The 445,628-nt window shown below is 72.8% G+C and carries 450 protein-coding genes, 4 tRNA genes, 5 pseudogenes and 1 riboswitch (2 of these 460 only partly in view); of the genes and pseudogenes, 288 read left to right on the top strand and 171 right to left on the bottom strand.

The genetic code is table 11. The features are described from left to right. Positions 1-1,417, bottom strand: partial view of a glycosyltransferase family 4 protein gene (locus AC1UE4_RS10230; RefSeq protein WP_482917120.1) — the 5' portion only. 68 nt of this gene lie to the left of the window's left edge; only the first 1,417 of its 1,485 coding nucleotides appear in the window; its start codon is at positions 1,415-1,417; its stop codon lies beyond the left edge, outside the window. 706 nt (positions 1,418-2,123) lie between these two features. On the opposite strand from AC1UE4_RS10230, the gene AC1UE4_RS10225 reads away from it, so the two are divergent. Beyond that, positions 2,124-3,404 (top strand): lamin tail domain-containing protein, encoded by a 1,281-nt coding sequence (locus AC1UE4_RS10225; protein ID WP_482917119.1) that lies wholly within the window; start codon positions 2,124-2,126, stop codon positions 3,402-3,404. 95 nt (positions 3,405-3,499) lie between these two features. Next, positions 3,500-4,507, top strand: a complete 1,008-nt coding sequence (locus tag AC1UE4_RS10220) for a class I SAM-dependent methyltransferase (protein WP_482917118.1) — start codon at positions 3,500-3,502, stop codon at positions 4,505-4,507. A gap of 8 nt (positions 4,508-4,515) precedes the next feature. Here AC1UE4_RS10220 and AC1UE4_RS10215 read toward each other — a convergent pair whose 3' ends face one another. The 3 genes from AC1UE4_RS10215 to AC1UE4_RS10205 all read right to left on the bottom strand — a co-directional run bounded on the left by AC1UE4_RS10215 (position 4,516) and on the right by AC1UE4_RS10205 (position 7,609). Next, positions 4,516-5,454 carry a YihY/virulence factor BrkB family protein gene (locus AC1UE4_RS10215; protein WP_482917117.1) on the bottom strand — a complete coding sequence of 313 codons (939 nt, stop codon included), beginning with the start codon at positions 5,452-5,454 and terminating at the stop codon, positions 4,516-4,518. Positions 5,455-5,520: 66 nt separating this feature from the next. Beyond that, positions 5,521-6,435, bottom strand: coding sequence for an EamA family transporter RarD (gene rarD, locus AC1UE4_RS10210; protein ID WP_482917116.1), 915 nt, complete (start codon positions 6,433-6,435; stop codon positions 5,521-5,523). A gap of 64 nt (positions 6,436-6,499) precedes the next feature. After that, positions 6,500-7,609 (bottom strand): sigma-70 family RNA polymerase sigma factor, encoded by a 1,110-nt coding sequence (locus tag AC1UE4_RS10205; RefSeq protein WP_482917115.1) that lies wholly within the window; start codon positions 7,607-7,609, stop codon positions 6,500-6,502. Positions 7,610-7,721: 112 nt separating this feature from the next. On the opposite strand from AC1UE4_RS10205, the gene AC1UE4_RS10200 reads away from it, so the two are divergent. Beyond that, a complete protein-coding gene (locus tag AC1UE4_RS10200; RefSeq protein ID WP_482917114.1) occupies positions 7,722-8,057 on the top strand; it encodes a VOC family protein in 336 nt (111 codons plus the stop codon). Between the two features lie 166 nt (positions 8,058-8,223). On the opposite strand, the gene AC1UE4_RS10195 is transcribed toward AC1UE4_RS10200, so the two are convergent. Beyond that, positions 8,224-9,675 (bottom strand): hypothetical protein, encoded by a 1,452-nt coding sequence (locus tag AC1UE4_RS10195; protein WP_482917113.1) that lies wholly within the window; start codon positions 9,673-9,675, stop codon positions 8,224-8,226. Positions 9,676-9,824: 149 nt separating this feature from the next. Between AC1UE4_RS10195 and AC1UE4_RS10190 the strand changes: the two genes are divergently transcribed. From AC1UE4_RS10190 to AC1UE4_RS10180, 3 genes are read left to right on the top strand one after another with little or no spacing between them, the layout of a single operon-like run. Then, positions 9,825-12,020, top strand: a complete 2,196-nt coding sequence (locus AC1UE4_RS10190; protein ID WP_482917112.1) for a neutral/alkaline non-lysosomal ceramidase N-terminal domain-containing protein — start codon at positions 9,825-9,827, stop codon at positions 12,018-12,020. Positions 12,021-12,057: 37 nt separating this feature from the next. Further along, the gene (locus AC1UE4_RS10185; RefSeq protein WP_482917111.1) at positions 12,058-14,793 is read left to right on the top strand and encodes an MMPL family transporter; all 2,736 of its coding nucleotides are present in this window, start codon (positions 12,058-12,060) and stop codon (positions 14,791-14,793) included. A 9-nt stretch (positions 14,794-14,802) separates the two neighbouring features. Then, positions 14,803-15,480: a DUF5069 domain-containing protein gene (locus tag AC1UE4_RS10180; RefSeq protein ID WP_482917110.1), complete on the top strand. Its 678-nt coding sequence runs from the start codon at positions 14,803-14,805 to the stop codon at positions 15,478-15,480. On the opposite strand, the gene AC1UE4_RS10175 is transcribed toward AC1UE4_RS10180, so the two are convergent. Then, positions 15,481-15,765 carry a DUF4242 domain-containing protein gene (locus tag AC1UE4_RS10175; RefSeq protein ID WP_482917109.1) on the bottom strand — a complete coding sequence of 95 codons (285 nt, stop codon included), beginning with the start codon at positions 15,763-15,765 and terminating at the stop codon, positions 15,481-15,483. A gap of 174 nt (positions 15,766-15,939) precedes the next feature. On the opposite strand from AC1UE4_RS10175, the gene AC1UE4_RS10170 reads away from it, so the two are divergent. Beyond that, positions 15,940-17,247: a sigma-70 family RNA polymerase sigma factor gene (locus tag AC1UE4_RS10170; RefSeq protein ID WP_482917108.1), complete on the top strand. Its 1,308-nt coding sequence runs from the start codon at positions 15,940-15,942 to the stop codon at positions 17,245-17,247. 1 nt (position 17,248) lies between these two features. Here AC1UE4_RS10170 and AC1UE4_RS10165 read toward each other — a convergent pair whose 3' ends face one another. Both AC1UE4_RS10165 and typA read right to left on the bottom strand, forming a co-directional pair. Beyond that, positions 17,249-17,560 (bottom strand): hypothetical protein, encoded by a 312-nt coding sequence (locus AC1UE4_RS10165; RefSeq protein WP_482917107.1) that lies wholly within the window; start codon positions 17,558-17,560, stop codon positions 17,249-17,251. A gap of 48 nt (positions 17,561-17,608) precedes the next feature. Beyond that, a complete protein-coding gene (gene typA / locus AC1UE4_RS10160) occupies positions 17,609-19,465 on the bottom strand; it encodes a translational GTPase TypA (RefSeq protein ID WP_482917106.1) in 1,857 nt (618 codons plus the stop codon). A gap of 116 nt (positions 19,466-19,581) precedes the next feature. Here typA and AC1UE4_RS10155 point away from each other — a divergent pair, with 116 nt between their 5' ends. Then, positions 19,582-20,037 (top strand): hypothetical protein, encoded by a 456-nt coding sequence (locus tag AC1UE4_RS10155; protein WP_482917105.1) that lies wholly within the window; start codon positions 19,582-19,584, stop codon positions 20,035-20,037. 50 nt (positions 20,038-20,087) lie between these two features. Beyond that, entirely contained in the window at positions 20,088-20,897 is an 810-nt protein-coding gene (locus AC1UE4_RS10150) for an EamA family transporter (protein ID WP_482917104.1), read from the top strand. Between the two features lie 93 nt (positions 20,898-20,990). Here the strand turns inward: AC1UE4_RS10150 and AC1UE4_RS10145 are convergent, their stop codons facing one another. The 4 genes from AC1UE4_RS10145 to AC1UE4_RS10130 are packed head-to-tail and all read right to left on the bottom strand — an operon-like array spanning position 20,991 to position 23,402. Next, complete coding sequence (locus AC1UE4_RS10145; protein WP_482917103.1) at positions 20,991-21,626, bottom strand: HAD family hydrolase; 636 nt, start codon at positions 21,624-21,626, stop codon at positions 20,991-20,993. Then, the gene (locus AC1UE4_RS10140) at positions 21,623-22,498 is read right to left on the bottom strand and encodes a DUF7064 domain-containing protein (RefSeq protein ID WP_482917102.1); all 876 of its coding nucleotides are present in this window, start codon (positions 22,496-22,498) and stop codon (positions 21,623-21,625) included. The genes AC1UE4_RS10145 and AC1UE4_RS10140 overlap by 4 nt, the downstream gene beginning before the upstream one ends. Beyond that, the gene (locus AC1UE4_RS10135; RefSeq protein ID WP_482917101.1) at positions 22,495-22,971 is read right to left on the bottom strand and encodes an FxsA family protein; all 477 of its coding nucleotides are present in this window, start codon (positions 22,969-22,971) and stop codon (positions 22,495-22,497) included. Before AC1UE4_RS10135 ends, AC1UE4_RS10140 begins: the two co-directional genes overlap by 4 nt. Positions 22,972-23,021: 50 nt before the next feature. After that, a complete protein-coding gene (locus tag AC1UE4_RS10130) occupies positions 23,022-23,402 on the bottom strand; it encodes an STAS domain-containing protein (protein ID WP_500862490.1) in 381 nt (126 codons plus the stop codon). On the opposite strand from AC1UE4_RS10130, the gene AC1UE4_RS10125 reads away from it, so the two are divergent. Both AC1UE4_RS10125 and AC1UE4_RS10120 read left to right on the top strand, forming a co-directional pair. Then, positions 23,401-23,700: a metal-sulfur cluster assembly factor gene (locus tag AC1UE4_RS10125; RefSeq protein ID WP_482917099.1), complete on the top strand. Its 300-nt coding sequence runs from the start codon at positions 23,401-23,403 to the stop codon at positions 23,698-23,700. The two genes, AC1UE4_RS10130 and AC1UE4_RS10125, sit on opposite strands and share 2 nt — an antisense overlap. 134 nt (positions 23,701-23,834) lie before the next feature. After that, positions 23,835-25,508, top strand: a complete 1,674-nt coding sequence (locus AC1UE4_RS10120; RefSeq protein WP_482917098.1) for a S8 family peptidase — start codon at positions 23,835-23,837, stop codon at positions 25,506-25,508. Here the strand turns inward: AC1UE4_RS10120 and AC1UE4_RS10115 are convergent. Continuing rightward, positions 25,505-26,953: a WS/DGAT/MGAT family O-acyltransferase gene (locus tag AC1UE4_RS10115; protein ID WP_482917097.1), complete on the bottom strand. Its 1,449-nt coding sequence runs from the start codon at positions 26,951-26,953 to the stop codon at positions 25,505-25,507. The two genes, AC1UE4_RS10120 and AC1UE4_RS10115, sit on opposite strands and share 4 nt — an antisense overlap. Positions 26,954-26,981: 28 nt before the next feature. After that, positions 26,982-28,037, bottom strand: a complete 1,056-nt coding sequence (locus AC1UE4_RS10110) for an NAD-dependent epimerase/dehydratase family protein (protein WP_482917096.1) — start codon at positions 28,035-28,037, stop codon at positions 26,982-26,984. A gap of 18 nt (positions 28,038-28,055) precedes the next feature. Here AC1UE4_RS10110 and AC1UE4_RS10105 point away from each other — a divergent pair, with 18 nt between their 5' ends. Together AC1UE4_RS10105 and AC1UE4_RS10100 are read left to right on the top strand one after the other, a co-directional pair. Beyond that, positions 28,056-29,030 carry a M28 family metallopeptidase gene (locus AC1UE4_RS10105; protein WP_482917095.1) on the top strand — a complete coding sequence of 325 codons (975 nt, stop codon included), beginning with the start codon at positions 28,056-28,058 and terminating at the stop codon, positions 29,028-29,030. Next, a complete protein-coding gene (locus AC1UE4_RS10100; protein ID WP_482918229.1) occupies positions 29,018-29,977 on the top strand; it encodes a 4-hydroxy-3-methylbut-2-enyl diphosphate reductase in 960 nt (319 codons plus the stop codon). Before AC1UE4_RS10105 ends, AC1UE4_RS10100 begins: the two co-directional genes overlap by 13 nt. Here the strand turns inward: AC1UE4_RS10100 and AC1UE4_RS10095 are convergent. Further along, the gene (locus AC1UE4_RS10095; RefSeq protein ID WP_482917094.1) at positions 29,925-30,995 is read right to left on the bottom strand and encodes a CaiB/BaiF CoA transferase family protein; all 1,071 of its coding nucleotides are present in this window, start codon (positions 30,993-30,995) and stop codon (positions 29,925-29,927) included. The genes AC1UE4_RS10100 and AC1UE4_RS10095 overlap by 53 nt on opposite strands. Positions 30,996-31,014: 19 nt before the next feature. Here AC1UE4_RS10095 and AC1UE4_RS10090 point away from each other — a divergent pair, with 19 nt between their 5' ends. Beyond that, on the top strand, positions 31,015-32,154 hold the full coding sequence (locus tag AC1UE4_RS10090; protein ID WP_482917093.1) for a metallophosphoesterase family protein: 1,140 nt from the start codon (positions 31,015-31,017) through the stop codon (positions 32,152-32,154). Here AC1UE4_RS10090 and AC1UE4_RS10085 read toward each other — a convergent pair. After that, entirely contained in the window at positions 32,144-32,917 is a 774-nt protein-coding gene (locus tag AC1UE4_RS10085; protein WP_482917092.1) for a thioredoxin domain-containing protein, read from the bottom strand. The two genes, AC1UE4_RS10090 and AC1UE4_RS10085, sit on opposite strands and share 11 nt — an antisense overlap. 126 nt (positions 32,918-33,043) lie before the next feature. Here AC1UE4_RS10085 and AC1UE4_RS10080 point away from each other — a divergent pair, with 126 nt between their 5' ends. The 4 genes from AC1UE4_RS10080 (at position 33,044) to AC1UE4_RS10065 (ending at position 36,624) form a co-directional block, all read left to right on the top strand. Continuing rightward, positions 33,044-33,814 carry a hypothetical protein gene (locus tag AC1UE4_RS10080; protein ID WP_482917091.1) on the top strand — a complete coding sequence of 257 codons (771 nt, stop codon included), beginning with the start codon at positions 33,044-33,046 and terminating at the stop codon, positions 33,812-33,814. Positions 33,815-33,930: 116 nt separating this feature from the next. Continuing rightward, complete coding sequence (locus AC1UE4_RS10075) at positions 33,931-34,692, top strand: hypothetical protein (RefSeq protein WP_482917090.1); 762 nt, start codon at positions 33,931-33,933, stop codon at positions 34,690-34,692. Positions 34,693-34,738: 46 nt separating this feature from the next. Continuing rightward, positions 34,739-35,209, top strand: a complete 471-nt coding sequence (locus AC1UE4_RS10070) for a cupredoxin domain-containing protein (RefSeq protein WP_482917089.1) — start codon at positions 34,739-34,741, stop codon at positions 35,207-35,209. Continuing rightward, entirely contained in the window at positions 35,206-36,624 is a 1,419-nt protein-coding gene (locus AC1UE4_RS10065) for a fenitrothion hydrolase (protein ID WP_482917088.1), read from the top strand. The genes AC1UE4_RS10070 and AC1UE4_RS10065 overlap by 4 nt, the downstream gene beginning before the upstream one ends. A 120-nt stretch (positions 36,625-36,744) precedes the next feature. On the opposite strand, the gene AC1UE4_RS10060 is transcribed toward AC1UE4_RS10065, so the two are convergent. Continuing rightward, entirely contained in the window at positions 36,745-37,350 is a 606-nt protein-coding gene (locus tag AC1UE4_RS10060) for an SCO family protein (RefSeq protein WP_482917087.1), read from the bottom strand. A gap of 85 nt (positions 37,351-37,435) precedes the next feature. Between AC1UE4_RS10060 and moeB the strand changes: the two genes are divergently transcribed. From moeB to AC1UE4_RS10025, 7 genes are all read left to right on the top strand, one after another. Next, complete coding sequence (moeB, locus tag AC1UE4_RS10055) at positions 37,436-38,617, top strand: molybdopterin-synthase adenylyltransferase MoeB (protein ID WP_482917086.1); 1,182 nt, start codon at positions 37,436-37,438, stop codon at positions 38,615-38,617. 12 nt (positions 38,618-38,629) lie between these two features. Beyond that, a complete protein-coding gene (locus tag AC1UE4_RS10050; RefSeq protein ID WP_482917085.1) occupies positions 38,630-38,917 on the top strand; it encodes a ubiquitin-like small modifier protein 1 in 288 nt (95 codons plus the stop codon). A 69-nt stretch (positions 38,918-38,986) separates the two neighbouring features. After that, on the top strand, positions 38,987-39,697 hold the full coding sequence (locus tag AC1UE4_RS10045) for a hypothetical protein (RefSeq protein ID WP_482917084.1): 711 nt from the start codon (positions 38,987-38,989) through the stop codon (positions 39,695-39,697). Between the two features lie 45 nt (positions 39,698-39,742). Then, the gene (locus AC1UE4_RS10040; protein ID WP_482917083.1) at positions 39,743-40,717 is read left to right on the top strand and encodes a PLP-dependent cysteine synthase family protein; all 975 of its coding nucleotides are present in this window, start codon (positions 39,743-39,745) and stop codon (positions 40,715-40,717) included. 7 nt (positions 40,718-40,724) lie between these two features. Further along, positions 40,725-40,907, top strand: a complete 183-nt coding sequence (locus tag AC1UE4_RS10035) for a Sec-independent protein translocase subunit TatA/TatB (RefSeq protein WP_482917082.1) — start codon at positions 40,725-40,727, stop codon at positions 40,905-40,907. After that, positions 40,904-41,296 carry a M67 family metallopeptidase gene (locus tag AC1UE4_RS10030; protein ID WP_482917081.1) on the top strand — a complete coding sequence of 131 codons (393 nt, stop codon included), beginning with the start codon at positions 40,904-40,906 and terminating at the stop codon, positions 41,294-41,296. The genes AC1UE4_RS10035 and AC1UE4_RS10030 overlap by 4 nt, the downstream gene beginning before the upstream one ends. After that, positions 41,293-41,778 carry a hypothetical protein gene (locus AC1UE4_RS10025; protein ID WP_482917080.1) on the top strand — a complete coding sequence of 162 codons (486 nt, stop codon included), beginning with the start codon at positions 41,293-41,295 and terminating at the stop codon, positions 41,776-41,778. The genes AC1UE4_RS10030 and AC1UE4_RS10025 overlap by 4 nt, the downstream gene beginning before the upstream one ends. Positions 41,779-41,849: 71 nt before the next feature. Here AC1UE4_RS10025 and AC1UE4_RS10020 read toward each other — a convergent pair whose 3' ends face one another. From AC1UE4_RS10020 to AC1UE4_RS09995, 6 genes are all read right to left on the bottom strand, one after another. Continuing rightward, the gene (locus AC1UE4_RS10020; protein ID WP_482917079.1) at positions 41,850-42,614 is read right to left on the bottom strand and encodes a hypothetical protein; all 765 of its coding nucleotides are present in this window, start codon (positions 42,612-42,614) and stop codon (positions 41,850-41,852) included. Between the two features lie 10 nt (positions 42,615-42,624). Next, complete coding sequence (locus tag AC1UE4_RS10015; RefSeq protein ID WP_482917078.1) at positions 42,625-43,551, bottom strand: DUF1152 domain-containing protein; 927 nt, start codon at positions 43,549-43,551, stop codon at positions 42,625-42,627. Positions 43,552-43,554: 3 nt separating this feature from the next. Continuing rightward, positions 43,555-44,196 (bottom strand): DUF1802 family protein, encoded by a 642-nt coding sequence (locus tag AC1UE4_RS10010; RefSeq protein ID WP_482917077.1) that lies wholly within the window; start codon positions 44,194-44,196, stop codon positions 43,555-43,557. Positions 44,197-44,358: 162 nt separating this feature from the next. Next, entirely contained in the window at positions 44,359-45,309 is a 951-nt protein-coding gene (locus AC1UE4_RS10005; protein ID WP_482918228.1) for an NAD(P)-dependent oxidoreductase, read from the bottom strand. A gap of 49 nt (positions 45,310-45,358) precedes the next feature. Then, positions 45,359-48,313: a helix-turn-helix transcriptional regulator gene (locus tag AC1UE4_RS10000; RefSeq protein WP_482917076.1), complete on the bottom strand. Its 2,955-nt coding sequence runs from the start codon at positions 48,311-48,313 to the stop codon at positions 45,359-45,361. A gap of 26 nt (positions 48,314-48,339) precedes the next feature. Continuing rightward, the gene (locus AC1UE4_RS09995; protein ID WP_482917075.1) at positions 48,340-48,510 is read right to left on the bottom strand and encodes a hypothetical protein; all 171 of its coding nucleotides are present in this window, start codon (positions 48,508-48,510) and stop codon (positions 48,340-48,342) included. A 95-nt stretch (positions 48,511-48,605) separates the two neighbouring features. Between AC1UE4_RS09995 and AC1UE4_RS09990 the strand changes: the two genes are divergently transcribed. Continuing rightward, positions 48,606-48,944, top strand: a complete 339-nt coding sequence (locus tag AC1UE4_RS09990) for a DUF427 domain-containing protein (RefSeq protein ID WP_482917074.1) — start codon at positions 48,606-48,608, stop codon at positions 48,942-48,944. Here the strand turns inward: AC1UE4_RS09990 and AC1UE4_RS09985 are convergent. From AC1UE4_RS09985 to AC1UE4_RS09970, 4 genes are all read right to left on the bottom strand, one after another. Continuing rightward, on the bottom strand, positions 48,934-50,412 hold the full coding sequence (locus tag AC1UE4_RS09985) for a hydantoinase B/oxoprolinase family protein (protein WP_482917073.1): 1,479 nt from the start codon (positions 50,410-50,412) through the stop codon (positions 48,934-48,936). The genes AC1UE4_RS09990 and AC1UE4_RS09985 overlap by 11 nt on opposite strands. Next, positions 50,399-52,315, bottom strand: a complete 1,917-nt coding sequence (locus AC1UE4_RS09980; RefSeq protein ID WP_482917072.1) for a hydantoinase/oxoprolinase family protein — start codon at positions 52,313-52,315, stop codon at positions 50,399-50,401. The genes AC1UE4_RS09985 and AC1UE4_RS09980 overlap by 14 nt, the downstream gene beginning before the upstream one ends. 152 nt (positions 52,316-52,467) lie before the next feature. Beyond that, positions 52,468-52,782: a hypothetical protein gene (locus AC1UE4_RS09975; RefSeq protein ID WP_482917071.1), complete on the bottom strand. Its 315-nt coding sequence runs from the start codon at positions 52,780-52,782 to the stop codon at positions 52,468-52,470. Between the two features lie 226 nt (positions 52,783-53,008). After that, positions 53,009-54,466, bottom strand: a complete 1,458-nt coding sequence (locus tag AC1UE4_RS09970; protein ID WP_482917070.1) for an L-aspartate oxidase — start codon at positions 54,464-54,466, stop codon at positions 53,009-53,011. 20 nt (positions 54,467-54,486) lie between these two features. Here AC1UE4_RS09970 and AC1UE4_RS09965 point away from each other — a divergent pair, with 20 nt between their 5' ends. Next, the gene (locus AC1UE4_RS09965; protein WP_482917069.1) at positions 54,487-55,488 is read left to right on the top strand and encodes a histone deacetylase family protein; all 1,002 of its coding nucleotides are present in this window, start codon (positions 54,487-54,489) and stop codon (positions 55,486-55,488) included. Here AC1UE4_RS09965 and AC1UE4_RS09960 read toward each other — a convergent pair. Further along, positions 55,485-55,820, bottom strand: a complete 336-nt coding sequence (locus tag AC1UE4_RS09960; protein ID WP_482917068.1) for a hypothetical protein — start codon at positions 55,818-55,820, stop codon at positions 55,485-55,487. The genes AC1UE4_RS09965 and AC1UE4_RS09960 overlap by 4 nt on opposite strands. Beyond that, positions 55,817-56,473, bottom strand: coding sequence for a zinc ribbon domain-containing protein (locus tag AC1UE4_RS09955; protein ID WP_482917067.1), 657 nt, complete (start codon positions 56,471-56,473; stop codon positions 55,817-55,819). Before AC1UE4_RS09955 ends, AC1UE4_RS09960 begins: the two co-directional genes overlap by 4 nt. A 138-nt stretch (positions 56,474-56,611) precedes the next feature. Here AC1UE4_RS09955 and AC1UE4_RS09950 point away from each other — a divergent pair, with 138 nt between their 5' ends. The 4 genes from AC1UE4_RS09950 to rdgB all read left to right on the top strand — a co-directional run bounded on the left by AC1UE4_RS09950 (position 56,612) and on the right by rdgB (position 59,054). Further along, on the top strand, positions 56,612-56,851 hold the full coding sequence (locus tag AC1UE4_RS09950; protein WP_482917066.1) for a hypothetical protein: 240 nt from the start codon (positions 56,612-56,614) through the stop codon (positions 56,849-56,851). A 72-nt stretch (positions 56,852-56,923) separates the two neighbouring features. Continuing rightward, positions 56,924-57,772 carry a glutamate racemase gene (gene murI / locus AC1UE4_RS09945; protein ID WP_482917065.1) on the top strand — a complete coding sequence of 283 codons (849 nt, stop codon included), beginning with the start codon at positions 56,924-56,926 and terminating at the stop codon, positions 57,770-57,772. Further along, complete coding sequence (gene rph / locus AC1UE4_RS09940; protein WP_482917064.1) at positions 57,769-58,476, top strand: ribonuclease PH; 708 nt, start codon at positions 57,769-57,771, stop codon at positions 58,474-58,476. The genes murI and rph overlap by 4 nt, the downstream gene beginning before the upstream one ends. Further along, positions 58,473-59,054, top strand: coding sequence for an RdgB/HAM1 family non-canonical purine NTP pyrophosphatase (rdgB, locus tag AC1UE4_RS09935; RefSeq protein ID WP_482917063.1), 582 nt, complete (start codon positions 58,473-58,475; stop codon positions 59,052-59,054). Before rph ends, rdgB begins: the two co-directional genes overlap by 4 nt. On the opposite strand, the gene AC1UE4_RS09930 is transcribed toward rdgB, so the two are convergent. Beyond that, positions 59,041-59,181, bottom strand: a complete 141-nt coding sequence (locus AC1UE4_RS09930) for a hypothetical protein (RefSeq protein ID WP_482917062.1) — start codon at positions 59,179-59,181, stop codon at positions 59,041-59,043. The two genes, rdgB and AC1UE4_RS09930, sit on opposite strands and share 14 nt — an antisense overlap. Before the next feature lie 141 nt (positions 59,182-59,322). On the opposite strand from AC1UE4_RS09930, the gene AC1UE4_RS09925 reads away from it, so the two are divergent. The 14 genes from AC1UE4_RS09925 (at position 59,323) to AC1UE4_RS09860 (ending at position 71,024) form a co-directional block, all read left to right on the top strand. Continuing rightward, positions 59,323-59,598, top strand: a complete 276-nt coding sequence (locus AC1UE4_RS09925; RefSeq protein WP_482917061.1) for an HU family DNA-binding protein — start codon at positions 59,323-59,325, stop codon at positions 59,596-59,598. A gap of 102 nt (positions 59,599-59,700) precedes the next feature. Beyond that, positions 59,701-59,976, top strand: coding sequence for an HU family DNA-binding protein (locus tag AC1UE4_RS09920; RefSeq protein WP_482917060.1), 276 nt, complete (start codon positions 59,701-59,703; stop codon positions 59,974-59,976). Beyond that, positions 59,973-60,839 carry an orotidine-5'-phosphate decarboxylase gene (gene pyrF, locus AC1UE4_RS09915; RefSeq protein ID WP_482918227.1) on the top strand — a complete coding sequence of 289 codons (867 nt, stop codon included), beginning with the start codon at positions 59,973-59,975 and terminating at the stop codon, positions 60,837-60,839. Before AC1UE4_RS09920 ends, pyrF begins: the two co-directional genes overlap by 4 nt. Before the next feature lie 28 nt (positions 60,840-60,867). Then, entirely contained in the window at positions 60,868-61,227 is a 360-nt protein-coding gene (locus AC1UE4_RS09910; protein ID WP_482917059.1) for a LysM peptidoglycan-binding domain-containing protein, read from the top strand. Continuing rightward, the gene (locus tag AC1UE4_RS09905) at positions 61,227-62,444 is read left to right on the top strand and encodes a D-alanyl-D-alanine carboxypeptidase family protein (RefSeq protein WP_482917058.1); all 1,218 of its coding nucleotides are present in this window, start codon (positions 61,227-61,229) and stop codon (positions 62,442-62,444) included. The genes AC1UE4_RS09910 and AC1UE4_RS09905 overlap by 1 nt, the downstream gene beginning before the upstream one ends. Then, positions 62,441-63,397 (top strand): 1-phosphofructokinase family hexose kinase, encoded by a 957-nt coding sequence (locus tag AC1UE4_RS09900; protein WP_482917057.1) that lies wholly within the window; start codon positions 62,441-62,443, stop codon positions 63,395-63,397. Before AC1UE4_RS09905 ends, AC1UE4_RS09900 begins: the two co-directional genes overlap by 4 nt. A 110-nt stretch (positions 63,398-63,507) precedes the next feature. Beyond that, entirely contained in the window at positions 63,508-64,761 is a 1,254-nt protein-coding gene (locus AC1UE4_RS09895) for a GuaB3 family IMP dehydrogenase-related protein (protein ID WP_482917056.1), read from the top strand. A 115-nt stretch (positions 64,762-64,876) separates the two neighbouring features. Further along, entirely contained in the window at positions 64,877-66,400 is a 1,524-nt protein-coding gene (gene guaA / locus AC1UE4_RS09890) for a glutamine-hydrolyzing GMP synthase (protein WP_482918226.1), read from the top strand. A 1-nt stretch (position 66,401) separates the two neighbouring features. Beyond that, positions 66,402-67,163 (top strand): alpha/beta fold hydrolase, encoded by a 762-nt coding sequence (locus AC1UE4_RS09885; RefSeq protein ID WP_482917055.1) that lies wholly within the window; start codon positions 66,402-66,404, stop codon positions 67,161-67,163. 189 nt (positions 67,164-67,352) lie between these two features. Next, positions 67,353-68,225, top strand: coding sequence for a hypothetical protein (locus AC1UE4_RS09880; RefSeq protein WP_482917054.1), 873 nt, complete (start codon positions 67,353-67,355; stop codon positions 68,223-68,225). Next, positions 68,225-68,956: a L,D-transpeptidase gene (locus AC1UE4_RS09875; protein WP_482917053.1), complete on the top strand. Its 732-nt coding sequence runs from the start codon at positions 68,225-68,227 to the stop codon at positions 68,954-68,956. Before AC1UE4_RS09880 ends, AC1UE4_RS09875 begins: the two co-directional genes overlap by 1 nt. Before the next feature lie 93 nt (positions 68,957-69,049). Further along, a complete protein-coding gene (locus AC1UE4_RS09870) occupies positions 69,050-69,676 on the top strand; it encodes a DUF47 domain-containing protein (RefSeq protein WP_482917052.1) in 627 nt (208 codons plus the stop codon). An 8-nt stretch (positions 69,677-69,684) separates the two neighbouring features. Continuing rightward, entirely contained in the window at positions 69,685-70,791 is a 1,107-nt protein-coding gene (locus tag AC1UE4_RS09865; protein ID WP_482917051.1) for an inorganic phosphate transporter, read from the top strand. Next, positions 70,788-71,024, top strand: a complete 237-nt coding sequence (locus tag AC1UE4_RS09860; RefSeq protein ID WP_482917050.1) for a hypothetical protein — start codon at positions 70,788-70,790, stop codon at positions 71,022-71,024. Before AC1UE4_RS09865 ends, AC1UE4_RS09860 begins: the two co-directional genes overlap by 4 nt. A 12-nt stretch (positions 71,025-71,036) precedes the next feature. On the opposite strand, the gene AC1UE4_RS09855 is transcribed toward AC1UE4_RS09860, so the two are convergent. After that, positions 71,037-71,504 (bottom strand): cupin domain-containing protein, encoded by a 468-nt coding sequence (locus AC1UE4_RS09855; protein ID WP_482917049.1) that lies wholly within the window; start codon positions 71,502-71,504, stop codon positions 71,037-71,039. Positions 71,505-71,536: 32 nt separating this feature from the next. Then, positions 71,537-72,802 carry a M23 family metallopeptidase gene (locus tag AC1UE4_RS09850; RefSeq protein WP_482917048.1) on the bottom strand — a complete coding sequence of 422 codons (1,266 nt, stop codon included), beginning with the start codon at positions 72,800-72,802 and terminating at the stop codon, positions 71,537-71,539. Then, positions 72,796-72,964: riboswitch (cyclic di-AMP (ydaO/yuaA leader) on the bottom strand. It overlaps the preceding gene by 7 nt. 126 nt (positions 72,965-73,090) lie before the next feature. Between AC1UE4_RS09850 and rplM the strand changes: the two genes are divergently transcribed. The 4 genes from rplM (at position 73,091) to glmS (ending at position 77,465) form a co-directional block, all read left to right on the top strand. After that, the gene (gene rplM, locus AC1UE4_RS09845; RefSeq protein ID WP_482917047.1) at positions 73,091-73,525 is read left to right on the top strand and encodes a 50S ribosomal protein L13; all 435 of its coding nucleotides are present in this window, start codon (positions 73,091-73,093) and stop codon (positions 73,523-73,525) included. 371 nt (positions 73,526-73,896) lie between these two features. After that, a complete protein-coding gene (gene rpsI / locus AC1UE4_RS09840) occupies positions 73,897-74,298 on the top strand; it encodes a 30S ribosomal protein S9 (protein WP_482918225.1) in 402 nt (133 codons plus the stop codon). Next, the gene (gene glmM / locus AC1UE4_RS09835) at positions 74,299-75,588 is read left to right on the top strand and encodes a phosphoglucosamine mutase (RefSeq protein WP_482917046.1); all 1,290 of its coding nucleotides are present in this window, start codon (positions 74,299-74,301) and stop codon (positions 75,586-75,588) included. A gap of 11 nt (positions 75,589-75,599) precedes the next feature. Beyond that, a complete protein-coding gene (gene glmS / locus AC1UE4_RS09830) occupies positions 75,600-77,465 on the top strand; it encodes a glutamine--fructose-6-phosphate transaminase (isomerizing) (RefSeq protein ID WP_482917045.1) in 1,866 nt (621 codons plus the stop codon). A gap of 3 nt (positions 77,466-77,468) precedes the next feature. Here glmS and AC1UE4_RS09825 read toward each other — a convergent pair whose 3' ends face one another. Further along, the gene (locus AC1UE4_RS09825) at positions 77,469-78,041 is read right to left on the bottom strand and encodes an NADPH-dependent F420 reductase (RefSeq protein ID WP_482917044.1); all 573 of its coding nucleotides are present in this window, start codon (positions 78,039-78,041) and stop codon (positions 77,469-77,471) included. Positions 78,042-78,065: 24 nt separating this feature from the next. Between AC1UE4_RS09825 and AC1UE4_RS09820 the strand changes: the two genes are divergently transcribed. The 5 genes from AC1UE4_RS09820 to AC1UE4_RS09800 are packed head-to-tail and all read left to right on the top strand — an operon-like array spanning position 78,066 to position 82,843. After that, positions 78,066-78,389 carry a holo-ACP synthase gene (locus AC1UE4_RS09820; RefSeq protein ID WP_482917043.1) on the top strand — a complete coding sequence of 108 codons (324 nt, stop codon included), beginning with the start codon at positions 78,066-78,068 and terminating at the stop codon, positions 78,387-78,389. Continuing rightward, positions 78,386-79,885 (top strand): NAD(P)H-hydrate dehydratase, encoded by a 1,500-nt coding sequence (locus AC1UE4_RS09815; protein ID WP_482917042.1) that lies wholly within the window; start codon positions 78,386-78,388, stop codon positions 79,883-79,885. The genes AC1UE4_RS09820 and AC1UE4_RS09815 overlap by 4 nt, the downstream gene beginning before the upstream one ends. A 12-nt stretch (positions 79,886-79,897) precedes the next feature. Next, positions 79,898-80,356, top strand: a complete 459-nt coding sequence (locus AC1UE4_RS09810; protein ID WP_482917041.1) for a CBS domain-containing protein — start codon at positions 79,898-79,900, stop codon at positions 80,354-80,356. Between the two features lie 4 nt (positions 80,357-80,360). Continuing rightward, positions 80,361-81,449, top strand: coding sequence for an alanine racemase (alr, locus tag AC1UE4_RS09805; protein WP_482917040.1), 1,089 nt, complete (start codon positions 80,361-80,363; stop codon positions 81,447-81,449). After that, positions 81,446-82,843, top strand: a complete 1,398-nt coding sequence (locus AC1UE4_RS09800; protein WP_482917039.1) for a CCA tRNA nucleotidyltransferase — start codon at positions 81,446-81,448, stop codon at positions 82,841-82,843. Before alr ends, AC1UE4_RS09800 begins: the two co-directional genes overlap by 4 nt. Here the strand turns inward: AC1UE4_RS09800 and AC1UE4_RS09795 are convergent. Both AC1UE4_RS09795 and AC1UE4_RS09790 read right to left on the bottom strand, forming a co-directional pair. Next, entirely contained in the window at positions 82,809-83,285 is a 477-nt protein-coding gene (locus AC1UE4_RS09795; RefSeq protein ID WP_482917038.1) for a hypothetical protein, read from the bottom strand. The genes AC1UE4_RS09800 and AC1UE4_RS09795 overlap by 35 nt on opposite strands. Next, positions 83,282-84,454: a M28 family peptidase gene (locus AC1UE4_RS09790; RefSeq protein ID WP_482917037.1), complete on the bottom strand. Its 1,173-nt coding sequence runs from the start codon at positions 84,452-84,454 to the stop codon at positions 83,282-83,284. The genes AC1UE4_RS09795 and AC1UE4_RS09790 overlap by 4 nt, the downstream gene beginning before the upstream one ends. A gap of 42 nt (positions 84,455-84,496) precedes the next feature. Here AC1UE4_RS09790 and AC1UE4_RS09785 point away from each other — a divergent pair, with 42 nt between their 5' ends. Together AC1UE4_RS09785 and AC1UE4_RS09780 are read left to right on the top strand one after the other, a co-directional pair. Further along, the gene (locus AC1UE4_RS09785) at positions 84,497-84,910 is read left to right on the top strand and encodes an HIT family protein (RefSeq protein ID WP_482917036.1); all 414 of its coding nucleotides are present in this window, start codon (positions 84,497-84,499) and stop codon (positions 84,908-84,910) included. Continuing rightward, positions 84,907-85,692: an enoyl-CoA hydratase/isomerase family protein gene (locus AC1UE4_RS09780; protein ID WP_482917035.1), complete on the top strand. Its 786-nt coding sequence runs from the start codon at positions 84,907-84,909 to the stop codon at positions 85,690-85,692. The genes AC1UE4_RS09785 and AC1UE4_RS09780 overlap by 4 nt, the downstream gene beginning before the upstream one ends. Here AC1UE4_RS09780 and AC1UE4_RS09775 read toward each other — a convergent pair. From AC1UE4_RS09775 to AC1UE4_RS09765, 3 genes are read right to left on the bottom strand one after another with little or no spacing between them, the layout of a single operon-like run. After that, complete coding sequence (locus AC1UE4_RS09775) at positions 85,689-86,468, bottom strand: ABC transporter permease (protein ID WP_482917034.1); 780 nt, start codon at positions 86,466-86,468, stop codon at positions 85,689-85,691. The two genes, AC1UE4_RS09780 and AC1UE4_RS09775, sit on opposite strands and share 4 nt — an antisense overlap. Further along, the gene (locus tag AC1UE4_RS09770; RefSeq protein WP_482917033.1) at positions 86,465-87,235 is read right to left on the bottom strand and encodes an ABC transporter permease; all 771 of its coding nucleotides are present in this window, start codon (positions 87,233-87,235) and stop codon (positions 86,465-86,467) included. Before AC1UE4_RS09770 ends, AC1UE4_RS09775 begins: the two co-directional genes overlap by 4 nt. After that, entirely contained in the window at positions 87,232-88,269 is a 1,038-nt protein-coding gene (locus AC1UE4_RS09765) for an ABC transporter ATP-binding protein (protein WP_482917032.1), read from the bottom strand. Before AC1UE4_RS09765 ends, AC1UE4_RS09770 begins: the two co-directional genes overlap by 4 nt. 82 nt (positions 88,270-88,351) lie before the next feature. Here AC1UE4_RS09765 and AC1UE4_RS09760 point away from each other — a divergent pair, with 82 nt between their 5' ends. Then, positions 88,352-89,044 carry an MDR/zinc-dependent alcohol dehydrogenase-like family protein gene (locus tag AC1UE4_RS09760; RefSeq protein WP_482917031.1) on the top strand — a complete coding sequence of 231 codons (693 nt, stop codon included), beginning with the start codon at positions 88,352-88,354 and terminating at the stop codon, positions 89,042-89,044. Between the two features lie 52 nt (positions 89,045-89,096). On the opposite strand, the gene AC1UE4_RS09755 is transcribed toward AC1UE4_RS09760, so the two are convergent. The 4 genes from AC1UE4_RS09755 to AC1UE4_RS09740 all read right to left on the bottom strand — a co-directional run bounded on the left by AC1UE4_RS09755 (position 89,097) and on the right by AC1UE4_RS09740 (position 91,595). Next, positions 89,097-89,294 (bottom strand): hypothetical protein, encoded by a 198-nt coding sequence (locus tag AC1UE4_RS09755; protein WP_482917030.1) that lies wholly within the window; start codon positions 89,292-89,294, stop codon positions 89,097-89,099. A gap of 450 nt (positions 89,295-89,744) precedes the next feature. Further along, positions 89,745-90,224 carry a hypothetical protein gene (locus tag AC1UE4_RS09750; protein ID WP_482917029.1) on the bottom strand — a complete coding sequence of 160 codons (480 nt, stop codon included), beginning with the start codon at positions 90,222-90,224 and terminating at the stop codon, positions 89,745-89,747. A gap of 14 nt (positions 90,225-90,238) precedes the next feature. Beyond that, entirely contained in the window at positions 90,239-90,499 is a 261-nt protein-coding gene (locus AC1UE4_RS09745; protein ID WP_482917028.1) for a hypothetical protein, read from the bottom strand. Positions 90,500-90,518: 19 nt separating this feature from the next. After that, the gene (locus AC1UE4_RS09740) at positions 90,519-91,595 is read right to left on the bottom strand and encodes an HD-GYP domain-containing protein (protein ID WP_482917027.1); all 1,077 of its coding nucleotides are present in this window, start codon (positions 91,593-91,595) and stop codon (positions 90,519-90,521) included. A gap of 53 nt (positions 91,596-91,648) precedes the next feature. Here AC1UE4_RS09740 and AC1UE4_RS09735 point away from each other — a divergent pair, with 53 nt between their 5' ends. Further along, positions 91,649-93,208 (top strand): glycosyltransferase family 4 protein, encoded by a 1,560-nt coding sequence (locus AC1UE4_RS09735; RefSeq protein ID WP_482917026.1) that lies wholly within the window; start codon positions 91,649-91,651, stop codon positions 93,206-93,208. 13 nt (positions 93,209-93,221) lie between these two features. After that, positions 93,222-93,947, top strand: coding sequence for a plastocyanin/azurin family copper-binding protein (locus tag AC1UE4_RS09730; RefSeq protein ID WP_482917025.1), 726 nt, complete (start codon positions 93,222-93,224; stop codon positions 93,945-93,947). Here AC1UE4_RS09730 and AC1UE4_RS09725 read toward each other — a convergent pair. Together AC1UE4_RS09725 and AC1UE4_RS09720 are read right to left on the bottom strand one after the other, a co-directional pair. Continuing rightward, positions 93,934-94,251: an ArsR/SmtB family transcription factor gene (locus AC1UE4_RS09725; protein WP_482917024.1), complete on the bottom strand. Its 318-nt coding sequence runs from the start codon at positions 94,249-94,251 to the stop codon at positions 93,934-93,936. The genes AC1UE4_RS09730 and AC1UE4_RS09725 overlap by 14 nt on opposite strands. After that, entirely contained in the window at positions 94,248-94,604 is a 357-nt protein-coding gene (locus AC1UE4_RS09720) for an SRPBCC family protein (RefSeq protein WP_482917023.1), read from the bottom strand. Before AC1UE4_RS09720 ends, AC1UE4_RS09725 begins: the two co-directional genes overlap by 4 nt. Before the next feature lie 64 nt (positions 94,605-94,668). Here AC1UE4_RS09720 and AC1UE4_RS09715 point away from each other — a divergent pair, with 64 nt between their 5' ends. After that, entirely contained in the window at positions 94,669-95,250 is a 582-nt protein-coding gene (locus tag AC1UE4_RS09715; protein WP_482917022.1) for an ATP-dependent Clp protease proteolytic subunit, read from the top strand. Here the strand turns inward: AC1UE4_RS09715 and AC1UE4_RS09710 are convergent. After that, complete coding sequence (locus AC1UE4_RS09710) at positions 95,214-97,310, bottom strand: CocE/NonD family hydrolase (protein ID WP_482917021.1); 2,097 nt, start codon at positions 97,308-97,310, stop codon at positions 95,214-95,216. The two genes, AC1UE4_RS09715 and AC1UE4_RS09710, sit on opposite strands and share 37 nt — an antisense overlap. A gap of 65 nt (positions 97,311-97,375) precedes the next feature. On the opposite strand from AC1UE4_RS09710, the gene AC1UE4_RS09705 reads away from it, so the two are divergent. Beyond that, positions 97,376-98,305: a phosphoinositide-specific phospholipase C-related protein gene (locus tag AC1UE4_RS09705; RefSeq protein WP_482917020.1), complete on the top strand. Its 930-nt coding sequence runs from the start codon at positions 97,376-97,378 to the stop codon at positions 98,303-98,305. A 3-nt stretch (positions 98,306-98,308) separates the two neighbouring features. Then, complete coding sequence (locus AC1UE4_RS09700) at positions 98,309-98,986, top strand: histidine phosphatase family protein (protein ID WP_482917019.1); 678 nt, start codon at positions 98,309-98,311, stop codon at positions 98,984-98,986. Here the strand turns inward: AC1UE4_RS09700 and yczE are convergent. Next, on the bottom strand, positions 98,973-99,602 hold the full coding sequence (yczE, locus tag AC1UE4_RS09695) for a membrane protein YczE (RefSeq protein ID WP_482917018.1): 630 nt from the start codon (positions 99,600-99,602) through the stop codon (positions 98,973-98,975). The genes AC1UE4_RS09700 and yczE overlap by 14 nt on opposite strands. A 68-nt stretch (positions 99,603-99,670) precedes the next feature. On the opposite strand from yczE, the gene ureA reads away from it, so the two are divergent. Genes ureA through AC1UE4_RS09675 form a run of 4 tightly spaced genes read left to right on the top strand, consistent with a single transcriptional unit; the run spans position 99,671 to position 104,343 of the window. Then, the gene (gene ureA, locus AC1UE4_RS09690; RefSeq protein WP_482917017.1) at positions 99,671-100,342 is read left to right on the top strand and encodes an urease subunit gamma; all 672 of its coding nucleotides are present in this window, start codon (positions 99,671-99,673) and stop codon (positions 100,340-100,342) included. Next, positions 100,335-101,954 carry an urease subunit alpha gene (locus tag AC1UE4_RS09685; protein ID WP_482917016.1) on the top strand — a complete coding sequence of 540 codons (1,620 nt, stop codon included), beginning with the start codon at positions 100,335-100,337 and terminating at the stop codon, positions 101,952-101,954. Before ureA ends, AC1UE4_RS09685 begins: the two co-directional genes overlap by 8 nt. Beyond that, the gene (locus AC1UE4_RS09680) at positions 101,951-102,964 is read left to right on the top strand and encodes an agmatine deiminase family protein (RefSeq protein ID WP_482917015.1); all 1,014 of its coding nucleotides are present in this window, start codon (positions 101,951-101,953) and stop codon (positions 102,962-102,964) included. The genes AC1UE4_RS09685 and AC1UE4_RS09680 overlap by 4 nt, the downstream gene beginning before the upstream one ends. Further along, on the top strand, positions 102,961-104,343 hold the full coding sequence (locus tag AC1UE4_RS09675; protein WP_482917014.1) for an aspartate aminotransferase family protein: 1,383 nt from the start codon (positions 102,961-102,963) through the stop codon (positions 104,341-104,343). Before AC1UE4_RS09680 ends, AC1UE4_RS09675 begins: the two co-directional genes overlap by 4 nt. Here the strand turns inward: AC1UE4_RS09675 and AC1UE4_RS09670 are convergent. The 6 genes from AC1UE4_RS09670 to AC1UE4_RS09645 all read right to left on the bottom strand — a co-directional run bounded on the left by AC1UE4_RS09670 (position 104,340) and on the right by AC1UE4_RS09645 (position 110,620). Further along, complete coding sequence (locus tag AC1UE4_RS09670; protein ID WP_482917013.1) at positions 104,340-105,500, bottom strand: MFS transporter; 1,161 nt, start codon at positions 105,498-105,500, stop codon at positions 104,340-104,342. The genes AC1UE4_RS09675 and AC1UE4_RS09670 overlap by 4 nt on opposite strands. A gap of 190 nt (positions 105,501-105,690) precedes the next feature. Then, positions 105,691-106,317: a cytochrome c oxidase subunit 3 gene (locus AC1UE4_RS09665; protein ID WP_482917012.1), complete on the bottom strand. Its 627-nt coding sequence runs from the start codon at positions 106,315-106,317 to the stop codon at positions 105,691-105,693. Further along, on the bottom strand, positions 106,317-107,144 hold the full coding sequence (locus AC1UE4_RS09660; RefSeq protein WP_482917011.1) for a hypothetical protein: 828 nt from the start codon (positions 107,142-107,144) through the stop codon (positions 106,317-106,319). The genes AC1UE4_RS09665 and AC1UE4_RS09660 overlap by 1 nt, the downstream gene beginning before the upstream one ends. Further along, positions 107,145-108,896: a cytochrome c oxidase subunit I gene (gene ctaD, locus AC1UE4_RS09655; RefSeq protein WP_482918224.1), complete on the bottom strand. Its 1,752-nt coding sequence runs from the start codon at positions 108,894-108,896 to the stop codon at positions 107,145-107,147. 140 nt (positions 108,897-109,036) lie between these two features. After that, positions 109,037-110,017: a cytochrome c oxidase subunit II gene (gene coxB, locus AC1UE4_RS09650; RefSeq protein WP_482917010.1), complete on the bottom strand. Its 981-nt coding sequence runs from the start codon at positions 110,015-110,017 to the stop codon at positions 109,037-109,039. 210 nt (positions 110,018-110,227) lie between these two features. Continuing rightward, complete coding sequence (locus tag AC1UE4_RS09645) at positions 110,228-110,620, bottom strand: helix-turn-helix transcriptional regulator (RefSeq protein ID WP_482917009.1); 393 nt, start codon at positions 110,618-110,620, stop codon at positions 110,228-110,230. A 161-nt stretch (positions 110,621-110,781) separates the two neighbouring features. Between AC1UE4_RS09645 and AC1UE4_RS09640 the strand changes: the two genes are divergently transcribed. Next, positions 110,782-111,195, top strand: coding sequence for a CBS domain-containing protein (locus AC1UE4_RS09640; protein ID WP_482917008.1), 414 nt, complete (start codon positions 110,782-110,784; stop codon positions 111,193-111,195). Positions 111,196-111,202: 7 nt separating this feature from the next. On the opposite strand, the gene AC1UE4_RS09635 is transcribed toward AC1UE4_RS09640, so the two are convergent. The 5 genes from AC1UE4_RS09635 to AC1UE4_RS09615 form a co-directional block, all read right to left on the bottom strand. Beyond that, entirely contained in the window at positions 111,203-111,478 is a 276-nt protein-coding gene (locus AC1UE4_RS09635) for a hypothetical protein (protein WP_482917007.1), read from the bottom strand. 135 nt (positions 111,479-111,613) lie between these two features. After that, the gene (locus AC1UE4_RS09630) at positions 111,614-112,513 is read right to left on the bottom strand and encodes a heme o synthase (protein ID WP_482917006.1); all 900 of its coding nucleotides are present in this window, start codon (positions 112,511-112,513) and stop codon (positions 111,614-111,616) included. Further along, positions 112,513-114,165 (bottom strand): cytochrome c oxidase subunit I, encoded by a 1,653-nt coding sequence (gene ctaD / locus AC1UE4_RS09625; RefSeq protein WP_482917005.1) that lies wholly within the window; start codon positions 114,163-114,165, stop codon positions 112,513-112,515. The genes AC1UE4_RS09630 and ctaD (AC1UE4_RS09625) overlap by 1 nt, the downstream gene beginning before the upstream one ends. Positions 114,166-114,247: 82 nt before the next feature. Then, entirely contained in the window at positions 114,248-115,141 is an 894-nt protein-coding gene (coxB, locus tag AC1UE4_RS09620; protein ID WP_482917004.1) for a cytochrome c oxidase subunit II, read from the bottom strand. A 92-nt stretch (positions 115,142-115,233) separates the two neighbouring features. Continuing rightward, positions 115,234-116,022: an enoyl-CoA hydratase/isomerase family protein gene (locus AC1UE4_RS09615; protein WP_482917003.1), complete on the bottom strand. Its 789-nt coding sequence runs from the start codon at positions 116,020-116,022 to the stop codon at positions 115,234-115,236. A 15-nt stretch (positions 116,023-116,037) separates the two neighbouring features. Here AC1UE4_RS09615 and AC1UE4_RS09610 point away from each other — a divergent pair, with 15 nt between their 5' ends. From AC1UE4_RS09610 to AC1UE4_RS09595, 4 genes are all read left to right on the top strand, one after another. Further along, positions 116,038-116,781, top strand: coding sequence for a gamma-glutamyl-gamma-aminobutyrate hydrolase family protein (locus tag AC1UE4_RS09610; RefSeq protein ID WP_482917002.1), 744 nt, complete (start codon positions 116,038-116,040; stop codon positions 116,779-116,781). A 71-nt stretch (positions 116,782-116,852) separates the two neighbouring features. After that, positions 116,853-117,977 (top strand): lysylphosphatidylglycerol synthase transmembrane domain-containing protein, encoded by a 1,125-nt coding sequence (locus AC1UE4_RS09605; RefSeq protein WP_482917001.1) that lies wholly within the window; start codon positions 116,853-116,855, stop codon positions 117,975-117,977. Positions 117,978-118,010: 33 nt separating this feature from the next. Next, positions 118,011-119,021 (top strand): thioredoxin-disulfide reductase, encoded by a 1,011-nt coding sequence (gene trxB / locus AC1UE4_RS09600; protein WP_482917000.1) that lies wholly within the window; start codon positions 118,011-118,013, stop codon positions 119,019-119,021. 114 nt (positions 119,022-119,135) lie between these two features. Next, positions 119,136-120,140: a LuxR C-terminal-related transcriptional regulator gene (locus AC1UE4_RS09595; protein ID WP_482916999.1), complete on the top strand. Its 1,005-nt coding sequence runs from the start codon at positions 119,136-119,138 to the stop codon at positions 120,138-120,140. Here the strand turns inward: AC1UE4_RS09595 and AC1UE4_RS09590 are convergent. The 3 genes from AC1UE4_RS09590 to AC1UE4_RS09580 all read right to left on the bottom strand — a co-directional run bounded on the left by AC1UE4_RS09590 (position 120,061) and on the right by AC1UE4_RS09580 (position 124,235). Then, the gene (locus AC1UE4_RS09590; RefSeq protein ID WP_482916998.1) at positions 120,061-121,728 is read right to left on the bottom strand and encodes a S8 family peptidase; all 1,668 of its coding nucleotides are present in this window, start codon (positions 121,726-121,728) and stop codon (positions 120,061-120,063) included. The two genes, AC1UE4_RS09595 and AC1UE4_RS09590, sit on opposite strands and share 80 nt — an antisense overlap. Beyond that, positions 121,728-122,792, bottom strand: coding sequence for a hypothetical protein (locus AC1UE4_RS09585; RefSeq protein ID WP_482916997.1), 1,065 nt, complete (start codon positions 122,790-122,792; stop codon positions 121,728-121,730). The genes AC1UE4_RS09590 and AC1UE4_RS09585 overlap by 1 nt, the downstream gene beginning before the upstream one ends. Positions 122,793-122,870: 78 nt before the next feature. Continuing rightward, complete coding sequence (locus AC1UE4_RS09580; protein WP_482916996.1) at positions 122,871-124,235, bottom strand: hypothetical protein; 1,365 nt, start codon at positions 124,233-124,235, stop codon at positions 122,871-122,873. A gap of 291 nt (positions 124,236-124,526) precedes the next feature. Here AC1UE4_RS09580 and AC1UE4_RS09575 point away from each other — a divergent pair, with 291 nt between their 5' ends. Continuing rightward, positions 124,527-125,423, top strand: coding sequence for a hypothetical protein (locus tag AC1UE4_RS09575; protein ID WP_482916995.1), 897 nt, complete (start codon positions 124,527-124,529; stop codon positions 125,421-125,423). After that, positions 125,420-126,169 carry a hypothetical protein gene (locus AC1UE4_RS09570; RefSeq protein ID WP_482916994.1) on the top strand — a complete coding sequence of 250 codons (750 nt, stop codon included), beginning with the start codon at positions 125,420-125,422 and terminating at the stop codon, positions 126,167-126,169. The genes AC1UE4_RS09575 and AC1UE4_RS09570 overlap by 4 nt, the downstream gene beginning before the upstream one ends. Here the strand turns inward: AC1UE4_RS09570 and AC1UE4_RS09565 are convergent. Genes AC1UE4_RS09565 through AC1UE4_RS09545 form a run of 5 tightly spaced genes read right to left on the bottom strand, consistent with a single transcriptional unit; the run spans position 126,154 to position 131,475 of the window. Next, positions 126,154-127,629, bottom strand: a complete 1,476-nt coding sequence (locus AC1UE4_RS09565) for a WS/DGAT/MGAT family O-acyltransferase (RefSeq protein WP_482916993.1) — start codon at positions 127,627-127,629, stop codon at positions 126,154-126,156. The genes AC1UE4_RS09570 and AC1UE4_RS09565 overlap by 16 nt on opposite strands. A 12-nt stretch (positions 127,630-127,641) precedes the next feature. Beyond that, complete coding sequence (locus AC1UE4_RS09560; RefSeq protein ID WP_482916992.1) at positions 127,642-128,271, bottom strand: methylated-DNA--[protein]-cysteine S-methyltransferase; 630 nt, start codon at positions 128,269-128,271, stop codon at positions 127,642-127,644. Further along, positions 128,268-128,735, bottom strand: a complete 468-nt coding sequence (locus tag AC1UE4_RS09555) for an RNA polymerase sigma factor (protein WP_482916991.1) — start codon at positions 128,733-128,735, stop codon at positions 128,268-128,270. Before AC1UE4_RS09555 ends, AC1UE4_RS09560 begins: the two co-directional genes overlap by 4 nt. Continuing rightward, complete coding sequence (locus tag AC1UE4_RS09550; protein ID WP_482916990.1) at positions 128,732-130,288, bottom strand: 3-hydroxyacyl-CoA dehydrogenase NAD-binding domain-containing protein; 1,557 nt, start codon at positions 130,286-130,288, stop codon at positions 128,732-128,734. Before AC1UE4_RS09550 ends, AC1UE4_RS09555 begins: the two co-directional genes overlap by 4 nt. Then, positions 130,285-131,475 carry an acyl-CoA dehydrogenase family protein gene (locus AC1UE4_RS09545; RefSeq protein ID WP_482916989.1) on the bottom strand — a complete coding sequence of 397 codons (1,191 nt, stop codon included), beginning with the start codon at positions 131,473-131,475 and terminating at the stop codon, positions 130,285-130,287. The genes AC1UE4_RS09550 and AC1UE4_RS09545 overlap by 4 nt, the downstream gene beginning before the upstream one ends. Before the next feature lie 17 nt (positions 131,476-131,492). On the opposite strand from AC1UE4_RS09545, the gene AC1UE4_RS09540 reads away from it, so the two are divergent. The 4 genes from AC1UE4_RS09540 to AC1UE4_RS09525 are packed head-to-tail and all read left to right on the top strand — an operon-like array spanning position 131,493 to position 133,785. After that, on the top strand, positions 131,493-131,792 hold the full coding sequence (locus AC1UE4_RS09540) for a Zn-ribbon domain-containing OB-fold protein (RefSeq protein WP_482916988.1): 300 nt from the start codon (positions 131,493-131,495) through the stop codon (positions 131,790-131,792). Then, entirely contained in the window at positions 131,789-132,916 is a 1,128-nt protein-coding gene (locus AC1UE4_RS09535) for an acetyl-CoA acetyltransferase (RefSeq protein WP_482916987.1), read from the top strand. Before AC1UE4_RS09540 ends, AC1UE4_RS09535 begins: the two co-directional genes overlap by 4 nt. A 12-nt stretch (positions 132,917-132,928) precedes the next feature. Further along, positions 132,929-133,354, top strand: a complete 426-nt coding sequence (locus AC1UE4_RS09530) for a hypothetical protein (RefSeq protein WP_482916986.1) — start codon at positions 132,929-132,931, stop codon at positions 133,352-133,354. Further along, on the top strand, positions 133,354-133,785 hold the full coding sequence (locus tag AC1UE4_RS09525) for a Rossmann-fold NAD(P)-binding domain-containing protein (protein WP_482916985.1): 432 nt from the start codon (positions 133,354-133,356) through the stop codon (positions 133,783-133,785). The genes AC1UE4_RS09530 and AC1UE4_RS09525 overlap by 1 nt, the downstream gene beginning before the upstream one ends. On the opposite strand, the gene AC1UE4_RS09520 is transcribed toward AC1UE4_RS09525, so the two are convergent. From AC1UE4_RS09520 to AC1UE4_RS09505, 4 genes are read right to left on the bottom strand one after another with little or no spacing between them, the layout of a single operon-like run. Next, positions 133,782-134,366, bottom strand: a complete 585-nt coding sequence (locus AC1UE4_RS09520) for an NUDIX hydrolase (protein WP_482916984.1) — start codon at positions 134,364-134,366, stop codon at positions 133,782-133,784. The two genes, AC1UE4_RS09525 and AC1UE4_RS09520, sit on opposite strands and share 4 nt — an antisense overlap. Then, a complete protein-coding gene (locus AC1UE4_RS09515) occupies positions 134,335-134,742 on the bottom strand; it encodes an OsmC family protein (RefSeq protein ID WP_482916983.1) in 408 nt (135 codons plus the stop codon). The genes AC1UE4_RS09520 and AC1UE4_RS09515 overlap by 32 nt, the downstream gene beginning before the upstream one ends. 21 nt (positions 134,743-134,763) lie before the next feature. After that, positions 134,764-135,999, bottom strand: coding sequence for a DUF1015 domain-containing protein (locus tag AC1UE4_RS09510; RefSeq protein WP_482916982.1), 1,236 nt, complete (start codon positions 135,997-135,999; stop codon positions 134,764-134,766). Between the two features lie 15 nt (positions 136,000-136,014). Next, on the bottom strand, positions 136,015-136,590 hold the full coding sequence (locus AC1UE4_RS09505) for a CAP domain-containing protein (RefSeq protein ID WP_482916981.1): 576 nt from the start codon (positions 136,588-136,590) through the stop codon (positions 136,015-136,017). 162 nt (positions 136,591-136,752) lie between these two features. On the opposite strand from AC1UE4_RS09505, the gene AC1UE4_RS09500 reads away from it, so the two are divergent. Then, a tRNA-Pro gene (locus tag AC1UE4_RS09500) sits at positions 136,753-136,827 on the top strand. Positions 136,828-136,884: 57 nt separating this feature from the next. Here the strand turns inward: AC1UE4_RS09500 and AC1UE4_RS09495 are convergent. Together AC1UE4_RS09495 and AC1UE4_RS09490 are read right to left on the bottom strand one after the other, a co-directional pair. Continuing rightward, positions 136,885-138,111, bottom strand: a complete 1,227-nt coding sequence (locus tag AC1UE4_RS09495; protein WP_482916980.1) for a S1C family serine protease — start codon at positions 138,109-138,111, stop codon at positions 136,885-136,887. Positions 138,112-138,229: 118 nt separating this feature from the next. Next, positions 138,230-139,078: an EamA family transporter gene (locus tag AC1UE4_RS09490; protein ID WP_482916979.1), complete on the bottom strand. Its 849-nt coding sequence runs from the start codon at positions 139,076-139,078 to the stop codon at positions 138,230-138,232. 87 nt (positions 139,079-139,165) lie between these two features. On the opposite strand from AC1UE4_RS09490, the gene AC1UE4_RS09485 reads away from it, so the two are divergent. Together AC1UE4_RS09485 and AC1UE4_RS09480 are read left to right on the top strand one after the other, a co-directional pair. Continuing rightward, a complete protein-coding gene (locus AC1UE4_RS09485) occupies positions 139,166-139,555 on the top strand; it encodes a response regulator (RefSeq protein WP_482916978.1) in 390 nt (129 codons plus the stop codon). Positions 139,556-139,566: 11 nt separating this feature from the next. Next, positions 139,567-140,160: a sugar O-acetyltransferase gene (locus AC1UE4_RS09480; RefSeq protein ID WP_482916977.1), complete on the top strand. Its 594-nt coding sequence runs from the start codon at positions 139,567-139,569 to the stop codon at positions 140,158-140,160. Here the strand turns inward: AC1UE4_RS09480 and AC1UE4_RS09475 are convergent. Beyond that, a complete protein-coding gene (locus tag AC1UE4_RS09475) occupies positions 140,147-142,696 on the bottom strand; it encodes a DEAD/DEAH box helicase (protein ID WP_482916976.1) in 2,550 nt (849 codons plus the stop codon). The genes AC1UE4_RS09480 and AC1UE4_RS09475 overlap by 14 nt on opposite strands. A 71-nt stretch (positions 142,697-142,767) precedes the next feature. Next, on the bottom strand, positions 142,768-145,101 hold the full coding sequence (locus tag AC1UE4_RS09470) for a CARDB domain-containing protein (protein ID WP_482916975.1): 2,334 nt from the start codon (positions 145,099-145,101) through the stop codon (positions 142,768-142,770). 104 nt (positions 145,102-145,205) lie between these two features. Here AC1UE4_RS09470 and AC1UE4_RS09465 point away from each other — a divergent pair, with 104 nt between their 5' ends. Further along, positions 145,206-146,144 (top strand): VOC family protein, encoded by a 939-nt coding sequence (locus AC1UE4_RS09465; protein ID WP_482916974.1) that lies wholly within the window; start codon positions 145,206-145,208, stop codon positions 146,142-146,144. After that, positions 146,141-146,806 carry an alpha/beta hydrolase gene (locus tag AC1UE4_RS09460; protein ID WP_482916973.1) on the top strand — a complete coding sequence of 222 codons (666 nt, stop codon included), beginning with the start codon at positions 146,141-146,143 and terminating at the stop codon, positions 146,804-146,806. Before AC1UE4_RS09465 ends, AC1UE4_RS09460 begins: the two co-directional genes overlap by 4 nt. Here the strand turns inward: AC1UE4_RS09460 and AC1UE4_RS09455 are convergent. Beyond that, the gene (locus AC1UE4_RS09455; RefSeq protein ID WP_482916972.1) at positions 146,780-147,583 is read right to left on the bottom strand and encodes an SDR family oxidoreductase; all 804 of its coding nucleotides are present in this window, start codon (positions 147,581-147,583) and stop codon (positions 146,780-146,782) included. The genes AC1UE4_RS09460 and AC1UE4_RS09455 overlap by 27 nt on opposite strands. 96 nt (positions 147,584-147,679) lie before the next feature. On the opposite strand from AC1UE4_RS09455, the gene AC1UE4_RS09450 reads away from it, so the two are divergent. Next, positions 147,680-147,898 (top strand): amphi-Trp domain-containing protein, encoded by a 219-nt coding sequence (locus tag AC1UE4_RS09450; protein ID WP_482916971.1) that lies wholly within the window; start codon positions 147,680-147,682, stop codon positions 147,896-147,898. Positions 147,899-147,910: 12 nt separating this feature from the next. After that, on the top strand, positions 147,911-149,182 hold the full coding sequence (locus tag AC1UE4_RS09445; RefSeq protein ID WP_482916970.1) for a diacylglycerol/lipid kinase family protein: 1,272 nt from the start codon (positions 147,911-147,913) through the stop codon (positions 149,180-149,182). Here AC1UE4_RS09445 and AC1UE4_RS09440 read toward each other — a convergent pair. Then, a complete protein-coding gene (locus AC1UE4_RS09440; RefSeq protein ID WP_482916969.1) occupies positions 149,179-150,561 on the bottom strand; it encodes a DUF2252 domain-containing protein in 1,383 nt (460 codons plus the stop codon). The genes AC1UE4_RS09445 and AC1UE4_RS09440 overlap by 4 nt on opposite strands. Before the next feature lie 95 nt (positions 150,562-150,656). Between AC1UE4_RS09440 and AC1UE4_RS09435 the strand changes: the two genes are divergently transcribed. From AC1UE4_RS09435 to AC1UE4_RS09405, 7 genes are all read left to right on the top strand, one after another. Further along, on the top strand, positions 150,657-151,217 hold the full coding sequence (locus tag AC1UE4_RS09435) for a phosphatase PAP2 family protein (RefSeq protein ID WP_482916968.1): 561 nt from the start codon (positions 150,657-150,659) through the stop codon (positions 151,215-151,217). Further along, on the top strand, positions 151,214-151,579 hold the full coding sequence (locus tag AC1UE4_RS09430) for a SpoIIAA family protein (RefSeq protein WP_482916967.1): 366 nt from the start codon (positions 151,214-151,216) through the stop codon (positions 151,577-151,579). The genes AC1UE4_RS09435 and AC1UE4_RS09430 overlap by 4 nt, the downstream gene beginning before the upstream one ends. Before the next feature lie 88 nt (positions 151,580-151,667). Beyond that, the gene (locus tag AC1UE4_RS09425) at positions 151,668-151,856 is read left to right on the top strand and encodes a hypothetical protein (protein WP_482916966.1); all 189 of its coding nucleotides are present in this window, start codon (positions 151,668-151,670) and stop codon (positions 151,854-151,856) included. Positions 151,857-151,858: 2 nt separating this feature from the next. Beyond that, positions 151,859-152,239 carry an SHOCT domain-containing protein gene (locus AC1UE4_RS09420; protein WP_482916965.1) on the top strand — a complete coding sequence of 127 codons (381 nt, stop codon included), beginning with the start codon at positions 151,859-151,861 and terminating at the stop codon, positions 152,237-152,239. 55 nt (positions 152,240-152,294) lie between these two features. Further along, the gene (locus tag AC1UE4_RS09415) at positions 152,295-152,942 is read left to right on the top strand and encodes a glycoside hydrolase family 15 protein (protein WP_482916964.1); all 648 of its coding nucleotides are present in this window, start codon (positions 152,295-152,297) and stop codon (positions 152,940-152,942) included. 34 nt (positions 152,943-152,976) lie between these two features. Next, positions 152,977-154,098 carry an AI-2E family transporter gene (locus AC1UE4_RS09410; protein WP_482916963.1) on the top strand — a complete coding sequence of 374 codons (1,122 nt, stop codon included), beginning with the start codon at positions 152,977-152,979 and terminating at the stop codon, positions 154,096-154,098. A 9-nt stretch (positions 154,099-154,107) separates the two neighbouring features. Further along, positions 154,108-154,623: a hypothetical protein gene (locus AC1UE4_RS09405; RefSeq protein WP_482916962.1), complete on the top strand. Its 516-nt coding sequence runs from the start codon at positions 154,108-154,110 to the stop codon at positions 154,621-154,623. Here the strand turns inward: AC1UE4_RS09405 and AC1UE4_RS09400 are convergent. Further along, complete coding sequence (locus tag AC1UE4_RS09400) at positions 154,541-155,248, bottom strand: potassium channel family protein (protein ID WP_482916961.1); 708 nt, start codon at positions 155,246-155,248, stop codon at positions 154,541-154,543. The genes AC1UE4_RS09405 and AC1UE4_RS09400 overlap by 83 nt on opposite strands. Before the next feature lie 131 nt (positions 155,249-155,379). Here AC1UE4_RS09400 and AC1UE4_RS09395 point away from each other — a divergent pair, with 131 nt between their 5' ends. The 10 genes from AC1UE4_RS09395 to AC1UE4_RS09350 all read left to right on the top strand — a co-directional run bounded on the left by AC1UE4_RS09395 (position 155,380) and on the right by AC1UE4_RS09350 (position 163,052). Beyond that, positions 155,380-155,862 carry a universal stress protein gene (locus tag AC1UE4_RS09395; protein WP_482916960.1) on the top strand — a complete coding sequence of 161 codons (483 nt, stop codon included), beginning with the start codon at positions 155,380-155,382 and terminating at the stop codon, positions 155,860-155,862. Further along, entirely contained in the window at positions 155,859-157,514 is a 1,656-nt protein-coding gene (locus tag AC1UE4_RS09390; protein ID WP_482916959.1) for an MFS transporter, read from the top strand. Before AC1UE4_RS09395 ends, AC1UE4_RS09390 begins: the two co-directional genes overlap by 4 nt. Next, positions 157,511-158,344, top strand: a complete 834-nt coding sequence (locus AC1UE4_RS09385; RefSeq protein ID WP_482916958.1) for a YihY/virulence factor BrkB family protein — start codon at positions 157,511-157,513, stop codon at positions 158,342-158,344. Before AC1UE4_RS09390 ends, AC1UE4_RS09385 begins: the two co-directional genes overlap by 4 nt. Positions 158,345-158,413: 69 nt before the next feature. Next, positions 158,414-158,812, top strand: a complete 399-nt coding sequence (locus AC1UE4_RS09380) for a DUF7144 family membrane protein (protein ID WP_482916957.1) — start codon at positions 158,414-158,416, stop codon at positions 158,810-158,812. 30 nt (positions 158,813-158,842) lie between these two features. Next, complete coding sequence (locus AC1UE4_RS09375; protein WP_482916956.1) at positions 158,843-159,451, top strand: HdeD family acid-resistance protein; 609 nt, start codon at positions 158,843-158,845, stop codon at positions 159,449-159,451. A 10-nt stretch (positions 159,452-159,461) separates the two neighbouring features. After that, a complete protein-coding gene (locus tag AC1UE4_RS09370) occupies positions 159,462-160,331 on the top strand; it encodes a class II glutamine amidotransferase (RefSeq protein ID WP_482916955.1) in 870 nt (289 codons plus the stop codon). 8 nt (positions 160,332-160,339) lie between these two features. After that, the gene (locus AC1UE4_RS09365; RefSeq protein ID WP_482916954.1) at positions 160,340-160,930 is read left to right on the top strand and encodes a hypothetical protein; all 591 of its coding nucleotides are present in this window, start codon (positions 160,340-160,342) and stop codon (positions 160,928-160,930) included. Then, positions 160,927-161,475, top strand: a complete 549-nt coding sequence (locus AC1UE4_RS09360; RefSeq protein WP_482916953.1) for an RDD family protein — start codon at positions 160,927-160,929, stop codon at positions 161,473-161,475. The genes AC1UE4_RS09365 and AC1UE4_RS09360 overlap by 4 nt, the downstream gene beginning before the upstream one ends. 12 nt (positions 161,476-161,487) lie before the next feature. Further along, positions 161,488-161,964: a hypothetical protein gene (locus tag AC1UE4_RS09355; protein WP_482916952.1), complete on the top strand. Its 477-nt coding sequence runs from the start codon at positions 161,488-161,490 to the stop codon at positions 161,962-161,964. After that, positions 161,961-163,052 carry a lysylphosphatidylglycerol synthase transmembrane domain-containing protein gene (locus tag AC1UE4_RS09350; protein WP_482916951.1) on the top strand — a complete coding sequence of 364 codons (1,092 nt, stop codon included), beginning with the start codon at positions 161,961-161,963 and terminating at the stop codon, positions 163,050-163,052. Before AC1UE4_RS09355 ends, AC1UE4_RS09350 begins: the two co-directional genes overlap by 4 nt. Before the next feature lie 21 nt (positions 163,053-163,073). Here the strand turns inward: AC1UE4_RS09350 and AC1UE4_RS09345 are convergent. Further along, positions 163,074-163,646, bottom strand: a pseudogene (locus AC1UE4_RS09345) (sensor histidine kinase); the annotation flags it as partial. A 1,273-nt stretch (positions 163,647-164,919) separates the two neighbouring features. Beyond that, complete coding sequence (locus AC1UE4_RS09340; RefSeq protein ID WP_482916950.1) at positions 164,920-165,321, bottom strand: response regulator transcription factor; 402 nt, start codon at positions 165,319-165,321, stop codon at positions 164,920-164,922. A 71-nt stretch (positions 165,322-165,392) separates the two neighbouring features. Here AC1UE4_RS09340 and AC1UE4_RS09335 point away from each other — a divergent pair, with 71 nt between their 5' ends. Further along, positions 165,393-166,091, top strand: coding sequence for a response regulator (locus AC1UE4_RS09335; protein ID WP_482916949.1), 699 nt, complete (start codon positions 165,393-165,395; stop codon positions 166,089-166,091). A gap of 13 nt (positions 166,092-166,104) precedes the next feature. Here the strand turns inward: AC1UE4_RS09335 and AC1UE4_RS09330 are convergent, their stop codons facing one another. From AC1UE4_RS09330 to AC1UE4_RS09320, 3 genes are read right to left on the bottom strand one after another with little or no spacing between them, the layout of a single operon-like run. Continuing rightward, positions 166,105-166,398 carry an SHOCT domain-containing protein gene (locus AC1UE4_RS09330; protein WP_482916948.1) on the bottom strand — a complete coding sequence of 98 codons (294 nt, stop codon included), beginning with the start codon at positions 166,396-166,398 and terminating at the stop codon, positions 166,105-166,107. A gap of 4 nt (positions 166,399-166,402) precedes the next feature. Continuing rightward, entirely contained in the window at positions 166,403-166,858 is a 456-nt protein-coding gene (locus tag AC1UE4_RS09325) for a DUF6325 family protein (protein WP_482916947.1), read from the bottom strand. Positions 166,859-166,868: 10 nt separating this feature from the next. After that, on the bottom strand, positions 166,869-168,896 hold the full coding sequence (locus AC1UE4_RS09320) for a phage holin family protein (RefSeq protein WP_482916946.1): 2,028 nt from the start codon (positions 168,894-168,896) through the stop codon (positions 166,869-166,871). A gap of 187 nt (positions 168,897-169,083) precedes the next feature. Here AC1UE4_RS09320 and AC1UE4_RS09315 point away from each other — a divergent pair, with 187 nt between their 5' ends. The 7 genes from AC1UE4_RS09315 (at position 169,084) to AC1UE4_RS09285 (ending at position 176,975) form a co-directional block, all read left to right on the top strand. Beyond that, the gene (locus tag AC1UE4_RS09315) at positions 169,084-169,464 is read left to right on the top strand and encodes a DUF7144 family membrane protein (protein ID WP_482916945.1); all 381 of its coding nucleotides are present in this window, start codon (positions 169,084-169,086) and stop codon (positions 169,462-169,464) included. A 4-nt stretch (positions 169,465-169,468) separates the two neighbouring features. Continuing rightward, positions 169,469-170,674, top strand: coding sequence for a hypothetical protein (locus AC1UE4_RS09310; RefSeq protein WP_482916944.1), 1,206 nt, complete (start codon positions 169,469-169,471; stop codon positions 170,672-170,674). 139 nt (positions 170,675-170,813) lie between these two features. After that, positions 170,814-173,057: a winged helix-turn-helix domain-containing protein gene (locus tag AC1UE4_RS09305; RefSeq protein ID WP_482916943.1), complete on the top strand. Its 2,244-nt coding sequence runs from the start codon at positions 170,814-170,816 to the stop codon at positions 173,055-173,057. A gap of 53 nt (positions 173,058-173,110) precedes the next feature. Further along, a complete protein-coding gene (locus AC1UE4_RS09300; protein ID WP_482916942.1) occupies positions 173,111-173,611 on the top strand; it encodes a DUF1269 domain-containing protein in 501 nt (166 codons plus the stop codon). A gap of 93 nt (positions 173,612-173,704) precedes the next feature. Next, positions 173,705-174,460, top strand: a complete 756-nt coding sequence (locus tag AC1UE4_RS09295; RefSeq protein WP_482916941.1) for an MBL fold metallo-hydrolase — start codon at positions 173,705-173,707, stop codon at positions 174,458-174,460. Next, positions 174,453-174,998 carry a hypothetical protein gene (locus tag AC1UE4_RS09290; RefSeq protein ID WP_482916940.1) on the top strand — a complete coding sequence of 182 codons (546 nt, stop codon included), beginning with the start codon at positions 174,453-174,455 and terminating at the stop codon, positions 174,996-174,998. The genes AC1UE4_RS09295 and AC1UE4_RS09290 overlap by 8 nt, the downstream gene beginning before the upstream one ends. Before the next feature lie 216 nt (positions 174,999-175,214). Continuing rightward, entirely contained in the window at positions 175,215-176,975 is a 1,761-nt protein-coding gene (locus AC1UE4_RS09285) for a sensor histidine kinase (protein ID WP_482916939.1), read from the top strand. 24 nt (positions 176,976-176,999) lie between these two features. Here AC1UE4_RS09285 and AC1UE4_RS09280 read toward each other — a convergent pair whose 3' ends face one another. Continuing rightward, the gene (locus AC1UE4_RS09280; RefSeq protein ID WP_482916938.1) at positions 177,000-178,262 is read right to left on the bottom strand and encodes an esterase/lipase family protein; all 1,263 of its coding nucleotides are present in this window, start codon (positions 178,260-178,262) and stop codon (positions 177,000-177,002) included. A gap of 11 nt (positions 178,263-178,273) precedes the next feature. Continuing rightward, a complete protein-coding gene (locus tag AC1UE4_RS09275; RefSeq protein ID WP_482916937.1) occupies positions 178,274-178,795 on the bottom strand; it encodes an AAA family ATPase in 522 nt (173 codons plus the stop codon). A gap of 47 nt (positions 178,796-178,842) precedes the next feature. Between AC1UE4_RS09275 and AC1UE4_RS09270 the strand changes: the two genes are divergently transcribed. Both AC1UE4_RS09270 and AC1UE4_RS09265 read left to right on the top strand, forming a co-directional pair. Beyond that, on the top strand, positions 178,843-179,217 hold the full coding sequence (locus tag AC1UE4_RS09270; protein ID WP_482916936.1) for a PPOX class F420-dependent oxidoreductase: 375 nt from the start codon (positions 178,843-178,845) through the stop codon (positions 179,215-179,217). 4 nt (positions 179,218-179,221) lie between these two features. Next, on the top strand, positions 179,222-180,106 hold the full coding sequence (locus tag AC1UE4_RS09265; protein ID WP_482916935.1) for an MBL fold metallo-hydrolase: 885 nt from the start codon (positions 179,222-179,224) through the stop codon (positions 180,104-180,106). Here AC1UE4_RS09265 and AC1UE4_RS09260 read toward each other — a convergent pair. Further along, positions 180,088-180,942: a GNAT family N-acetyltransferase gene (locus AC1UE4_RS09260; RefSeq protein WP_482916934.1), complete on the bottom strand. Its 855-nt coding sequence runs from the start codon at positions 180,940-180,942 to the stop codon at positions 180,088-180,090. The genes AC1UE4_RS09265 and AC1UE4_RS09260 overlap by 19 nt on opposite strands. After that, the gene (gene ligD / locus AC1UE4_RS09255) at positions 180,939-181,820 is read right to left on the bottom strand and encodes a non-homologous end-joining DNA ligase (protein ID WP_482916933.1); all 882 of its coding nucleotides are present in this window, start codon (positions 181,818-181,820) and stop codon (positions 180,939-180,941) included. Before ligD ends, AC1UE4_RS09260 begins: the two co-directional genes overlap by 4 nt. Before the next feature lie 89 nt (positions 181,821-181,909). On the opposite strand from ligD, the gene AC1UE4_RS09250 reads away from it, so the two are divergent. Further along, positions 181,910-182,491 (top strand): exopolysaccharide biosynthesis protein, encoded by a 582-nt coding sequence (locus AC1UE4_RS09250; protein WP_482916932.1) that lies wholly within the window; start codon positions 181,910-181,912, stop codon positions 182,489-182,491. Between the two features lie 15 nt (positions 182,492-182,506). Here AC1UE4_RS09250 and AC1UE4_RS09245 read toward each other — a convergent pair whose 3' ends face one another. Beyond that, complete coding sequence (locus AC1UE4_RS09245; protein WP_482916931.1) at positions 182,507-183,106, bottom strand: tetratricopeptide repeat protein; 600 nt, start codon at positions 183,104-183,106, stop codon at positions 182,507-182,509. Between the two features lie 101 nt (positions 183,107-183,207). Between AC1UE4_RS09245 and AC1UE4_RS09240 the strand changes: the two genes are divergently transcribed. The 3 genes from AC1UE4_RS09240 to AC1UE4_RS09230 all read left to right on the top strand — a co-directional run bounded on the left by AC1UE4_RS09240 (position 183,208) and on the right by AC1UE4_RS09230 (position 186,091). Further along, positions 183,208-183,924: a CocE/NonD family hydrolase gene (locus AC1UE4_RS09240; protein WP_482916930.1), complete on the top strand. Its 717-nt coding sequence runs from the start codon at positions 183,208-183,210 to the stop codon at positions 183,922-183,924. 6 nt (positions 183,925-183,930) lie between these two features. Next, positions 183,931-185,094, top strand: a complete 1,164-nt coding sequence (locus tag AC1UE4_RS09235) for a CocE/NonD family hydrolase (RefSeq protein ID WP_482916929.1) — start codon at positions 183,931-183,933, stop codon at positions 185,092-185,094. A 61-nt stretch (positions 185,095-185,155) separates the two neighbouring features. Next, positions 185,156-186,091 carry a DUF808 domain-containing protein gene (locus AC1UE4_RS09230; RefSeq protein WP_482916928.1) on the top strand — a complete coding sequence of 312 codons (936 nt, stop codon included), beginning with the start codon at positions 185,156-185,158 and terminating at the stop codon, positions 186,089-186,091. On the opposite strand, the gene AC1UE4_RS09225 is transcribed toward AC1UE4_RS09230, so the two are convergent. Continuing rightward, complete coding sequence (locus AC1UE4_RS09225) at positions 186,054-186,611, bottom strand: ribonuclease HI family protein (protein WP_482916927.1); 558 nt, start codon at positions 186,609-186,611, stop codon at positions 186,054-186,056. The genes AC1UE4_RS09230 and AC1UE4_RS09225 overlap by 38 nt on opposite strands. An 87-nt stretch (positions 186,612-186,698) precedes the next feature. On the opposite strand from AC1UE4_RS09225, the gene AC1UE4_RS09220 reads away from it, so the two are divergent. Both AC1UE4_RS09220 and AC1UE4_RS09215 read left to right on the top strand, forming a co-directional pair. Beyond that, positions 186,699-187,436 carry a nucleotidyltransferase domain-containing protein gene (locus AC1UE4_RS09220; RefSeq protein WP_482916926.1) on the top strand — a complete coding sequence of 246 codons (738 nt, stop codon included), beginning with the start codon at positions 186,699-186,701 and terminating at the stop codon, positions 187,434-187,436. Further along, positions 187,421-188,458 carry a zinc-dependent alcohol dehydrogenase family protein gene (locus AC1UE4_RS09215; protein WP_482916925.1) on the top strand — a complete coding sequence of 346 codons (1,038 nt, stop codon included), beginning with the start codon at positions 187,421-187,423 and terminating at the stop codon, positions 188,456-188,458. The genes AC1UE4_RS09220 and AC1UE4_RS09215 overlap by 16 nt, the downstream gene beginning before the upstream one ends. A gap of 18 nt (positions 188,459-188,476) precedes the next feature. Here the strand turns inward: AC1UE4_RS09215 and AC1UE4_RS09210 are convergent, their stop codons facing one another. Beyond that, a complete protein-coding gene (locus AC1UE4_RS09210) occupies positions 188,477-188,653 on the bottom strand; it encodes a hypothetical protein (protein ID WP_482916924.1) in 177 nt (58 codons plus the stop codon). Positions 188,654-188,792: 139 nt separating this feature from the next. Between AC1UE4_RS09210 and AC1UE4_RS09205 the strand changes: the two genes are divergently transcribed. Continuing rightward, positions 188,793-189,734, top strand: a complete 942-nt coding sequence (locus tag AC1UE4_RS09205) for an EamA family transporter (protein WP_482916923.1) — start codon at positions 188,793-188,795, stop codon at positions 189,732-189,734. Positions 189,735-189,746: 12 nt separating this feature from the next. Here the strand turns inward: AC1UE4_RS09205 and AC1UE4_RS09200 are convergent, their stop codons facing one another. After that, entirely contained in the window at positions 189,747-190,337 is a 591-nt protein-coding gene (locus AC1UE4_RS09200; RefSeq protein WP_482916922.1) for a TetR/AcrR family transcriptional regulator, read from the bottom strand. Then, positions 190,334-191,617 carry a cytochrome P450 gene (locus tag AC1UE4_RS09195; RefSeq protein ID WP_482916921.1) on the bottom strand — a complete coding sequence of 428 codons (1,284 nt, stop codon included), beginning with the start codon at positions 191,615-191,617 and terminating at the stop codon, positions 190,334-190,336. The genes AC1UE4_RS09200 and AC1UE4_RS09195 overlap by 4 nt, the downstream gene beginning before the upstream one ends. Positions 191,618-191,698: 81 nt before the next feature. Between AC1UE4_RS09195 and AC1UE4_RS09190 the strand changes: the two genes are divergently transcribed. From AC1UE4_RS09190 to AC1UE4_RS09175, 4 genes are all read left to right on the top strand, one after another. Beyond that, a complete protein-coding gene (locus tag AC1UE4_RS09190) occupies positions 191,699-193,801 on the top strand; it encodes a phosphoinositide-specific phospholipase C-related protein (RefSeq protein ID WP_482916920.1) in 2,103 nt (700 codons plus the stop codon). 84 nt (positions 193,802-193,885) lie between these two features. Then, on the top strand, positions 193,886-194,692 hold the full coding sequence (locus AC1UE4_RS09185) for an amidohydrolase family protein (protein ID WP_482916919.1): 807 nt from the start codon (positions 193,886-193,888) through the stop codon (positions 194,690-194,692). A 92-nt stretch (positions 194,693-194,784) separates the two neighbouring features. Continuing rightward, the gene (locus AC1UE4_RS09180) at positions 194,785-195,933 is read left to right on the top strand and encodes a zinc-dependent alcohol dehydrogenase (protein ID WP_482918223.1); all 1,149 of its coding nucleotides are present in this window, start codon (positions 194,785-194,787) and stop codon (positions 195,931-195,933) included. 17 nt (positions 195,934-195,950) lie between these two features. Continuing rightward, the gene (locus AC1UE4_RS09175; RefSeq protein ID WP_482916918.1) at positions 195,951-196,556 is read left to right on the top strand and encodes a hypothetical protein; all 606 of its coding nucleotides are present in this window, start codon (positions 195,951-195,953) and stop codon (positions 196,554-196,556) included. Here AC1UE4_RS09175 and AC1UE4_RS09170 read toward each other — a convergent pair. From AC1UE4_RS09170 to AC1UE4_RS09150, 5 genes are all read right to left on the bottom strand, one after another. Next, positions 196,531-196,941 (bottom strand): nuclear transport factor 2 family protein, encoded by a 411-nt coding sequence (locus AC1UE4_RS09170; protein WP_482916917.1) that lies wholly within the window; start codon positions 196,939-196,941, stop codon positions 196,531-196,533. The genes AC1UE4_RS09175 and AC1UE4_RS09170 overlap by 26 nt on opposite strands. 358 nt (positions 196,942-197,299) lie before the next feature. Beyond that, positions 197,300-197,743, bottom strand: coding sequence for an SRPBCC family protein (locus tag AC1UE4_RS09165; protein WP_482916916.1), 444 nt, complete (start codon positions 197,741-197,743; stop codon positions 197,300-197,302). Then, a complete protein-coding gene (locus AC1UE4_RS09160; RefSeq protein ID WP_482916915.1) occupies positions 197,740-198,495 on the bottom strand; it encodes a phosphatase PAP2 family protein in 756 nt (251 codons plus the stop codon). The genes AC1UE4_RS09165 and AC1UE4_RS09160 overlap by 4 nt, the downstream gene beginning before the upstream one ends. Before the next feature lie 21 nt (positions 198,496-198,516). Then, a complete protein-coding gene (locus AC1UE4_RS09155; protein WP_482916914.1) occupies positions 198,517-198,933 on the bottom strand; it encodes a hypothetical protein in 417 nt (138 codons plus the stop codon). 75 nt (positions 198,934-199,008) lie between these two features. After that, on the bottom strand, positions 199,009-201,882 hold the full coding sequence (locus AC1UE4_RS09150; protein ID WP_482916913.1) for a helix-turn-helix transcriptional regulator: 2,874 nt from the start codon (positions 201,880-201,882) through the stop codon (positions 199,009-199,011). A 144-nt stretch (positions 201,883-202,026) separates the two neighbouring features. Here AC1UE4_RS09150 and AC1UE4_RS09145 point away from each other — a divergent pair, with 144 nt between their 5' ends. Beyond that, on the top strand, positions 202,027-204,183 hold the full coding sequence (locus AC1UE4_RS09145) for an MMPL family transporter (RefSeq protein WP_482916912.1): 2,157 nt from the start codon (positions 202,027-202,029) through the stop codon (positions 204,181-204,183). A gap of 90 nt (positions 204,184-204,273) precedes the next feature. Then, positions 204,274-204,711 (top strand): DUF3995 domain-containing protein, encoded by a 438-nt coding sequence (locus tag AC1UE4_RS09140; protein WP_482916911.1) that lies wholly within the window; start codon positions 204,274-204,276, stop codon positions 204,709-204,711. A gap of 71 nt (positions 204,712-204,782) precedes the next feature. On the opposite strand, the gene AC1UE4_RS09135 is transcribed toward AC1UE4_RS09140, so the two are convergent. After that, positions 204,783-205,427 carry a TetR/AcrR family transcriptional regulator gene (locus AC1UE4_RS09135; RefSeq protein ID WP_482916910.1) on the bottom strand — a complete coding sequence of 215 codons (645 nt, stop codon included), beginning with the start codon at positions 205,425-205,427 and terminating at the stop codon, positions 204,783-204,785. A 137-nt stretch (positions 205,428-205,564) separates the two neighbouring features. Between AC1UE4_RS09135 and AC1UE4_RS09130 the strand changes: the two genes are divergently transcribed. Continuing rightward, on the top strand, positions 205,565-207,586 hold the full coding sequence (locus AC1UE4_RS09130) for a TolB-like translocation protein (protein ID WP_482916909.1): 2,022 nt from the start codon (positions 205,565-205,567) through the stop codon (positions 207,584-207,586). A 91-nt stretch (positions 207,587-207,677) separates the two neighbouring features. On the opposite strand, the gene AC1UE4_RS09125 is transcribed toward AC1UE4_RS09130, so the two are convergent. After that, positions 207,678-208,157 (bottom strand): universal stress protein, encoded by a 480-nt coding sequence (locus AC1UE4_RS09125; protein ID WP_482916908.1) that lies wholly within the window; start codon positions 208,155-208,157, stop codon positions 207,678-207,680. Positions 208,158-208,486: 329 nt separating this feature from the next. On the opposite strand from AC1UE4_RS09125, the gene AC1UE4_RS09120 reads away from it, so the two are divergent. The 7 genes from AC1UE4_RS09120 (at position 208,487) to AC1UE4_RS09090 (ending at position 213,280) form a co-directional block, all read left to right on the top strand. After that, complete coding sequence (locus tag AC1UE4_RS09120; protein ID WP_482916907.1) at positions 208,487-208,693, top strand: hypothetical protein; 207 nt, start codon at positions 208,487-208,489, stop codon at positions 208,691-208,693. Beyond that, complete coding sequence (locus tag AC1UE4_RS09115; RefSeq protein WP_482916906.1) at positions 208,693-209,886, top strand: NAD(P)/FAD-dependent oxidoreductase; 1,194 nt, start codon at positions 208,693-208,695, stop codon at positions 209,884-209,886. The genes AC1UE4_RS09120 and AC1UE4_RS09115 overlap by 1 nt, the downstream gene beginning before the upstream one ends. 64 nt (positions 209,887-209,950) lie before the next feature. Beyond that, entirely contained in the window at positions 209,951-210,427 is a 477-nt protein-coding gene (locus AC1UE4_RS09110) for a hypothetical protein (RefSeq protein ID WP_482916905.1), read from the top strand. A 111-nt stretch (positions 210,428-210,538) separates the two neighbouring features. After that, positions 210,539-211,021 carry a GreA/GreB family elongation factor gene (locus tag AC1UE4_RS09105; protein WP_482916904.1) on the top strand — a complete coding sequence of 161 codons (483 nt, stop codon included), beginning with the start codon at positions 210,539-210,541 and terminating at the stop codon, positions 211,019-211,021. A 25-nt stretch (positions 211,022-211,046) separates the two neighbouring features. Further along, entirely contained in the window at positions 211,047-211,652 is a 606-nt protein-coding gene (locus AC1UE4_RS09100) for a response regulator (protein ID WP_482916903.1), read from the top strand. Between the two features lie 18 nt (positions 211,653-211,670). Next, on the top strand, positions 211,671-212,624 hold the full coding sequence (locus AC1UE4_RS09095) for a HAMP domain-containing sensor histidine kinase (protein WP_482916902.1): 954 nt from the start codon (positions 211,671-211,673) through the stop codon (positions 212,622-212,624). Beyond that, a complete protein-coding gene (locus AC1UE4_RS09090) occupies positions 212,621-213,280 on the top strand; it encodes a response regulator (protein ID WP_482916901.1) in 660 nt (219 codons plus the stop codon). The genes AC1UE4_RS09095 and AC1UE4_RS09090 overlap by 4 nt, the downstream gene beginning before the upstream one ends. 11 nt (positions 213,281-213,291) lie before the next feature. Here the strand turns inward: AC1UE4_RS09090 and AC1UE4_RS09085 are convergent, their stop codons facing one another. From AC1UE4_RS09085 to AC1UE4_RS09075, 3 genes are all read right to left on the bottom strand, one after another. After that, complete coding sequence (locus AC1UE4_RS09085; protein ID WP_482916900.1) at positions 213,292-213,747, bottom strand: sigma-70 RNA polymerase sigma factor region 4 domain-containing protein; 456 nt, start codon at positions 213,745-213,747, stop codon at positions 213,292-213,294. 568 nt (positions 213,748-214,315) lie between these two features. Continuing rightward, positions 214,316-214,999 carry a DUF542 domain-containing protein gene (locus tag AC1UE4_RS09080; RefSeq protein WP_482916899.1) on the bottom strand — a complete coding sequence of 228 codons (684 nt, stop codon included), beginning with the start codon at positions 214,997-214,999 and terminating at the stop codon, positions 214,316-214,318. Positions 215,000-215,034: 35 nt separating this feature from the next. Beyond that, positions 215,035-215,367 carry a carboxymuconolactone decarboxylase family protein gene (locus tag AC1UE4_RS09075; RefSeq protein WP_482916898.1) on the bottom strand — a complete coding sequence of 111 codons (333 nt, stop codon included), beginning with the start codon at positions 215,365-215,367 and terminating at the stop codon, positions 215,035-215,037. Positions 215,368-215,423: 56 nt separating this feature from the next. Between AC1UE4_RS09075 and AC1UE4_RS09070 the strand changes: the two genes are divergently transcribed. Next, the gene (locus AC1UE4_RS09070) at positions 215,424-215,681 is read left to right on the top strand and encodes a zinc-ribbon domain-containing protein (protein ID WP_482916897.1); all 258 of its coding nucleotides are present in this window, start codon (positions 215,424-215,426) and stop codon (positions 215,679-215,681) included. Here AC1UE4_RS09070 and AC1UE4_RS09065 read toward each other — a convergent pair. The 5 genes from AC1UE4_RS09065 to AC1UE4_RS09045 form a co-directional block, all read right to left on the bottom strand. Further along, a complete protein-coding gene (locus tag AC1UE4_RS09065) occupies positions 215,678-216,370 on the bottom strand; it encodes a helix-turn-helix transcriptional regulator (RefSeq protein WP_482916896.1) in 693 nt (230 codons plus the stop codon). The two genes, AC1UE4_RS09070 and AC1UE4_RS09065, sit on opposite strands and share 4 nt — an antisense overlap. A gap of 93 nt (positions 216,371-216,463) precedes the next feature. Continuing rightward, the gene (locus AC1UE4_RS09060) at positions 216,464-216,946 is read right to left on the bottom strand and encodes a hypothetical protein (protein ID WP_482916895.1); all 483 of its coding nucleotides are present in this window, start codon (positions 216,944-216,946) and stop codon (positions 216,464-216,466) included. Beyond that, positions 216,943-218,739, bottom strand: a complete 1,797-nt coding sequence (locus AC1UE4_RS09055) for a glycoside hydrolase family 15 protein (protein WP_482916894.1) — start codon at positions 218,737-218,739, stop codon at positions 216,943-216,945. The genes AC1UE4_RS09060 and AC1UE4_RS09055 overlap by 4 nt, the downstream gene beginning before the upstream one ends. Before the next feature lie 501 nt (positions 218,740-219,240). Further along, the gene (locus AC1UE4_RS09050; RefSeq protein ID WP_482916893.1) at positions 219,241-220,203 is read right to left on the bottom strand and encodes a sensor histidine kinase; all 963 of its coding nucleotides are present in this window, start codon (positions 220,201-220,203) and stop codon (positions 219,241-219,243) included. Between the two features lie 31 nt (positions 220,204-220,234). Beyond that, a tRNA-Arg gene (locus AC1UE4_RS09045) sits at positions 220,235-220,308 on the bottom strand. 109 nt (positions 220,309-220,417) lie between these two features. Here AC1UE4_RS09045 and AC1UE4_RS09040 point away from each other — a divergent pair. From AC1UE4_RS09040 to AC1UE4_RS08990, 11 genes are all read left to right on the top strand, one after another. Next, positions 220,418-221,536: a GAF domain-containing sensor histidine kinase gene (locus tag AC1UE4_RS09040; RefSeq protein ID WP_482916892.1), complete on the top strand. Its 1,119-nt coding sequence runs from the start codon at positions 220,418-220,420 to the stop codon at positions 221,534-221,536. Further along, positions 221,533-222,135, top strand: a complete 603-nt coding sequence (locus AC1UE4_RS09035) for a response regulator transcription factor (protein WP_482916891.1) — start codon at positions 221,533-221,535, stop codon at positions 222,133-222,135. The genes AC1UE4_RS09040 and AC1UE4_RS09035 overlap by 4 nt, the downstream gene beginning before the upstream one ends. Positions 222,136-222,216: 81 nt before the next feature. Beyond that, positions 222,217-223,032, top strand: a complete 816-nt coding sequence (locus AC1UE4_RS09030; RefSeq protein ID WP_482916890.1) for an ACP S-malonyltransferase — start codon at positions 222,217-222,219, stop codon at positions 223,030-223,032. Beyond that, on the top strand, positions 223,025-223,999 hold the full coding sequence (locus AC1UE4_RS09025) for a 3-oxoacyl-ACP synthase III family protein (protein ID WP_482916889.1): 975 nt from the start codon (positions 223,025-223,027) through the stop codon (positions 223,997-223,999). The genes AC1UE4_RS09030 and AC1UE4_RS09025 overlap by 8 nt, the downstream gene beginning before the upstream one ends. Continuing rightward, positions 223,990-224,763, top strand: coding sequence for a 3-oxoacyl-ACP reductase FabG (gene fabG, locus AC1UE4_RS09020; protein WP_482916888.1), 774 nt, complete (start codon positions 223,990-223,992; stop codon positions 224,761-224,763). The genes AC1UE4_RS09025 and fabG overlap by 10 nt, the downstream gene beginning before the upstream one ends. A gap of 28 nt (positions 224,764-224,791) precedes the next feature. Beyond that, the gene (locus tag AC1UE4_RS09015; protein ID WP_482916887.1) at positions 224,792-225,040 is read left to right on the top strand and encodes an acyl carrier protein; all 249 of its coding nucleotides are present in this window, start codon (positions 224,792-224,794) and stop codon (positions 225,038-225,040) included. A gap of 5 nt (positions 225,041-225,045) precedes the next feature. Further along, entirely contained in the window at positions 225,046-226,245 is a 1,200-nt protein-coding gene (locus AC1UE4_RS09010) for a beta-ketoacyl-[acyl-carrier-protein] synthase family protein (RefSeq protein WP_482916886.1), read from the top strand. After that, the gene (locus tag AC1UE4_RS09005) at positions 226,245-227,678 is read left to right on the top strand and encodes an acyl-CoA carboxylase subunit beta (RefSeq protein WP_482916885.1); all 1,434 of its coding nucleotides are present in this window, start codon (positions 226,245-226,247) and stop codon (positions 227,676-227,678) included. The genes AC1UE4_RS09010 and AC1UE4_RS09005 overlap by 1 nt, the downstream gene beginning before the upstream one ends. Continuing rightward, positions 227,675-228,169: a MaoC/PaaZ C-terminal domain-containing protein gene (locus AC1UE4_RS09000; RefSeq protein WP_482916884.1), complete on the top strand. Its 495-nt coding sequence runs from the start codon at positions 227,675-227,677 to the stop codon at positions 228,167-228,169. Before AC1UE4_RS09005 ends, AC1UE4_RS09000 begins: the two co-directional genes overlap by 4 nt. Beyond that, positions 228,166-228,984 carry an enoyl-ACP reductase FabI gene (fabI, locus tag AC1UE4_RS08995; RefSeq protein WP_482916883.1) on the top strand — a complete coding sequence of 273 codons (819 nt, stop codon included), beginning with the start codon at positions 228,166-228,168 and terminating at the stop codon, positions 228,982-228,984. Before AC1UE4_RS09000 ends, fabI begins: the two co-directional genes overlap by 4 nt. Continuing rightward, positions 228,981-230,015: an SDR family oxidoreductase gene (locus AC1UE4_RS08990; RefSeq protein ID WP_482916882.1), complete on the top strand. Its 1,035-nt coding sequence runs from the start codon at positions 228,981-228,983 to the stop codon at positions 230,013-230,015. The genes fabI and AC1UE4_RS08990 overlap by 4 nt, the downstream gene beginning before the upstream one ends. Here AC1UE4_RS08990 and AC1UE4_RS08985 read toward each other — a convergent pair. Beyond that, the gene (locus AC1UE4_RS08985; RefSeq protein ID WP_482916881.1) at positions 230,012-230,326 is read right to left on the bottom strand and encodes a hypothetical protein; all 315 of its coding nucleotides are present in this window, start codon (positions 230,324-230,326) and stop codon (positions 230,012-230,014) included. The genes AC1UE4_RS08990 and AC1UE4_RS08985 overlap by 4 nt on opposite strands. Before the next feature lie 79 nt (positions 230,327-230,405). Next, positions 230,406-231,044 carry a response regulator gene (locus AC1UE4_RS08980; RefSeq protein ID WP_482916880.1) on the bottom strand — a complete coding sequence of 213 codons (639 nt, stop codon included), beginning with the start codon at positions 231,042-231,044 and terminating at the stop codon, positions 230,406-230,408. 33 nt (positions 231,045-231,077) lie between these two features. On the opposite strand from AC1UE4_RS08980, the gene AC1UE4_RS08975 reads away from it, so the two are divergent. After that, complete coding sequence (locus AC1UE4_RS08975; protein WP_482916879.1) at positions 231,078-233,426, top strand: hybrid sensor histidine kinase/response regulator; 2,349 nt, start codon at positions 231,078-231,080, stop codon at positions 233,424-233,426. A 74-nt stretch (positions 233,427-233,500) separates the two neighbouring features. Then, positions 233,501-235,693 carry a GGDEF domain-containing protein gene (locus AC1UE4_RS08970; RefSeq protein ID WP_482916878.1) on the top strand — a complete coding sequence of 731 codons (2,193 nt, stop codon included), beginning with the start codon at positions 233,501-233,503 and terminating at the stop codon, positions 235,691-235,693. Here AC1UE4_RS08970 and AC1UE4_RS08965 read toward each other — a convergent pair. After that, positions 235,690-236,355: a TetR/AcrR family transcriptional regulator gene (locus AC1UE4_RS08965; protein ID WP_482916877.1), complete on the bottom strand. Its 666-nt coding sequence runs from the start codon at positions 236,353-236,355 to the stop codon at positions 235,690-235,692. The genes AC1UE4_RS08970 and AC1UE4_RS08965 overlap by 4 nt on opposite strands. A gap of 95 nt (positions 236,356-236,450) precedes the next feature. On the opposite strand from AC1UE4_RS08965, the gene AC1UE4_RS08960 reads away from it, so the two are divergent. From AC1UE4_RS08960 to AC1UE4_RS08950, 3 genes are all read left to right on the top strand, one after another. Further along, positions 236,451-237,998 carry a flavin-containing monooxygenase gene (locus AC1UE4_RS08960; protein WP_482916876.1) on the top strand — a complete coding sequence of 516 codons (1,548 nt, stop codon included), beginning with the start codon at positions 236,451-236,453 and terminating at the stop codon, positions 237,996-237,998. Between the two features lie 64 nt (positions 237,999-238,062). Then, entirely contained in the window at positions 238,063-239,160 is a 1,098-nt protein-coding gene (locus tag AC1UE4_RS08955) for a hypothetical protein (RefSeq protein WP_482916875.1), read from the top strand. 17 nt (positions 239,161-239,177) lie between these two features. Further along, positions 239,178-240,005, top strand: a complete 828-nt coding sequence (locus AC1UE4_RS08950) for a GNAT family N-acetyltransferase (protein WP_482916874.1) — start codon at positions 239,178-239,180, stop codon at positions 240,003-240,005. A gap of 1 nt (position 240,006) precedes the next feature. On the opposite strand, the gene AC1UE4_RS08945 is transcribed toward AC1UE4_RS08950, so the two are convergent. The 3 genes from AC1UE4_RS08945 to AC1UE4_RS08935 all read right to left on the bottom strand — a co-directional run bounded on the left by AC1UE4_RS08945 (position 240,007) and on the right by AC1UE4_RS08935 (position 243,745). Then, complete coding sequence (locus AC1UE4_RS08945; RefSeq protein ID WP_482916873.1) at positions 240,007-240,393, bottom strand: DUF4186 domain-containing protein; 387 nt, start codon at positions 240,391-240,393, stop codon at positions 240,007-240,009. 33 nt (positions 240,394-240,426) lie between these two features. Continuing rightward, positions 240,427-240,783: a hypothetical protein gene (locus tag AC1UE4_RS08940; RefSeq protein ID WP_482916872.1), complete on the bottom strand. Its 357-nt coding sequence runs from the start codon at positions 240,781-240,783 to the stop codon at positions 240,427-240,429. A 97-nt stretch (positions 240,784-240,880) separates the two neighbouring features. Further along, the gene (locus AC1UE4_RS08935; RefSeq protein ID WP_482916871.1) at positions 240,881-243,745 is read right to left on the bottom strand and encodes a M14 family zinc carboxypeptidase; all 2,865 of its coding nucleotides are present in this window, start codon (positions 243,743-243,745) and stop codon (positions 240,881-240,883) included. 127 nt (positions 243,746-243,872) lie between these two features. On the opposite strand from AC1UE4_RS08935, the gene AC1UE4_RS08930 reads away from it, so the two are divergent. Then, positions 243,873-245,378 (top strand): flavin-containing monooxygenase, encoded by a 1,506-nt coding sequence (locus AC1UE4_RS08930; protein ID WP_482916870.1) that lies wholly within the window; start codon positions 243,873-243,875, stop codon positions 245,376-245,378. Between the two features lie 218 nt (positions 245,379-245,596). Continuing rightward, positions 245,597-248,008 (top strand): annotated as a pseudogene (locus AC1UE4_RS08925) (FkbM family methyltransferase); the annotation flags it as partial. 203 nt (positions 248,009-248,211) lie between these two features. Here AC1UE4_RS08925 and AC1UE4_RS08920 read toward each other — a convergent pair. The 4 genes from AC1UE4_RS08920 to AC1UE4_RS08905 are packed head-to-tail and all read right to left on the bottom strand — an operon-like array spanning position 248,212 to position 252,390. Continuing rightward, complete coding sequence (locus AC1UE4_RS08920; RefSeq protein ID WP_482916869.1) at positions 248,212-249,540, bottom strand: glycosyltransferase; 1,329 nt, start codon at positions 249,538-249,540, stop codon at positions 248,212-248,214. Further along, entirely contained in the window at positions 249,537-250,277 is a 741-nt protein-coding gene (locus tag AC1UE4_RS08915; protein ID WP_482916868.1) for an ABC transporter ATP-binding protein, read from the bottom strand. The genes AC1UE4_RS08920 and AC1UE4_RS08915 overlap by 4 nt, the downstream gene beginning before the upstream one ends. Then, positions 250,274-251,152: an ABC transporter permease gene (locus AC1UE4_RS08910; protein WP_482916867.1), complete on the bottom strand. Its 879-nt coding sequence runs from the start codon at positions 251,150-251,152 to the stop codon at positions 250,274-250,276. Before AC1UE4_RS08910 ends, AC1UE4_RS08915 begins: the two co-directional genes overlap by 4 nt. Then, positions 251,149-252,390: a glycosyltransferase family 4 protein gene (locus AC1UE4_RS08905; RefSeq protein ID WP_482916866.1), complete on the bottom strand. Its 1,242-nt coding sequence runs from the start codon at positions 252,388-252,390 to the stop codon at positions 251,149-251,151. Before AC1UE4_RS08905 ends, AC1UE4_RS08910 begins: the two co-directional genes overlap by 4 nt. A 92-nt stretch (positions 252,391-252,482) precedes the next feature. Here AC1UE4_RS08905 and AC1UE4_RS08900 point away from each other — a divergent pair, with 92 nt between their 5' ends. Beyond that, entirely contained in the window at positions 252,483-253,445 is a 963-nt protein-coding gene (locus AC1UE4_RS08900; RefSeq protein ID WP_482916865.1) for a zinc-dependent alcohol dehydrogenase family protein, read from the top strand. Here the strand turns inward: AC1UE4_RS08900 and AC1UE4_RS08895 are convergent. Together AC1UE4_RS08895 and AC1UE4_RS08890 are read right to left on the bottom strand one after the other, a co-directional pair. Beyond that, positions 253,435-254,235 (bottom strand): ABC transporter permease, encoded by an 801-nt coding sequence (locus AC1UE4_RS08895; protein ID WP_482916864.1) that lies wholly within the window; start codon positions 254,233-254,235, stop codon positions 253,435-253,437. The two genes, AC1UE4_RS08900 and AC1UE4_RS08895, sit on opposite strands and share 11 nt — an antisense overlap. Beyond that, positions 254,232-255,236 (bottom strand): ATP-binding cassette domain-containing protein, encoded by a 1,005-nt coding sequence (locus AC1UE4_RS08890; protein ID WP_482916863.1) that lies wholly within the window; start codon positions 255,234-255,236, stop codon positions 254,232-254,234. The genes AC1UE4_RS08895 and AC1UE4_RS08890 overlap by 4 nt, the downstream gene beginning before the upstream one ends. Positions 255,237-255,313: 77 nt before the next feature. Here AC1UE4_RS08890 and AC1UE4_RS08885 point away from each other — a divergent pair, with 77 nt between their 5' ends. The 5 genes from AC1UE4_RS08885 to AC1UE4_RS08865 are packed head-to-tail and all read left to right on the top strand — an operon-like array spanning position 255,314 to position 260,961. Continuing rightward, entirely contained in the window at positions 255,314-255,988 is a 675-nt protein-coding gene (locus AC1UE4_RS08885) for a TetR/AcrR family transcriptional regulator (RefSeq protein ID WP_482916862.1), read from the top strand. 23 nt (positions 255,989-256,011) lie between these two features. Next, positions 256,012-258,258, top strand: a complete 2,247-nt coding sequence (locus AC1UE4_RS08880) for a CocE/NonD family hydrolase (RefSeq protein ID WP_482916861.1) — start codon at positions 256,012-256,014, stop codon at positions 258,256-258,258. 24 nt (positions 258,259-258,282) lie between these two features. Then, a complete protein-coding gene (locus tag AC1UE4_RS08875) occupies positions 258,283-258,495 on the top strand; it encodes a hypervirulence associated TUDOR domain-containing protein (protein ID WP_482916860.1) in 213 nt (70 codons plus the stop codon). A gap of 54 nt (positions 258,496-258,549) precedes the next feature. Beyond that, positions 258,550-259,941 carry an MBOAT family O-acyltransferase gene (locus AC1UE4_RS08870; protein ID WP_482916859.1) on the top strand — a complete coding sequence of 464 codons (1,392 nt, stop codon included), beginning with the start codon at positions 258,550-258,552 and terminating at the stop codon, positions 259,939-259,941. A gap of 6 nt (positions 259,942-259,947) precedes the next feature. Then, positions 259,948-260,961 carry a DUF459 domain-containing protein gene (locus AC1UE4_RS08865; protein ID WP_482916858.1) on the top strand — a complete coding sequence of 338 codons (1,014 nt, stop codon included), beginning with the start codon at positions 259,948-259,950 and terminating at the stop codon, positions 260,959-260,961. On the opposite strand, the gene AC1UE4_RS08860 is transcribed toward AC1UE4_RS08865, so the two are convergent. Further along, positions 260,951-261,532 (bottom strand): SGNH/GDSL hydrolase family protein, encoded by a 582-nt coding sequence (locus AC1UE4_RS08860; RefSeq protein ID WP_482916857.1) that lies wholly within the window; start codon positions 261,530-261,532, stop codon positions 260,951-260,953. The genes AC1UE4_RS08865 and AC1UE4_RS08860 overlap by 11 nt on opposite strands. A 32-nt stretch (positions 261,533-261,564) precedes the next feature. On the opposite strand from AC1UE4_RS08860, the gene AC1UE4_RS08855 reads away from it, so the two are divergent. The 5 genes from AC1UE4_RS08855 (at position 261,565) to AC1UE4_RS08835 (ending at position 264,726) form a co-directional block, all read left to right on the top strand. After that, entirely contained in the window at positions 261,565-262,161 is a 597-nt protein-coding gene (locus tag AC1UE4_RS08855; RefSeq protein ID WP_482916856.1) for an N-acetylmuramoyl-L-alanine amidase, read from the top strand. Positions 262,162-262,800: 639 nt separating this feature from the next. Beyond that, on the top strand, positions 262,801-263,508 hold the full coding sequence (locus AC1UE4_RS08850) for a hypothetical protein (protein ID WP_482916855.1): 708 nt from the start codon (positions 262,801-262,803) through the stop codon (positions 263,506-263,508). A 17-nt stretch (positions 263,509-263,525) separates the two neighbouring features. Further along, positions 263,526-263,598: transfer RNA gene (locus AC1UE4_RS08845), tRNA-His, on the top strand. Between the two features lie 97 nt (positions 263,599-263,695). Next, the gene (locus AC1UE4_RS08840; protein ID WP_482916854.1) at positions 263,696-264,073 is read left to right on the top strand and encodes an ArsR/SmtB family transcription factor; all 378 of its coding nucleotides are present in this window, start codon (positions 263,696-263,698) and stop codon (positions 264,071-264,073) included. Next, positions 264,070-264,726, top strand: a complete 657-nt coding sequence (locus AC1UE4_RS08835) for a cation diffusion facilitator family transporter (RefSeq protein WP_482916853.1) — start codon at positions 264,070-264,072, stop codon at positions 264,724-264,726. Before AC1UE4_RS08840 ends, AC1UE4_RS08835 begins: the two co-directional genes overlap by 4 nt. On the opposite strand, the gene AC1UE4_RS08830 is transcribed toward AC1UE4_RS08835, so the two are convergent. Then, entirely contained in the window at positions 264,671-265,129 is a 459-nt protein-coding gene (locus AC1UE4_RS08830) for a chromate transporter (protein WP_482916852.1), read from the bottom strand. The genes AC1UE4_RS08835 and AC1UE4_RS08830 overlap by 56 nt on opposite strands. Between AC1UE4_RS08830 and AC1UE4_RS08825 the strand changes: the two genes are divergently transcribed. The 10 genes from AC1UE4_RS08825 (at position 265,123) to AC1UE4_RS08780 (ending at position 271,502) form a co-directional block, all read left to right on the top strand. Further along, positions 265,123-265,293 carry a hypothetical protein gene (locus AC1UE4_RS08825; RefSeq protein WP_482916851.1) on the top strand — a complete coding sequence of 57 codons (171 nt, stop codon included), beginning with the start codon at positions 265,123-265,125 and terminating at the stop codon, positions 265,291-265,293. The genes AC1UE4_RS08830 and AC1UE4_RS08825 overlap by 7 nt on opposite strands. Positions 265,294-265,356: 63 nt before the next feature. Further along, a complete protein-coding gene (locus AC1UE4_RS08820; protein WP_482916850.1) occupies positions 265,357-265,944 on the top strand; it encodes a DUF4178 domain-containing protein in 588 nt (195 codons plus the stop codon). Continuing rightward, positions 265,941-266,210: a hypothetical protein gene (locus AC1UE4_RS08815; protein WP_482916849.1), complete on the top strand. Its 270-nt coding sequence runs from the start codon at positions 265,941-265,943 to the stop codon at positions 266,208-266,210. Before AC1UE4_RS08820 ends, AC1UE4_RS08815 begins: the two co-directional genes overlap by 4 nt. After that, positions 266,210-266,719 carry a DUF2617 family protein gene (locus tag AC1UE4_RS08810; RefSeq protein ID WP_482916848.1) on the top strand — a complete coding sequence of 170 codons (510 nt, stop codon included), beginning with the start codon at positions 266,210-266,212 and terminating at the stop codon, positions 266,717-266,719. Before AC1UE4_RS08815 ends, AC1UE4_RS08810 begins: the two co-directional genes overlap by 1 nt. Then, positions 266,716-267,153 carry a DUF4247 domain-containing protein gene (locus AC1UE4_RS08805; RefSeq protein ID WP_482916847.1) on the top strand — a complete coding sequence of 146 codons (438 nt, stop codon included), beginning with the start codon at positions 266,716-266,718 and terminating at the stop codon, positions 267,151-267,153. The genes AC1UE4_RS08810 and AC1UE4_RS08805 overlap by 4 nt, the downstream gene beginning before the upstream one ends. Beyond that, positions 267,150-267,839: a hypothetical protein gene (locus AC1UE4_RS08800; protein ID WP_482916846.1), complete on the top strand. Its 690-nt coding sequence runs from the start codon at positions 267,150-267,152 to the stop codon at positions 267,837-267,839. Before AC1UE4_RS08805 ends, AC1UE4_RS08800 begins: the two co-directional genes overlap by 4 nt. 2 nt (positions 267,840-267,841) lie before the next feature. After that, positions 267,842-268,273 carry a DUF350 domain-containing protein gene (locus AC1UE4_RS08795; RefSeq protein WP_482916845.1) on the top strand — a complete coding sequence of 144 codons (432 nt, stop codon included), beginning with the start codon at positions 267,842-267,844 and terminating at the stop codon, positions 268,271-268,273. Beyond that, a complete protein-coding gene (locus tag AC1UE4_RS08790; protein ID WP_482916844.1) occupies positions 268,273-269,823 on the top strand; it encodes a polyamine aminopropyltransferase in 1,551 nt (516 codons plus the stop codon). The genes AC1UE4_RS08795 and AC1UE4_RS08790 overlap by 1 nt, the downstream gene beginning before the upstream one ends. A 58-nt stretch (positions 269,824-269,881) precedes the next feature. Beyond that, on the top strand, positions 269,882-271,087 hold the full coding sequence (locus AC1UE4_RS08785; RefSeq protein WP_482916843.1) for an MFS transporter: 1,206 nt from the start codon (positions 269,882-269,884) through the stop codon (positions 271,085-271,087). An 82-nt stretch (positions 271,088-271,169) separates the two neighbouring features. Next, a complete protein-coding gene (locus tag AC1UE4_RS08780) occupies positions 271,170-271,502 on the top strand; it encodes a hypothetical protein (RefSeq protein ID WP_482916842.1) in 333 nt (110 codons plus the stop codon). Positions 271,503-271,535: 33 nt separating this feature from the next. Here AC1UE4_RS08780 and AC1UE4_RS08775 read toward each other — a convergent pair whose 3' ends face one another. Both AC1UE4_RS08775 and AC1UE4_RS08770 read right to left on the bottom strand, forming a co-directional pair. After that, positions 271,536-272,303 (bottom strand): alpha/beta hydrolase family protein, encoded by a 768-nt coding sequence (locus tag AC1UE4_RS08775; protein WP_482916841.1) that lies wholly within the window; start codon positions 272,301-272,303, stop codon positions 271,536-271,538. A gap of 42 nt (positions 272,304-272,345) precedes the next feature. Then, on the bottom strand, positions 272,346-273,878 hold the full coding sequence (locus tag AC1UE4_RS08770; protein WP_482916840.1) for an HD domain-containing phosphohydrolase: 1,533 nt from the start codon (positions 273,876-273,878) through the stop codon (positions 272,346-272,348). Positions 273,879-274,087: 209 nt separating this feature from the next. Between AC1UE4_RS08770 and AC1UE4_RS08765 the strand changes: the two genes are divergently transcribed. After that, positions 274,088-276,985 (top strand): bifunctional diguanylate cyclase/phosphohydrolase, encoded by a 2,898-nt coding sequence (locus AC1UE4_RS08765; protein ID WP_482916839.1) that lies wholly within the window; start codon positions 274,088-274,090, stop codon positions 276,983-276,985. Positions 276,986-277,007: 22 nt separating this feature from the next. Then, positions 277,008-278,336, top strand: a complete 1,329-nt coding sequence (locus AC1UE4_RS08760; protein WP_482916838.1) for an adenylate/guanylate cyclase domain-containing protein — start codon at positions 277,008-277,010, stop codon at positions 278,334-278,336. 7 nt (positions 278,337-278,343) lie between these two features. On the opposite strand, the gene AC1UE4_RS08755 is transcribed toward AC1UE4_RS08760, so the two are convergent. Next, on the bottom strand, positions 278,344-278,481 hold the full coding sequence (locus tag AC1UE4_RS08755) for a hypothetical protein (RefSeq protein WP_482916837.1): 138 nt from the start codon (positions 278,479-278,481) through the stop codon (positions 278,344-278,346). 29 nt (positions 278,482-278,510) lie between these two features. Between AC1UE4_RS08755 and tig the strand changes: the two genes are divergently transcribed. From tig to AC1UE4_RS08705, 10 genes are all read left to right on the top strand, one after another. Further along, the gene (tig, locus tag AC1UE4_RS08750) at positions 278,511-279,824 is read left to right on the top strand and encodes a trigger factor (RefSeq protein ID WP_482916836.1); all 1,314 of its coding nucleotides are present in this window, start codon (positions 278,511-278,513) and stop codon (positions 279,822-279,824) included. 113 nt (positions 279,825-279,937) lie between these two features. Continuing rightward, positions 279,938-280,522 (top strand): ATP-dependent Clp endopeptidase proteolytic subunit ClpP, encoded by a 585-nt coding sequence (clpP, locus tag AC1UE4_RS08745; protein ID WP_482916835.1) that lies wholly within the window; start codon positions 279,938-279,940, stop codon positions 280,520-280,522. Between the two features lie 27 nt (positions 280,523-280,549). Then, positions 280,550-281,830 (top strand): ATP-dependent Clp protease ATP-binding subunit ClpX, encoded by a 1,281-nt coding sequence (gene clpX, locus AC1UE4_RS08740; RefSeq protein ID WP_482916834.1) that lies wholly within the window; start codon positions 280,550-280,552, stop codon positions 281,828-281,830. A gap of 9 nt (positions 281,831-281,839) precedes the next feature. Then, complete coding sequence (locus AC1UE4_RS08735; protein ID WP_482916833.1) at positions 281,840-282,124, top strand: hypothetical protein; 285 nt, start codon at positions 281,840-281,842, stop codon at positions 282,122-282,124. Between the two features lie 39 nt (positions 282,125-282,163). Then, entirely contained in the window at positions 282,164-282,718 is a 555-nt protein-coding gene (locus AC1UE4_RS08730; protein ID WP_482916832.1) for an RNA polymerase sigma factor, read from the top strand. Positions 282,719-282,725: 7 nt separating this feature from the next. Further along, on the top strand, positions 282,726-283,103 hold the full coding sequence (locus AC1UE4_RS08725; protein WP_482916831.1) for a hypothetical protein: 378 nt from the start codon (positions 282,726-282,728) through the stop codon (positions 283,101-283,103). 36 nt (positions 283,104-283,139) lie between these two features. Further along, positions 283,140-284,033 carry a hypothetical protein gene (locus AC1UE4_RS08720; protein ID WP_482916830.1) on the top strand — a complete coding sequence of 298 codons (894 nt, stop codon included), beginning with the start codon at positions 283,140-283,142 and terminating at the stop codon, positions 284,031-284,033. Between the two features lie 28 nt (positions 284,034-284,061). Then, positions 284,062-286,623, top strand: coding sequence for a valine--tRNA ligase (locus AC1UE4_RS08715; protein ID WP_482916829.1), 2,562 nt, complete (start codon positions 284,062-284,064; stop codon positions 286,621-286,623). Between the two features lie 11 nt (positions 286,624-286,634). Continuing rightward, a complete protein-coding gene (locus AC1UE4_RS08710) occupies positions 286,635-287,927 on the top strand; it encodes a bifunctional folylpolyglutamate synthase/dihydrofolate synthase (RefSeq protein WP_482916828.1) in 1,293 nt (430 codons plus the stop codon). Between the two features lie 157 nt (positions 287,928-288,084). Then, entirely contained in the window at positions 288,085-288,630 is a 546-nt protein-coding gene (locus AC1UE4_RS08705) for a zinc ribbon domain-containing protein (RefSeq protein ID WP_482916827.1), read from the top strand. 51 nt (positions 288,631-288,681) lie between these two features. On the opposite strand, the gene AC1UE4_RS08700 is transcribed toward AC1UE4_RS08705, so the two are convergent. Beyond that, entirely contained in the window at positions 288,682-289,803 is a 1,122-nt protein-coding gene (locus AC1UE4_RS08700; protein ID WP_482916826.1) for an ATP-binding protein, read from the bottom strand. A gap of 165 nt (positions 289,804-289,968) precedes the next feature. Here AC1UE4_RS08700 and AC1UE4_RS08695 point away from each other — a divergent pair, with 165 nt between their 5' ends. From AC1UE4_RS08695 to rpmA, 12 genes are all read left to right on the top strand, one after another. Further along, positions 289,969-290,502: a hypothetical protein gene (locus AC1UE4_RS08695; RefSeq protein WP_482916825.1), complete on the top strand. Its 534-nt coding sequence runs from the start codon at positions 289,969-289,971 to the stop codon at positions 290,500-290,502. 68 nt (positions 290,503-290,570) lie between these two features. After that, positions 290,571-290,972: a nucleoside-diphosphate kinase gene (ndk, locus tag AC1UE4_RS08690; protein WP_482916824.1), complete on the top strand. Its 402-nt coding sequence runs from the start codon at positions 290,571-290,573 to the stop codon at positions 290,970-290,972. Between the two features lie 2 nt (positions 290,973-290,974). Then, complete coding sequence (locus AC1UE4_RS08685) at positions 290,975-291,556, top strand: Maf family protein (protein ID WP_482918222.1); 582 nt, start codon at positions 290,975-290,977, stop codon at positions 291,554-291,556. 62 nt (positions 291,557-291,618) lie between these two features. Next, entirely contained in the window at positions 291,619-292,668 is a 1,050-nt protein-coding gene (locus tag AC1UE4_RS08680; protein WP_482916823.1) for a rod shape-determining protein, read from the top strand. 28 nt (positions 292,669-292,696) lie between these two features. Continuing rightward, positions 292,697-293,530 carry a rod shape-determining protein MreC gene (gene mreC / locus AC1UE4_RS08675; RefSeq protein ID WP_482916822.1) on the top strand — a complete coding sequence of 278 codons (834 nt, stop codon included), beginning with the start codon at positions 292,697-292,699 and terminating at the stop codon, positions 293,528-293,530. Continuing rightward, entirely contained in the window at positions 293,527-294,093 is a 567-nt protein-coding gene (gene mreD, locus AC1UE4_RS08670; RefSeq protein WP_482916821.1) for a rod shape-determining protein MreD, read from the top strand. The genes mreC and mreD overlap by 4 nt, the downstream gene beginning before the upstream one ends. After that, positions 294,090-296,177, top strand: a complete 2,088-nt coding sequence (locus tag AC1UE4_RS08665; protein WP_482916820.1) for a penicillin-binding transpeptidase domain-containing protein — start codon at positions 294,090-294,092, stop codon at positions 296,175-296,177. Before mreD ends, AC1UE4_RS08665 begins: the two co-directional genes overlap by 4 nt. Further along, a complete protein-coding gene (gene rodA / locus AC1UE4_RS08660; protein WP_482916819.1) occupies positions 296,177-297,355 on the top strand; it encodes a rod shape-determining protein RodA in 1,179 nt (392 codons plus the stop codon). Before AC1UE4_RS08665 ends, rodA begins: the two co-directional genes overlap by 1 nt. Beyond that, a complete protein-coding gene (locus tag AC1UE4_RS08655; protein WP_482916818.1) occupies positions 297,352-299,193 on the top strand; it encodes an Rne/Rng family ribonuclease in 1,842 nt (613 codons plus the stop codon). Before rodA ends, AC1UE4_RS08655 begins: the two co-directional genes overlap by 4 nt. Continuing rightward, positions 299,190-300,056 carry an alpha/beta fold hydrolase gene (locus AC1UE4_RS08650; RefSeq protein WP_482916817.1) on the top strand — a complete coding sequence of 289 codons (867 nt, stop codon included), beginning with the start codon at positions 299,190-299,192 and terminating at the stop codon, positions 300,054-300,056. Before AC1UE4_RS08655 ends, AC1UE4_RS08650 begins: the two co-directional genes overlap by 4 nt. A gap of 10 nt (positions 300,057-300,066) precedes the next feature. Continuing rightward, positions 300,067-300,381 carry a 50S ribosomal protein L21 gene (gene rplU, locus AC1UE4_RS08645; RefSeq protein ID WP_482916816.1) on the top strand — a complete coding sequence of 105 codons (315 nt, stop codon included), beginning with the start codon at positions 300,067-300,069 and terminating at the stop codon, positions 300,379-300,381. Beyond that, entirely contained in the window at positions 300,382-300,642 is a 261-nt protein-coding gene (gene rpmA, locus AC1UE4_RS08640; RefSeq protein WP_482916815.1) for a 50S ribosomal protein L27, read from the top strand. Between the two features lie 12 nt (positions 300,643-300,654). Here rpmA and AC1UE4_RS08635 read toward each other — a convergent pair whose 3' ends face one another. Further along, positions 300,655-301,347, bottom strand: a complete 693-nt coding sequence (locus AC1UE4_RS08635; protein ID WP_482916814.1) for an SDR family oxidoreductase — start codon at positions 301,345-301,347, stop codon at positions 300,655-300,657. A gap of 24 nt (positions 301,348-301,371) precedes the next feature. On the opposite strand from AC1UE4_RS08635, the gene obgE reads away from it, so the two are divergent. Together obgE and proB are read left to right on the top strand one after the other, a co-directional pair. Beyond that, entirely contained in the window at positions 301,372-302,670 is a 1,299-nt protein-coding gene (gene obgE / locus AC1UE4_RS08630) for a GTPase ObgE (protein ID WP_482916813.1), read from the top strand. Between the two features lie 31 nt (positions 302,671-302,701). Beyond that, a complete protein-coding gene (gene proB / locus AC1UE4_RS08625) occupies positions 302,702-303,784 on the top strand; it encodes a glutamate 5-kinase (RefSeq protein WP_482916812.1) in 1,083 nt (360 codons plus the stop codon). Here the strand turns inward: proB and AC1UE4_RS08620 are convergent. After that, positions 303,766-304,422, bottom strand: coding sequence for a hypothetical protein (locus tag AC1UE4_RS08620; protein ID WP_482916811.1), 657 nt, complete (start codon positions 304,420-304,422; stop codon positions 303,766-303,768). The two genes, proB and AC1UE4_RS08620, sit on opposite strands and share 19 nt — an antisense overlap. Positions 304,423-304,460: 38 nt before the next feature. Between AC1UE4_RS08620 and AC1UE4_RS08615 the strand changes: the two genes are divergently transcribed. Genes AC1UE4_RS08615 through rsfS form a run of 3 tightly spaced genes read left to right on the top strand, consistent with a single transcriptional unit; the run spans position 304,461 to position 306,694 of the window. Next, complete coding sequence (locus AC1UE4_RS08615; RefSeq protein ID WP_482916810.1) at positions 304,461-305,708, top strand: glutamate-5-semialdehyde dehydrogenase; 1,248 nt, start codon at positions 304,461-304,463, stop codon at positions 305,706-305,708. A 13-nt stretch (positions 305,709-305,721) separates the two neighbouring features. After that, positions 305,722-306,339 (top strand): nicotinate-nucleotide adenylyltransferase, encoded by a 618-nt coding sequence (gene nadD / locus AC1UE4_RS08610; RefSeq protein ID WP_482916809.1) that lies wholly within the window; start codon positions 305,722-305,724, stop codon positions 306,337-306,339. Then, positions 306,326-306,694 carry a ribosome silencing factor gene (gene rsfS / locus AC1UE4_RS08605; protein ID WP_482916808.1) on the top strand — a complete coding sequence of 123 codons (369 nt, stop codon included), beginning with the start codon at positions 306,326-306,328 and terminating at the stop codon, positions 306,692-306,694. The genes nadD and rsfS overlap by 14 nt, the downstream gene beginning before the upstream one ends. A gap of 41 nt (positions 306,695-306,735) precedes the next feature. On the opposite strand, the gene AC1UE4_RS08600 is transcribed toward rsfS, so the two are convergent. After that, a tRNA-Ala gene (locus AC1UE4_RS08600) sits at positions 306,736-306,808 on the bottom strand. A gap of 36 nt (positions 306,809-306,844) precedes the next feature. Here AC1UE4_RS08600 and AC1UE4_RS08595 point away from each other — a divergent pair. Next, on the top strand, positions 306,845-307,501 hold the full coding sequence (locus AC1UE4_RS08595) for an SDR family oxidoreductase (protein ID WP_482916807.1): 657 nt from the start codon (positions 306,845-306,847) through the stop codon (positions 307,499-307,501). Here the strand turns inward: AC1UE4_RS08595 and AC1UE4_RS08590 are convergent. Continuing rightward, entirely contained in the window at positions 307,498-307,854 is a 357-nt protein-coding gene (locus tag AC1UE4_RS08590) for a helix-turn-helix transcriptional regulator (RefSeq protein ID WP_482916806.1), read from the bottom strand. The two genes, AC1UE4_RS08595 and AC1UE4_RS08590, sit on opposite strands and share 4 nt — an antisense overlap. A gap of 68 nt (positions 307,855-307,922) precedes the next feature. Then, a complete protein-coding gene (locus AC1UE4_RS08585; protein WP_482916805.1) occupies positions 307,923-308,408 on the bottom strand; it encodes a hypothetical protein in 486 nt (161 codons plus the stop codon). A gap of 94 nt (positions 308,409-308,502) precedes the next feature. Between AC1UE4_RS08585 and leuS the strand changes: the two genes are divergently transcribed. From leuS to holA, 5 genes are all read left to right on the top strand, one after another. Then, on the top strand, positions 308,503-310,968 hold the full coding sequence (gene leuS, locus AC1UE4_RS08580; RefSeq protein ID WP_482916804.1) for a leucine--tRNA ligase: 2,466 nt from the start codon (positions 308,503-308,505) through the stop codon (positions 310,966-310,968). A 14-nt stretch (positions 310,969-310,982) separates the two neighbouring features. Beyond that, the gene (locus AC1UE4_RS08575; RefSeq protein ID WP_482916803.1) at positions 310,983-311,426 is read left to right on the top strand and encodes a TIGR00725 family protein; all 444 of its coding nucleotides are present in this window, start codon (positions 310,983-310,985) and stop codon (positions 311,424-311,426) included. A gap of 56 nt (positions 311,427-311,482) precedes the next feature. Then, on the top strand, positions 311,483-312,076 hold the full coding sequence (locus AC1UE4_RS08570) for a helix-hairpin-helix domain-containing protein (protein WP_482916802.1): 594 nt from the start codon (positions 311,483-311,485) through the stop codon (positions 312,074-312,076). Continuing rightward, positions 312,073-314,427 (top strand): ComEC/Rec2 family competence protein, encoded by a 2,355-nt coding sequence (locus AC1UE4_RS08565; protein WP_482916801.1) that lies wholly within the window; start codon positions 312,073-312,075, stop codon positions 314,425-314,427. Before AC1UE4_RS08570 ends, AC1UE4_RS08565 begins: the two co-directional genes overlap by 4 nt. A 70-nt stretch (positions 314,428-314,497) precedes the next feature. Beyond that, positions 314,498-315,472, top strand: a complete 975-nt coding sequence (holA, locus tag AC1UE4_RS08560) for a DNA polymerase III subunit delta (protein ID WP_482916800.1) — start codon at positions 314,498-314,500, stop codon at positions 315,470-315,472. 57 nt (positions 315,473-315,529) lie between these two features. On the opposite strand, the gene rpsT is transcribed toward holA, so the two are convergent. Then, a complete protein-coding gene (rpsT, locus tag AC1UE4_RS08555) occupies positions 315,530-315,802 on the bottom strand; it encodes a 30S ribosomal protein S20 (protein WP_482916799.1) in 273 nt (90 codons plus the stop codon). 44 nt (positions 315,803-315,846) lie between these two features. Between rpsT and murJ the strand changes: the two genes are divergently transcribed. From murJ to AC1UE4_RS08525, 6 genes are all read left to right on the top strand, one after another. Continuing rightward, entirely contained in the window at positions 315,847-317,427 is a 1,581-nt protein-coding gene (gene murJ, locus AC1UE4_RS08550; protein WP_482916798.1) for a murein biosynthesis integral membrane protein MurJ, read from the top strand. A 7-nt stretch (positions 317,428-317,434) separates the two neighbouring features. Beyond that, a complete protein-coding gene (locus AC1UE4_RS08545; protein WP_482916797.1) occupies positions 317,435-318,823 on the top strand; it encodes a GGDEF domain-containing protein in 1,389 nt (462 codons plus the stop codon). Between the two features lie 7 nt (positions 318,824-318,830). Beyond that, positions 318,831-320,636 (top strand): translation elongation factor 4, encoded by a 1,806-nt coding sequence (lepA, locus tag AC1UE4_RS08540; protein ID WP_482916796.1) that lies wholly within the window; start codon positions 318,831-318,833, stop codon positions 320,634-320,636. A gap of 92 nt (positions 320,637-320,728) precedes the next feature. Further along, complete coding sequence (locus AC1UE4_RS08535) at positions 320,729-323,062, top strand: diguanylate cyclase domain-containing protein (protein WP_482916795.1); 2,334 nt, start codon at positions 320,729-320,731, stop codon at positions 323,060-323,062. A 5-nt stretch (positions 323,063-323,067) separates the two neighbouring features. Further along, entirely contained in the window at positions 323,068-323,235 is a 168-nt protein-coding gene (locus tag AC1UE4_RS08530) for a hypothetical protein (RefSeq protein ID WP_482916794.1), read from the top strand. 12 nt (positions 323,236-323,247) lie between these two features. Next, a complete protein-coding gene (locus tag AC1UE4_RS08525; protein WP_482916793.1) occupies positions 323,248-323,697 on the top strand; it encodes a nitroreductase family deazaflavin-dependent oxidoreductase in 450 nt (149 codons plus the stop codon). On the opposite strand, the gene AC1UE4_RS08520 is transcribed toward AC1UE4_RS08525, so the two are convergent. Then, on the bottom strand, positions 323,694-324,455 hold the full coding sequence (locus AC1UE4_RS08520) for a MerR family transcriptional regulator (protein ID WP_482916792.1): 762 nt from the start codon (positions 324,453-324,455) through the stop codon (positions 323,694-323,696). The genes AC1UE4_RS08525 and AC1UE4_RS08520 overlap by 4 nt on opposite strands. Positions 324,456-324,601: 146 nt before the next feature. Between AC1UE4_RS08520 and AC1UE4_RS08515 the strand changes: the two genes are divergently transcribed. Next, positions 324,602-326,392 (top strand): hypothetical protein, encoded by a 1,791-nt coding sequence (locus AC1UE4_RS08515; RefSeq protein WP_482916791.1) that lies wholly within the window; start codon positions 324,602-324,604, stop codon positions 326,390-326,392. Here the strand turns inward: AC1UE4_RS08515 and AC1UE4_RS08510 are convergent. Together AC1UE4_RS08510 and AC1UE4_RS08505 are read right to left on the bottom strand one after the other, a co-directional pair. Continuing rightward, positions 326,350-327,165 carry a fructosamine kinase family protein gene (locus tag AC1UE4_RS08510; protein ID WP_482916790.1) on the bottom strand — a complete coding sequence of 272 codons (816 nt, stop codon included), beginning with the start codon at positions 327,163-327,165 and terminating at the stop codon, positions 326,350-326,352. The two genes, AC1UE4_RS08515 and AC1UE4_RS08510, sit on opposite strands and share 43 nt — an antisense overlap. After that, complete coding sequence (locus tag AC1UE4_RS08505) at positions 327,146-327,634, bottom strand: low molecular weight protein-tyrosine-phosphatase (protein ID WP_482916789.1); 489 nt, start codon at positions 327,632-327,634, stop codon at positions 327,146-327,148. Before AC1UE4_RS08505 ends, AC1UE4_RS08510 begins: the two co-directional genes overlap by 20 nt. Before the next feature lie 22 nt (positions 327,635-327,656). On the opposite strand from AC1UE4_RS08505, the gene AC1UE4_RS08500 reads away from it, so the two are divergent. Beyond that, positions 327,657-328,436 carry an SDR family NAD(P)-dependent oxidoreductase gene (locus AC1UE4_RS08500; protein WP_482916788.1) on the top strand — a complete coding sequence of 260 codons (780 nt, stop codon included), beginning with the start codon at positions 327,657-327,659 and terminating at the stop codon, positions 328,434-328,436. Positions 328,437-328,462: 26 nt separating this feature from the next. On the opposite strand, the gene AC1UE4_RS08495 is transcribed toward AC1UE4_RS08500, so the two are convergent. After that, positions 328,463-329,116, bottom strand: coding sequence for a PIG-L deacetylase family protein (locus AC1UE4_RS08495; RefSeq protein ID WP_482916787.1), 654 nt, complete (start codon positions 329,114-329,116; stop codon positions 328,463-328,465). A 117-nt stretch (positions 329,117-329,233) separates the two neighbouring features. On the opposite strand from AC1UE4_RS08495, the gene AC1UE4_RS08490 reads away from it, so the two are divergent. Genes AC1UE4_RS08490 through AC1UE4_RS08465 form a run of 6 tightly spaced genes read left to right on the top strand, consistent with a single transcriptional unit; the run spans position 329,234 to position 334,909 of the window. Then, complete coding sequence (locus tag AC1UE4_RS08490; RefSeq protein WP_482916786.1) at positions 329,234-331,087, top strand: EAL domain-containing protein; 1,854 nt, start codon at positions 329,234-329,236, stop codon at positions 331,085-331,087. A gap of 14 nt (positions 331,088-331,101) precedes the next feature. After that, on the top strand, positions 331,102-331,542 hold the full coding sequence (locus AC1UE4_RS08485; protein WP_482916785.1) for a MaoC family dehydratase: 441 nt from the start codon (positions 331,102-331,104) through the stop codon (positions 331,540-331,542). A 3-nt stretch (positions 331,543-331,545) separates the two neighbouring features. Further along, positions 331,546-331,938 (top strand): MaoC/PaaZ C-terminal domain-containing protein, encoded by a 393-nt coding sequence (locus tag AC1UE4_RS08480; RefSeq protein WP_482916784.1) that lies wholly within the window; start codon positions 331,546-331,548, stop codon positions 331,936-331,938. Positions 331,939-331,948: 10 nt separating this feature from the next. Continuing rightward, positions 331,949-332,971 (top strand): heat-inducible transcriptional repressor HrcA, encoded by a 1,023-nt coding sequence (hrcA, locus tag AC1UE4_RS08475; protein ID WP_482916783.1) that lies wholly within the window; start codon positions 331,949-331,951, stop codon positions 332,969-332,971. A 7-nt stretch (positions 332,972-332,978) separates the two neighbouring features. Beyond that, positions 332,979-334,100, top strand: coding sequence for a molecular chaperone DnaJ (dnaJ, locus tag AC1UE4_RS08470; RefSeq protein WP_482916782.1), 1,122 nt, complete (start codon positions 332,979-332,981; stop codon positions 334,098-334,100). Then, positions 334,097-334,909, top strand: coding sequence for a 50S ribosomal protein L11 methyltransferase (locus AC1UE4_RS08465; protein ID WP_482916781.1), 813 nt, complete (start codon positions 334,097-334,099; stop codon positions 334,907-334,909). Before dnaJ ends, AC1UE4_RS08465 begins: the two co-directional genes overlap by 4 nt. Here the strand turns inward: AC1UE4_RS08465 and AC1UE4_RS08460 are convergent. Next, positions 334,906-335,685 (bottom strand): DUF2382 domain-containing protein, encoded by a 780-nt coding sequence (locus tag AC1UE4_RS08460; RefSeq protein WP_482916780.1) that lies wholly within the window; start codon positions 335,683-335,685, stop codon positions 334,906-334,908. The two genes, AC1UE4_RS08465 and AC1UE4_RS08460, sit on opposite strands and share 4 nt — an antisense overlap. 129 nt (positions 335,686-335,814) lie before the next feature. Between AC1UE4_RS08460 and AC1UE4_RS08455 the strand changes: the two genes are divergently transcribed. The 6 genes from AC1UE4_RS08455 to AC1UE4_RS08430 all read left to right on the top strand — a co-directional run bounded on the left by AC1UE4_RS08455 (position 335,815) and on the right by AC1UE4_RS08430 (position 340,431). Next, positions 335,815-337,146, top strand: coding sequence for an NAD(P)/FAD-dependent oxidoreductase (locus AC1UE4_RS08455; protein ID WP_482916779.1), 1,332 nt, complete (start codon positions 335,815-335,817; stop codon positions 337,144-337,146). Next, on the top strand, positions 337,143-337,574 hold the full coding sequence (locus AC1UE4_RS08450) for a GatB/YqeY domain-containing protein (RefSeq protein ID WP_482916778.1): 432 nt from the start codon (positions 337,143-337,145) through the stop codon (positions 337,572-337,574). The genes AC1UE4_RS08455 and AC1UE4_RS08450 overlap by 4 nt, the downstream gene beginning before the upstream one ends. Then, positions 337,571-338,539, top strand: coding sequence for a PhoH family protein (locus AC1UE4_RS08445; RefSeq protein WP_482916777.1), 969 nt, complete (start codon positions 337,571-337,573; stop codon positions 338,537-338,539). The genes AC1UE4_RS08450 and AC1UE4_RS08445 overlap by 4 nt, the downstream gene beginning before the upstream one ends. 3 nt (positions 338,540-338,542) lie before the next feature. Next, positions 338,543-338,917 carry an rRNA maturation RNase YbeY gene (gene ybeY, locus AC1UE4_RS08440; RefSeq protein ID WP_482916776.1) on the top strand — a complete coding sequence of 125 codons (375 nt, stop codon included), beginning with the start codon at positions 338,543-338,545 and terminating at the stop codon, positions 338,915-338,917. Beyond that, the gene (gene era / locus AC1UE4_RS08435; protein WP_482916775.1) at positions 338,914-339,807 is read left to right on the top strand and encodes a GTPase Era; all 894 of its coding nucleotides are present in this window, start codon (positions 338,914-338,916) and stop codon (positions 339,805-339,807) included. The genes ybeY and era overlap by 4 nt, the downstream gene beginning before the upstream one ends. 327 nt (positions 339,808-340,134) lie before the next feature. Beyond that, positions 340,135-340,431 carry a hypothetical protein gene (locus tag AC1UE4_RS08430; RefSeq protein ID WP_482916774.1) on the top strand — a complete coding sequence of 99 codons (297 nt, stop codon included), beginning with the start codon at positions 340,135-340,137 and terminating at the stop codon, positions 340,429-340,431. Here AC1UE4_RS08430 and AC1UE4_RS08425 read toward each other — a convergent pair. The 4 genes from AC1UE4_RS08425 to AC1UE4_RS08410 are packed head-to-tail and all read right to left on the bottom strand — an operon-like array spanning position 340,428 to position 343,280. Further along, on the bottom strand, positions 340,428-341,144 hold the full coding sequence (locus AC1UE4_RS08425; protein WP_482916773.1) for a hypothetical protein: 717 nt from the start codon (positions 341,142-341,144) through the stop codon (positions 340,428-340,430). The genes AC1UE4_RS08430 and AC1UE4_RS08425 overlap by 4 nt on opposite strands. Beyond that, positions 341,141-341,764 (bottom strand): RNA polymerase sigma factor, encoded by a 624-nt coding sequence (locus AC1UE4_RS08420; RefSeq protein ID WP_482916772.1) that lies wholly within the window; start codon positions 341,762-341,764, stop codon positions 341,141-341,143. Before AC1UE4_RS08420 ends, AC1UE4_RS08425 begins: the two co-directional genes overlap by 4 nt. Before the next feature lie 4 nt (positions 341,765-341,768). After that, entirely contained in the window at positions 341,769-342,329 is a 561-nt protein-coding gene (locus AC1UE4_RS08415; RefSeq protein WP_482916771.1) for a hypothetical protein, read from the bottom strand. Positions 342,330-342,368: 39 nt separating this feature from the next. Beyond that, entirely contained in the window at positions 342,369-343,280 is a 912-nt protein-coding gene (locus AC1UE4_RS08410; RefSeq protein ID WP_482916770.1) for an ArsA-related P-loop ATPase, read from the bottom strand. A gap of 32 nt (positions 343,281-343,312) precedes the next feature. On the opposite strand from AC1UE4_RS08410, the gene AC1UE4_RS08405 reads away from it, so the two are divergent. Genes AC1UE4_RS08405 through AC1UE4_RS08370 form a run of 8 tightly spaced genes read left to right on the top strand, consistent with a single transcriptional unit; the run spans position 343,313 to position 350,834 of the window. Next, positions 343,313-344,122, top strand: coding sequence for a phytoene/squalene synthase family protein (locus AC1UE4_RS08405; protein WP_482916769.1), 810 nt, complete (start codon positions 343,313-343,315; stop codon positions 344,120-344,122). Beyond that, positions 344,119-345,288 (top strand): NAD(P)/FAD-dependent oxidoreductase, encoded by a 1,170-nt coding sequence (locus AC1UE4_RS08400; RefSeq protein ID WP_482916768.1) that lies wholly within the window; start codon positions 344,119-344,121, stop codon positions 345,286-345,288. Before AC1UE4_RS08405 ends, AC1UE4_RS08400 begins: the two co-directional genes overlap by 4 nt. Then, complete coding sequence (hisIE, locus tag AC1UE4_RS08395; RefSeq protein WP_482916767.1) at positions 345,216-345,812, top strand: bifunctional phosphoribosyl-AMP cyclohydrolase/phosphoribosyl-ATP diphosphatase HisIE; 597 nt, start codon at positions 345,216-345,218, stop codon at positions 345,810-345,812. The genes AC1UE4_RS08400 and hisIE overlap by 73 nt, the downstream gene beginning before the upstream one ends. A gap of 29 nt (positions 345,813-345,841) precedes the next feature. Next, the gene (gene trpE / locus AC1UE4_RS08390) at positions 345,842-347,326 is read left to right on the top strand and encodes an anthranilate synthase component I (RefSeq protein WP_482916766.1); all 1,485 of its coding nucleotides are present in this window, start codon (positions 345,842-345,844) and stop codon (positions 347,324-347,326) included. Then, positions 347,323-347,895, top strand: a complete 573-nt coding sequence (locus tag AC1UE4_RS08385) for an anthranilate synthase component II (RefSeq protein WP_482916765.1) — start codon at positions 347,323-347,325, stop codon at positions 347,893-347,895. The genes trpE and AC1UE4_RS08385 overlap by 4 nt, the downstream gene beginning before the upstream one ends. Before the next feature lie 23 nt (positions 347,896-347,918). After that, positions 347,919-348,938 (top strand): anthranilate phosphoribosyltransferase, encoded by a 1,020-nt coding sequence (gene trpD / locus AC1UE4_RS08380; protein ID WP_482916764.1) that lies wholly within the window; start codon positions 347,919-347,921, stop codon positions 348,936-348,938. After that, positions 348,935-349,738, top strand: coding sequence for an indole-3-glycerol phosphate synthase TrpC (gene trpC, locus AC1UE4_RS08375; protein ID WP_482916763.1), 804 nt, complete (start codon positions 348,935-348,937; stop codon positions 349,736-349,738). The genes trpD and trpC overlap by 4 nt, the downstream gene beginning before the upstream one ends. A 4-nt stretch (positions 349,739-349,742) precedes the next feature. Continuing rightward, a complete protein-coding gene (locus AC1UE4_RS08370; protein WP_482916762.1) occupies positions 349,743-350,834 on the top strand; it encodes a S1C family serine protease in 1,092 nt (363 codons plus the stop codon). Between the two features lie 16 nt (positions 350,835-350,850). On the opposite strand, the gene AC1UE4_RS08365 is transcribed toward AC1UE4_RS08370, so the two are convergent. From AC1UE4_RS08365 to AC1UE4_RS08355, 3 genes are all read right to left on the bottom strand, one after another. Then, a complete protein-coding gene (locus tag AC1UE4_RS08365) occupies positions 350,851-354,588 on the bottom strand; it encodes an MBG domain-containing protein (RefSeq protein ID WP_482916761.1) in 3,738 nt (1,245 codons plus the stop codon). 133 nt (positions 354,589-354,721) lie between these two features. Then, complete coding sequence (locus AC1UE4_RS08360; protein ID WP_482916760.1) at positions 354,722-355,357, bottom strand: response regulator; 636 nt, start codon at positions 355,355-355,357, stop codon at positions 354,722-354,724. 20 nt (positions 355,358-355,377) lie between these two features. Next, positions 355,378-356,730 (bottom strand): sensor histidine kinase, encoded by a 1,353-nt coding sequence (locus AC1UE4_RS08355; protein ID WP_482916759.1) that lies wholly within the window; start codon positions 356,728-356,730, stop codon positions 355,378-355,380. Between the two features lie 200 nt (positions 356,731-356,930). On the opposite strand from AC1UE4_RS08355, the gene AC1UE4_RS08350 reads away from it, so the two are divergent. Further along, a complete protein-coding gene (locus AC1UE4_RS08350) occupies positions 356,931-357,557 on the top strand; it encodes a phosphoribosylanthranilate isomerase (RefSeq protein ID WP_482916758.1) in 627 nt (208 codons plus the stop codon). After that, complete coding sequence (trpB, locus tag AC1UE4_RS08345) at positions 357,554-358,741, top strand: tryptophan synthase subunit beta (RefSeq protein ID WP_482916757.1); 1,188 nt, start codon at positions 357,554-357,556, stop codon at positions 358,739-358,741. The genes AC1UE4_RS08350 and trpB overlap by 4 nt, the downstream gene beginning before the upstream one ends. A 1-nt stretch (position 358,742) precedes the next feature. Here the strand turns inward: trpB and AC1UE4_RS08340 are convergent, their stop codons facing one another. Beyond that, positions 358,743-360,305, bottom strand: coding sequence for a hypothetical protein (locus AC1UE4_RS08340; protein ID WP_482916756.1), 1,563 nt, complete (start codon positions 360,303-360,305; stop codon positions 358,743-358,745). Positions 360,306-360,353: 48 nt separating this feature from the next. Between AC1UE4_RS08340 and trpA the strand changes: the two genes are divergently transcribed. After that, positions 360,354-361,136, top strand: a complete 783-nt coding sequence (gene trpA, locus AC1UE4_RS08335) for a tryptophan synthase subunit alpha (RefSeq protein WP_482916755.1) — start codon at positions 360,354-360,356, stop codon at positions 361,134-361,136. A 15-nt stretch (positions 361,137-361,151) separates the two neighbouring features. Continuing rightward, entirely contained in the window at positions 361,152-361,313 is a 162-nt protein-coding gene (locus AC1UE4_RS08330) for a hypothetical protein (protein WP_482916754.1), read from the top strand. Positions 361,314-361,319: 6 nt separating this feature from the next. On the opposite strand, the gene AC1UE4_RS08325 is transcribed toward AC1UE4_RS08330, so the two are convergent. After that, the gene (locus tag AC1UE4_RS08325) at positions 361,320-362,357 is read right to left on the bottom strand and encodes a 6-phosphofructokinase (RefSeq protein WP_482916753.1); all 1,038 of its coding nucleotides are present in this window, start codon (positions 362,355-362,357) and stop codon (positions 361,320-361,322) included. A 69-nt stretch (positions 362,358-362,426) separates the two neighbouring features. On the opposite strand from AC1UE4_RS08325, the gene AC1UE4_RS08320 reads away from it, so the two are divergent. From AC1UE4_RS08320 to AC1UE4_RS08290, 7 genes are all read left to right on the top strand, one after another. Beyond that, the gene (locus AC1UE4_RS08320) at positions 362,427-363,581 is read left to right on the top strand and encodes an ABC transporter substrate-binding protein (RefSeq protein ID WP_482916752.1); all 1,155 of its coding nucleotides are present in this window, start codon (positions 362,427-362,429) and stop codon (positions 363,579-363,581) included. Positions 363,582-363,640: 59 nt separating this feature from the next. Beyond that, the gene (locus AC1UE4_RS08315; protein ID WP_482916751.1) at positions 363,641-364,921 is read left to right on the top strand and encodes a branched-chain amino acid ABC transporter substrate-binding protein; all 1,281 of its coding nucleotides are present in this window, start codon (positions 363,641-363,643) and stop codon (positions 364,919-364,921) included. Between the two features lie 62 nt (positions 364,922-364,983). Next, positions 364,984-366,063: a branched-chain amino acid ABC transporter permease gene (locus AC1UE4_RS08310; protein WP_482916750.1), complete on the top strand. Its 1,080-nt coding sequence runs from the start codon at positions 364,984-364,986 to the stop codon at positions 366,061-366,063. Next, positions 366,060-367,250: a branched-chain amino acid ABC transporter permease gene (locus AC1UE4_RS08305; RefSeq protein WP_482916749.1), complete on the top strand. Its 1,191-nt coding sequence runs from the start codon at positions 366,060-366,062 to the stop codon at positions 367,248-367,250. The genes AC1UE4_RS08310 and AC1UE4_RS08305 overlap by 4 nt, the downstream gene beginning before the upstream one ends. A gap of 59 nt (positions 367,251-367,309) precedes the next feature. Beyond that, on the top strand, positions 367,310-368,089 hold the full coding sequence (locus tag AC1UE4_RS08300; protein WP_482918221.1) for an ABC transporter ATP-binding protein: 780 nt from the start codon (positions 367,310-367,312) through the stop codon (positions 368,087-368,089). After that, the gene (locus AC1UE4_RS08295; protein ID WP_482916748.1) at positions 368,089-368,799 is read left to right on the top strand and encodes an ABC transporter ATP-binding protein; all 711 of its coding nucleotides are present in this window, start codon (positions 368,089-368,091) and stop codon (positions 368,797-368,799) included. Before AC1UE4_RS08300 ends, AC1UE4_RS08295 begins: the two co-directional genes overlap by 1 nt. A gap of 2 nt (positions 368,800-368,801) precedes the next feature. Next, complete coding sequence (locus AC1UE4_RS08290) at positions 368,802-369,083, top strand: hypothetical protein (RefSeq protein ID WP_482916747.1); 282 nt, start codon at positions 368,802-368,804, stop codon at positions 369,081-369,083. A 4-nt stretch (positions 369,084-369,087) separates the two neighbouring features. Here AC1UE4_RS08290 and AC1UE4_RS08285 read toward each other — a convergent pair whose 3' ends face one another. Next, positions 369,088-370,005: a TIGR01777 family oxidoreductase gene (locus AC1UE4_RS08285; RefSeq protein WP_482916746.1), complete on the bottom strand. Its 918-nt coding sequence runs from the start codon at positions 370,003-370,005 to the stop codon at positions 369,088-369,090. 77 nt (positions 370,006-370,082) lie between these two features. On the opposite strand from AC1UE4_RS08285, the gene AC1UE4_RS08280 reads away from it, so the two are divergent. The 3 genes and pseudogenes from AC1UE4_RS08280 to AC1UE4_RS08270 all read left to right on the top strand — a co-directional run. Beyond that, positions 370,083-370,670, top strand: a complete 588-nt coding sequence (locus tag AC1UE4_RS08280) for a hypothetical protein (protein WP_482916745.1) — start codon at positions 370,083-370,085, stop codon at positions 370,668-370,670. Between the two features lie 106 nt (positions 370,671-370,776). After that, positions 370,777-371,877 (top strand): sigma-70 family RNA polymerase sigma factor, encoded by a 1,101-nt coding sequence (locus AC1UE4_RS08275; protein ID WP_482916744.1) that lies wholly within the window; start codon positions 370,777-370,779, stop codon positions 371,875-371,877. 7 nt (positions 371,878-371,884) lie between these two features. Continuing rightward, positions 371,885-372,730 (top strand): annotated as a pseudogene (locus AC1UE4_RS08270) (DMT family transporter); the annotation flags it as partial. A gap of 23 nt (positions 372,731-372,753) precedes the next feature. Here AC1UE4_RS08270 and AC1UE4_RS08265 read toward each other — a convergent pair. The 3 genes from AC1UE4_RS08265 to AC1UE4_RS08255 are packed head-to-tail and all read right to left on the bottom strand — an operon-like array spanning position 372,754 to position 375,810. After that, positions 372,754-374,229 carry an NAD-dependent malic enzyme gene (locus AC1UE4_RS08265; RefSeq protein ID WP_482916743.1) on the bottom strand — a complete coding sequence of 492 codons (1,476 nt, stop codon included), beginning with the start codon at positions 374,227-374,229 and terminating at the stop codon, positions 372,754-372,756. Positions 374,230-374,266: 37 nt separating this feature from the next. Continuing rightward, positions 374,267-374,467, bottom strand: a complete 201-nt coding sequence (locus AC1UE4_RS08260; RefSeq protein ID WP_482916742.1) for a hypothetical protein — start codon at positions 374,465-374,467, stop codon at positions 374,267-374,269. An 8-nt stretch (positions 374,468-374,475) separates the two neighbouring features. After that, positions 374,476-375,810, bottom strand: coding sequence for a phosphoinositide-specific phospholipase C-related protein (locus AC1UE4_RS08255; RefSeq protein ID WP_482916741.1), 1,335 nt, complete (start codon positions 375,808-375,810; stop codon positions 374,476-374,478). A gap of 56 nt (positions 375,811-375,866) precedes the next feature. On the opposite strand from AC1UE4_RS08255, the gene polA reads away from it, so the two are divergent. The 4 genes from polA to AC1UE4_RS08235 are packed head-to-tail and all read left to right on the top strand — an operon-like array spanning position 375,867 to position 380,618. Further along, positions 375,867-378,437, top strand: a complete 2,571-nt coding sequence (gene polA, locus AC1UE4_RS08250) for a DNA polymerase I (RefSeq protein WP_482916740.1) — start codon at positions 375,867-375,869, stop codon at positions 378,435-378,437. Then, entirely contained in the window at positions 378,438-378,881 is a 444-nt protein-coding gene (locus tag AC1UE4_RS08245; protein WP_482916739.1) for a DMT family transporter, read from the top strand. A 38-nt stretch (positions 378,882-378,919) separates the two neighbouring features. Next, on the top strand, positions 378,920-379,147 hold the full coding sequence (locus tag AC1UE4_RS08240) for a hypothetical protein (protein WP_482916738.1): 228 nt from the start codon (positions 378,920-378,922) through the stop codon (positions 379,145-379,147). 34 nt (positions 379,148-379,181) lie between these two features. Continuing rightward, positions 379,182-380,618, top strand: a complete 1,437-nt coding sequence (locus AC1UE4_RS08235; protein WP_482916737.1) for a DHA2 family efflux MFS transporter permease subunit — start codon at positions 379,182-379,184, stop codon at positions 380,616-380,618. On the opposite strand, the gene AC1UE4_RS08230 is transcribed toward AC1UE4_RS08235, so the two are convergent. Then, complete coding sequence (locus tag AC1UE4_RS08230; RefSeq protein WP_482916736.1) at positions 380,615-381,745, bottom strand: NAD(P)/FAD-dependent oxidoreductase; 1,131 nt, start codon at positions 381,743-381,745, stop codon at positions 380,615-380,617. The two genes, AC1UE4_RS08235 and AC1UE4_RS08230, sit on opposite strands and share 4 nt — an antisense overlap. 37 nt (positions 381,746-381,782) lie before the next feature. Here AC1UE4_RS08230 and rpsA point away from each other — a divergent pair, with 37 nt between their 5' ends. From rpsA to AC1UE4_RS08215, 3 genes are all read left to right on the top strand, one after another. Next, complete coding sequence (gene rpsA / locus AC1UE4_RS08225) at positions 381,783-383,303, top strand: 30S ribosomal protein S1 (RefSeq protein WP_482916735.1); 1,521 nt, start codon at positions 381,783-381,785, stop codon at positions 383,301-383,303. Positions 383,304-383,372: 69 nt separating this feature from the next. After that, the gene (gene coaE / locus AC1UE4_RS08220; protein WP_482916734.1) at positions 383,373-383,960 is read left to right on the top strand and encodes a dephospho-CoA kinase; all 588 of its coding nucleotides are present in this window, start codon (positions 383,373-383,375) and stop codon (positions 383,958-383,960) included. Further along, on the top strand, positions 383,957-384,589 hold the full coding sequence (locus AC1UE4_RS08215; RefSeq protein ID WP_482916733.1) for a lytic transglycosylase domain-containing protein: 633 nt from the start codon (positions 383,957-383,959) through the stop codon (positions 384,587-384,589). The genes coaE and AC1UE4_RS08215 overlap by 4 nt, the downstream gene beginning before the upstream one ends. Here AC1UE4_RS08215 and AC1UE4_RS08210 read toward each other — a convergent pair. Both AC1UE4_RS08210 and AC1UE4_RS08205 read right to left on the bottom strand, forming a co-directional pair. After that, entirely contained in the window at positions 384,586-385,518 is a 933-nt protein-coding gene (locus AC1UE4_RS08210; RefSeq protein ID WP_482916732.1) for an NAD-dependent epimerase/dehydratase family protein, read from the bottom strand. The two genes, AC1UE4_RS08215 and AC1UE4_RS08210, sit on opposite strands and share 4 nt — an antisense overlap. Next, positions 385,515-385,928 (bottom strand): DUF4345 family protein, encoded by a 414-nt coding sequence (locus AC1UE4_RS08205; protein ID WP_482916731.1) that lies wholly within the window; start codon positions 385,926-385,928, stop codon positions 385,515-385,517. Before AC1UE4_RS08205 ends, AC1UE4_RS08210 begins: the two co-directional genes overlap by 4 nt. Between AC1UE4_RS08205 and AC1UE4_RS08200 the strand changes: the two are divergent. Further along, positions 385,913-386,173: pseudogene (locus AC1UE4_RS08200) on the top strand (GntR family transcriptional regulator); the annotation flags it as partial. The gene AC1UE4_RS08205 and the pseudogene AC1UE4_RS08200 overlap by 16 nt on opposite strands. 23 nt (positions 386,174-386,196) lie before the next feature. Next, positions 386,197-387,468, top strand: coding sequence for an aminotransferase-like domain-containing protein (locus AC1UE4_RS08195; protein WP_482916730.1), 1,272 nt, complete (start codon positions 386,197-386,199; stop codon positions 387,466-387,468). Here the strand turns inward: AC1UE4_RS08195 and AC1UE4_RS08190 are convergent. From AC1UE4_RS08190 to AC1UE4_RS08180, 3 genes are all read right to left on the bottom strand, one after another. Continuing rightward, positions 387,423-388,061 (bottom strand): hypothetical protein, encoded by a 639-nt coding sequence (locus AC1UE4_RS08190; RefSeq protein ID WP_482916729.1) that lies wholly within the window; start codon positions 388,059-388,061, stop codon positions 387,423-387,425. The two genes, AC1UE4_RS08195 and AC1UE4_RS08190, sit on opposite strands and share 46 nt — an antisense overlap. A gap of 133 nt (positions 388,062-388,194) precedes the next feature. Beyond that, positions 388,195-388,839 carry a hypothetical protein gene (locus AC1UE4_RS08185; protein WP_482916728.1) on the bottom strand — a complete coding sequence of 215 codons (645 nt, stop codon included), beginning with the start codon at positions 388,837-388,839 and terminating at the stop codon, positions 388,195-388,197. A 162-nt stretch (positions 388,840-389,001) separates the two neighbouring features. Continuing rightward, the gene (locus tag AC1UE4_RS08180; protein WP_482916727.1) at positions 389,002-390,219 is read right to left on the bottom strand and encodes a cupredoxin domain-containing protein; all 1,218 of its coding nucleotides are present in this window, start codon (positions 390,217-390,219) and stop codon (positions 389,002-389,004) included. Positions 390,220-390,289: 70 nt separating this feature from the next. On the opposite strand from AC1UE4_RS08180, the gene uvrB reads away from it, so the two are divergent. The 8 genes from uvrB (at position 390,290) to AC1UE4_RS08140 (ending at position 402,316) form a co-directional block, all read left to right on the top strand. Beyond that, positions 390,290-392,311, top strand: a complete 2,022-nt coding sequence (uvrB, locus tag AC1UE4_RS08175; RefSeq protein ID WP_482916726.1) for an excinuclease ABC subunit UvrB — start codon at positions 390,290-390,292, stop codon at positions 392,309-392,311. Continuing rightward, complete coding sequence (locus AC1UE4_RS08170; protein ID WP_482916725.1) at positions 392,308-392,985, top strand: RDD family protein; 678 nt, start codon at positions 392,308-392,310, stop codon at positions 392,983-392,985. The genes uvrB and AC1UE4_RS08170 overlap by 4 nt, the downstream gene beginning before the upstream one ends. Then, positions 392,982-393,794, top strand: a complete 813-nt coding sequence (locus tag AC1UE4_RS08165) for an HhH-GPD family protein (RefSeq protein WP_482916724.1) — start codon at positions 392,982-392,984, stop codon at positions 393,792-393,794. The genes AC1UE4_RS08170 and AC1UE4_RS08165 overlap by 4 nt, the downstream gene beginning before the upstream one ends. A 15-nt stretch (positions 393,795-393,809) precedes the next feature. Further along, positions 393,810-394,706: a DivIVA domain-containing protein gene (locus AC1UE4_RS08160; protein ID WP_482916723.1), complete on the top strand. Its 897-nt coding sequence runs from the start codon at positions 393,810-393,812 to the stop codon at positions 394,704-394,706. A 64-nt stretch (positions 394,707-394,770) separates the two neighbouring features. Further along, a complete protein-coding gene (gene uvrA, locus AC1UE4_RS08155) occupies positions 394,771-397,689 on the top strand; it encodes an excinuclease ABC subunit UvrA (protein ID WP_482916722.1) in 2,919 nt (972 codons plus the stop codon). A 48-nt stretch (positions 397,690-397,737) separates the two neighbouring features. After that, complete coding sequence (locus AC1UE4_RS08150; protein ID WP_482916721.1) at positions 397,738-398,730, top strand: NAD(P)H-dependent flavin oxidoreductase; 993 nt, start codon at positions 397,738-397,740, stop codon at positions 398,728-398,730. 135 nt (positions 398,731-398,865) lie between these two features. Beyond that, a complete protein-coding gene (locus AC1UE4_RS08145; protein ID WP_482916720.1) occupies positions 398,866-401,688 on the top strand; it encodes a calcium-binding protein in 2,823 nt (940 codons plus the stop codon). Positions 401,689-401,719: 31 nt separating this feature from the next. Beyond that, positions 401,720-402,316, top strand: coding sequence for an acyltransferase (locus AC1UE4_RS08140; protein WP_482916719.1), 597 nt, complete (start codon positions 401,720-401,722; stop codon positions 402,314-402,316). Here the strand turns inward: AC1UE4_RS08140 and AC1UE4_RS08135 are convergent. From AC1UE4_RS08135 to AC1UE4_RS08115, 5 genes are all read right to left on the bottom strand, one after another. Further along, the gene (locus AC1UE4_RS08135) at positions 402,313-403,275 is read right to left on the bottom strand and encodes a lytic transglycosylase (protein WP_482916718.1); all 963 of its coding nucleotides are present in this window, start codon (positions 403,273-403,275) and stop codon (positions 402,313-402,315) included. The genes AC1UE4_RS08140 and AC1UE4_RS08135 overlap by 4 nt on opposite strands. A gap of 259 nt (positions 403,276-403,534) precedes the next feature. After that, entirely contained in the window at positions 403,535-404,449 is a 915-nt protein-coding gene (gene panB, locus AC1UE4_RS08130) for a 3-methyl-2-oxobutanoate hydroxymethyltransferase (RefSeq protein ID WP_482916717.1), read from the bottom strand. Between the two features lie 14 nt (positions 404,450-404,463). Beyond that, complete coding sequence (panD, locus tag AC1UE4_RS08125; RefSeq protein WP_482916716.1) at positions 404,464-404,850, bottom strand: aspartate 1-decarboxylase; 387 nt, start codon at positions 404,848-404,850, stop codon at positions 404,464-404,466. Next, on the bottom strand, positions 404,847-405,707 hold the full coding sequence (panC, locus tag AC1UE4_RS08120) for a pantoate--beta-alanine ligase (RefSeq protein ID WP_482916715.1): 861 nt from the start codon (positions 405,705-405,707) through the stop codon (positions 404,847-404,849). The genes panD and panC overlap by 4 nt, the downstream gene beginning before the upstream one ends. Continuing rightward, positions 405,704-406,420 (bottom strand): DUF2520 domain-containing protein, encoded by a 717-nt coding sequence (locus AC1UE4_RS08115; protein ID WP_482916714.1) that lies wholly within the window; start codon positions 406,418-406,420, stop codon positions 405,704-405,706. Before AC1UE4_RS08115 ends, panC begins: the two co-directional genes overlap by 4 nt. Positions 406,421-406,590: 170 nt before the next feature. Between AC1UE4_RS08115 and AC1UE4_RS08110 the strand changes: the two genes are divergently transcribed. Beyond that, on the top strand, positions 406,591-407,325 hold the full coding sequence (locus tag AC1UE4_RS08110; protein ID WP_482916713.1) for a uracil-DNA glycosylase: 735 nt from the start codon (positions 406,591-406,593) through the stop codon (positions 407,323-407,325). On the opposite strand, the gene AC1UE4_RS08105 is transcribed toward AC1UE4_RS08110, so the two are convergent. The 5 genes from AC1UE4_RS08105 to AC1UE4_RS08085 form a co-directional block, all read right to left on the bottom strand. Further along, on the bottom strand, positions 407,322-407,876 hold the full coding sequence (locus AC1UE4_RS08105; protein WP_482916712.1) for an HD-GYP domain-containing protein: 555 nt from the start codon (positions 407,874-407,876) through the stop codon (positions 407,322-407,324). The two genes, AC1UE4_RS08110 and AC1UE4_RS08105, sit on opposite strands and share 4 nt — an antisense overlap. A gap of 183 nt (positions 407,877-408,059) precedes the next feature. Next, entirely contained in the window at positions 408,060-409,499 is a 1,440-nt protein-coding gene (locus AC1UE4_RS08100) for a calcium-binding protein (protein ID WP_482916711.1), read from the bottom strand. Positions 409,500-409,574: 75 nt separating this feature from the next. Beyond that, on the bottom strand, positions 409,575-410,540 hold the full coding sequence (locus AC1UE4_RS08095; RefSeq protein WP_482916710.1) for an LLM class flavin-dependent oxidoreductase: 966 nt from the start codon (positions 410,538-410,540) through the stop codon (positions 409,575-409,577). After that, the gene (locus AC1UE4_RS08090) at positions 410,537-411,352 is read right to left on the bottom strand and encodes a glycosyltransferase family 2 protein (protein ID WP_482916709.1); all 816 of its coding nucleotides are present in this window, start codon (positions 411,350-411,352) and stop codon (positions 410,537-410,539) included. Before AC1UE4_RS08090 ends, AC1UE4_RS08095 begins: the two co-directional genes overlap by 4 nt. Next, positions 411,349-412,311 carry a glycosyltransferase gene (locus AC1UE4_RS08085; protein ID WP_482918220.1) on the bottom strand — a complete coding sequence of 321 codons (963 nt, stop codon included), beginning with the start codon at positions 412,309-412,311 and terminating at the stop codon, positions 411,349-411,351. The genes AC1UE4_RS08090 and AC1UE4_RS08085 overlap by 4 nt, the downstream gene beginning before the upstream one ends. Before the next feature lie 80 nt (positions 412,312-412,391). Here AC1UE4_RS08085 and AC1UE4_RS08080 point away from each other — a divergent pair, with 80 nt between their 5' ends. The 3 genes from AC1UE4_RS08080 to AC1UE4_RS08070 are packed head-to-tail and all read left to right on the top strand — an operon-like array spanning position 412,392 to position 414,696. After that, on the top strand, positions 412,392-413,414 hold the full coding sequence (locus AC1UE4_RS08080) for a glycosyltransferase family 4 protein (protein WP_482916708.1): 1,023 nt from the start codon (positions 412,392-412,394) through the stop codon (positions 413,412-413,414). A 17-nt stretch (positions 413,415-413,431) separates the two neighbouring features. Beyond that, on the top strand, positions 413,432-413,881 hold the full coding sequence (locus AC1UE4_RS08075) for an OsmC family peroxiredoxin (protein ID WP_482916707.1): 450 nt from the start codon (positions 413,432-413,434) through the stop codon (positions 413,879-413,881). Then, complete coding sequence (locus AC1UE4_RS08070; protein ID WP_482916706.1) at positions 413,818-414,696, top strand: ATP-grasp domain-containing protein; 879 nt, start codon at positions 413,818-413,820, stop codon at positions 414,694-414,696. The genes AC1UE4_RS08075 and AC1UE4_RS08070 overlap by 64 nt, the downstream gene beginning before the upstream one ends. Here the strand turns inward: AC1UE4_RS08070 and AC1UE4_RS08065 are convergent. Then, positions 414,665-415,708: a glycoside hydrolase 5 family protein gene (locus AC1UE4_RS08065; RefSeq protein WP_482916705.1), complete on the bottom strand. Its 1,044-nt coding sequence runs from the start codon at positions 415,706-415,708 to the stop codon at positions 414,665-414,667. The two genes, AC1UE4_RS08070 and AC1UE4_RS08065, sit on opposite strands and share 32 nt — an antisense overlap. Before the next feature lie 66 nt (positions 415,709-415,774). Here AC1UE4_RS08065 and AC1UE4_RS08060 point away from each other — a divergent pair, with 66 nt between their 5' ends. Genes AC1UE4_RS08060 through AC1UE4_RS08050 form a run of 3 tightly spaced genes read left to right on the top strand, consistent with a single transcriptional unit; the run spans position 415,775 to position 419,352 of the window. Continuing rightward, complete coding sequence (locus AC1UE4_RS08060; RefSeq protein WP_482916704.1) at positions 415,775-416,926, top strand: glycosyltransferase; 1,152 nt, start codon at positions 415,775-415,777, stop codon at positions 416,924-416,926. 12 nt (positions 416,927-416,938) lie between these two features. Beyond that, on the top strand, positions 416,939-417,901 hold the full coding sequence (locus AC1UE4_RS08055) for a glycosyltransferase family 2 protein (RefSeq protein WP_482916703.1): 963 nt from the start codon (positions 416,939-416,941) through the stop codon (positions 417,899-417,901). Beyond that, complete coding sequence (locus AC1UE4_RS08050; RefSeq protein ID WP_482916702.1) at positions 417,898-419,352, top strand: hypothetical protein; 1,455 nt, start codon at positions 417,898-417,900, stop codon at positions 419,350-419,352. Before AC1UE4_RS08055 ends, AC1UE4_RS08050 begins: the two co-directional genes overlap by 4 nt. On the opposite strand, the gene AC1UE4_RS08045 is transcribed toward AC1UE4_RS08050, so the two are convergent. Genes AC1UE4_RS08045 through AC1UE4_RS08035 form a run of 3 tightly spaced genes read right to left on the bottom strand, consistent with a single transcriptional unit; the run spans position 419,318 to position 421,711 of the window. Next, complete coding sequence (locus AC1UE4_RS08045) at positions 419,318-420,166, bottom strand: ABC transporter permease subunit (RefSeq protein ID WP_482916701.1); 849 nt, start codon at positions 420,164-420,166, stop codon at positions 419,318-419,320. The two genes, AC1UE4_RS08050 and AC1UE4_RS08045, sit on opposite strands and share 35 nt — an antisense overlap. Beyond that, a complete protein-coding gene (locus AC1UE4_RS08040) occupies positions 420,163-420,960 on the bottom strand; it encodes an ABC transporter ATP-binding protein (protein ID WP_482916700.1) in 798 nt (265 codons plus the stop codon). The genes AC1UE4_RS08045 and AC1UE4_RS08040 overlap by 4 nt, the downstream gene beginning before the upstream one ends. 25 nt (positions 420,961-420,985) lie before the next feature. Continuing rightward, positions 420,986-421,711 (bottom strand): glycosyltransferase family 2 protein, encoded by a 726-nt coding sequence (locus AC1UE4_RS08035; RefSeq protein ID WP_482916699.1) that lies wholly within the window; start codon positions 421,709-421,711, stop codon positions 420,986-420,988. 25 nt (positions 421,712-421,736) lie between these two features. Between AC1UE4_RS08035 and AC1UE4_RS08030 the strand changes: the two are divergent. After that, positions 421,737-422,720 (top strand): annotated as a pseudogene (locus tag AC1UE4_RS08030) (oligosaccharide flippase family protein); the annotation flags it as partial. A gap of 336 nt (positions 422,721-423,056) precedes the next feature. Here AC1UE4_RS08030 and AC1UE4_RS08025 read toward each other — a convergent pair. Continuing rightward, positions 423,057-424,607 carry an O-antigen ligase family protein gene (locus AC1UE4_RS08025; RefSeq protein ID WP_482916698.1) on the bottom strand — a complete coding sequence of 517 codons (1,551 nt, stop codon included), beginning with the start codon at positions 424,605-424,607 and terminating at the stop codon, positions 423,057-423,059. 31 nt (positions 424,608-424,638) lie between these two features. On the opposite strand from AC1UE4_RS08025, the gene AC1UE4_RS08020 reads away from it, so the two are divergent. Next, positions 424,639-429,003: an alpha-(1->3)-arabinofuranosyltransferase domain-containing protein gene (locus AC1UE4_RS08020; protein WP_482916697.1), complete on the top strand. Its 4,365-nt coding sequence runs from the start codon at positions 424,639-424,641 to the stop codon at positions 429,001-429,003. A gap of 229 nt (positions 429,004-429,232) precedes the next feature. Here the strand turns inward: AC1UE4_RS08020 and AC1UE4_RS08015 are convergent, their stop codons facing one another. The 3 genes from AC1UE4_RS08015 to AC1UE4_RS08005 form a co-directional block, all read right to left on the bottom strand. Then, a complete protein-coding gene (locus AC1UE4_RS08015) occupies positions 429,233-430,510 on the bottom strand; it encodes an acyltransferase family protein (RefSeq protein ID WP_482916696.1) in 1,278 nt (425 codons plus the stop codon). A 1,102-nt stretch (positions 430,511-431,612) separates the two neighbouring features. Continuing rightward, positions 431,613-432,392: a class I SAM-dependent methyltransferase gene (locus tag AC1UE4_RS08010; RefSeq protein WP_482916695.1), complete on the bottom strand. Its 780-nt coding sequence runs from the start codon at positions 432,390-432,392 to the stop codon at positions 431,613-431,615. Beyond that, the gene (locus AC1UE4_RS08005; RefSeq protein WP_482916694.1) at positions 432,389-434,758 is read right to left on the bottom strand and encodes a glycosyltransferase; all 2,370 of its coding nucleotides are present in this window, start codon (positions 434,756-434,758) and stop codon (positions 432,389-432,391) included. Before AC1UE4_RS08005 ends, AC1UE4_RS08010 begins: the two co-directional genes overlap by 4 nt. A 63-nt stretch (positions 434,759-434,821) precedes the next feature. Between AC1UE4_RS08005 and AC1UE4_RS08000 the strand changes: the two genes are divergently transcribed. From AC1UE4_RS08000 to AC1UE4_RS07940, 13 genes are all read left to right on the top strand, one after another. After that, complete coding sequence (locus AC1UE4_RS08000) at positions 434,822-435,244, top strand: LPXTG cell wall anchor domain-containing protein (RefSeq protein ID WP_482916693.1); 423 nt, start codon at positions 434,822-434,824, stop codon at positions 435,242-435,244. A 12-nt stretch (positions 435,245-435,256) separates the two neighbouring features. Beyond that, positions 435,257-435,688: a tRNA (adenosine(37)-N6)-threonylcarbamoyltransferase complex ATPase subunit type 1 TsaE gene (tsaE, locus tag AC1UE4_RS07995; protein ID WP_482916692.1), complete on the top strand. Its 432-nt coding sequence runs from the start codon at positions 435,257-435,259 to the stop codon at positions 435,686-435,688. After that, complete coding sequence (gene tsaB, locus AC1UE4_RS07990) at positions 435,685-436,398, top strand: tRNA (adenosine(37)-N6)-threonylcarbamoyltransferase complex dimerization subunit type 1 TsaB (protein WP_482916691.1); 714 nt, start codon at positions 435,685-435,687, stop codon at positions 436,396-436,398. The genes tsaE and tsaB overlap by 4 nt, the downstream gene beginning before the upstream one ends. After that, positions 436,395-436,907, top strand: coding sequence for a ribosomal protein S18-alanine N-acetyltransferase (rimI, locus tag AC1UE4_RS07985; RefSeq protein WP_482916690.1), 513 nt, complete (start codon positions 436,395-436,397; stop codon positions 436,905-436,907). Before tsaB ends, rimI begins: the two co-directional genes overlap by 4 nt. Beyond that, on the top strand, positions 436,904-437,944 hold the full coding sequence (gene tsaD, locus AC1UE4_RS07980; protein WP_482916689.1) for a tRNA (adenosine(37)-N6)-threonylcarbamoyltransferase complex transferase subunit TsaD: 1,041 nt from the start codon (positions 436,904-436,906) through the stop codon (positions 437,942-437,944). The genes rimI and tsaD overlap by 4 nt, the downstream gene beginning before the upstream one ends. Further along, positions 437,941-438,162, top strand: a complete 222-nt coding sequence (locus AC1UE4_RS07975; protein WP_482916688.1) for a glutaredoxin family protein — start codon at positions 437,941-437,943, stop codon at positions 438,160-438,162. The genes tsaD and AC1UE4_RS07975 overlap by 4 nt, the downstream gene beginning before the upstream one ends. 36 nt (positions 438,163-438,198) lie before the next feature. Continuing rightward, positions 438,199-438,837 (top strand): redox-sensing transcriptional repressor Rex, encoded by a 639-nt coding sequence (locus tag AC1UE4_RS07970; RefSeq protein ID WP_482916687.1) that lies wholly within the window; start codon positions 438,199-438,201, stop codon positions 438,835-438,837. Next, positions 438,834-439,976: a carboxylate-amine ligase gene (locus tag AC1UE4_RS07965; RefSeq protein ID WP_482916686.1), complete on the top strand. Its 1,143-nt coding sequence runs from the start codon at positions 438,834-438,836 to the stop codon at positions 439,974-439,976. Before AC1UE4_RS07970 ends, AC1UE4_RS07965 begins: the two co-directional genes overlap by 4 nt. After that, positions 439,973-440,389 (top strand): hypothetical protein, encoded by a 417-nt coding sequence (locus tag AC1UE4_RS07960; RefSeq protein ID WP_482916685.1) that lies wholly within the window; start codon positions 439,973-439,975, stop codon positions 440,387-440,389. Before AC1UE4_RS07965 ends, AC1UE4_RS07960 begins: the two co-directional genes overlap by 4 nt. Before the next feature lie 154 nt (positions 440,390-440,543). After that, positions 440,544-442,598 carry a sodium-translocating pyrophosphatase gene (locus AC1UE4_RS07955; RefSeq protein ID WP_482916684.1) on the top strand — a complete coding sequence of 685 codons (2,055 nt, stop codon included), beginning with the start codon at positions 440,544-440,546 and terminating at the stop codon, positions 442,596-442,598. 115 nt (positions 442,599-442,713) lie between these two features. Further along, a complete protein-coding gene (locus AC1UE4_RS07950) occupies positions 442,714-444,633 on the top strand; it encodes an amino acid permease (RefSeq protein WP_482916683.1) in 1,920 nt (639 codons plus the stop codon). Further along, positions 444,633-444,806, top strand: coding sequence for a hypothetical protein (locus AC1UE4_RS07945; RefSeq protein WP_482916682.1), 174 nt, complete (start codon positions 444,633-444,635; stop codon positions 444,804-444,806). Before AC1UE4_RS07950 ends, AC1UE4_RS07945 begins: the two co-directional genes overlap by 1 nt. After that, a protein-coding gene (locus tag AC1UE4_RS07940; protein ID WP_482916681.1) for an amino acid permease crosses the window boundary here: on the top strand, positions 444,806-445,628 show its 5' portion. The gene runs 1,175 nt beyond the window's last position; only the first 823 of its 1,998 coding nucleotides appear in the window; the start codon lies at positions 444,806-444,808; its stop codon lies off the right edge, out of view. The genes AC1UE4_RS07945 and AC1UE4_RS07940 overlap by 1 nt, the downstream gene beginning before the upstream one ends.

Raw genomic sequence — 445,628 nt, 5'->3', positions numbered from 1 at the left:
CGAGCCTCGCGAGGAGGTCGTCCCACTGGGCGCCGATGGCCGCGAGGTCGTACTGGGCGGCCTTGCTCCGGGCGGCTTCGCCCATGCGGCGGCGGCGGTCGGGGTCGTCGATGAGCTCCCGGATCGCCTGCGTGAGGCCGGCGACGTCCTCGGGCGGGACGAGCAGGCCGTCCCGGCTCTGGCTGATGATCTCGCTGGGGCCGCGCTCGCAGTCGAAGCTGACCGCGGGGAGGCCCTTGCTCATCGCCTCGACGAGGACCATGCCGAAGCCCTCGAAGCGGGAGCTCAGCACGAACATCGACGCCTGCTGCAGCGCGTGGCCGAGGCGGCGGGTCGGGCCCATGAGGAGCACGTGGTCTTGGAGCTGATGGCGGGCGATCAGCCGCTCGAGCGCCTGGCGCTCCCTTCCGCCGCCGTGGATCCTGAGCTGCCAGTCGGGGTGGCTGCGCGCGATCGGCGCCCAGGCCTCGATGAGGAGGTCGAAGCCCTTCTGGATGTTCAGGCGGCCGGCGGCGGCGACGACCTTGGACGTGGCGTCCGAGATCCCGCCGTCGAGCGGAGGGAGTGCGTTGGGAATGCGCTCGACCGTGACGCCGTGGGGGCCCTTGGCGAGCAGCTCGCCGTAGTCGCGCTTGTCCTCATCCGTCAGGACCGTGAGCGCGTCGAGCTTCGGGTAGTGGCGGCGGATCGCCTTGTCCAGCCCGGGGTGGGGCTGGGCGTGGAAGTTCATGTGCTCCTGGCCGATGGTCGTGATGCCTTTGGGAGCGAGCTCGGCGGCGAGCACGTTGAGCGCGGGGCGGGTGGTGACGAGCGTGCTCCCGGCTTCGAGCTTGCGGCGCAGCGTCGTGGCGAGCCGCAGGTCGGTCAGGAGGCTCCCGTGCGTGTGCGCGTGGTCGTCGGGGTGGATGAGGAGGCTCGGGACGCGGTCGAGCAGGCGGTGGAGCGGCTTGGCGGCCGCCGTGGCCTGCTTGCGGCGGTCGACGAGCGTCGTCACGGTCGCCTGCGGGGGGAACGGGAAGAACGGCTCGTCGCGGCGGCGGGCGAGGGTCATGACGTCCACCGGCCGGTGGTCCGCGAGATGCTCGGCGAGGTTCAGCGACGTCCTGATCGTCCCGCCCATCCCGTAGGCGTGCACGAGCAGGATGTGCACGCGGCCGGGTGCCTCGGCCTCTGCTGCGGTGCGCGGCCGGATCAACGCCTTCGCGGCGGCCAGGGCGATCCGATGGGCGGCGATGGCGAGCGGAACGACGACGAAGCGCTTCAGCGGCCCCCTGCGGCGAACCTGCTCGTCGTCCCCGTCGGCGGCCGGCTTCCTCGCGGCCTCGTCCGAAGCTCCGACGCGGATCGAGAGGTTGTCCTCGACGGTGTAGAAGGGCCGAACCTCCCGCCCACCGACCTGCACGGCCGGGAACGCCACGACCCCCCGCTTCCCGACGACACCATCCCGATGCCGCCCCACCCGGCGCCCGTCGGCGTAGAGATCCCAGACCCCCTCCGCCCCCAAAGAACCAAAGGGGACAGTCCCTTCATCTTGGGGGACAGTCCCTTCATCCTCGGGGACGGAGCGCATCCCCACTTCTGGGGAGGGGACAGTCCCTTCACGTTGGGGGACAGACCCTTCATGTTGGGGGACAGTCACTTCATGTTGGGTGGCTCGGTGGCGCGCGACGAGCTGCTTCGCAGGCGGGTCGAGGTGGAGGTTGAGGGACAGTCCCTTCACGTCGACGTGGGTGCGGAGGACCTCGGTGTGGGGCGGGAGGGGTTCGACCGTGATCGCGTCGCGCTCGATGCGGACGCGGACGAGGTCCTCGCCGTCCGGGACGACGACCGTCGGGCCTGTGGCCATGGCGGACGTGTCGCCTTCGAGCTCCCAGACCCCTGCCGGTGGCACCGGGAACAGCGCCTCAGCGCCGAGGGGCGTCCGAGCCACGTCGGCCCGGAGCTCCGCTCCACTCGACCGCTCCCGCAGGACCGCGACGTCCGGGCTGCCGGGCTCGACGAGCACGCTCAGCTCCCGCCCGCCGAGGACCTCGGCACGGCGGGCGACCAGCACGCCGCGGGCGGTCCTCGCGTCCACGTCCGAGAGGCTAGCCACCGGATCACCGCTACCGTGCGCCCCCGCGATGCGCCGTCTTCCCGTCCTCGCAGGCGCTCTGCTCGCCCTGCTCCTGATCACCGCTGCCCCCGCCGACGCGTGGCGCGCCCGCTGCGTCCCCGGCGACGGCAGCTCCTCGATGTGCACTTGGCGCAGCGGCAAGGTCACGTTCGTCGACGACGGCGACACGATCAACGTGAGCCCCCGGCCGCTCGCCCGCTCGCCCAAGATCCGCATCACGGGCATGCAGGCGATGGAGCTGACCCGCTACTCGGCCACCGCCGCCAAGCGCCGCGGCGAGTGCCACGGCGTTCCCGCCGCCAACCGGCTCGAGCGGCTCCTCGGGGCCAGCGGCAACCGCGTCCGCTACGCCGCCCAGCGCACCTCCAGCCTCAGCGAGGGCCGCGCCCGCCGCGCCGTCTACATCAAGCGCGGCGGCCGCTGGGTCAACGTCGCGAAGCTCATGCTCGCCGAGGGTCACGCGCTCTGGCTGCCGAACGAGATCGAGTTCGCCTGGAACCGCGACCTCGGCCTCACCGCCGACAAGGCCGCCCGCACCAAGCGCAACATCTGGGACGACGACACCTGCGGAAGGGGGCCGAGCGCGGGAGCGCCCCTGCAGCTCGTCGTCAACTGGGACGCCGACCTCGGCGACAACGAGAACCTCAACGACGAGTGGGTCCGCGTCGCCAACCGCGGCAGCACGCCCGTGAGCCTCGCCGGCTGGTGGCTGCGCGACTCCGCGCTGCGCCGCTTCCGCTTCCCGGCCGGCGCGAGCATCCCGCCCGGCGGCTTCATCAAGCTCCACGTGGGGAGCGGCACCACGACGGCGACCGACTTCTTCTGGCGCCAGCCCGCCGCGGCGTTCGAGAACATCACGACCGACGCGAAGGCGCTCGGCGACGGCGCGTACCTCTTCGATCCGAACGGCGACCTGCGCGCCCACATGCAGTACCCGTGCCGCGTCGCGTGCGGCGATCCGGCGGGGGGAGCGCTCGTGGTGGCGGCCGACTACCGCAGCGACGAGGTCATCCGCGTCCGCAACGCGGGCGCGACGCCGATCGACCTCGGCGGCTACCGCGTCGAGAACCCGCCGTACGGCTACACCTTCGCGCCGGGGACGATGCTCGGGTCGGATGAGACGATGGCGATCGAGGTCGGGGGCGACCCGCGGAACGACACCCGGCTGCGGCGCCACTGGGGCTTCGACCGAACGATCCTCGACAACCCCGGCGACCTCGTCCAGGTCGCGACGTACCGCGGCGTGCGCGTCGCGTGCACGGCGTGGGGCTCCGTGAGCTGCGGCTGACAACCAACGCGTCGGCTGCTTGACTGCGGGTCATGCCGACGCCGCGGACACGCGCGTTGCGCAGGGCGCGCCGGAAGCTTGGCCTGCCACCACGCGTGCTGTGGCCGTACGCGCTGCCGGGCGTGCCGGACATGCTGGAGCGCCGGTGGGAGGAGCGGCTCGAGCGCACGCCTCCCATCACCGCGCAGCAGCACATCGCCGCGACCGGGATCAAGCCGATCGAGGAGCCGATCGGCTGCGACCTCTGCGGCGAGGCGACGATGCAGCCGCTGTTCCATCCGCTGAGTCATCGCCGCAGCGGCGGCTACCACGTCGTCCGCTGCCCGCGCTGCGGCTTCCTGTACCGCCATCCCGGCATCAGGCCCGAGCGGCTCGGTGACCTGTACGCGAAGAGGTACTCGAAGTTCCTCTCGGGCAAGTACGGCGACGAGAAGCGCAGGCGGCGCTACCGGCTCGTGCTCGACGCGTTCGACCCGCTGTTCCGGTCGGGCGACGGGCGGCGTCTGCTCGACTTCGGCTGTGGGATCGGCCTCTTCCTCGATGAGGCCCACGAACGCGGCTTCGAGGCCCACGGGGTCGATCTCTCGCGCGACTCCGTCCGCGTGGCACGGCGCAGGCCCAGCGGTCGCAACGCCCACTTCGGCCATCCGCACGACGTCCCCGAGATCGCCGCCGGCGGCTTCCACGTCATCACGATGTGGTCGGTGCTCGCGCACCTCGCCAGACCGGTCACGGACCTGCGCTCGCTCTGCGGCCTCCTCGCCGCCGACGGCCTGCTTCTGATCCTCACGGTGAACGGCAACTCGCTCGAGCTCAAGGCGCGGGGGAGCCGGTGGAGCGGCTTCACGCCGAACCACCTCAAGATCTTCTCTCCGACGACGCTCCCCGCGCTGCTGCGCCTCGCCGGGTTCGCCGCCGTCTGGTTCCGCCCGATGCCGCCCGACAGCGTCGCCGCCGGCACGACCCGGCTGTCGCCGCGCAACGAGCAGCGGCTGCGGCGCGCCATCGAGGACGGCAACCGCGCGAACATGATGCGCGCGGTCGCCTTCAAGGACCCCGAGGGCCCGGAGCGCTGGGGCGTCGAGGACGCCCGGGCGCTCTAGGCGCCGGCTCAGACGTTCTCGTCGCGATCGACGCGCGGCGCGGTCACGCCGGCCCGGACCGCCTCCAGCTGGGCCGCGAGGGCGAGCCCGAAGAACAGCGCGACCGAGCTGAGGAACGTCCACAGCAGCAGCCCGATCGTTCCCGCCAGCGGGCCGTAGGTCGCGCCGAACCCGCCGACGACGTCGACGTACACGACGAGCACGCCCATGAACGCGAGCCACAGCGCCGTCGATCCCGCCGCCCCGAACGCGAGCCACGACGGCTCGGGCTGACGGCGCCGCGGCGCGCGCTCGAACAGCAGCGCGATCGCGCCGACCGCGAGCACCACGCCGAGCGGCCAGCGCGCCACCGACCAGATCGCGTCGAGCGCGTCGCCCCAGCCGACCGCGTCGCGGATCACCGACCCGCCGACGAGCACGACGAGCGACAGCACGGCGAGCGTCCCCGCCGTCAGCGCGAGCAGCGCCGCGTTGAAGTACTTCCGCACGAACGGGCGGTCGCGCTCGGTGCCGTAGATGCGGTTCGCGCCGCGCTCGACCTGCGCCATCGCCGTCGTCCCGGCGATCGCGGCGGCGACCGCCCCGCCGACCAGCGCCGTCTCGCCCGACTCCTGCCGCGCGGCCGTGGTGCCCTGCCGCAGCGCGTCGGTGAGCAGGTCGCCGACCGGGCCGGGGACGAGCTGCTCGATCGTGCCGCGCACCACGCGGGTGAACGAGTCGGCGTCGAGCGCCGCCGCCAGGCCGACGGTCGCGATCAGCGCGGGCAGGAGCGTCAGCGCGATCTGGAACCCGAGCGCCCGCGAGTGGCTGAACCCGTCCGCGGCGCGGAAGCGCGCGACCGCGTCGACGACGAGCCGGCGCCGGCCCGTCCGCCGCAGCGTCTCGACGGCCTCGTCGCCCTCGAGCTCCTCATGGCGGGTGACGGGGACGGAGGAGGCGGTCGTCATCGGGCGGCCACGGTGACGGCGGAGGCGGTCGTCATCGGGCGGCCACGGTGACGGCGGAGGCGGTCGTCATGCCGTCGCCGGCGCGGCCTCCAACCGCGCCCGCTCCGCCGCCGAGCGCCGGGCGCTCCTCACCGCGTCGTGCGTGAACACGAGGAGCGCGACCCACACGAGCGCGAACCCCGCGAGCCGCCCGGCCGGCATCGCCTCGCCGTAGAGCAGCACGCCGATGAGGAACTGCAGCGTCGGCGCGAGGTACTGCAGGACGCCGAGCGTGGCGAGCGGGATGCGGATCGCCGACGCCCCGAAGAGCATGAGCGGCACGGCGGTGGTGATGCCGCCGCCGAGCAGGAGCAGCGCGTGCCCGGCGCCCTCGCTGCCGAGCGTCCCGTCGCCGCTTGCTTGCAGCCACACCACGTACGCCAGCGCCAGCGGCGCGAGGATCGCCGTCTCGACGGCGAGGCTCTGGGTGCCGTCGACGTTCGCGCTCTTCTTGACGAGCCCGTAGAACCCGAACGAGCACGCCAGCGTCAGCGCGATGAACGGCGGCCGCCCGTAGTCCACGGTCAGGACGAGGACGGCGATCGTCGCGATCACGACGGCCACGAGCTGGTTGCGGCGCAGGCGTTCCCCCAGCACGAAGACCGCCAGCGCGACGGTCACGAGCGGGTTGATGAAGTAGCCGAGGGACGCCTCCACGACGTGCTCGCTGTTCACCGCGTAGATGAACATGCCCCAGTTGACGGTGATGAGCGCGGCGGCGAGCGTCAGCAGCCGCACCTGCCGGCGCCCGAGCGTCCGGATCCAGCAGAACCCGGCCGTCGCCGCGAGCACCGCGACGAGGAACACGAGCGACCAGACGATCCGGTGCGCGAGGATCTCGACCGATGCGGCCGGCTCGAGGAGCGGCCAGTACAGCGGGAACAGGCCCCAGAGCACGTACGCGCCGATGCCGGCCAGGGTTCCCGCGCGCTCCGATGACACGCGGTCACGGTAGCTCGGGTCCGGCGGGCTCCCGGCCCGCCGGGTTGCTCAGTCCGTCAGTTCCTCAGCCGGTCAGTCGCGGCGGCAGGCCGAAGCTCTCGAACGAGCCGGCCAGCCGCGCCTCGTCGGCGGGCTGGTCGACCCAGCGGTGGTAGGCCTCGCGCTCGGTCGGCTCGATCGAGCGGACGGCGAACGCCACCACGTCGGACACCTTGTCGCCGGTCAGCGTGAGCACGTTGAGAGCGAACGGCAGGTACGCGCCCGCGTCCTCGTCCCACGCGTAGAAGCCGATCGCCGGCTGGCCGTTGGCGGACGTCGGCTGCCCCTTCCAGCGCCACATGCCGGACATCGGGAAGCGGGCCAGGAAGTCGGCCATGACGTCGCGCGGGCCGAACCAGCTCGCGAGCGGCGGCATCGAGATCGCCGCGTCCTCGCTGAGCATCGCGACGACGGTGTCGATGTCGTTCTCCTCCCACGCCTTCAGGTAGCGCGCGACGAGCTGCTCGAGCTCGTCGTCGCCGAGCTGGGCGATCGTCTGCTGCTGGCTCTGCTCGGGGACGCGCTCCTCGACGGCCTTCCGCGCGCGCTGCAGCGCGCTGTTGACCGAGGCGACGGTGGTGTCGAGCGTCTCCGCGACCTCCGCGGCCGAGAACCCGAGCACCTCGCGCAGGATGAGCACCGCCCGCTGGCTGGCGGGGAGGAGCTGGAGCGCGGCGACGAAGGCGAGCTCGACGCTCTCGCGCAGCTCGTACCGGGCATCCGGGCCCATCGGGATGTCGCCGGTAAGGAGCACTTGGTCGGGATACGGCTCGATCCACACCGACTCGACGAGCGGCTGACCGGGACCGTCGTGGGGGTCGGTCGCGGGACCGAAGTCGACGGGGAGCACGCGCTTCGGGCGGCGCTGGATGTGGTTCAGGCAGGTGTTCGTGGCGATCGTGTAGAGCCAGGAGCGCAGGGAGCTGCGGCCCTCGAAGCGGCCGATCCCGCGCCACGCTCGCAGCAGCGCCTCCTGCAGCGCGTCCTCGGCGTCCTGGACGGAACCGAGCATCCGGTAGCAGTGCGCGTGCAGCTCGCGCCGGTAGGGCTCGACGACCCCGGCGAACGCGTTCTCGTCCCCTCCGCGAGCGGCCTGGAGCCGACCCCGTTCCCGCTCCTCCGCAACCGACGGCATGCGTCGGACCCTAATCGCTGGTCCGGCGCGCGCAACCACGTTCTCTGGGGGCAGCGATGAGTACGGGCGATGACCCGGGTCTCAGTCGGTGGTGATGCACCGGACCCATCCCGTGATCCACTTGGAGCTGCACACCGGCGACCTCGCGGGCGCGCGCTCCGTCTACGCCGAGCTGTGCGGCTGGCGGCAGGACCGCGTGCGCACGGCGGGCGGCTCGTACCTGTCGCTGGAGCTCGGCGGCGGGCTCGGCGGCGGGATCGTGGAGTGCGTCGCGCCGCGGCCGCTGTGGCTGCCGTACGTCGAGGTGCCGGACATCCACGCCGCGATCGCGGGAGCGCGCGCGGTCGGGGCGACGGTGCTGCTCGAGCCGCGGGAGGGGCCCGTCGGGTGGCGCTGCGTGGTGGCGACGCCGGCGGGCGGCGAGATCGCGTTCTGGCAGCGCAAGTGACGACGGGGGGACAGACCCTCAACATGAAGGGACTGTCCCCCAACGTGAAGGGACTGTCCCCCAACGTGAAGGGACTGTCCCCCAACGTGAAGGGACTGTCCCCCGACGTGAAGGGACTGTCCCCGGACGGGAGAGAGCGGCTTGAGGCTCGCGCCGCGGAGCCCGCCTAGCGCTTCAGCGTCACGGCGACCTTGCGGGTCGTGGACGCGCCTCCCGCCGCCGGCTTGAACGTCGCGGCGAGGGACAGGCGGGCGGAGCGCTTGGACCGCAGCGCGCGACGGGCTGCTCGGGTGAACGAGACCCGGACGCGGGCGGTCCCGGCGGCGCGCAGGACGGCGCGGCCGGACCCGACGCGACGCCCCGCGGAGCGAGCGACGACGGACACGGAGCCCGCACCGGTGCCGGACACCGACACGGTCAGGCCACGCGACAGCGCGACGCGAAGCTTGGCCCGCGACGGCTTCACCGCGCCGACCGCCGCGCCCGCGCCCGCACGCGCACCCGCGCCGGCGCCACCGCCCGACGACGCCGGAACGCGCCCGTCACCCGAGACCGCGTCCCCGGACGCCTTCGGCTCGTACGCGGACGCCGGCGGGATGTCGGCCGGCCCCCAGTGCGGGTGCCGCGCGCCCTCGACGAGCAGCACGTTCGACGTCGGCACCGGCCCGCAGCCGCCCGCGATGTCCGGCACGTCGACGACGTAGATCCCGTTCGTCTGCGCGTAGGCGATGTGCCGCCCGTCGGGGGCGAACGAGAGGTTCTCGTACTTGCCGCCCGCCGGCAGCGACGACTCGATGCACGGCTCGACCACGTCGGGGTTGTCGTGGAACGGCATGAGGTCCTGCGCCGGCGCCGTCATCGGGTCGTAGAGCACGCGGTAGATCCGCAGGTGGTCGCTCGAGAACCCGGAGATCCCCGCCGCGAGCTTGCCGTCGCGCGAGATCTCGACCTCCTCGACCCCGGAAGCCCCGTTGTCGTCCCAGAACCACCGCTTCAGCGCGTCGCGCGTCCCGGCCCCCGACACGGTGTTGATGACCGCGTCCTCGTTCGGGGACACGCTCGCCCCGGACCGGATCAGGCGCGAGTTGCCCCACCACGACGGCCCGATCCACCCGGTCAGCAGCCCGAACTCGTCCGACGGCGTGAAGCGGTCGGAGTGCGTGATCCCGACGCCCCACCGCGACGACAGCACGTAGCACGGGGGAACGCTCTCGCCCGAGCACGACGAGTGCTCGTAGTACGACGAGTTCTGCCACTCGTACGCGATGAGCGACCCGTCGGGGGAGATCTCCGGCTCGAACGGCCCGGCGAACTGCGAGACAGGCCCGCCCGCCGGAGCGCCGTCGCTCACGTACGTCCCGAACTCCGCCAGCACGTCGCCGGTCCGCGACAGCTTCTGGATCTTCTCGCCCGGCACCAGCGCCGCCAGCATCCCGTCGTCGGCCTGCGACACGTACGAGTACGTCCCGGTCCGCGTGACCTGCTGCTTGCGCGCGCCATCCGGCGAGGCGAGCCAGATGTCGCCGTCCTTCACGTAGGCGATCGAGTCGGCGGCGGCCGGCGCGGCGGCGACGAGAGCGGCGCAGAGCGCCAGGAGAGCGGGAGCCGTCTTGAGCATGCGGCGGACCGTAAGAGCGACCCCCGGACCCCCGCCTCGGGGGATCACCTAAACGGAGCATCGGGGTGGGGGAGAACCGAACCGGAAGGCGGAGAACCGGCGCCCCGCAGCGCCGCCGCTGGCACGATCCGCCGACCGTGCGACGACTGGTGACCATCACGATCCTCCTCCTTGGGGTGACCGCACCGACTGCGGCGGCGGGGACCCTGAAGGCCGGCGCCGCCCGCGCCGACATCACGCCCGCCAACGGCGGCACGACCCTCGGCTACGTCCGCCCCGACATCACCGTCAAGGGCGTCCACACGCGCCTGATGGGCCGCGCGCTCGTGCTCGACGACGGCACGAAGAAGATCGCGCTGCTCGCCACCGACCTCGGCTTCCCGCTCGACAAGGAGTCGCTCGTCGCGCGCGTGAAGGACCTCGGCTTCAGCCACGACACGATCCTCTACACGGGCACGCACACCCACTCGGGGCCGGAGGAGCTCGCGCCCTGGCAGGTGGAGCAGCTCGCACGCGCGATCCGCGAGGCCGACGCGAACAAGGTCCCCGCGAAGGCGGCCTGGGGCGACGGCCGGGTGACCGCGGTCAACCGCAACCGGTCGATCGAGGCGCACCTCGCGAACTTCGGGTTCGACCTCTTCTACGGCGAGGGCAGCCCCGAGGACGCGCCGAACGGTCCGGACAGCACCCGCGACATGCGCCTGCGCGTCCTGCGGGTGGAGCGAACGGACGGCACGCCGCTCGCCGCGTGGATGGAGTTCCCCGTCCACCTGACCACGTCGACGCCGGGCGTCGACGTGTGGGACGCCGACCTCGCCGGCGCGGCGGAGCACCACCTCGAGGGAGCCGTCGGCAAGCGCGACTTCGTGGCCCTGTGGTCGAACGGCGCCTCGGGCGACCTCATGCCGCTGTTCGACAGCTACAACGCGACCGCGACGATGGACCTGCTCGGCAGGCGGATCGCCATCGAGGCGCGCCGCGCATGGCGGACGGCCCGAAGCAAGCTCGAGAACGACCTCCCGCTCGACGTTCGCTGGACGCGCGCCTGCTACTGCGGCCAGGAGGTCGAGCCCGGCCACCGCGTCGCCTCGACGCCCGTCTTCGGCCTGCCGTTCCTCGGCGGCTCTGAGGACGGCGCGTCGATCTTCCACGAGCCGCTCGCCACCGAGGGCCGCCGCCTCCCCGCCGCGGCCGCCGACCCCGTGCAGGGTCGCAAGATCCAGGTCGTCCCGTCCGAGCCGCTCGGCGTCCACGAGAAGCAGCCCGAGATCCAGGTTCTCCGCATCGGCGACCGCCTGCTGCTCGCCGCCCCCGGCGAGCCCAGCGTCGAGATGGGCCGCCGCTTCGAGGCCGCCGTCAAGCCGCTCCTGCCGAACGGCATCGAGGACACGATCGTCGTCGGCCTCTCGAACGACTACCTCGGGTACCTCACGACGCCCGAGGAGTACGACATGCAGCACTACGAGGGCGGCCACACCGTCTTCGGCAAGTGGACTTCGCTGCTCGCGCGCGACACGTTCGTGACGCTCACGCGCGCCCTGCAGTCGGGCGTCCCCGCGCCCGACCCGTCCGTGCCCGGCGGGCTGGGGAGCACGGACAAGGGCAAGCCCGACGTCGGCGGCGGCGGCGTCGCCGGCAAGCTCCTCCAGGCGCCGACCGGGACGGTGGAGCGGATGACCGTCGTCGACGTTCGCTGGAGCGGCGCGGCCAAGGGCGTCGACCGGCCGCTCGACGCGCCGTTCCTGGCGGTCGAGCGCAAGGCCCGCGACGGCGCCTGGGTCGCCGCCGACTCGGACCTCGGGCTCGGCGTCATCTGGCGCGAGGCCGACGGCGCGTACAGCGCCCGCTACGACGTCCCGCCCGACCTGCCCGCCGGGACGTACCGCGTCCGCGTGAAGTCCGCCGCCTACGACCTGCCGTCACAGCCGTTCACCATCGCGGCCAGCGACGACATCAGACCGCTCGGGGTCACGGCCAGCCACCTCAAGGGCAAGCGCACGCGCCTGCTCGTCACCGCTCAGAACCCGGCGCCCGACCCAGCGCGCGCGATCACCTACCGCGACGTCTCGCCGTCCGGCGGCCGCGCGGTCCTGAAGCTCGCGGGCAAGCGCGTCGTCGCGCGCTGGGACGCGAAGGCCGGCGGCTGGGTGGCGGTCGTCACCAAGCGCATCCGGAGCGGCGCGACCGTGACGCTCGCGCAGCTGAGCGACCGCGCCGGCAACCACGTCGCGAAGGCCGCGCAGCTGAAGGTCGGCCAAGTCGCGCAGGTCCAGTGGCCCCGCACGATGGGCGTCGGCGGCGGCCGCACCCCCGGCCCCACCGGCCAGGGGACCTTCCCGCCGTAAGCGCCAGTTGACGCCCCTCGCGGGGTAAGACGCCGCCATGCGCACCGCCACGGCAGGCGAGCGAACGGCACGGACGTACGCACGGGCCGTCGTCGCGCTGCGCTTGGTCATCGTCCTCGGCTGGATCGCCGCCGCCGTCGCAGCGTGGGTCCTGCTGCCGTCGCTCGGCGGGTCGAGCACCGCGCCGCTCGGCGACATCGTCCCGACGGACGCGAAGGCGATCACCGCGCAGCAGCGCGCGCTGCAGCTGTTCGGCTCGACCGTCGGCACCGACACGGCGATCGTCCGCCGCAACGCCGACGGTCTGCGGTCGAGCGAGGTCGAGGGCGACGCGCGGCTCGCCAAGGCGGCCCGCGACCGGCAGCTGCCGGCGGCGCTGAACGGCGTCCGCGCCGCCATCCCGGTCCCCAACGCGCCGATCCCGGGGGTCGAGTGGCGCGAGCGCAACACGGCGACGATCACGTACCTGTTCCTCGATCCGTCGCTCAACCTCAAGGAGCGCGACGAGGTCGCGCACGCCTACGTCCAGCAGATGGTCAAGGCGCCGGGCACGACGATCGGCGTCACCGGCGCGGGGCCGGCGCGGCTCGAGCAGTTCGACCAGATCGACAACGCGCTGCCATGGGTCGAGATCGCGACGGTCGCGGTGATCCTGCTCATCGTCTCGCTCTACTTCCGGTCGGTCGGCGCACCGCTCGTCACGCTCCTCACCGGCGCCATCGCGTACGTCACGGCGATCCGGATCATCGCCTGGTGCGGGGAGCGCGCCGGCGTGACCGCGCCGAGCGAGATCGAGCCGGTCCTCGTGGTGCTGCTGCTCGGGCTCGTCACCGACTACACGGTCTTCTTCCTGTCGGAGAACCGGCGCGCCCTGCAACGCGGGGAGGAGCGGGTGCCGGCCGCCCGCGCCGCGACCGCGCGGATCGCGCCCGTCGTCCTCACGGCGGGCACGGTCGTCGCCGCCGGCGCGGTCTCGCTGCTGGCCGGCGAGATGGAGTTCTTCCGCGTCTTCGGCCCGGGCCTCGCGCTCAGCGCGCTCGTCGTGACGCTCGTGTGCGTGACGTTCGTCCCCGCCGTGCTCGGGCTCCTCGGGCCGCGTCTCTTCGGCCGCATCGAGCCCGAGCCGGACAGCGAGACCGCCGCCGTTCCCGCCGACCTGCGCGGCGACCCGGACGTCGAGCACCGCCGCGAGCGCTGGCGCATGCGCTTCTCCGGGCCGCTGGGCGCCTGGCGCGCGAGCCGCAGCCACGCCCGCAGCGAGGGCGGCCGCGTGCTGCCGGCGTTCGCCGCGCGGATGCTCGCCGCGCGGCCGGTGTCCGCCGTGGTCGTGCTCGTCGCCGTCGTCGTGCTCGTCATCGCTGCGAGCGGGGGAGCGAACGCGCGGCTGGCGGTCTCGTTCATCCCGTCGCTGCCGAAGGACACCGAGACGCGCAGCGCCGCCGACGCCGCGGCGCAGGCGTTCGACGACGGCGTGCTCTCGCCGACCGACGTCGTGATCGAGGAGCCGGGGATCGGCCGCCGGCCCGACCGGCTGGCCGCGCTGCAGCGCGAGCTGCAGCGCCGCCCCGGCGTCGCCGCCGTCCTCGGGCCGAGCCAGCCCGCCGGCACGCCGCTCGAGGACCTCGTTGTTGCGAGCAACGGCGCCGCGGTCCGCTACGCGATCGTGCTCGACGAGGAGCCGACGGGCTCCCACGCGGTCGACGACCTGCGGCGCCTGCAAGCCGACATGCCCGCGCTGCTGGAGAGCGCGGGGCTGCCGCCGACCGCGAGCGTGTCGTACGCCGGGGAGACGGCGCTCGCGGCGGAGACGATCGACTCGCTCAAGTCCGACCTCAAGCGGATCGCCGCCGCGACGCTCGTCGTGACGTTCCTGCTCCTCGCGCTCTTCCTGCGGGCGCTCGTCGCGCCGCTCATGCTGCTCGCCGCCAGCGTGCTCGCGTTCGCCGCGTCGTTCGGCCTGGCGTCGTGGATCCAGCCCGAGCTGCTCGGCACGGACGACTTCATCTACTACGTGCCGCTCGTCGCCGGCGTGCTGCTGATCGGGCTCGGATCCGACTACAACGTCTTCATCGCGGGGCGCATCCGCGAGGAGGTCCGCCGGCGCCGCATGCGGGAGGCGATCGCCGTCGGCGCGCCCGCCGCGTCGCGCGCGATCAGCGTCGCGGGCATCACGCTGGCGGCCACGTTCGCGCTGCTGGCGCTCGTGCCGCTCGAGCCGTTCCGCGAGCTCGCCGTGCTGATGACGATCGGCGTGCTCGTCGACGCGCTGTTCGTCCGGCCGGTGCTCATCCCCGCGCTCATCGCCGTCGCGGGCCGGGCGTCGTGGTGGCCGGCGCGGCCGCATCGCCCGCCGCCGTCGCGCACCGTCGTGGAGCACCTGGCCGCGCGTCTCGGCGGCTCGCCCGCGGAGGCCGAGCGCGTGATGCTCGCGACGCTGGCCACGCTGGGGGAGCGGATCCCGCGCCGCGAGGCGTGCGAGCTCGCCGCGCAGCTGCCCGAGCCGCTCGCCGCGCCGCTGACCCACGACCCCGGCGACTGCGATCCGTTCACGTGCGACGAGTTCATCGCTCGCGTCGGGCATCGGGCGACGCTGCCCGAGGAGCGCGCCCGCGAGGACGCGCGCACGGTCATGGAGGTCCTCGAGGACGTCGTGGGGAAGACCGAGCTCGACTACGTCCGCGCGGCGCTGTCGGAGGACTACCGCTGGCTCTTCGGCGACGCCGCGGATGCGCGCTTCATCCGCTCGGAGGACACCGCGCCGATCACCTCGTAGGGTCGGGTGATGCCCATCGCGCCACCGACCTCCGGCCCCGGCATCGACGCGGCGCCCGACCTGCGCGTGACCGACCCACCGCCGCTCGACTGCGCGCTGCAGGGCTACGCGTGGATCCCGCGGATGCTCGCCAAGGCGCGCGCGACGCTCGCGGGGACGGCGGGGCGGTACCAGTTCGGCTGCCCGGTCGACCACACGTGCATGGCGCGACTCGGTGTGACCCCGGAGGTGGTGCTCGATCTCGCCGCGCGCCACGCCGACGACGAGGCGGTGCTCGCCTGGCTGCTCGAGCTGGGCATCCCGCCGGCGGGCGAGGCGTGGTTCGACGGGCGGGCCGTCGAGGACGAGCTGCAGGAGACCGGCATCTACCTGCGCGTCCGCCGGCGCGAGGACCTGGAGGACGGCGTGTTCGCGGGCAGCGAGCACGGCGCCGACGTGACGGTCGTGCTCGTCGAGCGCGAGCCCGACGCGGTGGAGGACTGGCACGCGCACCCGGGTGCCGAGGTCGTCGTCGTCACGCGCGGCAGCGCGACGTTCTTCCTGGGCGAGCGGCAGGCGCGGATCATCCGCAGCGACGAGGTCGTGCGGATCCCCGCCGGCGTGCTGCACCGCGTGGTGAACACGGGCCGCGAGACGCTGCGCGCGGTCGCGGTGCAGGCCGGCGGGGACATCGCGGTCGTCGGCTGACTAGACCGGCATCGACCGCGGCCCGGTGCTGTCGAAGACCGCGGTGACCTCGGAGACGACGTTCGCGGGGAAGTTGCCGCGGCGGGCGTGCTCGAGGATCACCTCGGCGCTCTCGGCCTCGTGGACGCAGTAGATCTTGTCGCCGGCGACGTAGCTGTGGCGCCACTTGTACGGCTTGTCCAGCTCGTCGACGGCCTTGTTCGACGTGGTCGTGATGCCGCGGAGCTCCTCGTCGCTGAGCTGGCTGGCTCCGGGGACCTCGCGCTCGATGAGGAAGGTGGGCATGAGCGCCTCCTGTTCGGTCGGTGGTGAGCGATCGGGACGCTATGCCGGGCGCGGGGCGCTGCCATCCGCGGAACTGCCGTAGTTCGCTGCGAGCTGTGCCGTATCGGCTGCGACAGTGGTCCGTTCGCTTGCCTTGGGGGGCGAACCGGAGCGACCGTCGCCCTCATGGCTCCCATGGAGCAAGCCATCGCGATGCCGGTCGCGCCGCGGCGCCGGCTGCGGCCGCGCCGCGGACACGATCCGCAGGAGCTCGTCGTCGCCGTGATCAAGGAGCACGCGGAGTCGCTGCTGCGGGTCGCGCGGCGGTACACCGACAGCGCCGCCGACGCGGAGGACGCGTACCAGCGGGCGATGGAGATCTTCGTGCGGTCGGCGCACCGGCTCGATCCGCTCACCGCTCACCGGTGGCTGCACACCGTGCTGAAGCACGAGTGCTTCGCGGTGCGCGAGGCGCGGAACAAGCTGGTCGGCGTCGAGGACGAGACCGAGCTCGACGTGCTCGACGACGGTCGTTGCGTCACGTCGGTCGAGGAGCGGGCGGAGCGCTTCGACGACCTCGCCCACGCCGCGGAGGCGCTGAAGCGGCTCAAGCCGGCGGAGGTCACCGCGTTGGTGCTGAAGGCGCAGGGGCTGTCGTACAAGGAGATCGCGGAGCGTCAGAACTGGACCTACACGAAGGTCAATCGAGCTCTAACGGAGGGCCGTCGCGCTTTCCTGGCGCGGTTCGAAGGGATCCAGTCGGGCGCGGAGTGCGAGCGGTGGACGGGCGTGTTGTCCGCGATGGCCGACGGAGAGGCGCGGGCGCAGGACGTCCTCGCCGTCCGGCCGCATCTCCGCAACTGCGCGGCGTGCCGGGCGACGCTCGCGGCGATGGACCGCGCCCCCGCCGCGGCCGCCGCGGTGGTCCCGGTGGTGGGAGCCGGAGGCGGGCTGCTCGCGCGCATCGGCGAGTGGCTGAGCGGCCTGGCCGAGCCGGTCGCCAAGGTCCAGTCGTCGCTCGAGGCCGCGGGCGCCGCGAAGGTCGCCGCCGTCGCCGCGTCGGCCGCCGCGATCGCCGGCGGAGGCGTCGCCGTGCACCGGGAGGTCGTCGCGCCGCCGCAAGCGCCGGCCTCTCCGCCCGCGAAGACAGCCTCCGCACCGGCGAAGACCACCTCTTCCCCGGCGCCGCTCGAGCACCGCGTGGCCGTCGCCGCCCCGGCGGAGACCTCGGCGCCGCCGCGTGAGGAGACCTCGCCGGGCGCCGCGTCCGAAGAAGCGAGATCTGCCCCCGCGGCGGAGACCGATCCCTTCGGGATCGAAGAGGAACCGCGGACCTCGCCGCCCGCGGAGACGTCGCCCTTCGGCGCCGCGGCGACGCGCGAAGATGGCGGGGCGGCGACGTCCACGACTTCTTCGGCCGGCGGGGCGGTCGCGAAGACGTCTCCGCCGCGGAAGACTGCGCCGGAAGCGAGCGGCGGGTCTCCGGAGTTCGGGTTCGAGTGAGCTAGGCGGCGCGGGCGGTGGCGACCCGGGGCTCGCGCATCCGCAGGACGCAGAGGGGCGTTCCGCGGTGGTCGTGGAGCGTCCCGCCGTGGAGGTGGCCGTCGAGGGCGCTCGGCAAAGGGATCACTCCGCGCGCCTCATGCACTCGGCGCAGCGCGGCGACGCGGACGGCGCGGGTCGCGTTGCGCGGGCTGAGGCGCCATCCGGCGGCGACCAAGGCGCTGCCGTGCCACAGCTCCCATCGCCAGCGCCGGCCGACGCGGCTGGGCGGCAGGGTCTCGATCGCGTACTCGAACTCGGGCGGCTCCTGCATCACGGCGCAGACGCTAGCGAGGTGGGCGGGGGAAGAGGGCCTCTTCGCTCAGGCGGGGACGGAGGACTCCCCACGCGCCCGCCGGCGCGCCGCCTTCTGCCGCGAGACGGCATCCAGCGCGACCTTCCGCAGCCGGACCGCGCCCGGCGTCACCTCGACGCACTCGTCCTCGCGGAGGAACTCGAGCGCCTGGTCGAGCGACAGCGTGCGCTTGGGCGTGAGGCGCTCCAGCTCGTCCGCCGTCGAGGACCGCACGTTCGTGAGCTTCTTCGGCCGCACCGCGTTGACGTCGAGGTCCTCGGCGCGGACGTGCTCGCCGATGATCATGCCCTCGTAGACCTCGTCGCCGGGCTCCACGAACAGCGTCCCGCGCTCCTGCAGCTGGAAGCACGCGTACGCCGTGACGGCGCCGGCGCGGTCGCTGACGAGCGAGCCGGTGGTCCGGGTGCGCAGCTCGCCCGCCCACGGCTCCCACCCGTCGAAGACGTGGTGCAGGACGCCGGTGCCGCGCGTGACGGTGAGGAACTCGGTGCGGAACCCGATCAGCCCGCGCGCGGGCACGCGGAAGTCCATGCGCACCCAGCCCGTGCCGTGGTTGACCATGTCCTCCATCCGGCCCTTGCGCTCGGCGAGCAGCTGGGTGATGACGCCGACGTGCTCGTCGGGGACGTCGATCGTCACGCGCTCGAACGGCTCGAGCACCGGGCCGTCGCCCTCGCGGCGCGTGAGCACCTGCGGCTGGCCGACGGTGACCTCGTAGCCCTCGCGGCGCAGCGTCTCGACGAAGACGCCGAGCTGCAGCTCGCCGCGGCCCTGGACCTCCCACGAGCCGGTCGAGCCCTCGCGCTCGTAGACGCGCAGCGAGACGTTGCCGATGAGCTCAGCGTCCAGCCGGTTCTTCAGCAGCCGCGCGGTCAGCTTGTCGCCGTCGCGGCCGGCGAGCGGCGAGGTGTTGATGCCGACGATGACCGACAGCGAGGGCTCGTCGACCTCGATCACCGGCAGCGGGCGCGGGTCCGCGGGATCGGAGAGCGTCTCGCCGATCGTGACGTCGGCGAGGCCCGCCACGGCGACGACCTCGCCGGGGCCGGCGACGTCCGCGTCGACGCGGTCGAGCGCCTCGGTGACGTAGAGCTCGGTGACCTTCGCCGGCTCGACGGTCCCGTCGCGGCGGCACCACGCCACCTGCTGGCCCTTGCGCAGCTCGCCGTTGTGGACGCGGCAGATCGCGAGGCGGCCGACGTACGGCGAGGCGCCGAGGTTCGTGACGTGCGCCTGCAGCGGCGACTCGGGGTCGAACGCGGGCGCGGGGATCGTGTCGACGAGCAGGTCGAGCAGCGGCGCGAGGTCCTCGCCCGGCTTGCCCGCCTCCAGCGACGCCTGGCCGGCCTTCGCGTTGCAGAACACGTGCGGGAAGTCGATCTGGTCCTCGTCGGCGTCGAGGTCGAGGAACAGCTCCTCCACCTCGTGGACCACCTCGTCGATCCGCGCGTCGGGGCGGTCGACCTTGTTGACGACGAGGATCACGGGCAGCCGCGCCTCGAGCGCCTTGCGCAGCACGAAGCGCGTCTGGGGAAGCGGACCCTCCGACGCGTCGACGAGCAGGAGCACGCCGTCGACCATCGTCATCCCGCGCTCGACCTCGCCGCCGAAGTCCGCGTGGCCGGGGGTGTCGACGATGTTGATCTTCACGCCGCGGTGCCGGATGGCGGCGTTCTTGGCGAGGATCGTGATGCCGCGCTCGCGCTCCTGGTCCATCGAGTCCATGACGCGGTCGTCCACGGCGGCGCCCTCGCGGAAGGCGCCCGTCTGGCGCAGCATGGCGTCGACCAGGGTCGTCTTGCCGTGGTCGACGTGGGCGATGATCGCCACGTTCCGGAGGTCGTCTCGCTGCTGCGTGCTCACCCGCAACAGGTAAGCAGGCGCCCGTTCCGCGGAAGGTGCGGAATCGACGCGCGGTGCCGTCCGACCGCGTCCTTACCGTGCGCTGCGTTCCTTCCTCCCAAGCCAGGGAAGTCGCGATGCCCCTCTGCTTCATCGAGCCCCAGGACGCCATCCGTGTCATCGCCGAGTCGGTCGGTCGCGAAGCGCGCCGTCAGCTGCTCGGCGAGCTCGTTCGCGCGTGGGTGGACGAGATCCCCGAGGAGCAGCTCGCGTCGCACTACGCGAAGGCCGTCGCCGATCTCGACGAGCACGACCTGAACATGCTCGCCGCGTGGCACGCCTCCCTCGAGGTCGGCCATCCGGTCCCGAACCGGGAGTTCCTCGTGAACGTCTTCGGGTCGCTCGGCGAGAACCGCCGCGAGGCGCTGAAGATCGCGGCGGGCTTCCGCGGCGAGGAGGCCTTCGAGGCCGGCGTCGCCGAGGAGCAGGCCCTCGAGACGGTCCTGCCGCACCTCAGCCGGGAACGGTCCCTCGAGCTCGCAGGCGAGTGCCTCGAGCTCTACCTCTGGGACAGACTCGGCTCCGACAACTGAGCCGCTGAGCGAAGACCCTCGGCGGCGCGCCGCGCGCAGGGTCTCGGGGCATGGGTCTTGATGCGCTCGTCCTCGCGCTGATCGCCGCGGCGATCCACGCGGGGTGGAACCTCGTGCTCTCGGGCGTCGAGGACCCGGAGGCGACGACGCCGGTGGCGCTGGCGGTCGGCAGCGTCGTGCTCGTGCCCGTCGCGGCGCTGACGTGGGACTTCGACGCGTCGGCGTGGCCGTACGTGGCGGGGTCGGTCGCGCTGGAGCTCGCGTACTTCGTGCTGCTCGCGCGGGCGTACGCCGTGGCGGACCTCGGGTTCGTCTACCCGATCGCCCGCGGGACCGGGCCGGTGCTCGTCGTCGTCGTGTCGGTGCTCGCGATCGGCGTGCGGCCGTCGGCCGGCGAGCTGCTCGGGATCGCCGCGGTGATCGGCGGGATCCTGCTCGTGCGCGGGCTGCATCAGCCGGCGGCGACGACCGATCTGCTGCTCGCGCTCGGCGTCGGCGCGTGCCTCGCGGCCTACACGGTCGTCGACGACCGCGGCGTCGAGCACGTCGACCCGCTGCCGTACCTCGCCTGCGTGATCGTCCCGTGCGCCGCGGTGCTGCTCGCCGCGCGCGGGAGGCGCGCGTTCGACGCGCTCGACCACCGCGCCGCGATCGCCGGGATCGGCATGGTTGCCGCGTACGCGATCGGCCTCGCCGCTCTGGCCCGCGCCGACCCCGGTCCGGTCGCGGCCGTCCGGGAGACGGGCGTGGTGATGGCGGTCGCCTACACCGCTTCGGCCGGCCGCGAGAAGGTCACGAAGGCCCGCGCCACCGGCGCCGCCCTCGTCGTCGCGGGCATCGCCGCGCTCGCGCTCACCTGAGTGAAGACCCTCCCGGGAGGGGACGCGAAAGGGGCCCTCCGCGGAAAGGGTTCCTCCCCGGAGGACCCTCCGGAGGAGACCACGGAGTGGCCGTCAGAGAACGGCTTCGAGGTCGCGGATCGCCTGCTCCGTGTTGTCGAAGCGGACGGCGTGGATCCCGAGCTCGGAAGCGGCGGTGCAGTTGATCTCGATGTCGTCGACGAACGCGCACTGATGCGCCTCCAGCCCGAGGCGCTCGAGCGTCAGCAGGTAGATGCCGCGCTCGGGCTTGCGCATCCCGACGAAGGCGGAGTCGACGACGACCTCGAAGAGCTCGTCGACCGGCAGCATCGACCGCCAGCGGGCCTCCCACTCGCGGACGTTGTTCGTGAGCATCGCCAGCCGCAGGCCGCGCTCCTCCTTCAGCTCGCGGAGGAACGCGATCATCTCGTCGTTGGCCTCGAGGTGGCCGAAGTACCTCTCGGCGAAGCCGTCCATCGCGACCTCGCGGCCGACGACCTCGTGGAGCGCCGCCTCGAGCATGCCGAGGAACTCGCTCTCGGCCAGCTCGCCGCGCTCGAGCGCGTAGAGCGGGTTCTCGCCGCCGCGCGCCTCGCTCGCGCGGACCATCGCCTGCCCGAGCGCCTCGAGCGGGATCCCGTGCTCGGCCTGGAACTTCGCGAACGCCCCGAACAGCGGCGTCGTCAGGACGCCGCCGAAGTCGGAGATGACTGCGCGGACCTCGCTCAACCGACCCGCCGCAGGACGTCGTAGCGCCCGACGCCCGCGCGGCCCTCCATCCGCCACGCGAAGAACGAGCAGTCGAGGCGCAGCGCGCCGAGGTCCATCGTCGTGCCGCACACGACCTCGCCGGCGGCCCGGTGCGGCCACAGCTCCTCGCCGTCGCCCGCCCACAGCTCCAGCCCGGCGTGCCGCTGGCGGCCGCCCGCGTCGTAGGTCGTGCTCAGCAGCGGCTCGTCGACGGCCAGCGGCTTGCCGTCGCGGATGATCCACGCGGACACCGCCTCGTCGCTGTGGTGCTTGGCCTTCGTCGAGCGCACCGCGGTCAGCGTCACCGCCGCGCCGTCGTCGAGCCAGGCCGACACCGTCCGCGCCAGGGCGATCCGATCCCAGTCCGGCCGCCCCCAGGAGTGGCCGCGCTGGCCGAGGCAGTCGATCCGCCGCTCGGCGCCGTCGACGACCACGGTCCCGCGCACGCGGCACAGCTGCTCGTAGCCCGTCATGCCGCCGGCGTCGGCGGCCGGCGTGCCGGGCGCGAGCTGCGCCGGCTCCGACAGCGCCTCCAGCTCCAGCTCGAACACGCCGTCGAACGCGACGCGCCAGCGGCGCAGCGGCTCGGCGACGCCGGTGGAGATGCCCGCGACGTGCGCGGCGTGGAACGAGTGCGACGAGATCTCGACGCCGCCCTCGGCGCGTACCGCGACCGGCTCGCCGCCGGCGAAGAGCAGGCCCATGCCGCTCGCGGTCGGCGGCTCGCCGGGCACGAGCCCGATCCGCGCGATGCCGAACAGCTCCTGCACCGGATCGCCGAACGACACCGTCACGGCATCGGTGCCGTCGCCCGTCCCCTGCGGGCGCTCGAGATCGGGGGAGACGCTCACGGCAGCCGCGGCGGGTCGTTGTGCACCTCGGTCGCCGTCCCCTCCACGTCGTACGACGACGCGTCCGGCCGCGGGCGCCGGGGGCCGGTGAACCGCGCGGTCGACGAGACGACCATCCGCGGCAGGAACCGCCGGACGAGCACGCGGCGCACGAGCGCGCGCGTGGGCGGGAGGAGCAGGGCGATGCCGAGGATGTCGGTGACGAAGCCCGGCGTCAGCAGCAGCGCGCCGCCGAAGATGACGAGCACGCCGTCCATCACCTCGCGCGCGGGCGGGCGCCCGGCGGAGAGGGCCTCGTTGAACCGCCGCCACGCCGCGCGCCCTTGCGAGCGCATCAGCAGCGACCCGAGCACCGAGTCGAGGATCAGCAGCGCGATCGTCGGCAGGACGCCGATCGCCTGGCCGACCTGGATGATCACGGCAAGCTCGACGATCGGGACGACGATGAAGAGCAGGACGAGCAGCGGGAGCATGCTGCGGTCCAGCGTACGGCGCGCGGCGGGCGCGCGCGGAGGGGAGGCGCTCAGGTGGTCGCGACCGAGATGCCGTCGAGGCGGTCGAGCCCGACCAGCTCGATGAGCAGCTGGATGTTCGGCTGGGCGCCGCGGATGACGACCTTGCGTCCCGCGTGGCGCATCCGCCGCGCGAGCATGGCCAGGTCGAGCATGAGCGACGAGTCCGCGAACGCGAGCCCGGTCATGTCGACCGTGAGGTCCTTCGGCGCGATGCACAGCGCGCGCGACAGCGGACGCCGGCGCAGGCTCTGCGTCGTGCGGTCCTCGTCGCCGGACACCAGCAGCACGAAGTCGTGTTCGTCGAGGTGGACGATGGCGGGAAGGTAACGGAACAGATGTGCAGCTTGCGACGCTTTTGGCGCATCGTCGGTGTCTACACTCACAGCCATGGTCACCGTCGACGACGTCGAGGCTGCGCTCTCCAACGTGATCGACCCCGAGCTGGGGCTCGACTTCGTGGAGCTGGGCCTCATCTACGGCATCGACATCGAGCCGCCGGGCAACGTGCACGTGACGTTCACGCTGACGACGCCCGCCTGCCCGATCGGGCCCCAGGTCACCGAGCAGATCGAGGAGTTCGTCGGCGAGCTGGATGGCGTCCAGGACGTCACCTCGTCGATGATCTTCACGCCGCCGTGGTCCCCGGATCGCATGTCCGAGGACGCCAAGTTCGCGCTCGGCTACTGAGGCGCCGCGAGAGCCCCGCCGCCCGGGGGCATGCGGACGACGGGGGCCAGTTGGCTCGCGGAACGTCGTTCGTGACGCTCTGAAGCACCGAAACGCAGCAAACTGTCCCGGGTTGGCTGTTTAGGATGGGCACGATGCGCCGGGTCGGCCTGATGGCCATGGTCTGCTGTCTCCTCGCCGCGGCGTTGCCGGGGGCCGATGTCGCGCGCGCGGAGACGACCGGCCGGCTGCTCGTCTCGCTCGCCGATCCGGGTGCGAACGCGCGCGCCGCGGCGCCCGTCGTGCTGGCCCGCGCGGCCGCGCGCCGCGCCGGCCCGGTCGTTCCCGAAGTCGGCCTGCTGACCGTCAAGCCGGCGGCGGGGCAGTCGCTCTCCGCGCTTGCCCGCAGGCTCCGCGCCGACGCGTCCGTGCGCACCGTCGAGGTCGAGCACCGCGCGACGCCGCGCTTCGTCCCCGACGATCCCGCCCTGTCGGATCCCGAGACCGCGCCCGGCACGCCGGCCGGCACGACGATCCAGTGGTGGATCCCGCGCACGGGGCTCATCGAGGCCTGGGACGTCGCGCGCGGGACGAACACGACGGTCGCGGTCATCGACTCGGGCGCCGACGGCGGCCAGCCCGAGATCGCGCCGAAGGTTCGCGACGCGCTCGACGAGGACCCGACCGCGGGCGCGGGCGGGGCGCTCGTCGACGAGACCGGCCACGGCACGCACGTCTCGTCGCTGGCCTGCGCCGCCTCGGGCAACGGCGCCGGGATGGCGGGGGCCGGCCTCGACTGCGGCCTGCTCGTCGTCAAGACCGACTTCAGCGACAGCTCGGTGATCAAGTCGATCGTCGACTCGACGAACCGCGGCGTGCAGGTCATCAACATGAGCTTCGGCACGGACGGGGGCCGCGTCCCGCCGACGGCGCTCGTCGACGCGGTGAACTACGCGATCGACCACAACGTCGTCCTGGTGGCCGCGGCCGCCGACGAGGCGACCGACGAGCAGGGCGACCCCGCGAACATCCTGCAGCCGGCCGGCACCGGCGCCGACGCGAACTTCAACCGCGGCATCACGGTGACCGCGGCGACGTACGCGGACCAGCGCGCGTCGTTCGCGGGGTACGGCTCGGAGATCTCGCTCGCCGCCTACGGCGCGTTCGCCGAGCGCGGCGGCGGGCCGAAGGGCATCTTCGGCGCCTGGCCGGCGAACCAGACGACGTTCGATCGCGGCCGCCTGCCCCCGGACTTCTCGGCCCCGTGCCGCTGCCGCACCACGTTCCGCGGCGACGATCGCTACGCCTACCTGCAGGGCACATCGATGGCGACCGGCATCGTCAGCGGCGTGGCCGCGCTCGTGCGCGGGCTGAACCCGGACCTGCCGGCGACGGAGGTCGTCCGCATCCTCAAGCAGACCGCGCGCCGCCCGGCCGGGACCGGCTGGTCGAACGACCTCGGCTGGGGGATCGTGGACGCGCGCGGAGCAGTCGAGGCGGCCAAGCAGATCGACCTGCGCCCGCCGACGTCGGTCCTGCGCGGCCCGCGCACGACGCGCAAGCGCACGATCACCCTGCGCTGGAGCGGCCAGGACACCGCGCCCGCGGGCGTCGCCGCCACCGGCATCGACCACTACGAGATCTACCGGTCGAAGGGCAGCGGCGGCGCGCGCCGCATCGCCAAGACGCGCAAGACGACGATGCGCGTCAGGCTCGCCCCCAAGGGCCGCTACGCCTTCTACACGATCGCCGTCGACCGGGCGGGCAACCGCGAGCCCAAGCCGGTCCGCCCCGACGCGCGCGTGCGCGTCGCGAAGAACGCGCGCTAGCCGGGAACGGGCTCCGGCCGGGTGGGCGGCTTCGCGGTCCGCTCGCGCTCGGCGCGCGCGAGCGTCACGTACTCCGTCATCGACGCCTCGATCGCGTCGGAGAGCGCCTCGATGTCGGGCAGCGCGTCGTAGTCGCCGAGCAGGCCGAAGTTCAGCCAGCCGTTGTAGGAGATGATCGCGATCGCCAGCGCGTGCTCGCGCGGCAGGAACGCGATCGGGAAGACGGTCTGCATCTCCCGCCCGAGCACGTAGAGCGGGAACTGCGGGCCCGGCACGTTCGTGACGATGAGGTTGAACAGACGCGTCGAGAAGTTCAGCCGCGAGGCCGCGCCGAGGATCGTCGGCGGCGCGAAGTTCTCCAGCGCGGCGAGGACCTCGGCGCCGAGCGCCTGCTTGGAGGACTTGAGGCCCTGCATCGCCGCGCTGACGGTCCGCAGCCGCTCGACCGGGTCGCCTACGTAGACGGGCAGCGGCCCGCGCATGGCCGCGATCCGGTTGCCGAGCGTGTGGTGCTCGTGCTCCTGGCGCAGCGAGACGGGGACGAGCGCGCGCAGCTCGAGGCCCTCGGTCCGCACGCCGCGCTCGCGCAGCCACGTGCGAAGGCCGCCCGCGACGGCGCTCAGCACGACGTCGTTGACGGTGCCGCCGTAGACGTCCTTGACGAGCTTGAAGTCGGCGAGCTGGCCGCGGACGCCGACGAAGCGCCGGTGCGGCCCGATCGGGACGTTCAGCGGCGTCGGCGGCGCGGGGTTGAGCGTCGCCCACGCGACCTCGCCGACGCCCTCGACCGCCTCGCGCACGGCGTCGAGCGACCGCGTCGGGTGCGTCAGCGACGCCGCGGCCCGCTCGGCCAGCTGCAGCCCCGTCTTCACCGCGCCGCGCACGCCGGCGGCGAGCAGGTCGACCGCGGCCGGCTCCTGGTGCGGCTGCCACGGCCGGCCGGGGTGCTCGACCTTCCGGGGCACCGGCGTCAGATCGAACATCACGGTCGCGAGGTCGACGCCGGAGATCCCGTCGATGAGCGCGTGGTGCGTCTTGGTGATGAGCGCCCAGCCGCCGTCGTGGAGGTGCTCGACGACCCACAGCTCCCACAGCGGCTTGGACCGGTCGAGCTGCTGGGAGAAGATCCGCGCGACGAGGTTGCGCAGCTGCTCGTCGCTGCCCGGCGCCGGCAGCGCGGTGTGGCGGCAGTGGTACTCGAGGTTGAAGTTCGGGTCGTCGGCCCACAGCGGGCGGCCGCTGCCGGCCGGCGGGAACACGAGCTTCTGGCGGTAGCGCGGGACGAGGTGCAGCCGCCCGCGCAGCGAGTCGAGGAAGTCCTCCATCGACGGCGCCGGACCCTCGAGGGTCACGAGCGCGCCCACGTGCATGTGGGACTCCGAGCCCTCCTGGTGCAGGAAGGACGCGTCTATCGCGGTCAGCCGGTCGAGGTGCGCCTGCGCCATGGAGCCGCAAGCTACCGGCCCGTGTGCCCTATCGCGAGGTCGAACCGACGCCGGTCACGATCTCGCGGATCCGCAGCGGTCCGCTCGTGCCGGGATCGAGCGGCGGCGTCGACAGCCCGGCGCTCTCGCGCATGCCGTCGAACACCTCGGCGAACGCCTCGCGCGCGGTGCGCCGCGGCTCCCACCCGAGCTCGCGGTGGGCTCGGCCGCAGTCCATGATCGGCACGCCGAGCGCCATGTCGAGCCAGCCCGGCTCCGACGGCTGCAGTCGCAGCTTGTACGAGAGCGCCGCGCCCGTGCGCAACGCGCCGGCGGGGACGGGCACCGCGCGTGCGCCGAGCACCTCGCCGAGCGTCTCGCCGTCGAGCACCGGATCGGCCGCGATGTTGAACGCGCCGCGCGCGTCGTCGCGCAGGAGCACCAGCCGGTAGGCCTCCGCGAGGTCCTCGGTGTGGACGGCCTGGAAGCGCAGCCGCTCGGTCACGGGCAGCGCCGGGATCAGCCCTCGGCGGAGGATCGGCGAGGGGAGGAACGGGCCCGCGAAGAGCCGCCGGATCTGCGTCGCGGCCTCGCGCTTGAAGACGAGCCCCGGCCGCACGCGCACGACGCGCAGCCCGGGGTGCGCGGCCTCGAACGAGTCGAGGATCCGCTCCACCGCCGCCTTGTGGCGCGAGTAGAACGACGAGTCGATCCCGTCGCTGGGCCACGACTCGTCGACGGCGCGGTCCTTCGGCCCGGGGGAGTACGTCCCGACCGACGACGCGTGGACGAGCACCGGCACCTCGGCGCGCGCGGCGGCCTCGAACACGGCGGCGCTGCCCTCGACGTTGACGGCGTGCGTCACCGCCTCGTTGCGGCCGGGCTGGATCAGCCAGGCGAGGTGCACGACGGCGTCGTAGCCGCGCAGCACGGGGGCGAGGTCGACCTTCGACACGTCGGCGGCGGTCCACGTCACCTTCGGCAGCGTCAGCGAGGGCAGACGGCGCGCGATGCCCAGGACGGCCTCGACCTCGGGGTCGCGGCTGAGGCGCCGGACGAGGCTGGACCCGTGGTTGCCGGTGGCTCCGACGACGGCGATGCGCATGCCTGCTGAACTACCCCCATGGGCGAAGTTCCCACGGAACCCGTCGCACGGCCGCGCCCGCGGGCGCCCAAGCCGCTCGTGGTCGCGCTGCTCGTCCAGCTCGTCCTGGGCGGGTTCTTCGTCTACCTCGCGTCCCGCGACTTCGACTGGTTCACCCCGGACGAGATCGAGCGCAAGCCTGCCGTCGCCGCGCCCGCGGTGCCCCGGGCGAAGGTCGACCGCTTCGACGGCGGGCGGGCGTTCGCGTTGCTGCGCGCGCAGGTCGAGCAGTACGGCCCGCGCCCCGCGGGCTCGAAGCCGCTGCGCCGCCTCGCCGAGCGCCTGCGCCGGCAGCTGCCGAACGGGCGCTTCGAGGCGGTCCCCGGCCACCCCGGCCTGCGCAACGTCGTCGGCAGCCTGCCCGGGAAGAAGCCCGCGGTCGTCGTCGCCGCCCACTACGACACGAAGGACACGCCGCGCGGCTTCGTGGGCGCCAACGACGGCGCGGGCGGGACGGCCGCCGTCGTCGAGCTCGCCCGGGTCCTGCGCGCGGCCGAGCGGCCCGCCGGCGCGCCCGCGCTGCGCTTCGTCCTCTTCGACGGCGAGGAGGCGCCGAAGGGCTGCGCCGACTTCGAGCGCTGCGGCATCCGCGGCTCGCGTGCGTACGCCAAGCGCCACGCGAACGACATCCGCGCGCTCGTCCTGCTCGACTTCATCGCCGAGAAGGGCACCCGCATCCCGCGCGAGGCCGACTCGGACCCGCAGTTGTGGAGCCGGCTGCGCGCCGCCGCCCGGCGCGTGGGCACCGAGCGCGTCTTCCCGCCCGGCACCGCGGGCGGCGTCTCGGACGACCACACGCCGTTCCTCGCCCGCGGGATCCCCGCGATCGACCTCATCGACTTCACGTTCGACGAGTGGCACACGACCGGCGACGACCTCGACGTGGTGGCCGAGGACAGCGTCGACGCGGTCGGCGAAACGGTCCTCGATCTGCTCCTACACTGGTCGGGGTGACCGTCGAGAAGCTCCTGCTCGCGGCGCCGCGCGGCTACTGCGCTGGCGTCGACCGGGCCGTCCAGACCGTCGAGCGCGCGCTCGAGCTGCACGGCGCGCCGGTCTACGTGCGCAAGGAGATCGTCCACAACAAGCACGTCGTCGAGAAGCTGCGCGAGCGCGGGGCCGTCTTCGTCGACGAGCTCGACGACACGATCCCCGAGGGCGCCGTCACCGTCTTCTCCGCCCACGGCGTCTCGCCGGCCGTCCACGCCGAGGCCGAGCGCCGCGGCCTGGCGACCATCGACGCCACCTGCCCGCTCGTCACGAAGGTCCACCGCGAGGCGATCAAGTTCGCCGCGGAGGGCTACACGATCATCCTCATCGGCCATTCCGGCCACGAGGAGGTCGAGGGCACGATGGGCGAGGCCCCGGACCACATCGTCCTCGTCGAGACCGAGGAGGACGTCGACGCGCTCGAGGTCGACGACCCCGACAAGATCGCCTACATCTCGCAGACGACGCTGTCGGTCGACGAGACCCGCGCGATCATCGCCCGCCTCCGCGAGCGCTTCCCGCAGATCACCGGTCCCCGCACCGACGACATCTGCTACGCCACGACGAACCGCCAGGCGGCCGTCAAGCAGCTCGCCCGCGAGTGCGACCTCGTGCTCGTGATCGGCTCCCAGAACTCGTCGAACTCGCAACGCCTGGTTGAAGTCGCGCGCGAGCACGGCGCCGAGTCGCACCTCATCGACAACGCCTCGCAGGTGCGCGACGAGTGGCTCGAGGGCAAGCGCGTCGTCGGCATCTCGTCCGGCGCGTCGGCCCCGGAGGAGCTCGTCACCGCGCTCGTCGACCGCCTCGGCGTCGGCGACGTGTCGGAGCTGGAGGTCGTCCAGGAGGACGTCCGCTTCATGCTCCCGAAGAAGATCCGCCAGGCGATGGCGGCCGCAGCCAGCGCCTGAGCTCCGCGTCGTGCTCGCCGAGCCGCGGCGGCCGCGTCGTCGGCGCCGCCAGCCCGCGCAGCGGTGAGCGCACCGTCCGCACGCCGTCGAGCTCCCACACCGGGTCCAGGCCGAGCGCCTCGGCGAACGCGAACGCCTGCGGCACGTCGTTGATGTGCCCCGCGGGCACGCCGGCCGCGTTCAGCCGCTCGACCCAGCCGTCGCCCTCGGCGAGCCGTGCCTCGATGAGCGCGCTCAGCTCCTCGCGGTGCTCGACGCGCAGGTCGTTCGTCGCGAACCGCTCGTCCTCCGGCAGGCCGAGCACGCCGCACAGCCGCCGGAACATCGCGTCGTTGCCGCACGCGATCGCGATCTCGCCGTACGTCTCGTAGGGCGCGATCGCGGGGTGGCGATTGCCCATCCGCACGGGGGAGACGCCGTCGTTGAGCCACGCGCTCGCCTGGTTGAGCAGCGACACGAGCGCGCTGTCCATGAGCGTCACCTCGAACCGGCCGCCCTCGCCCGCGCGCAGCTTGGCGAGCACGCCGATCGCGGCGTGCAGCCCGCAGACGAGGTCGATGAGCGCGGCGCCGACCTTCAGCGGCGGGCCGTCCGGCTCGCCCGTGACGTGCATCAGCCCGCTGAGCGCCTGCAGCAGCAGGTCGTAGCCGGGCAGGTCGTTGGCGCCGAACGCGGTGATCGAGCACCACGCCGCCGACGGGTTGACGTCCGGCCCGAGGCCGAGCCGGTCCATCACGCCCGTCCGGAACGACTCGACGACGACGTCGCTGCGGCGGATGAGCTCGCGCGCGAGCTCCGCGTCGGCCGCGTCCTTGAGGTCGAGCACCAGCGATCGCTTGCCGCGGTTGAGGCCGAGGAAGTAGCTCGGGCCCCAGCCGCGCGTGTCGTCGCCGGCGTCCGGCCGCTCGACCTTCACCACGTCGGCGCCGAGGTCGGCGAGCACCTGCGTGCACAGCGGGCCGGCGAGCACGCGCGAGAAGTCGGCGACGAGCACGCCGTCGAGCGGGGCGGTCGGCATCGCCCCGTACTCTGCCCGAGTGGCTTCGCCCGCGACGCCGAGGACGCTCGTCATCTCCGACCTGCATCTCGGCAGCCGCACCGGTGCGGACGTCCTGCGCCGTCCCGAGGCGCGCAAGGCGCTCGCCGCCGCGCTGGACGGGATCGAGCGGCTCGTGCTGCTCGGCGACGTGCTCGAGCTGCGCCACGGGCCGGTTGCCGAGGCGATCGAGGCGGGGCGTCCCGCGCTCGGGGCGATCGCCGGCGCGCTGCGGCCCGGCACCGAGGTCGTCGTGCTCGCCGGCAACCACGACCACGCGCTCGTCGCACCGTGGCTCGAGGACCGCGCGGTTCGCCGCGATGGGCCGCTGGGGGAAGAGGCGCGCACCACGCCGGGCGCGTCGCCCGCGGCGCGCGCGCTCGCCGACGCGCTTGCGCCCGCCGAGGTCGTGCTCGCGTACCCCGGCGTGCGGCTGCGCGACGACGTCTACGCGACGCACGGCCACTACCTCGACGTGCACCTGACGATCCCGACGTTCGAGCGGCTCGGCGCGGGAGCGATGCGGCGCGTCATCGGCGGGCCGTGGCCGCCCGACGGCGTCGAGGGCTACGAGGCGCTGCTCGCGCCGCTGTACGCGTGGCTGCACATCGTCGCGCGCCACACCCGGATCGGCTTCGGCGCCGAGCGCCAGCGCGGCACGCAGACGGCGTGGCGGGCGCTCACCGGCAACGGCGGCACGCGCAGCATGCGGACCCGCGCGCTCGTCGCCGGGTTCCCGCTCGCCATCGCCGCGGTCAACCGGCTCGGTCTCGGCCCCGTCGGCCGCGACCTCTCGGCGGTCGAGCTGCGCCGCAGCGCGCTGCGCGCGATGCACGCGACGGCGAGCGGCCTCGGCGTCCGCGACGGCTGGGTCCTCTTCGGCCACACGCACCGCGCCGGGCCGTGGCCCGGCGACGAGCAGCACGAGTGGCAGCGGCCGGGCGGCCCGCGCCTCGTCAACACCGGCTCATGGGTGCACGAGGAGGCGTTCCTCGGCATGTCGCCGCGGAAGTCCCCCTACTCCCTCAGGAGCACGGCATCGCCCTCTGGGCGATCTCCGTACTGGCCGGGGTCGGCGGTGATCGTCGAGGCCGAGGGCCCGCCGCGGCTCGTGAACCTGCTGCCGGACTTCACGCCGTAGGCACGGCTCCCTCGGGCGCGAGCCCGGGGGTGAACGTCACGGCGTGGCACGTCACGCCCTGGCCGACCTCGAGCTCCAGCACGCCGGCGGTGTGGCGCTCGTGCTCGAGGAGCGGGTACGCGCCGGGATGGTCGACCGCAACCGTCTCGCCGTTGACCATCACCTCGCCCTCACCGGACAGGACGGCCCACACGCCGCCGGCCTCGTACGGGCCCGACCACGCGCCCTCCTGCTCCTCGGTCGGCACGACGACGAGCGCCTCGGGGTCGTCCTCGGGGTGCACGGCCGGCACGAGGTCGCCGGACACGCCGAGCAGCTCCTGGATCGCGCGCTCGGTCTCCACGTAGCCGCCCTCGCCGTAGTGGAACTCCTCGAGGTGATGGCCGCGCTCCTCCGGGCGCCAGAGGTACCGGCCCGGCCAGCCCTTGTTGCCGTACGCGGCCCACAGCCGCAGCTCGTGGTCGAGCAGCACGGGGTGCTCGATCCCCAGCCGCGCGACGGCGGCGCGCGCGGCGTCCTCGTCGTTGGACGGCTCGTAGCCCGGCGCGTGCACGGAGACGACGCGCAGGCCGGCGTCGGCGTACTTCGCGTGCCATGCCTTGAGGTACGGCAGCGTCCGCAGCGAGCTCACGCGGCAGAAGTCGAAGAACTCCACGAGCACCGGCTTGCCGCGCTGCTGGTCCATGCGCAGCATCGCGACGTTGACCCACGGGGCCTTCGCCGGGAACGGGGGAGCGGGGATGGTCTTTATCGGAGGCTTCACTGTCTTCACATCGGCTTCAGGGATCACCGCAACCATGGCACGCGCCGTGTGTTCCCTGGAGGCCGCGGGTAGGTCGCGCGGTTGGCACACCGTTTTCCTGTCCCCTCAGAGGAACCCCACCACCTGATGAAGAAGCTCTCGCTCGCGGCGCTCGCCGCCCTGATCGTGGCCGCCGTCACCGCCACGGCGTTCGCCGCGAACGTCAACACGATCACCTTCAGCACGACGCCGACCAAGTCGGGCACGAAGAAGAAGCCCGCTCCGATCGGCGGCAAGTTCGGCTTCAAGGTCACCGACACCGAGGGCAAGCGCCCCGCGGCCCTCGACAAGCTGACCGTGTTCTTCACCGGCGTGCGCATCAACACCGGCCGCTTCCCCGGCTGCTCGGCCGCGAAGATCGAGCAGGCCTCCAGCGACGCCGGCTGCTCGTCGAAGGCGCTCGTGGCGACCGGCTTCGCCCGCAACATCGCGGGCAACCAGGCCGATCGCAACGACAAGTCGCTGGCCTGCTACCTGACGGTGAAGCTCTACAACTCCGGCACCGGCAAGGCCGCCCTCTTCGTCAAGGGCAGCCCGGACGAGGCCGACCCGGACAAGCGCTGCGTCATTCAGATCGCGACCGCCATCCCGGTCTCGGTCGTGCGCAAGGCGACCGGCGACCAGCTGTCGTTCTCGATCCCGGCCAACCTGAAGAACCCGGTCGGCACGATCCGCAACGCGCTCGTCGAGACGCAGCTGACGCTCGCCAAGAAGACCGTGAAGAAGTCGGGCAAGACCTACGGCTACTTCGAGACCTTCGGCGGCTGCAAGAAGGGCCGCCGCGTCGTGACGGTCACCTTCGACAACGAGGGGACCGATCAGGACACCCAGCAGTCGGGCGGCGCCCGCTGCTCGTAACGATGGCGCACCGGTACGCGACCGGTCTTCGGAGGGCGGGACTTGTGCCCGCCCTCGGCGGATCGGTAGCGTGCCCGCGTCCCACCCCCAACCGCTGAAGTCTTCGGAGGAGAGAGATGCGGAAGAAGTTCGCTGTTCTGGCGGTGGCCGGCCTCGCGCTGGCCGTTGCCGCCGTCGCATACGCGGCGCAGGTCAACACCTACTCGGTGTCCGGCAAGGTGACCCCTGCCAAGGCCGGGTCCAAGAAGAAGCCGATCCCCGTTTCGATCGACTTCGGCTACGAGGTCGGCGAGCAGAGCGGTCAGCGTCCTGCGCCGATCAAGAAGTACTCGATCCGCTTCGACGGGCTCAAGGTGAACACGACGCTGTTCCCGAAGTGCTCGGTCGACACGCTCGAGAGCAAGGGCCCGTCGGCTTGCCCGGCCGGCTCGAAGGTCGGCTCCGGGTTCATCGAGAACGCCACTGGCGCGAAGGACAACCCGAACGACAAGTCGATCGAGTGCAACGCCAGCGTGACCGTCTACAACTCGGGCACGAACAAGGGCGCCCTGTACATCAAGGGCTCCCCGCAGTCGACCGATGAGCGCACGCGCTGCGCCATCGAGCTTGCGGCCCCGATCGCCACGAAGTACGTCAAGCGCGGCGCTGCCACGGCGCTGGAGTTCGAGGTTCCGCCCTCGCTCCTGCACCCGCTGCCCACGCTCGACAACGCGGTCGTCAGCGTGACCTCGAAGATCAACAGGATCGTCCGCAAGAAGCACGGCTACTACGAGGCCGTCGGCGGATGCAAGAGCGGCAAGCGCAAGGTGAGCGTCGTGTTCACCGACGAGAACGGCGCCACGGCGACCGCCTCGAGCACCGCTTCCTGCAGCAGCTAGCACCACTGGCATAGGCACCGTCCCGCGCTCACTAGGCTGCTCGGCCGTGAGCGCGGGACAACGTCTGGCCATCCTCGCCGTCGCGGCCATCGTGCTGGTCGGCGGCTTCCTCATCGCCCAAGGCTCGGGCGACGACGAGAACGACACGGCGAGCACGCCGTCGACGCAGACGTCGGCGGACACCTCGGCCGGCACCGAGACGCAGCAGCAGGAGCAGCAGCAGCCGGAGGGGACCTCGCAGCCGGCGGCGCCGCGCGTCGAGACCATCCGCATCGCCGGCGGGCAGAACGCCTCGGGCGACGTGCCGGAGCTGAAGTACACGAAGGGCGACACCGTGCGCCTGCGGTACCGCTCGGACCAGCCCGTCGAGGTCCACCTCCACGGCTACGACAAGGCCGTCGAGGTTCCCGCGGGCGGGACGAAGACCCTGACCTTCAAGGCCACGGCCGAGGGCATCTTCGAGATCGAGAACGAGGGGACCGGCACCGAGCTGGCCAAGCTCGTCGTCGAGCCGTGACCCGTCGGCGCGCCCTCACGCTCGTCGGCCTCGCGGCGGTCGCGTCGGCGCTCGTCCTGCCCGACGGCGCGCTCGCGCACGGCATCGTCGGCCGCGAGGACCTGCCGATCCCGCGCTGGCTCTTCGGCTGGGCCGCGACCGCGGTGCTCGTCGTGTCGTTCGTGGGGCTCGCGCTGTTGTGGCCGCAGCCGCGGCTCGAGCAGGCGCGCGAGCGCGACGTCCTCGAAGCCCCGCGCGCGCTCGAGGTGCTCGCCGGAGCGATCGGCGTCGCGGCGTTCGGCGTGCTGGTGTGGGCGGGCCTCGCCGGCACGCAGTCGACGACGGCGAACATCACGCCGACCTTCATCTACGTGATCTTCTGGGTCGGCGTCCCGGCGCTCAGCCTGCTGCTGGGCGACGTCTTCGCCGCCTTCAACCCGTGGCGCGCGATCGGGCGCGCGGCGGGGTGGACGCTGCAGCGCGTCATGCCGGGCGGCGCGCCGGCGCCGCTGCCGTACCCCGCGCGGCTCGGGCGCTGGCCGGCGGCGATCGGCCTCTTCGCGTTCGCGTGGCTCGAGCTCGTCTACGCCGACCGCGACGACCCGAGCACGCTCGCGATCCTCGCGCTGCTCTACGCGGCCGTGCAGCTCGTCGGGATGGCGCTCTATGGCGTCGAGCAGTGGACGCGGCGCGGCGACGCGTTCGCCGTCTACTTCGGTCTCTTCGGGCGGCTGTCGCCGCTGCACTGGCACGACCGGACGCTGTCGGTCCGCCCGCCGCTGTCCGGCGTCACGCACATGACGCCGGTCGCCGGCACCGTCGCGCTGCTCGCCGTCGCGATCGGCACGACGAGCTTCGACGGCCTCGCCGAGAACTCGTTCTGGACCGACACGGCGCTCGACATCGAGGGCTGGTTCGTCGACCTGGGTCTCGGCGCCACGCGCGCGCTCGAGATCGCCTACACGATCGGCATGCTCGCGGTGGTCCTGATCCTCGCGGGGCTCTTCTGGCTGGGCGTCCTGGGTATGAGGACGGTGGACCGGTCGCACCCGGCGCGCGAGCTCGCGCTGCGGTTCGCCCCGTCGCTCGTCCCCATCGCGCTCGCCTACATGATCGCCCACTACTTCTCGCTCCTCGCCTACCAGGGCCAGGCGGCGGCGTACCTCGCGTCCGACCCGCTCGGCAAGGGCTGGGACCTCTTCGGCACGGCGACGGCGACGATCGACTACTCCGTCGTGGGCGCGAACGGCATCTGGTACGTCCAGGTCGCCGCGCTCGTGCTCGGCCACATCGCGGGCCTCGTGCTCGCGCACGACCGCGCGCTCGTGGTCTACGACGACACGCGCACCGCGACGCGCTCGCAGTACTGGATGCTCGCCGTGATGGTGGCGTTCACCTCGCTCGGCCTCTGGCTTCTCTCGGCGGCGAACTCGTGATCCCGCCGCTCGCCCACGCCGGCCACTGGCTCGCGGAGTCGGCCTACATCGTGCCGGTCCTCGTGATCGTGATCTGGATCTCGGTGAAGGCGCTGCTCGACCGGCGCGCCGACGCGCGCGCTAACGACGCTCCAGCAGCGCCAGATCGTGAGCCAGACCCTCCGGCGTGAGTTGGCCGACGGGGAAGCCGATGCGCTGCACGCCGCGCCGGTCGAGCAGCACGACGTAGCCCGAGTGCTCGTGCTTCGGCGTCTGGCGCTGGATGCCGTACGCCTTCCACTGCGCCTTCAGGCCCGGTAGCGGGCCGAGCAGGAACCGCATCCGGCCGAGCATCTTCTGCTCGGCGAGGAAGCGGCGCGCGCGGGCGGCGGTGTCGTTCGGCGGGTCGACCGCGAAGGCGAGCACCGGGACGTCGTGGCCGAGCCGGTCGAGCGCGCCGCGGATCTGCTGCGCGGTGAGCGGGCAGGTGTCCGTGCAGGTCGTGTAGAGGAACGTCACGACGACGGGCGAGCCGCGGTACTCCGACAGCGTCGCGACCTTCCCGTCCTGGTCGCGCAGGCGGAACTCGGCGGGGGCGATGCCCGGCGGGCGGATGGAGCCCTCGAAGGCGCCGGAGGCGGCGGCCCGGCCCTCCGACTCGCCGCCGTCGGCGAGGATCAGCACGCCGGCTGCGACGATGACGAAGAAGGTCGCGAGAGCCACCGCAAGCTGCGCGCGAAGAGGCACGCTACGAGGGTAGGGCCGAGCCGGGATCCCTCGCTACACTTTGTGAAGTACGAATCCGGACCCGATTTCAGGAGTTCTCGACACCTTGACCCCCTCCGGCGCGGAGTTCATCCGCCAGATCAAGAGCCAGATCGACGAGGTCGATCCCTCGGAGGTCCACGAGGTCCTCGGGAACGGCGCGGTCATCGTCGACGTGCGCGAGACCGAGGAGGTCTCGCAGGGCAAGATCCCCGGCGCGTACCACGTCCCGCGCGGCCACCTCGAGTCGCGCATCGAGGGTGCGGCGCCCGACCGCGGCCAGCGCGTGATCCTCTACTGCGCGTCCGGCAACCGCTCGGCGCTCGCCGCCAAGACGCTGCGCGACGACCTCGGCTACGAGAACGTCGAGTCGATGACCGGCGGCTACACGCTGTGGAAGGACCGCGGCTACGAGGTCGAGGTCCCGAAGCAGTGGAGCCCCGAGCAGCGCCAGCGCTACAGCCGCCACTTCCTCCTGCCGGAGATCGGCGAGGAGGGCCAGCAGAAGCTGCTTGACGCGAAGGTGCTGCTGCTCGGCGCCGGCGGGCTCGGCTCGCCGACCGCGCTGTACCTCGCGGCCGCCGGCGTCGGCACGCTCGGCATCGTCGACGACGACGTCGTCGACGTCTCGAACCTCCAGCGCCAGGTCATCCACACGACCGACCGCGTCGGCGTCGCGAAGGTCGACAGCGCGGAGGAGACGATCGCGCAGCTCAACCCGGACGTGAAGGTCGTCAAGTACCAGACGCGGATGGACCGGACGAACATCGCGGAGATCATCGAGGGCTACGACGTCGTCGTCGACGGCCTCGACAACTTCCCGACGCGGTACCTGCTCAACGACGCGTCGGTGCGGTTCCAGATCCCGGTCGTGAGCGCGTCGATCCTCGGCTTCGATGGCCAGCTGTCCGTGTTCAAGCCCTACGACGGGCCGTGCTACCGCTGCCTGTACCCGGTGCCGCCGCCGGCCGAGCTGGCGCCGTCCTGCGGCGCCAACGGCGTCCTCGGCGTGCTGCCGGGCACGATGGGCCTGCTGCAGGCGACCGAGGTCGTCAAGCTCGTCCTCGGCATCGGCGAGCCGCTCGTCGGCCGCCTGCTGCTGTACGAGGCGCTGAGCGCGACGTTCACCGAGCTGAAGGTCCGCCGCGACCCCGACTGCCCGATCTGCTCGCGCGATCCGGAGGACATCTCGGACGACGAGATGGGCGTCTTCCCGGATTACGAGGCGTTCTGCGCCGCCGCGGGCTAGGTTCTGATCCCTATGGCGACCGTGAAGATCCCCCCTGTCCTGCGCCCGTCCACCAGCGGCGAGCGCGAGGTCGACGCGGCCGGTGAGAACGTCGGCGCGGTGCTCAGCGCGCTGGCCGAGCAGCACCCGGCGACGAAGAGCCAGCTGTTCGGCGACAACGGCGACCTGAACCGCTACGTCAACGTCTACCTCAACGACGAGGACGTCCGCGTCCTCGACGGGCTCGAGACGCCCGTCAGCGAGCGCGACACGCTCGTGATCCTCCCGGCCATGGCCGGCGGGGCGGGCGGGGTCGCGTAAGACCCCGATCGACCGAGAACTGGGCAACCCCCCGATGAGATCTCGTCGGGGGGCGCCGATCCTGCGGCCATGCAGATGCTCCGTCTCCATGGCCGCCGGCCCAGCCCGGCCCTCGTCGTCTCGATCGTCGCCCTCGTCGCCGCCACCGGCGGCACGGGCTACGCCGCGCTGAAGCTCCCGAAGGACAGCGTCGGGTCGCGGGAGGTCAAGGCCTCCGCGATCCGCTCGGGCGAGATCAAGAACGGCTCGGTCACCGCGAAGGACCTGGCGAAGGGCGTGCTCGCCGGTGCGCAGGGCCCGGCCGGTGCCACCGGCGCGACCGGGCCGCAGGGGCCCGCCGGCCCGAAGGGCGCCGACGGCGCGACGGGCGAGCGCGGCCCGAAGGGCGACACCGGCCCGGCCGGCCCGCTGCTCGACGCGCTGCCGAGCGGCCGCACGCTGAAGGGCGTGTACGCCAACCAGCTCGTCGCCGACAGCGCGAGCGACGCGGTCCGCGCGCCCGTCACGTTCCAGCTGCCGGTCACCGGCGACCTGACGGCGGTCGTGGTCCCGATCTCCACGACGGCCCCGCACTGCACCGGCACGCGGTTCGCGCCGACCGCGGACGCCGGCTACCTCTGCGTCTACGAGAACTCGCGCTCCAACACGACCGCGCCGCAGGTGTTCTCGGCGACGCAGGGGGAGCTCGGGATCGACCCGTTCGGCTTCATGGTCCGCGCCGAGTCGAGCGCTCCCGGAACCGCGTACATCTCGGGCTCCTGGGCGGTCACGGCGCCGTAACGGAAGCGTCACTCAGCTCGGCGGATCGGCACTACACTCCGTGAAGTGACCCCCGCCGAGCTGCGCAACCGCCCCTGCGGCGGCCGTTACGAGGACATCGTCGCGGCCATCGGCAACACCCCGCTCATCGAGCTCAAGCGCCTGTCGCCGAAGCCGGGGGTGCGCATCTGGGCGAAGATGGAGAGCTTCAACCCGACCGGGTCGGTCAAGGACCGCGTCGCGCGCGCCCTGATCGAGGACGCCGAGGAGAAGGGGCTCATCGCGCCGGGTCAGACGATCCTCGAGCCGACCTCCGGCAACACCGGGATCTCGCTGGCGATGATCTGCTCGCGCAAGGGCTACCGGCTGAAGGTCGTGATGCCGGACAACGTCACGCCCGAGCGGACGCAGCTCCTGAAGATGTACGGCGCCGAGATCGTCTACTCACCCGGCGACCAGGGCTCCAACGGCGCGGTCGCGATGGCGCTCGAGATGGCGCAGGCCGACGCCTCGTACTACATGCCGTACCAGTACGGGAACCTGGCGAACCCGAACGCGCACTACAACGGGACCGCGGTCGAGATCCTCGAGGAGCTCGACGGCGAGGTCTCCGCGTTCGTCGCCGGGCTCGGCACGGGCGGCACGCTGATGGGCAACGCCCGGCGGTTCAAGGAGGAGCTCGGCGACGCGGTGAAGATCGTCGCGGCCGAGCCGATGCAGGGCGAGCCGGTGCAGGGCCTGCGCTCGCTCGACGACGGGTTCATCCCGCCGATCATCGACCTGAGCCTGCTGGACCGGAAGATCTTCGTCACGAACAGCGACGCGATCCTGTGGACGCGCAAGCTCCTCGACGAGGAGGGGCTGTTCGCCGGGGTGTCGAGCGGCGCGATCGCGAAGATCGCCGTCCGCGTCGCCTCCGAGATGGACGAGGGCAACGTGGTGTTCATCGTCTGCGACGATGGTTGGAAGTACCTGTCGAGCGGCGTCTACACGCTGCCGCTCGAGCAGATCGAGAACCTGGAATCCACCGTCTGGTGGTAGGAGCGTCATGCCCTTCAACATCGGCTTCCCCGAGCTCGTCATCGTCCTGGTGATCGCGCTCATCGTCCTCGGCCCGAAGAAGCTCCCGGATGCGGGCCGCGCGCTCGGCAACGGCATCCGCGAGTTCAAGGACTCGATCAACGGCGACTCCAAGCGCGATCAGGACGACGACTACGCGCTGAGGCAGTGAAGATCAGCCGGGCCCTGCTCGACGAGATCATCGAACACGCCCGCGACGACCTGCCGAACGAGTGCTGCGGCGCCGTCGGCGTGGCCGACGGCGCGGCGACGAAGGTCTACCGGTGCCGCAACGAGGCGGCCCATCCGTACAAGTTCGAGATGGGCGTCGACCTCGCGAACGCGATCTTCGACATGGAGGACAACGGCGCGGACCTCGGTGCGATCTACCACTCGCACGTCCGCACGGAGCCCTATCCCTCCCAGACGGACATGAACTGGGCCGATCAGTACCCGGGCATCGAGTGGCTCATCGTCGGCCTCGGCACGCCCGAGCCGGTCGTCCGCTCCTACCGCGTGACCTCGTCCACCGTCGAAGAGGTGGACGTGGAGGTCGTGTGACCTCGCCGGACGTGCTCGTCTGCCCGTCGTGCGGTCTCGAGCACGCCGGCGACGAGCGCTTCTGCACGGCGTGCGGCGTCCCGCTCGTCGTCGCCGGCGGCCCCGTCGAGGCGGTGGTCGACGAGCGCCGCGAGCGCGCGCGGAAGGTCAAGAAGCAGTACAGCGAGGGCGAGCTCGTCGGCGTCGCCCACGGCCGCAACCTCCCCGAGGCGGAGTTCATCCAGAACCTGCTGCTCGAGGAGGGCGTGCCGTCGCTGCTGCGCCGCACGCGCGGGTTCGACGTGCCCGAGATGCTCGCCGCCGGCCCGCGCGACGTCCTCGTTCCCCAGTCCGGCGTCGAGGTCGCCCGCGAGGTCCTCCTGCAGGCGAACCTCGCCGGCAGCCCCGCACCGCCGCCGCGCCCGTCCCGCGTCCTCGCCGGCCTGCTCGCCGCGTTCGGCGCCGTCGCCGTGATCGTGGTCGTCGTCGACCTGCTCCGCTGAGGGCCGCGCCGCCGCGCCGCCGCGCCGCCGCGCCGTCTCGCGTCTTCGCTCCGCCGCGCCGCCCCGCGTCCCTACGCCTTCCCCGCCAGCCGGGCGAGGTGGCTCCTCCACGTTCCCTCCGTGTGGTGGAGCGCGCGGCCGTGGAAGGCGTGGCGGAGGGCGTCGGTGGGGGAGCCGTCTCTGCCGGCGCTCACCGCGAGCGCGACCGCCGCCTGCTCGCCCTCCTCGCGCGCGAGCAGGTCGATGATCGTCCCGCCCAGCAGGTGCGCGTCGCGGATCGACGGCGGGAAGTCGGGCGGCGACCCCTCGCGCAGGCGCCGAGCGATCGCGGGCCGCGCGTGGAGGATCTGGCGGGAGAAGTACTGCGACGCGCCCCAGGTCAGCCACGACCAGCGCAGCTCGCGGACGAGCCGGCGCGGGCCCCACGGCGGCGGCAGCACCGGGTTCGACGTCGCCAGCACGATCCGCGCGTACAGCGCCGCGGGGGTCAGCATCAGCATCTCGCGCGACCCGCGCACCGACGACGCGCGGTCCTCCAGTTCCGCCGGGGCGAGCATGTGGATCGTGTCGGTCGAGACCCAGCCGACGAGGTAGCGGCGCGACGCGGGCGTCGTCAGGCGGCGGACGAACGGCAGCACGGGCTGTGCGATGTCGAGCTGCGCCTGCGACTCGTGCAGCACGACGGCGATCTCCTGCTCGGGCAGCGTGGGGAACCGCTCCGACAGGCGCGCGCGCGTGTCCTCGAGCTGGCGCAGGACGTCGAGCGCACCCTCCTGGTCCTCCTCGCTGTGGCGGGCCGAGAAGTGCTCGCTCGCGGTCTCGACCCAGTCCGCCACTCACCGGACCCTACGTCGTCTTGGCGGCGTCGATCTCGTAGTCGAGCTCGCTGCGCACGCCGAGCCGGTGGAGGATCGCGTTCGCGTCGGTCAGCGACGGCGCGTCGACGACGGCGTCGGCCAGGTGCGCGGCCGTGTCCATCGCGACGTGCGGATCGAGGTAGAACGTGAGCGCGCCGACGGGGGAGAGCTCGACGCTGCGCCGCCCCCGGCGGATCGAGGCGCGGCCGAAGCCCCCGCGCGCGCAGCGGACGGCCATCGCGCTCGCCTCGGTCGGGACCCGCTCGATCGCCGCCTCCAGCTGATCGGCGTCGCCGGGCGCGAGCCCCATCGTCGCCAGCCAGCCGCCGCCCTTCGCGACCTCGGCGAGGCGCTCGAGCACCTCGGGCGGGGTCAGCTCCCCGTCGCAGCCCGCGCCGAAGACGGCCGCCACGACCCGCGGGCCGCGATCGCGAAGGTGCCGCGCGGCGGCCAGCATGATCGCGTCGGCGAGCGGGCTCGCGAGGCCGGGCTCGTCGCCGTGGGCGAGCACGTCGCCGCCGACGTCGACGAGCACCAGCAGGTCGCAGCCGAGCTGCTCGCAGGCGTCGGCAAGCCCCTCCGCGACCGCCGCGGGGCCGGGGTTCGGGTCGACGAGCACCGTGCGCTCGCCGAGGTGGCCGGCCATGTGCGACTCGGCGAACAGCACGTCGCCGGGGCCGCCGGTCTCGGGGCCCGCGATGGCGACGGCGTCGTTCAGCCGCCGCGCCGCGACGACCTCGTCCAGGCGCCGCGGGCCGGGGATCGGGTCGATCGGCCGCCGTTCCCACGTGATCCCGCCGACGATCGCCTCGGCGCCCGAGCGGCGGGCATGCAGGGCGGTGGCGAGGGCGCCCACGACGTCCCCTCCGCCACCGATCCCGATGCTGAGGACGCGCGAGGCGCCCTCGAAAGGCAACTGCTACGCGAGCGCCGGCTCGAGCGCGAGCTCGCCGCCGCCGACGATCGCGAGGATCTCCTCCGAGGCCCGCTCGAACTCGTCGTCCGACAGCACGGGGGTGCCCTCGAACGGCAGGTCGCGCTGGATCTCGCACCACGAGCGGCATCCGCCGTAGTCGTCCTTCACCTTGACGGTGACCGGCCGCGGGATGCGGTAGGTGCGGAGGAGCAGGACATGCAGCGGATGGCGGCGCTTCCACGCCAGCCGCTTCTCCGCGTAGTCGGTCGTCCACACGTAGTACGGGGACAGCGCGTCGACGGTGCGCGGATCGGTGATGGTGACGTGAGCGGCCACCTCGGCCCACGCGCGGATGCGGACCCGGTCCGGCTGCGGGATGCCGCCGTCCTGGATCAGCGCCTCGGCGGGCGGTTCCTCGTCGGCCCACACGCCTTCCTCGAGCGCCCGGCCGAGCTCCGGCTGGTGCGACTCGCGGATGAGGTCGTTGCGCTGGTGATCGAACGTGGGATAGAGGAAGAAGCGGTCGTGCTCGAGCCGGAAGTGCCGGTCGGCCTCCCGGATGCCACCCTTGCGCAGGGTGACGAGCTGCTCGCCCTCGGCGAGGGCGCGGACGGTGACCGCCCATTCCTTGAAAGCGATTGGCATGGGTTCAGCCCTGCTTGGTCTTGCAACAGAAAGGTCCCGGCGCGAAACGGCTTCGCAGCCGAGCGACGGGACTGCCCCGCATCCAAGCACACGAATCGCGATTTTGGAAATGCGTCCGGCGTCTACGGGCGCCCTGACGTTCCTCTCCGACGTGACGACCAGTCAGAGTCGAACGCCGGCGAGTCCTTCCATGACCTCGAGCACCGCCGCGAAGTCGTCCTCGCCGTGACCGCGGCCGGCTCCGGCGGCGAGCGTCTCGGCCGCGTCCGCGGCGGCCGGGAACGGGACGCCGGCGGCGTGCGCCTCGGCGAGGCAGTGGCGAACGTCCTTGAGCATGTGCTCGAGCTTGAACAGCGTCGAGTAGTCGTGGCGGCGCATCGGCCCGGCCTTGAGGCCGAGCATCGTCGAGTTCCCCGAGCCGGCGTTCATCACCTCGACGAGCGCGTCGAGATCGACCCCGGTCGCCTTTCCGACGACGAGCGCCTGCGCCAGCGTCACCGCGTTCGCCGCCGCGACGGCGTTGTTGATGAGCTTGACCGTCTGCGCCTGGCCGACGTGCTCGCCGACGTGGACGACGAGCGAGCCCATCGCGGCGAACAGCGGCCGCGCGGCGTCGACGTCCGCCTGCGCGCCGGAGGCCATGATCGTCAGCGTCCCGTCCTCGGCCTTCGGCGACGACCCGGTCACGGGCGCATCGACGAATCGCAGTCCCCGGCCGTCGAGCCGCTCGGCCAGCGCGCGCGCCGCCGCCGGCGCGATCGTGGACATGTCGACGAAGAGCGTCCCGGGCCGCGCGCCCTCGACCGCCTCGCCGACCACCGCGTCGACCTGCGGCCCGTCGACGAGCATCGTGATCACGACCTCGGCCTCGCTGACGGCCTCCGCCGGAGATGACGCGATCGGCGGCCCGAGCGCCTCGGCCTTCGCGGCCGTCCGGTTCCACACGACGACGTGATGGCCGGCGCGCCGGAGGTTCGCGGCCATCCGCGACCCCATGATGCCCAGCCCCAGGAAAGCGACGTTCACGCCCGCAGAATCTACGGGGACAGTCCCTTCACGTTGGGGGACAGTCCCTTTATCTAAGGGCTCCGTCCCTGTCGGCCACGCGGCGATTTGCAGGCACTATTGGGGGACAGTCCCTTTATCTAAAGGGTCTGTCCCCTCAGGCGGCGAGGCCGAGGCGGTGGGCGACGGCGGCTGCTTCGGTGCGGGAGCGGACGTCGAGCTTGGCGAGGATCCGGGAGACGTGGACGCTCGCGGTCTTCTCCGCCATGAAGAGCGCGGCGCCGATCTCGCGGTTGGTGCGGCCCTCGGCGAGGAGGGCGAGGACCTCGCGCTCGCGGGCGGTGAGGCCGAGCTCGTCGGCGGGCTCCTCGGCCGGCTCCGCGGGCGCCTCGTCGGTGAGGCGCAGGCGCGCGCGCCGGGCGAGGCCGTCGAGCTCCTCGACGAGCCACGAGGCGCCGAGCGACTCGGCGCCGATCCGCGCGCGGCGGGCGGCCTCGGTCGCGCCCTCGCGGTCGCCGGCGGCGGCGAGCACCTCGGCCCGGCGGCGCCGGGCGAGCGCGGCGGTGTACGGGCGCTCGAGCCGGTCCCAGCTCTCGGCCGCCCGCGCGTACAGAGCCGGGTCGGGCGTGCCCTGCGCGCGCAGCACCTCGGCCTCGGCGTCGTCGATGTGCGCGCACGCCATCGGCATCGCCTTCGACGCGGCGAGCAGCGGTTGGCGCTTCGCGAGCGCGAGCAGCTCGGTCGCGCGCCGCGCCGCCTCGTCCGCCTCGGACGCCCGGCCCAGCGCCCGCGCGTGCTCGGCCCGGTCGGCCTCCAGCGCGACGCCCGCCGCGGCGAGCCGCGCCAGCCGCGCGACGTCCTGGCTGCGCCCGGCCCGGACACGCTCCAGCGCCAGCGCGACGGTCGCGCGCGCGTCGTCGTAGCGGCGCTCGCGCCGGTAGGCCTGAGCGAGCAGGGCGGCGAGCGGCCCGTGCCACTGCGGCTCGAGCGACGAGGTCACGCGGTCGCGCGCCTCCTCGAGCAGCTCGATGGCCTCCAAGTGGTCGCCGCGCCCGAGCACCAGCTCCGCCCGCCCGAGCAGGTAGAGCACCCGCGTCGTCCCGGTCGCCTCGATGCCGACGCGGTTGTGCGCCTCGGCCTCGTCCCAGTCGCCGAGGTGGAAGTCGATCTCCGCGAGCTGCAGCGTCATCCAGCGGCAGTCGCGCACGTCGCGCAGCTCCTCGAGCCCCTCGTGGACGATCCGCTGGGCGTCGCGCGCGCGGCCCCACAGGAAGAGCACCTCCGCGAGGTTCACGAACGCGCGCGAGAGGTCGAAGGAGCGGCCGTCGGCGCGCGCGTTCTCCATCGACGCGCGCAGCGCCTCGGTGCCGCCCTCCGGATCGCCGAGCGCGCCGAGGCAGACGCCGAGCGTGTTGAGCGCCGAGTCCTCCGCGGACCGCGCGCCCGTCTCGCGCGCGACCGCGATCGCCTCGCGGCAGTTCTCGCGCGCCTGGTCGTAGCGCCCCGCGAGCATGAGCGCGCGCGCCAGCGCGGCCAGCACGACCGCCCGCTCGGCGCTCGGCTCGCCCTTCGGCAGCAGCTGCAGCGCGCGCACGTAGGACTCCAGCGCGTCCGCACCGCGCCCGAGGTCCCACTCGACGTGCCCGATGCGCTCGAGCACCATCGCCGCCACGCGCGGCTCCGCGACCGCGTCGATCTCGCCGAGCGCGCGCAGCAGCAGCGTCCGCGCGCGCATGCCTTCGCCGGCGGCCTGATGGTTGCGCGCCGCGCGCTCGAGCACCTGCGCGTGGGACACGCCGCCCGCCAGCGCCTCGGCGTCCTCGACCTTCGGCCACAGCTCGAGCACCCGCTCCAGCGCGGCCGCGGCCTCGCCGGCGGCGTGGACGCCCTCGGCCGCTTCGGCCGCGCGCACGGATGCGGCGAGCGCCCGCTCGCGGTCGCCCGCCGACGTCCAGTGATGCGCGATCTCGGTGAGGTCCTCGAGGTCGCCGCCGCCGTGCTTCTGAAGCGCGCAGGCCACGGCCTCGTGCAGCTCGCCGTGCTCGCCGGGCAGCAGGTCGTCGTGGACCGCCTCGCGCAGAAGCGCATGGCGGAACGCGTAGCGGCCGTCCTCGTCGGGGGCGAGGAGCTGCGCGGCGACCGCCTCGCGCAGCGCGTCGCGCAGCGCGCGCCCTTCGAGCCCGCTCGCGGCCCGCAGCACCTCGTGCTCGACGCGGCGCGCCGCGGCGACGACGCGCAGCAGCTCCTGCGCGTCCTCCGACAGCGCCTCAACGCGCAGCATGAGCGCGTCGCGCAGCGTCGGCGGCAGCTCGCCGCGGCCGTCGCGGCCCGCCGCCAGCAGCTCCTCCACGAACAGCGGGTTGCCCTCGCTGCGTGCGAGCAGCCGGTCGATCAGGCTCGATCGGTCGAGGTCGTCGTCGCCGAGGATCCCATCGAGCTGCGACGCGAGCTCCTCGCGCGTGAACGGGCGCAGCTCCAGCCGGTGCGCGCGCTCGCTGCGTTCCAGCTCGGTCAGCGCGGGGCGCAGGGGATGGCGGCGGTGCAGCTCGTCGCTGCGGTAGGTCGCCACGGTGAGGACGCGCTCGCGGCAGACCGCGTGCGAGAGGAAGACGAGGAAGTCGCGCGTCGAGCGGTCGGCCCAGTGGATGTCCTCGATGACGAGCAGGACGGGCTGCGTGCGGCCGAGCTGGTCGAGCAGCGTCAGCAGCGCCTCGAACAGCCGCGCCTGCGGGGTGGCGGCGCTCGCGGCGTCGGGGCGGCGGGCTTCGCCGGCGAGCTCGGGCAGCAGCTGGGCGAGCTCGGCGCGCGCGGTGCCGATCGCGTCGAGTGCGGGATCGCCGTTGCGCACGAGCGTGCGCAGCGCGCCGACGATGGGCGCGTAGGGGAGCTCGCTCTCGCCGAGCTCGACGCACTCGCCGCTCAGCACGCGTGCGCCGTCGTCGAGCGCGCGGCGCGCCAGCTCGTCGACGAGGCGCGTCTTGCCCATGCCCGACTCGCCGGTGACGAAGGCGAGCTGGGCACGACCATCGGAGGCGCGTTCGAGCAGGGCGACGAGCTCCGCGAGCTCTGCCTCGCGGCCGACGAACCGGGCGCTCGTCACGCGTGCTGGCACGCTGCTCAGTATCGCGCCCCCGGCAGTCAATGCGCGGGCCGCAGCGCGCGGAGGCCGCGCCACGCCCGGGGCTGACCTATGTTCTTCGTGGCCTTGGCGGGCCCGTCGTCGCGCGGGATGGCGCGGTGCTCGTCCGCCGAGCGACGCAGCTCGGCGAGATGCTGAAGGGAGCTGATGTGCTGGAGGGAGGAAGGCATGCCCCGACTATCGGCCTAAGACGCTCCTCCGGCATCGGGAGCATGCCCTCAGTTCGCGCGTGTGACCCCTTACCCGACCCCTACCCTTGACCCGCATGCCCCTTGGACATCGGATCACCACCGGCCCCACCGAGCAACGGGTCCGCGTCGAGTCAGGCGGCCGGGTGCTCGCCGAGTCCGACCGCGCGATCGTCATGTCGGAGGGCGTGCTGCCGGACCGCTACTACCTGCCGCGCGAGGACGTGCGGATGGAGCTGCTGGAGGCGAGCGAGACCACGTCGCACTGCCCGTTCAAGGGCGACGCGACGTACTTCTCGGCGCCCGGCGCGAAGGACGCCTTCTGGGTCTACGAGGACCCGGACAAGGAGGCCGCCGAGCCGGTTCGCGGGATGCTGGCCCCTTGGCCGGGACGCGTGGAAGTGGTCATCGGCTGAGGCCGAAACCGCCGCCGCCGGGCGTCTCGATCCGCAGTCGCTGGCCGCGGCGCAGGGTGCCGGTCGCCTTCGGCGGGAGCTCCTCGCCGTCGAGCACGTTGCGCCCGCGCGCGCCGTCGCCGCCGCCGTCCGCGCCGGGTGGGGCGTGGCGGCGCCGCTCGGTGATGAGCGAGTACGTCATGTCCTCGAGCGCCTCGACCTCGCGCACGACGCCGTCGCCGCCGCGGAAGGCGCCGTCCCCGCCGCTGCCCCGCCGCAGCGCGTACTGGACGACGCGCAACGGGAACTCGAGCTCGAGCGCCTCGACCGGCGTGTTGAGCGTGTTGCTCATCGCCACGTGCACGCCGCTCGGCCCGTCGGCGTCGGGGCACGCGCCCTGCCCGCCGCCGAGCGTCTCGTAGTACGTGAAGGCGTCGTTGCCGAGCGTGAGGTTGTTCATCGTGCCCTGACCGAGCGCGCGCCCGAACGCGCGCAGCACGAGGTCCGCGACGCGCGAGGACGTCTCCACGTTGCCGCCGACGACGGCGGCGGGCGGGCGCGCGTTGAGCAGCGAGCCCTCGGGCGCGACGACGCGCAGCGGCCGCTCGGCGCCCGCGCTCGCCGGGATGTCGGGATCGGTGAGCACGCGCAGCGCGAAGAGGCACGCCGACCGGGTCACCGCGAGCGGGCAGTTGAGGTTGCCCTCGTGCTGCGCGGCGCCGCCGGTGAAGTCGAGCACGAGCTCGTCGCCGCGCACCTCGGCGCGCAGCCGCAGCTCGAGGTCGCCCTCGCGCGCCTCGAGCACGTCGACCGCCTCGCGGACGCCGTCGTCCATCGCGGCCAGCTGCGCGCGCGTGCGCCGCTCGGCGTAATCGAGCACCTCGGCGGTCGCCGCCCGCAGGCCTTCGGCGCCGATCCGCGCCGCCAGCTCCTCCAGCCGCCGCGCGCCCGTCGCGTTCGCCGCCAGCTGCGCGCGCAGGTCGGCGCGCCGCTGGCGCGGCTGGCGCATGCGGCCGGCGAGCTCGTCGATGAGTTCCGGCGTCAGCCGCTGCGGCGAGATGACGACGCCCTCCTCGTCGAGCGTCGTCGAGTCCGCGGGCATCGAGCCGGGGACGCGGCCGCCGACGTCGGCGTGATGCGCGCGGCTGGCGGCGAAGCCGAGCAGCTCGCCGTCGGCGAAGACGGGCGTGACGACGGTGATGTCGGGCAGGTGCGTGCCGCCCGCGAACGGGTCGTTGAGGATCCACGACACGCCGGGCGCGTGGTCCTCGTCGCGCACCGCCGCGACCGACGCGGGCATGGCGCCGAGGTGAACCGGGATGTGCTCGGCCTGCATGACCATCTGCCCGGCCGGGTCGAACAGCGCGGTCGAGCAGTCGCGGCGCTCCTTGATGTTCGCCGAGTGCGCGGCGCGGACGAGCACGGCGCCCATCTCCTCGCACGCGGCGCGCAGCGCGCCGGTCGTCACCTGCAGCTCAACGGGGTCCATCGAGCACCACCGTCCCCGTCGCGTCGACCGTCCCGCGCCAGCCCGCCGGCACCGCCACCGTCGCCTCGGGCAGCGCGCACACCGCCGGGCCCTCGAGCTCGAGGCCGGGCGGCAGCTCGCCGTGGAGGTACGCGGTCCGCTCGCCGAGCGCCGTCGCCCGCTCCTCGAGCCGCGGGTGCGCATCCGTGTCGCCCGCCAGCTCCACCGCGGGCCCGGCGATCCGCGCGGTGACGCGGACGGTGACGACCTCGACGTCGGCGCCGTCCTCGCGGAAGCCGTAGCGCTCCTCGTGCGCGGCGGGGAACGCCGAGGGGTCCTCGACGGTCAGCTCGAACGACTGGCCGTGGTAGCGGCAGTCGTAGGCGACCTCGATCTGCGCGGCGTCGTCGCCGATGCGCTCGCGCGCCTCGGCCGCCAGCGCGTCGAGGTCGTAGTCGCGGCCGAGGACCGTGCGCTGGACGTTGACGCGCCGGTCCGCGGCGGCCAGGCCGAGCGCGCTGAGCACCCCGCTCGCGCGCGGGACGACGACGCGCTTCATCCCGAGCTCCTCGGCCATCGCGCACGCATGCAGCCCGCCGGCCCCGCCGAACGCCAGCAGGGCGAACGCGCGCGGGTCGACGCCGCGCTCGACCGTCATGACCCGCAGCGCGCGCAGCATCTCGGCGTTCGCGACGCGGACGATCCCGCGCGCCGCCTCCCGCACGTCGTCGATGCCGAGCGACGCGACCGCCCGCTCCGCGGCCGCGCGGTCGAGCCGCACGCCGCCCGCCAGCGGCGCGTCGGCATCGAGGAGGCCGAGCACGAGGTTGGCGTCGGTGACCGTCGGCTCAGTGCCGCCGCGGCCGTAGCAGGCGGGGCCCGGATCGGCGCCCGCCGACCGCGGCCCGACGCGCAGCGCGCCGCCCGCGTCCAGCCACGCGATCGACCCGCCGCCCGCACCGACCGTGTGGATGTCGACCATCGGCAGGGCGAGCGGCCGGCCGCCGACCTCGCGGCCCGCGGTCTCGCGCACGCGGCCGTCCTCGACGACGCACACGTCGCACGACGTGCCGCCCATGTCGAAGCAGAGGAGGTCGCGCTCGCCCGTCCGCTCCGCGATCAGCGCCGCCGCCGCCGCGCCGCCCGCCGGGCCGCTCAGCACCGTCAGCGCCGCGTGCTCCGCCGCCGCGCCGAGGTCGGCGAGGCCGCCGCTCGACTGCATGATCGACGGCGCCGGGAGGCCGTGGTCCGCGCAGCGTGCCGCGAGCCGCCGCAGGTAGCGCGCGAGCAGGGGGGAGAGGGCGGCGTCGACCTCGGTCGTGGCTGCCCGCTCGAACTCGCGGAAGGTGCCGACGACCTCGTGGGAGAGCGAGACGTGCACGCCGGGAAGCCGATCGGCGATCGCGCGGCCGAGCGCGCGCTCGTGCTCGCCGAAGCGGTCGGCGTGCAGCAGGCAGACGGCGACGGACTCGGGGTCGAGCTCGGCCAGCCGCGCGGCGACCTCGTCCGCACCCTCGTCGCCGAGCGGCTCGAGCACGCCCTCGGGGCCGGTCCGCTCGCGCGCACCGACACGGCGGTCCGGCGGGACGAGCGGCGCCGGATGCCCGGCGCAGAGGCGGTAGAGGTCCTTGCGCGCCTGGCGGCCGAGCTCGACGACGTCGGTGAAGCCCGCGGTGGCCACGAGCGCGGTGCGCGCGGTCTTGCCCTCGAGCAGCGCGTTCGTCGCGACGGTCATGCCGTGCGCGAAGGCTCCGACGTCCTCCGGCGCTTGACTGGCGCGGCGCAGGACCTCGGTGACGGCGGCGAGGACGCCCTCGGACTGGTCGGCCGGCGTCGTCGGCGCCTTGGCGGTGACGACGCGGTCGCCGGTCACCAGGACGGCGTCGGTGAAGGTCCCGCCGACGTCGACGCCGAGCAGCAGCACGCCGGGACCCTACTGCGACGCTCTGGCGCGCCTCCCGCCGCGCGCCATGCGTCTCCGGAGAGAGCTCGGGTGGAGCCGGGTTCCGCCATCCCCCCAGATACGGACCCGGACCGCGCGCCCTGCCGCGCGCGGCTGCCGCCCCACCCGTTCTCTCAGGCTGCGATGAGCTCCGTCTCCTCGGTCTCGGCGAGGTGCTGATGCGAGGGGCAGTAGCCGTTGTGCGGCAGCGGCACGCGCTGGCACGCCGTGCCCTTGCGCGTGGTCGCGCGGCACGAGAGCGGGTTGCCGTTCACGTCGTATCCGGCCTTCGGAAGGCGGTCCAGGTACTTGGTGGCGGCTTCGACGTACGCGTTCACGATGCGCCAGACCCTGGCCTGTGCGGTCATCGGGAAGCAGAAGCGGATGTCGTTGAAGAGCGTCCGTGCCGGACGCGCGAAGTAATGGCGATCGGTCGCGAGACGCTCCATGGTCGTCTCGCAGGCCTTCAGGACGTGCTCGTGAGCAGTGCGACCAGGGGCGCTTGCGCTGACATCGATGTCATCCGCAAGGTCCCTGTAGATCGCGCGACTGAACTGGAACATAAGACCCCTAGATCCGTCTTGGAAATCCCCGGCGCGTCAGCGTCATTTCCCGCTGACACACAGGTAGGAACGTCCCCTTTGTTGAGTTCGCGTTAAGACGGAACGCGGACGTTCAGGACCAGGCCGCGAAAGCGACGCGTCCTGCGGGCGAGACGACGGCGTGATGGCCGTCGAGCTCGGTCTTCAGCTCCGGGTGATCGGCACGGTGGTGAGCACCGCGGCTCTCCTCCCGCAGGAGGCCGCATTCGGCCACGAGCCGTGCCAAGGGATGTGGATCAGTCAGGAGCATTGCAAGTCCCTCCGGCGTTCGCTCCAGTCCCGCGTGGCGCCACATCGCCGCGCGGGTCGCGTCGCTCGGCGCCGGCACCGGATCGGCCTGCGGAGGGGTGGGAGCGGTGGGCGCCGGCTCGTCGAGGCCGGCGCGCGCGGCGCGCGCTCCGAAGACGAAGCACTCGCTGAGCGAGTTGCTGGCCAGGCGGTTCGCGCCGTGCAGCCCCGTGCACGCCGACTCGCCGACCGCCAGCAGCCCCGGCAACGTCGAGCGGCCGTCGAGGTCGGTGACGATCCCGCCCATCATGTAGTGGGCGGCGGGCGCGACGGGGATGAGCTCGCGCTGCGGGTCCAGGCCCGACTGGCGCAGGGCGCCGACGACGTTCGGGAACAGGCCCGGGTCGACGTGGCGCATGTCGAGGCCGACGCTGCTCGCGCCCGTCTCCTGCAGCTTGCGGTAGATCGCGAGCGCCACCTCGTCGCGCGGCAGGAGCTCCTCCACGAAGCGCTCGCCGTCGGGGCCGTGCAGCGTCGCGCCCTCGCCGCGGATCGCCTCGGTCACGAGGAACCCCTCGCGGCCGGGGATGCCGGTGATCGCGGTCGGGTGGAACTGGAGGAACTCGAGGTCGGCGAGGTCCGCGCCGGCGCGGTGGGCGAGCACCATGCCGGAGCCGGTCGACCCGGGCGGGTTCGTCGTGCGCTGCCACAGCGCGGCGGCGCCGCCGGCGGAGATGAGGGAGGCGCGCGCCCGCACGGCGCGGCCGTCCTCCAGCAGGACGCCGGCGCAGCGGCCGTCCTCGCACCACAGGTCGGCGGCTCTCGCGAGCTCGAGCACGGTGACGTTCGGCTCCGCGGCGACGAGCGCGGACAGCTCGCGCACGACGCGGCGGCCGGTCGCGCTGCCGCCCGCGTGGACGACGCGGCGCTTGGAGTGGCCGCCCTCGAGGCCGAGGCTGAGGTTGCCGTGGCGGTCGGCGTCGAAGCGGACGCCGAGCTCGGCGAGGTCGTGCACCGCCTGCGGCGCATGCTCGACGAGCACCTCGGCGGCGCTGCGCCTGGTGAGCCCGCGCCCCGCGCGCTCGGTGTCGGCGAGGTGCTCGGCGGTGCTGTCGTCCTGCGCCAGCGCGGCGGCGATCCCGCCCTGGGCCCAGTAGCTCGCCGTCTGCGCGAGCGGCGTCGCGGAGATGAGCGCCACCTTCGCGTTCTCGCGGGCGGCGGTCAGCGCCGCGTACAGGCCGGCCGCGCCGGCGCCGATGACGGCGAGATCGGCGTCCAGCGGCGTGGCGGGCTCGGCGGTCATCCGGCGAGTACCGTACCCGCGTGCCTCCCGGCGTCCTGCTCAGCCATCCCTCGTCGCTGGAGCACGACACGGGCGTCCATCCGGAGCGCGCGGCGCGGATCGTCGCGGTCGACCGCGCGCTCGAGGCGCACGACTGGCTGGGGTGGGACCGCGTGCCGTCCGAGCGCGCGACGCGCGAGCAGCTCTGCCGCGTGCATCCCGAGGCCTACGTCGACTCGATCGAGCGGCTGTCGATCGCCGGCGGCGGCGCCGTCGATCCCGACACGATCGCCTCGGAGGGGACGTGGGTGGCGGCGCTGCACGGCGCGGGCGGCGCCTGCGCGGTCGTCGACACGGCGCTCGCCGCGTCCGGCCGTCCGGCGTTCTCCCTGCACCGGCCGCCGGGGCACCACGCCGAGAGCGCGCGGTCGATGGGCTTCTGCTTCTTCAACAACGTCGCGGTGGCGGCGAAGCACGCTCTCGACGTGCACGGCCTCTCGCGCGTGCTGATCCTCGACTGGGACGTCCACCACGGCAACGGGACGAACGACATCTTCCACGCGTCGCGCGAGGTCCTGTTCGTGTCGATCCACGAGTCGCCGCTGTACCCCGGCAGCGGGCCGGCGTCGGACGTCGGGTCGGGCGACGGCGTCGGGTACACGGTGAACCTGCCCGTGCCGAGGCACTCGGGCGACGAGACGTTCGTCTCGCTCGTCCGCGACGTCGTCGGGCCGCTCGCGCGCGCGTACGAGCCGGAGCTGATCCTCGTCTCCGCCGGCTTCGACGCCCATCTCGACGACCCGCTCGCGGACTGCCGCGTCACCGATGACGGCTTCGCGGCGATGGCCGCGCTCGTCCGCGGCCTCGGCGTGCCGTACGGAGCGCTCCTCGAGGGCGGCTACGACGTCCAGGCCCTCGCCCGCAGCGTCGTCCGCGTCGTCGACGCGTTCTCCGGATCGGACGGCGCGGTCGTCGACCCGCCCGTCCACCCGCTCGCGACCGCCGCGCTCGAGCGGCTCCGCGAGCACTGGCCCACGCTCTAGGGCGTCGAGGTCTCGGTGGGCGTCGTCGGCGTCGTCGGCGCCGTCGGAGTGGTTCCCGGGTCGGTCGTCGGCGGGCCGGTGAGGACCGTCGGCGCGGTGGTGGGAACGGTGACCCCGCCGGGATCGTCGGTGAGGTCGACGAAGGCGACCGCGAGGAGGCCGAGCGCGATGGCCGCCACGGCGGCGGCGGCGATGATCGGGGCGCGCCAGCGGGGCGTCCGGGCGATCGTCGTCCGCGCCGCGTAGCCGCACTCCAGGCACCAGTCCTGGTCGCGCGCGACCGTGGCGCCGCAGCGCGGGCACGCGGCGCTGCCGAACTCGTAGCCGCTCACGAGCCGGTCTGGTGCGACTCGGCCTCGGTGGCCATCTCGCTGACCGGCGGTGCCGGCGCCTTGCCGTGCAGCGAGGACCCGCAGGCCGGGCAGAAGTTCGCGTCGGTGTCGTGCAGCGTGCCGCAGCGCGGGCAGGCGCTGATGCCCGCCTCGCGCAGCTCGTGCAGCTGGCGGCGGTCGTCGAGCGCGGTCTCGAGCGTCCGCAGCTCCGCGTCGACCGAGGTCAGCGCGGCGAGCTTCTCCTCGACGAGGTCGGTGCGCTCGCGCCCGAAGCGATGCAGGTCGAACGTGAGGCCGCCGAGGTCGCGGAACAGCAGCTCGCGCAGCCGCCGGAGGTACCGCAGCCGCCGCCGCATCCGCGCCCGCTCGCGGAACCCCGGACCCTGATCTGCCGGAGGCTCCGTGACGACCGGAGAGGCCACCGCGGTCGCCTCCGCCGGAGGCGTCTCCGCGCGCGCAGAGGTCTCCGGGGTCGCCTCCGCCGCAGGCGTCTCCGCGCGCGCAGAGGTCTCCGGGGTCGCCTCCGCCGGAGGCGTCTCCGCGCCCGGAGGGGTCTCCGCGGGGGTCTCCGGGGCGGCCGGCATGACCGTCGTCGGCTGGTCCTTGCCGGGCGCCGGGTCGGTGGTGTCGGCGGTCGTCTTGTCCGCGCTCACCGCGACGAGTCTAGTCCCGGCGCCTTCGCGGAGATCCGGCACGGAAGCGCGGCACTTGCTCGACGTTCGCGTCTCGAAGCGTCACACGATCCTCCGGAGCATCGGGGCCGTCCGCAGATCCACCACCGGAGGCCCTCGATGCCCACCCGCCTGCTCGGCGCGCTCCACGCCGCCGCCTGGACCGCCCTCTTCCGCGCCCGCGAGGACCGTGGGCAGGGGACGGTCGAGTACGTCGCGCTCATCCTGCTGCTCGCGCTCGTCTTCGCCGCCGTCGTGAAGTTCGGCGCCGGCAAGGACTTCGACATCGGCAAGACGATCGTCGCGAAGCTCAAGGACGCGATCGACGGCGTCGGCGACGCCCCGAAGACCGGCCGTTGAGCGCGCGGCCGGTCGCGCGGGGAGGGGAGCGCCCCGGGGAGGTCGCGCCGCGCGCTTCGCCAGAATGGAAGCGTGGCCACGCGACCCGCACCGCGCGACCGGCCCGTCGCCGTGTTCGACTCCGGCGTCGGCGGGCTGACCGTGCTGCACGAGCTGCTCGTGCACCTCCCGCACGAGGACTACGTCTACCTCGGCGACACCGCCCGGTTCCCGTACGGCGAGCGCACGACGGAGGAGCTCGAGCGCTTCACGCTCGAGGTCGCCGAGATCCTGCTCGCCGAGCACGCGAAGCTCCTCGTCGTCGCCTGCAACACCGCGACGGCCGCGGCGCTCCCGGCGCTGCGCGCGCGGATGATGGAGACGACGCTCGGCGTCGACGTCATCGGCGTCGTCAAGCCCGAGGCGGTCCAAGCCGTCACCGCGACGAGCACGGGCAGGATCGGCCTGCTCGCGACGCCCGCGACGGTGCGCAGCGGCGCGTACGAGCGCGCGGTGCAGGACGTCGACCCGCACGTCGACCTGACGAGCGTCGCCTGCCCCGACCTCGCGCCGATCATCCAGGGCGGCTTCCCGTTCGACGACCACGTCGTCGACATCGTCCGCGGCTACACGCAGCCGCTCAAGGAGGCGCGCGTCGACACCGTGATCCTCGGCTGCACGCACTACCCCCTCGTGCGGCCGATGCTCCAGCGCTTCCTCGGCCGCGGCGTGGAGATCGTCTCCAGCGGCCAGGCGCTCGCGCGGCAGGTCGAGCACGCGCTCGCCTCCCGCGGCCTCGAGAACCCGCGCGACGGCGAGGGCGACTACCGCTTCCTGTGCACCGGCGACGTCGATGCGTTCAAGGCGCTCGGCACGCGCTTCCTGCAGATGCCGCTCGGCGAGGTCGCGCAGGTCGACCGCAAGCTCATCGAGGTCCCATGACACGCTCCTACGACCGCACGCCCGCGCAGGCGCGGCCCACCACGATCACGCCCGGCTTCGTCCCGACGGCGACCGGATCGGCGCTCATCGCCCAGGGCGAGACGCGCGTCATCTGCACGGCGACCGTCGAGAGCTCCGTGCCGCGCTGGATGGAGGGCCGCGGAACGGGCTGGGTCACCGCCGAGTACGGGATGCTGCCCGCGAGCACGAACACCCGCAAGCAGCGCGATGCCACGCGCGGCAAGCAGGACGGCCGCACGGTCGAGATCCAGCGCCTCATCGGCCGCTCGCTGCGCGGCGTCGTGGACTTCAAGAAGCTCGGCGAGCGGACCGTGTGGATCGACTGCGACGTCCTCACCGCCGACGGGGGCACGCGGTGCGCGTCGATCACAGGCGGCTACGTCGCGCTCGCGCTGGCGCTGCGCGCCGCCGGCGCCGAGCAGGCGCTGACCGGCAGCATCGCCGCGATCAGCGTCGGGATGGTCGACGGCGCCGCGGTCTGCGATCTGGACTACCGCGAGGACTCCTCGGCCGAGGTCGACGCGAACGTCGTCATGACCGGCGACGGCGGGCTCGTCGAGGTCCAGGCGACGGCGGAGCGCACGCCGCTGCAGCGCGCGTCGCTGGACGAGCTGCTCGAGCTCGCCGCAGGAGGGATCGCGGAGCTGCGCCGCGTGCAGGACGACGCGATCGCGGCCCGATGAGGCTGGTCCTCGCAACGCGCAACGACCACAAGGCGCGCGAGTTCGCGGCGCTCATGGCGCCCCACGAGGTCGAGCCGCTGCCCGGCGACCTCGAGCTGCCGCCCGAGACGGGGACGACGTTCGCCGAGAACGCGCTCGGCAAGGCGCGCGCGGCGGCGGAGGGGACCGGCCGCCCGGCGTTCGCCGACGACAGCGGGATCGCGGCGGAGGCGCTCGGCGGCGCGCCGGGCGTCCGTTCCGCCCGCTTCGCCGGCGAGGACGCGACGGACGAGGAGAACCTCGCCAAGCTCCTGCGCGAGGCGCCCGCCGGGAGCGCGCTCGAGTACGTCTGCGCCATCGCCTACGTCGACCCCGGCGGGACCGAGCACGTCGTCGAGGGGCGCTGCGAGGGCACGCTGAGCGACGATCCGCGCGGCGACGGCGGATTCGGCTACGACCCCGCGTTCGTGCCGGTCGAGCATCCGGACCGCACGATGGCCGAGCTGACGCAGGCCGAGAAGGACGCGATCAGCCACCGCGGGCGCGCGGCGCGCGCGCTGCTCGCATGGTTGGGCTGCGACGCGCCTAGCGCAGGTTGATCGAGGCCGACAGGCCGACCGCGAGGGCCACGACGCCGTAGCCGTTGTAGCCCGAGACGAAGAGCAGGATCGCCGTGATGACGCAGGCGGCGACGGTGCAGAGCCAGGCGATGCGGGAGAGCGGCACGGCCCGAAGAGTGCCCGAAAAGGCCGCAAAGAGCAGTTCCGATGGGCCGTCAACGCTCGTTGAAGCCGCGCGCAAGCCCGATTCCGCCGGACCAGTTGACTATGGTGGCGGCGTTTCCGCGAACGGGGAGGAAGAACGCCCATGAACAGGACAGAACTCGCACAGCAGGTTGCCAGCCGTGCCGGCATCGACAACGGCGAGGCCAAGAAGGCCGTCGACGCGGTGTTCGAGGTCGTCACGGACGAGCTCGGCAACGGTGGTGAGGTCTCGATCTCGGGCTTCGGCAAGTTCAGCGTGAGCGATCGCGCCGCCCGCCAGGGTGTGAACCCGGCGACCGGCGAGAAGATCCAGATCGCCGCCTCGAAGGCCGCGAAGTTCTCCGCCGCGAGCGGGCTCAAGAGCAAGCTCAACGGCTAGCTCGCGAGCCGGCCGCAGCGCCGGCCGCTCCAGCGGCGCCGGACCATCCGGCGCCGCTGGTAGCGTCGCCGCGCCCTGTCCCGTCGTACGGAAGGACCGCACGTGACCAAGTCAGAGTTCGTCGACCAGGTGGCTTCCCGCAGCGGGCTCAGCCGCAAGGACGCCGCCGCGGCCGTCGACGCCGCGCTCGACACCGTGCAGGACGCGCTCACCCGCGGCAGCGATGTCACGTTCTCCGGCTTCGGCAAGTTCCACGTGGCGGAGCGCAGCGCCCGCCAGGGCGTCAACCCCGCCACGGGCGAGAAGATCCAGATCGCCGCCTCCAAGGCCCCGAAGTTCACCGCCGGCGCGGCGCTGAAGAAGGCCGTCAAGGGCTGACCGCCTTCGCGGACCTCCTCGCGGCGCGCGTCGCCGAACGCGCGTCGCAGATCGTCCTCGGCCTCGATCCCGATCCCGCGCGGGTCTGGCCCGAGGCGCTCGAGGCCGATCCCGGCACCGGCGCACCGGCCGACCGCGCCGCGGAGGTCGTCGTCGCCCACTGCGCCGCGCTGATCGCCGCCGCGGGCCCGGCCTGCGTGGCGATCAAGCCGCAGGTCGCCTGCTTCGAACGGCTCGGCGCGCCCGGCTGGACCGCGCTGCACCGCGTCGCCGCCGCCGCGAAGGCGGCCGGCCTGCTCGTGCTCGCCGACGCCAAGCGTGGCGACATCGGCGTCACCGCCGAGGCCTACGCCCAGGCGTTCCTCGCCGGCACCGAGACGCCGTTCGGCGCGGTGGCCGGCCTCGACGCCGACGCGATGACGGTCAACCCGTACCTGGGCGAGGACACGCTCGAGCCCTTCGCGGCCAGCGGCCGCGGGATCTTCGTCCTCGTCCGCACCTCGAACCCCGGCGCCGCCGGGCTGCAGGACGCGCGCCTGGAGAGCGGCGAGACCGTGTGGGAGCGCACGGCGGCGACCGTCGACCGCCTCGGCCTGAACGCCGTCGTGGGGGCGACCGCCCCGCAGCACCTCGAGCGCGCGCGCGAGCTCATGCCGAAGGCGACGTTCCTGCTGCCCGGCATCGGCGCGCAGGGCGGCCGCGTCGAGGACGTCGCCGCCGCGTTCGCCCCCGGCCGCAGCGGCGGCCTCGTCACCGCGTCGCGCTCCATCGCACGGGCGCACGAGCAGCAGGGCGGCACGCCGGCGGAGGCGGCGCTTGCGGAAGCCGAGCGGCTCCGCGAGCAGGCATGGGGCCTGGGCTGAGCCCCGCGCTCGTATCCTGCGATCCACCATGCGACGCCGCACCTCGACGCGATGGCTGGCGCCGCTCGCGCTGCTCGCCGCCGCCGCCGCGGTGCTGTCCGTGGTCAACGGCACCATCGGGCTGAGCACGTCCTCCGACGAGGAGGACTCGCCGCCGCCGGCCGCCACGACCAAGCAGCGCAAGTCCGGGACGTCCACGTCGACGACCGGCACCGGCACGACGAAGACGACGACCACCGCCACCAAGAAGACCTACACCGTGAAGCCCGGCGACACCTTCGGCTCCATCGCGGCCGCGACGGGGCTGACCGTGCAGGAGCTCCTCGAGCTCAACCCCGATCTCGACCCGAACGCCCTCACGGTCGGCGATCAGGTCAAGCTGCGCTGATGGCCCGCGTCACGGCCGCGATCGCCCTGGTGATCGCGCTGCTCACCGCGACGGCCCCGGCGGCGCACGCGCAGTCCGGCGACGCCCCGCCGAGCATCGGCGCGCCGTCGGCCATCGTCGTCGAGGCCAGCACCGGCGACATCATCTGGCAGCGCCGCGCGTCCGAGCGGCGGCCGATCGCCTCCACCACGAAGCTCATGACGGCGCTGCTGACGCTCGAGACGGCGGCGCTCGACGACACGCTCACCGCGCCGCCGTACTCGCCCGCGGCTGCCGAGTCGCTCGTCGGGCTCGAGGCGGGGGAGCGGATGTCGGTGCGCGACCTCTTCCGCGCGCTGATGCTCCCATCGGCCAACGACGCCGCGGTGACGCTGGCGACGGGCATCAGCGGGTCGGTGCCGCGGTTCGTGCGCGAGATGAACGCGCGGGCGCGGGCGCTCGGCCTGCGCGACACGCACTACACGAACCCGATCGGCCTCGACGAGGGCAACAACGCCTCGTCCGCGCGCGACCTCGTCAAGGTCACGCTGCAGCTGCGCCGGTTCCCGTTCTTCCGCGAGACGGCCGACTCGCCGCGCGCGACGCTGACGACGGGCGATCACACGCGCACGATCATCAACCGCAACCGGCTGGTGCGCGACGTCCCGTATGTCGACGGCGTCAAGACCGGCCACACCTCGAAGGCCGGCTACGTGCTCGTCGGGTCGGCCACCCGCGGCGGCGTCTCGGTCATCAGCGCCGTGCTCGGCGAGCCGAACGAGGCGGCCCGCGACGCCGACAGCCTCGCGCTGCTCAAGTACGGGCTCTCGCGCTATCGCCGCGTGACCGTGCTCGACCAGGACACCGTCTTCGCGCGCGCGGCGCAGAAGTACCGCGACGCGAAGGTCGACCTCGTCGCCGGCGACACCGTCAGGCGCGTCGTGCGGCGCGGCGAGAAGGCGCAGGTGCGCGTGACGAAGGCGCCGGACGAGCTCAAGGGGCCGGTGCCCGCCGGCACGCGCGTCGGCGCCGTCGAGGTCAGCCTGCGCGGCAAGGTCGTCGCGCGCGTGCCGCTCGTCACCGCCGAGGCCGTGCCGAAGGCGTCGCTCAGCGAGCGGCTCTCCGACGTGCTCGGGCGCGGCAGCTCGATCGCCCTCCTGCTCTTGCTCACGGCCTGTACGGTTCTGCTCGTGCTGCTGCGACGACGCGTCGTCCGTAGAGCGGGGAGCCGCACATGATCATCACGGTCACGCTCAACGCGGCGATCGACAAGACGTTGTCCGTGCCGAACTTCCGGCTCGGGCGCCGGCACCGCACCGTCGAGCAGACGACGATGGCGGGCGGCAAGGGCGTCAACATCGCGCGCTCGCTGAAGTCGCTCGACCAGCCGGTGATCGCCACGGGCTTCGCCGGCGGCCCGACGGGCACGCGGATCGTCGAGCAGCTCACGGCCGAGTCGATCCTCAACGACTTCGTGCGCATCCGCGAGGAGTCGCGCACGAACACCGCGGTGCTCGACCCGACGACGGGCGAGCAGACGGAGATCAACGAGCGCGGCCCGGCCGTCTCGGCGAAGGAGCTCGAGCTCTTCCGCGACAAGCTCGTCTACCTCGCGCGCGGCGCGGAGATCGTCGTCTTCGCCGGCTCGCTGCCGCGCGGCGTCGAGCCCGACTACTACGCCGAGCTGATCCGCGAGCTGCACAAGATCGGCGTCACGACCGTGGTCGACACCGACGGCGAGCCGCTGCGCCTCGCGGTGCGCGCCGAGCCGACGGTGATCTCGCCGAACGTCAACGAGGCCGAGGAGCTCGTGGGTCACGAGTTCAACGACGACGCGGACATGGTCAACGCGGTGCGCGACATGGGCCACATGGGCCCGCGCGAGACGATCATGACCACGCCCGACGGGTGCTTCGCACGCCTCAACCTCGAGGGGGAGCCGGTCGTGATGCGCGCCCGGATCGACCCGCGCGAGGCGGTCGCGACCGTCGGCTCCGGCGACGCGTTCCTCGCCGGCTTCGTCGCCGCGCGCTACGAGGGCCGGTCGGCGGAGGACTGCCTGGCGTTCGGCGTCGCCTGCGGAGCGGACTCCATCCGCCGCCTGGGCGCCGGGATCATCGAGCCGCGCGAGGTCGACCGGCTCGTGCCCGAGGTCGAGGTCGCGCGCCTGACGGCCGCCGCCGGGGTCTGATCTCAACGCTTGACGCCGCCGTACGGCGGTGGTCCGGAAAAGGCGGAAACACCGGAATTCGCCGTTGCTACGCTCGATCCTCCGTCCGCCCCCTCGCCTAGGATCGCCCAATGGAAGTTGAGATCGGCCGCGGGAAGAAGGCCCGCCGCGCCTACGGATTCGATGACATCGCCATCGTCCCGTCCCGCCGGACGCGTGACCCCGACGACGTCGACATCACGTGGAAGCTCGGCGACTACCGCTTCGAGCTGCCGCTCATGGCGTCCGCCATGGACGGCGTCGTCTCCCCGCAGACGGCCGGGATCATCGGCAAGCTCGGCGGCTGCGCCGTCCTGAACCTCGAGGGCATCTGGACCCGTTACGAGGACGCCGACGAGCAGCTCCAGCGCATCGCGCAGCTCCCGAAGGAGCAGGCCACGCGCGAGATGCAGGCGATCTACCAGACGCCCATCGACGCGGACCTCATGGCGCAGCGCATCCGCGAGATCAAGGAGCAGGGCGTCGTCGTCTCCGCCTCGCTCACGCCGCAGCGCGTCCGCCAGTACTACGAGCTCGCGCTCGACGCCGGCCTCGACATCCTCGTCATCCAGGGCACCGTCGTCTCGGCGGAGCACGTCTCCACGGTCGCCGAGCCGCTCAACCTCAAGGAGTTCATCCGCGAGGTCGGCGTGCCGGTCGTCGTCGGCGGCTGCGCCTCGTACCACACGGGCCTGCACCTGATGCGCACCGGCGCGGCCGGCGTGCTCGTGGGCGTCGGCCCCGGCGCGGCGTGCACCACGCGCGGAGTGCTCGGCATCGGCGTCCCGCAGGCGACCGCGATCGCCGACGTGGCGGCCGCCCGGTCGCAGCACATGCTCGAGACCGGCGAGTACGCCCAGGTCATCGCCGACGGCGGCATGCGCAACGGCGGCGACGTCGCGAAGGCGATCGCCTGCGGCGCGGACGCCGTGATGATCGGCTCCCCGCTCGCCCGCGCGTACGAGGCGCCCGGCCACGGCTTCCACTGGGGCATGGCGACGTTCCACCCGACGCTCCCGCGCGGCGCGCGCGTGCAGACGGTGCAGAACGGGACGCTCGAGGAGATCCTCGTCGGGCCCGCGCACGAGAACGACGGCACGTTCAACCTGTTCGGCGGCCTTCGCACCTCGATGGCCACCTGCGGCTACCAGGACATCGCCGAGTTCAACCGGGCCGAGCTCATGGTCGCGCCGGCGCTGCAGACGGAGGGCAAGCACCTCCAGTCGGCGCAGGGTGTCGGCATGGGCGCCCGCGGCTCGGCCGCGGCGGCTCCGCGCGGCAACGGCAACGGCGGATCGGCCTCGCCGGATCCCGCCCAGCCGGCGATGGTCAGCTCCACCAACTAGTCGACCCCGAAGGAGGCCGCGCGCCGTGAGCGATGTCGTGACCGCGTCGAACGCGGCCCCTGAACTCGTCCCCGAGGACGCCACCGACGTCCAGGCGCCGCGCAGCGTCGACGAGGTGGTCGTCCTCGACTACGGGGGGCAGTACTCCCAGCTGATCGCGCGGCGCGTCCGCGAGTGCGGCGTGTTCAGCGAGCTGCTGCCGCATCACGTGGGCGCGGAGGAGGTCCGGCGGCGCAAGCCGAAGGGCCTCATCCTGTCCGGCGGCCCCGCGTCGGTCTACGCCGACGGGGCGCCGCGCCTCGATCCCGAGCTGCTCGAGCTAGGGGTCCCCGTGCTGGGCATCTGCTACGGCATGCAGCTCCTCGCGCGCGAGCTGGGCGGCCGTGTCGAGGGCGCCGAGGTCGGCGAGTTCGGCCGGTCGGAGCTGACGATCCGCGAGGAGGGCAGGCTCTTCCGCGGCCTCCCGCACGACCAGACCTGCTGGATGTCGCATCGCGACACGGTCTACGCGCCGCCGCCCGGCTTCACGGCGCTGGCGTCGTCGACCCAGTCGCCGGTCGCGGCGTTCGAGTCGACCGACCGCGGGCTCTACGGCATCCAGTTCCATCCCGAGGTCGTCCACACGCCGTACGGCCAGGACGTCCTCGACCGCTTCCTGCGCGACGTGTGCGGCAACGACATGGCGTGGTCGGCGGCGAACATCGTCGAGGAGCAGATCGAGCGCATCCGCGCGCAGGTCGGCGACGGCCAGGTCATCTGCGGGCTGTCGGGCGGCGTCGACTCGAGCGTGGCGGCGCTGCTCGTCCACCGCGCGATCGGCGATCAGCTGACGTGCGTGTTCGTCGACCACGGCCTCATGCGCAAGAACGAGGGCGACCAGGTCATCAAGACGTTCCGCGACCACTTCCACGTGCCGCTCGTCGCTGTCGACGCGGAGGAGCGGTTCCTGCGCAAGCTCGCCGGCGTCACCGACCCGGAGACCAAGCGCAAGACGATCGGCGCCGAGTTCATCCGCGTCTTCGAGGAGGAGGCGGCCAGGCTCTCGGGCGCGAAGTACCTCGTCCAGGGCACGCTGTACTCCGACGTCATCGAGTCGGGCGGCGGCACGGGCGCGGCGACGATCAAGTCGCACCACAACGTCGGCGGCCTGCCGGACGACCTCCAGTTCGAGCTCGTCGAGCCGCTGCGGGCGCTCTTCAAGGACGAGGTCCGCGCGGTCGGCGCGGAGCTCGGCCTGCCCGAGCGCCTCGTCTGGCGCCAGCCGTTCCCCGGTCCCGGTCTCGCGATCCGGATCGTCGGCGGCGAGGCGACGAAGGAGCGCCTCGACCTGCTGCGCGACGCCGACTACGTCCTGCAGGACGAGATCCGCAAGGCCGGCCTGTACCGCGAGCTGTGGCAGTCGTTTTGCGTCCTGCCCGACATCCGCACGGTCGGCGTCCAGGGCGACGAGCGCACGTACGGCTCCGTCGTCGTCATCCGCGCGGTGACCTCCGACGACGCGATGACCGCCGACTGGGCGCGCCTGCCGTACGACCTGCTCGAGCAGATCGCGTCGCGGATGATCAACGAGCTGCGCGACGTCAACCGCGTCGTCTTGGACATCACGTCCAAACCGCCGGGGACCATCGAGTGGGAATGACGTGACCGAGCCGGTCCTCACCGCGGACGGCGCGCAGATCGCGTGCGAGATCGTGGGGGAGGGACCGGACCTCGTGCTCGTCCATGCCGGCGTCGCGGATCGGCGCATGTGGGGGCCGCTGGTCGCCCTGGTCCGCGACCGGTTCCGCGTGATCGCGTACGACGCGCGCGGGGCGGGGGAGACCGTCGCGCCGGCGGGAGCGTTCTCGCCGTCCGCCGATCTCGTCGCGGTGATGGACCACGCGGGCGTGCGCGACGCGACGATCATGGGCGCGTCGTTCGGCGGGTTCGTCGCGATGGAGGGCGCGCTGGTGCGGCCCGATCTCGTCCAGCGGCTCGTGCTGCTCGACGCGCCGCTGTTCGACCACGACTTCTCGGACGAGCTCGAGGCCTTCGACGCCGCCGAGACCGCGGCGCTGGAGGCCGGCGACCTCGAGGCCGCGACGCGCCTCAACGTCGCGTTGTGGGCGGGCAACGCCTCGGCGGAGGTCCGGTCGCTCGTCGAGGCGATGCAGCGCCGGCGGTTCGAGCTGCAGCGCGCGACCCCGCTCGAGCCGCAGGAGCTCACGCCGTCCGCCGAGAAGCGCCTGGGTGAGGTGCGGGCGTCGACGACCGTCGCGTACGGATCGCTCGACGTGCCGGACTTCGTCGCTATCTCGCAGCGGCTGGCCGCGTCGATCCCGGGCGCGCGGCTCGAGGTCATCGAGGGCGCCGGGCATCTCCCGGCGCTCGAGCAGCCGGAGGCGGTCGCGGCCCTGCTGTGAGGCGGCTCCCGGTTCGGTTCTCCGCCGGCCGCGGCGGGGCGGCCCGCAGGACTGACCTGCGGCCTTCTCGAGACTTGCCGGAACCTGGCGTGCTCACGCTGGAAATGAGACGTTCTTGATACTGACGGCGAGCGGTCGCGGGCTTATGGTCGACCCATCGTTCCATTGCGTCCCCTGGAGCCTCGCCACATGCCCTCCCGCACCCGCCCCGCTCACGCCCTCACCCTCCTCGCCGGCGCCTCGCTGGCCGTCGCGCTCGCCGGCCCGGCGAACGCCGCGGTGACCGGCCCGACCGTCGTCGACGGGAACCCCGCCTGCGCCGACCTGAACCCCGCCTGGAAGGCCATCAAGATCGACAAGGGCACCTCGGGCTCGGCGCAGAACGCCGAGATCAAGGTGACCGACACCGTCAAGAACGGCGTGGTCTCGTGGACCTCGACCGTCCCCGTCGATGCCGTCATCGTCAAGGGCGGCACGCAGTCCAACGTCTACGGCTACAGCCCCGAGGCGACCTCGGGCAGCGGCCTCACCGCGCCGGGCAACGCGAACAACGACGGCAGCTATGGCGTCAGCCACGTCGAGTTCTGCTACGACGACGGCACCGACCCGAGCCAGCCCGATCAGCCCGGCCAGCCGGGCCAGCCGGGCGGCGATCAGCCCACGACCGGCGAGGACGCTCCCGGCACGACCACGACGACCACGACGGCGGGGGTCGCGGGCACCGCGGACAGCAAGCAGGTCGCCGCGAAGCGCAACGTCGCCAACCTCAAGAACGTCCGCGCATCGGCCCGCCTGCTCGCGCCGACCTCGTGCGTGAAGCGGACGTTCAAGGCGCAGGTGAAGGGCCGCGGCATCAAGTCGGTGACCTTCTACGCCGACGGCCGCAAGCTGGCGACGCGCAAGCACGGCAAGTTCTCGATCGAGCTCCCGATGACCAAGAGCGTCCGTCACCTCAAGGCCCGCGTGCAGTTCGTCGCCGGCGCCAACCGCCGCACCAAGACGATCGACGTCGCCGCCATCCGCTGCCTGCAGCGCGCCGTCAGCCCCCGCTTCACGGGCTGATGCGGCGGTCCCGGAGACTCTGCGCGCTGCTCGCCGTCGCCGCCCTCCCGGCGGCGACGGCCCGGGCCGCGGACCCGCAGCCGCCCACCGCGGCGAAGGTGTCCGCGGTCAAGCGGCTCTCCAACGAGCGCACGATCACCCGCTGGGCGCACACGTTCAACATCAGCCCGATCCGCAAGCGGCCGTCGGGCGGCGCGCGGCCCGTCGGGCGCCTGCGCTGGCGCACCGAGGACGGCCTCGCCGAGGTCTACATGGCGCTCGCCAGTCAGAAGGTCGACGGACGGGAGTGGGTGAAGGTGCGCATCCCCGGACGGCCGAACGGCCGCACCGGCTGGGTCCCGCGCACGTCGCTCGGCCCATTCAACCGCGTCACGACGCACCTGACGATCAACCGCGGCACGCTGACCGCCACGCTGCGCAAGCGCAGCCGCAAGATCTGGTCCTCGCGGATCGGCGTCGGCGCGGCGTCGACGCCCACACCGAAGGGGCGGTTCTACATCCGCGAGCTGCTGCGCGGCGACGGCCGCGCCTACGGCCCGTGGGCGTTCGGGACCAGCGCCTACTCCGGCCTCAGCGACTGGCCCGGCGGCGGCGTGATCGGGATCCACGGAACGAACCAGCCGCAGCTGATCCCGGGACGTCCGTCCCACGGGTGCATCCGGATCCCGAACGCGAAGATCCTGCAGCTCAAGCGCCGGATGCCGATCGGCACCCCGGTTCACATCCTCTGAGACCGCGAATCTCGCGCAGGATGCAGGGTGAAGTGCCGGTTCCCGACGCGGCAACCGGGCTTTCACACGGCTTTGACATAGACTCGCCGCCCGATGGCCCGGCTGTCGCAGGTGTTCACCCCCAAGGACCGGCTGTTCTTCGATCTCTTCGAGGAGCAGGCCGCCAACGTCGCTCGCGGCGCGGAGCTCCTCGAGGAGATGCTCCGCGGCTTCCCCGAGACGTCCCAGATGAGCCGGGACATCCTCCTGTGCGAGCAGGAGGGCGACCGCATCACGCACGACGTGATCAACCGGCTCAACCAGACGTTCGTCACGCCGATCGACCGCGAGGACATCCTCGAGCTCGCCTCGGCGCTGGACGACGTCATCGACCTCACCGACGAGGTCTCGGACTTCCTCGTCCTCTACAAGATCGAAGCGCCGATGGACCAGGCGCAGCTGCTCGCGCGGATCCTGCGCGACGCGTGCCGCCAGATCGTCGAGGCGATGCCGCGGATGCGCAACTTCGACGACATCTCGCACTACATCGTCGAGATCCACCGGCTCGAGAACGACGGCGACCGCGCCGTCCGCGAGGCGATGGCGTCGCTCTTCGATCGGGGTGTCGACCCGATGGTCGTCATTCGCTGGAAGGACATCTTCGAGCGCCTCGAGGAAGCGATCGACGCCGCCGAGCAGGTGGCGAACGTCCTCGAGGGCATCGTCATCAAGAACCGCTAGGCGGTCCGGTGGGCGACGACGTCATCCTCGTCATCGTCGTGGCGACTGCGCTCGCCTTCGACTTCACGAACGGCTTCCACGACACGGCGAACGCGATCGCGACCGCGGTGTCGACCCGGGCGATGGCGCCGCGGTCCGCGGTGGCGCTCGCCGCGATCCTGAACTTCGCCGGCGCGTTCATCTCGCTCGAGGTCGCCGCGACGGTCGCGAAGGGCATCGTCGAGGCCGACGTCATCACGCCCACGATCGTCTTCGGCGGCCTCATCGGCGCGATCGCCTGGAACCTCGCGACGTGGTACTTCGGCCTGCCGTCCAGCTCGTCGCACGCCCTCATCGGCGGCGTCGCCGGCGCGGCCCTCGCGGCGGAGGGCCCGGACGCGATCCTCGGCGACGGCCTGCTCGAGAAGGTGATCATCCCCGCGCTCGTGGCGCCGGTCATCGCCTTCACGGCGGCGGGGATCGCGATCATCATCGCCTACCGCATCGTCGGCCGCGTGCGGCCGGGGCCCGTGAACCGCGGCTACCGGCTCGGCCAGCTCGTCTCGAGCTCGATGTTCTCGCTCGCGCACGGCACGAACGACGCGCAGAAGACGATGGGCATCATCACGCTCGCGCTCATCGCGAACGGCAACCTCGACGCCGACAACTTCGACGTGCCGACCTGGGTCGTGGTCTCGTCGGCCATGGCGATCGCGCTCGGCACGTACTCCGGCGGCTGGCGGATCATCAGGACGATGGGCAGCCGCATCATCAAGATGGATCCCGCCCAGGGCTTCTCGGCGCAGGGCGCCGGCGCGGCGGTCGTGCTGACCGCGTCGCACCTCGGCTACCCGCTCTCGACGACGCACGTCATCTCCGGCGGCGTCATGGGCGCGGGCGCGGCCCGCCGCCTCTCGGCGGTTCGGTGGGGCGTCGCGGGCAACATCGCGCTCGCATGGGTGCTCACGCTGCCGTGCGCCGGCGCGATCGGCGCGGCGGCCTACGGCCTGACCCGGATCTTCGGAACGGGCGCGCTCGGCCCCGTCGTCGTCTCGCTCGGCGTGCTTGGCGTCATCGCGGCGGCCTTCGGTCGCCGGCTGCAGCGCGGTCCCGCGGTCACGGCGGCGCAGTCGTGATCGCCTCGATCGACGTCGGAGCGCTGCTCGAGCTCGCCTGGGTGGCGCCGCTCGCGTCGATCGTGGTCGCGACGGTGTTCTCGCTCGTGGTGCTCGGCGCGACGCGCGCCGCCGACGCCAACCGCGCCGGTGCGACCGGCACGGCCTTCGCCTACGGCGTCCTGGCGGTGCTGGCGGGGATCGCCTTCGCCGGGACCGCGGTGGCCGGCATCGTCGTGATCATCGCCAAGTAGGGGTGGGCGGGGTCAAGTCTCCCCGTCCCAGTAGTCGACGTTCGCGGACCGCCGGACCATGACGTCCTCCGCGCGGTTGCCGGTCCAGATCCCGATCTTGTCGCTGTCGGGGTAGGTCGTCGCGGTCGGGACGACGACGTCGGAGAACATGAGCACGCGGGCGGGCGCGTCGCTGTCGTTGCGGATCTGGTGCGCGCCGGCCGGGCCGGGCGGGAAGAAGACGGCGTCCCACGCCTCGAGCTCGTCGGTGCCGTCCGGATGGCGGACGCTCGGACGCCCCTCCAGCACGAGCAGCCACTCCTCCTCGCCGTGCTCGTAGTGGTACGGGCAGAGCTTCTCGCCCGGCGGGAGGTCGTAGACGCTGATGCCCGTCCTCTTCGCGCCCAGGCGCGTCCCGAGGCGGAGCATCGCGGCCTTGAAGCCGGGCGGGTCGTCCGGGTCGGTCTCGGAGGGCTCGGCGGCGATGTTGATGCGCTGCATGCGGCGATGATCGCCGAGCACGCCGCCGGGCGTCAGCTCTCGGCGTCCCAGGCCTTCAGGCTGGCGAGCGGGTCGAACGGGCTGCCGCCCTCGTACCAGCCCGGGGCGGACCACATCTCGAAGTGCAGGTGGCAGCCGTGCGCGTCGCCGGTGTCGCCGACGTTGCCGATCCGCTGGCCGGTGCGGACGCGCTCGCCCTTGGCGACGAGCGACGGCTCGCTCAAGTGCATGTACGCGTAGTCGACGTCCGTGCCGTCGCCGTCGATGACGAGGTAGTTGCCGGCGTTGCCCTGCCAGGCGTTGCGGACGACGACGCCGCCGCGCGCGGCGACGAGCGGCGTCCCGCACGGGGCCATGACGTCCTGGCCCTGGTGCATGTGGCCGGCGCGCCCGGCGCCGAAGCGGGCGCCCGACTGGCCGTAGTCGTGCGGGCCGCGGACGGGGAACTTGTGGTCGAGGAACCGGAACGCGTCCTCGACGACCGGCTCGGTGGCGCCGTCGCTGCCGGCAGCCGTGGCGGTCAGCGGCGCGATGCGGAACTCGTACTTGCCGCGCGGGACGACGCGGCCGTTGCTCGTGCCGTCCCACTGGATGCGCTGCTCGATCCCCGGGGCGACCTGGCTCGACATCCAGCGCGCGACCGGCGTGGTCGAGCCCGCGCGCAGCACCTCGACGGCGACGTCGAGCGGCGCGCCGCCGGTGACGACGTAGCGCAACGTCGCCTTGGCGAAGCCGCCGAAGAAGACCTTCGACTGCACGACCTGCCCGTCGATGCGGTCGCTGTTGTCGAGGTCGGCCGACGCGTCGCTCAGCGGTGCGGCGCCGTCGTCGGCGGCCAGCGACTGCGCCTCGATGCGCTTGGCGGTCGGCGCCACCGGAGCCGGCAGCACGGTGATGAGGTCGGTGCTCGGCGCCGACTGCGCGCCGTCGGCGGTGCGCAGCCGGACGCGGCCGCTCGGCGCGCTCTCCGGCACCCTGACGTCGACGGTGCGCGCCCGCGCGCGGCGGACGGGGGCGATGACGTCGTCGGCGTTGCCGGGGGCGCCGACGAAGATGACCTGGCGGGCGTCGCCGAGACCGCGGCCGGCGATGCGGACCACGCCGCGCGGGAGGACGCTCGCGTCGTCGTCGCAGCTCGACCGGCAGGTGACCGCGGTGATCGTGCCGGCGTCGGTGGCCGAGACGCCGCCGTTGCCGGCGAAGGCAGGCGCGGCGGGCACGGCGAATGCCGCGGCCAGCAGTGCCACCACGTAGCGGCGCCCACGCGCCGCCGAAGCCCCGTTGCGAACGATCATCATGGATGGATCGCCTACGGGGTTAGCTGTCGGGCTCGCGCTGCGGCACGCTGCGCTACCGGGCCAGCAGGCCCGGACTCGCCCCACGGACACCCGATCCCTCGGGCGCCCATCGGTTCCCCCGTCCCGCGTGCTTCCCGCACGCGAGCTCGGCGATGGCGCGGGAGTGTGCATAGTCCACCGGCGCCTTCACGGCACCGGGGGAAGGGTTCGCCGCAGGCGTCACATGCCCTGCGGGCGCAACCTTCTATGCTGTCCCGCCGCGCGTCCGATCGCGCCTTCTCGCACGCCATGAAGACCTACGTCGCCAAGCCCACCGATCGCGAGCGCAACTGGCTCGTCGTCGACGCGACCGGGCAGACGCTCGGCCGTCTCGCGACCCAGATCGCCGACGCGCTCCGCGGCAAGAACAAGCCCGAGTACACGCCGCACATCGACACCGGCGACTTCGTCGTCGTCGTGAACGCCGAGAAGATCAGCGTCTCCGGCGACAAGCGCACCGACAAGAAGTACTACCGCCACTCCGGCTACCCGGGTGGCCTGAAGGTGCGCACCTTCCAGGACATGATCGAGCGCCGGCCGGAGGAGATCATCCGGATCGCGGTCAAGGGGATGCTCCCCCGCAACCGCCTGGCCCGCAAGCAGCTGACCAAGCTCAAGGTCTACGCGGGGCCGGACCATCCGCACCAGGCGCAGAAGCCGCAACCGATGGAGCTGTCGCAGTGAGCGACCAGACGCCCGAGCAGCCCGAGGAGCAGGAGCGCGAGGAGACCGCCGCTCCCGAGGCTCCCGAGGAGACGACTTCAGAGGCTCCCGCGGAGGAGCAGCCGCAGGCCGAGGCGCCCGCCGAGGAGCAGCCCGCGGCCGACGCGGACGCCGAGGGCGACGACGAGGAGGACCTCGAAGAGGACGAGCCCACGCCGCGCGTCAAGCCGGCCATCCCGGGCATGGACCTCGAGGTCGACATCGTCCCGGAGGGCGAGGAAGCCTTCCGCCGCTCCGCCTACGGCGACGAGGAGGACCTCGACGCCGCCGCCGAGGAGATCCTCGCGGCCGCCGACGAGGACACCGTCGACGAGCCGATCGCGGCCGTCACCATCGACCTCGCCGCCGACGCCCGCTACAAGGCGACCGGCAAGCGCAAGACGGCGATCGCCCGCGTGATCCTCAAGCCCGGCAACGGCGCCTACACGATCAACGGCAAGACGCTGAACGACTACTTCCCCCGCGCGACCCTGCAGCGCAACATCCGCCAGCCCCTGGAGACGGTGGGCTACGAGGAGCGGATGGACGTCATCGCCCGCATGCACGGCGGCGGCGTCGCGGCGCAGGCCGACGCGCTCCGGCACGGCATCTCGCGCGCGCTGCTCGAGGCGGACCCGAACCTGCGGTCCGAGCTCAAGCGCCGCGGCTTCCTGACGCGCGACGCGCGCGCCAAGGAGCGCAAGAAGGCCGGCCTCAAGAAGGCCCGCAAGCGGCCGCAGTTCAGCAAGCGCTAGTTGGCGCGGCGGTTCTTCGGGACCGACGGCGTCCGCGGCGTCGCGGGCGAGCTGCTCACGGCCGACCTGGCCGTCCGGCTCGGCCGCGCGGCGACCGCGGAGATCGCCGGCGAGCACCCGCGCGTGCTCGTCATCCGCGACACGCGCGAGTCGGGCGAGATGCTGGAGGCCGCGCTCGGCGCGGGCGTCAGCTCGGCGGGCGGGGAGGTCCTGGTCGGCGGCGTGCTGCCGACGCCGGCCGCGCCGCTGCTCGTGCGCCGCTACGGGTTCGACCTCGCCGCCGTCATCTCGGCGTCGCACAACCCGTACCGCGACAACGGGATCAAGTTCTTCGGCGGGGACGGCTTCAAGCTGTCCGACGAGACGGAGCTGGCGATCGAGGCGCGCCTCGCTTCCGACGACGGCCGCGGCGCCTCGATCGGCCGCGTGCGCACGCTGCACGGCACGACCGAGGACTACCTGCGCGAGCTGCACACGCGCTTCAGCGGGCTCGACCTGTCCGGCGTGCGGGTCCTGCTCGACTGCGCGAACGGCGCGACGTACCGCGTCGCGCCCGAGATCTTCCGCCGCCTCGGGGCCACGGTGACCGTGCTCGCCGAGCAGCCCGACGGGCGCAACATCAACGAGGGCGTCGGCTCGACCCACGTCGAGGCGCTCGCGTCGCGCATCGACGGCCACGACGTCGGCTTCGCGTTCGACGGCGACGGCGACCGCGTGCTCGCGGTGGACCGCACCGGCGCGGTCGTCGACGGCGACGAGCTGCTCGCGCTCGCCGTGCTGCATCGCAAGGCGCCCGGCGTGGCGGTGACGGTGATGACGAACTACGGCTTCCACGCCGCGATGCGCGAGGCGGGCGTCGAGGTCGAGACGACGAGCGTCGGCGACCGCTACGTCCTGCAGGCGCTGCGCCGGCGCGCGTGGGCGCTCGGCGGCGAGCAGTCGGGCCACCTCATCGACATGGACTTCGTCCCGTCGGGCGACGGGATCGCCGCGGCGCTGCTGACGCTGGAGGCGCTCGGCGGCGGCGACCTCGCCGAGCGGGCGGCGATGGAGAAGCTGCCCCAGCGGCTCGTCAACGTGCGCGTCGCCGACCGCGACGCCGCGATGGGCTCCGACGAGCTGAAGGGCGCCGTCGAGGCGGCGTCGGCCGAGCTCGAGGGCCGCGGCCGCGTCCTCGTCCGCCCCAGCGGCACCGAGCAGCTCGTGCGCGTCATGGTCGAGGCACCGACCGCCGAGGAGGCCGACGCGGTCTGCGACCGGCTCGTCGGCGTCGTCGAAGCCGGCAGCTAGCCTCTTCTCCCATGTGCGGGATCGTCGGCTACGTGGGCAAGCGCCCGGTGGAGAACCTGCTGCTCGAGGGGCTCCAGCAGCTCGAGTACCGCGGCTACGACTCCGCCGGGGTCTCGCTGCTGGCGTCGGACGGCGAGATCAAGTCGGTCCGCGCCGTCGGCAAGCTCGAGAACCTCGTCAAGGCCGTCGAGGGCGACGAGCGGGGCGCCGTGGCGACCGCGTCGCGCGAGTCGACGACCGGCATCGGCCACACGCGCTGGGCGACGCACGGGCGCGTGAACGAGGAGAACGCGCACCCGCACTTCGACACCGCCGACTCGGTCCACGTCGTGGTCAACGGCATCGTCGAGAACTACCTCTCGATCAAGCAGCGGCTCGCCGACATGGGCGCCGTCTTCACCTCGGAGACCGACGCCGAGGTCATCGCGCACCTCATCGCCCATCACCTCGCCGCCGGCGACCTCGTCGAGGCGGTCCGCCGCGCGTACGCCGAGCTGCAGGGCCACTTCTCCTTCGTCGCCATGCACAAGGGCGACCCCGAGCTGCTCGTCGGCGCGCGCCTGGAGTGCCCGCTCGTCGTCGGCGTGGGGGAGGACGAGCGGTTCTTCGCCTCGGCCGTCCCGGCGTTCCTCGCGCACACGCGCCGCGTCCAGTTCATCGAGAACGACGAGATCGTCGCGATCCGCCCGACGGAGACGATCGTCATGAAGCCCGACGGCACCGTCGTCGAGCGCGAGGTGACCGAGCTCGACTGGGACCAGGACACCGCCCAGAAGGGCGGCTACGAGACGTTCATGCTCAAGGAGATCCACGAGCAGCCGGACGCGCTGGCCGAGACGATCGCCGATCGCACCGTGCGCGAGACGGGCGTCGACTTCGGCGGCGAGTTCGACGAGGACCTCCTGCGCAAGGCCAAGCGGATCCTCATCGTCGCATGCGGCACGAGCTACCACGCCGGCCTGATCGGCCGGTACGCGATCCAGGAGTGGGCGCGGGTGCCGGTCGGCGTCGACATCGCGTCGGAGTTCCGCTACGCGAACCCGATCGTCGGCCCCGGCGACCTCGTCATCGGCATCACGCAGTCCGGCGAGACCGCGGACACGCTCGCGGCGATGCGCCTCGCGCGCGAGCGCGGCGCGACCGTGCTGGCGGTGACGAACATCATGGGTTCGCAGGCCACGCGCGACAGCGACGCGGTGCTGTACACGCGCGCCGGCCTCGAGGTCGGCGTCGCCGCCACGAAGACGTTCGTCTGTCAGGTCGCGGCGATGTACCTGCTCGCCCTGCGGCTCGCCGAGCTGCACGGCACGCTCGAGGCCGACCACCTGCGCACGCTCGTGCAGGAGCTCAAGCAGCTGCCGCACACGGTGAGCGAGCTCATCAAGCAGCTCGACGGCGACGACGGCCAGGTCCGCGGCATCGCGCGCCGCCACGCCCACCGCAACTTCTTCCTCTACCTCGGGCGCCACGTCGGCCTGCCCGTCGCGCTCGAGGGCGCGCTGAAGCTCAAGGAGATCTCCTACATCCCGGCCGACGCGTACGCGGCGGGCGAGATGAAGCACGGCCCGATCGCGCTGCTCGACGAGAGCACGCCGGTGATCGTCACGGCGACGAGCTCGCCGATCCTCGACAAGGTCGTCTCGAACATGCAGGAGGTCCGCGCCCGCGGCGCCCACGTCATCGCCGTGGCCACCGAGGGGAACGTGGACATCGGCGAGCACGCCGAGGAGGTCATCCGGGTCCCGGAGACCGACTGGATGCTCCAGCCGCTCCTCGCGATCGTCCCGCAGCAGATGATCGCCTATGCGATCGCCCGCGCCCGCGGCCTGGACATCGACCAGCCGCGCAACCTCGCGAAGACCGTCACCGTCGAGTAGGCGTCAGCCGCGCAGGACCTCGGCGGCCTCGGCGATCGTCAGCTCGGCGCCGTAGATCGGCGAGCCCGGCTGCTGCAGCCGGCCGCCCTCGGCCAGCGAGCCCGTGATGATCCCGTCGAACCCGACCTCGTCGATGAGGTCGACCACGAGCCGGTTCGCCTCGGCGTCGTCCCCGGCGACGAAGATCACCAGCCGCTGCGGGTCGCCCGCGTGGCGCCCCTCCTCGCCGAGCGTCACGTAGTTCATCGTGTTGAACGCCTTGACCATGCGCGAATGCGAGAGGTGCTGCCCCACGAGCTCGGTCGACGTCGTCTCGTCTCGATCGAGCTCCGGGATCTGCCCGTCGCGGCTCGGGTAGTAGTTCATGGCGTCGATGACGATCGTGTCCTCGAGCGCGTCGGCCGGCAGCTCCTCGTAGGCGCCGAGCGGGATCGCCACGAGCACGACCTCGCCGAACTCCGCCGCCTCCTCGAGCCCGCCGCTCGTGTTCGCCGTGCGCACCTCGTGCCCGGCCTCCTCGAACAGCTCCGCTGCGGTGCCGCCGATGTTGCCTGTTCCGATGATCCCTATGCGCACGGGACGAGACCCTATTCTCCGCGCGTGGGCGTGGGCATCGACCTCCTCGAGATCTCCCGTCTGGAACGGGCGCTGAAGCGGCGGCCGCGCCTGGCCGAGCGGCTGTTCACCGACGCCGAGCGCGAGTACGCGGCGACGAAGGGGCGGCCGGGGCAGCACCTCGCCGCGCGGTTCTGCGCGAAGGAGGCCGTCGCCAAGGCCCTGCACCTCGAGGCGTGGTCGTGGCAGGACATCGAGGTGCTCGAGGGCCCGACGCTCGTCCTGCACGGCGACCTCGCCGCCCATGAGGTCGAGATCTCGCTGACGCATTCGAAGGGAATGGCCGGCGCGGTCGCGATGACGCGTTGATCCCGCAGTGGCTCGATCCCCTGCCCGACGCGGAGCAGATGCGCGCGACCGACGCGTGGGCGATCAACGACCGAGGCGTGCCGTCGCTGGATCTCATGGAGCGCGCCGGCGCGGGCCTGGCGGATCTCGTCACCGAGGTCGCGCCGACCGGTCCGGTCCTCGTCGTCTGCGGCGGCGGCAACAACGGCGGCGACGGCTACGTCGCCGCGCGGCTGCTGCGCGACGCCGGCCGCGACGTCCGCGTCGCGACGACGAACGACCCGGAGAAGCTTCGCGGCGACGCGCGGGCGAACTTCGACCGGTGGGGGGGCGACGAGCCGCGGCCGTTCGAGCCCGCGCAGCTCGCCGGCGTCGCGGTCGCCGTCGACGCGATCCTCGGGACGGGGTTCAGCGGCGACGTCAGGGAGCCGGCCCGCGCGGCGATCACGGCGCTGAACGACTCGGGCGTCCCGGTCGTCGCCGCCGACGTCCCGAGCGGCCTCGACGCCTCGACGGGCGAGATCGGCGACGTCGCCGTGCGCGCCCGCGCGACCGCGACGTTCCACCGCGCCAAGCCGGGCCTGCGCATCGCGCCCGGCAAGGACCACGCCGGCACCGTGCGCGTCATCGCGATCGGCATCCCGGCGGGCGAGCCGGTCGCGCCGCGGACCGGGCTCCTGTTGCCGCGCGTCGCCGACGTCGTGCCGCGCCGCGGCGCCGCGTCGACGAAGTTCACGAGCGGCCATGTCCTCGTCGTCGGCGGCTCGACCGGCCTGACCGGCGCGCCGTGCCTGAGCGCCGAGGGAGCGATGCGCGCGGGCGCCGGCTACGTGACCTGCTGCGTCCCGGCGTCGCTGAACGCGATCTTCGAGGTCCGCCTGCTCGAGGTCATGACGATCCCGCTGCCCGACGCCGACGGCCAGCTGCTCGACCGCGGCGCCGGGCGCGTCGTCGAGGAGGCGGACAGGCGCGGGGGAGCGATGGTGATCGGCCCGGGCTTCGGCAAGACGGACGGCGCGCAGGAGCTCGCCCGCGCGCTCGCCGCGAGCGCCGCGGTGCCGGTGGTCCTCGACGCCGACGGCCTGAACGCGCACGCGGGGCGCCTCGGTGACCTCGCGCGCCGCGAGGCGCCGACGATCCTCACGCCGCACGCCGGCGAGCTCGGGCGCCTGCTCGAGGTCGACAGCAAGGCGGTGGGCGCCCGCCGCCTGCACCACGCGCGCGAGGCGGCGAGGCGGGCGCAGGCGATCGTCGTGCTCAAGGGCGACGACACGCTCGTCGCCGAGCCGGACGGCCGCGTGGCGGTCAGCCCGGGGGGCGCGCCGGCGCTGGCGACCGCGGGCACGGGCGACGTGCTCTCGGGCGTCATCGCCGCGATGCTCGCCAAGGAGCTCGACCCGTTCACCGCCGCCTGCGCGGGCGTGCGGCTGCACCTCGACGCCGGCCGCCGTGCGGCGGCGGACCGCACCGCGGACTCCGTCATCGCGCGTGACGTCATCGACGCGCTCGGCCGGTAGGCTGCTCCGCCCATGGCGAAGGTGCGCGACATCATGGACTCCAGCCTGCCGACGGTCACGCCCGAGGACACCGTCGAGACGGTCGTGCACCTGCTGCGCGACCACGACCTGCCGGGGGTCGCCGTCGTCAACTCGGGCGGCCGCTGCGTCGGCGTCGTGACGGAGAGCGACCTCGTCATCGCCGACGAGGAGGGCGACCTCCATCTGCCGCACATGATCAACCTCTTCGGCGGGGTCGTGTTCCTCGAGCCGCTCAGCCGCTTCGAGGACCGCCTGCGCAAGGCCACCGCCGCCTCGGTCAAGGACATGATGAGCCGCGACCCCGCCACCGTCGACGCCGACGAGGACGTCCACCGCGCGGCGCGGATCATGGCCGACCGCAAGCACAACCGGCTGCCGGTCGTGGAGCACGGCCGCTACGTCGGGGTCGTCTCGCGCGCCGATGTGCTCGACGCGCTGACGCGCGACTAGCCGGATGGCGCTGCGGGCGCTCGCCCGGATCGACAGCTCGGCGCTCGAGCACAACGCCCGCTGCCTGGCGAGCGCCGCGCCCGGCGCCGCGCTGTGCCCGGTCGTCAAGGCCGACGGCTACGGCCACGGGGCGCTGCTTGCCGCGCATGCCGCCGCCGCGATCGGCGTCGCCTGGCTGGCGGTCGCCACCGCCCACGAGGCGCGCATCCTGCGCGACGCGGGGCTGCGGCAGCGGATCCTCGTCCTCGGCGCGCTCAGCCCGGAGGAGCTGGACGTGGCGCTGTCGGCGGGCGCGGACGTCGTCGCCTGGAGCCACGCGTTCGTCCGCGCCGTCGCGGCGCGCGGCGGCGGGCGCGTTCACGTCAAGCTCGACACCGGCATGGGGCGGCTCGGCACGCGCGACCCGGCCGAGGCGACCGCGGTGCTCGCGGCGATCGACGACGACCCCGCGCTCGAGGCGGCCGGGCTGATGACCCACTTCGCCACCGCCGACGACCGCGACGACCCGTTCCTGCACGAGCAGCTCGCGCGCTTCGAGGCGTGGGCGCTGCCGCTCCGGCGTCCCGGCCTCGTCCTGCACGCCGCCAACAGCGCCGCGACGCTGCGCGAGCCGCGCACGCACTTCGACATGGTCCGCTGCGGGATCGCGCTCTACGGGCTCGACCCGTTCGGCGAGGATCCCGCGGCGCATGAGCTGAGGCCGGCGCTCACGCTCACGTCGTACGTCGCCGCGGTCAAGCACTGCGCGGCGGGGGAGAGCGCCGGGTACGGCCGGCGCTTCGTCGCAGACTGGCCGACGACGCTCGCCACCGTGCCGATCGGCTACGGCGACGGCGTACGGCGCGCGCTGACGAACAACGCGGACGTGCTCGTGCGCGGCCGGCGCGTCCCGCTCGTGGGGACGGTGAGCATGGACAACGTGACGCTCGACCTCGGGCCGGAGACGGACGTCGAGGTCGGCGACGAGGTCGTGCTGCTCGGCGCGCAGGGGGACGAGCGCGTGCTCGCCGAGGAGTGGGCGCGACGCCTGCAGACGATCAACTACGAGGTCACCTGCGGCATCTCGGCGCGGGTGCCGCGGACGGCGGCGTGACGGAACCGCTGGACCTCGCGCGCGAGGTGCTGGCCGGGGAGCGCGCGTGGCTGGTCGGCGGCGCGGTGCGCGACGAGCTGCTCGGGCGGCCGGTGCTCGACCTCGACGTCGCGATCGACGGCGACGTCCGGGCCGCGGCCCGTGCGCTCGGGCGCGCGGCGGGCGGCCCGTCGTTCGAGCTCTCCGACGCCTTCGGCGCGTGGCGCGTCATCGGCCCCGGCCGCGCGTGGCAGATCGACGTCGTCGCGATCCGCGGCGGGTCGATCGAGGAGGACCTGCTGCTGCGCGACTTCACGATCAACGCGATCGCCGAGCCGCTCGGCGGCGGCCCTCCCGTCGACCCGACCGGCGGCGTGGAGGACCTCGAGGCTCGGCGGCTGCGCGCCGTCGGCCCGCGCTCGTTCGCCGACGACCCGCTGCGCACGCTGCGCCTCGCGCGGCTGGCGTGCGAGCTCGACCTGCACGCCGTCGAGCCGACGATCGAGGCCGCCCGCGACGAGGCGCACCGGCTGCGCGGCGTCGCGCAGGAGCGCGTGTTCGCCGAGCTCAAGCGCATCGTCGTCGCGGAGCGCGCGCTCGAGGGCCTCGAGCTGGCCGACCGCTGCGGCGCGCTCGCCGCGGTGCTGCCCGAGCTGACCGCGCTGCAGGGCGTCGAGCAGACGATCTACCACCACCGCGACGCGTACGGCCATACGCTGGAGGTGCTCGAGCGCGCGATCGAGCTCGAGACCGACCCGGGCGCCGTCCTCGGAGACGAGCTGGGGGAGCGGGTGCGGCGGCTGCTCGCCGAGCCGCTCGGCGACGAGCTGACGCGCGGCGGCGGCCTGCGCTTCGCGGCGCTGCTGCACGACGCCGCCAAGCCGCTCACCGCCGTCCCGAACCCGAAGGGCGGCTTCGGCTTCCCCGGCCACGACCGGATGGGCGCCGAGCTCGTCGAGGACGTCTTCACGCGACTGAAGACGAGCACCGACCTCAAGCGGTACGTCGCGGACCTCACCCGCCATCATCTCAAGCCCGGCTTCCTCGTCCACTCGATGCCGCTCGACCGCGGTGAGGCGTTCGCCTACATCCACGCGACGAAGCCGGTGCAGGCCGACGTGCTGCTGATCTCCACGGCCGACCGGCTCGCGACGCGCGGGCGCAAGGCCGACGAGGCGATCGCAAAGCACCTCGAGGTGATCCGGGTGCTGCTGCCGCTGGCGCTCGACTGGCACGACGAGGGGGCGCCCGAACCGCTCGTGAACGGCGACGACCTCATCCGCGAGCTCGGCTTCCGGCCGGGGCCGGAGCTCGGCGAGGTGCTCGCCCGGCTGGCCGCCGCTCAGTACGCGGGCGAGATCGCGACGCGCGAGGAGGCGCTCAGTCTCGCTCGGTCCGCACGGTCGCCTGGCTGACCTTCGGGCACAGCCCGGCGGGTGCGAACTCCATCTCGAGCTTGCCGTCGCCGGCGAGCAGCTCGAGCTCGGCGTCGACGCCCTCGAGCTCGGACCGCTCGATCGTCAGGCCGAGCCGGCGGGCGTTCGCGAGCATCTGGCTGTAGGCGATCCGCATCGACGAGCGGAACACGAGCCGCGCCTCCTCGCCCTCGCTCGTCAGCACGAACGCGTCGGACGGGGCAAGCCCCTGCGGCAGCTCGAGCTTCGCGTCGCCCGCGGGCTGCGGCAGGCGGCAGCGCTCGGCGATCCGCGCCGCATCGTCCGACGGGCCGGCGACCGCGACGAGCGCGGCGCCCTCCTCGCCCTGCGACGGCGCGCTGCCGGAGTCGTTCTCGTCGTCGCCGCAGCCGGCGGCGGCGATCGCGAGGCCGACGCAGCACGCCAGCGCGCGCGCCGTCATGCGGCGGCCGCCAGCCGGCGGATCGCCGCTTCGGTCACGGCGGCGGCGGACGCCACCGTCGAGTAGTCCACGTTCTCGGCGGTGTCGGTCGGCTGGTGGTAGTTGGCGGGCAGCTTGGCCTCGTCGAAGGAGGAGATGAGCGCGGCCCGGTACCCGCGCCGCATCGAGATGAGCGCGTCCGAGCCGTAGGAGAGCCAATGCTCGCGGATGATCGGCTCGCCCGCGTCAGTTGCCGCCTGCTCGATGACGTCCTTGAGCGGCGCGTCGTACGGGCGGTGGACGATGAAGCCCTCGCCCTCGAGCAGGATCAGCCGCGGCGAGCCGACGGTGTCGAGCACGATGATGTCGGTCCGGTCGCGCGGCAGCTCGTGCTCGTGGGTCTTCAGGAACCCGGCGCTGCCCTCCTCGAACGACTCCTCGCTGCCGCACGACACGAGCAGCACGCGGACGCCCTCGACTGGCCGCTCGACGAGGTCGCCGGCGAGCGACAGCAGCACCGCGACCGCGGTCAGGTTGTCGTTCGCGCCGGGGACGACGGGGGAGCGGCCGATGTCGGCGAACGCGGCCGCGCTCGTGAACGAGAGGACGGTGCCGAGCCGGCGGACGCGCCTGAGTCCGAGCAGCGAGCCGAGCGCGACGAGCAGCGGCGCCGCGAAGACCAGGCGCAGCGTCTGCGGCCACGAGCGCGCCTTCTCGATGCGCTCGGGGTAACGGCGCGCGAACGCGCGGATGAGCGTCGCGTCGAACGCCAGGCCGGTGTGCGCGGCGTCGTGGTGGGCGACGACGCAGACGACGCGCTCGGCGTCCGGGTCGCCGGCGCGCGCGACGACGTTCCACGTCGAGCGCCTCGGCAGGAACGACCGCGTCCAGTGGCCGCGCCAGAGCCCGAGGTCGTCCCAGATCCCGAACGCGGCGAACAGGCCGGCCGCGGCCGACAGGATCCGCCGGCCGGCGAGGCCGGCGAGCGCCGACACGCCGCAGAAGATCCCGAGCGGCCACCAGTACGTGCCGTGCGCGCGCTCCTCCTCGACGGCGGCGGGCACCCCGATCGCCTCGAAGCGCTCGCGGATCCACTCCGCCGCGCGCCGCTCGCCCTCCGACGCCGACGGTCGCTCCCACGACGTCAGGTGGTCGATGGTCGCGCGGAGCTCTTCCGGGGAAGCGGGCACCGTCGCGGCAATCTACAGGGCCCCTATCTAGAGTCCCGGCCCATGCCTGCCGACCCCGACTGCATCTTCTGCAAGATCGTCGCCGGGGAGCTGCCGGGGACGATCGTCGACTCCGACGAGCGGACCGTCAGCTTCATGGACATCAACCCGGCGACGCGCGGCCACGCGCTCGTCGTGCCACGCGAGCACACGCAGGACCTGCTCACGATCGATCCCGACGAGCTCGCCGCGGTCACCGCCGCCGCCAAGCGCCTGGCCGAGCGCCAGAAGGAGGTGCTCGGGGCCGACGGGGTGAACCTGCTCAACTCGTGCGGCGCCTCGGCGTGGCAGACGGTGTTCCACTTCCACATGCACGTCATCCCGCGCTACGAGGACGACCCGCTGCGGCTCCCGTGGGTCCCCGGGCCCGGGAACGGCGACGAGATCAAGGCGACGGGCGAGGAGCTCAAGCGATGACGCAGTTCGGCCCGTGGACCCTCGAGCAGGACGGCCCGCTCGCCGTGCTGACGATCTCCAAGCCGCCGCTCAACCTGTTCGACCAGGAGGTCTTCGACGGGGTCATCGACGCGATCGACGCGGTCGGCTCCTCCGCCGCGCGCGGTCTGCTGATGCGCGCGGACGGCAAGGTGTGGACCGGCGGCGTCGACGTGAACATGTTCGCCTCGCTCACGCCCGAGTCCGGCGCGGACGTGTGGCGGCGCGGCTTCGCGCTCGTCCAGGCGATCGAGGACCTGCCGATCCCGACTGTCTTCGCGGCGCACGAGCTGTGCCTGACCTGGGGCCTCGAGCTGGCGCTCGCGTGCGACGTGATCGTCGCGTCGGACGCGGCGCGGTTCGGGCTCGTCGAAATCGTCGTCGGGCTGACGCCGTCGATGGGCGGGCCGCAGCGGCTGGCCGAGAAGGCGGGGCCGTCCCGCGCGAAGGACCTCATCTTCACCGGCGAGCTGTTCGACGCCGCGACGTTCAAGGAGTGGGGCGTCGTCGTGCGCACGTGGGCGCCCGAGGAGTTCGAGGAGAAGTCGCGCAAGTACGCCAAGCGGATCGCGAGCGGGCCGACGAAGGCGCACGCGGCGACCAAGGCGATCATCAAGGCGCAGAAGGAGGACGGCGCCCGCGCCGCCGACGACCTCACGCCGGACGTCTCGGGCGCGCTGTTCGCCACGGAGGACCTCGCGAACGCCGTGCAGTCGTTCCTGACGGAGGGGCCCGGCAAGTTCCGCGACTACGTCGGCCGCTAGCGGCCGACGCGGCGCATCCCGCGCACGGCGAACGCGCCAAGCACGGTGAGCAGGCCGAGGACGGCGAGGAACGCATGCAGCGTCCTCGCCGTCGTCACGTCGTAGACGAAGCCCTGCCGCACGCCCTCGAGGACGTAGCGGACCGGGTTGATGTCGGCGACCGTGCGCAGCCACGGCGACAGCAGCTCCTCGGGGGCGTACGCCGTCGTGAAGAGCAAGCTCGCGAACGCGACGACCTGCATGAGCGGCGCCGCCTGCTGGGTGCCGAACCGCAGCGCGACGATCGTGCTCCAGCACGCGATCGCGGCGGCGTAGAGCATCACGAGCACGAGCGAGAGGAGGAAGCCCTCGACGCTGTTGATGTGCGTGCCGATGATCGTCGCGACGATCACGAGGAAGCCGGCGGGCAGCAGCGCCCGGAGGCTTGCGCTCGCGACGATGCCGATGAGGAGGACCGGTCTCGGGGCGGGGCCGGTGAGCAGGCGGTCGAACCAGCCGCGCTCGATGTCGCGGGCGAGGTTGACCCCCGTCGCCGCGCCGGTGAAGCCTGCGCCCTGCAGCATGCCAACGGGGACGATGAAGGTGCGGAAGTCGGTGCCGACGTCGCCGCTGAACGTCGGCAGGCTGGCCGCGGCGCCGAAGACGCCGGACAGGCCGACCATGAAGATCGTCGGCGCGAGCACACCGGGCACCGCGCCGCCGGGGACGCGGAGGATCTCGTTCAGCGCGCGGCGGCTGAGCGCGAGGATCACGCGGAGGTTCGCCTGCAGCGTCATCCCTCGCGCAGCCTCCCGCGCAGCGCGAGCACCGCGAGCCCCGTGAAGACGACGGCGACCCCGATCGCGGCGGCGAAGCCCTCGAGCACCTTGTCGGCGCTGATCGACGAGATGATCGGGTCGCGCATGCCTTCGGCGATGTAGCTCAGCGGGTTGTAGTCCGCGAGCCAGTCCGCCGGCGCCTGCAGCAGGGCGCGGGGGAAGAAGGCGCTCGACACGAACAGGACGACGAAGACCAGCGGGAAGATGCCCTGGACGATGCTCGCGTTGCGGGCGCGGTAGGCGAGCAGCAGGCCGATCGACGCCGCCGCGACGCCGGCGCAGACGCCGATCGCGATGACGATGAGCGCGCCGGGGACGCCGCCCTCGATGTGCGCGCCGAAGATGAGCCCGATCGCGAGGAACCAGAGCACCTGCGGCACGGCCAGCGCGGCGGTGGCGAGCAGGCGGCCGAAGACCAGCGACACGCGCGGGATGGGGGAGGCGACGAGGCGGTCGAAGAAGCCGCCCTCGATCTCGAGCGCCGTCGTGATCCCGGCGCCCACGCCGGCGATGAGCATCGACTGGCAGATCGCGGCCGCGAGCTGGAAGTCGAGGAAGCCGTTGACGTCCTCGAAGCCGGGCAGCTCGGTCGTGCGGTGCAGCCCGCCGACGTTCACCGCGAGGAAGAGGGTGGGGAAGATGACGAGCGGGGCGAGGAACTGCGGGCGGCGGAGGTTGTTCGCGAGGCCCCTGCGGGCGAGCGCGAGGCTCGCGCGGAAGATCACGCGCGCGCCGCGGCGGCGGCGTCCTCGTCGGGGTCGATCTCCGGTCCGCCGGTCTCCGCGCCGGTCGGGGCGGGTGCGGTCTGGTCCGCGCCCTCGAGGTGGCGGCCGGTCTTCTCGACGAACACGTCGTCGAGCGTCGGCTGCTGGATCTCGAGGCTCGCGACCGTGAAGCCCGCGTCGTCGAGCGCGCGGACGACGGGCGCGACGTCGCGCGCGCCGCCCGCGATCGCGATGGAGAGGTGGCAGCCCTGCGTCGCGGGCCGGTGGTCGCCGAAGCGCTCGAGCACCTCGCGGGCGCGCTGCAGGTCGTGGTCGCCGTCGTGGTCGGCGAGCGTGATGTCGAGGTGGGGGACGCCGACCTCGCTCTTCAGCTGCGCCGGCGTGCCCTCGGCGACGAGCTTGCCGCTCGAGATGATCCCGACGCGGTCGGCGAGCTGGTCGGCCTCCTCGAGGTACTGCGTGGTGAGGAAGACGGTCGTGCCCTCGTCGCGCAGGCGGCGCACCTCCTCCCACAGCGTGAGCCGGCTGACGGGATCGAGGCCGGTGGTGGGCTCGTCGAGGAAGAGCACCTGCGGCTCGTGGATCAGCGCCATCGCGAGATCGAGGCGCCGCTTCATGCCGCCGCTGTACGTGCCGACGCGGCGGTCCTGCGCCTGCTCGAGGCCGACGCGGCGGATGAGCTCCTGCGCGCGGCCGTGCACCGACTTCGGCGGGATGCCGTGCAAGGTCGCCTGCAGCTCCATCAGCTCCCGGCCGCTCATGAGCAGGTCGAGCGCGGCCTCTTGCAGCGCGACGCCGATGCGCTTGCGGACCTCGTGCGGCTCGGTCGCGACGTCGAAGCCGGCGACCGTCGCGCGGCCGCCGGTCGGGCGCAGGAGCGTGACGAGCATGCGCACCGTCGTCGTCTTGCCCGCGCCGTTGGGGCCGAGGAAGCCGTAGACCTCGCCCGGCTCGACACGGAGGTCGATCCCGTCGACGGCCTTGACGCCTCCCTTGAACGCGCGCTCGAGTCCTTGGACGTCGATCGCGCTCATGACGGATGAGAGTAGCCCCGACCGCCAGTCACCCAAGTACGGAGCGCAACTCCGACCGAAAGATCGTGTTGGATGCCTTCCGATGAAGCTGGTACGCCTGACATTCGCGCTCCTGGCGTGCGTGCTCGTGCTCCCCGCTGCCGCGCCTGCGAAGGTCGTGGAGATCGGGCGCGCGAACGACGCCGAGGAGCTTCCCGCACCGTCCTGTCCCACCTCCCCGTGCTTCGCGGTCAGCCGCACGACGGGCTACCAGGCCAAGGTCGGGCCCAACCGGGGGCTCATGAAGGCACCGGCGAACGGCCGGATCGTCGCGTGGACGATCCGCCTGTCCAAGCCGGGCCCCAAGCAGATCACCTTCTTCAACGAGCGCCTGGGCGGCGAGTCCCAGGCCGGCATCAGCGTCCTCAAGCCCGGCGACCGCCTCTTCGGCCGCGTCGTCGCCCAGAGCCCGCTCGTCCAGCTCGCGTCCTTCTTCGGCCAGACGGTCCAGTTCCCCTTGGAGCAGACGCTGCCGGTCAAGAAGGGCCAGGTCATCGCCCTGACCGTCCCGACCTGGGCACCCGCCCTCGCGACCGGCCTGGGCTCCGACACCTCCTGGCGCGCGTCCCGCAAGGCCGGCCAGTGCGACGACACCTCGGTCCAGACCGCCCAGACGGACCTCAAGGACCTCGCCCAGTACCGCTGCCTGTACCAGAAGGTCCGGCTCTCCTACTCGGCGACGATGATCACCGAGCCGAAGCCGAACGAGACGCCCAAGAAGACCTCGGGCAACTAGCCCTCGAGCCCGGACCGGCCGCGCGGCCGATCCGGGTCCTCGATCAGCCGGACTAGGCGACGCGGCGGCGGTCCGCGGCGGTGAGCGCGTCGCGGAGCAGGGCGCGGCCCATGAGCGTCGGCGAGAACGTCGGCTCGCCCTGCAGGTCGGTGTGCTCGACGACGAGCCGCTGGGCGGTCATCGAGCGCAGCGACAGCATCAGCGACCCGAGCCGCAGCCCGAGGTCATGGGAGACGACGCGGGCGCTCACCTCGTCACCCGGTCGAGGACAGCGGTGCAACAGCGCACCGAGCACCTCCGCTTGGCGGCCCTTCAGCCGCCTCGACCCGCGAGAGTGCCCGCACGTCGATCGATAGGGGTGCCACGTCGGCTCGGGCGCGCCGTGCTTGGCACCAACATGCTTCGTGTTCTCCATACCGGTCGGGTCGGACTGGTTCAAATGACTCATTACTGGTTCGACGCGCCGTCTGGACGCGGAAAGACGCAAAATGCGCCAACTTCGCGTCGGAGCACCCATGCATGTGGACGTCCATCCGACCCCTCGAACGCTCGACGACCTCCATTTCGCTCCGGCTAGCCGCTGCTAGCCCCATCCGCTGGCACCGGCTAGCCAAGGGAGAAGAGAGAACACCGACCGCGCCGGCGGCCCGCGCGGTGTCGCACCGCGGTCCCATCGGGGCGGAGTCTCGCCGGGACGGTCTCAGCAGGCGCCGGGGTTGTTGGCGCAGAAGTCGGCGTTCCCGCCGGCTCCCGCGGCCGCTCCGCCGGTGTCCGAGGAGGACGTTCCGTCGGAGGTCCCTCCGGCCGCCGTGCCGCCCGAGTCGGTTCCGTCGGCGGCGGTGCCGCTCGAGGGGGTGCCGCTGGAGGGCGTGCCGGTCGACGGGGTCGCGGTGCCGCCGGAGGACGTCCCGCCGGTGCTGCTGCTCGCCGCGCCGGTTGCGTCCGTCGCGTCGGTGGCGGTGGTGCTCGTCGACGTGTCGGTGTCGGACTCGTCGTCGGCGCTCGTCGAGGTGTCCGACGACCCGACGTCCTCCGCCGTGGTGGGGATGGTCAGGTCCGGGGCGGTCTTGGGCGTCTGGCTCGTCAGCTCGCTGTCGCCGCCGCAGGCGCCGAGGGCCAGCGCGAGGGCGAGGAGGACGGCGGGGAGAAGAGCACGGATGGCGCGGGGCGCCGAGCGCATGGGAGCTCCGGGGGTCAGGCGCCCACGGGCGCCATGCGGCGGCCGCAGGTGGGGCAGTCGTTCAGGTCGCGCTGGGCGAGCTGGTCGCACCAGTTGCAGAAGCGCAGGTTCTCCACGGACCATGCGAGGTTGGAGTTCGCCGGGAACAGCGGAAGCACCTTCCCCAGGACCTCGAGCTCCTCGCCGGTGTCGCGGTCGACGTAGATCCGGCCGGGTTCGGCGTCCATGATGATCTCGCGCCCGGTCGAAGGCGTGCGGAAGCGGTGACGGCTCACACCCAAGATGGTACCGGGGCTAGCGCAGCGCCGACGAGATGCGGCGGCGCGCCGGCTGCTCGACGTCGAGCCCGCCGGCCTCGACGAGGTCGATCGTCCCGGAGCGGACGCCGCGCTCGAGCGCCTCGACGACGTCGGGGTCGAACTGGGTCCCGGCTTCGACACGGACGCGCTCGAACGCCACCTCGGCGGGCATCGGGCCGCGGTAGGGGCGGTCGGCGGTCATCGCCTCGAGCGCGTCGCAGACGGCGAAGATCCGCGCCGACAGCGGGATCTCGTCCTCGGCGAGGCCCTCGGGGTACCCGCGGCCGTCCCAGCGCTCGTGGTGGTAGAGCACGACGTCGGTGACGACCTCGGGCAGGTTGAGCGGCCGGACGACGCGCGCGCCGGTCTGCGGATGCCGCCGCATGACCTCCCACTCGTCACGGGTGAGCGCGCCCGGCTTCATGAGGATCTTCTCCGGCACGCCGATCTTGCCGACGTCGTGCAGCAGGCACCCGAACAGGAAGTCGTCGGTCATGCAGAGATCGGGGTCGACCTGCATCGCGAGCTGCGTCGCCAGGCGCGAGACGGCGCGCAGGTGGCGGCTCGTGACCGTGTCCTTCGCCTCGACCGCGGCGGCGAGCGACTCGATGACCGCCCGGTTGCGCCGCCGCGACTCCGCGTGCAGCGTCGCGTAGAGGTCGATGACGGGGCGCACGACGTCGACGTCGATCAGCCCGTGTCCCTCGGCCGCCGCCTCGAGCGTCGCGCAGAAGCGCGCGTCGCTCGTCGTCGACGGGACGATCGACAGCGCGCCGGCGTCCAGCAGCGACCGCACCACGGCGGGATCGGTGTCGTCGTGGATCACGACCGTGCACGTGTGCACCCACGCGGCCTCGACGGTGGCGAGGCCGGCCAGCGCCTCCTCGACGCTCGCCTCGGCCGCATCGACCACGCAGACCGCCGGTTCGTCGCCCTCGTAGAGCAGCGCATCCGCGGCCATGGGCAGGGCATGGACGTCCGACAGCGAAGTGCCGTCGAGCACGCGGGCCACCCGAGCCCGACGATCGGCGTCGCCGCCGACGAAGATGACGTGCGTTCCGTTCACGCTCATCCTGCCGAACTGCACTTTACCTGTCGGATGCCCATTTCTTCAAAGGTCCTTGTGTGAAGCTCCTCGTCTTCCACGGATACCTCCTGCGCGGCACCGGGTCGAACGTGTACAACGCACAACTCGCCCGGGCGCTGGTTCGATGCGGTGCGGACGTTCACCTGCTCTGCCAAGACCGCCGCGCCGCCGAGCTCGACTTCGTCGACGCGGTCGGCACCTGGTCCGAAGGCCGGCTGTCCGTCATCCCCACGCGCGACGGGCAGGTGCGCTGCACCGCGTACGTACCCGAGATCGGCGATCTCCTCCCCGTCTACGTCGCGGACCGGTACGAGGGCATCACCGCGAAGACGTTCCTCGACTGCACGAACGTCGAGGTCGAGCGCTACGTCGCCGCCAACGTCGCAGCAGTCCGCGATGTGGTGGAACGGGTGGAGCCGGACTTGGCGCTCGCCAACCACCTCGTGATGGGGCCCGCGATCCTCGCCCGCGGCCTCCCGGAGACCGTGCCGTACGCCGTGAAGGTCCATGGCAGCGCCCTTGAGTACGTCGTCAAGCGCGACCCGGATCGGTTCCTCCCGTACGCCCGCGAGGGGCTCAGCCGGGCGCGCGGCGTGCTCGTCGGCTCGCGCCACACGGGGGAGAGCCTGTGGGCCGCGATGGGCGACGACGAGCTGCCGGGGCGCACGCGGCTCGGCCCGCCCGGCGTCGACATCGCGGAGTTCCGCCCGCGGGACGACGCGCAAGCGGCCGTGCAAGACCTCGCCCGGGAGCTGCACGCCCGCGAGGCCGAGCAGGTCACGGGCGGCTCCTTCGACCGCGACGTGCACGCGGCGGCCGAGGCTCTGGACCGCCTGGACCCCGCCGCGGACCGCCTCGTCGCCTACGTCGGCAAGCTCATCGTCAGCAAGGGCGTCGACCTGCTCGCCGCCGCGTGGCCGCTCGTGCTCGCGCGCGTGCCGGACGCGCGGCTCGTCGTCGTCGGCTTCGGCGCGTACCGCGAGGGCTTCGAGGCGCTGCTCGCCGCGCTGGCGGCCGGCGACCTCGGCGAGGCGCGGAGGCTCGCGACCGAAGGGCGGGCGATCGAGGGCGGCCCGCGCGAGCCGCTCAAGCACCTGCTCGCGTTCCTCGACAGCGGCGCCGTCGACGAGACGTACCTGGCAGCGGCGCGCCGGCTGCCGGACCGCGTCGTCGTGGTCGGCCGCCTCGAGCACGCGGAGCTGAAGGACCTCCTGCCCGCCTGCGAGGCCCAGGTCGTGCCGAGCACGTTCCCCGAGGCGTTCGGCATGGTCGCCGCCGAGGCGGCCGCGTGCGGGGTCCTGCCAGTCAGCGCCGCGCACTCCGGGCTCGCCGAGGTGAGCGCCCAGCTCGCGACCGCGGTGCCGCCGGAGGCCGTGCCGTGGCTGTCGTTCGACGTCGGGCCCGGAGCCGTCGAGCAGCTCGCCGGCGACCTCGTGGCGTGGCTCGAGGCCGACCCGGACGTCCGCGCGCGCACGCGCGAGGCGTTGGTCGGCATCGCCCGCGAGCGCTTCTCCTGGGAGGGCGTCGCACGTGGCGTCCTGGAGGCTGCCCGGGGCCGTTTGGACGCCTTGCCACACCCTGTCCCCGCACCTATGTAGAGTGCCGCCCGTCGTGGGGAAGAGAGCGCTGATCGGCGTGGTCCTCGGGGGTGCAGCGATCACCCTGTCGGCGGGCTGCAGCCTCAACGAGAAGGAGCCGGACGTCGTCGCCGGCAAGAAGCTGTTCGTCGAGAGGTGCGGCTCCTGCCACACGCTCGCGCGGGCGGAGACCAAGGGCACGACGGGGCCCAACCTCGACGAGGCCTTCGTGCGCGGGCTGCGCGACGGCATGGGCCGTGACGGCGTCGAGGCCGCGGTGCGCAACCAGATCGAGCATCCGGCGCGCCTGAACAAGAAGGACCCCGTCTACATGCCCCCCAACCTCGTCACGGGCGACAACGTCAATGACGTCGCCGCCTACGTCGCCGACGCGACCGCGAAGGCGGGCAAGGACGAGGGCATCCTCGCCGAGACGGGCAAGCCCGCCGGCGGCGGCAAGCCGGCGGTGGAGGAGAACGGGACGCTGACGATCCCCGCGACCGCCCAGCTCGCCTACGAGACGAACAAGGCGACGGCGAAGCCCGGCGAGGTCGACATCAAGTCGCCGAACCCGTCCGGCACGCCGCACGACATCGCGATCGAGGGTCCCGGCCTGTCGGGCGAGAACCACGGCGAGGTCGTGACCAACGGCGGCGTCTCCGAGGTGAAGGTCACGCTGCAGAAGGGCGAGTACACGTTCTTCTGCACGGTCCCCGGCCACCGTGAGGGTGGCATGGAGGGGACCCTCACCGTCGAGTAGCGCGGCGCTCCAGGGCGCGCAGCCGGTCGTCCCACTGCGCGCCGACGTCGACCATCCATGAGATGGCGTCGCGGAGCGGGCGCGGCGTCGGCCGGTAGCGCGTCTCGCGCCCCTGCCGCGACGCCTCGACGAGCCCGGCGCCGGCGAGGACGGAGAGGTGCTTGGCGACCGCCTGGCGCGTGATCGGCGTCCCGGCGGCGAGCTCCGTCGGCGTCGCCTCGCCCTTGCGCGCGATCTCGGTCAACAGCGACCGGCGCGTGTCGTCCGCGAGGGCGGTGAAGACGGGGCCGACGTCGGGCGTCACGCGAAGACGAGCGGGCGGGACAGGCCGGCGGCGGCGCGGCAGACGGGGCCCGGGGCGTAGCCGCTCTCGACCACGACGACGCGGGTGCCCGAGACGGCGGGGACGAGCGTGAGCTCGACCCGCGTCGCGGGCTCGTCGCCGGTCCACCACCAGAACGCGAGCCGCTCGCCCGGCTCGACCTCGTCGACCACCGCCCGGCGCTCCGTGCCGTCCGGCAGCCGCAGCGTGCCCTCTTCGCCGGGCTCGAGCTCGAGGTCGGCGTCCTCGGCGAGCCAGCCCTCGAGCTCGGTCATCGCCTCCCACGCCTCGTCGGCGTCGAGCGGGAGGACCACCTCACGCGTCACGCAACTCATGGGTTGCGAATGCTACCGTGCTGCGAAACACGCAACCAACTGGTTGCACGAAAGGATCGCGCAGATGCCCCTCGTTCCCATGGTGATCAAACAGGACGGCCGCGGTGAGCGGTCGTTCGACATCTTCAGCCGCCTGCTCGACGAGCGGGTCGTCTTCGTCGGGTCGGCGATCGACGACGAGGTCGCGAACGTCGTCGTCGCCCAGCTGCTGCACCTCGAGGCGACCGACCCTGACCGCGACATCTCGATGTACATCAACTCGCCCGGCGGCCACGTCTACGCCGGGATGGCGATCTACGACACGATGCGCTTCATCAAGCCGGACGTCGCGACGACGTGCTGCGGGATCGCGATGTCGATGGGTGCCGTGATCCTCGCCGGCGGCGCGAAGGGCAAGCGGACGGCGCTGCCGAACAGCCGCATCCTCACCCACCAGCCGCACGGCGGCTACCAGGGGCAGGCCACCGACATCATGATCCACGCGCAGGAGGCCGTCGCCCTCCGCGAGCTCCTCGAGGAGACGTTCGTGGAGAACACCGGCCAGACCCGCGAGCGCATCCACGACGACATGGAGCGCGACCGCTACTTCACGCCCGGCGAGGCGAGGGACTACGGCCTCATCGACCGCGTCGTGGACGCCCGGTGAGGCGTGCACGTGCGGTAGGTGCGGGCGCTGCGGAAGGTGCGGCCCTTCTTCGTCCTGACCACGATCTGCACCCGGAAGACGCCCTTCGGCAGGCCGCGGAGGTCCACGCGGGCGCGGACGCGCTTGCCGCGCAGCACCTTCTGGCGCTTGCCGTTGATCGTCACCACGGCGCTCTTGATGCGGTCGCCCTTCGGCGCCTTGCGCAGATGGATCGTGAAGTGGCGGCGGCTGCGGCAGCTCGAGGGCAGCGAGCCGGCGCTGCGCGCGAACGCGGGCCGCGTCGCGAGCTCGCCGCGCGGGCCGTACGGCGTCGTCCCCGACGCGCCCGAGCCCGCGGGCGCGACCGGGTCGCCCAGCCGGGGCAGCACCAGCGCGTTCGTGCCCTTGTCGTCGAGCTTGATCGACACCGGCCCCGCGACGGCGTTGCCGCGGTTCGTCGCGTTGCTCGTCGAGACGACGAGCCGCAGCTGATGGCCCTTGGCGAACCGGTGCACGATGCCCGGGAGCTCGATGCTCACCGGCTTGCCGACGTCCGCCACGCGCACCGCCGACGACAGGTCGCGCGGCAGCGTCTCGTTGCCGTCCGGGTCGACGTCGAGCAGCTTCGCGAACAGCACGAGCTTGCCCGCCGCGTCCCCGCTCTGCGTGCCGGCGTGGACCGGTGCGTCGACGGTCAGCGTCAGGCGCGGCACGCCGGCGACGTCGAGGTCCGAGGCCAGCGCGGCGCCGGTGAACGTGGCCGCGGTGCCCGGGGCGTCGGGCGTCCCGACGGGCTGGAAGCCGTTGCCGCTGCCCGCCGGCGATCCGGTCACGGCCGCGAGGTCGACGGTGCCCGCCTTGGCCGACGACGCGCTCGTCGCCAGCCCGCCGTCGGACGAGAGGAAGAACGCGTCGTCGCGGCCGACCGGGTACGTCGGCGCGGTGCCGACCGCCGGCGCCGCGTCGCCGCTCTTCGGCAGCGCCCAGTCGCGCAGGAACTGGAAGTCGAGCGCGGGCGGGTCCCCGATGCCCTTGAGGAAGAAGTCGAACCACTCGAGCGCCTCGCGGCTCTCGTACGCGCCCTCGAAGTTCACGTTGTCGAACTCCTGCTTGCCGAGCCCGCCGCCGGAGTGCCCGGACGAGCGCCACAGCATCCGCACCGGCGTGCCCTGCGCGCGCAGCGCCTTGTACGTCGCGACAGCCTCCTGGAGGTTGAACAGCGTGTCGCTCTGCCCCTGCGACAGCAGCGTCGGGATGCGGATCTTCGAGATGTACGAGGAGACCGACGCATGGCGCAGCAGCGCGAGCGTGTCGGCGGTCGGATAGCCGAGCGCGCCCGACGTCACGAGGCCCGTGCACACGCGGTCCTCGAAGTTCGGGCACGGCCCGAGGTGCGACGCGTCGACGCTGCCGTTGCGCACCGGGTCCGCGAACCCGAGCGCCGTGAAGAGCACCGGCCAGTCGAGCTTGACGACGCCCGGCGTGTCGAACGTGACGCCGCTCTTGAAGTCCGTGTTGTTCGGCGTCAGCGAGTAGGACAGGTCGCTCCACGTGATCTGCGGGACGATCGCGTCGAGGCGCGGGTCCTGGCCGGCGATCGCGAACTGGATCTGGCCGCCGTACGAGCCGCCGATCATGCCCACGAGCGGGTCGCCCGCCTTCTCGGTCGCCACGTAGTCGATCTTCGTCCCGTCCTGCGCCGCCTTCTCGCCGGCGAGGAAGTCGACGAGCTGCTTGCCCGCCTTGCCGTCGGTGTCCGGGTCGTCGAGCGTGATCTTGCAGCCGCTGCCGCCGAAGCCGAGGCCCGAGTAGGCGAGGAACGCGTAGCCGCGCTTGGCGAACGACGGCCCGAGCGTCGTGAAGTCGTCCTTCGACCCGCCGAAGCCGTTCGTCGCGAGGATCGCCGGGACCGGATCGCTCTTCGACGCGCCCGCGGGCGTGTAGAGGTCCGCGCTGACCGTGCACGGCGTGTCGTCGGACGCGCCGACCTTCACGTCGAACGTGAGCGGCTTCTTCGTGGGCTCGGCCGCGCCCGCGGCGGCGGGGAGGGCGAGCGCGAGCAGGGCGGCGACCAGGAGCATGGGACAGCGCATGCACCCATGAACGCAGCCGTTCGGCAGTTCTTGCGAGTAGGCTCGCCCGCTCGATGCCCCGCCTGCTGCTGCTCTGCGCCCTCACCGTCACCGCGGCGGTCTGCGTCGCGGCCTCGACCGCCGCCGCGGCCGGCTGCAACAACGACCCGCGCCTGTGCGACCGGCGCTTCGATCGCGTCGTCCTGCCCGCCGCGCACAACGCGATGTCCGCCGCCGAGGCGGGCTTCCAGTTCCCCAACCAGCGGATCTCCATGGCCAAGCAGCTCGAGCTGGGCATCCGCGGGTTCCTCATCGACGTCTACTACGGCCACGTCATGCCCGACGGCAAGGTCGTCAAGGACGACGTCAAGACGCCCGGGAGCCAGCTCTACCTCTGCCACGCCGTCTGCGAGAACGGCGCGATGCCGCTTGCCGACGGGCTGAGGATCTTCAACGACTTCCTGACGAAGAACCCGTCGAACGTCCTGCAGTTCGTCGTCGAGGACTACGTCACGCCGGAGGACCTGACCGCGGCGTTCGACGCGTCGGGCCTCGGCGCGCACGCGTACCGCGGGACGACGGGCGCGAAGTGGCCGACGCTGCGCCAGATGATCCGCGGCAACCAGCAGGTCGTCGTGCTCGCCGAGCACGTCGCCGGCGCGCAGCCGTGGTACCACTTGGCCTACAAGGGGATCGTCCAGGAGACGCCGTACAGCTGGCGGCGGCCCTCGGAGCTCACGAGCCCCCGCAAGTGGCGCGCGTCGTGCAAGCCCAACCGCGGCGGCATCAAGGGCTCGCTGTTCCTCATGAACCACTGGTCGCCGCCGTTCGCGCCCACGGCCGCCACCTCGCTGCGAGTCAACGCGAAGAAGGTCGTCGTCGGGCGCGCGAAGGCGTGCAAGAAGCGCCGCGGCCGGCTGCCGACGATCGTCGCCGCCGACATGGTCGACAGCGGCTTCCTCGTTGCCGCGGTCCGCGAGCTCAACGGCCTTTCGAAGAGCTGACCCGTGCCGACGCTCCTCCTCGTCCGCCACGCGCAGGGCTCGTTCGGCACGGCCAACTACGACGTGCTGTCCGAGACGGGCCACGAGCAGGCCGCGGCCCTGCGCGACGAGCTCGTGCGCCGCGAGGCGAAGATCGACCGCATCGTCTGCAGCAGCCTGGCCCGCCAGCGCGACACCGCGGCGCCGATCGCCGAGGCCTACGGGATCGAGATCGAGACCGACGACCGCTGGGAGGAGTACTCGAGCGAGGCGATCCTCAGGCACTACGGGCACGCCGAGGCGCGGCTCGAGGGGTCGCCGGAGTCGACGGCGATGTCGTCCCGCGACTTCCAGGCGCTCCTCGACGTCGCGCTGAAGTCCTGGATCGGCGAGCCCGACGGGGGGCCGGAGGGCCACGGCTACGGCGTGTTCAGCACCGGCGTGCTCGACGCGCTGCGCGCGGTGACGGACACGCTGCGGTCGGGCGAGACCGCGATGGTCGTCTCGTCGGGCGGGCCGATCGCGATCGTCTGCACCGCGCTCATGGGCCTGCCGCCCGCATCGTTCGTGACCTTCAACCGCGTCACCGTCAACTCGTCGGTGTCGAAGGTCGTCCACGGCCGCGGCGGCACGACGCTCGTGTCGTTCAACGAGCACAGCCACCTCGAGTCGGGCGGCCGCTCGCTCGTCACGTACCGCTAGTCGCGTACGCGGGCGTGGGGCTCGGCGCCGCGCGGCGCCCGAGGTCGAACGCCGGCAGGAACACCTGCGCGAGCGGCCCGATCGACAGCGCGTAGAGCACCGTCCCGACCCCGACCGTGCCGCCGAGCATCACGCCGGCGACGAGCACGGTCAGCTCGATCCCGGTGCGGACGGCGCGCACCGACCCGACGCCGCGCGCGGCGAGACCGGTCATGAGGCCGTCGCGCGGCCCCGGTCCGAGGTTCGCCCCGATGTACATCCCGGTCGCGACGCCGTTGAGCGCGACGCCGCCGACGACGAAGGCGATCCGGACCGCCAGGTTGTGCGGCTCGTCGACGAGCGCGAACGTCGCGTCCATGACGAGGCCGACGACGATCGCGTTGCTGATCGTCCCGACCCCCGGCTTCTGGCGCAGCGGGATCCACAGCAGCAGGACGAAGACGCTCGCGATGATCGCCCACGTCCCCGTGCCGAGCCCGACGGTGCGCGACAGGCCCTGGTGCAGCACGTCCCATGGCGCGTTGCCGAGCGCCGAGCGCACGACGAGCGCGACGCTGAACCCGAACAGCACGAGGCCGGCGTAGAGCTGGACGAGGCGGCGGCCGAGGCGGGGCATGGGACCACTCAGGATGACACCGCCCCCGCGTCTGACAGGCTTGAGGCCATGACGACCGGGGCGACGCGATGAGGCTGCTGCCGCAGGAGCAGGAGCGGCTGCTGCTCTTCCTGGCCGCCGAGCTCGCCCGCCGCCGCCGCGAGCGCGGGCTCAAGCTCAACCAGGCCGAGGCGACCGCCCTCATCGCCGACGAGATCTGCGAGGCGGCGCGCGACGGCCGCCGCTACGCCGACGTCGTCGCCGGCGCGTACGACGTGCTGGGGGAGGAGGACGTCCTCGACGGCGTGCGCCGGCTCGTGCCCCGCATCGAGGTCGAGGCGGTCTTCCGCGACGGGCGCCACCTCGTCGTCGTCACCGACCCGATCGGCCCCGCGCCGGCACGGGAAGAGGGCGACCGGGAGCCGCCGGTGCCGTGGCTCGCGGACGCCGCGGCCGCGCGGATCGAGGTCGTCAACGAGGGCGACGTGATGATCGCCGTGACGAGCCACCTGCACTTCTTCGAGGCCAACCGCGCGCTGCGCTTCGACCGCGCCGCGGCGTACGGCATGCGCCTCGCGGTGCCCGCGCGCACGAAGGTCGTGTTCGAACCCGGGCAGCCCGCCGAGGTGGCGCTCGTGCCGATCGGCGGCGCGCGCGTCGTGCGCGGGCACGGCGAGCTCGTCGACGGGCCGCTCGACGCCGACGGCGCGCGCGAGGACGCGCTCGAGCGCGCGCGCCGGGAGGGCTACCGCGGTGCCTGAACCCGTCCGCCTGGGCGACACGTCGCTCGAGGTCGTCGCCGAGCGCGACGACGTCCACGGCCCCGACGAGCTCGTGCCGGGCTTCGGCAACACGATGCGCGACGGTCTCGGCGTGCGCGCCGAGCGCGGCGGCGTCGACGTGGCCATCACCGGCGGGCTCGTCCTCGACCCGGTGCTCGGCGTCCGCTACGCGTCGATCGGCGTCCGCGACGGCCGCGTCGTCGCGATCGGCCGCGCCGGCAACCCGGACACGATGGACGGCGTCGACGTCGTCCTCGACGTGACGACCGCGGTGCTCGACGCCACCGGGATGGTCGTCACGCCGGGCGCGATCGACACGCACGTCCATTGGCTCTCGCCGCAGGTGACCGACGCGCTGCTCGCCGGCGGCGTGACGACGATGGTCAGCCAGGACATGGGGCCGATCTGGAACCTGGGCACGAACCCGGAGGCCGGCCTGCGGACCGCGTGGGCGGCGCTCGAGGCGGTGCCCATCAACGCCGCGCTGCTCGTGCGCGGCAGCTCGTCGCGCGCCGAGCCGGTGGAGGCGATGCTGCGCGCGGGCGGGGCGGGGCTGAAGATCCACGAGGACGTCGCCGCGGGGCCGGCGCAGATCCGCACCGCGCTCGACGTGTGCGACCGTCTCGACGTGCAGCTCGCCATCCACACCGACGGCTTGAACGAGGTGCTCTCGGTCGAGGGGACGCTCGACGCGTTCGCCGGGCGCAGCGTCCACGCGTTCCACATCGAGGGCGCGGGCGGGGGCCACGCGCCCGACCTGCTGCGCCTCGCCGGCCGGCCGCACATCGTCACCTCGTCGACGTCGCCGACCGTGCCGTACGGCGTCGACACCGCCGCCGAGCACGAGGCGATGGTCGCCGCCGTCCACGTGCTCGAGCCGGGCGTCGTGCACGGCGACCGCTCCGCGATCCGCGCGCGCGTGCGCCCCGCGACGATGGCGGCCGAGGGCGTGCTGCACGACCTCGGCGTCATCCACATGCTCTCGAGCGACAGCCAGGGCATGGGCCGCGCCGGCGAGGTGCTGCGGCGCGCGTTCCAGAACGCCGACCGGATGAAGCAGCTGCGCGGCGCGGGCGACGGACCGGCCGACAACGCGCGCGTGCTGCGCCACCTCGCGAAGGTGACGAGCAACCCGGCGATCGCGCACGGGCTTTGGCACGACGTCGGCGCGCTGACGCCGGGCCGCCTGGCCGACTGCGTGCTGTGGAAGCCGGAGCTGTTCGGCGTGCGGCCCGAGGTGGTCGTCAAGCAGGGGATGGCGGCGTGGGGCGCCAGCGGCGACCCGAACGCGACGACGATGCTGTGCGAGCCGGTCACCGTCCGCCCGCAGGTGGCGGGCACGGGCGCGGCGGCCGCGCGCGTCTCCGTGGCGTTCCTCTCCGGGGTGGCGCTGGACGCCGAGCTGCCGACGACGCGCGAGCGGCGCCCGGTCCGCGATGCGCGCCCGATGGCGGCGGCCATGCTGCACAACGACCGGCTCGCCGACGTGACGGTCTCGCCCGACGGGCGCGAGGTGCGCGTCGACGGCGAGCGCATCGAGGCGCCGCCGCTGGAGGACGTCGCGCTGTCGGGGAGGTACCTGCTCGGATGACCGATCGCTGGACGATGCCGCCGGAGTGGGCGCCGCACGACCGGACGCTCATGGCGTGGCCGGCGCGGCTCGAGCTGTGGGGGCCGGAGCTCACGCGCGCGAAGCAGCAGTACGCCGCGGTCGCGAACGCGATCGTCGCGTTCGAGCCGGTGACCATGGCCTGCAACGGCCCGGAGGCGGCGGCCGAGGGGCGCGCCGCGCTGGACGGCCGCGTCGAGATCCTGGAGGTGCCGCTCGACGACTCGTGGCTGCGCGACAGCGGCCCGATCTACGTGCTCGACGGCGCCGGCGGGCGGCGTGCGGTCCACTTCCGCTTCAACGCCTGGGGCGGCAAGTTCCCGCCGTGGGAGCGCGACGCCGCCGTCGGCGCGCTGCTCGCCCGCCACACGGGCGACGAGGTCGTCGAGGCGCCGCTCGTCCTCGAGGGTGGCGCCATCGCAGTCGACGGGCGTGGCACGCTGCTCACCACCGAGCAGTGCCTGCTCAACCCGAACCGCAACCCCGACCTCGACCGCGGCGCCATCGAGGCGCTGCTGATCGAGCACCTCGGCATCGAGCGGGTCGTCTGGCTCGGACTCGGGCTGGCAGGCGATCGCGACACCGACGGCCACGTCGACATGTGCACCACGTTCACCCCCTCCGGCGAGCTGCTCCTCCAGAGCGCTCCGCCCGGCCACCCCGACCACGAGCCGATGCTCGAGAACCGCGGCCGGGCGGAGGCCGCTGGGCTGGCCGTGCGCGACTTCCCCGTCGTCGCGGAGGTCGAGGTCGATGGGGCGCGGCACACGCTCGGGCATCTCAACGGCTACGTCGGCGAGCGCTTCGTGATCGTCCCGACCGCCGGGCTGGCCACCGACGACGACGTCCTCGCCATCTACCGTGAGGCGTTCCCCACACACGAGGTCGTCGGCGTCCTCGCCGACGTCATCGCCTTCGGCGGCGGCGGGCCGCACTGCATCACCCAGCAGGTCCCCGCCGCCGCTGCCGTCCCACACAGGAGCACGCAATGACCACGTCGACCAAGACCCTCGATCGCACCCGCATCGCCGAGCTGACCGAGCGCGAGACCGAACGCCTCAACGAGCGGACGAAGGGCTCGGGCGAGCTGTTCAGGCGCGCCGACCGCGTCCTCTCGAGCGGCGTCGCCTCGTCGTACCAGCTGCGCGAGCCGTGGCCGATCTACCTCGAGCGCGGCGTCGGCCCGCTCGTCTGGGACGTCGACGGCAACGAGATGATCGACTTCCACAACGGGTTCGGGTCGATGGTCCAGGGCCACGCCCACCCGGCGATCGGCACGGCGATCAGCGAGCGCTACGCGCGCGGCACGCACTTCGCGGCGCCGACCGAGGACGCCGTCGTCGTCGCCGAGGAGCTGCAGCGGCGCTGGGGCCTGCCGAAGTGGCGCTACACGAACTCGGGGTCGGAGTCGACGATGGACGCGATCCGCATCGCGCGCGCGTACACGGGCCGCGACGTCGTGATGAAGATCTTCGGCTCCTACCACGGCCATCACGACACGGTGATGGTCTCGATCGGCGTCGAGTACGACAAGATCGGCGAGCCCGACGAGCTCGCCTCGCTGCCGTACGGCGCGGGCATCCCGCAGGCGGTCGTCGACATGACGATCCCCGTGCCGTTCAACGACGCGGCGGCGATGGAGCGGCGGATCGAGAAGCTCGACCGCGAGGGCCGCAAGCCCGCCTGCGTGATCATGGAGGCGGCGATGATGAACCTCGGCGTCGTCCTCCCGGAGGAGGGCTACCTCGAGGCGGTCCGCGACATCACGCGGCGGCACGGCATCGTCCTCATCTTCGACGAGGTCAAGACCGGCCTGACGATCGCGCCGGGCGGCGCGACGGAGCGCTTCGGCGTGGTGCCCGACATGGTCACGCTGGCCAAGGCGCTCGGCGGCGGCCTGCCGTCCGGCGCGATCGGCGGCTCGGACGAGGTCATGTCGGTCGTCGAGGACGGGTCGGTCTTCCAGGTCGGCACGTACAACGGCAACCCGCTCGGCATGGCCGCCGCGCGCGCGAACCTGCTCGAGGTCATGACGCCCGACGCGTACGCCCACCTCGACGCGCTGAACGAGCGGATCGTGTCCGGCTGCCAGCGCGTCGTCGACGAGCACGGGTTCCCCGGCTACGCGATCGGCATCGCCTCGAAGGGCTGCGTCACGTTCGCGCCCGAGAAGGTCGTCGACTACGCGACGTTCAAGGCCCACCAGGACGCCGAGCTCTCCGAGCTCGCCTGGCTGTTCAACATGAACCGGGGCATCTTCATGACGCCCGGCCGCGAGGAGGAGTGGACCCTGTCGGTCACCCACCAGGCGGAGCACGTCGACCGCTACGTCGCGGTGTTCGCCGAGTTCGCCCGCGACCTGACCGCCTAGGCCCGCACGACGTCCCTCCCCGCCGTCTCGGGGAGGGGCCGCAGCAACAGCAGTGAGGGCAGAAGCGCGGCGGCGAGCACGACCATCACCGCCGACTCCCCGACGAGCGTGCCGAAGCCGGCGACGAGCCCGAGCCCGATCGAGCCCGCGACGACCTGCGCCGTGATCGCGAACGACGACAGGCCGGCGCGGACCTCGGTCGGGAACAGCTCGGCGAGGTAGGCGAGCACGACCGCGGTCAGGCACGCGTACGCGCCGACGGCGCAGAACCAGCCGGGGGCGAAGAGCGCCTTGACCTCGGTGAAGACGAGGATCGAGCCGACCGCGCTGAGGACGACGCCGCCGCCGAGCGCGACGCGGCGGCCGAGGACGTCGCTGGCGCGGCCGCCCAGGTAGAAGCCGCCGAGCGTCGCGAGCCCCGACAGCAGCACGATGATCGTGAACAGGCCGTCCCAGTCGTAGGTGTCCTGCGCGAGGTCGGCGCCGAAGAGGAAGAACGGCGTCTGGATCGCGCCCGCGGCGGCGACGAAGAGCGTGATGAGCACGAGGTCGCGGCGGTGCTCGCGGCCGATGCGCGGCAGCAGCGACACCTGCAGGCGCTCCTCCGCGGCCGCGACCTCGAACGCGCGGGTCTCCTTCAGCCGCCGGCGCAGCCACGCGACGACCGCGAGCGGGAGGAGCGCGAAGACGTAGAAGATCCGCCACCCCAACGGAGTCAGATCGACGACGAGGATGAGCACGGCGACCGCGCCGGGGCCGACGGTGGCGATCCAGCCGAGCAGCGACAGCGCGGCGCCGCGCCGGTCGGCCCGCACCTCCTCGGCGATGACGAGCGAGGCGAGGTTGTGCTCGGTCGCCAGGAACACGCGCGCGAGCGTCTGCAGCGCGACGAACGCCGCCAGCGACCACGCCAGCGCGGTCAGCCCCGTCAGCAGCGTGAACGCCGCCAGCGAGACCAGCAGCAGCATCCGCCGGCCGATCCGGTCGGCCAGGCGCAGCAGCGGCACGCCGCCGAGCGCGCCGAGCCGGATGATCGCCACGCCGACGCCGAACGTCGCGATCCCGACGCCGAGGCCGTCGGAGATGTCCGGCGCCGCGAGCGTCAGCAGCGCCGTGTCGTACTGCTCGAAGAACCCCGCCGCCGCGAGGGCGAGCACCAGGCGCCGCTCCGTGGGCGTGAAGTCCCGCGTCGCGGCATGGACCTCGCGGCGGACCCTTCCCCTCAGAAGATCGCTCGAAGGAGGATGAGGAGGATCAGGAGGACGAGGAAGACGGCGGCGATGGCCAGGAGCCACCGGAACGCCGCCGCTTCCGATCTCAGCGGGTTGCCGAGCCGCCTGATCCGGTCTAGAGCCAGTAGACGCTCGTGTAGACGATGACCCACATGACGTCGACGAAGTGCCAGTAGATCCCCGGCACCTCGACGCCACGGTGCTCGTCGGGCGTGTAGTGCCCTCGGAACGCACGGACCGTCGCCATCAGGAGCAGCGTCAGGCCGACGAACACGTGCGCACCGTGCAGGCCGGTGAGCCCGTAGAAGACCGAGCCCTGGGCCAGCGCGGAGGGGGTGAGCCCCTCGCCGGTCAGGTTCACGTACTCGTTGATCTGGATCGCGAGGAACGCGCCGCCGAGCATGAGCGTGAGCAGCAGGCCCGCCCGCAGCCCGGCGCGGTTGCCGTGCTTGATCGACTCGAGCGCCCAGTGCATGGTCAGCGACGAGCTGAGCAGGATCGCCGTGTTGACGCCGGCCACCGCGCGCGGCAGCTCGAAGTCGTCGATCGGGAACCAGTCGTCTCCGGACACGACCCTGATGAAGAAGTAGGCCGTGAAGAAGGCCCCGAAGACCATGACCTCGGAGATGATGAAAAGCAGCATCCCGAGGAGCTGCGGCTCCACGCGGGAGCTGCGGTTCGCCGGCGGCGGACCGTGGTGCTCGTGGTCTCCGTGACCGAGGGCGACCGAGGCGGCTTCCATCAGGCGTTCGCAGGCTCCAGCTGCGTCTCGACGTGCTCGACGTGGGCGTTCGTCCCGTTCTTCACGCGGCTGATGAGGTCGGACCGCATCCAGCCGGACTTCGAGCCCGGCAGCGTGGAGATGACGACCTCGTCGACCTTGAAGAGCTCGAGCGCGTTCATCGTCGCCGTGTACGGATCGGGGTCGCCGATCATGCCGCTGGCGAAGAAGCCCTGCTCGCGCAGGCGGCCGAGCAGCGTCTGCAGCCGCTCGCGCGCCTTGGCGGCGCCGTGGCCGCCCTTCTCCTCCTGCGGGATGCACGCGATGAAGATGCGATCGCGATGCTGCTCGTGCTGGCGGCGCAGCAGCTCGAACAGCTCGTCGCTGCCGGCCGTGCGGTTGGCGACCACGAGCGTCACGTGGACGGCGAGGCCCTCCTCGTCGACGTCGGTGACGACGTGCTGCACCGGCAGCCCGGTCTCGTCCTGGATGCGCTCGACGAGGTCGCGGCGCAGCCAGCCCGAGCGGGCGAGCGGGAGGGTGGAGATGATGATCTCGTCCGCCCCGAACTGGGCGACCGCGTCCTTGACCGCGGAGACGGGATCCTCGTCGCCGACCTCGGCGGTCAGCTTGATGCCCTCCTGGCCGAGGAAGTCGCGGGCGAGGTCGGCGCGCAGCTGCGCAGCGTCACGCGCGGCGTCGTCGTAGATGACGTTGCCGTGCTTGGGGACCGTCAGCGGCACGACGAGGTGGAACTCGGCGTCACCGCCCTTCGCGCGCTCGCGCACGGCGTCGAGGAGCTTCTGCCCCGCGACGGTGCGGTTCGCGACGACCAGGACTCGGGCCATCTAGCTGCTCTCCCTCGCTGGCTCGGCGGCGGCGCCGGCGGGTTGCTCCACCCGTGCGCCGCCCTTGAAGACACCATGGACCGCGCCCGGGACGCCGTACTCGTACGGGCCGCCGACGACCGTCGGCACGGAGTCGAAGTTGAAGATCGGCGGCGGCGACGAGACCTGCCACTCGAGCGTGAGCGCGCGCCACGGGTTCGCGCTCGCCCGCGGGCCGCCGCGCCAGCTCGCCACGATGTTGTAGGCGAAGATGAGCGTGCTCAGACCGAGGCCGAAGCTCGCGATCGAGATGATCAGGTTGTAGTCCGCGAAGGCGCCCTGGTAGTCGTAGACGCGCCGCGGCATCCCCTCGACGCCGAGCAGGTGCATGGGGCCGAACGTGGCGTTGAAGAAGATGAACGTGCTCCAGAAGTGGAGCTTGCCGAGCCGCTCGTCGAACATCCGGCCCGTCATCTTCGGGAACCAGTAGTAGACCCCGGCGAAGATCGTGAACACCGATCCGCCGAAGAGCACGTAGTGGATGTGCGCGACGACGAAGTACGTGTCGCTCGTGTGGATGTCGATCGGGATCATCGCGAACATCACGCCGCTGATCCCGCCGAGCGTGAACATCGTGAGGAAGCCGAGCGCCCACAGCATCGGCGTGTCGAGCTTGAGCACCCCTCGCCAGATCGTGGCGAGCCACGAGAAGATCTTGATGCCGGTCGGCACCGCGATGACCGCGGTGGTGACCATCATCGGGATCCGGATCCACGACTGCATGCCGGACACGAACATGTGGTGCGCCCAGACGGTGAAGCCGAGCACCACGATGGCCAGCAGCGAGAAGGCCATCATCCGGTAGCCGAACACGGGCTTCCTCGACTTCACGGCGAGGATCTCCGAGATGATCCCGAAGCCCGGCAGCATCATGATGTAGACGGCCGGGTGGGAGTAGAACCAGAAGACGTGCTGGTACATGAGCACGTCGCCGCCGGCCGCCGCGTCGAAGAACTTGAAGTTCAGCGCGCGGTCGAGCAGGAGGAAGAACTGCGAGGCCGCGACGAACGGCGTGGCGATCACGACGAGCAGCGACGTCGAGAAGTTCGCCCACACCAGCAGCGGCATCCGGAAGAAGCTCATCCCCGGCGCGCGCATGGTGATGATGGTCACCAGGAAGTTCAGCGCCGTCGCGATCGACGACGCGCCGGCGAACTGCACGCCGATCGTGAAGAACTCCTGCCCGACTGGTGAGACCGTCGACAACGGCGCGTACGCCGTCCAGCCCGTCGCGAACGAGCCGCCCGGCGCGAAGAAGCTGAGCAGCATCATCGTGCCGGCGATCGGCAGCAGCCAGAAGGACAGCGCGTTCAGCCGCGGGAAGGCCATGTCCGGCGCGCCGATCATGAGCGGCAGGACGTAGTTCGCCAGCCCCGCGAAGACGGGGATGATGAAGAGGAAGATCAGGATCGACGCGTGGACGCTGAACAGGCCGTTGTAGGTCTGCGCGTCCACGAACTGCCGGCCCGGCTGGGCGAGCTCCGCCCGCATGAGCATCGCGAGCAGGCCGCCGACGAAGAGGAAGAAGAAGGACGTGACCGTGTACTGGATCCCGATCACCTTGTGATCGGTGTTGATCCGGAAGTAGTCCTTCCAGGAGTAGGCGCCGTGGCCCGAGTGGTCCTCCGGCCGCGTGGGCCGGCCCGACGCCCAGTAGAACCAGTAGTCGAAGGCGCCGAGGCCGACGAGCGCGAAGAGCGGCGCCGCGATCATCGAGACGCGCAGCAGCGGCTCGCCGTCGGTGCGGTCGAGGTCGAACCCGTTCGCCAGCAGCAGGATCAGCCACGAGAAGGCGACCCCGAGGAGGAGGAACAGGCCCGCGCGGAGCAGGCCGGGAGCGCGGAGCCGTGCGGTCACTTCGTCACCTCGGAGATGTACTTCACCAACGCGTCGAGCTCCTCGGGGGAGAGGGTCGATTCGTAGTTCGCCGGCATGATGTTCGGGCCGAAGCCCTCGGCGACCTCGGCGTTCGGGTTCACGATCGACTCCTTGATGAACGCCGCGTCCTTGCCCTTCAGGACGTCATCGAGGTTCGGACCCGTCTGCCCGGTCGAGCCGGCGTCGGCGAGGGTGTGGCAGCCGCCGCAGCCCTGGCCGGTGAAGACGGCCTTGCCGTCGGCCCCGGCCTGCTCGCCGCCGGTGCCGCCGCCGGCGCTCGTGGCGGGCTTCTTCTTGTCCGCGAGCCACTTGTCGAAGTCGGCCTGCGAGACCACGTGCGCAGTCTGGCGCATGTAGGCGTGGGCGATGCCGCAGAGCTCTGCGCAGACGACGGGGAAGTCCCCGAGCTTGTTCGGGGTGACCCGGTAGGTCGTCGTGATGCCCGGGACCGCGTCGATCTTCATGCGGAACTGGGGCACCCAGAAGTCGTGGAGGACGTCCTTGGACTGGATGTTGAACTTCACCGACCGGCCCCGGACGAGGTAGAGGTCGTTCGACGTGACCGCGTCCTTGCCCTGGCCGTACTGGAAGGTCCAGGTGAACTGCTGGCCGACGACGTTGACCTGCATCTCGTTCGCCTTGGCCTCCTCGATGTCGTCGAGGACGAGGTAGGCGTAGGTGCAGAGCCCGAGGATGAGGACCGCCGGGATCAGCGTCCAGATCACCTCGAGCCGCGTGCTGCCGTGCACCGGCGGGCCGTCGAGGTTCTCCTCGCCCGGCCGCTGGCGGAAGCGCCAGACGGAGTAGAGGACGACGCTGGTGACGAGGACGAACATGGGCACCGAGGCGATGACCAGGACGTCCCACAGCGTGTCGACCGGGCCGCTCTGCGTCGAGGCGGCGGTCGGGAACCAGTCGATCAGCAGCCCGAGCAGGATGCCGATGACGGAAGCCACCACGCCGATGACGACGAGGGGCAGGATCGAGGCGTTCTCCCGCCGCGACCCAGGTGTCGAAGAGGCGGTCGCGCCGCCCGAACCGTGCAAGCCGGTGTCCTCCCCGGGACCCATGAGGGCGCGATCCTATGCATTCGCGGCGACGGACGGCAACGAGGTCCCCGCGAGGGCCCCGGGGAGGTCCCCGGGGCGGCTCGTTCCGGCGCGCGGCTAGGCGGCGGCGACGGCGTCGAGGACGCGCGCCGGACGCATCCGGCGAGCGGCCCGGAAGTCGGAGGGGGAGACCCCGTGGTGGCGGCGGAACGCCTTGGCGAACTGGGCCGGCTGGCGGTACCCGACGCGGTAGGCGACCTCGCGGACGGTCAGGCCGCGGGCGACGAGGAGCTCGGCGGCGCGCTGCATGCGCACGCCCGTGAGGTGGTCGCGGAAGGTCGTGTCGCCGATCTCGGAGTACGCGCGCTGGAGCTGGCGGCGCGACGAGGCGACGCGGCGGGCGATGTCGTCGAGGGAGAGCTCGCTTGCGTACTCGGCCTCGACGATCCGCACGGCGTCATCGAACAGGCTCGTGCGGTGGCGGATCGTGCTGGGGCGCTGGACAGGCATCGACGACTTCTACGTGTGGGAGTCCCGGACAGGATGACCGTTCCGGACGCGACCCCGCTCTCATGGCGCGTACGCACTGGTGCGGAACGTCCGCCCATCCGGCCTCCGCATGCGCTAGATTGCGACGATAGTTGCAAGGTCAGCGAACTCGGAGGATGCGGATGCAGGTACGTGACGGCATGAGCTCGGTGGTCCTGACGATCGGCCCGAACCACTCCCTGCGCGACGCCGCGCGAGCGATGGCCGATCGCAAGGTGGGCGCGGCCGTCGTGCTGGACCCGGATGGCGAGGGACCCGGCATCATCACCGAGCGCGACATCCTGATCTCGCTGGGACGCGACGAGGACCCGAACACCGAGCGGGTCTGCGACCACCTCACCTCCCAGGTCGTCTACGCGGCGCCGACCTGGTCGCTCGAGCAGGCCGCGGCCGCCATGGTACGCGGCGGCTTCCGCCACCTCATCGTCACCGAGGGCGCCGACGTCGTCGGCGTGCTGTCGGTGCGCGACGTCGTGCGCTGCTGGACCGACGACGGCGCGTCGTGCGACGTGCCGGCCGAGACGGCCGCCGCCTGACGCCGAACTAGTGCTCGTCCGCCGTCGCCCGCTCGGGCGGCGGCGTTGGGCCGGGCACGTGGTGCTCCAGCGGCAGGTGCGCGAACTCGGCGCGGGCGTCGCGGATCCACGCGAAGAGCGTGAAGACCACGAGCAGGCCGCCGGCGACGCAGAGGATCCAGTTGATCGTCACGCCGAGCAGCGCGACGGTGATGCCGACCGTGAGCAGCAGGGGCTGCAGGCTCGGGCCGGGGATGTGGATCTCCTCCCCTGCAGGGGGGATGGGGCGTTCGTTGGCGGCCATCACATCGTGTAGAGCCAGGCGGCGACGAACGACATGCCGAACATGAACACGACCACCGCTGTCGCGATGAGCGAGGTGCGGAGGTTCCGGCGGGCGAGCTTGCGATCCATGGAAGCGTGGAGGGTATCGAGGGGTCTAGAGGCGCGCGTCGACGACCATGGCGACGAACAGCAGCGCCAGGTACGCGAGCGAGAAGAGGTAGAGGCGCAGGGCGTTCCGGCGCTCCGGCTTGCGCAGCAGGCGGAACGCCAGGCCGATGAAGCCGGCGTTGAGCGCGAGCGACGAGACGAGGTAGATGAGGCCGAACCCGTGCGCGCTGAACGGCAGCTGCGAGACGGCGTACAGCAGCACGCTGTAGAGCAGGATCTGCCGGCGCGTCTCGGCCTCGCCGCGCACCACGGGCAGCATCGGGACGCCGACGCGCTCGTACTCGCCCTTCATGAGCAGCGAGAGGGCCCAGAAGTGGGGCGGGGTCCAGAAGAACACGATCGCGAACAGGTAGAGCGCGGTGCCGCTCAGCTCGCCCGTCGTCGCCGCCCACGCCACGAGCGGCGGGACCGCGCCGGCCGCGCCGCCGATGACGATGTTCTGCGGCGTCCGGCGCTTGAGCCAGACGGTGTAGACGAGCACGTAGCCGAGGAAGCCCGAGAACGACAGCGCCGCGGCGAGCGGGTTGGCCCCGACCGCCAGGACGACGACCGACAGCGCCGCCAGCGTCAGCCCGAAGGCGAGCGCGGCGTTGGGGCTGACGCGGCCGCTCGGCACGGGCCGGTCGGCGGTGCGCGCCATCTGCGCGTCGATGTCGCGGTCGTACCAGTGGTTGACCGCGCCGGCGCCGCCCGCGGACAGCGAGCCGCCGAGCAGCGTCACGAGGACGAGCCCGATCGATGGGTCGCCCGCCGCGTACATCGTCGTCACCGTGGTCAGCAGCAGCAGCGACTGGACCTTCGGCTTGGTCAGGGTCACGTAGTCCCTGACGACCTGCCGCGCGTTGGGACGCGCGACGGCCGCTGCCGCTGCGGCTGACGTGGGCATCAGCCCCCGACGACCGTGTGCTCGGGTGCGGCCTCGCGCCGCTGGTGGACGTCGGCCGTCTGACGCTCGACCTGCCGGCGGATGTCCTTCATCGGCTCCACGGAGCGGACGCGCGGCACGGTGTCGAAGTTGTTCACCGGGGGCGGGGAGGGGATGAACCACTCCAGCGTGTTGCCCTTCCACGGGTCGGGGCCCGCGACGGCGCCGGTCCGGACCGACTTCGCGACGTTGATGATCGTCACGAGGATGCCGAGGCCGAAGACGAACGCGCCGATCGTGGAGATCAGGTTGTAGAGCCCGAGGTGGCCGGAGTCGACGTACTCGTAGATGCGCCGCGGCTGGCCCTCGAGGCCGATCGCGTGCTGGATCGCGAACGTCAGGTTGAAGCCGACGAACATGATCCAGAACGAGAGCTTGCCCAGCCCCTCGCTCAGCATCCGGCCCGTGATCTTCGGGAACCAGTAGTAGATGCCGGCGAAGATCGAGAAGATCGCGCCGCCCACGAGCGTGTAGTGGAAGTGCGCGACGACGAAGTACGTGTCGTGCAGCTGCCAGTCGACCGGGAAGATGGCCAGGAAGATCCCGGTGATGCCGCCCATGAGGAACACCATCAGGAAGCCGACCGAGAACAGCAGCGGCGTCTTGAACTCGATCGTGCCCTGCCACAGCGTGGCGACCCAGTTGAAGATCTTCACGCCCGTCGGAATGCCGATCAGGAACGAGCTCAGCATGAAGAAGACGAGCACGACGCCCGGCGTCGGCGTCGTGAACATGTGGTGCGCCCACACGATCAGCGACAGGAACGCGATGACCGCGGTGGCCGCCGCGACGGCCTTGTAGCCGAAGATCGGCTTGCGGGCGAAGACCGGCAGGACCTCGGAGATGATCCCGAAGCCCGGCAGGATCATGATGTAGACCTCGGGGTGGCCGAAGAACCAGAACAGGTGCTGCCACAGCAGCGGGTCCCCGCCCTGGGTCGCGTCGTAGAAGTGCGTCCCGAAGTGCCGATCGGTCAGCAGCAGCGTCGCGCCGCCCGCGATCGGCGGCAGCGCGAGGATGAGCAGGACCGCGTAGGTGAGGATCGTCCAGGCGAAGAGCGGAAGGCGGCCCCAGCCCATGCCGGGCGCGCGCATGTTCGCGATCGTCGCGTAGAAGTTGATCGCGCCGACGAGCGAGCTCAGGCCCGTGAGGTGGATGAGGAAGATCCACGCGTCGGTGCCGCTGTTGAGGTCGTAGGCGATCGACGACAGCGGCGGGTACATCGTCCAGCCGGCCTCGGGCGGGCTGAAGAAGACCGAGCCGTAGAAGACGAGGCCGCCGGCCAGCAGCAGCCAGTACGACAGCGCGTTCAGCTTGGGGAACGCCATGTCGCGCGCCCCGATCATGAGCGGGATGAAGTAGTTGCCGAACCCGGCCATGATCGGCACGACGAACAGGAAGACCATCGTCGTCCCGTGCATCGTGAAGAGCTGGTTGTACGTCTCGGGCGAGAGGAGCGTGTTCTCCGGAGCGCCCAGCTGCAGACGGATCAGCAGCGCCTCGACCCCGCCCAGGATGAAGAAGACGAAGGTCGTGACCAGGTACATGATCCCGATCCGCTTGTGATCGGTCGTCGTCACCCACGAGCGCCAGCCCCGGGGCTCGGGGTGCACGCGGTGGGCGGTGATCTGGGGGACGGGGGCGAGTGTCGTTGCCGGGGCGGCAGTAGTGGCAGCCATGAGGTTCTCTGGGTCGTTACTGGCCCGAAGAGGCCGTGTCATCGGCCGGGGCCTCGGCGCCCAGGCCCTGCTCCTGCTCGCGGCGCTGCTGCGCGGCGGCCTTGTTCGCGTCCGTGATCTCGCGCTTCTTGCGCGCGATGAACGCCTCGTACTCCTGCGGCGTCACGGCGCGGACGTGCGCGTACATGTTCGCGTGGTTGCGGCCGCAGAGCTCTGCGCACTGGCCGCGGAAGGTCTGGCCGGCGAGCTTGCCCGGGATCTTGAACCACGTGTAGTTCGTGTGGCCCGGGATCGCGTCGAACTTGCCGCCGAGCTTCGGGATCCACCACGAGTGCCCGACGTCCTGCGCGCTGATCTCGAGGGTGACCGTCGTGTCGACCGGGACGACCATCGTCTCGTACGAGAACGCGTTGTCGAGCAGGTCGTTCGGCGTGTCGTCGGGGTACGTGTACCGCCAGACGTACTGCTGGCCGTTGACGAGGACCTTCAGCGTCTTGCCGCTGGGCGGGAAGGCGCGGTCGTCCGGCGTGTCGGTCTCGCCCGCCGGGCCGGTCGCCTTGGCGAGCTCGAGCCCGTTGGGATCCGACTCCGGCGCGTTGCGGATGTCGTCGAGCGTGATGAACGTGACGATCGCGATCACCACGAGGATGAGCGCGGCGCCGATCGTCCAGCCGATCTCGAGCCGCGTGTTGCCGCGGATCTGCGCCGGGACCGCGCCCTTGCGCGCGCGGAACTTGAAGAGCGACCAGAGGAGGACGCCGGTGACCCCGAGGAAGACGAGGACGCCGAGCGTGAAGACGATCTTGTAGAGCGTGTCGATGCTGTCCGCGTTGGACGAGCCGCCGCTCTCCGGGGTCCAGAAGTCCGCGAAGGCGACGCCCGTCAACGCGAACGTGGCCACCAGGGCCACGGCCAGAGTCGTGAGAAGGCGTGCAGGGGTGCGCAAAGCGGCGGGGATGATAGTGCGCGGTCGGTCGTGAACGCGCCGCGACTGCCCCCGGGTCACTTGCCGGTGAACTGGGCTGTGCGCTTCTGCACGAAGGCGGTGACCCCCTCGACGAAGTCGCCCGACGCCGCCATCTCCTGCTGGATGTCCGCCTCCAGCTCGAGCTGCTCGTCCATGCGCGTGAAGAGCCACTGGTTGAGCTGGCGCTTCGTGCCCGCGTAGGACTTCGTCGGGCCGGCGGCGAGCTTGCCCACGATCTCGTCGGCGCGCCGGCCCAGCTCTGCGTCGGGGACGACGCGGTTGATGAGGTTCCACTCGTAGGCCTGCTGTGCGGGGATGCGCTCGCCGAGCAGCGCCATCTCGGCCGCGCGCGTGAAACCCGCGCGCGCGGGGATGTAGAGCGACGAGCCGCCGTCGGGGACGAGGCCGATGTTCACGAACGCGAGCAGGAAGTACGACGACTCCGCGGCGACGATCAGGTCGGAGCACAGCGCGAGCGAGCAGCCGATGCCGACGGCGGGCCCGTTCACCGCGGCGACGACGGGCTTCGGCATCCGCCGGATCGTGGTCATGATCGGGTGGTAGAGCTCGTGGAGCGCGGTCCTGACGTCCGGGTGGCCCTCCGGCGTGGGGTCGAAGCCGGCCTTGAGGTCCGCGCCCGACGAGAACCCGCGGCCGACCCCCGTGATGAGCACGGCGCGGACGTCGTCGTCGGACTGGCACCGCTCGACCGCGGCCAGGAGGTCCTTGCCGAACTGCTTGTTCCAGGCGTTCATCGACTCCGGCCGGTTGAGCTCGATCCGGCCGGCGCCGTCGCGGACTTCCAGGTTCACGGTCTCGTACATGCCTACGATCGTGTCATGACGCGACCGGTCATCGGCATCTGCACCTACCTCGACACCGCGCGCTGGGGCGTGTGGGAGGACCGGGTCGCGATGGTGCCCGGCGGCTACGTGGGCGCGGTCCAGCGCGCGGGCGGCCTCGCGGTCCTGCTGCCGCCCGACCCGGCGGCCCTCGACGACCCGGACCCCGTGCTCGACCTCGTCGACGGGCTCATCCTCGCCGGCGGCGTCGACGTCGACCCGTCCGCGTACGGCGCCGAGGCGCACCCGGACACGGACGCGCCGAACGTCGAGCGCGACGCGTTCGAGCTGGCGCTCGCGCGCCGCGCGCTCGAGCGCGACGTCCCGCTGCTCGGCGTCTGCCGCGGCATGCAGGTCATGAACGTCGCCGCAGGCGGGACGCTGCACCAGCACCTGCCCGAGCTCGTCGGCCACTCCGAGCACCGGCACACGCCGGGCGTCTTCGCCGACCACGCGGTGCGCCTGGAGGACGGGTCGCTCGCGGCGCGCGCCACCGGCGAGCACCTGCACGCGACGAAGTCGCACCACCACCAGGGCGTCGACGCCGTCGGCGACGGCTTCGTCGTCACCGGGTGGTCGACGCTCGACGACCTGCCGGAGGCGATCGAGGCGCCCGCGCACCGTTACGCGCTCGGCGTCCAGTGGCATCCGGAGGCCGACGAGACGAGCATGCTCATCGCCTCGCTCGTGGCCGAGGCCCGAGATGCCTCTCGCGCGCGTGCGCGCGCGCAGCGCGCCTGAGTGCGGTGTCTCAACAAGTCCGGCGCGCCCGGGGACGTGGCAACGGCGGATGCGCCGTCTAGCATCCGGCTGTGACGTCTGGTCCGATCGATAGGGAGATCGCGGACGACGCTGTCGTCGACGAGGAGATGCCGCGGCTGCGCATCACGCGCCGCATGCTGCTCCTCGGCAGCCTCTTCATCCTCGTCGCGCTCGCCTTCCTGTACTGGGGGCTGCCGCGGATCACCGGCCTCGAGGACACGTGGCACCGGATCGAGGAGGGCGACCCGTGGTGGCTCGCGGTGGCGCTCGGGTTCACGATCGCCTCGTTCGCGGGCTACGTCGTGCTCTTCCAGTTCGTCTACGTCCAGGCCGGCTCGCGCGTCGACCTCAAGGCGAGCTACCAGATCACGATGGCGGGGCTCGCCGCGACGCGCATCCTCGCGGCAGGGGGCGCGGGCGGCATCGCGCTGACGGCGTGGGCGCTGCGGCGGTCCGGGATGGGGCGCCGCCAGGTCGCCGACTCGACGATCGCGTTCCTCGTCCTCACGTACATCGTCTACATGGCGGCGATCGTCGTCTGCGGGCTGCTGCTGCGCTTCGGCGTCCTCTCGGGCCCGGCGCCGTTCGGCATGACGATCGTGCCGGCGATCCTCGCGACGGTCGTGACGACGTTCGGCCTCGCGCTCGCGTTCGTGCCGACGGACTTCGAGCGCCGCTTCGCGAATTGGGCGAGCAACCACCACCACGAGCGGCTGGCGCGCGTCGGCCGCCGGCTGGCCACCGTACCCGCCTCCGTGTCGGTCGGCGTCCGCGAGGCGCTGCGCCACGTGCGATCCGGCGACCCGGCGCTGCTCGGCTCGCTCGCGTTCTGGGGCTTCAACATCGCGGTGCTGTGGGCGTGCTTCCACGCGTTCGGCGACCCGCCGCCGTGGGGGGTCATCGTCATGGGCTACTTCGTCGGGATGCTCGGCAACCTGCTCCCGCTGCCGGGCGGCGTGGGCGGCGTCGACGGCGGCATGATCGGCGCGTTCGCGGCGCTCGACGTCGACTTCGGCCTCGCGACCGTCGCGGTGCTCACCTACCGCGGGTTCGCGTTCTGGCTGCCCACCATCCCCGGCGCGATCGCCTACTTCCAGTTGCGCCACACGGTGTCGAGGTGGCGGCGCGAGGAGCAGCTCGAACGGGAGCGCGCGGGCGTCGCGGTGCCGGCCTGAGCGGCCGGCGGGTGTCCTATACTTCGTGAAGTAATGGGAGAGCGCATCGAGAACGTCATCATCGTCGGCAGCGGTCCGGCCGGCTACACGGCCGCGCTGTACACCGCGCGCGCGAACCTCGAGCCCCTCGTGATCGAGGGCTTCTTCTGGGGCGGCCTGCTCCAGCAGACCACCGAGGTCGAGAACTTCCCCGGTTTCCGCGACGGGATCATGGGCCCCGAGCTCATGCAGACCATGCGCGATCAGGCCGAGCGCTTCGGGACGCGCTTCCTGACCGACCAGGCGACGGCGGTCAAGCTGGCGGACGAGCCGGGCGGCGTCCACGAGGTGCACGTCGGCGACGACGTCCATCGCGCGCGCACGGTGATCCTCGCGATGGGCGCCGAGCACAAGAAGCTCGACATCCACGGCGAGGACGAGCTCTCCGGCCGCGGCGTCAGCTACTGCGCCACCTGCGACGCCGCGTTCTTCAAGGACAAGGAGACGATCATCGTCGGCGGCGGCGACTCCGCGATGGAGGAGGCCATCTTCCTCGCGAAGTTCGCCAAGCGCGTGACGATCGTGCACCGCCGCGACGAGTTCCGCGCGTCGAAGATCATGCTCGAGCGCGCGCAGGCGATCGACAACATCGACTGGAAGACGCCGTACACGATCGACGAGTTCCACCCGGCCGAGCACGGCGGCCTCGGGCACGCCGTCATCCGCAACGCGGAGACGGGCGACACCGAGGAGCTGCCGATGGACGGCGCCTTCATCGCCATCGGGCACGAGCCGCAGTCGGACATCGTCCACGGTCAGATCGACACGGACGACGAGGGCTACGTCATCGCGCAGGGGCGCTCGACGCGCACCAACCGGCCCGGCGTCTTCGCGGCCGGCGACCTCGTCGACCACACGTACCGCCAGGCGATCACCGCCGCGGGCTCCGGCTGCCAGGCCGCGCTCGACGCCGAGTGGTACCTGCGCGACACGCCCGAGGTGCCGACGCCCGCCGGCCTGCCGGAGGGCGACCTCGCCGAGGCGCAGTGGGAGCCGACGAGCTGAGCTGAGCGCTCAGCCCGGTTCGCCGGGCTCTCAACCTGTCGATCGGCCGATCGGCTGACTGGATATTGGTCGTTTTGCGCCAGGTATCGGCGCCGCGTAGGGTCGCGCGGTCCCATGGGTCTGGCCACGCTCACTCGCACGGCGCTCGCGCCGGCGCAGCACACGGGGGCCGCCATCGCCCGCCGCCTGCGCGCGGTGCAGGAGGCGATCGGCCGGCTGTCGACGATCACGTCCCCGCTGAGGCTGCTCGACGAGGCGCCGCGCTCGCTGTGCCGCGCCGCGGGGTTCGAGCGCGCGGCGGCGTTCCGCATCGTCGACAACCAGCTCGTGGCGGTCAGCGTCCACTCGGGCGGCGACCCGCGCGCGGCGGCGCAGTTCCTCGCGCGTGCGCAGTCCAACCCGCCGCTGCTCGACACCGTCGAGGCCGAGCGCATGGCGATCCGGGCCGCGGTCCCGATGCTCGTCTCGCAGCCGCTGACCGACACCGCGCCGGCGATCGTCCGTGCGTCGCGGACCGAGGGCTACGTCGTCGCGCCGCTGCTGAGCGGCGGGCGCGCGGTCGGCCTGCTGCACGCCGACCGGGTCGGCTCCGAGGGCCTCTTCGTCGACGAGCTCGACCGCGAGGTGCTGTGGACGTACGCGAACGGGCTGTCGGCGCTCATCCAGCGCGCGGAGCTGATCGCGGCGATGGCGGCCGAGCGGCAGCGACTGCTCGCGCTCGGCAGCGACATCGAGGCGGCGCTGGACGGGATCCTGCCGGGCCTCGCGCGCGACGCGGTCGCCAGCGTGCGCCCGAGCGCGGCGGCGGCGATGGACTCGGCGGTCGTGCTGCCGACCGGCGGCGAGGACTACGGCGTCAACGCGCCGCTGACGCGGCGCGAGCGCGACGTGCTCGCGCTGCTGGCCGGCGGCTCCAGCAACGCGGCGATCGCCCAGCGGCTCTTCATCTCCGAGGCGACGGTCAAGTCGCACGTGCGGCAGATCCTGCGCAAGCTCGGCGCCTCGAACCGCACCGAGGCGGTCGCGCGGATGCGCGACCTCAGCGGGACTTCCGGGCTGGGCGCTTCGCCTTCTTCGGTGCTGCGCGACGTGCCGGTGCTCGCAGCCGTTCGACGGTGAGCACGTAGGCGTCGGCCGCGTGGGCCTTCTCCTCGGTCTCGGGATCGGCCGACGGGTCGATGACCGGTGACGGCGGGTCCGGCGCGACGATCGCGACGTAGTGCACGCCGGTGCGGTTCGCCTTGAACTTCAGCGACGGACGCGCGTAGAAGCTCCCGAGCTCCTCGAGCAGGTGCCTGCGGCGGTCCTTGCCGATGTCGAACGGGCCGGTGCCGGGATCCCAGACGCTGAGGTCAAGAAGCGCGCCGCTGCCGCCCGCGGCCGTCACCTTCACGCGCTGGCCCTTGCGGACGAAGACCGGCCAGACGTCCTGCGGGTCCTTGATCGACGACACGATCGCTTGCCGCTTCTGCTTGCGCGCCGTGCGCAGCAGCGCCGGATGGCGCTTGGCGTACTGGCCCTTGAGCCACGCGACGTCGTCGTCGATCTCCGGGCCGTCGGTCAGCGGGACCGCCGTGCGGCTGGCGGCCGCGACGTCGAGCAGGCCCCAGCCCCGCTCGTCGTCGCGCTGCGTGCCGGGGTTGCGCTTGGCCGACAGGCGCACGATGTCCGCGACCTGCGCGGCCGACGCCTCGGGGTGCAGCTGCTGGACGATCGCGGCGGCGCCGGCGACCGCGGGCGCCGCGAACGAGGTCCCGGTCACAGGCCCGAAGCCGGTCGCGCAGAGGCCGGGGCCGAGCGGCGCGAGCACGTCGACGCCCGGCGCGAGCACGTCGACCCACGGGCCGTTGTTGGAGAACTGCGCGCGACCGGCGTCCTGCGAGGCGCCTGCGGTCAGGACGTGGGGGAGGCTGCCGGGGACGTACGGATCGCTCACGCCGTCGTTGCCGCTGGCCGCCACGACGACCGCTCCGCGCGCGGTCGCCGCGGTGATCGCGGCGCTCACGACGGAGACGTCGTTCGGGTCGGCGTCGGCCTGCGGGCCGGCGCCGCTGATGTTGATCACGCCGGCGCCGCGCGAGGTCGCGGTGTCGAGGCCCTTGATGAGGTCCGCCGCGGTGCCGTCGCCGTTGGTGGAGAAGACCTTCACCGGCATGACCGGGCTCGTGGGGGAGATGCCGCGCATCTTCCCCGGCGCCGCGGCCGCGATGCCCGCGACCTGCGTGCCGTGACCGTCGCCGTCGCTCGCGTTCGTTCCGCCGTCGATGGCGTTGAACGGCTGCACGAGGCGGTTGGCGAGCTCGGGCGTCGCGCCGTCGACGCCGGTGTCGAGCACGGCGATCGGGCGCGTCGTGGGCACGTTCACCTGCGAGGCGCCCGTCTCGTCGGCGAGCTCGGTGTAGGTGCCCTCGGGCGCCGCGGTGGCGCAGACGCCGGGCGGCAGGGCCGCCGGCCTGAGCTTCGTGTCGGGCTGGGCGGCGAGGACATGCGGATCGCGTCTGAGCCGCGCCGCTCGTGCCCGCGCCGTCGTTCCCTTCGGGGTCGGGAGCGCGTAGACCGCGAGGCCCTCCCCGAGCCTCGCGATCTGCGCTCCCTCTCCTCCCCAACCGGGTGACGCGGCGACGAGGACGTCGGGCTCCGTCGCGCCCGCCGTTCCGCCGCCCCCCAGGACGGCGGCGACGGCGAGGATCGCCGCCGCGCGCCGCATCACCCCTTCCCGGAGATGTCGATCGACACGACCAGCCGCGTGCTCATCAGGATGGGCAGCGGGATCACGAACCCGTTGCACGGCTGGTTCGGCGGGCCCGGGGACAGGCAGGCCTCGACGTCCAGCGTGTCCGGCGGCGAGGTCAGGACGACCTTCTGGAGCCCGCCTCCTCCAAGCGTGCCCTTCAGGAAGAACGTCTTCTTGAACTCGGTGTAGCCGGTCGTGATGTACGGCTGATCGCAACCCGTGTCGTCGTTGCGCATCTCCAGCGGAAGCCGGATCTTCATGTAGTTGATGGAGGTGACCTGACCGGTCGACTTGAGCGTGCTCGTGCTCGTCTTCGTCGTGTCGAGCAGGACCTGCGTCGGCGTGCCCGTCCGGATGGCCGCCGTCACTTGGCCGTTGCAGTCGTCGTCGATGAAGACGGGCGTCTGGCCGAGGCTGAGCGAGCCGCTCGTGAACGTCACCTGGTTGTCGCGGTCGAGCCGGACGCCGCCGGGCACGAAGCCCTTGAGCTTGCCGGTCACCGGCGCCTCGCGCTGGAAGCTGCCGAAGTCGAGGAACGCCCTGCTCTCCGGCAGGACCTCCACGGTGATCGGCTGGCCGAGCGAGCTGGCCGTCGTCGGGCACGTCCCGAACTTGTAGACGCGCACCTTCCGGCGCACGGTCACGATGCGGTTGCCGCGCTTGACCTTCACGCGCTGGCGCTTGAGCACGAAGACCGCCCGGCGCTTGCCCTTCTTCTTCTTCGTCAGGACGCAGCGGCGCGCGCAGCTCGTCTTCACGGGGCGCTTGACCCGGACGACGACGCGCTTGAAGCGCTTCGGCTTCGAGCCCTTGACCTTGCGGAACTTGTAGACCCAGGTCTTGTAGGTGAGGTTCACGTACGCGCGACCACGCAGGATGCGCGCGGTGCACTTGGCGGAGGCGGACGCCTCGACGCTCGAGTCGGTGGAGGCGGTGGAGGCGCCGGCCGTCGGGATCGCGGCAAGACCCGCGAACAACGCGACGACGGCGGCCGTCCAGGCCAGGAAGCGGAGGTGCTGCTGATGCATGAGATCCATCTCCGGGACAGAACGCCGGGCCCCCGCTCCCACGAGGGCCCGACCGTACTGCCTACTTGCGTCTAGTTGCCAGTCTTCCTACGGGATCGCGTCGCCGACGAGGATGTCCGCGTCGACGTTCGAGACCGAGAGGAGACCCGAGACGGAGACCTTCGAGCCGTTCGAGCTCGTGGTCCAGCCGTCACCGGCCGGCGTGCTGAACGGCGCCACACCGGCGTCGGTCACCAGCTGCGTGGGCAGCTGGTTGCACGGGACGTTCGGGGCCGAGGCACGAGCGGCGCCCGGGTTGATCGGCGGCGTCGGGACGGTGACCGAGGCCGTGTCGCTGCTGTTGTCCTGATCCGCGAACGTGCGATCCGGGAAGAGGCAGGCGGCCAGGCCGATCTGCGTCCCCGCGTCGGACGAGCTGAGCTTCGCCTTGGCGATGCGCAGCTTGCCGTCGGACATGATCGCCGGCGAGATCTTCAGGTTGCCCTTCAGACGGACGCCGTTGATGTAGTTCTGCGTGTAGCCCGTGTAGGCCTGGCGGCACTGGAGGGCGTAGGGAGGCCACGCGGCACCGATGCGCAGCTTCTGCGCGTCGGCGTCGACCTGACGGAGGATCGAGTTGATCTTCGTCTGCAGGTTGAGCGTGACGTCGATGCCGTAGGCCTTGCCCGGGATGTTCCCGAACAGGTTGGCCTGGCCGCCGCTGGCGCCCGTCGTGACCTGCTGCGAGCCCTCGACGGCCGAGTCGTTCTTGACGCCCGGCGACGCGATCGTGAGGTTCAGCGGCGCGGTACGGAGGACCGTGTCCGAGACGCTGGCCGGACCGCTCGGGCCACCCGCCGGGAAGGGCGAGAAGCTCGTGCCGACGTTGTTCGGGTTGTTGACGGCACCCGACGGCTGGATCGCCGCGATCGAGTCGACGCCCGGGACGATCGGGAAGCCCGGGGCACCGAAGCTCGGACCGTCGAACGGCGGCGGATTGACGACCGTCGTGCCCGAGTTGTCGTAGATCGGGGCGTACGCGAGCGGCGTGCTGCCGTTGTAGCCGCCGCAGCCGCCGTTGCCTTCTGCGTCCGTCGTCCCGAAGGGCTGAGCGGAGACGTTCGTGTTCCAGAGCAGCGGGATCGCGGTCGTCGTGAGACCACCACCACCCGGGAGCAGCTGGAGCTTCACGTTGCCCAGAGCGCCGCCGTCGTACGAGTCGGCGAACTCGATCTCCGCCGGCAGGACGCCGCCGAGGTTGATCGTGCGCTGGCCGAGCGAAGCACCGAGGTCGATGTTCGCGGCGTTCGGGTTCGTCGCCGACGAGCTGTTGCGGAGACGGATGGTGACCGGCAGCTTGAAGTTGACGAGGCTGGCCTTGCGAAGGAACGACTTCTTCGTGACGGCCTTCGGGTTGTGCTTGACCGCGTGGCGCAGCTGCGCGCGAACGGCCGCCTTCTGCTTCGCGCTCATGCGCTTCGCAGACGCAGGACCTGCGATGAGTCCGGCCAGGAGGCCGAACGTACAAAGGAGCCCGAGGACCTTCCAGGCTCGCCTATTAGACGACAAGACAGTCTCCTCCGTCGTGGTTTGAAACCCCTTCCCCACCCGCGGAATCGACCCTAAGTCGGCGGATGTACGGTCGACATCAGCCCGACGACGGATATTCCTCAGCCTTTGGACGGAGAGGAGTTGCGCCCAGTGCGTTGACGGGCGAAAAGAAGTCCCCCGCAACATGCGGGCGCGGATACGGTCGCCGTCTCGATGCTTCGGTTGCACGGACGCTTCCCGGTCATCGCCGCGCTCCTCGTTGCCGGTCTTCTCGTCATGGGCGCGAACGAATCCGAAGCGAAGAGCCGAACGGCCACGAAGCGCGCGCTCAAGCGCGAGCTCGCCGCGAACCCGCGGGCGGCGCTGAAGCCCGCGTTCATCCGCAAGGCGCAGGCGGTCGACTTCCGGCTGCCCATCACCGTCCGCCTCACGCGCGCGACGCAGGCGTCGAGCGACGACCTGCTCGGGATCGAGAGCGACACCGGCGTCATGGCGTTCCCGCTGCCGGCGTTCCAGCCGCCGGCCGCGCAGACCGTCACCCTCGACGGGAGGTTCAGCCTCGAGCTGGACTTCGGCGCCGACACCTCGGGCTACGGGAAGCTCGGCTCGATCGAGACGATTGTGGCCGGCGGCGCGGCGATGACGGGCACGAGCTTCGGGCTGGCAGACGACAGCCCACCATGCGTCAACGGGTCGGAGACGGAGCCGGCGCTCCGCTCCGGCCCGGCGACGATCACGAGCGCCGGCGCGACGCGCGGCCTGCTCGATCCCTTCGGCGGGACGATCACCGGCACGCTGCGGCTGAAGACCACGCTCACTTCGGAGATCGGCAGCGGCTGCCCGAAGGCCTACGCGCCGGCGCCGCAGGCGCAGACCAGCCAGCCGCTCCCCGTCCGCTTCGCCGGCCGCTTCCGGGTCAGCCCCGCGATCACCCCCGACGGCAGGGTGCGCTTCGGCGTCATGGACGTCGACGATGCCGTCACCGCGCAGGTCGCATCGTTCGCGCAGGTGAACGCCTGCACCGACACGGCCTCGTGCACGCCCGAGCCGTTCCCCGTCCGCGTGAAGCTCAAGAAGCTGACCGCGGAGCTCTTGCTTGGAGGAGCATGAACCGTCATCTGTCCCGTCTCGTCCTCGCGACCGCCTGCGCGCTCGCAGCCGTTCCCGCCGCACAGGCCGCCGCCGCCGACACGAGCGCCTCGGTCGACTACGCCGCGCAGCTGCTCAGCCAGCCGCTCGGCAAGCCGTGGGACCTCGGCCTGACGGTCGCCGCGACGTTCAAGACGCCCGACGGGACCCCGCCGGCGGCGATGAGCCAGATCGCGATCAAGTTCCCGCAGGCGAAGGTCAACGACACCGCGTTCCCCGCCTGCGACCTCAAGGAGTTCCTGCGCGCGGGGCCGGAGGCGTGCCCGGCGAAGACGCGGCTCGGCACCGGGCTGGCGATGGTCGACGCGCGGCCGCTGCTCGACAACGTCCACGCCGACCTCACGCTCTTCAACGGGCCGCGAGCGAAGGGCGGCCGCACGCTGCTGCTGTACGCGAAGACGCGCGAGGTCCAGGCCGGCATCCCGATGACCGGGATCCTCCGCAAGACGAGCGGCCGGTACGGCTACGCGCTGAGCATCGACGTCCCGAAGATCCACGTCCTCGACACGGTCCGCGACCCGTCGATCGCGAGCTTCGAGATCGAGGTCAAGGCGTTCGGCAAGGGGCGGCGCTCGTTCATCCAGGCGCCGCGATCGTGCCCGAAGGGCGGGCTGCCGTTCCAGACGACGGTCAGCTTCCACGACGGCCCGCCGAGGTCGTCGTCGTCCGTGATCCCCTGCGTGCTGCGCAGTCAGCCGGTCGGCTGAGAGTCGCGCAGCGCGCGGGCGCGCTGGCGGGTGCGGGTCGCGTGGGGCTTGCGCCGCCCGAGCGGCCCGGCTCCCGCGAGCCCGAGCAGCTCGGCGAGCGACTGCTCCGCGCCCTCGACGATCACGTCGAGGTCGGGGAGCCCGTCGAAGTCGCCGAGCAGCCCGAACGTCAGGCACCCGTTGTACGACATGGCCGCCACGGCGAGCGCGCGGTCGCCCGCGAGGAACGGCACCGGCGCGACGTGCTCGAGCTGGCGGCCGAGCACGTAGAGCGGCATCTGCGGGCCCGGCACGTTCGTGACGAGCAGGTTGTAGAACCGCGTCGCGAAGTTCATCCGCGACGCCTGGGCGAGGATCGTCGGCGGCGCGAAGTCCTGCGCGCCCGCGATGACCTCGGCCCCGAGCGCCTGCTTGGAGTCCTTGACGTGCTGCATCTCGTCGCTGACGAACCGCAGCCGCTCGATCGGGTCGGAGATGTAGATCGGCAGCGGGCAGACGACCTGCACGAGCTTGTTGCCGAACGCGCCGCGGTCGGCCTCGCTGCGCACCGACACCGGCACGCAGGCGCGCAGCTCGAGCCCCTCGGTCCGCAGCCCGCGGCCGTGCAGCCAATGGCGCAGCGCGCCGGCGACGACGGTGAGGACGACGTCGTTGACCGTCCCGCCGAGCGCGTCCTTGATCCGCTTGAAGTCGTCGAGCGACGCGTCGAGCGCCATGAACCGCCGGTGCGGCCCGACCTCGATGTTGAGCGGCGTGTCGGGCGGCGGGTTCAGCCCCGCCCACGCGACCTCGCCGAGCGCCTCGACCGTCTCGCGCGCCCGGTCGATCGCGTCGCCCGGCCCGCGCACGGCGGAGGCGGCGGCCCGGAACGGCAGCTCGGCCAGGCGCTTCGCGGCGCCGCTGACCGCGGTGGCGGTGAGCTGCGCCTGCGACGGCTCGGGCCGCGGCTCCCAGCGATCGGCGCCGGCGTCGCGCGGCTCCGCCTCGAGGTCGAAGAGCATCGTCATGAGGTCGACGCCCGAGACCCCGTCGACGAGCGCGTGGTGCGTCTTCGACAGCAGCGCGAAGCGGTCGTCGTCGAGCCCCTCGATCATCCACAGCTCCCACAGCGGCTTCGTGCGATCGAGCCGCTGGGAGAACACCCGCGCGGTCAGCGCATGCAGCTTCGCGCGGTCGCCCGGCGCGGGCAGCGCCGTGTGGCGGACGTGGTAGTCGAGGTTGAACGTCGGGTCGTCGATCCACCGCCAGCGGCCTAGCCCGAACGACGGCGCCGCCAGCTTCTGCCGGTAGCGCGGCACGAGGTGCAGCCGCGAGCGGATGTGCGCGACGAGCTCGCGGTAGCCCGGGGCGGGCCCGTCCAGGATCGCCACCCCGCCGATGTGCATGTGGGTGTTCGACCCCTCCTGATGCAGGAAGGCGGCGTCGACTGCCGACAGCGAGTCGAGGTGCTCCTGGGGCATCGGGCGTCGAGACTAGATGAGCACGCCCTCCAGCGCGAGCAGGTGCTCCTTCTTCTCGACCCCGCCGGTGTAGCCGCCGAGGCGGCCGCCCGAGCGCAGGACCCGGTGGCACGGGACGATGATCGGGATCGGGTTGGAGCCGAGCGCGTTGCCGGCCGCCCGGGTCGCCCGCGGGCTGCCCGCGTCGGCGGCGACGCCGGCGTAGGAGCTCGTCGCACCGAACGGGATCCGCGCCGTCGCCTCGAGGACGCGGCGCGTGAAGCCGGAGGTCAGCGACCAGTCGATCGGGACGTCGAACCCCTCGCGGCGCCCGGCGAAGTACTCGTCGAGCTCGCGCCGCACCGTGTCGAGCCGCGCCGGCGCCTCGATGATCCGCGGCGAGACGCGCAGCGCGAGGTGGTCGAGCACCTCGTCCAGGCCGCCGTTGAAGTCCTCGTAGGCGAGCCGGACGAGTCCGCGGTCGGTGCCGGCGGCGACGAGCGTGCCGAGCGGCGAGTCGACCTCGGCGTAGACGACGTCGACCAGGCCCTCGTCGTAGGCGCGGGCCGTCGCCCGCGCGATGGCGGCGGAGACGTCGGGCGCCGTGGTGGCGCCGTGGAGGGCGGCGATGATGGCCTCCTCGGTGGGGTCGTGGTCCGTCATGCGGGCTGCCAGTCCTTCCTCAGCTTGGCGAGGCCGTCGGCGAGCGACCGGCGCGCGGCCTCCTCGGACGACCCGAGCGCGGTGGCGATCTCGCGGTGCGACAGATCGCCGACGAACCGCAGCAGCACCGCGCCGCGCTGCTTGGGCGGCAGCTCGTCCACGGCGCCCCACAGCCCGTCGTCGGGACGGTCGGCGTCGTGCACCGGCGTCTCGGCGACGTGCTCGACGGGGACCGCCCGCCGCGCCCGCGCCCGGTGGTGGTCGAGCGCCTTGTTGTGCGCGATGGTCAGCAGCCAGCCGCGCAGGTTGTCGGTGTGCCGCACCCGCGGGTACGCGCGCAGCGCCGCCAGCACGGTCTCCTGGAAGCAGTCGTCGGCGTCGACGCGGCCGACCGAGGCGATGCAGAACCGGAGCACCACGGTGGCGTGCTCGTCGAGCAGGCGCTGGAACGGCGGCTTGGTCACTCCATGGACAACGCGTCGGCGTCGTGGAACGTGAGGTCGAGCGCGAGCGCGCGGCGCAGGGCGGGCGCGAGGCGGTAGCGCTCCTCGCCCGTCTCGGCCAGCAGGCCGCCGAGCACGCCGGCGACGTGCTCCAGCCCGATCGCGTCCGCCCACTCGAGCGGCCCGCGCGGGTGGTTGAGCCCCAGCACCATCCCGTCGTCGATGTCCTCCGCGCTCCCGACGCCCTCGCCGAGCGCGAACGCCGCCTCGTTGACGAGCTGGCACACGATCCGCCCGAGCACGAGCCCCGGCGCGTCGCCCACCCACGCCACGTGCTTGCCGAGCGTCGCGAAGAGGTGCTCGGCCCGGTCGCACGCGAGCTGCGCGGTCGACGGCGACCGCGTCAGCTCGACCAGCTGCGAGGAGGCCAGCGGCGGCAGCGCGTGGAAGCCGACCGCCGGGCCGTCGCCCTCGAGCGCCGCCAGCGACGAGCGGTCGCACAGCAGCGCCTGCGGGGCGCCCTCGAGCGGCGGGTCGCCCGGCTCGCGGCCGCAGTCGACGTTCAGGTACGGGACGTCGCCGGTCTCGCCGGGCTCGGCGACGTCCCAGCCGGCGTCCTCGGCCAGCTCGCGCAGCTCGTCGGCCAGCGGGAGCTCCCCGGCGATGACGATCAGGCCGTCGCCGCGGGTGGGTGGGACGGCGTCCGGCGGCGGCGGGTCGTCCGGGCGGTGCGGGCCGTCGCGGTAGTCGTACCAGCCGCGGCCCGTCTTCCGGCCGTGCCGCCCGCTCGACACGATCTGCGCCTGCAGCGGCGACGGGCGCCAGCGCGGCTCGCCGAACGAGAGCCGGTGGAACGACTGCGAGACCGCGAAGCCGACGTCGATGCCGACGAGGTCCTGCAGCTCGAACGGTCCCATCCGGAAGCCGCCGCCGAGCCGCACGATCCGGTCGATCGTCTCGACGTCGGCGAGGCGCTCCTGCAGGCAGCGCAGCGCCTCCAGCCCGAACGGCCGGCCGCAGCGGTTGACGAGGAAGCCGGGACCGTCGGCGGCGTCGATGACGCGCTTGCCCATCGCCTCGCCGAGGTCGCGCACGCGCTGCAGCGCCGCCTCGCTCGACTCCAGCCCGGCGATGACCTCGACGAGCCGCATGACCGGCGCGGGGTTGAAGAAGTGCATGCCGACGACGCGCTCGGGCCGCGGGATCCCGGCCGCGACCTGCGTCACCGGGATCGACGACGTGTTCGTCGCGAGCACGCAGTCGTCGCCGACGACAGCGGCGACCTCGCCGAGGACGCGGTGCTTGAGGTCGAGGTCCTCGGGGATCGCCTCGATGACGACGTCGCAGCCGGCGAGGTCCGCCACCGCGCCGACCGGTCGCAGCCGCTCGGCGGCGTCCGCGTCCGCGCGGCCCTTCGCCGCGGCCTTGGCGACGCCCGCCGCGATCCGCTCCCGCGCCCGCTCCAGCGCCGCCGCGTCGGCGTCGAGCAGCCGCGTCTCCGCGCCGGCCTGGCACGCGAGCTGCGCGATCCCGGCGCCCATCGTGCCGGCGCCGACGACGCCGACGACGGTCATGCCGTGGGGAGCGGCTCGGGCTTCGGCACGTCGGGAACGAGCGCGTTGATGCCCGTCAGCGCGCGGCCGATGATGAGCTTCTGGATCTGCGACGTGCCTTCGTAGAGCGTGGTGACGCGCACGTCGCGGAACCACCGCTCGACCGGGTGGTCGTCGACGTAGCCCGCGCCGCCGTGGACCTGGATCGCGGTGTTCGCGCACTCGACCGCCGACTCGGTCGCGTACAGCTTGGCGATCGACGTCTCGAGCGTGTTCGGCTGCCCCGTGTCCTTCAGCCACGCCGCGCGCCAGACGAGCATCCGCGCCGCGTCGGTCTTCACCTTCATCTCGGCGAGCATCGCCTGCACGAGCTGGAACGACGCGATCGGCCGGTCGAACTGCTGGCGCTCCTTGGCGTACCGCGACGACTCGTCGACGCAGCCCTGGCAGATCCCGACGCAGCCGGCGGCGACGCTGAAGCGGCCCGAGTCCAGCGCGCTCATCGCGACCTTGAAGCCGTCGCCGACCTCGCCGAGCATCGCGCCCTCGGGGACGTGCACGTCGTCGAGCGAGATCGACGCGGTGTCGGACGCGTGCAGGCCCATCTTCCCGTGGATCTCCTGCGGCTGGAACCCGGGCTGATCGGTGTCGACCAGGAAGCAGGCGATGCCGCGGTGCTTGAGGTCCGGCTCGGTCTGGGCGAAGACCAGCGCGACCTTCGCGTGGTTGCCCATCGAGATCCACATCTTCGCGCCGTTGATGACCCAGCCGTCGTCGGTGCGCCGCGCCCGCGTGCGCTGGTTGGCGGCGTCCGAGCCGGTGTCCGGCTCGGTCAGCCCGAAGCAGCCGAGCCACTCGCCGCTGCACAGCTTCGGCAGGTACTGCTGCTTCTGCTCCTCGGTGCCCCACTTGAGGATCGAGCTGCACACGAGCGACGTCTGGACCGACACGACCGTCCGCATCGCCGAGTCGGCGCGGCCGATCTCCTCGACGATGAGCCCGTACGTCGCGTAGTCGAGCCCGGCGCCGCCGTACTCGCGCGGCACGATCGCGCCGAGGTAGCCCTGGTCGGCGATCTTGCGCACGAGGTCGACGTCGAAGTGGTGGCGCCGCGCGTTCTCCTTGGCGGCGGGGACGATCTCGTGGTCGGCGAAGCGCCGCGCGGTCTCGCGGATGAGCTCCTGCTCGTCGGTCAGGGCGAAGTCCATGGCAGGATCATCGCGCAATGGAGGCTCCCTCACCGCTGCACTACCAGCGCTGCGGCGCGTGCGACGCCGCGATCCACCCGCCGCGCCTGCTGTGCCCGGCGTGCGGCGGGCGCGACCTCGCGTGGGCGGAGTCGGCCGGGCTCGGCGCCGTCTACTCGACCTCCGACGTCCACACGCGCGAGGAGACGTACAACGTGTCGCTCGTCGACCTCGACGAGGGCTACCGCGTGATGAGCACGGTGGCCGTCGGCGTCGCGATCGGCACGCGCGTGCGCGGGCGCGTCGACGACGACGGGCGGCTGGTGTTCGACGCGTGAGGGGCTCCGTCGCCGTCGCCGGCATCGGCGAGTCGGACACGTGGGACGTGGGCGAGGCCGCCCTCACCCCGCTCGATCTCATCGCGCAGGCGACGCTGCGTGCCCTCGACGACGCGGGGCTCTCGAAGGACGACGTCGACGGGCTGTTCACCGCGTCGGCCTACTACGGGATGCCGGGCCTCAACGTCGGCGAGCACCTCGGCATCCGGCCGCGCTACAGCGACTCGACGAACCACGGCGGCGCCTCGTTCCTCTCGCACGTGCTGCACGCGATGGCGGCGATCGAGGCGGGGCTGTGCGAGGTCGCGCTGATCGCCTACGGGTCGACGCAGCGCGCCGACGGCGGCCGCCTGCGCAGCGTCGCCGAGACGTACCCGTGGGAGCAGGACTTCCGGCCGCGCTACCCGATCACGCAGTACGCGCTCGCCGCCGCGCGGCACATGCACGAGTTCGGCACGACGCGCGAGCAGCTCGCCGAGGTCGCGGTGTCGGCGCGCGCGTGGGCGCGCGAGCCGCAGAACGAGCGCGCCTTCGCCCGCGACCCGCTCACCGCCGAGGACGTCCTGGGCGCGCGGATGATCAGCACGCCGCTGACGAGCCGCGACGCCTGCCTGGTCACCGACGGCGGCGGCGCGGTGATCGTCACGAGCGCCGAGCGGGCGCGGTCGCTGAAGTCGCCGCCGGCGTTCGTGCTCGGCGCGGGGGAGGCGCACTGGCACCGCAACATCTCGCAGATGCCCGACCTCACCGTCACCGCGGCGCGCGACTCGGGCCGCCGGGCGTACGACATGGCGGGCGTGACGCCGCGCGACGTCGACGCGGTCGAGCTCTACGACGCCTTCACGATCAACACGATCCTCTTCCTCGAGGACCTGCGCTTCTGCGCCAAGGGCGAGGGCGGGGCGTTCGTCGAGGGCGGCCGCATCGCGCCCGGCGGCGCGCTGCCGGTCAACACGAACGGCGGCGGGCTGAGCTACTGCCATCCCGGCATGTACGGCGTGTTCCTGCTGTGCGAGGCGGTCCGGCGGATCCGCTCGGGCGACCACGTCGTGCTGGCCCACGGCAACGGCGCGGTGCTCAGCGCTCAATCGACCGTCATCTTGGGCAGCGCCGCGACGGTCTAAGCTCGGGCCGTCGTGAACGGCGGGATCTTCGTCTGGGTGATGGTCGGGATCTTCGTCGCGCTGCTCGTCTTCGTGCTCCTCCTCGGTCTCTTCTATCCCGGCTCCGGTGCGGACCAGCTCGACTGGAAGCCCACGCGCTCTCCCGAGGTCGAGGCGGCCAACGAGGTCGATGACCTCGCGCAGATGCTGGAGGCGGCCAACCGCCGGCGCCGGGCGCGTGGGGAGGCGGAGCTGACCGAGGCCGGGCTCAACTCGCGGGTCCACGAGGAGCTGCGGCTGCAGGCCGAGATGCGCGACAAGCAGCTGCTCGAGGCCGAGATGCGCCAGCTGCTCGACGCGCGCAACGCCAGGCGGCGCAAGCGCGGGCTGCCGGAGATGACGCTCGACGAGCTGAAGGCGTCGCTGGACGTCCAGGGACCACCGGGAGCGGGCGCGTAGTGGCGCGGTTCCTGGTGATCGGCGCCGGCTCGTGCCGCGCGCTGGCGCTCACGCGCGAGCTCGTGGCCGAGGGGCATGCCGTGCGCGGCGTGACGCGCGGCGCGCACAAGGACGCGATCGAGGCGGCCGGCGGCGAGGCGTGGATCGGCGACCCCGACGTCATCGGGACGCTGCGCTACGCGCTCGAGAACGTGACGCTGCTGCTGTGGATGCTCGGGCACGTCCGGACGCCGGAGCTGCACGGGTCGCGCCTGGAGATGATGCTCGAGAAGTCGATCGACACCACCGCGCGCGGGTTCATCTACGAGGCCGGCCCGCCCGAGGGGACCGCGCTGGTCGAGCGGATGGCGGGCTTCAACGAGATCCCGTACCGGATCGTCCCGCCCGGCGACGACCTCCGCGGCGCGATCGACTCGCTGCTCGCCCGCTAGAGGCGCTGCAGCAGGTCGCCGAGGATCCGTGCCGTCGCTCCCCAGATGAGGTTGTCGCCGACGACGTAGACGTCGGTGCGGAACGGGATGCCGCGGCGCAGCAGCCGTTCGCGGCGGTAGCCGGCGCGGAGGTCGTCGAGGCTGAGCTCGAGCACGTGGGCCACTTCGCGCGCCGACAGCGTCCACTCGAGGCCCGGCTCGATGAGCCCGACGAAGGGGTACACGGCGTAGTTCGTCGCGATCGTGGGTGTGGGCTGCAGCGCGCCGACGACCTCGACGCCCGTGGGGTCGAGCCCGATCTCCTCGTGCGCCTCGCGCAGCGCGGTCTGGACGAGGTCGTCGTCCTCGCAGTCCTCGCGGCCGCCGGGGAAGCTGATCTCGCCGGGGTGGCGCCGGAGGTCGTCGCGGCGCTTGGTGAACACCGCGTGCGTGCGGCCGTCGCCGCCGATGTAGAGCGGCACGAGCACCGCGGCGTCGGTGCGGCCGTGGACGTCGAGCTTCGCCGCCTCGACCGGGTCGAGGAGGACCTGGCTCAGCGTGGTCGCGAGCTCAGCTCGGGGTGAGCTCGAGCCGCTCGACACGCTCGTGGAACATGACCTCGCCGTCGAGCGTGCGGTGCACCGGGCACTTGGCCGCGATGACCTTCAGGCGGTCGACCTGCTCGTCCGTCGCGTCGGGCGGCAGCCGCAGGACGAGCTCGAACTTCGTGGGGCAGCCGCGCTCGGCCGGCGAGTACTCGCACTCGACCTCGACGTGACCGAGGTCCCAGCCCTTGCGCACCGCGTACATCTCGATCGTGATCGCCGTGCAGGAGGCGAGGCTCGCGGCGAGCAGCTCCTGAGGACTGGGCGCGGTGTCGTCGCCACCCTGGTCCACCGGCTCGTCGACCGAGAGGTTGTGCGAACGGACATCGATCATGTGCCGGAACTTGCCAGTCCGGCGGGCGACAGCCTTCATGCCTTCCACGATACTCCCGGCTCAGGTCAATGGATTGAACAGCAGACCCGTTGGCACCTTCGGGAAGAAGTACGTCGACTTCGGCGGCATGTTCTGGCCGGCGGCGGCGATCTCCCGGACCTGCTCGACGGGTGGCGGACGGAGGAGGAACGCCACGTCGAAGGCGCCTCCGTTGACGAGCTCGATGGCCTGCTGCGCGTCGCGCGCGTAGCCGAAGTCGTTGAGGTGATCGATGTCGTCGTCGGTCAGGCCGAGGACGCCCTTCAGCAGCAGCGCCTCGAGGATCGCGGTGTCGAGCCGGGCGAGCGGGCCCTCGAGCCCCGGCACGGGCGTGTCGCGCGTCATCGTGAGGCGGAACGGCTTCTTGAAGTGGCTGTCGAGGTAGCCCATGACCATCGGGCCGTCGCTCGGCGGCGGGGCGAGCTCGTCCTCGCTCGTCTCGTCGATCGTGAAGTCGGCCCTGAGCTCGTTCGCCAGCTCCTCGTAGCGCTGCAGGCCGCGGCCCTTCACGAGGCGGTGCGTCGGGAAGATCGTGAGGCCCGGATCCTCGAGCGCGACGAGGCACATGAGCACCCAGCCGGCCTCCTCGGTGCCGAGCTGCTCCTGCGCGTAGACGCGCGCGGTCTCGTAGCGGTGGTGGCCGTCGGCGATCAGGAGCTCGGTGTCGGCGAGCGTCTGCGTGACCGTCTCGATGACGGCCGGGTCGTCGATCCGCCAGAGCCGGTTGACGGTGCCGTCGTCGTCCTTGGTCTTCCCGAAGGGCTCGCCCTTCGCCTCGTTCAGCGCGTTCCACGCGCGCTGCTCGGGGTCGCTGTACAGGCTGAAGATCGGGCTGAGGTTCGCCTTCGTCGCGCGCGTGAGCCGGAGGCGGTCCTCCTTCGGGCCCGGGTGCGTGCGCTCGTGCGGGCGGATCCGGCCGGGGCCGTAGTCCTCGACCTTGACCTTCGCGAAGAAGCCCGAGCGCGTGCGCTGCCGGCCGTCGGGGCCCGTGTAGTCCTGCGTGAGGACCCAGAGCGCGGGCTGCTCGTCGCGGACGATCACGCCGTCGTCCTGCCACTTCGCGAACGTGCTCGCGGCGTGGTCGTACGGGTCGCCGTCTGCCTGCGGGAGGTCGATCTCGACGACGTTGTGCGGCGACTTGGCGAGCAGCGCCCGGCGCTGCTCGTCGTCGATCACGTCGTAGGGCGGCGCGACGACGTCGTCGAGTGCGACGTCCGGGGCGTAGTGGAGCGCGGTGAGCGGTCTGATCTCGGCCATCGTCGGCCGAGGACCTTAGAGGCGCCGGCCGAACTCGGTCGTGTAGGTCGCGCCCTCGCCGTCCTGGCCGGGCGCGCCGAGCGCGATGCCGATCCCGACTTCCTTGAAGCGCGGATGGAGGATGTTCGCCTTGTGGCCGGGCGAGTTCATCCAGCCCTCCATGATCTCCTCGGCCGTCGCGTAGTGGCCGGTGCCGTACGCGAGGTTCTCGCCGACGGTCCAGCCGCGCGCGCCGTTGAGGTACCCGCTCGCGCGCACGCGCTGCATCATCGTCGAGCCGCCGGGGGAGACGTGGCTGAAGAAGTCGTTGCTGACCATCTGGCGCGAGTACTTCGTGGCGGCGTTCTCGAGCTTCTGGTTGCTCCTCAGACGGCTGAGCCCGCGGCTCGAGCGCTCGCGGTTGAGCAGGCAGAGCACGGTGCCCTGCAGCTGGTCGAGGTTGGCGGACTGAGGCATCGCCGACGAGCTCTGGCACGCGGTGGCGGCCTGCGCGGGAGCGGCGGCGAGAGCGAGGGTGAGAAGCAGGCCGACGGGCAGCGCGCCCAGGGCGCGCTGCCACATCGGCCCCTGGCGGCGGTGGGGTCGGGGCATGACGGTGTTCAGTTCTCCGGGTGGAGGTCCAGCGTGTCCGAGGTCTCCATCGGCGCCGCGGCCCCGTCACCTCGTTCACCCGGCCATTTCTGGACGCCTGTCCGTTCCTCACGCCACCCCGCGGACCGGTTCCGCCGCGCCGGTACGCTTCCAGCCTCATCTCGGGGTGTAGCTCAGCCTGGCTAGAGCACCGGCTTTGGGGGTCGGTTGTCGCGGGTTCGAATCCCGCCACCCCGACTCCCGGAAGCCCCGCGCCGGAGGACGACGCGGGGCCGGAAGCGCAGGGCTCGCGGCTCAGCCGTTGGAAGGCTGCGCCGGCTGCTTGCCGAGCGTGACCGTCTTCCGGACGGTCTCGTTGCCGCGGCGGACGGTGACCGCGAGCTGGTCGCCGGGCTTGTGCTCGGCGATCGCCGCGACGAGGTCGTTCTGGGTCCGGACGGTCGTGTCTCCGAGCTTCGTGACGACGTCGCCCGCGCGCAGGCCGGCCGACGCGGCCGGCCCGCCGGAGGCGACGGCGGCGAGCTCGACGCCGCCGCTCGTGCCGGCGGAGCTGGAGGTCGAGACGCCGAGGTAGGCGTGCTCGACGGACTTGCCGGCCTTGAGCTGGGAGAGCTCGGACGCGACGAGGTCGATCGGGACGGCGAACCCGACGCCGGAGCTCTGCTCCGAGCTGCCGTCGGTGGCGATCTGGTCGACGATGCCGACGACCTCGCCCTGCGCGTTCAGCAGCGGGCCGCCGGAGTTGCCGGGGTTGACCGCCGCGTCGGTCTGGATCGCGTGCGCGACCGTGAAGCCGTTCGGCGCCTCGATCGTGCGGTCCAGGCCGGAGACGATGCCGGTGCTGAGGCTGCGCGTGTAGCCGAACGGGTCGCCGACGGCCGCGACGGTGTCGCCGATGCCGAGCGACGCGGAGCTGCCGAGCTTCAGAGGCGTGAGATCGAGGCCGGACGGGTCGATCTTCAGGACCGCCACGTCGGTCGCGTCGTCGGTGCCGGTCACGGTCGCCTTGCGGGTGGTGCCGTTCTCGAGCGTGACCGTGACGGAGCTGGCCCCGTCGACGACGTGCGCGGCCGTCACGATGTGGCCGTCGCCGTCGATCACGAACCCGGTGCCGGTCGCGGTGCTCTGCTGCTGCGGGACGCCGCCGAACGGCGACTGCGCGCGGTCGGTCGTCGTGCCCTTCGCCGTGATGTCGACGACGCCCGACGCGACGGACGCGTAGAGCGAGCCGGCGTCGAAGCTCGCGGCGCCGGCCGACGAGGTCGCGGCGGAAGAGCGCTGGATGACGGTGGTGGTGCTCGAGGCGTCGAGCGCGCCGGTCGCTGTGAGGATGCCGGCGCTGGCGCCGCCGCCGAGCAGCGCGCTCGTCATCAGCAGCGCCGCGACGGGGACGCGGCGGCGGGGAGGACGCGGCGGCCGGCCGTCGCCGCCGGTGTCGACCGCGGGCGGTGTGGTGGGCGGCTCGTCGCCGCCGAAGAGCGGACGCCGGGCGTCCGGTGAACGAAGGAGGGAGGCGGGCATGCATCCACTGTCCGGCCGCTTCCCGGGAGCTCTGCGAGAGCCGCCCGAGAGGACACGCAGAGGGGCCGCGGAGGCGGAGAGGGCCCGGGGCGGCGAGCCGCGCGCGGGAGGGCCGCGGTCAGGCCGCGGAGATGAGCGCGACGCCGGTGATCGCCAGGAGGACGCCGGAGCCCTGGGTGCCGCTGAGGCGCTCGCGGAGGATGAACGCGGCGAGGAGGACCGTGGCGACGGGGTAGAGCGCGGCGAGGATCGCCGCGATCGTGTGGGCTCCTCCGTCGGAGGCGGCGGCGAAGAGGACGTTCGCGCCGGTGTCGGCGACGGCGATGAAGAGAAGGCCGCGCCAGAGCTCGCCCGGGACGGACGGGCGGGTCCTCGACGCGGCGACGATCGCGAGGCAGACGAGCAGCCCCGCGCCGCGCTGGACGGCGATGACCGCGATGGGATCCGTTCCCGGCGCGTCGGTCGCCTGCTGGACGAGCGTGAGGATCCCGCCGATCGCCAGCGCGGACGTGAGCGCGAGGCCGAGCGAGCGCATCGGGAGGTGGAGCGTGTGCTCGCCCGGCTCCCGCGGCGGGCGCGAGGTCAGGATCCCGCCGATGAGCGCGGCGGTCAGGCCGATGCCGAGCTGCGTCGAGACGCTCTCGCCGCCCGCGATCCCGACGACGGCGGGGATGGCGGCGCCCGAGGCGGTGATCGGCGCGACGAGCGACATCGGCCCCGCCGACAGCGCGGCGTAGAACACGACGAAGCCCACCCCGCTGAGGACGCCGGCGCCGATCGACCACGCGAGCCCCTCGTCCCCGAGCCCCGCGCCGGTCGCGGCGGACAGCGCCACGCAGCCGGCGAGGCCGAGCACGTTGATCCAGAGCACGACGACAAGCGGCTTGAGGGCCCGCGACGTCAGCCCGCCGACGAAGTCCGAGCAGCCCCAGGCGACCGCGGCGGCGAGGGAGAGGGCGATCGTCACCCCATCGAGGCTATGAAGCCGCGCCGGACGTGTGTTGGGGCGCCAAGCCCGGGAGTTCCCGGGATCGCCCGTCACACTTCCCCGTCGGTGAACGGGATCCGAGTGCTTGTCTGCGAGGACGCGGTGGGCTTCCGGCTGCTCATCCGGCACTGGCTGGAGGAGGCGGGCGCCGAGGTCGTCGGCGAGGCCGTCTCCTGGGAGGCGGCGACGGAGACCGCCTCCGCGCTGTGCCCCGACGTGGTCGTCGCCGATCTCTGGCTGCCGAGGTTCGACGGCGATGCGCTCGGCCGCATGCGCGAGACGCTGCCGCAGGCGGCGATCGTGTCGCTGAGCTCGCTGAGCGTCGCCGAGGCGCGCGATCTCGTGGGGGAGCAGGGCGCGGTGGACCTGTTCCTCTCCAAGCGCGACCCCCCGCAGGCGAACATCGAGCAGCTGCAGCGCTTCCTGCTCGAACGCTCGGCCGGCCCCGCTCTGTAACGCTCTCGCCCATGGGCGAGATGCGCGACCGCATGCTGCGCGGTGAGCTGTACATCGCCGACGACCCGGAGAACGACGAGGTGTACGCGCGCGCCCAGCGGCTGCTCGAGCGCTTCAACGCGGCCCCGTACGACGCGCAGGCCGAGCGCGACGCGCTGCTGCGCGAGCTGCTCGACCACGTCGGCGAGGGCGTCGACGTCCGGCCGCGGTTCTTCTGCGAGTACGGCGCGATCAGCATCGGCGACGGGACGTTCGTCAACGTCGACGCGGTGATGCTCGACGTCGCGCCGATCACGATCGGCGCGCACTGCCAGATCGCCTCGCGCGTCCAGCTGCTGACGCCGACCCACCCGATCGACCCGGGCCCGCGCCGCGACGGGTGGGAGTCGGCCGCGCCGATCACGCTCGGCGACAACGTGTGGCTCGGCGGCGGGGCGATCGTCTGCCCCGGCGTGACGATCGGCGACGACACCGTGGTCGGCGCCGGCTCGGTCGTCGCCCGCGACCTGCCCGCCGGCGTGGTCGCCGTCGGCGCCCCCGCGCGCGTCGTCCGCGAGATCGGCGAGGCGGACCGCGTGGAGGTCCCGGACGTCAGGCCGCGGTGAGGCCGAACGAGACGGTGCGGATCACCGGCTCGCCCGCCAGGTCCGAGGCGTCGAGGTCGACCGTCGCGACGATCGAGAAGTCGTGGTCGCCCTCGGGGTCGTCGATGACCTGGCGCACCGTCCACGCCCGCGCGGCGTCGTCGCGCGTGACGATGAAGAGCTCGGGGGAGCGGGCGGCCGGCCCGGTGCCGATCTCCGAGTGCTCGTCCCAGTAGGCGCCGAGCGCCTCCTCCCACGCGCCGGCCGTCATCGACGGCCGGCCAGGCGGGTCGGTCAGCGCCGCCGCGTTCGCGTCGAGGTCGGCGAGGTCGCCGAAGCGGTCGCGCGCGGCGAGCTGCACCTTGCCGAACATCGCGTTGCGCACCATGACCGAGAACGCGCGCTCGTTGCCGGTGATCGGGCGCGGCGGCGGCGGGGGAGCGCCGGCGGCGACGGCCTCGGCGTGCTCGGGGTCGGTCAGCGCCTCCCATTCGTCGAGCAGGCTCGAGTCGGTCTGCCGGACCGTCTCGCCGAGCCAGTCGATGATGAGCTCGAGCTCGTTGGTGCGGTCCTGCTCGGGCACCGTCCGGCGCAGCGCGCGGTAGGCGTTCGACAGGTAGCGCAGGACGAGCCCCTCGGACCGCGACAGCCCGTAGTACGAGATCGTCTCGGTGAACGTGCGGCCGTTCTCGTACATGTCGCGCACGACGGACTTCGGCGAGAGGTCGGACTCGCGCACCCACGGGTGCGTCTCGCGGTAGGCGTGGAAGACGTCGAGCAGCGCCTCGCCGAGCGGCTTGGGGTACGTGACCTCCTCGAGCAGCTCCATCCGCTCCTCGTACTCGATCCCGTCGGCCTTCATCTCGGCGACCGCCTCGCCCTTCGCCTTCCCGGCCTGCGCCATGAGCACCGGCCAAGGGTCGTCGAGGATCGCCTCGATCACCGACACGACGTCGAGCGCGTGGTCGGGCGACTCGCGGTCGAGCAGCTCGAGCGCGCGCAGCGCGAACGACGCGAGCGGCTGGTCGAGCGCGAAGTCCTCCTGCAGGTCGATCGCCAGGCGGAGCACGCGGCCCTCGGCGTCCGGCTCGCCGAGCCACTCGAGCACGCCCGCCGCCACGAGCTCGTCGCCGAGCTGCTGCGCCTGCTCGACCAGCCGGCGGCGCCCGCGCTCGTCCTCGTGGCTCTCCTCGAGCAGCGTGCGCAGCGTCTCCGCCGCGTCGCCGGGCTGGTTGACGACGTTGAGGATCGTCCCATGGTCGACGCGCATGCGCGAGACGAGCTCCTCGGGCGCGGCGCAGCGCAGCCGCTCGAACGTCTCCTCGGTCCACACGACGGTGCCCTCGGGCGGCTTCTTCGTCGCGACCTTGCGCTTCTTCTTCGGGTCGTCGCCCGCCTTGGCCAGCGCCTTCGCGCGCTCGATGACGTGCTCGGGCGCCTGGACGACGACGTGGCCGGTGGTGTCGAACCCGGCGCGTCCCGCGCGGCCGGCGATCTGGTGGAACTCGCGCGCCTTCAGCAGCCGCTGGCGCGTGCCGTCGAACTTCGCCAGGCCGGTGAAGACGACGGTGCGGATCGGCACGTTGATCCCGACGCCGAGCGTGTCGGTCCCGCAGATGACCTTGAGCAGCCCTGTCTGCGCGAGCTGCTCGACCAGGCGCCGGTACCGCGGCAGCATCCCCGCGTGGTGGACGCCGATGCCGCTGCGGACCAGGCGGCTCAGCGTGCGGCCGAACCCGGCGGTGAAGCGGAAGCCGCCGATCTCCTCGGCGATCGCGTCGCGCTCCTCGCGCGAGCAGAGCTTCGCCGACATCAGCGACTGCGCGCGCTCGAGCGCGGCGGCCTGCGTGAAGTGCACGACGTAGATCGGCGCGCGGTCCTCGCCGACGAGGTGCTCGAGCAGCTCGTGCAGCGGCTCGACCGACCACGCGAACGTCAGCGGCACCGGGCGCTCCGCGTCGGCGACGAGCGCGACGGGGCGCTTCGTGCGGCGGACGAGGTCGTCGGTGATCTTCGAGACGTCGCCGAGCGTCGCCGACATGAGCAGGAACTGCGCTTGCGGCAGGCACAGCAGCGGCACCTGCCAGGCCCAGCCGCGCTGGCCGTCGGCGTAGAAGTGGAACTCGTCCATGACGACCTGCCCGACGTCCGCGCCGGCGCCCTCGCGCAGCGCGATGTTCGCGAGCACCTCGGCCGTGCAGCAGATGATCGGCGCGTCGCTGTTGACGGCCGCGTCGCCGGTGAGCATCCCGACGTTCTCGGCGCCGAACGTCGCGCAGAGCGCGAAGAACTTCTCGGAGACGAGCGCCTTGATCGGCGCCGTGTAGAACGTCCGCCGCCCGTCGGCGAGCGCCGCGAAGTGCGCGGCGACCGCGACGAGCGACTTGCCCGAGCCCGTCGGCGTCGCGAGCACGACGTTCGCGCCGTCGAAGAGCTCGATCGCCGCTTCCTCCTGGTGCGGGTAGAGCGCGACGCCCTGCTCGTCCGCCCACGCGCCGAAGGCCTCGTAGAGGGCGTCGGCGGAGGGCGCGGAGGGGAGGGCGTCGACGAGGGCCATGGCCGCCGGAGACGGTAGTCGCCGGCGATGGCTCGGCCGCCGGGGGCGCCGGCCCCCGGCGGCCGCGGCGCTCAGCAGATGACGTCGCCGAGCATGCCGGTGTTGTTCGTCTCGTCGGTCTCCGCGACCTCGTTGAGGACGTCGACCGTCACCTTGCGGTTGCCGGCGCACGCGCCGTTGGTGCGGTAGGTGCCGGTCCGCGACGCGCCGGCCGCCAGGCCGGGGAAGCGGACGCTGCCCAGGCCCTCGACGGTCACGGCGAAGGCGCCGGCCGGGCCCTGGCCCTGGTTCTTGACGGTCACCTCGTTGCTGTTGACGCTCGTGAGGATCAGGTCGGGCTTCGGGCCGGGAGGCGGTGGCGGGTCGTCGGTCGGCTGCGGGCCGGGGATCGGGTCGGGCCCGGGCTGCGGCTGCGGGTCCGGCGGCACCGGGAGCGGCGGCGCCTCCACGTTGATCGTCGACAGCTGCCAGCGCACGGAGGCGTTGTCGCCGTCGTCGAGCGGCAGGCGGCCCTTGAGGCGCGAGCCGCCCGCGCTCGACCCGCGCACGGTCGGCCCGAGGCGGTAGGCGATCTCGAGCGACGTGTGCCGGTCGTACGGGTTGACGTCGCCCTGGTCGTCGTTGCCGAAGTCGTCGTCCTTCAGCTCGATCCACGCCCCGACCTGGTCGCCGGTCGACGCGTCGAGCGCGACCGCGGGGGCGACCCACGTGCGGTTGCTCTTCTCGAGCCAGCGGTCGATCGCGCGGTTGCGCACGACGTTGCGGCCGTTGACGGTCAGCGTCACGCCGTGCAGGAACCAGCCGCCGCCGACGCCGTCGCGGTTCTTCTCGATCGCGACCGAGCTGACGTCGCCGACGGTCAGGCCGCGCCGGGTCAGCTCGCCGATCGGCACGCTGTACGTGTCGTCGTCACCGCGCTCGAAGTCGTTGTAGAGGCGCTTGTCGAGCGGCAGGCGGTGCGGGCCGATGCGCAGGTAGACGTCGTCGTCGGTGCCGGCGAACGCCTTGCCGCCCGTCTCGACCCGGACCGTCATCGACGTGACCGGCGTGCTCTGCGCGTTGCCCTTGGGGACCGCCTTGATCCACGTGAACGGCGCGTACGAGCCGGGGAACGCGAAGCTGTTCGCGCCCTGGATCGCGCCCGAGAAGTACGACTGCCCGCCGAGGACGGCGTTCGCGTAGATGTCCGCGCGGTCGCCCGCGAGGTCACCGAGCGCGAACGGCGCCGGGCCGCCGGAGTAGCCCGTGATCTCGAGCTTGGCGAAGCGGGTGGAGTCCTGGTAGGTGCGGCTCGTGGGGAGGTCCGGGTACTCCGGCACCTCGTTGCCCGGGAAGAGCGCGAACTGCGGGATCGACGCGTTGAACGCGCGGCGGTAGGACGTCGGGCCGCGGTCGTGCATGTAGCCGACCGCCAGGCGCAGGCTCGAGGCCGAACCGGCCTTGCCCGTCCGCACGCCGCAGCTGAACGGGACGCACGGCTCGCCGCCGCCCTGCCAGTGGCCGCTGTACTCGCTGACGATGGTCGCGCCCTTGACGTCGTGGCGCAGCGACGGCGAGTCGCCCATCGCCATGGCGCGCTTCCAGAGCGGCTCGTTGCCGAGCCACGAGCGCGCGGCGCGGATCCACTGGCGCGTGGCGAAGTACGCCGTCACGTAGGCGTCCTGGTACTTGGGCCGGCCCGGCCAGTCCTTGTTGAGGCCGTCGTGCAGGCTGTGGTTGTCGTTGGACTGCCAGTGGCCGTGCCCGCGCGGGACGCCGGGGACGCCGGTGTACACCTCGAGCGTCTTGCGCACCTGCGGCGGGACGTCGAACCACGTCGGGTTCGTGCCGTAGCCGAGCTTGTTGATGCCGGGGCCGCCGCGGCCGGGCTCGTCGGAGGGGTCCTCGACCCAGTTCGAGTGCGAGTAGAAGTCCTGGACGGCGTGCAGCGACGCGCCGACGGCGGCCATGACGAACGTCGGGTCGTCGGTCTCGTTGGCGTGGCGGAGGATCCGCCGGGTGTGGAACTCGAGGCGGTCCCACTCGCGCTCGATGCCGGCGGGGTTCGACAGATCCGGCATCTCGAGGCTGCGCCGGTTGTAGTCGAAGTGCATGCGCCGCGCGCCCTCGACCCACTGGTACAGCCAGTCCTCGCGGTCGAAGCCGAGGCGCGTCACGCCGAGGATCCAGCTCGCATGGCCGGAGTAGGGGTTCTTGTCCGGGTTCGTGTAGTAGTCGACGAACCAGTTCTCGATCATCCCCACGTCGGCGGCCGCGGGCGTGAAGCCCTCGGCCATGAACGCGTCGCGCGTCATGTCCGCGTGGGGGCCGGTGTCGAACGCCGAGGCGGCGGCCGGGACGACCGCGAGCGCCAGCAACGCGGCGGCGGTCGTTGCCCTGAGGTGTCTTGTCGCTTTCGTCCACATGGTCGGGCGACCGTACGGACGACCCCCACCCCGGCGTCAACGGCGGGAACCCGGGGTCCTTTCGCAGGTAGTTGCGCAAGCAATCATCTGCTACCCTTCGGGGCATGAAGCTCGAGGGCATGCACCACATCACGATGATCACCGGCGACGCGACGAAGAACGTCGCCTTCTACGCCGACGTCCTCGGGCTGCGGCTGGTCAAGAAGACCGTCAACTTCGACGCGCCCGACGCGTACCACCTGTACTTCGGCGACGAGGCCGGCTCGCCCGGCTCGATCCTCACCTGGTTCGAGTTCGCGGGCGTGCGCCCGGGCCGCCCGGGCGCCGGGATGATCCACACGATCCAGCTCGGCGTCGCGTCCGAGGCGTCGCTCGGCTTCTGGGCCGAGCGGCTCGCCGCGCACGGCGTCGAGACCGAGCTCCGCGGCAGCGCGCTGGCCTTCGCCGACTACGACGGCCTGCGGTTCGAGATCGTCGTCGCCGACGACGGCAACCCGCCGCTGCGCGCCGAGCACCCCGAGGTGCCGGCCGAGCACGCGATCCTCGGCGTCGAGGGTGCCCGCGCGTACGTCGCCCGCGGCGTCGACGCCGACCGCGCCCTGCTGACCGAGACGCTCGGGTTCACCGAGGAGAGCCGGGGCGAGTACCGCCTGCAGGGAGACGAGCGCCACTTCCACTGGGGCTACGACGCGTCGGCCGAGCGCGGCCTGCAGGGCGCCGGCACCGTCCACCACATCGCCTGGCACTCCCGCGACGAGGACCACGTCGCGTGGCAGCGGCGCGCCGCCGAGGCGGGCATGCAGGTGACGCCGGTCATCGACCGCGACTACTTCGACGCGATCTACTTCCGCCAGCCGCAGGGCGTGCTGTTCGAGATCGCGACGACCTCGCCGGGCTTCGCCGTCGACGAGGACGCCGACCGCCTGGGGGAGGAGCTGCGGCTGCCCAAGCAGCACGAGCACCTGCGCCCGCAGCTCGAGCAGCTGCTGACGCCGCTGGCGAACCCGCGCACGGCGCGCCGGGCCGAGGAGGTCCGGTCGTGAGCGCGCTCGTCTTCCGCGAGCGGCCCGCGGCGGGCGACGCCGAGGGCCTGCTCGTCCTGCACCACGGCCGCGGCGCCGACGAGCACGACCTGCTCGGGCTCGCCGACGTGCTCGATCCCGAGCGCCGGCTGCACGTCGTGACCCCGCGCGCGCCGCTGACGATCGGCGGCTGGCCGGGCAACCACTGGTACGTCGTGCCGCGCGTCGGCTACCCCGATCCCGACACGTTCCACGCCGCGTTCGCCAAGCTCGCCGCGTTCCACGACGAGACGTGGGAGCGGACGGGCATCGCGCCGGAGCGGACCGTGTTCGGCGGGTTCTCGATGGGGTCGGTGATGAGCTACGCCCTCGGCCTGTCCGGCGACCGCCCGGCGCCCGCGGGGATCCTCGCGTTCTCCGGGTTCGTCCCGACCGTCGACGGCTGGCTGCCGGACCTCGGCTCGCGGCCGGACCTGCCGGCGTTCATCGCGCACGGCCGGCAGGACCCGATCATGGACGTCGCGTTCGCGCGGCAGGCGAAGGCGCTGCTCGAGGCGGGCGGGCTGCCCGTCAGCTACCACGAGTCGGACGCCGCGCACCACATCGATCCGGCCCACGTCCCCGCGGCGGTCGAGTGGCTGGCGGGCGTGCGCGCGTCAGCCGAGCAGCGCTCGCGCGCGTGACCACAGCCGCGACATGCCGCGGACCCAGCGGTCCGGGTCCTCGGCCTTCCCGGTGACGTAGTCCCGCATCTCGGGGTGCGTGTAGATGAGGAACCGCTCCTCGCGCACGCCCTCGAGGATGCGGGCCGCCGCCTCGGCGGGAGCGAGCACGTCGCCGCCGCCGATCATCGCGCTGGCCTTCGCGGCGTCGCCGTCGCCGCCGGCGCGCAGCATCGCGGTGTCGACCGCGCCGGGGCAGACGCACGAGACGCGCACGCCGTCGGCGCCGTAGGTGAAGGCGATCCACTCGGCGAAGCCGACCGCCGCGTGCTTCGTCGCCGAGTACGGCGCGTCGCCGAGAGCGGTCAGCAGCCCGGCCATCGACGCGGTCGTGACGAGGTGGCCCTCGCCGCGCTCGACCCAGCGGGGGAGCAGCGCGCGGGCCGCGTAGACGTGCGACATCACGTTGACGCGCCACTGCAGGTCCCACGTCGCGTCGTCGGCGTCGGGGCCGCCGCCGGTCGCCACGCCGGCGTTCGCGAAGAAGAGGCCGATCGGGCCGGCCGACGCCTCGACCTCCTCGACGAGCGCCCTCGTCGCGGCCTCGTCGGTCACGTCCAGCGCGCGCGTCATCAGCCGCTCGTCGCCGGCGCGCGCGGCGAGCGCCTCCAGCTCCGCCTCGGCGAGGTCGGTGGCGACGACGTGCGCCGCCCCGCCCGCGAGCGCTCCCTCCGCCAGCGCGCCGCCGATGCCGCCGGCCGCGCCCGTGACCACCACCGTCCGCCCATCGAGGTCCATGCCGGCGGACCCTACGTCACCCCGTCCGTGTGATGCGCGGCGCGTGGCGCGCGATGAGGATCGGACAGGTCATCGCCGTCGAAGGAGGCTTCCCGCATGGATCTCGTCGAGGTCAAGGAGAAGGAGACGCTCGGGCGCGAGGAGGTGGCCGCACGGCTCCGCGACCTCGCCGACCAGCTCGCCCGGCACAACGAGGTGACGTTCGAGCGCGGCGGCCTGCGCTTCCGCGCGCACGTCCCGGACGAAGTCGCGTTCAAGTTCGAGTTCGAGGTCGAGGACGACGGCTCCGAGCTCGAGATCGAGCTCAGCTGGTAGCGGCGGCCCGGCATGCCGGTGGACAAGCGGCTCGCCGCCGTGGGCGCGCTCCTCGCCGGCGGCGCCGCCATCGTGCTCGCCGTCGTCGAGGTGGTGTCCGCGTTCCCGCGCGGGCTCTGGGTCCTCGGCGCGGTCGCGCTGGCGCTGTGGCTGGCGCTGCACGCGCTCACCCACCGCGGCGCGCGCCGGGCGATCGCGCTCGGGCTCGCCGTCGCGCTGCTCATCGGCGGCTTCGCGGCCGTCGTGGGGGAGGACCCGCTGATCACCGCGGCGGTCGTCGCGCTGGCGATCGTGTCCTCGGCGCTGGCGCGGGCCGCGTTCCGGGGACGCGTCGAGCTGCCGGCCGCGCCGCGACCGCAGAACCCGGTGCTCTTCTACAACCCGCGCTCGGGCGGCGGGAAGGCGACGCGCTTCGACCTCCCCACCGAGGCCCGCAAGCGCGGCATCAAGCCGGTCGAGCTGACGCCCGGCACCGACCTCGAGACGCTCGTGCGGGAGGAGGTCGCCGCGGGCGCCGACGCGCTCGCGATGGCGGGCGGCGACGGCTCGCAGGCGATCGTCGCGATGGTCGCGGCCGAGCGCGGGCTGCCGTACGCGTGCATCCCCGCGGGGACGCGCAACCACTTCGCGCTCGACCTCGGCGTCGACCGCGACGACGTCGTCGGGGCGCTCGACGCGCTCGTCGACGGCGGCGAGCGCGTGGTCGACCTCGCGGAGGTCGACGGGCGCGTCTTCGTCAACAACGTGTCGCTCGGCCTCTACGCGACCGCCGTCCAGCGCGACGGCTACCGCGGGGCGAAGATCCGCACGCTGCTCGACACCGTGCCGGACGTCGCCGGCGCCGAGGCGGTGCGCAAGCCCGTGCAGTGGCGTGAGCCCGGCGGCGACGTGCGCGGCACCGGCGTCGTGATGCTCGTCTCGAACAACCCGTACCGGCTCGGCAGCGCGGCGGGCTCCGGCACGCGCCCGCGCCTGGACGCGGCGTCGCTCGGCGTCGTCGTGCTCGGCGGCGACGGCAACGGGGGCGGCGCGGCGCGGCGCGGCTGGCAGGAGAGCACGGCGGCGGAGATCGTCGTCGACGCGGAGGACGGCGAGCCGATCGCCGCCGGCATCGACGGCGAGGCCGTGATGCTCCCGCCGCACTTCTCGTTCCGCGTGCGGCCGGCGGCGCTGCGCGTGCGCGTCGCGCGCGATCACCCGGGCGCATCGCCGTCGGCGCTGCGCCCGGCCGGGACGGTGGCGGGCGCGAAGGCGCTGCTGGCGATCGCCGCCGGGCGCGTCTAGCCCGCCATGACCGGCAGCCGGCCGGCGTCGACCGCCTGGATGAGGCGCTCGAAGTCCGTCTCGTTGCGGTCGGCGTAGCGGAGGGCGAACTCGGCGACGGCGCGGTCGAACGACCGGCCGTTCCCGAGGTAGCCCGCGATCGCGCAGCGGTCGCCCGTCCGCGCGTGGGCGCGGGCCAGCGTCCACGCGCACACCTCGCCGTAGCGGCTGAGCAGGCGCGACGACATCGTCGCGACGTCGAACGAGCCCTTCCCGTCCCACAGCTGCCGGACGTAGAAGTCGCGCTCCTGGCCGTCGGTCCCCGCGGCGCGCAGCCAGCCGAGCAGGATGTCGCTGGAGGCCTGCATGAGCCGCTGGCCCTGCACGACGCGCTCGCCGTGGTTGGCGTACGGGCTCGGCGCGAGGTGCTCCTCGAGCACGGACGCCTCGGCCTCCTTGGCCTGCAGCACGAGCGGATCTCCGTCGTCGAGACCTCGCAGCAGGATCACCCACGCGCGCGTGCCGACGCTGCCGACGCCGACGACCTTGCGCGCCATGTCGACGACCTCGAAGCCCTCGAAGAGACGGCGCCGGTCGTCGGGGAGGCTCTCGGCGTAGATGGCGAGCGTCTCGCGCATCCACTCGCCGAGGTGCTCGGCCTCGTCCGGCTCGAGCAGGTCGGCGGCGCGGACCACGAGCGGCGGGTCCGACCGGATCCGCAGCTCCCCGTCGACCTTCTCGGTGAGCCGCAGCACCGCGCGCAGGCTCGTCTTGGCGCGCGCCTTCTCGGTGGTCTTCCGGGTCTTCGCGACGTCCTCCGCCGCGCCGCGGGGGAAGACGTGCTGGGCGCTCTCCTCGTCCAAGCGGCTGTACCAGACGTCGAGGTGCCCCATGCGCGCGAAGGACCGCATCGTCTCTCGGTAGCGCTGCAGCGTCGCGAGCACGGCGTCGCGGCGCTGGCGCGGCGAAAGGCTCAGGTCGCGGCCCGCGATCTCGATGCTGGTCGCCAGGCGCTTGACGTCCCACTCGAACGGCCCGGGGTGGGTCTCGTCGAAGTCGTTGCAGTCGAAGACGAGCCGGCGGTCCGGCGCCGAGAAGAGCCCGAAGTTCGACAGATGCGCGTCGCCGCAGAGCTGCGCCTCGAGCCCCGTGTTGGGCTGCGCGGCGAGGTCGGCGGCCATGACTCCGGCGGCGCCGCGGTAGAACGTGAACGGCGTCACCAGCATGCGGCCGTACCGGATCGGCACGAGCTCGGGCAGGCGCGTCGCGGACTCCTCCTCGAGGATCTCGAGCGGGTCGCGCCGGTCGGGGGCGGGCTCCCATTCGGCGTGGCTGCTCCGCGGGACGTCGCCGCGCACCGCGCGGCCCTGCTCCCACCGGTCGGAGACGGTCGTGGTCATGGGCGCCATGCGATCACGGACCGGTTCCCGGCGGGTCACCCGGATCGGATGATCCGCGGTTCCCGCGCCCGGATCGCGACCGTACGCTCGCGCCCATGCCCGCCGGGGGACGATGGCTGCGCGACCTCGAGGTGATCGACGTCGCGCTGTACGCCGCGGTCGCGACGACCGACACCCCGGCGCTCGACGCCGCCATGCGGCGCCTCTCGGCGGCGGCCGACATGTCGCGCCTGTGGATCGCCGGCGCCGCCGTGCTGTCGCTGCTGCGCGGCCGGTCCGGCCGGCGGGCGGCGGCGCTCGGCGTCGCGTCGATCGGCGTCACCTCGACAGTGGTGAACGTGGCGATCAAGCCCGTCTTCCGCCGCACCCGGCCCGACCGCGACCTGCACGGCGTGCCGCACCCGCGCCACGTCCCGATGCCGACCAGCCGCTCGTTCCCCTCGGGCCACTCGGCGAGCGCCTTCGCGTTCGCGGGCGGCGTCGGGCGCGTGCTGCCCGGCGACGCGATCCCGCTGCACCTGCTGGCGGGCGCGGTCGCCTACTCGCGGGTGCACACGGGCGTCCACTTCCCCGGCGACGTCGTCCTCGGCTCGGTGCTCGGGACCGTCGGCGCCCAGCTCACCACCCACCAGCTCGAACGAAGGAGAGCCTCATGATCCGCACCCTCGAGGACATGCCCGCCGGGACCATCGGCTTCGAAGCCGTCGGCGACGTGGAGGACGACGACTGGGAGCGCACGGTCGAGCCGGCGCTGCGCAGCCACATCGCCGAGGGCGAGGACGTCCGGCTGCTCTACGTCATCGGGCCGCGCGCGGACGAGGTCGACGGCGACGCGATGAAGGCCGACGCCGGCTTCCACATGCGCCACGCCACGTCGTTCGAGCGCGTCGCGGTGGTCAGCGACGAGGACTGGGTCCGCCCGGCGCTCAAGACGCTCTCGTTCCTCCTGCCCGGCAAGGCCCGCGGCTTCCGCGTCCGCGACCTCGAGGAGGCCAAGCGCTGGGTGGCCGAGCGGTGAGAGCCCTCCGCTGCGATGGCGTGCGCACCACCAGAGGAGGGGTGCCCGCCATCTTCGCGCGGCGGACCGGGGCGAAGAGGATCGGCCCATGACCTGGTTCTGGATCGCCCTGACCTACGTCGTCTGCCTGGTCTTCTTCGGGCTGACGGCGCTGCGGAAGGGTCACGTCGCGCTGTTCATGATCGGGTTCTTCATCCCGATCCTCTGGATCGTCGGCGCCTTCCTCCATCCCACCAACGCGGTCGCGACTGAGCGCGCCCGCGCGAACCTGAGGTGACCATGCCGATCGCGGCCGACTACCCCTTCATGGACATCGTCTGGACGATGGTCCTCTTCTTCCTGTGGCTCCTGTGGATCTGGGTGCTCGTGGTGGTGCTGTCCGACGTCTTCCGCTCCGACATGGGCGGGTGGGGCAAGGCCGGCTGGGTCACCCTGACGATCTTCCTGCCGCTGGTGGGCGTGCTCCTCTACCTCGCCTTCCACGGCAAGGACATGGGCGAGCGCCGCGTCGCCGACGTGAACCGCGCGATGCGGTCCTACAACGGCGGCGGTGCCGGCGAGAGCAAGGCGTCGCAGATCGCGCAGGCCAAGGCCCTGCTCGACTCGGGTGCGATCTCGCAGGCCGAGTACGACAAGCTCAAGCACTCGGTCCTGCTCTAGCCGGCCGGCGCCGACGATGCCGTTCAGGGACCGCTCCTTCATCGAGACGCCCTCCGTGGCAGCGGTGGTCGCCGTGCGGTACGCGGCGGCGGGCGGGCTCGACTGGCCGGGGTGGCCGGCGCTCGCCGACCACGTCGCGGCGAGCTGGCGCCGTCCCGACGGCGGGATCGTGTCCTCGCCCGCTCCGTGCCGCCATTGGACCGCCTCGAAGGTCCTCGCATGGCACGTCCTCGACCGCGCGGTGCGCCTCGCACCGCGCTGGTCGCGGGCCGTTCACCGCCTCGCATGGGAACGGGAGCGCGACGCGCTGCACCGCGACGTGTGCTGGCAGGCGTGGAGCGAGCGGCGCGCGACGTTCACCGCGGCCTACGGGGTCGACGAGCTGGACGCGGCGGCGCTGCTCATGCCGCTCGTCGGCTTCCTGCCCATCGAGGACGTCCGCGTCCAGCGGACGATCGACGCCGTCCTGCCGGTGCACTGGCGCGACAACGGGCCGGCTCGCTGGTGGCTCGTCTCCGCGCTCGTGGAGAGCGGCCGCCCCGACGAGGCCCGCGCCGTCTTCGACCGGCTGACGGCGGCGGCGCCGCTGCCGGCGACGCCGGCCGACGAGCTGGCGAGGGTCGAGGCGGAGGCCCGGCTCGCCGTCGCCACGGCCCATCGAGGAGCGCAGCGTGCGGTCCCCGCTCGCGCGTCGGCGGGCTGACGGCTCGGCCGCTGAGCCCGCCGGGGTGCCGCCGGTGCCCCACGACCTCGGCGGCCTGTTCGTCGCGCCGCGCTGGCTGGCGGACCTGGGGCGGACGTCGTGGCTGATCGTGGGCGTCACGCTCGCGACGGCGGCGCTGATCACCGTCCTCGCGCTGACGCGGACGATCGTGATGCCGGTCATCGCGGCGTCGGTGATCGCCGCCGTGACGTCGCCGGTCGTCGCGTGGCTGCAGCGCCACGGGGTCAAGCGGGCGATCGGCGCGATCCTCGTCCTCCTCGGGATGGTCGCGTTCGCGGTCGCCACGGTCGCGATCGTGGTCGGCGGCATCACCGGCCAGCTCGACGCCATCGGCGGCATCCTCGACAAGGCGAAGGACCAGATCGGCGTCTGGGCGCACGACGTCGGCGTCAGCGAGAGCGCCGTCGCCAACGCCAAGGACGACGCGTCGGACTCCGTGAACTCGGCGCTGCCGGCGCTGCTGCACGGCATCGGCGGCGTCCTCAAGGGCTTCTCGTCGCTCATGTTCTTCCTGGCGCTCACCGCCCTGTCGCTCATCTTCCTGTTGGCGGACGGCCCGCACATCCGCCGCTGGGCCGAGAGCCACATGCGCCTGCCCGACGACGTCGCCCGCGGCATCACCGGCCGCCTGCTCCAGTCGCTGCGCGGCTACTTCTTCGGCGTCACGATCGTGGCCGCGTTCAACGCCGCCGTGGTCGGCGTGGGCGCGCTCGTGCTCGGCGTGCCGCTCGCCGGGACGATCGCCGCGGTGACCTTCGTCGGCGCGTACATCCCGTACCTCGGCGCGTGGGGCGCGGGCGCCTTCAGCGTGCTGCTCGCGCTCGGCGGCGCCGGCACCGACGCGGCGCTCGGGATGATCGTCGTGCAGCTGCTGGCCAACGGCCTCCTGCAGCAGATGATCCAGCCGATCGCCTACGGCGCGACGCTCGGCATCCACCCGCTTGCCGTGCTCATCGTGACCATCGGCGGCGGCGCGCTGTTCGGCGCGGTCGGGCTCATGCTCGCCGCGCCCCTGACCGCGGCGGCGACGCGCGTCGCCGCCGATCTCTCCGCCACACGGCCGTCACCCGCGGCGGGTGATGACGGCGCACCGGCGGAGGAGTTGCATCCGCTGATGACCCCTTCGACCCAGTGAGGAACCGCCATGGCGCCGTTCAGCCACCAGACCACCCGTCTCTCGCCCGGCCGCCACGAGAGCCCCGACGAGGGCGTCTGCGTCATGGAGCTCTCCTCGATCCTTGCGGGAGAGCCCTTCAGCGACGCGCCGCGGTGCGTGTCGCCCGCGCTGGCGTCGGCCCTGCGCGGCTACAACGACGGCCTGGGCGACGTTCGCCGGCAGACGCTCAAGCGCTTCGCGGCCGAGGCGGTCGGCACCGCGTCCGGCCGCACCACCGAGCGCCAGCGCCGCGCGTGGATCGGGCGGGCCGTCGGCCCGTCGCGCCGCGGCCCGATCGCGGCGCTGCGGCGCAAGGTGATCGCCGCCGAGCCCTACCAGCCGTTGCGCGCCGCCGGCGCGCGCGTCGAGGCCCGCGACGACGAGGACCTGCACGTCCGGATGCTCCTCATGTTCGAGGCGCTCATCGCGATGGGCCGCTCGGCGGACCCTCGTCCGGTGCCAGCCGCCCCGCTCGCGGCGCCCGCCCGAGGTTGCTCACGATGACCGACACCACGGTCACCAGGTAGATCTGGCCGAGCAGGGCCTCGAAGATCGCCAGCGTGTGGCCCGCGTCGGTGCGGGCCACCACGTCGCCGTAGCCGACGGTCGCGAGCGTGACGAAGCTGAAGTAGAGCGCCTTCGCGGCCGTCGCCGGCTCGCCGTCCGCGAAGAACGGCCCGCTGCCGACGCGATCGAGCGCCCCGTACACGAACGCGAACAGCACGCCGAGCAGCAGGTAGAGCGACAGCACGCCCATGACCGAGCGCAGCTCGACCTCGCCGCTCTCGCGCAGGTCCCGGACGATCCCGATCGCGATCGCGGCCGGCCCGATGAGGACGAGCGCGGCGTTCATGAACCGCGCCGCTGCGTCGTCGGCCTCGCCGGTCAGCGTGCGCATGGTGCTGACGACGACGATGATCGCGCCCGGACCGGCGATCGCCCGGTAGACGTCCGGTCGCGGCCGCGAGAGCCGCAGCGCGAGCAGCAGCGTGAGGTACGCCATGGCCGTCACGAGCAGGTGCTGCACGTCGCCGCTCGGGACGATGCCCTGCACCGCGACGAGCGAGAGCGACAGCAGCAGCAGCGCCGCGTGCTCGGCCGTCGTGGAGGAGGACCGCGCGCGGGCCATGGCACCGAGCGTCCTGCCTCGCGGGCCCGGGGTGCCACCGCGCGCGCCGGTGTCCCGAGACGTGCGCCCACGCAGCCGGTCGTCGTGGTCGCACGCCTGCGCGCGCGCGACGGCTGTGGTCAGCTGGCGCCATGGCTGATGACCTTCGACCCGTGGTCGTGGCGTTCGACGGATCGTCGGCCGCGCATGGCGCCCTCCACGCCGCCGCCGAGCTGTTCGCGACGCGCACGCTCATCGTCGTGAGCGTCTGGGAGCCCGGCGTCGCCCGCGCGATGCAGACCATGCCGGACGCGTCCGGCTTCACCTACCAGGTGCCCGACCCCGAGACGGTGGCGACGGTCGACCGGCTGGAGGAGGACCACGCCTCCGCGGTCGCCCGCGCCGGGGTCGAGCTCGCCCGCGGCCTGGGCTGCACCGCCGAGGCGGTCGCGATCGCGGACGAGAGCGACATCGCCGAGACGGTGTGCGCGATCGCCGAGCAGCGCGACGCCGCGGCGATCGTCGTCGGCTCCCGCGGTCTGGGAGGCGTGCGCGCGAAGCTCCTTGGATCGGTCTCGAAACGGCTGCTGCGCGACACCCACCGCCCCGTGGTGGTCGTGCGGGAGCGGCGGTGAAGCCGGGGCGCCTCGGCCTGCCGGTCGCGATCCTCGCGGCCGCCCAGTTCGTGATGGTGCTCGACAGCAGCGTCATGAACGTGTCGATCTCGCAGATCGTCGAGGACCTCGACACGTCGATCGCCGGCGTGCAGCTCGCGATCACCGCCTACACGCTGGTCATGGCCGCGCTCATGCTGGCGGGGGCCAAGCTCGGCGACATCCTCGGCCGCGACCGCACGTTCGCGATCGGGCTGGCGATCTACGGCTGCGGGTCGCTCACGACGGCGCTGAGCCCCAACCTCACGGTGCTGCTCATCGGCTGGTCGCTCGTCGAGGGCATCGGCGCCGCGCTCGTCCTGCCGGCGATCGTGTCGCTCGTCGGGGCGCGCTACGAGGGCGAGCAGCGCGCGGTCGCGTTCGGGATCATCGGCGGCATCGCCGGGGCGGCCATCGCGGCCGGGCCGCTCATCGGCGGCTGGGTCACCACCGAGTTCTCGTGGCGCTACGTGTTCGCGGGCGAGGTCGTCGTGGTGATCGGCGTGCTGCTGCTGCGCAAGCACCTGCGCACCGCGGCGCCGCCCGTTCCGCGGCCGCGGCTCGACGTCGTGGGCGTGCTCATCTCCTCGGCAGGCCTCGCGCTCGTCGTCTACGGGATCCTCAAAAGCAGCTCGTGGGGCCTCGTCGAGCCGCGCGGCGCCCTGACGATCGGCGGCACCGAGATCACGCCGTTCGGCTTCTCCAGCGTGCCGTTCATCATCGCCGCGGGCCTCGGCTGCCTCGCGCTCTTCGCGCTCTGGGAGGGGCGGCGCGAGCGCACCGGGAACGACACGCTGCTCGACCGCCGGCTGCTGCGGATCGGTCAGCTGCGGGCCGGCCTGTCGACGCTGCTGATGCAGCAGCTCCTGCTGCTCGGGACGTTCTTCGTCCTGCCCGTCTACCTCCAGGTCGTCCTCGGACTGGACGCGTTCGAGACCGGCAAGCGGCTGTTCCCGATGTCCGTGACGATGTTCGCCGCCGCGATGCTGGCGCCGCGGCTGCTGCGCGGCGTCTCGCCGCGGCGGATCGCGCAGGCCGGGCTGCTGTGCCTCGTCGCGGCAGCCGTGCTGCTGCTGTCGACGCTCGACGTCGAGCTGAACGGCACCGCGTTCGCGGTCGCGCTGGCCATCTTCGGGGTCGGTGCCGGGCTCCTGCTCTCCCAGTTGAGCAACGTGATCATGTCGTCGGTCGGCCCGGCGCAGCTCAACGAAGCCGGCGGGCTGCAGGGCACGGCGCAGAACCTCGGCGCGTCGCTCGGCACCGCGCTGATCGGGGCGGTCCTCATCGGCGCGTTGACGACGAACTTCGTCGAGCGGGTGCAGGCCAACCCGGCCGTTCCGCCGTCCGTCCGCGAGCAGGTGGAGGCGGCCGCGCAGAAGGGCATCCCGGTCGTCACGGTCGCCGATGCCTCGCGAGCCGTGCGCGAGGCCGGCGTCCCGGCCGCGGAAGCGGACGCGATCGTCGCCGACTACGCGGACGCGCAGCTGCACGGCCTCGAGCGGGCGATCCTCGCCGTCGCCCTCTTCGCGCTCGGGTCGCTGTGGGTCGCGCGGGCGCTGCCCGGCCGCGCGCTGCAGGCCACCGGGGAGCGCGCGCCGCCGCCGGTGGAGGAGCGCATCCCCGCCGCCGCATGACGGAACACCGAGACGTCGCGCTGCGCGCCGTCCGGCGGTACGTCGACGACGGGATGATCGACCGCGCACCCGCCGTCGCGTACTACGGGATCCTCTCCCTGTTCCCGATGCTGCTGATCGCGTTCGCGGTCGTGCGCCTGCTGGGCGGGGCCGACGCACCGGCGGACATCGCCCGGTTCGCGCGCGACGAGGGCGCGTCGGGGCCCGTCGCCGACGTGCTGCGCTCGGCCGCCGACACCGCGCGCGACGCATCGGGGTCGGAGAGCGGGGCGGCCGGCGTCGCCGGCCTGGTCGCCCTGGTCTACGGCGCGTCGCGCGCCTTCACCGCGGCCGGGCGGGCGCTGGACGTGGTCGCGGGGGAGAGGTCGCCGCGCCGCTCGCTCGGCCGGCGCGCCCGCGATCTGGCGTGGACGCTCGTCGTGCTCGTCATGGTGCTCACGCTCGTCGCGCTGGCGCTCGTCAGCGGGCGCCTGCTCGAGGAGGCGCTCGGCCTCGTCGGGCTGGAGGGCAGCGTCGACGTCTGGTCGGTCGCCCGGTGGCCGGCGGCGCTCGTGGCCGCGCTGCTCATCGTCGCCGTCGTGCGATGGTCGGCGCCCGCGGGGAAGCAGCCCCCGTTCCGGCTGCTCACGCCGGGGATGGTCGTGTCGGTCGCGGTGCTGCTCGTCGAGACGGTGGGCTTCGACGTCTACGTCACGAACTTCGCCGACTACAACTCGACGTACGGCGCGTTCGCGGGCGGCGTGATCCTGCTGCTGTGGATCTGGCTCGCGGCGATCGCGTTCCTCTTCGGCGCCGAGCTCGACGCCGCGTGGCACGAACGCGCGGGGTGATGCCTGCCTCCCCGCAGGAGGCGGGCGTACCACGTTGCCGCCGCCTCCCCGCGAGAAGAGAGTCGCGCCATGGACACCGCGTACCCACCCACGGGACGGCCGTCCGAAGGGCGCGGATGGGCGGTCTTCGCCGGCAGCATGTTCCTGCTCATCGCCGCGTACAACCTCGCGTACGGCATCTCGGCGCTGGCGGAGGACGACCACTTCGTCGCCGACGAGCTGCTGTTCGGCGACCTGGCGCTGTGGGGCGTGCTGGCGCTCGTGCTGTGCGCCGTGCAGGTGCTCGCCGGCGTCCTCATCCTGCGCCGCCGGATGTCCGGCGCGACGCTCGGCCTCGTCCTCGCGGGCGTGCACGCCATGGTCGCGCTGCTGTCCATCTCCGCCTACCCGCTCTGGAGCGTCGTGGCCCTCGTGATCGACGGCCTGCTCATGTACGTGTGCAGCGTGCACGGCGCGGAGTGGGAGTAGGCGGGCCCACGAACCACGACGGGAGCTCCCATGACCACAGCGCCGACCACCTCCGACTTCGGCAGCGCCGCGGTCGGCGGCATGCCGGACACGCGTGAGGCCGAGAAGACGATCGCGCACTTCTGGTGGCTCTACCTGGTCACGGGCGTCGCCTGGGTCATCGTCTCGCTCTCGATCGCGCAGTTCGACCAGGCCTCGGTCAAGACCGTCGGGATCATCGTCGGCTGCATGTTCATGTTCGCCGCCGCCCAGCAGATCGTCATCGCGGCGCTCACCGACCGCCTCAAGTGGCTGTGGGGGCTCTTCGGGCTCGTGTTCTTCGCCGCCGGGATCATCTGCTTCATCAACCCGGAGAACACGTTCGCGGCGCTCGCCGACATCCTCGGGTTCCTGTTCCTCTCGGTCGGCGTCTGGTGGACGATCCGCTCGTTCCTCGAGCGCGAGGCCGGCGTGGGCCTCTGGTGGCTCACGCTCGTGGCGGGCATCCTCATGGTCGTGCTGGCGTTCGAGACGAGCGGCCAGTTCTTCATCGAGAAGGCCTACACCCTGCTGGTGTTCGCCGGGATCTGGGCGCTGATGCACGGCATCACCGACATCGCACGCGCCTTCATGGTCCGCAGCCTGCGCAACCAGGTCTGAGGCGCGCCGCATGTGCCGCTGGATGGCCTGGTTGGGGCAGCCGGTCCTGATCGACGAGCTGCTGTTCCGCACCCCGCACGGCATCGTCGACCAGAGCCTGCACAGCCGCCTCGGCGCGGAGACCACGAACGGCGATGGGGTCGGGCTCGGCTGGTACGGCGCGGGGGAGGGGCCCGGCGTGTACCGCAGCGTCGCGCCCGCCTGGTCGGACGCGAACCTGCGCGAGCTCGCCGCGCACCTCGAGTCGCCGCTCTTCATGGTCCACGTGCGGGCGGCGATCGGGTCGCCGGTGCAGGAGACGAACTGCCATCCGTTCCGTCACGGTCGCTGGCTGTTCGTGCACAACGGCTACGTCGCCGACTTCGAACTGCTGCGCCGCGAGCTCATGCTGCAGCTCGACCCGCGCCTCTTCCCCCTCGTCCGCGGCTCGACCGACACGGAGGTCGTGTTCCACCTCGCGCTGACCCACGGCCTTGCCGACGACCCGATCGCCGCGCTCGAGCGGACGGTCGGGGCGATCGAGACAGCGGCGGACCGCGCCGGCGTGAAGCGCCACGTCCAGGGCACGTTCGGCGTCTCCGATGGAGAAGCGCTGTGGGCCGTCCGCTACTGCTCCGACGGCCCGGCGCGGTCGCTCTACACCACCGAGGACGTGGAGACCATCAAGGCGCTGCACCCCGGCGAGCTGCGGTTCAAGCGCCTCAGCGAGGACGACCGGCTCGTGGTGTCCGAGCCGTTCTCCGACCTGCCGGGCCTGTGGCGCGAGATCCCGGCCGGGACCGCCGTGACCGTCCGCCGGCACGGCGTGCTGGAGGAGCGCCCGTTCCGCCCCGTCCACGACCACCAGCGGCCGCGGCTCGTCGAGGCCGCCGACGTCTGAGGCCCGCCGTGCCATCCGTCCGCGGCATCGTCGATCCCTTCGGCCTCGTCCCCCTCGCGGGCCGGGTCGGCCGCGAGGCCGGGTCGGTGACGGTCAGGCTCGCCGGCGACGCGGTCCTCGGGATCATCGACGAGGTCGTCGCGTCGCCGCGCGCGAAGGAGGCGGTCGACCTCGTGCTCGACAGCCCGCTCGGCGAGCACGCCGCGCAGGCCATCATCGACACCGTCCTCGACGGCCCGTTCATCGACCTCGCCGTCCGCCACGCGATCGAGCGCCGCGTTGCCCAGCGCGTGCTCGCCGAGGTCGACGTGGGGCCGCTCGTCACCGAGGTCCTCGAGAGCCCGCAGTTCGCCGACGCGGTGGCGCGCGTGCTGGCGAGCGAGGAGGTGTGGCTCGTCGTCGACGAGGTCGCGAGCAGCCCGGCGGTCACCGCCGCGATCACGCAGCAGAGCGTCGGCTTCGCCGGCCAGGTCGCCGGGGAGGTCGGCGTGCGGACGCGCAAGGCGGACGCCCGGCTCGAGCGCCTCGCGCGGCGGCTGCTGCACCGCGCGCCGGAGGCGATGAGCGGGGGGCCGGACGCCTCGCCCGCGACGCCATGATCGTCGCGGTCCCGGCGCCCGTGACCGTGGTCGCGCCGCCGGCGCCGCGGACGTACCCGGGGCTGGTGACGCGCGCGCTGGCCTTCGGGATCGACGCCGCGGTGCTCAACGCGGTCGCGATCATCACGGGCGCCGTCGTCGCGCTGACGTTCTCCGTCATCTCGATCCCCGACGATCTCGAGACCGTCCTCGCGGCCGTGGGCGGCGCGCTGTACCTCGTGTGGCTCGTCGGCTACTTCGCGGTCTTCTGGTCCACGACGGGGCAGACGCCCGGCAGCCGCGCGCTGGGCATCCGCGTGCTCGCCGCCGACGGCGGCCGCCTGCGCCCGCGGCGCGCGGTCCTGCGCTTCGGCGGCCTGACGCTCGCCGCCCTCCCGCTCTGCGCGGGCTTCCTCATGCTGCTCGTCGACGACCAGCGGCGGGCGCTGCACGACCGGCTCGTGCACACGGTCGTCATCGACGATCCGGTCGAGCGCCCGCAAGGGCGCGCGCGCACGTCCGAGGCTGACCGGAGCGCACCCTGGCCCGGCGGGCGGAGCGCCTGAGAGGGTCGGGCCATGCCCGCCGAGCACCAGCTGCGCGTCCATCGCTTCCCGGCCGGCTCGGTCCTCGACGGCGGGGTGCTCGGCGCGCTGGAGCGCATCGAGCTCGACGACGCCGCGTCGCTGCTCGATGCCCTGCTCGTCGCGCGCGACCCCGGCACGGGCGAGCTGCAGGCGCTCGACTTCGCGTGCGGCCGCGCCGACGGCTCGATCGCCGCGCTGCTGGATTTCCGCATGCTGCCCGACCGGCGGGCCGCGATGACCGAGCGCGTGCTCACGGACCATCCCGGCGGCGTGCCGCCCCGCACGCTCCTCGCGATCGCCGCGTCGCTGCGCCGCGGCGAGGCGCTGCTCGCGCTGCTGCAGCGCAGCAGCGCCCGGACCGCAGTCGACGACGCGGTCGCGCGCGCGGGCGGGCACCTGGCCGCCGACGAGCCGGTCGCCGCCACGAGCCTCGCCGAGGTCGCGGAGCGCCTGCCCGCCGTCACGTGACGCGCGAGACCCTCGGCGACCGCCTCGAGCATGCGCTCGACGAGCGCGCGGACTTGGAGGGCACGCTCGACCGCGGCGTCGCCGCGCCGCCGCGCCGCCGCGTCGTCCGCACGCTCGGCTGGCTCACGCTCACCGGCGTCTCGTTGTACCTGGTCGCGCCGAGCCTGCTCGAGACCTTGTCGTCGTGGGAGGACGTCCGCGACGTCACGCCCGGCTGGCTGCTCGTGATGCTCGGCCTGCAGGCCGGGGCAACGGTCTGCCTGTGGATCGTGCAGCGGATCGCGCTGCACGGCCCGCCGCTGCCCGGCGTCGCGACGTCGCAGCTGGCCGGCAACGCGCTGTCGAAGATCGCGCCGGGCGGCGGCGCCGTCGGCGCCGCGCTGCAGTTCCGGATGCTCGCTCAGGCGGGCATCGACCGCCGAGTCGCCGCCGGCGGGCTGGCCGCCGCGAACCTGCTCGTGCTGGGGATCGTGCTTCTGCTCCCGGTCCTCGCGCTGCCGGCGATGCTGAGCGGCGGGGCGCGGCGCGAGCTCGAGCACATCGCGTACGCGGCGATCGCGCTCGCCATCGTGCTGTTCGCCCTCGGCGTGCTCGCGCTCACGAAGGACGGGCCGGTCGCGTGGGCCGGCCGCGTCGCGCAGCGCGCCCGCAACCGTGTGCGGCCGCACGCCGAGCCGCTGCGGCACCTGCCCGAGCGGCTGCTGCGCGAGCGCGACCGCGTGAAGGCGGGCGTCGGCGATCGCTGGAAGGCGGCGCTGGCCGCGGGCATCGGCCGGTGGGTGCTCGACTACGCGAGCCTGATGGCGGCGCTGACCGCGGTCGGCGCGCACCCGCGGCCCGGCTTCGTCCTGCTCGCCTTCTGCGCCGCCCAGCTGCTCGGCCAGATCCCCGTGACGCCGGGCGGGCTGGGGTTCGTCGAGGCGGGCCTGACGGCGATGCTCGGCCTCGCGGGCGTGTCAGCCGCCGACGCCGTGCTCGCGACGTTCGTGTACCGGCTCTTCAGCTTCTGGCTGCCGATCCCGGTCGGCCTGCCGGCGCTGCTCGTGCACCGCCGCCTGGATGCCGTGCGCCGCGCGGTCGTGCTCTGACGCGCCCGCGAGCGGGACGGCGCCGCGGACGACCGTGCCGCGGCCGGGCGCGGACTCGACCGAGAGCGCGCCGCCGAGCGACTCGACCCGGTCGCGCATGTTGTTCATGCCCGCGCCCAGTGGCGTCGCGCGCGGGTCGAAGCCGGCGCCGTCGTCGACGACCTGGAAGCGCAGGAGGTCGTTCTGCTGCAGCGTGATGTGCGCGCACGACGCTCCCGCGCCGTGCTTGACCGCGTTCTGCAGCGCCTCCAGGCAGCTGAAGTAGACGGCGCTCTCGACCTCGGGCCGCTGCCGGCCGACGTCGAAGGCCTCGACGTGGACGTGCAGCGGCATCCGGCGCCCGGCGCTGACCAGCGCGTCACCGATGCCGCGGTCGGCGAGCATCGGCGGGTAGATGCCGTGGGCGAGCGACCGGATCTCCTCGAGCGCCTCGTCGACGTCGTCCTCGAGCTCGTGCAGCGTCTCCGCCACCGGATCGTTGCCGGCGAGCATGTCCTCGGCCAGCGCGAGGCGCATCCGCAGCGCGATCAGTCGCTGCTGGGCCCCGTCGTGGAGGTCGCGCTCGATCCGGCGGCGCTCGGTGTCGCGCGCCATCGCGATCCGCTTGCGCGAGTCGTCGAGGTCGGCGAGCGACGTCTTGAGCTCGTCCTGCAGCCGCGCCTCGCGCAACGCCGACTCCGTGACGGCGACGATCGCCTCGTGCAGCTCGTCGTCGGGGTCGAGCTGGTGGTCGACGAGGATCGCCGCGATCGGCTGCTCGCCGTCGGTGACGAGGCGGAGCGCACGCTTCGGCCCCGGCACCGAGGACGGCTCGAGCGGGCTGCCGTCCGCGCGGTTCCATCCGCCGTCGCCGCGGCGGGTCAGCACCTCGACGGCGGAGTCGCCCATCGCGGTCCGCAGCGCGCTGCCGATGCGCTCGGGAGACAGCGGGCCGCTCAGCGCGCGGGTCAGGCCGCTCAGCGCGTGTCCGAGGAACAGACGCCGTTGCACCAGGCCGACGCAGAACGCCGCGGCCAGCGCGGGGAGGCAGAGCGCCCAGCCCCAGCCGAGCGCGGCGATGGTCGTCTCCGAGTCGACCGAGGACGCGCGGGCGACGAGGAAGGCGACGAGCGAGAGCGTCGAGAGGACGCCGACGGCCACCACGGGTGTGATCGTCATCCGGCGCAGCGTGCTGGCCGAGCGCAGACGCCCCGCGACGGAAGCGGTGATCCCGACGAGCAGGAGCGCGCCGAGCAGATCCCGTCCCGGCCCGATGACCGAGTCGATGATCCCCGGCTCGCGGTCGAGGACGAAGAGCGCGTTGCGCGGGCAGTCGTCGCCGCAGTTCGCCCACGGGCTGAAGGAGGGGTAGTCGCGGATGAAGGGCGCGCTCCCCAGGTAGAGGACGACGATCGTGGCGGCGAGCGCGCCGAAGAGGATCCGGTCGCGCTGCAGCGCGATGCGGCCCTCGGGGAACGACAGCAGGAGGTACGCGAACAGCGGGAAGATCGCCCAGGCGAACAGGCGGCCGAAGGTGTACGGAACGCTGTCGTGCGAGTTCGCCATCACGGCCAGCGACCAGAGGAACCCTGCTCCGATGAGCAGCCGGCCGAAGCGCTCGGTCGCGGGACTGCGCAAGGCGTAGAGGCCGGTTCCCGCCGGCACGCCGATCACGAGCACGTGGAGGAACGCCCGCTCGCCCGGCTCGTGCACGCCGCCGGTGGTGATCATGAGGGCGGCGACGGTCGCCGAGGTCGCCACGGCGGCGACGGCCGTCAGCGTCGCGAAGCGGATGCTCCGCGCGTCGTTCGTGGCAACCGGCACAGTTGCCAGTCAACACCCGCTCAGCGGGCAAGGCAAGCGGTCGGACTGCGGACCTCCGCCGGGGTCAACCGCTCTTGCCCTGCGGCACGCCGCGATCCGCGGCGTGCGCCGCCCACAGCCGACGCAGCAGCCGGGGCCGCAGCCGCTCCTTCGGGATGAGGTCGACGGCGGGGCCCGCCTCGGCGAGCGTCTGGACGTCGTCGGCGTCGTGACCGGTGACGAGCACGACGACCGTCTCGGGGCTCTCGGCGGCGATTCGCCGCGCGGTCTCCAGGCCGTCGAGGCCCGGCATCCGCACGTCCATGAGCACGAGGTCCGGGCGCAGGGCCCGGATCTTGAGGATCGCCTCCGCGCCGGAACGCGCCTCGCCGGCGAGCGTGAAGCCGGGGGTCGAGTCGATCAGCGCGCGGGCAGCCGTGAGGAACACCTGCTGGTCATCGACGGTCAGGACGCGCACGTCGTTCATCCCGCCACCGGCCTCCACTGGTCTCGCGCCAGCTCCGACATGGGGTCATGGGGCGGGTGTACGGTGCGCTCATGCCGATCCGCATTGCGATCGGGGAGGACAACCTCCTCGTCCGCGAGGGGGTGGTGAAGCTGCTGGCGACCGAGCCCGACGTCGAGGTGGTCGCCGCAGTCGGCGACCTCCCCTCGCTCGAGAGAGCCGTCGCCGAGCACGCCCCGGACGTCGTGCTGACCGACATCCGCATGCCGCCGACCGGTGGCGACGAGGGGATCCAGCTCGCCCAGCGGCTGCGTGAGCAGCATCCGGCGATCGGCGTCGTGGTCCTCAGCCAGCACGCCGACCCGACGTACGCGCTCGCGCTGCTCGACCACGGATCGGACGGCCGCGCCTACCTGCTGAAGGACCGCATCGCCAACCGCGCCGAGCTGCTGGCGGCCATCCGCGCGGTCAACGTGGGCGGCTCGACGATCGACCCGAAGATCGTCGAGGGCCTCGTCAGCGCGCGCTCGCGCGAGGAGCGGTCGCCGCTGCGGGACCTGACCCCGCGCGAGCTCGAGGTGCTGCACGAGATCGCCGAGGGCAAGAGCAACGCGGCCATCGGCGAGTCGCTCTTCCTGACCAAGCGTGCGGTCGAGAAGCACATCAACTCGATCTTCATGAAGCTCGGGCTCGCGGACTCCGAGGACGTCAGCAAGCGGGTCAAGGCGACGCTCCTGCTCCTCGCCGAGGGAGGCGAGCACCCGCCGCGGCGGGAGCTCGACTTCCACTGACGCGCGCCCGGGCTCAGCCCTGAAGCACCTTCTGCTTCGCGGCGGCGAACTCCTCATCGGTCAGCACCCCACGGTCGCGGAGGTCGGCGAGCTCACCGAGCCGGGCGACCGGATCGGCGGACGGCGCGGGGGCCGGCGGCGGGGGCGGGGGAGCGTAGGCCTGCTGCGCCTGGTAGGCGGGCGCCTCGACCTGCTCGGCCGACTGCCCCCACTTCTGCGCCTGGCGGCGCGAGACGCGGTTGCCGACGGCGGTCGCCGTGCCGGCGACCACGGCGGTGCGGGCGACCCCGCGAAGCAATCCGGGCATGGCGTCAGTCCTCCTGCATCTCGGTGGCGTCCAGGGCGCGGACGAGGTCGTCGAGCGGGATGCGCCCGCTCGCGACGAGCTGCCCGCCCGAGCGCCGCATGGCGTTCGCGACGGGCACCGCCCAGCGGTTCTCCCAGATGAGGACCGCGGCGCATGTGCCGGGCTCGAGCGCGGTGGCCGCGTCGGCGAGGTCCGCGTCGGTGAGCAGTCCCGACGAGTGGGCGGCGAAGCCCGAGAAGTCGCCGAACGAGCCGAGCTCGAGGCCCGCGACGTCGCCGTCGGCGGTCTTCTCCATCAGCGCGATGTCGATGATGCGGATGATCCCGCGCTCAACGAGGTCGACGAGATGGGGGGCGACCTCGCCGTCGGGCTGCCGTCCCGGCCACTCGAGGACGATGTAGTCGACCGGGCCGAGCTCCTGATCCCGGCTCGTGTCCTGGATGCCGTTCGTTGCCGTCATGGGCGCGACGCTAGATCCGGGCCGCAACGCGATCATCACCTGCATGGGGTGAGGCGTCCGGCTGCAGCAGCCGGCGCCAGCCGAGCAGCAGCTCGTGGACCGCCGCGGCGCCGATGATCGGCGCATCCGGCAGCGGCAGCGAGGGCGGCGCGAGCACGAAGGGGCGCGTCTGCGGGCCGCCGAGGCCGCCGTGGAACGAGATGAGCTCCTCGAACGCGCAGCCCTCGTCGAGCGCCGGGTCGTAGAAGCTGCCGATGAGGACGTCCGGGCAGTGCGGGAACGAGTCCGTGCGCGCGAGGTGACGGCCGGCGGTGGGGGAGAACGGCGCGAGCGGGTCCTCGCCCTGCACCTCGCCGTCGTGCAGCCGCCGGGACCCGCGCGGGCCGAGGACGAGCGCCCCGTCGATCCGCGAGCGGACCATCAGCCAGCCGATGTGCGGGTGCGTGCGCAGCGTCGCGAGCAGCCCCGGGTGGCGCTCGTCGATCTCCTCGAGCATGAGCCGTCGCGGCTCCTCCATGAGGTAGACGAGCCCGAGGTTGCCCGAGCCGAGGACGACCGCGTCGCGGCCGGAGACGTCGTCGCCCTTCGCCTTGCCGTCGTGCTCCGGCCGGCCGCTCGCCTCGCGCATCGCCTGCGCCGCCATCGCGGTCTGCTCGTCGCCGCCGGCGACGCCCTCGACGTCGTCGTGCCCGAGCGACCGGGCCACGAGATCGTCGAGCCCGTAGCCGTGGCGCTGCTTGAACGTGGCGCCCTGCGTCTGGCCGTGGTCGGAGAGGACGACGATCTCGTACGGACGCGGCGCGTACGCGCGCGCACGCGCGATGCGGCCGAACTGGCGGTCGAGCTTGCGCAGCGCCTCGAGCGTGTCGGCCCGCTCCAGGCCGGAGTGGTGGGCGACCTCGTCGTAGCTGGCGAACGTCGCGTAGACGGCGGGGCGCCCGTGCATCATGTCGGTGAGGACGCCGAACACGACCAGGTCGCGGACGAAGACGCACATCGCGGCGCGCAGCAGCGGGTACGCGCCGCCGCGATGCCCGCGCGGCCGGACGTCGCGCCGCCGCGCCCGCGCCGCCGCGGTCAGCTCGAGCGCGACCTCCCAGAGGACGAGCACGAGCGTGCGCGTGACGTTGAACCCGTTCGCGAGGAAGGCGCGGTAGCCGGGGTTCGGGCCCTTCTCCTCCGACGCGCGGCTGACGGTGAGGATCGTCTCGTCCGCGTCGCCCGACAGCAGGTTGCCGCGGCTCGCGCCGCCGCCCGCGAGCAGGCCGCGCCCGGTCGACAGGCGCGCCTCGATCGCGGCGCAGTCGTTCGGGTTGGAGCACGTGACCATCCGGCCCGTCTCCTTCTCGACCCAGCGGAAGGCGGTGATGTCGTCGTTGGCGCCGAGCAGGATGCCGGCCTGGCTCGCGCCGGTCTGCGACGAGAGGTCGGTCTCCCACTCGGCGAGGCGGTAGCCGTCCTCGGCGATCCACTTCGCCATCTGCGGCGCGCTGCCGTCGCGCATCGCGTCGCGCAGCACCGGCAGCGCGAGCCCGTCGATCTCGAGGAACACGATCCCCGGCACGTCCGTGCGCGCCCCGCCGCCCTGGCGGCGCGCTATGCGGCGCGTCACGCGGACGGTGTACGCGTCGTCGTCGTCGGTCCCGAGCACCGCCTCGAGCACGAGGCTCGTCGCGGCCATGACGAGCGCGGCCGCCAGCGCGTCGCCGAAGCTGTCGACGGTGACGCCGTCGAGCGCGTCGGAGGCGAGCTGCAGCAGCAGCGCGTCGACCACGAGCACGAGGAGGAACCCGAGGACGAGCGTGAGGGGCAGGCGCAGCGCCGCGACGAGCGGCGGCAGCACCGCGTTGAGGACGGCGATGACGGCGGCGGCGGCGAGCGCCGCGCCCGATCGCTCCAGCGAGACCCCCGACAGGACCTCCGCCGCGACCCAAAGGGAGGCCGCCGCGACGAGCCAGGCGAGGACGAGGTGACCGGCTCGCAGGCGCGGCGCCTGCGGCTCCCACTCGACATGCGTGCCGTACGTGCGCGGCGCCATGGCTCGACGCTGCCGCATCCCCGCGGCGCGGGCAAGCGCCCGGATCACCCCGATCGGACGATGCGTGCGCCCGGCGCCCCGGCGAGCGTCCAGGGCACACCACCGGACCTCGGAGGAACGCATGTCCGCTCACACGGCCGGCCCGACGCCGGCCTCCACCGCACAGGTTCGCCGTTCCGAGTCGCGCGTGAGCGACCACGGCCACGGCTGGGTCACCTTCGCCGGCGTCATGCTGGCGATCGTCGGCACGCTCAACGTCGTCTACGGGTTCGCGGCCATCGACACGGCGAACGTCTACGGCGCGGACACGCGGTACGTGTTCGGCGACCTGAACATGTGGGGCTGGTTCCTCGTGATCGTCGGCGCGGTCCAGATCATCACCGCGTTCGGGATCTGGAGCGACGCCGAGTGGGCGCGCTGGGTCGGCGTGTTCGCCGCTGGCGCCAACGCGATCATCCAGCTGCTGTTCCTGCCGGCGTTCCCGCTGCTGTCGCTTGCGTTGTTCGCCCTCGACGTCATGGTCATCTACGGCCTCGTGCAGTACGGCGGGCGCCAGCGCGCCGCCTGAGACGATGTCGCACCGCTGGCTCGTCCGGGCGCTGCTGGGCGTCGCCACGATCTTCACCGTCGTGGCGATCTTCGCCGTCTGGGCGAACCGGCAGGTGCTGGACGCGGACAACTGGGCGGAGACGAGCACCGAGCTGCTCGAGGACGATGCCGTCCGCACCCAGGTCGCCGGGTTCCTCGTCGACGAGGTCTACGCGAACGTCGACGTGACGTCGGCGGTTGCGGACGCGCTGCCCGACCGCTTCGACCCGTTCGCCGGCACGCTCGCCGGCAGCTTGCGCCAGGTCGCCGAGAACCGCACCGAGCGCGTCCTCGGCCGGCCGCGCGTGCAGACGCTGTGGGAGGAGGCGAACCGCCTCACCGTCCAGCAGTTCATCAACATCGCCGAGGGCGACTCCAAGGCCATCGCGCGGACCGGCGATGCCGTCGTGCTCGACCTGCGGTCGGTCGTGGTCGACCTCGCGACGCAGTTCGGCATCCCGGGCAGCGTCGTGGACGCGATCCCGGAGGACGCCGGGCGCATCGAGGTCATGCGCTCCGACCAGGTGGGGCTGCTGCAGGACGCCGTCGGCGCCGTGAAGGGGCTGTCGGCGCTGCTGCCGGGCATCGCCGTCGCGCTGTTCGCGCTGGCGGTGTGGCTGGCCCGCGACCGCCGCCGCAAGATCCTGATGGCGGCGGGGTTCTGCTGGATCTCCGCGGGGCTCGTCGTCCTCATCGGGCGCTCGGTTGCCGGCAGCGCGGTCGTCGACGCGCTCACGACGACGGAGGCGGCGCGGCCCGCCGCCGAAGGGGTGTGGTCGATCGGCACGGAGATGCTCGGCGACGTCGCCGAGGCGACGGTGATCATGGGCCTCCCGGTCGTCCTCGCCGCCTGGATCGCCGGCCCCAGCGGGATCGCGGTCGGCATGCGCCGGACCGCGGCGCCGTGGCTGCGCGACGAACCGGCGTTGGCGTACGGCGTCCTCGCCGCCGTGCTGCTGCTCATCGTGGCGTGGGGGCCGATCCACGCCACGCGGATGCCTTTGCCGGTGCTCCTCATGACGGTGCTGGCGGTGTCGGGCCTGGCGGTGCTGCGCCGCCAGGTCGCGCGCGAGTTCCCGGAGACCACGCGCGCGGACGTGATGGCGTCGGTCCGGGGGTCCGTCCGGCGGGCCCCGAGCCGCCCCCAGCCGGCTGCGACGCCGCCTCCGCGCGAAGAGGCGCTGAGGTGACCGGCCGCGCACGGAGCGCGGCCTCGCGCACCTGAGCGCCCGGGGGAGCGCGCACGGCCCGCGGGTCGTGCGCGCCTCCCTCCGTAGGCGGGCATGCCTCATTGCCGAATCGGCTCGCTGCGGCGAGGCTCGGACTCGGATGAGCACCCTGCCCATCATCGGCGAGCCCGAGCCGGTCGTCGGGAGCGCGGCCTCCGCGCGCCCGCAGACGACGCTGCGCGCCGCACCCTCCTCGACGCCGGTGCGGCGCGAGCGTCGACCCGGAGCGATCGAGCGCCCGCGGCTGCTGCAGCGCGTGCTCGACGAGCGCGCCACCGTGGTCGCGCTCGTCGCCCCGGCGGGCTTCGGCAAGACCACGCTGCTCGATCAGTGGCTGCTGCGCGACGGCCGCCCCTTCGCGCGCCTCGCGCTGCGGGCACCGGACGACGACCCCGACGCGCTGTGCGCCGCGCTCGCCGCGGCGCTCGCGCGGTTGCGCCCGCGCTCCGCGACGGAGCTCTGCCGGTCCGGCGACGTCGCCGGCCTGCTGCACGCCGTCGGCTCCATGCGGCCCGGCATCCTGGTCGTCGACGACGTCGACCGGCTGCGCTCGCCGGGCGCGCTGGACCTGCTCGGCGAGGTGGCCGGCAACGTGCCGCCGGGGTCGGCGCTCGTGCTCGCCTCCCGGCGCGAGCCTGAGGTGGGCCTCGGCCGGCTGCGCGCGCGCGACGTGCTCGCCGAGCTGCGCGCCGGCGACCTCGCGCTGACCCCCGACGAGTGCCGGCTCGTGCTCGAGCGCGCCGGCATCCGGACCGGTGCGCGCGACCTCGACCGGCTGCTGGCGAGCACCGGCGGCTGGCCCGCCGCCGTCCGCCTCGTCGTGCGGGCGGCACGCGAGCGCGGCGGCCCGCGCGGCGCCGCGGACCTCGACAGCGGCAGCGGCGCGGTGCTGCTCGACTACGTGCGCGAGGAGATCCTCGACGGTCTGGCCCCGGACGACCTCGCGCTGCTCGAGCGCGCATCGGTGCTCGACCGGCTCGACGGCGCGGCGTGCGACGCGGTGCTCGGCAGCGAGGGAGCCGCGAGCGTGCTCGACCGGCTGCGCCGCGACGGCGTCCCCGTGCTCCCCGACGAGGACGCGGGCGGCTACGTGCTGCACCCGCTCGTCCGGCGGGCGTGCACGCGCGAGCTCGATCGCCGCGACCCGGCGGCGCAGCGCGCGCTGCACGAGCGCGCCAGCCGCTTCTTCGAGCGCGAGGGCGATCTCGAGCGCGCGATCGGCCACGCCGTCGCCGCGCGCGACCGCGACCGGCTCTGCTTCGTGCTCGGCGACCGCGCGCCCGCGCTGCTCGCCTCGCCGGGGCGCGACCGCGTCGGGCCCTGGCTGGCCGACCTCGGCGACGTCGCCGTCCGGTCGCGGCCGGGGCTGGCCGTCACCGCCGCGCTCGACGCGCTGCTCGCCGGCGAGCGCGACACGGCCGAGCGCTGGATCGTCGTGGCCGCGCAGCGCCTCGCGGCGCTCGGAGACGGCCGGCCGGGGCTCAAGGCGGGCATCACGCTCGCGGATGCGGCCCTCGGGCGCCGCGGGGCGGCCGCGATGGCGGCGCGCGCCGGCTCCGCGCGGGCGCTCGTCGCCGACGACCCGTGGTGCGCGTTCGCGCTGTGGGTCGAGGGAACGGGGCACGCACTGGCCGGCGCGGCCGACGCGGCGCGCGCCTGCCTCGACGAGGGCGCGCGGCGGGCGATCTTCGACGCGCCGCTGCTGCGTGCGCTCTGCCTCGGCCAGCTCGCGCTGCTCGCGCTCGACGCCGGCGACCGCGACGAGGCCGCGCGTCACGCGTCCGGCGTCGAGCCCGCGCTGCGGCGGGCGGACGCGCTGCGGCACCCGTTCGCGGCGCTGCCGCTGGCGGCGTGCGCGGCGGTCCATGCCGCGCGCGGGTCGTGCGGCACCGCGCGCGGCGACCTGCGCACCGCGACGGACCTGCTCGGCCGCCTGCCCGACGCGCCGCCCTGGTACGGCGCGATGACACGCGGCGCGCTCGCCCGTGCGGCGCTGCGGATGAGCGACGCGGCCACCGCCCGAGCGCTGCTCAGCGAGGCGTCGCGCCTCGTCAGCCGCGCCGGCGACGTCCCGGCGCTGCGCGCGTCGGTCGACCGTGGCTGGGCGCTCGCCGACGACTTCGCCGCGGGCCCCATCGAGCACCCGTCGACGCTGACGCTCGCCGAGCTGCGCGTCCTGCGCCTGCTGCCCAGCCACCTCACGTTCCGCGAGATCGCCGGCCGCCTGCACGTCTCCTCGAACACCGTCAAGACGCAGGTGCACTCGATCTACCGCAAGCTCGACGCGCGCTCGCGCTCGGAGGCCGTCGCGCACGCCGCCGCGGTTGGGCTCGTCGACGTCTGATCTCACCCCATCCGCATGACGAAAGACCACCAACGACCAGGGAGGCTCGGAGCATGAGCAACCTCATCGCCATCGCGTACCCCAACGAAGAGACGGCCCACGAGGTCGCAGCGACGTTGAAGGAGCTCCAGAAGGAGCAGACCATCTCGATGGACGACCTCGTGATCGCCGTCCGCGACGACAAGGGCAAGATCAAGCTCAGGCAGTCCGTCAGCACGGCGGGCGCGGGCGCGGCCGGCGGCGCGCTGTGGGGTGGCCTGATCGGCCTGATCTTCCTCATGCCGTTCCTGGGCATGGCGATCGGCGCCGCGTCCGGCGCGGCCGGCGGCGCGATGGCGGACTACGGCATCGATGACAAGTTCATGAAGGAGCTCCGCGATCGCCTCCCCGAGGGCGGCGCGGTCCTCTTCGTCCTCGTCCGCCAGTCGACGCCCGACAAGGTCCTCCCGCGCATCTCGCAGTACGGCGGCGACGTCGTGCACACCTCGCTGGACACCGACTCCGAGCAGCTCCTCCAGGACGCGCTGCACGAGCGCTCGCACGCCGGGGTGTGATCGGGCGTGGCGGCCCGGGCCATCTCCTCCATCGGAGTTGAGCCGGCCCGGGCCGGTGGCCCCAACCCGGCGCCCGCCTCGCGGCGGCGGCCGATGAACCGCCTCACGTGGCTGGGCCACGCGACCGTCCTGCTCGAGGTCGACGGGACGCGGCTGTTGACCGACCCGCTGCTGCGCCAGCGGGTGGTGCACCTGCGGCGGCACGCCGAGCGCGCCGCTGCGCCGGGCGCGGTCGACGCGATCCTCGTGTCGCACCTGCACCACGACCACCTCGACGTACGGTCGATCCGGCGGCTCGGGGGCGACGCGCCGCTCGTCGTGCCGCGCGGCGCGGGGCGGACGCGAGCGATCCGCTCGCTGCGCCGCGAGGTGCGCGAGCTCGGGGTCGGCGACGAGACGACGGTGGGCGAGCTGCGCGTGCGCGCCGTCGCGGCCGACCACGACGGGCGCCGCCTGTCGGTCGGGCGCGTGATCCCGGCAGTCGGCTACGTCATCCAGGGCTCGTCGACCGTCTACTTCGCCGGCGACACCGCCGTCTACCCGGGGATGGTCTCCGTCGCAGACCACGTCGACGTCGCCCTGATGCCGGTGTGGGGGTGGGGGACGCGGCTCGGGCCGGGGCACATGGACCCGGCGCAGGCGGCGGAGGCCACCGCGCTGGTCGAGCCGTCGATCGCGGTGCCGATCCACTGGGGCACGTTCTTCCCCGTCCACGCGCGGCGCCGGCACCACCACCTGCTGCGCACGCCCGGGAGCGCGTTCGCCGAGGCGGTCGCGCGCAGCGCGCCGGGCGTCGACGTCCGCGTGCTCGAGCCGGGCGGCGCGCTGGCGTTCGGGACCGGTGGCTGACGGCCCGGAAGGCGCCGTCTCGCCGTCGCGCTCCTCGCGGCCGCTGCTGCGGGCGCTGTGGACGTCGCACCTCGAGTCCCGGCACGTCGCGCGCGTGCTCTACGGCGCGATCATCGGCCTGGCGCTGCTGCTCGCGCTGGAGGAGCACCCGCCGGCCGACGCAGCTGTCGCGGCGACGCTGCTGGCCACCGCGGTCGCGGTCGGGCTCGCCGAGCTCTACAGCGAGGTGCTCGGCACGGAGGCGCGGACGCACCGGCGGCTGGACCGGGGAAGGCTGCGCTCACTGACGCAGGAGGCCCTGGCGACGGGGCTCGGGGTCGCGTTCCCGGCGCTGTTCTTCGTGCTCGCGGCGGCGGGAGCGATGGAGACGCACAGCGCGTTCACCGCGGCGAAGTGGTCGGGGCTCGGGCTGATCACCGCCTACGCGTTCGCGGCGTCGCGGCTGAGCGGGACCTCGGTGCCGGGATCGCTGCTGCGGGCGGCGCTGGCCGCCGCCGTCGCGACGTTCCTCGTCCTGCTCAAGGCGCTCGTGCACTGACCGAGCGTCGGTCAGTGAACATTGGCGCCTACGGTCAGCAGAAATGGCGCCTAAGCAGCACCTTCTCTCACCGCTCAGCCCGTTCAACCCGTAAGGTCGTCAGGGCGGGCCGGGGCCGGAGACCTCCCGGGCTGCCTCCCGGCGATGGCCATCAGCGACGCCCGACAGCTCCTTGGCACGTCCGGCGCACCCGTGCCGGATGCGGTGCGCTCGCGTTTGGCCGCTGCCGGAGTGCTCGTCTGCGGCGCCGCCGTCCTCATCGCCGGGGCCGGAGCCTCGAGCGACGCGGCGTTCGGCCGCGCGTTCCTGCAGTTCCTGATCGTCGGCCTGCCGATCGCCGCCGGCCTCTACGCGCTGCGCGCTCCGGTCAACCGCGGCTTCGGCCTGGCGCTGCTGACGATCGGGTTCGCGTGGTCGCTGACGTCGCTCGGGGAATCCACGCTCAGCGTGCCCTACACGGTCGGGCGCCTCGCGACGTGGCTCGTGTTCCCGTGCGCGTTCTACCTGCTGATGACGTTCCCGGACGGGCGGCTCGGCTCGACGCTCGACCGCGTGCTCTTCGGCGTGATGGTCTTCACCGCGGTCGTCCTCTTCTACGGGACCGCGCCCCTGGTCGAGGCGTATCCGGCCAAGACGCTGTGGGCGACGTGTACGACCGACTGCCCGTCCAACGCGCTGTTCGTGCTCGACGCACAGCCGGCGTTCATGTCGACCGTCGTGCTCGTGCGCGAGTACCTCGTCGAGCTGATCTGGGCCGGGACGTTCGTGTCCATGAACCTGCGCTGGCGCCGGGCGTCGCCGATGCAGCGCCGCACGCTCGCGCCCGTGTTCGGCGCCGCGATCCCGTTCGGCCTCAGCCACATCGCGTTCCACACCGCGCGGCAGCTGGGCGCTCCGATCGACACCGTCGTGCTGCTGTCGTCGGTGTGGACGGCGTGCATCGTCGCGCTCTGCTGCGCGTTCCTCATCGGGCTCGTCCGGTACCGGATGGAGCTCGCGGGCGCGCTGACGCGGCTCGGCGCGGCGCTGCGGCGCGACGACGATCCCGCGCGCGTGCGCGACGCGCTCGCGACGGCGCTGAGCGACTCGACGATGCAGCTCCTGTTCCGCGACCGGCTGACGGGGACCTGGCGCGACGCCGCCGGGGGCGAGGAGGCCAGCTGGCCGCGCGCACCCGAGCCGGGACGGGCGGCGACGGAGGTCGACGGCGACGACGGGCAGCCGGACGTCGTCCTCCTGCACGACGTCGCGCTGCTCGACGACCCCGAGCTGCTCGACGGCGTCAGCGGGGTCGTGCTCGCCGGCTGGCGCCACGAGCGGCTGCTGTCGGATCTCGCGCGTGCCATGGGAGAGCTGGAGGAGTCACGCCGCCGCATCGCGGAGGCCGCCGACCTCGAGCGTGCGCGGATCGAGCGCGACCTGCACGACGGCGCCCAGCAGCGCCTCATCGCCCTCCGGATCCGCCTCGGCCTTGCGGAGGACCTGCTCGAGATGGACCCGACGGCGGGCATGCGCGAGGTCCACGACCTCGGCTTCGAGGCCGAGCGGGCGCTCGAGGAGCTGCGCTCGCTCGCCCACGGCGTCTACCCGTCGATGCTCACCGACCGCGGGATCGAGGACGCGCTGCGGTCCGTCGCCCGGCAGGCGCCGATGCGGGTCGTCGTCGACGCGAACGGCGTGACGCGCCACCCGATCGAGCTCGAGAGCGCGGTCTACTTCACGTGCGCGGAGGCGCTGCAGAACGCCGTCAAGCACGCGGCGGACGCGAGCGTCGTCTGGATCCGGCTGAGCGAGACCTCGTCGTCGCTGCGCTTCGAGGTCTGCGACGACGGCGCCGGCTTCGCGTCCGGGACCGCCGATGGCCGCGGGCTGCGGAACATGCGCGACCGCATCGAGGCGATCGGCGGCACCGTCGCCGTCGAGAGCGCGCCGGGTCACGGGACCTGCGTCAGCGGCGCCGTCACGCTGCCCGGTTGAGCTGACGAAGACGACCGCGCTTTCTCACCCCGAGCGCCGCGCCCCCGGCGTGCAGGTGCGGTACCGCCGCGTCACGGTGACGCGGCGGCCGTTCCTCGTCGTGCCGCGGATGCGCAGCACGTAGGTGCCCTTCGGGCGGCCGCGGAGGTCGACGGTCACGCGCGGCCGTCCGCCGCGACGGTGGATCCCGAGGCGCTTGCCGGCGAGCGTCACGACGAGCTTGCGCAGCCGCGGGACGTGCACGGCGAAGCGGCGCTTCGACGCGCACGGCGGCGCGGTCTTCGTCGCGCAGCCGGCGGCGCTCGTGTAGCAGGCGAGCGGCGGCTCGCGGTCGACGGTCTTCGCCTGGTAGCCCTCGAAGGACGCCACGGCGGCGGCCGCGCTCGCCGGCCCGGTGACGGGGTCGACCCCCTCGTGGAAGACCTGCGCGCAGACGTCGATCGGTATGCGCTTCGGGTCGGCAGGCCCTTCGTGCTCGAGCTCGTCGATCGCGAGCGCGTACGCAACCGGGTCGACCGTACCGATCATGAGGTGCTCGGACTTCGCGGTCGGGCAGACGTCCTGGATCGCGACGTTCGTGCGGCGTCCTTCGCCGGTGCGCAGCGACGAGGAGCCGGTCTCCGCGTCGTCGTTCGGCTTCACCGTCTCGTCGAGGCGGGTGTAGATGCTCGTGTACGAGATCCCGGCCCACGTCTCCGCGTACGAGTTCAGCGCCTTCATGAACGCCGACTGGTCGCTCTGCTGCGTGCTCGCCGCCGAGCAGCCGCCCTGCGCGCAGTCGCGCGCCTCGGTCGTGCCGTGGTTCGAGGGCGCGAAGCCGACGAGGTCGTCGACCATCGCCCGCGTGTCCGGCCAGAACCTGAGCGCCCACCGCGGCACCATCCCGCCCTGCGAGTGCCCGAGGATCGCGATCTTCCGCCCCGCCCGCGCGTACATCGTCCGGATCGCGTAGACCACGAACTCGCCGCTGCGCTGCACGTCCTGCGTCGCCTGCTCCGGCAGGTCGATGTGGCACCACGGGATGCCCCGCTTCGTCAGCGCCGGCTCGTACGTCCAGCTCCAGTTGTCCTTCGCCGTCGCCCCGGTCCCCTGCACCAGCAGCACCGGAGCCCGCTGCGCACCCTCGAGCCTCTGCTCCGAGCACCCGAGCGCCTTCTCCAGCTCCGCCTTCGGAACGCTCAATGCCGGCCCCGGCCGGTCCGGAGGAGCGAACTCCGAGTCAGCCGCACGCGCAGGCGCAGCACCGATCAACACGAACGCCACGACGGCGACGAAGCTCCGGAACATGGAGCGCGAAGCTACCTGCGCCGCTCGTCTTCCGCGCCACCAGCCGCCAGCCGCCGGATCTGCCCGACGACGCGCTCGACGGTGCTCTCAGCGGTATCGACGACGAGGTCGACGGGCAGCGTGGGCATCGAGGTCGCGAGCTCGGCCGCGGTTGCGAGCAGGCGGGGGAGACCGACCCAGTCGGAGGGCTCCCGCTCGCCGATCCGCCCGCGAAGCACGTCGGCCGGCGCGGTGAGGAGCACGACGACCACGTCGCTGGTCGGCAGCGCCTCGCGAAGTCGTTGCAGGTACCCGGCATCGACGACGGTCGCGGTCACGAGCAACAAGGGGTAGCCGCGCTTCTCGAACGACGCGGCGACGTGCTCGAGGTGCTCGAACGCCACGTCGTCATCCGGCCACGGGTGCACGAGCGCCAGCGCCTCGACCTCCACCGCCGCGAACCGCACGTCCTCGGCCTCGAGCTCGCCCATGAGCGCGGTCAACGCCGTCGTCTTGCCCGCTCCCGGCGGGCCGGTGATCACCAGCGCGCGCATCGGGGTGCAGTGTGGCCGGTCCCGATAACTCGCCTAATCTCGGCGGCGTGGTGTTCACGGAGGCCGAGGTGGAGTACCTGGCGGGTGGGCGGCAGCTCGGGCGGATCGCGACGGTCGGAGCGGACGGGACGCCGCATGTGGTGCCGGTGGCGTGGATGTACAACGCCGTGCGCGAGACGATCGACATCGGCGGCAGCGACCTCGAGCGGACGAAGAAGTTCCGCGACGTCGCGCGGACCGGTCGTGTCGCGATCGTCATCGATGACCTCGCCAGCGAGGACCCGTGGCTTCCGCGCGGCATCGAGGTCCGCGGGCGCGGCGAGGCGATCGCGATGCCCACGCCGCTCATCCGCATCCATCCGGAGCGGATCGTCACCTGGGGGATCGACGCTCAGCCGAGCGCGCGAACCGTGAGAGGCTGAACGAGTGGCGGACGCGGCGGATCTGCAGGCGGCGGTGGAGCTCGAGCGCGTTCCGCTCGGGCTTCCGCAGGGGCTGGAGATCGTGTGGCTGGGGGTCTCGGGCTACCGGATGACGTGCGAAGGCGTGTCGCTGTTCATCGATCCGTACGTCTCGCGCGTTCCGCTGCGGTCGATGCTGCTGCGGCGCACCGCGCTGCCGGACCCGCAGCTCATCGAGCGGTACGCGCACGCGCCGGGGCCCGTGGCGGGGATCCTGGTGGGGCACACGCACTTCGATCACGTGGTCGACGCCCCCGCGCTCGCCAAGCGCTACGGGACGACGGCGTACGGGTCGGCGTCGCTCGTGCATCTGATGGAGCTGCACGGGCTGCGGGACCGTGCGGTGGAGGTGACGCCGCATCGCAGGTACGAGCTCGGGCCGTTCGTCGTGAGCTTCGTGCCGAGCCGGCACTCGAAGCTGCTGCTCGGCCGCAAGGTGCCGATGGACGGGCCGCTCACTTGCGAGCACCTCGACGGGCTCGCGCCGGGCGCGTACAAGTGCGGCGCCGTCTACGGCATCCGCATCGAGGTGGCGGGGATCAGCCTCTACCACCAGGGCAGCGCGGACCTCGACGACGCGGAGCTGCGGCACGCGCCCGTCGACGTCTTCCTCGCCGGCGTCGCGGGCCGGCAGGTCACGCCGCGGTACTGGGAGCGGGTGCTGCCGAAGCTCGACCCGCGCGTCCTCGTGCCGACGCACTACGACAACTTCTTCTCGCCGCTCGGGCGCGCGCAGGACCTCATCCGCAAGGTCCGGCTCGCCGACGTGCCGGACGAGGTCCGCACCGTTGCGAAGGACGTCGAGGTGGCCACGCTGCCGCGCGTCGACGCTCAGTCGTCCGAGCTGTAGACCATCCACTCGCGCTCGACGTCCATGCCGACCGAGCGGTAGAGCCCGAGCGCTGCGTCGTTGCGCGCCTCGACCCCGAGCGTCAGGTCCGAAGCGCCCGCCCGCTGGAGGTCGGCGAACGCCTCCAGCAGCAGCGCCCGCCCGAGGCCGCGGCCACGTTCGGGGATGGCCACGGCGAGCGTCGAGATGTAGCCGCGCCCGTTGTCGAGCACCCGGCCGGCGATCCACCCGACCGGCCGGCCGTCGCGGCGGGCGAGGAAGAGCGACCCACACGAGCGCTCCTTCTCGCGCCACGCATCGAGGTCGCGCACGGTGTGGCCGGGGACGTCGCCCCACGCGGCATCGACGTAGACGAGCCGGTGCACCGCCTCGTCGTCGTCGCCCAGCGAGTACGGAGCGACGTCGACGCCGTCCGGGAAGGCCGCCGGCGGAACCGGTCCGGCGGCGGAGGGGCGCGCGAGCGTGAACGACGACGCGATGTGCCGCAGGCCGTGGCGCGCGAACGCCGCACGGCGGGCCGCGTCGACGGCCGCGACCATGAGATCGACGTCGTCGCGCTGCGCCAGCAGCCACGGCATCAGCTCATCGGTCCACGCGGCAGTGCCATCCGGGTCGGCGAGGAACACCGCCTCGAGCTGCCCGGGCGAGGCGAACCCGCGGACGACGCCGGAGTCGTCGACCACCACGACGCCCGGCACGAGGCCGCCCTCGCTGTCGACCCACTCGCCGACCTCGGCCGCGCTGACGTCGGGCGAGCCGAACCACGCGGTCTCCTCGGCCACGCCGATCGCCAGCACCACGTCGCGGTCGCCCTCGGCGGCGGGCCGCAGCGTCACGACGGCTCCTCCCGCACGACGTCGTGCGCCGCCTTGTCGAACCGCAGCCCCAGGAACGACGGGTGCCGCAGACGGCCGTCCCCGGTCCACTCCATGAAGGCGATCTGCGCGACCAGCTCCGGCTCCACCCACGTCGCGGCGCGCGGGATGCCCTTCTCGGGCTCGAACGGCGACGTCTCCCGCACGAGCGGGCCCAGACGAGACGACAGCTCCCGCAGCGTCTCGCGCGTGAACCCCGTTCCCACCTTGCCGGCGTACCGCAGCTGGTCGCCGTCGAAGTGCCCGACGAGCAGCGCGCCGAGGTCGGTCCGCGACCCGCGCGGCGCGGTGAAGCCGCCGATCACGAGCTCCTGCGCCTTCGTGCACTTCAGCTTCAGCCAGTCGCGTGAGCGCGTGGAGACGTACGGCGTGCCGACCCGCTTGGCGATCAGGCCCTCCCAGCCGTCGCGGCACGCGTCGGCCAGCAGGGACTCGCCGTCGCCGGTCATCTGCGACGTCATCCGCAGCGGATCGCGCCAGCGCAGGACGCCCTCGAGCACCGACCGCCGCTCCTCCAGCGGCAGCGATCGCACGTCGCGCCCGTCCGCGAAGAGGACGTCGAAGACGTAGAGGAACAGCTCGCTGCCCTCGCCGCCGCCGAACCGGTCGCGCCCGCCGACGAACGAGACCGCCTCGCCGTCGAGCACGAAGCCGTCCGCGGGGTCCTCGTCCAGCGCGGCGGCCAGCGATGGGTAGCGGTCGTTGAGCGACAGCTCGTTGCGCGACCACAGCCGCGTTCGCCCGCCGTCCTTGACGGCCAGGCAGCGGATGCCGTCGAGCTTGCGCTCGAATACCCAGTCCGGCCCGGACGGGCGGTCGGCGGTCAGCACCGCCTTCATCGGTGTCACGAAACCCGGTCGCGCGGTCATGGGGAAACGCGGATCGGAGCGCCGCGGGCGGGCAGCGTACCGGTACGGTCCGCGAAGCGATGGTCGCCGCCGAGCTCGAGGCATGGCTGTCCAGCGACGGCGACAAGACGCTCGGCGGGCTCGTCGACGTCTTCGGCAAGCGCGCGTTCGCGATCGTCTTCGTGATGCTGCTCGGCCTGCCGGCGCTGCCGCTGCCGACCGGCGGCGCGACGCACGTCTTCGAGGTGATCGCCGTGCTGCTGGCACTGCAGCTCATCGCCGGCCGCGACGAGATCTGGCTGCCGCAGCGCTGGCGGGGGCGGGAGCTGGCGACCGAAGGCCGGTTCATCCGGACGCTGCTGCGGACGATCCGCTTCCTCGAGCGCTGGTCACGCCCGCGGCTGAGGTTCCTCTTCGGCCACCGGCTGACGAACGTGGTGTTCGGGCTGCTCGTCGCGGGCGGCTCGATCGCCGCGTTCCTCGCGCCGCCGTTCACGGGCCTCGACACGCTGCCGGCACTCGGCGTGGTCCTGCTCTCGCTCGGGGTCCTGCTCGAGGACGTCGTCGTTGCGATCGTGGGGATCGTGGTCGGAGCAGCGGGGGTGCTGCTCGCGATCCTCCTCGGCGGCGCCGCGCTGCGCGCGATCGGCGACGTCCTCTAGCCGGTCCTGCGACCTCTACGTCAGGCGGATGGCGCGCGGGCCGTGCTGGTGCAGCGCGTCGCGGATCCGCACGAGGTCCGGCTCACCGGGGCGCAGCTGCAGCGCCTTGGCCAGCACCGCGTGCGCAGCCGGCTCGTCGTCGAGCTCGATCAGCGTGATCGCGAGCATCTCGGCGACCCCGTGCCGGGCGGGGTCGCGGCGCATCAGCTCCTCCAGCAGCGGCCGCGTCTCGGTCAGCTTGCCCCACGTGAAGCCGAAGCGGGCGCCCAGGTCGAGCACGCCGAGCGCGACCGGCTCGGCCAGCTCGTGCGCCGCGGCGGACAGCTCCAAGTACAGCGCGTAGGCGTCCTCGTACGCCTCGACGTCGAACAGCAGACGACCGGCGATGACGCGAACCCCGTGGTCGGCGGGGGCCAGCTCGCAGGCTCGACGCGCGAGATCGGCCGCCTCGCCCGGGCGCTCGAACCGGATGACCTGGGCGAGGATCACGAGCGCCCACGGATCCGACGGCGAGCGGCGCACGGCATCGCGCATCACCGCTTCGGCCAGCGCGTGGTCGCCGCCGCGCTGGGCGCGATGTGCCTCCGCGATCGCCTCGTCGACCAGCTGCCCCATACGACGAAACGCATTTAAGCATTTGTCGTAGGTTCGCGGCGGTGACCGTCGGTGGCCCGAGCGCGCCGCGAGTTCCGCCCGGGTGCGTCGTTGGTGCCCGTGTGTCCCGTTCGCTCCGTTCGCTGACCGGCTCCCTGCTGGTCCTGCTCGCCTCCGCCGCCACCGCCCACGCCGCTCCCGTCAAGCTGGCCGACGTCACGATCCCCGCGACCGACGGGGTGAACCTCTCGGGCGACGTCTTCCTGCCGGAGGACGGCAAGGGCCGCTATCCGGCGGTGATCGACATGGAGCCGTACGGGCGCTCGTCGTCGACGGCCTACGTCGCCGACGGCTACGCGCGCGTCGACACCGACGTGCGCGGCAGCGGGAAGAGCGGGGGCGCGCTGTGCCTGCTCTGCACGCGCGAGCAGCAGGACGTCTACGACGTCGTCGAGTGGGTCGCGAAGCAGCCGTGGAGCAACGGGCGCGTCGCGCTGTACGGGTACTCGTACTCGGCGATCACGGCGCTGCTCGGCGCGGCGCTGCGGCCGCCGCACCTGGAGGCGGTCGTCGTGGGCCACCCGCCGACCGATCCGTACCGCGACGTGCTGTGGCACAACGGGCTGTACGACCAGGGCTTCGTCGGCCAGTGGTTCGCCGGCCAGACGGCCGCGCAGTCGATCGGCGCCGGACCGCAGCCGCAGGCGCTCGACCGCGCCCAGCAGCAGTTCGCGATCGAGACGCGCCTCATCCCGCACGACGGACCGCTCTACCGGGAGCGGTCGGTGCTGGCCAAGATGGACCGCATCACCGTGCCGGTCTACGTCTTCACGGGCTGACAGGACATGTACAGCCGTGGCGACCTGTGGCTGATCGACGGGCTCGCGTCGAAGCACAAGCTGCTCGTCATGGACGCGAGCACCCACCACGGGACGGGCGACGCCGGCCAGGTCGGCGCGCCGTACGGCTCGCACACCGAGGATCCGACGGCGCTGTCGTCGCCGCCGCCCGAGGGCGAGGACCGGGCGTGGCTCGACCGCTTCATGAAGGGGATCCGCAACGGGATCGAGGACAAGCCGCGGGTGCGCTGGTTCGACCTCGGCGACCGCACATGGCATGCCGCGCCGTCGTGGCGGGCGGTGGGCTCGGGCGGCCTGCGGCGGCTCTTCCTGTCGGCGGCGAAGAGCGGGTCGGCATCGCTGTCGCCGAACGACGGCACTCTGGCGGATGCCGTTCCGACGGGGCGCGACAGCTACCAGGACGCGTACGCGTACAGCCCCACGGCGGGGGCGTCGATCCCGATGGGCAAGGAGGGGCCGGACGGGTTCCTCCCGTACGCGCCGATGGACCAGCGCCTGGACGAGCCGCAAGGCCTGACGTTCACCACGCCGCCGGTCACGGAGCCGCTGCGCCTGGCGGGGCCGAGCGAGCTGCGCTTCTGGGCGATCACCGAGGCGAGCGACATGGCGTTCGTCGGGCGGCTCATCGACGTCTCGCCGGACGGGTCGTCGACGTTCATCACGCAGGGCTGGCTGCGGGCGTCGTTCCGCGAGGTGGACGAGGCCCGCTCGCGGCCGGGCAAGCCGTACCTGCCCGACGACGAGGACACGCCGGTGACGATCGGGCTGACGACCGAGTACCGGATGGACATCTGGGACACCGGGTGGACGCTGGCTCCGGGGCACCGGCTGCGGCTGTGGCTGGGCTCGTCCGACACGCCGACCCACGAGCCGCTCCCCGTCGCGGGGCGCAACCTGATCTTCCACGACGCCGACCATCCCTCGCAGCTGCTGCTGAGCACCCGCGAGGCGTCCGATCCCGCGATCCCGGCGCCGCGGGGCGCCGATTCGGATCCGTCGCCCAAGCGGCATTCGGCGGCGAAGAAGAGGAAGCCGAAGCGGGCGGCGTGCAAGAAGAAGGCGCGCAAGCATCGCGCGAAGAGCAAGCACCGCCGGGCCTGCGCCAAGCCGAAGGCGAAGCCGCGCCACCGGGCCTCGCGGAAGGGATAGCCGCGCCGCGCACCACTCGGGGACAGACCCCGGGTGGTGCGCGCCCCGTACCCTCTCCGGCGTGAGCGCTGGCCTCGCCGCCCTCCTCGACGACGTCGCCGCGCTCGCCCGGGCCGCTGCGGCGTCCGTCGACGACGTCGCCGCGGGCGCCAGCCGCGCGAGCGTCAAGGCCGCCGGCGTGATCGTCGACGACGCGGCCGTCACGCCGCGGTACGTCAAGGGGTTCAGCCCGGACCGCGAGCTGCCGGTGATCAAGCGGATCGCCGTCGGGTCGCTGCGCAACAAGCTGCTCTTCATCCTCCCGGCCGCTCTGCTGCTGAGCGAGCTGATGGAGTGGCTCCTGACCCCGATCCTCATGATCGGCGGCGCGTACCTCTGCTACGAGGGCGCGGAGAAGCTGTGGGAGGTGCTGCAGCACCGCCGGGCGTCGCGGCGGGAGTCGTCGCACGCCGCCGAGGCGTCGGAGCCCGAGAACGAGGAGGCGCTCGTCTCGGGCGCGATCCGCACCGACTTCATCCTGTCCGCGGAGATCATGGTCATCTCGCTCAACGAGGTGACCGACGAGCCGCTGCTCTCCCGCGCGCTGATCCTCGTGCTGGTCGCCCTCGCGATCACCGCCCTGGTCTACGGCGCGGTCGCGCTGATCGTGAAGATGGACGACGCGGGCCTCGAGCTGGCGCGAACCCGCGAGGGCGGAGCGGCTTCGTTCGGCCGCGGCCTCGTCCATGCCATGCCGATCGTCATGTCGGTGCTGTCGACGGTGGGCATCGCGGCGATGCTGTGGGTCGGCGGCCACATCCTGCTCGTCGGCCTCGAGGACCTCGGCGTCTCCGGCCCGTACGACTTCGTCCACCACCGCGAGGAGGACGTCCACGAGGCGCTCGGCCCGCTCGGCGGCGTCGGCGCGTGGTTCACGAACACCGGCGCCTCCGCGATCCTCGGCCTCGCCGTCGGCGCGGTCATCGTGGCGGCGATGCACCGCCGCGGCGCTCACTGACGGCGAGCGCCTCGGCGACGAGCGCATGGGCGTCGCCGTTCGCGTCGGCCGGGACCCACGTGAAGGCGACCGTGCCGATCCTCGCCGCGGCGTCGCGGACGTCGTCGGCGAGCCGCCGCAGGCGCGGGTTGGCCGGCTCCCGGCGGCCGGTGACCTGCTCGACCACGAGGCGGGCGTCGCAGCGGGCCTCGACGCGGTCGAGGTCCAGGCGGCGCGCGTGCTCGAGGCCGGCGAGGAGCGCCCGGTACTCGGCGACGTTCGCGCCCGCGATCCCGATCGCCTCGCCGTGTGCCGCCAGCCGCGTCCCGTCGGCGCCGCTCAGGACGTAGCCGATCGCGGCCGAACCGGGGTTGCCGCGCGATCCGCCGTCGGTCGACAGCACGGCGAAGCCGGGCCGCGGCGCGCGGGGCGGCGGGCCGCTGGTCCGCTTGCCGCTCGCCTTCGCGAGCGCGCGCCGCTCGGCGTCGCTGCTCGCGTGGCCCGGGCGGCGGGGAGGTCGTCGGCGCTGGGGAGCTCCCACACGCCGAAGCTACACCCATCAGACCGCCCGTCGGCCGACCGCGCGGCGGCGCGCGACGCGTCATCGGCGCGGCGTACGATCGCGGCGGTGTTCACCGTCGCCCAGCGGGACGCTCTTCGCGATCGGGTCCTCGCGCTCGCCGCCGCCGACGACCGCGTCGTCGCCGGAGCGGCCGTCGGCTCGCTCGCGGTCGACGCCGGCGACCGGTTCTCCGACCTCGACCTGACCTTCGCGGTCGCCGACGGCGTGGCGATCGGCGACGTCCTCGAGGACTGGACGCGGACGCTGCACGACGAGGCGGGAGCGGTGCACCTCGTCGACCTCGAGCGCGCGCCGACCACCTACCGCGTCCTGCTCCTCCCGGACGCGCTGCAGCTCGACCTGTCGTTCACGCCGGCCGCCCACTTCGTCCCCGCCGGGTCGCGCTTTCGCCTGCTCTTCGGCGAGACCGCCGGCGAGGCTCGATCGCCGCAGCCGCCCGTCGCCGAGGACCTCTTCGGCTGGGGTGTCATCTACGCCCTCCACGCCCGCGCGTGCATCGAACGCGGCCGCCTCTGGCAGGCCGAGCACTACGTCGGGGCGGTCCGCGACCACGCGCTCTCGCTCGCCTGCCTTGCCCGCGGCCTGCCCGCCGTCCAGGCCCGGGGCTACGACGACCTGCCGCCCGAGGTCCTCGCGAAGCTCGACGGCTCGCGCGTCGGAGCCCTCGACCGCGAGGCCCTCACCGGCGCCCTCGCCGTCGCCACCGGGGCGTTGTTCGCCGAGGCGGAGGGGTCGGGAGCCCGCGCGGTCGATGAGGTGAGGGAGCGATGCGCGCAGCCGTGATGCATGCGTTCGCCGAGCCGCTCACCGTCGAGGAGGTGCGCGATCCGGCCGTGCCCGCCGATGGAGCGGTGATCGAGGTCCGGGCGACCGGCGTGTGCCGCAGCGACTGGCACGGCTGGATGGGGCACGACCCGGCGATCCGGTTGCCGCACGTGCCCGGCCACGAGCTCGCCGGCGTCGTCGCGGCGGTCGGTCCGGAGGTGCGCGGGGTGCAGCCGGGCGACCGCGTCACGGTCCCGTTCTGCTGCGGCTGCGGGCGGTGCGAGCCGTGTCGTCAGGGCCACACGCAGATCTGCGACGTCGACTACCAGCCGGGGTTCACCGCGTGGGGCTCGTTCGCCGAGCTCGTGGCGGTCCCCGCCGCCGACCTCAACTGCGTCCGGCTTCCCGGCGACGTCGAGTTCGCCGACGCAGCGGCGCTCGGCTGCCGCTTCATGACCGCCTTCGCGGCTGTCGCCGTGCGCGGACGCGTCGGCCCCGGCGAGTGCCTGGCGGTGCACGGCTCCGGCGGCGTGGGGCTCTCGGCGGTCATGCTCGGCAGGGCGCTCGGCGCCGAGGTCGTCGCCGTCGACGTCGACGAGCGCGCCCTGGCGCTCGCGGCCGAGCTCGGTGCGACCCACGCGATCGACGCCCGCGCCGAGGATCCGGTGCGCCGCATCCACGAGCTGACCGGCGGCGGCGCCCACGTCTCGATCGACGCTCTGGGCAGCGCCGCCACCTCCGCGAGCTCCGTCCTCTCCCTGCGCAAGCGCGGGCGCCATGTCCAGGCCGGTCTCCTGGTCGGCGCCGAGGCGGCGCCGCCGGTGCCGATGGCCAAGGTGATCTCGCGTGAGCTCGAGGTCCTCGGCGTGCACGGGATGGCCGTGCGCCACTACCCGGCCCTGTTGCGCCTGGTGGCCTCCGGAGCGGTCGAACCGGGCCGGCTCATCCGGCGCCGGATCGCGCTGGCGGACGCCGGCGAAGCGCTCGCGTCGATGACTCGCGGCGGCGGCGAGGGCATCACCGTCATCGATCGCCTGTAGCCGGAGCCGCCCGTTCGATCAGTGGTTGCGACGCTCGCGCATCGCCGCCAGGCGAACGCGCTGGGCACGCGCCGCGGTCACCGCACGTTGCGACTCACGCCGGATGGCCTCGCCCGCGACGACCGTCGCGGCGGCGCGCCGCTGCGCCGTCTGCGCGCGCGCGAGGAGGATGGACCACTTCGGGTCGCTCTGCACTACGAGGGTCCTGTCCAGGCACGCCCGAACCTGGCGCGTCGGCGTCATGATGCAACGTCCGTAAGCGACGCCCGCCACGTCGACCGGCGCCGAGGCGACGACCGCTTCCGCGCCGGACGCGGTCGTACCGTGACCGGGCATGGCTGCCGCGACGCCGCCCGGAACGCTGGATCTCAAGGCCGGGTTGCCGCTCGCGCTCGTCTCCGCGTCGACGTTCGCGCTGTCGGGCTCGCTGGCTCGCGGCCTGATCGACGCGGGCTGGAGCCCGGGCGCGGTGGTCCTCGCGCGGATCGCGATCGCCGCGCTCGTCGTCGCGCCGTTCGCGGCGCGCGCGATGCGCGGGCGCTGGGCGCTCGTACGGCGCAACGCCCGCCTCGTCGCGCTGTACGGCGCGGTGCCGGTGGCCGGCACGCAGTTCGCGTACTTCTCCGCCGTCGCGGCGATGGACGTCGGCCCGGCGTTGCTCATCGAGTACACCGCTCCGGCGGCGATCGTCGCGTGGCTCTGGCTGCGCCACGGCGAGCGTCCGCGTCCGCTCACGGTCGCCGGCGCGGGCGTGGCCGCGGTGGGGCTCGTGCTCGTGCTCGACCTCCTGTCGGGCGCCGACCTCGCGACGGACGGCGTGCTCTGGGCGCTCGCCGCCATGGTCGGCGCGGCGACGTACTTCGTCCTCTCTGCCGACACGCGCACCGGGGTGCCGCCGCTGGCGCTGGCGGGCGGCGGCCTGGCGGTCGGCGCGGTCCTGCTGGGAGTGCTCGGCGCGACGGGCCTCCTGTCGATGCGGTCGTCGACCGCCGAGCCGGTCTACGCGGGCACGTCCGTCGCCTGGTGGCTGCCGTTCATCGGCCTGGGCGTGTTCACCGCGGCGATCGCCTACACGACCGGGATCGCTGCGAGCCGGCGGCTCGGGTCCCGGCTGGCCTCGTTCATCGCGCTGCTCGAGGTCGTCGCCGCGGTGCTCTTCGCCTGGTTGCTGCTCGACCAGCTTCCGGGGATCGAGCAGCTCATCGGCGGCGTGCTGATCGTCGCCGGCGTCGTGGTCGTCAAGCTTGGCGAGGGACCGCGTCGCAACGTGGTCTGACGAGCGTTGGAGCTACTGGGCCCAGCGGGCGTACTCGGCCTTCGCCGTGACGAGAACGGCTTCGAACGCTGCGTCCGTGCGCGCGCGATCTCCGGTCGCGAGCAGGTCGAGCTGGAGCCCGCGCAGCTGCGCGAGGAGCACGGTCGCGAAGCGCTCCGCGTCGCGTTCGGGCGCTCCGGCCTCCACCGCGAGCCGCGAGATCACGCCTATCCAGCCGCTGACCACCCCGTCGAGGAAGCGGCGGTAGCGGTCCGGGTGCATGAGCGCCTGGCCGTAGGCCTCGAACAGCAGCCGGAAGTGGCGCTGACCCTCCGGCTCGGCCCAGCGCGCCCACAGGTCGCGCAGCAGCTGCTCCTGCCCGGTTCCGCCGGCGGGGATCGGCTCGCGCGCGCGGATCGTGTCGAAGATCTCGGCGACGAGCTCCTCCTCGGAGCCGAAGTGGTGGCGCAGCGTGATGTGCGACACCCCGACCGCCTCGGCGAGCGGGCGGAACGACAGGCCGGCGACGCCGTGGTCGAGCACGTAGTCCATGACCGCCTCGAGCAGCTCCTCGCGACGGTGCTCGGAGCGGCTGGCCCTGCCGTCGACGGGGTCTGCGCTCATGCGGTGACTCTACGGGTGGTGTCGGCGCCGGCCAGCGGGACGCACCGCAGCGGCAGCGCCTGCAGCCCGCGATCCTGGATGCTCGGGACGGGTTCGAGGTCGCCGGGGTCGACGAGCAGCTCGATGCTCTCGACGCGTGACACGAGGGCGCGCACGACGGCGTGGCTCTGCAAGCGCACGAGCGGGGCGCCGAGGCAGAAGTGGATCCCGTGGCCGAACGCGAGGTGCTTGCGCGGGTTCGGGCGGTCGAGGTCGAGCCGATCGGGGTCCGGGAAGAGGACGGGGTCGCGGTTGAGCGCCGCGAACGGGATCAGCACGAGCGCATCCTGCGGTAGAGCGGTGCCGCCCAAGTTCGTCGCAGTCCGCGCGCGGCGCCAGAAGCCGGGGAACGGCGGCTCGAGCCGCAGCGCCTCCTCGGTGAAGGCGGGAACCCGTTCGGGTGCGTCGCGCAGCGTGGCGAGCAGCGCGGGGTCGAGGGCGAGGAAGAGCAGCGCCGCGGACAGGTGGTGCACGGTGCTCTCCGCGCCGGCGACGAGCAGCTCGCGGCACAGGCCGGCTGCCTCGCGCGGCGTCAGGCGCCCGGCTGCCGCCGCGTCGTGGAGTCCTTGCAGAACGCCGTGGACGTCACGCCCGGACGGCGGCTCTTCGATGGCTGCGGTGAAGAAGCGCATGAGCTCGAGCTCGGCCTGCAGCCGCGCACGCAGCGACGAGCGGCCCTCGAGGTGCGGGTTGCTCGTGCTCGCCGCGGCGGCCAGTTCGCCGAAGCGCTCCCACTCGTCGCGCGGCAGGCCCAGGAGCGTCGCGATGACCCGCAGCGGAAGCTCCTTGGCGAACCCGGACACGGCTTCGACCGGCTCGCCGGTGACGAGGGCCGCGAGCGCGTCGGCGACCAGGCCGTCGACCAGCGGCGTGAGGCGGCGGACGTTCGCGGCCGAGAAAAACTGCGTCATCTCCGAGCGCAGCCGGCCGTGATCGGGCGGGTCGACGGCGAGCAGCGCCGCGAGCGGCGTGGCGAGCAGCTCGTCCAGCGCGGGCAGCTCGGCAGCGAGCTCGCGCAGCCATCGCTCCCGCCGCTCGTCGACGGGCCCCTCGAACGCATCGGTCGACCACGTCTCGCCATCGCGCATCATCGCCGTGGCGAGCGCGACGTCGCAGACCGCCCAGCCGCCGAGATCCGGGAGCTCCACAACCGGGCCCCGCGAGCGCCACGCGGCGTACAACGGCCACGGCGTGCGAAGGACGTCCGGGTCGAGGTCTCGCAGGTCGGCCGTCGTCGCCATCGCGGACGCGACTGTAGTCCTCGCCGGGATGCGTCCCCGGGAGCGCAGCCACGTCCGCGTGCGTCCGGGTAGGGACAAGGCGTGCGCCGGCACCTTCCTTCGTTGCTCGTCGCGCTCGCCGTCCCGGTGACGATCGCGGCGACCGTCGCCGGCTACGTGCGGTTGCAGCTCGCCGACGCCGATCGCTTCGCCGACCACGCCGTCGCCGCGGTCCGCTCGGAGGAGGTGCGCGGGGTGCTCGCCGAGCAGGTCGCCGTCGGGCTCGTCGAGCGCGGGTCCCCGGATCTGGTGGCGTCGAGACCGCTCGTCCTGAGTGCGGTCGAGGCGGTCCTCGACACCGAGAGCTTCGAGCGCGTGCTGCGCCGGACGGCGGTCGCCGCGCACGAGCTCCTGCTCGAGGGCGACCGGGACGTCGTGGTCGAGCTCGAGCAGGTGATGGAGGCGCTGCGTCCCAGCTTGCGCGCCATCGCCCCGCAGGTCGCTCGCTCCATCCCCGCCGACGTCTCGCCACGCATCGCGGAGGTGCGGCGGAGCGATGCCGCGGTCACCGCTGCACGTGTCGCCCACGGCAGCGCAGTCGCCGCACCGCTGCTGATCGCCGCCGCGCTTGCGCTGCTGCTCGGTGCGGTGGCGCTCGCCCCCGACCGCGAGGCGGCGCTGCGCCGAGCGGGCGTCGCACTCGTCGCGACGGGTGTGGGGGGGCTCCTGCTGGTCGCGATGCTGCGCGCCCAGGTCGTCTCGCACGCCTCGGAGGTCGGCGTCATCGCCGACGACGACGCGCGCCGCGCCGCCGGCGCGGCGTGGGATGGGCTGGTCGGCGGCCTGGATTGGTGGTTCGTGCTCGCCGGGGTCGCGGGGCTCGCCGTCATCGCCGCCACCGTGCTCGGTCGTGCGCGCGTCGACCGTGCCGGTGCCCTGCGCCAGGCCGCCGACGTGCTGGCCGGCGGCGCGCTGCGACCTGCCAGCCGCGCGCTGCGCGGGGCCGTGCTCGTCGCGATCGGCGTGTTGATCGCCCTTGGCAACGACCGCGTGCGCGCCGCCGCTGCGGTGCTCGTCGGTGGCGGTCTCGCGGTCCTGGGTCTCGCCGAGCTCGTCGGTCTCGTCGCACGGACCCGCAAGCGACCCGCGTCCGATCGGCGGCCCGGGCGTCGTCGCGCCGCCGTCGCCGGCGCCGCGGTGCTGGTCGCTGTGACCGCGATCGCAGCCGCCGTCCACGCCGGCGATCCCGACGCGGACCCGCCGCCCGTCGACGAGATCACCGCCTGCAACGGCGCAGCGGAGCTGTGCGACCGGCGCCTCGACGAGGTCGTCTTCGCGGGGACGCACAACTCGATGTCCGCCGCCGATCGGCCGGGCTGGTTCTTCGCCAATCAACGCCATGCGATCCCGCGCCAGCTGCAAGACGGCATCCGCCTTCTGCTGATCGACCCGCACTACGGGGTGGCCGACCAGCGGGGACGGATCCGCACCGACCTCCGGGCCGAGGGCACGACGCGCAACCGGGTCGCCGCGGAGCTGGGCACCGACGCCACGCGGGCCGCCGAGCAGCTCGCCGGCCGGCTCGGGCTCGTGCCGTCGGAGGGGGAGCGCGGCATCTACCTGTGCCATTCCCTGTGCGAGCTCGGCGCCGAGCCCATCGGCGGCGCGCTGCGAGACGTGCGCGGGTTCCTGGAGCGGGAGCGCTCCGAGGTCGTGCTGATGTTCACCGAGTCGAGCGTCGACCCGAGTGAGCTCGAGGATGCGTTCGAAGAAGCGGGCCTCGAGCCGTACCTGGCGACGCTTCCACGCGGCGGCGCCCCGCTCCCCACCCTGCGGGAGATGATCGCCAGCGGCCGGCGGCTCGTCGTCCTCGACCAGGGCGACGGCGGCCGGGCGAGCTGGCTCCAGCCGGGCTTCCTCTTCGTCCAGGACACGCGGGTCGACGCGCTCCTCGATTCCCGCAGCGCATGCCCGGCGGGCCGGGGGAGCCCGGAGAGCCCGCTGCTGTGGATGAACCACTGGGTCGACCGCTTCCCACCGCCCGCACGCGCGAACCGCGCGGTCGGCGACCGGGCGACGCTCCTGCGCCGGGTCGCGTCCTGCCGGAGGACCCTCGGGCGCACGCCGACGGGCATCGTGGTCGACTTCTACGACCGCACCGGCGTGCTCTCGGTCGTGCGCGAGCTGAACAAGGCCGTGACGTGAGCGAGCGCCCCGGGTTGTCGTGATCGACAGGCGGGGGGCCGACCGTCGCCCGAGCAGAGCGCAGGCCCGCTCTACCGTCGCGCGATGCGGATCATCGACCCGTGGATGAACGCGGACATGCCCGAGTGGGAGGACGTCGACTGGATGGTCGCCGTCGCCACGCAGTACCTCGGGTCGGGGCGGAGCGGCCTGCGGCGCATCGAGGTCGGCGAGCTGCTCGAGACGATGGACGCGCACGGCGTCGAGCGGGCGGTGCTCGACTTCAACGTCGACAAGCCGAGCGCCCACACGGTCAAGGTGGTCGAGGCCGCACCCGACCGCCTCGCGCTCTCGGCGCGCGTCGATCCGGCCGGGATCATGAAGGCGGTCGCGAAGGTCCGCGAGGCGCACCGCGACCTGCCGGTGGTCTCGGCCAAGGTCATCCCGTTCCTGCATGACGTCCCGCCGTCGCACGCGAGCTACTACCCGCTCTACACGGCGTGCGTGGACCTCGGCTTGCCCATCCAGATGAACGCCGGGATCCCCGGCCCACCGGTGGCGAGCGCGTCGCAGGACCCGATGCACTTCGACCGCGTCTGCGCCGACTTCCCCGAGCTCGTCGTCGTGATGGCGCACGGCGCCGACCCGTGGTGGGACCTGGCGATCCGGCTGATGATCAAGTGGCCGGGGCTGCACCTGCAGACGTCCGCGTACCGGCCGAAGTACCTGCCGGACGCGCTTCTGCACTACATGCGCACACGCGGCCGCGAGAAGGTCCTGTTCTCGAGCGACCATCCGCTGCTCGAGCTCGAGAAGTGCGCCGCCGACCTCGGTCAGCTCGACCTGCCGGCCGAGGCGCTCGACGCCTACGCGTACGGCAACGCCAGCAGGATCTTCTTCGCCGGGCGCTGACGGCGCAGAGACGGTTGGCCAGCGTCCCCCGACGTTTTCGCGCGGACGCGCTTGGGGAACGCCGACAGCCTCATCCCTTGTCCGGAGGCACCATGCGCGCGATGACGTATCGCGGCCCGTACAAGCTGCGGGTCGAGGAGAAGGACAGGCCTCGCATCGAGCACCCCAACGACGCGATCGTCCGGGTCCAGCTCGCGGCGATCTGCGGGTCGGACCTGCACCTCTACCACGGGATGATGCCGGACACCCGGATCGGGCACACGTTCGGGCACGAGTTCATCGGGGTGGTCGATGAGGTCGGCTCGTCGGTGCAGCACTTGCAAGTCGGCGACCGGGTGATGGTGCCCTTCAACATCTTCTGCGGCAGCTGCTGGTTCTGCGCCCGGGGGCTGTACAGCAACTGCCACAACGTGAACGCGAACGCCACGGCGGTCGGCGGCATCTACGGGTACTCGCACACGACCGGCGGCTACGACGGCGGCCAGGCCGAGTACGTGCGGGTGCCGTTCGCCGACGTCGGCCCGGTGAAGATCCCGGAGTGGATGCACGACGAGGACGCCGTGCTGCTCACCGACGCCGCGGCGACGGGCTACTTCGGCGCCCAGCTGGGCGAGATCGCCGAGGGCGACACCGTGGTCGTCCTGGGCGCCGGGCCGGTCGGCCTGATCGCGGCGCAGTCCTCGTGGCTGATGGGTGCCGGCCGGGTCATCGTCGTCGACCACCTGACCGAGCGGCTCGAGAAGGCGCGCACGATGGCGTACGCCGAGACGCTGAACTACGACGAGCACGACGACATCGTGGTCGAGCTGAAGAAGCAGACCGACCACCTCGGCGCGGACGTCGTCATCGAGGCGGTCGGCGCCGAGGCCGACGGCAGCTGCCTCCAGCACATCGCGGGGGCGAAGCTCAAGCTCCAAGGCGGCTCGCCGATCGCGCTCAACTGGGCCATCGACGGCGTGCGCAAGGGCGGCACCGTCTCCGTCGTGGGCGCCTACGGACCCGTCCCGAACGCCGTGAAGTTCGGCGACGCGCTGAACAAGGGCCTCACCATGCGCATGAACCAGACCCCCGTGAAGCGGCAGTGGCCGCGGATGTTCGAGCACGTCCGCAACGGGCACCTCACGCCCCGCGAGATGGTGACCCACCGGTTCCCGCTGGAGGCGATCTCCGAGGCGTACCACGTGTTCTCGGCCAAGCTCGACGGCTGCATCAAGCCGCTGATCCTGCCCAGCGCGTCCTGACCCGAGGGAGCCGAACCATGACCGACACGAGCAGCCACGACGGCCTCCCGATCGCCTACGTCCCCGATCAGCCGCGGATGCGAGAGACCCCGGAGCAGCTGCGTGCGCGCATCCCCGGCTGGGGCGCGGACCTCGACCCCGCCGACCGCCCCTCGCATCCGAAGCTGCGGTACGCCCCCGAGAGCACGGGCGCGCACTGGCGCTTCCCCGAGCGTCAGCCGGGCGCCGAGGGGCGCGAGCGCTCCATCGAGCACGCCTTCGTCACGCCGGTGTTCGGGACCGCCCAGCCCCTGCACGGCCCCTCCGGCGCGATCCGCCGGCTGGCCTACCGCCGCTACAGCGAGGGGCGGCTCGGCCACTGGCTCCTGCTCCTGGCCGGCGACCGGGTTGACGCCTGGGGCGCCCACCTGCGGTCGTTCGCCTCGTTGCACCCGGACAACCCGGTGACGGAGACGGGCGTGCTCTCCGAGCTGTCCGCGAGCGGCACGTCGCGCAGCGGCCGCTCCGACCGGCGCCACCACGTGCTCGACCCGGTCATCGTCGGCGGGCCGTGGGTGGCCGCCGCCGGCGCGGCGGTGTTCGCCGCGCGACGGCTGGTCAGCTCGCGGCGCCGAGCAGGCTGACGCGCATCGAGACGGCAAGCCGGTCCTCGACCTTCCAGGTCCACAACGCGCGTTGCTCGTACGGCGCACCGTTCGTCATGCCGACCGCCGACCCGAAGACGACGACACCTTCCTTGGTCGCGCGGATGTCGTCGACCCGCAATGTGAGCTCCTCCCACACCGTCGCCACGTCGGCGAAGTAGCGACGGACACCCTCGTGGCCGACGTACGGCTCGACGCGGCCGAGCAAGGATGCCGTCCCCGCGGGGACGAAGACGATCTTCTCGTGCATGTGGGTCAGCGCGCCCTCCAGGTCCCGGCGCGCGAAGGCGTCGTAGATCGCCCGGACGACGTTCACCGCGGACGACACGTCGCCGATCTGGCCGTAGTCGCGTGGCGTAGGCACGTGCACCAAGGGTGACCGACTCGTCGCCGCCTCGTCGGGCGGGGCGCAACGTCTGAACGACTTAGGTCAGCGAACGGAAGAGGCCGCGCCCGGTGTGCCTGCGCCGGTCGTGGTTGCTCGCAAGCAGAGCCGTTCCATGGATGTCCGCGCGGCGAACGATGGCGGTTCCTCCGCAGAACTTGCACTGGACGGTGCCTGAGGCCCGGTGCGTGCTCAGCGCGGTCGTGAAGGACAAAGCGCAGTCTGGACACACCACCCGGTAATCCATGCGGCCCGGCCTGCCCACACGCGGAGCCGGGCTCCCGGGGAACTTCCTGCCGATCACGGCAGCCGGCGATCCCCCTCGCAGAGCGCGTCTTCACTCCGGCCGCGGTTGCTCGAGCACCTCCTTGAGCCGCTCGCAGTGCGCCGTGAACTGCTGGCGCAGGGTGCGCTGCAGCAGCGGCTGGACGAGGCGCATCCCGCCGGTCAGTCGCCCGAAGGCACGGAAGGTGACGCGCGTGCTGTCGTCGACGTCCTCGAAGGTCATCCGCGCGTGCACGGGGATCCCCTCGACGACGCGAAGCTCGAACGTCCGATTGGGCACGAGCTCGGCGACCTCGACGATCGACGGATGGTCCTTCCCGCGCGGGTCCCGATGGACCTCGCGCAGGCGGCTGCCCTCGCGCAGGGGACCGGCCGTCTCCTGGACGACGGACACGGTGTTCGCCTGCCATGTGCGCAGGAGAGACGGGTCCGTCGCGTAGGCGAAGACGTCCGCGACCGGGCGGTCGATGTCGGTGTGGATGGTGAAGTCGATCATCGTGTGGCTCCTGTTGTTGGGTGGTTGATGGGGGACGACGGACGGCGGGAGAGCGCACGGCCGAGCGCGAAGCCGGCGACCGTGATCACGAAGCCGGCGACGACGTCGAAGAGGAAGTGGTTGCCGGTGGCGACGACGCTGAGCGCGACCAGCGGCGTCCAGGCGAGCGCGAGCGCGCGAGTCCACCACCGCGTGCACTCGACGGCGAGCGCCGCAGATACGGCGAGGGCGAAGCCGCAGTGAAGGCTCGGCACGGCGGCGAGCTCGTTGTAGAAGGACGTCGTCAGCTTCGAGTCCAGCGCGACGCCCGTCGAGCTGGTGATCGTGTCGACCATCCCCATGTCGGCGAGCCGCGGCGGCGCGACTGGGAAGAGCGCGTACACGGGCAGCGCGAGCAGCCAGGTGGCGAGAACCGTGTCCCGCAGCCGCGCGTACGCGGCGGACCGCCGGCGGTGAAGCAGCACGAGCGCCCCGGGCAACACGACGAGCTGCGCCGCGAGGTACGCGTGGTTGAGCACCCACAGCAGCGCGGTGCCGCGCACTCCGTCCTGGACCGCGCGCTCCACGTCGAGCGACACCGACGCCTCGAGGTCGATGATCCAGCGTGCGTGGTCGCGCGCCGTGGCGGGATCGCCGACCACGACGTGGCGCGACAGGCTGTAGAGCGCGTAGGCGCAGGCGAAGAGCGCGATCTCGCGGGTACCGCGCGGCAACGCGGGCAGGGGCGGTCGCGCCACTGCGGTGACGGACATCCGAGCCTCCTTGCGGTGGGGTCAGGGACCGGTCGGGTCGGGGAAGTGAGGTCGCAGTGCGGCGGCGTGGCGCAGCGCGCGTTCGGGGGGCTCGGCGGCACCGAAGCTGCCGAGCGGCGCGAAGGGCCGGTTGCGCTCTGCGACGAGGGCGATGCCGGTGCACCGGGTCCCTGCCGCGTTGGCGAGCGTCATGGCGGCGGCCGCGGCGCCGGCGGGCGCGAGCACGCCGAACCGGCGCACGCCGTGCGCGTCGACGAGGGCGATCAGCGCATGGGCGTCGACGGTCGCGGTTCGCGGCACGAGGAGCGTCACGCCGAGCTCGCCGGCCGTCGCGGCGCAGCTGCGCCCGAGGCCGTCGCGCGGGTGGTCGCCGACGACGACCACGAGGGCGCCGTCGGGTGCGCCGAGCAGCGCGTGGGGGTCGTGGAGGCTGGTCATGGCGCCAGGTTCCCGGCGAGAGAGGGCCGGGACATCAGGTGGGCACCCTGAACCCACACGCGCGGCCCGACACGCTCAAGGTGCGTCGCGCCCGGCACGTTCCAGCACACGCGCGACCTCGACGCGCGAGCTGACGCCGAGCTTGCGCATCACGTTGCGCATGTGCGTCTCGACCGTCTTGATGCTGAGGAACAGCTCGGCGGCGATCTCCGGGTTCGTCCGGCGGTCGAGGACCAGGTCGGCGATCTCGCGCTCGCGGCCGGTCAGGGATCCCAGGCCCGTGTCGCCGCGGCTGGGCGGACGCGACCGGCGGTGCGTTCCCCGGCCGATGCGCCGCAGCTCCCGCTCGGCGCGCTCGCGATGGCGGCGCGCGCCGCAGCGGTCGAGCTCCTCGGCCGCGCGCCGGAGCACTTCTGCCGCCTCCTCGACGCGGCCGGCGGCGATCAGCGCGCTGCCCGCAACGACGCGGGAGACACCTGCTTCGACGCGGGCGCCGATGTCGTCGGCGCTCGCGGCGGCGGAGAGCGCCGCCTCGGCGGCCGCGGCCACGTCGCCCCGGCGCAGAAGCACGCGTGCACGGGCGCGCTGCGCTCCGGCGGCCGGGATGCGCAGCCCGAACGATCCGGCATGGGCGACGGCCTCGTCGGCGAGCTCCTGCGCCTGGTCGATCCTGTCGAGCTCGAGGAGCGCCTGCACGGCTGCGTCGAGGAAGTTGCAGCGGAAGCCGCCGGGCACGCGCTCGAGGCGCGCGCCGCCGGCGCTCAGGAAGAGGTCCACCGCCCGCCCCGGCCGCCCCTCCTCGAGGAGCACGTACGCGTGCATGACGCCGGCCCAGGTCGCGGGCAGGCCGCCCGGCGCGTCGGTCACGGCGACAGCTTCCTCGGCGAGGCTCACCGCCGGGGCGACGTCACCCAGCGTGACGAGGTCGTAGGCGCTGTTGAGCAGCGCGAGGCCGAGCGCCATCCGGTTGTCGGTGATCCGCGCGGCCTCGACGGCCGCATCGAGGTGCACGGCCGCCTCGGCCAGCCGCCCGGCCGAGAACAACGCGCCGCCGACCGAAGCGCTCAGGGTCGGGAAGAAGTCGCCCTGCCCGGTCGCCCGGCCGACCGCGAGCCCCCGTTCCCCGTGGCGCGTGCAGTCGTCGAAGCGCTCGAGCACGTACTCGGTGCCGCACAGGTGCGCGATCGCGTCGATGCGCTCGGCGAGCTCCGCGTCGGACATCGCGTCGACCATCGCCGCCGTTTCGTCGCAGTGCCGCCGGGCCGCGTCGGGCGGACCGACGATCGCCTCGGCGAAGGCCCGGATGGCCGCGCCGGCCGCGGCGAGCGGGAGGTTCCCGGTGGCCGCGGTCGTCTCCGCGGCCCGCTCGGCCCAGCGCGCCATCGCCGTGTAGTCGCCGGCCACGAACCCGTCGAGGCCGAGGCTGACCTGGAGCGCTCCTCGGCTCGTCGATCCCGGCTCACTCGCGGCATGGGCGGCGAGCAGGCGCTCGCGAGCCTCCTCATGGCGGCCGAGCAGCTGCTCGAGGTTCGCGCACGCCGAGACGAAGGATGCCGGCGTGTCAGGCGCGGTCAACGCGATCGCCTCGAGCCCCACCTCACGCGCTTCGGCCAGGCGTCCCGTCGCCGCGAGGGCCTCGGCGAGGGGCGCGAGCAGCGCAACCCGCTCGGACGGGTCGGCGGAGGCGGGCAGAACACGGAGCGCGCCGCGGAGCCAGCGGGTCGCGCTCGCGGGCGCACGTGCCGCCACTTCCGTCGCCGCCTCGCGCAGGACCGCGACGGCGGCCAGGTCGCCGTGCCGGGCGCTGCGCTCGACGTGGTGCGCGCGGCTGGTGCTCGGTGCGTCACGCGCGGCGAGGACCTCGGCGGCGCGCTCGTGCGCCACGAGGCGGGCGCCCGGCGCGGTGCCCGCGTAGATGGCGCGCCGGACGAGCGGGTGGCGGAAGCGGAACCGACGCGGCTCGGCGCCGGCGCGGACGACGTCGGCGGCGATCAGGTCGTCGAGCAGCCCGAGGGCCTCCTCCTCGCCGAGCCCGGACGCCGCGACCGCCACGTCGAGCTCGAACGGGTCCCCGGCGACCGCAGCGGCGCCGACGAAGCGCCGGGCCCGCTCGCTCAGCGCATCCAGCTCCGCATCGATCGCGGCGGTGACGGCGGAGGGCACGCCCTCGGCGTCGGCCTCCGCCGTCACACGCGTTGCCGCGGCCCCGTCCCGCCGCGCGAGCTGCAGGAGGTAGAAGGGGTTGCCGCCGCTCTCGCGCAGCAGCTCGTCGTCGGCCGTTCCCTGCAGCAGCACGCGGGCGTCGTCGGGGTCGAGCGGCCCGAGCTCGATGCGCTCGACACGACCCGCGCGGGCCGCCGCCACTAGCGCCGGTGGCTCGCGCCGCGCACGGGACGCGAGGACGAACAGGACCGCTGCGTCCGGCGGACGGCGCAGGAGGTGGCCGATGAGCTCGGTCGAGGCGCCGTCGCTCCAGTGCACGTCGTCGAGCAGCAGGACCGCCGGGTGCACGAGCGCGAGCCGCTCGAGCAGCGCTCGCACCGCGAAGTGGGTGCGGAACCGTTCGGCGACGGTGGTGGGGGGCCGGAGGTCTTCGCGCGCGAGCGTCCGCAGCGACGGGAAGACGGTCGCGAGCTCGCCGATGTCCTCGGCCGCGATGCGGTCGAACGCGCGTGCGTCGAGGCCGTCGAGGTGGGCGTCGAGCGCGTCGATGAAGAGGCCGAACGGAAGCTCGCGCTCGAGCTCGGTCGCGCGGCCGTCGAGCACGACGCACCCCTCGCGTTCGGCACGTCGTGCGAGCGCGGCGAGCAACGAGCTCTTGCCGATCCCCGGCTCGCCGGCGACGACGGCGAAGCGCGGCGCTCCCTCGCCGCGGACCTCGCCAAGCAGCGCCTCGAGCCGGCGCTGCTCGGCTTCACGTCCGACGAGCAGCTGGTCCTGGAGGGTCATCGAGAGGACTCCGGCGCCAACCCTACGCCTCGACGGACGCGCCTTCAGGGTGCGACGTCCAGGGTGGCACCCCGATGTCGGTGCGGGCTCACGACCCGAAGGTCGCGGCAGGTCATGCAAGCGGCAACTGAGGAGAGGGACCCCGTGCATCAGGACAGCTTCGTCACCAGGGCCGCGCGCTGGAGCGCGACGCACCGCAAGCTGGCCGTCATCGGTTGGCTGGCGTGCGTCGTCGCCTCGATCGCGATCGGCTCGGCCGTCGGCACCAAGGAGATGACCCTGGCCGACCAGTACCCCGGCGAGTCGGGCCGGGCGCAGCAGGCGCTCGAGGACGCGCGCCTCGAGCCGAACACCGAGATGGTCATCGTCACGGCGCGCGACGGCGACGCGACGATCCGATCACCGCAGTTCGCCGGCGTCGTCGAGCAGCTCACGCAGGAACTGGCCCGGACACCGCACGTCAAGGCCGTCCGCTCTCCGCTCGACGGCGAGGCGCCGGTCTCACGCGACGGCCGCACGGCGCTCGTCGAGTACGAGATCGACGGTTCGCTCGAGGAAGCGCAAGACCGCGTCGGTGCCGGCGAGGACGCCGTGGCGGCGGTCGAGGATCGCCATCCGGAGTTCGACCTGCAGCAGTACGGCAATGCCAGCGCGCACGCGCAGCTCGAGGAGCTCATCAAGGAGGACCTGCACAAGGCGGAGGGCCGCTCCATGCCGGTCACCCTGCTCATCCTCGTGCTGGCCTTCGGCTCGATCGTCGCCGCCGGCCTCCCGCTCATCCTGGCCTTCTCGGCGGTGGTGGCGACGACGGCGCTCGTCGCGATCCCGAGCCAGCTCTTCCCGGTCAACGACAACGTCGCATCGATCATCCTGCTCGTCGGCTTGGCGGTCGGGGTCGACTACGCGCTCTTCTACCTGCGGCGCGAACGCGAGGAGCGACGGGCCGGGCGCAGCCCGGCAGCGGCGCTCGACATCGCCGCCGCGACCTCGGGCCACGCGGTGCTGGTCTCCGGCCTGACCGTCATCGCGGCGATGGCCGGGATGTACCTGACCGGCGACCCGACGTTCACCTCGCTGGCCTCCGGGTCGGTGCTCGTCGTGGCGGTGGCGATGGTCGCGTCGATCTCCGTGCTGCCGGCGTTGATGTCGTGGCTCGGCGACCGGGTCGACCGGGGCCGGCTGCCGCGGCTGCGGCGAGCGCCCAAGCGGGCCCGCGGGACGGTGTGGACGACGATCGTCGACCGGGTCATGCGCCGGCCGCTGCTCGCGTTCTCGCTCGCCGCCGTCGCCCTGCTCGCGCTGTCGGTGCCAGTGCTCGGGATGGACACGAAGGTCACGTCGATCAACGACCTGCCGAAGGACGTCCCGGCGATGCAGGCCTACGACGACATCGCCGCCACGTTCCCGGCCTCCACCGCCAAGGCGCAGGTCGTGATCGAGGCCGACGACGTCCGCAGCGGCGAGACCGCGCACGCGATCACCGCCTTCGAGCAGCAGGTCGAGGGCGCGAGGACGACGCTGGCCGAGGACGGGCGCACCGCGCTCATCGACGTGCCGATCGCCGGCACGGGCAGCGACGACGCGTCGATCACGGCCGTCGAGCACCTCCGTGATGACGTGATCCCGGTCACCCTGGACGAGGCAGCAGGGGTCGACACCAACGTCACCGGCGAGGCCGCTCAGTCCATCGACCAGGACGAACAGCTCGCCACGAGCATGCCCATCGTCTTCGCGTTCGTGCTCGGCCTGACCTTCGTGATCATGCTCGTCACGTTCCGCTCGATCGCGATCCCGATCGGGACGATCGCGCTCAACCTGCTGTCGGTCGGCGCTGCCTACGGCGTGCTCGTGCTGGTCTTCCAGCACGGCCTGGGCGAGTCGCTGCTGGGCTTCGAGTCCAACGGCGGGATCACCGCGTGGCTGCCGCTCTTCCTGTTCGTGATCCTCTTCGGGCTCTCGATGGACTACCACGTGTTCATCCTCAGCCGCATCCGCGAGGCACGGATCGGCGGAGCGAGCACGGACGAGGCCATCCGCGAGGGCATCGCGTCGACAGCCGGCGTGGTCACCAGCGCGGCGTTCGTCATGGTCGCCGTGTTCGCGTCCTTCGCGACGCTGTCGTTCGTCGACATGAAGCAGATGGGCACGGGGCTCGCCGCCGCGGTGCTCATCGACGCCACCATCGTCCGCGGCGTCTTGCTGCCGGCCGGCATGAAGCTCCTCGGCGACCGGACCTGGTGGATGCCGAGCTTCGGGGGCCGCCGGGGACGGCGGTCGCAGCCCGAGCCCGCTCGGTCCTAGGCCGAGCCGCGTCGCCGCCCTTCCCGCGGTCGTGGGAAGGGCGGCGCGACGCCCACCCACTCAGCTCGAGGAGACAGGATGCGCTTGACCATGAAGATCACGCCTCAACGCTTCACCGCGGGGGTCCTCGCCGGGATCGCCGGGCTCCATGCGGTCTGGGCGGCGGGGTCGAGCTGGCCGCTCGGCGATCACCGCGCCATGGCCGACGCCGTTGCGGGCCGGCCCGACGCTCCGCCGCCCGGCCCCGTCGCCTGCCTCGCGGTCGCCGGGCTGCTGGCGAGCGCCGCCGCGCTCGTCGACGGGCGTCCCCATCGGCTGCCGTTCGTGCAGCGCACGGGCGCGCGCGTCGTGACAGGCGTGCTCGCGGTGCGCGGCATCGCGGGCGTCGCGGGCCGGACCGACCTGCTGATCGCGTCCGCGCCGTCGCCGCGGTTCCGCCGCCTCGACCGGCGGGTCTTCGGACCCCTCTGCCTGACGCTGGCGGCCATGGCCGCACCGCGCCCGGGCGCTTCTCGGCGCGCCCCCTGAGCGGGCCACGCCGGCGGCGCCTCGGAGTTCCCATCCCATGTCGGGACGGCGGGGAGGCGGGACGCAAGTCCTCAGGCCGACTTCTCGTCCAGCCGGCGGAGCGCCGACAGATCGAGCGAGCGGAACGCGCCCTCGATGTAGGCGGTGCCGACGTCGGCCGCGGCGTCCAGGTCGAGCCCCTGCTCGACGGCGTAGATGCCGACGTGCAGCGAGACTCCGATCGTCGCCACCGCAACGGCTCCGACGCTGACGGCTCCGGCGTCGCCGCCGGCCGAGCGGATGCGGTCCTGGATCACCGCGGTGACGGGCTCGAGGATGTCGCGCAGGAACTGCTGGCCGACGGTGCTGCCCGGACGGCCGGGCTCGGTGCCGAAGAGGAGGTCGAAGCCGGCGCGTCGCTCGCGCGCGAAGCGGAAGAACGGCTTCAGGGCCGCGTCGACCATGGCGTGCAGCGAGAGGTCCCGCCCCGACTGGTAGCCGTCGAGCAGCCAGCTCTTCAGGACGTCGGCCTCTCGCTCGAGGACGCGGGTGAAGATCTCCTCCTTGCCGCCGAGCCGTGCGTACAACGTCGGCTTGGTCGTCCCGGCGCGTTCCGCGATGTCGGTGATCTGCGCGGCTTGGTAGCCGCGCTCGTGGAAGACGTCCCGCGCGGCGTCGAGCAGCGCGTCGTCCGTATAGCGCCTGAGGGCGGGGTGGTCGACGGAGGAAGAGGCCACGGGCCGGGACGGTAGCCGACGATTGCCTCGGAGTAAAGCGCTCGCTTGACTTCGGGTATAGCGACGGTGTAGCTTTACGCCGAGTCAAGCGACTGGGTTCCGCGCAGTCGTCACCATCCCGAGGAGGAGCAGGAGAGATGTTCGCTGTGCTGTCCCAACGGGTTCGATCGCGAACCCGCGCCTGTGCGCTGATCGTCGCCGCGGCCGCCGTCTGCCCCGCCGCCGCGTCGGCCGACGACGCGCCGCCGTTCGAGAAGGTCGACATCCAGCGGATCTCGCTGCCGGCGGGGATCACCGATGCCGCGCAGCCCGCGTACACCGCGGACGGCAAGCACCTCCTCTTCGTCGCCAACACGCTGTCCGGCAACGGCGACATCTGGATCGTCGGCGAGGACGGCAGCAAGCCGGCGAACCTCACGGGCGGCGTCGCCGGCAAGCCCACGATCCCGGACGCGGGGGAGCTCGAGCAGGCGGCGCTCATCCTGCCGTTCCCGGACGGCAAGCGGGTGTTCTTCGGCCCGTACAGCGATCCCAAGGTGCTCGAGTGCGCGCCCAGCGTCGTCGACTGCCGGACCAAGCAGATCCTCGACATCGACCTGTCCGGCACGCGCCCCGCGTTCGTCCCGCCGGGAGGCGTCATGCCCGGCATCACGCCGGTCGTCGGCGGCGCCGGCAGCGGCGGCGCTCGGCCGCAGATCTCGCCCGACGGGAACCACATCATGTTCTCCGACATCCGCTTCGACGCGATCGAGGTGATGGTGCTCGCCAAGCTCACGCGCGGCGCCGACAAGTACGAGACGAGCGACGCACGCGTGCTGAACCCCGCCGGCCCGACGTCCGCGGCCGACACCGACGTGCGGGCCTGGTCGGAGAGCACCGCGCTGTTCGAGTCCAAGACCTTCGTCGACGGCGGCCGAGCCGTCACCTACGTGCAGGTCGGCGGCGAGGGCGGAGGCAACCCCGACCTCTGGAAGCTCGACCTCAGCACCGGCGAGCGCACCCGGCTCACCCACAACCCGGACTGGCAGGAGGACCACGGCGACTCGCCGGACGGCCGCTGGAACCTGATGACGATCGACTCGCGCGGGAGCCACTACCTCGACTACCTGTCGCTCATGCCGTACCGCAGCTTCTTCGACGCGTGGGAGATCGTCCCGGTCGCGATCAACTCCGTCGCGGGCGCCCGCCGCCGCGCGTGCGACCCGTTCTCCCCCCGGCTGCTGCCGGCCAGCGGTGACGGCGGCGCGACGCTCATGGGTCAGGAGCTGCACCCGTACGACGGCGGTGACATCCGCCCGTCCGGCAACTGGCAGGGCTGGGCGATGTGGAAGCCGGACGGCACGGCGGCCGCGCTGTCGACGCAGAGCTTCACGACCCTGGCCGGTGCGCCGTACCTCGAGATCGCGCACTTCCCGACCCGCAAGCCGAGCAAGCCGCTGCCGGTCGTCAGCTCGCAGCCCGGCGACTGGGCGCCGACGCACCAGCAGTACCACGGCGCGCTCGGGGCGAAGCAGGACATCACGCTCCAGGGCCTGCACTCCGGCACGGTGACGCTGCACTACGACCAGAACTTCCTGACGACGGTCGACAACACCGCGACCTACGAGAACTACTCCGACGACGGCAAGTCGTTCGTCAACGGCACCGATCGCGTGCTGAAGGACCGCGCGGCGAACACCGTGCGGGTCATCACCGACCTCAAGCTGACCGGTGAGCACACCGGCTCGCTCGACCGCGACATCACGTACGTCACGGCGACGTCGCAGGCGGACACCGGCAGCATCACCGGCCGGTCGAAGGTGACCCTCGACGGCACGACGCACGAGGGCCTGTCGTCGGTCAACCAGGACCGCTGCGACACCGTCCGCGAGAAGCTGCCGCGCGCGGTGAAGCTCGACGGCGCCGTCGTCGACCGCGGGCCCGGCAAGAAGCTCACGGTCCAGGTCACCGCGGCCTACAAGAACGCGGGCCTCAACGAGCAGAGCGAGGACCGCCGGCCCGTCCGCGGCGCCACCGTCGAGTACGGCAGGGACACCGCGACGACCGACGACAACGGCATCGCGGTCGTCAACCCGCGGGGCAAGCCGGGCACCGCCGGCCCGGCGATCCGCATCTCCGCCGGCGACACGTTCGCGCCGGCCACGATCAGCGCGCCGTAGAGCACCCGGCTCGGCTGTGGTGGCCCCTGCGGGGTCCGCCACAGCCAGGCCGGCCTACCAGCGCTCCGGGCAGGACTCGAACCTGCGACGCTCAGATCCTCGCCGTGAGTCCTTGCGCGCGGGCGCCCGGACTCCCCTGAGCAGGGTCCGCGTGCGCCAGGAGGACCGGCAGACCGGTGCTGTGGACGACATGCGCGCTGACGCTGCCGACAACGCACGACAGAACGGGTGAGCGCCCGCGCGACCCCATCACGATGGCGTCGTAGGCGCCGGTTGCGCCCTCGCGAACGATCGCCTGTCCAGCCGGGCCGCGTCGCAACAACCGCGTCACGGGAACCTCGAACGGGATCCTCGCGGCTGCGGCGGCCAGCATGTCGTGCCATTCCTGCTCCACGACCTCACCCACAACTGGGACGGTCAACGCAGCGCCGGCGATCCATGGCGACGGACCTGGCACAGCGGCGAGGACGGTGATGGTCCCGCCCGTGAGGACCGCGAGCTCCACCGCGGCGTCGAGCGCTCGGTCTGCGGCCGGGGAGCCGTCGAAGGCCACGAGCACACGGCGGAACATGCGGCCGCTAGCGAACGAGGCCGTGGACGACGCTGCGAGCAGGGCGTGCTCCCATGTGGCCCAAGCGTCGGCGGCCCGATCGTTCTTACGTCCTCGAGGCGCGATCTCCCCGCCTGGACAGCCGCTGCGGGGAGGAGTAATTTACATATCGGAGATGTAAAAAAGGAGCCCGTTGGCTGGGGCTCCGTTCCATCCTCGACAGAACCGAGGGCACCATGATCACGGCAGAGCGTCGTCCGAGCGAACTCACTGGACGGCCGCGCGCGACGACCAGGTTCGGCCGGGCGCTGCACCCCGCGGATGCGCGCGTCGCGCCCGAAGCATCTGAGGTGCCGTTGGTCCTCGCGGAGCTGGAGGAGACCGGAGACGGGACCGGTTTCTTGCTCGCTTTCGTGGTGACGACGATGCTGATGGTCCTCGGCGTGACCGCGCTGGCGGTCCTCCAGTCGTGGTGGCTGCTCGTGGCGGTGGTCCTCCTCCACTGGACCGCGACCTACGTCATCCTCGCGCGCATCGACGGTCTGCTGGGTCAGTGATGGAGACGCGGCCGAGAGTGGTCATCGTCGGCGCGGGGGTGGCGGCCCTCGAAACGCTCCTGGCGCTCCGCGCCCTCGCCCCGGGACGTCTGGACGTCACGCTCGTCGCACCCGAGCGCACCTTCGTCAACCGCTCGATGTCAGTTGCTCAGCCGTTCGCGCCCAAGCGTCCACGCGGAATGAGGGTCCAGGCGATCGTGGAGGGTGCCGGCGCGCGGTGGCACCGCGGCGTCGTCATCCGCGTCGAGCGCCAGCGCCGGCAAGTCGTGACCCGGGATGGGGTCGTGCTCACGTACGACTTCCTCGTGCTCGCCATGGGCGCGCACCCGGAGAGCGACTGCGGCGCCGACGACGTCCTCACGTACCACGACGGTCGGGATGCCCCGAAGTTCAGAGTCCTCCTCCACGAGCTCACCACCGGAAGGGTCACGTCCGTGGCGTTCGTCAAGCCTCGCGGGCCGAGCTGGCAGCTCCCGCTCTACGACCTGGCGCTGATGACGGCGGCCGCGTGCGCTGACAGCGATTCGCACCGCCCCCGGTTCGTCATGGTCACACCTGAGCCGGAACCACTTGCGGCGTTCGGTCCCCGCGTCGCCATGGCGGTGCGGCGCCTGCTGAGAGACCGGCGGATCGAGCTCCTGACCGCCTGCTCCGCAACCCCCGGCGGCCAGGGAATCCTGAACATCACACCGGGTGACCGACGCCTCGCCGTCGACCGCGTCGTCACGATCCCGCGCCTCGCCGGTCCGCGTCTTCGCGGGATCCCGTGTGTCGCCGGCGGCTTCATCGACGTCGACGCCCATGGCCGTGTCCCGGGTGTCACTGGGATCCTCGCGGCCGGCGACGCCACGAGCTTCCCGATCAAGCAGGGCGGCGTGGCCTCCCAACAGGCCGATGCGGTCGCTCGGACCATCGCCGCCTCAGCCGGTGTCGACATCGAGCCGGAACCGTTCCGGCCGGTCCTCAGGGCCGCCTTGCTGACCGGAGAGGCAGTTCACTACCTACGAAGCGACATCAGCGGTTGCGCGGGCGACAGCTCCATCGAATCGACCGAGCCGTTGTGGTGGCCGCCGAACCGCCTCTGCGCACGGTACCTCGCGCCCTACCTCACGGGTCAGACGGGCACGTCGCTCGACGTCATGCCCCAAGATGGCCGCGCGCGGAGGTGCGCGCGCGAGCACTTGGTGCCTTGAACCCATGGTGCTCCGTGAACGACGGCGGGATCGTCGCGCTCATGGACGTACGGCGGAACGTGTCGTGACCTCTCGCACGACACATGAGAAGGGCGGGGTCGCGCAGCTCCCGACGACACATGTCGGACGTACGATCCTGCGCATTCGGGTTCGTGTGCTGAGGCGAAGGCTCGACGCGTCGCTTGCGGACGACTGCGATCCGTGGAGCTCCGCGGCGCTGGTGACCCGCGCCGCTCAGATCTCTGCCTCGTCGCACCGGCGGCGCGTCGCGGCGGCGCTGGAAGCACTGGTGGAGCTGGCCGAGTACCGGCGCAAGCCTTCTCCGTACCTGACTGTTCGCTCCTCCGCCGTGCTGGAGGCGCGGGAAGCGATCGTCGCGCTGGCTGAGCGCTTGCGTGACACCGCCCCGGTCGATGTCCGCGTCGTCGCGCGTTTGAGTGCGCTCGTCTGGGACGACATGAGCCCCGCCTTCGGCGGCGGGCGTCCCGTCGAGACCCTCGCCGAGACGCTCGAGCTGTGCTCGCCCGCACTGGCCGACTGAAAGCAGATGGGGTCGCGAGTGCATGGGGTTCCGCGGCGTCGTGGCCGATGCTGCTCCTGACGCCGCGCGGCCCGCGCGGCGTCGCCCGTTCACCGGCAGCAAGGAGGAGCAATGGCGACTGTCGCGCGCGAGTTGGAGCCGATCACCCGTCCGGGGTACGAGCGGCTGCGTACTGAGCTGGAGCATCTGACGACGATCAGGCGTCAGGAGCTCGCAGAGGACCTGCGTGACGCGCGCGAGGACGGGGCGGAACCGGGCGAGAACGTCGCCGTGGCGGCCGTCCTCGAGGAACAAGTGGCGCTCGAACGGCGGATCGACGAGCTCGAATCAGCGCTGGCCTTCGTACGGGTCATCGATCAGCCCGAACCGGGCGTGGCGGGCATCGGACAGCGGGTGATCATCCGTCTCGCGGCCGGCGCCGCGCCGATCGAGTACGAGCTCGTCGGCCCACTGGAATGCGATCCCGCTGCGCGCCGGATCTCCGTCGACTCGCCGGTCGGGCAGGCCCTCGTTGGCCATCGGGCCGGCGACGAGGTCGACGTCGAGACGCCGCACGGTCGGCGCTCGGTGGAGATCGTCGCCATCGGCAACTAGTCATCGCGCGGGAACACTGCGACCAGTGATCCGTATCGCCGTTCTGGACGACCACCTCGCGGTTCTCACCGGATTGGAACGACTGGTGCAGCATGCCGAGGACCTCGAGCCGGTCACGTTCGTCTCCACCCGGGACCAGCTCTGGGAGAGCCTCGACCGCAGCGCGGTCGACCTCGTGGTCGTGGACTACGACCTCGCACGCGGGGACGGCCTCGCCGTCTGCCAGCGGCTCAAGGAGCGACCGCGACCGCCCTGCGTGCTCATCTACTCCGCATATGCCGGACCCGCGCTCGCCATCGGCGCGTGTGTCGCCGGAGCCGACGCACTCGTGAGCAAGAGCGAGCCGGTCAGCGACCTCCTGTCCGCGATCCGCGCGGTCGCGGCCGGAGAGAAGGTCCTTCCGCAGCTCGACCATGAGCTCCAGAAGACGGCGATGAGCCGTCTCGACGACGCCGATGTCGCTGTGGCCGCGATGCTCCTGGCCGGAGCGTCGCATCACGACGTCGCGACCGCGTTGGCGATCGAGCCGCGCGAGGTCGCCCGCCGCGCCCGTCGCATCGTTGCGCGGGTGCGGCCCGCGCCGGACCGTCGCGAGACCGCGGCGAGCGCTCTCGCCGGGTCATCGGCCTGAACGGTCGGTCCGAGTGCCATGCCGTTCTTCTGGCGCGTGTTCGCCGCGAACGTCGCCGTCCTGGCCGTCATCTTCCTGCTGCTCGTCTTCGCGCCGGTGACCGTTTCGATCCCTGTCGCTTTCACCGAGCTCGTGGTCCTGATCGGAGGGTTGGTCGCCATGATCGGCTTGACCCTCATGCTGCTGCGTCCGGCGTTCCGGCCGCTCGCGACGGTGACGGCGACGATGCGCACCATCGACCCTCTCGACCCGGGGCAGCGCGTACCGGTCGTGCACGACGTTCCGGACATCGCCGAGCTGGCGCAGGCGTTCAACGAGATGCTCGCGCGCCTCGAGGCCGAGCGCCGCGAAAGCGCGCGGCAGGCGCTGATGGTCCAAGAGGCCGAGCGGCGGCGCATCGCCCGGGAGCTGCACGACGAGGTGGGCCAGATCTTCACTGCCATCATGCTCCAGATCGAGAGCCTCGCCGGCCGGTCCTCGACCGATGTCGCCGACGAGCTCGACGAGCTTCGCGAGACCGCACGCACGGGCGCGAGCGACGTCCGGCGCATCGCCGCGCGGTTACGGCCGGAGGCATTGGAGGATCTTGGGTTGCAGAGCGCGCTCTCCGCACTGGCCACGTCGTTCTCGGAGCAGACCGGGATCCCCGTCGACCGGGACCTCGGCGCGAACATCGAGCTCGCCGACGAGGACGAGCTCGTGGTGTACCGCGTCGCTCAGGAAGCGCTCACGAACGTCGCGCGTCACGCGCGAGCTGGACACGTCTCGATCAGCTTGCGGCGTGAGCAGACTGCGACGATCCTGCGTGTTCGCGATGACGGGCGCGGCCTGCCGCCGGGCGCGATGGGATCGTCGAACGGCATTCGGGGGATGCGTGAGCGTGCGATGCTCATCGGGGCGCGGCTGACGCTTCGAAGTCAAGGTCAACGTGGGACCGAGGTGTGCCTCAGTTTCGCCGGTCCCGATCTGTGAGCGTTCCGCTGAAGACCCTCGTCCTCGTCGCCGACGACCACCCGATCGTCCTCGACGGGCTCCGCCGGGTTCTCGACGCCCAGCCGGACCTCCGGGTCGTGGCGGAGGCGCACGACGGGGCGGAGGCGGTCCAGCGGGTGGCGGAGGGCGGCATCCACCTGGCGATCCTCGATGTCTCGATGCCGCGGTTGACCGGCCTGCAGGCCGCCCGGGAGATCACCCGGCGCCATCCCGACGTGCGGGTGCTGATGCTGTCGATGTACGACAACGAGGAGTACCTCTTCGACGCGCTCGCCGCCGGCGCGTCGGGGTACGTCCTGAAGACGTCGGTCGACCGCGACTTGGTCACCGCTTGCCGCGCGGCGATGCGCGGCGAGCCGTTCTTGTATCCCAAGGGCGTCCGCGCGATCGTGCGCGAGCACTTGGAGCGCGCCCGGAGGGGCGAGCCGGCACGCACAGAGCCGCTCACGCCGCGCGAGTTGGAGATCGTGAAGCTCATCGCCGAGGCGTGCTCCAATGACGAGATCGCAGCCGAACTTCACATCAGCAAGAAGACCGTGGCGCGACATCGGGCCAACATCCTCGAGAAGCTCGGCATGCACGATCGCGTCCAACTCACGCGCTACGCGATCCGGCGGGGGCTCGTCGAGCCCTGACGCGGCGTGCCCTACGCCGGGTCGGTCAGCGACCGCACCTTGACGCGCACGTCATGGAGGCACTTGTAGACCGCGCCGGGCGATGTCTCGAGCTGCTTGGCGGTGCACGCGGCGGGAACGTCGTTGAGCGAGGCTGCAAGCACCGTTCGCTGTCGTTCCGTCAGATCCGTGGCGACGATCACGCCGACGGTCCTGATGAGCTCACGCGCTTCGACACGCTCGTGCACCGAGCGACGGGAATCGATGACGTCGTCCAGCGCCTCGGGATCCCGCGAGATGCCGACGCAGTCGCGGCCGAGGCGCCGGCGGATGCTCACCGGGGCCTCGAGCTCGACGAACCGCTTCGCCCACGTCCAGAATCGGCTGTCGCCCCGGTAGTCGTCGAGCTTGCGCACAAGCGCGACGAGCGCGTCCCCTGCCGCCTGGGCGGCGAGGTCGTCGATGTCGCTCCTGGGGAATCGCGACACGCTCGCGACACGAGAACGGATGTGGAACGCAGCCTCGCGCCTGAGGAGCTCATACAGCTCTGCGACCGCTGCGGCGCGGACCGCTCCGCCCGCGTGCAAGCGCGTGATCCAATCCGACGACTCCTCGTCGATATCTCGGGGGTAGGCGATCGCGGACATCGGCCTCCTTGGCTGCACCGGCGGTGGCGCTGCGCCACGGGGGGCGTGGCGCAGCACCAACCACGTTCTCGCCCCTCGAGCCCCAAGGGAATGGGTTCACGGGCCCATCCGTCATTCGCAGGGCGCATCCACGAGTTCGTACATCTCGTCGCCGAGGCGCCGGACCCGGCCATCGGCGATCGCGTGACGAAGCGCGTTCCGGAACCCGTGATCGCACCATCGCGCGGCGCCGCAGAGCTCGACGAGGCGTGCTCGGCGAAGCGGGCCGTACCGACGGAGGACTCGGACGATGTCCTCGACTTCAGCGTCGCGGCGGGTGCGCACCGAGTCGGACGACGGCGGACGTTCGGACGAAGGGGACGGATCCATGCAGCTCCAGCGTCGGCGCGCGTCCGCGTCTTACCGCTGATCACGGTTCGAGGTCGGCTCGCGCGCGCACGCGCGGGAACAGCAGGTTGTTCTCCTCGTGGACGTGCTGGTGCAGATCGAGCTCGAAGGAGCGAAGCACGTTCAACAGCGTGCGGTGCGTCGAGCACAGCGCGCGCCGGCTGTCGAAGCCACCCGTCAACTCGCGCATCGAGCACAGCGCGTCGCCGGTCGACGCGTGCCCCTCCTCGAGGAGGGCGAGCATCGTGACGTCGAACGGCGGCTCCTCGCCTGCATCGAGTGCGCGGCACGTGGGGAAGAGGTGGTCCTCCTCTGCGCGCATGTGAGACCGCAGCTCGTCGCCCATGCCGTTGAAGACGCGCGCGAGGTCGACGAGCTCCGGGTGGTCCCTGCCGTGGACGCGCACAACAGTCGCCAGCAGGTGGGCGATGCGGTCCAGACCGGGGCGCAGCGGGCCGTGGTGCCGGACGACGATGTGATCGCACAGCTCGGTGATCGATGCGCGGGCGACATCGTGTGCTTCGTCCGGTGCCGTCGCGGGGGTCTCGTGCTGCAGGGCGTCGAGCAGGATCGCCACCGTGCGCGTGTCCAACCCGCGGCGAGCGCAGGCCTCATCCAGGCGCTGCCCACCGCCGCAGCAGTAGTCGAGGCCCAGTCGTTCGAACAGCGCCGCGGCGCTGGGCTGCGCGACGACCAGGTCGGCCAAAGTGGCCGATGCCTCCGGCCGCGTCGAAGCCGGGCTCATCGGACCGTCGCTCTCGCGGTCTGGAGGGCGAGACGGGAATGTGCGAAGGCGCCGCCCGCGCGCATCTCCGCGGCAACCCAGATGGCTTCCATGAGCTCGTGTTCGGTCGCGCCCTTGCGCAACGCCGCGCGAGTGTGCCCCTCGATGCAGTACGGGCACTGCGTCACGTGCGCGACCGCCACGGCGATGAGCTGCTTGGTCTTCTTGTCGAGTGCGCCGTCGGCGAAGACCTCCCGTGAGAAGGCCTGGAACGCCGCAGCGGTATCCGGGACGAGCTCTGTCCGTCGCTCGTCGAGATCGTTGGAGAGCGCGTCGCGCGGAGTCGGCATGGCTCTCCTGCGTTCCGCGAGGGACGGGTCTTACGTCGGCCTGCTCTGCATGCGTCATGGGTTGCCGAACCCATTGCGGGGCGGTGGTCGCCGGCGAACGGTGTCTCCAATGGTCCTCGACTGAAGGAGTGCTCATGGGCCTGTTCAAGCGCAAGACAACGCAGGAGCATGGGTTCCGCTGTCCGGATTGCGGAGAGCGCGTTCCCGACGGAGCGGCGGAGTGCACCATGTGCGGGCGTTCGCTTGCGGACGCCTCTCGGCCGACTGCGGCCGCTCGCGAGCGCATGGCCGGGACCGCTGAGCGGGCTGGCTAAGGCCGCGGCTCGCCGTGAGGGGCCTGGGCCGCGAGCGGGCCGCGGACCTCGATCAGGCAGCCCGCGGTGTCGGGGTCCTTGGGCACGAACCCGGTGAGCTCGGTTCGCGGAGAGAGGACGTCGAGGAGTCCGCGGGTCAGTCCGCGATGCAGGCCGCACACGACCGACTGGCGCTCTCGAACCGCCTCGCGGTAGGGGCAGTTGCGTAGGCAGTACGTCAGCTCGTCGCCGTGGGGCCCGCGTCGCACCGGCTGGAACCCGAGGGCCACGAGCGTCCCGTGGAGCACCTGCTCGCCCGGGGCCGGCTCGTCGCCGGCGACGAGCTCGCGCCCGATCTCCCGGCCGACCGTTTCGACGTCGACGGCGCCCGCGGGCCCCCCGGCGACCGACCGCACGAGCCACCGTGCGAGCTCCGCGTACCCGGTCGGCGGGTCGCCGCCGGGCTGCGCGTCGGGGCTGACGGTCCATGCGTCACGCGGGCGGCCGCGCCCGCGACGCTGGAGCTCGCGTTGCACGAGCCCGACGTCGTGCAGCAGTTCGAGGTGGTTGCGGACGCCGTTGGGATGCAGGCCGAGCAGCTCGGCGAGCTCTTCGGTGGGCGCCGGGCGGCGCAGCTCGGCGAGCAACGCGAACAGTCGCGCGCGGGTCGGCTGCGCCAGCACGTCACCGGGCCGGATGGGGACGTCCATCCGGGAACTTTCCCACAGCGCCGGTGTGAGAACCAGCCGTGCAGCCGGTGAAGCGGGAGCGGTGTCGCACTCGGCCGGCGCCGCGGAGCGACGTCAGCCCGAGGCGCCCGCGAAGGCCCCTACCAGCGCGCCGTAGGCCACATGGATGGCGATCATCACCAGCGGCGTGCGTGCACCGTAGTTGAGGAGGAGGAAGCCGGGCGGCTCGAGGAGCGGGGCGGATCTGGCGTCGCTGAGGGTCGTCCCCATGCGTGGGTGGATCAACGGCAGGAGGATGCTCACGAGAGCCGTTGCTGCGAAGACGCCGTGAACCAAGCCGAAGAGGCCACCGAGCCACCAGCTGGCAGTGTCGATCGTCTCGAAGATCGCGTAGTAGAGCCCGGCGAACACCAGGCCGAAGAAGAAGTGCAGCGCGTACCCCAACGCCCCGGCGCGAACCCGGTCCGCGGTGAACGCCGTGCCGAGCAGGAAGGGGAGGTCGATCCGTGTCAGCCGCACCTCGGTCGCCGCTCGCATCCCGGTGGTCAGGATGAGGGTTCCGACGAAGCCTCCCGCCAGCGCGCTCCAGAGGGTCACGGCTCGGTCACTTCCGCAAGCGTCGCTGCGGCGTTCACCAGGGCGAGGTGGACCAGGCCCTGGGGGAAGTTGCCGAGGAAGGCGCCATCGCGCGGGTCGATCTCCTCCGCATAGAGGCCGACGTCGTTGGCAAGACCGAGCAACTGCTCCATCAGCTGGGCCGCCTCATCGACCTGCCCGAGTCGGGCCAGCGCATCCACAAGCCAGAACGAGCACGTGAGGAACGCACCCTCGCTCCCGGTGATCCCGTCGTCGCCGCGGTAGCGATGGAGCAACGGCCCCGTCCCGAGGTCGCTGCGAATCCGGGCAGCAGTTGCCAGGAGGCGATCCGTCTCCTCGCTGCCGCCGTAGCCGAGAAGCGCCGGCAGCAGCAACGCCGCGTCGACCTCGCCCGCGCCGGGGAAACGCTCGTAGCTGCGGTCCCTCTCCGTCCAGCAGTGCTCGGTGACGAACTGCCGGATCGCGGCCGCCTCGTGTCGCCAAGCTGCGATCCCCGCGCGCGGGATGTGGCCCGCCAGGGCGAGCCGACACGCGCGGTCGAGAGCGATCCAGCACATCATCTTCGACTGCGTGAAGTGCTGAGGCGCGCTGCGGACCTCCCAGATGCCCGAGTCGGGTTCTCGCCATGTCGTGCTCACCAGGTCGGCCGTCGCGGCCAGCCGCGACGCAGCGCTGCTGTCGAACCGGCCGCCCGCGTCCGCGTAGAGCCACGCCGTCTGGAGAAGGTGGCCGTAGACGTCGAGCTGCAGCTGGGGCGCCGCCGCGTTGCCGACGCGCACCGGTCGCGAGTGCTTGTAGCCGGCAAGAGCCAGCTCGCGTTCCGGTGCCCTGGCGCGGCCGTTGAGGCGGTAGAGGACGCGAACGCGCGGGTGCGTGAGCTGCGACGCGTGGAGCAGCCAGGAGAAGAACGCCTGCGACTCCATCGGGCAACCGAGGCGCTCGAGCGCGTCGAGCGTGGCCGAGCTGTCGCGGACCCAGGAGTACCGGTAGTCCCAGTTGCGAACGGCTCCGATCTCCTCCGGCAGCGACGTCGTCACAGCGGCGGCGATCGCGCCCGATGGCGCGTGGATCAGGAGCTTCAACGCGAGCGCGCTGCGTAGGACGGCGTCGCGCCACGGCCCGTCGTAGTGGCGCGTCGACGCCCACTCGCGCCAGAGGTCGATCGTCGTACGCAACCGCGCTTCGACCTGCTCGCGTGACGGGAGCACCAACGGCTCTCCCCGGGCGAACGAGAGGACCAGCAGGGCACGCGATCCTCCCTCGGCGACGACTGTGCCGTGGATGCTGCGCTCCTCGACGTGAGCCTCGCCGGCGCCGAACGTCAGGACGGCCAGGGCGTCAGCCCCGTTGGTCGCGACGGGAACGCCGGCCCGCCACGCCAGACGCGTCGGCGCCTCCGCGTATGCGAACCGTGGTTCGACGTCCCACCTCAGTTCGACGCGGCCGGACAGCCCTTCGATGCGGCGAACGACTTCCCGCGCCGGCGCCAGCGCGTGGTCGGTGAGCGTCATCGCATCCGTGACGCGCACGCTGCCGGACGCGGTCGTGAACGTCGTCTCGAGCACGTTGGTCGCGGGGACGTAGCGGCGCTCCGCCCTGTGCGCCTCGACCGGCGCGAGCCGGAACCTCCCGCCCCGCTCGGGGTCGAGCAGCGCTCCGAAGACGCTGCCGGAGTCGAGATCCGGGAGGCACAGCCAGTCGATCGAGCCGTCGCGCGCAACGAGGGCAGCAGTTCGCCCGTCGCCGATGACGGCGTAGTCGCTGATCGCCGCGTAGCCCTGCTCTCGGGCCATGGCCGCCTTCACTGCGGCGCGAGGATGCGCGCGGCGAGGTCTGGCAGCTCGCGAAGCTGACGATCCTGCGTCGGTGGTCATGCCTCGTATGCGCGTGGCAGGCGCGGACCCTTACGCCTGGTTCACGGCGCCGACGTGAACGTGACGGACGGCTCGCAGCAGAGCGCAAGCTCGTGCGGGGCGGGCAGCAAGCGGAGGACAAGCGGATCCGCCGCGCCGCAGGGGCCAGGACGTAGGAACCCCGGCGGCCTGGTCGAGTCACGGCTGGCTTAGCGCCGGCGGTCCACGATGTCTTACGTCACGGTCGTCGATCGGAGCTCGGCAAGAGCGGTTCGCCTCGCGCCGCTGGTGTTGAGATGTTCGGTGGTGGTCGAACATCATGGCGCCGGTCAGGGGTACGCGAAGGTACCCCTGACCGGCCTGCATCCGCAGCGGAGGAGGAGTCACGGCGGGCAGTGCACCTCCAGCGTCCGACGCCGGCCGGGTCTTACGTGACTCGAATCAGAGCGGGACCTCAAGCGCGACCGTCGTGCCACGGTTCGGCTCGCTCTCGAGCGTCAGCGTCGCACCGACCAGCATCGACCGCTCATGCATCCCGCGGATGCCGTGCGTCGAACCGCTCGCCGCCGCGGTCATCCCGCGCCCGTCGTCGCGAACGACGAGAGCGACAGATCGCCCGTCGGTCCGCAGACTGATCTCGACGCGCGTAGCGTGCGCGTGGCGCGCCACGTTCGTCAGGGCCTCTTGCGCGACGCGGTAGACGACGAGCTCCTGTCGACGGTCGAGCGTGGTCACCGCGTCGAGCGACCGGTCGACCGCGATCCCGGTCTGCTCGGTGAACGCGGTGGCCAGGGCCGAGAGTGCGCTCGAGAGTCCCAGATCGTCAAGGGCTTCCGGCCGCAGACGCGATGCGATCCGTCGAACGTCCGTGGCGCCCATCCTGGCGGTCTCGCGAAGGACGTCGAGGTCATCGTTCAGGTCGTCCGGGATCCGCGCCGCCACACCCTCGATCTGCAGCATCAGGGCTGTGAACAGCTGTCCGATCTCGTCGTGCAGCTCGCGCGCGATGCGTTGGCGCTCGTTCTCCTGGAGCAAGAGCGCCCGTCGGCCACTCTCACGCCGCTCGCTTTCGAGCCGATCGAGCATGTCGTTGAACGCCTGCGCGAGCGCCATGACGTTCGGGCCGCCGACGACGGGGACACGTTGCCCGGGTTTCAGCGGGTCGATCTCACGCATGGTGGCAGTCACCGTCTCCAGCGGGCGGAACGTCGCACGTAGCAACGCCCATGCGACCAGCGACATGACCACCAGGCCGAGCGCGAGGATGACGAGCTCCGTCGCCGCGACCGGGACCGACACGGTGACGGGCGCGAAGACCAGCAGGAGGAACACGGCGAGCAGGACAGCCAGCTGAGAGGCGAAGACCCGCCAGAAGAGCGGTATGGAGTTGAGCCGCCTGCGCATGGTCGCGGGGACTGCGTCACGGGGTGGACAGCGCCCCGGGCAGGACTCGAACCTGCGACCCGCTGCTTAGAAGGCAGCCGCTCTATCCAGCTGAGCTACCGGGGCTGGTGAGGCGGAGAGGATCGCACGCCGGATTCGCATCGTCGATTGACACGGCCACCCCCCGACCGGGGGGTGGACCGAAACGGCCGCGGTCGGCAGGGTTACAAGAGCCATGGAGGTCTCCGGGAGCACTGCCTTCGTCGACGTCCGCGTCGTCGAGACGTTCGCGGAGCTGCTGTTCGCCGTGCATACGGCCGGGGACTCGGCGGTGTTCTACGACCGGCTGTGCGAGGCGACGTGCACGCTCGCTGCGATGGACCGGGCCGCGGTGTTCGTCTACGACGCGGCGGAGCGGCGGGTCCGCGTGGGCGGCGCGCACGGGATCGAGATCGATGCGTTCCGCGACTTCAACGTCGACCTCGAGGTGGCGCCGATGGCGCTGCAGGCGCTCAACGAGGATCGCGTCATCGAGGCGACGACGAACTTCAACGAGCTGCTGCCGCCGGAGTACGAGCGCTTCCTCATCGGCACGCGGCTCGTCTGCACGCCGGTGTCCGCCGCGGGGCGCTGGCCCGGGGTGATCATCAGCGACCGTTCGCTCGACCGGCCCCTGACGGACTCCGAGCGCCACCTGCTCTGGAGCTTCGGCAAGCTCGCCGCGCTGGCCGACAGCGCGCGATCCGCAACGCGCGAGCACGAGCACGCGAAGCAGCTGCAGGAGCGCATCGACCTCGCACGGGAGATCCACGACGGCGTCGTGCAGCGGTTGTTCGGCGTGTCGCTCGCCCTGTCGGGGGAGCACCTCTCCACCGAGGGCCGGCAGCGCTGCGCCGACGAGATCCAGGAGGCGCTGTCGCAGCTGCGCGATGCGCTTCAGCGGCCGCTCGGTCGCACGCCGCGCGAGACGTCGACGACCCTGCACGACGAGGTGACCCGTCTGGCAGCGAAGACGAAGGACCCGAAGATCGAGCTCGAGGACGACGAGCCGACGGCGGTGCCGCCGCACCTCGAGCCGCTCGCGCAGTCGGTCGCGCTCGAGGCGATGCGCAACGCGCTCAAGCACGCCACCGGCACCTACGTCCGCGTCTGCGCGCGCCGCGACGACGGCAACTTCGTCCTCGACGTCGTCAACGACGGCGTCTCGAGCGACGACCCCAAGCACGAGCCCGGCATGGGCCTGCGGCTCGCCGCCGTCGAGGCGCTGCAGCAGGGCGGCGTCGTCGAGTTCGGGCGCCTGGGCGAGGACGAGTGGCGCGTGCGGCTGCTCGTGCCTGCGGGGGACAGGGAATGAGCGAGAGCGGCCTGCGGATCCTCGTCGTCGACGACCACGACGTCGTCCACTGGGGCTTCCGGCTGATGCTCACCGAGCAGCCGTGGGTGGAGCGCTGCCTCAGCGCGCGGTCCGGCATGGAGGCGGCGGCGCTGGCGGAACGCTGGTCGCCGCACGTCGCGCTCGTCGACCTCTTCGTGGGCGAGGAGTCGGGCGCGGTGATCTGCGAACGCGTCCGCACGATCGCGCCGAACGTCCGCGTGCTGCTCATCTCCGGCGCCGGGCGCATCTCGCCCAGTGCGGCGAAGGCCGCCGGAGCGTCGGGCTTCGTCCCGAAGGACTGGCCGGCGCGCGACATCGCCGAGGCGGTCCGGATGGTCGCGCGCGGCATGACCGTCTTCCGCGACACCGAGGACGACGGCGTCGCCCGCCTGTCCGAGCGCGAGCGCGAGGTCCTCGACCGCATCGCCTCCGGCGCGACGAACCGCGAGATCGCCGACGAGCTGCACCTCAGCCCGTGGACGGTCAAGGAGCACACCGGCGCCGTCTACCGGAAGCTCGGCGTCCGCAACCGCACCGAAGCGGTCCAGCGAGCGCAAAGACTCGGACTTCTGGTGTAGTCCCCCCGGCCCGACCCGATGTCCCCCCCGACCGGGGGGAAGCGCTCGACATGTGGGGGTGGCGGCGGAGAGGGTCGGAGCATGCCGTTGGCGCTCCTCTTCCCGGGGCAGGGCAGCCAGACGCCGTCGATGCGCGACGACGTCGCCGAGCACGCCCCCGATCTCCTCGACCGCGTCACCGACCTGGTCGGCGAGGATCCGTTCGCCCGCGCGGGCGACAGCACTCGCTTCGCGCAGCCCGCGATCTTCTGCGCCTCCGTCGCCGGGTGGCGGCAGGCGCAGGGGGAGCCCATCGCCGTGGCCGGGCACTCGCTCGGCGAGCTGGCCGCGCTCGTCGCCGCCGGCGCGATCCACGCGCAGGAGGCGCTCGAGCTCGTGGTGCTGCGCGGCGCGCTCATGGCCGAGCACGCCGGCGACGGCACGATGCTCGCGCTGCTCGGCGCGACGGACGAGCAGGCCGAGCAGCTCGCCGCCGACCACGGCGTCGTGGTCGCCAACCACAACGCACCCGGACAGATCGTCCTCGCCGGAGCGCGGGACGCGCTCGAGGGCCTCGCAGGAACCGCTCGGGACGGCGGCCTGCGGGCCCTCGAGCTAGGTATCTCCGGCGCCTTCCACTCGCCCGACATGGAGCCCGCCGTCGAACCGTTCCGCGCGGCGCTCAAGAAGGCCCGCTGGCGCGAGCCGGTCTGCACCGTCGTCTCATGCGCGACCGCGCGGCCGTTCGAGGATCCCGCGAACGAGCTGGCGGACGCGCTCGTCCGGCCGGTTCGCTGGACCGAGACGATGCGCGCGCTCGCGGCGCTCGGCGCCGACGAGTTCGTCGACGTCGGTCCCGGCCGCGTGCTGCACAAGCTCGTGGGCCGGATCATGAAGGCGGAGCCGGCGCGTGCTTGAGGTCGTGCGCGAGGACGAGCCGCGCGGCACGGCGGCGGCGAACGGCTCCGTGCGCGCCGGCGTCTTCGGGATCGGCGCGGCGCTGCCCGCGAACGTCGTCGGCAACGACGAGGTGGCCGCGCGCCTCGGCGTCGACCCCTCGTGGATCGAGAAGCGCACCGGGATCGCGACCCGCAGGCGGCTCGGACCGGGCGAGCGGCTCGACGCGCTCGCCACGCAGGCCGCGCGCGACGCGCTCGACGAGGCGATCGTCGACCCGGCCGATCTGGACCTCGTCGTCTGCGCGACCTTCACGGCGGACGACCACACGCCGGGCATGGCGCCACTCGTCGCCGCCGCGCTCGGCAGCAGCACCGCCGCGCTGGACGTCAACGGCGCGTGCGTCGGCTTCCTGCATGCGCTCGACCTCGCGTCGTCGGCGATCGGCGCCGGCCGCGCGCGCGCCGTGCTCGTCATCGGCGCCGATGCGGTCACGCGCTACATCGACCACGACGACCGCCGCACCGCCCCGCTGTTCGGCGACGGCGCCGGCGCCGTGGTGCTCGTCGCGGGGCGCGGCGACGTCGCGCCGTTCGTGCTGCGCAGCGCGGGCGAGCACGCCGACCTCATCCGCGCGAGCCGCACCGACCCGTTCGTCCGCATGGAGGGCCACGAGACCTTCCTGCTCGCGACGACGAGCCTGTGCGACGCCACCGCGCAGGCGTGCGTCGCGGCCGGCGTCGCGCTCGACGACATCGACAAGTTCGTCTTCCACCAGGCCAACCGGCGGATCCTCGAAGCGGTCCGCCAGCGCCTGGATCTCGACCCGGACAAGGTCGTCGACGCCATCGAGGACGTCGGCAACACCTCGGCGGCGAGCATCCCGCTCGCCCTGTCCGGGGCTCGCCCGCGATCGGGCGAGCGCGTCCTGCTCGGCGCGATGGGCGCCGGGTTCGTCTACGGAGCGGGGGTGCTCACATGGCCCTGACCACCGCGCCCGCGCCGCGGGCCACCGACACGACGCCGGTGCGCGACGGCTGCGCGCTCGTCACCGGCGCGTCCCGCGGCATCGGAGCCGCGATCGCGACCGCGCTGGCCGCCGACGGCTGGCCCGTCGCCATCAACTACCGGTCGCGCGAGGACGACGCCCTCGCCGTCGTCGACGCGATCACGCAGGCGGGCGGCATCGCCACCGCGATCGGCGGCGACGTCGCCGACCCGGCCGTCGCCGACCAGCTGCTCACGCGCACGGCGGAGGAGCTGGGCCCGCTGGCCGTGCTCGTCAACAACGCGGGCGTGCGCGCCGACGGCCTCGCGATCCAGCTCGACGACGAGGACTGGGACCGCGTGCTCGAGACCAACCTGACCGCCGCGTTCCGTCTCACGCGGACCGCGGTGAAGGGGATGGTCCGCCGCCGCCACGGCCGCGTCGTCAACATCGCGTCGGTCGTCGGCCCGAAGGCGAACCCGGGGCAGGCGAACTACGCCGCCTCGAAGGCCGGCCTCATCGCGATGACGAAGACCGTCGCCGTCGAGGTCGCCCGCCGCGGCGTGACCGTCAACGCGGTCGCCCCCGGCTTCATCGCCACCGACATGACCGAGGACCTGCCGCCGGAGGTCCTCAACGCCGTCCCGGCCAAGCGCGCCGGGCGTCCGGACGACGTGGCCGCGTGCGTGCGGTTCCTCGCCTCCGACGAGGCCGCGTACGTCACCGGCTCCGTGCTCGCCGTCGACGGCGGCATGAGCGCCTGACCCAACCAACGAGGAGGAACCCAAGACCATGTCCGCCACCGCCACCACCGAGCAGGTCGAGACCGTCGTGTACGACGCGCTCGTCGAGCTGGGGCCGAGCCGCGACGAGATCAGCCGCGACGCCACCTTCGAGGCGCTCGACATCGACTCGCTCGACCTCGCCGAGCTGAGCCAGGTCGTCGAGGAGAACTTCGGCGTGCGCCTCAAGGGCGACGACGTCGCGCAGATCAAGACCGTCGGCGACGCGATCGACCTCGTCGTCGAGCGAGCCAGCTGATCGCCGTGCGGCGCACCGTCGCCATCACCGGCGTGGGCGCCGTCTCCCCACTCGGATCGGGGGCCCGCGCGCTGCACGAACGCTGGACCGCGGGCGTCTGCGGGATCGAGGACGGGGAGGGCGCCTGCCGCGACTTCGACCCGACCGAGCGGATGACCGCCAAGGAGGCACGCCGCAGCGACCGCTTCACCCAGTTCGCCGTCGCCGCGTGCGCGGAGGCGCTCGAGGACGCCGGCTGGGAGGCCGAGTTGCCGTACGCGGCGGAGCGCGTGGGCTGCGTGCTCGGCACCGGCATCGGCGGCATCGGCACGATCGAGGTGAACCTCGACGCGCTGCGCGACGTGGGGCCGCAGAAGGTCTCGCCGCTGGCCGTGCCGCTCATGATGAGCAACGCCGGCGCCGCCGCGCTGTCGATGCGCCACGGCCTGCGGGGCCAGACGTACGGCGTTGTGTCGGCGTGCGCCGCGGGCGCCCACGCGCTCGGCGCGGCCGCGCGGATGATCCAGGCCGGCGACGCCGACGCGGTCGTCGCGGGCGGTTCCGAGGCCGCGCTGACCTCGCTCTCCCGCGCCGCCTTCGGCGCGCTCGACGCGACGTCGGCGAGCGGCATCTCGCGCCCGTTCGACGTCCGCCGCGACGGGTTCGTGATGGGCGAGGGAGCCGGCGTGCTCATCCTCGAGGACGCCGAGCGCGCTCGCGAGCGCGGCGCGCGCGTGCTCGCGGAGATCGCGGGCTACGGCGCGACGTCCGACGCGCACCACCTCACCGCACCCGACCCCGAGGGCCGCGGCGCCGCCGCCGCGATCCGCGCGGCGCTCGAGGACGCCGGCCTCACGCCGGACGACGTCGACTACGTCAACGCGCACGGCACGTCGACGCCGCTCAACGACCGCGCGGAGACGAACGCGCTCAAGGCGGCGCTCGGCGAGCGCGCGATGACCGTGCCGGTCTCGTCGACGAAATCGGCGATCGGCCACCTGCTCGGCGCCGCCGGCGCCGTGGAGGCGGTCGCGACCGTGCTGGCGCTGCGCGACCGCATCGCCCCGCCGACGCTGGGCTACGAGCAGCCCGACGAGGGCCTCGACCTCGACTACGTGCCCGGCTCCGCGAAGCCGCTCGCCTCGGCGAACGGCAACGCCGTGGGGCTGTCGAGCTCGTTCGGGTTCGGCGGCCACAACGCCGTCCTCTGCCTGAAGGCGACCTGATGCCCCTCGCCGTCGTCCCCCGCCCGGAGGAGAAGCTCACCGCGCTGGAGCGCCTCGAGGTGCTCTGCGACCCCGGCTCGCTGTCGCTCATCCGCACCGACGTCACGTCGACGCGGATGGGGGAGCGGGCGCGCTCCGGCGACGGCGTCGTCGCCGGGGCCGGACGCGTCGACGGCCGCCCGGTCTACGCCTACGCCCAGGACGCCGGGTTCATCGGCGGCTCGCTCGGCGCCGCGCACGCCGACACGATCGTGCGCGTCCTGCGGCTCGCCGGCCGCGCGGGCGTGCCCGTCGTCGGCTTCGTCGAGTCCGCCGGCGCGCGGCTGCAGGAGGGCGTCGACGCCCTCGGCGGCTACGGCCGGATCTTCGCCGAGAACGTGCGGCTGCAGAAGCTCGTCCCGCAGGTCACGGTCATCGGCGGCGCCTCCGCCGGCGGCGGCTCGTACTCGCCCGCGCTGACCGACGTCGTCGTCATGACGGACGCGGCGACGATGTTCCTGACCGGGCCCGCGGTCGTCGAGGAGGTCATGGGCGAGCACCTGACGGCGGCCGAGCTCGGCGGCCCCGGCGTGCACGGCCGCAACGGCGTCGCGCAGCTCGTCGCGCCGACCGACGTCGACGCCGCGCTGCTGGCGCGCGATCTGCTCGACTACCTGCCGCAGCGCATCGGCGAGCGCCCGTCGCGCTGGCCGGGGGCCGACCCGCGCGGCGCGTTCCCCGACGCCGCCGTCCCCGCCGACCAGCGCAAGGTCTACGACGTGCGGACGGTCATCGGCGCCGTCGCCGACGGCAGCCGGATGCTCGAGCTGTCGCCGAAGTGGGCGCGCAACATCGTCACCGCGTTCGCGCGGATCGACGGCCGCGCGGTCGGCGTCATCGCCAACCAGCCGCGGCACCTGGGCGGCGTGCTCGACGCCGAGGCGGCGCAGAAGGGGGCGCGGTTCGTCGAGATGTGCGACCGGTTCGGGCTGCCGCTCGTCGTGCTCGTCGACACGCCGGGCTTCCTGCCCGGCTCGCAGCAGGAGAAGGCGGGCGTGATCCGCTTCGGCGCGACGCTCGTGCGCGCGTTCGCGGCGGCGAGCGTCCCGAAGGTGACCGTCGTGCTGCGCAAGGCGTTCGGTGGCGCGTTCATCGCGATGAACTCGAAGGAGCTCGGCGCCGACCTCACGTTCGCGTGGCCGAACGCGCAGCTCGGCGTCATGGGTCCGAAGCAGGCGGTCGGCATCGTCCACCGCCGCGCGATCGCGGCGTCCGACGACGCCGATGCGACGGCCGACCGCCTCGCCCGCGACTACGCCGACGAGCACCTCGGCTCGCGTGCCGCCGCCGCGGCGGGCGCGATCGACGAGGTGATCGTCCCCAGCGACACCCGCCGGCGGCTCGTCCACGCCCTCGACGCCCTCGACCCCGACCACCAGGAACCCCTGCCATGACCCTCTCCGTCCCGTACGAGCGACTCGAGGTCGGCAGCGGCTTCACGTCGCGCGGGCGCACGATCACCGAGGCCGACGTGGTCGGCTTCGCGACCCAGACCGGCGACCTGCACCCGCAGCACACCGACGCGGCGTGGGCGGCGTCGAGCGCGTTCGGCGAGCGCATCGCCCACGGCATGCTCGTCCTCTCCTACGCGGTCGGCCTCACCGCGTTCGATCCCGAGCGCGTCCTCGCGCTGCGGCGCGTGAAGGACGCGGTGTTCAAGCGGCCCGTCCGCCTCGGCGACACGATCCGCGTCGAGGGCGCGATCGCGCAGCTGACCGAGATCGACCCCGCGGCCGGGCTCGTCACCCTGAGCCTGCGGATCGTCAACCAGGACGACCGCCTCGTCTGCCGCGCCGTCGTCGAGGTCCTGTGGAGCCGCGACGACGCGCCCGCGCTCGATCCGCACGTCCCCGCCGACGACGGCTTCGTGCCGATCCCGCTGTGAGCGCGCTGCTCGAGGGCCGCAAGCTGCTCGTCACGGGCGTCGTGACGCGCGACTCGATCGCGTGGCACGTCGCCCGCCGCGCGCAGGAGGAGGGCGCCGAGGTCGTGCTCACCGGCTTCGGCCGCGCCCGCCGCCTGACCGAGCGCGCCGCCCGCGTCCTGCCCGAGCCCGCCGACGTGCTCGAGCTCGACGTCGAGAACGCCGACGACCTCGTCGCCGTCCGCGAGGAGCTCGAGCGCCGCTGGGACCGCCTCGACGGCGTCCTGCACGCGATCGCGTTCGCACCGGGGGATGCGCTGGGCGGCGCGTTCCTCGACACGCCGCCCGACAGCGCGGCGACCGCCTTCCGGGTCAGCGCCTACTCCCTCAAGGGGCTGACCGCCGCGATGCTGCCGCTGCTCGAGCGGGACGGTGGCGGCAGCGTCGTCGGCCTTGACTTCGACGCGTCCGTGGCCTGGCCGGCCTACGACTGGATGGGCGTGGCGAAGGCCGGCCTCGAGGCCGTGTCGCGGTACCTCGCGCGCGACCTCGGGCCGCGCGGCGTCCGCGTCAACCTCGTCAGCGCGGGGCCGGTGCGCACGCTGGCGGCCGGGGCGATCCCCGGCTTCGACCGGCTGAAGGACCTGTGGACCGCGGGCGCGCCGCTCGGCTGGGACGTCGACGACGCCGAGCCGGTCGCCGACGCCGCGCTGTTCCTCCTGTCGGACTGGGCGCGCGCGATCAGCGGCGAGATCGTCCACGTCGACGGCGGCTTCCACGCCGTCGGGCCGGGCGCGGGCGCCGCCGTCCCCGCCGCCGAGGCGGTCACGGCGTGACCGTCCTGCTCACCGGCGCGACCGGCTTCGTCGGCATGGAGCTGCTCGCGCGGCTGCTCGACCGCGGCGAGCGCGTCGCGTGCCTCGTGCGCGGCGCCGACCCGCGCGTCCGCCTCGACGCGGTGCTCGACACGATGGGCGTCCCGGCGGAGCAGCGCGGGCGCGCGGTCGCGGTGCCGGGCGACGTCACCGCGCCGTTGCCGGCGGTGCCGGACGTCGACGTCGTCGTGCACTGCGCGGCGTCGGTGTCGTTCGGCCTCGATCTCGACGAGGCGCGCGCGATCAACGTCGACGGCACCCGCCACGTGCTCGACGCCGCCGACCGCGCGGACGCGCGGTACGTCCACGTCTCGACCGCGTACGTCGCCGGCCAGCGGAGCGGCGTGTTCTCCGAGGACGACCGCGACCGCGGCCAGGACTTCCGCAACACGTACGAGCAGAGCAAGCTCGAGGCCGAGACGCTCGTCACCGAGCGTCGGCCCGATGCCGTGATCCTGCGGCCGAGCATCGTCGTGGGGGAGAGCGACACCGGCTGGACCGCGGCCTTCAACGTCCTCTACTGGCCGCTGCGCGCGTTCGACCGCGGGTTGCTGCCCGCGATCCCCGCGCGCGCGGGCGCGCACGTGGACGTCGTCCCGGTCGACTACGTCGCCGACGCGATCGCCCACGTCGTGCTCGACCGTCCCGACGTGACGGGGACGCTGCACCTCGTCGCAGGCTCCGATGCGCTCACTGCCGGGGATCTCCTCGACCTGGCGTGCGACGCGCTCGGCCGGCCACGGCCGCCGCTGGTGGACCCAGACCTGGCCGGCGGCGGCCTGGCCGAGCGTTCCGCCGAAGCGGCGCGGTACCTGCCGTACTTCGCGATGGACGTTCGCTTCGACGACGCGCGCGCCAAGGAGATCTTCGGCGAGGCGGGGCTGCGGCCGCCCCCGCTCGAGGACTACTTCGGCCGGCTCGTGCACTACGCCCGCGCCGCGCGCTGGGGCAAGCGGCCGTTCCCGCGCGGCGACCTACCGCTCGCGGCCTAGTCGCGCAGCGCCGCCACCAGCGCCGCGGTCGGGGCGGAGCGCAGGACGCTATCGGTGATGCCGAGCGCGTCGAGCAGTGCGGAGGTCTCCGCGTCCTGCCGTTCGACGAGCGCGACGACGTGAGCCCCGGCGGCGCGCGCGGCGGCGACGATCGAGGGCGCCGCCCGCTCGCGCAGGGCGCCGCCGCCGACCACGACGACGTCCGGGTCCGCCGCCGCGGTCGTCAGTCCCGGGTCCCGGGCGACGATGCGGCGGACGAGCGCGCTCCACAGCGGGTCGTCCTCGAAGATCATCACGCGGCGGTCCGGCACGCCCGGTGCATCGGCCCGTGAACGCGGGTCATTCGGCCCCGGGGCGCCGAAAGGGGCGATCGGCCGATGACCGACGCGCCTACTCGACGAGTCCGCGCCGCATCCCCTCGGCCACGGCGGCGCCGCGATCCGAGACTCCGAGCTTCGTGTACAGCTTCTCGGTGTGGGTCTTGACCGTGGACAGGCTCAGGACGAGGTCCTGCGCGATCTGCGGCCCTGACCGGCCGGCCGCCATCAGGTGGAGGATCTCGTGCTCGCGCGGGGTCAGCAGCGGTGCGGCGCGCGGGCGCCCGCCGGGACCGCCCTGCGGCTGCGGGACGTCGGACCCCATGACCGTCTCGCCGCGGCCGACGGCCAGGATCGCGTCGACGAGCGCCGTCGCCTCGGTCGTCTTGGACAGCACGCCCGCGGCGCCGAGGTCGAGCGCGCGCTCGACGTCCGAGCGCTCGAGCAGGCCGGACAGCAGCATGATCCGCGTCGACAGGCCGTCGCGGCGCGCGGCGTTGAGGACGGCGAGGCCGTCCAGCCCCGGCATCCGCAGGTCGATGACGGCGACGTCGGGGCCGAGCTCCCGGATGCTCTGCAGCGCTGCGCGGCCGTCCGCCGCCTCGCCGACGAGCCGCAGCGACGGCTGATGCTGGATCGCGCGCACGAGGCTGGCCCGAAGCATCGGATGATCGTCCGCCAGGAGCACGGTGATAGACCCTTGCCTGTCCATCGGACTCGATCGTAGTTCAACGTCCTCGACCGGATGACCTCGGAATCCGACACCACGTTCCGCGCGGTCCTCGAAGCCGCGCCCGACGCCATGCTCGTGGCGGAGGGCGACGGCACGATCCGGTTCGTCAACCGTGCGGCGGAGCGGCTGTTCGGCCACGGCCGCGACGAGCTCGTCGGCCGCTCGGTCGACCTGGTGGTCCCGGACGCGCTGGGCGACGGGGCCCGTGACCTCACCGCCCGCCACCGCGACGGCCACGGCATCCCGGTCGAGATCTCGCGGAGCACGCTCGAGTCGCCGGGCGGGACGCTCGTGATCGCGGCGGTCCGCGACGTGTCCGAGCGCCGCCGGGCCGAGGCGCTGGGCGCCCGCGCCCGCCGCGAGGCGGTCGTGGCGGAGATCGGCCGGCTCGCGCTCACGACGCAGGACCTTGACCGGGTCCTTCGCGCGGGGGTCGACCGCGCCGCCGAGCTGCTCGGCGTCGACTACGCCGCGGTGCTCGAGCGCGACCCCGCGGGCACTGCGCTCGTCCTCCACACCGAGTCGGCGCCCTCCAGCGTCGAACGCGGGACCATCTTCCCGCTCGGCGACACCGTCTTCGGCGCGGCGATCCGGCGCTTCGAGAGCCTCGTCGCCGAGGACCTGCGCAGCGACGACCGCTTCGCCGGCCTCCCGCGCCTGCACGAGACCGGCGCCCGCGCCGGGATGTTCGTGCCGATGTACGTCGGCTCGCGCCTGCTCGGCGGCGTCGCGGTCCTCGCGCGCGATCGGCGCCGGTTCTCGGGCGACGACCTGCACTTCCTGCAGGCGCTGACGAACGTGCTCGCGGCGGCGATCGACCGCGCCGTGGTCGCCGAGCAGCTCACCGCGAGCCGCATGCGCCTGCAGGCGTTCGTCGACAACACGCCGGCGGCGATCTTCATGAAGGGCCTCGACGGCCGCTACCTGCTCGTCAACCGGTTCCTGGCGACGCTGCTCGGCTCCAGTCCCGAGGACATCATCGGCAGGTGCGACCACGACTTCTTCCCGGCCGGCGAGGCCGACGTGCTGCGCCGAACGGACGAGCGGGTGCTCGCCGGCGAGGGGCCCGTCGAGGTCGAGGAGCACGTCCACGTCGACGGCCGCGTCCGCGTCTTCAGCTCGCTGAAGTTCCCGCTGCGCGACGCCACTGGCCGGACGTACGCGCTCGCGGGGGTCAGCACCGACGTCACCGACCGCCAGCAGGCCCGGCACGAGCGCGAGGCGCTCGCCGCCCGCCTGCGCCAAGTCGAGCGGCTCGAGACCGTCGGCCAGCTCGCGGGCGGCATCGCGCACGACTTCAACAACCTGCTCGCCGTGATCACCAACTTCGCCGGGTTCGTCAAGGCGGAGGTGGAGCCGGGCTCGACGGTCGCGAGCGACGTTGAGCAGATCACGGAGGCCGCGCGGCGCGCGTCGGAGCTCACCCGCCGACTGCTCGTCTTCAGCCGTCGCCAGGCCGTCGAGAACGAGCTCGTCGATCTCGGCGCGGTGCTCCACGACCTGCAGAACATGCTCTCGCGCACGCTCGGCAGCCACATCACGCTGGCGGTCGACGTCGAGCCGGGGCTGCCGCCCGTGGAGGCCGATCGCAGCCAGCTCGACCAGGTCGTCATGAACCTCGCCGTCAACGCCCGCGACGCGATGCCGGAGGGCGGGACGCTGACGCTGGCGGTGTCGCGCGCGACGCTCGACGCCTCATGGAACCCGCCGAGCGCGCTCGGCTACGTCTGCCTCGAGGTGAGCGACACCGGCGTGGGCATGGACGCCGAGACCGTCGAGCGCGCGTTCGAGCCGTTCTTCACCACGAAGGGATCGGGCATGGGCACCGGCCTGGGGCTCGCGACCGTCTACGGGATCGCGACGCAGGCGGGCGGTCACGTCGACATCGAGTCGGCGCCCGGGCGCGGGACCACGGTGCGGATCCTGCTGCCGGCGATCGCGGGCGAGCCGGAGGAGGGGACGCCGGCGCCGATCGCGCCGCGGCGTTCCGGGGCGGGGGAGCGGCTGCTCGTCGTCGAGGACGAGTCCGCGGTGCGGCAGTCGACGGTGCGGATCCTGCGCGACGCCGGCTACGTGGTGATCGAGGCGGCGTCGGGCGACGATGCGCTCGCGCTCGCCGGCACCGGGGCGACGATCGACCTCTTGCTGACCGACGTCGTCATGCCGGGCATGTCGGGCACCGAGCTGGCAGAGCGGCTGCGCGCGCGATCCGACGTGCCGATCGTCTTCATGTCCGGCTACGCCGAGGACCGGCTCGGGGCCGAGGCCGACATCCCGGACGCGTCGTTCATCGCGAAGCCGTTCGCGGCCGAGCGGCTGCTCGAGGCCGTCGAGCAGGCGCTGGCCACGCGGTTCGCTTGAGATTCCGTCGTTGACCACCGACCCGGTGGGTGACATGCGGTCAAGTTCCACCACGGACCGCCGATCCCCTGTGCATGCACGGAGCGGGTCTCCTGTGCCGCGACGACGCCGAACGCGCCCGCGTGGTCGACGTCAGCCGGCAGCTGCAGCCGCGATCGAGCGGCGCGATCGCGCTGCTGTTCGTCGCTGCGCTGCTCGGCGTTCCCTCGTTCGGCTGGTGGCCGCCGGTCACGCTCGCCGCCAGCGCCGCGCTCTTCCGCGGCCTCCAGGCGCGCCTCGACCGCTTCCGCCGGCCGGAGCTGGCGCTGTTGGCCTCGTGGATCGTCGCCCAGGCCGCCGTCGCCCTCGTGATCCTCGTCGCCTCCGGCCCGCGCCAGTACCTGCTGCCGCTCTTCGCGTTCCCGATGATGCTCGCGAGCGTCGTCTGGCCGACGCGGACGGTCGTCGCCGGCGCGCTGCTGAGCTCGGTCCTGCTCGTCGTCGTCGCGGTCGTCGCTGTGGGGGACATGGTGACCTCGACGCCGCCGCTGCTGGCTCATCAGGTCGCGCTGCTGCTGAGCACCGCGATCGTCGGCTCGATCGTGCGCGACGTCGAGCGGGCCTCGCGCCGCGCGGCCATCGTCGACCAGCTCACGGGCGCGCTGAACCGCGCGGCGCTGCGGACGCGGGCGCTCGAGCTGGAGCAGAGCGCCGCTCACGGCCTCGCCCGCACGGGCGTCCTGGTGCTCGACGTCGACCGCTTCAAGGCCATCAACGACAGACACGGCCATGCCATGGGCGACGCCGTGCTGTGCGGCGTGGCCGACCGGCTGCGCGCCGAGCTGCCCGCGTTCGCCGGTGTCTACCGCTACGGCGGCGAGGAGTTCGTCGTCCTGCTGCCCGACTCGGAGCCCGCTGCGGTGCTCGCCGTCGCCGAGCGGTTGCGCATGGCCGTCGCCGACCGCCCGATCGCCGGGGTCGACGTGACCGTGTCCGTCGGCGGGGCGACCACGCGGCCCGGGGAGAGCTTCGACTTCGCGACGCTGTTCGGCCGCGCCGACGCCGCCCTCTACGAGGCCAAGCGCGACGGGCGCGACCGCGTCCGCCTCGACGACGAGGGCGACGCGGTCACCGTGCTGCGCGCCAACCGCGTCGAGCGCCGTCGTGCGCCCGAGCCGGCCCGCGCCGGTGCCGCGCCCGAGCGCCACGCGGCGCTGCGCGACCAGGCGGCGAGCTGGCTGGTCGACGCCAACGAGCGCCGCCACCTCGTCGAGCTGGCCGGCCGCCTGCGCGAGGCCAACCCCGTCCCGTATGCGCTCGCGTTCGCCGCGACGCTGTTCCTCGGCCCGTGGTTCGGCTGGTGGCCGATCGTCCCCGTGGTGGTCGGCTCGTTGCTGTATCGCCGCCTCGGCGCGAACCTCGGGCGCCGCCGCCGTCCCGAGTACTGGCTCGGCGGCGCGTGGCTGCTCGCGCAGGCGGGCAACGCGCTCGCGTTCCTGGTCGCCGACGTGCCCGAAGGCGTGACCGGCATGGCGTGGGCGCTGCCGATGCTGACGCTCATGATGGTCGGCTCGAGCGCGGTCTTCCCGGGCCGGGCGACGGTGCTGGGCGTCGCGTACACGGCGGCGCTCATGGCCTTCGTCATCGTGATGACCGAGCCGGCGACGATCACCGGCCACCCGAGCGACCTCGTCTTCGTCTTCGCGCTGCTCGCCTGCTTCGCGGTGATCGGCTCGGCCGTCGGGCGCTCCGCCGTCGACCACCGCGGTGCGGCGATCGTCGACCCGCTGACCGGCCTGCTCAACCGGCGAGCGCTCGAGGCGCGGTCGGTGGAGCTCGCCCACCAGTCGGCGCTGACCGGCGCCGGCGTGGCCGTCGTCGTCGGCGACCTGGATCACTTCAAGGCGGTCAACGACCGCCTCGGCCATGCGGCCGGGGACGCCGTGCTGCGCGGCGTGGCCGACCGGATGCGCAGCCAGCTGCGGGCGTTCGAGGACCTCTACCGCTTCGGCGGCGAGGAGCTCGTCGTCGTGCTCGCCGGCGTCGACGCGGCGACCGCCGCCGAGGTCGCCGAGCGGCTGCGCCGGATCGTCGGCGGGCGGCCCATCGGCGGGGTGGAGGTCACGCTGTCGCTCGGCGTCGCCGCGACCGCCCCGGGCGAGCCGTTCGACTTCGACGCCGTCCGCGCCCGCGCCGACCTCGCGCTGTACGAGGCGAAGGCCGCGGGCCGCGACCGGGTGCGCGTCGCCGGCGCCGCCGCGCCGCCGGTGGCGCAGGCCGCCGCCTAGCTCGCGACGTCCGCGGGCCCGGCGCCGTAGATCGTCGCCAGCCAGATCCCGACGAGCACGTCGACGACGCGGTCCTCTTCCAGCGCCGGGGGATGGTGCGCGAGCGCGGTGTGGAAGACCCGGTCGTTCATGTGCAGAAGGGCGATCGCGAGGTCGCGGGCGGGGAGGCCGTCGGGTGCCGCGCCGCGGGCGCGCTCGGCCTCGATCGCCCGCTGCGTCTCGGACACCCAGCCCTCCATCACCTGCGACCAGACCTCGCGGACCTCGGCGCTCGACGCGCCGGCGTCGACGCCGGCGAGGGTCACCGCGCGGTGCTCGCGGAAGACGTCGTAGAAGGCGGCGAGGCTCTCCCGGATCGCCTCGCGCGGATCGGCCGCCAGCTGCGCCATCACGTCGCCGCGGCGGGCCTGCGCGTCGGCGAGCATCCGCTCGAACAGCGACAGCAGCACCGCCTCCTTGGAGGCGAAGTAGAAGTAGAACGTCGGCCGCGAGATCCCCGCGCCGCGGGCGATGTCGTCGATCGAGATGCGGTGCAGGGACCGCTCGCCGAGCAGGCGCTCGAACGTCTCGAGGATCGCCCGCTCGCGCTCGTCGCCGCTCATCCGCGCCTGTCGGCGGGACCGGGTGGCGCGCGCTGCTTCCTGCTTGGCCGGAGGGGTCATGCGGGTACCGAGTCTACTCGATGTCGACGTTCTCGACACAGTGTTGATACGATCGACGCATCGTCGACCACGACCCGAACGCGGATGTGCCTGACATGACCTCCACGCTTCCCCTCGACAACGGCCGCGGAACCGACGCTCCGCCGGCGCACGTCGACGTGCTAATCGTCGGCGCCGGCATCTCCGGCATCGGCAGCGCGTTCCACCTGCAGGACAAGTGCCCCGACCGCTCGTACGCGATCCTCGAGATGCGCGAGTCGCTCGGCGGGACGTGGGATCTGTTCCGCTATCCGGGCATCCGGTCCGACTCCGACATGCACACGCTCGGGTTCCGGTTCCGGCCGTGGACCGACGCGAAGTCGATCGCCGACGGGCCGTCGATCCTGCGCTACGTCCGGGACACCGCGCGCGAGTACGGGATCGATCGCAAGATCCACTACGGGCTCAAGGTCGTCGCGGCGTCGTTCTCCAGTGCCGATGCGCTGTGGACCGTCACGGCCGAGCGAGTCGGGACGGGGGAGCGCGTGACGGTCACGTGCCAGTTCCTCATGTCGTGCGCCGGCTACTACCGCTACGACGAAGGCTTCACGCCGCACTTCGAGGGGACCGAGCGGTTCCGCGGGCAGATCATCCATCCGCAGCACTGGCCGGAGGACCTCGACTACACGGGCAAGCGCGTCGTGGTGATCGGCAGCGGCGCGACGGCGGTGACGCTCGTCCCGGCGATGACCGACAAGGCCGCGCACGTGACGATGCTGCAGCGCACGCCGACCTACATCCTCGCGGTGCCGGGCGAAGATCCGCTGCAGACCGCGCTCGCCAAGGTCCTGCCGAAGAAGGCGACCTACGGGATCGTGCGCTGGAAGAACGTCGCGCTGCAGGCGGCGCTCTACCGCGCGAGCCGCCGCTGGCCGCACCGCGTCCGGTCGCTGATCCGCAAGCTGACGATCAAGCAGCTGCCGCGCGAGATCGACGTCGACAAGCACTTCCGCCCGCCGTACGACCCCTGGGACCAGCGCCTCTGCGTCGTCCCGCAGGGCGACCTCTTCGCGGCGCTGAAGCGCGGCGACGCGTCGATCGCCACGGATCACATCGAGACGTTCACGGAGAACGGGATCAAGCTGCGCTCGGGCGAGGAGCTCGAGGCCGACATCGTCGTCACCGCGACCGGCCTGAACCTCGAGGTCTTCGGCGGCGTCGAGATGGAGATCGACGGCCGGTCGATCGCGCTGTCCGAGACCATGGCCTACAAGGGCATGATGCTCTCCGACGTCCCGAACTTCGCGTTCGCGATCGGCTACACGAACGCGTCGTGGACGCTGAAGGTCGACCTCACGGCCGAGTACGTCTGCCGCCTGCTCAACCACATGCGCAAGACCGGCCGCCCGGTCTGCGTGCCGCACAACGACGACCCGACGGTCAAGGAGCAGCCGCTCCTCGACTTCCAGGCCGGCTACGTCCTGCGGGCGCTCGACAAGTTCCCGAAGCAGGGCTCCAAGGCCCCGTGGAACCTCCGCATGAACTACCCGATGGACCTCCTGTCCCTGCGGTTCGGCTCGATCACGGACGCCGGCATGCAGTTCCGCCCCGCCGCCGCGGTCGGCGGCTCGACGCCGTCGGACCCGGAGGCCGTCGCCGCATAACGCCTCTGGCGACGCACCTCGCGTTGGTGGATACTCGCGCGGACCGCGAGAGGGAGGACGCGAGATGCGGACGGCCGGACTGCTGACGGTGATCGGTGTGACAGGGAGCGTCGCTCTGTGGGCGGCGCCCGCGGCGCACGGCGCGACGACGTTCGGGCCGCCGATCGACGGAGCCACGCCGAGCTTCGGGACACCCGCGAACGCCACGACGACGGGCACGAAGCTGGCCGGCGGCGCGAGCGCCTCCGCACCGGTCTCGGGCGTCCTGACGCGGCTGCGTCTCCGCCGAGGTCCGGGGGGCGCCGATCCCGGCGTCTTCGCGTATCGCATCATGAGCGGCACGAGCCCGAACCTCACCGCGCGGCCGGCCACGCCGTCGGGCGCGAACGACGTGTTCCTGACGTTCAAGCCGAGCTCGCCGCTCGGGACCGAGACGTACTTCCCGACCGACACGAGCGGGCACGCGGTCGGGATCCCGATCGTCGCCGGCGAGTTCCTCGCCATCTGGACGCAGAAGGACGCAGCCGGCGGCGCGGCGCCCGCCTTCACGACGGGCGGGACCAGCGCCGAGTACACGCGCGTGGCGGGCGACGTCCTCGGCACCCAGCAGGCCACGAGCCCGTTCGGCGGGTTCCTCCTGCTGCTCGAGGGCACCATCGAGCCCGACGCCGACGGCGACCGCTACGGCGACGAGACGCAGGACGGCTGCCCGACCGACGCCGCCTCGCACGCACCGTGCCCGGTGGAGCCCGCTCCCCCGGTTGTGGTGACGAAGGAGGTCACCGTCACCAAGGAGGTGCCGACGCCCGTCGTCGTCCCCGGTCCCACCCTCGGCAGCATCCGCCAGTCGGCCGATCGCCGGAGCGTGACGGCGTCCGTGGTCTGCCCGGCCGGGCGATCCGTCCCGTGCAGCGGCACGGTCGCGCTGCAGACGGCGTCGGCAGTGCGCTTCGGCGGCGGCCGCTTCCGGCTCATCTTCGGCAGCGGCGGGTTCTCCACGGCCAGCGGGTCGACCACCACCGTCCGCATCCGGCTGTCGGGTGCGGCGCGGACACTGCTCGCGAAGCAGGGGAAGCTGCGCACGCGCGTCCTGCTGCAGCCGGCCGACACCGCCGTCACGACGAAGTCGATCACGCTTCGCGCCCCGAAGAAGAAGGCGTAGTCCACGCCGCCGGTCCGATGCTGCGCCCCGTCACGCCCGCCGACCGCGACGACGTCATCGCGCTGGTGCTCGCCGAGGACGCCGCCTGGTCCGGCGCGTCGGAGGTGTCGACCGACGAGGTCGGCGAGCTGATCGACTCCTATCCGCCGGGCGTGGTCTTCGAGGACGGGGGCCGCATCACGGGCTACGCCGCGATCGAGGGCGGTGGCGAGATGCTCGCCATCGACCCCGCGGCTGCGATGCCCGCGCTGGAGGCGCTCGTGGGCTGGCTCGTCGACCGGGGAATCCGCGAGGTCTCCGCCTACGCGAACGACGAGCAGCGGATCGCATGGCTGGAGGAGCACGGGTTCGCCCACGTCCGCTCCGCCTTCGACCTCGAGCGCGGCATCGAGCCCGCGCTCGCCGCGGCGGCCTGGCCGCCGGGGATCGAGATCGCGCCGTACCGGCCGGGCGAGGACGACGACGCCGTCTACGCGCTCGTCTACGTCGACGCCGCCTGGTCGGAGGTCCCCGGCCACCACGATCGGCCGCTAGAGGCGTGGAGCGCGACGTTCGCGCGCGAGTACCGCGGCTGGGTCGCACGCCACGACGCCCGCCCGGTCGGCTGGATCGCCGGCCGCGTGTTCAGCGACGGCCGCGGCTGGATCGAGCAGCTCGCCGTCGCCCGCTCCCATCGCGGCCAGGGCCTCGGCCGCGCGCTCCTCCTGCACGCCCTCGCCGACCTCCGGGAGCAGGGAGCCACCGGGTTCGCCCTCGGCGTCGAGGCCGCCAACGACAGCGCGCTCGGCCTCTACCGCGCCGCCGGCTTCCGCGTCGAACGCGAGTTCCGCGTCTTCGCCCGCTGACTCAGCGAGGCGCGCGACGGCCGGATGCAGCGAGATCCCGCTCGATCCAGCGGCAGATCACGTCCGCCGCATACGCGCGCTCGTCGTCGGTCATCTCGCGGCCCTTCTCGATGCCGTGCCAGCGCTCCAGGCACGAGCGGCAACACGTCGCCGTCGCGTGCTGCGCGACGAACACCGGATGGCCGCGGTACGGCGTCTGCTTGCCGTCCTTGTACGGGTCCGCCGGCGCAAGCCGCTTCACCAGCAGCTCGTCCGCGTGCCGGCGAACGATCTCCATGCCCCGCAGTTCCACCGTCGCGGCGTCGCGCCCGCGCAGATGGAACTTCGCCCGGAACGGCTGCTGCGAGAGAGCGTCGAGCTTCGCGTCGATCGAGGCGAGGTCGGCCATGCCGGACCGACTCTACGAACGCCGCCTCGACGGTCAGCGAGGGCTCGGCGTCGTGACGACGCCGAGGAGGAGCAGCGCCGCAGCCGGCATGAGCCAAACGCCGGCCGAGAGCAGCATCACGTACGCCTGGAGGATCACGACTGCGACGGCGACGACGGCGATCCGGGTGCCGAACCGGCTCCCTGTCGTGCAGCGGGCGCGCAGGCCGGCCCAGACGACCAGCGACAGGGAGACGGGGACGACGCCGACCCACACGACCCACGTGCCGTTGTACTCGACGACGGTCTCGCCGCCCGAGTAGGCCGGCAGGAACGTGAGCGCGGCGAGGAAGCCGGCGGCGGCGAGCACGCCGCCCGAGGTGAACGCCACGGCTGTCTTACCGCTCAGCATCGTTCCCGGATCATAGGCGCACCCGGACCGCCGCGAGGGCCGCGTCCCCCCTCGGAACGCGGCCCTCATGAGCGGCTGGGGTGTGAGCTGGTGACCGCTACTTGCGCAGCGTGAGCTTCCGCGCGCCGGCGAGCTTCCTCTTGCCGGCGGTGGCAGTGGCGACCGCGGAGATCGACAGGCGCTTGCGGGCGGCGAGCTTGCGCATCGCCTTCTTGCCCACCTTCACCCGGACGACCTTCGACTTGCCCGCCGCGGCGCGGAACGGGGAGCGGGCGAAGGTGCGGGCCTTCGAGCCGCCGACCTTGCCGACCAACCGCACGACGCCGTTGCGGCACGGGGCCTTCGCGGCCTTCGGGCACGTCACGAGCAGCGCGACGCGGCCCTTGCGGAGCTTCTTCGACGCGAGCCGCAGGCCGAGGCGCAGCTTCCGCTTCGGCGCCGTGCTCGCGACGATCGTCTTCGGCAGCGTGCTGCCGTTCGCGAACGTCGACGGAGCCTGGCCGCAGCCGAGGGAGAGATCCACGGTCTGGCCGCGGTCGATGATGAGCTGGCGGCTCTCGAGGACCGTGCCGTCCGGGTTCTCGCAGGTCAGCTCGTAGGCCTCCTTGCCGGTGCCCGGATCGACCGTGCGGGTCGTGACCACGCGGGTGACGGTGATCTTGTACGCGCCCGTCGCGGCCGCGTAGTAGGCCACGCGCACGACGTACGTGCCCGGAGCGGGCTCCTGGATCAGGACCTCCTCGCTCTCGCCGGGGATGTTCCCCGACGTGCCGACCGACTTCAGCGACCCGTCGGCCTCCTTGCGGAAGACCTCGATGTCGTAGTCCTCGGGCAGCGTCGGCGTCAGCGTCACGCGGAGCTTGTCGGCGACGGTGCCCTCGGGGACGGTGAACTCCTGGTCGACCTCGCTCGTGGGGTCGGACGGCGCGCCCTCCATCTCGGCGAGCGGCGTCGGATCGTCCTTCGTCTCCTCCTTCGTCGCGCCGCCGTTGACGAACGGCCGCGTCGACTGCCCGACGTGCCACTCGAACGACCCGCTCGACGGTACGACCGTCGTGGTGTCGATCGTGTCCTTGAGCGTCTGCGGATCCGACGTCTGCGGGCAGATGCCGCCCTCGGGCAGCGCCGCGACATTCAGGACCGGCTCGATGCCCTTCGAGCAGTACGGGCTCGTCTTCGTCTCGAACGACTTCTTCAGCCGCAGCACCTTGCCGGCCGGAGCGGAGCCGCGGACGACCGCGTGGTCGGCCGGGTTCGCCGCGGCCTCGGCCGCGATCAGCAGCGCCTCGCGCAGGCCGCCGCGGCCCTTCGCGTGGTCGTTGTCGCCGGTCCACTCCTTCACGACGCCGGTCTCGTAGGCCTCGTGGAAGTTGCCGTTCGGCGGGCCCATCTCGATCGTGTAGCCGTACCCGCCGGTCGCCGCGTAGGTGTCGTCCTCCGTCGTCCCGGCGGTGTCGTAGAGCTGCCAGGAGAACTGCGACGTGTAGCCGGCGACGTCGCCCATCTTGTCGCCGATCTCCTTCATGCGGGCCTCGTCCGGCGCGAGGCCGCCGTCGTGCAGCCCGGGGGGACGCAGGACGAGCGCCGCGACCGTGTGCAGCGTCATGAGCGTGGTGACGTGGTGCGTGCGGGCGAAGTTCCACACGGCCTGCGTCTCGGGCTCGGACCGCGGGCCGGGGCCGTGGTAGCTCTGCGACGAGACGTCGGGGCTCGAGCCGGGGCCGCCCCACGCGTTGCCGTAGTTGCGGTTGTTGTCGACGCCCCACGTGAGCTCGCACGGCGTCTCGGCGGGGAAGATCTCGCCGTCGCAGTTCTTGCGCCGGTAGGCGTTGAAGCCGCCGAAGCCGCCGATGATCTCCACGGTGGAGAGCAGGCCCTCGGGGTCGACGCCGGTCTGGTCGACCGGGTCGAACGCCTGCTTCGTGGCGATCGTGCCGTCGATATTGACGATCGGCACGACGACGACGCGCTCGGTCGCGAGCAGCCGCGCGATCCGCGGGTCGTCGGCCTGCGTGGCCATCATCGCCGCGAACTCCATCGCCGCCTCGCCCGACGGCCACTCGCGGGCGTGGTGCTCGCCCATGAGGAAGTAGACGGGCCGGCCGTCGTTGGCGTTGACGTCCTTCGCGATCTCGACGCCGGTGATCTCGCGGCCCTGGAAGGTCTTGCCGATCACGACGGGCCGCACGCGATCCGGGTGCTCGTCGACGAGCTTCTTGAGGTCCGCCTGGAAGTCCTCGTAGGACCGGTACTCGGTCCGGCCCGAGGGAAGCGGGGAGCCGAGCTTGCCGACGCGCTTCGTGTAGGCGGCATCGGCGGCGCGCGACTTCGCGAAGCTCTTGCGCAGGTCGGCGATGCGGACGTCGAACGGCAGGCCGGTCTCGCGCAGCTCGGCGAGCTGGTCGGAGCCGAGGATCACGACGTCGGCCCAGCCGGGGCGCTGGTTGTGGGTGACGTCGAACCCGCGCTCCTCGAGCGCCTGGATCTGCTTGCCGTCGCCATGGACGCGGACGAGCATCGGCGCGCCGGCGGGAGCGGACGGCGGCTTGACGTCGGCGAGCGTGAAGCTGACGCGCGCGGTGCGGCCGGCGCCCTTGCGGCGGCAGCCGTCGGCGACGAGCTTCTGCCCTGCGGTCACCCAGGTCTGGACGAGCTCGGTGCCGCCGAAGCCCTGGCTGGCGCCGAGGCTGCGGCGCGACGCGGCGTCGCGGACGCGCAGATCCCAATCGCCGGTGCCGCGCAGGCGGACGGTGACGAAGCCGGACATGGGCGCCTTGTAGGTGGCGGAGTCCAGGCCGCGGCCGGTGGCCGGCGCGGTCGCGCAGATGGTCTTCGTCCGGTCCGCGGCATCCAGGCCGCGAGCGACGGCGGGCAGGAGCGGCACGTTCGCCGCATGGGCCGCCGGCGCGATCGCGAGGCTCGTCGCAAGAGCGGCGAGCACGAGGGGCGAGCGTCGGTGCATGCGGTCGACAACGCACCGGATCGCGGCAACTTGCGCTGACGTTGACCGCGAGTCGTTCAAGACTCTGTGAGGGATCGCACTTGACGGAGTGTCGACTCGGCCGCCGAGACCCCGTACGGTTGTCCCCGTGAGCGCGCCCAAGCACCTCGACGTCCTGATCGTCGGTGCCGGACTCTCCGGCGTCGGCGCCGCCTGCCACCTGCAGCGCGCCCTGCCGGGCAAGAGCTACGCGATCCTCGAGGCGCGCGACGCCATGGGCGGGACCTGGGACCTCTTCCGGTACCCCGGCATCCGCTCGGACTCCGACATGTACACGCTGGGCTTCTCGTTCAAGCCGTGGGCATCGGACCAGGCGATCGCCGACGGCCCGTCGATCCTCGAGTACATCCACGAGACCGCCGCGGAGTTCGGGGTCGAGGAGCACATCCGCTACGGCCACAAGGTCACCGGCGCGTCGTGGTCGTCGGCCGACCAGCGCTGGACGGTCACGGTCGACCACGCCGGCGAGACGCGGACGCTGACGTGCTCGTTCCTGCTCAGCTGCACCGGTTACTACCGCTACGACGAAGGCTTCGCGCCGCAGTTCCCCGGCGCCGAGCGGTTCGGCGGCACGGTCATCCATCCGCAGCACTGGCCCGAGGACCTCGACTACGAGGGCAAGCGCGTCGTGGTGATCGGCAGCGGCGCGACGGCGGTGACGCTCGTCCCCGCGATGGCCGAGAAGGCCGCGCACGTGACGATGCTGCAGCGCACGCCGAGCTACATCGTCGCCCTGCCCGGCGTCGACCCGATCGCGGCCGCCCTGCGCCGCCGGCTGCCGGACCGCGTCGTCCACCCGATCGTCCGCTGGAAGAACGTGCTCTTCACGATGGGCATCTTCCAGGCGAGCCGCCGCTGGCCGGACCGGATGGCGCGGATGATCCGCCGCGAGGCCGGGCGCCACCTGCCCGAGAGCTTCGACGTCGACAAGCACTTCACACCGCCGTACGACCCGTGGGACCAGCGCATGTGCCTGGTGCCCGACGCCGACCTGTTCGAGGCGGTCTCGAGCGGCGGCGCGTCGATCGTCACGGACCACATCGAGACGTTCACCGAGACCGGCATCCGCCTCCGCTCCGGGGAGGAGCTCGAGGCCGACGTCGTCGTCAGCGCGACCGGGCTGCAGCTGCTGGCGCTGGGCGGCATCGAGCTGGAGGTCGATGGTCACGCGGTCACGCCGGCCGAGTCGCTCATCTACAAGGGCTTCATGGTCGGCGGCGTGCCCAACTTCGCGCTGTCGGTCGGCTACACGAACGCGTCGTGGACGTTGAAGTGCGAGCTGATCTGCCAGTACGTCTGCCGCCTGCTCGCCCACATGGACGAGCGCGGCGCCGCCGTCGCGACGCCCACGCCGGGCCCCGGCGACGTCCCGACCGACGTGCTCTTCAGCCACCTGACGTCCGGCTACGTCCAGCGCGCGATCGCGAACTTCCCGCGCCAGGCGGCCCGCGCGCCGTGGCGGATCCACCAGAACTACCTGCGCGACATCAGGCTCATGCGGCACGGTCCCCTGACCGACGGCATGCGCTTCACGCCGCGCTTCGCGGCCGCCCCGCCGGCCGCCCCCGCGCCCGAGGAGCAGCTGGCCGCCTAGCCGTCTAGGGTGCGCCGGTGACCACCGTCGTACCGCAGATCGTCCGCGTCGAGCCCGACGCGCGCCAGGCCGAGGTCCTCGCCGAGTTCGACGCGCGCCGGCGCGCAGGACGCTACGCCGGGCTGCCGGCGCATCACCAGCCGTTCGCCGAGCCGTACGTCGTCCGGCACCGCCTCTGCGGCTTCACGGTCGACGTGCTGATCGCGAACGAGAACGCGATGCACTGGTACGAGGACCCGGACCGGGTCATCGCCACGGCGGTGTACTGCGGGGAGTTCGAGGTCGCGGTGGACCTCGAGCTCGCCCGGGAGGGCGACGTCGTCTTCGACGCGGGCGCGCACCACGGCGTCCTGAGCGCGTTCTACGCCCGCCTCGTCGGGCCCGCCGGCCATGTGCACGCGTTCGAGCCGTCGCTCATCGGCTCCGACCTCGTCGAGCTCAACGCGCGCCTCAACGGGCTGGAGAACGTGACGGCGCATCGCGCCGCGGTCGGCGACGTCGCGGGGAGCGGGCGCTTCAGCGAGCGCGACGCGCGCTTCGGCCTGGCGAACTTCGACGACGTGGAGGTCGAGCGGGTCACGTTCGACGACCTCGCCGCGGAGCGCCCCGACCTGCTCAAGATCGACGTCGAGGGCGCGGAGACGCGCGTGCTGGCGGGGGCGCAGCGCGTGCTCGGCACGACGCCCAACTTGATGCTCGAGCTGCACCCGCGCTGGCTGATCGAGGCGGACGGCAAGACGCCGGAGGAGGCGCTGGCGCTCGTCGACTGGACCCGGTACGACGTCTTCCAGGCCGTCGGCAAGCCGCCGTACTCGCAGGTCCCGCGGCCCGAGCTGCCCGAGCAGGGCGGCTGGATCGCGGGCCGCCGCAACGCTGCCGTGCGCCGCCGCGGGCGCGGCGACTGGCTGCAGCGCGGCCTCGCCGCCGCGCGTGGCGTGCGCCCGGCCGCCCGTCCGCCCGCGCATGAGGCCGAGACGGCGGTGCACACCGCGGAGGCCGGCGGCCTGCGCTGGGCGGTGACCGAGCTGAAGGGCGATCCCGTCGCCGAGCAGCTGCGCGAGGGCGTCCTGCCGGGCGGCGTGCTCCCCGACACCGTGCTGCGGTTCCTGCCCGAGGGCGGCGGGCGCCTGCTCGACCTGGGGGCGCACCTGGGGACGACGGCGCTGCGCGCGGCCGCCGGCGGCGCGGAGGTCATCGCCGTCGAGGCCGACGAGGCGTCCGCGACCGCGCTTCGCCGCAGCGCCGAGGCCAGCGGGCTCGGCGACCGCGTCACCGTCGTCCGCGCCGCGGCGGCCGACCGCGCGGGCAGGATCGAGTTCAGCCCGTGCGGCCCCTGGAGCCACGTCCGCAAGGTCTCCGAGGTCGACGACGTCCGGCGCTCGGAGCTGATCGAGACGGTGCGGGGCGACGCGCTCGCCGCCGGCCGCCCCGTCGACGTCGTGAAGGTCACCGTGAACGGGTTCGAGCTCGCCGCGCTCGCCGGCCTCGATGCGACGCCCGTTCTCGTCATCGAGGCCGACGCGCACGCCCTGAGCTGGTACGCCCACGACGTCGGCGAGCTGCGCAAGGCGCTGGCCGCGCGCGGGCTCGAGACGTTCTTCGTCGACTGGCGCCGCCCCGACCGGCTCGTGCCGCTCGACGGGCGCACGCCGACGACCGAGGCGGTCGCCACGATCGTCGCCGTCGCGGATCGCGAGCGGCTGGAGCGCGCGGGCCTGACGATCGAGCCGTTCGGCGACGACGAGCTGGTCGAGCGCATCCTCGCGGGCTGCCATCACGAGGCGGCGACGGAGCGCTGGCACGCGGCGCGCTCGCTCGAGCATGCGCCGGCGCCGATCCGCGAGGACGCCCGCGTCGCCGCGGCGCTGCGGCGGCTGGTCCTCGATCCCGTCGGGATGGTGCGCGACGCCGCGGACTGGTCCGACGAGACGGCGCCGGGGCAGGATGCCGGCGGCGACGAGGACGCCGGCGCGCCCGAGCGCGTCACGACGATCCGCGTCGACGGAGGCCCGACCCTCGAGATCGAGCTGCCGGCCGGGCCCGCCGACGTCGTCGTCCGCGAGCTCGAGACCCGCGACGATGAGCCCGGCTTCGCGCCGAACCGGATGGTCCGGACGCTGCTGAAGCCCGGCGACCGGTTCCTCGACCTGGGCGGCCACGTCGGGACGTTCGCGCTGGTCGCCGCCGCGCGCGGGGCGGAGGTGCTCACCGTCGACGCGCATCCGGAGCACGCGCGCCTGCTCGCGTCGTCGGCGGCACGGAACGGCCTCGGCGATCGCGTCCGCGTCGCCCATGCCGCGCTCGCCGCCGAGGAGGGAGAGCGGGAGCTCGTCTGCTCGTTCGGCTGGAGCTTCCTGAAGGGCGACGCGCCGCTCGAGCCCCAGCTGCAGCCGGCGCGGCGCGTCCGCGTGCCGGCTCGGACGGTGCGGGCGCTGCTCGCCGAAGCGGGCTGGGACCGCGCCGACCTCGTGAAGATGGACATCGAAGGCTCGGAGATGGGCGCCGTGAACGGGATGCGCGAGCTGCTGGCCGCGCCCGACGCTCCGCCGGTGGTCTTCGAGGTCAACGTGCCCGGCCTCGAGCGGCAGGGCAGTTCGGTGCAGGAGCTGCTCGCGACGTTCGAGGAGCTCGGCTACCGGCTGCTGCTGATCGACCCGGCCGAGGAGCCGCTGCTGATCCCGATCCGCCCCGACGTCTTCCTCGCCGACGCGTCCGACGACGTGCTGGCGATCAAGGGCGACGCCGAGCTGCGGGGTTGGAAGATCCGCGAGCCGCTGAGCCGCCACGACCAGGTCGACCGCGTGCTGCAGGTCGCCCGGTCGCCGTTCCGCGCCTACCGGAAGCTGCTGGCGCTGCGGCTGCGCGGGGCGCCGTCGTGGCTGCTCGATGACCCGTTGATCGCCGAGGCGCTGCGGGCGCTGCGCAACGACGTCAACGACCACGTCCGCGAGGCGGCGGGCTGGTCGGCCCCGGAGAGGGCCGCCGCGTAGAGCTCGGCGTGGCGCTCGGCGACGCGCGGCCAGCTGCAGCGCTCGCCGTGCGACCGCGCCGCTTCGGCGAGCGTGCGCGCCACCTCCGGACGGGCGTCGAGCTGGCGCACGCGGTGCGCGAGCTCACGCGGCGCGCCGGGCGCGACGAGCGCGAAGCAGCCCGCCTCCTCCTGGACCTCCACGAACGGGGGAATCCGCGAGGCGAGGATCGGGACGCCCGCGCCGAACGCCCACGTCAGCGCGCCTGAGAACGAGAAGCCGTTGACCGGCTCGTACGGCGCGAGGACCATCGACGCGGCCGCGCGCCAGTCGCGCAGCTCCTCCGGCTCGACCCAGCCCTGGATGTGCACGCGTCCGGCGATCGGCCTGCGTGCCGGCGCGGCGTCGTCGTCGAGCGCCTCGAGCACGCGCTCGAGCGTCTCGTCGCCGCCGTGCGGGTGCACGTCGCCGAGGACCGCGAGGCGGAAGCGGTCGTCGAGGTGGCGCAGCGCCTCGACGGAGGTGGTGATGCCCTTGTAGGCGGCGAGGAACCCGAACTGCGCGAGCACGACCGCCTGCGGCGGCAGCCCGAGCCGCTCCCGCGCCTCCGCGCGCTCGGCGTCGGACGGCGGGCCGCCCGCGGGCAGGTGCATCCCGTGCGGGACGACCGCGATCGACTCCGGGGGCATGCCGCTGTCGATGAACGCGCGCCGCGTCCCGCGCGTGTGCACGATCGCCCGCAGCGAGGCGTGGCGGCGGAACGTCCGCGCCATCGCCAGGCTCCAGTGCAACCGCTGGGCGGCGCCCATCGCCAGCGCGTAGCCGCTGGTCGGCGGTCCGAACGAGTCGAGCGGCTCGGTGTGCAGGGTGACGACGACCGGGCGGTCGCGCCGCCGCCGCGCGAGCCGGTCGAGGAAGTCGCGCGTGATGCCGACCGAGACAGGCAGCGCGTGCGACCCGCCGAAGATCCCGTGCTCGTGCTGGACGTGCACGACGTCGAAGTCGTCGAGGCGGTCGGCGACGTCGCGGAAGTAGGGGCGCAGCTCGCGCCGCGCGAGGTACTTGACCTCCGTGCGGTCGACCGCGACGACGTCGGCCTCGACGCCCAGCGCCAGGAGGTGCTCGCGCAGCGCGCGCGTGTACGTCGCGATGCCGCACTGCGTGTCCCAGGTGCTGACGATCCCGACCCTCATGCGCGCACCGCTCCCGCGTAGGCGTCGACGACCTCGCCGGCGGAGCCCGCCGCGGCGATCCGGCCGTGGTCGAGCCAGATCGCGCGGTCCGCGGCCTCGCGGATGTGCTCGAGCCCGTGCGAGACGAGCACGACCGCGGCGCCGCCGCGCATCAGCTCGTCGATGCGGTCCGACGAGCGCTGGCGGAACGCCTCGTCGCCGACGGCCAGCACCTCGTCGATGAGCAGCACCTCCGGGACGTCGTCGGTGGCGATCGCGAACGCGAGCCGCGCGAGCATCCCGGACGAGTACGTGCGGATCGGCGCGTCGAGGAACTCCTCGACGCCGGCCCACTCGGCGATGTGCGGCGCGCGCCGGCGCATCCACGCGGGCGAGCGGCCGAGGATCGCTCCGTGCAGGACGATGTTCTCCTGGCCGGTCAGCTCGGGATGGAAGCCGCTGCCGAGCGCGATGATCGGCACGACGGCGCCGCGCACGACGGCGCGGCCGCGGGTCGGCGGCAGGACGCGGGCGATGATCTTCAGCAGCGTCGACTTGCCGGCGCCGTTCGGTCCGACGATGCCGAGCAGCTCGCCGCGGTGCACGTCGAGGTGGACGTCGCGCAGCGCCCACAGCTCCTCGTAGGCGATCTGCCGCTTGAGCGAGAGGATCGCGAACTCCTTGACGCTCGACGACGGATGCCGCGGCAGCCGGTAGGCGAGCGAGACGTCGCGCAGCTGGATGGCCGGCTCGCTCACAGCATCGACACCGAGGTCCGCCACGACCGGCTGAAGACGTACGCGCCGGCGACGAACGCGACGACGCCGAACGCGCCGCAGACGAGCCACGACGACCACGGCGCGATCTCGCCCTCGTAGGCGACGTCGCGGAACACGAGCAGCACGTGGTGCAGCGGGTTGGCCTCGATGATCACCCGGAACCGCTCGCCCACCGCGTCGAGGGGATAGAAGGTCGGCGTCAGCCAGCCCAGCAGGAACAGGCCGACCGTCGCGAAGGCGAGGACGTCGAAGAAGCGCACGGCGGCCGAGGCGAGCACGAGCCCGAGGCCGGCGGCGGCGAGCAGCAGGCACACGATCGGGATGGGGACGAGCACGACCGTCCAGGGCACCGGCATCCCGTGCGCGACGACGAGGACGAGCAGCGGCAGGAGCCCGACGGCGAAGTTGAAGCCCGCGGCGATGGCCGCCGAGATGCTGAACACCTCGGCCGGAGCGTGGACGCGGCTGAGGATCCCGGCCGAGTCGACGAGCGAGTGCCCGACGGTCATCGTCGCCTGCTCGAAGCAGCGGAAGACGAGCACGCCCGAGTAGAGGTAGACGACGTACGGCACGCCGGGGATCGTCGACTTGAAGACCTGGCTGAGCACGAGCCACAGCACCGCGGTCGTGAGCAGCGGATCGAGCAGCGTCCACCACACGCCCAGCAGCGAGCGCTTGTAGCGCATGACGATGTCGCGGCGGACGAGGACGGAGAGGAGGCCGCGGTAGCGCCAGAGGTTGCCCACCTCGTCGACGAGCGGGCGGGCCCGGGCAGCGGAGTCGTAGACGCTGCCGGCGGGCCCCGGGGCGCGCGTGACGCCGGTGGCGGCGGTGGTGTCGAGGTCGATGCTCACGCCCGCGCTCCCACCAGGGCGGCGGTGTAGGCGCGGCGGGTCAGCTCCGCGGTGCGGTGCCAGCTGAAGCTCGCGGCGCGCTCGCGCCCCCGATGGGCGAGCTGCTCGCGGCGCGAACGGTCCTCGAGGACGGCGACGAGCGCGTCGGCGAGCGCGCCGTCGACCGCCGGATCCGCCAAGACGGCCGCGTCGCCCGCGACCTCCGGAACGCTGCCGCCGGCGAGGGCGACGACCGGCGTCCCGGACGCCATCGCCTCGAGCACGGGGAGGCCGAAGCCCTCGGCGTGCGCGGCGTGCGCGAACGCGTCGGCGCCGCGGTACAGCGAGGCGAGGTCGTCGTCGCCGACCCAGCCGAGGTCATGGACGCGCGCGCGTGTCGGCGGCGTGACGGCCTCCAGCATCCGGGCGAACCGGCGCGGCGCCGGCGCCGGCGTGCCGACGAGGACGAGGTGGTGCGGCAGCCCGGCCCGCACGACGGCGTCGAACGCCGCCAGAAGGCCCGGAAGGTTCTTCCGCGGCCCGGCCGTGCCGACACCCAAGACGTAGGGGACAGGGACGGATCGACGTCCCTCCGCCCGCGGCTCGAAGAGCCGCGAGGCGGCGAGCGCCGGCGCGAGACCGGAGGGAGGTCCCTCTTCGAAGAAGCGAGGTGCGGCGGCGAAGGGCGCGAGGTGGATGATCTCCGGGTCGATCCCGAGGCGCTCGACGACGCGCTCCGCCGTCCAGCGTGACGGGACGAGGACCGCTGCGACGCGCCGCAGCCCGGGCGTGACGCGGAGCCGGTGCTGTGCCCGCAGGGCGACCGAGCACCACTCGGGCCGCTCCCACGGGAAGGTGTCGTGGATCGTCATCACGACCGGGGGGCCGCCGGCCGGGACGGACATCGACGCGGGCAGGTGCAGCACGTCGGCTCCGCTCCGGTGGGCGGCGCTCGCCGCTCCGCGCGTCAGCCATGTCGCCTCGCGAGAGACGCCGCGGACGATGCGGTGCCGGCCGAGCCCGCTGCGCGCCGCACGGTGGGCGATCCGGACGAGGTCCACATCGCGCCGGCGCTCGAGGGCCGAGACGAGCTCGACGGCGGTCCGCGCGCCGCCCGTGCGGTTCAGCTCGAGCATCGTCAGCTCGAACGCGACGCGCAGCGGCGGGGTGGCGGAAGGGGGTTCGAGGGAGCCTTCGGGGGCGGCCGGAAGGGTCGCCGCGAGCGTCACGGAGACGCCGGTGTCGTCGAACGGCGTCATGCCGAACTGCGCCGGCGGCGCCAGGGTCCCTCCCGCATCGCGCGCACTCTACGCGACGGTTCGAACGGGACGTCGGTGGGAGACTCCGCGGCATGCGGGCGATGCTGCTCGACGGTCCGCGGCGGCCGCTGCGGCTCGCGGAGGTCCCGGATCCGGAGCCGGGGGAGGGGCAGGTGCTCCTGCGCGTGCACGCGTGCGGCGTCTGCCGGACCGACCTGCACCTGCTCGACGGCGAGCTCGACGCGCCGCGGTACCCGCTGATCCCCGGCCACCAGATCGTCGCCACGCGCGTGGACGACGGCACGCGCGTCGGCGTCCCGTGGCTCGGCTGGACGGACGGGACGTGCCGGTACTGCACGACGGCGCGCGAGAACCTCTGCGACCACGCGCGCTTCACGGGTCGCGACCTCGACGGCGGCTACGCCGAGCTGGCGGTCGCCGACGAACGGTTCTGCCTGCCGCTGCCCGGCGGCTTCGGCGACCTCGACGCCGCGCCGCTGCTGTGCGCGGGGCTCATCGGGCTGCGGACGCTGCGGCTGGCGGGCGATCCGGCGACCGTCGGCATCTACGGCTTCGGCGCCGCGGCGCACATCGTCTGCCAGGTCGCCGTCCACGAGGGCCGGCGCGTGTTCGCGTTCACGCGGCGCGGCGACGCGGCGTCGCAGGCGTTCGCGCGGTCGCTCGGCGCCGTGTGGGCGGGCCCGACGGACGAGGCGCCGCCCGAGCCGCTCGATGCGGCGCTGATCTTCGCGCCGGCCGGCGAGCTCGTCCCGCAGGCGCTGCGCGCGGTGGCGAAGGGCGGCTCGGTCGTCTGCGGCGGGATCCACATGAGCGACATCCCGTCCTTCCCGTACGCCGACCTGTGGGGCGAGCGAGTCGTGCGCTCCGTCGCCAACCTGACTCGGGCGGACGGAGAGGAGCTGCTGGAGCTCGCGCCGCGGATCCCGATCCGCACGCACGTCACGACGTACCCGCTGGAGCGCGCGGGCGACGCCCTCGAGGACCTGCGGGCAGGCCGGCTCGAGGGCGCCGCGGTGCTCGAGGTCAGTCGCTGATCGACCGCTGGAACCGGCGGATCGCCAGCGGCGCGCACACGAGGATCACGGCGAGCGACGCCAGCAGCGTGTAGGCGATCGGGTGATGCACCGGCCACGGATCCCCGGCGGCGGCCGCCGCGTGCGGGTTGCCGAAGAGGATCCGCAGCGAGTCGGCCAGCGTCGACACCGGGTTCCACTCGGCGAACGTCTCGAGCACGCCCGGCAGCGTGTTCGCCGGGACGAACGTGCTCGCGATGAACGTCACCGGGAAGATCACGGTGAACCCGACGCCCTGCACCGCCTCCGGCGTCGACAGCGCGCTGCCGAGCAGCACGCCGACCCAGATCATCGCGAAGCAGAACACCGACAGCAGCGCGTAGGCCGCGACCGCGTCGAGGAACCCGTCGCGGATCCGCCAGCCGACGATGAGGCCGCAGACCGTCATGAGCGCCATCGGCACGAACGCCTTGAGGAGGTTCGCGGCCGCCTGGCCGCCGAGGACCGCGCCCTGCGCGATCGGCAGCGAGCGGAAGCGGTCCATCGCGCCGTTCTTGCGGTCGCCGGCGATGGCCATCGCCACCGAGAACGTGCCGCTGAAGACGATCGTCTGGGCGAAGATGCCGCCGATCAGGAACTCGCGGTAGCTGCCGCCGCCGGGCGCCTCGATCGCGCCGCCGAAGACGTACGCGAACAGCAGGACGAAGATGACGGGCTGGAACGTGGCGTCGGCGAGCGCTTCGGGCTCGCGGCGCAGGTGCCAGAGGTTGCGCCGGGTCAGGACCCAGACGTCGCCGAGCGCGGCGGTCATCGCAGGGCCTCCTCGGGTTCGGCCGGCTCGGCGGCGTCGATGCCGGTGCCGGTGAGGGTCAGGAACACGTCGTCGAGCGTCGGCTGATGCAAGCCGAGGTCCTCGACCGTGATCCCGGCCTGCTCGAGCTCCGCCGCGACGGCGCCGAGCGACGCGACGCCCGCCTCCGTTGGTGCGGTGACGTGCCGGGTGCCGCGATCGACGGTCGCGGTGTGGCCGGTCGCGCGCTCGAGGATCGCCGCGACGGCGGGCAGCGCCTCGGCGTCGGCGGGCACGGCGAGCAGCTGCTCGCCGCCGACCTCGCGCTTCAGCGACCGGGCGTTGCCGCGCGCGATGACGCGGCCGTGGTCGACGACGACGATCTCGTCGGCGAGCCGGTCGGCCTCCTCGAGGTACTGCGTCGTCAGCAGCAGCGTGGTGCCGCCGTCGACGAGCGACTCGAGCACGCCCCATAGCTCGCTGCGGGCGCGCGGGTCGAGGCCGGTGGTCGGTTCGTCGAGGAAGAGCACCGCGGGGTGGGAGACGAGCGTCGCCGCGAGGTCGAGCCGCCGGCGCATGCCGCCGGAGTAGTCGCGCGCGAGGCGGTCGGCGGCGTCGGAGAGCGAGAACTGCTCCAGCAGCTCGGTCGCCCGGCGCTTGGCGGCCGCGCGGCCGAGGTGGTGCAGCTCGCCGATCATCACGAGGTTCTGGTGGCCGGTGAGCAGCTCGTCGACGGTCGCGTCCTGGGCGGTGAGGCCGATGCGGCGGCGGACCTCCTGCGGCTCGGTCGCGACGTCGTGGCCGGCCACGCGGGCGGTGCCGGCATCGGCGACCGTCAGCGTCGTGAGGACGCGGACCGCCGTCGTCTTGCCGGCGCCGTTGGGGCCGAGCAGGCCGCAGACCGACCCGGCGGGCACGGCCAGGTCGACGCCGCGCAGCGCGCGCGTCTCTCCGTAGCTCTTCTCGAGGCCGTGGGCCTCGATCGCGTAGGTGGTGGTCGGAGGGGTGGACACGCCGCTCATGGAACCACAGCGGGTAGAACATTTCAACCGTTGAACTTCTCCCACGGCTGAACTTAAATCCGATAGACTGGAGCTCGATGGCAGCGGAGCCCACCGAACTCGGCAACGGCCTGCGTGCGCGCAAGAAGGCGCGTACCCGGCGCGAGATCTCCAACGTCGCCACGCGGCTGTTCATGGAGCAGGGCTTCGAGGCCGTGACGCTGGCGCAGATCGCCGAGGCGGCCGACGTCTCGATCAAGACGATCTTCAACCACTTCGGGTCGAAGGAGGAGCTCTACTTCGACCGGGTCGGCGAGATCCGCGCGAGCATCGAGGCGAGCATCCGCGGGCGGGCGGCGGGGGAGACCCTCATCGGCGCGATGCGCCACCTGCTCGTGGACAACCTCGTCCCGTTCCGCCGCCGCGGCTGGGGGCTGGGCGGGGAGCCGGGCGAGGAGACCTTCCGGCGCTTCCTCGCGACGCAGGACGCCTCGCCGGCGCTCACCGCGCGGCGCCTGATCATCGGCCGCGAGCTGCACCACCAGCTGCGCGCGGTGCTGGCGGACGACCTCGGGCGCGACGAGCGCGATCCGGCCGTGATGGCGCTCGCGGCGTCGCTGGCCGCGGTGATGGAGCTGCGCGACGAGGTGCTGCGCACCGCGTTCGCCGAGGGCCGCACCGTCCGCACGGTGCGCACGCGGGTGACGGCGGTCATGAACGAGGCCTTCGACCGGCTCGACCGCGCGTTCGCCGACATCGATCGCGCCGCCTGAGCGTCCTGTACGTTCGGCGATCGATGGTCGCCCGTCTGTCCCTCCTCGCCGCGCTGCTCGCCGTCGCGGCCGCTCCCACCACCGCTTCCGCCGCCGTCGAGGCCCACGGGTCCATCGGCCAGGCGTACGTCACCGGCGCCAAGCGCCACACGCTCGTCAAGCTCGTCGGCCCGAAGGGCGGCGTACTGCGCACCGGCCGCGCCGACCGGCTCGGCAGCCGGATCTTCCGCGACGTCCGGCCCGGCGCCGGCTACCGCATGCGCGTCGGCGGCCGCCTGACGAAGCGCTTCCGCGTCCTGCGCCGTGATCAGAACCCGCCGGCCGCGTTCTACCTGCGCAAGCGCCTCAAGCAGGGCCTCAACTACGTGAAGATGCGCGACGGCGTCGAGCTGGCGATGACCGTCCGCCTGCCCGCCGGCAAGAAGCTCTCCGACGGCCCGTTCCCGACCGTCATCGAGTACTCCGGCTACCAGGTCGCGGCGCCGAACGACCTGCTGCAGTCGATCGCGAGCGGCAAGTCCGATCCGCTCGCGCCGGCGTCGGGGACGTTCGTGGGCTCCGCCCTGGCGCCGCTCCTCGGCTTCGCGACCGTGAGCGTCCAGATGCGCGGGTCGGGCTGCTCGGGCGGCGCGTTCGACCTCTTCGACCTGCCCACGACCTACGACGGCTACGACGCCGTCGAGACCGTCGCCGCGCAGTCGTGGGTCAAGGCCGGCCGGGTCGGGCTCGTCGGGATCTCGTTCTCCGGGATCACGCAGCTCTTCGTGGGCGGGACGCGGCCGCCGCATCTCGCCGCGATCACGCCGCTGTCGGTCACCGACGACACGTACTCGGCGACCGGCTACCCCGGCGGCATCTTCAACAAGGGCTTCGCGCTCTCGTGGATCGCCGAGCGCATGGCCGACGCGAAGCCCGCGCCCGCCGGCGGCCAGCCGTACGCGCGGATCCTCGCCAAGCGCGACAAGCACTGCCGCGCGAACCAGCGGCTGCGGCTGCAGACGCAGAACGCGGTCGCGATGAGCCGGGACAACCCGTTCCGGACGCCGAAGCTCCACGACCAGCGCGCGGGCGCCGCGTGGATGAGCCGCATCCAGGTGCCGGTGTTCCTCGTCGGCTCGTTCCAGGACGAGCAGACCGGCGGGCACTTCGCGCGCAGCCTCGGTGAGCTGAGCCGGAACAAGCGCGTGTGGATCACGCTGCAGAACGGCGTCCACGTCGACTCGCTCGGGCCCGACGCGATCACGCGCTGGGTCGAGTTCCTGAAGCTCTACGTCGCCGACGAGGTGCCGCGGGTGCCCGACGGCGTGCTCGGCCTGGGCGACACGCTCTACCAGGTCGTCGCGGGCGCGCCGGCGTCGAAGGTGCAGCAGTCGCGGCTGGCCGGCATGCCGAGCGCCGCGGCGGCGCGCGATGCGTTCGAGCGCGACCCGCGCGTGCGGCTGCTCATGGACAACGGGGCGGGCCCCGCGGGCACGGGCGCGCTCGGCGCCGCGTGGGAGCTCGGCTACGACGCCTGGCCGATCCGCCAGGCGCAGCCGGTCGGCTTCTTCCTCGCGCCGGGCGGCGCGCTCACCGCCGCGGTGCCGGGCCAGGCGACGAGCGCCGAGTACGTCGCCGATCCGTCCGCGCGGCCCAAGCAGACGCTGCCGGGCGACGGCGACGCGGACGCGTGGAAGGCGCAGCCGCCCTACACCTGGGCTCCCGTCGCGGCGGGCAAGGGCCTCGCGTGGGCGACCGAGCCGCTCGCGGCGGACGTCGTCATCGCGGGCCCGTCGAGCTTCGACGTCTACGTGAAGTCGACGGCGAAGGACACCGACCTGCAGGTGACGCTCAGCGAGATCCGGCCCGACGGCAACGAGACCTACGTGCAGAACGGCTGGCTGCGCGCGTCGCACCGCAAGCTCGACCTGCGGCGCTCCACGTCGCTGGATCCGGTGCCGACGCACCTCAAGCGCGACGCGGCGCCGCTGTCCCCGACGGCGTACTCGCTCGTCCGCGTGCCGGTCTTCCCGGTCGCCCACGCGTTCCGGGCGGGCTCGCGGATCCGCGTGTCCCTGACGGCGCCCGGCGGCGACCGCCCGCGCTGGGACTTCGCCACGGTCGACGACGGAAAGACCCGGAACACGGTCGGCCTCGGCGGCGCCCAGCCCTCGAAGCTCGTCCTGCCGGTCCTCGCCGGCGCGACGGCGCAGGGCACGCCGCTCCCGGCCCCGACCGCGCTGCGCGGCGAACCGAACCGCGTCTACGCGCCCGCTTCGAACGGGGGCTAGCGCCGGCCGGGCAGGACCCGGTGCATGGCTGATGAGTTCAAGAAGGGCGACAAGGTCGTGTGGTCGTCGCACGGCTCGAACGACACACCGGGCGTCGTCGTGAAGAAGATCACGAGCGACACGGAGGCGGGCGGGCGCAAGGTGAAGGCGTCCAAGGACGACCCGCAGTACCTCGTGCGCAGCGAGAAGGGCGGCGGCGAGGCGGTGCACAAGCCTTCGGCGCTCAAGAAGCGGTAGGCCGGGGGAGGCGGGCGGTGTCCGCTGACCCGCCTCGTACCCTCGGTCGTCGCCGTGCTGTTCCCCACCGTCGAGTTCGCGATCTTCTTCCCGGTCGTCCTGGCGTTGTCCTGGGCGCTCATGCCGCGCCAGCACGTCTGGAAGGTCTTCATCGTCGTCGCGAGCTACCTGTTCTACGCGTCGGCGAACCCGAAGTTCTGCCTGCTGATCGGCGTCGTCACGGTCGGCAACCAGATCGGGGCGCGGTTCGTGCACCGCACCGACGACGAGCGGCGGCGCAAGTGGATCACCGGCGCGACGGTGGCGCTCGACCTCATCGTCCTCGGCGTCTTCAAGTACTACGCCTTCTTCGTCGAGGACATCGACCGCGTCCTCGACCAGGTCTCGCTGAGCCTCCCGCTGCCGCTGCTGACGATCGCGCTGCCCGTCGGCGTCAGCTTCTTCACGTTCCAGGCGATCTCGTACGTCGTCGACGTCAAGCGCCGGCTGATCGAGCCGTCCCCGGTGCTGGACGTCGCGATCTACCTCAGCTTCTTCCCGCACCTCATCGCCGGCCCGATCGTGCGCGCCCGCGAGTTCCTGCCGCAGCTCGAGAAGCCGCGCGACCCGCGCGACATCCCGATCGGCGCCGGCATGTGGCTCATCGCGCTCGGGCTGATCAAGAAGATCGCGATCGCCGACTTCCTCGCCCGCGAGGTCGTCGACCCGGTCTTCGCGGTCCCCGGGCAGTACCACTCGGCCGACGTCGCGCTCGCGGTCTACGCGTACGCCGCGCAGATCTACTGCGACTTCTCCGGCTACACCGACATGGCGATCGGGCTGGCGCTGCTCATGGGCTTCGTCTTCCCGAACAACTTCGACCGGCCCTACCGGTCCAAGAGCTTCCGCGAGTTCTGGCGGCGCTGGCACATCACGCTCTCCCGCTTCCTGCGCGACTTCCTCTACATCCCGCTCGGCGGCTCGCGCGGCAGCAAGCTCTTCACCGCGCGCAACTTGATGATCACGATGCTGTTGGGCGGGTTGTGGCACGGCGCGGCGTGGACCTTCGTCATCTGGGGCGGCATCCACGGCGCCGCGCAGGCGGTGGAGCACTTCGCGCGCGGCAAGATCACGCTGCCGACGTGGCTCGCGTGGTTCCTGACGTTCCACATCGTGATCCTGGCCTGGGTCTTCTTCCGCGCCCAGAGCCTCGCGGACGCCGGCGACGTGTTCGCGCAGCTGCTCGACTTCGGACCTGCCACCCTGTGGACCGTGCCCGTGGTGCTCGTCACCGCGGTCACGATCGGGCTCCACGTCGTGCCGTCCAAGCCGTTCGATTGGCTGCAGGTCCGAGTCCAGCAGGCCAATCCGGTGGCGCTGGGCGCGGCTCTGGCGGTCATCGTCGTGCTCGTCGCGGCGACGGTCCCGAGCCAGGGCGTCCCCCCGTTCATCTACTTCCGCTTCTGACCCCACATGGACGAACCGCGCGCGATCATCGACCTGTCCCACGCCCGGCGCTTCGGCGTTCGCCAGCTCCTGCTGGCGGTCGGGGTGATGGGGCTGATCCTGCTCCTGCTCACGGGTCCGTCGATCCGCAACTCGGGCGAGGAGATGAAGCCCGGCGTCATCCGGACCACGGTGCTCGCCGTCGGCAAGCCGGCCGGCTGGGTCGGCGACCGGCTGCCGTTCCACGATGCGACGCAGGAGGCGACCGCTTGGCTGTCGCCGGACGACGAGCTCGGCGACGAGGGCGGGTTCCAGAACGTCGCGGCGCCGCTGCCCGCCGATGGCGGCCAGGGGATCCCGCCGGTGACCGCCGATGCGTTCTCGCCCGGCGACCTCGGTCAGCAGGCGGCCAAGAAGGCGCTGAAGTCGGTGCTCGTGACCGGCGACTCGCTGTCGCAGCCGCTCGACTCCGAGCTGGCGCGCCGCTACGCCGACAAGGGCGTGAAGGTGACGCGCGACCCGCACATCGGGACGGGCATCTCGAAGACCGACCTGCTCGACTGGGGCAAGCTCTCGACGAAGCAGGCCAAGAACGACTACGACGCCGTCGTGATGTTCATGGGGGCGAACGAGGGCTTCCCGATGCCCGGGCCGGACGGCAAGGACGTCGAGTGCTGCTCGGCGGCGTGGGCAGCGATCTACGCGAACCGGGCGCGGGCGATGATGAACGCCTACCGCCGCGCGGGCGCGGGCCGGGTCTACTGGCTGACGCTGCCGGCGCCGCGCGACCCGGACCGCCAGAAGATCGCGCGCGTCGTGAACTCGGCGATCGCCGCCGCGGCCGCTCCGTACCGGGCGCAGGTGCGGGTCGTCGACATGGTCCGGCTGTTCACGCCGGACTTCGAGTACCGCGACACGATGGACGTCGGGGGCGAGAAGACGATCGTCCGCAAATCCGACGGCATCCACCTCAACGAGGACGGCTCGAAGCTGGCCGCCGACGCGTTGCAGCCGGTGATGGCCGGCGACTTCACCTGGTAGCCGCGTCGCAGCGGCGCACGGCGTCCGCGTACAGCTTGGCCCGCTCCTCGTAGCCCTCGGGCGTGGCGTGGATCCGGTCGTCCTTGAGCCACGACGGCTGCCGTTCGGTGGCCGCGTGCCAGTCGACGAGCTGCATGCGCCGCGGATGCTCGGCCGCGAGCTGCCGGAGCTTGTGGTTGGCGGCGTCGTACGTACCGCCGAAGACGGGCGGGCGGACGATGGTCGCCCAGACGACGCAGCCTTCGCGTCCGGCGTGGTCGAGCGAGGCGCCGACCGCCTGCTCGAGCTGTGGCACGTCGATCGGCGGGTCGTTCGTGAAGAGGCTGAACGCGAAGACGGTCGGCTGCGAGGGCGGGTCGCGGTCGGCGAGGATCTCCATCCCCTCGGCGAGCGGGCGCCCGGATCGCGCGTCGATGTCGACGTCCCACCCGTCGAGCTCATCCTCGACGTCGCTCTCCATGCCGACCGCGAGCGAGTCGCCGATGAGGACGAGCCGTCCCTCCGGCTCGCCGCCGCATCCCGCGAGGAACGCCACGAGGAGGAAGGCGAGCGCTCGGCGACGCGTGCGCATTCCGCGCGAGGCTAGCTCCTAGGCTGGAGCCGATGCTCCTCGCGGACATCCCCCCGAAGCCGGCGATCGTCAGCAAGCCGATCCCGTTCGGCGCCGATCGCAAGCGGCAGATGCGCGCGTACTCCGAGCGCCACTACGGGCTGCGCCGCTACAAGCTCGTCGATCCGCGCGTCATCGTCGTCCACTACACGGCGTCGTCGACGTTCTCGTCCGCGTTCAACACGTTCGCCGCGAACCAGCCCGACGTCGAGCTGCACGAGCGCCCCGGCGTCTGCGCGCACTTCATCGTCGACAAGGACGGGACGATCTACCAGCTCGTCCCGCTCTCGATCATGTGCCGCCACACGGTCGGGCTGAACTGGACCTCGATCGGCATCGAGCACGTCGGCACGTCCGACGGGCAGGTCCTGGGGCGGCGGGCCCAGATGCGGTCCTCGGTGCGGCTCGTCCGGTGGCTTCGGTGCCGGTTCAGCATCAAGCTGAGCAACGTGATCGGCCACGCCGAGAGCCTCTCGAGCCCGTACCACCACGAGCGGGTCGCGCGCCTGAAGCGCCAGACGCACGGCGACTTCCCGCGGAAGTACGCGCGCAAGTACCGCGCTCGCGTCCGCGCGGCCGGCGGCTGCTGAGTCCTCATCGCGGATGACCCCGGTCTCATCCCGTGGGTGGAGAGAGGAGACCGTTCCCCGGGCCGATGACGCGGGGGGCTCCCGATCGCCGGTGCGGCCGCCTCGCCGGCGGCCGCCGGCTCGATCGTCTACGCCAAGGACGGCGAGCTGCACCTCATCTCGCCGGACGGCGCCGCCGGCTACCAGCTGACGTCGGGGTCGGGCGCCTACCGCTCGCCGTCGCAGGCCGACGACGGGACGATCGGCGCGCTCTACGGAAAGCAGCTCGCGCGCCTGGATCGCAGCGGCCGCGCGCTCAACGCGCCGATCGGCGCGATCGGGTCGGATCCGGCGTTCCCCGAGTTCGCCGGCCCGTACGACCCGCGGATCTCGCCCGATGGCAAGAAGTTCGCCTACTGGTTCTACGTCTCCACCACGTCGGCCTCCAGCAGACCGAGTGGCTGTCGAACGACCGCCTGCTCGGCTACCAGGGCTTCTGGATGAACATGTGGACGTGGAAGCTCGGCACCGGGACGGGCTACACGGGCTACGCCGCGCAGTACTGGTTCGGGCTCCAAGACCCGGCCGACGAGTGGGGCGTCGAGGCGTACCACCAGTACGAGGACCCCGGCCCTGTCGCGCGACGGCACGCGCCTTGCGATGACCGACGGCGGCGGCGTGAGCGACAACGACCGGCTCGTGCTGGCCGCGCCGCACGGCCCCGCGTGGTCCGGCGAGCCGCCCTACGACAACGACTACGTCTACGGCAAGACGCGGTTCGAGCGGCCGACCCTGAAGTGCCAGAAGCAGATCCCCGGCGTCGTGAACCCGTCGTGGTCCTCCGACGGCCGGCAGCTCGCGTACGGCGCGGCCGACGGCGTGCACGTCCTGACGATCCCGTCGCTCGACGACTGCTCGTCCATCACGGACCGCCTCCTCGTTCCGGGCGGCAAGGACCCGGCGTTCGGCCCGGCCGACGTCGACCCGTCGCAGGACCCGGCGCGCCGGCAGACGGCCCAGCCGTCGCCGCAGCCGCAGGCGGGCGGCGGAGCCGGCCTCGTCGCCCCGCGTGTCACCCGCTTCGGCCTGTCGCCCAAGACGTTCCGCCGCGGGCGCGGCACGACCGTCCGGTTCATCCTCAACGCTCCCGCGAGCCTCAAGCTCACCGTCACCGGCGGCGCCGGCCGGCGAGTCCCGGGAAGCGTGCGCATCGCCGGAGCGGCGGGCGCGAACAAGGTGCGCCGGAACGGCCGCCTCGCGGGCCGCAGTCTCAAGCCCGGCGCCTACCGGCTCTCGGTCACGACGAGCAACGGAGGCAAGCTCGCGTCGGCGAACTTCCGAGTCCGCCGCTGGACCCCGCTGCGCTAGCCTTCTGCCCGCGCTTGGTGGGCGTAGCTCAGCTGGTAGAGCTCCTGGTTGTGGTCCAGGCGGTCGTGGGTTCGAGTCCCATCGCTCACCCTTCGGAAAGCCCCGCTCCGGCGGGGCTTTCGCGTTCCTGTGCGCGCCGGGGCGAACGACATCTGAACGTCTGCTCATATGAGCTACCTTCAGGTGCATGCCGCACCCTTCCGAGCACAGCTCCGCCTCACGGCCGCTCGATCGCTCCGAGGCCGAGCAGCTCGCCGAGACGATGCGGGCGTTCGGCTCGGCCAGCCGGTTGCAGCTCCTCGTCGCGCTCGTCGACGGGGAGCGGACGGTCGAGGACCTCGCGAGCGCCGCCGGCCTCGAGATGAGCGCGACGTCGCATCAGCTGCGGATCCTCCGTTCGCTGCGCCTGGTCAGGGTTCGCCGCCAGGGCCGCCACGCGTTCTACGCGCTGCACGATCACCACGTCGCGGACCTGCTGGCCGCGGTGCGCCATCACCGCGAGCACGTGCAGCCGCTGCCGCCGGCCGAGATCCCGGTCGTCCGGAAGGTGCGCCGCGGTTCATGAGCGCCGCGCCTGGTCACGCGCACGACCACGGCCGTACGCACGGCCTCGTCCACGACTCGATCAAGCGTTCGCGGGAGGGCATCCGGGCGGTGTCGCTCGCGCTGCTCATCCTCGGCCTCACGGCGCTCGGGCAGATCGCGATCTTCGTCCTCTCCGACAGCGTCGCGCTGCTGGCGGACCTGATCCACAACGTCGGCGACGCGGCAACGGCGATCCCGCTGGGCGTGGCGTTCGCCCTGCGGTCGGTGAGGGCGGAGCGCACCGCCGGCCTCTTCGTCGTCGGCGCGATCTTCCTCTCGGCCTGCGTCGCGGGCTTCGAGGCCATCGACCGCCTCATCAACCCAAGCGACGTCGAGCACCTCGGAGCGCTCGCCGCCGCCGGCGTGCTCGGGTTCGGCGGCAACTGGCTGGCCGCCATCGTGCGGACGCGGGCGGGGCACCGGCTCGACAGCCCGGCGCTCATCGCCGATGGCGCGCACGCGCGCGCCGATGCGTACGTGTCGCTCGCCGTCGTGGCGTCGGCGGCCGTCGTGGCGCTCGGCCTGCAGGTCGCCGATCCGCTGATCGGCCTCGCGATCACCGTCGTGATCCTTCGCATCACGTGGGCGTCGTGGAAGACCGTTCGCGGCCACGACCATCACCACCAGCACTGATGCCCAAGCGCACCGCCGCCGTCTCGGTCGCCGCCGCGGGCCTCGCGCTGCTCGCATGGCCGTCGATCACGATGATCGCCAGCACGGCGGGCCCGACGCCGAGGAAGAGCGCCAGGACCCAGTCGAGTCCCTGGTACTCGGCGTAGAGCACCGCCACCGCGGTGACGATCACGAACGGTGGGAGCACGAAGACACCGGCGACCGCCGCGGCACCGCGCGCTCCCGCCTGCAGGTAGCTGAACCACATCGCTGCCTGCGCGGCGAGCGGGCCGGGCATCGCCTGGCCGACCGCGAGCGCCTGTTGGAACTCGCGTTCGGAGAACCACCTGCCGTCGCCAACGGTGCTGATGCTCATCGAGCGCGCGAGGGTATTGTCCCCTCGAAAGGAGAGGACACATGGCATCGAGTGGAGGAACGCGGGGCGGCGTCGGAGGCATCAGCCTCGGCGGCATCCTCGTCATCGTGGGGATCGTCCTGATGATCGTCTGGAGCTTCTGGGCCGGCTTGATCGTCCTTCTCGTCGGCCTCATCGCGTTCGGGGGGTTCGCGCGCGGTAGGTGGTACTGACGGGCGCCCGCACCCATCGCCGGGGGCCGGATCGCGGAACCGCCTGGCTAGGGTGCACCGTCCATGGAAGTTCTCCTCGTCGTCATCGCGCTCGCGCTTGTCGTGGGCGCCGGGGTCGCCGTGGCCCGCAGCCGCAGGCCCGATCGCAAGGCGCTTCCCGAGCGCTCGCCCGCCGATCACCATCGGGCGCTCCACGGCGACGTCCGCCGCCTCGCGCCCGGTGACGTCGTCAACTACGAGGGGACCGACTTCATCGTCGACCGCACGATGCGCTTCGACCAGGACGGCTTCACCTGGGACGAGCACCTGCTCGAGGACGCGATCGGAGGGCGCAAGCTGTGGCTGTCGGTCGAGGACGACGACGGCCTCGAGGTCGCCGTCTACGAGCGCGTCGATGGCGCTGATCTGACACCGGACGCGGCTGAGGTCACGCTGGGCGGGACGACGTTCCGCCGCGACGAGCGCGGGCGGGCGCGGTTCCGGATCGAGCGCATCGGAGACGCGGCGGGGGAGAGCGGCATGGTCGAGTACGCCGACTACACCGCCGGGGACGAGCTCCTCGCGTTCGAGCGCTACGGGACCGGGTCGTGGGAGGTCTCCCGCGGCCGGCGCATCTCCGAGCACGTCCTCGACGTCTTCGCGCGAGCGTGAGCGCCGCCGACGACGCGCTGCTCGAGGAGCTGCGGCTGCGCTCGCGGCTCAACGCGCTCGTGCACGAGCAGGCCGAGGCGATCGGCGAGGCCGAGCGCCTCTCGACGCGCGCGACCTTGCCCGGCGCCGACCCGGGGCTCGCCGAGACGGCTGCGCGCTGGCGCGCCGTGGCCGAGGGCGTGGCGCACGACATCGAGGTGCAGCGCGCCGCCCTGCGCCGGCAGGAGGCGGAGGTCGCGCGCCTGCGCGGCCCCGAGCCGACTTAGTGCTGACTGAGGTCGCGACGCCGTTCGCCGACGCGTCGGCCGCCGACCTGCGCCTGGCCCTCGACCTGCCCGGCCAGCCGGCGCTCGACGCGACCGTCGTCCGCGTCGGGCTGCTCGCCGTCGAGCTGCGCGTCCTGGGGGCGTCGCACCAGTGCCTCGTCCGGACCCCGGCGGGCGCGGAGCTCTCCGAGACCGTCGCCTGCTCGGTGGGGGACGCGGGCGACCCGTTGCCGAGCGCGCACGAGCGGGTCGCCGGCGGGCTGCGCTACGCCTTCACAAGCAGCGTCGAGCGCGTCCGCGCCGGTGCGGTCCGCGCCCGCGCGGAGGCGCTGCGGGCCGCCGCGGACGCCGATCCGCTCGTGCTGGCCGGAGTGTTCCCCGGCTCCCCCGACGCGCTGACCGCGCTGTCGTGCCGGCCGGTACCGGGCGGCGTCGCCTGGCGAACCGTGCACCTGTACCCGTCGACGTGCGAGATCGTCGCGACCGCCAGCACGGTGGTCGCCGCGTGAGCGGGCGCCGGACCCTGGCGATCGGGCTCGCCGTGCTCGGCCTGCTCGGCGTCGTGTCGCTCTTCGCCTGCAACGAGTCCGTCGAGGGCTGGCTCCGCGACGAGTGCCAGCGGGCGGGCTCCGAGCGCGATCCCAACGGCAACCGAGCGCAGAAGTACACGTGCGACCGCCCGGCGAGCGTGGTCGCATCCGATCTCGCGGAGGCGCACGAGCCGGCCGACCGGCGCTCGACGCCGGAAGGGCACTTCCTGCGCTACGCCGACGACATGGTCGGCATCGTTCCCAATGCGGAGGACGCCGAGCGCTCGATCGCGTACATCTCCGACGAACGCCGCGGCTACGGGTTCTTCTTCCCGTTCGTCGGTGGCTTCTGGGGCTCGTACAGTGGGCCGGGCGAGAGGTTCCGCGGCGGTGGGCCCGCGGTGGGCAAGTGAGGCGGGCGCTCCTCATCGCCGCTGTGCTCGCGATGGTCGCCGCGCAGCGCGCGGACGCCGCCATCCTCGCTTCCGAGGACGCCGCCGAGCTCGCCAACGCGCTGGCGGAGGCCACGTACGAGCAGAAGGTCTGCTACGGCTGGGCGTTCGAGGTGACGGACAACGACACGGGCCGGGAGGACGGGCCCGAGGTCGGCTCGAACTTCGGCCCCGGCGAGCCGGTCGACGCGGCGCGGGCCGAATGCGAGAAGGGCACCGTCGTCCTCTCGGGCACGATCTCCTACACGAGCCAGTCGTCCGAGTACGAGGACTCGGCGCAGTGGCAGATCGAGTCCACGCTGCCCAACCCGCCGACCACCGGGCAGCTCGAGGACCTCGGGTACAAGACCGACGACCTGCTCGGCAACGACAACGACATGGCGATCATCAACCCGACCGGCGCGTTGCCCGAGCTCGTCGCCGAGCGCGGCGTCGCCCCGCCGGTGCCCTTCGAGACCTCGGCGCGCGAACCGGGCGTCGGCGGCGCGCCGACCGACAAGCCGGGGAGCGACTTCCTGCGTGAGAACGGGTCGGCGCTCGCGATCTGCGCTCTGCTGCTCGTCGGCGGGCTCGGCTGGTTCGTCTACCTGCACTACGACGCCCGCTCCCGCCGGCGCCGTCCCCGATCACGACCAACGAGGAGCTGACGATGGACATCCAGGACCTCGCGCACGACGCCCTGGCGGGCCTGCTCTACGGCGTCGTCGGCCTCGCGCTCATGGTGGCCGGCTTCGCGGTCATCGACCTCCTGACGCCTGGCAAGCTCGGCTCGCTCATCGTCGAGCATCGCCGCCGCGACGTGGGCATCGTCGCGGCGAGCGCGATGCTCGCCGTCGGCGCGATCGTCACCTCGGCGATCCTCGCGTCCGACGGCGACCTCGACCGCGGGCTGGCCGAGACCGCCGTGTTCGGCGCGGTTGGCATCGTGCTCCTCGGACTGGCCTTCGTGGCGGTCGACCGCATCACGCCGGGGCGCCTCGGCGACATCCTCACCGACGAGCACGAGGACCCCGCCGTCGCCTACGTCACCGGCGCATCGCTGCTGGCGGTCGGCGCGATCATCGCCGCCGCGATCTCCTGATGGCCGCGACTGGCGTCCTCGTTCCCGTCCCCGATGCGCGCAGCGCGCGCCGACTGGTCCTCGGCGCGACGTTCGTGTGCGCGATCTGCGGCTTCGCCTATGAGCTCGTCATCGTCGCGCTGGGGACTGTCCTGTTCGGCTCCTCGACCGCGCAGACCGCGCTCGTCCTCAGCACCTTCGTCGCCGCGATGGGCGTCGGCGCGTGGATCGCGGCCAAGGTCCCCGACCGCCACTCGGTCGCGGTGTTCGCCGGGCTCGAGGCATGCGTCGCGCTGCTCGGCGGCTTGTCGGCGCTCGTCCTCTTCGCCTCCTACGCGTGGCTCGACCTCTACGGGCCGATGGTGCGGGCGGTGTCCGTCTTGCTCGGCGCGCTCGTCGGAGCCGAGCTGCCGCTGCTCGCCGCGGTGCTGGCCGCCCTGCGGCGAGAGAGCACCGGCCGAACCGTGGGCACGTTGCTCGCCGCCGACTACGTCGGCGCGTTCGTCGTCGGTCTCGCGTTCCCGCTCGTGATCCTCCCGGCGCTGGGGCAGATCCAGGCCGCTCTCCTCTTCGGCGTGATCAACGCCGCCGCCGGTGCGCTCGTCCTCGTCGTCCTGCGCCGGTCGCTGGAGCGGCGCGTCCTGTGGACGCTGGCGGGAGGCCTTCTGACGGTGGTCGCGGCCCTCGGCATCACGTGGTTGTTCGCCGGCTCCTTCGAGGCGTCCGCACGGCAGGCGCTCTACGACGATCCCATCGCCCGGCACGTGCGGACGCCCTATCAGGACATCGTGTTGACGAAGCGCGGGGACGACCTGCGCCTCTTCCTCAACGGCGACCTGCAGTTCTCCTCGATCGACGAGTACCGCTACCACGAGGCGCTCGTGCACCCGGCGATGGCGGGGCCGCACGAGCGCGTCCTCGTTCTCGGCGGCGGCGACGGTCTGGCCATGCGCGAGATCCTGCGGTACCCCGACGTCCGGCGCGCGGTGGAGGTCGACCTCGACCCCGAGATGTTCCGCATCGCACGTCACGACGGCGACCTGCGGCGGTTGAACCACGGGTCGCTGGACGACCGCCGCGTGCAGACGATCGCCGCCGATGCCTTCTCGTGGCTGCGCACGGCGGGCGAGCCCTTCGACGTCGTGGTGGTCGACATGCCCGACCCCGACACCGAGGATCTCGCGAAGCTCTACTCCGTGGAGATGTACGGCCTGATCGCGCGGCGGGTCCTGGCGCCCGGCGGCCGGGTCGTCGTGCAGTCCGGATCGCCCTACTTCGCGCGCGAGGCGTACTGGTCGGTCGAGCGGTCACTGCGTGCGGCCGGCCTGCGCTCGACGCCCTACCACGTCGACGTGCCGTCCTTCGGCGACTGGGGCTACCACCTCGCCACGCTCGGCGGAACGCCTCGGCTGGCCGTAGAGCCCCCGTCACCCCTGCGCTTCCTCGATGCCGCGACGCTCCGGGCGGCCGCCGTCTTCCCGGCCGACCGCCGTCGCATCGACGTCAAGCCCTCGACGCTCGACCGCGCCCGAATCCTCGAGTACCAGCGCAAGGGCTACCGCTACGAGTAGTCGGATCGGTCATCTGACCGATGGCGCGTGCGCAGTCGGCGCGGTGAGGATCCGGCGGATGACACGGGAGGGTCGCCGGAGCGTCGTGACCGCGTGCGTCGGGGCAGGTGTGCTCTACGCCGCCGTGTTCGCCGTGCCGCCGCTCATCTCGCCGGTGTTCGTGGACGAGCTGGGCCTGACGCTCGCCGAGGCCGGGCTGCTCATGACGGTGTTCACGGTGACGTTCGCCGCGCTGAGCCTGCCGGCAGGGGCGATCGCCGATCGGTTCGGCCCGCGCTGGACCGTCCTCGCCGGCCTCGTGCTGGCCGGTCTGGCGTCGCTCGCGCTGCCGCTGTCGACGGACCTCTGGTTCCTGATCGCCACGCGGCTCGTGCTCGGGATCTCGACCGCGCTGGTCTTCACGCCGGGCATCGCGCTCATGCGCCGCTTCCTCGCCGAGTCCGAGATGTACCGCGGCAACGCCTGCCTGCAGGCGTCGCTCGCCGGCGGCGTCGCGGCCGCCTACCTCCTGACGCCGAACTTGAACGACTGGCTCGGCTGGGAGTGGACCTTCCGCGTGTACGGCCTCGCGTGCATGACCGCGGTGGCCGCGCTGCTCGTGGCGTGCCGGCTTCCGCGTGTCGCCCCTGCGGTCGGCGAGACGTCCTCGCCCGGCGAGTCGGAGGTCGGCGGGCTGCTGCGCGACGGCGCGGTCATGAGCGCCGCCGCCGGGATCTTCGTCGGCATGTTCCTCGCGTACGGCGTGATCGTGTGGTCCGTCCCGTTCTTCGATGACGTCGGCGGGTTCAGCACGTCGGCTCTCAGCGTGGCCGCGCTGGTGCTCGCCCTATGGCAGGTCCCGGCGCCGCTGGTCGGCGGCGCGCTGGTCCAGCGGCTCGGGCCGCTCGCGGTGGCCGGCTGCGGGTTCCTTGCCGCCGCGTCGATCGCCGCGCTGACGGCGATCCCCGCCGACCAGGCGTTCCTCCTCGTCGCAATCGCGTCGATCGCGGGCTTCGCGGCGGGCGTCGGGGCGACGCCGCTGTTCGCGCTCCCATCGCTTGCGGTGGATCCGGCGCGTGCCGCGACGGCGACCGGATTGGCCACGACGATCGGCATGGGCGGGGCGATCGCCTCCACCTACCTCGGGGGAGCCATCTCCGACGCGTTCGGCTACGACGCGTGGTTCGCGACGCTCGCCGCCGTGGCGGTCGTCGGCGCGGGCGTCGTCGTGCCGGTCGCGCGGATGGCGATCGCGCGAGCCCAGCCCGCGCCCGAACCCGCGTAGGGCGGCTGACTGCAAGTTCTTCACCGCACAATGCGGCGTCTCCATTTGGCCAGGACGCCGCGGCGGTGCAACCATCGCCGGCATGCACGAAGGCGAGTCGGATACCGCGGAGATCGATGTCATCGCGGCCGACATCAACTGGGAAGCGGCGCGCGTCGTCGCGCTGACCGAAGCGCACGCACGGTCAGCCAGCCAGCGGAAGAGCTTCGCCGAGGCGGCAAGCAAGCTGCTCGACGGCGACGAGGGCCCGGCCGAGGAAGTGATCGCCCGCGCCGAACGAGAGGAGGCGATCGCCCGCGACATGGCCGTCGAAGCCGAGAAGGTCCGGGAGAGCGCCGCCGAGCTCCAGCGCCTCGCCCGCGCGATGCGCGAGCAGACCACCGAAGCTCCCGCATACGACACCGTCGTCGCCTGAGTCCCGCTCCGCGCGGCCGCCCGGCGACGCTCGCTACGAGCGACGCCGGCCGTTGGTGAGCCAGTTGGCGGCGGCGTGCCAGCCGGGGTTCGTGGGGTCGATGACGTCTCGGTGGCCTCCGGTGGTGGACTCGACGAGTTCGACGTCTCCTCCGGCGGCTCGGGCGGTTTCGGTGTAGGTGCGGGAGCGGGCTATCGGGATCGTCTCGTCGGCGACGGGGTGCACGATGAGGACCGGGAGTGGCAGCGGCGCGTGGGCCAATGGGTCGGCGAGGGCCCAGCGGTCGGGGACTTCGGACGGGGTGCCGCCGAGGAGCTGCGCGGCGGGCTCGCCGGTGCGGCGGAGATCGGTGACCGGGGCGAGCGCGACGACGGACCGAAGGGGGAGGGTCGGGTCGGGACGCGACGCGGCCCACAGGGCGAGGTGGCCTCCCGCGGAGTGGCCGACGGCGTGGACGCGCTGGAGGTCGAGGCGGGGGTCGCCCAGCGTCGCGAGGTGGTCGATGCCGGTGGCGACGTCGTCGAACGTCATCGGCCAGCCGCCGCGGTGGCGGCCAACGCGGCGGTACTCGAGGTTCCAGGCGGCCCAGCCGCGGCGGACGAGGTCGTGCGCGAGCGGGCGGGTCACGAGCTTGCCGTAGCGCGACCGCCAGTAGCCGCCGTGGAGCACGACCGCGATCGGGAACGGGCCGGCGCCCGAGGGGACGTGGAGCTCGGCGACCTGGGAGCGCTGGTCGCGGCTGTAGCGGTGGGTCGCCGGGCGGCGGAGGGCGGAGAGCGCGATCCGCGCGGGCAGCGACATCGCGCGGCAGCGTAGGGCCGCGACGACCGGCGGGGCGCCGGGTCAGGCGCGGGTGAAGCGGGCGAGCGAGGGCTCGTGCGTCGTGCGCTCGTCGATCCCGCCGCGCGCGACGACGCGCAGGAACGCCGCGACGCACTCGCGGTCGAGCTGGGCGCCGGACTGGCGGGCGATCTCGGCGACCGCGTCCTCGACCGGCCACGCGTGCTTGTACGGGCGCTCGTGCGTGAGCGCGTCGAAGATGTCGGCGACGGCGACGATCCGGCCGCAGAGCGGGATCTCCTCGCCGCGCAGGCCGCGCGGGTACCCGTTGCCGTCCCAGCGCTCGTGATGCGTCAGCGCGATCTCGCGAGCCATGACGCCGAGCTCGAAGCCGGGGGAGTCGAGCAGGCGGCCGCCGATCTCGGTGTGCAGCTTGATCTGCTCGAACTCGTCGTCGGTGAGGCTGCCCGGCTTCTGCAGCAGCGTGTCGGGGACGCCGATCTTGCCGAGGTCGTGCAGCGGCGCCGCGCGGCGGATGAGGTCGCACTCGCTGCCGGGGAGGCCGAGCTCGGCGGCGATGAGCCCCGCGAGCCGGCCGACGCGGCGGGTGTGCTGGCCGGTCTCGTCGTCGCGCAGCTCGGCCGCCTGGGCGAGCCGCTCGAGGATGTCGAGCTGCGTCCGCTCGACCTCGGCGGTGCGCTCGCGGACGCGCTGCTCGAGCTCCTCGCGGTCCTTGAGCGTCCGGACCTCCTCGGTCGCGTCGCGGAACAGCAGCGCGCGGAAGCAGCGGCCGCCACGGGCGAGGTCGAAGCCGTGCGTGCGCACCCAGCGGCCCGCGCCGAGCGGCACGAGCCCCTCGGGCGTCGACGGAGGAACCTGCTGCTGCGCCTCGTCGCGCGACCAGCCGGTCACCGACGTCGCCGCGCGGTTCCAGCCGACGATCGTGCCGCTGTCGTCGAAGACGGCCAGCGCATCGCTCATCTCGTCGACGATCTGCTGCGCCATCGACGCCAGCCCGATGAGCTCGGCGCCGCCGGACAGCTCGCCGCGCAGCGCGCGCTCGCGCGTGCTGCCCGCGAGCAGGACGCCCGCGGCGCACAGCAGCCCCGCGTGGGCGGCCCACCACTGCAGCTGCCACGCCGACGACGCCAGCAGGAGGACCACGGCTGCGGCGAGCGCGAGCCCGGCGAGCGTCGCGGCCGCGCCGAAGCGCCCGCGGACGCCGCGCCACCACGACGCCGCGCAGGCGAGCGGCACCGCGACGACCACGACGTCGATCGCGACCTCGACGCCGGCAGGCAGCGCGCCCTGCGCGTCGAGGACCGTCTGCACCGCCAGCAGCGCGCCCGCACCGCCGACCAGCAGCGGCAGGCGCCGCTCGCAGCGCCGCGCCGAGCTCCACGCGACGACGGCGAGCACGCCCGCCAGCGCGCCCGCGAGGACGGCGTGCGCGCCGGGCCACGTGAGCGTCGCCTCGCCGTTCGGCCCGACCGTCGCGACCGCGACGAGGCAGAAGAGCGCGAGCGTCGTCGCCTCGATCACCCGGACGGCGTCCAGGATCGGGACGGAGATGGTCAGCCGGCGAACCGCAGTCATGAGCCGCAGCGAGTGTTCGCGTCCGTTGACGGCTTCCGTGCGGCGCACGGCAAGGAGGGAGGTTCCGCGGGCGAAGTTGCGCAGAACCTCCCGTCATCAAGGCTTGACGCAACATCCCGCCCACTACGGCGAGCGTCTCCACCGTTCGTCGAGCGGATCGGCACCACGCGCCCGCATTCGCTACGCGGCGCCGATGCGTACCGGGCCGCATGCCCTTGTCGCACCGCGCACCGATCGCCGCCCGCACGGCCGGGGGCCTTGCCCTGGTCGCGCTCGCGCTGCACGCCGCCCACACCGGCCTCGGCCTGGGACGGCCGTCGTTCGACGTCCTCGTCGACGAGTGGCTCTACTACGCCCTGATGCTGGGTGCGGCCGGCGCGGTGCTCGTGCGCGCGGCCACGCGTCACGAGGACCGCGCGCCCTGGCTGCTGCTCGGGGCGGGCGCGCTCGCGTGGGCCCTAGGCGACCTCGTCTACACGCTCGCGCTCGCCGACGACCCGGACCCCCCGCTGCCCTCGGTGAGCGACGCGCTCTACCTCGCCTTCTATCCCGCGGTGCTCGGCGCCGCCCTGCTTCTGGTCCACCGCCACGTGCGCGCCGCGCGCGGGAGCGTGTGGATCGACGCCGTTCTGGGCGCCCTGGGCGCGGGCGCGGTCGGCGTCGCAGTCCTGTCGGACGCGATGCACGTCGGCGTCGGCGGGACCGCGCTCGAGGTGGCGACGACGCTCGCGTACCCGGTCGGCGACGTGCTGCTCGTCGCGCTCGTCGTCGCGGTCCTCGCGCTCACGGGCTGGCGGCCCGGTGGGACGTGGGGGCTGCTCGGCCTGGCAGTCGCGGCCGGGGCGGTGGGCGACGGCATCTTCCTGCGCCAGGCCGCACACGGCACCTACGCGGAGGGGACGCTGCTGGACAGCGTCTGGCCGGCCTCGCTGCTGCTCATCGCCGTCGCGGCATGGCGGCAGCCGGCGCTCCCGCAGCCGCGGGCCGCCGGGCTGCGCCAGCTCGTGATCCCGGCGCTCTTCGCCGCCGCCGCGGTCACGCTGTTCCTCACCGACCAGGTCACCGAGCTCAACCCGCTGGCCATCGCGCTGGCCTGCGCGACGATCGTCGCCCTCGTCGTGCGCATGGGCGTGACGCTGCGCATCAACGAGCGGATGGTCGCGGCCAGCCGCGGCGAGGCGCTCACCGATGCGCTCACCGGCATGGGGAACAGGCGCAAGCTCGTCGCCGACCTCGAGCGCCACCTCGCCGACGGCTTCCACGCCGAGCCGCGCGTGCTGATCCTCTTCGACCTCGATGGCTTCAAGCGCTACAACGACGAGTTCGGGCACCTGGCCGGCGACGCGCTGCTGACCCGCCTGGGCGGCAAGCTCCGCCGCGCGGTCGATCCGTGGGGCGAGGCGTACCGCCTCGGCGGCGACGAGTTCTGCGCGCTGCTCGACGTCCCGCCGCACCGGGTCGAGGAGGTGCTCGCGATCGCGTCGGGCGCCCTGTGCGAGGGCGGCGAGGGCTTCGACGTCGAGAGCTCGTACGGCGCCGTCGCGATCCCGGCCGAGGCCGCGACCCCGTCGATGGCGCTGCAGACCGCCGACCAGCGGATGTACGCGCGCAAGGAGGGCCGGACGTCGCCGGTCCGGATGCAGACCCGCGACGTGCTCGTCCGCGCGCTGAACGCCCGCCGCCCCGGACGGCCCGCGGTCGCCGCCGAGGTCGCGCAACTCGCGGCCGACGTCGCGCGGCGGCTCGGCGTCGACCCGGAGGGGGTCGACGAGATCGCCCGCGCGGCCGAGCTGCACGACGTCGGCAAGGTCGCCCTGCCCGACGCGATCCTCGAGAAGGCCGACGAGCTCACCGACGAGGAGTGGGCGTTCGTCCGCCGCCACACGATCCTCGGCGAGCGGATCCTCAACGGCGCCGCCGCGATGCGCCCCGTCGCGCGGCTCGTGCGCTCCTCCCACGAGCGCTTCGACGGCACCGGCTACCCCGACGGGCTGCACGGCGAGGAGATCCCGCTCGGCTCGCGGATCGTCGCCGTCTGGGACGCGTACGCGGCGATGACGTCCGAGCGGCCCTACCGGCGGGCGCTCGATCCCCTCGACGCCGAGGCCGAGCTGCGCGCGTCCGCCGGCACCCAGTTCGATCCCGCCGTCGTCGAGGCGTTCATCGCCGAGCTCCGCGACCGCACCGAGCGCACGCCCGACGCCCGGCGCCTCGACGAGCGCACGGCGTACGCGCGCGAGGTCGCCGGGCGGCTGCGCTCCGTCCTCGCCGCCGGCGCCCTGACCGCCGGCCTCTTCGTGGCGCTCGCGGCGCCCGGCTTCGCGGCCGCTCCCGGCACGGTGTCCGTGACCCGGGGCACGCTGGAGGTCGCGACCGCCGCCGGCTCCCCGAACGGCATCGCCGTCGTCGACGCCGGGTTCGCCTGGCAGGTCAGCGACGACCGCGCCGCCGCGCCCGCCGCCGGCCGCGCCTGCGCCGCGATCGTGCGCGGCGTGCGCTGCGCGAAGGGCGCGGCCAAGCGGATCGTCGTCGACACGCAGGACGGCGACGACACGATCGCGGTGACCGCGCCGCTGCCCGCCGACATCCGCGCCGGCGACGGGGACGACCGCATCGACGCCCGCAACGGTCTCGCCGACGTCGTCGACTGCGGAGCGGGGGAGGACCGCGCGCTCGTCGACCCGCTCGACCGCACGATCGGCTGCGAGACCGGCGCGCCCGCCGTCGCCGCCACCGCGCCCGTGCCGGCGCCCGCCGTCGACATCGGCGTCGATCCGGTCATCACCGTCGGCGCCGACGGCACGGCGCCGATGACGCTCGCCTGCGCCGAGGCGTGCAGCGGGACCGTCTACCTCGATCCCGTCAACCCCGGCAACGGCAAGGGCCGGCCGCGGCCGGGCCGCTTCGGCACTGCGACGTTCGACCTCGGACCCGGCGGCACGGTCGACCTGAACGTGAGCCTGACCGCCGAGGCGCGCGCCCAGCTCGGCCTGCCGCGTCCCGGCATCGCCCGCGCCGCTCGCCGCGGGCGCAGCGTCAAGGCGATCGTGACCGTCGCCCCCAAGGGCAAGGCCAAGCAGCACACCGCGGTCACGCTGCGCCGCTGACGCGCCATTAGAGTCCCGTGAGGTGACGCCGGTCACCCGCTACGCCCGCTCCGGGGACACGAACATCGCCTATCAGGTCCACGGGGACGGCCCCGTCGACCTCGTGTTCGCCACCGGGCTGCCGTCGCACATCGAGGTGATGCAGGAGGAGCCCGGCGTCGCGCGCCTCTTCGAGCGCATGGCGAGCTTCTCGCGGCTCATCCTCATGGACCGCCGCGGCATCGGGATGTCCGACCCGATCAACGACCTGATCGCGCTCGAGGACGAGGTCGAGGACATCAACGCGGTCCTCGACGCCGTCGGCAGCCCGGCCGCCGCGCTCTTCGGCTACACCGCCGGCGTCCCGTACGTCGTCCAGTACGCCGCGCGGTACCCGGAGCGCACGCGCGCGCTCGTGCTGCACGCGGGCTTCGCGCGCGCGACACGCTCGGACGACCTGCCCTGGGCGGACACGCCCGACGAGCGGCGCGCGCGGATCGACCGGCTCTTCGAGCACTGGGGCGAGGGCTCGAACGCCGCGCTGCTCGCCCCGAGCGCCGCCGGCGACGAGCGCCTGCGCGCGTGGTTCGCCAAGCTCGAGCGCCTCTCGGCCGCGCCCGGCCAGATGCGGATCATCGCCCGCTCGCTCGCCGAGGTCGACGTGCGCGAGGCGCTGCCGACGATCCGCGTGCCGACGCTCATCATCCACCGCGAGCACGACCGCCTCATCGACGTGCGCCACTCGCGCTACATGGCCGAGCGCATCCCCGGCGCCCGCTACGTCGAGCTGCCCGGCGACGACAGCCTCGCGTCGGTCGGCGACACCGACGCGATCCTCGACGAGGTCGAGGAGTTCGTGTCCGGCGGCCGCCGCCACCGCGAGCCGGACCGCGCGCTGCTCACCGTCCTCTTCACCGACATCGTCGACGGCACCGCGATGGCCGCGCAGCTCGGCGACCGCCGCTGGCGCGACCTGCTGCACGCCCACGACACCGAGGTACGCCGCCAGCTCGACCGCTTCGGCGGAACCGAGGTCAAGACGATCGGCGACGGCTTCCTCGCCGTCTTCGACGGCCCGCCCAACCGCGCCGTCCGCGCGGCGCGGGCGATCCTCGACGCGACGCTGGCGCTCGGCGTCGACGTGCGCGCCGGGCTGCACACCGGCGAGTGCGAGGTCATCGGCGACGACATCGGCGGCATGGCCGTCCACATCGCCGCGCGCGTCAGCGCGCTCGCGGGCCCGCGCGAGGTGCTCGCCTCCGGCACGACGTACGGCACCGTCGTCGGGTCGGGCCTGCCGTTCACGGAGCTCGGGATGCACGAGCTGAAGGGCGTCCCGGGCCGCTGGCCGATCTTCCGGCTCGGGGACTGACGGCCGGCTACGGCTCCCAGGGAGAGCGCCCGCGGGCGCGCGCCCAGAGGTAGCGGCCCATGAGCTCCGTCCAGTCGGCGACGCCGCCGTAGAAGTGGCCGGCCGGACCCGTGTAGAGCCAGGCGATGAAGCGCGATCCCCGCATGCCCCCTGGACGCTACAGTCGAGCGCGCCATGAAGACGACCGTCACCGAGCTGCCCGAGTCGCGCGTCCGCGTCGAGGCGGAGGTCCCGCCGGAGGAGGTGCAGAAGCGCGTCGAGCAGGCCGCCAAGGCCATCGGCCGCGACCTGCGCATCCCGGGCTTCCGCAAGGGCAAGGTCCCGCCGCCGGTCGTCATCAGGCGCGTCGGCCGCGAGGCGGTCGTCGACCAGGCCGTGCGCGACTCGCTCGGGCGCTGGTACGTCGACGCCATCGACGACGCGTCGATCAGCCCGATCGGCGACCCCAGCCTCGACCTGCCCGACACGCTGCCGGGCGAGGGCGAGTCGCTCGCCTTCTCGTTCGAGATCGGCGTGCGCCCGAAGGCCGAGCTCGGCGACTACAAGGGCCTCGAGGTCCCGCGGCGCGAGCCGAAGGCCGACGACGAGACCGTCGACAGCGAGATCGAGGCGCTGCGCGAGCGCCTAGCGCGCCTGGACACCCACGAGGGCACCGCCGAGAACGGCGACTTCGTGGTCATGGACTACGTCGGCTCGATCGACGGCGAGGAGTTCGAGGGCGGCACCGGCCGCGACCAGCTGCTCGAGCTCGGCTCCGGCCGGCTCATCCCCGGCTTCGAGGAGCAGCTCACGGGCGCGAGCGCGGGGGAGGACCGCAAGGTCGAGGTCACGTTCCCCGCCGACTACGGCGCGGAGCACCTCGCCGGCAAGGACGCGGTCTTCGAGGTCACCGTCAAGGAGGTCAAGCGCAAGACCCTCCCCGAGCTGGACGACGACTTCGCCGTCGAAGCCGCCGGCTTCGACTCGCTCGACGAGCTGCGCGACGACATCCGCAAGCGCCTCACCGAGGCCGAGGAGCAGGCCGTCGATCGGGAGTTCCGCGAGGCCGCGCTGGACGCCGCCGTCGAGAAGGCGACCGTCGACGTCCCCGGCGCGCTCGTCGAGGCCCGCGCCCGCGAGCTCTGGGACAACATGCTGCACTCGCTCGGCCACCGCGGCATCTCCCGCGACGCCTACCTGCAGATCGCGGGCAAGAGCGAGGAGGAGCTGCTCGAGGAGGCCAAGCCCGACGCCGAGCAGGCGCTCAAGCGAGAGGCGGTCCTCACCGCGATCGTCGAGGCCGAGGGCATCGAGGTCTCCGACGACGAGGTGCTCGAGGCGCTGGCCGACTCCGCCGAGCAGGGCGGCAGCAACCCGAAGAAGCTGCTCGAGCAGCTGCGCAGCCAGGGGCGCCTGGACGCGGTCAAGGAAGACATCGCGGCCCGCAAGGCCGTCGACCTAGTGACTGAGCAGGCCAAGCCGACCGCTCCCGCCGAGCAGTCCTCGTAGCACCGATTCAAGGTCGGAGGGACATCCGCCGACCACCTACGAAGCCGTCGGAAGCCCGTTGGTAGGCTGGCCGGAAGGATTCGCGCCGACGAGGCGAAACTGAGCGGAGGATCATGAGCCCACTCGTCCCCATGGTGGTAGAGCAGACGTCTCGCGGTGAGCGTGCGTTCGACATCTACTCGCGTCTGCTCAACGAGCGGATCATCTTCCTCGGCACGCCCGTGGACGACCAGATCGCGAACCTCATCGTGGCCCAGCTGCTCCACCTGGAGAGCGAGGACCCCGACAAGGACATCTCGATCTACATCAACTCGCCGGGCGGCTCGGTGTACGCCGGTCTCGCGATCTACGACACCATGCAGTTCATCAAGCCCGACGTGCAGACGATCTGCGTCGGCATCGCGATGAGCATGGGCGCGCTGCTGCTGGCCGGCGGCGCCGCGGGCAAGCGCATGGCGCTGCCCAACTCGAAGATCCTCATCCACCAGGTCTCGTCGGGCTTCCAGGGCCAGGCGACGGACATCGAGATCCACGCCAAGGAGATCATCGACATCCGCCAGCGCCTGGACCACATCATCGCCCAGCACACGGGGCAGGAGTACGAGAAGGTCCGCAAGGACACCGAGCGCGACTACTTCATGTCGGCCGACGAAGCCAAGGACTACGGCATCGTCGATCGCGTGATCGCGTCGCACTAGCCGGGAACTCTGGGGAGAGAGCAACCGATGGCACGTCCGACCGACAGCAACGAGCAGCTGCTCTGCAGCTTCTGCGGCAAGAGCCAGCGGCAGGTCAAGAAGCTGATCGCCGGACCGGGCGTCTACATCTGCGACGAGTGCATCGACCTCTGCAACGAGATCATCGACGAGGAGCTCACCGCTCCGCCGTCGTTCGACCTCGACAACCTCCCCAAGCCGCGCGAGATCTACGACGTCCTCGAGGAGTACGTCGTCGGGCAGGAGCAGTCCAAGCGCACGCTGTCGGTGGCGGTCTACAACCACTACAAGCGCGTGCAGATGATGCAGGCCGACGACTCGGACATCGAGCTGCAGAAGTCGAACATCCTGCTGCTCGGTCCGACCGGCTGCGGCAAGACGCTCCTCGCGCAGACACTCGCCCGCATCCTCAACGTCCCGTTCGCCATCGCCGACGCGACGGCGCTGACGGAGGCCGGCTACGTCGGCGAGGACGTCGAGAACATCCTCCTCAAGCTGATCCAGGCCGCCGACTACGACGTCAAGAAGGCCGAGACGGGGATCATCTACATCGACGAGGTCGACAAGATCGCCCGCAAGGCGGACAACCCGTCGATCACCCGCGACGTCTCCGGCGAGGGCGTGCAGCAGGCGCTGCTGAAGATCCTCGAGGGCACCACCGCTTCCGTCCCGCCGCAGGGCGGCCGCAAGCACCCGCACCAGGAGTTCCTGTCGATCGACACGACGAACATCCTGTTCATCTGCGGCGGCGCGTTCGCGAACCTCGACAAGGTCATCGAGCGGCGCATCGGCCACAAGGGCGTCGGCTTCGGGGCGGCGATCGAGTCGAAGATCGACCGCGACAAGGGCGAGGTCTTCGAGCAGTGCCTGCCGGAGGACCTCGTCAACTACGGCCTCATCCCCGAGTTCGTCGGCCGCCTGCCGGTCGTCTCGGCGATCCACCAGCTCTCGCGCGACGACCTCGTCACGATCCTGACCGAGCCGCGCAACGCGCTCGTCAAGCAGTTCCAGCGGTTCTTCGGCTTCGACGGGATGGAGCTCGTGTTCGCCGACGAGGCGCTCACCTCGGTCGCCGACCGCGCGCTCGAGCGCGAGACCGGCGCTCGCGGCCTGCGCTCGATCATCGAGGAGATCCTGCTCGAGGTGCAGTTCGAGCTGCCCTCGCGCCGCGACGTCAAGAAGGTCGTCGTGACGAAGGAGACGGTGGAGGCGGGCCTGCCGCCGACGCTCGTCACGGAGGCCGCGCCGGAGACCGGCGAGCACCAGGCCCTCCGCGAGGAATCGGCCTAGCGCCGTCCCGTGCCCCCGCGCGTCCCCTCGAACGTCCGCACGATCCCCTGGCGCCTCGTCCTCGAGGTCGCCACGCTGGTCGTCAACCGCTTCCGCGACGACGTGCCGCCCAAGGAGCGGCGCCGTCTGACCGCGCTCGTGCGCAAGTCCAAGGGCGACCCGCGCCGCCTGACGGCGGATGAGCGGCGCGAGGTGCTGGAGATCCTCCGGCACGTCGACGTCCGCAAGCTCGGCCGCGACGTCTCGGGCGTCGTCGGCGCCCGTCAGCTTCGAAAGCGACTCGGCCGGCACTGACCCGCCAACTCGCGGGCGTCAAGCGCGTTTGACATCGCGATGGAGGCGTTCGCGTCGGTGCTCATGGCTGCCCGGATGGGGGCGGATTGGGCGTGGGAGCGGATCTACCGCGACCTCGCGCCCGTCGTCACCGGGTACGTCCGCGCCCAGGGCGCGGCGGAGCCCGACGACGTCGCCGGCGAGGTCTTCGTCCAGGTCGTCCGCGACCTGCACAAGTTCAAGGGCGAGGACGAGCACGACTTCCGCGCCTGGGTGTTCACGATCGCGCACCGGCGCGCGATCGACGACCTGCGCCGCCGGGGGCGCCGGCCGGTCACGCCCGCCGAGCCGGAGGTGCTCGCCGAGACCGCCGGCTCCGGCGGCGACGTCCACGAGGACGCGCGCGCGACGCTCGAGGAGCAGCGCGTGCGGGCGCTCATCGACGAGCTGCCCGCCGATCAGCGCGCGGTGATGCTGCTGCGGATCCTCGGCGACCTGACCATCGAGGAGATCGCCCGCGCGGTGGGCAAGCGGCCGGGCGCGGTCAAGGCGCTGCAGCGCCGGGCGCTCAGGCGCTTGGAGGGGGCGTACCCCTATGAAGCGGTCGAGCGATAGCTCCTCCATGAAGAACAAGAAGTTCGCCATCGCCGCGCTCGCCGCGCTCGCCATCCCGTCGACGGCCATCGCCGCGAAGCCCGCCGATCCGGGCGCCCAGGGCCAGACCCATCGTGCCTCGGCTCCTGGCCAGGCTTGCAAGGCCGAGTCGAAGAAGAAGGTGGAGGGCCAGAAGAAGACCGCCTTCGCGACCTGCGTGAGCGGCTACAAGAAGCAGGCCGCCGCCGAGCAGAAGGCTGCCGAGACGAGCACGACGGCCCCGTCGGCCCGCACGACCTGCAAGGGCGAGTCGAAGAAGAAGGCCGAGGGCCAGAAGAAGACCCCGTTCGCGTCGTGCGTGAGCGGTGCCGCTCAGGCGAAGAACGACGCCAAGGCGCAGTCGTAGTAGCGCTCACCGCGCACTGAAGGAGCCTCCGGAGCCGTGCCGCCCCCTCAAGACCACCTCGACGACGTCATCCGGCGCATCTACGTGCGCCCGGTCGACGAGGCGGTTGCGGCACGGCATCTGGCGGCGATCGCCGCGGCGGCCCCCCGCGTGGAGCAAGACGTCCCTCTCGGCTCCACGCATGGCCGTCGCAGGCGACGCCGCTCGCTTGGCGCCTGGCGCCCGGCGCTGGCCGCAGGCCTCGCCGTCGTCGCGCTGCCGAGCGGGCTGGCGTTCGCAGGCGTCGACCTTCCCGATCCGGTCACCGCGCCCTTCGAGGCCGTCGGCGTCGACCTGCCCAACCAGGTCGACGACGCCACCGGCGTGCCGCGCAACGCGTCGCCGGACGGCGACGACCGCGGCCCCGACGGTTCGCCCGCGACCGCTCCGGGCTCGGACGGGCGCAAGGACGAGAAGGGGTCCGGCAGCAAGAGCGGCGACTCCAAGCGGGGAACGCGTCGCAACGAGACGCGGTCGAAGGGCCGGCGCGGCGAGGAGGCCAGCGGCGGCAAGCGCAAGGGCGACGAGCGCTCGCGCAGCGACGAGGCGCCGGCGCGCGGGCCGCGCGAGAGCGGCAACGCGGGCGGCTCGAGCTCGTCGAACAACGGCAAGCGCGTCGGCCAGGGCTCCGGCGGCTCCGCCGGCAAGTCGTCCTCGGCGGCCGAGCGCCGCACGAACCGCGGGGCCACGCGCAAGCCCGTGAAGAAGAAGGCGCCGGCGCGCGTCAAGCCGTCGCCGCCGGCCGCGCGCGGGCCGAAGCCCAAGGACGACACCACGACGGCGCCGACGACGACCGACACGACGACGACGTCCACGGACGGCACCGCCGACACCGGCGCGCTGACTGGGCGTCGGACGACGACCACCGACGCCGACGCCGCCGGCGGCTGAGCGAAGCCGCTCCATAGACTCCGGCTCCATGGCCGGACTCGAGGACCGCAAGCGCTACGACCCCGCGGAGGTGGAGCCGCGCATCGTCGAGCGCTGGCTCGCGTCGGGGCTGTTCCACCCCGAGCCGGGCGGGACGCCCGGCGAGAACTTCTCGATCGCGGTCCCCCCGCCGAACGTCACCGGCGCGCTGCACATGGGGCACGCCCTGAACGGCTCCATCCAGGACGTGCTCATCCGGCACAACCGGATGCTCGGCCGGCGCACGAAGTGGATCTTCGGCACCGATCACGCCGGCATCGCCACGCAGAAGCAGGTCGAGCAGAGGCTCGCCCGCGACGGGACGACACGCGCCGACCTCGGCCGCGACCGCTTCAACGACGCAGTGTGGGAGTGGACCCGCGAGCACGGCGGGATCATCCAGGGCCAGTTCAAGCGCCTCGGCGCGTCGCTGGACTACGACGACGAGCGCTTCACCCTCGACGCGGGCTACGCCGAGGCCGTCCTGAAGGTCTTCGTCGACCTCTACGACCAGGGCCTCAACTACCGCGACCACTACATGGTCAACTGGGACCCGGGCCTCGGCACGGCCGTCTCCGACCTCGAGGTGGAGGAGCGCGAGGTCACCGACACGCTCTACGAGATCGCGTACTCGGATGAGGTCGTCATCGCGACGGTGCGGCCGGAGACGATGCTCGGCGACACCGCGGTCGCGGTGCACCCCGACGACGAGCGCTACAAGCACCTCATCGGCACGACGGTGACGCTGCCGATCATCGGCCGCGAGCTGCCGATCATCGCCGACGAGTACGTGAAGATGGACTTCGGCACCGGCTGCCTGAAGATCACGCCGGCGCACGACCCCAACGACTTCGAGATCGGCCAGCGCCACGGCCTCGAGGCAGTCAGCGTCATCGGCGAGGACGGCCGGATGACCGCCGAGGCGGGCGCGCAGTTCGAGGGCATGACGGCGCTCGAGGCGCGTGAGGCGGTCGTCGCCGCGCTCGGCGACCGGATCCGCGGGCAGGAGCCGCTCGTCCACGCCGTGCCGTACTCGCACCGCTCGGGCGAGCGGATCGAGCCGCTCATCTCGCTGCAGTGGTTCATGCGGATGGACGAGCTGGCCAAGCCGGCGATCGAGGCGGTCCGCGACGGGCGGGTCCGCATCCACCCGGAGTCGCAGTCGCGCCGGTACATCGAGTGGCTCGAGAACATCCGCCCGTGGTGCATCTCGCGGCAGCTGTGGTGGGGCCACCGGATCCCGGTCTGGTACCGCGGCGAGGACGAGCGCTACTGCGGCCTGACGCCGCCGGAGGGCGACGGGTGGGAGCAGGATCCCGACGTCCTCGACACGTGGTTCTCGAGCGGGCTGTGGCCGTTCGCGACGCTCGGCTGGCCGCAGGACACGCCCGAGCTGCGCGCGTTCTACCCGACCGACGTGCTGTCGACGGCGCGCGACATCCTCTTCCTCTGGGTCGCGCGGATGGTCATGTTCGGCCTGCGCTTCCGCGGCGACGTGCCGTTCACCGACGTGTACGTGCACTCGGTCATCCAGGCGCCCGACGGGCGGCGGATGTCGAAGTCGCTCGGCACGGGCATCGACCCGCTCGACCTCATCGAGGGCGGCGAGCGGCCGGCGGTCTTCACCGAGGGCGGCTCGTTCCCCGCCTATGGCGCCGACGCGGTGCGCTTCGGCCTGCTGGCGATGTCCTCGACGCAGGACGTGCGGTTCAGCGAGGAGAAGGTCGCGCAGGGCTCGGCGCTGACGAACAAGCTCTTCAACGCCGCGCGGCTGATCCTGCTGAACGCGCCTGAGACGGTCGAGCCGGCGCCGCGGCCGGCGACGGTCGAGGACCGCTGGATCCTCACGCGGCTGCAGCACGCGAAGGCCGACGCGCACGCCCGGATCGAGGCGTTCGACTTCGCGAAGCTGGCGCTGGGGCTCTACGACTTCGTGTTCAGCGAGCTGTGCGACTGGTACCTCGAGTTCGTCAAGCCGCGGCTGTACGAGGGCGACGAGGACGCGCAGGCGACGGTGCTGCACGTGCTGCGCGAGACGCTGGCGCTCGCGCATCCGGTGATCCCGTTCGTGACCGAGGAGATCTGGTCGCTGCGGTGGGAAGGGCTGCTCGCCGAGCACGAGGCGCCGCGGCGCGACGCCTCGCTCGAGGACGACGCCGCCGAAGCGGCCATCTCGCGCGTCATCACCACGATCCGGACCCTCCGCACGTTCCGCGAGTCGCAGGGCGTGCCGCCCTCGACGCGCCTTCCCGCGCGCCTGCGGGCCGAGGGGTACGACGAGACCTCCGACCTCATCGCGAAGCTCGTCCGGCTCGATCTCAACGGAGACCTCCCGTCGGGCGTCACCGTCCCGGTCGATGGCGGCGTCGTCGACTTCGCGCCCGTCGCCGAGCTGGATCCAGGTGCGATCGAGCGCAAGCGCCAGGCGGAGGTCGAACGGCTCAACGGCGAGATCGCCCGGCTGGAGAAGAAGCTCTCGAACGAGGGCTTCGTCGCCAAGGCGCCGCCGGCGGTCGTCGAGGGCGAGCGGGAGAAGCTCGCCCGGTACCAGGCGGAGCTGGCGGCGTTGTGAACGCGGATGCGGTGACCAGCGCGGAGCGGGCCGAGGAGTGGCTCCTCGGCCGGGAGCTGTTCGGCATGCGGTTCGGCCTGGACCGGATGCGGCGCCTGCTCACGGTGCTCGGCTCGCCGCAGGAGCGGTTCCGCTCGATCCACGTCGTCGGGACGAACGGCAAGTCCTCGACGGTGCGGATGACGGCGGCGATCGTCGAGCGCCACGGGTTCCGGACGGGCGCGTACCTGTCGCCGCACCTCGTGTCGTTCCGCGAGCGGATCCGCATCGCCGACGAGGACCTCGACGAGCGGTCGTTCACGCTGGCGATCCAGGAGGTGGCGCGGGCGGCCGAGAAGGTCGACCGGACGCTCGAGGAGGGCGACCGGGTCACGCAGTTCGAGGCGCTGACCGCCGCGGCGTACGCGCAGTTCGCGAGGGCCGGCGTGGAGGTCGCCGTCGTCGAGGCGGGGCTCGGCGGGCGCTGGGACGCGACGAACGTCATCCCCAGCGAGGTCGCCGTCCTGACGAACGTCGGGTTGGAGCACACGCGCTGGCTCGGGCCGACGGTGCGCGACATCGCCCGCGAGAAGCTCGCGGTCGTCCGGCCGGGCTCGACGCTCGTCCTCGGGGCCGACCTCGATCCCGACGCCCGCGAGGAGGCGGCGGGCACGCCGGCCGGCCGCGTCGTCGAGGCGCCCGCCGAACCGGTGCCGGCGCAGCTCGTCCTCGCCGCCCTCGGCCGCTTCCAGCGCCGCAACTTCGCCCTGGCGGAGACGGCCGCGGAGGCCCTGCTCGGGTCGCTCGACCCCGCCGCGGTGACGGATGCCGCGGCGTCGGTCCTCGTCCCCGGCCGCTTCCAGGTCGTCGGCCACGACCCGCTGACGATCCTCGACGGAGCCCACAACCCCGGAGGGATGCAGGCGCTCGCCGCGTCCCTGGGGGCGGCCGAAGACATCTCCGCGGAGGGCGGCGCCGCCGCGCCCTCTTCGCGCGGCGACGTGCCGAGACCGCTCGTCGGGGTCGTCTCCGTGCTCGACGACAAGGACGCAGGTGCGATGCTCTCGGCTCTCGTGCCGATCCTCGATCACCTCGTGTGCACCTCGAACGCGAACCCGCGGGCGCTGTCGCCGGCGACCCTGGCGTCGCTGACCGCGCAGCTCGGCGGGCCGGAGGCGGTCGTCGAGGGCGACCCGCACCGGGCCCTCGCGCGGGCGCGCGACCTCGCCGGGCCGGACGGCGCGGTGCTGGCGACCGGCTCGATCTACCTCGTCGCCGATCTTCTCCGCCCACCGGGGGCCGGGGAGAGGAGATCACGCCTGTGAACGACGAGGGGCCGTCCGTCATCGCGATGGTCCTCGCCGTGGCGGCGATCGTCGCGCTGACGATCCTCATCTTCTTCGCGATCGGCTACGGATTCGGTCGGCTCTTCCTGTGAGCCGGGTGGATCGTGGCGTCGGGGGCATGGGCTAGCCTCTGCGCATGCTCGCGGTCTTCGGGATCGAGTCGGACGGCCTCAACCTGGCCGTCAACCTCCTGATCCTCTTCCTCGTCGTGATCTACCTCGCGCTGGCGTACTGGACGTTCGCCGACGCGCGACGTCGGATCGCCGACCCGATGCTCATCGGCTGTGCCACGGCGGCCGCGATCCTCTTCCCGTTCGTCGGCGCGATCGTCTACATGATCGTGCGGCCGCCGGAGTACCTGGACGACGTCCGCGAGCGCGAGCTCGAGATCCAGGCCGCCGAGGCCCGGATGCACGCCCTCGACTACCACCTGTGCCCGCACTGCGACTTCGAGGTGAAGTCCGACTTCCTGCGCTGCCCGAACTGCATGCGCAAGCTCAAGGACCCGTGCCACAACTGCGCGAAGCCGCTCGACCCGTCGTGGAAGCTCTGCCCGTACTGCGAGGCCGAGATCCCGGGCGTCACCCCGCAGCCCCGCCGCAACCGCCGCTCCCGCCGGTCAGAGCCCACGCTCGAAGAGACCGCGGCGTTCGAGCCCTTCAGCGAAGCCCCGCCGCAGTAAGAGACCCTCGGCGGCGAAGAACCTCCCGGGGCGACGACCCTCCGCGGCGTCTCATCTCCGGCGGAGCCACTCGGCGAAGAGCGGGTCGACGACGCGGCTGTCTCTCGGCCGCCTGACGAGGTGGCCCTGGTCGGCGAGGCGGTCGGCCGCGGCCGCGAGGGCGTTGCGCGAGACGTCGTGGGTCGCGGCGAGCTGGCGGCTCGTGGGCGCGCCTCCGTCGGCGACGGCGGCGAGGACGATCCGCTCGGTCGCACCGAGCTGCTGCCACGTCGCGCGGTGCACCGGCTCGGTCCGGTCCAGCGCCGCGTCGATGACCGTGTCGGCGAGCGCCGGGGTCGCCTCCGCGCCGTCCGCCAGGGCGTCGGAGAGAAGGTAGGCGAGCAGCATCGTCCGCTGCGGGTGGCCGCCGGCGAAGGTCACGACCTCGCCCAGCGCCGCGCCGGGATCAAGCTTCTCGGCGGCGAAGCGGGCCGCGAGGTCGGCGAGCGTCTCGTCCAGGGGCAGGTCGCCGATCGTCAGCGGATCGGCCTGGCCGAACAGCGGCCGTTCGCGCCTGTCGAAGAGCTCGCGCATCAGCGACGGCTCGGACCCTGCGTAGACGTAAGCGGCGGCATCGCCGTGGTACTGGATGCGGGATCGCAGCAGCCCGTCGAGGTCGCGGCGCGCGACGAGCAGGTCCTGGAACTCGTCGAACACCACCAGCGTCGGCGTCGCGTCGCCGTCGTGCAGCGTCTTCGGGAGATCGAGCAGGCGCAGCACCACCGTCTCCGCCGCCCCCGCGTCGAACGTCGCCGGCCGAGCGGCCAGCGTCACTGCGGGCCCGGCGGCGCTCAGCGACACGCCCAGCCGGTTGAGCAGCCCCGCGAGATGGCTGCGCACGAAGGTGAGGTCCAGCGGCGCATACGCGGCCGCCAGCCGGCGTGCGACGTCGGCGAGGTCCGTCACCCGGTGGAAGTCGACGTGCACCGTCCGCCAGCCCGTCTCGCGCAGCTGGGCCGCGTGAGCGAGCAGCAGCGACGTCTTGCCGTACCGCCGCGGCGCCGCCAGGCGCACGTTGACGCGGTCGCCGGCGCGCCGCGCGAGCGTGCGCAGCTCGTCACTGCGGTCGATCAGCAGGTCCGGCGGAACGGGCCCCTCGAAGGGGAACGGGGTGCCTTGTCGCTCTGGTGCCATGGTTCGGAACCGCATGGTACTTGATGGTGGTACCGGACGAACGCGCCAAACCCGGGCACCGCGTCCGCCCGACATGGGTGACGGTGCCGATGCGCCGCCCACTTCGGTGGCGTTGCATCCGAGGGCACCGGAACGAACCCGCTCTCGTTCAAGGAGGAGCCCATCATGAGGACCGCACCGCTGCTCGCCACCACTGCGAGCATCATCGCCGTCATCGTCCCGGCCGCGCCCGCCGCGGCCAAGTCGTCGCAGCAGGAGCTTGCGAGCGCCCGGGCGGCGACTGCCCAGTACCACCGCCTGGCCGCCGCGCAGGCGGACGGCTACGGCCTGTTCACCGATGCGGCGGGGATCGCCTGCATCGACAACCCCGGCGTCGGCACGATGGGCGTCCACTTCGCCCTCGGCGCGATCGTGCCCGACGGCGCGGTGAACGCGGCGACACCGGAGGCGCTCGTCTACGAGCCGCAGGCCAACGGCAGCATGCGGCTGGTGGCCGTCGAGTACGTCGTGTTCCAGGCGGACTGGGATGCGACCCACGACGATCCGCCGTCGCTCTTCGGCCGCGAGTTCGAGGCGATCGGCGCCGGCAACCGCTACGGCCTGCCGCCGTTCTACGAGCTGCACGCCTGGCTGTGGAGCCACAACCCGCGCGGCATGTTCGACGACTGGAACCCGCGTCTCAGCTGCGCCGCCGGCTGACGCGGGCAGAACGGTTGGCGCGGACCCGGCGGGCTCCGGGTCCGCGCCCCGGCTAGGGTCTCGCGCCTATGTCGCGCACGCTCATCCTGGTCAAGCCAGACGCCTTCGCCCGCAACCTCACCGGCGAGATCATCGCCCGCTTCGAGCGCAAGGGCCTGAAGATCGCCGCGCTGAAGCACATGACCGTCACCGAGGACCTCGCCAAGCAGCACTACGCCGAGCACGAGGGCAAGCCCTTCTTCGGCGAGCTCGTGGACTTCATCACCAGCGGCCCGATCGTCGCGATGGTGCTCGAGGGCAACGACGCCGTGAAGGCCGCCCGCCAGGTCATCGGCGCGACGAACCCGCTCGAGGCCACGACCGGCTCGATCCGCGGCGACTTCGCGACCGAGGTCGGCCAGAACATGGTCCACGGCTCGGACTCCGACGAGTCGGCCGAGCGCGAGGCGAACCTGTTCTTCGGCAGCTAGTACTGGCGTCGGGCTCGCCGCAGCGGCGGGCCATCCTGACGCAGCTCGGGATCCCGTTCACCGTCGAGGTGAGCGGGGTCGACGAGCTCGACGCCGGGGACCCCCGCGAGCTCGCGAGGGAGAACGCCCGGCGGAAGGCGGAGGAGGTGTGGCGGCGGCTCGCCGGCGAGGGCGCGCGCGGAGGGGAGACCCCCTCGGGCGACGCCGTCGTCCTCGGCGTCGACACCGACGTCTTCCTCGACGGCGAGGTCTTCGGCAAGCCGCGTGACGCAGCGCACGCGGCGGAGATGCTCGGGCGCCTCAGCGGCCGCACCCACACCGTGTTCAGCGGGCTCGCGCTCGTCCGCGACGGGACCACGACGCTTGCCGACGCGGCCACGGACGTGGTGTTCCGTGACCTGACAGGGATCTTGCAGTGGTACGTGGACACTGGCGAATGGCACGGCCGGGCCGGTGCCTACGCGATCCAGGGCCATGGAGCGGCCCTCGTCCGCGAGATAAGAGGCGACTACCTCAACGTCGTCGGCCTTCCGGTGGCCGCGCTGCTCGATCTCGCTCCCGGCCTGCTGACGGTGGGGCAGTAGACTCCCGCCCGCCGAGAGACCGGTCCCAAGGGCCGGTTTGCAGCCTTTCTCGGCTCCTCACCATGGGCTTCTTCTCCTACCTGACAGGGTTCGGCGGCCGCGACATGGCGGTCGACCTCGGCACCGCGAACACGCTCGTCTACGTGCGTGGGCGCGGGATCGTCCTGTCGGAGCCGTCGGTGGTGGCGATCGACTCCCGGACCGGCGAGGTCCACGCGGTCGGGATCGAGGCCAAGCGGATGCTCGGGCGGACGCCCGGGACGATCCAGGCCATCCGTCCCCTCAAGGACGGCGTGATCGCCGACTTCGACGTCACGGAGGAGATGCTCCGGCACTTCATCCAGAAGGTCCACCAGAACCGGTGGGCCCATCCGCGCGTGGTCGTCTGCGTCCCCTCCGGCGTGACCGGGGTGGAGAAGCGCGCGGTGGAGGAGGCGTGCCTCAGCGCGGGCGCCCGTCAGGCCTACCTCATCGAGGAGCCGATGGCGGCCGCGATCGGCGCCGGCCTGCCCGTGGGCGAGCCGACGGGCTCGATGGTCGTCGACATCGGCGGCGGCACGAGCGAGGTGGCCGTGATCAGCCTCGGCGGCATCGTCGTGAGCCAGTCGATCCGCGTCGGCGGCGACGAGCTCGACGAGGCGATCATCAACTACGCCAAGCGCGAGTACAAGCTTCTGATCGGCCAGCAGACGGCCGAGGAGGTCAAGCTGGAGATCGGCTCGGCCTACCCCATGGAGGAGGAGGTGCAGGCCGAGATCCGCGGACGCGACATGGTCTCCGGCCTGCCCAAGACGGTGGTCCTCACGAGCGAGGAGATCCGCGAGGCCCTCGAGGAACCCGTCTCCCAGATCGTCAACGCGGTCAAGGAGACCCTCGACCGGACCCCCCCGGAGCTCGCGTCCGACATCATGGACCGCGGCATCATGCTCGCGGGCGGCGGCTCGCTGCTGCAGGGGCTCGACGAGCGCCTGCGGGAGGAGACGCAGATGCCGGCGCACCTGGCCGAATCGCCGCTGACGTGCGTGGCGGTCGGGAGCGGACGGTCGCTCGAGGAGTTCGAGGTCATCCACCGCACCAGCAAGAACTCGAGGAACCGCCGCAAGCGGTTCTGAGGAACCAGACTTTGGAGTTGTCCCCTACGTGTACGACCGGAAGGTCATCCGCAGACGACGAGCGGTTCTTCTGCTGCTCGTCGGCTGCTCCCTGATCCTGCTCACCGCTTCCTTCGGCGACGGCCTGCGGTCCGTCGAGCGCGGTGCGCTCGAGGTCTTCGGCCCGATCCAGGAGGGCGCATCGAAGGTCCTCAAGCCCGTCCGCGACGCGGCCGGCTGGGTCGGCGACACCGTCGACGCCAAGGGCGAGAACGAGGACCTCAAGAAGGAGCGCGACGCGCTGCGCCGCGAGATCGTCGACGCCCGCGCGGCGCTCGCCGAGAACGGCCGCCTGCGCGCGCTGGTCGGCATGGACAAGCGGCTGGGGCTGAAGGACCAGGGCGCCGTGACCGCGCGGGTGATCAGCCAGTCGCCGACGCTCTGGTACGCGACGGTGATGGTCGACAAGGGCTCCAACGACGGCGTCCGCGAGGGCGACCCGGTCGTCGACGGCAGCGGCCTCGTGGGCCGCGTCCGGACCGTCGGCGCGCGCGACGCCCAGATCGTCCTCATCACCGACTCGAACTCCGCGGTCTCGGCCCGCGTCAACGAGGCGAAGGCGTCCGGCATCGTCCGCACCGCGGTCGGCGACCCGAACGACCTGCGGCTCGAGTTCCTCGGCCGCAACCAGCAGGTCCAGAAGAACCAGACGATCGTCACCGCCGGGCGCATCTCCGAGCGCTTCCAGCCGCGCTTCCCCGCCGACATCCCGATCGGGCGCGTGGACAAGGTCGACGAGGATGAGGGAACGATCCACGTCCGCCCGTTCGCCGACCTGCGCGACCTCGAGGTCGTCCAGATCCTCACGGAGCCCGCCCTGTGAGCCAGCCGGTCCACCTCGGCCTGCGCCTGGCCGCGCTCTCGCTGCTGGCCGTGCTGATCCAGACGGCGATGCTCTCGCAGCTGTCGCTGTTCGGCGCCCAGCCCGACATCACGCCGCTCGTCGTCGTCTCGGTCGGCCTGCTCGCGGGCCCGGTGCCGGGCGCGATCTTCGGCTTCGCGCTCGGCCTGCTCGTCGACCTTGCGCTGCTGCAGACGCTCGGCGTCTCGTCGCTCGTGCAGCTCGGCATCGGCTACTGGGGCGGGCGGCTGCGCGAGCTGCTGCGCGACCCCGACGCGACGCTGCTGCCGCTCGCCATCGGCGCGATCGCCACGCTGCTGTCCCTCACCGGCTTCTCGCTGCTGCAGTTCCTGCTCGGCGTCGAGGCGCCCGTCAGCTTCGAGCTCGTCCGCCAGATCATCAGCACCGCGCTCATCAACACCCTGCTCGCCCTGCCCGTGCACGCCGCGGTCAGGCGGATCCTCGCGCCCGCGCTGCCCGACGGCGGCCGCAAGCGGCGCAGGCGGCAGAGAAGGCCCGGCTTGTCGCCGCTGATCAGCCCGTGAGGCTCGAGGAGAGGCGTCCGCCGGTCACGCCGCACATGGCGCTGCGGGTCGCCGTCATCGGCGGCATCGCGCTGACGCTGTTCGCGATCCTGTTCTTCCGCCTGTGGTTCCTGCAGGTGCTCTCGGGGGACACGTACGTCGTGCAGGCCCGGGAGAACCGGACGCGCGAGATCCGGATCCCGGCCCCCCGCGGCGAGATCGTCGACCGCAGCGGCCGCGTCCTCGTCGACAACCGCCCGTCGAACATCGTGAAGATCCTCCCGCAGGACCTGCCGGAGCACACGATCACCGACGCCGCGACGTGGGGCCAGAAGATGGGCCAGCTCGAGCGCCGCAAGCGCGACGCCGAGAACCTGAAGGGCAAGCGCGGCAGGCGCGCCCGCGCGGCGCTGAAGGACGCGACCGTCCCGCTGCCGCCGATCGGCAGCCCGACGCTCTCCGCGCGCTACAAGCGGCTCGGGAAGGTGCTGAGCATGCGGCCGGGCACGATCCACCGCCGCGTCATCGAGCAGCTCGCCCAGCTCCCGTATTCCGCCGTCACGATCCGGGCCGACGTCCCGCGGTCGGTCATGAGCTACCTGCTCGAGCGCAAGGAGCAGTTCAAGGGCGTCGACGTCGACACCGGCTACCTGCGCGCCTACCCGCACCACGAGCTCGCCGCCCAGCTGCTCGGCACGGTCGGCGAGGTCAGCCGCGAGGAGCTCAAGCTCAAGCGCAATCGTGGCGTCAAGCAGGGCGCGATCGTCGGCAAGGCCGGCCTCGAGTACACGTACGACCGGTACCTGCGCGGCCGCGACGGCGCGCGCATCCTGCGCGTCGACGCGAGCGGCGAGTTCCGCGGCGACCCGAACCAGCCGCTGCGCGAGCGGCGCCCGAGCCCGGGCCGCAACCTCAAGCTCAGCCTCGACCTCGGTCTCCAGGAGTCCGGGCAGGAGGCGATCTCGCAGATCGGCGGCGGGCTGCCGGGCGCGTTCGTCGCCATGAACCCGCGCAATGGGCAGGTCTACGCGATGGGCTCGCTGCCGAGCTTCGACCCGTCCGTCTTCGCCAAGCCGATCAGCCGCGCGAAGTACGAGCAGCTGAACTCCGAGGAGAACGGGGCGCCGCTCTTCAACCGCGCGATCGCCGGCGTCTACTCGTCCGGCTCGACGTTCAAGCCGATCACCTCGATCGCCGGCCTCGACGCCGGCGTCATCACGCCCGGCTCGATCATCAACGACCCGGGCTGCATCAAGGTCGGCAACCAGGACAAGTGCAACGCGGGGGACACGCCGAACGGCGCGGTCGACCTCGCGAACGCGCTGAAGGTCTCCTCGGACGTCTACTACTACACCGTCGGCATGCGGCTCTTCGAGCTCGGCGGCGCGCGGCTGCAGGGCTGGGCGCGCAAGCTCGGCCTCGGGCGCAAGACGGGCATCGACCTCGGCGACGAGGCGAAGGGCCTCATCCCCGACCAGAAGTGGCGCGACGTCATCAACAAGCAGGAGCGCAAGTGCCGGGCCAAGCCCGAGCAGCAGGGCCGCGCCTGCTACGTCGTCGACGTCCGTCCGTACAACCTCGGCGACAACGCGAACCTCGCGGTCGGCCAGGGCGAGGTCGCGATCTCGCCGCTGCAGATGGCCGTCGCCTACTCGACGATCGCCAACGGCGGGCGCGTCCCGCGGCCGCACCTCGGCCTCGAGATCCAGGACCAGACCGGCCGCATGATCCAGAAGATCGAGCCGGGCGCCGCGCGCAACGTGAACATCCAGCCGGCCTACCGCGATGCGGTGATGGAGGGCCTGCGGCGCGCGGCCGAGGAGCCCGGCGGCACGTCGACGCCGGTCTTCGCCGACTGGCCCCACGGCCAGCTGCCCGTGTACGGCAAGACCGGCACCGCCGAGGTCCCGTACAACGGCGCCCTCGTCGACCAGTCCTGGTACGTCGCGTACGTGCCGCACAAGACGAAGCCGATCGTCGTCGCTGCCACGATCGAGCGCGGCGGGTTCGGTGCTGAACGCGCGGCACCCGCCGTGTGCCGCATCCTGCGGACCTGGTTCGATACCGCGTCGAAGTGCGCCGCGGGGGAGAGCCGTACGCGCTGATGGCCACGACGCCGATCATCGATCCCAAGGAAACGCCGACGACGGCACGCGCCCGCGATCGCGAGCGGCGCGGCCGCGGCCTGCTCCTGGGGCTCGACCCGATCCTGCTGCTCGCCGCGATCGGGCTGGGCGTCTGCTCGCTCGAGGCGATCTCGGCAACCACCGTCACCGGCGTCGCGTCGCGGCAGGCCGCGTTCTTCGCGATCGGCCTCGTCGTCGTGCTCGTCGTCAGCCAGTTCGACTACTCGCGGCTGCGCGAGCTGAAGTACGGCATCTACGGGCTGATGCTGGCCCTGATCCTCGCCGTCTACGCGCTCGGCTCCGAGACCCGCGGGTCGCGGCGCGCGATCGAGCTCGGGTTCATCGAGCTGCAGACCTCCGAGCTCGGCAAGGTGCTGCTCGCGGTCGCGCTCGGCGCGTTCATCGTCGACCGGTCACGCCAGCTCCAGGACCGTCACACGACGGCGCGGGCGATGCTCATCGCGCTCGTCCCGACGGCGCTCGTGATGGCCGGCGACCTCGGCTCGGCGCTCGTCTACATCGCCGTCTCGCTGGCGGTGCTGTTCGTGGCGGGCACGAACTGGAAGCACTTCCTCGGCCTCTTCGTCCTCGGCGCAGCGGCGATCGCGATCGTGCTCGTCGTCATGCCCAAGGTGGGCGTCGACGTCCTCAAGCCTTACCAGCAGGACCGGCTCACGTCGTTCCTGCACCCCAGCGACGACCCGGCGGAGGCCGGGTACCAGCAGAACCAGTCGAAGATCGCCATCGGATCGGGCGGCCGCATCGGCCGCGGCGACGAGGCGACCCAGACCGAGTTCGACTTCCTCCCCGAGGAGCACACCGACTTCATCTTCGCCGTGATCGGCGAGCGATGGGGCTTCATCGGCGGCGCGCTCGTGCTGTCGCTCTACGCGCTCCTCGTCTGGCGGGGGCTGCGCATCCTGACCATGGCCAAGAACCTGTACGGCGCGCTGATCGCCGGAGGCATCGTCGCGATGATCCTCTTCCAGGTCTTCGTCAACGTCGGGATGAACGTCGGGATCATGCCGATCACCGGCATCCCGCTCCCGCTTGTCAGCTACGGCGGCTCGTCGGTGCTCACGACGCTCCTGGCCGTCGGGCTCCTTCAGTCCATACACGCGCAGGCACGCGCGTCACGAAAGGGACTTCTCCCGTGAAGAAGCAGGTGCTCGTCAGCGTCGACCGGGGTGAGACCCGGGTCGCGATGCTCGAGAAGAAGAACGACGACAAGGAGCACCGCGTCGCGGAGCTCTACCTCGAGCGCCGCGGTCAGCGGTCCATCGTCGGCAACGTCTACAAGGGCAAGGTCGACAACGTCCTGGCCGGCCTCGAGGCCGCCTTCGTCGACATCGGCCTCGACAAGAACGGCTTCCTCCACGTCGACGAGATCGTGCTGCCGGGCGTCGAGACGCCCCGGCGCGGCCGCGGCAAGGAGGGTGGCAAGAAGATCACGGATCTCCTCAAGCCGGGCCAGGAGATCATCGTGCAGGTCGTCAAGGACCCGCTGAAGACGAAGGGCGCGCGCCTGTCGATGGAGCTCACCATCGCGGGCCGCTACATGGTCTACGCCCCGACGGGCGAGGGCATCGGCGTCTCCAAGCGGCTCGAGGACAAGGAGCGCGAGCGGCTGCGCAAGGAGGTCAAGGGCCTCGATCTGGGAGGCGGCGGCGCGATCGTCCGCACCGCGGCGCACGGCGCCAAGCGTGCGGACTTCGAGCGCGAGCTGCTCTACCTCCACAAGCTCTACGAGGTCCTCCAGAAGCGCGCCGAGGAGGCGACCGCGCCGGCGATGGTCTTCCAGGAGGCCGACCTGTCGGTCCGCGTCGTGCGCGACATCTTCACCGCCGACTTCGAGCGCGCGCTCGTCGACGACGAGAAGCAGTACCAGCGGCTGACGTCGTTCTTCACGCGCACGTCGCCCGAGCTGCTCGAGAACGTCGAGCTCTACAAGGGCGACGAGCCGCTGTTCGAGAAGTTCGGCGTCGAGAAGGTCATCGAGGGGCTCATGAGCCGGCGCGTCGACCTGCCCAGCGGCGGCTACCTGATGATCGACTACGCCGAGGCGCTGACGGTCATCGACGTCAACTCGGGCTCGTTCACCGGCAAGGGCAAGAGCGCCCGGCTGGAGGACACGATCCTGCGCACGAACCTCGAGGCGGCCGAGGCGGTCGTCAACGAGCTGCGGCTGCGCGACATCGGCGGGATCATCGTCATCGACTTCATCGACATGGCCCGCGCGCGCAACCGCAACGAGGTCATGAAGACGCTGCGCAAGTCGCTGGAGGAGGACCGCACCAAGACGTTCACGGCGGAGATCTCCAAGCTCGGCCTCGTCGAGATGACGCGCCAGAACGTCACGGAGGGCGTGCGGGAGATCATGTCCCGCGCCTGCCCGACCTGCGACGGCGAGGGCGTCATCAAGTCCGAGGAGACCATCGCGATCGAGATCGAGCGTCACCTGCGCGAGCTCGCCGCGAAGGCCAAGAAGGGCACCGAGGCGTTCCTCATCCAGATGAACCCGAAGGTCTCGTCGCAGTTCACCGGCGACGGCGCGCGCGTGCTGCACGAGATCGAGGCCGACACCGGCAAGTTCTTCCACTTCACCGGCTCCGAGGGCCTGCCCATCGACCACTTCGACGTGGTCATGGAGGGCAAGCGCGACGAGGTCGAGGAGCGCGCGATCCCGTGGCGCGACGGCGACGAGGTGATGGTCGAGATCGTCGAGCCGCACATGTACAACGTCGACGACGCCGTGGCGAAGATCGACGGCTACGTCATCTCGGTCGTCGGGGCCGGCCCGCTCGTCGGCGAGCGGCGCCTCGTCCGGCTGACCGAGGTCGGGCGGACCGAGGCGCGGGCGCTGCTGCTGGGCGACGACGGCGAGCCCGTCAACGCCGCCGAGGAGATGAGCGCGGGCGCCAAGCGGCGCCGCGGGCGCCGGGGCGGCCGCCGCCGCTCGTCGGGCGCGAAGACCGGCGCGGCCGAGTCCTCATGAGCGTGGCGGCGGTCGACTGGGTCGACCGCTCGCTCTACCCGTTCGAGGACCGCTGGCTGGACCTCGGGCACGGCGGACGGCTGCACTACGTCGACGAAGGCCCCTCCGAGGGGCCGGTCGTGCTGCTGCTGCACGGCAACCCGACGTGGTCCTTCCTGTGGCGCGACGTCATCGCGGAGCTCCGCGACAGCCACCGCTGCATCGCCCCCGACTACCCCGGCTTCGGGCTGTCGACGGCGGCCGGCGGCTACCGCTTCACACCGGTCGAGCACGCGGCGGTCATCGAGCGGCTCGTGGTCGAGCTCGACCTCCGCGGCGTCACGCTCGTGGTCCAGGACTGGGGCGGCCCGATCGGCTTCGCCGTCGCCGGCCGCCACCCGGACCGCTTCGACGCGTTCGTGATCGGCAACACGTGGGCGTGGCCCATGACCCGCCGCTCGGCGTGGGTCTTCTCGCGTGCGCTCGGCGGGCCGGTCGGCCGCCAGCTCATCCGCCATCGCAACGTCTTCGTCGAGCAGATCATCCCCGGCGGTACCTCGCGCGAGCTGGCGCCCGCGGTGATGGAGCACTACCGGCGTCCGTTCCCGACCGCCGAGTCGCGCGAGCCGACGGCGGTCTTCCCGAAGCAGATCATCGACAGCGCGGCGTTCCTGCGGTCGGTCGAGCACGACCTGCCGCGCCTGCGCGACAAGCGCGCGGCGCTCGTCTGGCCGGACTCCGATCCCGCGTTCGGCGCGGCGGAGCTGGCCCGCTGGCGCAGCCTGTTCCCGGCCGCCGAGGTGGTCGAGCTGCCGGGCGCGAAGCACTACATCCCCGAAGAAGCGCCCACGCAGCTGGCTGCCGCGGTGCGCTCGCTATCCTGACCCGCTCGAAATGGCTTACGCGATCGTCAAGACCGGCGGCAAGCAGTACCGCGTCGAAGAGGGACAGCAGCTCCTCGTCGAGCGCCTGAAGGGCGACGAGGGCGCGACCGTCGACCTCGAGCCGCTGCTCTTCCGCGACAGCGACACCGTCTTCGACAAGGACGGCCTTGCCAAGGTCTCCGTGCAGGCTCGCATCGTCGGGCACGAGCGCGGGCCGAAGCTCACCGTCTTCAAGATGCGCTCCAAGCAGGGCTACCGTCGCAAGAACGGGCACCGGCAGGAGCTCACCCGCATCGAGATCACCTCGCTTGGGAGCAAGAAGTAGATGGCACACAAGAAGGGCCTCGGCTCCTCCCGCAACGGGCGCGACAGCCCGGGTCAGCGCCTCGGCGTGAAGGTCTTCGCTGGTGAGGTCGTCACCGGCGGCGAGATCATCGTGCGCCAGCGCGGCAGCCGCTTCAAGGCCGGCGAGGGCGTCGGCATGGGTCGCGACGACACGCTCTACGCGCGTGCCGCCGGGACCGTCGAGTTCACCCGTGGCCGCCGTGGCCGCGTCGTGAACGTCGTGCCCGCCGACGCCGAGTAGACCGCTTCCCGTTCAGCCCGGCTGCGCGGTCGGGCGGATCAGGATCTCGTTGACGTCGACGTGCGGCGGTTGCGCGACCGCGTACATCACCGCGTTCGCGATGTCCTCCGGCTGCAGCGCCTGGATCGACGGCTTGCTCTCGAAGAAGGGCGTGTCGACCATGCCCGGCTCGATCGACGTCACGCGCACGCCGGTGTCGTTGAGGTCCTGGCGCAGGGCCTCGGCCATCGCCGTGACCGCGTGCTTCGTGCACGAGTACAGCGAGCCGGGCAGCGCGCGGCGGCCGGCGACGCTGCTCGTCAGCAGCAGGTGGCCCTTCGCGTCCTTGAGCGCCGGGATCGCCGCGCGGGCCGTGTAGGCGGCGCCGAGCACGTTCGTCAGGACCATCGAGCGCCACTGCTCCGGCGTCTCCTCGAGCCAGCCGCGCTTCGCGCCGAAGCCCGCGTTGGCGAACACGACGTCGAGGCGGCCGTACGCGTCGAGCGTGCGCTGGACGAGCTGCTCGTTGTCGTCCCACTCCGTGACGTCGGCGGGGACGGCGATCGCGCGGTCGTCGCCGCCGAGCTCTTGCGCAAGCGCCTGCAGCTTGTCCTCGGAGCGGGCGGCGAGCACGAGGCGGTGGCCGGCCTCGGCGGCGGCGCGGGCGGTGGCGGCGCCGATGCCGGTGGAGGCGCCGGTGATGAGGAAGACGGGATCGTCGGCCATGGCGTCGACCGTACCCTCTGATCCGTGCTCTACGACAAGGCCCGCATCTTCGTGCAGGGAGGCGCCGGCGGGAACGGCTGCCTGTCGTTCCGGCGCGAGGCGCACGTCCCGCGCGGCGGGCCCGACGGCGGCGACGGCGGCTACGGCGGCGCGGTGACGCTGCTGTGCGACGACTCGCTCCGCGACCTGCAGTCGTTCAAGCGCAAGGCGCACTACAAGGCCGGCCGCGGGGCGCACGGCCAGGGCGCGCTGCGCCACGGCGCGGCGGGGGAGGAGCTCGTCGTCCGCGTGCCGCCGGGCACGCAGGTGACGATGCCCGACGGCACGGTCTACGACCTCGTCGTCCCCGGCCAGCGCGTCGTCGTGGCGCGCGGCGGCCCGGGCGGGCGCGGCAACAAGCACTTCGCGACGCCGACGCGGCAGGCGCCGCGGTTCTCCGAGCGCGGCCTCGCCGGCTTCGAGGGCTGGATCGACCTGCGGCTGAAGCTGCTGGCCGACGTCGGGCTCGTCGGGCTGCCCAACGCGGGCAAGTCGTCGCTGCTCGGCCGCATGACGCGCGCGGCGCCGAAGGTGGGCAACTACCCGTTCACGACGCTCGAGCCGGTGCTCGGCACGCTGGACACCGCGGAGCGCCAGCTCGTCCTGGCCGACATCCCCGGGCTGATCGAGGGCGCGGCGGAGGGGCACGGGCTCGGCCACGACTTCCTCGCGCACGTCGAGCGCACGCGGCTGCTCGTCCACGTGCTCGACCTCGCGCCGCTGGACGGGTCCGATCCGGTGACCAACTGGGAGACGATCGAGAACGAGCTGCGCTCCTACGACGAGCGGCTCGCCGCGCTGCCTCGCGTGCTGGCGCTGTCGAAGGCGGACCTGGTCACGCCCGAGCAGGCGGCCGACGCGCGCCGCCGCTGGCGTGCGCGGGTGAGCGAGGACGTGCCGGTGTTCGTCACGAGCGCCGCGACCGGCCAGGGGCTCGAGGACCTCTCGATCGAGCTGCTGCACCGCGTGCCGGAGGTGGAGCCCGCCGAGGCGGTGCAGGAGCTGCCGGCCGAGGAGGCGCTCGCCGAGCACAAGGTCTTCCGGCCGGGCAGCGACCGCGGCTTCACCGTCGAGCGCGTCGACGACACGCTGTTCCGGGTGAGCGGCCCGCGCGTCGAGCGCCTGCTCGCGCGCTTCGACGTCGAGAACGAGGAGGCGGCCGCGCACGTCGAGCACCGCCTCGAGCGCATGGGCGTCATCCGCGCGCTCGAGGAGCACGGCTTCGCGCCAGGCGACGACGTCGAGATCGCCGGCATGGTGTTCGAACTCGATCCGGGCGCTTGACGGCGCGCGTGTCCTAGGCTCGGCCCCGCACATGGGGGCCACCGTCATCAAGCTGGGCACGAGCACGACCGCCGACGACCGGGGCGAGCTGCGGTCCGGCGTGCTCGAGCGGATCTGCGCGGACGTCGCTCGGCTCGATCAGCCGGTGATCGTCACGAGCGGGGCGATCGCGCGGGGGGTGCGGGTGCTCGACCTGCCGGTGCGGCCGACGGCGATCGCCGACCTTCAGGCCGCGAGCGCGGTGGGGCAGGGCAAGCTCTTCCCGATCTACGACCGGATGCTCGAATCCCATGGCCGGCGGGCGGCGCAGGTGCTGCTGACGTTCCACGACCTGCGCGAGCGCACGAGCTACCTCAACGCACGCCAGACGCTGCAGCGGCTGATCGAGTGGCGCGTCGTGCCGGTGATCAACGAGAACGACACGACGGCGACGGACGAGATCTCGTTCGGCGACAACGACTTCCTGGCGGCGCAGGTGGCGGTGCTGCTGGGCGCCGAACGCCTGGTGCTCCTGACCGATCGCGAGGGGCTGTACACCGCGAACCCGGCGAAGGACCCGGACGCGCGGTTCGTGCCCGAGGTCACCGACTTCTCCGTGCTGCAGGATCTGGCGATCGGCAGCGACACGTCGCCGCTCGGGTCGGGCGGGATGCGGTCGAAGGTCGTCGCGGCCGAGATGGCGACGGCGGCGGGGATCCCGACGACGATCTGCAGTGGGCTCGAGCCCGGGGCCTTGGGCCGGGTCCTGGACGGCGAGGCCGAGGGAACCCGCTTCGCGCCGCAGGCGTCGCGGACGTCGTCGTTCAAGCTCTGGCTGAAGTACGCCAAGCCGGTGCTCGGGACCGTCGTCGTCGACGCCGGCGCGGCGCGGGCCCTGCGGACCGGCGGCACGTCGCTCCTGCCGGTCGGGATCACCGACGTGCGCGGGGTCTTCGACGCGGGCGACGCGGTCGACGTCCGCGAGGCCAGCGGCAGTGTCGTCGGCAAGGGCATCGCCTCGTTCTCCGCCGACGAGCTGCGCCGGGTGAAGGGCTTCCGCGGCGACCGCGTCCGCGAGACGCTTGGGACCGCCGGCGAGGAAGCGGTCCACCGGGACTACTTCGTGCTCTCCTGAGCGCGCGTCCAGGCCCCGCCGACCGCGCGCCGCGTGGCCTGCTCGCCCGGCGCGAGATCGAGGACGTCGATCAGCGTCGGGTCCTCGTCGACGGCGTGGTGGAGGTGTCCGATCCTGCCCTCGTCGCGTGCGTCGGTGGCGCCGATGAGCTGCCACAGCTCGTCGTCGTCGTCGTTGACGACCAGGAGGATCGGCTCGGTGCGCTCGAAGACCTCGGGCGTGGTGATCGCCCGCGTCCCGGCGAGCCAGTGGAACATCCACCACGCCCGGCGGTCCCGCCTGAACACGACATCGAGGACGTGCCACACGTACGGCAAGTCGTGGTGCTCGCGCGCCTGCTGCGCGAGGAGATGAGGCCCTCCCTCCGGCACGTCCTCGAACGGCTCGTCGACGAGCGCGTACGCGAGCCCGTCGTCCTTGAACCACGCGGCGGCGTGGAACGTCCCGCCGCCGGGATTGCCGGCTCCGATGCCGACCGTGACCCGTCCTTCGCGCTCTCCTCCCGTCCGCCACCCGATGGCGTAGGAGGCCAGCTCGCCGTGCGCGCCGGTGAACTCGCCGAACGCGCGTCGTTCCATGCCGGTTGCATCGGGCAGCGGGACCTCGATGAGCTTGCCCTCGTCGACGCGCGGCGGCACGTGCCGGACGGTACCCGGAGCGCGTACCCTCTTTCCACATGGCCGTCGCGACTCCGTCCGTCACCGAGCTGTGCCTGCGGGCCAAGCGCGCCGCGCGGCAGCTCGCCGCTCTCGACCGCGGCGAGAAGGACGCAGCGCTGCACGCGATCGCCGATGCGCTCGAGGCCCGGACGCCCGAGATCCTCGAGGCGAACGCGCGCGACATGGAGGCGGGGCGGGAGAACGGCCTGTCCGCGGCGCTGCTCGACCGGCTCAAGCTCGACGAGGGCCGCGTCGCGACGATCGCCGCCCAGGTGCGCGACATCGCCGCGCTTCCGGACCCGGTCGGCGAGGTGCTGGACGGCGGCCGGCTCGCCAACGGGCTGAGCCTGCGGCGCGTGCGCGTGCCGCTCGGCGTCGTCGGGGTGGTCTACGAGGCGCGGCCGAACGTCACGATCGACGCCACCGCGCTCTGCCTCAAGTCCGGCAACGCGATCGTCCTGCGCGGCTCGTCGAGCGCCGCGCACTCGAACGCCGTGCTCGCATCGGTCGCCGCGGAGGCGTCCGGGCTGCCCGACGGCGCCGTGACGCTGCTGAGCGGCGGGCGCGACGAGCTGGCGGAGCTGGCGACGCAGAACGGGCTCGTCGACCTGGTCATCCCGCGTGGCGGCGAGGGGCTGAAGAAGGCGCTCGAGGCCGTCGCGACCGTGCCGGTGATCTACGCGGCGTCGGGCAACTGCCACGTCTACGTCGACGCGTCGGCCGACCTCGACGCGGCCGAGCGGATCATCGTCAACGCGAAGACCCAGCGGCCGGGGGTGTGCAACGCGGCGGAGACGCTGCTCGTCCACGCCGAGGCGGCGCCGGCCTTCCTGCCGCGCGCGCTCAACGCGCTGCGCGAGTCCGGCGTCGAGCTGCGTGTCGACGGCCGCACGAAGACGCTCGCCGGCAACGGCTACGCCGACGCCACCGACGAGGACTGGGACACCGAGTACCTCGCGCTCGTGCTCGCGGTGAAGGTCGTCGACTCGCGGGACGAGGCGATCGAGCACATCAACGAGCACGGCTCGGGCCACTCGGAGGCGATCGTCACCGCCGACGTCGCGAGCGCGCGGGCGTTCCAGCTCGGCGTCGACGCCGCCTGCGTCTACGTCAACGCGTCGACCCGCTTCACCGACGGCGGCGAGTTCGGCATGGGCGCCGAGATCGGCAACTCGACGCAGAAGCTCCACGCGCGCGGGCCGATCGGCCTGCGCGAGCTCTGCACCTACAAGTACCTCGTCGAGGGCGACGGACACGTCCGCTGAGGGCCGCCGGGCTTTGCGGATCGGCATCCTCGGCGGGTCGTTCAACCCCCCGCACGTCGGCCACCTGGTCATGGCCCAGGAGGCGCACGCGCAGCTCGGGCTCGACAAGGTCGTCTTCATGCCGGTGGCGACGCCGCCGCACAAGGAGCTCGACGCCGATCCGGGTCCCGAGGCGCGCTTCGAGCTGTGCCGGATCGCGACCGCCAAGGACGAACGGTTCGAGGTCTCGCGGCTCGAGCTCGACCGTGGCGGGCCGTCCTACACCGTCGATACGCTCCGCGCGATCCATGAGGGCTCTTCGGGGGACGAGCTGATCTTCATCGTCGGCGGCGACATGGCGCACAGCCTGCCCGCCTGGCGCGAGCCGGAGACGCTGCTCTCGCTCGCCACGCTCGGGATCGCCGAGCGCGAGAGCATCCGCCGCGCCGACATCGCCGAGCGCCTCGCGCCGCTCTGCAGCCCGGACCGTCTCACCTTCTTCGACATGCCGCGGATCGACGTCTCGTCGTCGCTCATCCGCCGGCGCGTCTCGTCCCTCCAGCCCATCCGCTACTTGGTTCCCGACGACGTGCTCCGCATGATCGGCGCGCGTGGGTACTACCGTCTTGAAGGAGCGCATGCCCGAAGTTGAGCTGACAGCCGACGAGCTCGTGGAGGCGATCGCCACCTACGCGAGCGACAAGAAGGCGATCGACGTCGTCGCCCTCGAGGTCCGTGGGGTCCTCGACTACACCGACTGGTTCCTCATCTGCTCCGGCAACACCGACCGGCAGACGAAGGCCATCCACGACGCGATCTACCAGGGGATGAAGGACGACCACGGCCTCCTGCCGCGGCGCGTCGAGGGCACGCAGGAAGCCCGCTGGATCCTCATGGACTACCTCGACGTCGTCGTCCACGTCTTCGTGCCGGAGACGCGCGAGTTCTACGGCCTCGAGCGGCTCTGGGGCGAGGTCCCCAGCCGCGTCCTCGCCGAGTCGGCCTGATCAACGACCGAGGGCCCCGCCGAAGCGAGGCCCTCGTGAAGTGGAGCTAGCCGGGCTCGAACCGGCGACCTCCTGCATGCCATGCAGGCGCTCTCCCAGCTGAGCTATAGCCCCTGGTCCGCGCCAGTGTACCGCGCCATCATGAGGCCAATGGACGTCGTCATCGCAGGAGCTCACGGGCAGGTCGCGCGGCGGTTGGGGCGGCTGTTGGCCGCTCGGGGCGACCGGGTGCGGGGGATCATCAGGAACCCTGCGCATGCCGGCGACCTCGAGGACGACGGGGTGGAGCCGGTGGTCGCCGACATGGAGGCGCTCGACGCGCTGGACGAGCAGGTGCGCGGGGCGGATGCGGTGGTGTTCGCCGCCGGCGCGGGGCCGGGGAGCGGGGCGGAGCGCAAGCGGACCGTCGACCTCGGGGCGGCGGTGAAGCTGATCGAGGCGGCCGAGCGGGAGGGCGTCGAGCGCTACGTGATCGTCAGCTCGATCGGGGCGCACGCGCCGGAGGCGGGGCCGGAGGCGATGCGGCCGTACCTCGAAGCGAAGGCGGCGGCGGACGAGGCGCTCGTCGCGAGCTCGCTGCAGTGGACGATCGTGCGGCCCGGCTCGCTCACCGACGACCCGGGCACCGGCAAGGTCGACGTGAGCACCGACCTCGGCCGCCGCGGGCCGATCCCGCGCGACGACGTGGCGGCGGTGCTGCTCGCGTGCCTCGACGCGCCCGAGACGGCCGGCCTGACGTTCGAGGCGTTCGCCGGCGACCGCGACGTCGAGCTCGCGGTCCGGTCGCTCGCCCGCGCGGAGTCCTAGACGCGGTCGCCGTTGCGGCGGAACTCGGTGGGCGACACGCCGTACGTGCGCCGGAACGCCTTGGCGAACTGCGCGGGCTGCGTGTAGCCGACCATCCGCGCGATCTCGCCGACGGGGAGCATGCTCGAGCGCAGCAGCTCGATCGCCCGCGTCATGCGCACGTCGCGCAGCGCGGTGCGGAACGGGGCTCCGTGCAGCTCGGTGAAGATGCGCTGCAGCTGGCGTCGCGAGGTGAGGACGCGGCGCGCAACGTCGTCAAGCTCCAGCGGGTTCGCGTAGTCGCGCTCGAGGATCTCCAGCGCCGAGCGCAGCAGCTCCTCCCGGAGAGCGATCGTGTCCGAGCGATGCTCCATCCGGGGTAGAGGTCCCCGGCAAACGCTCATGACCGAGCGTCAATTGGCACAAGCTGGCGCGTACGCGCTCAGCGACGTCCGGGATGGAACTCCGGAACGTCCAGATCGATGCCGGGATCGGGCGGCAGCCGGGTGTCCGCGGGGGCGCCCTGATCGAGGCGCGCGGTCATCTCGGCGTGCGCGAGACGGACGTCGCGGAGGAGCAGTTCGGCGTTCGAGCGCAGCGACTCCGACAGCTCGCGCAGGTTCCCCGACAGCTCGGTGCCGTCGCGCAGCACCTCGCGCGCCGACCCGCTCGCCTCGGCCACGATCGCCCGCGCCTCGTCGCGCGCGGCGTCCGTGATCTTGTCGGCCTCCACCTGGGCGTTGGCGAGGATCTCGAGCGCCTCGGCCTCCGCGGCGTCGATGCGGTTCTGGGCGGCGCGGTCGCCCTCGGCGATCCGCTCCCGCATGCGCGCCTCGGCGTCGCGCCGGATCTGCTCGGCCGTCTGCTCCGCCGCGGCGAGGATCTCCGCCACGTGGGCCGTCGCCTGCGCGAGGTCGCGGGCCTCCATGCCCGCGATAGTACGCGTGCTTGCAGCGGAAAAGCGCATGGCCACCTGCAGAGGGCAGGGGTGCGCGCGGGCGCGACCCTATCCTCCCTCGGACATGGCGGAGCACAGGTACGACCCGGCGGTCATCGAGCCGCGGTGGCAGCAGGTGTGGGCGGACGAGCGCACGTGGGAGGTGTCGAACGACGCCGACAGCGACAGCTCGTACGTCGTCGTCATGCTCCCGTACCCGAGCGGCGAGCCGCACATCGGCCACCTCAAGGTCTACTCGGTGGGCGACGCGGTCGCGCACTTCCACCGGCGCACCGGCCGGCGCGTGCTCCAGCCCATGGGCTACGACGCGTTCGGCCTGCCCGCCGAGAACCACGCGATCAAGACCGGCCAGCACCCGCGCGACTCGACGAACGCGGCGATCGCCGAGTTCCAGAAGCAGTTCCGCCGCTGGGGGATCTCGATCGACTGGTCGCGCGAGCTCGCGACGCACGAGCCGTCCTACTACCGCTGGACGCAGTGGATCTTCCTGCAGTTCTTCAAGGCCGGCCTCGCCTACCGCAAGGAAGCGGCGGTCAAGTGGTGCCCGAACGACCAGACCGTGCTCGCCAACGAGCAGGTCATCGACGGGCGCTGCGAGCGCTGCGGCTGGGAGGTCGAGTCCAAGCAGCTCGAGCAGTGGTTCTTCCGCATCACCGACTACGCCGAGCGGCTGCTCGAGGACCTCGACACGATCGAGTGGCCCGAGCACGTCAAGACCATGCAGCGCAACTGGATCGGCCGCTCGGAGGGCGCGGAGGTCGTGTTCCACTGCGAGGAGCTGCAGACCGACTACCCCGTCTTCACCACGCGCCCGGACACGCTGTTCGGCGCGACGTTCTTCGTCATGGCGCCCGAGCATCCCGACGTGCTGCGGCTGGCCGAGGGAACGGGGCACGAGGAGGAGGTCCGCGAGTACGTCAACCGTGCGGCGATGACCTCGACCGAGGAGCGCGGGGACGCGGAGCGGCCGAAGACCGGCGTGTTCCTCGGCCGCCACGTGGTCAACCCGGTCAACGGCGAGAAGCTGCCGATCTACGTCGCGGACTACGTGCTCATGGAGTACGGGACCGGCGCGATCATGGCGGTGCCCGGGCATGACGAGCGCGACTTCGCGTTCGCCTCCACCTTCGACCTGCCGGTCAAGCGCGTGATCGCCGATCCGGACGATCCGGAGGGCGAGCTGCCCTACGTCGGCGACGGCGTGATCGTCAACTCGCACCCCGACTTCGACGGCAAGCCGAACCGCGAGGCGCTCGAGGAGATCGTCTCCTGGCTCGACCGCGACGGCCGCGGGCACGCGACGGTCTCGTACCGGCTGCGCGACTGGCTGCTCTCCCGCCAGCGCTACTGGGGCTGCCCGATCCCGATCCTCTACTGCCCGTCGTGCGGCATGGTGCCCGTGCCCGAGGAGGACCTGCCGGTCATCCTGCCGGACATCGAGGACTACAAGCCGAAGGGGCGCTCGCCGCTGGCCGCCGCCGAGGACTGGGTGCGGACGACGTGCCCTTCGTGTGGTTCCCGTGAGGCGCGGCGCGAGACGGACACGATGGACACGTTCGTCGACTCGTCCTGGTACTTCCTGCGCTACTGCGACGCGCGCAACGACTCGGAGGCGTGGTCGCGGGACGCGGTTGAGCGGTGGATGCCCGTCGACCAGTACATCGGCGGTGTCGAGCACGCGATCCTCCACCTGCTGTACGCGCGCTTCTTCTGCAAGGCGCTGACCGACCTCGGGTGGCTCGACGTGCAGGAGCCGTTCGCGCGGCTCTTCACCCAGGGCATGATCACGCGCGACGGCGCGAAGATGTCCAAGTCGAAGGGCAACGTGGTGTCGCCCGCGGAGATCGTCGAGCAGTACGGCGCCGACACCGCGCGCTGCTACATCCTCTTCATCGGGCCGCCCGACCGCGACGCGGACTGGTCGGACACCGGCCTGGAGGGCGTGCACCGGTTCATCTCGCGGCTGTGGCGGCTGTCGTTCGAGGGCGCGGCGTCGCTGGCCGACGAGCCGGTGCCGTCGCCGGGCGAGGGCGGCGTCGACGACGACCGGATCCTGCGCAAGGCGCACTGGGCGATCGAGAAGGTCTCCGGGGATCTGGGCAGCGGTCGCTTCGCGTTCAACACCGCGATCTCAGCGGTGATGGAGCTGCTGAACGAGCTGACGCACGAGAAGCGCGGCTCGGCTCGCGACGGCACCGTGCGGTTCGCGCTGACCACCGCGTGCTCGCTGATCTTCCCGTTCGCCCCGTACGCGGCGTCCGACGGCTACCACGAACTGACCGGCCGGCGCGTCTGGGAGGAGTCGTGGCCCGAGGCGGATCCGGCGTGGCTGGAGGAGGACACGTTCGAGCTGGTCGTCCAGGTCAACGGCAAGCCCCGTGCGCGCGTGTCGGCTCCGGCGGGTGCGTCTCAGGACGAGCTCCTGTCGCTCGCCCGCTCGCAGCCGAACGTTCAGCAGCACGTGGATGGCAAGCAGACGGTCAAGGAGATCGTCGTGCCGGGCCGGCTCGTGAACCTGGTCGTTCGGTAGGCGAGCCCTTGGCCGTGATCGCCGTCGTCGGCGGCTCGACGGTCTCCGACGAGCTGCTGCGCGAGGCCGCGCTGGTCGGCGAGGCGCTCGCGCGCCGGGGCGCGGTGGTCGTCTGCGGCGGTCTGGGGGGCGTGATGGAGGCGGCGTGCCAGGGCGCGCGGTCGTGCGGCGGGATGACGGTCGGGCTGCTGCCGGGCGACGATCGCTCCGCGGCGAACCGGTTCGTCCGCGTCGCGATCCCAACGGGAATGGGGGAGCTGCGCAACGGGCTCATCGTCCGCGCCGCCGATGCGTTGATCGCGATCGGCGGCGGCTACGGGACGCTGTCGGAGGTCGCGTTGGGCCTGCGGGCGGGCAAGCGCGTGGTCGGCCTCGGGTTCGCGTTCGAGGTCGAGGGCGTCGTTGCGGCTCACAGCGCCGAGGAGGCCGTGACGCTCGCGCTCGACGGGGTCGCCTGACGTTCGGCGCAGTCCGTCGCACTTCCGGCACGTCTCGCGACCTAGCGTCGCGGGGCGTGCCCGAAGGCCTCTCCCGACAGCAGCTCGCCGGCTGGGCCGCGGCGCTGCTCGTCGTCGTGGTGCTCGGCGTCCGGTCGCTTCGGGGCGACGGCCCACCGGCGTCGTCGCCGCCCGGTCCGACGGTCCAGGTCTCCTCGTCTTCGTCGTCGTCGGCGAGCGGCGGCGCGGCGGTCGTCCACGTCGCCGGGGCCGTCCGGCATCCCGGCGTCTACCGGATGCGCGCGGGGTCGCGGATCGACGACGCGGTCGCCCGCGCCGGCGGCCCGACCCGCCGAGCCGACCTCAGCGCCGTCAACCTCGCCGCGAAGGTCGAGGACGGGCGGCAGGTCCTCGTGCCGGAGAAGGTCAGCGCCTCGGCGCCGTCCGTCACCGCGGTTCCCGGAACGACCGCACCCGCGGCGCCGGTCAACCTCAACACCGCCACGGTCGACCAGCTCGACACGCTCGACGGCGTCGGCCCGGCGACCGCCCAGAAGATCCTCCAGTACCGCGAGGACCACGGTGGCTTCGGCCGCGTCGACGAGCTCGCGCAGGTCCCCGGCATCGGCCCGAAGCGCCTCGCTGCGCTGAAGGAGCGCGTGACGGTGTGAGCGCGAGCCCCGAGCTCGACGCGATCGGCCGGCCCAAACGCCCCTGGAACCGCTACCGCCCCGACGTCTCCGCGGAGACGCTCGTCCTCCACCGGCGCCACGTCGCCCTTGCCGCGTTCGTCACCGGCCTCCTCCTCGGCCCGAGACAACCGTTCCTTGCCGCGGCGGTCATGGTCCTCATGCTCGCCGTCGCAGCGCGCGAGAAGACCATGGGGCGGCGGCTCGGTGCCGTCCTGCTCGTCGCCGCGCTCGCGTGTGGGGTGGGCGGGGTCGTCGGGCGGGAGCGGCTGCGGAGCCTCGACCGGACCGTCCTCGTTCCGACTGCGTCGTTCACCGCGCGGGGGTTCGTGGTGGAGGCTCCTCGGTCTCGCTCCTTCGGGTCGCGGGTCGCGCCGATGCGGATCTCGGTGGGGCGGGGGAGCGGGGAGCGCGTTCTTCTCCGCGGCGCTCGGCATGTGCGGTGGCCGCGCGTCGAGGTGGGGGATGAGGTGATCGCTCGGGGGCGCCTTCGCGGCCTCGAACCGTTCGAGGGGTTCGAGCGCGTGCGCGGGACGCATGCCGTGCTCGAGCTGACGGCGCTGGAGAGAACCGGGGCACGGAGGTTCTCGGTGTTCGACGCGCTGCGAAGAAGAGCGGAGCGCGGGCTGGACCTCGGGCTGCGCGGTGACGAGCGAGCGCTCGCGCGGGGGATGGTGCTCGGACAGGATCAGGCGCTGTCCGAGGACGTCCGCGATGCGTTCCGGGGCTCGGGCCTCGCGCACCTCGTTGCAGCGAGCGGGTCGAACGTCATGCTGCTCGCTGCGCTCGTGCTGGCGGTGGCCGGCGCGCTCGGGGCGATGCTGCAGACGCGACGGCTGATCGCGCTCGTCGCCGTCCTCGCGTACGTGCCGATCGCGGGTGCGGGCCCGTCGATCCAGCGGGCCGGGGTCATGGGCGCGGCCGGTCTCGTCGCCGGCCTCGCCAGCCGTCCGGCCTCGCGCTGGTACGCGGTGCTGCTCGCCGCCGCCGGGACGCTGTGCCTCAATCCGCGCGCGGCGGAGGACGTCGGATGGCAGCTCAGCTTCGCCGCCGTCATCGCGATCCTCGCGTGCCATCACCGGCTGAGCACGTGGCTCGTCAGCCGCCGCGTCCCGAAGCCGCCCGCCGAGGCGACCGCGCTGACGGTCACCGCGACGGCAGGGACCGCGCCGCTCATGGCGCTGCACTTCGAGCAGCTCTCGCTCGTCTCCCTGCCCGCGAACCTCCTGGCGGCGCCGGCCGTCGCGCCGGTGATGTGGCTCGGGACGCTCGCCGGCGCGCTCGGCGGCGACGCCGCGGTCGTCCTCGACGCGCTCGCCACGCCGCTCCTCGCCTACCTGGTGTGGCTCGCGAAGACGGCGGCCGCGATGCCGGGCGCGACCGCGAGCGTCGAGATCGGCGGCCCCGCGACCGTCGTCGTCCTCTACGCCGCCCTGGCCCTGACCGCGATGAGGCCGCGATGGCTCGTGGCGGTGATCGCCGGAGGGGGAAGAGGTTCGGCGGGGGCGGATCGCAGAGGGCCGGTGGGGTTCGGTCGGCGGGGGCTCGTGGTCGCGGTGGCGGCGGTGATGGTCTTCGTGGGTGTCGCGCGGGGCGGGCCGGCGCCGCCGGATGGCTTCACCGTGTCGGCGCTCGACATCGGGCAGGGCGACGCGATCCTCGTGCAGGACGGGAAGCACGCGGTGCTCTTCGACACCGGGCCGCCGGGTGGGCCGGTGGTGAAGCGCTTGAAGGAGCAGGGCGTCGATGACCTCGATGCGCTCGTGGTGACGCACACGTCGAGCGATCACGAGGGCGGCCTCGAGGCGGTCTTGAAGGCGTTCGACGTCGGGCTCGTCGTGGACGGGAGGCAGACCGCGGCGGAGCTGGCCGGTTCGAGCGGGACTCGCGGCGAGACGCGGTTCGCGCATGTGCCGGCGACGCAGCCGCGGATCGTTCCGGCCGCCGGGCAGCGTCTCCGGGCGGGGCCGATCGCCATCGACGTCCTCTGGCCGCCGCCGGACGCCGACCGCAGCGGCGATGCGAACCTCACGGCGACCGTCGCGCTCGTCACCGACGGCGGCCGGACGGCGCTGCTGACCGCGGACGCGGAGTCGCCCGTGACGCTGCCGCTCGATCTCCCGCACGTCGATCTCCTCAAGGTCGCCCATCACGGCTCACGCGACGAGACGCTCCCGGCGCTCATCGCGAAGACGACTCCGCGCGTCGCGCTGATCTCCGTCGGCCCGAACTCGTACGGCCATCCCGCGCCGGAGACGCTCGCGGCGTTGAGAGCGGTTCCGGACGTCCGGAGAACCGATCGGGGAGGGACAGCGAGCGTCCGGCTGGGATGAACGACGACGGAGCGGACGAGCGGGTCGATGAGGCGGCGAGGGGGGCCGGTGCGGCGACTACTCTCGGGACGTGCCCGCGTGGAAGTCGACCTACCTCATCCACGGCGACGACCACGGCCGGCTGGCGGAGCGGCGGGCTCGTCTCCGCGCGATGGCGGAGGCCGAGTCGGGCGCGAGCGGGGCGGAGGTCTTGGAGGGCGATGAGGCGACGCCCGACAGCGCGGCCGCGGCGCTCAGCGCGATGACGTTCGCGATCGGGCGGCGGTTCGTGATCGTCGATGGCGTCGAGCGGTGGAAGGACGCGGAGGTCAAGGACCACCTCGTGCCGCTCTTGAAGGACATGCCGCCGGACGTGACCGTCGCGTTCTTCGCGCGCGAGGACGGCCGGGCGAAGGCTCCGAAGGCGCTCGTCGACGCCGTCAAGAAGGCGGGCGGCGACATCGCCGCCGAGCAGACGCTCAAGCCGAAGGAGCTGCCCCGCTGGGTGCAGCAGCAGGCCAAGCGCCTTCAGCTCGACGTCGACCACAGCGCGGCGCAGCTGCTCGTCGCCCGCGTGGGCGAACGCCAGCAGCGGCTGATGCGGGAGCTCGAGAAGCTCGCGCTCGAGCACGGCCCCGGCGCGAGCATCGGCGTCGACGAGGTCGAGGAGGAGACGGCGAGCTCGTCGGAGCGCCAGGTCTGGGGCCTCGTGGACGCCTTCATGGCCCGCGACCGCACCGCCGCGACCCGCACGTTCATCGAGTTGAGGGGCCAGGGGGAGTCGCTCGCCCGCCTCGTGCCGCTCATCGCCCGCCGCATCCGCGACGTGCTCCAGATCGCCGAGCGCCTCGAGCAGGGCGAGTCGCCCGGCCAGATCAAGCAGAGCCTGAAGATGGGCCCCTGGCAGGCCGACCGCCGCATCGCCGAGGCCCGCCAGTCCGACGTCGACACGCTCCGGCGCGCGCTCGAGGCGCTCGCCGACCTCGAGCTCGCGACGCGCGGCGGAGAGGTCCTCGAGGAGGACACGCTCGCGCTGCGGACGATCGACGAGATCGCCGCCCGGTGACGCGAAACGGCCGCGCGAAGCGCGGCCGAAGGAACGACGGGACTTCCGGAGAGGCGGCTAGGCCTTCGAGCCGAGCTGCTTGCGCAGCCGGGCGGCGCGGGACTTCTTGCGCGCGCCGGTGTTCCGGTGCAGCGCGCCCCGCTTGACGGCCTTGTCGATGGTCGAGACGAGATGACGCTGCTCGGCATCGGCCGTGTCCGCGTCGCCGGCCTCGACCGCCGCCTCGAGGCGCCGGAAGTACGTCTTGATGGTGGAGGTGTAGCGGCGGTTCTCCAGCCGCTCCCGCTCCGAGCGCGCGATGCGCTTGACCTGTGACGCGATGTTCGCCATGCGAGCGGAGCAGGATAGCGACCCGTCACACTCTCCCGCCGAACGTGGCCCGCATCGCCCGCAACACCGTCATCTTCAGCGTGGCGACCGGTCTCAGCCGCATCGCCGGGCTCGCCCGCGAGATCGTCGCCTCGAGCTACTTCGCCACCAGCGGCGCCTTCTCGGCGTTCACGCTCGCGTTCCAGATCCCGAACCTCCTGCGCAGCCTCTTCGCGGACGCCGCGCTGAGCGCCGCGTTCGTCCCCGTCTTCACCGAGCTGCTCGAGCACGGCAAGCGCCGCGACGCGCTGAAGCTGGCGAGCACGCTGTTCTGGCTCATCCTCGTCGTCCTCGGCGGCCTGACGGTCGCGGCGATCGCGCTGGCGCCGTTCGTGATCCCGGCGATCACCGGCAAGGAGTTCACGCCGCACCTCGACGACCTGACGGTCGGGTTGAGCCAAGTCATGTTCCCGATCGTCGTGCTGCTCGGCCTCAACGGGCTGCTCGTCGGGATCCTCAACGCCTACGACCACTTCACGATCCCCGCGCTCAGCCCGGTCGTGTGGAACCTGGCGATCCTCGTCTTCCTCGTGGGCGCGCGCTCGTGGTTCGAGGGCGACGACCAGCTCTACGCCTACGCGTTCGGCGTCATCGCCGGCACGCTCATCCAGCTCGTGATGGCGATCCCGGTCCTGACGAAGCTCGGCTTCCGATTGCAGCTGAGCTTCTCGTTCCGCGACCCGCGCGTCAGACGCGTCCTGATCCTCATGCTGCCGGTGACGATCGGGCTGGGGCTCATCAACTTCAACCTGCTCATCAACTCGACGCTCGGCTCGCTCGTCAGCGAGTCCGCGCCGCGCGCCATCGACGCCGCCTTCCGCATCTACATGCTGCCCCAGGGCATGTTCAGCGTCGCCGTCGCGACCGTGCTGTTCCCCGCGCTCAGCCGCCTCGCCGCCCGCAACGACCGCGACGGCCTCCGCGCCCTCAACGCGACGGGCACGCGGCAGATCTTCCTGCTGCTCATTCCCGCGGCGGTCTGCACGCTCGTGCTCGCCACGCCGATCACCCGCCTCATCTACGAGCACGGCGAGTTCGGCCCGGACGACACCGAGCGCGTGGCCTCGGCGCTCTTCTGGTTCAGCTTCAGCCTCCCGTTCAGCGGCGTGAACCTGCTCCTCACGAGGACCTTCTTCAGCCTCCAGCGGCCGTGGCGCACGACGGCGCTGGCGGCCGGGAACCTCGTGGTCAACGCCGCCGTCAGCGTCGCGCTGTACGGCCCGTTCGGCATCCCCGGCATCGTCCTCGGCACGGTCGTCTCGACCGCGACGATGGCGTTCAGCCAGGCCTACTACCTGCGCCGGGAGCTCGGCGGCGACCTCGAGGGAGCCAAGACCGGCAGCGCCGTGCTGCGGATGACGATCGCCGCCGCGGCGGGCGGAGCCGTCGCCTACGGGCTGCACTGGATCCTCGACGAGGCGCTCGGCCGCGGGCTGGCGGCCCAGGCCATCGCGGTCGGAGCGGCGGTGCTCGCCGGCCTGGCCGTCTACGTCGCGGGCGTGCTCGCCAGCCGGGTGCCGGAAGCGCTGTACCTGCGTGGCCTTGTCGCTCGCAGGATTCAAGCCCGCCGGGGGGAGGGCCGATGACCGGTCGGTGCCCCCGGCCCTCGATGCAGCCCTCTCGCTGACCTCCTCGGTCGCGCAGGCCTCGCAGGCCGTGGTCGACCACCTGTGCGCGCAGGGGCTGACGAAGCCGAGCGTCTACCTCGTCCGGGGCGACCGCATCCGCATCCAGGCAGTGGCGGGGTACCAGCAGATCTTCGACGGCATGCCGTTCGGCGTCGGGGTGATCGGCCAGTCGTACCTGCGCGGCGAGCCGGTCGTCGTCGCCGACGTCGCCGCGGACCCGTCCTACCTGCAGGCCAACCCCGGCGTCCGCGCCGAGGTCTGCGTGCCGGTCCGCCTCGGCGGCCGCGTCGTCGGCGTCGTGAACGTCGAGTCGGGCGAGCCGATGGCACCGGCGCAGGTCGACGTCGTCTTCGCCGCCGCGCGCAGCTTCGAGGCCGCGCTCGAGCGCCTCGGACACGACCTCACCGAGTCGCCCGCCCAGCGGCTCGTCCGCCACGCCGTCCGTCTCACCGCGCTGAGCGCCGAGGACGACATCCACGCCGCCGCGATCGCCGCGGCGCGCGACGTGGTTGACATGAGCTCCGCCGCCCTGCTCCTGCCGCTCGACGACGGGAGCTTCCGCACCGTCGCGGCCGACGGGCTGCTCGCGACCGCGCTCGGCGAGCTCGGGCACGCGAAGCTCGCCGCCATCGCGGCGCTCGTCCAGAGCGGCTGCTCCTGCTACACGGCCGGCGGGGCGAGCGAGACGGCGGAGGAGCTGCTCGCGCTGCGCGAGCACGGCGCCGAGGCGGTCATCGCGATCCCGCTCGGGCCGACGCCCGGCGGCCGCGGCGTCCTGCTGCTCGCCGACGCGCGCCCGCTCGTGCCCACCACCGAGACGGTCGAGCTGCTCGAGATGCTCGTCGCCCACGTGTCGAGCTGCCTGCGCACCGCCGCCGCGGTCGACGAGCTGCGCCACCGCGCCGCCAGCGACGCGCTCACCGGCCTCGGTCACCACGCGACGTTCCACGAGGCGCTCGAACGCGCCCGCGCCGGCCGCGAGCCGATCGCGCTGCTGCTCGCCGACGTCGACGGCTTCAAGGCGATCAACGACACACGCGGCCACCAGGCGGGCGACCGCGTCCTGCGTGAGATCGCCGCCGCGCTGGCGAGCGGACTGCGCCGCGGCGATGAGCTCTTCCGCATCGGGGGCGACGAGTTCGCCGCCATCATCCGCGTCGTCATCCCGCACGAGGCGATCGACGTCGGGCGCCGTGTGCGCGACGCCGTGGCGGCCCTCGGCGAGGCCACCGTCTCGGTCGGCATCGCGGTGCCGCGGCCCGACGAGTCGCACCATGCGCTGCTGCGGCGCGCCGACGAGGCGCTCTACACGGTCAAGGCCGAAGGTCGCGACGGCGTCGCGCTTCTACCCTGACCGGGTCTTGGCCGACGCCGCCCACATCCGCAACTTCTGCATCATCGCCCACATCGACCACGGCAAGTCGACGCTGGCCGATCGCATCCTCGAGCTGACCGAGACGGTCGACCCGCGGCTGATGCGCGCCCAAGTGCTCGACTCGATGGACCTCGAGCGCGAGCGCGGCATCACGATCAAGGCCCAAGCGGTCCGCGTCTTCTACATGGCGCAGAACGGCGAGACGTACCAGTTCCACCTCATCGACACCCCCGGGCACGTCGACTTCACGTACGAGGTCTCGCGCTCGCTGGCGGCGTGCGAGGGCGCGCTGCTCGTCGTCGACGCCAGCCAGGGCGTCGAGGCGCAGACGGTCGCGAACACGTACCTCGCGATCGACGCGGGGCTCGAGCTGATCCCGTGCCTGAACAAGATCGACCTGCCCGGCGCCGAGCCCGAGCGCGTCGCCGGCGAGGTCGCGGAGCTCATCGGCGAGGACCCCGACGAGATCCTCGCGATCTCCGGCAAGACGGGGGAGGGCGTGCTCGAGGTGCTCGAGCAGCTCGTCCAGCGCGTGCCCGCGCCCGCGGGCGACCTCGAGGCGCCGCCGCGCGCGCTCATCTTCGACTCCGAGTTCGACCAGTACCGCGGCGTGATCGCGTACATCCGCGTCGTCGACGGCGTCTTCAAGAAGGGCGAGGCGATCCGGGCGATGGCCGAGCGCACCGAGGCCGACATCGACGACATCGGGTTCTTCACGCCGGCGATGACGCCGGCCGACCAGCTCGCCGCCGGCGAGGTCGGCTACCTCATCACCGGCCTGAAGGACGTCACGAAGCTCCGCGTCGGCGACACGCTGACCACCAAGGCGAACGCGGCCACCGAGTCGCTGCCCGGCTACCGCGAGGTCAAGCCGATGGTGTTCTGCGGCCTGTTCCCGATCGACGGCGAGGACTACCCGGACCTGCGCGACGCGCTCGAGAAGCTCACGCTCAACGACGCCGCGCTGACGTGGGAGCCCGAGACCTCGGACGCGCTCGGCTTCGGCTTCCGGGTTGGCTTCCTCGGCCTGCTGCACATGGACATCGTCCGCGAGCGGCTCGAGCGCGAGTACGACCTCGAGCTGATGGCGACGCCGCCGTCGGTGTCCTTCGAGGTCACGCTGACCAACGGCGACGTGCTCGAGGTCCACAACCCGTCGGACATGCCGGACGCCGCCCGCATCGACGAGGTCCGCGAGCCGTTCGTCAAGGGCTCCATCCTCTGCCGCAAGGACGACATCGGCGCGGTCATGGAGCTGTGCCAGGACCGGCGCGGCGACCACACCGGCATGCACTTCCTCGGGCCGGAGCGGGTGCAGATCAGCTACGACCTGCCGCTCGCCGAGATCGTCCTCGACTTCTTCGACCAGCTGAAGTCGCGTACGCGCGGCTACGCCTCGTTCGACTACGAGATCAGCGGGATGCGGGCGTCGAACATGGTCAAGCTCGACATCCTGCTGAGCGGCGATCCCGTCGACGCGCTCTCCATGGTCGTGCACCGCGACAAGGCCTACGAGCGCGGCAAGGTGCTGACCGAGAAGCTCCGCGGCAAGATCCCGCGCCAGCAGTTCGACGTGCCGATCCAGGCCGCGATCGGGTCGCACATCATCGCCCGCGAGACCGTCAAGGCGTTCCGCAAGGACGTGACGGCGAAGTGCTACGGCGGCGACATCTCGCGCAAGCGCAAGCTGCTCGAGCGCCAGCGCGAGGGCAAGAAGCGCATGAAGCAAGTCGGCCGCGTCGAGGTGCCCCAGGAGGCGTTCCTCGCCGTCCTGGAGCTCGGCGACAGCTAGGCAAAAGGCCTCGACGACCTGCGCTGCAAGCCCGCGCCCGGGCGCGTTGGCGCTTGCTTGCCACCGCTGCACCTGCCGATGATCCGGAGAAGGTGGAGCTCCACGGCCCTCCCAACGGCGAGTCGGCGCTCGCGGGCGCCCTCCGAGACCTCGAGCGCGAGCGCGTGCGGGCGGAGCATGCCTACCGGGCGGTCGTGCGGTCGCTCGCCGCGGCGCTGGAGGCCCGCGACGGCTACACCGGTGAGCACTCCGACGACGTCCACGTGCTGTCCGTCGCGGTCGCGCGGCGGCTCGGGCTCGACCACCACACGATCGCCGAGATCGAGGCCGTGGCGCTGCTGCACGACATCGGGAAGATCGGGATCCCGGACCACATCCTCCACAAGCCGGGCCCGCTGGACGAGCACGAGTGGCAGCTCATGCGCGAGCACCCGGTCATCGGCGAGCGCATCCTGCGCCCGCTGCCGGGCCTGGCGAACGTCGCCACCGCCGTCCGGCACGAGCACGAGCGCTGGGACGGCAACGGCTACCCCGACGGCAAGCGCGGCGACACGATCCCGCTCGCCTCGCGGATCGTCCTCGCCTGCGACACCTACAGCGCGCTCGTCTCCGACCGCCCGTACCGCAAGGCGCTCGGCCGCGACGCCGCGATCGGCGAGCTGCGCCGCAACGCCGGCACCCAGTTCGACCCCGAGGTCGTCGACGCGCTGCTCGCCTGCCTCGCCGATCCCTCGACCTTCGAGGCGCCCGCCGACGACGATCGCGCCCGTGCGATCCCCGACGCCGCCGGCGAGGTCGAGCAGCGCCGGCTCGAGCGCGAGCTGCACGCGCTCATCGCTATCGCCACCTCCGTCGCCTCGGCGCACCGCCTGGAGGACGTCGTCGAGATCGCGGCCGACTGCGCGTGCCAGGCGATCGACGCCGCGTCGCTGTCGATCTCGCGCTGGGACGAGGACCGCCGCTCGCTGCGGACGCTGATCAACGCGGGCGAGCTCGGGCCGGGGGAGGAGCGGCTTCCCGCCGACGAGACGTACGAGCTCGAGCAGGACAGCGTGCTGCGCCACCTCCTCGAGGAGGGCCGGCCGCACGTGGCGTCGGTCGACGACCCGGACATCGTGCCGCTCGAGCGCGACCTGCTGGTGGGCCTGGGCAAGCATCACTCGGTGGCCGTGCCGATCGCGTTCAACGGCCGCCCGTGGGGCGAGCTGTGGGCCACCCGCCGCGGCGGCCAGCCGCGCTTCGGCGAGCGCGACGTGCGGTTCCTGCAGACGATCAGCGGCCAGATCGCCGCCGCCGTCGGCCGCGCCGAGGTGTTCTCGCGGATGGCGGAGCTGGCCTTCAAGGACCCGCTGACGGGGATCGCGAACCGGCGCGCGCTGGACGAGCGGCTCGAGCGGGCGCTCGCGGACGCCGGCCAGGAGGGCACCGGCGTGGCCGTGCTGCTCTGCGACCTCGACGAGCTGAAGGAGCTCAACGACGCCGAGGGCCACGAGGCGGGCGACGCGGCGCTCAAGCGCGTCGCCGAGGTGCTCGCCGACGTCACCGCGCAGCACGCGGGGTCGATGGTCGCGCGCGTGGGCGGCGACGAGTTCTGCGTCGTCCTCGAGGACGCGGGCGTCGACGAGGCGCGTGAGCTGGGCGAGCGGCTCATCGCGCGGCTGCGGACCGGCGAGGGCCGGCGCCTCAGCGCGTCCTGCGGCGTGTCGGCCAGCGGACCGGGCATCCAGCGCGCCGGCGACCTCCTGCGGCTCGCCGACGGCGCGCAGTACACGGCGAAGCGCAGCGGCCGCGCCCGCGTCTGCGTCGCCGACGCCCACGCCGAAGCGGGCTTGCTCGCCGGCAGCACCGAGCGCCGCGCGATCCGCGGCCGCGAGCCGCACGCCCACATGCACGCCGACGTGCCCGTGCTGCTGCGCGACGTGCTCGCCGCGCTGGACGGGAAGCTCTGCGACCGGCCGCCGCTCGACCGCGCCGAGGCGGTCGCGATGGCCGTCGGCGAGGCGGTCGACGCCTCGGCGACGTCGGTGACGTGGGTCGAGCCCGGCGGCGGGCGGCTCGAGACGGTCTTCCTGCACGACCGCCGCTTCGCGCGCACGAGCGGGCATCGCTTCAACGCGGAGGAGGGCGGGATCTTCCCGCTCGACGACTACCCCGAGTCGCGGCGGGTGATCGAGCAGAGCAGCTCGTTCCTCGTCGACGCCGGCGACGCCGGCGCCGATCCCGCCGAGCGCGCGTTCCTCGTGGAGCGCGGCATGAGCGCCGTCGTCGCCGCGGGCGCGTGCAACCCCGCGACCGGCGGGTGGCTGGTCGAGGTGTACGCCGACGCGGCCAGCGGGCCGCTCGGCGAGGTGGAGCCCACCCTGCGGCTGCTCACCGCCGAGGCGATCCGCGGCGCGAAGGCCGTGCCGCTGCGCGCCGCGAGCTGACCGCGATGCGCGTCGCCGCCGGCGTCCTGCTCGCGCTGTCGGCGGTCTGCCTGCTGCTCGCGATCCGCGGCATGATCGTCGGGTCGCCCGGCCCGGTGCCCGGCGCCGTCCTGCGCGCGGTCGCGGTCTTGGCGTTCATCGGTGCTGTCGCACTGAACGCGGCGTCGCGCTAGCGTCGCCCGCCGATGCCGAAGCCGCCGCCTGCGAGCTCGCCGTTCTGGAAGGTCTGGGACGTCCTCACGGACGTCAACGTCCGCCTGTTCCGCGCGACGAAGGGACGCGTCGGCGGGTCGCTGTTCGGCGTGCGGATCCTGATCCTGCACCACGTCGGTCGCAAGAGCGGCAAGCCCCGCGAGTCGCCGCTCTTCTACGTCCGCGACGGCGACCAGCTGGCGATCATCGCGTCGAAGGGCGGCTCCGAGCAGCACCCGGCCTGGTTCCACAACCTCATGGCGTCGCCGGAGACGGTGGTCGAGCTGCCGGGCGGTGAGCGCCGGCGCGTGCGCGCACGGGTGGCAGAGGGGGTGGAGCGCGAGCGCTGGTGGGCGCGGGCCGTCGCCGTCTACCGGCAGTACGACGAGTACCAGGGCTACACGGACCGGCAGATCCCGGTCGTCGTCCTCGACCGGATCTAGCGCTTCGTCACGCGTTCGATCTCGCGACCGAACGCCTTCTCGACCCGCTCGGTCATCACGAGCTGGAACATCGCCAGCAGCGAGTCGGCGGCCAGCGGGCGCAGCCGCTCGAGCGCCTCGCGGATCTCGGGCCAGCGGTCGTCGGGCCGGCCCTCCTTCTCGAACGGCTTCCAGATCTCGTCGAGGAAGAGGTCGACGAACGCGCGCGCGGCGCCGTCGGCATGGCGCTGCAGGCGCTCGGTGACCTTGACCATCTGCTCGGGCGAGACGCCGAGCCGGCGCAGCTCGATCGCGATCTCGCCGAGGCGCGGGCTCCGCTGCTCGTACCGGCCCTCGCCGAGCGGGCGCAGCAGGCCGATCTTCAGCGCCTGCTCGAGCATCTTCGTGTCCGGCTCCCCGGTGCCGAACGACTCGGCGAGCTCGCCGATCTCGACGATCTGCGGCTCCTCCTCCTCGAACGGCTGGCGCACCGCGCGCGTGAAGCGGAGGATCTCGGCGCTGCTGCCGGGGCCGGCGTCGAGCAGCTTGCGGATCGATTCGAGGTTGAAGCCGTCGGCCTGCAGCTCCTTGATGAGCTCGACCCGCGCGACGTGATCGGCGCCGTAGTAGCCGGTGCGGCCGCGCACGTCCGGCGGGGGGAGCAGGCCGCGCGCCTGGTGCGCCCGCAGGTTGCGCACGGTCATCCCGGTCCGCTGGGCGAGGGCGTCGATCGTGAGGGCTTCGGTCCCGCCCTCGTCTGCCTCAGTGACGTCGCTCACAGCACGCGAGCGTACCCGGGTTTACCTTGACATCGATCCGTGTAACATGAAGCCGTGTCACGTAAGGACATGACAAGTCAGGGGGTTGGTTGATGCTCGGTACGGTCGCAGCGAGCGAGCCCGCAGGGGGTGCAGCGCTCGATCAGGTGTTCATCGCGACGGCGGGGGCGACCGTCGTCACGATCGCGCTGCTCTGGCTCGCGATGGGGCACCGCTCCGGCAGCAACACCGTGCTGGCGCGCCTCGGCGCGTTCAGCGAGAAGGTCTCGGGCCTGCCCGCATGGGCGGCGCTGCCGAACGGCATCGCCGCGGGCGCGCTCATCACCGCGCTCTTCGGGATGTACTGGGACATCTCCCTGCACATCGACAAGGGTCGTGATGCCGGCCCGCTCGCCAACCCGGCGCACTACTTCATCCTCGTCGGCCTGTTCGGCGTCTTCGCCGCGGGCGTGGTCGGGATGGTGCTGCCGAAGGACGAGCGTCCCGGCCGCGCCGCGATCAAGCTCGGCAAGGACTGGTACGCGCCGGTCGGCGCCGTCCTGATGTCCGCGTGCGGCGCCTTCGCGCTGCTCGGCTTTCCGCTCGACGACGTCTGGCACCGGCTGTTCGGCCAGGACGTGACGCTGTGGGGCCCGACGCACCTCATGCTGATCGGCGGCGCCGGCATGACGCTCATCGGCCAGGCCGTCCTCCTCGCGGAGGGCATGGCCGTCCGCCGCGAGCGCCGCGGGGAGAACGGGCCGGCCTCGCACCGTGACGACCTCCCGCTCGTCACGTCGATCCGCCGCATCGGGATCATGGGGGGCTTCCTCATCGGCCTCTCGACGTTCCAGGCCGAGTTCGACTTCGGCGTGCCGCAGTACCGGCTCGTCTTCCAGCCGCTGCTCATCGGCCTGGCCGCCGGCGTGGCGCTCGTGTGCGCGCGCATGTGGATCGGCCGCTACGGCGCGATCGGCGCGGCGCTGTTCTTCCTCGGCATCCGCGGCGTGATCGCGCTGCTCGTCGGCCCCGTGCTCGGCGAGACGACGCCGATGATGCCGCTGTACCTCGGCTCCGCCGTGCTGGTCGAGCTGCTCGCCATCCGGCTCATCCGCCGCCCGGTCGCGTTCGCCGCGGCATCCGGCCTGGCGATCGGGACGGTGGGCTTCGGCATCGAGTACGCGTGGTCGCAGCTCGTCATGCCGCTGCCGTGGAACTCCGACGTTCTGGCCGAGGGCCTGATCATGTCGGTGCTGACGTCGGTGGCGGGCGCGTTCTGCGGCATGGGCGTCGCCCTCGGGCTGCAGCGCCGGCTGCCGGAGCTCAGCCGCGGGCTCGTCCGCGCGATCCCGGTCGCCGCGCTGCTCGTGGTCGGGCTGTGCGTGCTGAACGGGCTGATGACGTCGAACCCGTCGAACGTGCAGGCCGCGATCACGATGAAGCCCGACGGGAACGCGACCGTGAAGATCGACCCGGCGTCGGCCGCCGACGACGCGGCGTGGGTGACCGCGACCTCGTGGCAGGGCGGCGGCCTGCACGTCGACCGGCTCAAGCAGACCGGTCCGGGGACGTTCGAGACGACCGAGCCGATCCCGGTCACCGGCGACTGGAAGGCGCTGCTGCGCGTCCACAACGGCCGGTCGCTGCTGTCGACCGCGTTCTACATGCCGGAGGACGCGGCGATCCCGGCGAAGGAGATCCCGGTGCGGCCGCAGGTCACCCGGGCGCTCGGCGACGAGACGATCCTCATGCAGCGCGAGCGCAAGCAGGACACGCCGGGCTGGCTCTGGGGCCTGGGCGGGACGGCCGTGCTCGTGCTCTACGTCCTCTTCCTCGCGGCGAACGCGTGGGGCGTCGGCCGGTTCGGCCGGTCGGCCGAGGAGGAGCCGACGGACGCCGGGGAGCGCTTCGGCCGTCAGGCGTACCGGCCCGCCGTGCGCACGACCGCGGCCACGTAGGAGCCGCCGAACAGGACCGCGTGCACGAGGAGCGGGAGCAGCTGGTACAGGCCGACCCGCTCCTCGTGGCCGTCCGCCCGCGGATGCACCTCGTCGTACGCGGCGAGGGTCCGCGCGGACGGCGACCCGAAGAGCTGGAGCATCGCCAGATCGATCTCGCGATGCCCGCCGTACGCGGCCGGATCGATGAGGTACGGCCGGCCCTGCGCGGCGAGCACGTTGCCCGACCACAGGTCGCCGTGCAGCCGCGCCGGCGGCTCCACCGGTCCGCAGAGGTCCCCGATCCTCTCGACGACGGGAGCGATCTCCCTCTCGAGGCCGGCCTCCTTCGCGAGCGGAACGAGCCGCCGCCCGGCGTAGAAGCTCGGCCAGTCCGGCGACGGATCGTTCGGCAGGACGATCGAGCCGATCCGCGTATCACCGGCCGGGCTCTCTCCCGCGCGCGAGCAGGGCGCCCGATGCATCTCCGCGAGCCGCCGGCCCAGCTCCTCTTCGCCGTCCCCCGAGAGGCGGTCCTCTTCGAGCCACTCGAGCGCGAGGAACTCGTCGCCCACCGCGAGGACCTCCGGGACGAGCGCGCCGCCGTCGGCGAGCCAGGCCAGGCCGGCCGCCTCCGCCGCGTACTCGCCGGGCGCGGCGCCGTCGCGCGTCTTGACGAACGCGCGCGTGCCGTCGTCGAGCTCGACCGCGAAGGCGTGGTTGATGTCCCCGCCGGAGACCGGGTGGGCGGAGACGACGGCGCGGCCGCCGAGCTCAGCGGGAGGACGCGACAACCTCGTCGAGCAGCCCGTTGCACGCGGCCTCGACGAGGTCGAGCACCTCGGCGAAGCCGTCCTCGGCGCCGTAGTACGGGTCGGGCACGTCGAGGTCGGTGAGGCCATTCGACGCGGGGTCGAACTCGCGCAGCAGCCGCACCTTCTCGCGCGCCTCGGGGGTCGGTGCGATCGCGCGCAGGTCCTCGAGGTTCGAGCGGTCGGCGGCGAGGATGAGGTCGAACTCGTCGAAGTCGCTGCGGCGCACCTGCCGTGCGCAGCCGTCGAGCGTGATGCCCCGCTCGCGCGCCGCGGCGGTCGCGCGGGGGTCGGGCGGGGACCCGGCGTGCCAGCCGCCGGTCCCGGCGCTGTCGAGCTCCACCGTGCCCTCGAGGCCGCGCTCGCGCACGAGGTGCCGCATGACGCCCTCCGCCGTCGGCGAGCGGCAGATGTTGCCCATGCAGACGAAGAGCAGCTTCATGGCTTGCACCGTAGTGAGAGGATGCCCGGCCATGGATCTGGGGCTCGAGGGGAAGGTCTGCGTCGTCACCGGGGCGACGAAGGGCATCGGCCACGCGACGGCGCGCAAGCTGTGCGACGAGGGAGCGCACGTCCTGTTCGTCGCGCGCTCGGCCGACCTGCTGAGCGAGGTCGCCGACGGCTGCGGCGGCGACTGGCTCGCGATCGACGTCACCGACCCCGAGGCGGCCGACCGGATCGTCGCCACGTGCGCCGAGCAGATGGGCGGCATCGACGTGCTCGTCAACAACGCCGGCACGTCGTTCGCCAAGCCGCTCGACGAGCTGACCGACGACGACTGGCAGGACCAGTGGGACCTGCACGTGATGGCGTCCATGAAGCTCATGCGCGCTGCCGCGCCGCGCATGGCCGCGCGCGGCGGCGGCCGGATCGTCAACGTCGCCTCGTCGGCGGGCAAGCGCCCGTCGCTGACGAACGCCGCCTACTCGGTGACCAAGGCCGCGCAGCTCTCGCTCTCGCGCGTCTTCGCGGACAGCTACGCGGGCGACGGCGTGCTGGTCAACGCAGTGACGCCCGGTGCGACGGCGAGCGAGCTCTGGATGGGCGAGGGCGGCCTCGCCGACCAGACGGCCGCGAAGGCCGGCGGCCGGGAGGCGGCGCTCGAGGCCCAGAAGGCGAAGGTCCCTCTCGGCCGCTTCGCCGATCCCGAGGAGGTCGCCGACGTGATCGTCTTCCTGTGCTCGGACCGCGCGAGCGACGTCACCGGCGCCGCCTGGTCCGTCGACGGCGGGACCTTCGCGGCGATCATCTAGCCGCGCGCGCGGAGAGGTGCGGTCTTCTAGAACCGCGCGATCGAGGCGCGCAGGCGGGCGAGCGCGGCGCGCTCCTCGCGCTCCGCCTCCTCGCGCTGCTCGCGCAGGCGCCGCTTGTCGAGCGGCGGCTCGACGAGCGCCTCGGCCGGGCCGCCGAGCCCGAACCGCCTGCCCTCCGCGGCCGCACGCTCCCGGACCGTCGCCTCGTCGATGCCGAGTGCGGCGCACGCGGCGACCTTCGCCTCGAGATGCGCCGCGATCGGGATGCCCGTCTCATGCGGCAGCGGCGGAGCGGACAGGAGCTCGGTCCGGAACCGGACCACGGGCGCCGGGTGGTCGAGCCAGCCAAGCGCGATCGCCGTGGCGGCCCCGAGGACGTCTCGCGTCTCGAGCGGCGCGAACACCCGCGCGGGATGGCGGGCATCAAGCGCCGGCCCGAGCACCGCGGCCACCTTCGCCGCCAGCGCCTCCGCATCGTCGAGCGGCCCCGCGGAGACCGTCAGCGTCGCCACCTCCGCGACGCCCAGATGCCGAGCGGCGTCCTCCTCGCCGGCCCGCGTCGCGTCCGCGACCGAGAGGACAGCTAGCTCCCATCCGGCCGCGGAGAGGCCGGCCAGCGTGCCGCCGCAACCGAGAACCGCCTCGCCGGCGCGAGTGGAGAGCGCGAGCGCCCTGCGCATCGGTCGTGACGGTAGCGCCGCCGCGCGGGGAGGTGGCAGCCCGTGGTGACGCCCGCGTCAAGGTCGCCGGGGGGTGGTCGATGACGCGGGAAGACCGGTTCTGCCGGCGATGACTGCATGCCCGGCTCCGATCCCACTTCCTCCGACCGCACGCCCGACGTCCTCTGGGCGATGGCGTCGGAGCTCTTCACCGTCGTCGGGCCCGATGACCGCTTCCGGTCGGTCAACCCGGCGTGGGAGCGGCTGCTCGGGTTCACGGAGGAGGAGCTCGTCGGGCGGCCGCTGCTCGACGTCGTCGACCCCCGCGATCGCCCTGCCGTCCTGCGGACGCTCGCCGGCGAGGAGGTCGTGGACGGCCGCGTCGGGAACTACAAGAGCCGGCTCGTCGGCAAGGACGGCGTCGCGCACACGATCGCCTGGGACGGGTTCACCGACGGGGACTGCTGGTACGCGGTCGGCCGCGACGTCACAGACGAGGAGCGCCGGCGCCGCGAGCACGACGACCACGTCCATCGCCAGGCGCAGCTGCTCGACGCCGTGGACGTCGCCGTCGTCGCCACGACCCCCGACCGCGTCGTCACGCATTGGAACTCCGAGGCCGTGCGCCTCTTCGGCCGCCCCGCCGACGAGGTGATCGGGCGCAACATCGGCCGGCTCATCGTCCGCGCCGGCGACGCCGACCTCGCCCGCGGCATCGCCCACACGGCCGGTGCCGCCGGCTCGTGGGAGGGTCAGATGGAGCTGCGCCGCAGCGACGGTTCGACGTTCCCCGCGCTCGTGCGGATGTCGCTGCTGCGCGACGAGCGCGACCGCCCGCGCGGCTTCGTCGGCGTCGTCGTCGACCTCACGACCCGCATCCGCGCCGAGAACGAGCTGCGCGCCGCCCGCGACTACCTGCGCGCCGTCACCGACAGCATGGGCGAGGGCCTGTGCACGCTCGACCTCGAGGGCCGGCTCGTCTACATGAACGCCGCGGCGGAGCGGATGCTCGGCTGGACCGGCGAGGAGCTGCTCGGCCGCCCGCTCGACCAGATGCCTCGCGCGGGCGAGGACGGCGTCGTCTGCGGCGAGACGACGTTCACGAACCGCGACGGCGACCGCTTCGACGTCGAGTACACCGCCGCGCCGTTCCGCACGAGTCAGGGCGTCCGCGGCACCGCCGTCGTCTTCAGCGACATCAGCGAGCGCAAGCGCCGCGAGGAGGAGGCCCGCCGCGAGCTGGCCACGATCTCGTGGGTGGAGCGCATCCGCGCCGCGCTCGACGAGGAGCGCTTCGTGCTGCACGCGCAGCCGATCGTCGACATCAAGACCGGCGAGACCGTCCAGCACGAGCTGCTCATCCGCATGGTCGACACCGACGGCTCGGTGATCCCGCCCGGCCGGTTCCTCCCGGTCGCCGAGGCGCACGGGCTCATCGGCGCGATCGACCGCTGGGTCGTCGGCCAGGCGTGCCGGCTCGCCGCCCGCGGCCACGCGGTCGAGCTCAACGTCTCGGCCCAGTCGCTCGCCGACCCGCAGCTCGCCCGCTTCGTCGGCCGCGAGCTCGAGGCGTCCAAGGCCGACCCGGCGCTGCTCGTCTTCGAGATCACCGAGACCTCGCTGATCGAGGACGAGGCCGTGGTCGCACGCTTCATCGACGAGGTCCGCGCGCACGGCTGCCGCTTCGCGCTCGACGACTTCGGCACCGGCTACGGCGGCTTCACGTACCTCAAGCGGCTCGCGGTCGAGTACCTCAAGATCGACATCGAGTTCGTCCGCGATCTGCTGCGCGACGACGCCAGCCGTCACGTCGTCAACGCCGTGGTCAGCCTCGCCGGCGGGTTCGGCCAGCGCACGGTGGCCGAGGGCGTCGAGGACGACGAGACGCTGGAGCTGCTGCGCGAGCTCGGCGTCGACTACGCCCAGGGCTATGGCATCGGGCGCCCTGCACCGGTCGAGGAGGTCCTCGGCCGCCTGCCACGCGCCGCCTGACAAGATGCCGCGCCATGCCCGTGAACCAGGAGGCCGTCGGCAAGACGTTCCCCACGACGACCTACGCCGTCGGCCGGGAGAAGATCAAGGAGTACGCGCTCGCCGTCGGCGAGACGAACCCGCTGCACCTCAGCCCCGAGGCCGCGCGCAAAGCGGGCTACGAGGACGTCGTCGCGCCGCCGATGTTCGCGGTCGTCTACAGCGCGCCCGCCGTCGCCCCGGCGATCTTCGACCCCGAGGTCGGCATCAACTTCGCGCTCATGGTCCACGGCGGCCAGGAGTTCCGCTGGGGGCCGCTCGTCGTCGCCGGCGACGAGATCGAGACCACGGCGAGCGTCCGGTCGATCGAGGAGCGCGACGGCAAGGGGTTCTTCGTCTTCGAGTCCGTGTCCACCAACCAGCGCGGCGAGACGGTCTGCGTGGGGACGTGGACGAACATCGTCCGGGGGGTCTGACCGATGAGCTTCACGCCAGGCGAAGAGCTGCCCACGCTCAAGACGACGCCCGACAAGTACCTGACCGTCCGCTATGCGGGCGCGTCCGGGGACTTCAACCCGATCCACATCGACGAGGACTTCGCCAAGCAGGTCGGCCTGCCGGGGAAGATCCTGCACGGCCTGTGGAGCATGGCCCAGGTGGCGCGCGCGCAGACGGAGGCGGCCGGCGGACCGCACGCGCTCAAGCGCCTGAGCGTGCAGTTCCGCGGCATGGGCGTGCCCGAGCAGGAGGTCACGGTCACGAGCACCGTCCGCGAGGTCACGCCGGACGGACGGGCGATCGTCGAGACGGCCGCCGAGCAGGCGGGGAACCTGATCATCCGCAACGCCGAAGCCGAGTTGGACGCTTCCTAGACTGGGAAGCGTGCCGACGCCGCGTCAGGAGCTGATCCTCCGCAAGGTCGTCGAGGGCTACCTCGCGTCCGGGCAGCCGGTCGCGTCGAAGACCCTCGCGGCCGATCCGGACGTCGACTGCAAGCCGTCGACGATCCGCTACGAGCTGGCGCTCCTCGAGGAGCACGGCCTCCTCGCGCACCCGCACACGAGCGCGGGCCGGGTCCCGACCGACTCCGGCTACCGCTTCTTCGTCGACCACCTGCTTCACCAGCCGGTCGCCCAGCGCCCGCACCAGCTCGACCTGCAGCTCGTGCGCCGCGAGGTCGACGAGGCGATGCGCGCGACGACCGAGGCGCTCAGCCAGGTCACGAACCTGCTCGCCGTCGTCACCGCGCCGCCGATCGAGACGGCGACGATCCGCCACATCGAGGTGCTCACGCTGCAGCCGCAGGTGCTGATGGTCGTGATCATCACCTCGACCGGCGGCGTGTCGAAGCGGATCTTCACGTTCCCGCGCCCCGTCGATCCCGGCCTCGCCGCGTGGGCGCACGCGTACCTCAACGAGCAGCTCACCGGGATGGGGCTGGGCGCGCGGATGCTCGTCAAGCGGCTCGCCGACCCGACGCTGCCGCCGACCGAGCGCGCGTTCCTCGACGGGCTGCTGCCCGCGTTCACCGAGCTGGCCGAGACCGCGCAGGAGTCGATCTACGTCGAGGGCGCCGCGCGCCTGATCGCCGAGCACCGCCTGCAGGACCTCGCGCAGATCAACGAGCTGATGGGGATGCTGGAGCGGCGCGTCGAGCTGCTCGCCCTCCTGCGCGAGGCGCTGGGCGAGCGCGACGTGCTCGTCCGGATCGGCGCCGAGCACCGCCAGCCGCAGTTGCGCTCGCTCGCGCTCGTCGCCTCGGCCTACGGGCTGCCGGCGCGCAAGCTCGGCACGGTGTCGCTCGTCGGCCCGGTGCGGATGGACTACGGCGCGGCGATCGGCGTGGTGCGCGAGGCCGCGCAGCAGCTCTCGCGCTACATCGAGACCGTCTACGACGAGAGCTAGCGAGCCGGTGCCGACCGACGCCTACGAGCTCCTCGGCGTGCCGAGGGACGCCGACGACACGCAGATCAAGAAGGCCTTCCGCCGGCTCGCGCGCGAGCTGCATCCCGACGTCAACCCCGACCCCGACGCCGAGTCGAAGTTCAAGGAGGTCGCCGAGGCGTACGAGATCCTCTCCGACCGCGAGCGCCGCGCGACCTACGACCGCTACGGCTACGAGGGCCTGCGCAGCGGCGGCTACGCGCCGAGCGACTTCGGCGCCTTCGGCGGCCTGTCGGACATCCTCGACGCGTTCTTCGGCGGCGGGGGCGGCGGCTTCTTCGGCGGTGGCCGCGGGCCGGCGCCCGGCGGCGACATCGGCGTGGCGACGGAGATCACGCTGGAGGACGTCCTGAACGGGACGACCAGCGAGGTGACCTACGAGGCGGTCGGCGTCTGCGAGCGCTGCCACGGCAACCAGGCGGAGCCGGGAACGCCGATCCGCACCTGCGACCGCTGCGGCGGCTCGGGACGGCTGCAGGGCGTGACGCGCACGCCGTTCGGCCAGGTCGTCCGCCAGGTCGCGTGCGACGTGTGCCACGGCGACGGCCGCGTGCCGGAGCAGCCGTGCACGGAGTGCGAGGGCCGCGGCCGGACGCTCGACGAGCACACGCTGAAGGTCGACGTGCCGGCCGGCATCGAGGACGGCCAGCGGATCCGCCTCGGCGGCCGCGGCCACGCCGGGGATCCCGGCGCGCCCAACGGCGACCTCTACGTCGCGGTCCGCGTCGCCGCCGACGAGCGCTTCGTCCGCGACGGCACCGACCTCGTCACCGCGCTCGACGTCCCCGCGCCGCTGGCGGCGCTCGGCCGGACGCTCGAGGTCGAGACGCTCGAGGGGCCGGTGGAGGTCGAGGTCAAGCCGGGCACCCAGCCGGGGGAGACGATCGTGCTGCGCGGCAAGGGCCTGCCCGAGCTGCGCCGCGGCCGGCGCGGCGACCTGCGGGTCGTCGTCAACGTCGTCATCCCGCGCAAGCTCGACCGCAACCAGCGCAAGCTGCTCGAGCAGCTCGCCGACTCGCTCGAGGACGGCCAGCTCGACGACGGCGGCGAGAGCGTCATCGGCAAGCTGCGCCGCGTCCTGCGCCAGTGATCCGCCTCGCCGTCCGCGTCAGGCGCGAGGACGCGGAGGTCGCGCTCGCCGAGCTGCTGAGCCTCGCCCCCGGCGGCGTGGAGGAGGTCGACCTCGGCGATCGCGTCGAGTACGCGATCTACGGCGCGCCGGGCGAGCTGCCCGAGCTGCCGGACCTCGAGGCCGCCGCGGGCGACGCGCTCGTCGAGATCACGACGAGCGAGGTCGCCGACGACTGGTCGGAGCGCTGGAAGGCGTTCCACAAGCCGGTCGACGTCGGCCCGCTGCGCGTCCGCCCGCCGTGGGACGAGCCGCGCGAAGGCGCGCTCGATCTCATCATCGATCCCGGCCAGGCGTTCGGCACCGGCGGGCACGAGACGACGCGCCTGTGCCTCGAGCTGCTGCTGGAGGTGAAGCAGGCCCACCCACCCGGCGCTTTCGCCGATCTCGGCTGCGGCTCCGGCGTGCTCGCCATCGCCGCGGCGAAGCTGGGGTGGGGGCCGGTCGTCGCGCTCGACTTCGACCCGCTCGCCGTCGACGCGACGCGCGCGAACGCGGCGGTCAACGGCGTCGAGCTGGAGGTCGCGCGCTGGGATCTGCGCGATGCGCCGGCGCCCTACGCGCCGGTGGTGGCGGCGAACCTGCTCCGCCCGCTGCTGTTGGAGCTGCGGTTCGAGGCGCCGCCGGTCACGCTGATCGCCAGTGGGCTGCTCACCCATGAAGCGGACGAGGCCGCGGCCCACCTGGCGGTGGCCCACGGCCTCGTCGAGCGGCGCCGCGTCAGCGCGGGTGACTGGGCCGCTCTGCTCGTCGAGCGTCCCGCCGTCTAGCGGACGCTCGAGGTTCCGTCGCCCTCGGTGTCGATGCGCTCCTTGCGCACCTCATCGCTCACGCGCTCCTCCTCGGTGAACGTGTCCTTCTCCATGCGGACGCGCTCCTTCGGGACGACCTCCTTCTCCACGACGGGCCGCTCCTCGTGCAGCGTGACCTCGTGCTCCTCCTCGGAGATCGCGGGGCCGTCCATCGCGCGGCCGACGTTCGCGTCCGTGATGGGCTCGCGCTCGATGCGGACCTCCTCACGCTGGACCGGGACCGTCTTCTCGACGTTCTCCGTCACGACGTACTTGCGCAGGCGCGCGCGGCCGGCCTCCGCCCGCTCCTTGCCGACGCGCAGCTCCTCCTCCGAGCGGGTCATCGCGTCGTCGGTCGTGGGCCCGGAGGTGTCGTGCCCGACCGTCCCGCGGTCGCGGTCGCGCCAGGTGTCCTCGTAGTCGCGGTCGTAGTCGAAGTCGCCGAACGACACGTCGTAGTGCTCGTACAGGCGGCGCTCCTCCTCGGAGGAGAGCTCGCCGTCGGCGTCGGCGTTGGGGGCGTCCTTGACGAGGTCCTTCGTGTACGGCACCGTCACGCCGTCGTCCGTCGAGGACGCGTCGCGGATCGGGACGAAGTTGACCTTCGTGCCGAACAGGCCGGTCTTGACGGCGAGCCACTCGGGCTCACCCGTCTGACGATCGAGGTAGACGTCCGAGATCGAGCCGATCTTCGAGCCGTCGCGGTCGTGGAGGTCCATGCCCTTCCACGTCTGCACATCGTTGAGCGTAGGCATGGTGTTGGACTCCCCGGCGCGTCCCGTGGCTACGTGCCAAAGGGGTACGCTCGGCGAGTGCGGCAACGCTATGCGACGACGACGACGCACCGGATGAATGCTCAACGAGATCGCGGGTAGCGCGCGCTGATGGCCTGGACGGTGGTGGTCGCGGGCGGCGGTTTCGGCGGGTTCTACGCGGCACGCACGCTCGAGCGCGCGCTGCCGCCGCAGAGCGCGCGCATCGTGCTCGTCAACGACGTGAACTACATGCTGTACGCCCCGCTGCTCCCGGGCGCGGCCGCGGGAACGCTCGAACCCCGGCACGTCGTCGTGCCGCTGCGCGAGGAGCTCGACCGCACGGACATCAGGCTCGGCCAGGTCACCGGGGCGGCGCCGGAGGAGAGCTGCCTGAAGGTGCAGACGCTCGAGGGCCACGAGGAGCGCATCAAGTACGACCACCTCATCGTCGCGCTGGGGTCGGTGTCGAGGACGCTGCCGATCCCGGGGCTCGCCGAGCACGCGATCGGGATGAAGACGCTCCCCGAGGCGATCGAGCTGCGCAACCGCGTGCTGCGGACGCTCGAGATGGGCGAGACGCTCGACGACGCGAAGCGCCGCGCCGAGTACCTCACGTACGTCTTCGTGGGCGGCGGCTACGCCGGCGTCGAGGGGATCGCCGAGCTGCAGGACTTCGCCGCCGACGCGATCGAGCGCTACCCGCGCTGCCGCACGCAGGGCATGCGCTGGGTGCTCGTCGACGCCGCCGACCGGATCATGCGCGAGACGTCGCCGAGCCTCGCGCAGTTCACTCAGGCGCAGCTGCGCGGGCGGGGCATCGAGGTGAAGCTGAACACCACGGTCGAGCGCGTCAGCGCCGACTCGGTCGAGCTCTCCGACGGCGAGATCATCCCGGCGCGGACGGTGTGCTGGACCGCGGGCGTCAAGCCGCACCCGTCGGTCGAGCGGCTCGGCCTGCCGCTCGAGCGCGGCCGCATCGTCACCGACTCGTACCTGCAGGTGAAGGGCCTCGACAACGTGTGGGCGGTCGGCGACGCGGCCGCGGTGCCCGACCCGGCGAAGGGGTTCAAGGACCCGACGCCGCCCACCGCGCAGCACGCGATCCGCCAGGGCCGCGTCGCCGCGCGCAACGTCGTGGCGGCGCTCGAGGGCGGTCGCAAGAAGCCGTTCCGCTACAAGACGAAGGGCGTCGTCGTCGACCTCGGGCGGCGCAAGGCGGTCGCCGAGACGCTGGGCATCAAGTGGACCGGCACGCCTGCCTGGCTGATCGCCCGGACGTACCACCTGCTCATGGTCCCCGGGATCGGCCGCCGCGCGCGGCTGCTCACCGACTGGAACGTCGGCCTGCTCTTCGGGCGCGACCTGTCCGAGCTGGGCCAGCTCGGGCGTCCGGCGAAGCTGGGCGAACCGCTCGAATCGCATTCGGCCGGAGGAACCGGGGCCTACACTCCAAGCCAGTGACCCTCGCCGACAAGGTCAAGCAGGACCTCACCGACGCGATGCGCGCCGGTGAGCGCGACCGCGTCGGCCGCCTGCGCCTCGTCCTGTCGGAGCTGCAGAAGGCCGCGAAGGAGGGCGGCGACGACGAGGTCGCCGTGCTGCGCCGCGAGCGCAAGCGCCGCCTAGACGCCGCCGGGCAGTTCCGCGACGCCGGCCGGCCCGAGCTCGCCGAGAACGAGGAGGCCGAGGCCGAGCTGATCGGCGCGTACCTCCCGGCCGAGCTGTCCGACGACGAGCTGCGCGCGATCGTCGAGCGCGCCGTCGCCGACACGGGGGCCAGCTCGCCGAAGGACATGGGCGCCGTGATGAAGGCGGCGATGCCGGCCGTCGGCGGCCGCGCGGACGGCAAGCGCGTCTCCGCGCAGGTGCGCGAGGTACTCGCCTCGTGAGGCGCCAGATCGAGGTCACCAACGAGGTGGCGGCCGAGCTGGCCGGCTCCGACGACGCGATCCTGCGCGAGCTCGAGGGCCACTCGTCGGTCGAGGTCTTCCTGCGCGGGAACGTCGTGACGCTCGACGGCGAGCAGGAGGCGGTCGAGGCCGCCGCCGAGGTCGTGCGCGAGCTGTCCGATCTCGTCGAAGGCGGCCACGAGGTGTCGGCGGGGACGATCTCCGCGGTCACCGGCGCGCTCGACGCCGGCACGCCCGCGTCGGAGGTGCTCGACGACGTCGTGTGGCGGCACCGCTCGACGCGCGTCGCGCCGAAGAGCGTCAACCAGAAGCGGTACGTCGACTCGATCCGCCGCAACACGATCACGTTCGGCGTCGGCCCGGCCGGCACCGGCAAGACGTGGCTCGCGGTCGCTTGCGCCGCCGCGGCGCTGTCGCGGCGCGAGGTCAACCGCATCATCCTCACGCGGCCGGCCGTCGAGGCGGGGGAGCGGCTCGGCTTCCTGCCCGGCGATCTGATGGCGAAGATCGACCCGTACCTGCGGCCGCTGTTCGACGCGCTGCAGGACATGCTCGATCCGGACAAGGTCACCCAGCACCTCGAGCGCGGGACGATCGAGGTCGCGCCGCTGGCGTTCATGCGCGGCCGTACGCTCAACGACTCCTTCGTCATCCTCGACGAGGCGCAGAACTCGACGCCGGAGCAGATGAAGATGTTCCTGACGCGGCTCGGGTTCGGGTCGAAGATGGTCATCACCGGCGACGTCACGCAGGTCGACCTGCCGCGCGACCAGCGGTCCGGGCTGATCGTCGTGCGCGACATCCTGAGCGGCGTCGACGGGATCGACTTCGTCCACTTCGGCGGCGAGGACGTCGTCCGCCACCGGCTCGTGCAGCGCATCGTCGACGCCTACGCCCGCCACGGCGAGGCGCAGGCGACCGAGCTGCGGCGCAAGCGCGCCTAGCCCGTGCTCGACGTCGAGGTCATCGGGTCGGCGCGGATCGCCGACGCGGAGGTCGAGCGCCTCGCGTCGCTCGCGGCCGCCTCGGCCGGCGTGGAGGAGGGGCACGTCGCCGTCACGTTCGTCGACGGGGAGCGCATCCGCGAGCTCAACCGCGAGTGGCGCGGGAAGGACACGCCGACCGATGTGCTGTCGTTCCCCATCGACGAGGACGGGCCGGTGCACGGGGAGCGGGAGCTGGGCGACGTGATCATCTCGCCCGAGCACACCGCCGACCTGCGCGAGGCCGTCGTCCACGGCGTGCTGCACCTGACCGGCATGGACCACGAGACCGACGACGGCGAGATGCTCGCCCTCCAGCGGGAGATCCTGAGCTGGTGACCGAGCCCGCCACCCGATCGGGCTTCGTCGCGCTGGCGGGGCGGCCGAACGTCGGCAAGTCGACGCTCGTCAACGCCATCGTCGGGCGCAAGGTCGCGATCGTCTCCGACAAGCCGCAGACGACGCGGCGGGCGATCCGCGGCGTGTGGACCGGCGAGGACGCGCAGCTCGTGCTCGTCGACCTGCCCGGCGTGCAGCGGCCGCGCGACGCGCTGACGCAGCGCATGCAGGCGCGCGTCGAGCGCGAGGTCACCGAGGACGATGCGGTGCTGCTCGTGCTCAACGGCGAGGAGCAGGTGGGCCCGGGCGACCGCTGGATCGCCGCGCTGCTGGCGAAGCTCGACATCCCGGTCGTGATCGCCGTCAACAAGGTCGACCGGCTCGACAAGGCCAAGACGGCGCGGGTGCTCATGCAGGCCGCCGAGCTCGAGGTCGGCGACGAGATCTTCCCGGTGGCGGCCAAGACCGGCGCGGGCATCGCGCCGCTGCTCGACCATCTCCGCACGCTCCTGCCTGAGGGGCCGTTCTTCTTCCCGCCCGAGGCGCCGAGCGACCAGCCGCTCGAGGTCCTACTCGCCGAGCTGATCCGCGAGGAGGTCCTGCGCCGGACGTTCCAGGAGGTCCCGCACGCCGTCGAGGTCCACGTCGAGGAGATCGACGAGGAGCGCGACGACCTCGTGACGGTCCGCGCGCGCGTGTGGACCGAGACCGAGTCGCAGAAGGGCATCGTCATCGGCAGCGGCGGGCGGATGATCAAGACGATCGGGACCGCGGCGCGTCGCGCGCTGGAGCGCGAGCTCGGCCGTCGCGTCCACCTCGAGCTGCTCGTCGACGTGCGTCGGCACTGGCGTGCCGACGAGCGCCTGCTCGATCGCCTCGGCATCGAGTGATCGGGCGTCAGTAGGACAGACGTCCATCGCTCTCCACTCGTCGCGGGGGGCGTCGATAGTCAGAAGTGCAAGGCGAGAACGGCTCAGGGACGAGCCACCTGCATCGGGGAGGGCGCGAGGCGCTCCAACCGCGGTCAGGTTCGCCAGGGATGACCGAACTGCTCGCCGCTTCGCCGGATCTCTCCTTTCCGGTGACCGCGGACCCTCGAGCCTCGGAGCGCTGCTCATAGCTCGCGTGCTCCGAGCGAGGACATCCCGGCCGGGCCGGGGAGGGGGACCCCCGGCCCGGCCTCTTTAACCAGCCGGTCCAGCGGTTAGCGTCTCGCCGTGCGCTTCGTCGCCCTCCTTCTGCTCACCGTGATCCTGGCTGTCGCGGCCGGCTGCGGCGATGCGGCGCCGACCGCCTTCCGCGTCTCCGCCGAGCGCGCGTGCAAGCGCGTCGGGGACGACGGGTTGCGGGCGCTGGCGCTCGTCGGCTCGATCGCTCCGGCCGGGGATGACGAGCGGCGGGCGCAGCGTGTGCTCGTGCGGTTCGCGCGCGGCGGCGACCCGAAGGTCTCCGACCTCATCGCCGTCCGCGACGCCGGGCTGCCGGGCTGCGCGGACGTCCTCGCCGGCCGCTAGGGCGCGAGCAGGCGCCGGGCCCGCTCGTACGTGAGCCCGCGGCCCTCGAGACGCAGCAGCAGGTCGCCCCGCTGCACGACGAGGGCGTTGCCGGCGAGGTAGGTCCGCTCCTCCCGGAAGCTGCCGTCCGGCGCCGCGTAGACGTAGGCGTGACGGCCGGTGAAGAACAGGCCGCCGGGGACGCGCCGGACGCGGGCGTCGCCCGTGACGATCTTGCGCAGCAGCACGTCGTCGAGCGCGCCTCGGCGCTCGGTGAGCAGGAGGTCGCCGTGGACGAGCGTGATCGCGCCGTCGTCGCGGACGCGCACCTCGTCGGGGCGGGCGAGCTTCGGCGGCAGGGCCGGCTCGAAGCCGGCGCGGCGGCCGGCGACGGCGAGGGTGACGAGGGCGCCGCGCTCGTCCGGCGCGGGCTCCCGCGCGGCCGGCGGCAGCTCGGGGACGCGCTGCACCTCGACGCTCCGCAACCCGAGCCACTCGAGCACGTCGTCCCGCGCGCCCGGGAACGCGACCGCGCCGGCAGCGGGAAGAAGGAGGAGCACGGCGAACACGACCGCCGCCCGGCGCCACCGCCGCCCCGACGGGCGCGCGTCTCTCCGCCGCGCCGGCGCCCCCTCCGGAAGCCTTGCGACGACCCGCGACGCGAGGTCCGGCGTCTCGGGCCACGCCTCCTCGCCGAGCCGCGCGAGATCGCGGATGAGAGCCTCGCCGCTCACCGAGCCTCCTCCGAACCCCGACGCCGGCCTTCCGATTCCTCCGGCGGCCCGGACCGTCCCGGCGGGGCGCCGCCCGGCCCTTCCATCTCCGCGCGCAGGCGGTCGAGCGCTCGTGAGAGGCGCGACTTCACCGTTCCTCTCCGGCAGCCGAGCACCGCGGCGGTCTCCTCTTCCGAGAGGCCGAGGACGTGGCGGAGGAGGACGACCTCGCGGTGGGGCGGGTCGAGGGCGGCGAGGGCGTCGCGCAGGGCGGAGCGGTCGAGGCGGCCGAGGAGGCCCTCGTCGGGATCGTCGATCGCCGGGCCGGCGGCGCGGGCGGCGACGGCGACGAGGTGCTCGCGGCGGCCCGCGGACCGTCTCCGGTTGCGGGCCTCGTTGGCGACGATCCGCAGGAGCCATGGCCGCCACGGGGCGCCGGCGCGGAAGCGGTGCAGGGCGGCGTGGGCCTTGATGAACGCCTCCTGGGCGGCGTCCTCCGCCTCGGCGGCGTCGCCGCAGACGGCGTAGGCGGTGCGGAAGGCAACCTGCTGGTGGCGCGACACGAGCATGCCGTAGGCCTCCCGGTCCCCGTCGCGGGCACGTCTGATGAGCGCGTCGTCGTCGACCCGAAGCAGGTCCACCCGCCTAGGGTTGCGGAGCGCCGCGGTGACGCCAAGCTGCGGCCAGCAGGGCGGCGGCGCCGAGCCCGAGCACGCCGAGCAGGATGCCGCGCAGGAGCCAGCCGTCGCCGTCGTCGGGTGCGACCGAGGGGCGCGGCGGCGCGGGCGCCGCCACCGGGACCTCCGGGGCGCGGCGGCTGAGCTCGGCGGCGGGCCACGGCTCGGTGCCGCGCGTCGCGTCCTCGAGCGAGGTGAGCGCCTCGGCGGTCGGCGTCATCCAGGTCCCGTCGTCGCCGCGGATCACCCCGGCGGACGGCACGTAGAGCATCGTCATCCGCGCGACCTCGAGCTGGTGGTCGGCGGTGGGCTCGCCGATCCGCAGGCGCAGCTCGACGAACGGCGCGGCCTTCGGCGGCGCCGCAGTCGGCGGGCCGCCCTGCATCAAGGCCATCGACGACTGCCGAGCGACGTCGGAGCATCCGTCGGGACCACACGCCTTCGCGCCGATCACGCCCTTGCCGGCGGCGGAGGGAACGGCGACCGCGAGGGCCGCGACGGTGAGGACGGCGACGCGAAGAGGTCTCATGGAACCGGTACACCGCCCGGCGCCGCGAGGTTCCCTACGTCAGAGGATGGGGCCGAGCCGGTCGGCCATCTCCTCGACGTGCTCGCGCTGCAGACGCGGGGCGAAGACGAACGGCAGCTCGGAGATCGGCGCGCGCATGACGCCGTCGAGGCGGAGGATCTGCTCGTGCTGGTTGGCGGCGCGGGCGTCGGCGACCTGGATCGCCTCGGCGGTGCCGTCGGAGGTGGCAGCGACCACCTCGGCGAGCTCGGCGTCGGAGAAGCGGTCGGGGACGACGCCGTTGACCACGACGCGCTCGAGGTCGCGGCCGAGGTGGCGGCTCAGGCGGCGGTCGAGATCGATCGTCTCGCTCACCGGCAGCTCGGCGGCCAGCGCGACGCCGACGTAGCCGGTGCGGCGCACGTCGTTCAGCCAGTCGCGGACGCGCTCGCTCTGCGACGCGATCGGGCCGACGCGGGCGATGTCGTGGAACGTCCCGGGCGTCCTCAACATCCCGACGGCGTGGCCGCTGGCGGGTCCGTCGACGACCACGAGGTCGTAGCCGCGCTTGCTCTTGTCCCACCGCTTGGACTGCGCGAGCTCGTACGTCTTGACGATGGTGCCGAGCTCCATCCCGCCCGGTGCGGCCTCCGCGAACGTCCGGAAGAAGTTCGAACGCGTCAAGAGGGACGTCAGCGATCGCGACCCGAGGATCCGCCCGATCCACTCCTCGAGCACCTTCCACGACACGATCGACGTGTGGTGCAGCGTGTCCGTGACGCGCGTCTCGGCGCCACCCTCGCCCGCGGGGAAGCCCAGCAGCTCGGGGATCCGGGATTGGCCGGACATCTCGCAGACGATCGTGCGACGGCCCGAACGGGACGCCGCGAGGGCCAGCGCGGCGGCGACCGTGGTCTTGCCGACCCCGCCCTTCCCGGTCACGAAGAGCATCTGGCGATCGAGCAGGGTCACGAAGGCTGGCAGCATAAGGGCGGGTGGAGGAGATGACCGCATCGACCGAGCTGCGACGCGCCTACGCGCTCTGCCGCCGCATGCAGCTGCGCCACGACCCGACGTTCTTCGCGGCCACGCAGCGCCTGCCGCGCGACATCCGGCCCGCCGTCCACGCGCTCTACGGGTACGTGCGCACGGCCGACGAGCTCGTCGACCGCCCGCGGCCCGGCGAGGACCCGCGGGCCGCGCTGGACGCCTGGGAGCGCGCGCTGCACCAGCGCGAGGCCGACGCGCACCCGATCATCGCGGCCCTGCTCGACGCGGCCGACCGCCACGACATGCCGCTCGAGGAGCTGAAGGCGTACATGCGGTCGATGCGCGTCGACTGCAGCGGCCGGGTGCGGATCGCGTCGCCGCACGAGCTCGACCAGTACATGGACGGCTCCGCCGCGGCGGTCGGGCGGATCATGGCGCCGCTGCTCGGCAGCGACGACCCCGACGCGGTCGGGCGGCTCGGCGTCGCGTTCCAGCTGACGAACTTCATCCGCGACGTCCGCGAGGACTTCGCCATGGACCGCGTCTACCTGCCGGGGCTGCCCGAGGACGACCTCGCCCGCGGGCGCGCCGGCGAGCGCGTGCGGGAGGTCGTTGCCGCCCACGTCGACCGCGCCCGCGGGCTGTTCGCCGCCACCGAGGACGCGCCCGAGCGCTGCCTGCCCGCGGTGCGCGGCGGCATGCGGCTGGCGCGCGCCGTCTACAGCCGCGTGCTCGAGCGCGTCGAGCAGTCGGGCTTCGACCCCATCGGCGGCCGGGCGGCGCTGCGGCCCTGGGAGGTCGCGATGACGGCGCTGCGGGCATGACGCGCCGCGCGACGGCCCGCGGCGACGCGCGCACCTCGCTCGACGGCACGCGCGCCGACGTCCTCGTCTGCGGCGCGTCGTTCGCCGGGCTCGCCGTCGCGCGCGAGCTCGCCGGCACCGGCGCGGACGTGCTCGTCGTCGACCGCTACGAGGTGGGGGAGCGGGCGACGTCGGCGTGCGCCGCGCCGACCCCGTGGCTGCACGCGATGGGCGTCGAGGGCGCGATCCGCCAGGAGCTGCCGTGCATGCGGTTCACCACGCCGCACGGAAGCGTGCGCTACCGGCTGCCGTGGAGCTGGTCGGCGTTCGACTACCGCGAGCTGTGCCGGCTGCTGGACGCGCAGAACGACGCCCGGTTCGAGACCGCGAAGGTGGAGCGCCGCACGCCCGGCGGCGTGCTGACCGACCGCGGCGAGCTGCACGCGCCGCTCGTCGTCGACGCGCTCGGCTGGCGGCGCGTCCTCGCCGAGCCGCACTTCCAGCCGCCCGACGCCCCGCTGTCGCGCGGGCTCGAGGTCCACGCGCCGCACGACGCCGGCGGCGACGAGCTGCACTGCTGGATCGAGCGCCCCCTCGTCCGCCGCGGCTACGGCTGGAGCGTCCCGGCCGGCGAGGAGGTCCGCATCGGCGTCGGCTCCTACGACCCGCGCAAGCACGTGAAGGAGCCGACGGTCGGCCTCGCCGCGCGGGAGAACGCCGAGCCCGAGCACTTCCAGGGCAACTGGTTCCCGCACGGGCTGCGGCCGGCGGCGGATGGCGCGACGTTCTTCGTGGGCGACAGCGCCGGCCACTGCTTCCCGCTGTCGGGCGAGGGGATCCGGACGGCCCTTTACTTCGGCATCGCCGCGGGCCGCGAGCTGCGCGCGGTGCTCGACGGGCGCAAGACGGCGGTGCAGGCCCGCGCGCACTACGCGGCGTTCAGCGCCGGCCACGCGCCGGCGTTCTCCCGCGCGCTGCGCCTCCAGCGGCTCGTCCCGGCGCTGCCGCCGGTCCTGCTCACCGCGGGCCTGAAGGCGTTCCACCCGTTCGTCGACCGCGCGTTCTCGTGGTACCTGGATCAGGCGCACCCGGACTTCGCCATATCCTCGGCTGCGTGGAGATCCGCTTCGACGAGCAAGGCCTCGTCCCCGTCGTCATCCAGGACTGGAACACCGGTGAGGTCCTGACCCTGGCCTACGCGAACGCGGAGGCCGTCGCGAAGACCCGCGAGACGGGCGAGCTGCACCTGTGGAGCCGCTCGCGCGACGAGCTGTGGCACAAGGGCGCGACGAGCGGCAACACGCAGGCGGTGAAGGCGCTGCGGCTGGACTGCGACGGCGACGCGCTGCTCGCGCTCGTCGAGCCGGCCGGCCCCGCGTGCCACACCGGCGAGCGGACCTGCTTCCACCACGGCGAGACGGAGGCGCGGGCGCCGCACGAGGCGCTGCCGGACCTCGAGCGCACGCTCAAGCAGCGCCAGGCCGAGCGGCCCGCGGGCTCCTACACCGTCGAGCTGCTCGACGACCCGGCGCGCATCGGCGAGAAGGTGATGGAGGAGGCCGAGGAGGTCGCCCGCGCCGCGCGCGAGGAGACCGACGACCGCGTCGACGAGGAAGCCGCGGACGTCCTCTACCACCTCTCCGTCCTCCTTCGCGCCCGCAACCGCGACCTCAGAGACCCTCAAGGGGTCCTCGATGCGCGCCGGCGGTGACGGGCCGGCAGGGCCGAGGAGGAGCGCGGATGGCCGTCGCCGCTGACGTCCCGACCTTCGAGGTCTCGCCCTCGCTCGACGAGGTCCGCGCCCTCGCGCGCGACTACAACGTCATCCCGCTGCGCACGCAGTTCATCGACGACACCGAGACGCCGGTGTCGGCGTTCCTCAAGCTGCGCGGACGCACGCCGGAGTACCCGGCGTTCCTGCTCGAGTCGGCCGAGCGCGGCCAGGTCGTCGGCCGCTACTCCTTCATCGGCGTCCGCCCGCGCAGGGTCATCCGCTGGAACCTCGGCGACGAGGGCGATCCGTACGCGATCTGCGCTGAGGAGGTGGGCCGCCACCGCCAGGCGCCGCTTGAGGACCTCCCTCCGTTCAGCGGAGGCGCCGTGGGCCTCTTCGGCTACGACCTCGTCCGCACGGTCGAGACGACGCTCGGGGAGCCGAACCCGGACCCGGTCGGGCTGCCGGACATGGCGCTCATGCTCAGCGACGTGCTCGTGGTGTTCGACCACCTCAAGCACACGATCTCGATCCTCGTGAACGTCTACGCCGAGCCGGGCGGCGACGTCGAGGCGGCGTACGCCGACGCGGTCGCGACGATGACCAAGGCGCGGCGCCTGCTGGCGGGACCGGTGCCGAGCTTCGGCAGCCGCCCGCGCGAGGATCGGCCGACGTTCGACTCGAACATGCCGCGCGAGCAGTTCGAGGCGATGGTCGCGCGGATCGTGGAGTACGTCCACGCCGGCGACGCCTTCCAGGTCGTCCCGTCGCAGCGCTGGAGCGCGGCGCTCGGGCTCGACCCGTTCAGCGTCTACCGCGGGCTGCGGGTCGTGAACCCGAGCCCGTACATGTACTTCCTCGACTTCCAGGACTTCCAGATCGCCGGCGCGTCGCCCGAGCCGCTGCTCACCGTCAGCGGCACGCACGCGTCGACGCGGCCGATCGCCGGCACGCGCCCGCGCGGCGCGAACGCCGCCGAGGACGCCGCGATCGCCGAGGACCTGCTCGCCGACGAGAAGGAGCGCGCCGAGCACGTGATGCTCGTCGACCTGGGCCGCAACGACCTCGGCCGCGTGTGCGAGTACGGCAGCGTCACGGTCGACGAGTTCATGGCCGTCGAGACGTACTCGCACGTCATGCACATCGTCAGCTCGGTCAGCGGGACGCTGCGCCCCGAGGTCGGCGCGATGGACGCGCTGCGGTCGATCCTCCCGGCCGGCACGCTGTCGGGCGCGCCGAAGGTGCGCGCGATGGAGATCATCGACGAGCTCGAGCCGGTCAAGCGCGGCGGCTACGGCGGCGCGATCGGCTGGCTCGGCTACTCCGGCGACCTCGACACCTGCATCCACATCCGCACCGTAGTGATGAAGGACGGCGCGGCGCACGTCCAGGCCGGCGGCGGCACCGTCGCCGACGCGAAGCCGGACTACGAGTTCCGGGAGTCGCAGAACAAGGCGAAGGCCGTGCTGCAGGCGTTCGCGCTCGCCGCCGACCAGGCGGAGTGGCCATGACGTCCGTCCTCGTCGTCGACAACTACGACTCGTTCACCTACAACCTCGTCCAGTACCTGGGCGAGCTGGGGGCGGAGCTCGACGTGGTCCGCAACGACGTCGCGACGGTGGACGAGCTGCTCGAGCGCGCGCCGGACCGCGTCGTCGTCTCGCCCGGCCCGTGCACGCCGAACGAGGCGGGCGTGAGCGTCGAGGCGATGCGCCGGTTCCCCGAGGCCGGGGTGCCGACGCTCGGCGTCTGCCTCGGGCACCAGTCGCTCGCGCAGGCGTTCGGCGGCAAGGTGATCCGGCACCTGCCGATCCACGGCAAGACGACGACGATCGAGCACGACGGGCTCGGCGTGTACGACGGCCTGCCGCAGGACCTGACGGTCGGCCGCTACCACTCGCTCGTCGTCGACCCGGACCTCCCGGACTGCTTCGACGTCACGTCGTCGGGCGGCGGGGTCGTGATGGGCATCCGCCACCGCGAGCTGCCCGTGGAGGGCGTGCAGTTCCATCCCGAGTCGGTCCTGACCGACCGCGGCAAGGAGATGCTGCAGAACTTCCTCCGCACCGCGTCTTCCTAGCGCGGTACGGTTCCGCGCCTGCCGTGCCCAATCCGGTCTTGACGAAGGCGATCGACCGCCTCGCCCAGCGCGAGGACCTGTCGGTCGCGGAGACGAGCGAGGTGCTCGCCGAGATCATGCGCGGCGACGCCTCCGAGACGCAGATCGCGGGCTTCCTCATCGCGCTGCGCACGAAGGGCGAGACGCCGGACGAGCTGGCCGGCCTGGCGAAGACGATGCGCGCGATGGCGACGCCCGTGCGGTCGGGTCGTGACGACCTGCTCGACACCGCGGGAACGGGCGGCGGGCGGATGACGTTCAACGTCTCGACGACCGCGGCCATCATCGCCGCCGGCGCCGGCTGCGCGGTGGCGAAGCACGGCAACCGGTCGGCGACCGGGCTGAGCGGGTCGGCCGACGTGCTCGAGGCGCTCGGCGCGCGGCTCGACGTCGGGCCCGAGGGCGTCAGGCGCTGCATCGACGAGGTCGGGTTCGGGTTCATGTTCGCCCCGGCCCACCACGGCGCCACGCGCTACGTCATCCCGGTCCGGCGCGACCTCGCCGTGCGCACGATCTTCAACTTCCTCGGACCGCTCACGAACCCGGCGGGCGCGACGCGGCAGGTGATCGGCGTCTCGGACGCCGGGATGCTCGACACGATGGCCGCCGCCCTGGCGCGGCTTGGGACCACCCGTGCGTTGGTAGTGTCCAGCGAGGATGGCCTCGACGAGCTGTCGACGTCCGCGCCGACCAGGGTCGTGGAAGTGAACGGCGACCGGATCGACCGCTACACGGTCACCCCCGGTGACTGCGGGCTGCCCGAGGCCGCCCCGGATGCCGTCGCCGGCGGCCATCCCGACGCGAACGCCGCCACGACGCGCGCGATCCTCGCCGGCGAGCCCGGCCCCGCGCGCGACCTCGCGCTGCTCAACGCGGGCGCGGCGATCTACGCGGGCGGCCGTGCGGAGTCGATCGCCGATGGCGTGGGCGTGGCCGCCGAGGCGGTCGACGGCGGCGCCGCCGCTCGTACCCTTGAGGCCTTCGTGGAGCTGACCAAGGCGTGAACGTCCTCGATCGCATCGTCGACGCGACCCGCAGCGACGTGCGGCGCCGGCGCAAGGAGGTGCCGCTCGACGCGCTCGAGCGCCAGCTCGCCGACCGCGACCTCGACCGGCCGTTCACCGAGGCGCTCAGCGGGCCCGGCATCTCCGTGATCGCCGAGCACAAGCGCCGCTCGCCGTCCGCCGGCGAGATCCGGGCGGGCGCGACGGTGGCAGACATCGTCCAGGCCTACGAGCGCGGCGGGGCGGCCGCGCTGTCGGTCCTCACCGAGCCGGAGTTCTTCGGCGGCTCGATGGAGGACCTGCGCGAGGCGCGGCGCGCGTCGACGCTGCCGATCCTGCGCAAGGACTTCATGGTCGACCCGTACCAGGTGTACGAGTCGGCGGCGCTCGGCGCCGACGCGATCCTGCTCATCGTCGCCGCGCTGCACTCCGACGACCTCGCGTTGCTGCATCGCGAGGCACGCTCACTCGACCTCGACGTGCTCGTCGAGGTGCACTCGGGGGAGGAGCTGGAGTGCGCTTTGGAGGTGCTCGACGCGGACGTGATCGGCATCAACAACCGCGACCTCACCGACTTCAGCGTCGACCTGGACCGCACGTTCGAGCTGCTGAGCGACGTCCCGGCGGGCAAGATCGTCGTGTCGGAGTCCGGCTTCCACTCGCGCGAGCAGCTCGACGAGCTCGAGCGCGTCGGCGTCGATGCGGTGCTCATCGGCGAGGTGCTCATGCGCGCTCCCGACCCGGAGCAGGCCTGTCGCGCGCTCGCCGGCGACGTGCGCGGCGACTTCGACGAGGTCTGAGCGGGTGCGCGTCGCCGCCGTCGCGGCGCTCGCCGCGCTCGTCGGCGGTGCCGCGGGCGCGGGGATCACGCTCGCCGTCGGCGACGACGGGGACGGCGGCGGCACGACCACGACCGTGGTGCAGCAGGCGCCCGTCGGCGGCTCGCAGGCCTCGGGCGAGGGGCTGACGCCCGAGGAGATCTACCGCCGCGACGCTCCCGGCGTCGTCTTCATCCGCGCGGAGATCGTCCAGCAGGCGCAATCGCCGTACTTCCTCGGGCCGCTCGAGCAGCGCGGCGAGGCGACCGGGACCGGGTTCGTCATCGACCGGGACGGCACGATCGTCACGAACGCCCACGTCGTCGAGAGCGCCACGAACGTGACCGTGCGCTTCGCCGACGGCAAGACCGTGCCGGCGAAGGTGCGCGGCCGCGACGAGTCGACCGACCTCGCGGTCCTGACCGTCGAGCCGCGCGGGCTGAGGCTGAAGCCGCTCGAGCTCGGCTCGTCGCGCGACGTCCAGGTCGGCGATCCGACGGTGGCGATCGGGAACCCGTTCGGCCTCGACCAGACGCTGACGACCGGTGTGATCTCGGCCAAGCAGCGCCGCATCGACGCGCCGAACGGGTTCCGGATCAGCGACGTGCTGCAGACCGACGCCGCGATCAACCCCGGCAACTCGGGCGGGCCGCTCATCGACGCGGCCGGCCGCGTGATCGGGATCAACTCGGCGATCCGCACGGGCGGCGCGGGCGAGGGGTCGATCGGCATCGGCTTCGCGATCCCGATCGACACGGTCAAGCGGATCGTTCCCGACCTGCGCCGCAGCGGGGCCGTCGACCGAGCGTGGCTCGGCGTCTCCGCGGTGAGCGCGGCCGGCGGCGGCGCGCTCGTGGGCGAGGTGACGCCGGGCTCGCCGGCGGCGAAGGCGGGGCTCCGGACCGGCGACCTGCTGCTCGAGGTCGACGGGCGGCCCGTCGAGGTCTCCGAGGACGTCGGCGCGGCGGTCGAGGCGAACCGCCCCGGCGACGACATCGAGGTCCGTTTCAGGCGCATGGGGCAAGAGCAGACGATCCGGGCGGCGCTGGCCCGCCGCCCGGAAGGTCTGGTCGGCTAGGCCGCCGGCTCGCCTCCTACGTGCTCTGAACCAGCACGTTCCCGCCGCCGAGCTGCAGCGGGGCGGACCGGCTCCCGAGCTGCTTGACGACCTGGTTGGCGCTGTTGCGCACCGTGATCGCGTAGCCGTCGGGCGCCTTCGGCACGAGCAGGTCACCGTCGAGGCCGTCGACCGTGAAGCTGTACCCGCCGCTGTTGAACGTGCTGTCGAACACGCCGTTGACGTAGCGCTGCACGGTCGCCTTGCCGGTGAACGTCGCCCGCGTCCTGTCGCCGTTGACGTTGAACGTCAGGCCGCCGCCCTGCCAGCTGTTGCTCTTGACGATGTACTGGATCTCGTCGCTGCCCGAGCGCAGGCGGTAGATGAACAGCGAGTTGCCCTTGATGCCCGTCTTCGCGTTCTGCACGGTGAACCCGAAGTTGCTCTTGCCGTTGATGTCGTTCGCCGCGTCGGCGACCCAGCCGCCACCTGCGACGCGTCCCGTCCCGCTGCCGACGATGACCTGGAGCGAGCCCACGTCGACGCCGCTCGTCCAGTACGGGTTGGCCGGGTCGATCTGGACCTCGACCGTGTACGGGTCGTCGGACGTCGGCACCGGAGCGGTCACCGGGGCCGTCACGCCCGTCCCGTCGGACTGGGAGTAGACGGTCGTCTGCAGCGCGCCGCTGAACTTCTTGACCGCGAACTGCACCTTCGCGAGCGCGAGGTTCCCGGTGCTGCCACCGCCGTCTCGCGAGACCTTCGCCGAGACGGGGACGTTCGCCGTGCCGGCGGACGCGATCGCCATGTAGTTCGAGCCCGTGTAGACGACGACGGCCTTGCGCTTGGACACGACGACCTTGCCGTTGACGGTTGCGAAGGCGTAGTTCGACGACCCGAGCGTGCCGGCTCCGACGGTGATCGGGTAGTTCCCGGCCCCGCTGGCGGACGTCGCGGTGGTCGCCAGCGCCGGGCTGCCGCTGACGTCCGACGTCGTGAGCGTCTCGCCGTTGACGAAGCCCGTGATCTTGTACGTCAGCGCCGGCACCGGATCCGCGTAGGTCATGGCCTTGTCGTCCGCGGTGACGGTCAGCGACGCCTTCGTCGCCGCGACGCTCTCGGTCCGCTGGGGCGCCGCGTTGTAGTTGCCGTTCCCCGGCTGGTCGTACTTGACCATGCACGTCCCCGTGCCGCTCGTCATCGTGAAGGTGTCGCCCGCGTTCGAGCACGCGCCGGAGCTGCTGTACGACACCGTCAGCCCGGAGTCGGAGCTGGCGGCGACGCTGAAGCTGCCCGCGTACGCCTTCGAAGCCGGCGCGCCCGTGGTGATCGCGATCGCCTGGTCGGCCTTCTTGATGGTCAGCGTGTCGGTGATCGCGGCCGCGGTGTAGTCGTCGCTGGTGAGCGTCGCTCTCACCGCGTAGCTGCCGGCGTCCGTCGGATCCGTCACGGCGTTGCCGCCCTGCGAGAACGCGACGCCGACGCCGGCGACGCCCGACGGCGTGGTCGTGACGCCGACGGTCTTGGCGGACCCGCTGTAGGTCTGGGTGAGGTCGGCCTGCACGAAGGCCAGCGAGGCCGCGGCCTTCGTGGCCGTGACGGTCTGCGTGCGCTGCGACGCGGCTTCGTAGTTGCCGTTGCCCGGCTGGTCGTACTTGACGGTGCACGTCCCGGTGCCGCTGGTCATGGTGAACGTCGCGCCGGAGTTGGAGCACGCTCCCGAGCTGCCGTAGGACACCGGCAGGCCGGAGTCGGACTTCGCCGCGACGGTGAAGCTGCCGCCGAAGACCTTCGACGCCGGCGCATCGGTCGTGATCGTGATCGCCTGGCCGGCCTTGCCGATCGTGAGCGTGTCCGTGATCGCGTCCGCCGCGTAGCTCGCGTTGTCGAGCGACGCACGGACGGTGTAGCTGCCGGCGTCGGTCGGCTCGGTCACCGAGGCGCCGTCCTTCGAGTACGTGACGGTGATGCCCGTGAGGCTCGCCGGTGTCGTCGTGACGCCGACGGTCTTCGCCGAGCCGTCGTAGGTCTGGGCGAGGTCGTCCTCCACGAACGCGAGCGTGGCGGCAGCCTTCGCGGCAACCACGTTCTCCGTGCGCTGCGGTGCGGCGTCGTAGTCGTCGTCGCCGGCCTGCGTGTACGTGACGGTGCACGTGCCGCTGCCGCTTGTCATCGTGAACTGCGCGCCGGTGTTCGAGCACGCGCCCGAGCTGCCGTAGGACACGGGCAGCCCCGAGCTCGCCGTCGCGGCGACGGTGAAGCTGCCGCCGTAGCCCTTCGACGCCGGCGCGCCGGTCGTGATCGTGATGGCCTGCGACGCCTTGGCGATCGTCACCGTCTGCTGAGCCCTGGCGGCTGCCTCGTAGGTGGCGTCGCCGGCCTGGTCGGCGTTGATCTTGCAGCTGCCGGCGCCTTCGATCGCCACCTCGTTCTGAGCCGTGACCGAGCAGGGGCCGCTCGCGATGCTGTAGGTGACGGGGAGCCCGGAGCTCGCGGTCGCGCCCGGGTCGAACGCGGCGTCGCCGTAGGCCTTGCCGGCGATCGGCCCGAAGTCGATGGTCTGGGCGAGCTTCGGCTCACCGGTGACTCGCACGTTGTCCACACGGACGACGTCGCAGCTGCCGCTGGAGCTGCCTGAGCACAGCGACAGCCCCTTGAAGCGCAGGTCGATCTTCGTGCCGGCCGCGCTGCTCGGCAGCGTGACGTCGACGGCGTTCGTGGTCGCCTCCGCGAGCCCGGTGCCGATGTTCGTCACGGTGTGCGTGCACGACGACTGGCCGGTCTGGCACAGCGGGGTCGCCGGGAAGCTCCCGGACGCCTCGGCCTTCCAGAAGAGGTCGAGGTTCATCCCGCTCGCGCTCGCGATGTTGCTGTTCTTGCCCCAGGTGAACTTGACGTGGATGTTGCGCCGTCCGGACGTGTCGATCGGCCGGCTGTTGTCGTTCGTCGTGCTGATCGTGCAGCCGCGGCTCAGCGCCTCGTAGTAGTTCTGGCTGATCGGGCCGCTGACTGAGCAGTCCGCGGGCTGGACCTGGTTCTCGTCCTTCCAGAACGGGGTGTCGGTGGACACCGCGCTGCCGAAGTACTCGGAGAAGAGCACGCCGGAGTCGACGGTCACCGCGTCGGTCAGGGTCGTCGCCGCGCCGGCGGTGCCGCCGCAGTTGGCCGCGCTGTACGGCGTCACGACGAGGCTGTAGGTGCCGGCCGCCGTCGGCGCCGTCATGTCGAAGTGGTTGGTCGCCGTCGTCGTCGCCGAGACGTTCGTGGTGTCGGCGCAGCCGGTCGAGGATCCGATCGTCCAGCGCGTGGACTGCCACGTGCTCGGGGCGCTCGACGTGACGCGCTCGGTCAGAGCGCCGGGAACTGGATCGCCGGGGCCGACCGTGATGGCAGTGCCGCCGTTGACCGTCGCGCCCTGCGAGGTCAGCGCGTCGGTGAACGTCGTCCCGGCCGTGTCCGTGCCGTTCGTCGTGTCGGTCGCCGCGATCTCGTAGTCCGAGACGTAGAGATCGGGCAGCCGCAGCTCCCAGCGGATGTCGCCCGTCTCGGAGACGGTCACGTCGGTCTCCGCCTGCCATGTGTGGTTCGTGGTGTCGTCGACCGCGAGATGAACGACGTGGCCGGGCGTCCAGTTGCCGCCATTGACGACGACCAGGTCGCCGGGGGCGTAGTCCTCGAGCTCGGTGCGGATCCACGGCGCGGTGGAGCCCTCGTCCATGTACGCGCCGGCGGACGGCGCGAGCAGGGCGATCGCGAGCAACAGCGACGTTGCCATGACTGCCAGGCGGGTCGCGCGCTGACGCGCGGCCGGGGATGACGACAGGAACACGTTCGGTCTCCTTCTTCTCGGCGACCTGATCGTCCGTCAGCGCGAACCGCGAAGGCAACCCGCCGCCCGTTGAGTTGTCTCAACGCTGCGGAGGGTCGTCGAAGCGCTCGAGCAGCTCGTCGCGGTCGGCGACGCCGAACTTGCGCAGGAGGGCCGCGACGTGCGTGCGCACCGTCACCGGCGACACGACGAGGCGCCGGGCGATCTCCGAGGTGGTCAGTCGCCGGCGCAGGAGGTCGAGGATCTGCCACTCCCGGCTCGTCAGCTGGGGGCGGTCGCCCGCGACCAGCTTGCGGCGCAGGGCCGCCGGATCGCGGAAGCGCTCCACGACGCGACCGACGAGCGGCCGCGGCAGCGCGAACTCCCCGCGCAGGACGCTGCGCAGCTCGTCCGGGATGGCACGCGGATCCATGTCCTTGAGCAGGTAGCCCGAGGCCCCCGCTCGCATGGCGGCGAAGACATCGCGGTCGTCCTCCGAGACCGTCAGCATGACGATCGGCATGTCCGGCAGACGGACGTGGAGCTCCCAGACCGCAGCAAGGCCGCTGCCCGGCATGTGGACGTCGAGCAGGCAGATGTCCGGACCCGTCCGCAGCGCCTCGGCGATCGCCCCGGGGGCATCGGCTGCCACCGCGCAGACGTCGAACCCCCCGTCGTGTTCGAGCGCAAGCCGGACGTCCTCGCGGGTCGGCCGGTGATCGTCCGCGATCAGCACCCGAACGCGAGGCCCGGCGCTCAGAGGACGACCTCGAGCTCGGTGCCGGCGCCGTCGCGCGAGCGGAGGGTCAGCCGCGCGCCGACGCGCTGAGCCCGCTGGCGCATGCTCTCGAGGCCGAACCCGCCGCCGGACTGCGGCGCTTCCGACCCCGCGTCGAACCCGCGTCCGTCGTCGCGTACGAACAGCCGCACGTGCCTGCCGTCCTCGAGCCGCACCCTCACGACGTTCGCGCCGCCGTGCCGCGCGGCGTTCGTGATGGCCTCGGCGACGATCAGCCGGATCGCCTCGGCTTCCGCGGGCGCCACGCGGACGTGCGGCGCGAGGTCGAGCGCGACGTGCGTGCCCTCGCGGTCCGCGACGGTGCGTGCGGTGTCGGCGAGAACGCGGTCGAGGGTTCCGTCCGGCACGTCGCTCAGCGCCGTGATCGCCTTGCGGGCGTCGGCCAGCGCGCGGTCGGCGGCCGCCGCCGCCCGGGCGACGAACTCGTCGTCGCCGGCGACCTGCCGCAGGTTGCGACGGACGCTCGCGAGCTCCTGTGCAACGCCGTCGTGGAGGTCGCGCGCGACGCGCCGGCGTTCCTCGAGGGCTGCCGCCTCCGCCTCGCGGCGCCACGCGGCGCGGATCTCCCCGGCGACGGCGAGCATGACCACGGCGTAGAACGCGAGGCGGAACGCGTCGCCGGTGTACACGTACTCCGTGAAGGCCGACGGGAACAGGACGTAGTTCACGCGCGCGTACGCCGCGAGGACGGCGCCGACCGGGAGCCAGGCGACGAACGGGTCGTGGTCCCGCTCCCCGCGCCGGGCGTACCCCACGGCGGCAAGGGCGTACAGCACGGCGGCGAGCAGCTGCGCGGCGAGGATCGCGGGGTGGCCCTCGAGTCGCGGCAGCGCCGACCGCTCGGGCGTGGCGAGCGGGTCGATCGCCCGCGGCAGGTGGGGCGCGAGCACGGCCGCGGCGATGGCGATGGCGCCGAGCGCCCCGAGCACGCCCACCGCCACGGCGAGCGCCCGCCGCCGGGGCATCCGCAGACGGCGATAGCCGGCCACCGCGGCGGCGCAGAACAACGCCGCGCCCAGCAGCCGTCCGGCCAGTGCGGACCACGTCGCGAAGGGTGACGTGCCGGACGCGAAGATGGCGGGGATCGCTCCGAACCACAGCGTCGAGAGCGCGAGCGCGGTCAGACCGCAGCACAGGAGCAGATCCGACAGCAGGCGCCGGCGGTTGAAGCGCCCCGCGGCGAGACAGGCGGCAAGGACCCCGATCAGCGCTTCGACGCTGAGGAGGGCGACGTGGAGGTCGGGGTTGCGATAGGCGAACCTCAGCGGCTCGACCACGACGATCGCCAGCGTGGCGGTGGCACCTGCCACCGTCGCCGCGACCACCGAACCAGCCCTCACCGCAAGTCCCGTCGCGTCATGGGATCGTCCCGGCGGCGATACCCGGCGGCGGCCACTGCTCAACTGGCGCCGTCCTTGACCCGGGAGGGGAACATCCCGCGCCGGGTGGGGCGAGGGCATCCCCCTCGGCCGGTGACGGCGGCGTGCCGGAGGCCGATACCGTCTGACCCGTGACCCGGATCAAGTTCTGCGGCATCACGAACCTCGAGGACGCCGAGCTGTGCGTCGAGCACGGGGCGTGGGCGCTCGGGATGATCTTCGTGGCGTCGTCGCCGCGGCGCTGCAAGCAGTCCGATGCGCTCGGGATCGTCGCCGCGATGAAGCGCCGGGTCGAGCTGGCCGGCGTCTTCCAGAACGCGACGCTCGAGCACGTCACCCGCACCTGCGAGGCGCTGGGGCTGACGATCGTGCAGCTGCACGGCGACGAAGGGCCCAGCTACGCCGGCGAGGTCGCCCGCCGCACCGGCGCGAAGGTCATCAAGGCCGTCCGCGTGCGCAGCCGCGCCGACGCGGTCTCGCTCGGCGCCTTCCCCACCGACTTCCATCTCCTCGACGGCGCGGGTGGCGAGACGTTCGAGTGGTCGCTTGCCCGCGAGCGACGGTCCGACGTGCCGCTCATCGCGGCCGGCGGCCTGACCTCGGAGAACGTCGGCGCCGCGATCGAGACCCTCCGGCCCTTCGCCGTCGACGTCGCGTCTGGCGTCGAGGCCGAGCCCGGCCACAAGAGCCGCGAGAAGGTCGCGGAGTTCGCCTGGGCCGTGAGAGAGGTCGATTCGAAGGTGGAGGCGACCGCATGACGGGCGGTGTCGAGGCGGGCGTTCCTCACCGCTACGGGCCGTACGGCGGCCAGTACGTGCCCGAGACGCTGATGCCGGCGCTGTCGGAGCTGGAGGCGGCGTGGATCGCGGCGCGCGCCGACGAGGCGTACCTGACGGAGCTCGCTCGCCTCTCGCGCGACTACTGCGGGCGGCCGACGCCGCTGTACCTCGCCGAGCGGCTCAGCGAGGCGGCGGGCCGCGAGCTGTGGCTCAAGCGCGAGGACCTCATGCACACGGGGTCGCACAAGCTCAACAACGCGCTCGGGCAGGCGCTGCTCGCCAAGCGGATGGGCAAGCGGCGGATGATCGCGGAGACCGGCGCGGGCCAGCACGGCGTCGCCAGCGCGACCGCGTGTGCGCTGCTCGACCTCGAGTGCATCGTCTACATGGGCGCGGAGGACATCCGCCGCCAGCAGCCCAACGTCCAGCGGATGAAGCTCCTCGGCGCGCAGGTCGTGTCGGTGGAGGCGGGTGCGCGGACCCTGAAGGAGGCGGTCTCCGAGGCGATCCGCGACTGGGTCACGAACGTCGAGTCGACGCACTACATCCTCGGCTCGGCCGTCGGCCCCGCGCCGTTCCCGGCGATCGTGCGCGAGCTGCAGCGCGTCATCGGCGACGAGGCGCGCGCCACGCTGCTCGAGCGCACCGGCCGCCTGCCGGACCGTGCGATCGCCTGCGTCGGCGGCGGGTCGAACTCGATCGGCATGTTCGCCGGCTTCGTCGACGACCCGTCGGTGCAGCTCGTCGGCGTCGAGGCCGCGGGCGAGGGCGTCGAGACCGGCCGCCACGGCGCGCCGCTGACGGTCGGCGGGAAGGCCGGCGTCCTGCACGGGTCGTTGTCTGCCGTGCTGCAGACCGACGACGGCCAGATCCTCGAGGCGCACTCGGTCAGCGCCGGGCTCGACTACCCGGGCTCCGGCCCCGAGCACGCCTGGCTGCGCGACTCCGGCCGCGCGACGTACGTCGCCGTCACCGACGAGCAGGCGCTGCAGGCCTTCCGCCGCGTCGCCCGGCTCGAAGGGATCATCCCGGCGCTCGAGACGGCGCACGCGTTCCACTACGCGATCGAGGAGCCCTCGGAGTCGACGCTCGACGTGCTCTGCCTGTCCGGCCGCGGCGACAAGGACCTCGCCGAGGTCCTCGCCAAGCTCGGCGTCGCCTAGCTCAGAGCGGAGCCGGGAGGAGCAGCAGGCGCACGGGGGTGTCGCCGCGCTTGAGGATCACCACGCCCGTGCGGCGCAGCCGGACCTTCATCGTCCGCCCGCGGCCGCCCGTACCGCGGAAGGTCCGCTCGGCGAGGAGGAGGCGCGGCACCTTGCGGCGCTGGATGAGGATCCGCGCGCGGCCGCGCCAGCCGAGCGGCCAGCCCACCCGGACGCGGACGGTGAGGTCGCGGCCGACCTTGCGGCCGACGAGCCGGATGGAGAAGCGCGGGGTTCCTGTCGTGGTGGTCGGGATCGGCGTCCCCGGGCTCGCCGGCGTGCCCGGGTCCACGGCGACGAGCGGCGGCGGTGCGGCGTCGCCGAGCAGCCGCGCCAGGACGAACGCGGGCGTCCCGTCGCGCTCGGCGTAGCCGCCCGCGATCACGGCGCCGCCCGGTTCGACCAGGACCGACGTCGCGAGCTCGCGGTCTCCCGTCACCGGCACCTCCGCGACCCCGTCGTCGCCGAACGCCGTGTCGAGGCGCCCATCCGACAGGTACCGCGCGACGGTGAACGCGGTGGCATCGGGGCCGTCCGCGGCAACGCCCGCAACGACGAGCTTGCCGGACGACGTCACCGCGACGGCGAGTGCACGGTCGTCGCCGCTCGACAGCCGCGTCACGACGCGCCCGCCGTCGCCGAACGCCGGATCGGGCGTCCCGTCGGCGCGGTAGCGGACGAGCGCCCAGTCGCTGTCGTTCGCGCCGTCCACGCTGCCGACCGCGATGGCGCCGCCGTCGGGCAGCGCCGCCAGGCCGACGGCGCCGGCGCCGCCCGTCGCGAAGGCGGTCCGCTCCGCCGACAGCACGTGCCCCTCGGCGTCGTAGCGGACGAGCTCGAACGCCGACCCGCCGTCGTCGCCGTTCGCCGTTCCCGCCGCCGCCGAAGAGCCATCGGCCCGGGCGATCACCGCGTCGAAGCGCTCGAACGACACCCCCGGCGTCGTGTCGTGCACGCGGCCCGGGGCGCCGTCGGGGCCGAGACGGCGGACCTCGCCGCGCGAGCCGCTGAAGTCGATCGCGCTGCCCGCAACGATCGCGCCGCCGTCCGGCAGCGGCGCGACGGACGCCGCGCCCGCACGCGGGAAGCCGCCGAACGCGGGCGGCGCCAGCAGCGCGCCGGCGGGCGAGAACGCGCCGAACAGGCCCTCGAGGTCGTCGCCGTCGTGCGTCCCGGCGACGAGCAGCCGCCCGCCGGGCCCCGGCGCGATCGCCGAAGCGCCGCCCTCGACGCCCGGCACGACCAGCACGCCGCCGTTGCCGAACGAGCGCAGCGGGTCGCCCGCGAGCGAGTACCGCGCGAGCGCCACGCGCCGCGACGACTCGTCCGGCTGCGCCTCGCCGGCGAGCACGATGCCGCCGTCGGTCGGCTCGGTCACCCCGTACGCGCGCCCGCCGCCGGCGCCGACGGGCGTCACGACCGTGCCGCCGGTGCCGAAGGCCTGGTCGAGGTCGCCCGGCGCCGCTCCGGCGGGCGCCGCGCAGGCGAGGACGAGCAGCACGGCACATGGGAGGGCACGGCGCATGGGGGCGAACGATACGGGTGCGCCTCTCGCTAGCTTCCAGGACCTCCGATGACCGGCGCCGATCGCATCGCGCACGCGTTCGCCACGTCAGGCAAGCGCGCCGCCCTCATGCCCTACCTCATGGGCGGCTTCCCCGATCAGGCGACGTCGATCGCGATCGGCCACGCGTACGCCGACGGCGGCGCGGACCTCGTCGAGCTCGGCGTCCCGTTCTCCGACCCGCTCGCCGACGGCCCGGTGATCCACGCGGCGGGCACGAAGGCGCTCGAGGCGGGCACGACGTTCGACGCGGTCCTGGAGATCGCGCGGGAGCTCTCGCCCCGTCTCCCGGTTGTGGTCATGTGCTACGCGAACCTCGTCGTCGTGCGCGGCGCCGAGGCCTTCACGGACGCGATCGCCGAGGCCGGCGCGAGCGGCCTGATCGTCCCGGACCTGCCGCTCGAGGAGGCGCCCGCGGTCCTCGAGGCGTGCGACCGGCGCGGGCTCGCGCTCGTGCCGCTCGTCGCGCCGACGACGCCGGACGAGCGCTTCGACGCGATCGGCGCCCGTGCGCGCGGGTTCCTCTACACCGTCTCGACGCTCGGCACGACGGGGGAGCGCGGCGACGCCGTGTTCGACACGATCGTGCAGCGCGCGAAGGCGCACACCGGCGTGCCGGTCGCGCTCGGGTTCGGGATCGGAACGCCCGAGCAGGCGGCCAAGGCGGCCGACGCCGGCGCCGACGGCGTCATCGTCGGCAGCCGCCTCGTGCGCGCGGCCGCGGAGTCCGACGACCCGCCGGAAGCGGTCCGCGAGGTCGTCGCGGCGATGGCCGCCGCCCTCGCTCGCTAGTCTTCCGGGCCGCTCATGGCATTGACGCTCTGGACCACCGCCGCCCTCGTCCTCTGGCTCGTCCTCTGGGCCCTCGGGGCGAAGCCCTTCGACGCCTTCATGATCCCCGTCCTGATCATCCTGATCGGGGCGACGATCCAGACGCTGACGAAGTTCATCCCCGGCCGGCGCAGCTAGCCGGCGCTACGTGAAGAACGTCCGGGCCAGGTCGAGGTAGGCCAGGTCCACGGTCTTCACGCCGTCGACCTCCTCGAGCGCCACGGAGGTCATCTCCTTGCCGTGCAGCGCCGTCATGCGGCCGGTCTCGCCCGCGATGACCATGTCCGCCGCCTTGATGCCGTAGCGCGTCGCGAGGATCCGGTCGAACGAGGTGGGGGAGCCGCCGCGCTGGACGTGGCCGAGCGTCGTGACCCGCGCGTCGTAGCCGGTGCGCTGCGCGAGCTCAGTCGCCAGCGCCTGGCCGATGCCGCCGAGCATCGGGTACCCGTAGTCGTCGGTCTCGCCGCTGCCGATCACCCGGCGCTCGCCCGACGCGAACGCCAGCTCGGCGCCCTCCGAGACCACGATGATCGAGAACGACTTGCCGCGCGCGTGACGGCGGGCGATCGCCTCGCACATCTCCTCGACGGTCAGCGTCAGCTCGGGGATGACGATGCCGTCGGCGCCGCCGGCGAGCCCGGCGAACGTGGCGATCCAGCCGACGTTGCGGCCCATGACCTCGACGACCATGATCCGGTCGTGCGACTGGGCGGTCGTGCGCAGGCGGTCGATCGCGTCGGTCGCGGTCTGCACCGCGGTGTCGAAGCCGAAGGTCTGGTCGGTGCCGACGACGTCGTTGTCGATCGTCTTCGGCACGCCGACCACCGGGATCCCGAGCTCCTCGTGGATCCGGCGCGTGATCATCATCGTGTGCTCGCCGCCGATGGCGATGATCGCGTCGAGCGGCTCGTCGCGCTGCGCCGCCTGCACCCGCTCGACGCCGTTGGGCTCCATCCACGGGTCGAAGGACGACGTCGAGATGATCGTCCCGCCCAGCTGGAGGATCCCGGTCACCGCCTTCTGGTCGAGGGGGATCCGCAGCGACGGCTCCGCCAGCCCCTCGTAGCCGCGGCGCAAGCCGACGGCCTCGTGGCCTGCCTGGATCAGGCGCCGGGTGGCGGCGCGGATGACGGCGTTGAGGCCGGGGCAGTCGCCCCCGGCGGTGAGCATCCCGACTCGCACGACGCCGGAAGATAGGCGCTCCGGGCGCTCGGCCGCCGTCCCGTGGGGGGTCCGTAGACTCGGTCCGAGATGCTCAGACGGATCGCCGGCATCCTCCTGGTCAGCCTCGCTCCGGTCGTCGCCTCCGCCTGCGGCGACACCGATGCCGCCATCGAGACGCGGATCATCGGCGACACGGTCAGCGTCTACTCGAGCCTGCCGCTGCGCGGGCCGCTCGCGCCCGTGTCGCGCGACGTCGTGGCGGCGGAGAAGCTCGCCCTGCTCGAGGCCGGCGGCCGCGCCGGGCCGTACGCCGTCTCCTACACGTCGCTCAACAGCGCCGACCCGAAGACCGGCCGGTGGACGCCGGAGCTGGTGGCCGCCAACGCCCGCCGTGCCATCCAGGACCGTCAGACGATCGCCTACCTGGGCGAGCTGGAGAACGGGGCGAGCGCCGTCTCGCTGCCGATCCTCAACGAGGCCGGGATCCTGCAGGTCAGCCCGCGCGACACCTTCGGCGGCCTCACCGGCCGCGGCGGCCGCGGCGAGCCCGAGAAGTACTACCCCTCGGGCCGGCGCACGTTCGCGCGCGTGGTCCCGGGGGACGAGCAGCAGGCCGACGAGCTCGTCGACTCCATGCGCGCGTCCGGCGTCCGGCGGCTCGTCCTGGCCGATGACCGCGCGCTGTCGGGGACGAGCATGGGCGACCGCGTCGCCCGGCTCGCCGAGGCGGCGGGGATCGAGATCGTCGACCGGCTGCGCCTGCGCGCCGACGCCGAGGTGCCCGAGGGGATCGGCAAGCGCGTGCGCCGAGAGCGCGCCGACGCGTTCTTCTACGCGGGCGCGTACGGGCCGTTCGCGCTGCAGGTCCTCGACGCCGTCCACGAGGGCGACCCGGACCTCCCGCTCTACGCCCCCGACGACCTGGCGATCGCGCCCGAGCTGCCCACGATGGCCGGCCAGGCCGCCTCACGGCTGGTGCTTACCGGCGTGGAGCCGCCCGAGGACGCCGAGCAGCGTGCGTTCGAGCGTCAGTTCCGCCGGATCTACGGTCGTCAACCAGGCGCGCAGGCGGTCCTCGGCTACGAGGCGATGAAGGTCGTCCTGGACGCGATCGGCCGTGCCGGAGCCCGCGCCGACAGCCGTTCCGCCGTCATCGCGGAGGCCCTGCGAGTCGCGCGATCGCCGCGAGCCAGCTTCGCCCGTTTCCGAGTTCAGGGGAATCGGTTGGTACCCATCGGGTGACCGATGTAGAGTGGCCGCGCTTCTGGTCTTCCCCGACCCATCTGAGGAGGAGGGACTCTTTGCGGTTCCCTAAGTTCATCACGCTCTTCTGCGTGTTCATCATCGCTGCCTTCACCATCGCCGCCTGTGGCGATGACGACGAGGGCAGCAGCGGCGGCGGTGGCGACACCCAGGCCGAGAGCGACGGCGGCGCCTCCGGCTCCGTCAACGTCTACTCGAGCCTTCCGCTGCAGGGCGCCTCGCGCCCGCAGACCACCGCCATGACCCAGGGCATCAAGCTCGCCCTGGAGCAGGCTGGTGGCAAGGCCGGCAACGTGTCGGTCAAGTACACCTCGCTCGACGACTCCACGGCGCAGGCCGGCTCGTGGACTCCCGAGCAGACGTCGGCCAACGCCCGCAAGGTCGCCCAGGACGACTCGGCGGCCGCCTACATCGGTGAGTTCAACTCCGGTGCGTCGGCCATCTCGATCCCGATCCTCAACGAGGCGGGCGTCCCGCAGGTCTCCCCGGCGAACACCGCCGTCGGCCTGACGACGAACGAGCCGGGCGCCGACAAGGGCGAGCCGGACAAGTACTACCCGACGGGCAATCGCACGTACCTGCGCATCGTGCCGAAGGACACGATCCAGGGCGCCGCGCTTGCGACGATCATGAAGGAGGACGGCTGCCAGAACGTCGCCATGGCCAACGACAAGGAGGTCTACGGCGCCGGTCTGAGCCGCAACATCGAGAACTCCCTCAAGGAGCAGGGCGTCAAGCTCGCGTTCAACGAGGGCATCGATCCGAAGGCCTCGAACTTCCGCTCCCTCGCGGGTCGCGCGAAGTCCGGTGGGGCTGACTGCTTCGTGTTCTCGGGCATCACCGCCAACGGCGCGGTCCAGATCTTCAAGGACTTCGCGGCGGCTCTGCCGGACGCGAAGCTCTACGGTCCGGACGGTGTCGCGGAGTCCGGGTTCTCGGACCCGAAGGAGGGCGGCATCCCCAACAGCGTCGGCAAGCGCGTCAAGGTGACCGTCGCCACGCTGAACCCGGAGAGCTACCCGCCGGAGGGCCAGTCCTTCTTCAAGGACTTCGCCGCCAAGTACGGCGACAAGACCCCCGACCCGTACGCCATCTACGGCTACGAGGCGATGAAGCTGGTGCTCGACGCGATCGAGCGCGCCGGCTCGACGAGCAAGGAGGACGTCCTCAAGGCGCTCTTCGATACGAAGGACCGCTCGTCCGTGCTGGGCACGTACTCGATCGACGAGAACGGTGACACCACGCTCACCGACTACGGCGTCTACAGCATCGAGGACGGCGAGCTGAAGTTCGACAAGACGGTCAAGGCCCAGGCCTGATCATCTGACGGCATGGGGCGGGGCCCGCGTGGGTCCCGCCCCCGCCGTGGACACCGATCCACATGGAAGCCGCAAGTCTCCCCGCACCCCGTGCCAACCGGTCCCAGAAGCTGAGGAGCTTCTTCGGGACGTACGGGCTGATCCTCATCCTGCTCGCGTTCCCGATCATGTTCGCGATCGACGACCTCAAGACCGAGGGCGATCTGTCCCGGCTGGGGAACAACATCGTCGACGGGTTGTCCAACGGGGCGATCTGGGCCCTCGTGGCCATCGGCTACACGCTGGTCTACGGCATCATCGAGCTGATCAACTTCGCCCACGGCGACGTGTTCATGATCGGCTCCTTCACGGCCGCCTGGTTCTTCGGCGTGCTGGGGCTGACCGCCGCGACGGGGACCGGCGGCCTCATCGTCGGGCTGGCGCTCTCGCTCATCGTGGTGATGGTCATCCCGGGCGTGCTGAACGTGATGATCGAACGCGTGGCGTACAGACCGCTGCGCAACGCGCCGAAGCTGGCGCCGCTCATCACCGCGGTCGGCATGTCCTTCATCCTCCAGAACGTCGGCCTGCTCTGGAAGGGCGGCTCGCCGGAGGGCATCGAGGACGTCATCAACTCGCAACACGGCCTGATCAGCTTCGGCGACATCACGATCACCAACGGCGACGTGCTCGCCTTGGGCGTGACGATCCCCCTCGTCTTCCTCATGACGCGCTTCATCGCTCACAGCCGCCTCGGCAAGGCGATGCGCGCCACCGCGCAGGACCCCGAGGCCGCGCGGCTCATGGGCATCAACGTCGACACGACGATCTCCATGACGTTCCTGATCGGCGGCGTCATGGCCGGCGCGGCCGGTCTGATCTACGCGCTCTACCAGACGACGATCTGGTACTTCCAGGGCTTCACCGCCGGCCTCATCGCGTTCACCGCGGCCGTCATGGGCGGCATCGGCAACCTCCGCGGCGCCGTGCTCGGCGGGTTCATCATCGGCATGATCCAGCAGATGATCGACAACCGGGAGTCCATCTGGATCTTCCCGTTCGGTCCGAGCTGGACGCCGTTCTGGGTCTTCGTCTACCTGATCCTGATCATGGTCTTCAAGCCGTCCGGCCTACTGGGCGAGCAGACGAGGGAGGCCGGATGAGCACCGCGACCGCCGCACCCGAGGCCAAGCAGCCGCGCACGCGCTTCAAGACGCGTCAGCTCACCCGCACCCAGAACGCGATCATCGCGGCCGCGTTCCTGGGCGTCGCGATCATCCTGCCCTTCTTCTTCGAGTCGGGCGGCGACGTGATGAACAACCTGGTGCTGGGCGCCGCGTACGTCGTGATGGCGCTCGGCCTCAACATCATCGTCGGCTATGCCGGCCTGCTCGACCTCGGGTACGTCGCCTTCTTCGCGATCGGCGCGTACATGATGGGCTACTTCGGGTCCGGCTTCTGGGACAGCGTGGGCAACGACGAGGGCGTCCACGTCCTCGTCGCCGGGCAGGCGAAGGCGCTGCCGGGCTTCCACTTCAACTTCCTGCTGATCATCGTCATCGCGGTTATCGCGACGACGATCGCGGGCATGGTCATCGGCCTGCCGACCCTGCGCCTGCGCGGCGACTACATCGCCATCGTGACGCTCGGCTTCGGCGAGATCATCGGCCGCATCGCCATCAACGGCGACGACCTGCCGGTGCTCGGCAAGGTCACGGCCGGCCGCCAGGGCATCACGCCGGTCGACAAGATCGACCTCCCGTTCACGGACCCGTTCAAGAGCCTCGACTTGAGACCCTGGTACTGGTTCGCGCTCGGGATGGTGGTGCTCGTCCTGTTCGTGAACTTCCGGCTGCGCGACTCGCGGCTGGGGCGCGCGTGGATCGCGCTGCGCGAGGACGAGGTGGCGGCGTCGTCGATGGGCGTGCCGCTCGTCAAGACGAAGCTGCTGGCCTACGGCACGGGCGCCGCGTTCGGCGGGATGTCCGGCGCGTTCCTCGCGTCGTACCTGAACACGGTCAACGCCGACCAGTTCCAGTTCTCGTTCTCGATCTTCATCCTGGCGATGATCATCCTCGGCGGCCTCGGCTCCATCTGGGGCGTGGTGCTGGGGGCGATCGTCCTGTCGGCGATCAACAACTACTTCATCCCCGAGGTGTTCAACGACGTCCCGAGCAAGCTCGGGCTCGACTTCGATCTGACCGAGCTGTCGTTCGGCATCTTCGGCTTCCTGCTGGTGATCATGATGGTGCTGAGACCCGAGGGCTTGTTGCCCGAACGAAGGCGGCAGCTCGAGCTCGAAGAGGGCATCGGGGCCGAGGACGCGCTGCTGGAAACGAGGGTTCCGTGAGCGGCGCGGTCTCTGTCGACAAGCCGGGCCCGCCGCCCGGCCCGTCCGGCGCGGACAACATCCTCGAGACGATCGACGTCACGAAGCAGTTCGGCGGCCTGACGGCGGTCAGCGACGTGACGTTCGCGATCCCGCGCAAGTCGATCGTGTCGATCATCGGCCCGAACGGCGCTGGGAAGACGACGTTCTTCAACATCCTCACCGGGCTGTACAAGCCGACGTTCGGCGGCATCAAGTTCAACGGCAAGAACATCACGGGCGGCCGCCCGGACAAGATCATGAAGATGGGCGTCGCCCGGACGTTCCAGAACATCCGCCTGTTCGGGACGATGAGCGCGCTCGAGAACGTGATGGTCGGCCAGCACTCGCGCATGAAGGCGGGGCTGTTCGGCTCGATCCTCCACACCCCCGCGGTGCGCAAGGAGGAGAAGGCCGTCCACGAGAAGGCGCACGAGATGCTCGAGTACGTCGGGCTCAAGCCGAACACGCACGACCAGCTCGCGATCAACCTCTCCTACGGCGATCAGCGCCGCGTGGAGATCGCCCGCGCGCTGGCGTCGGATCCCGAGCTGCTGCTGCTCGACGAGCCGACGGCGGGCATGAACCCGCAGGAGTCCGACGCGCTGACCGCGTTCATGCGCCGGCTGCGCGACGAGAAGGGGCTCTCGATCCTGCTCATCGAGCACGACATGAAGGTGATCATGGGCGTGTCCGAGCACATCACCGTGCTCGACCACGGCGAGAAGATCGCCGAGGGCGTGCCGGACGAGATCCGGACGAACCAGCAGGTCATCGAGGCGTACCTCGGCAAGGCCGCGAGCCAGGAGCTGAACGGCTGATGCCTCCGCTGCTCGAAGTCGACGACATCCACACCTTCTACGGCAACATCGAGGCGCTGAAGGGCGTCTCGCTGACGGTCGAGGAGGGCGAGTGCGTGACGCTGATCGGCTCCAACGGGGCCGGCAAGTCGACGACGCTGCGGTCCATCTCCGCGCTGACGCCGCCGCGCACCGGCGAGATCCGGTACCGCGGCAAGGACATCTCGCGCATGCCGCCGCAGGACGTCGTCCAGCTCGGCATCTCGCAGTCGCCCGAGGGCCGCAAGTGCTTCCAGCGCATGACGGTGCGCGAGAACCTCGACATGGGCGCCTACCTGCGGCGCGACAAGGAGATCAACCAGGACCTGGACCGCGTCTTCGACCTCTTCCCGCGCCTGAAGGAGCGCGAGAGGCAGAAGGCGGGCACGATGTCCGGCGGCGAGCAGCAGATGCTCGCGATCGGCCGGGCGCTGATGGCGCGGCCGAAGATCCTGCTGCTCGACGAGCCCTCGATGGGCATCTCGCCGATCCTCACCGAGCGGATCTACGAGACGATCGCCGAGATCAACCAGCAGGGCACGACGATCCTGCTCGTCGAGCAGAACGCGAACTTCGCGCTCGGCGTGTCGCACCGCGGCTACGTGCTCGAGACGGGCACGGTCGCGTTCTCGAACGACTCGGCGAAGCTCCGCGAGGACCCCGAGGTCATGAAGGCGTACCTGGGAGGCTGACGATGGTCCTCGCCGTCATCGGAACGACAGCGCTGTGGCTGCTCTTCGCGTGGCTCGCCTCGGCGATCATCGCGTCCTACCTGTCGGGGCGGAAGGGCTACGGCGAGCGCGTCGGGCTCGCCTTCGGGCTCATCCTCGCGCCGATCGGCGTGCTGGTGTGGCTCGTGTGGCCCGCGCGCGCGGAGTCGGACTGGAAGGTCATCGGACCGTGGGGCCGGCCCGAGGTCGGCGTCAACCCCGCGCTCGAGGACGCGCCGCCGGCGACGGACGGGAAGCCCGCCTAGCCGCTCACCGCAGCGACGACTCGAGCGCCTCCGCCAGCTCCGGGTGGCGGAAGGCGTACCCGAGCTCTTGCGCCCGGCGCGGGACCATGTTCACGCCCGACGTGACGATCTGGCTCATCTCGCCGAACAGGAGCTTGATGGCCGGCTTCGGCACGGGGGCGAACGCCGGGCGGTGCAGGGCCTTCCCGAGCGCCTTCGAGAACTCCTTGTTCGTCACCGGGCGCGGCGCCGACACGTTGACCGGACCGGTCCAGGCGTCGCCGCCATCGAGCGCGGCGAGGTAGAGCCCGACGACGTCGTCGCGGTGGATCCACGGCATGTACTGCCGGCCGCCCGCGACCGGGCCGCCGACGCCCGCCTTGAACGGCGGCAGCATCTTCGCCAGCGCGCCGCCGTGCTTGTCGAGCACGATCCCGGTGCGCAGCGAGACGACGCGCACGCCGAGTTCCTCGGCCTTGCGCGCCTCCCGCTCCCAGACGACGCAGACCTCCGCGAGGAAGTCGCCGCCGGGGGGAGAGGACTCGTCGACCGGCTCGTCGCCGTGCGGGCCGTAGTAGCCCGATGCGGACGCGGAGATGAGCGCGTGGGGCCGGCCCGCCTCCGCGAGGGCGGCGATGCCGGCCACGAGGTTGCGGGTGCCGATCTCGCGGCTCTCGCGGATCTCGCGCTTGACCTTCTCGGACCAGCGCTGGCCGACGTCCTCGCCGGCGAGGTGGATGACGGCGTCGCGACCCTCGAGCGCCGCGGCGGGGGCGGGGCCGGCCTTGAGGTCCCACGCGACGGCGTTGACGCCCGCGCCGAGCTTCTTGACGGCGGCGTCGGGGTTGCGCGACAGGACGGTGACGCCGTCGCCGCGTGCGCGCAGCGCGTCGACGAGGGCGCTGCCGATCCGGCCGGTGGCTCCAGTGATCGTGACGTCCATCGTCGGAGCCTACGGCCGACCGCCGCGGAGGGATGACGAATCCGACTCCGGGAGTCGGTGTTAGGGTCCCCTAACGCATGAAGCTCGCCGTCATCAGCCTCTCGGTGCTCGTCCTCGCCGTCGCCGGCGGCGTCGTCGCCGCCCGGGGCCAGGGGAACCCGCCGATCGAAGATCCGCTGCTCGTCTCGGGCGCGAAGCGCTATGCGGCGTACGTGGCCGAGGAGACCGCCTCGCTGCGCGACCGCGACCGCGCCGGCGACGCGGTCGGCGCCCGCATCCACCGCGGCCGCATCGCCCCGTCGGTGCGCGTGGGCGTCGACGATCCGCTCGCCGTCACCCGCGCCGCCGCCGGCCTGCTGTCCGGCGACGCGCGCGACGTCGGCGCCACCGTCGACCTCCTCGACGTCGAGTCCCACGCCGCCGGCGCGTCGGCCGCCTTCGACACCATCCGCGACGCCGTCTGGGCCCGCGACCGCGGCCTCGTCGGCTCGATCGACGAGCGCATGGCCACCCTCCGCGCGGCCCTCGACGAGCTCCGGAGGGGAGAGGGCTTCATTCGCGCCGACCGCGCCGCGCCCGAACGGCTCCGGGACCTCCGCGCCGCCCTCGACGCATGGGCGTGGCGGCTCACCGTCGCCGCCGACCTCGTTCAGCGAACGTCCTGACGGAGGTCGCCGGAGACCTCCGCGGGGGCGGCCCGCTCCCACCGGAGCTCTTCGGCCGGCCGCGCCCTGGCGTCCGGTTCTCGCACCTGCGAACGTCTTGAAGGGCGTGACCGGCTTCGATCTCCTTCTCCACGAGCAGGCTGCGCCCATCGGGCGGCGGTTGACGCGGCTGCTCGGCGACCCGCATCTGGCCGAGGACGCGCTGCAGGAGACGCTCGCGCGGGCGTGGCGGGCCGCGCCGCGCGACCTCTCGCCCGACCGGCTCCAGGCGTGGCTGCACCGGACGGCCACGAACGTCGCGTTCGACGAGCTGCGCCGCCGGCGCCGCCGGACGGAGCTGCCGCTGCACGACGCCGCGGCGATCGCGCCCGACGCCGGCGGCGGGCCGCGCAGCGAGGCGGTGCAGACCGCCCTCCAGGGGCTGTCGCCGCACCAGCGGATGCTGCTCCTCCTCCGCTACGAGGCGGGGCTGTCGCTGCGCGAGGTGGGGGAGCTGCTCGACGTCTCCGAGGACGCGGCCCGCAAGCGCGTCCAGCGGGCGAAGCAGGCGTTCCGCGAGGCGCTGAACGACGCCGAGCGCGGCGACGAGCGCCCCGTGATCTTCGTCCTCATGGGCCATGACGCGCCCGAGCCGTACCTGCGCTGGCTCGGCGACGCCGGCGCGCGGGTCCGGCTGATCGGCGAGCGCGAGCCGGGCGTCGACCTCGCGGGCGCCGACGCGCTCGTGCTGTCCGGCTCGACGACCGACGTCCACCCGCGCACGTACCGCCAGCCGACCGATCCGCGCTGCGTCGACCCCGACCTGCCGCGCGACCTGCGCGACCTGCGCACGCTGCGGCAGGCGCTCCGGGACGACGTCCCGGTCGTCGGCGTCTGCCGCGGCGCCCAGCTGCTCACCGTCCTCTTCGGCGGCGACCTCGCCCAGCACATCGAGGACCACAGCGGCGACCGGCCGCACGTGGTGACGACGCAGAGCGGCTCGGCGATCCGCGGCGCGCTCGGCAAGCGGCCGCAGGTCGTCAGCGACCACCACCAGGCGGTCCGCACGCTCGGCAAGGGCCTCAGGGTCACCGCGACGGCGCCGGACGGGGTCGCGGAGGCGATCGAGGTGCCCGGCCGCCGGCTCGCCCTCGGGCTGCAGTGGCACCCCGAGCGCGGGGGCGGGCGCGAGCTCGCCGACGCGATCGTCACCGCCGCGGCGGCGTAGCGGCGCCATGGCCAAGCTGCCCTGGCAGGCCCAGTTCGTCCTGCTCGCCACGATCTGGGGCTCGAGCTTCCTCTGCATCAAGGTCCTCGGCGAGGACTGGGCCCCGCTGCAGGTCTCGCTCGGCCGCGTCGCCCTCGGCGCGCTGTTCCTCGTCGCCGTCCTCGCCGCCACGCGCCAGCGCCTCCCGCGCGGCCGGAGCGTCTGGGGCCACCTCGCCGTCGTCGCGCTGCTCATGAACGTCATCCCTTTCACGCTGTTCGCGTACGGCGAGCAGGAGGTCTCCTCGGTGCTCGCCGGCCTGTGGAACGGGACCACGCCGCTCTTCACGCTGCTCGCCGTGCTGCTCTTCCTGCCCGAGGAGCAGCCGGACCGCCGCAGGCTCATCGGCCTCGCGGCCGGCTTCGCCGGCGTGGTGTGCCTGCTCGGCCCGTGGCGCGGGATGAGCGGCGGCGAGCTGCTCGCCCAGATCGCCTGCGCGGGCGCCGCGCTCTGCTACGGCCTCGGGCTGCCGTACACCCGGCGCAACCTCTCGGCGCGCCCCGAGTCCGGCCCGCAGCTGGCGGCCGCGCAGCTCCTGATCGCCACCGCGGTCCTCGCCGCGCTCGCCGTGCCGTTCAACGGCATGCCGGACACCGGTCTGCAGGCGGACGCGATCGCCAGCCTGCTCGTGCTCGGCGTCCTCGGCAGCGGCCTCGCGTACGTCCTCACCCACACGATCATCCGCGCCGCCGGCCCGACGACCTTCTCGACCGTGACCTACCTCATCCCGGTCGTCTCCACGGCGCTCGGCGTGGCGCTGCTGGACGAGCCGCTCAGCTGGAACGAGCCCGCCGGAGCGGCCGTCGTCCTGGCGAGCATGTGGTGGTCGGCCCGCGGTCAGTCCGCGTTGCGGATGCGCTCGAGGTCGACCGCGGCGAACCCGATCGTGTCCCCGGACTCCCCGGCCACGCCCGTCTCGCGCGCGACCTGCGAGACGGCGGCGGCCACCGCGGGCGCGACGTCGCGGTTGAACGCCGACGGGATGATGTAGTCCTCGCGCAGCTCGTTGTCGGGGATGATCGCGGCGATCGCCTGCGCCGCCGCGAGCTTCATGTCCTCGGTGATCTGCGGCGCGCGCACGTCGAGCGCGCCGCGGAAGATGCCGGGGAACGCGAGCACGTTGTTGATCTGGTTCGGGTAGTCGCTGCGGCCCGTGGCCATGATCCGCACGTACGGCTCGGCCTCCTCCGGGGTGACCTCCGGGTTCGGGTTCGCCATCGCGAAGACCATCGCGTCCTCGTTCATCCGCGCCAGCGCGTCGGCCGGCATGACCCTCGCGCCGGACAGGCCGATGAAGAGGTCCGCGCCGTCGATGACGTCGCCGGGGCGGCCGTCGCGCTTCTCCGGGTTCGACACCTCGGCGTACCAGCGCTTGATCGCCGGCATCGAGCCGTCGGCGTAGTCGACGCGGTCGGTGTGCAGCGCGCCCTTGGAGTCGACGCCGATGACGTCGCGCACGCCCGCGGCGAGCAGGATCTTCGTCACCGCGACGCCGGCGGCGCCGAGGCCGACGACGAGCACCCGCAGGTCCTCGATCCGCTTGCCGGTCAGTTTGAGCGCGTTGAGGAGCGCGGCCAGGACGACTATCGCGGTGCCGTGCTGGTCGTCGTGGAAGACGGGGATGTCGAGCTCGGCCTTCAGCCGGTCCTCGATGTCGAAGCAGCGCGGCGCCGAGATGTCCTCGAGGTTGATGCCGCCGAACGTGGGGGCGAGCCGCTTGACCGTGTCGACGATCTCGTCGGGGTCCTTCGTGTTCAGGCAGATGGGGAACGCGTCGACGCCGGCGAACTCCTTGAAGAGCATCGCCTTGCCCTCCATGACCGGCATCGCCGCCTCGGGCCCGATGTCGCCGAGCCCGAGCACCGCGGTCCCGTCGCTGACGACCGCCACGGTGTTGCGCTTGATCGTGAACTGGAACGCCTTGGCGGGGTCCTCGTGGATCGCCATGCACACGCGCGCGACGCCGGGCGTGTAGGCCATCGAGAGGTCGTCGCGCGACTTCAGCGGCTGGCGGTTGCGCATCTCGATCTTGCCGCCGAGGTGCACGAGGAACGTGCGGTCGGTCGTCTCGACCACGCGCGCGCGGCCGGCGGCGCCGACGGCGGCGATGATCCGCTCCCAGTGGGCCTGATCGGTCGCGTCGACGGTGATGTCGCGCAGCGTGCGGTGCTCGTTCACGTCGATGAGGTCGACGGCCCCGACCTGGCCGCCCGCGTGGCCGATCGCCGTCAGCACGCCGCCCAGCGCGCCGGGGCGGTTCTCGATCTCCACCCGGATCGTGAGCGAGTACTGGGCCTGGGTCGGGACGTACACGGCCGAGCATCCTACGAAGCGGAGGCTCGGCCGCCGCTCATCGGCGGCGGGTCACCCTCTCGCAGCGCCGCACGCGGTCGCGGCGGTCGACCGTCGCGCGGTCGGTGCCGGTCCCGCAGTCGACGACGTCGCGGCGCCGGTTGACGGCGTTGATCACGTCCGCGCCCGCGCCGCCCAGCAGGCAGTCGGCTCCCGCGAGACCGGCGATCGAGTCGTCGGCCGCCAGGCCGGTCAGCAAGTCGCCGGCTAGCGCGCGTCGACAGCGGACCAGCCGGATGACGTACGCCGCAGGCCGAGCCGGACGGCGCGATCGCCGGCCGCCGTGCGCAGCTCGTCGTTCTCCGCGGCGGTGCGCGGCACGGCGAACGTCGCGTCCTGCGCGGCGCACGCCTTGGCGGCGCCCTTCGCCGTGATGGCCTTCGTCGTGACCGACCACGCGCCGTCGTCCGCCCGGCAGGCGGCGGGCAGCTTCGTGGCGCACGACCGCGCGCCCCAGCGGCCGTCGTCGCCCTGCGCCGCGCAGGTGCCGTCCGACGGCACGCCGTCGCGCCAGCTCCAGGCGGAGGCGGCGAGGCGGCCGTCGCCGGGCAGCAGCTGGTCGAAGCCGAGCAGGTCGACGCCGCAGCGCAGCATCGCCGCGGTGGTCTCCGGCGTGAGGCCGTCGTCCTGCGACGCCTGGCCCGCGTACGACGCGGTCACCGAGACCCAGGTCGAGTCCTCGAAGTAGCGGACGATCCCGCGGTCGTAGTCGGCGCGGTCGAAGTCCGGCCCGCACGTCTTCGCGTCGAAGCCGACGGGACGCGACTCGACGTGGTCGCTCCAATCGAACGCGACCTCGTTCCAACCAGTCCCCGGCCCGCAGTCGCTGACGATCACGACCCGCTTGCCCGCGGCGAGCACATCGTCGCGGGAAGTCGAGAGCGGCAGCTTGCGGCAGCCGCCCTTCGCGGGCGCGTAGAGGAAGTCGCCGAGCGCGGCCTTCACCGCGGCGGCGCCCGCGTCGTAGCCGGCCGCGTCGCCGAGGTGGTCCTCGAGGTAGAGCAGGACGACCTCGCGCGGATGCTCGCGCACCCAGCCCGCGACGTCGGCGAGCACGGCGCCGGCCTCGCCCTCGACCGAGCAGCCCGCGTGCGCGTTGTCCTCGCCCTGGCCGTGGCAGACGGTCGGGCGGCCGAGCCACTGGTGCAGGTCGAGCTCGAGCGACCGGACGCCGAGCCGCAGCTGGTCGACGAGCGTCAGCTGCTGGTTGGAGTCGGCGTCCGAGACGGACGGGCCGAGCTGCGCGATCGAGTTGAACGAGTTGTGCGTGCCGACCCACGGCGCGTCGCGGAACCCGACGTCGTCCGCGAGCCGGTGCTGGAAGAGCAGCGTGTCGTGCACCGGCGACGCCTCGAACTCCGCGACGGCGGCCTCCGACGCCTCGGGCTGGCACGGCCCGCCGGCGACGCGGCAGGCCGCGAGCGCGTCGCGCTGCAGCACGGTCGCGCCGTGCGTGACCGGATCGGTGGCGGCGAGGGCCGCCGGTGCGCCGATCGCGGCGATGGCGGCGGCGAGAGCGAGCGTCCGTGCGAGGTGACCCATGCACGGTCCAACGTGGGCGGGGGCGAAGACTGGCGGTGGCTAGGCTCCCGTCTCGCGTGGCCAAGGAGCTCTTCCTCATCGACGGCAACTCGCTCGTCTACCGCGCGTTCTTCGCGCTGCCCGAGTCGATCGCGACGTCCGACGGGCGCCACACGAACGCGATCTTCGGGTTCGCCTCCATGCTCGTGAAGCTGCTCACCGATCACGGCGTCAAGCCGACGGTCGTCGTGTGGGACGCCGGGTCGAGCGGCCGCAAGGAGGTCTACGAGGAGTACAAGGGCCACCGGCCCAAGCAGCCCGACCTGCTCGCCGAGCAGTACCCGCACATGCGCCCGCTCGTCGAGGCGTTCGGCTACACGAACTACGCGGTCGAGGGCTTCGAGGCCGACGACGTCATCGCCACGCTCGCGGAGAAGGCGAAGGCCGAGGGCACGCCGGTCACGATCGTCACCGGGGACCGCGACGCGTTCCAGCTCGTCGGCGACGGCGTGAAGGTGATGGCGACCTCGCGCGGGATCACCGAGACGAAGACGTACGACCGCCAGGACGTCATCGACCGCTACGGCATCCCGCCCGAGCTGATCCCCGACTTCTACGGCCTGAAGGGCGACACGTCGGACAACATCCCCGGTGTCCCCGGCATCGGCGACAAGACCGCCGCCCAGCTGCTGCAGAAGTACGAGACGCTCGAGGGCGTGCTCGGGAACATCGACGACATCTCGGGCGCCAAGCGCAAGGAGAACCTGACCGAGCACAGCGAGAACGCGCGCATCTCGAAGGTGCTCGCGACGGCGAAGCGCGACGTGCCGGTCGACCTCGACCTCGGCGAGGAGCTCGCGCGCACGCCCGACCGCGGCCGGCTGCGCGAGGTCTTCCGCGACTTCGAGCTGCGCGAGCCGCTGCGGCGGCTGGAGGAGGCGCTCGGCGACGACGCCGCCGCGCCGGCGCCCGAGGCGGAGCGGACGGTCTCCGCGCGCGTGCGCGCGGGCGCGCTCGGCGACCTGCGCAAGCTCACCGGCACCGACGAGGTCGCCGTCGTGGTGCATCCGCCCGAGACGCCGGAGGGCGAGCTCGTGCCCGTCGACGACCACTGGCACTTCGCCGCCGCGGTCGACGGCGAGGTCGTCGTGGGGGAGAGCGACGGGCCGTGGTCGGTCGTCGCCGAGCTCGGCGAGCGGGCGGTCATCGCGCACGACGCGAAGTCGCTGGACCGCGTGCCGACGAACCTCGCGCACGACACGCTGCTCGGCGCGTACCTGCTCGAGCCGGCCCGGCGCGCGTTCCCGCTGCGCGAGCTGACCGAGGAGCGCGGGCTGGCGAGCGACCTCGAGGACCCCGCGGCCGCCGAGGCCGTGCTCGTCCGCGAGCTCACCGCGTGGCAGCGCGAGAAGATGGAGGAGCGGGGGCTGACGTCCCTCATGCACGACATCGAGCTGCCGCTCGTGCACGTGCTGCGCGACATGGAGCTCGCCGGGGTGCGGCTGAACGTCGAGCGCCTGCAGGAGGTGGGGGAGCGGGTCCGCACCGAGATCCGCTCGCTCGAGCAGGCGATCTGGGCGGACGCCGAGACCGAGTTCGTCATCGGCTCGCCGCAGCAGCTCGGCGAGGTGCTCTTCAACAAGCTCGGCCTGTCGAAGAAGCGCCGCGGCAAGACCGGCTTCTCGACCGACGCCCGCGTGCTGCAGGCGATCCGCGACGAGCACCCGATCGTCCCCAAGATCGAGCGCTGGCGCGAGCTCAACCAGCTCACGAAGACGTACCTCGACGTGCTGCCGCAGATGGTCGACTCGCACTCGCGGATCCACACGACGTTCGACCAGGCCGTCGCGTCGACCGGCCGGCTGTCGTCGACGAACCCGAACATGCAGAACGTCCCGGTCCGGACGCCGCTCGGCCGCGAGATCCGCGGCTGCTTCGAGGCGGAGGAGGGCCACCTGCTGCTGAGCGCCGACTACTCGCAGGTCGAGCTGCGCGTGCTCGGCCACATCGCGGGCGAGGACGTGCTCAAGGAGATCTTCCTACGCGGCGAGGACGTGCACACCGCGACCGCGCGCGAGGTGTTCCGGGTGCCCGAGGAGGACATCGACCCGGGCATGCGGTCGAAGTCGAAGATGATCAACTACGGGATCGTCTACGGCCTCAGCGACTACGGCCTCGCCGACCGCCTCAACATCCCGCGCGAGGAGGCCAAGGCGTTCATCGACGCGTACCTCGAGCGCTTCTCCGCCGTCGCCGCGTTCATGACGTCGACGATCGAGCAGGCCAGCGAGCAGGGCTACGTGACGACGCTCTACGGCCGGCGCCGCCAGATCCCCGAGCTGCGCGCGCGCAACTGGCAGGTCCGGTCGCTCGGCGAGCGGCTCGCGGTGAACACCGTCATCCAGGGCACCGCCGCGGACGTGCTCAAGCTGGCGATGATCGGCTGCGCGCGGGAGCTCGAGCAGCGCAAGCTCGCGACGCGGATGGTGCTGACCGTCCACGACGAGCTGCTCTTCGAGGTCCCCGAGGACGAGGTCGACGTCGTGCGCGAGCTCGTCGAGCGCGAGATGGTCGCGCCGTGGGAGCCGCGCGAGCCGCCGCTGGCCGTCGAGGCCGGCGTCGGGAAGACCTGGCTGGAGGCCAAGTAGGTGGACCGCGGGGTCGCGGTCGCCCTCACCGCGGTGGTGGGCGGCCTCATCGCGCTGCAGGCGCCGATCAACTCGCAGCTCGGCAAGTCGGTCGGCACCTTCCAGGCCGCGTTCGTCTCGTTCGTCATCGGGACGATCGCGCTGGCGATCATCGCGGCGCTCGCGAAGGGCGGCATGTCGCAGGTCGGCGAGGCGCGCCACCTGTCCTGGTACTACCTGACCGGCGGGCTGCTCGGCGCGGTCTACGTGACGACGGTGCTCGTCACGGTGCGCCACCTCGGCGCCGGCGGGGTGGTGGCGGCGACGATCGCCGGCCAGCTCACGCTGGGCGTCGTCGTGGACCAGCTCGGCTGGCTCGGCGTCTCGAAGGACCCGGTGACGGTCTCGAAGATCGCGGGCGTGCTCCTGCTCGCGCTCGGCGTCTTCCTCATCGTGCGCGACTGAGTTACGATCAGCACGAAGTCCACTCCGGAGGGAGGAACGTGAGCGATCTGCGCAACGTCTTCTGGGTGTTCGCACTCGGGGTCATCGCGGCGTACCTGTTCTTCTTCGCGCTGGGGGCATTCGCGTTCGACGACGTGCTGCCCCTGAGCATCGCGGTGGCGATCCTGGTGGTGCTGTGGGCGATCCACGGCATCCTGCAGGCGCGTCATCCGGCGGACTCGCGCGATCCGCGCCTCGTGCGCGGGCGCGAGCGGCGCGGCTTCTAGCGAAGGCGGGGGCGGCGGAGTAGCGTCGCCCCCGATGAGCGTCGCCGCGAAGAAGCTCACGCTCCTGGCGGCCGTCCTCGGGTCGTTCGTCGCGCTGCTCGACTCGACGGTGGTCAACGTCGCGCTGCCGGCGATCCGCGAGGACCTCGGCGGCGGGCTGCAGGGGCAGCAGTGGGTCGTCAACGCGTACCTGCTGATGCTCGGCTCGCTCATCCTCATCGGCGGGTCGCTCGGCGACGTCTACGGCGAGAAGCGCGTGTTCCTGGTCGGCGTCGCCGGCTTCGGGCTGACGTCGGTGGTGTGCGCGGCGGCGCCGTCCATCGGCGTGCTCGTCGGCGGGCGCGCGCTGCAGGGCGTGTTCGGGGCGCTGCTCACGCCCGCGTCGCTGGCGCTCATCGTCGCCGCGTTCCCGCCCGACGAGCGCGGCGGGGCGATCGGCACGTGGACCGCGTACACCGGCATCGCCGCGGTCGTCGGCCCGCTGGCGGGCGGCTGGCTCGTCGACACGCTCTCGTGGCGGTGGATCTTCGCCATCAACGTGCCGTTCGTGGTCGCCACGATGCTCATCGCGGTGCGCACCGAGACGCCGGCGCGGGTGGCCGAGCAGCGGCGCGTCGACTGGGTCGGCGCGGGGCTCTGCGCGCTCGGTCTCGCCGGTCCCACGTTCGGCCTGATCCACCAGCCGGAGGCGGGCTGGGGCTCGATCGAGGTGCTCGGCCCGATCATCGGCGGTGCGCTCGTCTTCGCGACGTTCCTGTGGTGGGAGCGGCGCGAACGCGACCCGATGCTGCCGCTCGGCCTCTTCTCGCGCGGCAACTTCGCGTGGGGGAACGTCGAGACGCTCGCCGTCTACGGCGGCCTCGGCGCGATGTTCTTCCTGCTCGTCCTGTTCCTCCAGCAGGTCGCCGGCTTCGACGCGCTCGAGGCGGGCCTGGCGACGCTGCCCACGACGATCGTCATGTTCGCGCTCTCACGCCGCTTCGGCGCCATCGCCGACCGTACGGGCCCGCGCCTGCTGATGGGCACCGGGCCGCTCGTGTCCGCGGCCGGGATGGTGCTGCTGCTCGTGTCGATCGACGAGGACCCGTCGTTCCTCACGCAGGTGCTGCCCGGCGTGACGGTCTTCGCGCTCGGGCTGGCCATGACGGTCGCGCCGCTGACCGCGGCGATCCTCGCCGACGCCGACGAGCAGAACGCGGGCATCGCGTCCGGCGTGAACAACGCGGTGGCGCGCGTCGCCGGCCTGCTCGCGACGGCGTCCGTCGGCGCGATCATCGGCGGCGAGCTCGACCTCGACGGCTTCCAGACGTGCCTCGGCGCCGCGGCGGTGCTCGTCGCGCTCGGCGGCGTCGTGGGCCTGCTGCGGATCCGCAACGCGCCGCGGCGCGACGTGTGCGCCGAGGAGTGCGCGAGCGGGCAGCTCGGCGCGCCCGCGAACCCGCAGGCCGCCGCGGCTCCGGCCGGCGCCTAGGCGGCGCGGGCGAGCGGCGCGGTCGGCGTCGCCGTCGACGCGAGCGCGAACTCGGGCGGCGCGATCGCGAGGTAGTGCTCGAACGCCCACGTCGACAGCCGCCGCGACTCGAACGCCCGCGCGGCGAGCGGCATGAGCGGCGTCGGGTTGACACGGCCGACGAGGTTCTGCACGCGCTTGAGCCACAGGTACGTGTGCGCGTGCGCGTCGTTGAAGGCGGCGTAGCGCTCGAGCGCCTCGGCGCGCGTGCGGTGCCCGTCGACGACGGCGCGCAGCTCGCGGCCGAGCGCAAGGCCGAAGTAGAGCGCGGTGCGGATGCCCTCGGCGGTGACCGGGAGGCAGTGGCCGGCCGAGTCGCCGGCGAAGAACACGACGTCCTCGGTGCCCTTGCGCAGCTTGTGCGGGATCCAGTTGCCCTGGAAGCGGACGGCGTCGGCGTCGACGTCCTTGGCGAGCTGCAGCGTCGGGTCCTTGACGTGGAAGCGCGGCTCGAACGACCCGACGCCGACGCGCACCTCGTTGGCGGCCGGGAACGACCAGCCGTACCCCGCGGTGACGTACTTCGGGTCGAGCCACAGCTCCAAGTCGTCGCCCGAGCCGTCCGGGTGGACCTCGAGGCCGCGCGACAGGAACGCCTCGGGCGGCTGCACCGTGCCGCCGCCGAGCACGCGGCGCCAGCCGAGCGCGTCGACGACGAGCGGCGCGCGCAGGTCGCCGCGGTCGGTGTGCACGGTGGTGCCGGTCCGGCCGTGGACCTTCGCGTTGTCGAACTCGGCGTCGGTTTGCTCGTACAGCAGCTGGCAGAGCGTGCGGTAGTCGAAGGTCGAGAAGCTCCACGGCAGCGGCCAGGTGAAGCTCGACTTCGGGGTGTGGACGACGAGCTGCGAGAACGTCTGCTGGACCGCGCCCATGAGGTCGAGGTTGCGCAGCCACTCGGTGGGCGCCGCGCACGCGGATGTCTGCTTCTCGCCGATGTCGTAGCGATCGACGATCAGCACCTCGCGCCCGCTGCCCGCGAGCTCGCGCGCGACCGCGAGGCCGGCGAAGCTCGCACCGCAGATCAGGACGTCGACATCACGGTCCAGAGGGGTGCGCTCGGCGCCGCGTTTCGTGGCTCTGACGGGCATGGCGCGGCAAGGGTACTGCGCTACCCTTTCGCGACTCATGGCAACTGACACTTCGGACGCGCGCGTGGTAGACGGCTCCGACGGCCTCCTCATCGAGGTCGACGGTCAAGTCGTTCCCAATTACGACGCCACGCTGCGCCACTTCGACGAGGGCGACGTCGTCACCGGACTGGTGGTCCGGATCGACAACGACGAGGTCCTCGTCGACATCGGGTACAAGAGCGAAGGGGTCATCCCCGCTCACGAGCTTTCCATCCGCAAGAGCGTCGACCCGCACGACGAGGTCGAGCTCGGCGAAGAAGTCGACGCGCTGGTCCTCACCAAGGAGGACCAGGACGGGCGCCTCATCATGTCGAAGAAGCGGGCTCGCTTCGAGAAGGCATGGCGGCGCATCGAGGCGGCCCAGGAGTCCGGCGACCCGATCCCGGGCACGGTCATCGAGGTCGTCAAGGGCGGTCTGATCATCGACCTCGGCGTGCGCGGCTTCCTGCCCGCGTCGCTGGTCGACATCCGCCGGGTCCCGAACCTGGACGAGTTCCTCGGCCAGACGATGGAGACCAAGGTCATCGAGCTGAACCGCTCCCGCAACAACGTGGTGCTCTCGCGCCGCGCGGTGCTGGAGGAGGAGCGCAAGGAGCAGCGCCAGGAGATCCTGGACCGCCTCCAGCCGGGCCTCGTGGTCGAGGGCGTCATCTCGAACATCGTCGAGTTCGGCGCGTTCGTCGACCTCAACGGCATCGACGGCCTCATCCACATCTCGGAGCTGTCCTGGTCGCACGTCAACCACCCGAGCGAGGTCATCTCGATCGGCGAGACGGTCCAGGTCAAGGTGCTCGACATAGACCGCGAGCGTCAGCGGATCTCCCTCGGTCTCAAGCAGACCCAGGAGGACCCGTGGCAGCGCGTCGTCTCGACGTACAACGTCGGCGACGAGCTCGAGGGCACGGTCACGAAGGTCGTCACGTTCGGCGCCTTCGTCGAGATCCTCGACGGCGTCGAGGGGCTCGTCCACATCTCGGAGCTCGCTCCGTACCACGTGGAGAACCCCCGCGAGATCGTCAACCCCGGTGACGAGATCCGCGTCAAGGTGCTCGAGATCGACTCGGACCGCCGGCGCCTGTCGCTGTCGGCCAAGCGCGTCGAGAACCAGCAGCTCCCGCACAACCCGGGCGCTCCCGCGCCGGACGACGCCGAGGGCGTCGACCCGGGCAGCCTCGACGACGTGCCGTCGCTCGGGCTGAGCGAGGACGTCTTCGCGGGCGGCCAGCAGGCCGACGCGCGCGAGCTGGACGAGGAGCCGCAGGCCGAGGCCGAGGCGGACGCCGCCGGCGTCGCCGCGGAGTCCGGCACGGACGAGCCCGAGGAGGTCGCCGGGGCGGACACCGCCGCGGAGGCCGTCGTCGAGGAGCCCGCCGCTGACGAGGAGCCCACCGCCGAGGAGGAGCCCGCCGCCGAGGAGGAGCCCGCCGCCGAGGAGGAGCCCGCCGCCGAGGAGGAGCCCGCCGCCGAGGAGCCCGCCGCCGACGAGCCCGCCGAGGCGGACCAGAGCAGCGCCTGACCGCCATCTCCGGCCTCTCGAACGATGGGTCACGGAGACGGGAGCAGGAACGAGAGGGGCACCCGCAGGGTGCCCTTCGTCGGTTTGACGGGCGGTCTGGGGTCGGGGAAGTCGACGGCCCTGGCCGCCCTGGAGCGGCTCGGCGCGGCGACGCTGTCGACCGACGCCGTCGTGCACGAGCTGTACGCCTCGGACGAGGTGCGCGATGCCGTCGTCGCGCGCTGGGGCGCGGAGGTCGCGCCGGACGGCGTCGTCGACCGCTCGGCGATCGCGCGGCACGCGTTCGCCGACCCGGAGGAGCGGGCGTGGCTCGAGGGCTTCATCTGGCCGCGCGTCGGGCAGCGCGTCGCCGACTTCCGGGAGCGCGCGCTGCACGCCGATCCGCCGCCGCCCGCCGCGGTCGTCGAGACGCCGCTGTTGTTCGAGGCGGGGATGGACGGCATCTACGACGCGACGATCGCGGTGGTCGCCGACGAGGACGTGCGCGCCGAGCGCGCGGGCGCCCGCGGCCACCACGCCGTCGACGAGCGGGCGGCGCGCCAGCTCCCGCAGGACGAGAAGGCGGCGCGGGCGACCTACGTCGTGCGCAACGACGGCTCGATCGAGGAGCTCGAGTCGACGCTGTCGGACGTGCTTGCCAAGCTGGGGGAGGGATGAGCACGCGCACGGCACCGAGCACCGCCCGCAGCAGCAGGCGCCGGAGCGCGCGGGTCGCGCGTGAGCGCCGTCGCCGCCTGCTGGCGCTGCTCGTGCTCGCGGGCATGCTCGTCGTCGGGCTCGGGACGCTGCTGCCGCGCGTGGACGAGGCGGTCAAGGAGGTCACGCTCCCGCTGCGCCACGAGGACATCATCCGCCAGCAGGCCGCCGACAAGGGCGTCGACGCGTCGCTCATCGCGGGCGTCATCTACAACGAGTCGCGGTTCCGCGACCAGACGTCCCACGCGGGCGCGCGCGGGCTCATGCAGATCACGCCGCAGACGGCCCAGGAGATCGCCCACAGGTCGGGCGGCACGCAGTTCGAGCAGGGCGACCTCGCCACGCCGCAGATCAACATCGCCTACGGCACGTGGTACCTGCGCTGGCTGCTGCAGCGCTACGGCGGCAACGAGATGCTCGCGGTCGCGGCGTACAACGCGGGCACGGGGAACGTCGACAAGTGGATCGCGCGCGATCCCGGCATGCGCATGAACGAGATCCCGTTCCCCGAGACGCGCGCGTACGTCGAGAACGTGCTCGAGGCGCGCACCGACTACCGCAAGCGCTACAAGCGCGAGCTCGGGCTCTAGCCCCGGCTGCTCGCGAACCCCTCGCGCACCGAGGGGTGCGCGGGCTGCCAGCCGAGCTCGCGCTTCGCCCGCGCGTTCGACGCGCCGGGTACGCGGGTCATCGTGTGGATCGCCAGCTCGCCGGCGATCGGGCGGGCGAGCAGCTTGGGGACGCGCAGCGGCCGCTTCGCGCCCATCGCCTTGGCGTAGGCGGGGACCCATTCGCGGACGGCGATCGGCTCGTCGTCGACGACGTTGAGGATCCCGCTGCCCGGCCATGTGAGCGCCTTCACCGTGGCGTCGGCCGCGTCCTCGACGTGGATGAACGACCAGAGGCCGGCGCCGTTCCCGACGACCGGGATCCGGCGGCGCCGGATGTCGTGCGCCATCTGGCCGGCGTCGAAGTGGGTGCCGGGCCCGTAGAACCAGCCGTAGCGCAGCACGAGCCCACCCTGGTCGACGGCGCGCTGCTCGAGCGCGGTGATGACCGGCATGGCGAGGTTCCACGGGTTCGGGCCGTCCGCTCCCACCGTCGGCGCCGACTCGTCGACGACCTTCGGCGCGGCGCCGTTCGCGGCGTAGAGGAAGGCGATGCTCTGGAAGATCAGCCGCGCGTTGCACTTCTCCGCGGCCTCGAAGAGGTTCGGCGTGCCACGCAAGCGCAGCGGCAGCATGTCCCGGTAGAAGTCCTCCATCTTCGCCGGGTCGTAGCGCTGCGGGAACGCGGTCGTCTGGTCGATGACGACGTCGGGGCCGGTCTCGGCGGCGAGGTCGAGGACGGCGCGGCGGTCGAGGACGTCGCACACGGCCGGCGTCGCGCCCGCGTCTGCGAGCGCGTTGGTCTTCGCCGGGTCCCGGGTGAGCCCGACGACCTCGTGGCCCGCGGCGACGAGGCGCTTGGTGAGCGGGCGGCCGATCGCGCCGGTGGCGCCGGCGAGCAGGATCCTCATGCGCGGTGCTCTCTGGCGAAGAGCGCGACGAGCGCGATCGTGACGACGAGGAGCGCCACGAACGTCGCGACGCCCATCGCCTGCGGGTCGGCGTCGTCGATGTTGACCAGGTGGCTGATGGTGTGCAGCCCGTACTGGACCGCGAGGATGCCGAGCATCGGCGCACGCCACGCCTCGCGGCGCGCGCCGTAGACCGCGGCGACGCCGAGGGCGACGTTGAACGAGCCGATGTCGCGGAGGAAGTGATCGTTGCGCGGCGCGTACGTCGCGATCACGTCGTAGAAGCTGCCGGGGGCGAGGAAAGCCCAGACCCCGGTCACCAGCGCCGCCGCGCCGGTGGCGAGCAGCACGGCGGCGACGAGGTCGGTGCCCGCCGCGGTCCGCGCGCCCGTGGATGCGCTCGTGGCCATGGCCTGGATGTTCCACGATCGACCGGCTCATGGTTAAGGTCCAGTTCAAGGTGCCTGGAGAGGGCCAGTTCGCGTTGGACCTGCTGCTGCCGCTGCGGCGCGGCGATGGTCCGCTGCACCGCCAGATCGAGCGGTCGGTGCGCGAGGCGGTGCGGTCGGGGCGGCTCGTGGCGGGAACGGCGATGCCTTCCTCGCGCGCGCTGGCGCGCGACCTCTCGGTGTCGCGGGGCGTCGTGCTGGAGGCGTACGCGCAGCTGGCGGCCGAGGGGTGGCTCGTCGCGCGGCCGGGCGGGGCGACGCGCGTGGCTCCGGGCCGGGCGGCGACCGCGGCGCCCGCGAGGCCGTCGCGCGCGCGGTCATGCCGGCGCCGTTCGACCTGCTTCCCGGGCGCCCGGACCTCGCGTCGTTCCCGCGCGACGCGTGGGCGGCGTCGTGGCGGCGGGCGCTGCGCGGCGTACCGGACGGGCAGCTCGGCTATCCCGACCCGCGCGGCGCGCCGGCGCTGCGCGACGCGCTGACCGCGTACCTCGGCCGGGCGCGAGCGGTCGCCGCGGAGCCGCACCGCATCGTCGTCTGCGCTGGCGCGACGCAGGGGATCGCGCTCCTGTGCCGCGTCCTGCGCGACCGCGGGCACTCGGTGCTCGCCGTCGAGGACCCTGGCTTCTTCCTGCACCGCTGGACGGTCGAGCGTGCCGGGCTGCGCCCCGTGGGCGTGCCGGTCGACGGCGAGGGGCTCGACGTCGACGCGCTGGCTCGGAGCGGCGCGCGGGCGGTGCTCGTCACCCCGTCGCACCAGATGCCGACCGGCGTCGTCCTGTCACCCGACCGGCGCAGCGATCTGCTCGCGTGGGCCGAGGAGGTCGGCGGTCTCGTGATCGAGGACGACTACGACGCCGAGTTCCGCTTCGACCGCGAGCCGGTCGGCGCGCTGCAGGGCCTCGATCCCGCGCGCGTCGCGTACGCGGGGTCGGCCAGCAAGTCGCTGGCGAACGGCCTGCGCCTCGGCTGGCTCGTCCTCCCCGAGGACCTCGCCCGCCCCATCGCCCACGAGCGCGTCGCCGCCGACGGAGGCGGAGCCATCCTCGACCAGCTCGCGCTCGCCGACTTCCTCGAGCGAGGAGCCCTCGACCGCCACCTGCGCCGCATGCGCCGCCTCCACCGCGAACGCCGCGACGCCCTCCTCGCCGCCCTCGACCGCCACCTCCCCGAAGCCGAGGTCACCGGAGTCGCCGCCGGCCTCCACGCCCTCGTCCTCCTGCCGCCGGAGACCGAGGAAGCCGCCGTCCTCCGCGAAGCCCGCTCCGCCGGCGTCGCCCTCAACGGACTCGCAGAGCTCCGAGTGCCGGCGGCGCCGGCCCAAGAGCCTCCGCCAGCCGGAGGGTCTCCGCCCGCCGGAGGGTCTCCGCGCGCGGGGCTCGTCCTCGGCTACGGGCACCAGTCTCCGGCCGCCACCGCGCGGGCCGTCGAGGCCCTCGCGGCGGCGGTCCGGCGGGCTCAGAGCAGCTCGATCGACTTGACGGTCGTGGTGTCGCCGGCGTAGACGGTCCAGTAGAGGCGCGTCGCGAAGGGGCCGTTCGAGACGGCGAGCTGGCGGACGTCGGTGTTCTCGGGTTCGAGCTGCCGCTCGCCCTTCGCGTCGGTCACCCACAGCTGGCGGCACGAGTACGCGATCCCGCCGCGGCCGAAGAACGCGACCTCCTGCGGGCCGCTGAAGTCGCCCTGGTCGACGGAGTTGCAGCGGCGGCTCGTACGGGCGACCTTCCGCTTGACGACGTCGTAGGTCGTCGCGGTCTGCGAGACGCTCACGCCGCCCTCGAACTCGCGGACGACGCCGAGGAAGCGGCCCTCGAGGAACGCGAAGCGGTCGTGCTCGCGGAGGTCGTCGCCGAAGTCGCGGCTGTAGAAGAGCCGGAACCGCCGGCCGGTCGACGCGAGGCACCCGAGGTACTCGTCGCGCCGGGTCTCCTGTCCGCGCGGCTTGCGGCGGATGCCGACGACGAGCACATCCCCGGACCGCGCGAGCAGCACCGCGCCGTCGCGCGTGCACTTCTTCGGAGCGGCCGCCGGGGCGGAGGACGGAAGAGCGAGAAGCAGCACCGCGGCAAGCGGCGCGAGGACCTTGATCTTGTTCACGCGCACTCAAACGAGCGGAGACACGCGGAAGTTGTGGCGCGACTCGCCGCGCGAGAGTCTCCGACCCCGTCGCGAGCGGTCTCCGGCGGCGGCTAGCGGTGTCCGGCCGCGCCGGGGAGAGGTCTTCGCGGCGTCAGAGGCCGCGCCAGCCGGCGGCGCGGAGCGCCGTGCGCACCTCTTCCTCCGCCGCGCCGAAGATCACCGCGGCGACGAGGGTGAGGGCGAGAGCGGGGAGGATCGCCTTGCGGGCGAGGGCGACGGGGAGGAGGAGGGCGGCGAGGAGCTCGAGGGTCAGGGCGGCGTGGGCGGCGCGACCGGCCCATTCGCCGATGAGGACGACCACCTCGCCGAGGAGCGCTCCGCCGACGACGGCGGCTCCGGCGGCACGGGCGTACCGGCCGCCGCGCTGCCACACGGCGCCGACGAGCGCGAAGGTCGCCCCGCTGGCCGCGGACACCGGTGCCCAGGCGGTCGCGATGACGACGCTGTAACGGCCCGCACCGTCGGCGATGTTCACCGCGTACCACGCGCCCGTCGCGACGAGCAGCGCGATCGCGCCCGCGAGCGCCGGCGCCCCGAGCGCGACGCCGCGCCGCGAGCCGCCCGGGACGAAGTGCGCGACCGCGGCTCCCAGCCCGAAGGCGACGACCAGCCACGGCACCCCCAGCGCCCCGACGAAGCGGAAGCCGGGATGGACGTGGTCGATCCCCTGCGCCCCCACCCCGAGCACCAGCCCGGCGGGGACGGCGGCGGCGACGGCGAGGGGAAGCCGGCCCATGAGCCCAGCGTGGCAGGTCGCCGAGAACCCCTTCGCGCCACATCCGAAGCGTCTCGCCCGGGTGCCTGGCACCTCGGTACCAGGCACCCGGGTGCCTGTCACCCGCGGAGGGCACCTCGCCCCGGGTGCCTGGCACCTCGGTACCAGGCACCCGGGTGCCTGTCACCCGCGGAGGGTCACCGCTCGCTTCGTCGTCCCGCCGCTCGTCTTCACGATCAGCGACGCCTTCAGCCCCTTCTTCCTGCGGGCCTTCACCGCCCTGCGCGCCGCGGGCGTGAGGCGCAGCCTCACCGACACCCGGCCTTGCGCGTTGGCCTTGAACGAGCCGGGCCCGGCGAGGCGCCGCTTCACCGCTGCCGCGCGGGCGGTGCCGCCGGCGAGCTGGAGCTCCGCCGTTCCCTGCAGGCCCGGCGTCGTCGTGAAGACGACCGTCACGCGGCCCTTGCGGTCGAGCGTCAGCGACTTCTTGAGCTTCCCGACGAGCGGGGCGCCACCGGTCGCGCCGCCCAAGGGTGCCCCGGTCCGGCCGCCGTCGGTGGGGGTGGTCGTCGTGCCGCCGGTGGTGGTCGTCGTCGAGCCGCCGGTGGTGGTCGTCCCGCCGCCCCCGGTGGTCGGCTCGTCGGTCCGCGCGGTGACCGTGACCTCACGGAAGTCCGGCGGTCCGAAGCCGGTGTACGGCGAGGCGTTGTCGATCGCGCTGAACTCGACCCGGCGCGTCGCGGTGCTCGCCGACGTCGCCGAGAACGTCACCGTGCGCATCGCGGCCTGGAACGCCGCCTCGCTCGCGCTGCCGGCGCTCGCGCTGAGCACCAGCGAGCCCTCGGACGCGACGTAGATGGCGGTTATGCCGCCGGCGGGCGTGAAGGACAGCGTGTCGCCGTTCTGCAGCGTCGCCGGCGTGATCTTCAGCTCGACCGACGAGACCTCGTCGCCGTCGGGCTGCGTCAGCGTCGCTTCGGGCGAGACCACGGCCGGCGCCCCGCCGATGGTGTACGCCGCCTTCGTCGTGTTCCCGAAGCCCGGGCGGGCGTCGATCTCGGGCGCCCCCGTCTGCGACGAGGTGACCGGGTCGACCGACAGCACGCCCTGCATGAAGGGGTGGAGCTTGCAGAAGTACTCGTAGCGTCCCGGCGCGAACGACTGCGGACCCGTCGGGATGGAGAAGTCGAACGTCGCCGCCTCGCCGGGGAACGACGTGGCGGTGTGGCCGGCGCCCGACCACTGAACCGGCGTCGAGCTGAGGAACTGGGCGTCCGGCGGCGTGAAGTACGGCGACGCGGCAGAGCTCGCGTTGATGGTCACCGCAGGCGTGCCCGCGGACGCGACGGACGTGACGAGGAGCGTCGCGACCGCCGTCGCGACGGCGAGCATCCTGCTCATGGAGCGACACTACGCCCGCGACTTGGCGCGGCGCAAGTGTGACCGCAACCGCTCCTATCCTTGGTCGTTCATGCCGAAGTTCCGCCTGGACGACGCCTTCACGCCGACGGCCGACCAGCCGAAGGCCATCACGCAGATCGCCGAGGCCGTCGAGGCGGGCGACCGCTTCACGACGCTGCTCGGCGCGACGGGCACCGGCAAGACGATGACCATGGCCGGGGTCATCCAGGAGGTCCAGCGGCCGACGCTCGTGCTCGCGCACAACAAGACGCTGGCCGCGCAGCTCTGCAACGAGTTCCGCACGTACTTCCCGGACAACGCGGTCGAGTACTTCGTCTCCTACTACGACTACTACCAGCCCGAGGCGTACGTCCCGAGCCGGGACCTCTACATCGAGAAGGACTCGGCGATCAACCAGGAGGTCGACCGGCTCCGCCACGCCGCGACCGCCGCGCTCTTCGCCCGCCGCGACGTCCTCATCGTCGCCTCCGTGTCCGCGATCTTCGGCCTCGGCTCGCCCGAGACGTACGACGCGAACATGCAGCTGCTCAAGAAGGGCGAGTTCATCGACCGCGACGCGCTGCTGCACAAGCTCGTCTCGCTGCAGTACACGCGCAACGACGTCGCCCTCGGCCGCGCGAACTTCCGCGTCCGCGGCGAGACGCTCGAGATCTTCCCCGCCTACGCGGAGACCGCCTACCGGGCGATCCTGTTCGGCGACGAGGTCGAGCGGCTGCAGCACTTCGACCCGCTGACGGGCGAGCTCATCCAGGACGACCTGGAGCACGTCGCCGTCTGGCCGGCGTCGCACTACAACGTCAAGGAGGGGACGATCGAGCGCGCGGTCGAGGAGATCGGCCGCGAGCTGAACGAGCGCTGCGCCCAGCTCGAGGCCGAGGGCAAGCTGCTCGAGTCGCACCGGCTGCGCCAGCGCACGCAGTACGACATGGAGATGCTGCGGGAGATGGGCTTCTGCAACGGCATCGAGAACTACTCGCGCATCCTCGACGGCCGCCCGCCGCATTCGCGCCCGTACTGCCTCATCGACTACTTCCCCGACGACTTCGTCTGCTTCATCGACGAGTCGCACCAGACCGTCCCGCAGATCGGCGGCATGTACGAGGGCGACCGCTCGCGCAAGCAGACGCTCGTCGACTACGGCTTCCGCTTGCCGAGCGCGATGGACAACCGCCCGCAGACGTTCGACGAGTTCATGTCGATCACGCCGACGCTCGTGTTCGTCTCGGCGACGCCCGGCGAGTTCGAGCGCACGCAGTCCTCGTCGATGGTCGAGCAGATCGTCCGCCCGACCGGCATCGTCGACCCGATCGTCGAGGTGCGCGAGACGCGCAACCAGATCGACGACCTCATGAACGAGGTGCGCAAGGTCGTCGACCGCGAGGAGCGGATCCTCGTCACGACGCTCACGAAGAAGATGTCCGAGGACCTGACGGACTACCTGCTTGAGATGGGGTTCAAGGTCCGCTACCTGCACTCGGAGATCGACACGCTCGAGCGGATCCAGATCATCCGCGACCTCCGTCTCGGCGAGTACGACGTGCTCGTGGGCGTGAACCTCCTGCGCGAGGGGCTCGACCTGCCCGAGGTGTCGCTCGTCGCGATCCTCGACGCCGACAAGGAGGGCTTCCTCCGTGGCGAGACGTCGCTCATCCAGACGATCGGCCGTGCGGCCCGCAACGTCGACGGGCGCGTGCTCATGTACGCGGACAAGCAGACGGCGGCGATGCGCGCGGCGATCGACGAGACCGACCGCCGCCGCGCGATCCAGATCGCCTACAACGAGCAGCACGGCATCACGCCGCAGACGATCGTCAAGGGGATCTCCGACATCACGGAGTTCCTCATGTCCGAGTCGAAGGTGCCGGGCAAGAAGGGCCGCCGCACGCGCGTGACGAAGGGCCGCGACGAGGGCGAGGTCACGCAGGCCGGGCTCGAGCAGACGATCGTCGAGCTCGAGGAGGAGATGCTCGCCGCCGCCGAGGACCTGCGGTTCGAGTACGCCGCGCGCCTGCGCGACGAGATCCGCGATCTGCGCCGCGAGCTGCGCGACCTCCAGGAGGCGACGGCGTGAGCGATAAGACCGACCCCTTCGGCCGGCCGCTCACGAGCGGCGACCCGCTCTTCGGCGAGCCCGAGCCGGAGACGGCCGAGCAGCCGGCGACGGGGTCGCAGTGGCTGCCGCCGCAGCCGGGTCCGGACGCGCCGCCCTCGAGCCCGCCGCCGCCCGCGTGGATCCCGCCGGCGGAGACCGCGCCGTCGCGGCACCAGCCGTCGCCGCACCAGCAGTACGCACCGGCGCCCGTGGGCGCGACCGCGAACTACATGCAGCGCGTCGGAGCGGCCGTCGTCGACTTCTTCGTCCGCGCGGGCATCGTCCTCGCGTTCGTGCTGCTCGGGGCGATCCTCTACGCCGGCGGCGACGACAGCGGCAGCGTGGGCGTCACGGTGGGCGCCGTCATCGGCGCGATCTGCGGCCTCGCCTACGCGCCGGTGATGATGGCCCGCACGGGCGGCCAGACGCTCGGCCACCGGGCGACCGGCACGCGGATCGTGCACGCGACCGGCCGGACGCTCACCGGCGGTCAGGCCGCGGTGCGCGAGGTGCTCGTCAAGGGCGTGCTCTTCGACGGCATCGGCGGCTTCTTCGTCATCCCGACGCTGCTCAACTACGCGTGGCCGCTCTGGGACGCGAACAACGAGGCGCTGCACGACAAGATGTGCACGACGCGCGTCGTCACCGCGTGAGCGGGAACGGCGCCCGCCCGTCGCGGGCGCGCCCGTCGCGCGATGGGGGCGCCGACCCGCGGGTCTCCGTGCTCCTCGAGTGGTACGAGCGCGAGGGCCGCGACCTCCCGTGGCGCCGGACCCGCGACCCCTACGCGATCCTCGTCTCCGAGGTGATGCTCCAGCAGACGCAGGTGGCGCGGGTGATCCCGCGCTACGAGGCGTGGCTCGAGCGCTGGCCGACCGCGGCCGACCTCGCCGCCGCGAGCGTCGCCGACGTGCTGCGCGAGTGGGTCGGCCTGGGCTACAACCGGCGGGCGCTGCGGCTGCGCGAGGCGTGCGCCCACGTGGCCGAGCACGGCTGGCCCGAGGACCTCATCGAGCTGCCGGGCGTCGGCCCGTACACCGCGGCCGCGGTGGGGGCGTTCGCGTTCGCGCGCCAGGAGGTGGCGGTCGATACGAACCTCAAGCGCGTCTTCGCCCGCGCCGGGACGCTCGTGCCGCCGCCGGGCCGTGCGGCCGCCTTCAACCACGCCCTGATGGACCTCGGGGCGACCGTCTGCACGGCCCGCCGGCCGGAGTGCGACCGCTGCCCGCTCGACTGCGGTTGGACCCCGGATCTCCAGCAGCCATCGAAGATCCGGACGCCGCGGACGCGGTTCGAGGACACCGATCGCTACGTCCGCGGCCGGATCGTCGCCGCGCTCGCGGCCGGCGAGCCGCTTCCCGGCCACCTGAGCCGCGATCGGCTGGACCGGGCGCTGGCGGGGCTCGAACGCGACGGCCTCGTCGTTCGCGGGCCTGGCGATGCGTGCCGCCTGCCCGGTTGAGTAGATTCTGCCGCCATGGCCCTCGACCGTCAGAGCATCGAGAAGAGAGACTTCCCCATCGGCCGCCGCGGCTACGAGCCCGAAGCGGTGGACGAGCACCTCGCGCGACTAGCGGACGAGATCGACCAGCTTCAGCGCTCGCAGGAGCGCCGCAGCGGCGCGTCGCTCGCCCAGGCGGCGTCCGAGCAGGTGCGCGCGATCGTCGAGGCGGCCGAGCAGAGCGCGTCCGCCATCGAGCGCGAGGCGCGTGACGACGCGTCCCGCATCCGCTCCGAGGCGCAGTCCGCCGCCGAGAGGACCGAGCGCGAGGCCGTCGACCGGTCGCGCGAGCACGTCGCGAAGGTCGGCGAGCAGTCCTCGCTCATGCTCCAGCGCGTCGACGCGATGGAGCAGGAGCTGACGGCGCTCATCGAGTCGCTGCGCACCGGCGCCAACCGCCTCAACGCGGACCTCTCGCTGCTCGAGTCGAACATGAGCGACCTCTACGCGGCCTCCGGCGGCACCGCCGAGGAGCCCGTGCAGGCCGTCGCCGCCCAGCGCGACGTCTCGCCGCCCGAGCCGCCCGCTGCTGCTCCCGCCGCGCCGCAGGCCGAGGCGGAGCCGGCGCCCGCCGCAACCGCCGCGCCCGAGCCCGTGCCCGCCGCGGCCGCTCCGCCGCCGCCCGCGCCCGCCGTCTCGGCGGAGCAGCCGGCCGCTCCCGCGCCCGCCGCGCCCGAGCCGGCCCCGGTCACCGCGTCCGCGCCCCAGCAGGGCGAGGACGGCGGCGACGTCGAGGGCGCCCGCCTCATCGCGCTGAACATGGCGCTCAACGGCCAGTCGCGCGAGGAGACCGACCGCTACCTCGCCGAGAACTTCGACCTCGCCGACCGCCAGTCGCTGCTCGACGAGGTCTACGAGTCCGTCGGCGGCTAGCCCGCAACGTCCGGAGATCGGCGCGGGCGAACGTCCGTTCGCCCGCCTACACTGATCCTGATCCATGCGTCAGGACCAGATCGTCGTCTCCGGTGCTCGCGAGCACAACCTCAAGGACATCAGCCTCTCGCTGCCGCGGGACGCGCTGGTCGTCCTGACCGGCCTGTCCGGCTCGGGCAAGTCGTCGCTCGCCTTCGACACGATCTACGCGGAGGGGCAGCGCCGCTACGTCGAGTCGCTGTCCGCCTACGCGCGGCAGTTCCTGGGGCAGATGGACAAGCCCGACGTCGACTCGATCGAGGGGCTGTCGCCGGCGATCTCCATCGACCAGAAGACGACGTCGCGCAACCCGCGGTCGACCGTCGGCACGGTCACCGAGATCTACGACTACCTGCGCCTGCTGTGGGCGCGCGTCGGCACCCCGCACTGCCCCGAGTGCGGCGCGATCATCCAGGGCCAGTCGGCTGAGCAGATCATCGACCAGGTGATGGAGCTCGAGGAGGGCGCGCGGTTCATGGTCCTCGCGCCGGTCGTCCGCGGCCGCAAGGGCGAGTACGGCAAGCTCCTGGACGAGCTGCGCGCCGAGGGCTACAGCCGCGTCAAGGTCGACGGTGAGCTGCGGATGCTCGAGGAGAAGATCGAGCTCGACAAGAAGTTCAAGCACGACATCGCCGTCGTGGTCGACCGGCTCATCATGCGCCCCGAGGTCCGCAAGCGCCTCGCGGACTCGATCGAGACCGCCGTCGGGCTGGCCGCGGGGATCGTCGAGGTCGAGATCATGGGCGGCGACCAGCCCGAGGTCCGCACCTTCTCCGAGCGGTTCGCCTGCCTGTCGTGCGGCACCTCGATGCCGGAGCTCGAGCCGCGCATCTTCTCCTTCAACTCCCCGCACGGCGCGTGCGACCGCTGCACCGGCCTGGGCTCGCAGATGGAGATCGACCCGGACCTCGTCGTGCCCGATCCGACGCTGTCGATCGGCGAGGGCGCGCTGGCGCCGTGGGCGGGCTCGTCGTCGGCGTACTACGAGCAGGTCATCCAGGCGATCTCCGAGCGCTACGGCGTCGATCTCGAGACGGCCTGGGAGGACCTCGACGACGACAAGCAGGACCTCTTCCTGTACGGGACGAACGGCGATCGCATCCAGGTCTCGTACCGCAACCGGTACGGCCGCCGGCGCTCGTACGCCACGCAGTTCGAGGGCATCGTCAACAACCTCGAGCGCCGCTACAAGGAGACGGACTCCGAGCTCCAGCGCGAGAAGATCGAGGAGTACATGTCGATGGTGCCGTGCCCGGCGTGCAAGGGCGCGCGCCTGCGGCCCGAGTCGCGCTCGGTGCTCGTCGGCGGCCTCGGCATCCACGAGTTCTCCCGCCTGTCGGTGCGCAACGCCCGCAAGTGGCTCGACGAGGTGGAGCTGACCGACCAGCAGCGGCGGATCGCCCGGCTCATCTTCCGCGAGATCGAGGAGCGGCTGCGCTTCCTCGACGACGTCGGCATCGGCTACCTCTCGATGGACCGCGCGGCGGCGACCCTGTCGGGCGGCGAGGCGCAGCGGATTCGCCTGGCCACGCAGATCGGCTCGGCGCTGGTCGGCGTGCTCTACGTGCTGGACGAGCCGTCGATCGGCCTGCACCAGCGCGACAACACCAAGCTGATCGGAACGCTCGAACGGCTGCGCGACCTCGGCAACAGCGTGCTCGTGGTCGAGCACGACGAGCAGACGATGCGCGTCGCCGACTACCTCGTCGACCTGGGGCCCGGCGCCGGCGAGCACGGCGGCCACGTCATCGCGCAGGGGACGGCCGAGGAGGTCATGCAGGTCCCCGAGTCGCTGACCGGGCAGTACCTGTCGGGCAAGAAGTTCGTCGACGTGCCGGACAAGCGGCGGACGCCGACCGGCTACGTCGAGATCCTCGGGGCGACGCAGCACAACCTCAAGAAGGTCGACGCGAAGATCCCGCTCGGGGCGCTCACCTGCGTGACGGGGGTGTCGGGGTCGGGCAAGTCGACGCTCGTCAACGAGGTGCTCTTCAAGGCGGTCGCCAACCGGCTGCACCGCGCCCGCCAGCGCCCCGGCGCCCACCGCGGGGTCAAGGGGCTCGAGCAGGTCGACAAGATCATCCAGATCGACCAGTCGCCGATCGGCCGCACGCCGCGGTCGAACCCGGCGACGTACACCGGGCTCTTCGACGTCATCCGCGACCTCTTCGCCAAGACGCAGGAGGCGCGGGCGCGCGGCTACAAGCCCGGCCGCTTCTCGTTCAACGTCAAGGGCGGGCGCTGCGAGGTCTGCCGCGGCGACGGCCAGATCAAGATCGAGATGCACTTCCTGCCGGACGTCTACGTCCCGTGCGAGCAGTGCCACGGCAAGCGGTACAACAAGGAGACGCTCCAAGTCCGCTTCAAGGGCAAGACGATCGCCGACGTGCTCGAGATGCCCGTCGAGGAGGCCGTCGAGTTCTTCCAGCACATCCCGAAGATCAAGCGGCGCCTGGTGACGCTGCGCGACGTCGGGCTGGGCTACATCCGGCTCGGCCAGCCGGCGACGACGCTGTCGGGCGGCGAGGCGCAGCGCGTGAAGCTCGCGACCGAGCTGTCGAAGGTCGCCACCGGCAACACGCTGTACATCCTCGACGAGCCGACGACCGGCCTGCACTTCGCCGACGTCGAGAAGCTGCTCGAGGTCCTGCACCGGCTCGTCGACTCCGGCAACTCGGTCGTGGTGATCGAGCACAACCTCGACGTCATCAAGACCGCCGACCGGATCATCGACATGGGCCCCGAAGGCGGCGACGAGGGCGGCACGGTCGTCGCGTTCGGCACGCCGGAGGAGGTCGCGGCGGTCCCCGACTCCCACACCGGCCGCTTCCTCGCCGAGCTCGTCACCCCGGTCGCCCCGAAGGCCCGCCGCGGGAAGGGCGCGTCGAAGAACGGCGGCTCGCCGCGCACGACCAAGCGCGCGAAGACTCCCGCCGCGGCGTAGCGGCGGGCGTCGCGACTGCGCTGCGCCGGATCCGCGAAGATCGGGCGGGTGGATCTCCTCGACGGGCTCGGGCTCGACGTCCCGGTCTTCCAGGCGGGGATGGGCGGCGGCGTCGCCGGCGGCGAGCTCGCCGGGGCGGTGTCGGCGGCCGGTGGGCTCGGCTGCGTGGGCATCTCGCCGCCGGACGAGTTCGCTGAGGATCTCGCGCTCGCGCGGGAGCGAGCCGGCGGCCGGCCGGTGTCCGCGAACCTCCTGCTGCCGTTCACGCGGCGCGCGCACGTACGCGCGTGCGCCGAGGCCCGCGTCGCGGCGGTCTCGCTCTTCTTCGGGTTCGATCGCCGCGTCGTCGACGAGCTCCACGCCGCGGGGATCGCGGTGCTCCACCAGGTCGGCACGGTCGAGGGGGCACGGCGAGCGCTGGCGGACGGCGCCGATGCGCTCATCGCCCAGGGCATCGAGGCGGGCGGCCATCTGCTCGCCGAGGAGCCGCTCGAGGCGTTCCTGCCGCGCGCGCTCGAGCTGGCCGGGTCCACGCCCGTCCTGGCGGCGGGCGGGATCGTCGACGGGTCCGGCACCCGGCGCGCGCTCGCGGCCGGGGCGGCGGGCGTCTGGTGCGGCACGCGGTTCCTGCTCACCGAGGAGGCGCGCGCCCACGGGGAGTACAAGCGGCGTGCGCTCGGCGCCGAGCGCACGGTCGTGACGAAGCTCTTCGGCGTCGGCTGGCCCGACCGCCACCGGGTCCTTCCGAATGCCGCCACCCGCGCCTGGGAGTCGCCCACCGGCCCGCGTGGCGCCGCCCTGCGCGCGGCGACGCTCGCCGGCCGCGCCAGCCGCCCTCTGGGCCGGCTGCTGCCGCTCTCGGCGACCGCGGCGCTCCTGCGCACGCAGCGCGGCGCGATCCCGCTCTACTCGCCGGCGCCGCCGCTCGCAGGGATGGACGAGCGCCTCGTCGACGTGGCACCGCTGTACGCCGGCGAGGCCGCGAAGAGGATCGAGACGATCGTGCCGGCGGTCGAAGCGGTCGCCACGCTCGCGCCCTGACCCCGCGTTGACCCCGGGGTGGGTCGCTCGCAGAACTGGGGTTCAATCAGGCGCGAGCGGTGCCGATCAAGGGCGCAACCCGTCTCCGGAGGTCCGTTCGTGCCCGTCTCGTTGCTTCGCCGTGCCCTCGCGCCGTTGGTCGCCGCACTTGTCTTCGCCGTGCCGGCCGCGGCGTGGGCGGCGCCGATCGACGTGACGATGAGCGGACCGCAGCTGACGCTGACGGGTCTCGGCAGCGACGACCTCGTGAAGCTGACGACGTACTCGGCGCCGACGATCACCGACCGGACGCTCGTCTTCGAGTCGCCCTCGACCTTCACGGAGGCGCTTCCGGACTGCACCCTGAACGGCGCCGCCACGGAGATCAAGTGCGACCACGTCCCCGCGAGCCCGGCGCAGGTCTTCCTCGGCGCCGGCAGCGACCAGTTCGAGGTGACCGCGACCGGCGTGGTCCCCGTCGTCGTCTTCGGCGAGGGCGGCCACGACGTCCTCACGGGCGGCGAGGGCGCGGACATGCTCTTCGGCGGAGCCGACGACGACGTCCTCGACGGGCGCGACGGCGACGACGAGCTCGACGGCTACGTCGGGGCCGGCAACCCGTCGGCCGGCGCGGATGCCGGGGACACGTTCTTCGGCGGCCGCGGCGCCGACGTCCTCTACGACACGGGAGCGTCGGCGAACGACACGATCAACTTCTTCGGCGACACGCCGGCGCGCATCGCCGGTGTGAGCGTGACCTTCGACGGACAAGCGAACGACGGGAACGGGACGTACGACGCGGCGACGTCCGGGCCGATCGGTGGCCGCGACTCGGTCGGCACCGGCATCGACTACGTGCAGGGCACGAACTCCGACGACGTCCTCGTCGGCGACGCGCAGGCGAACAAGCTCTCGGGCGCGGGCGGCAACGACGCCGTCACGGGCGGCGACGGGCACGACGAGCTCTTCGGCGGCGACGGCGACGACACGGTCAACGCGCGCGACGGGGACGACGACACCGCCGACCTCGTGGTCAACTGCGGCAATGGCATCCCGGGCACGGGCGACGCCGGCGATGTCGCGAACGTCGATCGCGCCGACCCGGCGCCGGTCGACTGCGCGACGGTGAACCGCTTCTCGCCGTCCTCCGGCGGCGGTGGGGGCGGCACGACGCCGCCGCCCTCCGGTGGCGACGGCACGACCGCCCCGCCCGCTCCGGCGCCGAAGACGGCCGGCGAGCTCACGGCGAAGACGGTCGTCGCGGCGCTGCCCGAGCAGGAGCTGAAGTTCCCCAACTACCTGCGCGGCACGAAGCTGTGCGGCAAGAAGAAGTACTGCAAGGCGCCGGAGATGAAGACGTCGCTCGACCGCAAGAAGCTCAACATCGAGTTCAGCGAGCGCAAGGCGAGCGGCAGCGTGCTCGAGGACGCGGTCGGGCGCAAGGTCGTGGCCGGCGAGGTGCTCAAGACCTCGCCGAAGGCGGGCACGAAGGTGAAGTCCGGCCCGGGCAGCGCGATCGAGGTCAAGGCCTACGTCTTCGAGCCGAGCAAGATCGCCGGGTGCAACCTCAACCGGCCGTACGTGCGGATCGAGGGCGAGCTCTTCAAGCTCACCGACTACATCCGCGACATGACGCTGGCCCGCGCCGAGAAGGTCCTGCGCGAGGCGGGCTGCCCGCGCGATCGCTACGACCTCGTCACGAAGGTCAAGCGCGGCGCCGACCGCCCGACCGTGGCGACCGCGTCGATCACCGGCTCGAGCCAGAAGAAGCTGCGGCTCGTCGTCCACCACGGCTCCCCCGAGATCACCTTCGCGCTGACGAAGCCGAAGCTCGTCTCCGGGTTCCTGCCGGCGATGTGGGGCGACAACAACGAGCTGGTGCTCCCCGCCGGCGAGAAGTTCACGCTGTACGTCAATCCGACGAAGGCCGGCATCGGCTTCAGCCGCCTCTACGTGAACATCTACGGCGAGGACGGCGGCACCGACGTCTGGGGCCAGACGAAGGACAACGGCATCGCCGACGTCTCCGGCCAGATCGCCAAGCCCGGCAAGTACGAGCTGTGGTCGCAGCTGTGCGACAAGGAGGGCGACTGCATCGTCGGCTGGAAGCGCCTCGACGTCGCCAAGCTCGACACGCGCCGCACGTACGTCGGCATCGACGGCCTGACCTACGGCCACTCGAAGGGCGACTGGAAGCCGGTGGCGAACGCCGCCGCGCGCGCCCGCGCCGCGCAGGCCGATCGCGCCTCGCTTGGCAAGCTGGCCGCCCAGATCGTCACCGACGTCGCGCGCAGCCCGCTCTACCGCGAGGCGGCGAAGCGCGACCCGAACGGCCCGCTCTACAGCGCGGTCCTCACGTTGAACGCGGCCGCCGGCGCGGCGATCGGCAAGGGGGACGCGGGCTACTACGACGCGCTCGTCGCGCGCGGCGCGGAGATCACCGTCCTCGCCGGTGCCGGCAACGGACCGACGACGATCTCGGCCGTCGACTTCGTCAAGGGCAAGGCGGTCTACAGCGACGGCACGCGCAGCGTGACGGTCCCTACCACCGCCATCAACCCGCACGACGGGGCGATCGCCTTGAAGGTGGGGAACTTCATGTTCCTGCCGGGCGGCCTCTTCTACCCGGTGACGGGCGGCGGCACGACCGCGGGCGCGACGCAGAAGTTGACGCCCGTCAGCGCGGCCGCCCCGAACCTCGACCTCACGAAGATCAGCGGCGCGACCGCGATCGGGCTGCTCGGGGCCGGCACGGCTCCGCTCATCGGCATGGACGGCGCGACGCTCATCGGCAACGACGCGGGCTCGCTCATCGGGATGGACGGCGGCTCGCTGATCGGGATGGACGGCGCGACGCTGATCGGCATGGACGGCGCCTCGCTGGTCGGGATGGACGGCGGCACGCTGATCGGCATGGACGGCGGCTCGCTGATCGGCATGGACGGCGCGACCGTCATCAGCACGGGCGGCAACGGCTGAACCGCCGCAGCACCTGCCACGCTTCGCGCCGGTGAGCCTGTCCGCCGACGCGAAGCTGTGGCTGCAGAAGTGGCGCTGGTACCAGCGCAACGACCTGCCGTGGAACCGTGCGCGCATCCACGCGCACTTCCTGCGCCGGCGCGCGTTCTGCCGCTGGCCGGTGCACGGCAACGTGCTCGAGGCGTTCGACGACGGGCGGCTGCAGGTGGGGGAGGGCACGCTGTTCGAGCCGGGCGTGTGGCTGACCGCGCCGGCGCCCGCGCGGATCGTCATCGGCGACGGCTGCTTCCTCAACCTGGGCGTGATGGTCGCGTCGATGGAGCTCGTCGAGATCGGCGATCACTGCATGTTCGCCAACGGCTGCTTCGTGACCGACGCCAACCACCGCTTCGACGACCCCGAGCTGCCGATCACGTGGCAGGGCTTCAGCACCAAGGGGCCGACGCGGATCGGCGACAACGTGTGGTGCGGGGCGAACGTCGTGGTCACGAGCGGCGTCACCATCGGCCGCCGCTCCGTCATCGGGGCGAACTCGGTCGTCACGACCGACGTCCCCGAGTTCTCGATCGCCGCCGGAGCACCCGCGAAGGTGCTCCGGCCCATCGAACACCCCGAGGCGCGGGTCTAGCCGCCGAAGCGGGACCGCAGCGCAAGCACGTTCGCGACGTAGCGCTCGGTCTCGGGCAGCATGCCGATCTTGCGCACGCTCGAGAGGCCCTGGTAGTAGCCGGCGGCCGCGAGCGCCGGATCGCCGCCCGTCTCGCGCAGGAGCTGGCCGAGGTAGAGCGTGCCGGCGTGGACGTTGTCGGTCGCGCTCCCCGGGTCGAGCTGGCGCTGGGCGAGGTTGCGCTGCACCCAGTCCCACGTGCCCGGCATCACCTGCATGACGCCGCGCGCGTTGGCGCTCGAGACCATCGCGTTGTTGAAGCCGCTCTCCTGCCACGCGATCGCGGCGGCGAGCGAGCCGGGGACGCCGTTGCCGGCGGCGACCTGCTGCACCTGCTCGGCGGTCAGACGGCCGCCGGTCGCCTCGGGCGCGGGCTGGCTCGTCGGCGGCGGCGCGGCCTGCGTGGGCGGGGCGGCCTGGTCCACGACCGGCTCTGACGCGGGCGGGAGCTTGATCGTCGTGCCCGCGAGCAGCGGCGCGTTGACGTCGAGGCCGTTGACGCCCGCGACCTGCTCGGGCGCGACGCCGGCGCGGAGGGCGAGCGCGGAGAACGTGTCGCCCGGCTGCACGAGGTAGGCGCCGGCCGGCGGCGGCCCGGATGCCGAGGACTCGGAGGAGGCGGCCGGGGCGGGAGCGGCGGCGACGACCTTGCCGGAGGGCTGCGGGGCGCCGTTGGCGATCGCCTCGTTGACGGCCGGCAGCGCCTCGGCGGCGGTCGGCACCATGAGCGTCTGGCCGAGCACGACGGCCGACTCGGGCGGCAGCCCGTTGTAGGCGGCGAGGGCGCCCGTGTAGAGGTTGTTCGCCGCGGCGATCGACCAGAGGGTCTCACCTGGCGCAACGACATGGGGGACGGCCGCCGACGCGGTCGCGGGCAGAGCCGCGAGGCAGGCGAGGGCCGCCAGCAGGATGCGGGGCATGCATGACACGTTGCCGCGCTCAAGGGGAGAAGAAGCACCGTTTCACGGTCTTCTGTCCACCCGCAGGATCCATTGCGTCAAAGAGGAGAGACACCCCGGACGCCGGTCACCCAACATGCCCGGGGCTCCGTCACCGCATGCCTGCTGAGCGCACGTTCTTCACGTCACGCCCCTCGCCGCCGTGTGGGAGAAGTGCGATCACCAACGTGCCGGCCGAGGGGTCGTCCGGGCGGCCCCTCGGTCCGGCCGCATGATGTCGTCAGCCGAGGAGCGTCGACGGGTCGGGCGTCGTGTCGCGCTTGAACCGCTCGAGTTCCTCCGGCGGCATCGAGTAGCCGTGCTCCGGCGCCGGGTAGCGGCGCTCGCGCACGTCGGCGGCGTACGCCGATACGCCCGCCGCCATCTCGTCGAGCAGATCCGCGTAGCGCTTGACGAACTTCGCGCCGCGGCCCTCGCGGATGCCGAGCAGGTCGTGGAACACGAGCACCTGCCCGTCGGTCGACGGGCCGGCGCCGATCCCGATGACCGGGATGCGCATCTTGGGCATGATGCCCTCGGCCACCGCCGACGGGATCGCCTCGAAGACGATCGAGAAGCACCCGGCCTCCTGCAGCGCGAGCGCCTCCTCGGCGACGCGGCGCGCCGCCTCGGCGTTGCGCCCCTGGGCGCGGTAGCCGCCGAGCGCCGTCGCGGTCTGCGGCGTCAGGCCGACGTGGCCCATGACCGGGATGCCGGCCGCCGCGATCGCCTTCGCGCGGGCGACCGAGACCGGGCCGCCGCCCTCGAGCTTCACCGCGTCGCAGCCCGCCTCCTTGACGAAGCGGAACGCGGTCTGCACGGCCTGCTCGTCGCTGACCTCGTACGAGCCGAACGGCAGGTCGCCGATCATGAACGGCGTCTTCAGCCCGCGGCGCACGGCCTTCGCGAGGATCAGCAGCTCGTCCAGCGAGACGGGGACGGTCGAGTCGTAGCCGAGCACCGTCATCGCGCCGGAGTCGCCGACCAGGACGAGGTCGACGCCGGCCTTGTCGACGGCGAGCGCGCTCGGGTAGTCGTACGCGGTCACCATGACGACCGGCTCGCCGAGCGCCTTCTTCTCGGCCAGCCGCGGCAACGTCATCGGCAGCCGCGAGGCGTCCGACGGGATCTGGACGTGGTTCGGGAGGGAGGACATGACCCCGGGTTCTCCTAGGCGGTGGTGAGGAGGGTGGCGACCTGGTCGTCGGCCGCGATGATGGCGTTGGCGCGATCCACGTGGACGACGCGCGGCTGGTAGTGCTCCATCTCCTCACGCGTGTACTGCGCGTAGGAGATGACGATGATCGTGTCGCCGTCGTGGACGAGGCGGGCGGCGGCGCCGTTGACCTTCATCTCGCCCGAGCCCCGCTCGCCGGCGATGGTGTACGTCTCGAAGCGGGCGCCGTTGTCGACGTCCACCACGTGGACCTGCTCGTGCTCGAGGATGTCGGCGGCCTCCAGCAGGTCCGGGTCGATGGTGATCGAGCCCACGTAGTGCAGATCGGAGTCGGTCACCGTCGCGCGGTGGATCTTCGACTTGAGCATGGTCCGGGTCATGACGGTCTCCCGTTCACGTGTATGAGCGTGTTGTCGATGAGACGAACGCCGCCGACGCGCGCGGCGACGGCGACGAGGACGTCCCCGTCGAGGGTCTCGACGGGCACGAGGGTGTCGGCGCGGACGAGCTCGAGGTACTCGGGCTCGACGCCGAAGGGCTCCATCGCGCTCACCGCGGCGGTGCGCACCGCTGCGGGGTCACGCTCACCGTCGCCCGCGGCGCGCTCGGCCGCCCGCAGCGCACGGCTGAGGGCGACGGCGCGCCCCCGGTCGGCGGCGCTCAGGTGGACGTTGCGGCTCGACAGCGCGAGGCCGTCGTCCTCGCGGACGGTCGGGACGGCCTCGATGCGGACCGGCAGGTCGAGGTCCCGCACGAGCCGGCGGATGACGACGAGCTGCTGCGCGTCCTTCTGGCCGAAGAACGCGACGTCGGGGGCGGCCATGTTGAGCAGCTTGGTCACGACGGTCGCGACGCCGTCGAAGTGCGAGCGGCCGCGATGCTCGCCCTCCATCGGCTCCGACAGGCCGAGGACGGCGACCGTCGTGGAGAACCCGTCCGGGTAGACCTCCTCGACGGGCGGCGCGAACAGCAGGTCGGCGCCCGCGCCGGCTGCGAGCTGCGCGTCGCGCTCCTCGTCGCGCGGGTAGGCGGCGAGGTCGCTCGCCTCGTTGAACTGCGCCGGGTTGACGAAGAGGGAGACGACGACGAACCCCGTCGTCTCCGCGGCGCGCCGGATGAGCGCGAGGTGGCCGTCGTGCAGCGCGCCCATCGTCGGCACGAGCCCGATCTCGCGGCCCTCGCCGCGCGCGGCCTTCACCGCGGCGCGGAGGTCGGCCACGGTGCGCACGGTCCTCACGCGGCCTCCTCGCTCGTCTTCGCCGCGAGCTTCCGCGTCGTGTCGGCCAGGACGTCGAAGAGGGGAAGGAGCTCCGGCGCCCGCTCCGCGACCGCGCGGCGCTGGCGCTGGACGGTGACCTCGTCGCCGCGGGCGATCGGGCCGGTGAGGGCGCGCTCGGCGCCCAGCGCCGCCCAGTTCTCGACCGTCGCGCGGACGAGCGGGACGAGCAGCTCGCGGTCGTGGCCCAGGACCTGCTCGGCGGCGGCCTCGAGCGTCACGAGGAAGTTCGAGGCGATCGATGCGGCGGCGTGGTAGGCGGCGCGGTCGGCGTCGGGGATCTCGACGGGCCGCATCCCCAGCGAGGTGGCAAGACATCGCGCGGTCTCGAGGGCGCGCGGCGTGGAGCCGGCGACTGCCGCTCCGGCGCCGTCGAAGGTCGCGTTCCGATCGGCCACCGTCATCAGCGGGTGCATCGAGAACGCCTCGTGGCCTTCGAGCACCTCGAGGGTCGTCGCGCCGGAGCAGTGGCCGACGAGCAGGCCCTCGCGGGGCGTCAGGCCGGCCGCCGCTCGGGCGATCTCCGCATCCGGGACGCACAGCAGCACCACGTCGGCGTGCGCGGGGTCCGCACCGCGACCGAGCGGTTCCTCGACGGCGTGCCCTGAGGCGCGCAGACAGCGGAACAACGCCGTGCCCATGCGACCACGGCCGATGATGGCGATGGAGTTCATCTCGATCTTCGGGGTCCAGTTCCCTTGGGTGGGATACCGGCCTCTTGAAGGCGGAACGCACCCCCAATGGTACCCCGCGGATGGGGAAACGACGCCGACGCGAGGAGAAACCGCCAAAGAGCGGGGTCGTTGTCCTTCGGCATCCGTGCCGCGGTCTAGCATCGGCCCCGATGTCCGACGTCCGCGACGCCGACGAGCGGCGCGAGGCCCTCAAGGCCGCCTTCCACGCGTGCCGCGGCTGCGAGCGCTGCCCGCAGCTCGCCCAGACCCGCCGTTCGGTGGTGTTCGGCGCGGGCAACGCCGATGCCGACCTGATGTTCGTCGGGGAGGCGCCGGGCGCGAACGAGGACCGCCAGGGCCTGCCGTTCGTGGGCCGCGCGGGGCAGCTGCTCGACCAGCTGCTGGGCGAGGTCGGGCTCGCGCGCGGCGACGTGTTCATCACCAACGTCCTGCGCTGCCGGCCGCCGGGCAACCGCGATCCGCACCCGACCGAGGTCGAGAACTGCCGCGAGTGGCTCTACGAGTCGATCGCGCTCGTCCAGCCGAAGGTCATCTGCACGCTCGGCAACTTCGCCACGAAGCTCCTGCGCGGCGATCCCACCGGCATCACTCGCCTCCACGGCCGCGACGAGGAGCGGGTGATCGGGTCCTACAACGTGCGGCTCTACCCGCTCTACCACCCGGCCGCGGCGCTCTACACCGAGTCGATGGTCGACGTGCTGCGCGCGGACTTCGCGCGGATCCCCGCGCTGCTCGACCGGCCCGCGCCCGCCCGGGCCGAAGGCGCCGCCGATCCGGTCGAGGAGCTGCTGGAGATCGAGGAGGCCGTGGCGATCGAGCAGGAGCCGGAGCACGCGCCGGAGCCGGTCGCGGCCGCCTCGGCCGAGCAGCTCGGGCTCTTCTAGTAGTCCGCTCCGACCACCTCGAGCAGCGCCGCCGCCACGAGGGGGTCGAACTGCCGGCCGCTGTCGCGCTCGATGCGCCGGCAGGCCTCTCGCGCGCTGAACGCCTTGCGGTACGCGCGGTCGCTGGTCATCGCGTCGAACGCGTCGGCGCAGCCGACGATGCGGGCCTCGAGCGGGATGTCGGTGCCGCTCAGCCCGTCGGGATAGCCCGAGCCGTCCCACCACTCGTGGGTGGCGCGGACGAGGATGCCCAGGTGCTCGAGCCCCGCGAACTGCACGAGGATCTCCTCGCCCTGGATCGTGTGGCGCCGCATGACGTGGCGCTGCAGGTCGTTCAGCGGCCCCTCGTAGTCGAGGATCTCGCGGTCGACCGCGAGCTTGCCGACGTCGTGCAGGACCGCGACGAGCTCGACCTCGGTCGCGACGAGCGGATCGAGGCCCATGTGCTCGGCGAGCCGGCGCGAGAGCCCCGCGAGGCGATGGCTGTGGTCTGCGGTCTCCCGGTGGTGCAGGCGCATCTCGCGGGCGAGCGCGCGTATCGCGCGCCGCACCCGCGGGCTGTCCTTCGTGAGAGTTGTCGTCTGCGGCACGGGGATGGACCGGGTCTTCCCGGCCGAGCGGGCGAAGCCCTGCTCGTTGGACGGGTATCGGATCCAACGCCCCAGATGGCAGTGAGTTGGCTAGTTGCGGCAGATCCCTCACCAGAACTTGATGAGGAACCTGCCTGCATTCCGCTATCGCTTCAGCGTGACGGTCGCGCTCTTCGCGCCGGCGACCGCGAGCTTGAGCGTGATCTTCCGCTTGCCCTTGAGCCGCTTGCGCGCCTTGGCGGTGAACTTGACGACGACCTTGCCGGTGCCGCCCGAGGCGATCTTGCCGGTACCGCGGCCGACCAGCGCGCCGGCGAGCGTCGCCTTCACGGTGACCTTGCCCGCCTTCAGCCCGGCGAGCTTGACGGTCAGGCCCTTGGCGAGGGCGGTGCGGAGCTTCGGAGCCTTGACGGTGAGCTTGCCCGTGCCGGGGCCAACGGGGCCCACGGGGCCGACAGGGCCGACCGGGCCGTCGGTCTTCTCGACCTGGACGTCCTCGCAGCCCGTCGCCACGTCGAGCGCGTCGACCAGCGCGGTGTCCTGGCCGAGGCCGCAGTCGATCGAGTCGCGCTCGCCGTCGCGGGCGTCGATGACGTCGTTGCCGATGTACGTGCTACAGGTCAGCGTGTTGCACGTCTGGCCCTGCGTGTCGCCGAAGATCGTGTCCTGGCCGGCGCCGCCGGTGATCGTGTCGTCGCCGCTGTAGCCGCGGATCGTGTCGCTGCCGGCGCCGCCGTCGATCGTGTCGTTCGAGTACGAGGTGTAGATCGTGTCGTCGCCGCCGAGGCCGTTCACCGTGGTCTTCTCGGCGCCGACGAACAGCTCGTCGTTGCCCGCCGTGCCCGCGTAGGTCCCGCCGGTGCTCGTGGAGAGCTTCTCGATGCCGCGCACCTCGTCGTTCTCGCCCGCGAAGCCGTCGTCGGCGCCCGTGTCGAGCGTGATGGTCACGAGGCCCTTGCCCTCGCGCTGAACGGTGCTCCACTCGAACTCGATCGAGTCGAGGCCGGGGCCGCCGTCGAGCACGTCAGGGTCGGTCGCGGCGCCCTCGTCGCCGTTGAGCTTGTCGGTTCCGGCGCCGCCGAGCACCTGGTCGCGGCCGGCGCCGCCCTTCAGGACGTCGTCGCCGTCGCCGCCGTCGAGGTGGTCGTCGCCGCCGCCGCCGTTGAGCGTGTCGTTGCCGGGGCCGCCGGCGTACGTCTCGTCGCCCGCCTCGTACGCGCCGACGAGGACGTCGGTGCCGGCCCCGCCGTCGAGCGTCACGGGCACGCCGAGGTCCTTGCGGAGGCCGGCCTTGTCGTCGCCGTCGCCCATCACGACCTTCAGGCCGGCGGCGGGCAGGGTGCAGTAGAGGTCCTCGGTGTACTGCTCGCGCTCGCACTCGGCGGGGAACGACGTCGCGCGGTCGTCGAGCGACTCCTGCACCCACAGCCGCCCATCGCTCCCCCTGTCGAAGTCGACGAAGGTGCCGCCGGCGCCGCCCGTGAAGACGAGGCTGCCGTCGGCGTCGGTCGAGATGGTCGCGGCCTGCGCGGCGCCCGGCAGGGCGAGCGCCGCTACGGCGAGGAGGAGCGGAGTCGTACGCATGCGCTCAAGGGTCGGCGCATGCGGCCCGGGGTACATCGGGGGTCCACCTAACGTGACCCCCGGAACCCCGATCGGTCATCCCCTGAGCTCGGGGAGGACCTCCTCGCCGTACCGGCGGATCGAGCCCTCGACGTCCGCGTCGCCGATGAGCTGCAGGCAGATCACGGTCGCTCCCGCCTCCTGCATCTCCCGGAGCCGCTTCACGTGCTCGGCGGCGTCCGCTCCGACGAGGAAGCCCTCGTGGGCGAACTCCTCGTCGGTCATGTGCTCGTCGCCGATCCGGAACATCTCGGCGGGGTCGTGGATGTCCTTGACGTACATGTCGGGGACCTGGGTGGCCTTCCACTTCTTCGCGCTCCGGATGGCCTGCTGCTCGTCTTGGGCGAGGTGGAAGCCGGCCTGGAAGATGATCTCGCCGCTGCCGCCGGCGGAGCGGTAGGCCTCGATGATCTCCGGCGCCTGCTCGGGGTCGCCGAGCGTCCACAGGCCGTCGGCGTGCTTCGCCGCGACCTCGGCGGCCTGCGGGCCGAAGGCGCTGACGTAGAGCTTCGGCTTGGACTTGGCTCGCGTGTAGAGCTTGGCCTCCTTGAGGCGGAACCAGCCGGCGTCCATCGTCACCGTCTCCCCGTCCCACAGCTTGCGGATCGCCGTGAGGCCCTGGTCCATGCGCTCGATCTGCTCCCCGACGGACGGCCAGTCCGCGCCGAGCGGCACCTCGTTGACCGCCTCGCCGCTGCCCACGCCGAGGTACGTCCGGCCGGGATAGAGGTCCTCGAGCGCCATCCAGGCCTGCGCGATGACGCCGGGGTGGTAGTGGTGCACGACGGGCGTGACGCTCGTCCCGAGCGGCTTCGTCGTGTGCTGGCCGATCGCCGCCAGCGTCACCCACGCCTGCGTGCCGAGGCCCTCCGGCCACCACGGGGCCCAGTGGTCCGACGTCGCGAGCCCGTCGAAGCCGGCGGCCTCTGCGGCCTTCGCCTGGTCGAGGATCTGCGTCGGGAGGAACTCCTCGGTGCTTCCGGCGAACCAGAACTGGGTCATGCCCGGCGGGCTACCCACAGCGCGCGCAGTTGCTCGCGGCTTCGGCGCCGGAACGCCGCGGTGCGGGCGAAGGTGAGCGCCTGGGCGAGATCGTCCCTCCTGGCCGCCTCGGTGCCGAGCCGTTGCCGGATGACGTGGTGGCGCCTCCGGGCCTCCTCGTCGATGGCGCGCCTGCCGGTCGAGTGGCCGCCTTCATGTCTCAGCGCGACGTCGGTCCGGAGCCTGAGCGGGACGTCCGCGCGCAGGCAGAGGTCCATGTCCTCGTAGTACATGAACGCGCCGGGATCGAAGGGGCCGAGCCGTCTCAGGGTCTCGGTCCTTGCCACCACCGCTGCCGCGATCGCCCACCCGACGTCCTCGCCGGTCCTGTACGGCTGCTTCGCGAGCCGGTGAGGAAGGAGCGCTCTGGCGATCTCCTTGCGTGTGCCGGGGAGCGGATGCGCGCTGTCCTGCGGCGATCCGTCCGGGTTGAGCAGGCGCGGGAAGACGAGCTCGTCATTCGCCCGCACGTGGTCGACCAGCCGCTGCAGCCCGTCGTCCAGCAGCTCCACGTCGGGGTTGAGCAGAGCGGTGACGTCATGGCTCGCCCTGGCAACGCCGGCGTTGTTCGCCGGCCCGAAGCCCGGGTTCTCCGGAAGATCCACGACGACCGCCCCGCGCTCCGCCGCCAGCGCCGCCCCACCGTCCTCGGACCCGGTGTCCACGACGATCACCTCCGCGCGGGCGGGCAGATGCCGGTCGAGCGAATCCAGCAGCTTCACGAGATGCGCCCGCGAGTCGTGCAGCACGAGCACGACGGAGAAGTCCGTCACCGCGCCACCTCGGCGAGGGCCGCGCGGAGGTCTCGCGCCGCGCGGTCCCACCGGAAGTCTCCGACGTCCGGCGCCGGCCGCGGCTCTCTCGCGGCCTCCTCGAGCGCGCGCACCCATGCGTCCTCGTCGCCGACCGGCACGAAGGTCGCGCCGTCGTCGCCGAGGTTCTCGCGGAAGGCCGGGAGGTCGGTGAGCACCGAGGGCGTCCCGGCCGCGGCCGCCTCGAGCGGAGGGAAGCCGAAGCCCTCGAGCCGGCTCGTCGAGACGAGGGCGATCGCGTTGGCGTAGAGCGCGCCGAGCTCGGCGTCGGTCGGCTTGACGATCGTCACGCCCGGGCCCTGGAGCTCGGGCGCGAGCCGGCCGGACCCCGCGAACACAAGCCCCGCGTCCGTGTTCGCCAGCCGGTGCACGCGGGCGAGGAACGCGGGGTCCTTCCGCGGCTCGAGCGCGCCGACGGAGAGGAAGAACCGGTCGGGGATGCCGGGAGGCAGCTCTCCCCGCGGCCGCGCCGGGATGCCCGGCCGGATCAGCCGCAGCTTCCGCTCCGGCACGCCCCACGCCCGCCGCACCGACTCCCCGACGACCGCGGAGTTCACGACGACGACGTCGGCCCGCTCCGCCAGCCGGTCCAACCGCCCGAGCCGATGCCACAACCGCTCGTACCGCGTGAAGTCGCCCGGCCGGTCCAGCCACGAGACGTCATGCGCGGTCACCACGAGCGGCACGTCCCGCGAGACCGCTAGAGGAGCGGGAGCCGGGGCCCACACGACGTCCACGTCCCCGCCGGCAAGACGATCCAGCCGAGGCCGCCCCGTGAGAGCCGCCGCCCCGAAGAGCACGCGCGAAGGGAGCGCGTGCCTGACGGTGCGAAGAGCCCCCAAAGGGGGGATGTGTTCGCGGCCCGGGACGAAGGCTCGCCACTCGTCTTCGGGGTGCTCCGCGAGGAGCGCGGTGAGCATGCCCTTCGTGTACTCGGCGATGCCGCGGCCGCCGGTGAGGTGCCGTGCGTCGACGGCGACCTTCAAAGTGCAGCCCCTCGATGACGGGTCAGGTCCTCATCAACGCGCGGGCGGCGGCTCGGCCGGAGCTCGGCGGGGTGGAGCGGTGGGCGCGCGAGATGGCCGCGCGGCTGCCGGCGCTCGATCCGGACCGGTACGCCGTCGTCGCGCCGCGGCCGAGGCTGGTTCACCGGGCCGGGCACGCCTGGGAGCAGGCGGCGCTGCCCGCGATCGCTCGGCGCAGGCACGCCGGCTTGCTGCTGAACCCCGCGAACCTCGCCCCGCTCGCGTTCGACCGCAACGTCGTCGTCATCCACGACGCCGCCGCCTTGCGCGAGCCGACCTGGTACTCGCGGCTCTACGTGGCCTGGCAGCGGGCCGTGCTTCCGGCTCTGGCCAGACGGGCGGTGCATCTCGTCGCAGTTTCCCAGTTCTCCCGGCGCGAACTGGTCGACCTGCTCAACGCGGACCCCGGCAAGATCAGCGTCATCCCCGGCGGCGTCGACGAGCGCTTCCGCCCCGACGCCGATCCCGGTCCCGCCCGCGCGGCCCTCGGCCTCGACCGCCCCTACGTCCTCACCGTCGGCAGCCTCATCGCCCGCAAGAACCTCGCGGCCCTCGACGTGACCGCCCGAAGACTCGCCGCGGAGGGGATCGACCTCGTCGCGGCGGGAGGAGGAAGGCCGCAGTTCCGGGCCGACACCGGCGTTGAGGTCAGGTTCGTCGGCGCGGTCGACGACGCGCTCCTTCCGGGGCTCTACGCCGGCGCTCGCGCGTTCGTGCTCCCTTCGCTGTACGAGGGGTTCGGGCTCACCGCGCTGGAGGCGATGGCATGCGGCGTGCCGGTGGTGGCCTCGGATCGCGGCGCTCTTCCGGAAGTGGTCGGGGACGCCGGAACGCTCGTCGACCCTCTCGACCGCGAGGGGATCGCGGACGCGGTCTTCGCCGCGATGGAGCGCGGAGGCGATCGCGGGCCGGCGCGGGCGGCGCAGTTCTCGTGGACTGGCACCGCGACGCTCATGGACCGACTGCTGCGCCAGCTTGCCGACGAACGCGCGGGGTGACGGGTAGCGCCGAGCGCATGCCACTCGCACACCGTGAAGCGACCGTCGTCTGGCAGGGCACCCTCGGCGGCGGGGAGGGCGCGCTCCAGGCGGGCGGCGCCCTGCAGGAGACGCCCGTGGACTGGGCCTCGACCGACGCCGAGGCGGACGGGACGACGAGCCCGGAGCAGCTGCTCGCGGCGGCGGAGGCGGGGTGCTACGCGATGACGCTCGCGCTCGCGCTCACGCGCCGGGGCACGCCGGCGGAGCGGCTCGAGGTCAGCGCCGCGTGCGAGCTGGATCGCTCCGACGAGAGCGACCCGCACGAGTACCGCATCACGCACGTCGATCTCGGCGTTCGCGGCACCGTGCCCGATCTCGACGAGGCGACCTTCGCGGAGATCGCGCGGCATGCTGACGAGCAATGCCCCATCTCGGAGGCCCTCAGGGGCAAGGTCGACGTTCGCCTGACGACGTCGCTCGCATAGCGCTCGTCACGAGCGAGGCGCTGCCGGATCTCGATCCCGACTCGCGCTCGCTGCCGCCGGCGCTCCGGGCGATCGGCGTCGAGAACGAGATCGTCGCGTGGTCCGACGACAGCGTCGACTGGAGCGCCTACGACGCGGTCGTGGTCCGCTCCGTCTGGGACTACTTCGACCACCCGGAGGCGTTCGCGCGGTGGCTCGATCGCGTCGAACGCGAGGCGAAGCACGTCCTCAACCCGGTCCACATCGTCCGCTGGAACGCCCACAAGTCGTACCTGCGCGACCTCGAGCAGCGCGGCGTCCGGACGCTCGAGACCGTCTGGGTCGACGCGGGCAGGCGCGCCGAGGTCCCGTTCGACCACGCCGTCGTCAAGCCGGCCGTCGACGGCGGTGCGAAGGGACTCCGGCGCGTCAGCCGGGGAGAGACGATCGACGCCGACGTCGACCTGCTGATCCAGCCGCTCGTCGAGTCGATCGCGACCGAGGGCGAGTTGTCGCTGCTCTACGCCGCCGGCGAGCTCAGCCACACGGTCCGCAAGGTCCCGAAGCCCGGCGACATCCGCAGCCAGCCCACGCACGGCAGCGACGTCAAGCTGGAGGAGCCGACGGAAGAAGCGCTCACCGCGGCGCAGCGCGTGCTCGACGCCGTGGGGGAGCGGCTGCCGTACGCCCGCGTCGACCTCGTCCGCGACGCCCACGGAAAGCTCGCGCTCATCGAGCTCGAGGTGATCGAGCCGCAGCTCTACCTCGAATGGGACCCCGCGGCGGCGGGCCGCTTCGCGAGCGCTATCGCCGCAGCTTCTGCACGACCGACCTGAACGCGGCCAGCGCCGGCTTCGACACCGGCTTGCCGCTCTTCGAAAGGCGTCGCAGGCCGGAGTAGGAGAACGACTCGTCGTCGCCGATCTGCGGCGACAGCCACGTGTACCACCACACGCCGCCCACGCCGTACGACTTCCGCAGCCGCGCGAGCGCCGGCAGGGCCGCGCGGATCTTCGCCGCCTGGCCCTTCTCGGTCTCCTCCCAGCCGTAGTTGAACGTCGACTTGCCCTTCCCCGACGACCAGCTCACCTCGGTCAGGAGCATCTGCTTGGAGCCGTCGCCCGCCTGTCGCATCGAGCGGCGCGCGAGCTTGACGATCTTCACGACGTTCTCGACCCGCTTGGAGAACGGATGGATCGCGGCGGCGTCGAACAGGCCGCGCGCACCGGCGCGGTAGAGCGTCGCGAGGTCCTCCCACGACTTGTTCGTCAGCCCCGCGGCGACGATCCGCGCCTTCGGGTCGACGCCCTTGATCGCGTCGCGCGCCGGACGCAGGAGGCTCACGTAGGTCGGTGCCCACGGCTTGCCGACCCAGTAGCGGTTGATGTCCGGCTCGTTCCAGATCTGCCACGAGCCGATCGCCCGCTTCGGGACGCCCGAGTTCTGCGCCCAGAACGACCCGGCGGGGCCGTAGCGCCGCACCATCGCCGCGCAGAACGCCGCGTACGTCGCCGGATCGGTCGGGACGGCGCCCTCACGGTCGTCCCCGCCGGTCGCCCACGCGGGCGCCCGGACGAGCACCGGCAGCATCCCGAGCCCGGCCTTGGCAGCCGCGCCGACGATCCGGTCGGTCGTCGTGAAGTCGATCGGCGCGTCGGCCGCCGGCTGCATCGACCGCCAGTAGACGGCGATGCGCAGCGTCCCCGCACCGGATTGGCGCATGAGCGCGGTCTCCCGGCTCAGGTCGACCCCACCGTCGAGCAGCGGGCCATCCCCCATCACGCCGAAGAACGAGCGCGGGACGGCCGCCGACGCCGAAGCGACGGGCAGGACGAGAAGGCAGAGCAACGCCGCAACAAGGAGGGGCCGGACCACGTTCATGGGCGCGGGAGGGTCGCATACACTCGCCCGCTCATGCCTGCCCCGCGCGTTGCGCTCATCCACGACTTCCTGCTCGACATCCGGGGTGCCGAGCGGGTCTTCGCTGCGCTGTGCGACCTCTTCCCGCAGGCCGACGTCTTCACGGCGGTCTACGACGAGGCGGGGACCGAGGGCTGGTTCAGGCATCGGGACGTCAACACCTCGTTCCTCCAGCGGTTGCGGCCCACGGCGCGGACGTTCCGCCCGCTGCTGCCGCTCTATCCGTACGCGATGGAGTCGCTGGATCTGTCCGGCTACGACCTCGTGGTGTCGAGCTCGAGCGCCTGGTCGCACGGCGTCATCGTCGATCCCGAGGCGGTGCACGTCTGCTACTGCCACAACCCCTTCCGGTACGCCTGGAACGCCCGCGAGCAGACCCTGTCCGAGCACGCCCTGCCCGTCCGCGCGGCGCTCGGCGTGATCATGCGCCGCTGGCGGATGTGGGACACGCTCGCCGCCCAGCGCGTCGACCGCTACGTCGCGAACTCCGAGACGACGCGGGCCCGCGTCCGGCGCTACTTCGCCCGTGAGGCGTCGGTGCTGCACCCGCCCGTCGAGACCGCCCGCTTCACGCCGACGAGCGACGTGGGGGACGAGTACATGGTCCTGAGCGAGCTGATGCCGCACAAGCGGATCGAGCTCGCGGTCCGCGCGTTCAGCGACCTGCAGCGGCGGCTCGTGGTGGTCGGGAACGGGCCCGATGCGCGGCGCCTGCGCCGGATGGCCGGGCCGACCGTGCGCTTCGCGGGCCGGGTGAGCGACGAGGAGGCGGCGCGGCTGCTCGCGCGGTCACGCGCGCTCGTCGTGCCGGCGACCGAGGAGTTCGGGATCGCGGCCGTCGAGGCCCAGGCCGCCGGGCGGCCCGTCATCGCGCTCCGCGAGGGCGGCGCGCGCGAGACGGTCGTCGAGGGCGTCACCGGCACGTTCTTCGACGAGCCCACGGTCGCCGCGCTCACCGCCGCGGTGCGCCGCTTCGACGTCGAGGCGATCGATCCCGCCGCCTGCGTGCGCAACGCGCACCGCTTCGACATCAGCCGGTTCCGGACCGGCATGCGCGCCGTGGTCGACGAGGCGCTCGCGCAGGAGCGCGGCACCCGCGAGGACCTGCGGCGGCGCGTTCCGCGCGGCCTGGCGCTGGCGTCGTAGGCGGCGGCCGGCGTGCGCGCCGCGGTCGTCATCCCGAGCTGGAACGGGCTGCGGTGGCTCGCGCCCCTGCTGGCCTCGCTGCGCGGCCAGACCACGCCGTTCGAGGCGATCGTCGTCGTGGACAACGGGTCGACGGACGGCTCCGTCGCGTTCCTGCGGCAGCAGCCCGACGTGCGGCTCGTCGAGCTGGACCGCAACCTGGGCTTCTCCATCGCCGTGAACCGCGGGATCGCGGCGGTCGACCCCGCCGTCGACGCCGTCGCGCTCGTGAACACGGACGTCGAGCTGGAGCCGGACTGGCTGGAGCGCACGCTCGCGCGTCTCGGCACGGTGCCGGACGCCGCGGCCGTCGCCACGAAGATGGTCCTGCTCGCCGATCCGTCGGTGATCGACGACGCCGGCGACACGCTGCGCCGCGACGGCGTGGCGGAGCAGCGCGGCCACGGCCACCGCGACGGCGGCCGCTGGGACGAGCCCGGCGAGGTCTGGGGCGCCTGCGCCGGCGCCGCGCTGTACCGCTGCTCGGCGGTCATCGGCGTCGGCGGCTTCGACGAGCGCTTCTTCGCCTACCTGGAGGACGTCGACCTCGCGCTGCGCCTGCGGCTCGCGGGCTGGCGCTGCCTCTACGAGCCCGCGGTCGCCCGTCACGCCCGCCACGGCTCGGAGAGCGCCGGCGCGACGCCGATCGACGCCCTGGTCGCGCGCAACACGCTGCTCGTCGTCGCGAAGGCGTTCCCGCTGCGGTGGCTCGGTCCGGTGCTCTACCGGCAGGCGGCGTGGGCGGTCCGCGCGGCGCGGGAGGGACGGCTGGGCGAGCACCTCGGCGGCGTCGCCGCGGCGCTGCCGCTGCTGCCGGCGATGCTGCGCGAGCGCCGCGCGCTGCGGCGAGCGGCGGTCGTCCCGATCGACGCCGCGATCCCCGCCCGGCCCTGGCGCGGCCCACGCGCCGGAGGGCACCCCGAGGCGGACGAGTGACGCTCCGCATCGCGCTCTTCGTCCTCGCCGCCGCGCTGTCGGCGTCGACGATCTGGTTCGGGATCGGGCCGCACGACGAGGGCCTGATGCTCCAGGCCGCCCACCGGATCGCCTCGGGCGAGCTGCCGTACCGCGACTTCTGGTGGAACTACGGCCCCGGCCAGCCGCTGCTGCTGGGCGGGCTCGAGAAGGTCTTCGGCGAGTCGCTCGTCCCCTGGCGCGTCCTCCGGGTCCTCCTCGACGCCACCGTCGCCCTCCTCGCCTTCGAGCTCGCAACAAGAGGGTCAGGCACCGTGCGTGCAGAGCGTGCACGTACGGTGCCTGTCCCCGTTGTTGCGTGGGTGGCGGTCGCGGGGGCGATGGCGTTCCCGACCGGGCCGGGCCCGAACCCGGCGGCGCTGGCGCTCGCTTTCGGTGCGCTGCTGCTGGCTCCGCGGCATCTGCGCGCGGCCGCGGTGCTCGCCGGGCTCGCCGCCATCTTCCGGATCGAGATCGGCGTCGCCGCCGCGCTCGGCGTCCTCATCGCCACCCGCCGGCCGCAGGCGCTGCTCATCGCCGCCGGCGTCGCCGCGCTCGGCTGGCTGCCGTTCTTCGTCGCCGCTCCCGGCGATCTCCTCGACCAGGTCGTCGGGTTCCTCGGCATCCAGAACCTCCAGCGGGTGCCGTTCCCGTTCGGCCCGGGGGACGCGGGCGGCGATCTCAACAAGCTCCTCGAGCGCTACGTGCCGCTCATCCTGCTCGTGGGCACCGCGCTGTACGCGGCGTACGCGATCGCCAGGCGCCGGCTCGACCCGCTGCTGCCGCTGCTGGTCGTCGGCGTCGCCTACCTGCTCGGCCGCACCGACGAGTTCCACCTCGTCCCGCTCGCTGCCGTGCTGCCGATCCTGCTCGCCACCGCGTACGCCGCCACGAGCGCCATCGCGTCGCGGATCGCGTTCGCCGTCGTGCTGGGGCTCGTCGCGATCCACGGCCTCGAGCGCAAGGCGGGGGAGCTGCGCCACCGCCCGCAGCTCGCGGACCTGCCCGGCCCGGCGGCCGACGGCATCAGGGCCGACACGTTCGATGCGCACGACCTCGTCCACGTCCTCGCCCGGGTTGGCGACCAGGCGATCTTCGTCGCCCCGCCGCGCTTCGACCGCGTGACGGTCGGCGATCCGCTGCTCTACGTCATCGCCGGCAAGGACAACCCCACTCGCTACGACGTCCTGCAGCCCGGCGTCGTCACGAAGGCGGACGTGCAGCGCGAGATGGTCGCCGACCTGCAGAAGGCCCGGCCGCCGGTGCTCATCCGCTGGCACGACCCGCGCACCGCACCGGAGGACAACGCGAGCGGCCGCCTCCGCGGCTCCCGCATCCTCGACGCCTACCTGAACCGCACCTACCGGCCGGCGGCGCGCTACGGCGTCTACGAGGTGCTCACAGATCCCGCCGCGCGAACAGCGCGGCCGTGAGCGCCGCGACGCCCGCGACGTAGGCCAGCGCGAACAGCCACAGCCCGGCGCCGCCCTCCTGCGCGCCGCCGAACGGCCCGAGGTTGACGAGCAGCCGCGTCGGCCCGACGACGTCCGCGCTGATCCGCGCCAGCCCGTGCTGGTAGAGCGCCTCGAACGGCAGCAGCCACGAGACGATGTCGCTGATCCGGTCGAGCGTCTTCGATCCGAGCGCCTCGCCGATCTGCCCCAGCAGCCCCGCCGTCAGGCCGGCGCCGAACACCATGAAGACCGCGATGCCGTTCGCGGTCGAGGAGAGCACGACGGAGCCGAGCAGCGACAGCGCCGCGATGACGACCGCCGCCCCGCCCAACGCCAGGGCGGGCTCGAGGATCCGGTCCGCCCACCAGCCGATCAGCCCGGTGATGACGACGCAGCAGAGGAAGAGCACGATCACGTAGCCGGCGCTGACGGCGCCCGCGGCGAGCAGCCGCCCCGCGAGGTACGACGAGCGCCCGACCGGCCGGACGATGAGCGGCTGGAGCAGGCCCCGCTCGGCGTCGCCGCGCACCGCTCCCAGCGTGAGGAACGTCGCGAGCACGGCCCCGAGGAAGAGGATCGCGAACATCGCGAGGCCGAGCACGGTCGCGCCCGCCAGCGCCTCGGCCTCGACGCCGAACTCGTTGCCGGTGAAGCCGCTGATCTGGCCCTCGCTGAACAGCTCGCTCGTGCCCCACGCGTAGAGCCCGAGGAACGCGAGGCTCAAGACGAGCACGACGACGAAGACGCGCCGGCGCAACGACTCGCGGATCGCGTAGACGGCGATCGTGCTCATGCGACCGCCTCGACGTAGACGTCCTCCAGCGTGGACCGCAGCACCTCGACGCCGTAGACCTGCTCGCCCGCGGCGACCAGCTCGGCCACGATGCGCGGTGCGTCCTCGCGCCCGGCGCCCTCGAACAGCCGCGGCCCGCTCGCGGTCTCGACCGACACGCCGCGCGGCCGCGCCAGCTCGCTGGGCCGGCCCGCCGCGACGACGCGCCCGCGGGTGACGATCACGACGCGGTCGCAGACCTGCTCGACCTCCGACAGGAGATGCGAGTTGAGCAGCACGGACTGGCCGCGGCGGCGCAGCTCCTCCAGCAGCGCCCGGACGAGCCGCCGGCCGACGGGATCGAGGGCCGACGTCGGCTCGTCCAGCAGCAGGACGTCGGGGCGGCCGATCATCGCCTGCGCGATCCCGAGCCGCTGCTGCATGCCCTTCGACATCGCCTCCACGGGCCGGCCCGCGGCGTCGCTGAGCCCGACGAGCTCCAGCAGCTCGGCCCGCTCTCCCGCGCCGCCGTCGGAACCGGCGAGCCGCTGGTGCAGCTCGAGCACCTCGGTCGCCTTCGCCCAGCCGGGGAAGCGGAACAGCTCGGCGAGGTAGCCGAAGGAGCCCGTGATCGTCGCCGTCCCGACCGTCGGCCGCACGAGACCGCACGAGCACTTCACGAGCGTCGACTTCCCGGCGCCGTTGGGCCCGAGCAGCCCGACGAGCTCACCGGGCTCGACGGTCAGGTCGACGCCGGCGAGCGCCTCCGTCACGCCGTAGCGCTTCGTCAGCCCGCGCACCTCCAGGACCGGCATGGGCGCGCAGCCTAGTGACGGGATGTCAGGGAGAGATGCGGAAGCGGAAGAGCGCGATCACGGCCTTGACGCCGTCGCGCCACGTGATCTTCTTGCCCTCTTCGTAGGTGCGCCCGTAGTACGAGATCGGGATCTCGTAGAGCCGCACGTCGCCGCGCCGGAGGACCTTCGCGGTGACCTCGGGCTCGAAGCCGAAGTCGTTCGACACGAGGGGGATCGAGCGGATGAGGTCGCCGTCGAACGCCTTGTAGCCGACCTCCATGTCGCTGATCGTCGTGTTGTAGAGCACGTTCGTCAGCAGCGAGAGGAAGCGGTTGCCGGCGTAGTGCCAGAAGAGGTGGGCGCGCTGCGGCTCGCCGCCGCGCAGGCGCGTCCCGTAGACGACGTCGGCGACGCCCTCGATCAGCGGCGCCAGCAGCTTCGGCAGGTCGCGCGGGTCGTACTCGAGGTCGGCGTCCTGGATGACGACGATGTCGCCGCGCGACTCGGCGATGCCGTTGCGGACCGCGGCGCCCTTGCCCTGGTTGCGCTCGTGCCGGATGACACGGACCTCGTCGTGGCCGGAGCCCTCGACGATCGCGACGGTGTCGTCCTTCGAGCCGTCGTCGACGACGAGCACCTCCTTGCGGAGGTCGAGCTCGCAGACGCGATCGAGCACGTGGGCGATCGTCGCCGCCTCGTTGTAGGCGGGGACGACGATCGACACGAGCTTGCGCGGATCGGGATCGGGCAGGTTCGAAGGAGCCGACACGGGACGCGGCAGACTAGCCGGACCCATGGCGAGCGACCGTTTCACGTTCCCACGCGACCAGCTGCGGTCACGCACCGTCCGCGGCGTCCTCGTCACGGCGGTCTTCCTGCTGCTCATCGACGGGCTGGTCGTCGCGCAGGGCCTCATCGTCACGCGGCTGCTCGGGCCCGAGCTGATCGGCCTGTACGGGATCGTGACGGTGACGACGATGACGGTGATCGCGCTCAAGCGCGTGGGGATCGACGAGGCGTACGTCCAGCAGGACCGCGACGCGGCCGAGCAGGAGACGGAGTTCCAGCGGGCGTTCTCCCTCGATCTCGGGACGAGCGTCGTGTTCGCGCTGCTCCTGTGCGCGCTGGCGCCGCTCGTCGCCGCGGTCTACGGGGACGACCGGCTGCTCGGGCTGATGCTCGCCACCGCGTACCTGCCGATCGCGTTCTCGCTGCAGGCGCCGCTGTGGGTCTTCTTCCGGCGGATGGAGTACGGGCGCCAGCGGGCGCTGCAGGCGATCCAGCCGGCCGTGTCGTTCGCGGTCACCGTGCCGCTGGCGGCGACGGGGTTCGGCGTCTGGTCGCTCGTCGTCGGTCCGCTGGCCGGCTACGTCGCCGCGGTGGCGGCCGCGATCGCGTCGTCGCCGTACCGCCTGGCGCTGCGGTTCGACCGTGCGACGGCCCGGCGCTACCTGGCGTTCAGCGGGCCGATCCTCGTCGCGACGATCGCGGCGCTGGTGATCCAGCAGGGGCAGGTGCTCGCCTTCGACCTGCACGAGGGGCTCGAGTGGGTCGGGTTCCTGACGCTCGCCGTCACCGTCACGCGGTACGTCGACCGCGCCGATCAGATCGTGACGTCGGCGATCTACCCGGCGATCGCAGCGATCCAGGGGCGGCGCGCGACGCTCGAGGAGCTGTTCGTGAAGTCCAACCGCGCGACGCTGCTGTGGGTCGTGCCGTTCACGATCGGGCTCGTCCTCTTCGCTCCCGACCTCGTCTCGTTCGTGGTGGGTGAGCGGTGGCGCGATGCCGAAGTGCTCATCCAGGGCCTCGCGGTCGCCGGGCTGCTGCAGCACCTCGGGTTCAACTGGTTCGCCTTCTACCGGGCGCACGGCGACACGCGGCCGCCCGCGGTCGAGGCCGTCGCGCACGCCGTCGCGTTCCTCGCGCTCGCGGTACCGGGACTGGTCTTGTGGGGAGCGTGGGGGTTCGTCGGCGGGCGCGTCGGGGCGGTCGTCGTCGCGCTGGTGTTCCGCGCCGTCTACGTGAGGCGGATGCTGCCGGGCGTCCGTGCCGTCGCCTTGGTCGCGACGACGGGGGCCGCGGTCGTGGTCGCATCGGGCGCCGCGCTGGCGCTACGCGTGGCCCTGTGGGGCGGCGAACGCCCCGCCTGGCAAGCCGTCCTCGAGCTCGTCGTGTTCGCCGCCGTCTTCGGCGCGATCGCCCTGCGGCGCGAGGCGCCGCTGCTCGGGGAGCTGCGCGGTTCCCTGCGCCAGCAGGAGGCCGGCGAGCACCGCGGCGACGAGCGTCAGCGCGGGCAGCTCCCAGTCCCAGTCGATGGCTGAGTGCGCGGCCCACACGCCGACCGCGGCGATCGGGCCGGCGACGAGCGCGGGGTCGCGGCGGCCGGCTCGCGTCGCGGCGACGCCGACCGCGGTCAGCGCGGTGAGGAGGAGCAGGAGGCCGACGAGGCCGAGCTCGGCGGCGGTCTCGAGCTCGAGCGAGTGCGCGTCGCGGACCTTGTCGTCGATGTCGCGGCGGGCGAGCCACTCGCGTCCGAACCCGCCGGCGCCGACGCCTTCGACCGGCGCGTCGGCGAACGCCTCGAGCGCCACGCGCCAGTAGGCGTACCGGTAGCTGCCGGCGTCGCCGAGCCGCTCGGCGGTCGCGCCGAACGCCGGGTTGGTGGGCGGCTTGTTGCGGTCCGCCAGGCCGACGGCGAACGGGGTGAGCGCCAGCGCGACGGCCACGATCCAACCGCCGGTGCGCACGCGGGACGCGCCGGGCAGCGGGCCGAGCCTCGTGGTCTCCTCCTCCTCGGCGCCGGCGCTCCAGGCCTGGAGGGCGACGCCGGCCGCGGCGGCGGCGACGACGACGCCGACCGAGGCCGGCTCGGGCAGCGCCTCGACGCCGAGGACGGCGATAGCGGTGGCCTCGATGGCGATCGCGACCGCGCGCAGCTGCGCCCACGTCGGCGTCATCGCCAGCAGCATCGCCAGGCCGACCCCGAGCGCGGCGAGCGCTCCACGCGAGAACGTGAGGTAGAGCGCGAGGCCGAGGACGGGCGCCGCGCCGGCGGCGGCGAGCCGGAGAGCGAGCGGGCGGCTGCGCGAGCCGGCGAGCCGCGCCGCCAGCACGAGCGCCATCGCCGCCAGCGCGCCCTCCGCGTTCCAGTAGGTGAGCGGCTGGTCGAGCCGGCCGCCCGCGGAGAACGTCTGCTTGAGGCCGGTGACCTCGAGCCGCCCGAGCAGCCCGTAGGCGACGACGACGAGGGACCCGGCGACGATCACCGGCTCGGCCCAGAGCGCGACGCGGCGGGGCCGGAGGACGAGCGCGGCCGCCGCGACCGTGACGGCGTAGAGCAGCGCGCGCTCGCGGGCGTCGATCGCCGGCGCAGCCTCCGGCGCCCACGCCGCGGAGATCCACGTCCAGGCGGCGAGCGCGAAGAGCCCGCCGAGCGCGGCGATCGCCACGCCGCGGCCCTCCTCGGTGAAGCCGCCGGGCTCCGCCGCCATCCGGTCCTCCTCACGCCACGGCGCGAGCGCCATCGCCGCCGCCAGAACCGCGAAGGCGACCGCGAGCGCGACGAGCCTCGGCCCCGAGAAGTATCCGCCGTCGGCGAAGGCGAGGACGAACGGGCCGGCCAGGAGGGTGGCTCGGACGACGAGGAGCAGGACGCGGCGCATGCGCGCGCCGAGAGTACGCTGCGCGCCGGTCTTGACCCGCTCTCGCCGGATCACGCTGGCCCTCGCCGTGGGCTGCTACGTGCTCGCCCTCGCCCAGCGGCCGGGCGACGTGTACACGGACACGAAGATCGACCTGTACACCGATCCCGGCCGGTTCCTCGGCGAGGTGGCGTCGGCGTGGACGGACGCGATCTCGCTCGGGCACGTGTTCGGCGGCCAGTACGGGGGCTACCTGTTCCCGATGGCGCCGTGGTTCGCGGCGGGCGACGCGCTCGGGGTGCCGACGTGGATCGTGCAGCGGCTGTGGCTCGGCACGATCCTGTTCCTCGCGGCGTGGGGGGTGGTGAAGCTGCTCGACGCGCTGCTCGAGCGCCCGCGGGGCGCGCCGCACGTCGCCGCGGCGGCGCTCTACGTCGTCAACCCGTACGTGACGGTCTACGCGAACCGCGTGACGATCACGCTGCTCGCCTACGTCGCGCTGCCGTGGCTGCTGCTTGCCGTCCACCGCGGCCTGCGCGAGCCGCGCGGCTGGCGCTGGCCGGCGCTGTTCGCCCTCGTCCTGACGTGCACGGGCGGCGGGGTGAACGTCGCGGTGACCGCGTGGGTGCTCGTCGGCCCGCTGCTGTTCCTGCTGTACGAGCGCTTCTACGCGGGCGTGGGGCCGGGTGCGCTGCGGCCCTTCCTCGTGCGGCTCGTGACGGTGACCGCGGTGGCGAACCTCTGGTGGGTCGTCCCGGTCGTGGTGCACGCGGGCTACGGGCTGGACTTCCTGCCGTACACCGAGCAGCCCGGCACGATCTGGCAGACGACGTCGGTCACGGAGTCGCTGCGGCTCGTCGGGTTCTGGACGAGCTACATCGGGTCGTCGTTCGGCGGCGTCGTGCATCCGTACGCGAGCCACGGCGGGCCGCTGCTGTTCTGGTGGCCGGTGTTGGTCGCCTCGTTGCTGGTGCCGGCGCTCGCGCTGGGCGGCTTCGCGTGGACGCGGCGCTGGCGCTACGGGCCGCTGTTCCTGATCCTCGCGCTCGCCGGGCTGCTGATCATGGTCGCCGGGTTCCCCGAGGGAACGCCGCTGCGCCGCGGTCTGACCTTCACCTACAACCACGTCCAGCCGGTCCAGTTCCTGCGCACGACGTACAAGGCGGGGTCGCTGACTGCGCTCGGGATCGCCTGCCTGGGCGGGGCCGCGTTCGGGCTGGCGTGGGATCGCTTCGGCCGGCTCGTCGCCGCGCCGGCGGTCGTCCTCGTCGCGGTCGCGGCGTGGCCGCTGACGACGGGACGCGCGCCGGAGAAGCAGCTCGTCTTCGACGTCCCGTCCTGGTACCAGCGGGCCGCCGATCAGATCGACGCGCTGCCCGCGGGGGAGCGGGCGATGGTCCTCCCGGGAAGGCTCTTCGCCTACTACGACTGGGGCGGCACGATCGACCCGGTGCTGCCCTCGCTGGCGAAGCGGCCCGTCGCCGAGCGGATGATCATCCCGTTCAGCGACCTCCGCGCCGCCGACCTCCAGATCGCCACCGACGCGCTCATCTCGCAGGAGCGCCTCGTCCCCGGCCAGCTCCCGCCGCTCCTCGACCTGCTGGGCGTGGGGCAGGTCCTCACGCTCGCCGACGACGACCGCACGCGCAGCGGCGGCCCCGGCCCCGTCGAGGCCGGAGACGTGCTCGCGAGAGAGCCGGCCCTCGCCAAGACGGAGGGCCTCGGCCCGTCCGAGCGCGAGAGGTCCGCCGGCGGCCGCCTCCGCGCCGCGGAGAGCCTCCCGAGGATCGTCACCCGGAGCGCGGAGACCGGCGGGATGGTCCGGCTCCTCCCGAGAGACGCGGCAGCTTCGGGGTCCGGAGACTCCGGATCTCCGCCCTCACCCGCGGGAAATTCGGGGCCGGACCGCACGACCTCTTCCTCGACCCCACCCGCGAGTTCTTCGGAGACCGTCGTCGACGGCGGCGCCGAGGGGGTCGTGGCGCTTGCGGCGTTCGGGGATCTCGATCCCTCGCGCTCTCTCCGGTACGCGGCCGACGCTTCTCCGGAGGAGATCCGCGGCGCCGACGAGGTGGTCGTCACCGACACGAACCGGCGGCAGGCGTTCGTGTCCGCGCGGCTGAAGGCGAACCGGGGCCAGGTGCTGACGCCGGCGGAGGAGCTCAGCGAGGACGGGGCGATGATGAACCCGTTCGAGTCGGGGGGGCCCGACGCGCAGACGGTGTCGGTCCTCGGCGGCGTCCGCTCGCTCGAGGCGCCCTTCTCGCCGCAGGTCACGCAGTTCCCCGAGCACCGGCCGTTCGCGGCGCTCGACGGCGACACCTCGACCGCGTGGCTCGCCGACCGGGCGCTGTCGCTGGACCGCCACTGGCTCGAGGTCCGGCTGGACGAGCCGCGCGAGCTCGGCGCCATCGACGTGCTGCCGTACTCCGACGACCGCGGCACGGTCACGCACCTGGTCGTCAACGGCCGGACCGTCGAGGTGCACGGCGGCTGGAACCGCATCGCCGTGCCGGGCCGCGTCGACACGGTGCGGATCCAGATCCCCGGCGTGCGCAAGCCGCGCAAGCTCGCCGCCGGATCCGGCGGCATCCGCGAGCTGCGGATCCCCGGCGTCCGCGTCCACGAGTCCCTGCGGCCGCCCGTGGTCGCCGAGCGCGCGATCGGATCGTCGTTCCGCGGCGGCCTGACCTACCTGCTCTCGCGCATGACGATCGACGACGCCTGGCGCGGGCAGGAGCCGCCCGGCCCGTTCCAGCGATTCCAGCTGCGCGACCGCCAGGACCCCGAGCGCGTGCTCGTCCGCCGTATCGCACCGCCCGTCGCCCGCTCCTGGTCGGTCGACGCGTGGACGAGCGTCCCCCGCACGACCGGCGACGACGTGCTCGACCGCCTCGCCGGAACGACCGGCACGGTCCGCGCGACCTCGAGCGGCCGCGCCGAAGGCCTCCCATCCCACCGAGCCTCCCGCGCGTTCGACGGCGACGCGAAGACCGCGTGGCTCGCCCCGTGGCTGCCCACTACAGCGATCGACGGCAGCACCACCGCCCCCTCCGCCGGCCTCACCGTGACCCTCGACCGCCCGGCGACGGTGAAGACGCTCCAGCTTGTCCCGCCCGCGGAGACCGTCCGGAGGCCGACGCGTGTGAGGGTGCAGATCGGCGGCGGAGCCAACGCGCTCGGCGGCGAGCACGCGGGCGCGGCGAACGAGATCTTCGATGTGGACGTCGGCGCAGAGGGGACGGTCACGCTGCCGCGGGCGGTCCGGGCGCGGCGGGTCACGCTACGGATCCTCGAGGCGCGCTTCCCGGACCGGACGGGCGGCTACCAGCGGCTTCGCCGGGCGGTCGGGATCGCGGAGCTCGAGGGGCTCGGCGATGCGCGGGTCACCGATCGCGCCGGCCGGTTGAACGGGCGCTGCGGGGACGCGGCGATCCGGACCGCGAAGGGCGTCATCGCCCTGCGTCCGGCCGGCACCACGAAGGACCTCGACGCCGGCGTCCCGCTGCGCGCCACCGGCTGCGGCCCGATCGACCTCGCGGCGGGCGCGCAGGAGATCAGCGGCGAGGACGGGCCGCTCTCCGTCGACCAGCTCCGCCTGCGATCCGGATCCCCCCGCACGGCGCCCGAGCCCGCCGGCCGCGTGCTCGACCCCGGCGATGAGCGCCACGGCGGCCGCGACGACGTCCGCGTCGACGTCAACCGGCCCGCGTGGCTCGTCCTCGGCGAGGGCTACAACCGCGGCTGGCGCGCGCAGTGCGACGGCAAGGACCTCGGCGAGCCCACGCCGCTCCAGGGCTTCGCGAACGGCTGGCCCGTCGAGCCGGGCTGCACGGACGTCACCTTCGCCTGGGCGCCGAACAAGCTCCTGCTGCCGGGCTACCTCATCAGCCTGATCGCCTGCCTGGCGCTGATCGCCGTGCTCGTGACGACGAGGGGAAGGGCGGCGCCGCCGCCCTCGCGCGAAGAGGAGACGGCGGTAGCTCGCTTCGCGGCGGCCGGAGAAGACGGCGGGAGGGGCGACGAAGACGTCACGAGGGGCGGCGGAGACGTCGCGGGGGGCGACGACGACGTCGACCGCGCGTGGCCTCTTCGCCGGGCTCTCGCCGCCGGGGTCGCGGCGGCGGTCGTCGTCGGGTTCGTCTTCGCGCTCCGTGCCGGGGTCGTCGCGGGGCCGGCGGTGGCGCTGGTGCTGTGGCGGGGGATCGGCGCGAAGCGGTTGACGCTCGCGGCGGCGGCGCTGCTGGGGATCGTCGTGCCGATCCTCTACGTGGCCGTTCCGGTCAAGAACCGCGGCGGCTTCAACACGAACCTCGCGGTCGAGCGGATCGCCGCGCACTGGGTCGGGGTCGCCGCGGTCGTGCTGCTCATCCTCGCGCTGTGGCGGACGCTCGCACGTGCGAGGCTGCGCGCGTGATCGTCCGGGTCGTCCTCGTCGTCGCGTGCCTCGCCGGCGCCGCCATCGCGATCTCCGAGCGGCGCGACCTGAGCCGCTGCGACGACGCCCGCGCCGCCGTCTTCCGCGCCGCCGCCGGCGGCGACCGCACGACCGAAGCCCAGGAGATCGCCACGATCCGCGACACCTGCCGCGGCACCGGCGCCCTGCTCAACGTCGCCGGCGCCCTGCGCTCGCAGGGCGAGACGCGTCAGGCCCTGGTGCTCGCTCGCGAGGCCGTCGACGACGAGCCCGACAACGCGGCGGGCTGGCGCGCGGTGCTCGCGCTGTCCTCGGGCGACGAGGCAGCCGAGGCCGAGTCGCGCCTGCGCGAGCTCGACCCGCGGTCCTTGAAGCGCAACACCGGCCGCTCGACGAGGTAGTAGCTCACCGCGGCGCAGGCGACGCTCATCGCCACCGCGGCGAGCGTCAGCGACAGGTACCCGGACCCCGGCAGCCAGTCGTCCGCGCGCCACCGGCCCAGCTGCAGGACGAGCGGCCCGTGGTAGAGGAAGATCCCGTACGACACGAGCCCGAGCCACGCCAGCACGGGCCACGCCAGCAGCCGCCGCGGCCAGCCGCCGTTCCAGTCGCCGAACACGGCGGGCAGCAGCAGCAGCGCCGCGGTGATCGCGTAGAGCAGGTGCTCGCCGAGGAAGTTCGCCTGCGTGTAGGCGAGGAAGAACGTGCGCGGCAGCCCGAGCTGCGTCGAGACCACCCAGAAGCTCACCGCCGCCAGCGCCCACGGCACCCACGGCCGGTCGACGACCACGCGCAGCAGCCGCGACTCGCGCTCGCGGCCGTGGAACACGACGCTCAGCACCGCGAACGCCATGCCCCAGCAGAACCAGTCGAGGTAGCAGGCGATCGTGTTCTGCGCCACGTAGCCGCCGCCGGCCGCCTCGAGCGAGCTGCGCAGGACCACTGACGCCAGGCCGAGCACGAACAGCACGCCGAGCTCGCGCTTCCACCGCTGCCCGGCGAACCGCGCGATCCCGGCCGCGATGAACGGCAGCGCGAGGTAGAACGAGATCTCGATGCAGAGCGTCCACGCCGGGAAGATGCCCTGCGCGATGAGCCCGTCCTTGTAGTAGATCTGCGTGAAGAGGTACGAGCGCCACCACGGCCCGTCCCAGAACGCGACCAGCCCCGGCCACAGCGCCAGCAGCGTCAGCGCCACCCAGTACGCGGGCACGATCCGCAGCACGCGGCGGCGCGTGTAGTCGCGGATCCGCACCGGCGGTCGCCCCTCCAGCCGCGCGGCCACGAACGGCCGGTAGAGCAGGAACCCCGACAGCAGGAAGAACAGCGCGACACCCATGTTCAGCCGCGCCGTGAACGCCCCCAGCGCGTTGTCCGAGTTGAAGTTCGTGACGCTCGCGGTGTGCGTCAGGACGATGGCCAGCGCGGCCAGCGCGCGCATGGAGTCGAGCAGCGGGAACCGCGGGTTGCCCGGCGGCGGGGCGAGCGCGGGGGAATGGGCGGCCATCGGGCGCGCAGCATACGCTGGGCTCCGTGCGGTCCTTCGAGCGTCGCGTCGCCGTCGTCGCAGCCGGCGCGCTCGCCCTGCGCGCCGGTGCTGCCGTGGCCGTCAACGACCATCCCGTCCAGGGCGACGCGATGGTCTTCCACCAGGTCGCCCAGCACCTCGCCGACGGCCAGGGCTTCATGCAGGCGTTCCGCGCCGCGCCGACCGCGGAGCATCCGCCCGCGTGGGAGGTCGTGCTCGCCGCCGCGGACCTCGTCGGCGGCAACGGCTACCTGAGCCACCGCATGGTCGGCGCGCTCATCGGCACCGTCACGGTGGTGCTCATCGCGCTGCTCGGCCGCCGTCTCGCGGGCCCGGCCGTCGGCCTGACCGCGGCCGTCCTCGCCGCGATCTACCCGATGCTCTGGGCCGCCGACGTGTCGCTGATGAGCGAGACGCTCTACGGCGCGTTCCTCGTCGGCGCGCTGCTCGCCGCCACCTACAAGCGGCCGGTCGTCATCGGGGTGCTGCTCGCGCTCGCCGCGCTCACGAGGGGTGAGGCGCTCGCGCTGCTCGTCCTGCTCGTCGTCCCGCTCTTCTGGCGCCAGTGGAGACCGATGCTCGCCTGCTTCGCCGCGTTCGCGGTCGTGCTCGCCCCGTGGACGATCCGCAACCTCGCCACGTTCGAGGAGCCGGTGCTCATCTCCACGAACTCGAACGGCATCTGGATCGGGTCGAACTGCCCGGAGGTCTACAGCGGGCCGCTCATCGGCTCGTGGCGCTTCCAGTGCTACACGGACGAGCGGCCCGGCGAGGACGAGTCCGAGTACTTCGCCCGCCAGCGCCACGAGGGCATCACCTACATGACCGACCACCTCGATCGCTTGCCCGCGGTGATGGGCGCCCGGTTCCTGAGGCTCGTCGACGTGTGGAACGTCGGCCAGTCGCTCTACCTGAACGCCGCCGAGGGCCGGACGGTCCGGCCGATGAAGGTCGGCATCCGCATGGCGTGGGTCGTGATGCTGCTCGCGATCGCCGGAGCGGTCCTGCTGCGGCGCGACCGCCGCGCGCTGCTGATCCTGCTCGCGCCCGTCGCGATGACGGTGCTGGTCGCGGTGGCGACCTACGGCTCGACGCGGTTCCGCTTCGGCGCGGAGCCGTCGTTCTGCGTGCTCGCCGCGGTCGCGCTCGTCGCCGCCTTCCGCACCCTGATGACGCAGTTCCAGGTCAGGAGCTCGCGGAGTATGGGCAGCCGCGTGACGTTGACGCGCGGCCAGTAGCGCGGCTCGGTCCGCTCGATCTCCAGTCCCGGCCGCGAGCGCACGAAGCGGATCGTCGGCCCGACGTGGACGGGGAAGAGCGCCTCGCCGTACCGGTTCTTGCGCGGCGGCCCGTGGCGCTTCTCGTACAGCCGCGGCCCGCGCTCGGGGCCGAGGAAGTGGTACGGCGTCATGTCGTGCCCGCCCCACGGCGAGTACCAGTTCGTCCACGACAGGTAGCCCCAGCCGCCCGGCTTGAGGACGCGCTCGATCTCGCGGATCACGTCCTCGGTGTCGGGCGTGTGCTCGAAGAGGTTCGAGCAGAAGACGCCGTCGATGCTGCCCTCCTCGAACGGCAGGTCGGCCGCGCTCGCCAGCACGTAGCCCTCGGGCGGATCGCCGGCCAGCCGCAGCTCCTCCTCCGACGCGTCGACCGGGATGCACTCGGCGCCGAACGCGCGGAACGCCGCGGAGTAGAAGCCCGGCCCGCAGCCGAGGTCGGCGACGACCTGGCCGCGCAGGGGGCCGTAGCGGCGGTCGAGGTCGGCGACGGTGTCCTTCGCGAGCTCCGTGTAGAACGGCGCGGGGTTGGTCTTCTCCTCCTGCCACAGCCGGAAGAGCTCGCGCATGCGAGCCGGCTTCATGCGGTGGCGACCGTCTCGCGGGCGCGCAGCGCCATACCGAGCGCGCCCGCCGCCGCGACGCACTGCAGCCCGAGCACGACGGCGGCGAAGCTGACGAGGCCGAGGTCGCCCGCGGTGAGCAGGAACGGCTCGGCGAGCGCGACGACCCCGAGCACCCACAGGAACGCCGTGCGCCGCAACGCGAGCATGTACTGGACCGCGAGGTACGCCACCGCCAGCAGCGACATCGCGGCGCCGAGCACCACCAGCGCGTCGGCCGCCGGCGTGTAGTCCTCGCCGAACGCCACGCGCAGCAGCAGCGACGGGACGGCGAGGAACACGAGCAGAGCGGGCAGCGCGACGGCCGCCAGCAGCCCGAGCGTGCGCAGGAAGATCGGCCGCGGATCCAGGCCGGCGGCGGCGCGCCGCGTCGCCTCGGGCAGCAGGTACAGGCCGACGCCGATCGCGACCCAGACGACGAGCTTCGCCGCGACGACGGCGGCGGCGTACGCGCCCGCGGCGTCCTCGGTCATCTCGCGCTTGGCGACGATCACGTCGACGTTCTGCAACGCCGCGAGGAACACGAGCCCGAGGATCGGCGCCCAGCCGCCCTGGACGAGCGACCGCAGCGTCCGGTGCTGGTCGCGGGACGGGACGGGCTCGTGCGCGACGCGCCCGCGCAGGAGCCAGGCGAGCACCCCGGCGGCGAGCACCATCGACAGCGGCGTGCCGAGGTACGCGCCCGTCACGCCCGCTCCGGCGAGGACGAGCACTAGCCCGAGCACCAGCCGGCCGAACGCCTCGAGCACGATGCTCATGCCGACGGGGGCGAGCGAGTGCAGGCCCTGCAGCGCGCCGCGCAGCACGCCGAGCGCCATCCACAGGACGCCGGTCGTGAGGATCGCCGCGGCCGCCCACGGATGCTCCGGCACGGCCATCAAGGAGGCGAGCTCCTCGCGGAAGATGATCGAGACGGCGGAGATGGCGACCCCCGCGACGGCGAGCCGGCCGAGCCAGCGCCGCACCGTCGCGCCGACCGCGCCCGGCGGCCCGAGCCGCCCCAGCGCCGCCTCGCGCGCGACCGCGACCTGCAGCGCCGAGCCGGCGACCGCGAGGATCGTGAAGGTCGAGAGCAGCGAACCAAGCGCGCCGTAGTCGCCGACGCCGAGCAGGCGCGTGAAGAGGACGGTGAAGACGATCGCCAGCGCGTTGGCGGCGAGCGTCGCGAACGCCATGCCTGCCGCCTTGGCGGTCTCCGAGCGCTTGAGGCCCGCCCGCACCGACGGCCGACCGTCCTCCGCGGCGCGCTCGAGGTGGGCGAGGTTCTGCTCCGCCGTGTGGTCCCAGGTGAACCCGCGGGCGCGTGCGCGTGCGGCCTCGCCGAGCTCCTCGAGCCGCTGCGGGTCCGCGACGAGCGCCTTCACGCGCGCCGCGAGCTCCTCGGGCGTCTCGGCCAGCAGGCCGGTCTGCTCGTCGACGATCGACTCCGCCAGGCCGCCGACGCGCAGCGCGGCGCTCGGGGTGCCGACGGTCGCCGCCTCGATGACGGTCAGGCACCAGCCCTCGGCCGAGCTGGCGGTCAGGTTGACCCACGCCTTGCCGTACAGCTCGGCCTTCTGCGCCTCGGTGACGTGGCCGTGCAGCGTCACGCGGTCGTGCAGGCCGCGCTCGTCGATCTCCTGCTCGAGCACGGGGCGGTGATCGCCCTCGCCCGCGATGTCGAGGTGGGCGCCGGGGATCGCCTCCAGCACGTCGAGCACGACCTCGATGCGCTTGTACTGCTTGAGCCGGCCGAGGTAGAGCAGCCGCGGCTGGGCGCTCTTCTCGCCGGGTGGATGCTGAAGTGGATCCGTTCCCATGTAGACGACGTGGATGTGCTCGGCCGGGAGGCCGAGGGCGACGAGGTCCTCGCGGGCGGCGTGGGAGATCGTGAGGATCGGCAACCGGGTGTAGAGCGCCTTGAGCGGGGCACGCTCGGCGATGAACGCGGCGATCCGGCCCTTCGGGCCCATCTCGGCGACGTAGTGGTCCTGGTGGACGTGGTGGATGAGCGCGACGGTCGGCGCCTTGAGCCACCACCACGCCGGCGTGCAGAACGCGATCCCGTTGATGACCTCGACGACCACGTCGGCGTCGCGGCCGGCGCCGCGCAGCGTCGCGAGCGCCGCGCGCGGGAAGAGCGTCATCCGCCCGCCCATGCGATGGATCGTCAGGCCGGGCGCCGGGTGCTCGACCTTCGCGGCGCCCGGGTACGAGCCGGCGACGACGGTCACCTCGTGGCCCCAGGCCAGCCAGCGGGCAACCTGGCCGTAGAGGTTCGTGCCGGTGCCGCCGCCCTGCGGGTGCGTCCAGTCGCGGTCGGTGAGGAGGAGGATGTGGAGACCCACTGCGGGCGGGAACGGTACCGCCGGCCGGAAGTACCGCCGCAGCGACGACTAGTCTCTGGCGCCGTGACGCGCTCGCGCCTCATCGCCTGCCTGCTCGCCTGCGCCCTGGCCGTGCCCTCGGCCGCGTTCGCGCAGGGCGCCGGCGACGACCAGTACCAGGACCCGTTCGGCGACCAGTCGGCGCAGTCCGGGGGGTCGAACGGCTCGTCCGACGAGGGCGGGCTCAGCAACACGCCGCCGGGCGGCGGCTCGTCGGGGTCGGGCTCCTCGAACTCGGGCGGCGGCGGCTCGTCGAACTCGGGCTCGTCCGGCTCCTCAGGCAACGCCGGGACGGCGACCACCACGACGCCCTCGGCGGCCGCGACGAACACCGAGTCGCTGCCCAACACGGGCTCCGACCCGCGCGAGCTCGCGCTCGTCGGCCTTGTGCTGGTGCTGCTCGGCGTCGGGCTGCGCCTGCGAACGATCGATCCCGACCTCTTCTGAGGTGACGGCCCGGTGGAGGGTCGCTCCGAGGTGCACGAGACCGCGTCGGCCGGCGAGACCGAGGCGCTTGGCGCGCGCATCGTCGCGGCGCTGCGGCCCGGCGACGTCGCCGTCCTGAGCGGCGAGGTGGGCGCGGGCAAGACGACGCTCGTGCGCGGGGCCGCGCGCGCGCTCGGGGTGACCCGCCCGGTCACGAGCCCGACCTTCACGCTCGGCCGCCGCTACGAGGACGCGCGGATCCCGCTCGCCCACCTCGACCTCCACCGCCTGTCGACGCTCGACGACGAGGAGCCCGAGCTGCTCGCCGACTACCTCAACGCCGACCACATCGCCTTCGTCGAATGGCCCGACGCCGCGGAGGGTGAGCTCGTCCCGAAGGTCCGCGTCCGCCTCGAGCACGCCGGCGGAGACACCCGCCGGATCACCGTGGAGTGGCCCCCGTGAAGATCCTCGCGTTCGACACGGCCACGCCCGCGACCGCGGTCGCGCTGTGGGTCGGCGGCGAAGACGCCGGGGAGGGGGCCGCGGGCGGGGGAGAGGCCGTGGCGGCGGAGCGCGCCCATCTTCCCAGTCCCGGGGAGCGGCCGGGGCACGCGACGCAGCTTCTCCCGCTCGCGAACGCTCTGCTCGATGAGGCGGGGCTCTTCTTCGCCGACCTCGACCGGATCGCCGTCGGCGTGGGGCCGGGCACGTTCACCGGGCTGCGGATCGGGGTGTCGACGGCGCGGGCGCTGGCGCAAGGGGCCGGCGCGGACCTCGTCGGGATCTCGACGCTTCGCGCACTCGCCGTCGCGGCCGGTCACGACGGTCCGGTCCTCGCGGTCCTCGACGCGCGCCGCGGCGAGGCGTTCGCGGCGCTCTACGAGGGCGGCGAGGAGCGCGCGGCGCCCGCGGCGATGCGGCCGGAGGACCTGGCGCAGCTCGTGCGCCCGGGCGTCATGGCGGTCGGGGATGGCGCTGTACGCTTCCGGGCTGTGCTCGAACCCGCCGGAGCGGCGGTCCCCGACGACGGGTCGCCGCAGCACACGGTCAGCGCGCTCACCGTTGCGCGGCTGGCAGAACGGGCCGAGGCGCCGGCGGACGGCGACGTGGTCCCCGAGTACCTGCGGCTCCCCGACGCGGAGATCGCGCTCCGGGCGAGGCAGCGGCCGTGACGACCGAGATCAGACGCCTCACCTACGCCGACCTCCCGCAGGTCATCGCCATCGAGCGTCGCGCGTTCCCCGCGCCGTGGTCGCTGGCGATGTTCGTTCTCGAGCTGTCGAAGCCGTCGGGCGTCTGCCTCGCCGCGCTGCGCGGCGACCACGTCGTCGGCTACCTGATCTGCAGCCGCTACGACACGGTCTGGCACATCATGAACGTGGCGGTCGACCCGACCCTGCAGAGCAGCGGGATCGGCACGGCGCTGCTCGAGCGGCTGCTCGACGAGGTGGGCTCGGACCCGGGCCAGCCGGCGCGGTACACGCTCGAGGTCCGGCGCTCGAACGCCGGCGCGATCCGGCTCTACGAGCGCTTCGGCTTCCGCGCCGCGGGCCTGCGGCGGCGCTACTACCACGACAACGGCGAGGACGCGCTCATCATGTGGCGCACGCCCGCGACGCTCGAGGGCCGCCTGGACGACGTGCCCGCCGCCGAGGGCGGGCGGGGTCCGATCCTGCGGTGATCCTCGCGATCGAGACCAGCTGCGACGACACGTGCGCGGCGGTCGTCACCCACGACGGCGAGATCCGCGCCAACGTGATCTCCAGCCAGGGGATCCACGACCGCTACGGCGGGGTCGTCCCCGAGGTCGCCAGCCGCCACCACCTCGAGTTCGCGAACGTCGCCGTCGACGACGCGCTGCGCACTGCGGAGGCGGCGCTCGACGACATCGACCTCGTCGCGGTCACGCAGGGCCCCGGCCTCGTCGGCGCGCTGCTCGTCGGCGTCCACACCGCGAAGGGCATCGCCGCCGCCCGCGGCCTGCCGCTCGCCCCGGTCGACCACCTCCAGGGCCACGTCGCGGCGAACTTCCTGAGGGTGGGCCAGCCGGGCGAAGGGGCTCCGGCCGAGCCCTTCGAGCCGCCGTTCCTGTGCCTCATCGCCAGCGGCGGCCACACGTTCCTCGCCCGCGTCACGCAGCGCGCCGGCTTCGAGGTCCTCGGCCAGACGCTCGACGACGCCGCGGGGGAGTGCTTCGACAAGGGCGCCCGGATGCTCGGCCTGCCGTTCCCCGGCGGGCCGGCGCTGCAGAAGCTCGCCGAGGACGGCGACCCGCGCGCGTTCGACTTCCCGACCGGACGAGGCGTGGCCGGCCTCGACTTCTCGTTCGCGGGCCTCAAGACGGCGCTCCTCTATCGGCTCCGCGAGCTGGCCGGAGAGGGCCCCGGCGGCGCCGCGCCGCAGGACCTCTCGGGCCTCCCGCTGGCCCACCTCGCCGCCTCCTACCAGCGGGCCATCGTCGAATCGCTGGCGCGCCGGTGCGAGGAGGCGCTGCGCGAGACCGGGATGGACCGGCTGGCGATCGGCGGCGGGGTCGCGGCGAACGGGCCGCTCCGCGAGCGGCTGAAGCAGCTCGACGTCGAGCTGAAGGTCCCGCCGATCGAGCTCTGCACCGACAACGCGGCGATGATCGCGGCGGCGGCGCTCGACGCCCCGGCCCTGCGCTTCCCCGACTACCTGGGGCTCGACGCCTACGCCACGGGCGAGCACGCGCTGTGACCCGGGTCGTCCTCTACGGCCGGCCCGGATGCCATCTGTGCGACGACGCGCGCAGCGTGCTCGAGCGGGTGGGGGAGCCCTTCGAGGAGGTCGACATCGAGCGCGACGACGAGCTCTTCAAGCGGTACCTCGAACGCATCCCGGTGGTCACGATCGATGGCGCCGAGGCGTTCGAGCTCTTCGTTGCGGAGGAAGCGCTCCGGTCACAGCTACAGTGAATCGGAGTGACCAGTCTCGGTTCTCCTCTTGAGCAGATGAACGGTGAGGTGGCGTCCGGCGAACGGCTCTCGCTCGGCGTCGCGGCGCGGCTCTCGCGCTACCTGCAGGTGCTGACCCAGGCGAAGAAGATGGGCAAGGACACCATCTCCTCGCAGGAGCTCTCCGACTACACCCACGTCAACTCGACGCAGATCCGCCGCGACCTCTCCGGGTTCGGCAAGTTCGGCAAGCGAGGCGTCGGCTACAACGTCGATTCGCTCGTCTCGCAGATCCGCAAGATCCTGCGCACGGCGGGCCAGCACAACATCGCGCTGTTCGGCGCCGGCAACCTCGGCCGCGCCATCGCGTCCAGCGACATCTTCGCCGACCACGGCTTCCAGATGGTCGCGATCTTCGACGCCGACCCGTCGAAGATCGGCACCGACGTCGGCGGCCAGAAGGTCCGCCCGATCGAGAACCTGGACCAGATCGTCCGCGACGAGGACATCGTCGTCGGCGTCCTCGCCGTCCCCGGACGGGCCGCCCAGGACATCGCCGATCAGCTGGTCGCCGCAGGGGTGAAGATCATCTTCAACTACTCCGAGGCCCTCCTGCAGGTGCCGCCGGACGTCACGGTCCACACCTCGAGCCCTGCGGTGGACCTGCTGTATGCGCTGTACTTCTACCTGACGTGAAGATCGACCTCGAGGCGGCCAAGGAGGCGTTCGAGGCCTCCGTGGACGGCACGGTCGGCCTCGAGGAGGAGTTCGCGGTCTGCGATCCGGACTCGCTCGAGCTCGTGCCCCGCTTCGAGGAGCTGGCGGAGACGGCCACGTCGCCGCTCGCCGAGTCGATCTCCGGCGAGCTGATCCGGTCGGAGATCGAGATCCGCTCCGGGCGCGGGGAGACGTTCGCCGACGCGGTCGGCCACCAGCGCGACGCGCGCCGCCGTCTCTTCGCGCACGCCGCCGAGAACGGCGTCGCCCTCGGCGCCACGGGGACCCACGCGTTCAGCGACTACCGCGACCAGCACTTCATCCAGACCGAGCACTACCGCCGCGTCGCCGACGGGCTGCAGTGGGTCGCCAAGCGCAACAACACGTTCTCGCTGCACGTCCACGTCGGCGTCCGGGGAGCCGAGCGGGCGGTCGCCGCCTGCGATCGCCTGCGCGGGCACCTGCCGACGCTGCTGGCGCTGTCCGCCTCGTCGCCGTTCTACGACGGCATGGACAGCGGCCTGCACTCAGCGCGCACGCAGATGTTCACGAAGTCGTTCCCGCGCTGCGGGGTGCCGGACCACTACGGCAGCTGGGACGAGTACGCGCGGTACATCGAGCTGCTGATCCGCACCCGCTCGATCGTCGAGTACACGCAGGTCTGGTGGTCGATCCGGCCGCACTTCTCGTTCGGGACGGTCGAGGTGCGCATCTGCGACGCCCAGCCGTCGGCCGACGAGAGCGAGGCGCTGGCCGGCCTGGCCGTCGCGTGCGTGCTGCAGGCCGCGCGCGACCACGCCGAGGGCGTCCCGTACGAGCCGCCCGCGCGGCGCCTGGTCGAGGAGAACATGTGGCGGGCGATCCGCACCGGGATGGACGGCCGCCTCATCGACCTCGAGACGCTCGAGGAGACGGACGCGCGCGACGCCGTCGACCGGCTGCTGGCCTGGACGGAGCCCGCCCGCGCCGAGCACGGCCTGCCCGACCCCGCGTTCCCCGATCGCAACAGCGCCCAGCGGCAGCGCGCGCTGCTCGCCGAGGGGCTCTCCTCGCGCGAGGTCTACGCTGCCACCGTTCGCGAGACACGGGCGACGTACGCCCGGGAGGTCCCTGCATGAGCCACCAGCCGCACCAGCCCACCGAGGAGGAGCTGCGGGCCGCCTACGAGGCGGAGATCAAGAAGCTGCGCGTGGACGACGTCCTCGTGCAGACCGTCGTGTCGCTCATCAACCTGGCGGGCCGCAAGGCCGGCCTCGCGCCGGGCACCGAGGACGAGCGCGACATGGACCAGCTGCGCAAGGCGATCGACGGGTCGCGGGCGCTTCTGCCGCTCATCGAGGGCGAGCTCGGCCCGGAGGACGCCAACCAGATCCGCGGCGCGCTGAGCCAGCTCCAGATGGCCTACGCGCAGGGCTCCGGCCAGCCCGCCGGCCAGCAGCAGGCGGCGCCGGAGCAGCCCTCCGAGCAGCCCGCGTCCGAGGGCCCCGGCCCCGCGCAGTCCAGCGGGCGCCTCTGGGTGCCGGGTCAGTAGACGACGTTCCTCCAAGCGCAGCGCGGCTTCCCGCCGCGCCATCTTCTAGAATCCGCCGCCTCCCGCGGGCTGGGTTCCCGTTCGCTGCCCGCGTCCCCCCGTCGCGTCATGACCGCATGACGCGGCTTACAGCAGAACTTTCGGAGGCTTTCCCTTGGAGGACTTTCTCAGAGACCACGGCGTCGTCATCGCGCTCGTTTGCGCTGCGCTCGCCGTGCTCTACGGCGCAGTGACCTCGCGTCAGCTGCTCGCGCTGTCGCCGGGCAACGAGCGGATGCGGGAGATCTCGGGGGCCGTCCAGGAGGGCGCCCGCGCGTACCTGAACCGCCAGTACACCGTCATCGCCGGCATCGCCGCGGTGCTCTTCGTCGTCCTGATCTTCCTGCAGGACATCAAGGTCGCCATCGGCTTCCTCATCGGCGGACTGCTGTCGGGCGCCGCCGGCTACATCGGCATGAACGTCTCCGTCCGGGCGAACGCACGCGTCGCCGAGGCGGCGCGCGGCGGCATCGCTCCTGCGCTGTCCGCGGCGTTCCGCGGCGGCGCGGTCACCGGCATGCTCGTCGTCGGCCTCGCCCTGCTGGGCGTCGCCGCGTACTACGGCATCCTGACCTGGATCGCCGACGAGGAGCCGCGCGAGGCCGTCGACGCCCTCATCGGCCTCGGCTTCGGCGGGTCGCTGATCTCGGTCTTCGCCCGTCTGGGCGGCGGCATCTTCACGAAGGCCGCCGACGTCGGCGCCGACCTCGTCGGCAAGGTCGAGGCCGGCATCCCGGAGGACGACCCCCGCAACCCGGCCGTCATCGCGGACAACGTGGGCGACAACGTCGGCGACTGCGCCGGCATGGCCGCGGACCTCTTCGAGACCTACGCGGTCACCGCGGTCGCCGTCATGCTGCTCGGCGTCCTCTCGGTCGGCGACCAGTTCGACCCGAACGTCGCGCTGTACCCGCTGGTCCTCGGCGGCGTCTCGATCATCGCGTCGATCATCGGCACGTTCGCCGTGCGCGGCCGCAACGTCGAGCGCGCGCTCTACCAGGGCCTCATCGTGTCGGCCGTCATCGCCGCGCTGCTGTTCTACCCGGTCACCAAGTGGCTGATGGACGGCGTGGACTTCGCCAACCAGGGCGACGTCAGCGTCGGCGACCTGTACCTCTGCTCGCTGATCGGCCTCGCCGTCACCGGCCTGCTGTTCGTCATCACCGACTACTACACGTCGACGCGCTTCGCCCCGGTGAAGAGCACGGCCCGCGCCTCGCAGACGGGCCACGCGACGAACATCATCCAGGGCCTCGCCCAGGGCATGCAGGGCACCGCCCTGCCGGCCATCGTGATCGTGCTCGGCATCCTCGCCGCCGACTCGCTCGCCGGCGTCTACGGCATCGGCGTCGCGGTCATGGCGCAGCTGTCGCTCTGCGGTCTGATCGTCGCGCTCGACGCGTTCGGCCCGATCACCGACAACGCGGGCGGCATCGCCGAGATGGCCGACCTGCCCGAGGAGGTCCGCAACATCACGGATCCGCTCGACGCGGTGGGCAACACCACGAAGGCCGTCACCAAGGGCTACGCGATCGGCTCCGCCGTGCTCGCCGCCCTCGTGCTCTTCGCGGCGTTCAAGATCGACCTCAACGAGGAGCTCGGCGCCGAAGGGGCGATCTCGTTCAACCTCGACGAGCCGCCGGTCCTCATCGGCCTGCTGCTCGGCGGCATGATGGTCTACCTCTTCGCCTCGCTGTCGATGGAGGCGGTCGGTCGCGCGGGTGGCGCGGTCGTCGAGGAGGTCCGCCGGCAGTTCCGCGAGCGGCCGGGCATCATGGCCGGCACCGAGAAGCCCGACTACGCGGGCTCCGTCGCCCTCGTGACGCAGGCGGCGCAGCGCGAGATGATCATCCCGTCGCTGATCCCGATCGTCGTGACGGTCATCGTCGGCGTCCTCAGCACCGAGGCGCTGGGCGGCCTGCTCATCGGCGTCATCATCGTCGGCTTCTTCGTCGCGGTGTCGATGACGTCCGGCGGCGGCGCGTGGGACAACGCGAAGAAGCTCATCGAGGACGGCGCGTACGGCGGCAAGGGCTCCGAGGCCCACGCCGCGTCGGTCACCGGTGACACCGTCGGCGATCCGTACAAGGACACCGCCGGTCCGGCGATCAACCCGATGATCAAGGTGTCGCAGATCGTCGCGATCCTGATCATCCCGCTGATCGCGTAGATCGCGGGCGCGCTCGGCGCGCTCCAGACGTCGTACGAGGGGCGGCCGCGAGGCCGCCCCTCCTCGTTTCCTGGTGCGCGTGCGCCGCTCCTCCTCGTAGACTCGACCCCGTCCGATGGCCCAACGCCGCTTGCACGGTCTCCAGCGCGTCCTCGGGGTCAACGCGCTCTTCTCGACCGCCTACGGCAACGTCGGGTCGTCGATCTACTACGCGCTGGGCCTCGTCGCGAGCTACGCGCTCGGACTGACGCCGATCGTCTTCCTGATCACCGGCGTCATCTTCGCGTGCACGGCGGCGACGTACGCCGAGGCGACGGCGATGTACCCGGAGGCGGGCGGATCGTCGAGCTTCGCCCGCCGCGCCTTCAACGAGTTCTGGTCCTTCTTCGCGGCGTGGGGCCAGATGCTCAACTACACGATCACCGTCGCGATCTCGGCGTTCTTCGTGCCGCACTACCTCGGCGGGCTGTTCTGGGACCCGCTGCGGCACGCGCCGGGCGATGTGATCGCGGGCATCGTCGTCGTCGGGCTGCTCATGGCGCTCAACGTGTTCGGGGCGAAGGAGTCCGCGGGCGTGAACATCGCGCTCGCGGTCACCGACTTCCTCACGCAGGTCCTGCTCGTGGCCGTCGGCGCGTTCCTCGTGCTCTCGCCCGACACGCTCGTCGACAACGTCAGCTTCGGCGTGGCGCCGACGTGGACCGACTTCGCGCTGGCGATCCCGATCGGCATGATCGCCTACACCGGCATAGAGACGATCTCGAACATGGCCGAGGAGGCCAAGGACGAGCGCAAGACGATCCCGGCGGCGATCAAGCGGGTCCAGATCGCGGTCTTCGCCATCTACTTCACCCTGCCGGCGGTCGCGCTGTCGGCGCTGCCGGTCACGCAGCAGGCCGACGGCGAGTACGTGACCAAGCTCGGCCTCCCCGAGGAGGAGGGTGGCTTCGCGGGCGACCCGATCCTCGGCGTGGTCAAGGCGCTCGACCTCGGCCCGCTGCAGCATCCGGCGGAGATCTACGTCGGCGTGCTCGCCGCGACGATCCTGTTCCTCGCGACGAACGCGGGCCTCATCGGCGTGTCGCGGCTCGTCTACTCGATGGGCGTGCACCGCCAGCTCCCCGACCGGCTGCGGCAGCTGCACCCGAAGTACGGCACGCCGTGGATCGGGATCCTGCTCTTCGGCACGATCGCCTGCCTGACGATGATCCCCGGCCAGGCGGACTTCCTGGGGAACATGTACGCGTTCGGCGCGATGCTGTCGTTCACGATCGCGCACCTCGCGGTCATCGTCCTGCGGCAGCGCAAGGCCGACGTCGAGCGGCCCTACCGAGGTCCCGGCAACGTCATGATCCGCGGCCGCGACGTCCCGCTCTTCGCGGTCTTCGGCGGCATCGGGACCGGCGCCGCGTTCATCGTCGTTACCGCGCTGAACCCGGACGTGGCGATCGCCGGCCTGGCGTGGCTGGCGATCGGGATCGTCGTCTTCCTGCTCTACCGCCGTAACCAGGGCCTCGACCTGCGCACCACCGTCAAGGTCGCGCTCCCGCGGCCGGTGACCGAGACCGAGGCGGAGTACGAGTCGGTGCTCGTCGCCTTCGAGGTCGGCCACTACGTCGAGGACGCGGTGCTGACGGCGGTCAAGCTCGCGGCGCGGCGCCGCCGCGGCATCCACATCCTCGTGACGATCCCCGTCCCGAACTCGGCGCCGATCGACGCCGACATGCCCGAGCAGGAGCTCGCCGCGCAGGCCGTCATCGAGGAGGCCAAGCTCACCGGCGGGCGCCGCGTCTCCGGGCACTACGAGAAGGCGCGCGCGGGCCAGACTGGGCGCCTGATCGTCGAGGAGGCGCGCGAGATGCGCGCGCGGGCGATCATCATGCCGCTGCCGCCGCGGCGCGGCGGGACGCTCTTCGGCCCGACGCTCGAGACGGTGCTGGCCGAGCGCCCGTGCCGCGTCATCATCGAGTCGACGCCCGAGGACGGCCGGCGCCCCGCGCGGACGCCGGCGCTCGCGCGTTCCGGAGCCTCCTGATGCACGCCGCCGCGACGCGCGCCTTCAGCGTGGCGCTCGTCATCATCGGGGTCGTGATGCTCGTCAGCACGATCGCGCGGGGCGGGGGGCCGCTGGCCAACGGCGTGCTGCTGGGCGTGCTCTTCTGCGCGATGGGCGCGGGGCGCTACTACCTCGCGCGGGACCGGTCGTAGTGGCCGAGCATCGCGCGAGGGCGGCGGTCGAGCGCGCCCGTCACGCCGCCGACCAGGCGCTCACCGCCGCCGAGAAGCGCCCGATCTTCCGCCGCGGGCTCGGGTCGCCGGCGCTCTTCGCGATCGTCTACACGTCGGTCGCGAGCGCGATCTACTTCGTGCTCGGCGTCGTGTCCGAGCACGCGCTCGGCGCCACGCCGATCGTCTTCCTCGTCGGCGGCCTGTTCTTCGTCGTCACGACGATGACCTACGTCGAGGGCGCGTCGCTGCATCAGGAGCGCGCGGGCTCCACCGTGTTCGCGCGCTACGCGTTCAACGAGCTGTGGTCGTTCATCGCCGGCTGGGCGATCCTGCTCGACTTCCTCATCCTCATCGCCGTCACGGCGTTCATGACGACCGACTACGTCGCGGTGCTGTGGGGCGACGTCTCGAGCGGCGTGCCGGAGACCGTGCTCATGCTCGGCGTCGTCGCCTACGTCGCGATGCGCAACGTGCTCGGCTTCTCGGCGACGCGGACGCAGCGCATCTTGCTGCTCGTCGTGATCGACCTGCTGGTGCAGCTGCTGATCATCGTCATCGGCCTCGTCACCGTGCTCGACGTCGGCCAGCTCGTCGACCAGGTCGACCTCGGCACGGCGCCGACGTGGGACGAGCTGCTCTTCGCCGCGACGCTCTGCACCGTCGCGTTCACGAGCCTCGAGTCGGCGTCGGGGCTCGCGGGCGAGGTGGCGGTCGGCCGGCGCGGGCTGAAGCGCCTCGTGTTCAGCGTGGCCCTCACGGTCGTCGTGCTGTACGTGGGCACGGGGGTGGTCGCGCTCAGCG

This window comes from Parviterribacter kavangonensis (assembly GCF_056863335.1).
The sequence above is the reverse complement of the archived record's forward strand: the minus strand, read 5'-3'. Positions and strand labels throughout refer to the sequence as shown.

Excerpts from the sequence above, each read along its gene's own strand:
- AC1UE4_RS08860 (WP_482916857.1), bottom strand. The coding sequence starts at position 261,532 with ATGCGCACGCGTCGCCGAGCGCTCGCCTTCCTCCTCGTGGCGTTCCTC.
- AC1UE4_RS10125 (WP_482917099.1), top strand. The coding sequence starts at position 23,401 with ATGGTCACCGTCGACGACGTCGAGGCTGCGCTCTCCAACGTGATCGAC.
- AC1UE4_RS08885 (WP_482916862.1), top strand. The coding sequence starts at position 255,314 with ATGGCAGCGGAGCCCACCGAACTCGGCAACGGCCTGCGTGCGCGCAAG.
- AC1UE4_RS09710 (WP_482917021.1), bottom strand. The coding sequence starts at position 97,310 with ATGCTCCTGGTCGCCGCCCTGCTCGCGCTCGCCCTCCCCGCCGCCGCG.
- AC1UE4_RS08715 (WP_482916829.1), top strand. The coding sequence starts at position 284,062 with ATGGCCGGACTCGAGGACCGCAAGCGCTACGACCCCGCGGAGGTGGAG.
- AC1UE4_RS09545 (WP_482916989.1), bottom strand. The coding sequence starts at position 131,475 with ATGGACTTCGCCCTGACCGACGAGCAGGAGCTCATCCGCGAGACCGCG.
- AC1UE4_RS08825 (WP_482916851.1), top strand. The coding sequence starts at position 265,123 with ATGGCATCGAGTGGAGGAACGCGGGGCGGCGTCGGAGGCATCAGCCTC.
- AC1UE4_RS08795 (WP_482916845.1), top strand. The coding sequence starts at position 267,842 with ATGGACATCCAGGACCTCGCGCACGACGCCCTGGCGGGCCTGCTCTAC.
- AC1UE4_RS08965 (WP_482916877.1), bottom strand. The coding sequence starts at position 236,355 with ATGACCCCTCCGGCCAAGCAGGAAGCAGCGCGCGCCACCCGGTCCCGC.
- AC1UE4_RS10135 (WP_482917101.1), bottom strand. The coding sequence starts at position 22,971 with ATGCTCCCGCTGCTCGTCCTGCTCTTCATCGTCGTCCCGATCGTCGAG.
- AC1UE4_RS10205 (WP_482917115.1), bottom strand. The coding sequence starts at position 7,609 with ATGCCGTCGGTTGCGGAGGAGCGGGAACGGGGTCGGCTCCAGGCCGCT.
- AC1UE4_RS09125 (WP_482916908.1), bottom strand. The coding sequence starts at position 208,157 with ATGTTCCGCCGTGTGCTCGTGGCCTTCGACGGCTCCCCGGCCGCAGAC.
- AC1UE4_RS08680 (WP_482916823.1), top strand. The coding sequence starts at position 291,619 with ATGGGCTTCTTCTCCTACCTGACAGGGTTCGGCGGCCGCGACATGGCG.
- AC1UE4_RS08525 (WP_482916793.1), top strand. The coding sequence starts at position 323,248 with ATGCCGAAGCCGCCGCCTGCGAGCTCGCCGTTCTGGAAGGTCTGGGAC.
- AC1UE4_RS08110 (WP_482916713.1), top strand. The coding sequence starts at position 406,591 with ATGTCCGACGTCCGCGACGCCGACGAGCGGCGCGAGGCCCTCAAGGCC.
- AC1UE4_RS09910 (WP_482917059.1), top strand. The coding sequence starts at position 60,868 with ATGCGACGCCGCACCTCGACGCGATGGCTGGCGCCGCTCGCGCTGCTC.
- AC1UE4_RS08785 (WP_482916843.1), top strand. The coding sequence starts at position 269,882 with ATGACACGGGAGGGTCGCCGGAGCGTCGTGACCGCGTGCGTCGGGGCA.
- AC1UE4_RS09635 (WP_482917007.1), bottom strand. The coding sequence starts at position 111,478 with ATGGCCGCCAACGAACGCCCCATCCCCCCTGCAGGGGAGGAGATCCAC.
- AC1UE4_RS08895 (WP_482916864.1), bottom strand. The coding sequence starts at position 254,235 with ATGACCGCCGCGCTCGGCGACGTCTGGGTCCTGACCCGGCGCAACCTC.
- AC1UE4_RS08400 (WP_482916768.1), top strand. The coding sequence starts at position 344,119 with ATGACGCGCCGCGCGACGGCCCGCGGCGACGCGCGCACCTCGCTCGAC.
- rplU (WP_482916816.1), top strand. The coding sequence starts at position 300,067 with ATGGCTTACGCGATCGTCAAGACCGGCGGCAAGCAGTACCGCGTCGAA.
- AC1UE4_RS09160 (WP_482916915.1), bottom strand. The coding sequence starts at position 198,495 with ATGTCCGTCACCGCAGTGGCGCGACCGCCCCTGCCCGCGTTGCCGCGC.
- AC1UE4_RS09275 (WP_482916937.1), bottom strand. The coding sequence starts at position 178,795 with ATGCGCGCGCTGGTGATCACCGGCCCGCCGGGAGCGGGCAAGACGACG.
- AC1UE4_RS08480 (WP_482916784.1), top strand. The coding sequence starts at position 331,546 with ATGAGCTTCACGCCAGGCGAAGAGCTGCCCACGCTCAAGACGACGCCC.
- AC1UE4_RS09760 (WP_482917031.1), top strand. The coding sequence starts at position 88,352 with ATGAAGCTGGTACGCCTGACATTCGCGCTCCTGGCGTGCGTGCTCGTG.
- clpX (WP_482916834.1), top strand. The coding sequence starts at position 280,550 with ATGGCACGTCCGACCGACAGCAACGAGCAGCTGCTCTGCAGCTTCTGC.
- AC1UE4_RS10050 (WP_482917085.1), top strand. The coding sequence starts at position 38,630 with ATGGCGACCGTGAAGATCCCCCCTGTCCTGCGCCCGTCCACCAGCGGC.
- AC1UE4_RS10130 (WP_500862490.1), bottom strand. The coding sequence starts at position 23,402 with ATGGCTGTGAGTGTAGACACCGACGATGCGCCAAAAGCGTCGCAAGCT.
- AC1UE4_RS09795 (WP_482917038.1), bottom strand. The coding sequence starts at position 83,285 with ATGACGGCGCGCGCGCTGGCGTGCTGCGTCGGCCTCGCGATCGCCGCC.
- AC1UE4_RS09900 (WP_482917057.1), top strand. The coding sequence starts at position 62,441 with ATGATCATCACGGTCACGCTCAACGCGGCGATCGACAAGACGTTGTCC.
- AC1UE4_RS09055 (WP_482916894.1), bottom strand. The coding sequence starts at position 218,739 with ATGGCCCGAGAGCAGGGCTACGCGGCGATCAGCGACTACGCCGTCATC.
- AC1UE4_RS09095 (WP_482916902.1), top strand. The coding sequence starts at position 211,671 with ATGCCGTTCTTCTGGCGCGTGTTCGCCGCGAACGTCGCCGTCCTGGCC.
- AC1UE4_RS09335 (WP_482916949.1), top strand. The coding sequence starts at position 165,393 with ATGCCGATCCGCATTGCGATCGGGGAGGACAACCTCCTCGTCCGCGAG.
- AC1UE4_RS08945 (WP_482916873.1), bottom strand. The coding sequence starts at position 240,393 with ATGGCCGACCTCGCCTCGATCGACGCGAAGCTCGACGCTCTCTCGCAG.
- AC1UE4_RS08955 (WP_482916875.1), top strand. The coding sequence starts at position 238,063 with ATGCGGACGGCCGGACTGCTGACGGTGATCGGTGTGACAGGGAGCGTC.
- AC1UE4_RS08015 (WP_482916696.1), bottom strand. The coding sequence starts at position 430,510 with ATGGCCGCCCATTCCCCCGCGCTCGCCCCGCCGCCGGGCAACCCGCGG.
- AC1UE4_RS09205 (WP_482916923.1), top strand. The coding sequence starts at position 188,793 with ATGGCTGCCGCGACGCCGCCCGGAACGCTGGATCTCAAGGCCGGGTTG.
- AC1UE4_RS08770 (WP_482916840.1), bottom strand. The coding sequence starts at position 273,878 with ATGACTGCGGTTCGCCGGCTGACCATCTCCGTCCCGATCCTGGACGCC.
- AC1UE4_RS09870 (WP_482917052.1), top strand. The coding sequence starts at position 69,050 with ATGGCCCGGCTGTCGCAGGTGTTCACCCCCAAGGACCGGCTGTTCTTC.
- rpsA (WP_482916735.1), top strand. The coding sequence starts at position 381,783 with ATGGCAACTGACACTTCGGACGCGCGCGTGGTAGACGGCTCCGACGGC.
- AC1UE4_RS08290 (WP_482916747.1), top strand. The coding sequence starts at position 368,802 with ATGGTCCTCGCCGTCATCGGAACGACAGCGCTGTGGCTGCTCTTCGCG.
- ligD (WP_482916933.1), bottom strand. The coding sequence starts at position 181,820 with ATGAAGGCGGTGCTGACCGCCGACCGCCCGTCCGGGCCGGACTGGGTA.
- AC1UE4_RS09680 (WP_482917015.1), top strand. The coding sequence starts at position 101,951 with ATGACCGATCGCTGGACGATGCCGCCGGAGTGGGCGCCGCACGACCGG.
- AC1UE4_RS08075 (WP_482916707.1), top strand. The coding sequence starts at position 413,432 with ATGCCACTCGCACACCGTGAAGCGACCGTCGTCTGGCAGGGCACCCTC.
- AC1UE4_RS08160 (WP_482916723.1), top strand. The coding sequence starts at position 393,810 with ATGGCCCTCGACCGTCAGAGCATCGAGAAGAGAGACTTCCCCATCGGC.
- AC1UE4_RS09465 (WP_482916974.1), top strand. The coding sequence starts at position 145,206 with ATGAAGCTCGAGGGCATGCACCACATCACGATGATCACCGGCGACGCG.
- AC1UE4_RS09640 (WP_482917008.1), top strand. The coding sequence starts at position 110,782 with ATGCAGGTACGTGACGGCATGAGCTCGGTGGTCCTGACGATCGGCCCG.
- AC1UE4_RS09455 (WP_482916972.1), bottom strand. The coding sequence starts at position 147,583 with ATGGACCTCGATGGGCGGACGGTGGTGGTCACGGGCGCGGCCGGCGGC.
- AC1UE4_RS08080 (WP_482916708.1), top strand. The coding sequence starts at position 412,392 with ATGACGGGTCAGGTCCTCATCAACGCGCGGGCGGCGGCTCGGCCGGAG.
- AC1UE4_RS08485 (WP_482916785.1), top strand. The coding sequence starts at position 331,102 with ATGCCCGTGAACCAGGAGGCCGTCGGCAAGACGTTCCCCACGACGACC.
- AC1UE4_RS09610 (WP_482917002.1), top strand. The coding sequence starts at position 116,038 with ATGACGCGACCGGTCATCGGCATCTGCACCTACCTCGACACCGCGCGC.
- AC1UE4_RS09115 (WP_482916906.1), top strand. The coding sequence starts at position 208,693 with ATGGAGACGCGGCCGAGAGTGGTCATCGTCGGCGCGGGGGTGGCGGCC.
- AC1UE4_RS09435 (WP_482916968.1), top strand. The coding sequence starts at position 150,657 with ATGCCCGCCGGGGGACGATGGCTGCGCGACCTCGAGGTGATCGACGTC.
- AC1UE4_RS09925 (WP_482917061.1), top strand. The coding sequence starts at position 59,323 with ATGAACAGGACAGAACTCGCACAGCAGGTTGCCAGCCGTGCCGGCATC.
- AC1UE4_RS08765 (WP_482916839.1), top strand. The coding sequence starts at position 274,088 with ATGCCCTTGTCGCACCGCGCACCGATCGCCGCCCGCACGGCCGGGGGC.
- AC1UE4_RS08590 (WP_482916806.1), bottom strand. The coding sequence starts at position 307,854 with ATGGAGCATCGCTCGGACACGATCGCTCTCCGGGAGGAGCTGCTGCGC.
- AC1UE4_RS07950 (WP_482916683.1), top strand. The coding sequence starts at position 442,714 with ATGGCCCAACGCCGCTTGCACGGTCTCCAGCGCGTCCTCGGGGTCAAC.
- AC1UE4_RS08920 (WP_482916869.1), bottom strand. The coding sequence starts at position 249,540 with ATGAGGGTCGGGATCGTCAGCACCTGGGACACGCAGTGCGGCATCGCG.
- AC1UE4_RS08705 (WP_482916827.1), top strand. The coding sequence starts at position 288,085 with ATGCTCGCGGTCTTCGGGATCGAGTCGGACGGCCTCAACCTGGCCGTC.
- AC1UE4_RS09215 (WP_482916925.1), top strand. The coding sequence starts at position 187,421 with ATGCGCGCAGCCGTGATGCATGCGTTCGCCGAGCCGCTCACCGTCGAG.
- AC1UE4_RS09985 (WP_482917073.1), bottom strand. The coding sequence starts at position 50,412 with ATGGACCCCGTTGAGCTGCAGGTGACGACCGGCGCGCTGCGCGCCGCG.
- AC1UE4_RS08305 (WP_482916749.1), top strand. The coding sequence starts at position 366,060 with ATGAGCACCGCGACCGCCGCACCCGAGGCCAAGCAGCCGCGCACGCGC.
- alr (WP_482917040.1), top strand. The coding sequence starts at position 80,361 with ATGGCGCTGCGGGCGCTCGCCCGGATCGACAGCTCGGCGCTCGAGCAC.
- glmS (WP_482917045.1), top strand. The coding sequence starts at position 75,600 with ATGTGCGGGATCGTCGGCTACGTGGGCAAGCGCCCGGTGGAGAACCTG.
- trpE (WP_482916766.1), top strand. The coding sequence starts at position 345,842 with ATGGCCGTCGCCGCTGACGTCCCGACCTTCGAGGTCTCGCCCTCGCTC.
- rph (WP_482917064.1), top strand. The coding sequence starts at position 57,769 with ATGACACGCTCCTACGACCGCACGCCCGCGCAGGCGCGGCCCACCACG.
- AC1UE4_RS09050 (WP_482916893.1), bottom strand. The coding sequence starts at position 220,203 with ATGCGCAGGCGGCTCAACTCCATACCGCTCTTCTGGCGGGTCTTCGCC.
- AC1UE4_RS09300 (WP_482916942.1), top strand. The coding sequence starts at position 173,111 with ATGAGCAACCTCATCGCCATCGCGTACCCCAACGAAGAGACGGCCCAC.
- AC1UE4_RS08455 (WP_482916779.1), top strand. The coding sequence starts at position 335,815 with ATGGCCTGGACGGTGGTGGTCGCGGGCGGCGGTTTCGGCGGGTTCTAC.
- AC1UE4_RS09165 (WP_482916916.1), bottom strand. The coding sequence starts at position 197,743 with ATGATCGACTTCACCATCCACACCGACATCGACCGCCCGGTCGCGGAC.
- AC1UE4_RS08530 (WP_482916794.1), top strand. The coding sequence starts at position 323,068 with ATGCGCGTCGCCGCCGGCGTCCTGCTCGCGCTGTCGGCGGTCTGCCTG.
- trpA (WP_482916755.1), top strand. The coding sequence starts at position 360,354 with ATGACCGGCGCCGATCGCATCGCGCACGCGTTCGCCACGTCAGGCAAG.
- AC1UE4_RS09245 (WP_482916931.1), bottom strand. The coding sequence starts at position 183,106 with ATGGGGCAGCTGGTCGACGAGGCGATCGCGGAGGCACATCGCGCCCAG.
- rodA (WP_482916819.1), top strand. The coding sequence starts at position 296,177 with ATGGCCACGACGCCGATCATCGATCCCAAGGAAACGCCGACGACGGCA.
- AC1UE4_RS08855 (WP_482916856.1), top strand. The coding sequence starts at position 261,565 with ATGCTCCTCGCGGACATCCCCCCGAAGCCGGCGATCGTCAGCAAGCCG.
- AC1UE4_RS09595 (WP_482916999.1), top strand. The coding sequence starts at position 119,136 with ATGGGTCTGGCCACGCTCACTCGCACGGCGCTCGCGCCGGCGCAGCAC.
- AC1UE4_RS08340 (WP_482916756.1), bottom strand. The coding sequence starts at position 360,305 with ATGCGCCGTGCCCTCCCATGTGCCGTGCTGCTCGTCCTCGCCTGCGCG.
- AC1UE4_RS10215 (WP_482917117.1), bottom strand. The coding sequence starts at position 5,454 with ATGACGACCGCCTCCTCCGTCCCCGTCACCCGCCATGAGGAGCTCGAG.
- AC1UE4_RS09370 (WP_482916955.1), top strand. The coding sequence starts at position 159,462 with ATGTGCCGCTGGATGGCCTGGTTGGGGCAGCCGGTCCTGATCGACGAG.
- AC1UE4_RS09880 (WP_482917054.1), top strand. The coding sequence starts at position 67,353 with ATGCCCTCCCGCACCCGCCCCGCTCACGCCCTCACCCTCCTCGCCGGC.
- AC1UE4_RS09195 (WP_482916921.1), bottom strand. The coding sequence starts at position 191,617 with ATGGCGACGACGGCCGACCTGCGAGACCTCGACCCGGACGTCCTTCGC.
- AC1UE4_RS09175 (WP_482916918.1), top strand. The coding sequence starts at position 195,951 with ATGACCGACACGAGCAGCCACGACGGCCTCCCGATCGCCTACGTCCCC.
- AC1UE4_RS09385 (WP_482916958.1), top strand. The coding sequence starts at position 157,511 with ATGACGGAACACCGAGACGTCGCGCTGCGCGCCGTCCGGCGGTACGTC.
- AC1UE4_RS09995 (WP_482917075.1), bottom strand. The coding sequence starts at position 48,510 with ATGCCTTCCTCCCTCCAGCACATCAGCTCCCTTCAGCATCTCGCCGAG.
- AC1UE4_RS08285 (WP_482916746.1), bottom strand. The coding sequence starts at position 370,005 with ATGGACGTCACGATCACTGGAGCCACCGGCCGGATCGGCAGCGCCCTC.
- AC1UE4_RS09590 (WP_482916998.1), bottom strand. The coding sequence starts at position 121,728 with ATGCGGCGCGCGGCGGCGATCCTCGCCGTCGCCGCCGTCCTGGGGGGC.
- AC1UE4_RS08405 (WP_482916769.1), top strand. The coding sequence starts at position 343,313 with ATGACCGCATCGACCGAGCTGCGACGCGCCTACGCGCTCTGCCGCCGC.
- AC1UE4_RS09065 (WP_482916896.1), bottom strand. The coding sequence starts at position 216,370 with ATGGACGTCCCCATCCGGCCCGGTGACGTGCTGGCGCAGCCGACCCGC.
- uvrA (WP_482916722.1), top strand. The coding sequence starts at position 394,771 with ATGCGTCAGGACCAGATCGTCGTCTCCGGTGCTCGCGAGCACAACCTC.
- AC1UE4_RS09235 (WP_482916929.1), top strand. The coding sequence starts at position 183,931 with ATGTACAGCCGTGGCGACCTGTGGCTGATCGACGGGCTCGCGTCGAAG.
- AC1UE4_RS09660 (WP_482917011.1), bottom strand. The coding sequence starts at position 107,144 with ATGGCCCGAGTCCTGGTCGTCGCGAACCGCACCGTCGCGGGGCAGAAG.
- AC1UE4_RS08695 (WP_482916825.1), top strand. The coding sequence starts at position 289,969 with ATGAGGACCGCACCGCTGCTCGCCACCACTGCGAGCATCATCGCCGTC.
- AC1UE4_RS08045 (WP_482916701.1), bottom strand. The coding sequence starts at position 420,166 with ATGAGCACGATCGCCGTCTACGCGATCCGCGAGTCGTTGCGCCGGCGC.
- AC1UE4_RS09030 (WP_482916890.1), top strand. The coding sequence starts at position 222,217 with ATGCCGTTGGCGCTCCTCTTCCCGGGGCAGGGCAGCCAGACGCCGTCG.
- AC1UE4_RS09405 (WP_482916962.1), top strand. The coding sequence starts at position 154,108 with ATGGCGCCGTTCAGCCACCAGACCACCCGTCTCTCGCCCGGCCGCCAC.
- AC1UE4_RS08615 (WP_482916810.1), top strand. The coding sequence starts at position 304,461 with ATGGCCGTCGCGACTCCGTCCGTCACCGAGCTGTGCCTGCGGGCCAAG.
- AC1UE4_RS10080 (WP_482917091.1), top strand. The coding sequence starts at position 33,044 with ATGAAGAAGCTCTCGCTCGCGGCGCTCGCCGCCCTGATCGTGGCCGCC.
- AC1UE4_RS09155 (WP_482916914.1), bottom strand. The coding sequence starts at position 198,933 with ATGACCAGCCTCCACGACCCCCACGCGCTGCTCGGCGCACCCGACGGC.
- AC1UE4_RS09565 (WP_482916993.1), bottom strand. The coding sequence starts at position 127,629 with ATGCCCCAGGAGCACCTCGACTCGCTGTCGGCAGTCGACGCCGCCTTC.
- AC1UE4_RS09585 (WP_482916997.1), bottom strand. The coding sequence starts at position 122,792 with ATGGATCTCATGCATCAGCAGCACCTCCGCTTCCTGGCCTGGACGGCC.
- AC1UE4_RS10150 (WP_482917104.1), top strand. The coding sequence starts at position 20,088 with ATGGGTCTTGATGCGCTCGTCCTCGCGCTGATCGCCGCGGCGATCCAC.
- AC1UE4_RS09000 (WP_482916884.1), top strand. The coding sequence starts at position 227,675 with ATGACCCTCTCCGTCCCGTACGAGCGACTCGAGGTCGGCAGCGGCTTC.
- AC1UE4_RS08060 (WP_482916704.1), top strand. The coding sequence starts at position 415,775 with ATGCCTGCCCCGCGCGTTGCGCTCATCCACGACTTCCTGCTCGACATC.
- AC1UE4_RS08960 (WP_482916876.1), top strand. The coding sequence starts at position 236,451 with ATGACCTCCACGCTTCCCCTCGACAACGGCCGCGGAACCGACGCTCCG.
- AC1UE4_RS09990 (WP_482917074.1), top strand. The coding sequence starts at position 48,606 with ATGCCCCTTGGACATCGGATCACCACCGGCCCCACCGAGCAACGGGTC.
- AC1UE4_RS08280 (WP_482916745.1), top strand. The coding sequence starts at position 370,083 with ATGAAGCTCGCCGTCATCAGCCTCTCGGTGCTCGTCCTCGCCGTCGCC.
- AC1UE4_RS09445 (WP_482916970.1), top strand. The coding sequence starts at position 147,911 with ATGCCGGTGGACAAGCGGCTCGCCGCCGTGGGCGCGCTCCTCGCCGGC.
- AC1UE4_RS09185 (WP_482916919.1), top strand. The coding sequence starts at position 193,886 with ATGCGGATCATCGACCCGTGGATGAACGCGGACATGCCCGAGTGGGAG.
- AC1UE4_RS08040 (WP_482916700.1), bottom strand. The coding sequence starts at position 420,960 with ATGCCGGTCCTGGAGGTGCGCGGGCTGACGAAGCGCTACGGCGTGACG.
- AC1UE4_RS09295 (WP_482916941.1), top strand. The coding sequence starts at position 173,705 with ATGAACCGCCTCACGTGGCTGGGCCACGCGACCGTCCTGCTCGAGGTC.
- ureA (WP_482917017.1), top strand. The coding sequence starts at position 99,671 with ATGAGGCTGCTGCCGCAGGAGCAGGAGCGGCTGCTGCTCTTCCTGGCC.
- AC1UE4_RS08135 (WP_482916718.1), bottom strand. The coding sequence starts at position 403,275 with ATGCCCCGCATCCTGCTGGCGGCCCTCGCCTGCCTCGCGGCTCTGCCC.
- AC1UE4_RS08900 (WP_482916865.1), top strand. The coding sequence starts at position 252,483 with ATGCGGGCGATGCTGCTCGACGGTCCGCGGCGGCCGCTGCGGCTCGCG.
- AC1UE4_RS09570 (WP_482916994.1), top strand. The coding sequence starts at position 125,420 with ATGAACCGTCATCTGTCCCGTCTCGTCCTCGCGACCGCCTGCGCGCTC.
- AC1UE4_RS10035 (WP_482917082.1), top strand. The coding sequence starts at position 40,725 with ATGCCCTTCAACATCGGCTTCCCCGAGCTCGTCATCGTCCTGGTGATC.
- AC1UE4_RS08865 (WP_482916858.1), top strand. The coding sequence starts at position 259,948 with ATGGACGAACCGCGCGCGATCATCGACCTGTCCCACGCCCGGCGCTTC.
- AC1UE4_RS09970 (WP_482917070.1), bottom strand. The coding sequence starts at position 54,466 with ATGACCGCCGAGCCCGCCACGCCGCTGGACGCCGATCTCGCCGTCATC.
- uvrB (WP_482916726.1), top strand. The coding sequence starts at position 390,290 with ATGCCGAAGTTCCGCCTGGACGACGCCTTCACGCCGACGGCCGACCAG.
- AC1UE4_RS08830 (WP_482916852.1), bottom strand. The coding sequence starts at position 265,129 with ATGCCATGTGTCCTCTCCTTTCGAGGGGACAATACCCTCGCGCGCTCG.
- yczE (WP_482917018.1), bottom strand. The coding sequence starts at position 99,602 with ATGCCCCGCCTCGGCCGCCGCCTCGTCCAGCTCTACGCCGGCCTCGTG.
- leuS (WP_482916804.1), top strand. The coding sequence starts at position 308,503 with ATGGCGGAGCACAGGTACGACCCGGCGGTCATCGAGCCGCGGTGGCAG.
- AC1UE4_RS09560 (WP_482916992.1), bottom strand. The coding sequence starts at position 128,271 with ATGACGGACCACGACCCCACCGAGGAGGCCATCATCGCCGCCCTCCAC.
- AC1UE4_RS08840 (WP_482916854.1), top strand. The coding sequence starts at position 263,696 with ATGCCGCACCCTTCCGAGCACAGCTCCGCCTCACGGCCGCTCGATCGC.
- AC1UE4_RS09015 (WP_482916887.1), top strand. The coding sequence starts at position 224,792 with ATGTCCGCCACCGCCACCACCGAGCAGGTCGAGACCGTCGTGTACGAC.
- AC1UE4_RS10180 (WP_482917110.1), top strand. The coding sequence starts at position 14,803 with ATGCCCATCGCGCCACCGACCTCCGGCCCCGGCATCGACGCGGCGCCC.
- AC1UE4_RS08205 (WP_482916731.1), bottom strand. The coding sequence starts at position 385,928 with ATGGCCACGAGCGCATCCACGGGCGCGCGGACCGCGGCGGGCACCGAC.
- AC1UE4_RS09540 (WP_482916988.1), top strand. The coding sequence starts at position 131,493 with ATGGAGGCTCCCTCACCGCTGCACTACCAGCGCTGCGGCGCGTGCGAC.
- AC1UE4_RS09330 (WP_482916948.1), bottom strand. The coding sequence starts at position 166,398 with ATGCCCGGATTGCTTCGCGGGGTCGCCCGCACCGCCGTGGTCGCCGGC.
- AC1UE4_RS09200 (WP_482916922.1), bottom strand. The coding sequence starts at position 190,337 with ATGAGCGCAGACCCCGTCGACGGCAGGGCCAGCCGCTCCGAGCACCGT.
- ndk (WP_482916824.1), top strand. The coding sequence starts at position 290,571 with ATGTCGCGCACGCTCATCCTGGTCAAGCCAGACGCCTTCGCCCGCAAC.
- AC1UE4_RS10170 (WP_482917108.1), top strand. The coding sequence starts at position 15,940 with ATGGAGCAAGCCATCGCGATGCCGGTCGCGCCGCGGCGCCGGCTGCGG.
- AC1UE4_RS09320 (WP_482916946.1), bottom strand. The coding sequence starts at position 168,896 with ATGGCGCCGCGCACGTACGGCACGCATGTCGAGTGGGAGCCGCAGGCG.
- AC1UE4_RS09310 (WP_482916944.1), top strand. The coding sequence starts at position 169,469 with ATGTCGCACCGCTGGCTCGTCCGGGCGCTGCTGGGCGTCGCCACGATC.
- AC1UE4_RS08970 (WP_482916878.1), top strand. The coding sequence starts at position 233,501 with ATGCACGGAGCGGGTCTCCTGTGCCGCGACGACGCCGAACGCGCCCGC.
- AC1UE4_RS09355 (WP_482916952.1), top strand. The coding sequence starts at position 161,488 with ATGCCCGCCGAGCACCAGCTGCGCGTCCATCGCTTCCCGGCCGGCTCG.
- AC1UE4_RS08385 (WP_482916765.1), top strand. The coding sequence starts at position 347,323 with ATGACGTCCGTCCTCGTCGTCGACAACTACGACTCGTTCACCTACAAC.
- AC1UE4_RS10175 (WP_482917109.1), bottom strand. The coding sequence starts at position 15,765 with ATGCCCACCTTCCTCATCGAGCGCGAGGTCCCCGGAGCCAGCCAGCTC.
- fabG (WP_482916888.1), top strand. The coding sequence starts at position 223,990 with ATGGCCCTGACCACCGCGCCCGCGCCGCGGGCCACCGACACGACGCCG.
- AC1UE4_RS08295 (WP_482916748.1), top strand. The coding sequence starts at position 368,089 with ATGCCTCCGCTGCTCGAAGTCGACGACATCCACACCTTCTACGGCAAC.
- trpB (WP_482916757.1), top strand. The coding sequence starts at position 357,554 with ATGACGGGCGGTGTCGAGGCGGGCGTTCCTCACCGCTACGGGCCGTAC.
- AC1UE4_RS09780 (WP_482917035.1), top strand. The coding sequence starts at position 84,907 with ATGACGCAGTTCGGCCCGTGGACCCTCGAGCAGGACGGCCCGCTCGCC.
- AC1UE4_RS08215 (WP_482916733.1), top strand. The coding sequence starts at position 383,957 with ATGAGCACGCGCACGGCACCGAGCACCGCCCGCAGCAGCAGGCGCCGG.
- AC1UE4_RS09575 (WP_482916995.1), top strand. The coding sequence starts at position 124,527 with ATGCTTCGGTTGCACGGACGCTTCCCGGTCATCGCCGCGCTCCTCGTT.
- AC1UE4_RS09505 (WP_482916981.1), bottom strand. The coding sequence starts at position 136,590 with ATGCCCCGACCCCACCGCCGCCAGGGGCCGATGTGGCAGCGCGCCCTG.
- AC1UE4_RS10010 (WP_482917077.1), bottom strand. The coding sequence starts at position 44,196 with ATGCCAATCGCTTTCAAGGAATGGGCGGTCACCGTCCGCGCCCTCGCC.
- AC1UE4_RS08495 (WP_482916787.1), bottom strand. The coding sequence starts at position 329,116 with ATGCGCAGGGCGCTCGCGCTCTCCACTCGCGCCGGCGAGGCGGTTCTC.
- AC1UE4_RS09855 (WP_482917049.1), bottom strand. The coding sequence starts at position 71,504 with ATGCAGCGCATCAACATCGCCGCCGAGCCCTCCGAGACCGACCCGGAC.
- AC1UE4_RS09400 (WP_482916961.1), bottom strand. The coding sequence starts at position 155,248 with ATGGCCCGCGCGCGGTCCTCCTCCACGACGGCCGAGCACGCGGCGCTG.
- AC1UE4_RS09440 (WP_482916969.1), bottom strand. The coding sequence starts at position 150,561 with ATGACCACGACCGTCTCCGACCGGTGGGAGCAGGGCCGCGCGGTGCGC.
- AC1UE4_RS10110 (WP_482917096.1), bottom strand. The coding sequence starts at position 28,037 with ATGCGCATCGCCGTCGTCGGAGCCACCGGCAACCACGGGTCCAGCCTC.
- clpP (WP_482916835.1), top strand. The coding sequence starts at position 279,938 with ATGAGCCCACTCGTCCCCATGGTGGTAGAGCAGACGTCTCGCGGTGAG.
- AC1UE4_RS08095 (WP_482916710.1), bottom strand. The coding sequence starts at position 410,540 with ATGACCCAGTTCTGGTTCGCCGGAAGCACCGAGGAGTTCCTCCCGACG.
- AC1UE4_RS08235 (WP_482916737.1), top strand. The coding sequence starts at position 379,182 with ATGAGCGTCGCCGCGAAGAAGCTCACGCTCCTGGCGGCCGTCCTCGGG.
- AC1UE4_RS09180 (WP_482918223.1), top strand. The coding sequence starts at position 194,785 with ATGCGCGCGATGACGTATCGCGGCCCGTACAAGCTGCGGGTCGAGGAG.
- AC1UE4_RS09360 (WP_482916953.1), top strand. The coding sequence starts at position 160,927 with ATGATCGTCGCGGTCCCGGCGCCCGTGACCGTGGTCGCGCCGCCGGCG.
- AC1UE4_RS09810 (WP_482917041.1), top strand. The coding sequence starts at position 79,898 with ATGGCGAAGGTGCGCGACATCATGGACTCCAGCCTGCCGACGGTCACG.
- AC1UE4_RS08115 (WP_482916714.1), bottom strand. The coding sequence starts at position 406,420 with ATGAACTCCATCGCCATCATCGGCCGTGGTCGCATGGGCACGGCGTTG.
- AC1UE4_RS09305 (WP_482916943.1), top strand. The coding sequence starts at position 170,814 with ATGAGCACCCTGCCCATCATCGGCGAGCCCGAGCCGGTCGTCGGGAGC.
- AC1UE4_RS09475 (WP_482916976.1), bottom strand. The coding sequence starts at position 142,696 with ATGGCCCTCGTCGACGCCCTCCCCTCCGCGCCCTCCGCCGACGCCCTC.
- AC1UE4_RS09040 (WP_482916892.1), top strand. The coding sequence starts at position 220,418 with ATGGAGGTCTCCGGGAGCACTGCCTTCGTCGACGTCCGCGTCGTCGAG.
- AC1UE4_RS08950 (WP_482916874.1), top strand. The coding sequence starts at position 239,178 with ATGCTGCGCCCCGTCACGCCCGCCGACCGCGACGACGTCATCGCGCTG.
- AC1UE4_RS09550 (WP_482916990.1), bottom strand. The coding sequence starts at position 130,288 with ATGACCGTCGTCGGCGTCGTCGGCGCCGGCACGATGGGCGCCGGGATC.
- AC1UE4_RS09005 (WP_482916885.1), top strand. The coding sequence starts at position 226,245 with ATGCCCCTCGCCGTCGTCCCCCGCCCGGAGGAGAAGCTCACCGCGCTG.
- AC1UE4_RS09470 (WP_482916975.1), bottom strand. The coding sequence starts at position 145,101 with ATGTGGACGAAAGCGACAAGACACCTCAGGGCAACGACCGCCGCCGCG.
- AC1UE4_RS08365 (WP_482916761.1), bottom strand. The coding sequence starts at position 354,588 with ATGGCAACGTCGCTGTTGCTCGCGATCGCCCTGCTCGCGCCGTCCGCC.
- AC1UE4_RS09425 (WP_482916966.1), top strand. The coding sequence starts at position 151,668 with ATGACCTGGTTCTGGATCGCCCTGACCTACGTCGTCTGCCTGGTCTTC.
- AC1UE4_RS09510 (WP_482916982.1), bottom strand. The coding sequence starts at position 135,999 with ATGGCCGAGATCAGACCGCTCACCGCGCTCCACTACGCCCCGGACGTC.
- proB (WP_482916812.1), top strand. The coding sequence starts at position 302,702 with ATGGGGGCCACCGTCATCAAGCTGGGCACGAGCACGACCGCCGACGAC.
- AC1UE4_RS09140 (WP_482916911.1), top strand. The coding sequence starts at position 204,274 with ATGAAGATCACGCCTCAACGCTTCACCGCGGGGGTCCTCGCCGGGATC.
- AC1UE4_RS08780 (WP_482916842.1), top strand. The coding sequence starts at position 271,170 with ATGCACGAAGGCGAGTCGGATACCGCGGAGATCGATGTCATCGCGGCC.
- panB (WP_482916717.1), bottom strand. The coding sequence starts at position 404,449 with ATGTCCTCCCTCCCGAACCACGTCCAGATCCCGTCGGACGCCTCGCGG.
- rpmA (WP_482916815.1), top strand. The coding sequence starts at position 300,382 with ATGGCACACAAGAAGGGCCTCGGCTCCTCCCGCAACGGGCGCGACAGC.
- AC1UE4_RS09395 (WP_482916960.1), top strand. The coding sequence starts at position 155,380 with ATGGCTGATGACCTTCGACCCGTGGTCGTGGCGTTCGACGGATCGTCG.
- AC1UE4_RS08975 (WP_482916879.1), top strand. The coding sequence starts at position 231,078 with ATGACCTCGGAATCCGACACCACGTTCCGCGCGGTCCTCGAAGCCGCG.
- AC1UE4_RS09850 (WP_482917048.1), bottom strand. The coding sequence starts at position 72,802 with ATGATGATCGTTCGCAACGGGGCTTCGGCGGCGCGTGGGCGCCGCTAC.
- AC1UE4_RS08230 (WP_482916736.1), bottom strand. The coding sequence starts at position 381,745 with ATGCCCGTCAGAGCCACGAAACGCGGCGCCGAGCGCACCCCTCTGGAC.
- trxB (WP_482917000.1), top strand. The coding sequence starts at position 118,011 with ATGGGAGAGCGCATCGAGAACGTCATCATCGTCGGCAGCGGTCCGGCC.
- tig (WP_482916836.1), top strand. The coding sequence starts at position 278,511 with ATGAAGACGACCGTCACCGAGCTGCCCGAGTCGCGCGTCCGCGTCGAG.
- AC1UE4_RS07960 (WP_482916685.1), top strand. The coding sequence starts at position 439,973 with ATGAGCCACCAGCCGCACCAGCCCACCGAGGAGGAGCTGCGGGCCGCC.
- AC1UE4_RS10165 (WP_482917107.1), bottom strand. The coding sequence starts at position 17,560 with ATGCAGGAGCCGCCCGAGTTCGAGTACGCGATCGAGACCCTGCCGCCC.
- AC1UE4_RS08725 (WP_482916831.1), top strand. The coding sequence starts at position 282,726 with ATGAAGAACAAGAAGTTCGCCATCGCCGCGCTCGCCGCGCTCGCCATC.
- AC1UE4_RS10195 (WP_482917113.1), bottom strand. The coding sequence starts at position 9,675 with ATGCTCAAGACGGCTCCCGCTCTCCTGGCGCTCTGCGCCGCTCTCGTC.
- AC1UE4_RS08850 (WP_482916855.1), top strand. The coding sequence starts at position 262,801 with ATGACCGACGGCGGCGGCGTGAGCGACAACGACCGGCTCGTGCTGGCC.
- AC1UE4_RS09750 (WP_482917029.1), bottom strand. The coding sequence starts at position 90,224 with ATGCGCTCGGCGCCCCGCGCCATCCGTGCTCTTCTCCCCGCCGTCCTC.
- AC1UE4_RS09580 (WP_482916996.1), bottom strand. The coding sequence starts at position 124,235 with ATGAGCGCGAAGCAGAAGGCGGCCGTTCGCGCGCAGCTGCGCCACGCG.
- AC1UE4_RS08755 (WP_482916837.1), bottom strand. The coding sequence starts at position 278,481 with ATGCGGGGATCGCGCTTCATCGCCTGGCTCTACACGGGTCCGGCCGGC.
- AC1UE4_RS08980 (WP_482916880.1), bottom strand. The coding sequence starts at position 231,044 with ATGGACAGGCAAGGGTCTATCACCGTGCTCCTGGCGGACGATCATCCG.
- AC1UE4_RS08595 (WP_482916807.1), top strand. The coding sequence starts at position 306,845 with ATGGACGTCGTCATCGCAGGAGCTCACGGGCAGGTCGCGCGGCGGTTG.
- AC1UE4_RS08650 (WP_482916817.1), top strand. The coding sequence starts at position 299,190 with ATGAGCGTGGCGGCGGTCGACTGGGTCGACCGCTCGCTCTACCCGTTC.
- AC1UE4_RS10105 (WP_482917095.1), top strand. The coding sequence starts at position 28,056 with ATGGGCGAAGTTCCCACGGAACCCGTCGCACGGCCGCGCCCGCGGGCG.
- AC1UE4_RS10045 (WP_482917084.1), top strand. The coding sequence starts at position 38,987 with ATGCAGATGCTCCGTCTCCATGGCCGCCGGCCCAGCCCGGCCCTCGTC.
- AC1UE4_RS08880 (WP_482916861.1), top strand. The coding sequence starts at position 256,012 with ATGGTCGCCCGTCTGTCCCTCCTCGCCGCGCTGCTCGCCGTCGCGGCC.
- AC1UE4_RS08415 (WP_482916771.1), bottom strand. The coding sequence starts at position 342,329 with ATGAGACCTCTTCGCGTCGCCGTCCTCACCGTCGCGGCCCTCGCGGTC.
- AC1UE4_RS08185 (WP_482916728.1), bottom strand. The coding sequence starts at position 388,839 with ATGGGCCGGCTTCCCCTCGCCGTCGCCGCCGCCGTCCCCGCCGGGCTG.
- AC1UE4_RS09785 (WP_482917036.1), top strand. The coding sequence starts at position 84,497 with ATGCCTGCCGACCCCGACTGCATCTTCTGCAAGATCGTCGCCGGGGAG.
- AC1UE4_RS09250 (WP_482916932.1), top strand. The coding sequence starts at position 181,910 with ATGGTCGCCGCCGAGCTCGAGGCATGGCTGTCCAGCGACGGCGACAAG.
- AC1UE4_RS08255 (WP_482916741.1), bottom strand. The coding sequence starts at position 375,810 with ATGGGTCACCTCGCACGGACGCTCGCTCTCGCCGCCGCCATCGCCGCG.
- AC1UE4_RS08320 (WP_482916752.1), top strand. The coding sequence starts at position 362,427 with ATGCTCAGACGGATCGCCGGCATCCTCCTGGTCAGCCTCGCTCCGGTC.
- AC1UE4_RS10115 (WP_482917097.1), bottom strand. The coding sequence starts at position 26,953 with ATGGCGCAGGCGCACCTCGACCGGCTGACCGCGATAGACGCGTCCTTC.
- AC1UE4_RS09105 (WP_482916904.1), top strand. The coding sequence starts at position 210,539 with ATGGCGACTGTCGCGCGCGAGTTGGAGCCGATCACCCGTCCGGGGTAC.
- AC1UE4_RS08790 (WP_482916844.1), top strand. The coding sequence starts at position 268,273 with ATGGCCGCGACTGGCGTCCTCGTTCCCGTCCCCGATGCGCGCAGCGCG.
- AC1UE4_RS10075 (WP_482917090.1), top strand. The coding sequence starts at position 33,931 with ATGCGGAAGAAGTTCGCTGTTCTGGCGGTGGCCGGCCTCGCGCTGGCC.
- AC1UE4_RS09720 (WP_482917023.1), bottom strand. The coding sequence starts at position 94,604 with ATGAGTTGCGTGACGCGTGAGGTGGTCCTCCCGCTCGACGCCGACGAG.
- AC1UE4_RS08890 (WP_482916863.1), bottom strand. The coding sequence starts at position 255,236 with ATGAGCGGCGTGTCCACCCCTCCGACCACCACCTACGCGATCGAGGCC.
- AC1UE4_RS08085 (WP_482918220.1), bottom strand. The coding sequence starts at position 412,311 with ATGCTCACCGCGCTCCTCGCGGAGCACCCCGAAGACGAGTGGCGAGCC.
- AC1UE4_RS09150 (WP_482916913.1), bottom strand. The coding sequence starts at position 201,882 with ATGACCCTCCAGGACCAGCTGCTCGTCGGACGTGAAGCCGAGCAGCGC.
- AC1UE4_RS10120 (WP_482917098.1), top strand. The coding sequence starts at position 23,835 with ATGCGCCGGGTCGGCCTGATGGCCATGGTCTGCTGTCTCCTCGCCGCG.
- AC1UE4_RS09495 (WP_482916980.1), bottom strand. The coding sequence starts at position 138,111 with ATGCCCGCCTCCCTCCTTCGTTCACCGGACGCCCGGCGTCCGCTCTTC.
- AC1UE4_RS07970 (WP_482916687.1), top strand. The coding sequence starts at position 438,199 with ATGAACGGTGAGGTGGCGTCCGGCGAACGGCTCTCGCTCGGCGTCGCG.
- AC1UE4_RS08730 (WP_482916832.1), top strand. The coding sequence starts at position 282,164 with ATGGAGGCGTTCGCGTCGGTGCTCATGGCTGCCCGGATGGGGGCGGAT.
- AC1UE4_RS09130 (WP_482916909.1), top strand. The coding sequence starts at position 205,565 with ATGTTCGCTGTGCTGTCCCAACGGGTTCGATCGCGAACCCGCGCCTGT.
- rsfS (WP_482916808.1), top strand. The coding sequence starts at position 306,326 with ATGCCCGAAGTTGAGCTGACAGCCGACGAGCTCGTGGAGGCGATCGCC.
- rdgB (WP_482917063.1), top strand. The coding sequence starts at position 58,473 with ATGAGGCTGGTCCTCGCAACGCGCAACGACCACAAGGCGCGCGAGTTC.
- AC1UE4_RS09340 (WP_482916950.1), bottom strand. The coding sequence starts at position 165,321 with ATGAACGACGTGCGCGTCCTGACCGTCGATGACCAGCAGGTGTTCCTC.
- AC1UE4_RS08635 (WP_482916814.1), bottom strand. The coding sequence starts at position 301,347 with ATGGCCGACGATCCCGTCTTCCTCATCACCGGCGCCTCCACCGGCATC.
- panD (WP_482916716.1), bottom strand. The coding sequence starts at position 404,850 with ATGACCCGGACCATGCTCAAGTCGAAGATCCACCGCGCGACGGTGACC.
- AC1UE4_RS09740 (WP_482917027.1), bottom strand. The coding sequence starts at position 91,595 with ATGAGCGTGAACGGAACGCACGTCATCTTCGTCGGCGGCGACGCCGAT.
- AC1UE4_RS08935 (WP_482916871.1), bottom strand. The coding sequence starts at position 243,745 with ATGCACCGACGCTCGCCCCTCGTGCTCGCCGCTCTTGCGACGAGCCTC.
- AC1UE4_RS08025 (WP_482916698.1), bottom strand. The coding sequence starts at position 424,607 with ATGCGCCGCGTCCTGCTCCTCGTCGTCCGAGCCACCCTCCTGGCCGGC.
- AC1UE4_RS09875 (WP_482917053.1), top strand. The coding sequence starts at position 68,225 with ATGCGGCGGTCCCGGAGACTCTGCGCGCTGCTCGCCGTCGCCGCCCTC.
- AC1UE4_RS09280 (WP_482916938.1), bottom strand. The coding sequence starts at position 178,262 with ATGTTCCGGAGCTTCGTCGCCGTCGTGGCGTTCGTGTTGATCGGTGCT.
- AC1UE4_RS10155 (WP_482917105.1), top strand. The coding sequence starts at position 19,582 with ATGCCCCTCTGCTTCATCGAGCCCCAGGACGCCATCCGTGTCATCGCC.
- ctaD (WP_482918224.1), bottom strand. The coding sequence starts at position 108,896 with ATGATCGCGGCGCCGCTCTTCGCGCTCGTCGGCCTCGGCGCCTTCGAC.
- AC1UE4_RS08940 (WP_482916872.1), bottom strand. The coding sequence starts at position 240,783 with ATGCTGAGCGGTAAGACAGCCGTGGCGTTCACCTCGGGCGGCGTGCTC.
- AC1UE4_RS08460 (WP_482916780.1), bottom strand. The coding sequence starts at position 335,685 with ATGCCTACGCTCAACGATGTGCAGACGTGGAAGGGCATGGACCTCCAC.
- AC1UE4_RS09075 (WP_482916898.1), bottom strand. The coding sequence starts at position 215,367 with ATGCCGACTCCGCGCGACGCGCTCTCCAACGATCTCGACGAGCGACGG.
- AC1UE4_RS10095 (WP_482917094.1), bottom strand. The coding sequence starts at position 30,995 with ATGCCGACCGCCCCGCTCGACGGCGTGCTCGTCGCCGACTTCTCGCGC.
- AC1UE4_RS09515 (WP_482916983.1), bottom strand. The coding sequence starts at position 134,742 with ATGAAGGCTGTCGCCCGCCGGACTGGCAAGTTCCGGCACATGATCGAT.
- AC1UE4_RS09380 (WP_482916957.1), top strand. The coding sequence starts at position 158,414 with ATGGACACCGCGTACCCACCCACGGGACGGCCGTCCGAAGGGCGCGGA.
- AC1UE4_RS10225 (WP_482917119.1), top strand. The coding sequence starts at position 2,124 with ATGCGCCGTCTTCCCGTCCTCGCAGGCGCTCTGCTCGCCCTGCTCCTG.
- AC1UE4_RS08010 (WP_482916695.1), bottom strand. The coding sequence starts at position 432,392 with ATGAAGCCGGCTCGCATGCGCGAGCTCTTCCGGCTGTGGCAGGAGGAG.
- AC1UE4_RS09630 (WP_482917006.1), bottom strand. The coding sequence starts at position 112,513 with ATGCCCACGTCAGCCGCAGCGGCAGCGGCCGTCGCGCGTCCCAACGCG.
- AC1UE4_RS09905 (WP_482917058.1), top strand. The coding sequence starts at position 61,227 with ATGGCCCGCGTCACGGCCGCGATCGCCCTGGTGATCGCGCTGCTCACC.
- AC1UE4_RS09430 (WP_482916967.1), top strand. The coding sequence starts at position 151,214 with ATGATCCGCACCCTCGAGGACATGCCCGCCGGGACCATCGGCTTCGAA.
- AC1UE4_RS09705 (WP_482917020.1), top strand. The coding sequence starts at position 97,376 with ATGCCCCGCCTGCTGCTGCTCTGCGCCCTCACCGTCACCGCGGCGGTC.
- AC1UE4_RS09775 (WP_482917034.1), bottom strand. The coding sequence starts at position 86,468 with ATGACGCTGCAGGCGAACCTCCGCGTGATCCTCGCGCTCAGCCGCCGC.
- AC1UE4_RS09665 (WP_482917012.1), bottom strand. The coding sequence starts at position 106,317 with ATGGAAGCCGCCTCGGTCGCCCTCGGTCACGGAGACCACGAGCACCAC.
- AC1UE4_RS08585 (WP_482916805.1), bottom strand. The coding sequence starts at position 308,408 with ATGGAGGCCCGCGACCTCGCGCAGGCGACGGCCCACGTGGCGGAGATC.
- AC1UE4_RS08820 (WP_482916850.1), top strand. The coding sequence starts at position 265,357 with ATGGAAGTTCTCCTCGTCGTCATCGCGCTCGCGCTTGTCGTGGGCGCC.
- AC1UE4_RS08775 (WP_482916841.1), bottom strand. The coding sequence starts at position 272,303 with ATGTCGCTGCCCGCGCGGATCGCGCTCTCCGCCCTCCGCCGCCCGGCG.
- AC1UE4_RS08700 (WP_482916826.1), bottom strand. The coding sequence starts at position 289,803 with ATGGCACCAGAGCGACAAGGCACCCCGTTCCCCTTCGAGGGGCCCGTT.
- AC1UE4_RS09325 (WP_482916947.1), bottom strand. The coding sequence starts at position 166,858 with ATGACGGCAACGAACGGCATCCAGGACACGAGCCGGGATCAGGAGCTC.
- AC1UE4_RS08330 (WP_482916754.1), top strand. The coding sequence starts at position 361,152 with ATGGCATTGACGCTCTGGACCACCGCCGCCCTCGTCCTCTGGCTCGTC.
- AC1UE4_RS08310 (WP_482916750.1), top strand. The coding sequence starts at position 364,984 with ATGGAAGCCGCAAGTCTCCCCGCACCCCGTGCCAACCGGTCCCAGAAG.
- AC1UE4_RS09975 (WP_482917071.1), bottom strand. The coding sequence starts at position 52,782 with ATGGAGCGTCTCGCGACCGATCGCCATTACTTCGCGCGTCCGGCACGG.
- AC1UE4_RS09420 (WP_482916965.1), top strand. The coding sequence starts at position 151,859 with ATGCCGATCGCGGCCGACTACCCCTTCATGGACATCGTCTGGACGATG.
- AC1UE4_RS10185 (WP_482917111.1), top strand. The coding sequence starts at position 12,058 with ATGCGCACCGCCACGGCAGGCGAGCGAACGGCACGGACGTACGCACGG.
- AC1UE4_RS08210 (WP_482916732.1), bottom strand. The coding sequence starts at position 385,518 with ATGAGGATCCTGCTCGCCGGCGCCACCGGCGCGATCGGCCGCCCGCTC.
- AC1UE4_RS08835 (WP_482916853.1), top strand. The coding sequence starts at position 264,070 with ATGAGCGCCGCGCCTGGTCACGCGCACGACCACGGCCGTACGCACGGC.
- rpsT (WP_482916799.1), bottom strand. The coding sequence starts at position 315,802 with ATGGCGAACATCGCGTCACAGGTCAAGCGCATCGCGCGCTCGGAGCGG.
- AC1UE4_RS09035 (WP_482916891.1), top strand. The coding sequence starts at position 221,533 with ATGAGCGAGAGCGGCCTGCGGATCCTCGTCGTCGACGACCACGACGTC.
- AC1UE4_RS09645 (WP_482917009.1), bottom strand. The coding sequence starts at position 110,620 with ATGCCTGTCCAGCGCCCCAGCACGATCCGCCACCGCACGAGCCTGTTC.
- AC1UE4_RS09070 (WP_482916897.1), top strand. The coding sequence starts at position 215,424 with ATGGGTTGCCGAACCCATTGCGGGGCGGTGGTCGCCGGCGAACGGTGT.
- AC1UE4_RS08180 (WP_482916727.1), bottom strand. The coding sequence starts at position 390,219 with ATGAGCAGGATGCTCGCCGTCGCGACGGCGGTCGCGACGCTCCTCGTC.
- AC1UE4_RS09715 (WP_482917022.1), top strand. The coding sequence starts at position 94,669 with ATGCCCCTCGTTCCCATGGTGATCAAACAGGACGGCCGCGGTGAGCGG.
- rplM (WP_482917047.1), top strand. The coding sequence starts at position 73,091 with ATGAAGACCTACGTCGCCAAGCCCACCGATCGCGAGCGCAACTGGCTC.
- AC1UE4_RS08070 (WP_482916706.1), top strand. The coding sequence starts at position 413,818 with ATGCCCCATCTCGGAGGCCCTCAGGGGCAAGGTCGACGTTCGCCTGAC.
- AC1UE4_RS09765 (WP_482917032.1), bottom strand. The coding sequence starts at position 88,269 with ATGAGCGCGATCGACGTCCAAGGACTCGAGCGCGCGTTCAAGGGAGGC.
- AC1UE4_RS09895 (WP_482917056.1), top strand. The coding sequence starts at position 63,508 with ATGGAAGTTGAGATCGGCCGCGGGAAGAAGGCCCGCCGCGCCTACGGA.
- AC1UE4_RS08875 (WP_482916860.1), top strand. The coding sequence starts at position 258,283 with ATGGCTGATGAGTTCAAGAAGGGCGACAAGGTCGTGTGGTCGTCGCAC.
- AC1UE4_RS08490 (WP_482916786.1), top strand. The coding sequence starts at position 329,234 with ATGCCCGGCTCCGATCCCACTTCCTCCGACCGCACGCCCGACGTCCTC.
- AC1UE4_RS09375 (WP_482916956.1), top strand. The coding sequence starts at position 158,843 with ATGACCACAGCGCCGACCACCTCCGACTTCGGCAGCGCCGCGGTCGGC.
- AC1UE4_RS09675 (WP_482917014.1), top strand. The coding sequence starts at position 102,961 with ATGACCACGTCGACCAAGACCCTCGATCGCACCCGCATCGCCGAGCTG.
- AC1UE4_RS09950 (WP_482917066.1), top strand. The coding sequence starts at position 56,612 with ATGCCCACCCGCCTGCTCGGCGCGCTCCACGCCGCCGCCTGGACCGCC.
- AC1UE4_RS08905 (WP_482916866.1), bottom strand. The coding sequence starts at position 252,390 with ATGACGCCGTTCGACGACACCGGCGTCTCCGTGACGCTCGCGGCGACC.
- AC1UE4_RS09450 (WP_482916971.1), top strand. The coding sequence starts at position 147,680 with ATGGATCTCGTCGAGGTCAAGGAGAAGGAGACGCTCGGGCGCGAGGAG.
- AC1UE4_RS09615 (WP_482917003.1), bottom strand. The coding sequence starts at position 116,022 with ATGTACGAGACCGTGAACCTGGAAGTCCGCGACGGCGCCGGCCGGATC.
- AC1UE4_RS07945 (WP_482916682.1), top strand. The coding sequence starts at position 444,633 with ATGCACGCCGCCGCGACGCGCGCCTTCAGCGTGGCGCTCGTCATCATC.
- AC1UE4_RS08100 (WP_482916711.1), bottom strand. The coding sequence starts at position 409,499 with ATGCGTACGACTCCGCTCCTCCTCGCCGTAGCGGCGCTCGCCCTGCCG.
- AC1UE4_RS08500 (WP_482916788.1), top strand. The coding sequence starts at position 327,657 with ATGGATCTGGGGCTCGAGGGGAAGGTCTGCGTCGTCACCGGGGCGACG.
- AC1UE4_RS09480 (WP_482916977.1), top strand. The coding sequence starts at position 139,567 with ATGGGCGAGATGCGCGACCGCATGCTGCGCGGTGAGCTGTACATCGCC.